This is a genomic window from Acinetobacter sp. P1332, assembly GCF_044057475.1.
Classification (GTDB): Bacteria; Pseudomonadota; Gammaproteobacteria; order Pseudomonadales; family Moraxellaceae; genus Acinetobacter; species Acinetobacter johnsonii.
The window spans coordinates 2990872-3452244 of record NZ_CP171157.1; the positions used below are offsets into that span (position 1 = coordinate 2990872).

The 461373-nt window shown below is 42.3% G+C and carries 403 protein-coding genes, 15 tRNA genes, 3 rRNA genes, 7 pseudogenes and 1 riboswitch (2 of these 429 cut by a window edge); of the genes and pseudogenes, 184 read left to right on the forward strand and 244 right to left on the reverse strand.

What is annotated here, in order from left to right:
* The 4 genes from ACFN7Z_RS14785 to ACFN7Z_RS14800 all read right to left on the reverse strand — a co-directional run.
* A protein-coding gene (locus tag ACFN7Z_RS14785) for a hydrolase or metal-binding protein (protein WP_131229944.1) crosses the window boundary here: on the reverse strand, positions 1-195 show its 5' portion. It extends 696 nt beyond the left edge of the window; 195 of the gene's 891 nt are visible here — the first part of the coding sequence; its start codon is at positions 193-195; its stop codon lies beyond the left edge, outside the window.
* Between the two features lie 182 nt (positions 196-377).
* On the reverse strand, positions 378-1421 hold the full coding sequence (locus tag ACFN7Z_RS14790; protein WP_058952333.1) for a YqaJ viral recombinase family protein: 1044 nt from the start codon (positions 1419-1421) through the stop codon (positions 378-380).
* A gap of 143 nt (positions 1422-1564) precedes the next feature.
* Positions 1565-2611, reverse strand: a complete 1047-nt coding sequence (locus ACFN7Z_RS14795) for a DUF932 domain-containing protein (protein ID WP_058952334.1) — start codon at positions 2609-2611, stop codon at positions 1565-1567.
* A gap of 66 nt (positions 2612-2677) precedes the next feature.
* A complete protein-coding gene (locus ACFN7Z_RS14800; protein ID WP_228141104.1) occupies positions 2678-2902 on the reverse strand; it encodes a hypothetical protein in 225 nt (74 codons plus the stop codon).
* Between the two features lie 707 nt (positions 2903-3609).
* On the opposite strand from ACFN7Z_RS14800, the gene ACFN7Z_RS14805 reads away from it, so the two are divergent.
* From ACFN7Z_RS14805 to ACFN7Z_RS14815, 3 genes are all read left to right on the forward strand, one after another.
* On the forward strand, positions 3610-4026 hold the full coding sequence (locus tag ACFN7Z_RS14805; RefSeq protein WP_058952336.1) for a hypothetical protein: 417 nt from the start codon (positions 3610-3612) through the stop codon (positions 4024-4026).
* A 49-nt stretch (positions 4027-4075) separates the two neighbouring features.
* Entirely contained in the window at positions 4076-4666 is a 591-nt protein-coding gene (locus ACFN7Z_RS14810) for a hypothetical protein (protein ID WP_058952337.1), read from the forward strand.
* A gap of 867 nt (positions 4667-5533) precedes the next feature.
* Positions 5534-6568, forward strand: coding sequence for a helix-turn-helix transcriptional regulator (locus ACFN7Z_RS14815; RefSeq protein ID WP_131229942.1), 1035 nt, complete (start codon positions 5534-5536; stop codon positions 6566-6568).
* A gap of 4 nt (positions 6569-6572) precedes the next feature.
* Here the strand turns inward: ACFN7Z_RS14815 and ACFN7Z_RS14820 are convergent, their stop codons facing one another.
* From ACFN7Z_RS14820 to ACFN7Z_RS14830, 3 genes are all read right to left on the reverse strand, one after another.
* Entirely contained in the window at positions 6573-7916 is a 1344-nt protein-coding gene (locus ACFN7Z_RS14820) for a hypothetical protein (protein ID WP_058952340.1), read from the reverse strand.
* A 269-nt stretch (positions 7917-8185) separates the two neighbouring features.
* On the reverse strand, positions 8186-9148 hold the full coding sequence (locus ACFN7Z_RS14825; protein WP_058952341.1) for an inovirus-type Gp2 protein: 963 nt from the start codon (positions 9146-9148) through the stop codon (positions 8186-8188).
* A gap of 301 nt (positions 9149-9449) precedes the next feature.
* Complete coding sequence (locus tag ACFN7Z_RS14830) at positions 9450-10919, reverse strand: hypothetical protein (RefSeq protein ID WP_058952342.1); 1470 nt, start codon at positions 10917-10919, stop codon at positions 9450-9452.
* A gap of 255 nt (positions 10920-11174) precedes the next feature.
* Between ACFN7Z_RS14830 and ACFN7Z_RS14835 the strand changes: the two genes are divergently transcribed.
* The 3 genes from ACFN7Z_RS14835 to ACFN7Z_RS14845 all read left to right on the forward strand — a co-directional run bounded on the left by ACFN7Z_RS14835 (position 11175) and on the right by ACFN7Z_RS14845 (position 13722).
* Complete coding sequence (locus ACFN7Z_RS14835) at positions 11175-12350, forward strand: inovirus-type Gp2 protein (RefSeq protein WP_131229940.1); 1176 nt, start codon at positions 11175-11177, stop codon at positions 12348-12350.
* A 47-nt stretch (positions 12351-12397) separates the two neighbouring features.
* Complete coding sequence (locus ACFN7Z_RS14840) at positions 12398-13363, forward strand: hypothetical protein (protein ID WP_058952344.1); 966 nt, start codon at positions 12398-12400, stop codon at positions 13361-13363.
* A gap of 125 nt (positions 13364-13488) precedes the next feature.
* Positions 13489-13722 carry a pyocin activator PrtN family protein gene (locus ACFN7Z_RS14845; protein ID WP_171518783.1) on the forward strand — a complete coding sequence of 78 codons (234 nt, stop codon included), beginning with the start codon at positions 13489-13491 and terminating at the stop codon, positions 13720-13722.
* Here the strand turns inward: ACFN7Z_RS14845 and xerC are convergent.
* Positions 13706-14854: a tyrosine recombinase XerC gene (gene xerC, locus ACFN7Z_RS14850; RefSeq protein WP_058952346.1), complete on the reverse strand. Its 1149-nt coding sequence runs from the start codon at positions 14852-14854 to the stop codon at positions 13706-13708. The genes ACFN7Z_RS14845 and xerC overlap by 17 nt on opposite strands.
* 133 nt (positions 14855-14987) lie before the next feature.
* Between xerC and dusA the strand changes: the two genes are divergently transcribed.
* Positions 14988-16010 (forward strand): tRNA dihydrouridine(20/20a) synthase DusA, encoded by a 1023-nt coding sequence (dusA, locus tag ACFN7Z_RS14855; protein WP_058952347.1) that lies wholly within the window; start codon positions 14988-14990, stop codon positions 16008-16010.
* Positions 16011-16072: 62 nt separating this feature from the next.
* Here the strand turns inward: dusA and ACFN7Z_RS14860 are convergent, their stop codons facing one another.
* The 10 genes and pseudogenes from ACFN7Z_RS14860 to ACFN7Z_RS14905 form a co-directional block, all read right to left on the reverse strand.
* Positions 16073-16582, reverse strand: coding sequence for a hypothetical protein (locus tag ACFN7Z_RS14860; protein ID WP_010325915.1), 510 nt, complete (start codon positions 16580-16582; stop codon positions 16073-16075).
* Positions 16583-16646: 64 nt separating this feature from the next.
* A complete protein-coding gene (locus tag ACFN7Z_RS14865; RefSeq protein WP_010325914.1) occupies positions 16647-17756 on the reverse strand; it encodes a DUF695 domain-containing protein in 1110 nt (369 codons plus the stop codon).
* A gap of 99 nt (positions 17757-17855) precedes the next feature.
* On the reverse strand, positions 17856-18623 hold the full coding sequence (locus ACFN7Z_RS14870; protein ID WP_010325913.1) for a ThiF family adenylyltransferase: 768 nt from the start codon (positions 18621-18623) through the stop codon (positions 17856-17858).
* 114 nt (positions 18624-18737) lie between these two features.
* Positions 18738-21491: an aconitate hydratase AcnA gene (acnA, locus tag ACFN7Z_RS14875; RefSeq protein WP_395442142.1), complete on the reverse strand. Its 2754-nt coding sequence runs from the start codon at positions 21489-21491 to the stop codon at positions 18738-18740.
* A gap of 127 nt (positions 21492-21618) precedes the next feature.
* On the reverse strand, positions 21619-22434 hold the full coding sequence (locus ACFN7Z_RS14880; RefSeq protein ID WP_029574942.1) for a TatD family hydrolase: 816 nt from the start codon (positions 22432-22434) through the stop codon (positions 21619-21621).
* 12 nt (positions 22435-22446) lie between these two features.
* Entirely contained in the window at positions 22447-23397 is a 951-nt protein-coding gene (locus ACFN7Z_RS14885) for an RsiV family protein (protein WP_010325910.1), read from the reverse strand.
* A gap of 47 nt (positions 23398-23444) precedes the next feature.
* Positions 23445-24263: a hypothetical protein gene (locus ACFN7Z_RS14890; RefSeq protein ID WP_058952348.1), complete on the reverse strand. Its 819-nt coding sequence runs from the start codon at positions 24261-24263 to the stop codon at positions 23445-23447.
* A 91-nt stretch (positions 24264-24354) separates the two neighbouring features.
* Positions 24355-25944, reverse strand: coding sequence for a peptide chain release factor 3 (locus tag ACFN7Z_RS14895; RefSeq protein WP_010325908.1), 1590 nt, complete (start codon positions 25942-25944; stop codon positions 24355-24357).
* Positions 25945-26112: 168 nt separating this feature from the next.
* Positions 26113-28190: pseudogene (locus tag ACFN7Z_RS14900) on the reverse strand (EAL domain-containing protein).
* A 263-nt stretch (positions 28191-28453) separates the two neighbouring features.
* The gene (locus ACFN7Z_RS14905) at positions 28454-30649 is read right to left on the reverse strand and encodes a carboxy terminal-processing peptidase (protein WP_159151771.1); all 2196 of its coding nucleotides are present in this window, start codon (positions 30647-30649) and stop codon (positions 28454-28456) included.
* 241 nt (positions 30650-30890) lie between these two features.
* Between ACFN7Z_RS14905 and nagZ the strand changes: the two genes are divergently transcribed.
* Together nagZ and ACFN7Z_RS14915 are read left to right on the forward strand one after the other, a co-directional pair.
* Positions 30891-31907, forward strand: a complete 1017-nt coding sequence (nagZ, locus tag ACFN7Z_RS14910) for a beta-N-acetylhexosaminidase (RefSeq protein WP_010325905.1) — start codon at positions 30891-30893, stop codon at positions 31905-31907.
* A gap of 158 nt (positions 31908-32065) precedes the next feature.
* The gene (locus ACFN7Z_RS14915) at positions 32066-32941 is read left to right on the forward strand and encodes a class I SAM-dependent methyltransferase (RefSeq protein WP_010325904.1); all 876 of its coding nucleotides are present in this window, start codon (positions 32066-32068) and stop codon (positions 32939-32941) included.
* 58 nt (positions 32942-32999) lie between these two features.
* Here ACFN7Z_RS14915 and ACFN7Z_RS14920 read toward each other — a convergent pair whose 3' ends face one another.
* A complete protein-coding gene (locus ACFN7Z_RS14920) occupies positions 33000-34331 on the reverse strand; it encodes an alpha/beta fold hydrolase (RefSeq protein ID WP_010325903.1) in 1332 nt (443 codons plus the stop codon).
* Between the two features lie 306 nt (positions 34332-34637).
* Here ACFN7Z_RS14920 and ACFN7Z_RS14925 point away from each other — a divergent pair, with 306 nt between their 5' ends.
* The 5 genes from ACFN7Z_RS14925 to ACFN7Z_RS14945 all read left to right on the forward strand — a co-directional run bounded on the left by ACFN7Z_RS14925 (position 34638) and on the right by ACFN7Z_RS14945 (position 41599).
* Positions 34638-35903: a glutamate-5-semialdehyde dehydrogenase gene (locus tag ACFN7Z_RS14925; protein ID WP_004979082.1), complete on the forward strand. Its 1266-nt coding sequence runs from the start codon at positions 34638-34640 to the stop codon at positions 35901-35903.
* A 478-nt stretch (positions 35904-36381) separates the two neighbouring features.
* A complete protein-coding gene (locus tag ACFN7Z_RS14930) occupies positions 36382-37599 on the forward strand; it encodes an acetate/propionate family kinase (protein ID WP_004979078.1) in 1218 nt (405 codons plus the stop codon).
* Positions 37600-37654: 55 nt separating this feature from the next.
* Entirely contained in the window at positions 37655-39796 is a 2142-nt protein-coding gene (pta, locus tag ACFN7Z_RS14935) for a phosphate acetyltransferase (protein WP_010325902.1), read from the forward strand.
* A gap of 203 nt (positions 39797-39999) precedes the next feature.
* Positions 40000-41010: a hypothetical protein gene (locus ACFN7Z_RS14940; RefSeq protein ID WP_010325901.1), complete on the forward strand. Its 1011-nt coding sequence runs from the start codon at positions 40000-40002 to the stop codon at positions 41008-41010.
* A 178-nt stretch (positions 41011-41188) separates the two neighbouring features.
* Positions 41189-41599: an NUDIX domain-containing protein gene (locus ACFN7Z_RS14945; RefSeq protein ID WP_029574941.1), complete on the forward strand. Its 411-nt coding sequence runs from the start codon at positions 41189-41191 to the stop codon at positions 41597-41599.
* A gap of 111 nt (positions 41600-41710) precedes the next feature.
* On the opposite strand, the gene ACFN7Z_RS14950 is transcribed toward ACFN7Z_RS14945, so the two are convergent.
* Positions 41711-42616: a DMT family transporter gene (locus ACFN7Z_RS14950; RefSeq protein ID WP_010325899.1), complete on the reverse strand. Its 906-nt coding sequence runs from the start codon at positions 42614-42616 to the stop codon at positions 41711-41713.
* A gap of 178 nt (positions 42617-42794) precedes the next feature.
* Between ACFN7Z_RS14950 and ACFN7Z_RS14955 the strand changes: the two genes are divergently transcribed.
* The gene (locus ACFN7Z_RS14955) at positions 42795-43664 is read left to right on the forward strand and encodes an AraC family transcriptional regulator (RefSeq protein ID WP_029574940.1); all 870 of its coding nucleotides are present in this window, start codon (positions 42795-42797) and stop codon (positions 43662-43664) included.
* A gap of 22 nt (positions 43665-43686) precedes the next feature.
* Here ACFN7Z_RS14955 and ACFN7Z_RS14960 read toward each other — a convergent pair whose 3' ends face one another.
* Positions 43687-43992, reverse strand: coding sequence for a hypothetical protein (locus ACFN7Z_RS14960; protein WP_228127592.1), 306 nt, complete (start codon positions 43990-43992; stop codon positions 43687-43689).
* Between the two features lie 800 nt (positions 43993-44792).
* Between ACFN7Z_RS14960 and ACFN7Z_RS14965 the strand changes: the two genes are divergently transcribed.
* Both ACFN7Z_RS14965 and ACFN7Z_RS14970 read left to right on the forward strand, forming a co-directional pair.
* A complete protein-coding gene (locus tag ACFN7Z_RS14965; RefSeq protein WP_004692421.1) occupies positions 44793-46319 on the forward strand; it encodes a fumarate hydratase in 1527 nt (508 codons plus the stop codon).
* A 104-nt stretch (positions 46320-46423) separates the two neighbouring features.
* Positions 46424-46972, forward strand: a complete 549-nt coding sequence (locus tag ACFN7Z_RS14970; RefSeq protein WP_010325896.1) for a DUF2059 domain-containing protein — start codon at positions 46424-46426, stop codon at positions 46970-46972.
* 5 nt (positions 46973-46977) lie between these two features.
* On the opposite strand, the gene ACFN7Z_RS14975 is transcribed toward ACFN7Z_RS14970, so the two are convergent.
* From ACFN7Z_RS14975 to tig, 4 genes are all read right to left on the reverse strand, one after another.
* Positions 46978-47694, reverse strand: a complete 717-nt coding sequence (locus ACFN7Z_RS14975; RefSeq protein ID WP_010325895.1) for a DUF2846 domain-containing protein — start codon at positions 47692-47694, stop codon at positions 46978-46980.
* 158 nt (positions 47695-47852) lie between these two features.
* The gene (clpX, locus tag ACFN7Z_RS14980) at positions 47853-49163 is read right to left on the reverse strand and encodes an ATP-dependent protease ATP-binding subunit ClpX (RefSeq protein ID WP_010325894.1); all 1311 of its coding nucleotides are present in this window, start codon (positions 49161-49163) and stop codon (positions 47853-47855) included.
* Between the two features lie 28 nt (positions 49164-49191).
* Positions 49192-49797 (reverse strand): ATP-dependent Clp endopeptidase proteolytic subunit ClpP, encoded by a 606-nt coding sequence (clpP, locus tag ACFN7Z_RS14985; protein WP_004692427.1) that lies wholly within the window; start codon positions 49795-49797, stop codon positions 49192-49194.
* A 192-nt stretch (positions 49798-49989) separates the two neighbouring features.
* Positions 49990-51321 carry a trigger factor gene (gene tig, locus ACFN7Z_RS14990; RefSeq protein WP_010325893.1) on the reverse strand — a complete coding sequence of 444 codons (1332 nt, stop codon included), beginning with the start codon at positions 51319-51321 and terminating at the stop codon, positions 49990-49992.
* Between the two features lie 273 nt (positions 51322-51594).
* Between tig and ACFN7Z_RS14995 the strand changes: the two genes are divergently transcribed.
* From ACFN7Z_RS14995 to rdgB, 10 genes are all read left to right on the forward strand, one after another.
* A complete protein-coding gene (locus ACFN7Z_RS14995; RefSeq protein ID WP_010325891.1) occupies positions 51595-53871 on the forward strand; it encodes a TonB-dependent receptor domain-containing protein in 2277 nt (758 codons plus the stop codon).
* 330 nt (positions 53872-54201) lie between these two features.
* Entirely contained in the window at positions 54202-56439 is a 2238-nt protein-coding gene (locus ACFN7Z_RS15000) for a TonB-dependent siderophore receptor (protein ID WP_010325890.1), read from the forward strand.
* Between the two features lie 118 nt (positions 56440-56557).
* Complete coding sequence (locus tag ACFN7Z_RS15005; RefSeq protein WP_010325889.1) at positions 56558-57241, forward strand: Fe2+-dependent dioxygenase; 684 nt, start codon at positions 56558-56560, stop codon at positions 57239-57241.
* 48 nt (positions 57242-57289) lie between these two features.
* Positions 57290-58396, forward strand: a complete 1107-nt coding sequence (locus tag ACFN7Z_RS15010) for an alpha-hydroxy acid oxidase (protein ID WP_058952349.1) — start codon at positions 57290-57292, stop codon at positions 58394-58396.
* Between the two features lie 357 nt (positions 58397-58753).
* On the forward strand, positions 58754-60451 hold the full coding sequence (leuA, locus tag ACFN7Z_RS15015) for a 2-isopropylmalate synthase (RefSeq protein WP_010325887.1): 1698 nt from the start codon (positions 58754-58756) through the stop codon (positions 60449-60451).
* Positions 60452-60552: 101 nt separating this feature from the next.
* Positions 60553-61713, forward strand: coding sequence for a homoserine O-acetyltransferase (locus ACFN7Z_RS15020; protein ID WP_010325886.1), 1161 nt, complete (start codon positions 60553-60555; stop codon positions 61711-61713).
* Positions 61713-62306: a methionine biosynthesis protein MetW gene (gene metW, locus ACFN7Z_RS15025; protein ID WP_004979039.1), complete on the forward strand. Its 594-nt coding sequence runs from the start codon at positions 61713-61715 to the stop codon at positions 62304-62306. The genes ACFN7Z_RS15020 and metW overlap by 1 nt, the downstream gene beginning before the upstream one ends.
* Complete coding sequence (locus ACFN7Z_RS15030) at positions 62303-62893, forward strand: tetratricopeptide repeat protein (protein WP_004692440.1); 591 nt, start codon at positions 62303-62305, stop codon at positions 62891-62893. Before metW ends, ACFN7Z_RS15030 begins: the two co-directional genes overlap by 4 nt.
* 132 nt (positions 62894-63025) lie before the next feature.
* Positions 63026-63571 carry a hypothetical protein gene (locus ACFN7Z_RS15035; protein ID WP_159151773.1) on the forward strand — a complete coding sequence of 182 codons (546 nt, stop codon included), beginning with the start codon at positions 63026-63028 and terminating at the stop codon, positions 63569-63571.
* Positions 63572-63630: 59 nt separating this feature from the next.
* Complete coding sequence (gene rdgB, locus ACFN7Z_RS15040; RefSeq protein WP_010325884.1) at positions 63631-64257, forward strand: RdgB/HAM1 family non-canonical purine NTP pyrophosphatase; 627 nt, start codon at positions 63631-63633, stop codon at positions 64255-64257.
* A 116-nt stretch (positions 64258-64373) separates the two neighbouring features.
* Here the strand turns inward: rdgB and ACFN7Z_RS15045 are convergent, their stop codons facing one another.
* A complete protein-coding gene (locus tag ACFN7Z_RS15045) occupies positions 64374-65258 on the reverse strand; it encodes a permease (protein WP_010325883.1) in 885 nt (294 codons plus the stop codon).
* A 159-nt stretch (positions 65259-65417) separates the two neighbouring features.
* On the opposite strand from ACFN7Z_RS15045, the gene tatA reads away from it, so the two are divergent.
* The 4 genes from tatA to ACFN7Z_RS15065 all read left to right on the forward strand — a co-directional run bounded on the left by tatA (position 65418) and on the right by ACFN7Z_RS15065 (position 69379).
* Positions 65418-65639 carry a Sec-independent protein translocase subunit TatA gene (gene tatA / locus ACFN7Z_RS15050; RefSeq protein WP_004979030.1) on the forward strand — a complete coding sequence of 74 codons (222 nt, stop codon included), beginning with the start codon at positions 65418-65420 and terminating at the stop codon, positions 65637-65639.
* 17 nt (positions 65640-65656) lie between these two features.
* A complete protein-coding gene (gene tatB / locus ACFN7Z_RS15055) occupies positions 65657-66115 on the forward strand; it encodes a Sec-independent protein translocase protein TatB (protein ID WP_010325882.1) in 459 nt (152 codons plus the stop codon).
* A complete protein-coding gene (gene tatC, locus ACFN7Z_RS15060; RefSeq protein ID WP_010325881.1) occupies positions 66112-66891 on the forward strand; it encodes a twin-arginine translocase subunit TatC in 780 nt (259 codons plus the stop codon). Before tatB ends, tatC begins: the two co-directional genes overlap by 4 nt.
* A 172-nt stretch (positions 66892-67063) precedes the next feature.
* Positions 67064-69379, forward strand: coding sequence for a PhoX family phosphatase (locus ACFN7Z_RS15065; protein ID WP_010325880.1), 2316 nt, complete (start codon positions 67064-67066; stop codon positions 69377-69379).
* 40 nt (positions 69380-69419) lie between these two features.
* On the opposite strand, the gene ACFN7Z_RS15070 is transcribed toward ACFN7Z_RS15065, so the two are convergent.
* Entirely contained in the window at positions 69420-70202 is a 783-nt protein-coding gene (locus ACFN7Z_RS15070) for an NRDE family protein (protein ID WP_010325879.1), read from the reverse strand.
* Positions 70203-70295: 93 nt separating this feature from the next.
* On the opposite strand from ACFN7Z_RS15070, the gene lgt reads away from it, so the two are divergent.
* From lgt to ACFN7Z_RS15085, 3 genes are all read left to right on the forward strand, one after another.
* Complete coding sequence (gene lgt / locus ACFN7Z_RS15075) at positions 70296-71108, forward strand: prolipoprotein diacylglyceryl transferase (protein ID WP_010325878.1); 813 nt, start codon at positions 70296-70298, stop codon at positions 71106-71108.
* 101 nt (positions 71109-71209) lie between these two features.
* The gene (locus tag ACFN7Z_RS15080; RefSeq protein WP_029574939.1) at positions 71210-71593 is read left to right on the forward strand and encodes a hypothetical protein; all 384 of its coding nucleotides are present in this window, start codon (positions 71210-71212) and stop codon (positions 71591-71593) included.
* Positions 71594-71596: 3 nt separating this feature from the next.
* Complete coding sequence (locus ACFN7Z_RS15085) at positions 71597-71965, forward strand: hypothetical protein (protein ID WP_010325876.1); 369 nt, start codon at positions 71597-71599, stop codon at positions 71963-71965.
* 39 nt (positions 71966-72004) lie between these two features.
* Here the strand turns inward: ACFN7Z_RS15085 and ACFN7Z_RS15090 are convergent, their stop codons facing one another.
* On the reverse strand, positions 72005-72514 hold the full coding sequence (locus ACFN7Z_RS15090) for a hypothetical protein (protein WP_010325875.1): 510 nt from the start codon (positions 72512-72514) through the stop codon (positions 72005-72007).
* 526 nt (positions 72515-73040) lie between these two features.
* Here ACFN7Z_RS15090 and thyA point away from each other — a divergent pair.
* From thyA to msrA, 5 genes are all read left to right on the forward strand, one after another.
* Positions 73041-73883, forward strand: a complete 843-nt coding sequence (gene thyA / locus ACFN7Z_RS15095; RefSeq protein WP_010325874.1) for a thymidylate synthase — start codon at positions 73041-73043, stop codon at positions 73881-73883.
* A 116-nt stretch (positions 73884-73999) separates the two neighbouring features.
* Positions 74000-74512, forward strand: a complete 513-nt coding sequence (locus ACFN7Z_RS15100; RefSeq protein WP_010325873.1) for a dihydrofolate reductase — start codon at positions 74000-74002, stop codon at positions 74510-74512.
* A 26-nt stretch (positions 74513-74538) separates the two neighbouring features.
* On the forward strand, positions 74539-75591 hold the full coding sequence (locus tag ACFN7Z_RS15105) for a DUF4105 domain-containing protein (protein ID WP_035330379.1): 1053 nt from the start codon (positions 74539-74541) through the stop codon (positions 75589-75591).
* 95 nt (positions 75592-75686) lie between these two features.
* Positions 75687-76145 carry an META domain-containing protein gene (locus ACFN7Z_RS15110; protein ID WP_010325871.1) on the forward strand — a complete coding sequence of 153 codons (459 nt, stop codon included), beginning with the start codon at positions 75687-75689 and terminating at the stop codon, positions 76143-76145.
* Positions 76146-76259: 114 nt separating this feature from the next.
* Positions 76260-76793 carry a peptide-methionine (S)-S-oxide reductase MsrA gene (msrA, locus tag ACFN7Z_RS15115; RefSeq protein ID WP_159151774.1) on the forward strand — a complete coding sequence of 178 codons (534 nt, stop codon included), beginning with the start codon at positions 76260-76262 and terminating at the stop codon, positions 76791-76793.
* Positions 76794-76809: 16 nt separating this feature from the next.
* Here msrA and tnpC read toward each other — a convergent pair whose 3' ends face one another.
* From tnpC to ACFN7Z_RS15155, 8 genes are all read right to left on the reverse strand, one after another.
* A complete protein-coding gene (gene tnpC / locus ACFN7Z_RS15120) occupies positions 76810-78435 on the reverse strand; it encodes an IS66 family transposase (protein WP_395442157.1) in 1626 nt (541 codons plus the stop codon).
* A gap of 74 nt (positions 78436-78509) precedes the next feature.
* A complete protein-coding gene (gene tnpB / locus ACFN7Z_RS15125; protein WP_159151910.1) occupies positions 78510-78899 on the reverse strand; it encodes an IS66 family insertion sequence element accessory protein TnpB in 390 nt (129 codons plus the stop codon).
* Complete coding sequence (locus tag ACFN7Z_RS15130) at positions 78842-79225, reverse strand: transposase (protein WP_159151909.1); 384 nt, start codon at positions 79223-79225, stop codon at positions 78842-78844. The genes tnpB and ACFN7Z_RS15130 overlap by 58 nt, the downstream gene beginning before the upstream one ends.
* Before the next feature lie 160 nt (positions 79226-79385).
* Entirely contained in the window at positions 79386-79790 is a 405-nt protein-coding gene (locus ACFN7Z_RS15135) for a biopolymer transporter ExbD (RefSeq protein ID WP_004692473.1), read from the reverse strand.
* Positions 79790-80413: a MotA/TolQ/ExbB proton channel family protein gene (locus tag ACFN7Z_RS15140; protein WP_004692475.1), complete on the reverse strand. Its 624-nt coding sequence runs from the start codon at positions 80411-80413 to the stop codon at positions 79790-79792. The genes ACFN7Z_RS15135 and ACFN7Z_RS15140 overlap by 1 nt, the downstream gene beginning before the upstream one ends.
* A 19-nt stretch (positions 80414-80432) precedes the next feature.
* Positions 80433-81200 (reverse strand): energy transducer TonB, encoded by a 768-nt coding sequence (locus ACFN7Z_RS15145; protein WP_010325869.1) that lies wholly within the window; start codon positions 81198-81200, stop codon positions 80433-80435.
* A 215-nt stretch (positions 81201-81415) separates the two neighbouring features.
* Positions 81416-82282 carry a formyltetrahydrofolate deformylase gene (gene purU / locus ACFN7Z_RS15150; RefSeq protein WP_004692478.1) on the reverse strand — a complete coding sequence of 289 codons (867 nt, stop codon included), beginning with the start codon at positions 82280-82282 and terminating at the stop codon, positions 81416-81418.
* A gap of 71 nt (positions 82283-82353) precedes the next feature.
* Positions 82354-83055, reverse strand: coding sequence for a TetR/AcrR family transcriptional regulator (locus ACFN7Z_RS15155; protein WP_010325868.1), 702 nt, complete (start codon positions 83053-83055; stop codon positions 82354-82356).
* Between the two features lie 117 nt (positions 83056-83172).
* Here ACFN7Z_RS15155 and ACFN7Z_RS15160 point away from each other — a divergent pair, with 117 nt between their 5' ends.
* The 4 genes from ACFN7Z_RS15160 to ACFN7Z_RS15175 all read left to right on the forward strand — a co-directional run bounded on the left by ACFN7Z_RS15160 (position 83173) and on the right by ACFN7Z_RS15175 (position 87045).
* Entirely contained in the window at positions 83173-84621 is a 1449-nt protein-coding gene (locus ACFN7Z_RS15160) for a coniferyl aldehyde dehydrogenase (protein WP_010325867.1), read from the forward strand.
* A gap of 159 nt (positions 84622-84780) precedes the next feature.
* Positions 84781-85017 (forward strand): 50S ribosomal protein L28, encoded by a 237-nt coding sequence (gene rpmB, locus ACFN7Z_RS15165; RefSeq protein WP_010325866.1) that lies wholly within the window; start codon positions 84781-84783, stop codon positions 85015-85017.
* A gap of 12 nt (positions 85018-85029) precedes the next feature.
* Entirely contained in the window at positions 85030-85185 is a 156-nt protein-coding gene (gene rpmG / locus ACFN7Z_RS15170) for a 50S ribosomal protein L33 (RefSeq protein ID WP_003654787.1), read from the forward strand.
* A gap of 144 nt (positions 85186-85329) precedes the next feature.
* Positions 85330-87045 carry a cation:proton antiporter gene (locus ACFN7Z_RS15175; protein WP_004978997.1) on the forward strand — a complete coding sequence of 572 codons (1716 nt, stop codon included), beginning with the start codon at positions 85330-85332 and terminating at the stop codon, positions 87043-87045.
* 58 nt (positions 87046-87103) lie between these two features.
* On the opposite strand, the gene ACFN7Z_RS15180 is transcribed toward ACFN7Z_RS15175, so the two are convergent.
* The 6 genes from ACFN7Z_RS15180 to ACFN7Z_RS15205 all read right to left on the reverse strand — a co-directional run bounded on the left by ACFN7Z_RS15180 (position 87104) and on the right by ACFN7Z_RS15205 (position 92127).
* On the reverse strand, positions 87104-87382 hold the full coding sequence (locus tag ACFN7Z_RS15180) for a hypothetical protein (RefSeq protein WP_010325865.1): 279 nt from the start codon (positions 87380-87382) through the stop codon (positions 87104-87106).
* A gap of 105 nt (positions 87383-87487) precedes the next feature.
* Positions 87488-87991: a DUF6586 family protein gene (locus ACFN7Z_RS15185; RefSeq protein WP_004978994.1), complete on the reverse strand. Its 504-nt coding sequence runs from the start codon at positions 87989-87991 to the stop codon at positions 87488-87490.
* Positions 87992-88066: 75 nt separating this feature from the next.
* Entirely contained in the window at positions 88067-88429 is a 363-nt protein-coding gene (locus tag ACFN7Z_RS15190; RefSeq protein ID WP_029574938.1) for an ASCH domain-containing protein, read from the reverse strand.
* A gap of 40 nt (positions 88430-88469) precedes the next feature.
* The gene (locus ACFN7Z_RS15195; protein ID WP_029574937.1) at positions 88470-88730 is read right to left on the reverse strand and encodes an RNA-binding protein; all 261 of its coding nucleotides are present in this window, start codon (positions 88728-88730) and stop codon (positions 88470-88472) included.
* A 98-nt stretch (positions 88731-88828) separates the two neighbouring features.
* Positions 88829-90817 carry an ATP-dependent helicase gene (locus tag ACFN7Z_RS15200; RefSeq protein WP_010325862.1) on the reverse strand — a complete coding sequence of 663 codons (1989 nt, stop codon included), beginning with the start codon at positions 90815-90817 and terminating at the stop codon, positions 88829-88831.
* Positions 90818-90972: 155 nt separating this feature from the next.
* A complete protein-coding gene (locus ACFN7Z_RS15205; RefSeq protein WP_029574936.1) occupies positions 90973-92127 on the reverse strand; it encodes a glycerate kinase in 1155 nt (384 codons plus the stop codon).
* Between the two features lie 320 nt (positions 92128-92447).
* Here ACFN7Z_RS15205 and ACFN7Z_RS15210 point away from each other — a divergent pair, with 320 nt between their 5' ends.
* Positions 92448-93194, forward strand: a complete 747-nt coding sequence (locus ACFN7Z_RS15210; RefSeq protein WP_395442166.1) for an IS5-like element ISAba31 family transposase — start codon at positions 92448-92450, stop codon at positions 93192-93194.
* A 96-nt stretch (positions 93195-93290) separates the two neighbouring features.
* Positions 93291-93740: a carboxymuconolactone decarboxylase family protein gene (locus ACFN7Z_RS15215; RefSeq protein WP_010325860.1), complete on the forward strand. Its 450-nt coding sequence runs from the start codon at positions 93291-93293 to the stop codon at positions 93738-93740.
* A gap of 79 nt (positions 93741-93819) precedes the next feature.
* On the opposite strand, the pseudogene ACFN7Z_RS15220 reads toward ACFN7Z_RS15215, so the two are convergent.
* From ACFN7Z_RS15220 to ACFN7Z_RS15250, 7 genes and pseudogenes are all read right to left on the reverse strand, one after another.
* Positions 93820-94389, reverse strand: a pseudogene (locus tag ACFN7Z_RS15220) (HdeD family acid-resistance protein).
* 119 nt (positions 94390-94508) lie between these two features.
* Complete coding sequence (locus ACFN7Z_RS15225) at positions 94509-95267, reverse strand: hypothetical protein (protein WP_010325859.1); 759 nt, start codon at positions 95265-95267, stop codon at positions 94509-94511.
* 47 nt (positions 95268-95314) lie between these two features.
* The gene (locus ACFN7Z_RS15230) at positions 95315-95686 is read right to left on the reverse strand and encodes an NUDIX domain-containing protein (RefSeq protein ID WP_010325858.1); all 372 of its coding nucleotides are present in this window, start codon (positions 95684-95686) and stop codon (positions 95315-95317) included.
* Between the two features lie 172 nt (positions 95687-95858).
* Entirely contained in the window at positions 95859-98501 is a 2643-nt protein-coding gene (gene topA, locus ACFN7Z_RS15235) for a type I DNA topoisomerase (RefSeq protein WP_010325857.1), read from the reverse strand.
* Between the two features lie 36 nt (positions 98502-98537).
* Complete coding sequence (locus tag ACFN7Z_RS15240) at positions 98538-98987, reverse strand: ammonium transporter (protein WP_010325856.1); 450 nt, start codon at positions 98985-98987, stop codon at positions 98538-98540.
* Positions 98988-99057: 70 nt separating this feature from the next.
* Entirely contained in the window at positions 99058-100047 is a 990-nt protein-coding gene (locus ACFN7Z_RS15245; protein WP_010325855.1) for a hypothetical protein, read from the reverse strand.
* A 179-nt stretch (positions 100048-100226) separates the two neighbouring features.
* Positions 100227-100472, reverse strand: a complete 246-nt coding sequence (locus ACFN7Z_RS15250; RefSeq protein WP_004692513.1) for a SlyX family protein — start codon at positions 100470-100472, stop codon at positions 100227-100229.
* A 35-nt stretch (positions 100473-100507) separates the two neighbouring features.
* Here ACFN7Z_RS15250 and ACFN7Z_RS15255 point away from each other — a divergent pair, with 35 nt between their 5' ends.
* Positions 100508-102403 (forward strand): ATP-binding cassette domain-containing protein, encoded by a 1896-nt coding sequence (locus tag ACFN7Z_RS15255; RefSeq protein WP_010325854.1) that lies wholly within the window; start codon positions 100508-100510, stop codon positions 102401-102403.
* 187 nt (positions 102404-102590) lie between these two features.
* Here the strand turns inward: ACFN7Z_RS15255 and ACFN7Z_RS15260 are convergent, their stop codons facing one another.
* On the reverse strand, positions 102591-102782 hold the full coding sequence (locus tag ACFN7Z_RS15260; RefSeq protein WP_228127591.1) for a hypothetical protein: 192 nt from the start codon (positions 102780-102782) through the stop codon (positions 102591-102593).
* Between the two features lie 251 nt (positions 102783-103033).
* Here ACFN7Z_RS15260 and ACFN7Z_RS15265 point away from each other — a divergent pair, with 251 nt between their 5' ends.
* Entirely contained in the window at positions 103034-103972 is a 939-nt protein-coding gene (locus ACFN7Z_RS15265) for a lauroyl acyltransferase (RefSeq protein ID WP_010325852.1), read from the forward strand.
* Positions 103973-104261: 289 nt separating this feature from the next.
* Here ACFN7Z_RS15265 and ACFN7Z_RS15270 read toward each other — a convergent pair whose 3' ends face one another.
* Positions 104262-105371 carry an endonuclease/exonuclease/phosphatase family protein gene (locus ACFN7Z_RS15270; protein ID WP_010325851.1) on the reverse strand — a complete coding sequence of 370 codons (1110 nt, stop codon included), beginning with the start codon at positions 105369-105371 and terminating at the stop codon, positions 104262-104264.
* A gap of 185 nt (positions 105372-105556) precedes the next feature.
* Between ACFN7Z_RS15270 and asd the strand changes: the two genes are divergently transcribed.
* The 5 genes from asd (at position 105557) to truA (ending at position 111382) form a co-directional block, all read left to right on the forward strand.
* The gene (gene asd, locus ACFN7Z_RS15275; RefSeq protein WP_004692521.1) at positions 105557-106675 is read left to right on the forward strand and encodes an aspartate-semialdehyde dehydrogenase; all 1119 of its coding nucleotides are present in this window, start codon (positions 105557-105559) and stop codon (positions 106673-106675) included.
* Between the two features lie 141 nt (positions 106676-106816).
* Positions 106817-108184: a FimV family protein gene (locus ACFN7Z_RS15280; RefSeq protein WP_010325850.1), complete on the forward strand. Its 1368-nt coding sequence runs from the start codon at positions 106817-106819 to the stop codon at positions 108182-108184.
* Between the two features lie 65 nt (positions 108185-108249).
* On the forward strand, positions 108250-109554 hold the full coding sequence (locus ACFN7Z_RS15285) for a hypothetical protein (protein WP_058952351.1): 1305 nt from the start codon (positions 108250-108252) through the stop codon (positions 109552-109554).
* Positions 109555-109603: 49 nt separating this feature from the next.
* Positions 109604-110572 (forward strand): asparaginase, encoded by a 969-nt coding sequence (locus ACFN7Z_RS15290; protein ID WP_010325848.1) that lies wholly within the window; start codon positions 109604-109606, stop codon positions 110570-110572.
* Positions 110573-110584: 12 nt separating this feature from the next.
* Positions 110585-111382, forward strand: coding sequence for a tRNA pseudouridine(38-40) synthase TruA (gene truA / locus ACFN7Z_RS15295; protein WP_159151535.1), 798 nt, complete (start codon positions 110585-110587; stop codon positions 111380-111382).
* Positions 111383-111467: 85 nt separating this feature from the next.
* Here truA and ACFN7Z_RS15300 read toward each other — a convergent pair whose 3' ends face one another.
* Positions 111468-112475: an AraC family transcriptional regulator gene (locus ACFN7Z_RS15300; protein WP_004692528.1), complete on the reverse strand. Its 1008-nt coding sequence runs from the start codon at positions 112473-112475 to the stop codon at positions 111468-111470.
* Positions 112476-112705: 230 nt separating this feature from the next.
* On the opposite strand from ACFN7Z_RS15300, the gene infA reads away from it, so the two are divergent.
* Both infA and ACFN7Z_RS15310 read left to right on the forward strand, forming a co-directional pair.
* The gene (infA, locus tag ACFN7Z_RS15305) at positions 112706-112927 is read left to right on the forward strand and encodes a translation initiation factor IF-1 (protein WP_004692529.1); all 222 of its coding nucleotides are present in this window, start codon (positions 112706-112708) and stop codon (positions 112925-112927) included.
* 720 nt (positions 112928-113647) lie between these two features.
* A complete protein-coding gene (locus tag ACFN7Z_RS15310; protein WP_228141074.1) occupies positions 113648-114004 on the forward strand; it encodes a hypothetical protein in 357 nt (118 codons plus the stop codon).
* A 54-nt stretch (positions 114005-114058) separates the two neighbouring features.
* On the opposite strand, the gene leuB is transcribed toward ACFN7Z_RS15310, so the two are convergent.
* The 4 genes from leuB to leuC all read right to left on the reverse strand — a co-directional run bounded on the left by leuB (position 114059) and on the right by leuC (position 117941).
* On the reverse strand, positions 114059-115138 hold the full coding sequence (gene leuB / locus ACFN7Z_RS15315) for a 3-isopropylmalate dehydrogenase (RefSeq protein WP_010325845.1): 1080 nt from the start codon (positions 115136-115138) through the stop codon (positions 114059-114061).
* A gap of 37 nt (positions 115139-115175) precedes the next feature.
* Positions 115176-115736: a hypothetical protein gene (locus tag ACFN7Z_RS15320; protein ID WP_010325844.1), complete on the reverse strand. Its 561-nt coding sequence runs from the start codon at positions 115734-115736 to the stop codon at positions 115176-115178.
* 99 nt (positions 115737-115835) lie between these two features.
* Positions 115836-116486 (reverse strand): 3-isopropylmalate dehydratase small subunit, encoded by a 651-nt coding sequence (leuD, locus tag ACFN7Z_RS15325; RefSeq protein ID WP_010325843.1) that lies wholly within the window; start codon positions 116484-116486, stop codon positions 115836-115838.
* A gap of 21 nt (positions 116487-116507) precedes the next feature.
* Complete coding sequence (leuC, locus tag ACFN7Z_RS15330; RefSeq protein WP_010325842.1) at positions 116508-117941, reverse strand: 3-isopropylmalate dehydratase large subunit; 1434 nt, start codon at positions 117939-117941, stop codon at positions 116508-116510.
* Between the two features lie 499 nt (positions 117942-118440).
* Between leuC and ACFN7Z_RS15335 the strand changes: the two genes are divergently transcribed.
* Together ACFN7Z_RS15335 and ACFN7Z_RS15340 are read left to right on the forward strand one after the other, a co-directional pair.
* Positions 118441-118677 (forward strand): DUF2061 domain-containing protein, encoded by a 237-nt coding sequence (locus tag ACFN7Z_RS15335; protein ID WP_010325841.1) that lies wholly within the window; start codon positions 118441-118443, stop codon positions 118675-118677.
* A 159-nt stretch (positions 118678-118836) separates the two neighbouring features.
* On the forward strand, positions 118837-119694 hold the full coding sequence (locus ACFN7Z_RS15340; protein WP_010325840.1) for a LysR family transcriptional regulator: 858 nt from the start codon (positions 118837-118839) through the stop codon (positions 119692-119694).
* 58 nt (positions 119695-119752) lie between these two features.
* Here ACFN7Z_RS15340 and ACFN7Z_RS15345 read toward each other — a convergent pair whose 3' ends face one another.
* The 3 genes from ACFN7Z_RS15345 to ACFN7Z_RS15355 form a co-directional block, all read right to left on the reverse strand.
* Entirely contained in the window at positions 119753-120259 is a 507-nt protein-coding gene (locus tag ACFN7Z_RS15345) for a DUF2628 domain-containing protein (protein WP_010325839.1), read from the reverse strand.
* 70 nt (positions 120260-120329) lie between these two features.
* Positions 120330-120575 carry a DUF2789 family protein gene (locus ACFN7Z_RS15350; protein ID WP_004978928.1) on the reverse strand — a complete coding sequence of 82 codons (246 nt, stop codon included), beginning with the start codon at positions 120573-120575 and terminating at the stop codon, positions 120330-120332.
* Positions 120576-120792: 217 nt separating this feature from the next.
* Positions 120793-121443, reverse strand: coding sequence for an HAD family phosphatase (locus ACFN7Z_RS15355; protein WP_010325837.1), 651 nt, complete (start codon positions 121441-121443; stop codon positions 120793-120795).
* Positions 121444-121625: 182 nt separating this feature from the next.
* Between ACFN7Z_RS15355 and ACFN7Z_RS15360 the strand changes: the two genes are divergently transcribed.
* Entirely contained in the window at positions 121626-122108 is a 483-nt protein-coding gene (locus tag ACFN7Z_RS15360; protein ID WP_004692547.1) for an RNA pyrophosphohydrolase, read from the forward strand.
* Between the two features lie 81 nt (positions 122109-122189).
* Entirely contained in the window at positions 122190-124487 is a 2298-nt protein-coding gene (gene ptsP / locus ACFN7Z_RS15365; protein WP_010325836.1) for a phosphoenolpyruvate--protein phosphotransferase, read from the forward strand.
* A gap of 6 nt (positions 124488-124493) precedes the next feature.
* Here the strand turns inward: ptsP and ACFN7Z_RS15370 are convergent, their stop codons facing one another.
* Both ACFN7Z_RS15370 and ACFN7Z_RS15375 read right to left on the reverse strand, forming a co-directional pair.
* Positions 124494-124682 carry a hypothetical protein gene (locus ACFN7Z_RS15370; protein ID WP_010325835.1) on the reverse strand — a complete coding sequence of 63 codons (189 nt, stop codon included), beginning with the start codon at positions 124680-124682 and terminating at the stop codon, positions 124494-124496.
* A 189-nt stretch (positions 124683-124871) separates the two neighbouring features.
* Positions 124872-125486 carry a LysE family translocator gene (locus tag ACFN7Z_RS15375; protein WP_010325834.1) on the reverse strand — a complete coding sequence of 205 codons (615 nt, stop codon included), beginning with the start codon at positions 125484-125486 and terminating at the stop codon, positions 124872-124874.
* Positions 125487-125636: 150 nt separating this feature from the next.
* On the opposite strand from ACFN7Z_RS15375, the gene ACFN7Z_RS15380 reads away from it, so the two are divergent.
* Both ACFN7Z_RS15380 and ACFN7Z_RS15385 read left to right on the forward strand, forming a co-directional pair.
* Positions 125637-126089 carry an Lrp/AsnC family transcriptional regulator gene (locus ACFN7Z_RS15380; protein ID WP_010325833.1) on the forward strand — a complete coding sequence of 151 codons (453 nt, stop codon included), beginning with the start codon at positions 125637-125639 and terminating at the stop codon, positions 126087-126089.
* A gap of 282 nt (positions 126090-126371) precedes the next feature.
* Entirely contained in the window at positions 126372-127508 is a 1137-nt protein-coding gene (locus ACFN7Z_RS15385; RefSeq protein ID WP_010325832.1) for a DUF389 domain-containing protein, read from the forward strand.
* 6 nt (positions 127509-127514) lie between these two features.
* On the opposite strand, the gene ACFN7Z_RS15390 is transcribed toward ACFN7Z_RS15385, so the two are convergent.
* Positions 127515-129167, reverse strand: a complete 1653-nt coding sequence (locus tag ACFN7Z_RS15390; RefSeq protein WP_010325831.1) for an acyl-CoA dehydrogenase family protein — start codon at positions 129165-129167, stop codon at positions 127515-127517.
* A gap of 78 nt (positions 129168-129245) precedes the next feature.
* On the opposite strand from ACFN7Z_RS15390, the gene ACFN7Z_RS15395 reads away from it, so the two are divergent.
* Entirely contained in the window at positions 129246-129863 is a 618-nt protein-coding gene (locus ACFN7Z_RS15395) for a TetR/AcrR family transcriptional regulator (protein ID WP_029574933.1), read from the forward strand.
* A gap of 120 nt (positions 129864-129983) precedes the next feature.
* On the opposite strand, the gene ACFN7Z_RS15400 is transcribed toward ACFN7Z_RS15395, so the two are convergent.
* From ACFN7Z_RS15400 to ACFN7Z_RS15415, 4 genes are all read right to left on the reverse strand, one after another.
* Positions 129984-130493, reverse strand: coding sequence for a hypothetical protein (locus tag ACFN7Z_RS15400; RefSeq protein ID WP_010325829.1), 510 nt, complete (start codon positions 130491-130493; stop codon positions 129984-129986).
* 138 nt (positions 130494-130631) lie between these two features.
* Positions 130632-132824 carry a catalase/peroxidase HPI gene (gene katG / locus ACFN7Z_RS15405; protein ID WP_010325828.1) on the reverse strand — a complete coding sequence of 731 codons (2193 nt, stop codon included), beginning with the start codon at positions 132822-132824 and terminating at the stop codon, positions 130632-130634.
* Positions 132825-133257: 433 nt separating this feature from the next.
* Positions 133258-134313 carry an MBL fold metallo-hydrolase gene (locus tag ACFN7Z_RS15410; RefSeq protein ID WP_010325827.1) on the reverse strand — a complete coding sequence of 352 codons (1056 nt, stop codon included), beginning with the start codon at positions 134311-134313 and terminating at the stop codon, positions 133258-133260.
* Between the two features lie 70 nt (positions 134314-134383).
* On the reverse strand, positions 134384-135322 hold the full coding sequence (locus ACFN7Z_RS15415) for a cation diffusion facilitator family transporter (protein ID WP_010325826.1): 939 nt from the start codon (positions 135320-135322) through the stop codon (positions 134384-134386).
* A gap of 318 nt (positions 135323-135640) precedes the next feature.
* Here ACFN7Z_RS15415 and hcaR point away from each other — a divergent pair, with 318 nt between their 5' ends.
* Together hcaR and ACFN7Z_RS15425 are read left to right on the forward strand one after the other, a co-directional pair.
* Positions 135641-136540, forward strand: coding sequence for a DNA-binding transcriptional regulator HcaR (hcaR, locus tag ACFN7Z_RS15420; RefSeq protein WP_010325825.1), 900 nt, complete (start codon positions 135641-135643; stop codon positions 136538-136540).
* A 306-nt stretch (positions 136541-136846) separates the two neighbouring features.
* The gene (locus ACFN7Z_RS15425; protein ID WP_010325824.1) at positions 136847-137524 is read left to right on the forward strand and encodes a DUF1345 domain-containing protein; all 678 of its coding nucleotides are present in this window, start codon (positions 136847-136849) and stop codon (positions 137522-137524) included.
* Positions 137525-137783: 259 nt separating this feature from the next.
* Here ACFN7Z_RS15425 and ACFN7Z_RS15430 read toward each other — a convergent pair whose 3' ends face one another.
* Complete coding sequence (locus tag ACFN7Z_RS15430) at positions 137784-138452, reverse strand: HAD-IA family hydrolase (protein WP_010325823.1); 669 nt, start codon at positions 138450-138452, stop codon at positions 137784-137786.
* A 269-nt stretch (positions 138453-138721) separates the two neighbouring features.
* On the reverse strand, positions 138722-139660 hold the full coding sequence (locus tag ACFN7Z_RS15435) for an RluA family pseudouridine synthase (protein WP_004692575.1): 939 nt from the start codon (positions 139658-139660) through the stop codon (positions 138722-138724).
* 757 nt (positions 139661-140417) lie between these two features.
* Here ACFN7Z_RS15435 and ACFN7Z_RS15440 point away from each other — a divergent pair.
* The 5 genes from ACFN7Z_RS15440 to ACFN7Z_RS15460 all read left to right on the forward strand — a co-directional run bounded on the left by ACFN7Z_RS15440 (position 140418) and on the right by ACFN7Z_RS15460 (position 146391).
* On the forward strand, positions 140418-143900 hold the full coding sequence (locus tag ACFN7Z_RS15440) for an Rne/Rng family ribonuclease (protein WP_010325822.1): 3483 nt from the start codon (positions 140418-140420) through the stop codon (positions 143898-143900).
* Between the two features lie 170 nt (positions 143901-144070).
* The gene (locus ACFN7Z_RS15445; protein WP_010325821.1) at positions 144071-145912 is read left to right on the forward strand and encodes a long-chain-acyl-CoA synthetase; all 1842 of its coding nucleotides are present in this window, start codon (positions 144071-144073) and stop codon (positions 145910-145912) included.
* 130 nt (positions 145913-146042) lie between these two features.
* Positions 146043-146118: transfer RNA gene (locus tag ACFN7Z_RS15450), tRNA-Lys, on the forward strand.
* Positions 146119-146137: 19 nt separating this feature from the next.
* Positions 146138-146213 (forward strand) — tRNA-Lys (locus tag ACFN7Z_RS15455).
* A 102-nt stretch (positions 146214-146315) separates the two neighbouring features.
* Positions 146316-146391 (forward strand) — tRNA-Lys (locus ACFN7Z_RS15460).
* 143 nt (positions 146392-146534) lie between these two features.
* Here the strand turns inward: ACFN7Z_RS15460 and ACFN7Z_RS15465 are convergent.
* Positions 146535-147179, reverse strand: a complete 645-nt coding sequence (locus ACFN7Z_RS15465; protein ID WP_010325820.1) for a hypothetical protein — start codon at positions 147177-147179, stop codon at positions 146535-146537.
* A 282-nt stretch (positions 147180-147461) separates the two neighbouring features.
* Here ACFN7Z_RS15465 and ACFN7Z_RS15470 point away from each other — a divergent pair, with 282 nt between their 5' ends.
* Positions 147462-147737, forward strand: coding sequence for a PspC domain-containing protein (locus tag ACFN7Z_RS15470; RefSeq protein WP_005400889.1), 276 nt, complete (start codon positions 147462-147464; stop codon positions 147735-147737).
* A gap of 96 nt (positions 147738-147833) precedes the next feature.
* Here the strand turns inward: ACFN7Z_RS15470 and ACFN7Z_RS15475 are convergent, their stop codons facing one another.
* Together ACFN7Z_RS15475 and ACFN7Z_RS15480 are read right to left on the reverse strand one after the other, a co-directional pair.
* Positions 147834-148931, reverse strand: coding sequence for an HPP family protein (locus ACFN7Z_RS15475; protein WP_010325819.1), 1098 nt, complete (start codon positions 148929-148931; stop codon positions 147834-147836).
* Positions 148932-149041: 110 nt separating this feature from the next.
* Positions 149042-149455, reverse strand: a complete 414-nt coding sequence (locus tag ACFN7Z_RS15480; protein WP_010325818.1) for a lysozyme inhibitor LprI family protein — start codon at positions 149453-149455, stop codon at positions 149042-149044.
* 260 nt (positions 149456-149715) lie between these two features.
* Between ACFN7Z_RS15480 and glyQ the strand changes: the two genes are divergently transcribed.
* From glyQ to ACFN7Z_RS15495, 3 genes are all read left to right on the forward strand, one after another.
* On the forward strand, positions 149716-150705 hold the full coding sequence (gene glyQ, locus ACFN7Z_RS15485; RefSeq protein WP_010325817.1) for a glycine--tRNA ligase subunit alpha: 990 nt from the start codon (positions 149716-149718) through the stop codon (positions 150703-150705).
* Positions 150705-152774, forward strand: coding sequence for a glycine--tRNA ligase subunit beta (gene glyS, locus ACFN7Z_RS15490; protein ID WP_010325816.1), 2070 nt, complete (start codon positions 150705-150707; stop codon positions 152772-152774). Before glyQ ends, glyS begins: the two co-directional genes overlap by 1 nt.
* 69 nt (positions 152775-152843) lie before the next feature.
* Positions 152844-154223: an ATP-dependent nuclease gene (locus tag ACFN7Z_RS15495; RefSeq protein WP_395442184.1), complete on the forward strand. Its 1380-nt coding sequence runs from the start codon at positions 152844-152846 to the stop codon at positions 154221-154223.
* Here the strand turns inward: ACFN7Z_RS15495 and ACFN7Z_RS15500 are convergent.
* Entirely contained in the window at positions 154150-155118 is a 969-nt protein-coding gene (locus ACFN7Z_RS15500) for an IS30 family transposase (protein WP_005804963.1), read from the reverse strand. The genes ACFN7Z_RS15495 and ACFN7Z_RS15500 overlap by 74 nt on opposite strands.
* A gap of 84 nt (positions 155119-155202) precedes the next feature.
* Between ACFN7Z_RS15500 and ACFN7Z_RS15505 the strand changes: the two genes are divergently transcribed.
* The 4 genes from ACFN7Z_RS15505 to ACFN7Z_RS15520 all read left to right on the forward strand — a co-directional run bounded on the left by ACFN7Z_RS15505 (position 155203) and on the right by ACFN7Z_RS15520 (position 157744).
* Positions 155203-155712, forward strand: coding sequence for a hypothetical protein (locus ACFN7Z_RS15505; protein ID WP_395442186.1), 510 nt, complete (start codon positions 155203-155205; stop codon positions 155710-155712).
* Between the two features lie 89 nt (positions 155713-155801).
* Positions 155802-156191, forward strand: a complete 390-nt coding sequence (locus tag ACFN7Z_RS15510; RefSeq protein WP_004978867.1) for a hypothetical protein — start codon at positions 155802-155804, stop codon at positions 156189-156191.
* A 300-nt stretch (positions 156192-156491) separates the two neighbouring features.
* The gene (locus ACFN7Z_RS15515; protein ID WP_010325814.1) at positions 156492-157013 is read left to right on the forward strand and encodes a hypothetical protein; all 522 of its coding nucleotides are present in this window, start codon (positions 156492-156494) and stop codon (positions 157011-157013) included.
* A 167-nt stretch (positions 157014-157180) separates the two neighbouring features.
* Positions 157181-157744, forward strand: coding sequence for a hypothetical protein (locus ACFN7Z_RS15520; protein ID WP_010325813.1), 564 nt, complete (start codon positions 157181-157183; stop codon positions 157742-157744).
* Between the two features lie 50 nt (positions 157745-157794).
* On the opposite strand, the gene ACFN7Z_RS15525 is transcribed toward ACFN7Z_RS15520, so the two are convergent.
* The 3 genes from ACFN7Z_RS15525 to ACFN7Z_RS15535 all read right to left on the reverse strand — a co-directional run bounded on the left by ACFN7Z_RS15525 (position 157795) and on the right by ACFN7Z_RS15535 (position 160477).
* Positions 157795-158751 carry a 2-hydroxyacid dehydrogenase gene (locus ACFN7Z_RS15525; protein ID WP_010325812.1) on the reverse strand — a complete coding sequence of 319 codons (957 nt, stop codon included), beginning with the start codon at positions 158749-158751 and terminating at the stop codon, positions 157795-157797.
* 124 nt (positions 158752-158875) lie between these two features.
* Positions 158876-159070, reverse strand: a complete 195-nt coding sequence (locus ACFN7Z_RS15530; protein WP_004692607.1) for a hypothetical protein — start codon at positions 159068-159070, stop codon at positions 158876-158878.
* A gap of 120 nt (positions 159071-159190) precedes the next feature.
* Positions 159191-160477 (reverse strand): hypothetical protein, encoded by a 1287-nt coding sequence (locus ACFN7Z_RS15535; RefSeq protein ID WP_029574932.1) that lies wholly within the window; start codon positions 160475-160477, stop codon positions 159191-159193.
* Between the two features lie 122 nt (positions 160478-160599).
* On the opposite strand from ACFN7Z_RS15535, the gene ACFN7Z_RS15540 reads away from it, so the two are divergent.
* Both ACFN7Z_RS15540 and ACFN7Z_RS15545 read left to right on the forward strand, forming a co-directional pair.
* Entirely contained in the window at positions 160600-161379 is a 780-nt protein-coding gene (locus ACFN7Z_RS15540) for a class I SAM-dependent methyltransferase (protein WP_010325810.1), read from the forward strand.
* A gap of 12 nt (positions 161380-161391) precedes the next feature.
* Positions 161392-161952 (forward strand): hypothetical protein, encoded by a 561-nt coding sequence (locus tag ACFN7Z_RS15545; protein WP_010325809.1) that lies wholly within the window; start codon positions 161392-161394, stop codon positions 161950-161952.
* A 58-nt stretch (positions 161953-162010) separates the two neighbouring features.
* Here the strand turns inward: ACFN7Z_RS15545 and ACFN7Z_RS15550 are convergent, their stop codons facing one another.
* The 3 genes from ACFN7Z_RS15550 to ACFN7Z_RS15560 are packed head-to-tail and all read right to left on the reverse strand — an operon-like array spanning position 162011 to position 164354.
* Positions 162011-162421, reverse strand: coding sequence for a GFA family protein (locus tag ACFN7Z_RS15550; RefSeq protein ID WP_010325808.1), 411 nt, complete (start codon positions 162419-162421; stop codon positions 162011-162013).
* A gap of 58 nt (positions 162422-162479) precedes the next feature.
* Positions 162480-163691, reverse strand: coding sequence for a TIGR03862 family flavoprotein (locus ACFN7Z_RS15555; RefSeq protein WP_010325807.1), 1212 nt, complete (start codon positions 163689-163691; stop codon positions 162480-162482).
* A gap of 3 nt (positions 163692-163694) precedes the next feature.
* The gene (locus tag ACFN7Z_RS15560; protein WP_171056730.1) at positions 163695-164354 is read right to left on the reverse strand and encodes an SAM-dependent methyltransferase; all 660 of its coding nucleotides are present in this window, start codon (positions 164352-164354) and stop codon (positions 163695-163697) included.
* A gap of 85 nt (positions 164355-164439) precedes the next feature.
* On the opposite strand from ACFN7Z_RS15560, the gene ACFN7Z_RS15565 reads away from it, so the two are divergent.
* Positions 164440-164613, forward strand: coding sequence for a DNA gyrase inhibitor YacG (locus ACFN7Z_RS15565; RefSeq protein ID WP_004692619.1), 174 nt, complete (start codon positions 164440-164442; stop codon positions 164611-164613).
* Positions 164614-165007: 394 nt separating this feature from the next.
* Here ACFN7Z_RS15565 and ACFN7Z_RS15570 read toward each other — a convergent pair whose 3' ends face one another.
* The 5 genes from ACFN7Z_RS15570 to ACFN7Z_RS15590 form a co-directional block, all read right to left on the reverse strand.
* Positions 165008-165652, reverse strand: a complete 645-nt coding sequence (locus ACFN7Z_RS15570) for an MBL fold metallo-hydrolase (protein WP_004978841.1) — start codon at positions 165650-165652, stop codon at positions 165008-165010.
* 12 nt (positions 165653-165664) lie between these two features.
* Entirely contained in the window at positions 165665-166687 is a 1023-nt protein-coding gene (gene hemH / locus ACFN7Z_RS15575; protein WP_010325804.1) for a ferrochelatase, read from the reverse strand.
* Between the two features lie 69 nt (positions 166688-166756).
* Positions 166757-167782, reverse strand: coding sequence for a DUF4062 domain-containing protein (locus ACFN7Z_RS15580; protein ID WP_004692624.1), 1026 nt, complete (start codon positions 167780-167782; stop codon positions 166757-166759).
* A gap of 131 nt (positions 167783-167913) precedes the next feature.
* Complete coding sequence (gene murI, locus ACFN7Z_RS15585; RefSeq protein WP_010325803.1) at positions 167914-168783, reverse strand: glutamate racemase; 870 nt, start codon at positions 168781-168783, stop codon at positions 167914-167916.
* A 47-nt stretch (positions 168784-168830) separates the two neighbouring features.
* Positions 168831-169442: a DUF1285 domain-containing protein gene (locus ACFN7Z_RS15590; RefSeq protein ID WP_010325802.1), complete on the reverse strand. Its 612-nt coding sequence runs from the start codon at positions 169440-169442 to the stop codon at positions 168831-168833.
* Between the two features lie 191 nt (positions 169443-169633).
* On the opposite strand from ACFN7Z_RS15590, the gene ACFN7Z_RS15595 reads away from it, so the two are divergent.
* Positions 169634-171346: an electron transfer flavoprotein-ubiquinone oxidoreductase gene (locus tag ACFN7Z_RS15595; protein WP_010325801.1), complete on the forward strand. Its 1713-nt coding sequence runs from the start codon at positions 169634-169636 to the stop codon at positions 171344-171346.
* A 152-nt stretch (positions 171347-171498) separates the two neighbouring features.
* Here the strand turns inward: ACFN7Z_RS15595 and ACFN7Z_RS15600 are convergent, their stop codons facing one another.
* Positions 171499-172026 carry a hypothetical protein gene (locus ACFN7Z_RS15600; protein WP_029574929.1) on the reverse strand — a complete coding sequence of 176 codons (528 nt, stop codon included), beginning with the start codon at positions 172024-172026 and terminating at the stop codon, positions 171499-171501.
* A gap of 72 nt (positions 172027-172098) precedes the next feature.
* Positions 172099-172356, reverse strand: coding sequence for a sulfurtransferase TusA (gene tusA / locus ACFN7Z_RS15605; RefSeq protein WP_004692640.1), 258 nt, complete (start codon positions 172354-172356; stop codon positions 172099-172101).
* Between the two features lie 212 nt (positions 172357-172568).
* Here tusA and ACFN7Z_RS15610 point away from each other — a divergent pair, with 212 nt between their 5' ends.
* On the forward strand, positions 172569-173408 hold the full coding sequence (locus ACFN7Z_RS15610; protein ID WP_004978829.1) for an HlyC/CorC family transporter: 840 nt from the start codon (positions 172569-172571) through the stop codon (positions 173406-173408).
* Positions 173405-174964, forward strand: a complete 1560-nt coding sequence (lnt, locus tag ACFN7Z_RS15615; RefSeq protein WP_010325799.1) for an apolipoprotein N-acyltransferase — start codon at positions 173405-173407, stop codon at positions 174962-174964. The genes ACFN7Z_RS15610 and lnt overlap by 4 nt, the downstream gene beginning before the upstream one ends.
* 66 nt (positions 174965-175030) lie before the next feature.
* On the opposite strand, the gene ACFN7Z_RS15620 is transcribed toward lnt, so the two are convergent.
* The 4 genes from ACFN7Z_RS15620 to gspF form a co-directional block, all read right to left on the reverse strand.
* Positions 175031-175369: a tRNA-binding protein gene (locus ACFN7Z_RS15620; RefSeq protein ID WP_004978826.1), complete on the reverse strand. Its 339-nt coding sequence runs from the start codon at positions 175367-175369 to the stop codon at positions 175031-175033.
* Between the two features lie 159 nt (positions 175370-175528).
* Positions 175529-175864 carry a hypothetical protein gene (locus tag ACFN7Z_RS15625; protein WP_010325798.1) on the reverse strand — a complete coding sequence of 112 codons (336 nt, stop codon included), beginning with the start codon at positions 175862-175864 and terminating at the stop codon, positions 175529-175531.
* Positions 175865-176147: 283 nt separating this feature from the next.
* On the reverse strand, positions 176148-176585 hold the full coding sequence (gspG, locus tag ACFN7Z_RS15630; RefSeq protein ID WP_010325797.1) for a type II secretion system major pseudopilin GspG: 438 nt from the start codon (positions 176583-176585) through the stop codon (positions 176148-176150).
* A gap of 33 nt (positions 176586-176618) precedes the next feature.
* The gene (gene gspF / locus ACFN7Z_RS15635; RefSeq protein WP_010325796.1) at positions 176619-177824 is read right to left on the reverse strand and encodes a type II secretion system inner membrane protein GspF; all 1206 of its coding nucleotides are present in this window, start codon (positions 177822-177824) and stop codon (positions 176619-176621) included.
* Positions 177825-177976: 152 nt separating this feature from the next.
* Here gspF and ACFN7Z_RS15640 point away from each other — a divergent pair, with 152 nt between their 5' ends.
* The 7 genes from ACFN7Z_RS15640 (at position 177977) to ACFN7Z_RS15670 (ending at position 185499) form a co-directional block, all read left to right on the forward strand.
* Positions 177977-180199 carry a primosomal protein N' gene (locus ACFN7Z_RS15640; protein ID WP_010325795.1) on the forward strand — a complete coding sequence of 741 codons (2223 nt, stop codon included), beginning with the start codon at positions 177977-177979 and terminating at the stop codon, positions 180197-180199.
* An 82-nt stretch (positions 180200-180281) separates the two neighbouring features.
* Entirely contained in the window at positions 180282-182123 is a 1842-nt protein-coding gene (locus tag ACFN7Z_RS15645; protein ID WP_010325794.1) for a monovalent cation:proton antiporter-2 (CPA2) family protein, read from the forward strand.
* A 50-nt stretch (positions 182124-182173) separates the two neighbouring features.
* Positions 182174-183049: an Hsp33 family molecular chaperone HslO gene (locus tag ACFN7Z_RS15650; protein WP_010325793.1), complete on the forward strand. Its 876-nt coding sequence runs from the start codon at positions 182174-182176 to the stop codon at positions 183047-183049.
* A 200-nt stretch (positions 183050-183249) separates the two neighbouring features.
* On the forward strand, positions 183250-183702 hold the full coding sequence (locus ACFN7Z_RS15655) for a DUF2147 domain-containing protein (protein WP_010325792.1): 453 nt from the start codon (positions 183250-183252) through the stop codon (positions 183700-183702).
* Between the two features lie 143 nt (positions 183703-183845).
* Positions 183846-184799 (forward strand): DnaJ C-terminal domain-containing protein, encoded by a 954-nt coding sequence (locus ACFN7Z_RS15660; RefSeq protein ID WP_010325791.1) that lies wholly within the window; start codon positions 183846-183848, stop codon positions 184797-184799.
* Positions 184800-184809: 10 nt separating this feature from the next.
* The gene (locus ACFN7Z_RS15665; RefSeq protein ID WP_004978810.1) at positions 184810-185166 is read left to right on the forward strand and encodes a chaperone modulator CbpM; all 357 of its coding nucleotides are present in this window, start codon (positions 184810-184812) and stop codon (positions 185164-185166) included.
* A gap of 72 nt (positions 185167-185238) precedes the next feature.
* A complete protein-coding gene (locus ACFN7Z_RS15670; protein WP_004692664.1) occupies positions 185239-185499 on the forward strand; it encodes a YdcH family protein in 261 nt (86 codons plus the stop codon).
* Positions 185500-185619: 120 nt separating this feature from the next.
* Here the strand turns inward: ACFN7Z_RS15670 and ACFN7Z_RS15675 are convergent, their stop codons facing one another.
* The 3 genes from ACFN7Z_RS15675 to rpsO form a co-directional block, all read right to left on the reverse strand.
* Positions 185620-186855, reverse strand: coding sequence for a magnesium transporter CorA family protein (locus tag ACFN7Z_RS15675; protein ID WP_004978806.1), 1236 nt, complete (start codon positions 186853-186855; stop codon positions 185620-185622).
* Positions 186856-186997: 142 nt separating this feature from the next.
* Positions 186998-189085 (reverse strand): polyribonucleotide nucleotidyltransferase, encoded by a 2088-nt coding sequence (gene pnp, locus ACFN7Z_RS15680; RefSeq protein WP_171056729.1) that lies wholly within the window; start codon positions 189083-189085, stop codon positions 186998-187000.
* A 260-nt stretch (positions 189086-189345) separates the two neighbouring features.
* Entirely contained in the window at positions 189346-189615 is a 270-nt protein-coding gene (rpsO, locus tag ACFN7Z_RS15685) for a 30S ribosomal protein S15 (RefSeq protein WP_004692669.1), read from the reverse strand.
* 251 nt (positions 189616-189866) lie between these two features.
* Between rpsO and ACFN7Z_RS15690 the strand changes: the two genes are divergently transcribed.
* Entirely contained in the window at positions 189867-191165 is a 1299-nt protein-coding gene (locus tag ACFN7Z_RS15690; protein ID WP_010325789.1) for an EstA family serine hydrolase, read from the forward strand.
* A gap of 699 nt (positions 191166-191864) precedes the next feature.
* Here ACFN7Z_RS15690 and recD read toward each other — a convergent pair.
* The 3 genes from recD to ACFN7Z_RS15705 are packed head-to-tail and all read right to left on the reverse strand — an operon-like array spanning position 191865 to position 201125.
* Entirely contained in the window at positions 191865-193649 is a 1785-nt protein-coding gene (recD, locus tag ACFN7Z_RS15695; RefSeq protein ID WP_010325788.1) for an exodeoxyribonuclease V subunit alpha, read from the reverse strand.
* Between the two features lie 39 nt (positions 193650-193688).
* A complete protein-coding gene (locus tag ACFN7Z_RS15700) occupies positions 193689-197441 on the reverse strand; it encodes a UvrD-helicase domain-containing protein (RefSeq protein WP_010325787.1) in 3753 nt (1250 codons plus the stop codon).
* 3 nt (positions 197442-197444) lie between these two features.
* On the reverse strand, positions 197445-201125 hold the full coding sequence (locus ACFN7Z_RS15705) for an exodeoxyribonuclease V subunit gamma (RefSeq protein WP_010325786.1): 3681 nt from the start codon (positions 201123-201125) through the stop codon (positions 197445-197447).
* Between the two features lie 178 nt (positions 201126-201303).
* On the opposite strand from ACFN7Z_RS15705, the gene ACFN7Z_RS15710 reads away from it, so the two are divergent.
* The gene (locus ACFN7Z_RS15710) at positions 201304-201846 is read left to right on the forward strand and encodes a hypothetical protein (protein WP_010325785.1); all 543 of its coding nucleotides are present in this window, start codon (positions 201304-201306) and stop codon (positions 201844-201846) included.
* Positions 201847-201900: 54 nt separating this feature from the next.
* Here the strand turns inward: ACFN7Z_RS15710 and ACFN7Z_RS15715 are convergent, their stop codons facing one another.
* On the reverse strand, positions 201901-203328 hold the full coding sequence (locus ACFN7Z_RS15715) for a polyphosphate--AMP phosphotransferase (RefSeq protein ID WP_010325784.1): 1428 nt from the start codon (positions 203326-203328) through the stop codon (positions 201901-201903).
* Between the two features lie 196 nt (positions 203329-203524).
* Here ACFN7Z_RS15715 and ACFN7Z_RS15720 point away from each other — a divergent pair, with 196 nt between their 5' ends.
* The 15 genes from ACFN7Z_RS15720 (at position 203525) to ACFN7Z_RS15790 (ending at position 220926) form a co-directional block, all read left to right on the forward strand.
* Complete coding sequence (locus ACFN7Z_RS15720) at positions 203525-204229, forward strand: FFLEELY motif protein (protein ID WP_004978789.1); 705 nt, start codon at positions 203525-203527, stop codon at positions 204227-204229.
* A 167-nt stretch (positions 204230-204396) separates the two neighbouring features.
* Positions 204397-205341 carry a bifunctional demethylmenaquinone methyltransferase/2-methoxy-6-polyprenyl-1,4-benzoquinol methylase UbiE gene (ubiE, locus tag ACFN7Z_RS15725; RefSeq protein WP_010325783.1) on the forward strand — a complete coding sequence of 315 codons (945 nt, stop codon included), beginning with the start codon at positions 204397-204399 and terminating at the stop codon, positions 205339-205341.
* Positions 205342-205364: 23 nt separating this feature from the next.
* The gene (locus ACFN7Z_RS15730) at positions 205365-206036 is read left to right on the forward strand and encodes an SCP2 domain-containing protein (RefSeq protein WP_010325782.1); all 672 of its coding nucleotides are present in this window, start codon (positions 205365-205367) and stop codon (positions 206034-206036) included.
* 12 nt (positions 206037-206048) lie between these two features.
* Positions 206049-207668 (forward strand): AarF/ABC1/UbiB kinase family protein, encoded by a 1620-nt coding sequence (locus tag ACFN7Z_RS15735; protein ID WP_010325781.1) that lies wholly within the window; start codon positions 206049-206051, stop codon positions 207666-207668.
* 162 nt (positions 207669-207830) lie between these two features.
* Positions 207831-208907, forward strand: a complete 1077-nt coding sequence (locus ACFN7Z_RS15740; RefSeq protein WP_010325780.1) for a patatin-like phospholipase family protein — start codon at positions 207831-207833, stop codon at positions 208905-208907.
* A 261-nt stretch (positions 208908-209168) separates the two neighbouring features.
* On the forward strand, positions 209169-210455 hold the full coding sequence (locus ACFN7Z_RS15745) for an NAD(P)/FAD-dependent oxidoreductase (protein WP_010325779.1): 1287 nt from the start codon (positions 209169-209171) through the stop codon (positions 210453-210455).
* A 188-nt stretch (positions 210456-210643) separates the two neighbouring features.
* Positions 210644-211426 carry a bifunctional phosphoribosyl-AMP cyclohydrolase/phosphoribosyl-ATP diphosphatase HisIE gene (hisIE, locus tag ACFN7Z_RS15750; protein WP_010325778.1) on the forward strand — a complete coding sequence of 261 codons (783 nt, stop codon included), beginning with the start codon at positions 210644-210646 and terminating at the stop codon, positions 211424-211426.
* Between the two features lie 11 nt (positions 211427-211437).
* Positions 211438-212940 (forward strand): AAA family ATPase, encoded by a 1503-nt coding sequence (locus tag ACFN7Z_RS15755; RefSeq protein WP_010325777.1) that lies wholly within the window; start codon positions 211438-211440, stop codon positions 212938-212940.
* Positions 212941-212978: 38 nt separating this feature from the next.
* A complete protein-coding gene (locus ACFN7Z_RS15760; protein ID WP_010325776.1) occupies positions 212979-214343 on the forward strand; it encodes an AAA family ATPase in 1365 nt (454 codons plus the stop codon).
* Positions 214344-214704: 361 nt separating this feature from the next.
* The gene (locus tag ACFN7Z_RS15765) at positions 214705-217545 is read left to right on the forward strand and encodes a monovalent cation/H+ antiporter subunit A (RefSeq protein ID WP_029574927.1); all 2841 of its coding nucleotides are present in this window, start codon (positions 214705-214707) and stop codon (positions 217543-217545) included.
* 1 nt (position 217546) lies between these two features.
* Entirely contained in the window at positions 217547-217912 is a 366-nt protein-coding gene (locus tag ACFN7Z_RS15770) for a Na+/H+ antiporter subunit C (RefSeq protein WP_004692695.1), read from the forward strand.
* Entirely contained in the window at positions 217912-219720 is a 1809-nt protein-coding gene (locus tag ACFN7Z_RS15775; RefSeq protein ID WP_010325774.1) for a monovalent cation/H+ antiporter subunit D, read from the forward strand. Before ACFN7Z_RS15770 ends, ACFN7Z_RS15775 begins: the two co-directional genes overlap by 1 nt.
* Positions 219721-219722: 2 nt before the next feature.
* Positions 219723-220244, forward strand: a complete 522-nt coding sequence (locus ACFN7Z_RS15780) for a Na+/H+ antiporter subunit E (RefSeq protein WP_010325773.1) — start codon at positions 219723-219725, stop codon at positions 220242-220244.
* Entirely contained in the window at positions 220241-220516 is a 276-nt protein-coding gene (locus tag ACFN7Z_RS15785; RefSeq protein ID WP_004692700.1) for a monovalent cation/H+ antiporter subunit F, read from the forward strand. Before ACFN7Z_RS15780 ends, ACFN7Z_RS15785 begins: the two co-directional genes overlap by 4 nt.
* Before the next feature lie 11 nt (positions 220517-220527).
* Positions 220528-220926, forward strand: coding sequence for a Na+/H+ antiporter subunit G (locus ACFN7Z_RS15790; RefSeq protein WP_004692702.1), 399 nt, complete (start codon positions 220528-220530; stop codon positions 220924-220926).
* 397 nt (positions 220927-221323) lie between these two features.
* On the opposite strand, the gene ACFN7Z_RS15795 is transcribed toward ACFN7Z_RS15790, so the two are convergent.
* The 11 genes from ACFN7Z_RS15795 to tpiA form a co-directional block, all read right to left on the reverse strand.
* Positions 221324-221728 (reverse strand): ribosome-binding factor A, encoded by a 405-nt coding sequence (locus ACFN7Z_RS15795; protein WP_004978763.1) that lies wholly within the window; start codon positions 221726-221728, stop codon positions 221324-221326.
* Entirely contained in the window at positions 221728-224427 is a 2700-nt protein-coding gene (infB, locus tag ACFN7Z_RS15800) for a translation initiation factor IF-2 (RefSeq protein WP_010325772.1), read from the reverse strand. The genes ACFN7Z_RS15795 and infB overlap by 1 nt, the downstream gene beginning before the upstream one ends.
* Before the next feature lie 9 nt (positions 224428-224436).
* Positions 224437-225921: a transcription termination factor NusA gene (gene nusA / locus ACFN7Z_RS15805; RefSeq protein WP_004692706.1), complete on the reverse strand. Its 1485-nt coding sequence runs from the start codon at positions 225919-225921 to the stop codon at positions 224437-224439.
* Between the two features lie 39 nt (positions 225922-225960).
* Positions 225961-226485, reverse strand: coding sequence for a ribosome maturation factor RimP (gene rimP / locus ACFN7Z_RS15810; RefSeq protein WP_004692708.1), 525 nt, complete (start codon positions 226483-226485; stop codon positions 225961-225963).
* A 228-nt stretch (positions 226486-226713) separates the two neighbouring features.
* A tRNA-Met gene (locus tag ACFN7Z_RS15815) sits at positions 226714-226790 on the reverse strand.
* An 89-nt stretch (positions 226791-226879) separates the two neighbouring features.
* Positions 226880-226956: transfer RNA gene (locus tag ACFN7Z_RS15820), tRNA-Met, on the reverse strand.
* A gap of 68 nt (positions 226957-227024) precedes the next feature.
* Positions 227025-227101: transfer RNA gene (locus ACFN7Z_RS15825), tRNA-Met, on the reverse strand.
* 74 nt (positions 227102-227175) lie between these two features.
* Positions 227176-227252 (reverse strand) — tRNA-Met (locus ACFN7Z_RS15830).
* Between the two features lie 49 nt (positions 227253-227301).
* A tRNA-Leu gene (locus tag ACFN7Z_RS15835) sits at positions 227302-227386 on the reverse strand.
* A gap of 53 nt (positions 227387-227439) precedes the next feature.
* Positions 227440-227769, reverse strand: coding sequence for a preprotein translocase subunit SecG (gene secG / locus ACFN7Z_RS15840; RefSeq protein ID WP_004692710.1), 330 nt, complete (start codon positions 227767-227769; stop codon positions 227440-227442).
* 13 nt (positions 227770-227782) lie between these two features.
* The gene (gene tpiA / locus ACFN7Z_RS15845) at positions 227783-228574 is read right to left on the reverse strand and encodes a triose-phosphate isomerase (RefSeq protein WP_010325769.1); all 792 of its coding nucleotides are present in this window, start codon (positions 228572-228574) and stop codon (positions 227783-227785) included.
* A gap of 279 nt (positions 228575-228853) precedes the next feature.
* Here tpiA and pilB point away from each other — a divergent pair, with 279 nt between their 5' ends.
* Genes pilB through coaE form a run of 4 tightly spaced genes read left to right on the forward strand, consistent with a single transcriptional unit; the run spans position 228854 to position 233289 of the window.
* Positions 228854-230566, forward strand: a complete 1713-nt coding sequence (gene pilB / locus ACFN7Z_RS15850) for a type IV-A pilus assembly ATPase PilB (RefSeq protein WP_010325768.1) — start codon at positions 228854-228856, stop codon at positions 230564-230566.
* Between the two features lie 30 nt (positions 230567-230596).
* Complete coding sequence (locus tag ACFN7Z_RS15855) at positions 230597-231823, forward strand: type II secretion system F family protein (protein ID WP_010325767.1); 1227 nt, start codon at positions 230597-230599, stop codon at positions 231821-231823.
* Complete coding sequence (locus ACFN7Z_RS15860) at positions 231823-232683, forward strand: A24 family peptidase (RefSeq protein ID WP_010325766.1); 861 nt, start codon at positions 231823-231825, stop codon at positions 232681-232683. The genes ACFN7Z_RS15855 and ACFN7Z_RS15860 overlap by 1 nt, the downstream gene beginning before the upstream one ends.
* 6 nt (positions 232684-232689) lie before the next feature.
* Positions 232690-233289: a dephospho-CoA kinase gene (gene coaE, locus ACFN7Z_RS15865; protein WP_010325765.1), complete on the forward strand. Its 600-nt coding sequence runs from the start codon at positions 232690-232692 to the stop codon at positions 233287-233289.
* Between the two features lie 14 nt (positions 233290-233303).
* Here the strand turns inward: coaE and ACFN7Z_RS15870 are convergent, their stop codons facing one another.
* From ACFN7Z_RS15870 to ACFN7Z_RS15880, 3 genes are all read right to left on the reverse strand, one after another.
* A complete protein-coding gene (locus ACFN7Z_RS15870; RefSeq protein WP_029574926.1) occupies positions 233304-234221 on the reverse strand; it encodes a DMT family transporter in 918 nt (305 codons plus the stop codon).
* 32 nt (positions 234222-234253) lie between these two features.
* Positions 234254-235003, reverse strand: a complete 750-nt coding sequence (gene rlmB / locus ACFN7Z_RS15875) for a 23S rRNA (guanosine(2251)-2'-O)-methyltransferase RlmB (RefSeq protein ID WP_004692717.1) — start codon at positions 235001-235003, stop codon at positions 234254-234256.
* A gap of 142 nt (positions 235004-235145) precedes the next feature.
* Positions 235146-235469 (reverse strand): pyrimidine/purine nucleoside phosphorylase, encoded by a 324-nt coding sequence (locus ACFN7Z_RS15880; protein ID WP_004692718.1) that lies wholly within the window; start codon positions 235467-235469, stop codon positions 235146-235148.
* A gap of 391 nt (positions 235470-235860) precedes the next feature.
* On the opposite strand from ACFN7Z_RS15880, the gene recN reads away from it, so the two are divergent.
* The 3 genes from recN (at position 235861) to ruvX (ending at position 238624) form a co-directional block, all read left to right on the forward strand.
* Positions 235861-237522 (forward strand): DNA repair protein RecN, encoded by a 1662-nt coding sequence (gene recN, locus ACFN7Z_RS15885; protein ID WP_010325763.1) that lies wholly within the window; start codon positions 235861-235863, stop codon positions 237520-237522.
* 111 nt (positions 237523-237633) lie between these two features.
* The gene (locus ACFN7Z_RS15890; RefSeq protein WP_010325762.1) at positions 237634-238188 is read left to right on the forward strand and encodes a YqgE/AlgH family protein; all 555 of its coding nucleotides are present in this window, start codon (positions 237634-237636) and stop codon (positions 238186-238188) included.
* Positions 238181-238624, forward strand: a complete 444-nt coding sequence (gene ruvX / locus ACFN7Z_RS15895; protein WP_004978741.1) for a Holliday junction resolvase RuvX — start codon at positions 238181-238183, stop codon at positions 238622-238624. The genes ACFN7Z_RS15890 and ruvX overlap by 8 nt, the downstream gene beginning before the upstream one ends.
* 124 nt (positions 238625-238748) lie before the next feature.
* On the opposite strand, the gene ACFN7Z_RS15900 is transcribed toward ruvX, so the two are convergent.
* Genes ACFN7Z_RS15900 through ACFN7Z_RS15910 form a run of 3 tightly spaced genes read right to left on the reverse strand, consistent with a single transcriptional unit; the run spans position 238749 to position 242082 of the window.
* Positions 238749-239756: an HlyD family secretion protein gene (locus ACFN7Z_RS15900; RefSeq protein ID WP_010325761.1), complete on the reverse strand. Its 1008-nt coding sequence runs from the start codon at positions 239754-239756 to the stop codon at positions 238749-238751.
* A gap of 35 nt (positions 239757-239791) precedes the next feature.
* Positions 239792-239998: a DUF1656 domain-containing protein gene (locus ACFN7Z_RS15905; protein WP_004692723.1), complete on the reverse strand. Its 207-nt coding sequence runs from the start codon at positions 239996-239998 to the stop codon at positions 239792-239794.
* A gap of 2 nt (positions 239999-240000) precedes the next feature.
* The gene (locus tag ACFN7Z_RS15910; protein ID WP_010325760.1) at positions 240001-242082 is read right to left on the reverse strand and encodes an FUSC family protein; all 2082 of its coding nucleotides are present in this window, start codon (positions 242080-242082) and stop codon (positions 240001-240003) included.
* Between the two features lie 448 nt (positions 242083-242530).
* On the opposite strand from ACFN7Z_RS15910, the gene ACFN7Z_RS15915 reads away from it, so the two are divergent.
* Positions 242531-243301, forward strand: coding sequence for an IclR family transcriptional regulator (locus tag ACFN7Z_RS15915; protein ID WP_004692725.1), 771 nt, complete (start codon positions 242531-242533; stop codon positions 243299-243301).
* Positions 243302-243307: 6 nt separating this feature from the next.
* Here ACFN7Z_RS15915 and ACFN7Z_RS15920 read toward each other — a convergent pair whose 3' ends face one another.
* The gene (locus ACFN7Z_RS15920) at positions 243308-243940 is read right to left on the reverse strand and encodes an alpha-ketoglutarate-dependent dioxygenase AlkB (protein ID WP_010325759.1); all 633 of its coding nucleotides are present in this window, start codon (positions 243938-243940) and stop codon (positions 243308-243310) included.
* A 128-nt stretch (positions 243941-244068) separates the two neighbouring features.
* Here ACFN7Z_RS15920 and ACFN7Z_RS15925 point away from each other — a divergent pair, with 128 nt between their 5' ends.
* The gene (locus ACFN7Z_RS15925; RefSeq protein ID WP_010325758.1) at positions 244069-245871 is read left to right on the forward strand and encodes an ABC transporter ATP-binding protein; all 1803 of its coding nucleotides are present in this window, start codon (positions 244069-244071) and stop codon (positions 245869-245871) included.
* 53 nt (positions 245872-245924) lie between these two features.
* Here the strand turns inward: ACFN7Z_RS15925 and pgsA are convergent, their stop codons facing one another.
* The 6 genes from pgsA to lpxO all read right to left on the reverse strand — a co-directional run bounded on the left by pgsA (position 245925) and on the right by lpxO (position 251528).
* Positions 245925-246512, reverse strand: a complete 588-nt coding sequence (gene pgsA / locus ACFN7Z_RS15930; protein ID WP_004692729.1) for a CDP-diacylglycerol--glycerol-3-phosphate 3-phosphatidyltransferase — start codon at positions 246510-246512, stop codon at positions 245925-245927.
* A gap of 106 nt (positions 246513-246618) precedes the next feature.
* Complete coding sequence (locus tag ACFN7Z_RS15935; protein WP_010325757.1) at positions 246619-247413, reverse strand: thioesterase family protein; 795 nt, start codon at positions 247411-247413, stop codon at positions 246619-246621.
* A gap of 113 nt (positions 247414-247526) precedes the next feature.
* On the reverse strand, positions 247527-249326 hold the full coding sequence (gene uvrC / locus ACFN7Z_RS15940; RefSeq protein WP_010325756.1) for an excinuclease ABC subunit UvrC: 1800 nt from the start codon (positions 249324-249326) through the stop codon (positions 247527-247529).
* A 161-nt stretch (positions 249327-249487) separates the two neighbouring features.
* Positions 249488-249832, reverse strand: a complete 345-nt coding sequence (locus ACFN7Z_RS15945) for a DUF2185 domain-containing protein (protein WP_010325755.1) — start codon at positions 249830-249832, stop codon at positions 249488-249490.
* Between the two features lie 155 nt (positions 249833-249987).
* On the reverse strand, positions 249988-250395 hold the full coding sequence (locus ACFN7Z_RS15950; protein ID WP_010325754.1) for a PH domain-containing protein: 408 nt from the start codon (positions 250393-250395) through the stop codon (positions 249988-249990).
* A 218-nt stretch (positions 250396-250613) separates the two neighbouring features.
* Complete coding sequence (lpxO, locus tag ACFN7Z_RS15955; protein ID WP_010325753.1) at positions 250614-251528, reverse strand: lipid A hydroxylase LpxO; 915 nt, start codon at positions 251526-251528, stop codon at positions 250614-250616.
* A gap of 479 nt (positions 251529-252007) precedes the next feature.
* On the opposite strand from lpxO, the gene fadB reads away from it, so the two are divergent.
* A complete protein-coding gene (fadB, locus tag ACFN7Z_RS15960) occupies positions 252008-254161 on the forward strand; it encodes a fatty acid oxidation complex subunit alpha FadB (RefSeq protein ID WP_004978714.1) in 2154 nt (717 codons plus the stop codon).
* Positions 254162-254173: 12 nt separating this feature from the next.
* Complete coding sequence (gene fadA, locus ACFN7Z_RS15965; protein ID WP_058952359.1) at positions 254174-255346, forward strand: acetyl-CoA C-acyltransferase FadA; 1173 nt, start codon at positions 254174-254176, stop codon at positions 255344-255346.
* A 35-nt stretch (positions 255347-255381) separates the two neighbouring features.
* Here the strand turns inward: fadA and ACFN7Z_RS15970 are convergent, their stop codons facing one another.
* Both ACFN7Z_RS15970 and tehB read right to left on the reverse strand, forming a co-directional pair.
* Complete coding sequence (locus ACFN7Z_RS15970; protein WP_130235395.1) at positions 255382-258306, reverse strand: histidine kinase; 2925 nt, start codon at positions 258304-258306, stop codon at positions 255382-255384.
* Positions 258307-258411: 105 nt separating this feature from the next.
* Positions 258412-259275, reverse strand: a complete 864-nt coding sequence (tehB, locus tag ACFN7Z_RS15975) for an SAM-dependent methyltransferase TehB (protein ID WP_010325749.1) — start codon at positions 259273-259275, stop codon at positions 258412-258414.
* A gap of 282 nt (positions 259276-259557) precedes the next feature.
* Between tehB and ACFN7Z_RS15980 the strand changes: the two genes are divergently transcribed.
* The gene (locus tag ACFN7Z_RS15980; protein ID WP_010325748.1) at positions 259558-260256 is read left to right on the forward strand and encodes a hypothetical protein; all 699 of its coding nucleotides are present in this window, start codon (positions 259558-259560) and stop codon (positions 260254-260256) included.
* A gap of 57 nt (positions 260257-260313) precedes the next feature.
* On the opposite strand, the gene ACFN7Z_RS15985 is transcribed toward ACFN7Z_RS15980, so the two are convergent.
* The 3 genes from ACFN7Z_RS15985 to ACFN7Z_RS15995 form a co-directional block, all read right to left on the reverse strand.
* Entirely contained in the window at positions 260314-260586 is a 273-nt protein-coding gene (locus tag ACFN7Z_RS15985) for a hypothetical protein (RefSeq protein WP_010325747.1), read from the reverse strand.
* A 112-nt stretch (positions 260587-260698) separates the two neighbouring features.
* The gene (locus tag ACFN7Z_RS15990; protein WP_010325746.1) at positions 260699-261448 is read right to left on the reverse strand and encodes a hypothetical protein; all 750 of its coding nucleotides are present in this window, start codon (positions 261446-261448) and stop codon (positions 260699-260701) included.
* 147 nt (positions 261449-261595) lie between these two features.
* Complete coding sequence (locus ACFN7Z_RS15995; protein WP_010325745.1) at positions 261596-262111, reverse strand: hypothetical protein; 516 nt, start codon at positions 262109-262111, stop codon at positions 261596-261598.
* Between the two features lie 236 nt (positions 262112-262347).
* Between ACFN7Z_RS15995 and ACFN7Z_RS16000 the strand changes: the two genes are divergently transcribed.
* Positions 262348-263037, forward strand: coding sequence for a DsbA family protein (locus ACFN7Z_RS16000; protein WP_010325744.1), 690 nt, complete (start codon positions 262348-262350; stop codon positions 263035-263037).
* A 98-nt stretch (positions 263038-263135) separates the two neighbouring features.
* Here ACFN7Z_RS16000 and ACFN7Z_RS16005 read toward each other — a convergent pair whose 3' ends face one another.
* The gene (locus ACFN7Z_RS16005; RefSeq protein WP_004978694.1) at positions 263136-263336 is read right to left on the reverse strand and encodes a dodecin family protein; all 201 of its coding nucleotides are present in this window, start codon (positions 263334-263336) and stop codon (positions 263136-263138) included.
* A 459-nt stretch (positions 263337-263795) separates the two neighbouring features.
* On the opposite strand from ACFN7Z_RS16005, the gene ACFN7Z_RS16010 reads away from it, so the two are divergent.
* From ACFN7Z_RS16010 to ACFN7Z_RS16025, 4 genes are all read left to right on the forward strand, one after another.
* Positions 263796-263957, forward strand: coding sequence for a hypothetical protein (locus ACFN7Z_RS16010; RefSeq protein ID WP_004692748.1), 162 nt, complete (start codon positions 263796-263798; stop codon positions 263955-263957).
* Between the two features lie 275 nt (positions 263958-264232).
* The gene (locus ACFN7Z_RS16015) at positions 264233-264412 is read left to right on the forward strand and encodes a hypothetical protein (RefSeq protein WP_017397192.1); all 180 of its coding nucleotides are present in this window, start codon (positions 264233-264235) and stop codon (positions 264410-264412) included.
* A gap of 10 nt (positions 264413-264422) precedes the next feature.
* Entirely contained in the window at positions 264423-266471 is a 2049-nt protein-coding gene (locus ACFN7Z_RS16020) for a hypothetical protein (RefSeq protein ID WP_395442217.1), read from the forward strand.
* Between the two features lie 77 nt (positions 266472-266548).
* Positions 266549-267700, forward strand: coding sequence for a hypothetical protein (locus tag ACFN7Z_RS16025; RefSeq protein WP_029574925.1), 1152 nt, complete (start codon positions 266549-266551; stop codon positions 267698-267700).
* Positions 267701-267880: 180 nt separating this feature from the next.
* Here ACFN7Z_RS16025 and htpG read toward each other — a convergent pair whose 3' ends face one another.
* From htpG to ACFN7Z_RS16050, 5 genes are all read right to left on the reverse strand, one after another.
* Positions 267881-269800 (reverse strand): molecular chaperone HtpG, encoded by a 1920-nt coding sequence (gene htpG / locus ACFN7Z_RS16030; protein ID WP_010325741.1) that lies wholly within the window; start codon positions 269798-269800, stop codon positions 267881-267883.
* 98 nt (positions 269801-269898) lie between these two features.
* Positions 269899-270243: a lysozyme inhibitor LprI family protein gene (locus tag ACFN7Z_RS16035; RefSeq protein ID WP_010325740.1), complete on the reverse strand. Its 345-nt coding sequence runs from the start codon at positions 270241-270243 to the stop codon at positions 269899-269901.
* 160 nt (positions 270244-270403) lie between these two features.
* On the reverse strand, positions 270404-270991 hold the full coding sequence (locus ACFN7Z_RS16040; RefSeq protein WP_010325739.1) for an OmpW family protein: 588 nt from the start codon (positions 270989-270991) through the stop codon (positions 270404-270406).
* Positions 270992-271306: 315 nt separating this feature from the next.
* Positions 271307-272677 carry a Na+/H+ antiporter family protein gene (locus ACFN7Z_RS16045; RefSeq protein WP_004978663.1) on the reverse strand — a complete coding sequence of 457 codons (1371 nt, stop codon included), beginning with the start codon at positions 272675-272677 and terminating at the stop codon, positions 271307-271309.
* A gap of 101 nt (positions 272678-272778) precedes the next feature.
* Positions 272779-273663: an alpha/beta fold hydrolase gene (locus ACFN7Z_RS16050; protein ID WP_058952362.1), complete on the reverse strand. Its 885-nt coding sequence runs from the start codon at positions 273661-273663 to the stop codon at positions 272779-272781.
* Positions 273664-273745: 82 nt separating this feature from the next.
* Here ACFN7Z_RS16050 and ACFN7Z_RS16055 point away from each other — a divergent pair.
* Positions 273746-274245, forward strand: a pseudogene (locus ACFN7Z_RS16055) (DUF4442 domain-containing protein).
* 160 nt (positions 274246-274405) lie between these two features.
* On the opposite strand, the gene ACFN7Z_RS16060 reads toward ACFN7Z_RS16055, so the two are convergent.
* The 30 genes from ACFN7Z_RS16060 to ACFN7Z_RS16205 form a co-directional block, all read right to left on the reverse strand.
* Positions 274406-274762 (reverse strand): hypothetical protein, encoded by a 357-nt coding sequence (locus tag ACFN7Z_RS16060; RefSeq protein WP_010325736.1) that lies wholly within the window; start codon positions 274760-274762, stop codon positions 274406-274408.
* Positions 274763-274911: 149 nt separating this feature from the next.
* Positions 274912-275451 carry a hypothetical protein gene (locus ACFN7Z_RS16065; RefSeq protein WP_010325735.1) on the reverse strand — a complete coding sequence of 180 codons (540 nt, stop codon included), beginning with the start codon at positions 275449-275451 and terminating at the stop codon, positions 274912-274914.
* Positions 275452-275619: 168 nt separating this feature from the next.
* The gene (gene rpoC / locus ACFN7Z_RS16070; protein WP_010325734.1) at positions 275620-279819 is read right to left on the reverse strand and encodes a DNA-directed RNA polymerase subunit beta'; all 4200 of its coding nucleotides are present in this window, start codon (positions 279817-279819) and stop codon (positions 275620-275622) included.
* A gap of 154 nt (positions 279820-279973) precedes the next feature.
* Positions 279974-284062, reverse strand: coding sequence for a DNA-directed RNA polymerase subunit beta (gene rpoB / locus ACFN7Z_RS16075; RefSeq protein WP_010325733.1), 4089 nt, complete (start codon positions 284060-284062; stop codon positions 279974-279976).
* A 301-nt stretch (positions 284063-284363) separates the two neighbouring features.
* Positions 284364-284729: a 50S ribosomal protein L7/L12 gene (gene rplL, locus ACFN7Z_RS16080; RefSeq protein ID WP_004692767.1), complete on the reverse strand. Its 366-nt coding sequence runs from the start codon at positions 284727-284729 to the stop codon at positions 284364-284366.
* A 48-nt stretch (positions 284730-284777) separates the two neighbouring features.
* Entirely contained in the window at positions 284778-285284 is a 507-nt protein-coding gene (rplJ, locus tag ACFN7Z_RS16085) for a 50S ribosomal protein L10 (RefSeq protein WP_010325732.1), read from the reverse strand.
* 301 nt (positions 285285-285585) lie between these two features.
* Positions 285586-286281 (reverse strand): 50S ribosomal protein L1, encoded by a 696-nt coding sequence (gene rplA / locus ACFN7Z_RS16090; protein WP_010325731.1) that lies wholly within the window; start codon positions 286279-286281, stop codon positions 285586-285588.
* Positions 286282-286284: 3 nt separating this feature from the next.
* Positions 286285-286713, reverse strand: a complete 429-nt coding sequence (gene rplK / locus ACFN7Z_RS16095) for a 50S ribosomal protein L11 (protein ID WP_004668262.1) — start codon at positions 286711-286713, stop codon at positions 286285-286287.
* Positions 286714-286831: 118 nt separating this feature from the next.
* On the reverse strand, positions 286832-287365 hold the full coding sequence (gene nusG, locus ACFN7Z_RS16100; protein WP_004692772.1) for a transcription termination/antitermination protein NusG: 534 nt from the start codon (positions 287363-287365) through the stop codon (positions 286832-286834).
* 7 nt (positions 287366-287372) lie between these two features.
* Complete coding sequence (secE, locus tag ACFN7Z_RS16105) at positions 287373-287813, reverse strand: preprotein translocase subunit SecE (RefSeq protein WP_004692774.1); 441 nt, start codon at positions 287811-287813, stop codon at positions 287373-287375.
* A gap of 76 nt (positions 287814-287889) precedes the next feature.
* Positions 287890-287965: transfer RNA gene (locus ACFN7Z_RS16110), tRNA-Trp, on the reverse strand.
* 48 nt (positions 287966-288013) lie between these two features.
* The gene (tuf, locus tag ACFN7Z_RS16115) at positions 288014-289204 is read right to left on the reverse strand and encodes an elongation factor Tu (RefSeq protein ID WP_010325730.1); all 1191 of its coding nucleotides are present in this window, start codon (positions 289202-289204) and stop codon (positions 288014-288016) included.
* Positions 289205-289350: 146 nt separating this feature from the next.
* Positions 289351-289425: transfer RNA gene (locus tag ACFN7Z_RS16120), tRNA-Thr, on the reverse strand.
* A gap of 17 nt (positions 289426-289442) precedes the next feature.
* Positions 289443-289518: transfer RNA gene (locus tag ACFN7Z_RS16125), tRNA-Gly, on the reverse strand.
* Between the two features lie 41 nt (positions 289519-289559).
* Positions 289560-289643, reverse strand: a tRNA-Tyr gene (locus tag ACFN7Z_RS16130).
* A gap of 54 nt (positions 289644-289697) precedes the next feature.
* Positions 289698-289773, reverse strand: a tRNA-Thr gene (locus ACFN7Z_RS16135).
* Between the two features lie 98 nt (positions 289774-289871).
* A complete protein-coding gene (gene trpE, locus ACFN7Z_RS16140) occupies positions 289872-291365 on the reverse strand; it encodes an anthranilate synthase component I (protein WP_010325729.1) in 1494 nt (497 codons plus the stop codon).
* A gap of 111 nt (positions 291366-291476) precedes the next feature.
* Positions 291477-292145, reverse strand: a complete 669-nt coding sequence (locus ACFN7Z_RS16145) for an HAD-IA family hydrolase (protein WP_010325728.1) — start codon at positions 292143-292145, stop codon at positions 291477-291479.
* An 85-nt stretch (positions 292146-292230) separates the two neighbouring features.
* Positions 292231-292974, reverse strand: coding sequence for an FHA domain-containing protein (locus ACFN7Z_RS16150; protein ID WP_010325727.1), 744 nt, complete (start codon positions 292972-292974; stop codon positions 292231-292233).
* An 87-nt stretch (positions 292975-293061) separates the two neighbouring features.
* Complete coding sequence (gene gspD, locus ACFN7Z_RS16155) at positions 293062-295422, reverse strand: type II secretion system secretin GspD (RefSeq protein ID WP_010325726.1); 2361 nt, start codon at positions 295420-295422, stop codon at positions 293062-293064.
* 39 nt (positions 295423-295461) lie between these two features.
* Entirely contained in the window at positions 295462-296286 is an 825-nt protein-coding gene (locus tag ACFN7Z_RS16160) for a type II secretion system protein N (RefSeq protein WP_010325725.1), read from the reverse strand.
* Positions 296286-296996: a type II secretion system protein N gene (gene gspN, locus ACFN7Z_RS16165; protein WP_010325724.1), complete on the reverse strand. Its 711-nt coding sequence runs from the start codon at positions 296994-296996 to the stop codon at positions 296286-296288. Before gspN ends, ACFN7Z_RS16160 begins: the two co-directional genes overlap by 1 nt.
* Positions 296997-297193: 197 nt before the next feature.
* Entirely contained in the window at positions 297194-297517 is a 324-nt protein-coding gene (locus ACFN7Z_RS16170; protein ID WP_004692786.1) for an H-NS family nucleoid-associated regulatory protein, read from the reverse strand.
* 151 nt (positions 297518-297668) lie between these two features.
* Positions 297669-298097, reverse strand: coding sequence for a thioesterase family protein (locus ACFN7Z_RS16175; RefSeq protein WP_010325723.1), 429 nt, complete (start codon positions 298095-298097; stop codon positions 297669-297671).
* A 7-nt stretch (positions 298098-298104) separates the two neighbouring features.
* Entirely contained in the window at positions 298105-299298 is a 1194-nt protein-coding gene (locus ACFN7Z_RS16180) for a hypothetical protein (RefSeq protein WP_058952363.1), read from the reverse strand.
* Positions 299299-299302: 4 nt separating this feature from the next.
* Positions 299303-300145, reverse strand: coding sequence for a hypothetical protein (locus ACFN7Z_RS16185; protein ID WP_010325721.1), 843 nt, complete (start codon positions 300143-300145; stop codon positions 299303-299305).
* Positions 300142-300921: a uroporphyrinogen-III synthase gene (locus ACFN7Z_RS16190; RefSeq protein ID WP_010325720.1), complete on the reverse strand. Its 780-nt coding sequence runs from the start codon at positions 300919-300921 to the stop codon at positions 300142-300144. Before ACFN7Z_RS16190 ends, ACFN7Z_RS16185 begins: the two co-directional genes overlap by 4 nt.
* Before the next feature lie 12 nt (positions 300922-300933).
* The gene (gene hemC, locus ACFN7Z_RS16195) at positions 300934-301854 is read right to left on the reverse strand and encodes a hydroxymethylbilane synthase (RefSeq protein WP_010325719.1); all 921 of its coding nucleotides are present in this window, start codon (positions 301852-301854) and stop codon (positions 300934-300936) included.
* Positions 301855-301974: 120 nt separating this feature from the next.
* Positions 301975-302715 carry a LytTR family DNA-binding domain-containing protein gene (locus ACFN7Z_RS16200; protein WP_010325718.1) on the reverse strand — a complete coding sequence of 247 codons (741 nt, stop codon included), beginning with the start codon at positions 302713-302715 and terminating at the stop codon, positions 301975-301977.
* Positions 302716-302766: 51 nt separating this feature from the next.
* Positions 302767-303921: a sensor histidine kinase gene (locus tag ACFN7Z_RS16205; RefSeq protein WP_029574923.1), complete on the reverse strand. Its 1155-nt coding sequence runs from the start codon at positions 303919-303921 to the stop codon at positions 302767-302769.
* On the opposite strand from ACFN7Z_RS16205, the gene argH reads away from it, so the two are divergent.
* Both argH and ACFN7Z_RS16215 read left to right on the forward strand, forming a co-directional pair.
* The gene (argH, locus tag ACFN7Z_RS16210; RefSeq protein WP_010325716.1) at positions 303912-305345 is read left to right on the forward strand and encodes an argininosuccinate lyase; all 1434 of its coding nucleotides are present in this window, start codon (positions 303912-303914) and stop codon (positions 305343-305345) included. The two genes, ACFN7Z_RS16205 and argH, sit on opposite strands and share 10 nt — an antisense overlap.
* Positions 305346-305357: 12 nt before the next feature.
* Complete coding sequence (locus tag ACFN7Z_RS16215; RefSeq protein WP_010325715.1) at positions 305358-305630, forward strand: oxidative damage protection protein; 273 nt, start codon at positions 305358-305360, stop codon at positions 305628-305630.
* Between the two features lie 404 nt (positions 305631-306034).
* Here ACFN7Z_RS16215 and phoU read toward each other — a convergent pair whose 3' ends face one another.
* The gene (gene phoU / locus ACFN7Z_RS16220; RefSeq protein ID WP_004692799.1) at positions 306035-306751 is read right to left on the reverse strand and encodes a phosphate signaling complex protein PhoU; all 717 of its coding nucleotides are present in this window, start codon (positions 306749-306751) and stop codon (positions 306035-306037) included.
* An 89-nt stretch (positions 306752-306840) separates the two neighbouring features.
* Positions 306841-308169 (reverse strand): TolC family outer membrane protein, encoded by a 1329-nt coding sequence (locus tag ACFN7Z_RS16225; protein ID WP_010325713.1) that lies wholly within the window; start codon positions 308167-308169, stop codon positions 306841-306843.
* A 280-nt stretch (positions 308170-308449) separates the two neighbouring features.
* Between ACFN7Z_RS16225 and ACFN7Z_RS16230 the strand changes: the two genes are divergently transcribed.
* The 6 genes from ACFN7Z_RS16230 to gluQRS all read left to right on the forward strand — a co-directional run bounded on the left by ACFN7Z_RS16230 (position 308450) and on the right by gluQRS (position 314899).
* Positions 308450-309502: a hypothetical protein gene (locus ACFN7Z_RS16230; protein ID WP_010325712.1), complete on the forward strand. Its 1053-nt coding sequence runs from the start codon at positions 308450-308452 to the stop codon at positions 309500-309502.
* Positions 309503-309570: 68 nt separating this feature from the next.
* Positions 309571-309698, forward strand: a riboswitch (TPP riboswitch).
* Between the two features lie 144 nt (positions 309699-309842).
* The gene (gene thiC, locus ACFN7Z_RS16235) at positions 309843-311735 is read left to right on the forward strand and encodes a phosphomethylpyrimidine synthase ThiC (protein WP_010325711.1); all 1893 of its coding nucleotides are present in this window, start codon (positions 309843-309845) and stop codon (positions 311733-311735) included.
* A gap of 75 nt (positions 311736-311810) precedes the next feature.
* Positions 311811-312431, forward strand: coding sequence for an NUDIX domain-containing protein (locus ACFN7Z_RS16240; protein WP_010325710.1), 621 nt, complete (start codon positions 311811-311813; stop codon positions 312429-312431).
* Positions 312432-312441: 10 nt separating this feature from the next.
* Entirely contained in the window at positions 312442-313239 is a 798-nt protein-coding gene (gene cpdA, locus ACFN7Z_RS16245) for a 3',5'-cyclic-AMP phosphodiesterase (RefSeq protein ID WP_010325709.1), read from the forward strand.
* 209 nt (positions 313240-313448) lie between these two features.
* Positions 313449-313976 (forward strand): RNA polymerase-binding protein DksA, encoded by a 528-nt coding sequence (gene dksA / locus ACFN7Z_RS16250; RefSeq protein WP_004692816.1) that lies wholly within the window; start codon positions 313449-313451, stop codon positions 313974-313976.
* 2 nt (positions 313977-313978) lie between these two features.
* A complete protein-coding gene (gluQRS, locus tag ACFN7Z_RS16255) occupies positions 313979-314899 on the forward strand; it encodes a tRNA glutamyl-Q(34) synthetase GluQRS (protein ID WP_228127590.1) in 921 nt (306 codons plus the stop codon).
* Between the two features lie 215 nt (positions 314900-315114).
* Here the strand turns inward: gluQRS and ftsW are convergent, their stop codons facing one another.
* From ftsW to ACFN7Z_RS16280, 5 genes are all read right to left on the reverse strand, one after another.
* A complete protein-coding gene (gene ftsW, locus ACFN7Z_RS16260; RefSeq protein ID WP_010325707.1) occupies positions 315115-316311 on the reverse strand; it encodes a putative lipid II flippase FtsW in 1197 nt (398 codons plus the stop codon).
* 19 nt (positions 316312-316330) lie between these two features.
* Positions 316331-317677 carry a UDP-N-acetylmuramoyl-L-alanine--D-glutamate ligase gene (gene murD / locus ACFN7Z_RS16265; RefSeq protein WP_010325706.1) on the reverse strand — a complete coding sequence of 449 codons (1347 nt, stop codon included), beginning with the start codon at positions 317675-317677 and terminating at the stop codon, positions 316331-316333.
* A 159-nt stretch (positions 317678-317836) separates the two neighbouring features.
* Positions 317837-318088 (reverse strand): DUF6587 family protein, encoded by a 252-nt coding sequence (locus ACFN7Z_RS16270; RefSeq protein WP_010325705.1) that lies wholly within the window; start codon positions 318086-318088, stop codon positions 317837-317839.
* Between the two features lie 27 nt (positions 318089-318115).
* Positions 318116-319975 (reverse strand): ferrous iron transporter B, encoded by a 1860-nt coding sequence (locus tag ACFN7Z_RS16275; RefSeq protein WP_010325704.1) that lies wholly within the window; start codon positions 319973-319975, stop codon positions 318116-318118.
* Complete coding sequence (locus ACFN7Z_RS16280) at positions 319972-320232, reverse strand: FeoA family protein (RefSeq protein WP_010325703.1); 261 nt, start codon at positions 320230-320232, stop codon at positions 319972-319974. Before ACFN7Z_RS16280 ends, ACFN7Z_RS16275 begins: the two co-directional genes overlap by 4 nt.
* A 179-nt stretch (positions 320233-320411) precedes the next feature.
* Between ACFN7Z_RS16280 and xerD the strand changes: the two genes are divergently transcribed.
* From xerD to thrC, 4 genes are all read left to right on the forward strand, one after another.
* The gene (gene xerD, locus ACFN7Z_RS16285) at positions 320412-321329 is read left to right on the forward strand and encodes a site-specific tyrosine recombinase XerD (RefSeq protein ID WP_010325702.1); all 918 of its coding nucleotides are present in this window, start codon (positions 320412-320414) and stop codon (positions 321327-321329) included.
* Positions 321330-321455: 126 nt separating this feature from the next.
* Entirely contained in the window at positions 321456-322265 is an 810-nt protein-coding gene (locus ACFN7Z_RS16290) for a DsbC family protein (RefSeq protein WP_010325701.1), read from the forward strand.
* A 129-nt stretch (positions 322266-322394) separates the two neighbouring features.
* Positions 322395-323699 carry a homoserine dehydrogenase gene (locus ACFN7Z_RS16295; RefSeq protein WP_010325700.1) on the forward strand — a complete coding sequence of 435 codons (1305 nt, stop codon included), beginning with the start codon at positions 322395-322397 and terminating at the stop codon, positions 323697-323699.
* A gap of 65 nt (positions 323700-323764) precedes the next feature.
* Entirely contained in the window at positions 323765-324904 is a 1140-nt protein-coding gene (gene thrC / locus ACFN7Z_RS16300) for a threonine synthase (protein WP_010325699.1), read from the forward strand.
* Between the two features lie 85 nt (positions 324905-324989).
* On the opposite strand, the gene ACFN7Z_RS16305 is transcribed toward thrC, so the two are convergent.
* Positions 324990-326045, reverse strand: coding sequence for a serine hydrolase (locus tag ACFN7Z_RS16305; protein ID WP_010325698.1), 1056 nt, complete (start codon positions 326043-326045; stop codon positions 324990-324992).
* Between the two features lie 215 nt (positions 326046-326260).
* Between ACFN7Z_RS16305 and ACFN7Z_RS16310 the strand changes: the two genes are divergently transcribed.
* The 3 genes from ACFN7Z_RS16310 to ACFN7Z_RS16320 all read left to right on the forward strand — a co-directional run bounded on the left by ACFN7Z_RS16310 (position 326261) and on the right by ACFN7Z_RS16320 (position 329923).
* Positions 326261-326896: a response regulator gene (locus ACFN7Z_RS16310; RefSeq protein ID WP_010325697.1), complete on the forward strand. Its 636-nt coding sequence runs from the start codon at positions 326261-326263 to the stop codon at positions 326894-326896.
* A gap of 21 nt (positions 326897-326917) precedes the next feature.
* A complete protein-coding gene (locus ACFN7Z_RS16315) occupies positions 326918-328486 on the forward strand; it encodes a PAS domain-containing sensor histidine kinase (protein ID WP_010325696.1) in 1569 nt (522 codons plus the stop codon).
* 72 nt (positions 328487-328558) lie between these two features.
* Positions 328559-329923: a sigma-54-dependent transcriptional regulator gene (locus tag ACFN7Z_RS16320; protein ID WP_395442680.1), complete on the forward strand. Its 1365-nt coding sequence runs from the start codon at positions 328559-328561 to the stop codon at positions 329921-329923.
* A gap of 4 nt (positions 329924-329927) precedes the next feature.
* Here ACFN7Z_RS16320 and ACFN7Z_RS16325 read toward each other — a convergent pair whose 3' ends face one another.
* The 4 genes from ACFN7Z_RS16325 to lptF form a co-directional block, all read right to left on the reverse strand.
* Positions 329928-331103, reverse strand: coding sequence for a S41 family peptidase (locus ACFN7Z_RS16325; RefSeq protein WP_010325694.1), 1176 nt, complete (start codon positions 331101-331103; stop codon positions 329928-329930).
* Positions 331104-331121: 18 nt separating this feature from the next.
* Positions 331122-332669 carry a 2,3-bisphosphoglycerate-independent phosphoglycerate mutase gene (gene gpmI, locus ACFN7Z_RS16330; protein ID WP_010325693.1) on the reverse strand — a complete coding sequence of 516 codons (1548 nt, stop codon included), beginning with the start codon at positions 332667-332669 and terminating at the stop codon, positions 331122-331124.
* A gap of 123 nt (positions 332670-332792) precedes the next feature.
* Positions 332793-333863: an LPS export ABC transporter permease LptG gene (gene lptG / locus ACFN7Z_RS16335; protein ID WP_010325692.1), complete on the reverse strand. Its 1071-nt coding sequence runs from the start codon at positions 333861-333863 to the stop codon at positions 332793-332795.
* A gap of 2 nt (positions 333864-333865) precedes the next feature.
* Positions 333866-334966 carry an LPS export ABC transporter permease LptF gene (gene lptF, locus ACFN7Z_RS16340; RefSeq protein ID WP_010325691.1) on the reverse strand — a complete coding sequence of 367 codons (1101 nt, stop codon included), beginning with the start codon at positions 334964-334966 and terminating at the stop codon, positions 333866-333868.
* Between the two features lie 158 nt (positions 334967-335124).
* On the opposite strand from lptF, the gene ACFN7Z_RS16345 reads away from it, so the two are divergent.
* Genes ACFN7Z_RS16345 through ACFN7Z_RS16355 form a run of 3 tightly spaced genes read left to right on the forward strand, consistent with a single transcriptional unit; the run spans position 335125 to position 337641 of the window.
* Complete coding sequence (locus ACFN7Z_RS16345) at positions 335125-336573, forward strand: leucyl aminopeptidase (RefSeq protein WP_010325690.1); 1449 nt, start codon at positions 335125-335127, stop codon at positions 336571-336573.
* Entirely contained in the window at positions 336566-336973 is a 408-nt protein-coding gene (locus ACFN7Z_RS16350; RefSeq protein WP_010325689.1) for a DNA polymerase III subunit chi, read from the forward strand. The genes ACFN7Z_RS16345 and ACFN7Z_RS16350 overlap by 8 nt, the downstream gene beginning before the upstream one ends.
* A 32-nt stretch (positions 336974-337005) precedes the next feature.
* Positions 337006-337641, forward strand: coding sequence for a hypothetical protein (locus ACFN7Z_RS16355; RefSeq protein ID WP_010325688.1), 636 nt, complete (start codon positions 337006-337008; stop codon positions 337639-337641).
* 85 nt (positions 337642-337726) lie between these two features.
* Here the strand turns inward: ACFN7Z_RS16355 and ACFN7Z_RS16360 are convergent, their stop codons facing one another.
* The 7 genes from ACFN7Z_RS16360 to glnK form a co-directional block, all read right to left on the reverse strand.
* On the reverse strand, positions 337727-338275 hold the full coding sequence (locus ACFN7Z_RS16360) for a VTT domain-containing protein (protein ID WP_004692848.1): 549 nt from the start codon (positions 338273-338275) through the stop codon (positions 337727-337729).
* A gap of 145 nt (positions 338276-338420) precedes the next feature.
* Positions 338421-339080 carry a riboflavin synthase gene (locus ACFN7Z_RS16365; RefSeq protein ID WP_010325687.1) on the reverse strand — a complete coding sequence of 220 codons (660 nt, stop codon included), beginning with the start codon at positions 339078-339080 and terminating at the stop codon, positions 338421-338423.
* Positions 339081-339107: 27 nt separating this feature from the next.
* Entirely contained in the window at positions 339108-340406 is a 1299-nt protein-coding gene (locus ACFN7Z_RS16370; RefSeq protein ID WP_004692850.1) for a DNA adenine methylase, read from the reverse strand.
* Positions 340403-341506 carry a bifunctional diaminohydroxyphosphoribosylaminopyrimidine deaminase/5-amino-6-(5-phosphoribosylamino)uracil reductase RibD gene (gene ribD / locus ACFN7Z_RS16375; RefSeq protein ID WP_010325685.1) on the reverse strand — a complete coding sequence of 368 codons (1104 nt, stop codon included), beginning with the start codon at positions 341504-341506 and terminating at the stop codon, positions 340403-340405. Before ribD ends, ACFN7Z_RS16370 begins: the two co-directional genes overlap by 4 nt.
* Before the next feature lie 14 nt (positions 341507-341520).
* A complete protein-coding gene (gene nrdR, locus ACFN7Z_RS16380) occupies positions 341521-341979 on the reverse strand; it encodes a transcriptional regulator NrdR (RefSeq protein ID WP_004692852.1) in 459 nt (152 codons plus the stop codon).
* A 151-nt stretch (positions 341980-342130) separates the two neighbouring features.
* Positions 342131-343534 (reverse strand): ammonium transporter, encoded by a 1404-nt coding sequence (locus ACFN7Z_RS16385; RefSeq protein ID WP_010325684.1) that lies wholly within the window; start codon positions 343532-343534, stop codon positions 342131-342133.
* 59 nt (positions 343535-343593) lie between these two features.
* On the reverse strand, positions 343594-343932 hold the full coding sequence (glnK, locus tag ACFN7Z_RS16390; protein WP_004281042.1) for a P-II family nitrogen regulator: 339 nt from the start codon (positions 343930-343932) through the stop codon (positions 343594-343596).
* A gap of 275 nt (positions 343933-344207) precedes the next feature.
* On the opposite strand from glnK, the gene ACFN7Z_RS16395 reads away from it, so the two are divergent.
* From ACFN7Z_RS16395 to ACFN7Z_RS16445, 11 genes and pseudogenes are all read left to right on the forward strand, one after another.
* The gene (locus tag ACFN7Z_RS16395; RefSeq protein ID WP_004692854.1) at positions 344208-344435 is read left to right on the forward strand and encodes an accessory factor UbiK family protein; all 228 of its coding nucleotides are present in this window, start codon (positions 344208-344210) and stop codon (positions 344433-344435) included.
* A gap of 65 nt (positions 344436-344500) precedes the next feature.
* Positions 344501-345346 (forward strand): annotated as a pseudogene (locus ACFN7Z_RS16400) (YifB family Mg chelatase-like AAA ATPase); the annotation flags it as partial.
* 157 nt (positions 345347-345503) lie between these two features.
* Positions 345504-347918, forward strand: coding sequence for a tetratricopeptide repeat protein (locus ACFN7Z_RS16405; RefSeq protein WP_000282330.1), 2415 nt, complete (start codon positions 345504-345506; stop codon positions 347916-347918).
* A gap of 91 nt (positions 347919-348009) precedes the next feature.
* The gene (locus ACFN7Z_RS16410) at positions 348010-349011 is read left to right on the forward strand and encodes a PIN domain-containing protein (protein WP_000499370.1); all 1002 of its coding nucleotides are present in this window, start codon (positions 348010-348012) and stop codon (positions 349009-349011) included.
* A gap of 382 nt (positions 349012-349393) precedes the next feature.
* Positions 349394-350476 carry an ImmA/IrrE family metallo-endopeptidase gene (locus tag ACFN7Z_RS16415; RefSeq protein ID WP_000148671.1) on the forward strand — a complete coding sequence of 361 codons (1083 nt, stop codon included), beginning with the start codon at positions 349394-349396 and terminating at the stop codon, positions 350474-350476.
* 205 nt (positions 350477-350681) lie between these two features.
* Positions 350682-350861 carry a hypothetical protein gene (locus ACFN7Z_RS16420; RefSeq protein ID WP_001141891.1) on the forward strand — a complete coding sequence of 60 codons (180 nt, stop codon included), beginning with the start codon at positions 350682-350684 and terminating at the stop codon, positions 350859-350861.
* A gap of 114 nt (positions 350862-350975) precedes the next feature.
* Complete coding sequence (locus tag ACFN7Z_RS16425) at positions 350976-351989, forward strand: SMODS domain-containing nucleotidyltransferase (protein ID WP_000211630.1); 1014 nt, start codon at positions 350976-350978, stop codon at positions 351987-351989.
* Complete coding sequence (locus tag ACFN7Z_RS16430; RefSeq protein ID WP_000421732.1) at positions 351989-353701, forward strand: ThiF family adenylyltransferase; 1713 nt, start codon at positions 351989-351991, stop codon at positions 353699-353701. The genes ACFN7Z_RS16425 and ACFN7Z_RS16430 overlap by 1 nt, the downstream gene beginning before the upstream one ends.
* A 5-nt stretch (positions 353702-353706) precedes the next feature.
* Positions 353707-354168 carry a Mov34/MPN/PAD-1 family protein gene (locus tag ACFN7Z_RS16435; RefSeq protein ID WP_000913090.1) on the forward strand — a complete coding sequence of 154 codons (462 nt, stop codon included), beginning with the start codon at positions 353707-353709 and terminating at the stop codon, positions 354166-354168.
* A 2-nt stretch (positions 354169-354170) separates the two neighbouring features.
* Positions 354171-355559: a dsDNA nuclease domain-containing protein gene (locus tag ACFN7Z_RS16440; protein WP_001276481.1), complete on the forward strand. Its 1389-nt coding sequence runs from the start codon at positions 354171-354173 to the stop codon at positions 355557-355559.
* Positions 355560-355603: 44 nt separating this feature from the next.
* The gene (locus tag ACFN7Z_RS16445) at positions 355604-357484 is read left to right on the forward strand and encodes a hypothetical protein (RefSeq protein WP_016659713.1); all 1881 of its coding nucleotides are present in this window, start codon (positions 355604-355606) and stop codon (positions 357482-357484) included.
* A 185-nt stretch (positions 357485-357669) separates the two neighbouring features.
* Here the strand turns inward: ACFN7Z_RS16445 and ACFN7Z_RS16450 are convergent, their stop codons facing one another.
* From ACFN7Z_RS16450 to ACFN7Z_RS16475, 6 genes are all read right to left on the reverse strand, one after another.
* Positions 357670-358743 (reverse strand): cation diffusion facilitator family transporter, encoded by a 1074-nt coding sequence (locus ACFN7Z_RS16450; RefSeq protein ID WP_000094607.1) that lies wholly within the window; start codon positions 358741-358743, stop codon positions 357670-357672.
* 16 nt (positions 358744-358759) lie between these two features.
* Positions 358760-359299 (reverse strand): nuclear transport factor 2 family protein, encoded by a 540-nt coding sequence (locus tag ACFN7Z_RS16455; protein ID WP_007479719.1) that lies wholly within the window; start codon positions 359297-359299, stop codon positions 358760-358762.
* Positions 359300-359309: 10 nt separating this feature from the next.
* Positions 359310-359693, reverse strand: a complete 384-nt coding sequence (locus tag ACFN7Z_RS16460) for a hypothetical protein (protein WP_005060897.1) — start codon at positions 359691-359693, stop codon at positions 359310-359312.
* A 76-nt stretch (positions 359694-359769) separates the two neighbouring features.
* Positions 359770-361251: an efflux transporter outer membrane subunit gene (locus ACFN7Z_RS16465; protein ID WP_274729142.1), complete on the reverse strand. Its 1482-nt coding sequence runs from the start codon at positions 361249-361251 to the stop codon at positions 359770-359772.
* The gene (locus ACFN7Z_RS16470) at positions 361248-364412 is read right to left on the reverse strand and encodes an efflux RND transporter permease subunit (protein WP_274729141.1); all 3165 of its coding nucleotides are present in this window, start codon (positions 364410-364412) and stop codon (positions 361248-361250) included. The genes ACFN7Z_RS16465 and ACFN7Z_RS16470 overlap by 4 nt, the downstream gene beginning before the upstream one ends.
* A 3-nt stretch (positions 364413-364415) precedes the next feature.
* On the reverse strand, positions 364416-365597 hold the full coding sequence (locus ACFN7Z_RS16475) for an efflux RND transporter periplasmic adaptor subunit (RefSeq protein WP_023187985.1): 1182 nt from the start codon (positions 365595-365597) through the stop codon (positions 364416-364418).
* Between the two features lie 450 nt (positions 365598-366047).
* On the opposite strand from ACFN7Z_RS16475, the gene ACFN7Z_RS16480 reads away from it, so the two are divergent.
* Together ACFN7Z_RS16480 and ACFN7Z_RS16485 are read left to right on the forward strand one after the other, a co-directional pair.
* Positions 366048-367052 (forward strand): cation diffusion facilitator family transporter, encoded by a 1005-nt coding sequence (locus ACFN7Z_RS16480; RefSeq protein WP_023187986.1) that lies wholly within the window; start codon positions 366048-366050, stop codon positions 367050-367052.
* A 40-nt stretch (positions 367053-367092) separates the two neighbouring features.
* Positions 367093-368781 (forward strand): hypothetical protein, encoded by a 1689-nt coding sequence (locus ACFN7Z_RS16485; RefSeq protein ID WP_023187987.1) that lies wholly within the window; start codon positions 367093-367095, stop codon positions 368779-368781.
* 224 nt (positions 368782-369005) lie between these two features.
* On the opposite strand, the gene ACFN7Z_RS16490 is transcribed toward ACFN7Z_RS16485, so the two are convergent.
* On the reverse strand, positions 369006-369320 hold the full coding sequence (locus ACFN7Z_RS16490; RefSeq protein ID WP_023187988.1) for a helix-turn-helix transcriptional regulator: 315 nt from the start codon (positions 369318-369320) through the stop codon (positions 369006-369008).
* A 120-nt stretch (positions 369321-369440) separates the two neighbouring features.
* Between ACFN7Z_RS16490 and ACFN7Z_RS16495 the strand changes: the two genes are divergently transcribed.
* Positions 369441-371927 carry a heavy metal translocating P-type ATPase gene (locus ACFN7Z_RS16495; RefSeq protein ID WP_274729138.1) on the forward strand — a complete coding sequence of 829 codons (2487 nt, stop codon included), beginning with the start codon at positions 369441-369443 and terminating at the stop codon, positions 371925-371927.
* A gap of 10 nt (positions 371928-371937) precedes the next feature.
* Positions 371938-372396 (forward strand): Cu(I)-responsive transcriptional regulator, encoded by a 459-nt coding sequence (cueR, locus tag ACFN7Z_RS16500; RefSeq protein ID WP_001020605.1) that lies wholly within the window; start codon positions 371938-371940, stop codon positions 372394-372396.
* 212 nt (positions 372397-372608) lie between these two features.
* Here cueR and ACFN7Z_RS16505 read toward each other — a convergent pair whose 3' ends face one another.
* The 3 genes from ACFN7Z_RS16505 to ACFN7Z_RS16515 form a co-directional block, all read right to left on the reverse strand.
* Positions 372609-372797, reverse strand: a complete 189-nt coding sequence (locus tag ACFN7Z_RS16505) for a heavy-metal-associated domain-containing protein (protein WP_000394310.1) — start codon at positions 372795-372797, stop codon at positions 372609-372611.
* An 80-nt stretch (positions 372798-372877) separates the two neighbouring features.
* Positions 372878-373216 (reverse strand): ISC system 2Fe-2S type ferredoxin, encoded by a 339-nt coding sequence (fdx, locus tag ACFN7Z_RS16510; protein WP_001124186.1) that lies wholly within the window; start codon positions 373214-373216, stop codon positions 372878-372880.
* Positions 373217-373306: 90 nt separating this feature from the next.
* Entirely contained in the window at positions 373307-373987 is a 681-nt protein-coding gene (locus ACFN7Z_RS16515; RefSeq protein WP_000680279.1) for a DUF305 domain-containing protein, read from the reverse strand.
* A gap of 488 nt (positions 373988-374475) precedes the next feature.
* Here ACFN7Z_RS16515 and ACFN7Z_RS16520 point away from each other — a divergent pair, with 488 nt between their 5' ends.
* Positions 374476-375579 (forward strand): hypothetical protein, encoded by a 1104-nt coding sequence (locus ACFN7Z_RS16520; protein WP_001289337.1) that lies wholly within the window; start codon positions 374476-374478, stop codon positions 375577-375579.
* On the opposite strand, the gene ACFN7Z_RS16525 is transcribed toward ACFN7Z_RS16520, so the two are convergent.
* From ACFN7Z_RS16525 to ACFN7Z_RS16550, 6 genes are all read right to left on the reverse strand, one after another.
* A complete protein-coding gene (locus ACFN7Z_RS16525) occupies positions 375568-376206 on the reverse strand; it encodes a hypothetical protein (protein ID WP_000530048.1) in 639 nt (212 codons plus the stop codon). The two genes, ACFN7Z_RS16520 and ACFN7Z_RS16525, sit on opposite strands and share 12 nt — an antisense overlap.
* Before the next feature lie 68 nt (positions 376207-376274).
* A complete protein-coding gene (locus ACFN7Z_RS16530) occupies positions 376275-377690 on the reverse strand; it encodes a hypothetical protein (protein WP_004777765.1) in 1416 nt (471 codons plus the stop codon).
* A gap of 19 nt (positions 377691-377709) precedes the next feature.
* On the reverse strand, positions 377710-378801 hold the full coding sequence (locus ACFN7Z_RS16535; RefSeq protein WP_000622362.1) for a TniQ family protein: 1092 nt from the start codon (positions 378799-378801) through the stop codon (positions 377710-377712).
* Between the two features lie 19 nt (positions 378802-378820).
* On the reverse strand, positions 378821-379672 hold the full coding sequence (locus tag ACFN7Z_RS16540) for a TniB family NTP-binding protein (RefSeq protein WP_000073961.1): 852 nt from the start codon (positions 379670-379672) through the stop codon (positions 378821-378823).
* Complete coding sequence (locus ACFN7Z_RS16545; protein WP_000999878.1) at positions 379669-381558, reverse strand: Mu transposase C-terminal domain-containing protein; 1890 nt, start codon at positions 381556-381558, stop codon at positions 379669-379671. Before ACFN7Z_RS16545 ends, ACFN7Z_RS16540 begins: the two co-directional genes overlap by 4 nt.
* Complete coding sequence (locus ACFN7Z_RS16550; RefSeq protein WP_001064759.1) at positions 381551-382249, reverse strand: heteromeric transposase endonuclease subunit TnsA; 699 nt, start codon at positions 382247-382249, stop codon at positions 381551-381553. The genes ACFN7Z_RS16545 and ACFN7Z_RS16550 overlap by 8 nt, the downstream gene beginning before the upstream one ends.
* A 114-nt stretch (positions 382250-382363) precedes the next feature.
* On the opposite strand from ACFN7Z_RS16550, the pseudogene ACFN7Z_RS16555 reads away from it, so the two are divergent.
* Positions 382364-383014: pseudogene (locus ACFN7Z_RS16555) on the forward strand (ATP-binding protein); the annotation flags it as partial.
* Positions 383015-383122: 108 nt separating this feature from the next.
* On the opposite strand, the gene ACFN7Z_RS16560 reads toward ACFN7Z_RS16555, so the two are convergent.
* Positions 383123-383866 carry a TorF family putative porin gene (locus ACFN7Z_RS16560; RefSeq protein ID WP_004692873.1) on the reverse strand — a complete coding sequence of 248 codons (744 nt, stop codon included), beginning with the start codon at positions 383864-383866 and terminating at the stop codon, positions 383123-383125.
* Between the two features lie 346 nt (positions 383867-384212).
* Positions 384213-384983, reverse strand: a complete 771-nt coding sequence (locus ACFN7Z_RS16565) for a TorF family putative porin (protein WP_010325682.1) — start codon at positions 384981-384983, stop codon at positions 384213-384215.
* Between the two features lie 459 nt (positions 384984-385442).
* Here ACFN7Z_RS16565 and ACFN7Z_RS16570 point away from each other — a divergent pair, with 459 nt between their 5' ends.
* Positions 385443-386768: an OprD family outer membrane porin gene (locus ACFN7Z_RS16570; protein WP_010325681.1), complete on the forward strand. Its 1326-nt coding sequence runs from the start codon at positions 385443-385445 to the stop codon at positions 386766-386768.
* Positions 386769-386870: 102 nt separating this feature from the next.
* Here ACFN7Z_RS16570 and ppa read toward each other — a convergent pair whose 3' ends face one another.
* Entirely contained in the window at positions 386871-387398 is a 528-nt protein-coding gene (ppa, locus tag ACFN7Z_RS16575; protein WP_005060879.1) for an inorganic diphosphatase, read from the reverse strand.
* A 119-nt stretch (positions 387399-387517) separates the two neighbouring features.
* Entirely contained in the window at positions 387518-387922 is a 405-nt protein-coding gene (locus ACFN7Z_RS16580; RefSeq protein WP_005401007.1) for an MAPEG family protein, read from the reverse strand.
* Between the two features lie 107 nt (positions 387923-388029).
* Here ACFN7Z_RS16580 and ACFN7Z_RS16585 point away from each other — a divergent pair, with 107 nt between their 5' ends.
* Positions 388030-388410, forward strand: coding sequence for a hypothetical protein (locus tag ACFN7Z_RS16585; protein WP_010325680.1), 381 nt, complete (start codon positions 388030-388032; stop codon positions 388408-388410).
* Between the two features lie 47 nt (positions 388411-388457).
* Here ACFN7Z_RS16585 and ACFN7Z_RS16590 read toward each other — a convergent pair whose 3' ends face one another.
* From ACFN7Z_RS16590 to ACFN7Z_RS16615, 6 genes are all read right to left on the reverse strand, one after another.
* Positions 388458-390137 (reverse strand): AMP-binding protein, encoded by a 1680-nt coding sequence (locus ACFN7Z_RS16590; RefSeq protein WP_010325679.1) that lies wholly within the window; start codon positions 390135-390137, stop codon positions 388458-388460.
* A gap of 148 nt (positions 390138-390285) precedes the next feature.
* The gene (gene parC, locus ACFN7Z_RS16595) at positions 390286-392505 is read right to left on the reverse strand and encodes a DNA topoisomerase IV subunit A (RefSeq protein ID WP_078425948.1); all 2220 of its coding nucleotides are present in this window, start codon (positions 392503-392505) and stop codon (positions 390286-390288) included.
* 534 nt (positions 392506-393039) lie between these two features.
* Entirely contained in the window at positions 393040-394359 is a 1320-nt protein-coding gene (locus ACFN7Z_RS16600; RefSeq protein ID WP_010325677.1) for an MFS transporter, read from the reverse strand.
* A gap of 103 nt (positions 394360-394462) precedes the next feature.
* Entirely contained in the window at positions 394463-395107 is a 645-nt protein-coding gene (locus ACFN7Z_RS16605; protein WP_004692884.1) for a trimeric intracellular cation channel family protein, read from the reverse strand.
* A gap of 59 nt (positions 395108-395166) precedes the next feature.
* Entirely contained in the window at positions 395167-395634 is a 468-nt protein-coding gene (locus ACFN7Z_RS16610; RefSeq protein WP_010325676.1) for a YchJ family protein, read from the reverse strand.
* A 70-nt stretch (positions 395635-395704) separates the two neighbouring features.
* Positions 395705-397285, reverse strand: coding sequence for a TerC family protein (locus ACFN7Z_RS16615; RefSeq protein ID WP_010325675.1), 1581 nt, complete (start codon positions 397283-397285; stop codon positions 395705-395707).
* 335 nt (positions 397286-397620) lie between these two features.
* On the opposite strand from ACFN7Z_RS16615, the gene ACFN7Z_RS16620 reads away from it, so the two are divergent.
* A complete protein-coding gene (locus ACFN7Z_RS16620) occupies positions 397621-398241 on the forward strand; it encodes a TIGR00730 family Rossman fold protein (protein ID WP_010325674.1) in 621 nt (206 codons plus the stop codon).
* Positions 398242-398300: 59 nt separating this feature from the next.
* Here ACFN7Z_RS16620 and ACFN7Z_RS16625 read toward each other — a convergent pair whose 3' ends face one another.
* Entirely contained in the window at positions 398301-399275 is a 975-nt protein-coding gene (locus ACFN7Z_RS16625) for a hypothetical protein (protein WP_004692891.1), read from the reverse strand.
* Between the two features lie 166 nt (positions 399276-399441).
* On the reverse strand, positions 399442-401349 hold the full coding sequence (locus tag ACFN7Z_RS16630; protein WP_035330361.1) for a choice-of-anchor I family protein: 1908 nt from the start codon (positions 401347-401349) through the stop codon (positions 399442-399444).
* A gap of 160 nt (positions 401350-401509) precedes the next feature.
* On the opposite strand from ACFN7Z_RS16630, the gene mdtD reads away from it, so the two are divergent.
* The 4 genes from mdtD (at position 401510) to ACFN7Z_RS16650 (ending at position 405865) form a co-directional block, all read left to right on the forward strand.
* A complete protein-coding gene (gene mdtD / locus ACFN7Z_RS16635) occupies positions 401510-402904 on the forward strand; it encodes a multidrug transporter subunit MdtD (RefSeq protein ID WP_010325672.1) in 1395 nt (464 codons plus the stop codon).
* A 170-nt stretch (positions 402905-403074) separates the two neighbouring features.
* Entirely contained in the window at positions 403075-403788 is a 714-nt protein-coding gene (locus ACFN7Z_RS16640) for a GH25 family lysozyme (RefSeq protein WP_010325671.1), read from the forward strand.
* Positions 403789-403922: 134 nt separating this feature from the next.
* Positions 403923-404978, forward strand: a complete 1056-nt coding sequence (dinB, locus tag ACFN7Z_RS16645) for a DNA polymerase IV (RefSeq protein WP_395442255.1) — start codon at positions 403923-403925, stop codon at positions 404976-404978.
* 530 nt (positions 404979-405508) lie between these two features.
* Positions 405509-405865, forward strand: a complete 357-nt coding sequence (locus tag ACFN7Z_RS16650) for a RidA family protein (RefSeq protein ID WP_010325669.1) — start codon at positions 405509-405511, stop codon at positions 405863-405865.
* 60 nt (positions 405866-405925) lie between these two features.
* Here the strand turns inward: ACFN7Z_RS16650 and ACFN7Z_RS16655 are convergent, their stop codons facing one another.
* Both ACFN7Z_RS16655 and ACFN7Z_RS16660 read right to left on the reverse strand, forming a co-directional pair.
* Positions 405926-406468, reverse strand: coding sequence for a DUF2726 domain-containing protein (locus ACFN7Z_RS16655; RefSeq protein ID WP_010325668.1), 543 nt, complete (start codon positions 406466-406468; stop codon positions 405926-405928).
* A gap of 382 nt (positions 406469-406850) precedes the next feature.
* The gene (locus ACFN7Z_RS16660) at positions 406851-409256 is read right to left on the reverse strand and encodes a YgiQ family radical SAM protein (protein ID WP_010325667.1); all 2406 of its coding nucleotides are present in this window, start codon (positions 409254-409256) and stop codon (positions 406851-406853) included.
* On the opposite strand from ACFN7Z_RS16660, the gene ACFN7Z_RS16665 reads away from it, so the two are divergent.
* The gene (locus ACFN7Z_RS16665) at positions 409255-409482 is read left to right on the forward strand and encodes a hypothetical protein (RefSeq protein WP_010325666.1); all 228 of its coding nucleotides are present in this window, start codon (positions 409255-409257) and stop codon (positions 409480-409482) included. The two genes, ACFN7Z_RS16660 and ACFN7Z_RS16665, sit on opposite strands and share 2 nt — an antisense overlap.
* A gap of 271 nt (positions 409483-409753) precedes the next feature.
* Here ACFN7Z_RS16665 and ACFN7Z_RS16670 read toward each other — a convergent pair whose 3' ends face one another.
* The 9 genes from ACFN7Z_RS16670 to def form a co-directional block, all read right to left on the reverse strand.
* Positions 409754-411046 (reverse strand): glutamate carboxypeptidase, encoded by a 1293-nt coding sequence (locus ACFN7Z_RS16670; protein ID WP_010325665.1) that lies wholly within the window; start codon positions 411044-411046, stop codon positions 409754-409756.
* A 242-nt stretch (positions 411047-411288) separates the two neighbouring features.
* A 5S ribosomal RNA gene (gene rrf, locus ACFN7Z_RS16675) occupies positions 411289-411403 on the reverse strand.
* 238 nt (positions 411404-411641) lie between these two features.
* Positions 411642-414535, reverse strand: a 23S ribosomal RNA gene (locus ACFN7Z_RS16680).
* A 420-nt stretch (positions 414536-414955) separates the two neighbouring features.
* Positions 414956-415031, reverse strand: a tRNA-Ala gene (locus ACFN7Z_RS16685).
* A 68-nt stretch (positions 415032-415099) separates the two neighbouring features.
* A tRNA-Ile gene (locus ACFN7Z_RS16690) sits at positions 415100-415176 on the reverse strand.
* Positions 415177-415237: 61 nt separating this feature from the next.
* Positions 415238-416775: ribosomal RNA gene (locus tag ACFN7Z_RS16695) — 16S ribosomal RNA — on the reverse strand.
* The 16S, 23S and 5S rRNA genes sit together here with 2 tRNA genes alongside, the layout of an rRNA operon.
* A gap of 710 nt (positions 416776-417485) precedes the next feature.
* Positions 417486-419513 carry a TonB-dependent copper receptor gene (locus tag ACFN7Z_RS16700; RefSeq protein WP_010325664.1) on the reverse strand — a complete coding sequence of 676 codons (2028 nt, stop codon included), beginning with the start codon at positions 419511-419513 and terminating at the stop codon, positions 417486-417488.
* A 71-nt stretch (positions 419514-419584) separates the two neighbouring features.
* On the reverse strand, positions 419585-420022 hold the full coding sequence (locus ACFN7Z_RS16705; protein ID WP_010325663.1) for a DUF2946 family protein: 438 nt from the start codon (positions 420020-420022) through the stop codon (positions 419585-419587).
* Positions 420023-420112: 90 nt separating this feature from the next.
* Positions 420113-420646, reverse strand: a complete 534-nt coding sequence (gene def / locus ACFN7Z_RS16710; protein ID WP_004684452.1) for a peptide deformylase — start codon at positions 420644-420646, stop codon at positions 420113-420115.
* A 120-nt stretch (positions 420647-420766) separates the two neighbouring features.
* Between def and ACFN7Z_RS16715 the strand changes: the two genes are divergently transcribed.
* From ACFN7Z_RS16715 to ACFN7Z_RS16725, 3 genes are read left to right on the forward strand one after another with little or no spacing between them, the layout of a single operon-like run.
* Positions 420767-421921, forward strand: coding sequence for a LysM peptidoglycan-binding domain-containing protein (locus ACFN7Z_RS16715; protein WP_010325662.1), 1155 nt, complete (start codon positions 420767-420769; stop codon positions 421919-421921).
* A gap of 22 nt (positions 421922-421943) precedes the next feature.
* On the forward strand, positions 421944-423077 hold the full coding sequence (gene dprA / locus ACFN7Z_RS16720) for a DNA-processing protein DprA (protein ID WP_010325661.1): 1134 nt from the start codon (positions 421944-421946) through the stop codon (positions 423075-423077).
* A 45-nt stretch (positions 423078-423122) separates the two neighbouring features.
* A complete protein-coding gene (locus ACFN7Z_RS16725) occupies positions 423123-423692 on the forward strand; it encodes an L-threonylcarbamoyladenylate synthase (RefSeq protein WP_010325660.1) in 570 nt (189 codons plus the stop codon).
* A gap of 399 nt (positions 423693-424091) precedes the next feature.
* Here the strand turns inward: ACFN7Z_RS16725 and ACFN7Z_RS16730 are convergent, their stop codons facing one another.
* On the reverse strand, positions 424092-425012 hold the full coding sequence (locus ACFN7Z_RS16730; protein ID WP_010325659.1) for a DMT family transporter: 921 nt from the start codon (positions 425010-425012) through the stop codon (positions 424092-424094).
* A gap of 335 nt (positions 425013-425347) precedes the next feature.
* On the opposite strand from ACFN7Z_RS16730, the gene ACFN7Z_RS16735 reads away from it, so the two are divergent.
* The 6 genes from ACFN7Z_RS16735 to ACFN7Z_RS16760 all read left to right on the forward strand — a co-directional run bounded on the left by ACFN7Z_RS16735 (position 425348) and on the right by ACFN7Z_RS16760 (position 429419).
* Positions 425348-425902: a hypothetical protein gene (locus ACFN7Z_RS16735; RefSeq protein WP_010325658.1), complete on the forward strand. Its 555-nt coding sequence runs from the start codon at positions 425348-425350 to the stop codon at positions 425900-425902.
* Positions 425903-426025: 123 nt separating this feature from the next.
* Positions 426026-426571: a glutathione peroxidase gene (locus ACFN7Z_RS16740; RefSeq protein WP_004984048.1), complete on the forward strand. Its 546-nt coding sequence runs from the start codon at positions 426026-426028 to the stop codon at positions 426569-426571.
* Between the two features lie 197 nt (positions 426572-426768).
* Positions 426769-427143: an RcnB family protein gene (locus ACFN7Z_RS16745; RefSeq protein WP_029574920.1), complete on the forward strand. Its 375-nt coding sequence runs from the start codon at positions 426769-426771 to the stop codon at positions 427141-427143.
* A gap of 134 nt (positions 427144-427277) precedes the next feature.
* The gene (locus ACFN7Z_RS16750; RefSeq protein ID WP_010325656.1) at positions 427278-427868 is read left to right on the forward strand and encodes a hypothetical protein; all 591 of its coding nucleotides are present in this window, start codon (positions 427278-427280) and stop codon (positions 427866-427868) included.
* Positions 427869-427958: 90 nt separating this feature from the next.
* A complete protein-coding gene (locus ACFN7Z_RS16755; RefSeq protein WP_010325655.1) occupies positions 427959-428402 on the forward strand; it encodes an AAA family ATPase in 444 nt (147 codons plus the stop codon).
* Positions 428403-428483: 81 nt separating this feature from the next.
* Positions 428484-429419, forward strand: a complete 936-nt coding sequence (locus tag ACFN7Z_RS16760) for a hypothetical protein (protein ID WP_010325654.1) — start codon at positions 428484-428486, stop codon at positions 429417-429419.
* Positions 429420-429450: 31 nt separating this feature from the next.
* Here the strand turns inward: ACFN7Z_RS16760 and ACFN7Z_RS16765 are convergent, their stop codons facing one another.
* The 11 genes from ACFN7Z_RS16765 to ACFN7Z_RS16815 all read right to left on the reverse strand — a co-directional run bounded on the left by ACFN7Z_RS16765 (position 429451) and on the right by ACFN7Z_RS16815 (position 438321).
* The gene (locus tag ACFN7Z_RS16765; protein ID WP_010325653.1) at positions 429451-429771 is read right to left on the reverse strand and encodes a hypothetical protein; all 321 of its coding nucleotides are present in this window, start codon (positions 429769-429771) and stop codon (positions 429451-429453) included.
* A 355-nt stretch (positions 429772-430126) separates the two neighbouring features.
* Complete coding sequence (locus ACFN7Z_RS16770; protein ID WP_010325652.1) at positions 430127-430546, reverse strand: F0F1 ATP synthase subunit epsilon; 420 nt, start codon at positions 430544-430546, stop codon at positions 430127-430129.
* A 26-nt stretch (positions 430547-430572) separates the two neighbouring features.
* On the reverse strand, positions 430573-431967 hold the full coding sequence (gene atpD / locus ACFN7Z_RS16775) for a F0F1 ATP synthase subunit beta (protein ID WP_004684425.1): 1395 nt from the start codon (positions 431965-431967) through the stop codon (positions 430573-430575).
* A 26-nt stretch (positions 431968-431993) separates the two neighbouring features.
* A complete protein-coding gene (gene atpG / locus ACFN7Z_RS16780; protein ID WP_004984038.1) occupies positions 431994-432863 on the reverse strand; it encodes a F0F1 ATP synthase subunit gamma in 870 nt (289 codons plus the stop codon).
* Between the two features lie 88 nt (positions 432864-432951).
* On the reverse strand, positions 432952-434496 hold the full coding sequence (gene atpA, locus ACFN7Z_RS16785; RefSeq protein ID WP_004684423.1) for a F0F1 ATP synthase subunit alpha: 1545 nt from the start codon (positions 434494-434496) through the stop codon (positions 432952-432954).
* A gap of 44 nt (positions 434497-434540) precedes the next feature.
* Entirely contained in the window at positions 434541-435077 is a 537-nt protein-coding gene (locus tag ACFN7Z_RS16790) for a F0F1 ATP synthase subunit delta (protein WP_004984037.1), read from the reverse strand.
* 12 nt (positions 435078-435089) lie between these two features.
* Positions 435090-435560, reverse strand: coding sequence for a F0F1 ATP synthase subunit B (locus tag ACFN7Z_RS16795; protein ID WP_004684420.1), 471 nt, complete (start codon positions 435558-435560; stop codon positions 435090-435092).
* A gap of 38 nt (positions 435561-435598) precedes the next feature.
* Positions 435599-435844, reverse strand: coding sequence for a F0F1 ATP synthase subunit C (atpE, locus tag ACFN7Z_RS16800; RefSeq protein WP_000424060.1), 246 nt, complete (start codon positions 435842-435844; stop codon positions 435599-435601).
* Between the two features lie 84 nt (positions 435845-435928).
* Positions 435929-436804 (reverse strand): F0F1 ATP synthase subunit A, encoded by an 876-nt coding sequence (gene atpB / locus ACFN7Z_RS16805; RefSeq protein WP_004684418.1) that lies wholly within the window; start codon positions 436802-436804, stop codon positions 435929-435931.
* Between the two features lie 107 nt (positions 436805-436911).
* Entirely contained in the window at positions 436912-437310 is a 399-nt protein-coding gene (locus ACFN7Z_RS16810; RefSeq protein WP_004684416.1) for an ATP synthase subunit I, read from the reverse strand.
* Between the two features lie 171 nt (positions 437311-437481).
* Positions 437482-438321, reverse strand: coding sequence for a metal ABC transporter solute-binding protein, Zn/Mn family (locus tag ACFN7Z_RS16815; protein ID WP_004684414.1), 840 nt, complete (start codon positions 438319-438321; stop codon positions 437482-437484).
* 141 nt (positions 438322-438462) lie between these two features.
* On the opposite strand from ACFN7Z_RS16815, the gene ACFN7Z_RS16820 reads away from it, so the two are divergent.
* From ACFN7Z_RS16820 to ACFN7Z_RS16835, 4 genes are read left to right on the forward strand one after another with little or no spacing between them, the layout of a single operon-like run.
* A complete protein-coding gene (locus ACFN7Z_RS16820; RefSeq protein ID WP_004984035.1) occupies positions 438463-438957 on the forward strand; it encodes a transcriptional repressor in 495 nt (164 codons plus the stop codon).
* On the forward strand, positions 438942-439724 hold the full coding sequence (znuC, locus tag ACFN7Z_RS16825; RefSeq protein ID WP_058952383.1) for a zinc ABC transporter ATP-binding protein ZnuC: 783 nt from the start codon (positions 438942-438944) through the stop codon (positions 439722-439724). The genes ACFN7Z_RS16820 and znuC overlap by 16 nt, the downstream gene beginning before the upstream one ends.
* 3 nt (positions 439725-439727) lie before the next feature.
* Positions 439728-440528 (forward strand): zinc ABC transporter permease subunit ZnuB, encoded by an 801-nt coding sequence (znuB, locus tag ACFN7Z_RS16830; protein ID WP_004984031.1) that lies wholly within the window; start codon positions 439728-439730, stop codon positions 440526-440528.
* A 4-nt stretch (positions 440529-440532) separates the two neighbouring features.
* On the forward strand, positions 440533-441030 hold the full coding sequence (locus tag ACFN7Z_RS16835; protein WP_094148882.1) for a DUF523 domain-containing protein: 498 nt from the start codon (positions 440533-440535) through the stop codon (positions 441028-441030).
* Here the strand turns inward: ACFN7Z_RS16835 and ACFN7Z_RS16840 are convergent.
* Positions 441011-441633, reverse strand: a pseudogene (locus ACFN7Z_RS16840) (LysE family transporter). The gene ACFN7Z_RS16835 and the pseudogene ACFN7Z_RS16840 overlap by 20 nt on opposite strands.
* Before the next feature lie 161 nt (positions 441634-441794).
* Here ACFN7Z_RS16840 and ACFN7Z_RS16845 point away from each other — a divergent pair.
* The gene (locus tag ACFN7Z_RS16845; RefSeq protein ID WP_058952384.1) at positions 441795-442715 is read left to right on the forward strand and encodes a Dyp-type peroxidase; all 921 of its coding nucleotides are present in this window, start codon (positions 441795-441797) and stop codon (positions 442713-442715) included.
* A gap of 359 nt (positions 442716-443074) precedes the next feature.
* On the opposite strand, the gene ACFN7Z_RS16850 is transcribed toward ACFN7Z_RS16845, so the two are convergent.
* The 4 genes from ACFN7Z_RS16850 to ACFN7Z_RS16865 form a co-directional block, all read right to left on the reverse strand.
* A complete protein-coding gene (locus ACFN7Z_RS16850; protein WP_171253708.1) occupies positions 443075-443884 on the reverse strand; it encodes a hypothetical protein in 810 nt (269 codons plus the stop codon).
* 7 nt (positions 443885-443891) lie between these two features.
* On the reverse strand, positions 443892-446381 hold the full coding sequence (locus tag ACFN7Z_RS16855; RefSeq protein ID WP_395442267.1) for a LysM peptidoglycan-binding domain-containing protein: 2490 nt from the start codon (positions 446379-446381) through the stop codon (positions 443892-443894).
* Positions 446374-449688, reverse strand: coding sequence for a type VI secretion system Vgr family protein (locus ACFN7Z_RS16860; RefSeq protein WP_081316842.1), 3315 nt, complete (start codon positions 449686-449688; stop codon positions 446374-446376). The genes ACFN7Z_RS16855 and ACFN7Z_RS16860 overlap by 8 nt, the downstream gene beginning before the upstream one ends.
* A gap of 151 nt (positions 449689-449839) precedes the next feature.
* The gene (locus ACFN7Z_RS16865) at positions 449840-451540 is read right to left on the reverse strand and encodes an NAD-dependent malic enzyme (RefSeq protein ID WP_058952388.1); all 1701 of its coding nucleotides are present in this window, start codon (positions 451538-451540) and stop codon (positions 449840-449842) included.
* Positions 451541-451812: 272 nt separating this feature from the next.
* Between ACFN7Z_RS16865 and ACFN7Z_RS16870 the strand changes: the two genes are divergently transcribed.
* Complete coding sequence (locus tag ACFN7Z_RS16870; RefSeq protein WP_058952389.1) at positions 451813-452412, forward strand: hypothetical protein; 600 nt, start codon at positions 451813-451815, stop codon at positions 452410-452412.
* Positions 452413-452420: 8 nt separating this feature from the next.
* Here the strand turns inward: ACFN7Z_RS16870 and ACFN7Z_RS16875 are convergent, their stop codons facing one another.
* Positions 452421-452705, reverse strand: a complete 285-nt coding sequence (locus ACFN7Z_RS16875) for a DUF2798 domain-containing protein (protein WP_081316843.1) — start codon at positions 452703-452705, stop codon at positions 452421-452423.
* Between the two features lie 177 nt (positions 452706-452882).
* Here ACFN7Z_RS16875 and argS point away from each other — a divergent pair, with 177 nt between their 5' ends.
* Together argS and ACFN7Z_RS16885 are read left to right on the forward strand one after the other, a co-directional pair.
* Positions 452883-454688 carry an arginine--tRNA ligase gene (gene argS / locus ACFN7Z_RS16880; RefSeq protein WP_058952390.1) on the forward strand — a complete coding sequence of 602 codons (1806 nt, stop codon included), beginning with the start codon at positions 452883-452885 and terminating at the stop codon, positions 454686-454688.
* A gap of 278 nt (positions 454689-454966) precedes the next feature.
* On the forward strand, positions 454967-455569 hold the full coding sequence (locus ACFN7Z_RS16885) for an SPOR domain-containing protein (protein ID WP_004684390.1): 603 nt from the start codon (positions 454967-454969) through the stop codon (positions 455567-455569).
* A gap of 30 nt (positions 455570-455599) precedes the next feature.
* Here the strand turns inward: ACFN7Z_RS16885 and ACFN7Z_RS16890 are convergent.
* The 7 genes and pseudogenes from ACFN7Z_RS16890 to ACFN7Z_RS16920 all read right to left on the reverse strand — a co-directional run.
* Positions 455600-456199, reverse strand: a pseudogene (locus ACFN7Z_RS16890) (alpha/beta fold hydrolase).
* A gap of 14 nt (positions 456200-456213) precedes the next feature.
* Positions 456214-456855 carry a glutathione S-transferase family protein gene (locus ACFN7Z_RS16895; protein WP_058952391.1) on the reverse strand — a complete coding sequence of 214 codons (642 nt, stop codon included), beginning with the start codon at positions 456853-456855 and terminating at the stop codon, positions 456214-456216.
* A gap of 131 nt (positions 456856-456986) precedes the next feature.
* Complete coding sequence (locus ACFN7Z_RS16900) at positions 456987-457385, reverse strand: OsmC family protein (protein ID WP_058952392.1); 399 nt, start codon at positions 457383-457385, stop codon at positions 456987-456989.
* A 100-nt stretch (positions 457386-457485) separates the two neighbouring features.
* The gene (locus ACFN7Z_RS16905; protein ID WP_058952544.1) at positions 457486-458433 is read right to left on the reverse strand and encodes a pirin family protein; all 948 of its coding nucleotides are present in this window, start codon (positions 458431-458433) and stop codon (positions 457486-457488) included.
* 260 nt (positions 458434-458693) lie between these two features.
* Positions 458694-459368, reverse strand: a complete 675-nt coding sequence (locus ACFN7Z_RS16910; RefSeq protein ID WP_058952393.1) for an HNH endonuclease — start codon at positions 459366-459368, stop codon at positions 458694-458696.
* Between the two features lie 195 nt (positions 459369-459563).
* Entirely contained in the window at positions 459564-461132 is a 1569-nt protein-coding gene (gene guaA, locus ACFN7Z_RS16915; RefSeq protein WP_004684379.1) for a glutamine-hydrolyzing GMP synthase, read from the reverse strand.
* A 147-nt stretch (positions 461133-461279) separates the two neighbouring features.
* Positions 461280-461373: the final stretch of a NirD/YgiW/YdeI family stress tolerance protein gene (locus tag ACFN7Z_RS16920; protein ID WP_058952394.1), read on the reverse strand. 254 nt of this gene lie beyond the right edge of the window; 94 of the gene's 348 nt are visible here — the last part of the coding sequence; the start codon falls outside the window, past its right edge — the gene reads right to left on this strand; the stop codon is at positions 461280-461282.

Here is a 461373-nt window from a genome sequence, read left to right on the forward strand (position 1 = left end):
TAGTTTTTGATTAGCGGCTTTGGCACGAAGCTGTTCATCGAGTGGATGTTTCACCCAACCCTCTTTATTTTGGATTTGGGAGGTCAAGGTAAATTGGTCATCCTTTTCAGGGACACGTTTGCCATTCTTCTCCACCATCTTACCGATGCTAATCCGACCTAATATCGGTGGTGTAATCGCTAAACCTTTAATCATATTGATGTCCTCAAGTTATTTTTTACGGTTGTCTGGTTGATATGTAGAAATCATTTATTTTCAAATGCATAAACAACAGCGCAATTCAGTCCATTTTGTTCTCTGTAAGTACTTCGGTGCTTACAGGGAGCGGGGGCTGTTTTGCGCTTTTTTGCAGATATGTACTTATTGAATAAATAGGCTTATTCATCATTGCAGTAGATGTTGAAACGCCGTGTACCCTGCTTGTTTTGTGGGTACTGGCTGAGATATTCAGGGTGTTGTTTCAGTAAAGCTTTACTGTCCAAGCTGACTGAATCTTTCGACTTCTTCCACGTCACAGATCCCGTTTTAAAGGTAGCGCGTTCAGCCTCTTGCATCTGGCCTTGCAGTTGGTGTTTAAGCAGATCAAATTGCTGTTGAAACTTTTCAACTTGGTTACGCACTCGAATCAGTTGCTCAAACTGTTGATTGGCATCTTCATTTTCGGAAAGGTCAGTTGTGCTTAGAGGGATATGTTCTGGATAAAGCAGTTGTAGTGCTTTGGCTGCCGACTCACTAGCATCTGCTTCTGGTGGGGTATCCTTTTCCACACAGTCCCAGAAGTAACGTTCCGCGTTGACGATATGCTGAATCACCGACTCAGAACGAGTCACTTTAAAGATGCGCGTTTCATGCCCACAGATCAGCACACAAATATGCGCGGCTTGTTTGCCTGTGACTGCCAATTGGTGTTGTACCTGACACAGCACGTATAAAGGCACACCCTCTCGCCACAGTTTCGCGCCGTACTCCCCTGCGGTTTTGCATTCTAGGATTTGTACCTCATCGCTACCCACCACCGAATAATCTAGGTTTGCCAACATGAAATGCTTGTCTGGATCAGGATGTTGCAGGACTGCATTGACGCGACGGACTTTATGCTGGGTGTGCATGCTGTAGTATTCAGCCACTAATGGTTCTAATTGCTTGCCCCAATACAAAGGTGCATGACCTTCGCTTTCCTCTTCAATGTTTTGTTGAATCCGACCTGTTTTAATCATCCATAGTTCCAACATCGACATATACGGATTGAGACCACAGGCTGCGGCACAATCACTGCTACCAATGCCCTTGCGTCTTACTTCCAACCATTCAGCTTGACTGAGGTTTTTGGTATCAACAAAGCGTTTTGCGGTAAACAGTTTCGGACGATTGGCATGAATATTCGGGGTTATGTTGTTTGGATGAATTACGGCTGAGCTCATAGAGAATTCCTGTCATTGTTAAATTTTGGGCATAAAAAAAGCCACATCTGGTGATGTGGCAAAGAGGTGTTCAAATTGAATAAGACCGACAGGATCATCTTGATCTCATGTCCTGATCTTAAATTCTGAATCTGAATTGAAGCTTAAATAACTAAACGCAGTGCTTGTTCTAATCCTCGTTGTTTGAGACCTGCCCCTGCACCGAACCAAGCAGAATCCAGACGGTGATCCTGACTCATAGCTCGACGTTCGTGATCAGCAAACTCTGTGATTGAACAGAGCAAACCGTATGCGGTGTCTTTGGCTGAGCTGAGTTCCGCCCCACGACCATGCCCGTTAAACATGGTCATGACTTTAGACATGGCACGGCCATTCGGTTCGGTCTTATTGTCAGCTCTATTTGTGTGGTTGGCTTGGCTAGCGACATTACGATAGAACTGAATAATGCCCTCGTCTTGTTCCACATTGCTTAGGCTAGTGTTATTAAACACCGCATCAAAATAAGCGGCTGCTTCAGTCTGGGTGACTTTACGTTGACTGAGCTGTTTCATTTCATACATGTGTTCCTCCCATGTACGCACTGAAATACCGAGTTGCTGTTTAATCTTCTGTGCATCGAACTTGGTACTGTGTGGGACTTTGACTACGCCTGCACTTGAGTTTTGCCCTTTTAAGGCAATCGCCAAGGTGTTGTTACACACCACACGGATACTTGTGAATTGAGCGGTGGTGGCTAAGGTGCCATCACAAGCCGTAGCTAAGAGGATGTAGCCATTACTGACATCTTTGCCTTTTAAAGCTGAGGTCTGTCCTGTTCGTGCTAATGCCCAAAATTTCTTACCGCCTTTCAGTACCCCAGCGGTTTCCAGTTCAAAGCCCGATTGCTCGGTCAGATCACGATAAAACTCTAGAATCTGCTTCGGTTGGACTTCCTGATAACGCTGACTGACTACAGATAATGGGGCATGCGTATCAGAGCGATACAATACTCGCTGTTCTTCATAGGGCATGATGATGCTTTGCCCACGTTGGTTTTGTGCCATGTAACTGACATCGGAAGATTCAATCCGCCAGTCCATGCCCGCTTGCTGTGCCCAAACCTCAATGGGTTGATTTTGGGTGAGTGGGTTGCCTAAGCCATGCCAAGGGGTTTCACCAACATAGGCCATTTGTTCAATTTGATGTGCCATAACATAATCCTGTTTGTAAATAATGAATCATTTGAAATGTAGGAAGAGCTAGAAATAAGATGCGTGCTATTTGTGGAATGGTGGCCGACATGATGCCTGTGTCTGATCGGCAATCACGAGAATCACACCACCCAACATGGCCCCTGCTACTCCCCCAATAAACGGTGAATAGCCCAATGACTTCGCCAACGACATGCCAAGCACAGCCAATGTGGTGGGGGCATTGCTCAGACCTAAGCCCTGTACCATCGGCTTAATCGGTTCACGCTGTGGAAACATGCCATCTTCCATCTGATCAAAATCTCGATACGGCATAAATAAACTCCTGAATATGGGTGCTATCGCTCCGCTGTGCTTTCATCCTGAGATGAAATCAATGTTCAGCTTCTGCTTCATTCAGGTGTTATATATCTGAAATTATTTACAATCTTTTTTTGATTATTTTTAAGTCTGCATCCTTCAACATTTCAGAAATGAAATTGACCCGCTTTCAGCTTGGCATTATCATGAGCGTGCTGGCCTACATTGCCAGTCGGTTTTGACAGACCGCAGATCCAGCACGATATATGAAATTTATTTTGTATGTCGTGGAACCCTCGTGTCCCCCTTTTTTGTTGCGGTAGGACGGGAGGGGGACGCCTTGTGCGTGCTGGTTCCTTGGATCCCAGTCTGTCAACCCCCTTTCGTTCTGCCACCATAATCAATTGACAGTGATTCGGTAGAACTTCTTGTAATTCCAAGGAGTCAATTATGACTGTTTTTATTCTTGCTACGCATGCCCCGCCCTTATCCTTTTGTCATGGCACTTTGCCTGACCACGTCTATCCTCTGACGGAATAACTCGGCACAGCGGCACCTTTGTAGATCATCAGCCAATGTTCATTGGAATTGCACAATACACTTGTCATTGTGATGGATAGGCTCGTCTAAACATTGCGGTCAAGCCATTGCTGCACGCTCTATAAAGTATCCAACAACAATAATTAGGATCTAACTTCATGAATAAACACATCAAGACCTTTCTACAATACGGGGCAATGACAGCCTGTTTATCTGTCTCTAGTCTAAGCCATGCAGATATGAGCCAAGTGATGGCGCTCGTCAATGACCCATCCACGGCACCTGTAGTAAAACGCTGTGAGGGCAATGTAAATTGCAATGCGTTTGTGGCGATCAGCAAACAATGGCAGATCATCCCTAAAGATGACCCGCTACGTTATTTCATCTACAGCGGTGATTTGAATGCGCTCATTGGAGAAGGCAAAGAGTTACATGAACAGAAACTCATAGACCTTGATGACTTTGCCTATCAAGTCTTTGATTATCGTGCCGAGAATTTGAATGACCGATGGTTGTATGTCAAAGGATTAAGCGTTCTGAAATATGTGCAACGTACCCAGTTTGCAGCTCAGTAACCCGACCCTTTGGACTTATCCCATTCTCGATTTAAAAGGACATTCCGCCATGAAAAAACTGCTCATCACGGCTGCAATTTTGACCCTACTCACCGCATGTAATAAAACACCTGAAAATACAAACTCTGCAACAGATACAGCAACCGAATCAGCTCAGCATGAATCTGATGCCCAGCTCAATGACAATACTGCGAAAGATCAAGCCAAAGAACGTGAGGCTGAAGCTGCTGCGATTGCGCATGACCGTTATGATCCAGACAGTATTTATGACGGCGCTGATGATACTGATATTCCACCGCCTCAACTGAAAAGAAAACTACTCCCGAGCGAAGCGCTTGAAGTAACGTTTCGTCCCGTTGATGCCTATCCAAACTTTATCGTCATTACACAAACTATTTATGACTCTACCCGCTTAAGAGTGGTTTCACAAATCGACGATGTGCTGGATAAAGTGGAAACGGACAATCCAAACTGTAAAGTCACTGGCGTTGAGCCCTATACCGTTAAATTTCCTAATCGAACCTACTACGGCGATAACTTCAACCTACTTTTGGATGGCTGTACCTCTACAGAAATCAATGAAGTTTATCTTTACACCACGCGTGGCAAAATAACCTACCGTGCTATTGTTGAAGAGTAACTTTAAAGGAAATTCAGGTTATTTTTTACTGGCTTGCCTTTCAATAAATTCACAGCATCTAATCGCACCAGATCTAAACAGTGGCTGTAACAGCCACTGTAAGGAAGATGAAAAACGACAGTGAGTAGGTTGATGGTTTTAAGTTTAAAACTGTCTGTGGGCAGAGCTATGGATGGATATAATGCGGGTGTAGTCAGCGGGTATAAACATATTACAAGCTCACTTTGGCTTACCTACGCTGATTGCGTCAAGTACATCCGTGAAGTAGAGATCCGCAATACACATCGAATAGGTCAAGTTCAGAAATATTTCCCACCTAAAATCAATTTTTAACCACCCATCATCCATCATCCATCATCCATCATCCATCATCCATCATCCATCATCCATCATCCATCATCCATCATCCATCATCCATCATCCATCATCCATCATCCATCATCCATCATCCATCATCCATCATCCATCATCCATCATCCATCATCCATCATCCATCATCCATCATCCATCATCCATCATCCATCATCCATCATCCATCATCCATCAGAATTATTTAACTGTAATAGACAATCCTATGGAACAACATTGATTAAATAATAGGCGTAAAATGTTAATTTTAGGAAACTTTCAAGTTACACTAATTATCATTCAAACTACGTTAAGAACTAATTGATGACTCGTCAAAAAACTACTAACTAAGTGTAGGCTGGAAAATAAAAGAATTAAAAACAATGCTTTTATCAAATATTGAACTACACAGTATTTTATATTTCCTATGATTTTTTGTTACCCTAATTTATAGTGAGTTCACTACATTTTATTTAGTTGTTTATATACTCAAGTACAAATAGTAACGGATTTTCTTGTATGAAACAAAGGGAGTTTACTGTTCATAAATATGTCGTCCAAAATAATAGAATGGGACTATACATATGGGCATCTCAAAATAACAAAAGCCCTATTTATGAAGCTTCCGCAAAGACATGGGTAGATTTAGAAAGTTTTAATGGAGACCGTATTCCTCTTAAAATTGTTAGTCTGGAATATAAAAATATTGCTGACTTAGCTAATGAACCCAATCTAGGACTAAAAGTAGTTCAACTTTCAAACCTAAAGAAATCCCCATTTTACAAGGTACTCACACTCGCCTTGAATCCCATACTTTTAGTTGATATTGAGATACCTCAAATATTGGTACTTAGATTGGCTAGTCGTTATTTCGGAATTATGACTGAAGCAGCGATAATAAATTGTCAGGAATTCAACGATTCGACTATTATTACTTTTACCCCTACTTTGCCCGATCACATCAGCTATCATCAAATTGAAGGCGCAATGTTCGGATTTGCTCGACTAGTCGGAAATTTAATGCATACATTTCCTAATTTAGTTCAATTTACACACACACCTGAGACAGTTGATCATAAAATATATCAGGATCTATTCCATTGCCTACCCTTATTTAAGCAAGATCAAAATCAGTTGACTTACAACTTTCCTAAAAGTTCGCATGAAGTAAATTACCCCATACTCATCAATCCAGTTATACATGCACTTAAAAAGCAATTTCCAGATATGCCTTTGGCAAAGGTGGTCAATATCATATTACTGGTTACTTTAGGTTTTGTTTCACCAACAAGACAAAATATCGCAGATGCTTTGAGCATCAGTATCAGAACGTTACAGCGTCGTTTAGACGAAGAGGGACATACATTTAATGAACTGTTATTGGAAGTAAGAAAACAACGTGTAGTAGAGTATCTGAGTTATCAGCAAATTACAGTTGAACAGTTAAGTTTATTATTGGGATATAAAGCGAAAAGCCAATTTTTAAAGGCGTTCCGCACATGGTTTGGGGTTACCCCTAAAGAATATAGGGCGAAAATTAATTCCGCCCTATAATGTATTACATTTTCTGAGAAGGGTTACAGCCTAAAGCCTCAAACTCCTGTTTAGTATAATATTCAGCCTTAGGTAAATACTCTCCAAGTACCTGAGCTTCGTCGCCTGGTTTTTGAGTATTTTGAATGGCATTGTAAAAATTACTTGCAGGAAGCATATTGCGAATAATTAATCGCCCATCCGTTTTATGATCTTCACGCCCTTTTACAATAGAAAAACCATCACCCTGATCTGACCATTTCAGATAACCTACACCACATTCTTTTGTCGCATTTTTCGGACGATCTTCTAGTAGGCTAGTCACAATAGTAAATTCCCCTTTGGCATTGGTATCAATTTGCTCATCGAACAGACAAGAGGTGACCTTCTGCGAGTAAAATTCATTCTGACAAATTGACCAATATCTTAGCTGAGAGTTTTTAGTGTTAAAAATTTGTTCAGCATTATAGGTTTTCGGTACGGAAGGGATTTTTCCTCGAATCACTACAATTGGTTTTATATTTCGGTCAACAAATGTCGATATATACTGGTTATCTAAATTGGCATAATAGCCCACGCTACGTACAGGGTCAGTATCACAGACACCATAAAAATCACACTGCACGCTGTGTAACATACTGTAAGATGCTCGCCATACAGGAACTTGTTGAGCGGGGTTGTTCAGTCGGGCTTTGGCATACGTATCTGCAGAAAGAAGTGGAATACTGACGATTTCGCTAGATGCTTTAAGGGCAGAGCAAGCGGCTTCACCTGTGAGCACTTGCCCTTGACGGGTGGTCAGTTCGACTTGAGGAAGTTTGACACCGCCCATTAAGCTTTTCCCTTTATCAGCAACATAAACACGATAAACTAATAAAGCTGAATTCCCAGATTTAGTCGCATCATAAATTGTATTTGCAGTACCTCCCGTCTCTGGAACTTCACCTGCTGTAATATTTAAAGTATAGGCACGTCTTGGGTTATTTCTTGCATTGCCATCAATAAAGGGATTGAGATTGTTTTGATCAGGAATGATTTTACTGTCGCTGATGGTATAAGCAGGGGTGGTATCTTCTCTATAGCTATTAATTGACATATATCTTGCGTAAGGGAAATCCCCTTTTAATCTTAAACTTGCACCTTCAGGTAAGGTATATTTTGCACTCCAATACGTACTTCCTGTATCAGGGAAAGCAAAGTTAGTTTTCGGATTATCAATAACATAAGGACCTTGCCAAAAACAATCATTATTGACCTCCTGCGGCGTTTCTGGAATTGCTACTCCAGTTTGATCCTCACCACCACCACAGGCACTTAGTCCAATAGCAACTAAGCACATACTCGCTACTAAGTTCAAAGTTTTATACATATGTCCTCCTGACATTATTTTTATTTGCATCTGTCATACTAGGTGAAATACAAATAAGATAAGGTCGTAATTCGGGACAGAATAATTGGTCATCTATCTGTGCTGTTAAAAATACTAAGATAATTAAATGTTGTTGATGAAGATGGGAGCTTAATCTCCCATCTTATATATTCCTATCTCACATAATTTAGTAAGAACTAAAACTTATCCAACTAACTCTTTCTACATAAGATGTGTACTGCTGTAATACATTACACATCCATTTCACGTTAAGGGTATACCTCACACAGTTTGAAGCCGTCACACTCCTTTAAAGTATTTGCAATACAACCACGACGTTTATCAATCTCGTACTGAGCTTTACCAAAGCTACGCATCCTCTGTGTTTTGACTCGAAGATACTGGTTGTCTTTTTCTGGATTGACTAAGTACATGGCAGCTTTGATCGCTTTCTGTACTTGTTGTGGGTTGTTACGATAGATCATGCCTATGCCTAGCTTACCCTTTTGATCCATCTGTTTTTTGTATTCAGGTGAATTAGACGTAAAGAAGTTAGCTTTACCAGCTGTAATCGTTTTCCAGCACTCTCCTATCAATAATGCAAGACCATAATCATTTTGATGTTTATGCCCGTCGTAAATGAGTAATACGTGGCAGTGATAGCCCTTTGTCTCCCCTTGCTCAATTGCCCATGCATAGCCCTGCATATCTTTAAAATAGATATCTTGATTCTGTACACGATTAAAAAAGGTGCGTGGGTAATGATTAAACTGCTCTATACCAACTTCATGCTGATACTCTTTTGCAATGCTTAAATCCACGCGTATAAACAGCAATTTAGAGTAGTGTTTAGTCAGCTGAGTTAGGTATTTTTCTAAAACATTATGATTTCTTTTCTCTTGATTCCTAAACCCTAATAACTCTAAACAAACAGCATTATAAGAAGCCAAAACATTATTCCACAAATAACGTAATTCAAAACTATTTAAATTATCAATGCTCTTATTTCCAATCAATATTTTATCTAAGAAACATACCATTCGATAAAAGGCACAGATAGTCACACTGTACTTTAAATAGGGCTTATAAATTTCTTTGAACTTAGGGACTAGATCATTCAATGAATTCTTAAACAGAGTTTCATTGAGTTCAGTTCTATAGATTGACTGTATAAATTGATCTACAGAAATAAGGACTTGTGACTCACTTAAGCTTAATGGTATTAAGCACATATAAATATCCTAGTGATAGTTTAACTCATATCACTAGGCATTAAGTTATCTTTTACCTAAGAACTCATAGTATGTAATAAACCTAAGTGTTTAATATAATAAATATATTTATACTAGTAATAAATTATATATATTCATTATATTAAAAACCCACTAAGAGCAACGAAGTAAAGTGCTCTTACTTAAGAAAATCAAATATTGTAAATCTTCGTGTATTACATGAAATCTAAGCTAACAATACAAGCTAAAGTTACGTAAGTAGATCACCTACCAAAAACAACTGTAAGTATGTCACCGCACCTTAGAGTGCTATGGCCTCATCTACTTCAGGTAGTAGCTCTCGTAGTCTTGCTGGTATTGTTTGTTTCAAACTCTTATACACGAAGTCATAGTGATACCTAGGCTTGTTATTACCTTTTCCTTGTTCTTCCTTTAAAATACATGTAATACCTGAAATTTGACGCTTACCTCTATTTGGAGGTGAAACTATTAAATCAATTTTATCTGAATAGTTCATTAGCTTTTCCAAATCAACCATGAACTCAGAATAATCATATTTCTTTTTATTTTCTTTTATTTTTTCGAATGATGAGTTTAAATCTTCAAAAACTTTATCGGTTAAAGTATTATTATTCTTTTTTATAAAAATAATGGACTGATGAATATCCATTTTTTCATAAAAATTTAAATCATAGGCTTTTGAAAATGACCTATCAAAATAACATAAAGCAATAATAGAACTCAGCGTCGTCATGTATTGGCTTATTGACTCATTAATATTTTTACCCATTTTTTTATTAGTAATTTTATCTAAAGCCTCAATCATTTCGTAAGCTACACTAGAAAGAAATTCTATTTTATCAATATCATTTTTTTCAAAACTAGATGTGCCTCCAGATATTTTATCAATTTTACGCATTTGAAATTTTATTAAATAATCTCTTAATAAAAAAGGTATTTCTTGAGGCTCTTCATCTAAATGGATCATAAGACCAAGATAGTCCGAGGTCCTCCCTGTTTCGTAGAAAGCATTATATTCAAGATAGCTCTTTTGATATCGTTGCAAGGGGGTATTATAACCAAATAAAGGTTTTAAAATTTCTTTACACTCATCAAAGGTTGGCAATCTTGTTTCAGGTACTTTTTTACTTTCATTCTTTATATTTTTAAATTTTTCATAACTAATAAAAATAGGCAAAAAATCTAACAATAATTCTTCCATTGACCAATCTGACAACACGTTAGGCAAATATAGTTTGTTCTCATGTAAATAAGACAAAACAGTTTCTTTAAATACACCCGTAATATTTAAAGGATAGATATCATGTACTTCACGCCAAAAATCAATCGATATTTTTCTGAATAACTTATCGATATCAAAACGATTCATTATCGCTTGAGTTATCAAAAATTCGTCATAAATTAAAACCTTATCTGTTTGTATAAAACCAATTGCCTGACTTATAAATTGTCTTTCATAAAGTATTTTCAAAACATCTCTTTCTATTCTCTCATCCTGACTTTGACAAGCCACTTCAGGCTCTAATGATGCCTCTTCCCTATCACCCCATTTTTCATAATAACACTGCACTCGAAGTTTAAGTTCTATTTTCAGCAACTCAACAATATGTGCTTTTTTAAACAATAAATATTGATAAAAAGTAGGAAATTTTATTCTAAATTTTCTTATTTCAATACTTTGAGTTATCAGGCTCTGCACCAAAGGATGTGCGACCCTAAAAATAGTGTGATCAAAAACTTTATCTGCCATATGTAAAATTAACCTTAGAAAAAACAATGAGTAAAACAGAAATTCTAGAAATTGGTACTTTGCTATTTTAAAGTCTCAGAATATGCCTCAACACATCAAATGTGAATTATTGGTAGGAAAAAAGATATTTTTTTCGTCAATTAAGTAGGTTTTTAGTACTTCAAGATGATAGCAACTTCTTGATGCTATGAGACACACCGATTCCAGTAACTCCTTGATCGACCCATATTTTTTAACTTTAACAATGAGGTATATATGACTGCTATTTCACTCAAACCATTGCAACATAAAAAGAAGCCTCTCATCAATCTTGCGTTGCCAGTTAATGTGCAATCTTTAAATACTTTTTTAAAAGCATTTGAAACAGATGCAGGGAATATATCATTAATTGATAAAAATCAGCATACAGCAAAACTCTCAGATACATGCCTTGTCTACGATGCAAATAAAAGATGCACTTATTTCAGGCCACAACAGTCAATTTTAACATTACCTTTTTTATGTATTGCTCTCTTTACACGTATCGAAAATATGACCTTAGCTTGTGCTTTTTTTGAAGAGATACCTATGTATGCGATCAATAACAAACCTAGATGGGTTGTGAACGATCGCACAGCACTTGGATTGCTAAAGCAGATTATAAATGATTTCGAATATGTAGATTCGACTCAATATTCATGCATACATATGAACTATGTAAAGGCTATTTTGCTGAAACTCAGACCCATTTTTTGGGATTTAAGCATTCACTGGAGAACGCCTGAAGTTCTTATCACTGTTAATAATGGTGAGAAACACAGCTTAGTTCAGGTGCTCAATTCTGCTTTTAATGAGTTAAATGAAGTTAGACAAAGTCGTAAGTTTAAGGAAGAGATCAGAAGCCATGTTCGACTTTCTGAAGGAAGCTTTAAAACTATAAAAAAGTATGTAACAGCTTCGAAAAATGCAAATGAAAGCCTGAATGTAGTCTGTGTCGATTTAATCGTTGATGCAGAAATCGGGCTCGGTGTAGCGAACATGGTTTTTGCTCAGTTTAAGCAGGCTATACGTAGGAGAAAAGCTCTCGATCTGAAAGGATTTATTTGGAAGTTGGAACTCAGCTTTGACGATAAATTTTACTATCACTGCATTTTCTTTTTAAAGGCTGAGGAGTCGGTGGATACCAGTGAATTAGCTAAAAATATTTTACAGATATGGAATGAAAAAATTGGAAGTTATAGCAGCAATTTTAACATCCCCGCATCAGGTCAATTATCACATTTCAAGGACCTTGCAGTTGGGTCTGTAGATCCTAGTGATGAAGGTACTTATGAGCAATTGTTCAACTTCATCCGTTATCTCTGTAAGAAAGACCAGTTTATCGTACATAAAAGCTTATCAGGCAAATCAACTTTCGGTAAAGGACGTTCACCCTCAATACGCAAGCATTGAAGGCGTCCTATAAGTTCTTAGATTTTTTATATTATGAGGTAGTACTTGTGAACCAAATGATTTTACCTACTATTAATAGTTTTGATTTTAGTAATCCTAGCGTCTTAAACATTCAGCCCATAGACACTTACTCAGCTCAACATCAATTATTTATTGAAAATATTAAAGATGCAAAATCGATCGAAAAAGGGAACTTAAAATTATTGACAACTACACACAAAAATCAGACTAACCTAAAAGTTTTACAGCTTATTAATCGTTTAATAATGCTCCCACAATATAATTTTTTGTTGAACTCGACATATGAGTTGAATCCATATTTACAAGCAAGTATTGAAGAAAGTCTTAACTCGACTCATCAGGCTTTTTGGGGTAACCATATAGCCTATCCCCCCTTGGAATACATCAATGATACATTGGATCGCCTAGGTAAAAATATTGTCAAAAGCAAAAGTGCTTTAAAGTTAAATACTCAGCAAGCTGAGCTTCAAGCTCAAAATGCTGAGCAAAAAAGAAAATGTGATATCAGCATAAAAAAACATAAACAAATGAATTGTATATTCATTGAATTCCCTTGTATGACTAATCAAATAATACAGGTCACTCATAGCATTGAAGAAAAGGAAGCCTTCCTTGTGACCGTTACAAAGTCATTTTTGAAAAAATGCCATAGCAGTGACGTTTTTAAAAATAAACTATGCGATATGCAATGGCGTTTCGTTAAAAGTTTAAATGGTGTGCCAACTGCTCAAATTTTAATGTATGTCATTGGTGATGAAACAAACTACTCGTCACTATTGCATCAATACTGGATTGATACATGTATTGAAAAGGGATTGAATATCTTTTCTCAGAACCATTCAATTAAGCATATTCATAGCTATCAAGGTAATGGTATAGCAAACAAACAATGGAAAAATTTGCTCGATTTCTACCAAACTCCATTAGAATTTTATCGTTATAAAGCCAATGGCTTAAGTTATATCTGGAAGACCTATACAGGTAATGTGTGAGGTGCATCTATCAAGTATTTATAGATTAGCTATGCATAAATCGTAGCCAATCTAAATAAACAGCTAGTTTATAGAAGGAATAATGTGTGGGATCAATCAAAATTGATACGTCAGATTACCTATTTATGAGATACCGTTCTATGGCGGTCGAGCTTATGACTATTGTTGCTGACTATTACCCTCATTTAAGTAAGGCTGAAGCGCTAAGAAAGGCGAACAATCAGGATTTTCCTTTCTCAGTATTTAAAATAGATCAAAGTAAACGCGCACCTTTTCTAGTGCACGTTAAAGACTTAGCTGATGTTTTAGACCAAAAGTATTCAGAAGCTTCCAAAGATTTTGCTACGTTTCATCGATGAGGCGTAGCACCTCTTCTAACTGCATAGTATTTCTTCTTGCCTTCACCGACACATAACGCTGTAAACTACTCCAAGAGTCATGCAAGCTTACCTTCTGAATCTCAGGAATAGTAAAACTCTGTTCTGCTAAACGTGTACAGCCTTCATGTCTCAAATCATGAAAGCGTAAATCATCAATACCTAACATTCGGCACGCTTCTCTAAACTCTTTGCCTAAACTTTTAGGATTTAACGGCAGTAGCAAATTTTCATCATGCCCAAGCTTCAACATCCGTTCACGAACTTCTGACTGCTTTAATCTTTTCATCATTTCCTTACAAGGATCAAGAACATCAAATGATTTATGATTACCTTTGGAGCCATTTGGATTCTTTATATCATGCACTTTCCATGTTGAGTGATGTAAATCATAATCCCGAAGAGATAATCGTGTTAATTCAGCTTCACGTCTGCATGAAAAAATAGCAAACCACATAATCAAATGCATAGGATACTTAGAACCATAACGGTTTAGCTTCCATCGCTCTGTAAAATACTTCGTCAATGCAATCAGTTCATCCGTTGAAGGAAGTCGGTCTCTTTTTTGACTAGAGGATATTTGACGTGTTTTTCTTAACTGAGCCGTAGCCTTATCAAAACCATTTAAATCAATATCCATTTCCCACATAACAGCAGCATGAGAAAGCACACCACGAATATGTAAAAGCTCATGTTGCTGCGTACTAGTCGCAATAGGTTCAAGTTCCAGATGAGGCACTCCTCCCTTCCTTAAAGCAACGTGCTCGGCCAAATGTACTGATTTTATTTTTGTGATAATATTGCGCGCAATTGGTAGCTTCTTAATTAAGAGCAGAGAATAGCGTTTCGTCCTTCCGTACTCGCTCCCGACTTCATCCAAATATTTATCTATGGCATCTGATAAGGTCAGATCAATCAGCTTTTCTTTGCCAAGCAAAATATCAGGATTTTCTTGAATTTCGACTTCTCGTTTCTTAACCCAGTTTTCAGCTAACTTCTTTGAGTGAAATGTTTTACTTTCAGAGAAAGTAGGAAAGCCCTTTCGATTGATTCGAATCGCAGCACGATAGTTAACTTTACCATCTGCACCTTTCCTTGCTGTAATTGACCCCATAATTTACACCACAACCTGTTTTTTTGATTATGGTGTAAAATTTGGTGTAAATGCAAACCGATTAACCCACCTAAACACAGGTTAAAACAGATTCGCGCAGGTTGCGAAAAATAGATTAAAGGTATGATTTTTAATGACTATTAACAAAAACATTGAAAACACTCAATCTCCGCGAATCAGCGTTGCCCCGATGATGGATTGGACGACCAAAGATTATCGTTTCTTTGCCCGCTTATTTAACCCGAATGTCATCCTTTATACCGAAATGGTGACCACTGGCGCGATTCTGTTTGGCGGTGCAAATCGTCATCTCGACTATAACAATGAAGAACACCCGATTGTGCTACAACTCGGTGGCTCAAATCCTAAAGACTTAGCCACTTGCACCAAAATGGCACAAGACTGGGGTTATGATGAAGTCAATTTAAATGTCGGCTGTCCAAGCGACCGTGTACAAAATAATAAAATCGGGGCCTGTCTCATGGCAGAACCTGACCTTGTCGCTGAATGTATTGCTGAAATGCAAAATGCCGTGGAGATTCCAGTCACGGTAAAGCACCGTATCGGGATTGATGACATGCATTCTTATGAAGAAATGCTACATTTTGTCGATACAGTCGCGAAAACGGGCTGCGATAATTTTATCGTACACGCACGTATTGCCTTGCTTCAGGGGCTTTCTCCGAAAGAAAACCGTGACATTCCCCCACTACGTTATGAAGATGTCTATCGTTTAAAGCAAGAACGTCCAAATCTATTGATTGAAATTAATGGCGGGATCAAAACCTTTGCTGAAACACAAGAACATCTCAAACATGTTGATGGTGTGATGATTGGTCGTGAGGCCTATCATAATCCCTATCTTTTGGCTGAGATTGGTCAATTATGGAATTTGGATCTACCTGATCGTTTTGAAATTATCGACCAAATGCTGCCTTATATTGCAAAGCGTATGCAAGAAGGTGCGCCTTTGTCGATTATCACGCGCCATATTCTTGGGCTATTCCAAAACCTTCCGGGCGCTCGCAAGTGGCGTCAGGCTTTAAGTGGTGGTAATGCCAAGACTTTTGCCGATGTTGAAAATGCAATTCTTAACATTAAAGACGCAATGCAACGCACCGAAGATTATTTAAAAGAACACACTCTAGCCCAGTAATTTAGAACGTTGATCTAACATAAAAAAGCGAAGCATCTGCTTCGCTTTTTTATATTTCACCGTTATAGCCGAGTACAAGGTTTTACTAAAGAACGCTTTTGGATATCGGTCAAACATTTTATTGTTTCAGTTTTAAAATCATAATGATAAGAAATATACTTTGCTGCAATATACTCACTAACAAAGGGCTCTTTTCTAAAATAAGCCGTGGTTATACAACCATGTAAATCAGGTGTGGCATTTACTTTGAGCTGTTCAACAAATTGACTTTGCTGACGTATTTGATCCTGTAATTTTAAAATACAATTCATATTTTGAAATTCTACGGATTGAGCAATCTGTTGTATATTTTTAAAATGACAAGCCTTCGTGACATCATCATGATGCTGATGCATTGACCAAACCAATAATGACTGTATATCACTCATCATTTCTTTGGCTTCATTGACCTGATTTAAAACATAAAAATGACGAACGGTTGAGTAAATAGCATATACAACACCACAACTCAAAATGATCCCTAAAGCCACTATTTTAACATCAAGTTTGGAATGCCCTGAAAGATGAGTCATGGAGCTGCTTTATCCCTTTATATTTTAAAAGTGCTTCAGGCGAACTCTTCTTTTATATAAGAGCTTAACCGGTAAATTTACTCAGAGCACGCCAGTATTTGTCTTTAAACAGACTGACCTCTATTTCAAAGTTGTCTTTATATTTTTCAATTACTTGATCAATGACTTTGGATGGCTTTCGAAACTCTTTACACGCAAAATATATGGTTCTTAAGTGATTACCCGTTTCACGACCAATATTTAAATAGCCATCCACATCCTTAAGCTCTTGTAATAATTCGTCTTCTATCAAATTCAGTAGCTCATAATCTGTAGATGCAGGCATGCCATTTGAATGCTGACCATCATAAGAGATTTCAATCAACATCATCCACGGATGCGAAGCTTTTTGATCCCATGTTAAAAGTGTACGATTTAAAGTCGCCAGCAACGGTAGACTCTCATTGGTTTCTCCCTCCAAACTGACAAATTCATCGGCATCCGTATTTGAACGGGTAATTTTGTCTAATCTTGAAATTTCACTACTTTTTAAAATTAAAATGTTTTTGAGCAAGTTAATCGGTAGCAATTCTTTTTCGGCATCTTGCTTAGACTGGACATAAACATTGTCCAATTTGGTGACCGCATCATACTCGCCCAAATAGTTATCGAGAAAAATATACACAGCCTGTAAAAACGCATCGTTTTCAGCTGCATTATATTCATCATGTACCACGACCAGATCAATCTCATCGGGATACTCGGCTTGCTGGTTAAAATAAAAAGACAAAGTCTGCTGACTAAACTCATAGCCATGCATATTAATCCCGACTTGATGAATATCGCTTTCAGGTTTAAGCGCAGTGAACTTCCACCCTGCAATCTCTGGTGCAGCTGCAATCAGCTCTTCCACAAAAACAATATTTGGAATGATGCCATCAGGGGTAAGAATTAATTCAGCTGTTTGTGGGGTTAACATGCCCGTCAGAAAAAAGATGCCGCTATGGACTTTTTCCAGTTCAGGCGTCAATCGATCAAAGAAATCTCGCTCGATTTCAGTTTTACTGCCTTGATTCACAATGTGGTGAAAATGCTGTTGATGCTGCTGAAACCATTGCCAAAATGCAGTATATGCATTTTCATTCGCAGGCGTTTTTTGTTTTTGAGAACCCCATAATTTTTTTAAAAAGCTCATTTTTCTTTTCTCTTTTTTCTATTGATTTCAATATTTTTTGTGGTCTATGGACTGTATCAATATATCGATGTATACAGTCCAATTAAACCTAAAACAGTCTTATTGTTTCGCTTTCATTCCATCTAATTTTTTCAGCACTTCCGCCACTGCCACCATCGCAAAGCTTGAAGTCACCACCACCGCAGAACCATAGCCACCACAGCGTAGGCCTGCACTTGGACACACATCTGCACTGGAAAATGGATTATCAATCGAATACACACAGCTAATCCCGAACTTTTCTTTTGGTTTTTTACAAATCCCCATGCCACGCAACTGGGTTCGAAGCTTTGCCAACATTGGATCTTGTTCAGTTTTAGACAAATCAGCCACTCGGATTTTCAATGGGTCGAGCTTACCCCCAGCTCCCCCTGAAACAATCAATGGAATCTTATTAAAACGACAGTGCAACATCAGTGCTAATTTAGCTTTGACGTCATCAATACAATCTAAAATTAAATCTGGTCGATGTTCTAAAATTTCTTTGACATTTTCTGGGGTCAAATAGTCATCGATCAAATTGATTTTGATCCGTGGATTGATGGATCGACAACGCTCGGCCATCACTTCAATTTTTTCATGTCCCAAGGTTGAGCTCATGGCTGGCAGTTGGCGGTTAATATTCGAAGCCGCAATTGAGTCCATATCAACCAGTGTTAATTCTCCAACGCCTGTACGCGCTAAAGCCTCGACTGCCCACGAACCTACACCACCAATTCCGATCACCATCACATGACTTTTTTCATAATATGAAAAGGCCTCGTCTCCATAAATTTTGGCTACACCAGCAAAACGGCGGTCATATTCATCATGTTGCAGATCAGTCATGCGTACATCTATATCGGTAAAATCGTGTTCATTTTACCTGAATACGACTTTGGATTGAATGTATCGCTACAAACAATAAAGCCCTGCTGATGACAGGGCTTTATTTCATTGAGATTAGGCTGCAATTAAATTACGCAGTACATAATGCAAAATGCCGCCAGCTTTAAAATATTCCACCTCATTCAAGGTATCAATACGGCACAACACTGTAAATTGGTTTTGGCTGCCATCTTCTCGAAGCACCTGAACATCCAAGGTTTGATGAGGCTGGATATCATCTGATAATCCATGAATCGAAAGCACTTCACGACCTGTCAAATTTAAGGATTGGCGTGTTTGTCCATCGACAAATTGCAATGGCAATACACCCATACCAACCAGATTCGAACGGTGAATTCGTTCAAAACTTTCGGCAATCACCGCTTTAACCCCCAATAAGTTCGTGCCTTTGGCAGCCCAGTCACGTGATGAACCTGTGCCATACTCTTTCCCAGCAATAATGATTAATGGCGTATGCTGCTGCTGATAAAACATAGAGGCATCATAAATCGGCAAGGTTTCTCCTGTTGGAATATAGATCGTGTTCCCACCTTCTTCACCGCCCAACATTTCATTCTTAATGCGGATATTGGCAAAAGTGCCTCGCATCATCACCTCATGGTTCCCACGTCGAGACCCGTAAGAGTTAAAGTCTTTGGGTTCAACCCCTTGTTCTTGCAAATAGCATCCTGCGGGGCTGTCTTTCTTGATATTACCCGCTGGGGAAATATGATCGGTGGTGACCGAGTCTCCAAGCACAGCCAAAATACGTGCCTGTTCAATGTTGGTAATCGGTTTCGGTGGCTGACCAATCTCTTCAAAAAATGGCGGATGGCGAATATAGGTTGAATTCTCTTGCCAAGCATAGGTCTGACTTTGAGGAATCTGAATCGCCTGCCATGCTGCATCACCATCAAATACTGCGGCATATTCTTTATGGAACATCGCGGTATTCACGCTCTGTAGCGCATGATCAATTTCAGCCTGACTCGGCCAAATATCTTTCAAGTAAACCGCTTGCCCATCTTTGCCGAGACCAATCGGTTGTGTAGTCAAATCTGTACGGATATTGCCCGTCAAACCATAAGCCACCACCAAAGGTGGCGAAGCCAACCAGTTGGTTTTCACCAGAGGATGTACACGCCCTTCAAAGTTACGGTTGCCTGAAAGCACTGAAGCAACATTGAGATCATGGCACTGTATGGCTTCTTCAATCGGTTCAGGCAGCGGTCCAGAGTTCCCAATACACGTAGTACAGCCATAACCGACCAAGTTATAACCCAACTCATCCAAATACGGTGTTAAACCAGCCGCAGCCAAATAATCGGTCACTACTTTAGAACCAGGCGCAAGCGAACTTTTCACCCACGGTTTACGCTGTAGACCTTTTTCAATGGCTTTTTTAGCGAGGAGTCCCGCGGCTAACATCACGCTGGGATTGGAAGTATTGGTACATGAGGTAATGGCTGAAATAACCACATCACCATGGTTCAATGGGTAAGATTTTCCATCAATAGTGCAAGATGGCTCCTCATGCGGTAGATTGGCTTTTTTAGCTTCAACAGCTGTGCCACCGCCTTCATTTTCTAAACGCTCTTTGGCTTCTTTGGCTGGCTTGAGATTTAGTTCCATCAAGTCATGAAAAGTTTTAGGTACATCTGCTAGCAAGACGCGATCTTGCGGACGTTTAGGGCCTGCCAAACTGGCCTGCACGGTGCTCATGTCCAAGCTCAAAGTATCGGTAAAAACGGGTTCATCACCTGCATTTCGCCATAAGCCCTGCGCTTTACTATACGCTTCAACCAAATCAATCCGTTGTTGCTCACGACCCGTCAACGCTAAATAGGCCAAGGTCACGTCATCAATCGGGAAAAAACCACAGGTCGCACCATATTCAGGGGCCATATTGGCAATAGTCGCGCGGTCAGCCAAAGGCAAGTCGGCCAAACCATCGCCATAGAATTCGACAAATTTACCAACCACGCCTTTTTGGCGTAGCATTTGTGTGATGGTTAAAACCAAATCCGTTGCGGTAATGCCTTCATTCAATTTCCCTGTGAGTTTGAAACCGATCACTTCAGGAATCAACATAGATACAGGCTGCCCGAGCATCGCCGCTTCAGCTTCGATCCCGCCGACACCCCAGCCCAGTACACCTAAGCCATTGATCATGGTGGTATGTGAATCTGTTCCCACCAAGGTATCAGGGAACGCAAAAGTTTGTCCCTCATCCTCCCCCAGCCATACCGCTTGAGCCAGATACTCTAAATTGACTTGGTGGCAAATTCCTGTACCGGGCGGGACAACGCTAAAGTTATTAAAAGCTGATTGTCCCCAGCGTAGGAATTGATAGCGCTCACCATTGCGTTGCATTTCAATTTCGACATTTTCAGCAAAGGCATCTTTATCCGCAAAATGATCGACCATCACGGAATGGTCGATCACCAAATCGACAGGGGACAAGGGATTAATCAAATTCGGATCACCACCCGCTTGTGCCATTGCGGCACGCATGGCAGCCAAGTCAACCACGGCGGGAACCCCTGTGAAATCCTGCATCAGTACGCGTGCTGGCCGAAATTGAATTTCTTGATCAGAGCTTCTGGTTTTTTGCCAATCGACTAGGGCTTGAATATGCTCTACTTTTACACTTTTTTGATCTTCATAACGGAGTAAATTTTCGAGTAAGACCTTTAAAGACTTGGGTAATTGATCAATATTACCCAATGTTTGGGCGGCTTGAGGGAGGTTAAAAATTTGATAGGATTTTTCACCCACCGTGAGTGTTTGTAATGCATTGAAACTATTGATTTTGCTATATCTGGCCATTCGGTTGCCCTCCCAGTATTGGCGAATTTATTTATTATGATGTTCTTTCTTTAATGTAAGCCTGTTTAAAAAAGAATGTGTTCCCTTTTGGTTATCTTATTTTTATCGAGATTATTGTCTTATTCTTCTAAAATTTTAAATGCAACGCAGCCAATGAGTTCTGCCAGAGTTGAGTTGCTAGTGATCGCTCAGACTGATCCAGTGTCTGTGCGAGACTCTCCAAAACACAAGGTAAATTCACCGGCGTATTGCGGGTGCGATGCTCAGTCGATGTTTGACAACACAACGGCGTCATATCTGGACAGTCCGTTTCAATCACCAAATGTTCACTACCAAGTGCTTGCACCACTTGATGCAATTTTTTGGCATTTGGATTGGTGATTTGCCCTGTCACCCCAATTTTAAAACCGAGTTTGACCAAGGCCTTGGCTTCCTCCACCCCACCACTAAAGGCATGAGCGATACCACCGAATTTAAATTTTTGGGCTTTTAAAATGGCAATGCTTTCTGCATGTGCTTTGCGAATATGCAATAACACAGGTTTTTGATATTGCTTAGCAAGTTCCAGTTGTTCAGAAAAATAAGATTGCTGCTTGGCGAAAAGTGCAGGCTGTTTATGCTCTTTTAAAAAGGTGTCTAAACCAATTTCACCCACAGCTACGCAGTCCTGCTGCTGCAGGACCTGCTCTAAACGTTGTAAGTGTTCGGTCTGATGCTGTTCGATATAAAACGGATGTAAACCAGGGGCAAGATAAGAGCACGGAACATTCTTCCAGCTTTTTAATTGCTGATGGGTCTGAATCAGCGTATCAAATCGTGATTCAAGAAAACCAATAAGGACCAGTGCCTCTACCCCAACATGTTTTGCTTGCTCAGCCAAATGCTGCCGATCAGTATCAAAATCGGCAACATCAAAATGAGTATGGGTATCGAACAGAGGCAAGCTCATGCTTGATTAGCTCTTGGCTTCAGAAGCAGCCTGTACGCTCTGTTTGGCTTTGGGTAAATACTCAGGCTTTAAAATTTTCTGGAGTTGATCATAGCCAATAGTTAAACGCGGTAAACCCACCACATAAGGGCCAATTTCATACTCGCCATATTGCAAAATCAGACCTTCAGTACCCAAGTAATAATTGTTACTCAAGCTAAACTTCCACGCTTGCTCATATTCATCGACATTGGTCGCTAACTTAGAGTCCACAACCCAAGTACGAAAGGCTTCATGCGCTACTCTATTTAACGCCGCCTTCTGATTCGGCAACAATAGATCATCCAAACTCACCAGCTTTTGCTGCTTCAAGTCAAAATTATAATAATGCTGTGACGATGAACCATGTGCACCGCCTAAGTAGCTGCTGGTGTTCAACACCACCGTGGCCAAAGGATCTTTGGCATTTAGAATTTTCGGTTTAATCATCAAACTAATTTGATGGTTCGAACTTAAAGCTTTCAACTCTTGATCTAAACCCAGAAAAGCGGCCAAATAAGGTTGAACTTGTTTCTCTAGTTTCAGTTTAGGCGTGAGGACTTGGCCTACTACCGCAGGCTCAGAACTTGCCGCCACCGCACTTGATGCCGTGCTATCAGAACTGCTATGCATCGGCGAAATATCAATAATCTGCGAGAGATCTTTGACAATTTGTTGATCAATAAAATCATCAATAAATGCTTGATTACTTTGCAAACGATCAATGTTTAATTCTGGGCAAGCATTGCCATCACATTCAGGTAATTCGAATTGTAATTTTTCGGTGTCACCGACCAGCTTTAAGGCTGTTTCTATCTCTGAAGCCGCTGTGGTTTGCGTTGCAGGAGTTTGAGGCTCTTTATCTTTTGGTTGGCAGGCTGTCAAACTGATTGCAGCTGCAAGTACGCTGATTGTAAATATTGTTTTGCTTTTTAACATAAATAACCTATTACCTTGTGAAGCCAGCTCTTGCTTTGGCCAATGCACTAAAACAACTGGGTATAGACATCGGCTTTTAATACCTGTTGAGTTTGTGCTTTCGTCAAATAAATATCAAGCTGGGTCCCATCTTTTACAATCTCATGAGTCCGATAATGTAAACCAATGCCCTCTTGGTCAAAAAACCAATCTGCTTGCCCCCAGTACAACTTCACTGGTGCAGATTTTCTCACTTCAGGTTCTTGTTTCTTCAACCAGTCTTGATACGCTTTTTGCACCAACACATTCATCGCCAGTTGCTGTTTCGGGTGAATTAAATCTAATAATGCCACCGCTTTTTGATTTTTACGATCTGCAACAAAGAAATAATAACGTTCCTTAACATTTACATTCTCTTGATTGGTATCAACCCCAATTTGCATGAGCACAAACTGATTGCGCTGATACGGTATACGCGTATACATCGCCAAGCTATAAGCCTTGTTACCCTTGAATTCGGCTTGCCATGTATCCGACTTTTTCACATAGGCATTAATAGCTTGCTGTAAGCTCATGTCTTGTTTTAAGCCAATTTGATCTTGAATCACTCGGGCCTGACTTTTGGCAATCCATTGGTTTAACCACGGATCTGCCGTTGTTAAACTTTGCAGTTCTAATTCAATACAATTCTTGGTTTCACAAAATGGCTGTGCAATATCAGCCGTTTGTTGCTGAATATTTAAATATGGTAAAACTTCAGCCTGCTCTGTTTTTAATACCGAGCTTTTGGCATCTGCATCTATTTCAGATTGTTTAGAGGAGTCACATGCTGTCAATAAGACAGTCAAACTCACCAATATTGTATAAATAGCCTGTTTCTGCAGCATGCATCTTCCATGAAATTCATGATTAAAATTAAAGTATCTTGCATAATAAAACAGCTTCACGAAGAAGCTGTTTTATTTTTTAACATCCCGATTAGTGTTCGCGGGTATTGCGGAACACGATGTCTGGATAGCGCTCTTGCATCAGTTGTAAGTTCACACGACTCGGTGCCAAGTAGGTCAAGTGACCACCACCATCTACCGATAATTGATCATGTGCTTTTTTCTTAAATTCATTGAATTTTTTGTCATCATCACATGACACCCAGCGCACAGTGTTAATGCTTACAGGCTCGTAGACGCAGTCGACTTTGTATTCTTCTTTCAAACGGTATGCCACCACTTCAAACTGAAGCACACCTACCGCACCGACAATCAAGTCATTGCTATTTTGCGGCATGAAGACCTGTGTTGCACCTTCTTCTGAAAGTTCTTTTAAGCCTTTTTGTAACTGCTTCGACTTCAATGGATCTTTCAAACGTACACGGCGGAACATTTCAGGGGCGAAGTGCGGAATACCCGTAAATTGTAATTTTTCACCTGATGTAAAAGTATCGCCAATTTGAATCGTACCGTGGTTATGTAAACCAATAATGTCGCCCGGCCATGCTTCTTCTAAGTGCTGACGATCACCAGCTAAGAAAGTCAAAGCATCACTAATACGCACATCTTTATCCAGACGCACATGCTTCATTTTCAAACCTTTTTCATATTTGCCTGAACAAATACGCATAAAGGCAATACGGTCACGGTGTTTCGGGTCCATATTGGCTTGAATTTTAAAGACAAAGCCAGTAAAACCCTCTTCAGTTGCTTCAACCAAACGATTTTCTGTTGGGTGCGCTTTAGGTTCAGGCGCATAGTTGCTAAATGCATCTAACACATGGTCTACACCAAAGTTACCTAATGCTGTACCAAACAATACAGGCGTTTGACGACCCGCAAGGAACTCTGTGTGGTCTAAAGGCTCATTGGCCATTTGCACCAACTCTAGAGACTCTTCAAATGCCGCCCAAGCCAACTCACCGACTTTTTCACGTAAGTCTGGATAGTCATAACCATCACGGACTTCGATTTCGGTAATGGTTGAACCAAAACCTGCTTTATACACATAAAACTTCTCTTCGATCAGGTTAAAGACCCCAGCGAAGTCACGACCTGTACCAAGCGGCCAAGTGATCGGCACACATTTGATTTTGAGAACGTTTTCAATTTCATCCAACAGCTCTAAAGGCTCACGGATTTCACGGTCCATTTTGTTCACAAATGAAATGATTGGTGTGTCACGCATACGACACACTTCCATAAGTTTCACAGTACGATCTTCGACACCTTTTGCACCATCGATTACCATCAAAGCTGAATCGACCGCTGTTAAGGTACGATACGTATCTTCCGAGAAGTCTTCGTGTCCCGGCGTATCCAGTAGGTTAATCATCTTGTCTTTAAAGGGAAACTGCATCACAGAGGTGGTGATCGAAATACCACGTTCTTTTTCCATTTCCATCCAGTCCGAAGTGGCAGCACGGTCAGATTTACGGCTTTTCACCATACCTGCAATCTGAATGGCTTGCCCCCACAACAGCAATTTTTCTGTCATGGTGGTCTTACCAGCATCGGGGTGGGAAATAATCGCAAAGGTGCGACGCTGCGCAACTTGCGCGGCTAATTCATTTTTAAACATAAATTAAATCTGCAATTGATCATAGCCCTTATGATCAATACGATCATAAAGTCCTATAAAAGAAATTCTAAATTGGGCTAATTGTATCCGAATACCGCTTGAGCTTCTATTGTCTTTTATCAAGCGAAGCGAGAAAGCGCCTCACGCCAAAGCGTTTCAATGAGTGGCTTAATTGAAATAAGTTGACGATGTGTACTCAAACTCTTCTAAGCGCTTAACATCCATAGGCATGCCCAACAAATAACCTTGTAATTGCTGACAGCCTAAACGCGACAAGATTTCCATTTGCAGGGGACTTTCTACACCTTCTGCTGTCACGACCAAACCCAAGCGAATCGCCAGATGAACAATACTTTCTAAGATCATTTCATCTTTTGAGCCAACGGTCAGTTCATGAATAAAGCCACGATCAATCTTCAACTCATCTACAGGAAGATTTTTTAAATATAAAAAACTGGAATGTCCTGTCCCAAAGTCATCAATCGCCAAACGAATTCCCATTTCACGTAACCGCTGTAAGGTACGAATGCTGCCTTCGATATGGTGCATGGCCGTACTTTCAGTGATTTCAATAATTAAATGATTTGGGTTGACTTTATACTTATCAAAAAGATGCTCAAGATTATTAAATAAATGCTTATGCTCAAACTGCACCGCCGATAAATTCACGGCAATTGGATAGAGTTCAATTTTCTCTCGTTCCCAAATTTGTAGTTGCTTACATGCTTGCTCCAGAGCCCAATATCCCATTTGGATGATCAACCCCGTTTTCTCTGCGCCTTTAATAAACATATTGGGGGTCAGCAAGCCTAAAGTCGGATGCTTCCAGCGAATCAACGCCTCGACTCCACAAATCCGTTGATCTTGGATGGTAAATTTAGGCTGGTAATACAAAACAAACTGTTGTTCTTCTACGGCTTTATATAAGTCATTGATTAGCTTAGTTTGGCTTTTCGCTTCTTGTTGGTCAAAACTGTAGTTAAAAATAGAATAGGTATTTCTTCCCTGATATTTTGAGGTCAGCATCGCTGCATCGGCATTAATCAGTAAATCCTGCAAATTACTACCATGTTCAGGATACATCGCAATACCAATACTCGCAGACACATTAATTTCTTTACCCGCAATCAAAAAGCTATCTTGAATCAACTCCAGCACGTGCTCCGCCATTTGGCACGCTTGCTCAGGCGTCGCCTGTTCCAGCACCATCAGAAACTCGTCCCCACCAATTCTGAGAATTTTTTCATTTTTACTTAAGTGGCGATGAATCCGAGTGGTTAGTTGAACCAATAATTGATCCCCAACATGATGCCCAAAGACATCATTTACGGCTTTAAAACGGTCTAAGTCGATATATAAAAAGGCAATGCTTCATTGCGGAAGCGTTGATCTGTAAACAAAAAATGGGCATATTCCGCCAAATACAATCGATTGGGCAGCTTGGTTAAATTATCCTGTACCGCCTGATTTGCCAACTCTTTATTGGCCAGAGAAAGTTGAATATTGCGCTCTTCTAAACGCTGCTCCAACACCGCAACAACAAATGCCGCCACCAAAATCAAACAGGTAATAAAGATAACAACAAATAAAACAATGCTTTGACCTGCTTCAAGGGGCATCACCAGCTTGTCACTATGGGTTGGATAGAACGAGACTGCTAGCATACCGGTATAATGCATACTCACGATGGTCAAGGCCATCATCCCTGCAACATACCATTGGTACAACAGTTTCTTACTGACTGCACTTTTATATTTAAAGATCAGCCAAAAGGTTAAACCCGAGCCACTAATGGCAAGTAAAATAGAAAAAACTGTTAATAAAGGATCGTAAACACTCTGATAGCCCTCAATAATCAGCCCCATCATGCCAGTATAATGCATGCCCGAAATACCAAGCCCCATCAATACCGACCCCAAAACCAATCTTAAAAAAGGTAAGGTCTGACGCGTGGTCAACCAAATTGAAAAAACAGATGCAATAAAAGCAATAAAAAAAGAAAGAATTGTCAGTGCAGGGTCAAAATAACTATGCGTCGGCAAATCACAAGCCAACATACCCACAAAATGCATGGCCCAAATGGCACAGCCTAAGAAAAAACTACTGAGTAAAATGAGCACTGTTTGAAATTTTTTACGCCAAGTACGAAATAATAAGCGTTCGGTCGACACTGCAAAAAAACACGCCAACAATGCCACAACAATTGAACCTAATACCAAACTAAAATCGTAATGCACATGCATCATATAAAATGTCCGTATTAATTTCTCTTTTTCTTCATTTATATCCTTTTTATCAAAGGCGAAAAGCATTGCTACCCGATTAAGAATCTTATACAAACAGGTTCAGGTCAAGAAAAAAACATAGAAATCTTATTAGAATTTATAGATTTATTTTACCTTGAAGATCGGTTTGGTAACCCGCCAAACCCGCATTTGTGTTTTGAATCACAATTTAAATAAAAAGCCAGTCGAAACTGGCTTTTTAATACATTGCGTCAGAGATTAAACTATTTTGCAGTGCCTTTTTGCAACTTGGCATAATCTAATAAGACATTTGCAGATTCAGTCACAAATGCTTCCTCTTCAGGCAATGCAGGACGCTGATTCGCTTTCATTTTAGCGCGTGCTTCAACCAAAGCTTCCATAGAAGCTTGATAGCTTTCCCAGTTTGCATAAGGCTTTTGCCCTGCAATCTGACGGCGCTTGTTTTCCGAGTCTAAAGTCTGTTTTTCCAGTGCCAACAATTCAGCTTTACGTTGATCAATATCTAAAACCACACGTTTTTGATCTTCGGTCTTTTTCGAGATGTCTTTACGCTGTTCAAGATAGTTAAACTGCGGGTCGACTTTAACACGTGCTTGCGACAGCTCACCTAAACGTTTTACATACGGTGCAATACTGCCTTCACGTTTAAATGGTGCGGTTGGAATAGTGTCCCACTCAAGCGCATTTTTCGCTTTACGCTCACCAAACTCTTCATTGTAAATGTCTACCAATTTCACGTCTGGAATTACGCCTTTGTTTTGCGTACTGCCACCCGTTACACGGTAAAACTTACGTTGCGTTAGTGTCGCTTGACCATGCGCCAAGTTATCGAGCTGAACTTGTGCCGTTCCTTTACCTGTGGTGGTGCTACCAATCACAATGCCACGTTCATAGTCTTGAATCGCAGCAGAATAAATTTCACTTGCAGACGCAGATGCTAAATTCACCATCACTGCCAGCGGACCCGCATAGGTTTGCGCACCATTGTCATCGTCTTCGAAAACGCTCACATTGCCGTTACCATCTCGAATTTGCACCACAGGACCTGACTTAATCACCTGTCCAAGCATACGCGCCACTTCTTCAAGTGATCCCCCTGGGTTATTACGTAAGTCGATAATAATCCCTGATACATTCTTGGCCGCTAAAGTTTTCAGCGCATTGTTGGTATCTTCAGATACAGAACGATATTCTGTGCCCGCACGACGTGCACGATAGTTCAAATAAAAAGACGGAATTTCAATCACACCAAAGGTGTATTGTTGTCCATCACGCGTTACATTCACGGTACGTGAACGTACCCCAGCATCTTCTTCTTGAATGACGTCACGGGTAATGGTCACATTACGCGCTTGGCTCATCGACGCACCCGAGCCGAGTAAACGTATGGTGACTTTGGTACCACGTTTACCACGGATTAAGCCCACAATTTCATTGCTCGGCCAACCGATGACATCCACCATTTTTTCACCATCTTGCGCTACACCAATGATGCGGTCGCCCGACTTCACCTGTTCAGACTTGCTTGCTGGACCACCTTCCACAATGGTTTCGATTTTGGTGTAGTCTTCATTGCCCCGTTCAGGTCGAATCGACACCCCAATCCCTTCAAGTTGCAAAGTCGTCTGACGATTCAATTCCATTGCATCGACAGGCGGGAAATAGTTACTGTGCGGATCATAGGTAAGCGTCATTGCATTGAGTGTTTTGTCTAACACATCATCGCTTTTCACTCGTGAAATACGTTCTAACTGGCGCGTATAACGCTTAGTTAAAGTCTGTACTGGGGTTAAATCTTCCGAGCTAGTGAGATCTTGTCCATTGGCCAATTCTGGGTTGGCTTTAAGCGCTTTTTGCTTCGCCAACTCTTCTTCTTTACTGATGGTCAAATTGATCAGCTGCGAAACCAACATTTTGTTCCAATGCTGACGCTGCGCCGCTTCATTGGCAAAATACGGTGCCTTTTCACGATCCGTTTCGATATAAACATTGGCTTGTTTTAAATTCTGCGGCTTTTTCAGCTCATCCAGCATATACGTATAAAACTGGGTCAAACGATCTCTATACTGTGCATGAATCGCATACGGTCCACTTAAGTCACCTGCTTTTAGAGCCGCACCTAAGTTTGAACCATATTTACGCTTATAACCGTCTACTTCAGAGGCAAGAAACAACGAATGATCTGGATCTAAACTGTCCAGATAGAAATCGAGAATACGCGCCGATGTTTTCGCATCTAAACGTTGATTGAGATAATGTTGACGGTCAACCAAGGTCGCCAGTTGACGAGACACCAAAGCCTGCTCCTGCGACGGAACAATAGCTTGTTTGGTTACAGCGGTAGTTTCAGTCGCTGCAATAGCTTCATTAATGGCATGAGTGAAAAAGAATCCACCCGTTGCAATTGCAACCGCACAAGCAATGGTTTGAAGTTTCATAAATAATTCTTAGTTCCTTGGTTTTTGACCAAAATTACAATGTCATTTTTCGACATGAATTGAGAATATTCAAAATCTTAAACAACTTAATCTGTTTATGTCGTGTAGTTTTATCATAATCTGTGCTGACAAAATGTAGCAAATCATTGCAAAATTCGGGTATTGTTTTCGACGACCTGTTTCGCTCACCTTTCAGAGCCAAAACAGTCACTGACCAAAAAATCAAATACGGACACCCAATATGATTGGCGCATTGATGCTCGACATCGCAGGCACAGAACTTACTCAAGAAGATATTGCACTATTACAAGCACCGCAAGTCGGTGGCATGATTTTATTTGGACGAAATATTGAGTCTCCTGCACAAGTTCGCGCCCTCACCGACCACATGCGCCGAATTCGTCCTGATATTTTGATTGCTGTCGATCAAGAAGGTGGACGTGTGCAACGCTTAAAACAGGGCTTTAGCCTACTTCCAGCAATGGGTAAGTTTGGCGAGCTATTCTTAAGCGAACCTGAAAAAGCCTTAAGCTTGGCAGAACAATCTGGCTGGTTGATGGCGACAGAAGTGCTTGCCGTCGGTATCGACTTTAGCTTTGCCCCTGTGCTCGATCTCAATGACATCAGTGATGTGATTGGTGACCGTGGCTTTGCCAAAAATATTCAAGACATCGTACCGCTGGCCAGTGCATTCCTAAAAGGGATGAAAGCCGCAGGCATGGCATCGACAGGCAAACATTTCCCCGGTCATGGTTCAGTCCAAGCAGACTCACATGTCGCAGCAGCCATCGACTCACGCACATATGATGAAATCTATGCCAAAGATATGCAGACTTTTATCAAACTGATGCCACAGTTGGATGCACTCATGCCTGCACATGTGATTTATAACCAAGTCGATCCAAACCCAGCAGGTTTTTCACCGTATTGGATTCAAACCGTTCTACGTCAACAACTGGGCTTTGATGGGGTCTTATTCTCAGATGATTTAAGCATGCAAGCTGCATGTGTTGCAGGCGGTGCAGATGCACGCATTCAAGCCGCACTCCATGCAGGCTGTGACATGGGGCTGGTGTGTAATGACCGAGCAGCTGCATGCGTGGCTTTGGAGGGGATTAGCCAACTGGCGCTACCAAACCAAGCTCGCTTAGAACGCATGCGTGGTCAGATTCCAAACGTCAACGTTCAATCGACGCTACATTTAGGTGAAGATTGGGCCAAAGTACGCGACCAAGTGGAACTGTTTAGATTAAGTTAAGCACTTCATCTTTGACCATTTCAACCACGATATTTCGGACAAAGGGACATCACAAGATGTCCTTTTTTCATTATGATAAACTCAAAATAAATCAACAGGCTTGCTCTGCATTGCCCAAACAACAATGCTAAAATAACAAAATATCAGGTACGGATACCATGACAGATGCTCTATCAGCTCATCGCCACATCTCTTTTACTGCACACTATACAGGCTATATTTGGTATAGCATGGGCATCTCACATCCTGTATTTGCCACCCGCAAAGGGAAGTTACTGGCCAAACTAGTGCATCCACTCGAAAGCTGGGCTGAGAAATATGTCGGTGGCAGTATGCGCACGACCTTAAAACAGCGTCATCAAATGATTGATGACCACCTCAGCGCGCTGATCCAACAGTACCCAAACTTACAAGTTTTAGAAATTGCCAGTGGTCTGTCCCCACGCGGCTGGAGCTTTCGCCAACAGTATCCTGAGATTGACTATCGTGAACTCGACTTACCGGACATGGCACAAATGAAAACTCAGGCCTTAAAACAGATCGATCAGACCAGCCCAGCAGTTCTCTCCGCCGACTTATTTAGTGCAGATTTTGCCCGTGCTTTTGAGGTGTTTGACCCAAACCGCCCTTTGGTGGTGGTGAGTGAAGGTTTGATCAACTACTTTAGCAAAGACATGCTCGCTCAACTGTTACAAGGCATTGTCCAATACGGACAGCAGTTTGATCAGTTATATTATCTGACTGACCTCTACCCTGAACCTGTGAAAAATAAGCTGGCTAATTTTATCTGGAGCAGTAGCAAGCTTTTAAAATGGATGTCTCGTAGCGCCTTTGGCTTTCACTTTGTCAGTCCGCCTGAAGCGGCTCAGTTTTTCAAACAAGCGGGCTTTCATACTGTGACCGTTCACCAACCCACTTTAGCCTTCAATAGTACTCAGGCCGATACTTCAAACTTAGATCAGCAGGACCACTTAGGCGACTTGGTCTGGTTGATACATAGCCAATGGCAAAAGCCCAATCAACCCGAGCAATAAACTTAGTCCCCATATAAAAACAGCGATGACACGCTGTTTTTATATTTTTAAAGTTCAATTAACTCACGGCTTCAAGCAACGTCTGTTCTTGTTTCTGACGCCCCACAAAGCGAAGCAGTCGCTCCGCGAGTTCAAAACTACCATGTTTAAATAAGGCACGAATATACGGTCCATCTTCCGCAAAAATTAAACATTCAATCTGAAACTCGCCTTCTTCATCGCTCAAGTGCAAAGCTAAATCACGCGGATATTCAGCCGCGATAGCAGCCAAGTCTGACTCAAAGCGTAAAAGCACCCCAAAGTAGTTCAAATCCACCACTTCTGTCTCAATCACCAAATCCGAATGTCGATAGCTTAAAAAAGTTTCAGGTTGTTGAACCTGAACCCGCTCCTCACCTCGGCGCTCCATATCCAGCATTTGTGCTCGACTAAAGGAGATAATCCCGTCTAAGTGCTGAATGGATTCATCCTTCAAAAACGTCGCAAACAGGTGCATGGTTTCTTTACGACGTTGTAGTTGTGGCACATGGTCTGCATTGGCAATTTGCGCATATTCCATGTCAGGACATTGCAACGCAAAGTTGGCATTTTCATGTGGCAAGGTAAAACTGTCATATTGGCCACAGGCCACCAAGACTTTGCACTGTGGAATCGGCACATCGGTGAGGCGAAGCAAACGATTGCAGTTGATTTCATAGCGCTCTTGTTCTGTTGCGGTAAACTCCGCCATCTGTCTAAAGAACAAACGTTTGGCTGTGGGTGACATTTTTGTTTTATCCATTTTGGCATGATTGACCAAATACAAAATCACGGCCTGACCAAACTCATCCATGCGTTGTTCACGCATTAAATGTAACGATTCCTCCAGCAACATCCGCCAGCTTTTACGGGTCTTTTGCATCACACCCATTAAAATCATACGGTCAATCAGCTCTGGCCGTTGATCGGCCAGACAAGATGCCACCACTGAGCCCAGTGACATGCCCATCACTGAAACTTTGTCTAATCCTTCAATGTCTAACCAAACACCGAGCATTTTCGCGAGATCACCCAGTTCTAACGTGCCCGCAGACAAGCCTGTATCGATATTACGAATTTGTTGATTGGCGCCCATTGAAGGCAGATCAATCAGGACAATCGGACCGGCATCGAGCAGTTGCTCAACACAGTATTTGTAGGAATTAAAGTTTTGAAACGCTCCACCAATAATCACGATAGGCGTGCGATGGAATGACTCTGGCCGAGCAATCGCCATGTATTCGACTTTCCAGCCCTCAATCCATGTGGTTCGTGCAGGTTCTTTAAAGCTGTTACGATGGTAAACATCGAAAAAACCTAAGCGTAAATTCGCGTCATTCAGCTCGGCATCCCTTTGAATCATAGAATTCATGTTCCTTCCCTCTACTCTTGCCTGTACTTTTTGTTTTGCAAGAAATGCACGATCACGCCTGTCAACGGCAACAGGGTGTTCAGTTTTGTAATAATTATGCAAGGACTTCATGTCCTAAAATTCATTCTATACAGAGCACTGTTTTACACGCAACAGATTGTATAACCGCTCATCATGTTTTAGATAAAAAACAATTTCAAAATATGTATAAGCCCGCCTATACGCTGGATTTTTCATGTAGAGACTATGCGGTCGAGTGTTAGGCTGTTACTATCTTCTGTGAAATTTCTAAGTGATCAACCCGCTATGCAAGAGTCGATTGAACAATATATGCAAACGGTAGGACAGCAAGCACGTCAAGCTTCTCGTATTTTGGCGCGTGCCTCTACCGAAACTAAAAACAACGCGTTGTCAGCTATTTATACTGCTTTAGTCAACAGTGAGCCCACTATTTTAGCGGCGAACCAAGCAGATATGAACAAAGCGCACAGCAACAACTTAGACAGTGCTTTACTTGATCGCTTAGAACTGTCTCCCGCACGCTTTAAAGGCATGTTGCAAGGCTTAAAAGATGTGATTGGCCTCAAAGATCCTGTTGGTGAAATCACCGATATGGCCTATCGTCCGTCAGGAATCCAGCTCGGTAAGATGCGCGTTCCTTTAGGCGTGGTTGGCATGATTTACGAGTCTCGCCCAAATGTGACCTTGGAAGCCGCGTCTTTAGCACTGAAGTCTGGTAATGCCATTATTTTACGTGGTGGTTCTGAAGCGCTCGAATCAAATAAAGCCATTGCTGAAGCCATTCAACGCGGTTTAAAACTGGCGGGTTTACCTGAACATGCGGTTCAAGTCATTAACACCGCAGACCGCGCAGCCGTGGGGCAACTGATTACACTCACTGAATTTGTCGATGTGATTGTTCCACGTGGAGGCAAAGGCCTGATTGAACGTATCAGCAATGAAGCCCGTGTCCCTGTGATTAAACACTTGGATGGGAACTGTCACGTTTATGTTGAAGCGCAAGCTGACCTACAAAAAGCCCTACCGATTGCGCTCAATGCAAAAACTCACCGTTACGGCGTGTGTAATGCAATGGAAACTTTGCTGGTCGATGAAAAAGTTGCAGATGAGTTTTTACCGCGTGTCGCTGAGCTCTACACTGAAAAACAAGTGGAGTTGCGCGGCTGTGCTGAAACTCAGCGCATTTTAGGTGCGACAGTCAAAACGGCGACAGAAGAAGATTGGTACACGGAATACCTCGGTCCAATTTTAGCAGTGAAAGTGGTGTCTGGTATGGAAGAAGCGATTGAGCATATCAACAAATATGGCTCACACCATACTGATTCGATCATTACAGAAAACTACTCTCTAGCTCGCGAGTTCTTGGCTGCTGTTGATTCGAGTTCTGTCATGATCAATGCCTCGACCCGTTTTGCCGATGGTTTTGAATATGGCTTAGGTGCAGAAATTGGCATCTCAACCGATAAAATCCATGCCCGTGGCCCAGTCGGCTTAGAGGGCCTGACTTCACAAAAATGGATTGTGTTTGGTGATGGTCAAATTCGCCAATAGCGCGTCCAACTCATTTTAAAGCATGATGCTCAGCCCTCTTAAGAGGGCTGAGCATTTTTTATATCTAAACATTCTCTGCCTCTGCGAATCCTTAAAATCTAGAGGAAATCATGCTTTTTTTGATGGTCACATTGATTGTGCATGTGATTATGTGTGGGTCTAAAATGAAATATCAAAAATAAACAGGAACGCCACAATATATTCAGCTCTTTTCAGCAGATAGCGTGTTATTTTTAAAGGGTTAAAGCTGATGAATAATTCAGCATCATTTCATGAGTAAATGAAAATCATGAACCGATAAATTTTAATTATTATTCATCAGACGGTCGATAGTGCTTAAGTCTAATCACCTAAAGTCTATCTTGGACTAAAAATATACACATGATACAACATAAAAAATGATCAAGATTGCATAAGAACGTACTGCATGAAGATCAGTTCTAGGACGGATAATTCAATTAGAATCAGGTATTAAAACGTGTCTACATCAGTATTAGTAATTAACTGCGGATCTTCATCAATCAAATATGCGCTCGTTTCTGAACGTCGTGAAGATCGTATTTTCGGTTTAGCTGAGAACTTAGGTTCTGCTGACGCTCGTATCAAAGGCATTACTGCGGGTGGTCAACCCCTTGAATTGTCTATTCCACATGCCGATCATGAAAAAGCATTGGAAACCATCTTAGAACGCCTTTCACATTATAACCCTCAAGCCATTGGTCACCGCGTAGTACACGGCGGTACATTGACCAAAGCTGAGCTTTTAACAGAAGAAATTGTCGAACGCATTCGTGCAGCAACACCACTTGCTCCATTACACAACCCTGCACACTTGGTTGGGATTGATGCCACGATGCGTTTATTCCCAGAACTACCACAAGTGGCGGTATTTGATACAGCATTCCACCAAACCATGCCTGCACATGCTTATCGCTATGCTGTGCCAAAATTTTTATACACTGAACACAATGTCCGTCGCTATGGCTTCCACGGTACAAGCCATGCTTATGTGTCTGAACGCGGTTCAGAACTGGCAGGTAGCTTCAAACAAGGGGGCTGGTTAACTGCACACTTGGGTAATGGTAGCTCTACTTGTGCAATTTGGAATGGACAAAGTGTCGACACCTCAATGGGCTTAACTCCACTTGAAGGTGTCGTGATGGGCACACGCAGTGGTGATGTCGATCCAAGCTTACATAGTTTCCTTGCCAACAACCTAGGCTGGGACATTTATAAAATTGATAAAATGTTGAATAGCCAATCGGGCTTACTCGGCCTGTCTGATCTATCAAATGACATGCGTACTTTGATTGAAGCCTCTGAACAAGGCAATGAAGATGCGACTTTAGCCATTGAAGTGTTCTGCTATCGCCTCGCAAAATCATTGGCCGCACTGAGCTGTGGTCTACCACGTCTTGATGGCTTGTTCTTCACGGGTGGTATTGGTGAGAACTCGGCATATATTCGTGAAAAAACAGTCGCTTTCCTACCGCACTTTGGTTTTAACTTGAGTAAAGAAGCCAATGACAGTTTAAAACGCGGTACCGAAGGTCGTATTGATACAGGTACAGGCCCGCAAATTTGGGTTGTGCCGACCGATGAAGAAGGCCGTATTGCCAAAGAAACTGCATCCGTGGCCGATGAGGTGATTCAAACTGCTGCAAAAAAGTCTGAAGACAATGTAGCGATCGCTTAAGCGGTCGTTACATTCACTCAAGTCTGTTTTAATTTCTTGTATGACGAATAAATATATGAAAACGATTTTACTTGTGCCCACAGGGGAAGGCGTCGGCTTAACATCCGCTTGTCTGGGTTTGGTTTATGCGCTGGAATGCCAAGGTGTTAAGGCTGGATTTTTAAAACCTTTTTCTCAAGAACTGACCACAGGTGCAGACCGTACCACAGCGCTTTATCACCATGTTTCAAAAAATGAAACCGTTGAACCAATTAGCTATCACACCATTTTGCAACAACTCAGTGCAGGTGAAAATGATGAGTTGCTTGAAGATGCGGTGCGTTTGCACCGCGCTATTGCGCGTAAGCATGACCTGATTATTGTTGAAGGCCTAGTCCCGAATAGCCGAGATTCTTTTGCTTCTGAACTAAATGCACAACTTGCGCAAGCACTCGATGCCAAAGTTATTATTGTCAGTAATGCAGACATTAATAAACCAAGCGCGACGGCTGAAAAAGTCGATAGCCAGCTACGCTATTTTGGCGGTGCCAGTTCTGAGCGAACTGCGGGTGTGTTATTGATGCGCACCAAAGGCTTGCCCGATGACTCAGCACACATTCCAGTGACGTTTGACCCTAGTCTGCGTTTAATCAGCGATACTAATAAATTTATTATTGAACTCCAAAAGACCCATCCAAAGCTCGGATCAGACAAACTCCCTGTAATCGGCTTGGTTCCATTTAGCAACACGCTCAGCGTACCACGCATGTCGGACTTGGCTTCACACATTCAGGCGGAATGGATCAATCAAGGCGATGCTAACCAACGTCGTGTGTTACATAGCAGTTTGATTGCATCGAACATTGAGCATGAACTACATAAGTTTGTCGCAGGTGAGCTGATCATTAGTGCATCAGATCGTATCGATGTGCTTTTAGCATCTAGCTTAGCCAGCAGTAACGGTATTCCATTGGCAGGTTTGGTACTGACTGAGCACCATACGCCAAACGAGCAAGTGCTTGCGTTCTGCCAAACAGCAATTAAGCAAGGCTTACCAATTTTACATACAACGCTCAGCACGTTCGACACGGCGCAGAGCTTAGCCAATCTCAGCAATGAAATTCCTGTCGATGATACTGAACGCGCTGAACAAGTCACTCGTTTTGTGTCGAGCCATATCAATGAAGAATGGCTAAAGGTAATGTTGAATGGCTCGTACCAACCTCGTCTCTCACCTTCGGCTTTCCGCCATGAATTGGTCCAAAAGTCGATTGCTGCGAAGAAGCGCATTGTTCTACCTGAAGGCGATGAGCCACGTACAGTTCAAGCGGCGGCTATTTGCCAATCTCGTGGCATTGCACACTGTATCTTATTGGCAAAACCTGAAGCTGTCGTAGAAGTAGCAAAAGCACGTGGTATTGAGCTTCCACATGACTTAGAAATTATCGATCCAGATTTAATTCGTGAAAACTATGTCGAAAAAATGGTGGAATTGCGTAAAGGCAAACTGAACGAGCTGCAAGCACGTGAACAACTGCAAGATACTGTCGTTCTAGGCACCATGATGTTAGCGCTCGATCAAGTCGACGGTTTGGTTTCAGGTGCAATACACACCACAGCCAATACTGTACGCCCAGCCTTCCAACTGATTAAAACAGCGCCTGAGTATTCACTGGTCTCTTCCGTGTTCTTTATGCTGTTACCCGATGAAGTCTATGTTTATGGCGACTGTGCGATTAACCCAGACCCAAATGCCGAAGAGCTCGCTGAAATTGCGATTCAATCGGCTGACTCGGCAAAGGCCTTCGGTTTAGACCCACGTATTGCAATGATTTCATACTCTACGGGTACCTCTGGTGCTGGAGCTGAAGTTGAAAAAGTCGCTGAGGCAACACGTATAGCGAAAGAACGCCGTCCTGATCTGTTGATTGATGGCCCACTTCAGTACGATGCAGCATCGGTTGAAAGTGTCGGACGCTCGAAAGCACCTGATTCTAAAGTTGCAGGTCGTGCCAATGTGTTTATCTTCCCTGACTTAAACACAGGAAACACGACTTATAAGGCCGTACAACGCTCTGCTAATGTGGTAAGCGTCGGCCCAATGTTGCAAGGTTTGAACAAACCTGTAAATGATTTGTCTCGTGGGGCTTTGGTGGATGACATCGTGTTTACGATTGCACTCACTGCAATTCAAGCAGAACAGCAAACAACAGCATAAAGTAATTTAAGCAGATCAAAACCATCCAACGGAAAAGTTGGGTGGTTTTTTATTCTATAGCGCTCAACGGTATGACCGAAGCTTAACTTCTATATATTTACGAACATAGCCCAAACACAGATAAAACAGTAAGACTTTACTTTTCAGATACTTAAACAATATACTCAAGAGATATAATTAAATTCTAAATCATTGGTCTCATAATGAATAAAAAATGGCTTCCAATTCTAATAGTGACAATATTTTCACTGACAGCATGTAATGAATCTAAGAAGCACCAAACACCGTCAGACTCAACCACAGCATATAAAAACTTAAGTACAGCCAATCCAGCTGACATTAAAGCGGATCTTGATACCCTAGATCAGATTTCGAATAAAAACTCTCAAGCCATTTTGAACGCACAAGATGCACTTAAAGCGGCTCGTCAAAATAAAGAAGTCGATACCATCCCCGCCCTGCTAGAACAACTGAAAACCCATTCTCTTGCGTTTAATACCGCACTAGATGCAACAAACTTCAAAAGCCAAGAGGCTGCTGCGTTACGTGAGAAATTTAAGCAAGTCCATCTTCTAGGAGTTGAGCTCGCACAAGAAAATACTAAAAACCCACCACAGATGGATCGTATCACTGGATTAGAAGCAAAAATTAGCGTCATACAACAAAGCTCTATCAGTGAAATGAGAGCCTTACAACGTATGGTATATCCTCAACTCAATACTGGGACATTAGACAACACACGACAACAACCAAAACCAAATACCGAATCCCACGTCGCGGCTCGCACTGCACCGCAGACCACCTCACATCTAAGTCAAGATAATGCTGCAGACATTAAATATGACCTCATCGTTCTTGGAGCTGCATCTCAAACCGCCAAACAAAAGGCTCAAAATTCTTTTATGGGCATGCAGCATGCGATAGACAGTGGTAATAGGAATGCGCTTATGACGGCTGTTAAACAAACCACTACGCGAATTCATGACCTGAATCAAAAATACGATGCTGTGACACTCAAAAGTGCTGAAGTAACGGCGGCTCGTGAAAAGTTGAAAGAAGAAAATAATCTTCAAATTGAAATGGGTAATATCATCCTATCTGCCTCACCAGATCGACAGAGGTTTGCTGAGCTGAATAAGAAATGGGAAAATGCTCAAAAAATGGTTGAGATTGAGATGGAAGCGCTTCGGATTAAAGCCAATACAGCGTCATGATGAATTCATGCAGATTTGGTTAACGCTATTTTTAGTGGAAAAACTCCCTGACAGCTCTAGATACGACTATGTCCAGTATAGCCAATGATCACAGCGGTAACGCTGTATACGTTTATTTAGCCGAAGCTCTATTCTTTTAAATTGCTATAATGACCTACCTAGTTGATAAAATTGAAAAATGATATTAATAGAAAAAGTAGTCCCAGTTATATTTCGAAATATCAATCAGAAAACAGAAATATTAGTGTTTAAGCATCCTATTGCAGGCATTCAAATCGTAAAAGGTACAGTTGAGACGAATGAAGAACTAGAAGAGGCAGCTTTGCGAGAGCTTTATGAAGAATCGGGGATTTCTTCTGCACACATTCACTCATATGTGGGTTTACATCATCCATCTGAGCAAGGTCCTAACTGGCATGTATTTATATGCCATAGCACAGAAACTTTAAAAGAGCGCTGGACACATTTTTGCAATGATGATGGCGGGCTAGAGTTTAATTTCTTTTGGCACCCTCTTTTTGAGTCACCAACCGCAGATTGGCATCCATTATTCCAAGAATTACTAGCGTTTATAAAATCAAAATATTGAGCCGCAGCTTAGGGAAGATTTTGGTTCACTAAAACTAACAGCTTATAGATTTAAAAGCCCAAAGCTCATGTCTGAGCTTTATAAACTGTAGTGTCTTTAGATCTTCATCACTCAGCTTCGCTTCAACATTTGACTCAGTCTAAACTTAGGCGTTTGAGTAAAGAAAATTGCATTACCACATAAAATCAAAATCACCCCAATCACCGCATTCATATGCCATTGATAGCCTTCCCAGATGGTCGAAATCACCAAAGCCACCAAAGGAAATAACAAAGTACTATAAGCTGCCTTACCCGCACCAATCCGTCCAACCAAATAGAAGTAGGCGGTAAAGCCAATCACTGAACCAAAAATAGCCAAATACAATAAAGCACTCACCGCACTGAATTCCATAGCGGGGAAAAACTCGTCTTGTTTAAATCCAGCAATCAATGCCATCAGAATTGAACCGTACAACATGCCATAAGCATTGGTTGTAAAAATATCCAGACCTTGTTTTTGATGACGCGCACTGATCATATTGCCCAGTGAAAACCCATAGGTTCCTAACACACAAAGGCCAATCCCCATCAGCGTATGATTATTTAAGGTACTCCCTATCACATCATGCCAAAACAAGGCGATGATCCCCAATCCACCCAATAAAGCCGCAGGATAAAAACGGGTAGAAACCTGTTGTCCAAAGAACAGTTTAGCGTTGAGGGTATTAAAAATGACCGCCATCGAAAAAATAACAGCCTCCAAACCGCTGCTGATATATTGAACCGCATAATAGAAACAAACAAAGTTAAAACCAAAAATACAGTATGCTTGTAACATACAAAACAGATGATCTTTTACAGCCAGCTTTTGCAGTTTTCGGCACAACACAACAAAAGCAAACAACACCAGAGCCGAAATAAAAAAGCGCCAAAATACGGCTACATTGGGCGATATTCCACTTTGTTGTTGCAAACTAATCGCAATCCATGTCGTCCCCCAAATTACAACCACCAAAGCATATAACAGCGCATTCATACTCTTTCAACCAAACTCAAACCACTCACGCTATTGTGCTTGGTTTAGGTCTCTCATTTCTTGCACCTTCTTGTTGTCACTATCATGAACTTGTGGTTTTTACTGATTTTCCGCTATAGATGACAAAATGAAATCAAAGTCCTACACTAGATCTTCCATTTGGCACTGCGTATAGATGATGAAATATCAGATTCTAGATCAATTACAACAACATAAAGCTCAACTACTCGACTCGGTCGAATTGGGTTCAGGCATGCAGTTGGCCATGTGGCAAAACAATCAAGACCGTGTCAGTGTTTGTAGTAACCACCATACCCTTAGTATGTACATTCAAGGTGGATATCACAGTTATCAAAAGACAGCTCAAGGTTGGCATAATGGCGGTGGGCCAGATCATATGTGCTTGATGCCACAGAATTTTGAGTCGACATGGGATCTGCGCGACCCACTGACTTTTGTGCATCTGTACTATACTGAAAAACACTTGCAATGCGTCGCCGAACAGGTCTGGGATCGTGAACCGAGCCAAATTATTTTAAATCCGCAAAGTTTCGTGGCCGACCCACAGATTGCCATGATCTATCGACATTTTTTACTCAATGGGGCTTGGCAAAACCGTGAAAATCACTTGCAGATGAGTACGGCCACAACGCTTCTGCTCAACCATTTGATTAAAAATTATAGCCATACCGAATGGCAAGTCCCTGAAGTTAAAGGTGGGCTGTCCCCATATAGCCTGAAGCAGTTATTAGAATGGATTGATCAGCATATTCAGCAAAGCTTGACCCTGTCGGATTTGGCCGAGCAAACTCAGCTCAGTGAATATCATTTTGCCCATATGTTTAAGCAATCCATGCACATGCCACCGCACCAATATGTGATGCAACGTCGACTTGAACTGGCACACCAAGCTCTACAGCGGACGACTGCTAATATGACAGACATTTCGGAAAAGTATGGATTTAGCTCCAGCAGCCATTTTAGTCATCGCTTTAAAAAGCACTTCGGCTACTCTCCATCCCAAATGCGGAAAAGTGAGAAAAATTAGATCGGATAAACTCACATTCAGCTTATTTATCTAACATCAAAATAAAGCTCATCATTAAACTCGACATTAAAAAACCGAAAAAAGCACTCATCAAATAAGCTTTCCGACGCTCTTGAGCAGATTGGCTCAGGACTTGATGGCGCATTTCCATATGTTGCTTTTCTTCAAAAATCGTCATCTCGACATCGTTTTTAGGCGGAACTTTTTTCAAAAGCAAAGGCGACATTGCAAGCATCATGCAGTAAAAATTAAATTTAAATATATCTTCGACAATGACATTGCCTGCATGCTTTTGAGCCATTAAATAAAACAGGAAAATAGACCACAAGAAAAAGCATCCGATAAATAGCAAGGCTGAAGTCGAGGAATAGTATTTCATTGTATTTTTTTTAAGATTTGAAACTGGAATCTTAAGACGTTAAACAATTTTTAGCTAGTTGAAGATTTGAAGATTTGAAGATTTGAAGATTTGAAGATTTGAAGATTTGAAGATTTGAAGATTTGAAGATTTGAAGATTTGAAGATTTGAAGATTTGAAGATTTGAAGATTTGAAGATTTGAAGATTTGAAGATTTGAAGATTTGAAGATTTGAAGATTTGAAGATTTGAAGATTTGAAGATTTGAAGATTTGAAGATTTGAAGATTTGAAGATTTGAAGATTTGAAGATTTGAAGATTTGAAGAAAGCTTAAAACAAAAAAAGAAGATAAAGCTTAAGCCTGATCTTCTTTTTGACCGTACATCCAAGTCGCTGCGATATATACACAAAAGCCCGCAGCCATCACTAAACCTGTCAACATGCTCGATGTCCTATTGTTTGATGAATGCATTATGCGAAAGTTTTATGACAACTTTATGACAGTGTTGTCATATTTCAATATTATTATTTTTACATTATATTCAATGCCTTAAGTAATAAATCATATTCATAATCCAAATTTAGACATGAAATATTTCATTAAATTTAGATATTTTTGTCATATTTACCACCGTTTATAACCTCATTTTCTCATCAATTTTGTTCAACTATTAAACTTTCGCCCAAAGGCTTCGCAAAACATCCACAACCTCGGCATTTTGTCTTATAATTTAGCCCGCTAGCTATCAGCCCGCTCAAGAGATATTTGTATGACCACTATTATCAAGCAAGATGATTTGATCACATCGGTCAAAGACGCGCTTCAGTTCATTTCTTATTATCACCCACAAGACTTCATCCAAGCGATGAGCCGTGCGTATGATCGTGAAGAGAACAAAGCTGCGAAGGATGCGATCGCACAAATCTTAATTAACTCGCGTATGTGCGCAGAGGGTCACCGCCCAATCTGTCAAGATACAGGTATCGTCAACGTATTCGTTGAAGTGGGCATGGATGTTAAATTTGATTTAACTATGAGCTTAGACGATGCAATCAACGAAGGCGTACGTCAAGGTTACCTAGAAAACTCAAACGTGCTGCGCGCATCAGTTCTGGCTGATCCTGCATTTGGTCGTAAAAACACCAAAGACAACACCCCTGCTGTGATCTATCACAAACTTGTTCCAGGCAACAAAGTGGATATTACCGTTGCGGCAAAAGGTGGCGGTTCAGAAAACAAATCTAAACTGGCTATGCTCAACCCATCAGACTCAATCGTGGATTGGGTACTTAAAACTGTTCCAACCATGGGTGCAGGCTGGTGTCCACCAGGTATGTTGGGTATTGGTATTGGTGGTACTGCTGAAAAAGCCATGATGCTTGCAAAAGAATCGCTCATGGAAGAAATCAACATGGATGAATTACTTCGTCGTGGTCCTGAAAATAAAATCGAAGAACTTCGTATGGAAATCTTCGAAAAAGTAAACGCACTGGGGATTGGCGCGCAAGGCCTAGGCGGCTTAACCACAGTTCTAGACATTAAAATTAAAGATTACCCATGTCACGCTGCTGGCAAACCAGTGGGCATGATTCCAAACTGTGCAGCGACTCGTCACGCACACTTCCAACTTGATGGTACAGGTGTTGCGCACATTCAAGCACCTAAACTTGAAGACTATCCATCAGTCACTTGGGATTCATCAACCTCTAAGCGCGTTGACCTCGACACCATTACCCAAGAAGAAATGAACGCTTGGCAACCAGGCGACACTTTGCTTCTAAACGGTACAATTTATACAGGTCGTGATGCTGCACACAAACGCATGGTCGACATGCTGAACAATGGTGAAGAGCTTCCTGTCGACTTAAAAGGTAAATTCATTTACTACGTTGGCCCTGTAGATCCAGTCGGTGATGAAGTGGTTGGTCCTGCTGGCCCAACAACAGCAACACGTATGGACAAGTTCACACGTCAAGTACTTGAAGCAACCGGTATGTTCGGCATGATCGGTAAAGCGGACCGTGGCCCTGCAGCTGTTGAAGCAATTAAAGACAACAAAGCAACTTACTTGATGGCAGTGGGCGGCGCAGCTTACCTTGTGTCTAAAGCAATTCGTGAAGCTGAAGTGGTTGCTTTTGCTGACTTAGGTATGGAAGCGATTTACAAATTTGTAGTAAAAGACATGCCTGTATCGGTAGCAGTTGATGTGAATGGTACGTCTATTCACGCAACAGCACCAAAAATCTGGCAAGCCAAAATTGGTAAAATTCCAGTAGTCGATGCTGCAGCGGGCTAAAACTTAAGTTTTACTTTTTTGGATACCCTTAACATGCTAAGGTCATGTTAAGGGTATTTTTTTTACCTACTTTTATAGACTTAATCAAAAGATATAGACCAACAATGAAAAAATTAAATCACATCCTTTGCGGTATTACCTTATGTGTCCTTACCACAGCGTCTTTTGCCAAACCCGCGACCGAAGCATCGGTAGAAAAGGCGCTCAAACTAGGTGATATTAAAGGCACTTTAGCGCAGTCTCAGCAAGAAATGCGCCCCGTCTATGACCAGCAAGCCGAAGAAATTATTAAGAATATTTTTAAAACATCAACACTCAATACTGAACAGCAAGAAGCAGCCAAACAAATCGCTGAAATCACAGCATCATTTAGCAGTAAATTGATTTCAGATCCAAAATTTATGCAAATGCTTAAAAATGTCTATATGCAGACCTTTACCGAAGAGGAAGTGTTGGCCAACATTCAGTTCCTCGAAACCCCTCTAGGCCAGTCTATCAATAAAAAAAGCAGCAAAATGATGAGTGAAATCATGCGTAATAGCATCGCCATGTCTGCTGAAATGATGCAAGATCCAGCTATTCAGCTGGAAATGAATCGTCAAATTGAAAAGACCCTGACACCATTATTTGAACAAGCCAAAAAAGCACAATAGCTCACTTACCAAGTTAAAGGATTCCACAGCTTAAAGGGCTTCATCAGCTGAACATCTTCACTTGGGTCATATTTGGCAGGTTTAAGTTTTTGCGCTTTCTTTCGTAACTCACCCGTGTGTTGATCTTCCGCGACAAAGTTGTAGCTGTTGGACTTTAACTGGGTAAATGCAATTTCTTGAATCGCAATTTTTTCAGGTATGACCGCCAAAGGCCCCGAAACATCACGACGTGTGGACAAGTTCTCTTCATCATACTTGATGAAATAAGACTGCCCCGCTTCTACGCTAAAATCGATATATTTCGGCTTTTGAAAATGGTTAATGCCCAAAGGCCGACTACTGGATAAACGATAAGTCCCAGCGGGCAATTCGACCCAATAGTAATGATTGTTCAGCAGGCTTGGAATGCGTTCTTTATTGATAAATAAACTCGACGCAACAATTTCTTGTCGGTTCCATTTTGAGTCTGGACGATACAGATAAACCATCGCCGCTTGTTCATGCTGGGGTTGGACACGCTGAAATCGCTGTCCTAATTTTTGATTGACCCATCCACCTACGCTAAACACCCCAATGCGATACTGCTCAATCATGCCTGGGTCGTGTTCAAAATCAACTTCATGACTGAGGGTTGATGTTAATTCAGGTTGTTCAACTGTCGCTTTTCCATGACAACCCAATAAAATTAAACTGCTTAAAAGCGTAATCGTCATTGCACGCATGACTATTCCTCACGACGTATTTTTATTTTGATACTGAATTTTTAGTTTTAATCTAGGCATCCCAGCCTATTGATGCAGAGTAGCATTCCCTCTTTTTTTTGAATATAAAAAAACGTGTGAAAACACTCGATTTTCACACGTTTCAGATGAATAACAACTTAAGCGGACTTTGAATTAATCACTTTTAAATCAACTTTAGCTGCATCTTTCTGTTCGATTCTTGGTAAACGCTCTGGCTTAAATAATGGTGCAGCCGTGCCGTTAATCACGTCTTCATTCACCACAACCGTACCAACATCGGTACGACTTGGTAAATCGTACATGGTTTCAAGCAGCGTATTTTCCAAAATAGAACGTAAGCCACGTGCACCCGTGTTACGATCCAAAGCTTTTTTCGCCACAGCGCGTAGTGCTGAGTCTTCAAAAACCAGATCAACGTTTTCCATATCAAACAAATGTTGATATTGACGGGTCAATGCATTCTTCGGTTCAGTCAGAATTTGCATCAAAGCTTCTTCGTCTAACTCTTCCAAAGTCGCAATTACAGGTAAACGACCAATAAACTCTGGAATCAGACCAAATTTCACCAAATCGGTCGCTTCAACTTGACGGAACAAATCAGACAATTTCTTGCCTTCATCTTTCTTCTTCACTTCAGCCGTGAAGCCGATTCCACCTTTTTCTTGGCGCTGTTGTACGATTTTCTCAAGACCTGAGAATGCCCCACCACAGATGAACAAGATATTTGAAGTATCAATTTGAATGAATTCTTGCTGCGGATGCTTACGACCACCTTGAGGTGGAATAGAGGCAACCGTACCTTCGATCATTTTCAGTAACGCTTGCTGTACACCTTCACCCGACACATCACGCGTGATCGATGGGTTTTCAGACTTACGGGTAATCTTGTCGATTTCGTCGATATAGATAATACCTTTTTGCGCTTTTTCTACATCATAGTCTGCTTTTTGTAGAAGCTTTTGTACAATGTTTTCAACATCTTCACCGACATAGCCTGCTTCGGTAAGTGTCGTGGCATCAGCCATAGCAAAAGGAACATCGAGAAGACGGGCCATCGTTTGCGCAAGCAAGGTTTTACCCGAACCCGTTGGTCCTACTAATAAGATATTACTTTTCGCAATTTCAACAGCATCGTCGTGTTTATGTCCACCATGTGTCGCTTTAAGACGTTTATAGTGGTTATAGACAGCAACTGACAAGGTTTTCTTTGCCACATCTTGACCAATGACATATTGATCTAGTGCAGCACGAATTTCGTGAGGTTTAGGCAAGGGTTTTGCAGCCCAGTCACCCGACTCAACTTGTTGACTGGTTTGCACCAAGTCTAAGCATACGTCCACACATTCATTACAGATGTACGCGTCCTCGCCTGCAATCAGTTTCCCAACTTCAGACTGCGTTTTACCGCAAAATGAACAATGCTTTTGTCCTTGAGGATGTTCGGACATATTCACTCCAATTCTAAACTTTTAAAACTTATGGACGTTTAGATAACACTTCGTCCACGAGACCATATTCTTTTGCAGCTTGCGCTGTCATAAAGTTATCACGGTCAGTATCACGTGCCACAGTTTCATAGTCTTGACCACTGTGCTCTGCCATTAAACGGTTTAAACGTTCTTTAATGAACAGAATTTCACGTGCATGAATTTCAATATCAGATGCCTGACCACGGAAACCGCCTAACGGTTGGTGGATCATGACACGTGCATTTTCAAGGCAATAACGTTTACCTTTCGCACCTGCATTCAGCAAGAAAGCACCCATTGATGCTGCTTGCCCCATACAATAGGTCACAACATCTGGTTTAATAAATTGCATGGTATCGTAAATCGCCATACCCGCAGTCACCGAACCACCTGGTGAGTTAATGTAAAGATGAATATCTTTATCTGGATTTTCCGCTTCTAAAAACAACATTTGCGCGACAATCAAATTCGCCATGTTATCTTCAACTTCACCAGTCATAAAAATGACGCGTTCACGCAAAAGACGTGAATAAATGTCAAATGAACGTTCACCGCGAGATGACTGTTCTACAACCATTGGAACTAAGGCATTATCGATAGTTGGAATATACATACGTTTACTTATTCCTAAATTTTTTGTTACTCAACTCATAGTCACAATATGAGGGATAATTGCTGAAAATGCAAAATATTCCCAAGTAAATAACAGATATTTTTTGCATAAGCTTTGTGAACGCAAGACCTTTTACAAACCCAGATCACAATAAAAAAGGCGCTCAAAGCGCCTTTTTTACTTTAGCTAAACTTAGCCTTGTTGACGAGCTTGTTGCTCTTTCAATAAGTCTTCGTAGCTTACAGCAGTATCTGTTACTTTAGCAGACGCTAAGATGTGATCAACCACTTGGTCTTCTAACACAACAGCTTCGATTTGCGAACGTTGTTGTTTGTCATTTTTGAAGTATTCGATCACTTCAGCTGGATCTTCATAAGAAGAAGCCATGTCTTCGATGTAAGCATCAACACGTGCTTGATCTACTTCAATTTTAGCATCAGCTAAAACTTTGCTTACCAGTACGCCTAATTTTACAGATTTTTCAGCTTGTTCTTTGAACAATTCATCTGGAAGCATGCTTGAGTCAAATGCTTTCGCACCTTGAGCACCAAATTGCTGAGTGAACTGTTGGATCATTTGTTGACGTTGACGGTCAACTTCTTGAGCAACCATAGACGCAGGAAGTTCAACTTCGTTTGCAGCTACAAGTGCATCAAAAGCTGCACCTTTCACTTGATTACGCAAACCATTTTTCACTTCACGTTCCATGTTTTTACGAACGTCAGCTTTTAACTTCTCAATGCCTTCTTCTTCAGTTAGACCAAAGATTTTAAGGAATTCAGCATCAACTTCTGGAAGTTTTTGTTTTTCAACAAGCTTCACAGTAATTTTGAATTGAGCTGATTTACCAGCAAGGTTTTCAGCTTGGTAGTCTTCAGGGAAAGTTACATCGATAACTTTCTCTTCGCCTTTCTTCATACCAACGATGCCGTCTTCGAAGCCAGGAATCATACGACCTGAACCTAAAACAAGTTTAAAGTCTTCTGCAGAACCGCCTTCAAACTTCTCACCGTCTACTGCACCTTCAAAGTCGAAAGTTACTTGCATGTCTTTTTTAGCCATGCCTTTCGTTTCAGCCCAAGAAGCACGTTGCTTCTGAAGGTTTTCGATCATTTGATCAACATCTTTGTCGTTTACTTCAGATGCTTTACGTTCAACTTCTAAACCATCAAATTTCACGTTAACTTCTGGATAAACTTCAACAGTCGCTTCGTATACAAGCGCGTCGTCTTTTAATTCAGATTTTTCAATGTTTGGCATACCAACAGCATTGATTTTTTCTTGTTGGATCGCTTCAAATACTGTGTCACGAATAATGTCGCTTACGACTTCTTGGTAGATACCCGCGCCATATTCACGACGAACAACATTTACTGGCACTTTACCTGGACGGAAGCCGTTGATCTTCACAGTTTTAGCAGTGCGTTTTAAGCGAGCTTCGAACTGCTCGTTAACACGGCTCGTCGGTACAGATACATTTAAACGACGGGTAACACCCGAAACCGCTTCAGAAGTTACTTGCATGGCTTCCTCAATCTTTTGGTAAGAACAATTTTAAAAAGTGCCACATTATATGACAACATTGAACGATATACAAAACACCCGATTGAAACCACATATTTTTTTCTTCATTTATCGTTTTTTATTTTGAATATTTTTAAATCGCTACTGATTAAGCGCAAAGTATTATATTTTTTATGGCTTTTTGTTGCAAATGATAAATATTACCATTAATATTTGCGTCAACTTTGATCGTTTTTTTCAATTTTTTTCTCGTCCATCATTGGAACTCTAGTTATGAGTAAGTTTAATCTACACCCTCTTTCATTGGCATTGCTTGGGGCAATCACCACTCCTGTTTTCGCAGAAACAACAACTGAAGATTCATCTACCCATCAGCTTTCCACCATTGTGGTTTCAGCTGCGGGTTTTGAACAAGATATTAAAAATGCACCTGCATCTATTACTGTATTAAATCAAGAAGATCTCAAATCCAAACGCGTGAACTCATTAGCAGATGCTTTACGTGGTGTAGAAGGTGTAGATGTTAGCCCTACTGCAGGTAAGACAGGAACACTCAATATTCGTATGCGTGGTATGCCACCTGAATACACTTTAATTTTAATCGATGGTAAGCGCCAAAATAGTGTAGGAAACATTACACCGAATGGTTTTAGCGAATCTAATAATAATTTTATTCCACCAATTTCAGCTATTGAGCGAATTGAAGTCATTCGCGGCCCAATGTCAACTTTATATGGTTCAGACGCTATGGGTGGCGTTATCAATATCATTACTAAAAAAGTGTCTAATGAGTGGACTGGCTCTCTAAACTTAAACGGCACTGTCCTACCAAATAGCTCAGAGTTTGGTAACCAATACGCTGCCGAAATATTTACATCAGGCCCACTGGTAAAAGATTTGGTTGGTTTACAAATCCGCGCACGGAAAGCTGAACGCCAACAATCATATATTAAAGTCCCAGCTGCAAATAGCGAGATCAATACGTTAGCTCAAGGAAATAGTCCGACAAAATCAGATATTGAAACATTTGGTGGCCGCTTAACTTTTACACCACATCCTGATCATAGTTTTACACTTGACGTTGAAAACACTCAACAATGGTTTGATAACAGTCGTGGACAACTTGGTACATACCTAGATAATAATGGTAAGCCACTAGCGCCCAATAGCACTCAAGGCTATGGACCTAGTCAAGAATATGAACGCACCAAAGCCTATATCTCTCATGAATGGCAAACAAATTTTGGTCGTTTAGAAAGCAGTATTTCTCATGTAGAAACAGAAACTGTTGGACGGCTTTTACCCGCGGGCATGTTAACGACACCAGAAAACCAAAAATTCGTTAATCGTGAATTAAAAAGTGAAGATATCTATTTTGATACTAAATTCACCACGCAAAACATTGAAAATCACAACATTACCATTGGTGGTCAATGGTGGGATGCCAGCCAAAAAGATGGTATTCGTCGTGCCAACCCTGAACTAACTTTTGAGCAATATGGTCTATTTATTGAAGACACGTGGTCTATTTTACCAAACTTAAATTTAACCTTAGGTGGCCGTTTCGATGATCACAGTGCTTTTGGTGATTTCTTTACCCCACGCGCATATTTAGTTTGGAATATGAATGATCAGTGGACTGCTAAAGGCGGTTATGCTGAAGGATATAAAGTTCCTCGCTTAGAACAACTTACCCAAGGTTTATCCAACATTGCTGGTCAAGGACGCACACCAGTTTTAGGTAATATTAATTTGCAGCCTGAAACGAGTGAAAGTACAGAGTTAGGCATTTATTTTGATAACCAACAAGGCTTTAATGCGAACCTAACATTATTCCAAAATAAGACCAAAGATAAAATTACAACATCAGGTGCAAACTACGCACTTACTTTTATTCGACAAAGTGATGTAGATACACTGACCAAAAATGGTACCTATGTACCTGGTGTCAGCTATGATGGTCGTCCGATCGAGTTTGACTGTACAGGTAATGAAGCAGCCTGTGATGCCAAGTTAAAAGAATGGGGCGCAGACTGGACAACTGCAAAAAATCGTAACTTAACACTTGCACGCCCTTATAACGCAGAAGAAGCTGAGTCACATGGTATTGAAGTTGGTGCCTCATACCAAATTAATAACCAATGGCAAGTTTCTGGCAATTATACATGGACAGAAGGTGAACTAACTGATGCGACAGGTCGTACCATTGATGATGCAGATAATGCTGAACACATGGCTAACCTCTTAGTTAATTACCAACCTGCTGATAATGCATCACTTTGGTTACGTGGTGAATATCGCAGTAGTCAAATCCGAGAAGATGGTAACGTTAAAAACACTTTAGGTGACTATAAAGGCTATACACAATGGCATCTTGGAACCAACTATATAGTGAATGACAATATCGAAGTTGGTGTCGCACTTTATAATATTTTTGATGTCAATTTTGTTGATTATCAATATGTTTCCACTGAAGATGCTTATTATAACCGCTATACAAACACCCAAGAAGGACGACGCGTTCAGCTAAGTACCACCTTTAAGTTCTAATCTACATGCAAAACCCTGCTCTGGCAGGGTTTTCTTCGTACATAGCTAATATAGATCCAACATAATTTATACATATTCACTTGAGAAACACCTTCAAACTTAGCTTAAAAATAATGGATTCTAAATTCCAATAATATTACAAAAATATAATCTAATTTTCCAATTTAAATAAAAATCAAAAACTTACGTTAAATTTATTACATTATTACATTTATTTTTTCTACACAAATATATCTAAGCATCGACAATTCCAATGTAATAGTTATGCTACAAAAAATAAGAATCATTATTATTCGCATACTAATTTACAACGCTAGAACTAGATTCGTTATGGCCTTCATCAAAACACGTAAAAAGCTGGTTTCTTCAGCAATCGCTTCAACACTCTCTGTGGTTGCAGTCAATGCTGTTGCGCAAGATCAAATCGCGCAATTAGAAACAATTCACACGGAAGCGACAGCAGAACAAAGTTTGAAAGTAGACAAATCTGCAAACAGCAAGTTCGTTGCTCCCCTACTCGACACACCAAAGTCTGTGTCGGTTATTTCTAAGCAGTTGATTGAAGACACTCAAGTTACAACTTTAAGCGATGCTTTACGCACAGTACCTGGTATCACACTTGGTGCAGGTGAAGGTGGTAACCCAAATGGTGACCGTCCATTTATCCGTGGTTATAACTCTGAAAGTTCAATGTACGTAGACGGTGTACGTAACTCTACTTCTCAAAACCGTGAAATGTTTGCGATTGAGCAAGTTGAAGTAACGAAAGGTTCTGCATCTGCGTTAGGTGGTGCTGGCGCTGCTGGTGGTAGTGTCAATATGATTTCTAAAGTTGCCAAAAAAGGGGACTTTTTAGAAGGTTCTGTGGGTGCAGGAACAGATGATTACCAACGTATTACCTTAGACGGTAACAAAGACTTTGGTAATGGTATTGCTGGCCGTGTTGCAGTAATGGGGCATCATAACAATAAAGCGGGACAGAAAGACGGCGCAGAATATGCACGTGTAGGTATTGCCCCAAGCATTACCTTTGGTTTAGACACAGCAACTCGTGCGACATTAAGTTATTATTATCTTGAGTCTGATGATACACCTGATTCAGGCGTACCTTATTGGAATTCATCGAATAATACAGCAACAGGTAAACCATTAAATGCCAAGCAAGGCATTTACTATGGTTGGTTAGATCGCGATTTTCAAAAACAAGAAAATCAAATTGGTACAATCAAACTTGAGCACGATCTGACTGATAATTTAACCATCAGCAATACTGCTGTTTATAGTAACTCTAAAAATGACTATATCTGGACACAGCCAGATGACAGTCAGAAAAATATTGCAAACGGTGAAGTATGGCGCCGTGTGAACTCTCGTATTACCGATACTAATACTTTTACAGATCAACTGGCTTTAACTGGAAAATTCAATACAGGCTCAATTAAGCACAGCTTTAATGTAGGTGCTGAATATAGTGATCAAGAATCTGATAAAGGTTCGTATACTGTTACATCAAAATCAGGAAAACCAATTACTGGCTCACCTACAACGGGTGCATGTTCACTTGGAATAGGTGTGGCTTCTGATTATTGGTGTACTGATGCATTCAATCCAAATTCAAAAGATCCATGGTTAGGCAATATTGCTGCAAATAAAGCAGTGACAACAACTACAGCAACAACCACTTCTGTATATTTACTAGACAGTATTGAATTTAATCCGCAATGGCTATTAGACCTAGGCTTACGTTGGGACAAATTTGAAACTGAGCTTAAGACCAATGCAACTGGTGCAAAAATTGAAAGTGATACAGACTTTTTCTCTTATCAAACAGGTTTGACATTTAAGCCTGCTGAGAATGGCAGTATTTATGCAAGCTTTGCAACTTCTGCCAATCCTGTTGGTATCGATGCAGGTGACGGTTCTGAAACTGCGGTGACTGTTGTCAATAAAGATCTAGATCCAGAAGAAAGTCGTACCTTTGAAATTGGTACAAAGTGGGATTTATTTAACAAAAAGTTAAATGTAACTGCTGCTATTTTCCGCACAGAAAAACAAAATACTCGTATCTCGCTTGATGCAAATACCACAACAAACGGTGGATCAAGCAAAGTTGATGGCTTTGAACTGGGCTTAAACGGCAACATTACAGATAAATGGGCGATTTCTGCGGGTTATACCTACTTAGATAGCGAATCAACTAAAAATGGTGTGAGCTGCCGCGGTGCGACATGTACAGACCAAACCATTTATAATGGTAACGTAATGCCAAACGTTGCAAAAAACAGTGCAACTCTTTGGACCACTTACCAAATTATGCCACAGCTCACTTTAGGTGCTGGCGCAATTGCAATGGACAAAGTTTATGGCGACTTAGCAAATACTAAATATGTCCCTGGCTACGTTCGTTACGATGCTATGGCGCGTTACAACGTCAACAAGAATGTTGACCTTCAGTTAAATGTCAACAACTTGGCTGATACACGTTATTTCACTAAAGCTTATGCATCTCACTATGCAACTGAAGCCGAAGGCCGTAGTGCAGTACTCTCTGTAAACTTTAAGTACTAAGTTCGATAGTTAATTCCACAACTTAGTTATGGAACAAAACAAAAATAGCCTCTCATTGAGGCTATTTTTATATATGCTTAAAGACTAAATAGATCTTTCATTTTCAGCAGGTCGTGTTGTGATCCATCATATTCCCAATGTATTAAGCAAAGAACAGGTACAATACTTTCGCCGTGAAATGGCAAAAGTCGAGTGGATTGATGGTAAAAAAACCACAGGATCACTCTCAAAAAATGTAAAACAAAATCAACAGCTACCCGAAGATCACCCTCTCACTCAACACCTAGGTAGTATCATCTTAGAAGCACTTGGACAACATCCGCTCTTTATGTCCGCGGCCCTACCTTTAGATATTTTGCCACCTTATTTTAACCGCTATGAACAGGGCGAAACTTTTGGCTTCCATGTGGACAATGCCATTCGCTGGGTAGCCGGAAGCAAAGATCGGATTCGTACCGATGTATCCTGCACTGTTTTTCTAAGCGAACCTGACGAATATGAAGGTGGCGATTTGGTAGTAGAAGACACCTATGGCTATCATGAAGTAAAATTACCTGCGGGTGATATGATTTTATATCCATCTACTAGCGTGCATGAGGTAACACCAGTGACCTCAGGCTGCCGTGTCGCTTCGTTCTTTTGGGTTCAAAGTATGATTCGAGATGATGCTGACCGCCATATCTTATTTAATCTTGATCAAACTATTCAGAACCTACGCGTGCAACTCAGTGATCAACATCAGGAAGTGGTTAAGCTCACCAGTCTGTATCATAACCTGATGCGTAAATGGGCTGAACTGTAAAACAATAATCCCAGCTCAACGTTAACTACTGTAGCAACTGGACGTTCCATGACATCAAAAACTTTTTTGCCACCACTCACCCAAATTCCTGTCTCATTGCAAACGATTGCTGACTATGAAATTGAGGCAGAAAAGCATCTGCCTGAGATGGTCTGGCACTATTTGCAAGGTGGCGCTATGGATGAAATCAGTGTTCGGAATAACCTCGCTCAGTTCCAAAACTTGCACTTGATACCACGCATGTTAAGAGATCTCACTCAAGGCAATACGAGCTGTGAAATCTTAGGGCAAACCTTTCCACATCCTATTTTTGTCGCACCGATTGGACATCAACAGCAGTTTCATCCTGAAGCAGAAGCAGCAACCGCACTGGCAGCTGAAGTACTCGGTAGCAATATGATTTTGAGTACTTTTACCAACACAGACATGCGAACATTCAAACCTAAAAATCCCTACAAATGGTTTCAACTGTACTGGCAAGGTGACCGTAATAAATCTTTGGCTTTGGTTAAGCTCGCTGAGGCACAAAACTTCACCGCCATTGTAATCACTGTGGACTCACCACATACAGGTATCCGTGACCGAGAACGTCGAGCCTTCTTTCACCTCCCTGAAAACATGCAGCATCCGCACACTCCTGCCCATATTCCACTGCCTGAACTGCAAGAAGGCGATCATCCCGTGTTTAATGGGCTAATGAAAATTGCTCCAACGTGGGACGACATCGCATGGATGGTTAAACAGACTGATTTACCAATTCTACTAAAAGGCATCGTCAGTCCACTCGATGCACAACTGGCCATTCAACATGGCATACAAGGCTTAATTGTGTCTAACCACGGCGGCCGTGTTTTAGATACCTGTATTCCGCCACTAAAAGCATTGCAACTCATAAAAAAAACTGTGCCGCATGACTTCCCTCTTTTATATGACGGCGGTGTTCGTCGCGGCTCAGATGTGTTTAAGGCGATTGCCTTGGGAGCTTCCGCGGTTTTAGTTGGGCGACCATGTATTTATGGTCTTGCCACTGCGGGTGCCCTAGGCGTTGCCCATGTGCTTAAAATCTTAAAAGAAGAATTTGAGATCACCATGGCGTTGATGGGCACTGCAACCCTTGCAGATATACAGCCAGATATGGTTATAGAGCTCTCATAACCTCTTCAAAAAAGCGAATGAAATAAACCAAATTCGAGAAATGAAGAAAAAGATTAAACACATCTCAAAAATACACGGAAATATTTCCCCTATATATCAAATTAGAGGGAAATATTTTTTCAGATACGACTAAAAGCCATAAAAAAAGAAAAATCTTTTCGACCGAAGTGGATTAAACTCTTAAATATAACGTTACAAGGTTACTCACGGTAAATCTAAGTCGTATCAAATATTTACGTTTACAAACACCCTGAAGACTCCCTTGTAAATAGAGACCATAGACACAATCTATATAAATAGTAGGTTGCTTTTTATTACCCCCTCAAATGCAACCCGTACTATGTAAGGAGTTACCTCATGATGTTGGCTGATCCAAGTAAAAAATATCGTCGCATGTATCAACGTGTTGACTTGCCAGACCGTCAATGGCCAAACAACGAAATTACAAAAGCGCCTATTTGGATGAGTACTGACCTGCGTGATGGTAACCAAGCGATTTTTGAACCGATGGATATGGAACAAAAATTTAAAATGTTCCAAATGTTGGTGAAAATTGGATTCAAGAATATTGAAATCGGTTTCCCTTCAGCATCTCAAATTGACTTTGACTTTACCCGTAAATTAATCGAAGAAAATCACATTCCAGATGATGTGTATATCGAAGTTTTAGTTCAAGCACGTGATCATTTAATCCAACGTACTTTTGAGTCTTTAGCGGGGGCAAAACGTGCCATCGTACATATTTATAATTCAAATGCTCCAACTTTCCGCCAAAAAGTCTTAAATGTCGATGTTGCAGGTGCGAAGCAATTGGCCGTCAATGCAGCCAGCAAAGTGAAAGAATATGCAGCGCAATACCCTGAAACGGAATGGGTGTTCCAGTACAGCCCAGAGTGTTTCTCTGCAACCGAATTAGAAGTTGCAAAAGACGTGTGTGATGCCGTTACCGAAATTTGGGAAGCATCACCAAGCAATAAAGTGATTTTAAACTTACCGGCTACGGTTGAAGTTTCAACCCCAAACGTTTATGCAGACCAAGTTGAATGGATGCACCGCAACATCGCCCGTCGTGATGGCGTGATTATCTCTGTACACTGTCACAACGACCGTGGCTGTGGGATTGCTGCATCAGAATTAGCCATTATGGCCGGTGCAGATCGTGTCGAAGGTTGTGTGTTTGGTAATGGCGAACGTACAGGTAACGTCGATGTCGCTGCGATTGCTTTGAATATGTACTCTCAAGGTGTTGCACCAAACTTAGATTTTTCAAATATCAATGAAATCATTGCAACGGTAGAAGAATGTACAGGTTTGCCTGTTCACCCTCGTCACCCTTATGCAGGAGACTTGGTCTTCACCGCATTTTCTGGTTCGCATCAAGATGCCATTAAAAAAGGGTTTGAGTTCCAAAAGAACGAAGAAATTTGGGATATGCCATACTTACCAATCGACCCGAAAGACTTGGGCCGCGACTATGATGCTGTGATTCGCGTCAACTCACAGTCAGGTAAAGGTGGTATTGCTTACTTGTTAGAAGCAAATTACAACGTAGTATTGCCACGTCGTATCCAAATTGAATTCTCTCAAACCGTACAAAAACGTACCGATGAAGAAGGCACTGAAATTACCGCACAAGAAATTTGGAAATTATTCAAAGAAACTTATGTGGACACCAAAGATACGCATTACTCGACTAAAAACTACCGTTTATATGATAACAACGGCAAACAAGTGGTTGAGCTTGAAGTTGAAGTGAATGGTGAAACTCAGCAATTACGTGGCGAAGGCAATGGTCCAATCTCTGCAATGTTGGATGCTTTACAGTTACCAATCGACGTCTTGAGCTACGAAGAGCGTGGTATTAGCTCTGGGGCAAATGCTAAAGCACTGGCTTTGGTTGAATTACAAGTCAAAGGCACAGGTAAATCAGCATTCGGTGCAGGTATTCACGACAACATTGTGACCTCATCGATTGAAGCGATTATTGCGTGTACCAACCGCTTAATTGATCAAGGTGTGTTAAGCACAGATCAAGTGATTGCTGCTGCGGTATAAGTATTAGCAATAATAATTAGCACTAAAATGACTTTAGAAGGATACCCTCAAGTGGTATCCTTTTGTTTATTAATCCCAAAGATTTAAGGCGTATTATTCCTGTGTCTTTTCCTGCTGACTCCGTGGGTATCGTTAGTCCACAAAAGTTTACTTTTGAAGAGCCCTTAGAGCTCGAATGCGGTCGTATTCTTCCTCGTTATGAATTGATGGTTGAAACCTATGGGGAACTCAATGCAGATAAATCCAATGCGATTTTAATTTGCCATGCGCTATCAGGACATCATCACGCCGCGGGTTATCATCATGACGATGATAAAAAACCGGGTTGGTGGGATGCTTGTATTGGCCCAGGTAAAGCGATTGATACCTCGAAATTTTTCGTGCTTGCACTGAACAATATTGGCGGTTGTAATGGTTCTACGGGTCCAACTTCGCCAAACCCTGAAAATGACAACCGTCCTTATGGCCCAGACTTTCCTTTAGTCACCGTCCGTGACTGGGTTAAAACCCAAGCCATTTTATCCGATCATCTGGGCATTCAAGTCTGGAGTGCGGTGATTGGTGGTTCGCTGGGTGGTATGCAAGCCTTGCAATGGTCGGTTGATTATCCTGACCGTTTGCAAAAATGCGTGATTATTGCCAGTGCGCCGAAACTGTCTGCTCAGAATATTGCCTTTAACGAAGTCGCACGTCAGTCAATTTTGTCTGATCCAGACTTCCATGATGGTCGCTATCTTGAAAATGACAGCTATCCAAAACGTGGCCTAATTTTAGCACGTATGGTCGGTCATATTACCTACCTGTCTGAAGAAGCCATGAAACAAAAATTCGGCCGCGACTTAAAGTCAGGCAAATTTATGTATGGTTTCGATGTCGAATTCCAAGTCGAAAGCTATTTGCGCTATCAAGGTGAGCAATTTAGCCGTAACTTTGACGCCAACACTTATCTGATTATGACCAAAGCTTTGGATTATTTTGATCCTTCGCGTGAGTATGAACAGTCTTTAGTTAAAGCCATGTCACAGACCAAATGTCAGTTCCTCGTGGTGTCCTTTACCACCGACTGGCGTTTTACCCCGCAGCGCTCACAAGAGATTGTGGATGCGCTGATCACCAACCACAAACCAGTGAGCTATTTAGATATCGACGCTGAACAAGGCCATGACTCATTCCTGTTCCCGATTCCTTTGTATGTAAAAGCATTACGTGCATTTTTGGGTGGTTCTGAACACCTTCAAGCAACATCTCAGGAGGCTGTGTAATGCGTATTGATCATCAACTGGCAGAAAAATGGATCAAACCTGATTCCAGCGTACTCGATTTAGGTTGTGGTGACGGTGAATTACTGGCCCATATGAGTAAAAAGCACAATATTCGCGCATATGGACTGGAAATTGATCAAGAAAAGATTGCAATTGCGGTCGGTCGCGGGTTAAATATTATCCAACAAGACTTAAACTTGGGTTTAAGCCGCTTTGCAGACCAGTCTTTTGACTATGTCGTTATGGCACAAGCCTTGCAAGCGGTAGATGCACCAGATGTTTTATTACGTGATATGGTGCGTGTAGGGAAACAGGCGATCATTACTTTTCCGAACTTTGCCCACTGGAAGACCCGTTCTTTCTTGGCACTGAAAGGAATGATGCCCGTTTCTGAAGCTTTACCGTACATGTGGTATAACACACCCAATATCCACTTATGTACTTTCCGTGATTTTGAAGCACTTTGTGCGGAAAATAACATCAGAATTATTAATCGACTCGCTGTAAATGGGGATCAACAAGATAGTTTACTCAGTAAACGTCTCCCGAATTTGTTTGGTGAAGTCGCAATTTATCGAGTGAGCGCTCTATGAAAAAACTATTCTTAAGCACGACACTACTGGTTGGACTTTTGAGCATTCAGGCTCATGCAGATTATGTTTCCCCAACCACGTCTGTTGCGAGTCAAGCTGCACAATATTCTGTTATGGATATCAATAGCTTAATTAAAGCGGCAAAAGCAGGTCAGCCTGCTGCGCAGTTCTATCTTGCAACCAAGTATCAACAAGGTAAAGACATCTCTGCAGATGAACGACAGGCCTTTGCTTGGTACAAAGCCGCTGCAGATCAAGGTCTTTCAGCTGCTCAGCTGAATGTTGGCCGTATGCTTGCAGATGGCCTAGGCACCAAAAAAGATGAATCTTTAGCACGTCAATACTTTGAAAAAGCAGCCAGCCGTGGTGATAACCGCGCAAGCTTTAACTTGGCGATGATGGAAGAGCAAAAGAAAAACTACATGGGTGCTTATCAATGGTATGAGCTTTCAACCCGTGATGGCATGCTCGATAATAAAGTGATTACGCTTTCTGAAGGCAAGAAAACAGCCTTGGCGGCAAACTTAACACAAGATCAAATTCGCCAAGCACGTGACCGTGCAGATAAATGGATTCAAGCCCAATAAGCTGAATGTTAAAGATAGAAGAGCCGACTTGTGATAGTCGGTTTTTTATTACCATAATTCAAATCTATATCATGTAAAAGCCATATAGCTGATTTTGAAGCTACGTTAATAAATATAAAGAAGATAAAATGAATGTTGAGCAATAATACATTTAAGCTATCAATTTACATAAGTACTTTCCTTATAATAAGCAGTCTGATTATATTTCAGATGTTAAAACCATTCTTTTTTGACCATTCTCAAATGTTAAATTTCACGATTCAAATTACTTCTTATAAAAATGGCTATACACCAAACGATTTCATGAAAGAGTTAGAAAAAATAAATTCAGCAGCTTATGGGACGTATGAGTCTGATTACTTTTTCCCGTTTATCACAACCCATCTACAACGTGAAACAATCTTGATGCTACCAACACTCAGAAAGAATACAGACACAGAAATCAGTGATATACCAATAAAGTCAAATAATAAATTTCATTTTCAGCTCCCTCTCTATTCCCAAGAGCATTTTTATCCCATCTCTTATATTAGCTTCAATCTCCCTTCAATTTTTGGAGGTGTAACTTTTGATTGCAAAAGTAAGCTGCCACAACAAACATCTTTGATCGAGACAGAAAACTATACAGCCCAAATCATTTTTAATCGAAAAAAATACTCTATTCAATCATATTCATAATTCAGCTATATAATTTTTAAAATGGGTTAAAATACAGAAAATTTAGATCGGTTTAACTCATGTCTACTCAATCATGGCTCACTCAAGGCACATTAGTCCTCGCAAGCAATAACAAAGGTAAAATTGCGGAATTTGAAAAATTATTTGCAGAGCTCAACTTACCTGTTGAAGTGATTGCTCAAGGTAAATTGAATATTGAAGATGCCATTGAAGATGGTTTGAGCTTTGTCGAAAATGCGATTATTAAAGCACGTCATGCTTCTAAAATTTCAGGAAAACCAGCCATTGCAGATGACTCCGGGATTTGCATCCCTATTTTAGATGGTGCACCGGGGATTTACTCTGCGCGTTATGCAGGTGAACACGGCGATGATGCTGCCAATAACCAAAAACTCTTAGCTGAACTCAAGCTACTGCGTAAAGATGGTCAAGCGATTGAAGGCATGTTTGTATGCGTTTTAGCGTTAGTACAACATGCCGATGATCCTCTTCCGCAAATTTTCCAAGGTATTTGGAAAGGTGAAGTACTAGAGGTTGCTCGTGGGGAAAATGGTTTTGGTTATGATCCACTGTTCTGGCTACCCGAGTTAGGGCTTTCAAGTGCAGAAATGAGTAAAGAAGAAAAAAATAAAATCAGCCATCGTGGCCAGGCGATGCAACTGTTTAAAGCCAGTTTAGAACAATAAAAACTAAGCTGTGTAATGTTGCCCCTTCTCCCCTCGGGGAGAAGAGTAGCGAAAGATTTCCTATATCCCCCTATCACCGTTGCGCAGCACTTGCATTTCCAGCTAAAAGTGAGTGCTTAGATCACAGCAAATACATGCAGCAATAAACCATAAATACTCACCACGGCACAGCTGATGATCGTACCTGAAGCAATGTATTTTGCCGATGTGCCTGTACCTTGATAATGCGTTTCCAAAGCCACAATATTGGCTGCTGGCGGTAAACAAAATAATAAGAACATGACCCCAATATATTGTTCAATATTAGGAATAGCAAGATAACGATAACTCAGCCCACACAGCACCACGCCACATACCAATTTTAACAAAGCTGTCCGACTACTTTGCCACAAGTCCGCTTTTTCAACTTTGGTGTGCCTCAACCACATGCCCAATACACACATGCCAGAGAAACTCATACCAAATTTGGCTGCACTATAAACCACATCAATCAGATCATGCTGTGACCAATGTTGTACCCCAACGAAACGAAAAATAACGGCCAGCATCAAAGCAATCATGGGTGGAGCACAGAGCACTTTTTTTAAAATAAACGAAAAAGCTAACGGTGTTTGGCTCACAGCCGTCACCGCCCAGAGATTGCCAAAAATAGAACCACCGATGTATAGCGCCACCATTGCTGGACTAATTTCTGTGCCAAACAACGCTATCGCAAAAGGAAAGCCTAGCCATGCCATATTGACATAACTAAAGCATAGGGCGCTTAATTTATTCTTTGAAAAGTATAAGAAAAAGTAAAATAAGAGCACTGCCACGACAAAACTGAATAACATCAAACTAAAGCTACCAGCCTGATAAAACACCATGTTGTAGACAATAACAATCGGAATAAAACAACGCGCTAATAGACTTGAAAATCCTGTTTTCAACCGTGTTGCCAATGGGGTAGATGCAAGGAATAAACCACTAAGAAAGGCCAACAGAGGGAGCAGCAACGTCACTTCAATATCCTTGAAATTTCACCTAATCATCATAACACTGCTTTTCCTCAAAATCTGTGCGGAGCGATCGTTTTGTCTTGAAATTGAAACATCATCGTCACCGCAATGTCACACAAGCCTGTTGATATAGGGAAAACGAAAAATGATGAGGATCTACCCATGGCGGGACTATCAATTTGGCACGTACTAATTTTTGCAATTGTGGTTATTCTTCTTTTTGGTACAGCCAAACTTAAGAACTTAGGCAAAGATGTCGGTGGTGCCGTGAAAGACTTTAAAAAATCAATCCGTGATGAGGACGCTGAAGCAGCTCAACTCAATGAACCACGCACCTTAGAACATCAAAATAGCAACACAAGCAACTCAACCGTCAAACATTAAGTCATTGGAGTTTTGCGATGCTCAATATCGGCATGACAGAGCTTTTGGTGTTTGGCATTATCGCACTATTGGTTCTTGGACCAGAGAAATTACCTGAAGCGGCGCGCTTTGCAGGCAAGTGGTATGGCAAAGTCAAACGCATGGTCAGTAATGTACAAAATGACATTGACCGTGAGCTACGGATGTCTGAATTACGTGAGCAAATGCAAAATGAAATGAAGCGAATTCAGGAGCTTGAACAAAAAATGCAAGCTCAGATGCAACACATACAACAACAAAATATTTTGGCAAATGAAAAGCACCAAGAAACTGCCATACTCGATAATAAAAATATCTCCCATACTTATCAGTATGTAGATCAAAAAGCGCCTATCTTACTGACACTTCAGCCTATGAAACAAAAGTCATCTGTAGATTCGGCACCTTATTTAGGCTGTGTTCAAAATCGCTTTGAACCGATGCGGGAGGCCGTATGAAATCTAGCAACTTAAGCCCTGTAGTGACTCAAGACTCAGAGCAACTGCTGCTTGAAGAAATGCCGATTACTAAGCACTTGATCATCTTAAGAGGTCATTTATTTAAAATCGTCGGTTTAATTCTCATTTTGTTTTTTTGTTTATTGCCTTTTGCCAATCATAGCTACCAAATGCTATCTGAACCCTTACGAGCACAACTTCCAGTTAGCTCATCTATGATTGCAACGGATGTTACTGCCACCTTTATGGCGCCATTTAAACTAAACTTTTTTGTGGCTCTCATGCTGGCCATGCCTTTTATCATTTATCAGCTTTGGGCTTTTGTAAAACCTGCACTATACGAAAAAGAAAAATCACTCGCAACACCTCTTTTGATTGGTAGTATTGCTTTGTTTTATGCAGGTGTAGCTTTTGCTTATTTCATTGCGCTGCCATCCATTTTACACTTTTTTATCAGTGTTTCCCCTGACACTGTGGCCCCAATGACAGACATCAACAGCTATCTCAGCTTCTGTCTAAAACTGTTTTTGGTTTTTGGCTTAACATTTGAAATTCCTATTGTTACCTTAATACTCATCTTGATTGGGGTGGTGAGCACACAACAATTGGTTGAAAAACGAAAATTCATTATTGTCGGCTGTTTTTTTGTTGCAATGTTTGTGACCCCACCTGATGCTCTTTCGATGATTATGCTCGCGATACCAATGTGGCTTTTATTTGAGATTGGTCTGTTTTTTGGAAAACTGATTGAAAAAAAGCGAGCTGCTGAAGCTTAAGCTCCCCGATTGAAAACAATGAGCAGGCAAAATTGCCTGCTTTTTTTATGGCTAAATGTGCTACCGATCATTTCATGTTTTTGACATATAAACTTCACCACGCTGTCATATTGACGTTTTACCTTGTTTGTAACTTTCTAAAAACGACCAAGCAAAAACGCTAGGAATAAACATGACCTATCAAACGCCTTACCATGAAGACCAAGAACTGGATAATAATGACTCAAGCAACGTCCATTTTCGAGACATTCTAGAAAAACGGATCTCACGTCGTAACTTAATTAAAAAAACGGCTAGTGGGGCTGCTGCATTGGCTTTAGCTTCAAGCTTAACCGCGTGTGGAGACGATGATGACAATTCAAACTCATCAGGTGGTAACACCACACCAACCGACCCCAATACGCGACCAGAAAAGCTTACCTTTAGCCCTGTTGAAAAAAACTTAGATGATTGGGTGACGGTTCCTGAAGGCTATACTGCCTCTGTACTTTATGCAATGGGCGACTCGATTCATCCTGCATTTGGGGCATGGGAAGACAACAATGTACCTTCAGGCCCAAGCTTTCAGTTCCGTTCAGGTGACTGCCATGATGGGATGAGCTTTTTTGGATTAGATACTGCAAAGGGTCAATTTGACGCTACCGCATCTGAACAAGGCTTGTTGGTGATGAATCATGAATATATCAACCAAACCTTCTTACACCCACAAGGCCCCACCAAACCGAATGGCCGTCGCCCTGAGGATGAAGTGATTCGCGAAGTCAACGCACATGGGGTTTCTGTCGTTCATATCAAGAAAGACAACACCAATCAAAAAGTTGAAATTATACAAAACTCGTTATTTAACCGCCGCATCACAGCATCCACGGTGATGGACTTTAACGGCCCTGTTGCCAACACTACTTTACTTGCGACCCAATACTCACCTGTCGGGACGAAAACGCGTGGTACACATAATAACTGTGGCAATGGCTACACCCCATGGGGCACTTATTTAACCACTGAAGAGAACTTTATTGGATACTTTAAACGCGCTGGTGCAGATGAATATGCAGGCCGCTCAGAGAAAGAAAAAATCGCATTAAAACGTTATGGCTTGGGCTTAAGTATTGATTATCTTTATGAGAAAAATGCAGATGGCACCCCGAAGAAGAATGAAAAAGGACAAATTATTTACCTCCTTGATCCAGCAGGAAATAAAATCCCAAATAAAGATGAGCAAAATCGTACCGTTTATTTGGATACGAACTCACGTTATGCATGGGAAACCGCAATTGGCGAAGCTGAGTCGCAAGATCTATATGACCGTTGGGATGCAACTATTAAAGGAGCAACTGCTACACAAGACTTCCGTAATGGGCCAAACACCTTTGGTTGGATTGTAGAAATTGACCCGTTTAACGCAGGTCAAAACCCTGTAAAACGTACTGCACTAGGACGTTTCGCACATGAAGACTGTCGTGCAAGCCGTGCAATTGAAGGCCAACCGTTTGCCTTCTACATGGGGGATGACTCTCGTGGCGAATACATTTATAAATTTGTCTCGGATGCAACTTGGGACCCGAAAGACATTAACACAGGTTACCGAGCAGGTGACAAATACATGAACAATGGCAAGTTCTATGTGGCTCAATTTAATGATGACGGTACAGGACAATGGGTCGAATTGGCTTATGGACAAAATGGCCTAAATGAACAAAACAGCATTTACCCATTTAGCTCTCAAGCAGAAGTCCTGACCTTTGCACGCTTAGCAGGTGACACGGTTAAAGCAACCAAGATGGACCGTCCAGAATGGGTCGCAGTTAACCCAGAAAATGGGGAAGTTTATGTTACGCTGACCAACAACTCAAACCGTGGTACAGCATATACAACCGATGCAGCGAATCCACGTAACTATAGCGACCCAGAAGGCGGTAAAGGCAATGTCAACGGTCATATCATTCGCTTCAAAGAAGAAAACTCAGCGGCAGAGACCTTTGAATGGGATATTTACTTATTTGGTGCTGAAGCTGCGATGGCGGAAAACATTAACCTCTCAGGTTTAAATGATAACAACGACCTGTCATCACCAGATGGGATGTGGTTTGACCCACGGGGCGTGCTGTGGATTCAAACCGATGATGGCGCGTATACCGACACAACTAACTGTATGATGCTTGCAGCCTTACCGGGTCAAGTGGGTGATGGCGGTGCTGCAACTGCTCCAAATGAACAAGCAACTATTGTGGGTGCAAAAGTTACAGATGAAAACTTACGTCGTTTCCTCACAGGCCCTGCTGAATGTGAAATCACGGGGGTAACCATGACGCCTGACCACAAAGCCATTTTCATTAATGTGCAACATCCGGGTGAAGACTCTAAGAGCTACGATGCACCAACCAGCCACTGGCCTGCAAGCCAAACCGATCGTACGAACCAAACTGCGCGTCCACGTTCGGCAACCGTGGTCATTACACGTAATGATGGCGGTTTGATCGCAGGTTAAGCAAAAACACAGCAAATGCCGACCTCATGTCGGCATTTTTTTATAGTTTAAAGAATACCGTCTGTTCCGTGATTTTTCCTTTACACTCATCCTGCTGCTGCTTTTCCAGCCAAGACCATTGTTCATGGGTCATGCGCAGGAAGTTAGAACAGCGTGTCCCATAAATAGGGCTTTGAATAAAGGTCGAAGACAATAACTCTTCCATATCCTGACTAATGCCAGTTTGCGGCAACAGGTCTGGAATAATCTTGCGCTCATCCTCCAAAATATCCCAAGATGTCGCCTCTAACTCGCGTTGTAAGATGTGGGACTGTTGCAACATCGGTAAGAACTCTTGGGTAAAGCGCTTACGTAAATGTTTGGTTTTTTCCCAATGTTCAGTCATCAAACCATTCGACACCACATACACGCCTTTCGGAAGAACCTGTGGTGCTTCACCACGATTGCTCATGTAGACCGCCTGATGCCGATCCCCCATAAAAAGATTAAAGCCCGCATAGTCACATTGTTTTTTCTCTAAGTCTTGAGCAAAACGAATCGGGGTTTGTTCAGACTCTAAAAAGGATTGAATCAAATGTCCACGAGACGTTGAATAGCTGGTTTGATCCTTTCCATCGCGAAAGTTGGTTAAAACTGCCCAACGTCCTATTGGCGTTATACCCATCCATGTGCCGCCAGACTGCAAATCTTGCCCTGCAATAATCGGACTATTTTCCCATTGCTTTAAAAGACTCGAAGGGCGCTGATAGAACTCATCTCGATTTGAAATCAAACACAATGGCATCTCATCCAAGACCTGCCATGCTATTGCCACAATACACATAAACGATACTCATCATCTTTACACATTGAATGTACAACATTTTTCATCTCTTTCAGCTAAAATCTGTTCAAAACATAATGACTAGGAATATGCATGCTGACCTATCCAAATATTGACCCCGTCGCAATAGCACTTGGCCCTTTACAAGTCCATTGGTACGGACTGATGTATTTATTGGCCTTTTTGTTTGCTTGGGGACTTGCAAGCTACCGCGCGAAAGAACGTGGTTGGACACCTGATATGGTCTCCGATTTGATCTTTTATGGCGCTCTAGGTGTAGTCATTGGTGGTCGTGTCGGTTACGTCTTCTTTTATGGCTTTGAGCAATTCCTTGCCAACCCAATTTGGCTGTTCCAAGTCTGGACAGGCGGCATGAGTTTCCACGGCGGCTTCTTGGGTGTAATGCTTGCCATGCTGTTCTGGTGCAAGAAATACAAAATGACTTGGTTCCAAACCCTCGACTTTATTGCGCCATGTGTCCCTACAGGGCTCATGTTTGGCCGTATTGGTAACTTCATTGGCGGAGAGCTTTATGGTCGTCCTGTTGCAGACCCAAACTTTGCACTGGGTATGATTTTCCCAACTGACCCGCTACAGCTGATTCGCCATCCATCTCAGCTCTATCAGGCCTTTTTTGAAGGGTTATTGTTATTCATCGTACTGTGGTGGTTCAGTTCAAAGCCACGTCCTCGTATGGCGGTTTCAGCGTTATTCCTGATGGGCTATGGTATGGCCCGCTTCATCGTCGAGTTCTTCCGTGAGCCTGACAACGGACAGCTGTTCATTGCATGGATGAGTAAAGGTCAATTCCTCAGTCTACCAATGATTCTGGTAGGCGCGTGGATGATGTGGTATGCCTATCAAAAGAAAATCTATGATTGGGGCCCACAAAAGAATAATAGCTAATCCGGTGAGCGGATTAAATATTGGGGGCATCATTGCCCCCTTTTTTAGGACCAAATTATGCTAAAGTGACATATGTTTGGTTTTTTAAATACATCACTCCCATGCTCGAATTTTGGTTTAATCCCTCAATTTCTATTCTTAAAAAATTACTTATTTTTATCGCAATTGCTGTTGTAACAGGTGTGTTGTATTGGATGGCCCCCCTAAGCCTCAATGCCATTTTAATGTTCTTGGGTACTGGGATTATTTTTCTGATTTGTCGTTACTGCAAAATTCACTTTGCGGCCAAAAATCCTACAGGTTTTCTGTATCGTCTACTGACTTGGATTCCGATTGCCCTACTCTTGGCGCTGATTTTTATGAATATTAAAGATGGTGAACTGTTGATTCCAGGTGCACAAGGGATTGGTTTTATGGCGCTGGGGATTTGCCTATTTTCCCCCCTATCCCTTTTGCATAGCAATACTCAGCCTGAGTCCAAATAAACCATGTTGAGCTTTTGGTATTCGGAACGCTGTAGCCGTGAAATTAAACTCATCATTTGTATTGCAACTTGTGTGATGATTGTTATCGCAGCACAAGTTCAACAGCTTGGCGCAATTTTTATTGGTTTGAGTCTAGGGATTGGCATTACAACGCATCTGCTGCGCAGTGCGCACTTGAAGATTGCTCAGGGCAATCCGTATCAGGAAGGCTTTTCGCGTTTGGTGGTTTTTCTACCCCTAATTGCCCTGATTTGTTTGCTCGGCTATCTACCCGCGCAAGATAAAATTGCGCTGGCGCTTCAGTGTATCGGCTTTAGTGGAATTGGTTTATTTTTAGTATCGATTCACGCACAGCGTGAAAAAAGAATTTAATCGGGATGCGGAGTTGCTCTACATCCCGTCAACATCTGCTTAATCCATTCGATAATAGCTGTAGTTCACATTTTGGTTACGGTAAACCGCATAACCACTTTGTTTAAAATCAGAAACCCAGCCATTGCCTGAATAAGCGGCAATATGTCCATAACGGTTTTTTGCAGTACGGTCGATAATATAAATATCGCCTTTTTTAGGTTGATCAAAAGATAAGTTGATTTTACGATAACCAATGCTGGTTAAGGTCTTACCCCAATCTGCCGCAGCCACAGGATGACTCTTGAAGCGTGCACCCGCAGACTCTAAGCCAATACGAATACTTTTAGCACATTTTTGGGTACTGGTTTGACGGGTAATATTTCTTAAAAAGCCTGTAAATTTTTCAATATCCACACGCTGATGGTTACTAATAGCCCTTTCTCGTGCCTGCTTCGAGCTTAAAATATCCGAAGCGGTGACATTTCGCTCTGACTGAGAACGTATTATGATATTGGTTTGCGCAGGCGCATAGACGTCATTCATATTTACGTTTTGATCATAAGGCATACTAAAACCAACTCTCCTCCCAATCATTAGGGGTGTGCAACTTTTCGAGTTCGAAATACTAACCGCTCAGCATTGAACTTTCATGTCGTAAATGTAATATTTTTTTTCAAAATGCAACACAACCTTTCTAAAGTTTTCTTTTCTCTGTACTTTTTGAAACCTAAATTAACTAAAAAAATTTAATCCTTCACCAAGTGCCTATTCGCCTCAAGCTCAAATGTTTCAACATCAGCAATGAAGTCCTTAGATATGGAATGGATTGCCCATCTAAACGACTGCCTATTTAGATCCAATATAATTAAATTATTTCAGTTTAAATCCTGTACAAAACCACTTTAACCTGGTTCTCTGTAATAGCTTTCACATAACTTTTATATGATTAATCATCTCGCCTGACTTACTAATCTCGGGTGCGCAATAAGGCACAATTCAGTATAATCATCCGCAGATTTTATAATTTAGAGTGGAAAGTACAGGCACATCTATTAAGAGGTCTGTTCCCCCGAAGTGTTTATTTGAGAGTTTTATGAAAATGTATTTAGACCTGCTACAACACATCCTCGATCACGGCGGTGATAAAGGCGACCGTACTGGTACAGGTACGCGCTCGGTATTTGGTCATCAAATGCGCTTTGATCTTTCTCAAGGCTTCCCTTTATTAACCACTAAAAAAGTACACTTTCGTTCGATCGTGATTGAGCTGTTGTGGTTCTTAAAAGGCGATACCAATGTGCAATATTTACAGGACAACAAAGTCAGTATTTGGGACGAATGGTCAACCGCAGAACAAACTGCGCGTTTTGGTCGCCCAGAAGGTGAACTGGGGCCGGTGTATGGACATCAATGGCGTAACTTCGGCGCAACTAAAAAAGCCGATGGTTTATATGAACAAGATGGTTTTGACCAAATTGCTTGGTTAGTCAATGAAATTAAAACCAATCCAAACTCACGCCGTCTGATTGTATCGGGTTGGAATCCACAAGAAGCTGGGCAAGTTGCTCTTCCTCCGTGCCACACTCTATTCCAGTTCTTTGTCCATAACGGCAAACTGTCTTGTCAGCTCTATCAGCGCAGTGCCGATGTATTTTTAGGTGTGCCTTTTAATATTGCCAGTTATGCGCTACTCACCCATATGATCGCACAAGTCTGCGGTTTAGGTGTGGGGGACTTTGTCTGGACGGGTGGCGATACACATTTATATGCCAACCATTTTGAGCAAGCAAAGCTTCAGTTAAGCCGTGAACCTTTAGGGCTGTGCCAACTGAAACTGAATCCTGCGATTAAAGATATTTTCGACTTTAAATTTGAAGATATCGAAATCGTGGGTTATGAATCGCATCCAGGGATTAAAGCACCTGTTGCTGTTTAAAGTAGATCAAGTCCAATTCAATCTCGCATTGAATCAGCGGGATTAAGGTTTACCCATAGATATTCTTCCTCTCCTTGAGGAAGAATCAGAAATATGACCCAACATTTGAGCGCATTATGGCCTTTCAAAACTTAGAAGTTGTACATGTAGTGGCAATGGATCAGCAGCGCTGTATTGGTAAAGGCAATGACCTACCTTGGCATATTTCAGCCGATCTAAAACACTTCAAAGCCATCACCCAAGGTGGTGTGGTCATTATGGGCCGTAAAACGCTGGAATCGATGGGCCGTACATTACCCAAGCGTGTCAATTGGGTCATTACTCGCGACACTTCTTGGGCTTTTGAAGGCACAAAGGTGGCTTACAGCATCGAAGAAGCTTTAGCGCAAGCTGTTGCCAATGTTCAAGCTTCAGAAAAACCTGACAGTATTTTTATCATTGGTGGCGGTGAAATTTTTAAACAGACCATCGACATTGCGGACCGTTTAGAACTCACGCATGTTGAACTCGATGTGCAAGGTGATGCGCATTACCCTGCCATTCCAGCAGCATTTAAAAAAGTCGCGTCAGAACAACATATTGATGACAAAACTGGAATTGCTTTTGAGTTCGCAACCTATCAAAAATAAAGCATATTCTTTTTGCTAAAAGCACGATGCACAACATGATCAAAATAGAATTTTGGCGGACACTGGGCTTTGGATTACTCCACACCCTGTTTAGTATTTTTGTCTTGTTCAGTTCAATTTGGCTGTGTTTTGCATTGTGGATTCAAGAGCCTTTGGGCTGGTTGGTCAGCCGTATTTTTATTGGGATCTGGATTGCTTTTGCGCTCAGCATTTTGGGTATCTATATCACCCAAAGCTTTTTTGGTCGTCGCCTCGATATCATCCTTTATCTCCTTGGCTTTTTACTGGCATTGTCTTGGTATTTTAGTTTAGATGCTCGCCAAGACCGCGACTGGCAACCTGAAGTAGCAAAAATCTTGCATTATGAAAAACAAGGCGACCATGTCACCCTTCATAATGTCCGTAATTTTACATGGCACCCTGACGGCTCCTATACTGAACATTGGGATACCCGCTCTTTCGATCTAAATCAAATCACTGGGGTCAATATCATTACCTCATACTGGATGGGACCGCAAATCGCACATACCTTGGTCAGTTTTGATTTTGCCAATACTGCACCGCTGACTTTTTCCATTGAAATTCGCAAAGAAAAAAATGAAGAATTTTCAGCGATTGGTGGTTTTTTTAGAAAATATGAGCTGAGTTTAGTGGCCTCAGATGAGCATGATATTGTGTATACCCGTAGCAATATTCGTCATGAACAAGTCTATTTCTTTCCTGTTCGCCTCGGACAGGCTGAAAGTAAAGCACTGTTTGTAGAGTATTTACATAAGGCAGACGAGCTGGCCAAACATCCTAAGTGGTATAACACCCTCACCAGTAATTGCACCACCTTGGTGTTTGATATGGTTCAAGCCGTTTCACATGACGCTTTACCAACCGACTATCGTATTTTAGCTTCAGGTTATTTGCCGAACTATCTGTATGACTTAGGCGCGATTAGCCCACAGTGGGATATGAAAACATGGTATCAAAAAGCCTATATCAACCCACGTGTAAGCAAACAAACAGCTTTAACCAGTCCTGAGTATTCACAGCTCATTCGTCAGGGTTTACCCGTTGACCAAACACGCTAAGGTCTGCAACGAAAAGCTGCAAGTTAAAACTGGCAATCAACGACAAAATTTGCTTTGATAGTTCAGACGATACATCAAAATAAGAGTCTGATCCCATGTTAAAAAAACTGATTGCAAGCAGTCTTTTAGCGAGTAGCTTAATCATGACTGGTTGCCAAACGACACCACCGCCATCCGACACCATTGAAATGGCCAACATTCAACAGCTTCAGCAACGGACTTGGATTTTGACGCAAATCGGCAATACCGAAATTAAAACAGCACCCAATGAACGTAATATTCCAAGCCTTCAGTTTTCAGCTGATAACCGCATCAGTGGTGCAGATGGCTGTAACCGAATTATGGGCAGCTATACCGTAGGACGCGATACGCTCACCTTGAGCCAGCTCGCAACCACCCGAATGGCCTGTATCAATAACAGTACTGTTCCGCAACAGTTCCAAGAAGCGCTGGCAAAAGTGACACATTACCAAGTGTTTGGTAAAACTCTGAAACTACTCGATCGACATGGCAACTTGCTGCTACAGTTTGGCTCTGCCATTCAACCACGTTAAATTATTTCTATAAAAAGCCTGTAATCACAGGCTTTTTTAATCTGTAGCAGACAACATTGTACTGCACCAATCAGCCCTTATATAAACAGATATAAACACAATTAGGATTTTAAAATGCAACAAGCACTCTTTGGTGGTGGATGTTTTTGGTGTGTAGAAGCGGTTTATTTAGAGCTTCAGGGCATACATAAAGTGACCAGTGGTTATGCAGGTGGAGATACCGATAACCCGACGTATGAAGATATTTGTCGTGGCGATACCAACCACGCCGAAGTTATTTTAATTGATTTTGATGAAACTCAAATCAGCTATGCTCAGCTGCTCGATGTATTTTTTGCCACTCATGATCCTACAACACTCAACCGTCAAGGCAATGATGTCGGAACCCAGTATCGTTCAGTCATTTATTATTTTAATGATGCGCAGCGTGCTGATGCAGAGCAAGCGATTAACGACTTAAAGGCAGAAGGTCTCGATATTGTGACCGAACTCAGCCCTGTACCAACGTTCTATTCGGCTGAAGACTATCACCAAAACTTTTACGCTCGTAATCCATCTCAAGGCTATTGCAACTTTGCCATTCCGCCAAAACTGATGAAGCTGCGCTCTAAGTTTCAGGCTTTATTGAAAGACGTAAGCGTCCGCTGAACCCCATGTCTATTTTTTAATTTGAGTTGGATTTCCAGCGGTGTGGTAGCAATTCTTCTATTTGGGTCACTTTATGGGTCGGCAATCTTTTCAGCACATCACTTAAATAGGCATACGGATCCAGCCCATTCAGCTTTGCTGACTGGATTAAAGTCATGATGTTTGCCGCTCGCTGACCACTGCGCAGCGAACCTGCAAATAACCAGTTCTTACGTCCCAACGCCCAAGGCCGCACCTGGTTTTCCACCCAATTATTGCAAATCGGTAGATTGCCATCATCCAGATAGCGGCTTAAAGCTGGCCAACGCTTCAGAGTGTAATTGATGGCCTTGGCGGTTGGAGAACTCGATGGCACCGTCAGTTGATGCTGGTTGAGCCATTCATACAGTTGTTGCATCACCGGTTGACTATGCTGTTGTCGGTATTCGCGGCGCTGTTCTGCTGTACCATCGGTCTTTCTCCTGAGTTCTGCTTCTATGGCATACAGTTTCTGAATCAGCACTAAGGCCTGTTCAGCGACCTGACTTTTCTTGGTCACATGCAGTTCATGGAATTTACGACGAGCATGCGCCATGCAGCCCACCTCAATGACTTGGCCTGATTTAAAGCGTGCTTTATAACCACTGTAATCATCACAGACTAGATGGCCCTGCCAGTCTTTCAGGAACACTTCAGCATGCTGGCCTGCACGACTATCCTGAAAGTCATAAATCACGGCTTGAATTGGATTATATTGGGTTGTTGCATAGGCCCAGACATAACCTTTCTTCGGTTTTTTCTCATCATCACTCATCCGCATGATGGTGACTGGTGTTTCATCTGCATGCAGCACCCGCTGTTGCAGCACCACCTCTTTTAAAGCATTGGCCAGAGGCTCCAGTTCTACACCGCAGCGACCTATCCAGTCAGATAAAGTTGATCTAGAAAGCTCGATTCCCGCCCGCTGATAGATCAGACGTTGACGGTACAGCGGTAAATGATCTGCGTATTTCGAGACCAACACATGGCTAAGCAGTTCAGGACTGGCAATGCCTTTATCAATCACATAGGCGGGCATCGCTTGCTGAGTCAGGGTGTCACACTGATCACAGACCCATTTGCCACGCACATGCTGTTCCTTATAGAACTGTGCCGGTCTGAAATGTAGTTTTTCACTGATATCTTCGCCGATACGACGCAAGGTGCAGCCACAAGCACATTGGGTTGATGTTGGTTCATGCTCGATACGGATGGTGTGTAGATGATCGGGCAGCAGTCGACGTTTAGGTTTGTTGACTGTGGCTTTGTGTGTCGCTGCATCAGTTTTATCTGCATTCAGCCGTTCCAGTTCCAGATCAACAGCGGCAATATCTTCTTCGACCGCTTCATCCCAGAGATGGATTTGTTTTGCGGTGAGATGTTCGTTTTTACTGCCAAATTTGTGCTGTTTAAATAGTGCGAGCTCATGCTCGTATTTTTGCGTGAGAATGGAAAGATGTTGAACTTGAGCATCTAATTGCAGATTGGATACTTCAAGATGCTGAACTTTGGCATCTAATTGCTGGTTTGATTGTGCCAGAGACTGATGTTGCATTGCCAACTGTCTAGTAAATTCCAGCAGTTGTTCATGGGTCAGTTGGCTTAAATCAGGCAGTGTATTCATGACCGCAGTATGCCTGAGGTCATGAGAAGAATGAAATAGAACGTTTGGAGAATAGCAGAATGGACCAAGCTAGTTTAGAGCATTGTGACCAATTGCTGTCGTCCAATGCGCTGCCAAGGCAAACCCTGGATCAGTGCCTGTAACTGTTCTGGACTGAGTGCCAGGGTTTCACCCTGATGAACTTTAGTCCAGTGAAATTTGCCCTGTTCCAACCGCCGAGCACACAGCCAGATCCCCAGTCCATCATGTACCAGCACTTTCATGCGATGGCCACGTTTATTACAGAACAGGTAAGCACAATGCGGTTTGATGTAGCCAAAGGCTCTCACCACCTGAGCCATGGCCGTATCCATACCTGCACGCATGTCCATGGGCTGGGTAGACAACCAGATTTCATCGATACGGATCATGTTGTAAGTGCCTTGAGTAATTCTGCTAAAGCAGATATTTCTGATACTTGCCATTTCAAGCCAATTTTTGCTTTTGAGTGGGGTAAAGTAATTTGAACCGTTAACATGCCAGTAGAAATAGGATCTAATGGTGCAGAGCAAGATAAGGCAATAAATGCAGGTTTATTCGGTAGTAGTGAGCGATCATTCCCTGGCTTAGCATCAATTAAGCGAATCCATTTGGATACAAGATGTGTATTCAATCCATGTTGCAAAGCGACCGAAGCAATTGAAACCTCCGATGCTTTACACGCCTGAACGATCTGCTGTTTAAATTCAGCACTATATGTTCTTCGTATTATCGTAAGAGATGCGATGGATGTCTGGTTATTTGTAGTCATAAATTTAAGTTCCCACTTGTTTTTAAGTGAGGACTAAATTAAGGCTTATAGGACGAATTCATAAGGTGTGTTTAGCGGACGCTTACTGAAAGACAGCAAATAACTCAATCATTCACCATAAAAAAAGCGACTTCAAGAGTCGCTTTTTTTTAACATCAACTTAGTTATCGCTTACGAAAGCAATATCCGCCAGTCCAGCTTCACTCGCACGAGACATAACTTGTGCGACCATATCGTAACGAGATTCTTTATCTGCACGAAGTTGAACCGTTGGCTTGGTTTCCAACTCACCCGCTTCATTAAAACGCGTTTGTAGTTCTTCCAAACTAATCACTTGATTATCCCAAGCCACTTCACCTTTTGCATTAATACTCACCGTAATGGCTTTAGGTGGAGGATCTACAATATCAGCCGTCGTTTTTGGTAAAGTTAATGGAATTGATGGGTTGGCAACGGTCGCTGTCACCAAGAAGATGATCATCAAAACCAGCATAATATCAATCAGCGGAATGAGATTCATCTCATTCATGCCAGCATCGTTATCGTCACCCAATTGAAAAGCCATTAAGCTTGACCTCCAACTAAACCTTGTTGAGTCGCTTTACTTTCTACTGCCGCAGGTGCTGAGTCTTGTTGCAACATGGTATCAATGAGCAAGCCGTGTGCTTGGTCTTGAAGCTCATGTGCCAAAGTACGGTTTACACGCGCACAGATGTTATACGCTAACACCGCAGGAATCGCGACAGCCAAACCTAAACCCGTCATGATCAGTGCTTCACCTACAGGAGTTGCAACTTGCGCTAAGCCCGCTTGACCACTTTTACCAACAGCAACAAGGGCATGGAAAATTCCCCATACTGTACCGAACAAACCCACGAACGGTGCAAGCGATGCAATCGTACCTAGAACTGAAACACCTTTCTCAGCATTCGCTTTTTCAGCAGAAATTTGACGAAGAAGGGCTTGTTCTGCAACGGCTTTACGTTGTTCAAAGTTCAATACAGCAAACTTTGATTTTAACTTAGCTAAAGCTTGTGAAAGTTGAGCATAAGCTTGTTGTTTCAATTGACGTGTACCCATGATACGTAAAACAAAGATGGTCCACGTTGCAATCGACATTGCCAACAAGATGAAATACAGTGTTTTACTGACTGCATCAGCATGTTGCCAATAAACTGAAAAGTTCATACTCGAACTCCTGATAAAGTTAGCGTTTTGTATTCAATTCTAAATCAAATGGTTGCTCAGCCCGAATTGGATAAGCCACACCATTTTCTTTATAAGGTTTAAATTTAGCGCCTTTGACAGCTCTTAAAATCTTTTCATCTAAAGCAGGCACACCACTTGAGCGCGTAATACGGGCATTCACAATCGACCCTTTTTCATTCGCCTCAATCAGCACCACGACTCGACGGTTTTCACCTTGTAAATCTTGATTACTATAAACTGGTTTTGGAGAGCGGCTCCATTGCACACCTGAACCACCAATCGACACCGACTTAGGTGAAGTATCAGCTGGTGCAGCCTGAGTAACAGGTTTCGCTTGCTCTGGTTGCACGACAGGTTTTTCGACTTTTTTCTCTGTAATCGTCGTGGTGTCTGTCGGTTTCACTGGGGTTTCAGTTGGTTTAACAACTGGTTTAACCACTTCTGCTTTTTTAACTTGTTGAACCTTTTCTACCTTTTTCGGTGGGGTCGGTTGTGGTTTTTCCACAATCTTCACTTCCTTCGGCTTAGTCGGTTCCTTTTTCGGTTCTTCCTTCGGCTTAGGCGGTAGCGGTTTTGGTGGTTCTTGAATTTTAACGAAGCGAACCTTCAATGGTTCTTTTTCAATCGGTTTGAGTTCAGGAGCTTTCATGTGGTTCACTGCCCACAATACGCCCATATGGCCCACGACAACCGCGATCAAAGCAGCAAGAACTTTCTTTTTCATCGGGTTGGGAGTCTGCATAGGAGAAATAACTGTTGAACTCATTAAAATCGGTGACCTAATTTAAGCGGAGTGGTCACTGGGTTGGTTTCCACTATAACGCTTATCGGTTAGTACAATAAAGTAGCGCAATGATAAATGAGAAGTGTTTTCATTTGCAACTATTAATTTGTCACTTTTTATGGTTTTTTCTAATCATACCCAAACAAAAAAGGCATACTTAATGTATGCCTTTTTCAATCTTGCTTGCAACCCATTTTTTATTGGAAAACGACTGTTTTGTTACCATCAACAATAATACGGTCTTCTAAGTGCCACTTCACTGCACGTGCCAAGACATTACGTTCAACATCCTGACCCAATTCACGTAATTGATCAACCGTAAAGTCATGGTTCACACGCTCTACATCCTGCTCAATGATCGGACCTTGGTCCAGATCCGCAGTGACATAGTGCGCAGTTGCACCAATGAGTTTTACACCTTTTTCATGCGCTTGCTTGTATGGGTTTGCGCCAACAAAAGCAGGTAGGAATGAATGGTGAATGTTGATCACTTTCATTTCCCACTTCTCGACAAATGCTTCATCTAGAATTTGCATATAACGCGCAAGTACCAATAAGTCATTGCCTTGCATTAATTCATCAATTTCAGCATAAGCTTCGCGTTTGTTGTCCTTCGTTACAGGGACAACTTCAAACGGAATGCCAAAGTTCTCAACCGCTTCGCGTAAAGTTTCATGGTTAGAAATCACTTTGGTGATTTCGCACGGCAAACCACCACGCGCATGACGCCATAACAGCTCAAGTAAGGCATGGTCTACTTTAGACACCAAAATCCCGACTTTTTTCACGTCGCTGACCAGTGCCAAACGCCATTGCATTTCATAACGCTCTGCTACATTTGCAGCAAAAGTTTGAGTGATGCTTTCTTTACGAGACTGTAAATTGTCTAGTTCAAACTCAACACGCATGAAGTAACGTCCGCCCTGAGCTTCAGTCGCGTATTGATCAAGCGCAGTAATATTCGCGCCTTGATGATACAAAAAGCTCGATACAGCTTGCACGATCCCTGGCTTATCTTCACAAGTAATCAGTAAACGTGCCGTGTTAGCAGTTGTCATATTCATGTCAGTTTAAATCAGTAAAATGAAAATCAAGCCGAGTATTCTAGCGCTTTTTACCCAGCTGTCAAAACACCTTATGGCTTATCATCCGATTTAAATGACGCCAAGCTCGAAAACAGTTCAGACGGCCCCATCGTATCCAACAAGCGCTCATACGTCTCACGACTTTCACCACGCAAATAGGTCCCTTCTAAGAACACCATTTGACGGAGTGCCTGCCAGACCCACTTTTCTTCTAATGTATTGGAATCAGTGATATGACCCGACATATAAAGGAAGTTGGTCCAGTTGGTCAGTACAATCCATAAATTGATAATCAGGGCTTCAATTTCTGACGACGTCATTTGCATCAGACCGGCATCAACAAAGGCCTGATAGATCTTTTGCCCTTGTTGCATCACTTGCCCTGCAAAACGCGGATACATCTTGCGGAAGTCTTCATTGTTTTCAACCAAATGATAGACATCACGATGTAAAAAGCGATAAGCCCACAACTGGCTGCTTAGCACCTGAAAATAACGAATTTTATCATTAGCATCTAACAGACGGTCATCGGGCAAAGCCAGCATCTGTAGCGTTTCGCCTTGATACTGTTCCATGAGCTCTTTGATAATTTCACTTTTATTGCGAAAGTGATAATACAAATTGCCCGGACTCATATTCAATTCAGCGGCAATATGATTGGTCGTAACAGAACGTTCTCCACGCTCGTTAAAAAGCTGCAAACTGAGTTGCAAAATACGTTCTTTGGTTTTCAACGTTTTAGTTTGAGACATCCTAAAATAACCATTCATTCAGTGCATTAGAAGACTAACACATAAAGTAACTTGACTAATTAGAGCAATTACTCTAAAAAATTAAACATAAATTGAAATTTGAAATGGTAGTGCGGCATGAACAGTCAAACAAAAACAACTTCATTGACACCACATTCTTATGATATTCAGCACCTACATGATGTGCTTGAACAGCAAAAGCACGCTTATTTACGTTATCCATTGCCAACCGCAAAAGAGCGTATTGACCGTTTGGCACGACTTAAGCGTATCTTAGTTAAGTATCAAGATCAATTTGCAGAGGCAATTAATCAAGACTATGGCAACCGTTCCACCAGTGAAACCAAAATTGGGGAATTACTCACCTGCCTTGAACATATCAAATATTATAGCAAGCATTTAACCACGTGGATGAAACCCTCGAAACGTCACGTTTCCATCATTCACCAGCCGGCTAAAGCATGGGTGCAATATCAACCTTTAGGTGTGATCGGCATTATTACCCCATGGAACTATCCTTTATTACTCTCGATTGGACCCTTAATTTGTGCTTTGGCGGCAGGTAACCATGCCATGATCAAGATTTCTAGTTCATCGGGTAACTTTGGTCGCATCCTTGAAAAAGCGCTCTCTGAAGCCTTCCCTCAAGAATTAGTTTCCGTGACCAATGGCGGTGGTGCGATCTCGGATGCCTTTTGTCGTCTGGCTTTTGACAAACTGATTTTCACAGGTTCAACCAATGTCGGTAAAACCGTCATGTCTGCTGCGGCAGAGAACCTCGTTCCATTGATCCTCGAACTTGGCGGAAAATCACCAGTATTAGTACATCCTTCTATTCATTTACGGGATGTTGCACAGCGGATTGCTGCAGGTAAACTGTGGAATGCAGGTCAAACCTGTGTGGCACCTGACTATATGTTCTTGCCTAAAGGTAAAACTGCCGAGTTTATTGAACACTTCCGCGAGTGTGTGGAAGAGATGTATCCTGACATTCTGCATAATCCAGACTACACTTCAATTATTAATGACCGCCAATACAACCGCTTGCAAAGTTATCTTGAAAATGCACGTGAGCATGGAGCACAGGTGGTTGAAATCAACCCAGCCCATGAAACCTTCTCCGATACACGTAAAGTGCCCCCTACACTGTTAACTGGCGTCACGCCTGACATGCGTATTATGCAAGACGAAATCTTTGGACCACTGCTGCCGATCATGGAATATGATCAAATAGACGATGTTATCGAGTTTATTAATAGCCGTCCGCGTCCACTTGCATTATACTACTTCGACTTTGATCAGGCGCGTGCAGATTATGTTGCACAGCGTACTCATTCAGGGCATTTCGGACAAAACACGGTTTTGACCCATGTCGCACAAGACGATTTACCATTTGGTGGCGTTGGTGCATCAGGTATGGGGAAATATCATGGTCCAGAAGGTTTCTTCAGTTTGTCGCATGAACGGTCAGTGATGTCGAATCCCAAGTTATATAGCTTGAAATTCATTCTCCCACCGTTTAACAAACCAATTCACAAGTTGATTTCAAAGACCCTTCTTCGCTAAATGATCAAGGCATGACCTATCGCACGGGTTCATGCCTAGTTTTAATGAAAATCGCTTGTCTTTTAAGCGCATTTTTGGTATAAAACGCCCCTTGAATGATTTCATCCGTTTACTTAATAACTAGCGCACAATCGGTGCTGTCTAGCAATGGAGTTCACCATGTCTAAGGTTTGCCAAGTTACCGGCAAGCGTCCAGTCGTTGGCAACAACGTCTCGCACGCCAATAACAAAACCAAACGCCGGTTCGAGCCGAACCTGCATCACCACCGTTTCTGGTTAGAAAGCGAAAAACGTTTCGTACGTCTTCGTCTAACTACAAAAGGTATGCGTATTATCGACAAATTGGGTATCGAGAAGGTTGTTACTGACCTACGTGCTCAAGGTCAAAAGATCTAAGGAGTCTGAACAATGCGTGATAAAATTCGCCTAGTTTCTACTGCTGGTACAGGTTATTTCTATACCACAACTAAGAACAAACGTACTATGCCGGAAAAAATGGAAATCAAAAAATTTGATCCAAAAATCCGTCAACACGTAATCTTCAAAGAAGCTAAAATTAAATAATTTTAGTTTTTTGGAAAAAACGACCTGCTTTAGGTCGTTTTTTTTTGCTTTTTTTTCGTTCGACTTGTTAAACTTTTAATCTCTTTTGGCACCTTTTGTGCTTTGCTTCTTTTTCACCCTTAACTTTTGCTTAAGGAGTTTTTAGTGCCTCATGACGTAGATCTCATTATATTACTTGCTGTCGGTTTTGGGCTTGCGCTCATTTTCGGCTATCTTGCCGTACGCTTACGCCTTCCCCCACTCATTGGTTATCTGATTGCGGGTATCATTATTAGCCCCAATACTCCTGGTATTGTCGCAGACATTCATTTGGCGAACCAATTGGCTGAACTTGGGGTCATGTTCCTCATGTTTGGTGTGGGCATGCATTTTTCCCTCAATGACTTATTACAAGTTCGACGCATTGCGCTGCCTGGTGCCATTTTACAGATTGCTGTAGCGACCCTGCTCGGAATAGGCGTCAGTATGATCTGGGGGTGGAGTTTTGGCTCTGCCTTGGTCTTCGGCTTAAGCCTGTCTTGTGCCAGTACAGTGGTATTACTCAAAGCACTGGGAGACCGTGGTCTACTCAATTCGGTCAACGGTAAAATTGCCGTAGGCTGGCTCTTGGTCGAAGATCTGGTCATGGTCTTGGTGCTGGTACTCTTACCCGCAACAGCAGCTCTACTCGGTGGAGAAGCCCTTGCAGGCGGTGCTGATGACAACATTTGGCTTACCTTAGGCATCACCTTACTCAAAGTAGTAGGCTTCATCGCTTTTATGCTGATCATCGGGAAACGTCTTGTTCCAATGATCATGCAATTTGTTGCTCGACTTGGTTCACGTGAACTGTTTACCTTAACCGTGGTGGCTGCTGCAGTCTCAATCGCCTTTGGCGCGTACAAAATTTTCGGTGTTTCCATGGCACTGGGCGCTTTCTTTGCCGGGATGGTCGTTAAAGAGTCTGACTTTAGCCACCGCGCCGAAGAAGAAACTCTCCCTCTACGTGAAATTTTTGCCATTTTGTTCTTTGTTGCAGTGGGCATGTTATTTGACCCGCGCATCTTAGTGGAACAACCTGTGCATGTACTTGCAGTCGTTGCGATTATTATGGTCGGCAAAACCATTGCGGCCATGGCACTAGTGCTCTTTTTCCGCTACCCCATCAATACGGCACTCACCGTCGGTGCGTCACTGGCACAGATTGGTGAGTTTTCCTTCATCTTAGCGACACTCGGGGTTTCACTTAAACTCTTGTCCTTAGAAGGGCAAAACCTAATTTTGGCAGGAGCACTCATCTCCATCACCTTAAACAGTTTTGTGTTCTCCGCAATTGAGCCTGTACAACGTTGGATTCGTGAGCGCTCACATCTAGCACGCTTACTGGAACGTAGTGGTGACCCATTGGCAATGCTGCCTGATGAAGTCTCACAAGACTACTTACGTGACCAAGTGGTAATTGTTGGACATGGTGAAGTTGGCCGTCGCATTACCAAACAATTGATGGCCGAAGACATTAAAGTGGTGATTGCGGAAGAAAACCGTGAAATTGTAGAAAACCTGCGTGAAAAAGGCATTGCGGCTGTTTCTGGGATGGCGACAGACCCTGGCGTACTGATTCAAGCCCATATTCAGCATGCGCGCCTGTTGGTACTTTCCCCGATGGATATTTTAGATATTCATAAAATCGTGGATATTGCCAAAACCCTCAATCCTGAGATTCAGGTCTTGGTGTGTGCAGAAAGTAAAGAAGAAGCTGAAGTGATTCGCCGCGATCAAATTGGTGAAGTTTATTTTGCAAAAGAGGAAATGGCGAAAAATATGAGCAATCATATTTTAAATCAAATTCAGATTGCACATCATCAAGCACCCACCCACTAAGGAACAAACACTGGATACAAAAAAACGCACTGTTCAGTGCGTTTTTTTCTTATTCGACTTAGCTGAAGAACTTTGGCTTTTCATCCACCACTTCCGCTTGCCACTCGCCTACTTGTTTTTCAAGTAAGCCGTATAAAGCCGCTTGCACCATCTGCTGAGCAACGACTGTTGTCTGGTCGCCCAATAATGCTTTAAGCTCTTCATTAAATTGGATCGTGACTAAGGGTGCACTCTCCGAACCTGCGTTACGTAGTGCGAGCTCACCACCTTCAAGTTGAACCAATTCTAAAATGGCTTCTTGATTTCCAAATAATTCTTTCAATTGTTCTATAGACATATTTCCTCCATGTTCAACATGGTGGCAAAGGCAGTTGCACTTTGCTTCGCTTAGACTTATTGATATAAGGACAAATTTTCAAACTTCAAGCGCTGGTCATCGCTTTTAGAATTCAACCATCTCATTCCGAAAGCCATCGATCAACGCCGTTAAGTCTCGATGCCACTCGCGTAATATTTTGGTATCGGGTAACCATGCCTGAGGGGTTTGAGTTACTTTGATGATCAGATTCGATGAAGTTTCTGACTCAGGTTCAGGTGTACTCGGCTCTGGCGCATACTGACACAAGCGATAAGCACGTTTTAACTCGGCAATGAAACCCTCTTTCGATAGTTGTTGCATTACAGTCACTTCAGGCGAGACTTGGCCTTTAGCTGCCATATGCTCTTCTATGGACTTTAAGGTCGGGGTAAAGTCATTTAAGCGGTAGTAACGGACCAACTCTTGTAGAAACGCAAGCACCGCGCCATGCAAGTGAAACACAGCAGCCTCACGGTAAGCCTGAGCTTGTTGCACATGATCAATTTGTTCTGCTTGTTGACATGAAAGTCGAGCAAAGTAGAGTTTTTGGTTAGTGCGATCAGCATGGTAACGGGCAACACGAGTCATGAAGGGTGTTCCTAAGTTTTGGCGTTTATAACAATTCTAAGAGTAATCTTTCTATACAGCAGTGCATAATAAAAATTATGCATGATCTATTTCAATAAAATAAATCTTTCTTTTTGCTATGACAGGCATCGAAATATGGATTGGACGCACATTTGTGAGTACCCAAGCCCAATATCCCTCTTCCCAATATGATGCCATCGCCGAATCAAGCTCATCTTCTCTCCATGAGTGAATCGACTCAACATCAACCATAGCAACAGCATACCCCAACTCTTCATCGTCCTCGTGGGTTAAATAGTGCTTATTTTCCACAATAATCAAATCTTTGAGCAGCCATTGCTCTGGTCGCCAAGAACGAATCTCTAAGGTTTTATTTCCTTGAGAAATTTGTCGTCCCATCGGCGCAACAATCGATAAAGCTGGATAGATTTTTTTCATTATATCCCATAAAAAAGGAGCATCCATTGCTCCTTTTTATTTATGCTTCTGGCTTCTCAGGCTTATCTTCCGCCTGTTTGACGCGAATACCAGTGCCATGTAAACGTAGTGTATTAAGGCCTTTAATGGCTTTAATCGCTTCACGTGCATGCGGCATTTCAACAAAAGCAAAACCTTTCGATTTACCTGTTGCTGCATCGAGGATTAAATTACATGATGCAACTGTGCCGTATTGCTTAAATAATTCAAGCAGTTCAGCTTCAGTCACTGTACGCTCTAAATTACGAACTAAAATTTTCATCTTACAACCTTCAAAAATAGGCAAAATCATCAAAAAGCAATCGCCTACGCTACTTTCTGAACATTGCACAACAAATACCACAATGTAATCTGTTTAGTTTAATCGAGATTAATACCAAAATCTAAATTAATCGATTGGCGCTCAATTAAAGCACTCTTTACCGTTTGCTGACGAGGCTTATGATGGGTTTCCATGCTACACAAATTTCGCGTCAGATCATTCAAAAAATAACTTTCGACTTTGCGCCCTTGCTCATCAATCACGTCTCGCGCCCACAGACTTAAATTTTGCTTGGTTAAAATCAGCTCATTCTGAGCACGGGTCAGTGCCACATACAAGACCCGACGCTCTTCTTCGACATCATTAAAATTACCTTGGGCACGTGCATGCGGATATTGCCCTGGGGTGACATTGACGACATAACAGACTTTTTGCTCTGTACCTTTGGCCGAGTGAATGGTAATCAGGGTAACGACATCGCTATCGGACTGGCGTTCAATTTCAGAAATCGACACAGGATCAAGCACATATTCCTCTAGGAACTCACTCAACTGGGTATGTTTAGAAGCCAACTGTTTGACCAGTTCAAAATCCCCTTGGCGGCGGTTCCAGTCTTTTTTATAATTTTCTGCCAATTGTGCTTCAATCGCCTGAATACCCAAACTGACACAAGCCTGTACTTCCTGTTTCAGTACCGTCATTTGCTTCATGATCAACACAGTTTCAGCTGGAATCCGCCCAAATTTCTCTAATTTATCAAAGATCAAATCATACTCAGGCTCCAGTAAAAGTTGCTGAGCAAGACGGCTTGCACCCACATCTCCCACCCCATTCCACAGGGTAAGAAAACGCATCCATGCAATATCATCTAGAGGATTGGCAATCACGCGCAGCAAGCTCAGTAAATCTTTCACATGCGCGGTTTCAAGCAGTTTCATGCCCCCAATAAAGCGATACGGGACATTGGCCGCAATACATGCTGCCTCAATATGCCGTGCTGCAAAGCTGGAACGCACCAAAACCATATGATCCGACCAACGCTGTCCCTGTAAGTAATGGCGCTCTTTAATGTCGATCGCAATCCATTTTGCTTCATCAAATTCATTCGGGAAAACGTGCATGCGCGGTTTAATCCCTTCACCACGGTATGCATCTAGGCGTTTATTGTATTGAATTTCAGATTGATCGAGCAGCCAATTGGATAGGTCTAGAATTTCTTGGGTAGAACGGTAGTTTTGTTCTAATTTAAAAATTTGTGCATTCGGCACACGCTCTTTGAAATGGTGAATATTTTCAAAATCTGCCCCACGGAAACCATAAATCGACTGTGCATCATCACCGACACAGAACAGGCTCACTTTGTCTTTAAGGGGCTCAAGCAAGGCCCACTGCAAAGGATTAGTGTCCTGCATTTCATCAACTAGCATGTGTTTGCAGAGCGATGCCACATAGTCGGCTAAACCGTCTGACTGGTCGAGTGCTGAGGCCACGATCGCCAGAATATCGTCATAATCTAAAAAGCTACGGGCACGCTTGCGTGTCTCGTACTCTTTCATGATTTCTGCAATTTGATCTTTAAAAGCCAAATGCTCAGGATGCTGCTTTTCTAAGGCATCACTCAACTTTTGACGCGTATTTCGTGCAAAAGAATACAAGTCACACAGTTCTTGCGGCTTAGGTAGTTGATTGGGATTTTTCTTGTCATCTTTTCCACGAATCAGACGAAACATCATCAACTGATCATCACGATCAATAATTGAAAACTGCTCTAAACCAAAGGCTTTTGGTACGCGGCGTAGCAGATACATACAAAAAGTATGAAAAGTGGAAGCGCGCAGTCCTTTTGCCTGCTCACCTAAAGCCAACTCCACTCGCGCCACAATCTCGCTGGCTGAACGACGAGTAAAGGTTAAAATCTGAATTTGGTTGGCAGGAATCCCTTGATCAATTAGGTACGCAGCACGTGCCACAATGGTTTTCGTCTTGCCACAGCCAGCCCCTGCGAGCACCAGACTGTGTTGCGACTCAGTCGTGGCAGCTTGTTTTTGTTGCGGGTTTAATTCATCAATTAGGCTGGCTAAACTCATAATCACTCATCAATTCGTGGATGCTGCTAGTCTAACAAATCTATGACGTCAATATGAGGCTACAGCAACGATTATCCATTTCTGTCTGAAATGCACCTTCAAATCTGGGGCTAAGACCTTAGGCTCGAACCGCTTACTGCCTCAAAAATTTAAAATTAGGCTTGCTCAGTATGATTTAAAAGCAAAAGTCGAGTAATGTCCTCACAACTGTTTTGCAAATTCTGTTCTGCATTTTTCAATGCTGTTGCTAAATCGCAGTCAGGTTCATTAATCGAAACAATTTGACTAAACCCTTCATCAAATAATGCCTCAATATCCTCCCCGACATGTCCAGCAAAGGCAATCACTGGTTTATTCAACTGCTTGGCTAACTGAGCCACCGCCCACGGCGTTTTGCCAAACTTGGTTTGAAAGTCGATACTACCTTCACCAGTAAAGACATAATCGGCTTGGTTTATTTTCTCCGCCAGTTGAGTTTGCTCAATCACCCACTTCGCGCCAGACTGAAGCTGAGCGCCTGTAAAAGCCATTAGACCAAATCCTAGCCCACCTGCGGCGCCTGCCCCTGCAACATTACGTATCTGTAGATTAAGCTGTGTTTCCACCACATCCGCAAAGTGACTCAAACTTTGATCCAACTGCTCAACCATCTCTGCACTCGCCCCTTTTTGCGGACCAAACACATACGAAGCGCCTTGCATGCCACATAGTGGATTAGTGACATCGGAGGCAATCAAAACTTGTACTCGTTGCAAGCGTGGGTCTAAAGCCTGCATATCGATCCGTTCAATATCTTGTAAATGACCACCACCAACAGACACTTCCCGCCCTTGTGCATCTAAAAACCTTATTCCAAGTGCTTGTGCCATGCCACTGCCTGCATCATTGGTAACACTGCCTCCAAGTGCCAAAATAATTTTGGACACACCTGCGTCCAAGGCATGTCGAATCATTTGCCCCGTTCCCAAAGTTGTGGTCAGGAGTGGGTTTCGCTGTGCGGGCTCAAGTAGATGAATACCATTGGCTTTTGCCATTTCAATAACAGCCGTTTGCCCGCCATCAAATAAGCCCCAATACGTTTTAACTCGTTGTGATGGCAATGGCCCCGTTACCTCACATTCGATCTTTTGGCCTGCTAATGATGTTAATAAAGCATCGACTGTGCCTTCGCCGCCATCTGCCATGGGTACATGTATACATACAGCATCAGGGATTATGTTTTGAATTCCACGCTGCATCGCTGCACAGGCCTGTTCTGCTGTCATACTTTCTTTAAAAGAATCAGGCGCTAAAATAAAAGTTGTCATCATCCATAATTTTTTTAGAAAATTTAATTTATTAATAACACGATTTATAAATTTCCCGCCCGCATTTTTCTCTTTTCATTGTCCTTGGCACAGTTCGTTGTGATTGAAACTGAATACATCTCGATAAAGACAAAATAGCCTCAATAATTTTTTAATTTTAGCCATCTCTGAATTTTACTGTACGCGTCACCAAAATGGCCACCATAGTCCATTTGGTTTTAATGCATAAATTAAACAAAGTACTAGGGTGTGTTGACACTTTTAGCTTAAAAAAATAGCGAAGTAGTAAAATCAAATCGCCAAACCCAATTTTACTATTCGCTATGCCTCGTACCATGCTGACAGATCAACACTGGCAAAAGTTGAAAGTTATTCTGCGTAATTTATCCATTCACCACAACTCAAATTTACGCAATTTTATTGAAGCTATTCTCTATAGAATTAGAACAGGCTGTCCGTGGCGAGATATTCCTTGTTGTTTTGGTCATTCAAACTCTATTTTCAAACGTTTTAATCGTTGGTCAAGCAGCGGTAAGTTACTTAGATTATTCAAATTACTAGCCTCATGCCCCGATATGGATTGGATTTTTATTGATGGCTCTCATGTACGTGCTCATCAACATTCTGCCGGCATAGCGAATCAATCTATTTCTAAAAGTGTAGGAGGAAACTCCTCAAAAATACATTTGATTGTTGATGCACATGGCAATCCTATTGATTTCATGATTACCGATGGAACCACACATGATGTTAAAGTTGCACCTGATTTAATATCAACATTAGATTTAAAAGAGACAAAAGTGGTATGTGCAGATAAAGACTATGATTCAGAACCACTGCGTGAACAGATCAGGAAAACAGGGACTAAAGCGAATATACCAAAGAAAACAAATAGCCAATCGAACAATGACCATATGGACTGGTATTTATATAAAATCAGGCATTTAGTTGAAAATATGTTTTGTAGATTAAAGCAATTTAGAGGAATAGCTACTCGATATGACAAGCTCAAAAGAAATTATCAAAGTTCTGTTGCTTTAGCCTGTATATTTTTATGGCTACCTTTATAAGGTTAATTATGAACAGTAAATGTCAACAGACCCTAATCAATTAGCCGATAAAATCATCACTAAACATTAAACGCTCTTTAAAAAAATAGGTGATGTATGCAACGAATCAACTTGGGGAAAGCCGCACCTGAACTGCATAAAACAGTATTAGAACTCGAAAACTTATCCATGCAAAAAGTCCAACAAGCAGGTCTTGAGATTGGGTTTTCACACTTGCTGAAACTGAGAGCCTCACAGATTAACCAATGTGCGTTCTGTGTACGTATGCATACGCAAGATGCCATAAAAGCTGGTGAATCAATCGAACGGATTGCCCTCATCAGTGCATGGCAAGAAAGTGGATATTTTTCCGAAAAAGAACGCGCCGCGCTGATTTTAATTGAAGAAATCACACTCATTGCTCAGCAGCATTTCACCGACTCGGCGTATCAAGAAGCAGCAAGAATATTATCCGATGCAGAAATTGCCGCTATTGAATGGATCGCGATTGTGATTAATACGTGGAATCGTATTGCGATTTCAAGTCAATATGCCGTCAATCCATAAGCATGCCATTCAGCTTTGCACATGATATAAAGCACACGAAAAAAGGGAGCCTGCATGAGGCTCCCTTTTTTCGTGTGCTTTATTCAGATTGGCTTGCTGGTGGAATCTGCTTAATGGCTGCCGCTAGAGTCAGATAATTAATACCTTGGAATAAAATATCAAAAGCAAGGAATAAGCCCAGCACCCAAAATGGGGCATCTGGTGTAGTTAAAATCATAATGCCGGCCAGCAGGGTTAAAACACCAGAAAAAAGTGTCCAGCCCCAACCTTGGAATGCTCGAAATAATATTGCATTAAAGATACGAATGACCCCAGCAATAATCAGGAAAACCGCTAAAACACTGGTCAAGACAATGGCTGTTTTCACAGGTGTGCTAAATGCGTAATAGCCCGCAACCAAATACAATACACCAAACAAAGCCCATAACTAGCGGAAGCCACCCTCAAAAATCTTAAAAGCGGCGATGAAGTGTAGAACACCTCCTATCATCATCAGCACGCCAAAGATAAACACCACAGATAAGGTGGCAAAAGGCAAAGCGGCCAAAAGGATGAAACCAAACAACACCAATAAAATTCCTAAACCCAAATACCATTTACGATTTTCATGGAGTTGATGGCGAACTAAATCATTACCGACTGTTTTCATCTTCTTCTCAAGTTTGATTTTCGTTCACTTAGTTTTAACATGTTTTGCATCGAACTTGTAGGTTTGAGTTTATCCACACAATCAATCCATGCTGTGGATAAACTCAGCATTATCCACAGTTATTTTTTCCACCCAATTTCAATCGCAGTGATCTCATTCACCAATGTTTCATCAATCGACTCAGGCATTTTACTCTGTGTTTGTGAGGTTGGAATGTGCCCAGCCATTAATTCAGCTTTGGCTTGAGGAAACAGCGGTTGTTGATTTGGATATGCATAGCCCGCAGGATACATCGGCTGTCCTGTGGCTAAGTCGTATTTATCACTGGCACCAAAGGCATGTAAAAGCTCATGTGCAAGAACGACTTTGTTTTGCTCGGTTTGCTTGTTAGATGCAAATAAATTCACTGAACCGATGCGACCTTTTTGCAAAGCTGTCGAGTGTTTCAGCTCTTTAGTCAGTGCTGGGTCATAATAGTTCAAATACAAAGTAACAGTTGGTGCACCATCTGAACCTTGATGGTTTTTCCATGCATAATAACGGAACTTTAAACTCCACAAGACCGTATCCAATAAACTTGCCTGCTCAGGTACTTTCGGCGGTAGCTGTTTGAGTTCACGCCCTAGTTGGAAATAAATCGCAATCGGTTGCCCGCGATATGTCGCCGACATCTGCTCTAAATAACCTTGTACCCCTCTTAAGTTCTTAGGCGTCAATTGCTGTATATATTGCTGAGTTGTACCTTGTCCATCAGCATTAACTGGATGGAGTGATACAATAATAGGCTTGCTCCAATCTTGGTTCTGATCCCGATAAGCGTTCAAAGCAACCACCAATAAAATCAGCAGCAAGATTAAAATACGAAGTTTTTTCCACATCTTTGATCCCCAATTTTTAATAATTTTTTATCACAATGATCAGCACATTACGTAATTTCTAAATGTATTATAGGTTGTTGTAATACAAAGTTTTCCCAAATAAAGTCGTATAATTTTCTTTGATTTAAAAATATAGCCAACGTTTTAGCTTCAGATAAGCTGCACCACCGATATTCAGTATGCTCATGATTCAATAGAACAGATTGGTTTTCAGCACAGAAGCCAACAAATGCGGGAATCATTTCAATCACATTCAAGCCTGGCTCATAAAACTGCTCGATGTAATCTGCACTAAATAAACGTTGGGGCTGAATGGCGGTTTCTTCTTTGATTTCGCGAAGTATCGCTTGGCTGGCGGTCTCATTCTCTTCAACCTTTCCTGCGACATGGCACCAATAAGCACCTTTAACACGCTTCATCAATAACAGTTTAATTTCACCCTCAATTTTTGACAGTAAAACAGCGGATACAACAACAGAGCGAATAGGAATCCTACATTAACCAGAATCTTTTTTTTATTTATAGCTGTGCATCATATAAAAAATGCCCACCAAAGTGAGCATTTCTTGATTATTTCTAAGCAATTAAAACTTAGGCTTCAACCCATTTTCCATCATTGAACACCAATGACCATTTGGTTTGCTTACCTTCAGGCGTTTCAGAACCAATATATTGCGCTTGATTCTTACGACTAAATTTCACCAAAGTTGGATTCCCTTCAGGGTCAACATCAGGTGCTTGCAAAATAAACTGATACTTCGGATCAAGCTGATCGGCAACACTACGAAGTTCCGAAACTTTAGGTGCACGTGTTTCACGTACTTTCGGGAACTTACTTGCCGCCAAGAATAAACCTGCTGCCCCATCACGTAGCACAAAAAAGTCATCATGCTTAGTTGAACGTAAATGTTCCATCTTAATCGGGTCTACACGCGGAGGTGCAGGCTGACCACTTTTTAAGACTTTACGTGTGTTATCACAGCTTGAGCAAGCAAAATAAGGACCAAAACGACCCGTCTTCAGCTGCATTTCCCCATCACACTTATCACATGGAATGGTTGGGCCATCATAACCTTTAATTTTGAACTCACCTTCTTCAAGTTCAAAACCAGCACAGTCTGGGTTATTACCACAGACATGTAGCTTACGACCACCGTCGATCACATAACTGTCCATCGCAGTTTCACAGATTGGACAGCGTTTTTTCGACATCAAATCTGCTGTTTCTGCTGCATCATCATCAGAAAGTGCGGCAAGTGATTCAACTGGCGTTAAGTTCAACGTGCCTTTACAACGCTCTTTCGGCGGTAAGTTATAGCCAGAGCACCCTAAGAAGACACCTGTGGTTCCCGTACGAATCTGCATTGGACGGTCACATTCTTTACAGTGAACCGCTTCCACCTCTACAGGTTGATTGCGGCGCATACCGCCTTCACCTTGCGCATTGGTCAGACGTTTTTTAAAGTCGCCGTAGAAGCTGTCGAGCAACTCCTTCCAGTTGCGTTCGCCATCAGCCACTTTATCGAGCTGACCTTCTAAGTCCGCGGTAAAGTCATAGTTCATGAGGTTATTGAAACTTTCATCTAAACGATCAGTAACAATCTCACCCATTTTTTCAGCAAATAGACGACGGTTTTCCAGTTTGACATAACCACGGTCTTGAATGGTCGAGATAATCGCCGCATAGGTCGATGGTCGACCAATGCCCTTTTTCTCAAGCTCTTTCACCAATGACGCTTCAGTAAAACGTGCAGGTGGCTTGGTAAAGTGTTGCGATGGATCTAATTTTTCAAGCTTCAGTATTTCACCGACTTTCACCGCAGGCAATAACACATCATCGTCCGACTTGTTTTGACCACGGACTTTAGTGAAACCGTCAAAGACTAAGGTGCGACCTTTGGCTTTAAGCTCAACACCGTTGGCATCCACTAAAATAGTCGATGACAAGTATTCTGCTGGTGTCATTTGACACGCGACGAACTGACGCCAGATCAAATCATACAAACGTTGTGCATCACGTTCCACACCAACCAAGCTGTCGCCTTTTAACGCCACATTCGATGGACGAATCGCTTCGTGGGCTTCTTGTGCACCCGCTTTGTTACCATAGCGGTTCGGCTTAGCAGGCAGATACTTCGTACCAAACTCGGTCTCAATATGATGACGCACCATATTCACCGCATCGTCACTCAAAAAGGTCGAGTCGGTACGCATATAGGTAATAAAACCCGCTTCATACAAACGCTGCGCCAACATCATGGTTTTCTTCACAGAGAAACCCAAACGTGTACTGGCTGCTTGTTGTAAAGTCGAGGTGATATACGGCGCGCTCGGATTCACCTTGGTCGGTTTATCTTCACGTGCTGAAACTTTGTAATCTGCGTCTTTAATGAGCTTCAATAAAGCATCGGTATCGGCTTTATTGCGTAGCTTTAAGGCTTTACCTGCTTGTTTGACGGCTTCTAAACGAATCTCATCGGTCTGTGACTTAGTGTCTGCAAAAACTTGCCAGTATTCTTCGGGAATAAACGCACGAATTTCACGCTCACGCTCAACCACCAGTTTAACTGCGACAGACTGAACACGACCTGCCGATAAACCACGGGCAATTTTTTCCCAAAGTAAGGGCGAAATCATAAAGCCAACAACACGGTCTAAAAAGCGGCGTGCTTGTTGCGCATTAACTTTATCGATATCAAGGCGTGCTGGATGCTTGAATGCATCTTGGATGGCATTTTTGGTAATTTCGTTGAATACCACACGTTGATAACGTGAGTCATCGCCACCAATCACTTCTTTTAAATGCCAAGCAATCGCTTCTCCTTCACGGTCCAAGTCCGTTGCGAGATAGACCTCGTCAACTTGCGAAGCAAGCTTTTTCAGTTCAGCAACCACATGCTCTTTGCCTGGAAGCACTTCATAATGTGCTTTCCAGTCATGCTCAGGATCAACCCCCATACGATTGACCAGTGCATTTTGTGCTTTTTCAGCTTTCTGAGCATCGGTCAGTTTGGTTCGTGTTGCTGGCTTCTTTTCTGCAGTCTTACTAGAACCACCTGTAGGTAAATCACGCACGTGACCCACAGACGACTTCACAATGTAATTCGAGCCTAAATATTTATTGATTGTTTTCGCTTTTGCAGGCGACTCCACAATCACTAAAGCACGCTTTTTTCCAGTCTCAGGAGAATCTGCTGTAGTACTTTTGGATGTGGACCGAGGAGCTTTCGCCATATTAACCGTTAATCCTGTTTCAATGGGTCTGTAAAATTAAAGTTCAGCCAAAGACTGTAAATATGCTTTCATGGCATCTAACTGGGTTGCTCTTAAGTCAGAATGCTCATCCCAATAGAGTCCCACGCAGTTTGCTTGCATATCAATAGCATAAATACCCTTTAATTCAATGGGTAAATGTTTAAACTTGTCATCACCTGTAATGAGCTCAAGCTGCTGATCAACAACGCGAGCGCGCATTAAAGGCAAGCGTGCTTCTGGAATCAGGACACTGTAGTACGCCACCATGCTGGCACGGTTTTCCGAAGCCATTGGTATTTTCGTCCAGTCAGGTGCTGCGATTAAACGTGGGTGTAAACCCATCTTGCGCGCTTTATCACGCATTTCACCCAAAGCTTTCTCTCTTGGACTTACACGAAGTCCAAAAATCGAGCCGAGGATGAATAAGATGATAAATCCGACAACCCAAATTCCAGTATTTTCCATAGCACAACCTTTTTATTCCTTTATTAGAGTTGCATAAGCACAATATAAAACGCAAGTTTGAACGATAAAATTAATTTAAGAACATTTCATGACTATATAGAACTTCATGTCCATTCCAGTAAATATAGCCTTTATCGAGTAACTCTTTCAGTAACATACGCACATCTGACTTCGGAAACATTTGCTCAAGCAAATCACGTAGTGCATAGATATCTTTGGGTTTATTGGTTTTTAACTCGCGCAGTTTTCGTGCGACCTCAAGCTGTACAGGGTCAATCTGTGCAAAGTTTTTAAACAACTCTTGTTGCGCGGACTGCGTATCTGCAGTTGGTTCAAGCACATCTACCCCACTGTCTTTTTGCAGTTGCTGTAGCGCTTGCTGCATGCTTTGCGGCTGTGAAATTGAGTCTTGTTCATCTAAATTCAGTGCCAACCACTGCTTCAACACTTTTTTACGAAAGCGAATCTGCTCATCATAGCGTTTGATGATTTTGAGATTAATCAACATCCCCACCACCCGCTGCGTCTTTTCAGGTACGAGTTGCAAAATATTACTTATTGAATTTTTTAGACCGTCCAATGTGTTAGGCTTACCTGACATTTTACCCAAAGCATCACAATATTTTTTGACCATTTTTAAATAAGGCTGATTTTTGATGCTGTCTAAACTGGGAAGATGACGTTGACTTGGTAACGCTTCAGACTGAATGAGGATCAAATTGCTCTGAATATGCGAAGATTGCATTAAGTCCAAAAGTATTTCTGCTGTATTGACCGCAGAGATAATTTCAACCTGCGTATCTGGCTCAAGCAAAGCCATTAACTGCCCCACCACCACGGCATATTCGAACTCTTTTTGCTCGGCTTTGGGCGTGTCTAAAATCACCACTTGACCACTACTGATCCAAGCAGCCAGTTCCGTCAAATCTTGCAATGCATACTCAAATTGACCTTGGCAATGAAACAAATACAAAGTCGGATAATGCTCCACAATCTCGCGCAACAATTTGGCCGTCGGAACATTATTTTCAAGGTCAAGAAGAACAACTTTTTGAGTCATAGGACAGTTTTTATGGGATGCACCAGAAAGCGGGTATTAGAGTAGGAACTGCATCAAAGGTCAAATGATTTCGTCAGTCAAATTGGGCTTTGAGTTGGGTAAAACAAAAAAAGAGACAAGGATCAGCAATATCCACAACCCACATCACAGCATTTTTTAGCCCCAGACAGCAAATGAACTTAATAATGTGGTGGACGATCGGCCATCGGGTCAAATGTCGCAATTCCATCGGACAAATCTGAAGATTCAACACGTTGATACAAAATTTGCATTTGTTTTTTTAAATCAGCAATTTCCAGTCCTTGAATCACCAATTGTTCATTGAGTTGCTCAACTAAATCATCTAAAAATGCAATTCGGACTTGCAAATCTTCAATGGGTGCGGACAATGGCGCTTGATTATCAATATTTTGTTGTTTAGACACTTCAAGTCCTCATTTGAGATTTTTCAGGAAACATTATGGCCTATATTACTTTAAGGGATGTCCAACTTGCGTTTGGTGGACCTGCCTTGCTCGACGGCGCGAACTTTTCATTGGAGCGCGGTGAACGAGTGTGTTTAATTGGTCGTAATGGTGAAGGTAAGTCTACTTTACTTAAACTGATCGAGGGAAGTTTATTACCCGATTCTGGCGAAGTTTCTCTACAGAATGGCATTACCATTTCGATGTTGGCGCAAGACGTGCCGATGGACTCGGGCAAAGTGGCGGATATCGTGGCAGACGGTGCAGGTGAAGCAGCAGATGTACTCAGAGCCTATCATGAAGCCAGTGATGCTTGTGTACTTGGAGACATGGAAGCGTGTGACCGCATGGGTAACTTGCAACACAAACTAGATCAGTTAGATGGCTGGGCTTTAGAAACCAAAGTCAATTCTATTTTAAGTAAAATGGGCCTAGACCCAGATGCCGATTTGGCCGATTTATCGGGTGGTCGTAAGCGTCGTGTGCTGCTTGCTCGTGCGCTTCTTACCCAACCCGATGTGCTATTACTGGACGAACCAACCAACCATTTGGACGTTGAAAGTATTGAATGGCTCGAGAAGTTTTTACTCGATCAAAATAATTTAACTTTACTGTTCATCTCACATGACCGTTCATTTGTGGACAGCATTGCGACTCGAATTGTTGAACTCGACCGCGGCACCCTGCGCAGCTATGAAGGTAACTACTCACGTTACCTCGAGCTGAAAGCACAGCAAATGGAAGCCGAAGAAAAGCAGAATGCACTGTTTGACAAACGCCTGGCTGAAGAAGAAGTGTGGATTCGCCAAGGCATTAAAGCGCGTCGTACGCGTAATGAAGGTCGTGTACGTGCCTTAAAAGAACTACGTGAACAGTCGAAAGCGCGTCGCTCACAGCAAGGTAAAGTCAGCATGGCGACACAAGATGCTAGCCGTTCAGGTAAAGTGGTCTTTGAAATTGAAAACTTAAGTGTTCGCTTTGGTCATGATGCACCAATCATCAAAGATTTCTCTGCATTGGTGCTCCGTGGTGACCGTATTGGTCTTGTTGGTGACAACGGTGTCGGTAAAACCACCCTCATTAAAGCCATTTTAGGTGAACAAGAACATACGGGTACGGTGAAAACTGGCACACAATTGGAAGTAGCTTACTTCGACCAATTACGTAATGCTCTCGACCTTGAAAAATCTGTCAAAGATAACGTGTCAGAAGGTTCTGACCATGTCGATGTGAATGGCAACCGTCGTCACATTTACAGCTATTTGCAAGATTTCTTGTTTTCACCAGAACGTGTGCGTACACCAGTCAAAGCTCTTTCAGGCGGTGAGCGTAACCGTATTCTTTTAGCCAAGTTACTACTTAAGCCATCTAACTTAATCGTGATGGACGAACCCACCAATGACTTGGATATGGTGACACTAGAGCTGCTAGAAGAAATGTTGTCCGACTACAAAGGCACTTTACTGCTTATTTCGCATGACCGTGCCTTTATGGATAACGTGGTCACCTCAACTTGGGTGTTTGATGGTAAAGGCAATATCGATGAATACATCGGTGGTTACCAAGATTACTTACAACAGCGACCAGACCAAACTGCGGTTGACCAAAAAAGTGCTGTGAAAAAAGCAGCGGCGAAAGCTGAAGCGAACGCAGCACCTGCTAAAAAAGTCAAACTCAGCTATAAAGATCAACGTGCGCTTGAACAATTGCCTGCCGAAATGGAAGCACTGGAAAAAGAGCAAGCGAAAATCAATGCCTCACTTGCAGATGGTTCATTATTTATTTCAGATGCAGACAAGGCGATGACGTTGTCGAATCGTTTGACTGAAATTGATGAGCTATTGCTGGAAAAACTGGAACGTTGGGAAGAACTGGAAAATTTAACCAAATAATTTTTCGTAAACTCCATAAAAAAAACTCCGCGCCACGCGGAGTTTTTTTATTTAACGTGGCTGACGATGCCCACCTCCACCTGGATGTATCCCGCCCCCGCCAGGATGAATTCCACCACCACCTGAATGACTACCTCCTGGATGCGACCCACCTCCACCAGGCTGCCCTCCTCCTGGATGGATATGATCAGGATGTTGCCCCCCCTGGATGTCCACCGCCATGACCATTAGGTGGTGGACGATGGTCTTCTAGTGGAAAGGGTACATACCCTGTCCAACCAAACCCGTGATAATAATGATTATAATCATCATATGGACTATAGACACAGCCCGTTAAAGAAATGAATAGCACACCGCAACTGATAATGTTTTTTAGCATTTTTACCCCCTATTCTTATCTTTCTTCTTAGTATTGTGAATTTCACCCAAATTAAAACAAAACAAATGGTGCGAGATGTTTAGACCATGTTCTCCACTGAGCATGAATACATCTTCTTCGCCCACCTCATAAAAACTATCACAACTTGATATGAGAAGGTCTTGTACAATAGGTTCATGGTGAAGATTGCATCTTCATTCTTGCTTCATGCTAAACTCGAAACATTCTTTTTTCAGCCTTTATCGCAATTTATGAGTTCGAAGCCAGACTATCAACCCGGTGAATTTCAGTGGTCTTTTCTGCATCCCAAATATTGGGGCGTTTGGATTGGTATCGTCTTTCTCATGATATTGGCGATTCTTCCATGGGCAATTCAACACCGACTGGCAACCCTCTTAGGTAACCTCAGCTTTAAATATTTGAAGTCGCGACGTAAAACCACCGTTCGTAATCTGGAGGTGTGTTTCCCTGAATGGTCGGCCCAAGAAGTCCTTGAAAATGCCCGTTTAGTTTTTGTCGATCAAATGCTGGGGGTCTTTGAAACGCTGAATGCGTGGTATAGCCCAAAGTGGTTTACTGGCCGTGTCAGTATTGAAGGTTTAGAACATATTCAAAAAGCACAAGCAGAAGGTAAAGGCGCACTGCTTTTAGGAACCCACTCTACTTTGCTCGATGCGGGTGGTTATCTATGCGCACAGTATTTTGAACCAGATGTGGTGTATCGCCCACAAAATAATCCACTGCTGGATATGCTCATCTACCGCTGCCGCGCCACCATTTATGCACATCAAATTGATCATGATGACATGCGTGGTTTGGTCCGCAACTTAAAAAATGTCCATGCCATTTGGTATAGTCCAGATCAAGACTTTGGCTTAAAACAAGGTGTTATGGCGCCATTTTTTGGCGTTCCCGCAGCGACCGTTACAGCACACCGTCGTTTATTGAAAATGACCAAAGCCGCAGCCATTCCTCTGTATTTTTATCGTGATGGTGATATTAAAAACCCACAATACAAAGTGTTGATTGAACCTGCGGTGGAAAACTTACCCAGTGAAGATGAAGTCGATGATGCGACACGCGTGAATCAAATTATTGAAAATCAACTCCGTATTGCTCCGACTCAATATATGTGGTTCCACCGTCGCTTTAAAACTCGCCCTGCAGGCTATGACAAGATTTATTCTTAACAAAAAGGGCTGATTAAAAAAAGTAGAACCCGAGTTCTGCGTCCTGCAAAACTCGGGTACATGAGGTTGTGCTTTCAACGTTATTCTTGTTTTATTCGGTGGCATTCCATACCTACATCATATCCATGATGATTTCCATCAGCTTCAACTTCCATACTGGGATGATCCATTCCCGCTCCATCTGCTGATGAGACTAGAATACGGGCATACCAAATGACTAACCATTCGTCAGATTCCCAAATCCCTGTAAGCCATATCCTACACTGATGAAATCCGCGCGCCCCTATATTTACTGGTAATCTTTGGCAATTTTATCTGTAACCTGCTTACCTTCTCGTTCCGCTTTCTCAATTCCATCTTCAATCGCCTCTTGCGCTTCTTGCTCATCGGCTTCGGTTTGTTCCAGCTCTTCTTGTACTTTCTCAAATACCCGACCGGTTTGAAGCACCACATATACAGGGAAATGATCTGAACCAATATGTGCTAAACGTTGCATCTGCACTAAGGCAAAATCCGTACTGTGAAAAACATGATCCAGTGACCAGCGCAACAAAGGATAGTCAGCATGAAAAGTATTGACAAAATGCCGTCCTACGCGAGGGTCTAGCAGCCCACTGATCCGTTGAAAAAGTTGTGTCGTGCGCGACCATGCCACATCATTCAAATCCCCCATCACAATGCAGCTCTCATCCAAATCTTTAATCTGATCCCCGACTATCAATAATTCAGCATCACGTAAAGTAGAGTCTTTGGCTTCGGTCGGACTTGGCGGTTTCGGGTGTAAGCAGTACAGTTGCACTGGTTGTCCTGACCTTAAGATGACTGTGGCATGAATCGAAGGAATTTCATCGCTCAAAATAAACTTAACGTCAATATCTTTAAGCGCTAAACGACTATACAAGTGCATGCCATACAGATTATCCAAAGGCACTGCAACCCGATAGGGATAGTCATCTTCCAGTTCACTCAAGGCTTGTTCCCAATGTGCATCCGACTCTAAAGTCAAAATCAAGTCCGGTTGATGCTGGTGAATCTGTTGCAGCAATAAGTAATATTGAGTATTGGGCGTTAGTACATTCGACACAATTAAAGAAATCTGACGTTCTGGCTGTAACTCTGTTTTAGCAACCGTTTTCACCTGCTTTTTCCATACAAAGGTATAAGGCAACACCATTTTGAGTTGGTACGACACTGCCGCAATTAACCCCAGCAAAATGACTTCACGCACCCAATTCCAAGGTGCATCCCAAAGCAACATCAAGATAAATGCAATCAATCCCAATGCCAAAATCTGTAAGCGTGGAAAATCTGCGCCTCGAAACCACCATTCATCTCGTGGAATCAGTGACCAGAAGCTTAACCAAATCACAACACATGCCAGCAACTCAACCCAGATCATAGATACCCACTCTTATATTCTTAATTTTTTGTAGATTCATAAATTAATATCAATTTTGCATGTAACATAAACAAGATATATTGCACAATATAATTGCTGTTTTCATTGTGTAGTGCTTGCAGTTAAGCGCTCTTTTGATACACTCGAATCCCCTTTTAATTTTTAACGCACCGAGGCAAAGTGACATGAAAGTAGGTCTGGTCGGTTGGCGCGGGATGGTTGGTTCCGTCCTAATGCAACGTATGGTTGAAGAGAATGATTTTGCTCATTTTGAGCCATTTTATTTCTCTACCAGTAATGCAGGCGGTGAAGCGCCTGCGTTTGGCGGTAAAACTGCCCCAGCACTTATGGATGCATCAGACATTAACAGTCTGAAGCAAATGGATGTCATTATTACCTGCCAAGGCGGCGACTATACCTCAGAAGTTTTCCCGAAGCTCAAAGCAGAAAACTGGACAGGCTATTGGATTGATGCGGCATCTACACTTCGTATGGAAGATGAAGCCATCATCGTACTTGACCCTGTCAACATGAACGTGATTAAAGATGGTTTAGTGAACGGTACCAAAACATTCGTGGGCGGTAACTGTACAGTTTCACTGATGCTGATGGGCTTAGGCGGCTTATTCCAAAACAATTTAGTGGAATGGGCAACCTCGATGACTTATCAAGCAGCATCGGGTGCTGGTGCGCAAAATATGCGTGAACTCATCTCTGGTATGGGCTATTTGTACAACAACACCAAAGATTTGTTAGATGACCCACGCTCTCCAATTCTAGATATCGACTCTAAAATTGCGGAATTACAACGTGGCGAAGGTTTCCCTTCAGCAAACTTTGGCGTGCCATTAGCAGGCTCACTCATTCCTTATATCGACAAACAATTAGACAGCGGTCAGTCGAAAGAAGAATGGAAAGGTCAAGTTGAAACCAACAAGATCTTGGGCAACCAGCAAATCGTTCCGATTGACGGTCATTGTGTGCGTATTGGTGCGATGCGTTGTCACTCTCAAGCTTTAACTTTGAAGCTGAAGAAAGACGTGCCTCTCGATGAAATCGAAGATATGTTACGTAGCGCGAACCAATGGGCAAAAGTGGTTCCAAATACCCGTGAAGCGTCTATGACGGACTTAACACCTGTGGCTGTAACAGGCACATTAACTGTTCCTGTTGGTCGTCTACGCAAATTGAATATGGGCAAAGAGTACTTAGGTGCTTTCACTGTCGGTGATCAATTGCTTTGGGGTGCTGCGGAACCCTTACGTCGTATGCTCCGTATCCTGATTGACTACAAAAATACTTAAGCATTTACCCGCTAAAGTATTAAGCCGATCACATTTGATCGGCTTTTTTTTGTAACCTCAATGTTAACGTTTTACAAATAACACACAACTCGCTAATCTATAATTTTCGCTTTGCGATCTGTGACCGAGCTAAAGATTAAGATGACCGTAAATAACAAATTAAAGATAGCCATTTTAGCCATTATTGCTTCGCAAAATGTGAATGCGATCACTATTGATCCTATTCAAATTCAGTCTGCACCTGGGGAACTGTTGTATGCAGAATTGAACTTTCACGATGCCGATCCGAATGCTCCCATTCAAGCCAGTCTAGCCAGCGCAGAAGATTTGATGTCTCTTGGTGTCATGCATCAGCCGCCCAGTAATCTGAACTTTTTTACCCGTCGTACCAGCGCCAGTACAGGTGTGATTACGATTACTTCTTCACGCCCTTTAACTGAAGCGGAACTGAACATTGTCGTCAAAATCAAAGAAGGCAATGCGGCACGGCTACAACATATTAAAACAGCCAATAAACGCTCGCCAGCACTTCAAGCCCGTACGAATAATAATGAAAAAGCCTTAAAACCGGTGGTGATTGTCAACGAAAAAGATATTGCGCTAAACTTACCTGTCAGCACACAATTCAATAGCTTAAAAACAACAGCTGCGCCGACGACAAATACCACACCCCTCAAACTCAATAAACATACCCCACCAAGCATGAGTGCGACCTCTATTACAGCGCCAACGCAAGTTATTTCAGTAGCCTCTACGCAAATTGCAGCAGCTGCTCAAACATCAGCTCCACGTGTTGAACCTATTACTCAAGCGAAAAAATCGGCAGATCCGTTGGTTCAAAAGTATGCCGATTCAGTTCAAAAATCAGATGCACCCATTTCTGCACAGGCTAGCCCAAAAACTAGTCCATCGACAGCAAAAATAACACCTGCTGCCCCTGCAACTACTGCACGCCAAGCCGCACCTCAAAGTGCCCATGTAGTTCGGTCAAATGAATCTCTATGGGGTATTGCATCGCGTATTGCTGCTGAAGAAAACCGTCCTGTCGGTGAAGTCATGCAACAAATTAAAGCCAAGAATGAACATGCCTTTATTCAAGGTGACGTAAACCGCTTACGTCGTGGTGCTAACCTCAATTTAACGGGTCTGCAAACAGCCAAATCAGAGCAAAAAGTCTCCGTTTCATCACTTCCAAAACAAAGCTCACAGCAATCCGGCAAGGCGAAATACCGCCTCAATCAAGCCGAGATGAGTTTGGTTGCAGAGAAAGAGCAAGATTCAAGTCATGGTTCTGCCAAGAAGTCGACAGAAAAGAATCAAACATCAAACGAGTTGTCATTAAAAGTTATGACATCCCGTGAAAAAACCGTTAAATTACAGAGAAACGTAACACAATTAGAAGTGGCACTTAATCAGAAAGATCAGAGAATTCAATTACTAAACGCTCGTCTTGCACAATTGCAACAACAATTGAAAGCACAACAAACTGAGAAAAAGCCAACACACTAAAGTGTTATTTTGATTATTTGATTTTGGATGAACTTGCACAAAGACAAGTTCAAAAGGGGTAAAACATGCTTATTTATGTGATTCCATTTATCTTACTATTGGTTGTTGCCATAGTCTTAAAAAAGCGTGAGGCGAGTAAAGAAGCAGAACCAAAAACTCAAAAAGCGGTTGCTGCAAAAAATAAAGCCAAAAAAACCAGTTCGTCTAAAAAATCCCCGCAACAAACTCAAGTCGTTGAAGATGTTGTTGCTAAAAAAGCCACGACACCACTCGCTACAGATCTACGTAATAAAATTGAAGGTCAAATTCGCGACCGCAATTTCTTCTCAGCTGAAGCACAAATCAACCAAGCCCTAAATAAAGACAATTCACAACACGAATTATATTTACTGCTGCTCGATATTCACTTGCTCCAAAAAGATGAGTTTGCCATCAGCCAATTGCTGAATCATTTACGTTCTTTAGAACTGGATGATATTTTGGCGCAAGCAGAAGCCAAAAAATCGGATTACGATCAATTACATCAAAATAGCCGTGACACGATTGAGTTTAAACCAACTGAAATTGCACCATCTGCACCAAAACCTGTAGAAGCAACCAATACTGCTGACTTTGATGCCCTGATGTCATCAAATAATCCTGCTCCCGCTCCTGTGCAGGCTTCTGTTGTTGAACCTGTTCAAGACATTAAACCGCTTGATTTTGATACCTCAGCATTTACCACCACAACACCGGCTCAACCTGAACCGAGCATAGAAGTTCAAAGCTTAGAATTTGATATCTCTAGTTTAAATACACCAACAGCAGAACCAGCCAAACCTGCTGAAGAACTTAAACCACTCGATTTCGGTTCACTCTCTTTAGAAAGCACGCCTGCTCAACCAGCAGAAACTGCTACAGCCGACATCCAACCTTTAGATTTTTCATTCAATCTCGACACAGCGCCGACAACAACGCCAGAAGCAGAAATTTCGCCGCCTGCTGTAGATGAGCGTCCTGAATTTACATTTGATTTTTCAAGCGAATCTACGGCTGAAGCGGCAAAAGACATCCCTGCTTTTTCTTTCGATACGGTTAGTCCAAGCGAAGCGATAGTAGAAGAAACACCAGCAGTTGTTACGCCAAACCTCAGTTTTAGTCTAGAGTCTACTGCACCTGCCAATACGGTGGATCAAAGCGATCCTCTGGTACAGTCTTTCCCTCAACTGAGCGAAGTCAATGAAATACACTTAAACCTTGAATTGGCTGAGCAATACATTCAACTTGGCGCTTTCGAAGCTGCACGTGAAATTTTGGTTGAACAAGAACCAAATTACTCTACGGAACAACGTCAGCAAGTCGAACAGTTGCTGAGTCGCATAGCATCCTAAGCCATTTCGTTTTAAACTAAAGCAGTCATCACCGACTGCTTTTTTTATAATGAAAAAAATTGCGCTTATCTATATGGGTGGAACCTTTGGCTGTATTGGCGAACCCTTACAACCAATGCCTGCCGAAGACTTTATTCCCAAGCTCACACATGTCTTGCCGATTCATCTCGACATTGAATGTTTTATTGCACCTGTCATTAAAGACAGTAGCGCCTGTACGGCTGCAGACTGGTTATTGCTGATTCAGCAGATTCAACAATTGCAACTGCAACAATTCCAGCATTTTGTCGTTATTCATGGCACAGATACCTTAAGCTATGCCAGTGCTGTCGCGGCACACTTTATTGCAGATTCCGCACGTGTGGTTTTCACAGGTAGCCAATATCCATTACTTAATGTACAAGGCACAGATACGCGTGAATTTAGCGATGCGATCAGTAATTTGAATTTTGCCTTAGATGCGGTGATGAAACATCCTGTCGGAGTGTATCTGGCTTTTCATCAACAGGTATTGCATGCGCAGACTGCGCTAAAACGACATACTACAGAACTGGATGCTTTTACAGGTGTCATGGCTGAACAGCCGATTCCACACAGCTTAAAAACGCACATAGTACAAACAGGTGATGTAGAACAATCCCACCAGTTCAATTGCCTCAACCTGATGATGCAACCTGTTGCCTTGGTGCAGCAAGTACAAAACTTGCGAAATTTGCTCTCTGCGCCGCCACATTTCCTCATTTTGCAAGGTTTTGGAACGGGTAATTTAGCTGTGAATGCCGAGCTAATAGCACTTTTCGATGAATTTTACGCACAAGGCTGTGTTGCTATCTTAAGCACCCAAGTCCCTTTCGGCCGTACTGATCAGCGCTATGCCGTTGCCGCGTGGACAACTCAGGCCAAAATAATTGTCAGTGATTGCCTCGGGCATGCAGATCTGTATGCCAAAGCCCTTAAAATGTATTTACAATACCCCAGCGCTGAAGCACGCTTCAGCCATTGGCATGATTTGGGTTAATTTGAGGTACATATGCAACGTTTTGCGATCGGCATTGAGTTTTGTGGAACACACTATCGTGGTTGGCAAACCCAGCAAACAGGTGTGATCAGCGTACAAGAGACGATAGAAAAAGTACTCTCTAAAATTGCCAATGAACCGATTAGCTTACACGGTGCAGGTCGTACCGATGCGGGCGTCCATGCCACCAACATGGTGGCGCATTTTGATAGCTCTGCACTTCGTTCAGAGCGCGGTTGGTTGATGGGCAGCAACAGCCAACTGCCAAAAGATATCTCGATCCAGTGGATCATAGCGATGGATCAAGACTTTCATGCACGCTTCAAAGCGCAGGCACGTCGTTATCGTTATGTCGTTTATAACCACCCGCAACGCCCTGCTCTTATGCATAAACAAGTCACACATGCCTATTATGCGCTAGATGTAGCGAAGATGATGCAAGCTGCTCAAAAGTTCGAAGGCACGCATAACTTTGAAAGCTTCCGTGCAGCCGCATGCCAATCCAATCAACCTGTGCGCCATGTCAGCCATTGTCGCTTAATTCAACATGGTCCATATTTGGTACTCGACATTCAGGCCGATGGCTTCTTACACCATATGGTCCGCAATATCATGGGCTGCTTACTTGAAATTGGTCAAGGTCTGTATGAAGTCGAACATATTGAGGCGATTTTCGCAGCAGAAGACCGCAAAGCTGCAGGCATTACTGCACCTCCTGATGGGCTGTATTTCATTCATGCCGACTATCCAGCACAGTTTGAATTACCTAAGCAGCCACTTGGGCCGCATTGGCTAAATATGCCTGAATAATTTATTTTTGAATCCCTCCCCGCCTGCTTTTTCAAAGGAGGGGAGAAATTCCTCCCTTTTATAAAGGGAGGTTAGGAGGGATTTCTTAACGCTGCTTACGCTTGCGATATTCCACTGGGGTTTCATTGGTCCAGCGTTTAAATGCACGATAGAAGGTACTTGGCTCAGAAAAGCCAGTCAAATACACGATACGCTCTACACTTTCAGCCGTATTGGCCAAAAGTTTTTTCGCCAAACGACAGCGATAATCAGACAAAATTTGCTGGAAGCTGGTATTCGCCTCACTAAGTTGTGTGCGTAAACGCCTTGGGGTAATACTGAGCTGTGAAGCCACTGTTTCAAGTGTGGTTTCACCACTTTCTAGGGTTGAACCTATCGCACGACGGACTTCACCCACCAAATCATAACGGGCTAATTCTTGAAGTTTTTCAATCGCTAACTGCTCATGCAGTTGCAATAATTCAGGTTCCGCTTGCCACAACGGATAAGCCAAAATACTTGGGTCAAAATATAAGCGGGTTTCTTTTTGCCCTAAACTAACAGGGCACTCATATACGCGAAAATACTCATCATCAAACGCGCCTTTACTGAAGTTAAAATCAATATAGATCGGTTCAAAGCGCCCTTCAGTAATAAATTTAAAGAACCGTAAAATACCGGACATCGCACATTCAGAAAAATGTCGATTGACTAAATTTTCAGCCCAAGGTTGTTCCCCATTGGTCAAATAACAGCGGTCATCTTCAACCACCAACTTGGCATGAAAGGCATCACTGATCAATCGCTGATAAGCCAAAGCACGCTTCAAGCCCTCACCAAAGTTTTCGGATGAAATAAACAAATGCTCAATCACTTGGCCACGGTATAAAGGCAGATTTTCACCCAAATGTAGACCAATGTCTGGATCGCGGCTCACCTCTTCTGCCGCCACCCAAAAAGCGTATTGTGCGCTCAAAGGCGTACGCTCATTGGTTTCCATCTGATTTAATGCAACACCAGCCTTTGTTAAAATTTCTTCTGTTGGCAACCCTGAACGACGAATCGCTTGGTAGCCTAATCGCAATACAACCGATGCATCCGTTAGCTGACCCACGCTAGAACCTTCCTTGTATGTTCTTCATTTATACATAAAACATTAAAATTAGATTAACTGCGATTGACCGAACTGACAACAACTTATACAGTTTTTTTGTTGAAAATATTTATTCCGCTTGTTCGCTTATTTTACTGACAGATGATCAGGCAACCGCCCATTCCGCCTTGTTTTATGCAAAAAAATTGACTATAATTTGCGCCTTTCCAATTTATTCATTCAGGTAGGCTATGGCCAATAAAGAGGAACTCATCGAGTTCGAAGGCGTTGTCACCGAGACGCTTCCTAATACTATGTTTCGTGTACGTTTAGAAAACGGTCATGAAGTGATTGCTCACATCTCTGGTAAAATGCGTAAACACTATATTCGTATTTTGACTGGCGACAGTGTTAAAGTAGAAATGACACCTTATGATTTGTCTAAGGGTCGTATCACTTATCGTGCGCGCTAAGTTTTAGCGAAGCGAAAAAGCCACTTTTTAAGTGGCTTTTTTAATGTCTGCGCTCAGACTAAACGTTATACATCGACTGTATTTAAACCAAAAATCAAACTATAGTTAAATGCAATAATAACTCAATACGCCAAAACAATAATGAAGACGGCTTCAACGAAGCTCGCTATTTTACTGTTTCCAATACTCTGTGTTGCTTGTGCTACAACAAGTCAAACTCAGCTCAAGCAAACCTTACAACACTATATTGGCCAATCGTCAAATCAAGTTCAAAATTAACTCAACCTCAATAGCATGGGTTATAAAGTGCTCGGTGCTCCTGTATATACCCCAGAGAAACTGACCTAAACTCTGTTACGTAATATGCCTATTCCGATGGTAACCCCCAATATTGGAACCAGTGTCAATATGGGTGCACCCATTCCGACACCTTCCAGCGGTAGCCTGAATATTGAAATGAAATGTAACATTGAGTTCAGACTGCATGATGATCTTGTGGAATCTATTCACTAGATCGGCAAGGCGTGTTAACGGCTGCGTCATTTTGAGTCGCCTACATACCGTTTATCTCAAATTACTCGAAACATACTCAAACGAACGTTCAGATATACAATACTAAAAGGGTCTTTCTCTGCTTAGGGGATGATCATGAAGCCCTTTATTGTCAGTTTTTTTAGTTCCATCTGCTTTCTACTGCTTCAAGCTTGCAGCAGCTCTCCAATGCAACACCAGACCGTCGTTTCACCCGCTAAAATTGCGCTCCCCGACTATTTAGAACAATATATCGGCCAAGATGTATCGAGCATTCGGCGCGAACTCGACTTACGTCAACTCGGTTATGAAACTTTAGGTGCGCCGATTCAAACACCAAACCAACTGAGTTACACCATTGTCAGGCGGATTCAAATTCCAACCCCTATGCCCACTATGCGTAGCGACAGCAGTGTCGGTGCGATTCCTATTCCCACACATACGCCATTTTATGATGTTCAGTTAGAGTGCCAAGTCCACTTCTTGTTAAAAGATAATATTGCTCAATCAATTCAATATCGAGGTAAAGCCTGCAAAAGTTATTAAATTTTAGGCATAAAAAAACGCAGCGGATGGCTGCGTTTTCAAATTGCTTTTGGCTTAGTTCAGCGCAGCCACAACTGCCTGCCCCATTTCCGCAGTACCCACTTTGCTCATGCCTTCAGACATGATATCAGCGGTACGCAAGCCTTGATCTAGGACATTGCCTACTGCATCTTCAATCGCTTGAGCAGCAGCTTCTTCACGGAAGGTATATCGCAACATCATAGCTACTGAAAGAATAGTGGCTAATGGGTTGGCAATATTTTGTCCTGCGATATCGGGCGCCGAACCATGACATGGCTCATACATCCCTTTCGCATTTTCATCTAAGGATGCTGATGGCAACATCCCAATTGAACCTGTCAACATCGCGGCTTCATCAGACAAGATGTCACCAAATAAGTTACCTGTCACAATCACGTCAAACTGTTTAGGCGCTCGCACCAATTGCATTGCAGCATTATCGACATACATATGCGACAAGTTAATGTTTGGATAGTCAGCTTCTTTCATCGCCGTTACGGTTTGTTTCCAAAGCTCCGTCACTTCAAGGACGTTGGCTTTATCAACCGAACAGACTTTGCCACCACGTAAACCAGCCATTTCAAAAGCCACTTTCGCAATACGCTTAATTTCAGACTCAGCATAAACGTCGGTGTTAAAACCTTGTTTTTCACCATTCTCAAGTTCACGAATCCCCCGTGGCTGACCGAAATAAATCCCGCCAGTTAATTCACGAACGATAAGAATATCAAGACCTGCTACAATTTCAGGCTTTAAGCTTGATGCATCTGCCAATTGCGGATACAAAATAGCTGGACGTAAGTTCGCGAATAAATTCAATTCACTACGAATTTTTAACAAACCACGCTCTGGACGGATCGAACGCTCAATGTTGTCCCACTTCGGACCACCTACCGCACCAAGTAAAATTGCATCTGCATTTTTAGCTTGTGCTGCGGTCACATCTGGATAAGGTGAACCGTGTGCATCTATGGCAGCCCCACCGAGTAGGCCCTGTTCCCACGTTAAACCTAAATTGAATTGATCATTGACTCGTGTAAGTACCTGTTCTGCGGCTTTTACAATTTCAGGACCAATGCCGTCACCAGCCAAAATCAAAATATGTTTAGACATGAAATATTCCATTGTTGGTGAGTGCTGACTCACACGATTAAAGTTTTTGTTCTACAAACTCGCCCAAGCCATTTAAGACATTGTAAGGTTTGCAAAAACGACGAATTGTTCTTTGGTTTTGCTTTAAATCGACACATAAAGGGTCAGGTGCAGACATATTCAACAAACTTCCCTGATGTCGACTGCGCGCACGGAACATCCTAAAGGTGTAGCGTTCCGCAGGCTTAAAACGATGAATGACATGCAGCGTTTCAGCGCGATCGACCGAAACGGGATAGAAGCGAATCACCAGTTCATGTTGCCCCGCTGGCACTGACAGAAACAAGGCATTCGCTTCATTCAAATCATCTCGTTTTAACCGCACAACCTTCTCTCGAATAGCCTCACGGCTGACACGATGATTGTCCGCATCCACAATTTTGATCTGATTCCATCGTTCAAATTCGCAGTTCACTGTACCAGTACAGTAAAGCTGCGCATTATTTTTACTCGCTGGGGTATCCTGAATCCGCTTTATGCTTGCCGTATTCATGCTTTGGCAGGCAGTTAATGTTCCCACCAACGCCAGTAGAGCGATACGACTGTAACTCGTCACCATTGTTCAAGCCCAACCTTTACCAGTAGCAAAACGTTTAAAATTCTTTTGCTCGATATTAACAAGAGATGGCCCCAAGCACTAGATGCATCGAATTTTCAATTAAGCATGAATTTCAGCAAACACCCACGGACGTGATGCTTTGGTCTTTTCTTCATAGGCTTTGATGTCATCTGCAACCTGTAAAGTTAAACCAATATCATCCAAACCATTTAACAAACAGTGCTTACGAAATGGATCGACTTCAAATGTGAAGGCTTCACCCGATGGTGTACGTACTTCTTGCACATCCAAATCAATCGTCAGCTGATAGCCTTCTGTTGCTGCACATTCTTTGAAAAGTTGGTCAACAATTTCTTCAGACAAAATCACAGGCAACATGCCATTTTTGAAACTATTATTAAAGAAAATGTCGGCATAGCTGGGTGCAATCACAGTACGGAAACCATATTCTTCCAATGCCCACGGCGCATGTTCGCGGCTTGAACCACAACCAAAGTTCGCACGAGAAATTAAGATGCTCGCACCTTGGTAACGTGGCTGATTCAATGCAAAATCAGGGTTTTTAGGACGTTTAGAATTGTCTTGTCCCAAAAAACCTTCATCTAAATAACGTAATTCATCAAATAAGTTTTCACCAAAACCCGTGCGTTTAATGGATTTCAAAAATTGTTTTGGAATGATCAAGTCTGTATCGACATTGGCACGGTCTAAAGGTGCAACGATACCCTGTTCAACGGTATATTTTTTCATGTCTATGCTCCCAAGCCCGAATTAAAATGAACGTACATCGACAAAATGACCTGCAATCGCTGCTGCCGCTGCCATCGCTGGGCTCACCAAGTGCGTGCGACCACCATTGCCCTGACGACCTTCGAAGTTACGGTTAGAGGTCGATGCACAGTGCTCACCGGGTTGTAATTTGTCTGCATTCATGGCTAAACACATTGAACAACCTGGCTCACGCCATTCAAAGCCCGCTTCAATCAAAACTTTGTCTAAGCCTTCGGCTTCTGCTTGCGCTTTGACTAAACCAGACCCTGGAACCACCATGGCTTGTTTAATCGTACTTGCCACTTTTTTGCCTTTGGCAACTTCAGCCGCGGCACGAATATCTTCAATTCGAGAGTTGGTACATGAACCAATAAAAACACGGTCTAACTGAATATCTGCCAACGCCTGACCTGCGGTTAAACCCATGTAGTTATAAGCACGCGTCCAATCATTGCGTTGCACTTCATCTTTGGCTTGTTCTAAAGTTGGTACAGCTTGAGTCACTGGAATCACCATTTCAGGCGATGTACCCCAAGACACTTGTGGCTCAATCTCTTCACCTTGCAATACAACTACAGTGTCAAAATGCGCATCTGCATCCGAATGTAAGGTATTCCAATACGCAACCGCAGCATCCCACTGTGCGCCCTGTGGTGCATATGGACGGTCTTTGACATAGGCAATGGTTTTGTCATCGACAGCGACCATACCCACACGTGCGCCGCCTTCAATCGCCATATTACACACCGTCATACGACCTTCGATCGACATATCACGGAACACTTGACCACCAAACTCGATGGCATGACCTGTACCGCCTGCAGTACCAATTTTACCGATGATGGCTAAAACTACATCTTTCGGTGTTACACCATGACCCAATTGACCATCAACACGTACCAACATGTTTTTCATCTTCTTTTGAACCAAGCACTGGGTTGCCAATACATGCTCCACTTCAGATGTACCAATCCCGTGCGCCAAACAGCCGAATGCACCATGTGTTGCCGTATGAGAGTCTCCACAGACCACAGTCATACCCGGTAAAGTCAAACCTTGCTCAGGCCCGACCACGTGTGCAATACCTTGACGGACATCATTAATGTCGAACTGCACCACATTAAAAGCTTTACAGTTGTCGTCTAAGGTTTGAACTTGGATACGTGAAGTATCATCTTCAATACCTGCTATTCCTTCTGAACGCTCTTTGGTCGATGTTGGAACGTTATGATCAGGAGTTGCCACATTCGCACTTAAACGCCATGGTTTACGACCCGCAAGTTGTAAACCTTCAAAGGCTTGCGGAGAAGTCACTTCATGTAATAAATGACGGTCGATATAGAGTAAAGCCGAGCCATCGTCGCGTTGTTTTACTAAGTGGTCATCCCACAATTTGTCATACAATGTTTTTGCTTGTTGGTTTTCGCCTGCCATGTCGATTGACTCCACTGGACTGGGTAATTCTTTCATTAAAATCGATTATAGCGACGATTTCACATAAATCTAATTTATCATTTTTATTAATTTAAAAACTTTTTGGAATTATTTTAAATTCATACCTCTTTGTTTCAATCCCTTTGATTACAAGCCCTCACTGCTGGTTTTAATTCAAGCGCTATAGCCTATTTCTCAACCTGTTGTAGGCCTCGCAGTATATGTCTCTGCTCAGCCATGCAAGGTTTATCTCCCCTATTTAGACCAATACTTTTTAAGGCTCGCTTCGTTGATGTGAATAGTAAGACAGCGACCTATGCATAGACTAAAGAGTAAAATCTACAGAAGCTTGTTTTCTCACGTCAAATATTCCAAACAGTCGACTGCATCGCCTTGCATTCAAAAACCCAATCACGAGCAATCAAAATTTCATTTTGACTTTATTAATGATAATAATTACTATTTACAAATGAAAGGCATTATTGAGAGGGTATTTATCATGGCGAACATTCAGAAATTTGTAGCGAACAATCAGCGCATATTCAAAAAAACCCTAAGCTATTACATCATGCACATTACCGTGGCCATGATTGTGGCTTATTTTGTCACAGGTAACTTATGGATGGCGGTCACCCTCAGCTTATTAGAACCAACCGTGCAAGCCTTCGCATTCTTTTTCCATGAACGTATTTGGGAGAAAAAGAACTGTACTACCGAAGAAAATATTCCTGCTTAAGCCCTTATATCAAGCGCCCTCTCAACTCTCCAAAAGATCACATCAAGTGATCTTTTTTTATTTCAGTCCAGACCAAATAACCTATATTCATTTTAAAGATCGCAATTCATATAAAATTATTTTATAATTTAATTATACTTTCATAACTAGATTATCCTTATGAATCTTGCAGCCTTCGAAGCTTTTGTAAAAGTCATGGAAACCGGCTCTATTTCTTTAGCCGCAGATCAGCTCTTCATTACGCAACCTGCTGTAACCAAACGTATTCATAGTTTAGAAGAATATTTTGGTGTGAAACTGTTTGAGTCTGCGGGTCGTGGTGTACAAGCCACACATGCCGCGCATTCACTGCTGCCTAAAGTTAAAAACTGGCTCAATGAACTGGGTGACATTCATCACACCTTGAGTCATGAACAAGGCATGGTCCAAGGCAAACTCAAAATTGGCACCAGTCATCATATTGGTTTGCATCACTTACCGAGCCATTTACGTAGCTATGTGCAAAGCTTTCCAAATGTCACCTTAGATGTGCACTTTGTTGACTCCGAGCAAGCGCATGAAAAAGTACTGGCTGGCGACTTAGAATTGGCTTTTTTGACGCTTCCACCCAAACTCGATGAACGTTTGCAGTACATCACCATTTGGGAAGATCCTTTAGTTTTTGTAGCAGCACCGTTTCATCCGTTGGCACAAATGCAAAACCTACAACTCGAAGACCTGATTCAATACCCAAGTTTATTGCCTGCGTCACAAACCTATACCAGCCAAATCACACTAGCAGAGTTTGAAAAACAAGGGCTGAAACCTAAAATCACCATGAGCAATAATCCACTCGAGTCGATTCGTATGTTGGCATCGATTGGACTGGGTTGGTCAGTGCTTCCAAAAACGATGATTAACCAAGACCTACAGCAGTTGAATGTGAAGTTCGAAATGAACCGTCAACTCGGTATGGTTTGGCATCCAGGCAGAACCCAATCTCGTGCGGTGCAAGAGCTGATTGCAATGATGAACTAAGCTTTGCAAGCATTAAAAAACCATCCACAAGGATGGTTTTTTATTTTGCGCAAGCGAATTAAGAAACACTAATAGCCAGTGCAGCCAGCCCAAGCCAAATCACCAGCAAGATCGAACCTACTATAAGATTTGTACCCCCACGATTTTCTAATTCCGTATGGACGTTTCCACTTCCCAACTGGCGAATTTTGGCAATCTGCTGATCGACATGATGCTTGTATAAGGTATTCTCAAACATTCCAAATGCTACGGCCAAGCCAATATTTGCACCAGAACTTTCAATCCCCAAAAATATTTCAACCATCCCTATGACCACAATTAAACCAATGGCCATAAAGCCATAACGGTACATTTTTCGATAAAATAACCAGACCACACCTAAGAAAAAGGCGGCAATATTAAAGCCTGCATATTGTTTCTTTGGCGTGATTTTTTCAAATTGAGCTTGATAGTAAGACTCATATTTCGCACCGACAAACAGGGCACGATCTTGTTCTAGTTGATTAACTGAAGCGACATGTTCTAAAGACGTAGAGTCAGGAAAAGTTTGATGATCGAGAGACATAAATTTCTACTTTTATCTTATTTTTATCAAGAGAGGCAAAGCTTCGACGCTCAGCCTCTTTAAGCTCAGTTTATTTTTGAATCAGTGAATCTTCATGCAGGGATTCATTCAGCTGATCTACAATGATAGCCCACTCACCATCCGATTTAATTTTTTCTGCCAAAAACTGACGTTGCGCTTCAGTCCAATACTCTGCGTCAACAATCGTGGTTTGTGCATTGAGCTGATGCGTTACAATAAACAACGCGATGGCCTCTTCACTCGCATCTAAACCGAGTTGCTCAAACAGGTGGGTCATTCTTGGTCGTACACTCATATTTTTCTCCACGCTTATGTTCTAATTTTTCATAGTCAAAATAGTTTTAGCCAAGGTTCAACATAGCATATTTGGTTAATTTTCCAAGATCAGCCTACCTCTAGCCCGATATTTTATTATCGCTTTACTCACTTTTCATTTTTTACGTCGATGCCTTTTAAATAAAAAAGACTGCCCGAAAGGAAAGCAGCCTTTTTAAACAAAGAAAGACAGATACTTAAATCGACCAGTCTTGAATTTCCCATGCCTGCTCTTTAGCCAATGCTTCTAGGCGGTCATCTGGATTGACGGCAATGGCATGGTCAGCATATTCAAGTAAAAAGCGATCATTGATGGAATCTGAATACGCCCAAGACTCGCTAACATCACGCCCTGCAAGCCATTGATCTAAACGCGTCAATTTGCCTTTTTGATAGCACGGCGTGTTGATCACTTTGCCCGTGTATTTACCCTCAACCACTTCAGCATTGGTCGCAATAATTTCATTAATCCCAAACTCACGGAAAATCGGTGCGGTAATAAAATCAGAGGTTGCGGTAATGCCAACCAAAGCATGTCCAGCATCGCGGTGTTTTTCAATGGCTGTAAAACCTTCAGGACGCATTTGCGGGCGAATCACTTTGTGCATGAACAGCTCATGCAGTTCAGTAAGGTAGGTATTGTCATGTTGGGTTAGAAATTCAAACACAAATTCATTATAGGCAATCGGGTCGAGCTGTCCTGCTTTGTAGTCTTCATAAAATTTATCGTTCATGGCGCGATGGCGAACTGGATCGACCAAGCCTTCATTCACCAAAAACTCTCCCCAAGAATGATCTGAATCGGTGTTTAACAAGGTGTGATCGAGATCAAATAGCGCCAATTTCATGAAAATACTCGTAAAAACTGAAATTTAAGAAAAAATTTGTAAATCTATCTCCGCTAGTCGATAGAAATTCGTTAAGATCATAGCAATTTTAACATTTTTAAACTTTGCTTTTTTCGAGTTGGATACAGAAATAAAAATCCCCGATCGCAAAGTCATAAATTACACAATATTTAGGTAGCCAAATGATCGATTCGGAAGGTTTCCGACCCAATGTCGGGATCATTTTGGCAAACGAGTTTGGACAAGTTTTATGGGCAAAACGCATTGGACACAATGCTTGGCAATTTCCACAAGGAGGTATCCAATATGGAGAAACCCCTGAACAGGCACTTTATCGTGAGCTGAGAGAAGAAGTTGGCTTACTGCCCGAACACGTCCAAATTGTAGCGCAAACTAAAGGTTGGCTGCGTTATCGTTTGCCGCACCGATACATTCGTACAGATTCCGATCCCGTATGTATTGGACAAAAACAAAAGTGGTTTTTACTCAAACTCACTGCTCCCGCTCAGAATATTCGTTTGAATTTGTCTGATCCGCCTGAGTTTGACCAATGGCAGTGGGTCAGTTATTGGTACCCGCTGGGGCAAGTTGTGAATTTTAAACGCGATGTATACCGCAAAGCGATGGTGGAGCTGTGCAATCAGCTCCCTCAAAAAAAGCCTTAAAAAATCTAGACGTCCTACAGATTTTTTAAGGATCTCTTGTTATAAATAAGTTGGACGCACATTATTTTTGGAGTAGACGCGATGTCGAATATGCAACTGGATACCCTTCGACGCATTGTACAAGAAATCAATGCGTCCACCAGTTTGCATGAATCACTCGACATTATGGTCAACCATGTGGCGGAAGCCATGCATGTTGACGTTTGCTCCATCTATTTACTCGACGAACGCAATCAACGTTATTTATTGATGGCATCGAAAGGTTTGAACCCCGATTCGGTCGGCCATGTTTCACTGCATACCAGTGAAGGCTTGGTCGGTCTGGTGGGTCAGCGTGAAGAAATCGTCAACCTTGACAATGCACCGAAACATGAACGTTTTATGTACTTACCTGAAACAGGTGAGGAAATTTATAACTCGTTCCTCGGTGTACCGGTCATGTACCGCCGTAAAGTCATGGGCGTACTTGTGGTGCAAAACAAAGAGTCGCAAGACTTTAGTGAAGCTGCGGAATCTTTCCTCGTCACGCTCTGTGCTCAGCTTTCAGGGGTTATTGCGCATGCGCATGCGGTGGGCAATATCGATGTATTTCGTAAACCCAGCAATCTACCTGCCTACAAAACTTTCCAAGGTGTCCCAGGTTCAGGCGGAATTGCCTTAGGTCGTGCTGTCATTCTCTATCCCCCTGCGGATTTGGCGGCTGTCCCTGACCGTGAAGCCGATGACATCAGTGAAGAATTAGAACTGCTGGATCGTGCCCTCACCTCAGTGCGTGATGAAATCAAATCGCTTGATGACAAAATGCAAGATGCCCTCATGGCGGAGGAGCGCGCCTTGTTTAGCGTGTTCTTACGCATGTTGGATGAAAATGCACTACCCGCGGAAATTAAAGAACAAATTCGTGATGGTAACTGGGCACAAGGTGCGGTGCGTATCGTCATCGATAATCACATCGATCTGTTTGAACAGATGGAAGATGACTATCTCCGTGAACGTGCCGCGGACTTAAAAGATCTCGGACGACGGATTTTGGCTTATTTGCAAGAAGCCGACTCCAGCCACCGTGAACTTACCGATGAAAGTATTCTGATTGGTGAGGAAATCTCAACCGCAGCCTTGGTTGAACTGCCCGTCGATAAAATTGCAGCCATCGTAACCACCGAAGGTGCCATGAACTCGCATATGGTGATTGTGGCGCGCGCACTCGGTATTCCAACCGTGGTCGGCGTGACTGAACTGCCGATTAATACCCTCGATGATGTGGAAATGATCGTCGATGCGCACCAAGGGCGTGTGTTTATTAATCCACCTCGCCGTTTACGTAGTCGCTATAAAGAAATTCAAAAAGAAGAAGAACTGATTGCCAAAGATTTAAAACAGTATGAAACTAAAGATGCCATCACCCCTGATGGTATGGCAGTCAAACTGTTCGTCAATACTGGCTTGATGATTGATGTGGTCCGTGGTGTACAGCGCGGTGCCAAAGGTGTTGGTCTATATCGCTCTGAAATTCCGTTCATGCTACGTGATCGCTTCCCAGGTGAAGAAGAACAGCGTGCGATTTATCGTCAACAGTTGAGCCACTTTGCCAACAAACCTGTGGTGATGCGTACCCTCGATATCGGTGCAGATAAGGACTTGCCTTATTTTTCAATTGAGGAAGAAAACTCAGCTCTCGGCTGGCGCGGTATTCGCTTTACGCTTGACCACCCTGAAATTTTTTCTTCACAAATTCGTGCCATGCTCAAAGCCAGTATTGGTCTCAATAACCTACACATTCTACTGCCGATGGTGACCAGCGTCAGTGAAGTAGAAGAAGCGCTGTATTTACTGGAGCGTGACTGGGTCGCGGTACAAGAAGAAGAACAGGTCAAAATCACCAAGCCAAAAATCGGGATCATGGTCGAAGTACCAAGTGTCTTATTGCAGATTGAAGAGTTTGCCGAGTTGGTTGACTTTTTCTCGGTAGGTTCAAACGACTTGACACAATACTTACTGGCCGTTGACCGTAATAATCCACGTGTCGCCAATGTCTACTCACATTTCCACCCTGCGGTTTTACGTGCGCTCACCCGCTTAGTCAAAGAGTGTCATAAGTACAACAAACCGGTCAGTATTTGTGGGGAAATGGCGGGCGATCCTTTGTCTGCGATCTTACTGATGGCGATGGGCTTCAATACCCTATCAATGAGCTCAAGTAACATTCTGCGTGTACGCAAAGCCATTTGTCATGTCCCAATGCCAGATGCGGTCGAATTGTTAGAGCGTGCCTTGAAAATGAGTAATCCACTCATTGTGAAAAGTCAGATGGAATATTATTTTAAAACCCATGGTTTGGCCGACATGGTCAAATCCGCAACACGTATTGTGACAGCTTAAAGGTCTTTAAACCCAAGGAACGGACATTAAAAAAGGGAGATAATCATCTGAATATCTCCCTTTTTTGTGCTTGTCATAGCCTCGTTTTGCATTTTTCTTTCGGTCTACAAAGACTTGGCTTTGGTTGACTTCATGCATGTGTTTAGCCACGAAGTTGTGAATCACAACTTTTGGCTCAGCTTTCTTCTTTGCCATTTTTTTCACCTTGTTGATGTGATCATCTCGCTGATGATGCGGTAGAAATTTTACGCCTTTTTGAACGTATTACAAGCGATTTTGGCTGAACCTATATCCCCCAACTCATGCGCTATTTTTCAATTCAATTACAGGTTATGGCAATGCTTTATTTTGCACTGCCTTTGATCCATATGCTTAAAATATCGCTTAGATATCAAACTGTTCTAACAATAAAATCATCGCCATCAACATCATCAATGCCCCTGACACTCGACTGACCACCCTAGCAGCCTGTGGGCGTGTGCCCAAAACTTTTTGCGCACTAAATCCAACCAAGAAATAAACAGCCGCGCAACTCATGAGATGAATTCCCGCCAATAAAACAATTTGAGAGGTGGGCGACAAAGCCGCTTGCGGGTCGATAAAGGGCGGCAATAAAGCCAAAAATAACAACAGGACTTTCGGATTTAAGCCACTTAAATAAACCCCTCGAATGTACCATAACTTTGAAGATGCAATAGCAATCTGATCGCTGCTAATCGTTGCAGGGCGCATCGACAGGCTCAGCCCCATCCACAGCAAATAAACAGCCCCAACACCCGTGAGTACTTGAAGCAATACGGGCTGACTGGTCACCAATGTGCCCACACCCGCAGCAACAATCAGTGCCGCCATCAAATGCCCTGTTAATAAACCGGTTACCGCAGGCAAGACTCTTTTTCCCTGTATCCCCGACGAAATGGCATAGGCCCAATCTATACCTGGGGTCATCACAAACAGGATCGAAACACCCCAAAAAGCAATCATAATATTCAGTGACATCCTTTTCCTCTCTTATCCATCACCGTTTTGAGGTTTGACCCAATCAAAACATGATCTGTATCAAATAATTTTGAAAGGATATCCTTTAGGCTCTAAAATGTGCTTTCAAATATTTGTGCAATAACACCTAAAAAGGGGAGATTCTTCCACATGGATAAAATTGATAAGAAGATTCTTGCTGAACTACAAGCCGATGGTCGTTTATCTGTTACGGAGTTGGCGCATAAGGTAGGGCTTAGCCTCTCTCCTTGTCACCGTAGAGTCAAAGCCTTAGAAGATGCAGGTATTATCAAAGGCTATCGCGCACAGTTAGATATTTCACAACTCGGCTTGAATTTCTCCACCATTGTTTTTGTGACGCTCAAAAATGGCGATAAAGATTCGGTGCAAAGTCTTGAAGAAGCGATTCTTAAGGTTCCTCAAATTGTGAAAGCGCAGCGACTTTTTGGTGACCCCGACTACTTGCTGCATGTCGTGACCTATGACTTGGAAAGTTATCAAAAACTCTATGATGAGCACTTGTCAGCACTGCCAAATGTGCAACGTCTCATCTCTACCATGGTGATGAAAAATATTATTTCCAATCGTAGCGTCTTGTTCTAACAAGACTATGCTCTAGGGTCAGCTAAACATCTGCAATTGATCTGTCTTTTTCTGAATGGCCTCGCGATTTCAATAAAATCTTTCCTGCTCGGTGCTAAAAAGTCCTTGTTAATGAATGATGTTCAGCAAAATCGAGAAGCCTCGCTTCAATAAAAAGAAAGTGGCTAGAACATATTCTAAATTGAAGCGTGAATCATATTATTTCTCACCATTTTTTTGTTTGCTTCCCTTGATAAAAGCGCTAGATTAAATCTTAATCACATACAAAATAAGAGCATCACCATGCCACTCGAAAAAGACAAAGATGCAACCATTGTGGTCAAAGATATACCTGACCAAGAAAAGTATGAGTTTCTAAAAGAAAAAATTCGTTATAAGCAGGCCTTGCGCGAAAACTCCAAAAAAATTGACCACCAAAAAGTCCGATTAAACATCCAAGCGGATGCACTGCCAAGCAAAACCTTTTTTATTATGAATGCCTTGGCTGCTGTCATAGCAGGCTATGGACTACTGTCCAACTCGGCTGCGGTAGTGATTGGCGCGATGTTGGTTGCCATGATGCTGGGGCCAATTTCAGGTATTGCCTTGGCTTTAATTGATAACCGATGGCTGCTGTTTAAAACCGCGTTGTCCACTTTGTTACTTGGCGTTGCCATGATTTATAGCATTGGGATCATTTTAGGGCTGGTGAACTATGACCTGCCCATGACCAATGAAATTTTATCGCGCACGCAGCCAACCATTTTAGATTTGATGATTGCTTTAGCAGGCGGTGCCGCAGGTGCTTTTGCCTCAGTATCCCCTCGCCTATCTGTGGCCGTAGTGGGCGTCGCCGTTGCGACGGCCTTAGTTCCGCCCTTGGTGGCCAGCGGGATTTTATTTGCGCATATGGAATGGAAAAACTCAGCCAATGCATTTTTACTGGCAGTGACCAACATCTTCGCCATTCAGATTAGCTCATCTTTAGTCCTTTGGATTGCAGGCTTTAGACGGGGTTCCACCGAAGAAGTACAGAGTAATGTCAAAGAATTTCTCAAACGTAATGCTGTTAGCCTAATGTTCTTGGCACTTTTAGGGATTTATCTCTCACTCAACTTTTATGCGCTGCTCAATACACGGCTGTACGAAAGCAGTACCGAGGCGACCATTAGCACTGAGCTGAACCATGCCAATAATATTATTGATACCATCCAATACGATAAAAGAGATGATTTCACTTTAGTCCGTGTCTCTATCCGTGGAGATATTCCGCCTAGCCCTGCGCAAATTGCAGCACTCAATCAAAAGCTATTGCCAGACTTGAACGATAACCCAAGCATTGTTCAAGTCCGCTTTATTCCGATTGATATTATTCAGGCTGAAGACAGCCCCAACATCAAACTCGAACAAGATGAAGCACAAAAGCTTTCCGTACAATAAAGAGCTTTAAGCTACAAATGCTCTATGCAGTAGTCGTTCTACGTCGGGTTGTTTCATCTCAAGCATCCCGACAACCCGACCATGAAATGGACTATAACGGCTTTGAATAAAGCCATCAGCCACATAGTCTGGTGCATGCCGTTTCAGCAGGACTGCTTGTGCCAAAATCACTAAACGGCTGACCAAACTGCGCCCCATAAATTGTAGTTCTTCAGGTGTCTGTTGGAACAACTGAAATAGATTTTGCAGCTCTTGTTTCAACTGTTCATCTTGCATAGCCGTGGTAGCCAAATCTTGAAACAGGATTTCAATCGACTCTACATCACGGCTGATAGCACGCAGCACATCCAAACACATGACATTGCCTGAGCCTTCCCAAATGGTATTGACTGGCGCTTCTTTAAAAATACGCGCCATGATGCCGTTGTCGACATAGCCATTGCCGCCAAAAACCTCCATCATTTCCCCTGTCAGCTCAACCGCACGTTTGCATATCCAGAACTTCGACGCTGGGGTCATAATACGTTTCCACGCCACAGACAGCGCATCATCCGTTTCATAGCAGTGTGCCAAGTGGAAACTGAGTTGCATTGCCGCTTCCGTTTCTAAGACTAAATCTGCCAGTACGGCGCGCATCAGTGGTTGTTCAACCAGAAGCTTACCAAAGGCTTTACGCTGACGGGTATAGGCAATGCATTGCACCAAGGCTTGTCTGAGCATGGCAGTACTGCCCACTGAGCAGGTTAAACGGGTGTAATTCGCCATTTCTATAATGGTGGGAATACCGCGCCCAGCGTCCCCAATCATAATGCCCCACGCCTCTTTAAATTCGACTTCCGAGCTAGAGTTACTTCGGTTGCCGACTTTTTCTTTTAAGCGTTGCACATGAATTGGATTCTTGGTGCCATCCTCCAGCCAGCGCGGTACAAAGAAACAGGCCAAACCATCTTGTTCCGTCTTTGCCACCACCAAATGCGCATCACACATCGGTGCAGAGAAAAACCATTTATGCCCTGTGAGCAAATAGCCTTGACCGCGTCCCGACTCAGCGACTGGTACAGCAATGGTTTCATTGGCACGGACATCTGAACCACCTTGCTTTTCAGTCATGCCCATGCCTAGCCAAATCGATTTTTTCTGGCTAATCGGTATATCACGTTCATCGTATTCTGTCGAAAGTAACTTATCGCCGATTTTAGCCCACAGTTCAGGTTCGCGTTGAATCAGTGGAATACTGCCTAAGGTCATCGAATTTGGGCACAAATTCCCACACTCCACCTGCCCTGCCAAATAAAAACGCGCTGCCCATTCGACCCATTTTGAGGGTGAATTGGGCTGATTAAACGGATGTGCGTGGGTATCGAACTGACGATTTAATCCCATCCATTTATGCCATGCGGGATGAAACTCGATAGAGTCTTTACGGCGTCCACGGGCATCAAAGGCATGTAATATGGGCGTATGCCTATTGGCGAGCTCGGCATAATCATAATATTCCGCTGAACCAACGGCTTTTCCCATCTCTGTGAGTCTTGCCTGATCCTGACTGCCATAACGAGTGAGAATTTCTTGTAAAACGGTATCGGTTTCAAACAGGTTATAATTTTCCAGTTCATCGAACTGATTACTGATTTGATGGGTCATCCATGCGGTATTCATGTCACTTTGCTCTTGTTATGCTGTACTTTTCATTTCAGTATAGAGAAAAATTGAGTCTGCCATGTTCAGCTTTGTGCTATGAAGAATCCTGAGATCCAAGTCCGCCGTAGGCCACGCCAATCCAGAGCTAAACTCACCCAAGAGGCTTTGCAAGAAAGTTTTGTTCGGCTTTTGCATGAGCGCCATGCGCACGAAATTACCATTCGGGAAATTACCGATGTGGCGGGAGTCGGTTTAGGTACCTTTTATGAGTACTTTTCAAAGAAGGAAGATTTGGTTGCATTGACCATTCATCAGCATGTGAAAACTAATGCGGAGCAGCTAAAAAGTTATGCACAAAGCCTGATGGAGTTATCCACAAAATTAACTTTTGAGTGCTATTTACAGCAGATTATTCACTTTCAGCTTGAGCAGATTCAGGCCCGACAGTTTCTTTGGGCGCAGACTTTTTTGCTTGAACGACAGGTTTCAAACATTGAAAGTTACCGTAAAAGTTATGCCATGATGGTGCAAATGTGGCACAGCATTCTTAAGCCTTATATTGATGATGAAGTACAACTTCAGCAAATGAGTTTAAATGTGCAACGGGTGTGTTATGGCTTTGTGTCGCAGACTTTACTGGTCGAGCCTGAGTTTGGGGAGTGGCATCAACTTGAAAAGGATATCCATCAAGGTCTGGTGAAACTTAATTTTTAATAAAAATAGGCTTTTTATTCATTTTCGCACTTACATTTAAATGATAAACATTTGATATATAAAACAATACTAAGCAGTTATTCCTATAAGCTATATTATGTTAAATTGAAGTTTTAGTAGCTAAAGATTTGGAAAGCGAATTTTTGTTTCAGCTTTTCTAATTTCATTACTGGTAAAAGAAATAGTTGTTCCTAGTGAATAAGCATAGATTCCTTGAATAGAATCATTAGATGATTCATATGAAATATAGAATCCGTTATCAACTCTATTCACCCATTCGAAATTCATTTTATATTTTTCAAATAGAAATTCGATAATTTTCTTTTTTAACTCTATATCATTTGTATCAATATCATAAGCGATGCAATGAAGCTTACCTTGCCATTCTTGAAGTGAAATAGATCCAACTGGGGTTGCGAATATATACCAGTTTGATTCTTTGATGAAATTCACGTTTGGAGTATGTTTTTCTAAATTGAATTTAGTCTGAATAGTTGAAAAATCTGAACCAATTTCAAATATAAACGGTTTTAGTACTTTATCTTGATTCAGTGTATTGGTCTCTGCATGTAATAAATTATTAGTAAAAAGTGAAATGAAAGCCATCAAGATCAAAAAAGCGTTTGACATAAGTAATTCTAAATTTAAATTTTCATAAAATGAATAGAATACATACTATACAAAACCAAACTTTTAAATTAAACAATATCAGCACCTTATAATCTATAAAAAACCGCTCTTTTGAGCGGTTTTTTATTTCAGTGATAACTACTTCACGTCAAAACGGTCTGCATTCATTACTTTCACCCAAGCCGCAACAAAGTCTTTTACAAACTTCTCTTTGTTGTCATCTTGCGCATACACTTCTGCATATGAACGTAAAATCGAGTTTGAACCAAACACTAAATCTACACGTGTCGCCGTCCATTTGGTTGCCCCTGTCGCACGGTCTACAATTTCATAACGGTTTTTACCCACGGGTTTCCAGTTATATTTCATATCCGTTAAGTTCACAAAGAAGTCATTGCTCAATACCCCCACGCGAGCCGTCAACACGCCTTCTGGTGTACCTCCATAGTTTGTGCCGAGTACACGCATACCACCGACTAGAACCGTCATTTCAGGTGCAGTCAAACCCAGTAATTGTGCACGGTCTAACAACATTTCTTCAGGCTGTACGCTGTAATCTTCTTTGACCCAGTTACGGAAACCATCATGCTTAGGGAGTAAATCTTCAAAAGAATACACATCTGTTTGCTCTTGAGTCGCATCACCTCGTCCTGCAAGGAATGGAACTTTGATATTCACACCCGCAGCATGCGCCGCTTTTTCAACGGCTGCCGTACCGCCCAATACAATCAAGTCCGCAATAGTGACTTTTTTCGCCAGACCCGCCTGAATTTCTTCAAGTTTCGCCAAAACTTTAGCTAAACGCTCAGGCTCATTGCCCACCCAGTCTTTTTGTGGTGCAAGACGAATACGCGCCCCATTGGCGCCACCACGGTAGTCGGAACCACGGAAAGTCCGAGCACTATCCCAAGCAGTATTAATCAATTCAACCGAAGTTAAACCGCTATTCAGCAACTTCGCTTTTAAGTCTTCAATTTCAGCTTCAGACAAAACATAATCGACCGATGGAATTGGGTCTTGCCAAATCAGATCATCATTCGGTACATCTGCACCTAAATAGCGGGATTTTGGTCCCATGTCACGGTGAGTGAGCTTATACCAAGCACGCGCAAACACTTCAGACAAGTAAGCTGGATCTGCATAAAAACGCTCTGAAATTTTGCGGTATTCAGGGTCCATTTTCAGCGCCATATCAGCATCAGTCATCATTGGGTTGCGGCGTACATTCGGGTTATGTGCATCAACAGGTTTATCTTCCTCTTTGATGTTAATCGGTTCCCATTGTTTCGCACCCGCAGGACTGGTGGTTTTTTCCCATTCATAAGTGAACAACAGATAGAAAAACTCGTTATCCCATTTGGTCGGGTGTGTGGTCCAAGCCCCTTCTAAACCACTGACCATGGTGTTCGCGCCATTGCCTGTACCTTCTGAGTTATGCCAACCGAGACCTTGGAATTCTACATCCGCGCTTTCGACATCTGCCCCTAATTTTTCGGCTTTACCATTTCCGTGCGCTTTACCTACGGTGTGACCACCCGCAGTGAGTGCTACGGTTTCTTCATCATCCATTCCCATACGGTCAAAAGTAACACGCATGTCTTGTGCAGTACGAAGTGGATCTTGGACGCCATCAACCCCTTCTGGATTGACGTAGATTAAACCCATTTGTACCGCAGCTAATGGATTTTCAAGCGATTTACGGTCTTGGTCATTGGCATAACGGTTTGCTGTTGGTGCCAGCCATTGACGCTCTTCCCCCCAATAAATGTCTTTTTCGGGTGCCCAAATATCTAGACGGCCTCCACCAAAACCAAAGGTTTTTAGACCTGCTTCTTCATAAGCCACGGTCCCTGCAAGAACGATTAAATCGCCCCATGAAATTTTGTTGCCATATTTACGTTTGATTGGCCAAAGCAGGCGACGGCCTTTATCGGTGTTGACGTTATCAGGCCAACTGTTGAGGGGTGCAAAACGTTGGTTCCCTGTGTTGGCGCCGCCACGTCCATCTTGTTTACGGTAAGAACCCGCCAAGTGCCATGCGGTACGCACAAACATCCCAATGTAACTGCCATAGTCAGATGGCCACCATTCTTGGCTGCTGTTGATGAGTTCACGAAGATCTTGTTTCACCGCTTCTAAATCCAATGATTTGAATGCAGCTGCATAGTCAAAATCAGGATCCATCGGGTTGGTTTTTTTATCGTGTTGCGACAGGATGTCGAGATTGAGCGCATTGGGCCACCAATCAGAATTATTGGTGCTGGCTAAACTCGTTTGTCCACCATCTTTCTGGTGAAATGGACAACCTGATGCTTGCATATTCTGTGTCATGTCGAGCTCCAAATTTGATCATCAAATTATGATTATCATGAACCGTTTAAAGTAATTATTACTGTTCTAACATAGCCCCTTTTGATGACAATCAAAAGCGAGTTTTACGAATAAAAACAATCGGATTCTTCTATGTAAATATTTAAGAAAAAAAGAATTTTAATTTTTCAACAAGATAAGATTCGATGAAAACACAGCAAAAAGAAAGGCTTTTTATGCGAGGTTGATGGGCATTTTCAATTGAGTTTATCGATTAAAACTTAGACAACCCTTACCAGCAATGAGCGCGGCTCAGCTTGAGCAAAATTAAACAATAAAAGAGGCATACTTTCGGTTTTTAGATTTTATTTGAAAGATATTTTGGTGATGTCCGTATGGTCTCGGTGATGACTGTTTTGCCAGCCATCACCTGATCTTATACTTAAAGCGTTCATTACACGCTTAAACGTCGACCTTCTCTTAAGCAGACAAATGGATTCATCAGCTTCGAGCTATTTTTCATCGCCACTTTCAAATCAATCTCAGGCTGTTCTCGGCTTTCATCGGTCAGCTGAAAAGTGCGATAGTGAATGGCCATCGAGCATTTGGCATGCAGGTCTTTATGCGCTTGAAAGGCATCTTGCGGATTCATATGCATATAGCGCATCAGCTCACGCGGTTCATACGCCCCGATGGGCAGTAATGCAATTCGCGGTGCGCCAAAACGCTGATGCAGCTCTTTAAAGTGCGGTGAATAACCCGTATCGCCCGCAAAATAAGCATAGTCAGCGCCACAGTGAATATTAAACCCACCCCATAACGCACGGTTTTGATCACGCAGCCCACGGCCAGAACCATGCTGTGCTGGGGTATAGACCAGTTTTAAATCATGCAGACGTGCCGACTGCCACCAGTCCATTTCCAACACTTGTAAGTGCTTGGGCAAATACCATGCATTGCCTAGCCCTGTGTAAATGGGCATGGCGAAACGCTCATACAACCAGTTCAGACTGGCAATATCCATATGGTCATAGTGGTTATGGCTCAAAAGCACTGCATGGATGGTCGGTAAATCTTCCAAGGCAATGCCAGCAGGCATAACACGGCGTGGACCTCGCCCTTGCTTCGGACTGACATGTTCCGCCCAAACAGGATCGGTCAATAAGTTATAGGGCCCAATTTGAAGTAATACCGTGGCATGCCCCACAAACCACACCTGCCAATCCTTTAAATCGGCATGGGGGCGATCTTGCGGTAGGCTCTTTTTATCGGCATGAAAGTGCGCATACTCTTGCGCCAAGTCCACATTCCATGTCGAAGATTTACGCTTAATCAACCATTTCAGCAAGTCGCCTCGACTACGGCCCTCAGGTCGACGAACCGAATTGACAAAGCGAGTCCCGTTATAATGGTCGGAGTGTAGGAACTGAAATTCGGGCTGCCGCCATGTATGGGACATGGTATTTTCAGTCGGAATTTGATAATGGAGTTCAGTTGATTTTGGCTTCATTTAACGTCGTTATCTTTATTGCAATACACCAGTAACAGGACCAGTTTTGAAAACTGACCTCTACCTTAACCTATTCCAAGCGTCCTTGCATTCGCTCTAACCACACTTTTTTTGATTGCGGCTTCACAAAGAGTGCCACAATCTCAGGATGATTTTGTTTAATTTTTGCTTCAATGCGATTGACACACGCTTCTATCTCATCGGTAGTCAGGTGATCTTCAAACTCCACGCTCAATGAGGCCAAAACCTGTTTGGCACCCATTTGTTCGGTCAGTAAGCCGTTGGCCGACAATACGTCTTCATCATCTTGGGCAATTTTTAAGATATTTTGCCGTACATGCAGGTCTGCGGTTTCCCCAAGCAGCAAACCTTTGGTTTCCCGTGCCAAAAGAAAAGCAGACACCGCCAGAACCAGCCCAATCAGAATGGACGCCACCCCATCCAGTGCAGGCATATTTAAACGATGTGCCAAATAAATACCCAGAAAGGCAATCAACAGACCAATTAATGCAGCAGAGTCTTCAAACAGAACTGTAAACGTGGTGGGGTCTTTACTGCGACGAAAGGCCTCAAAATAACCTTGCTGACCTTTCGCCTTACGAAACACTTTCAGAGCAACACACCATGAAATACCTTCACTTACAAATGCAAAGCCAAGTACAACATAATTGATGGTCGGGTTTAAAATGGGTTCAGGGTGCAAAATGTGCATGATCCCATTGTACATAGACACCAATGCCCCTAAGGCAAAGACCATAAGAGATACAATGAAGGCCCAAAAATATAGCTCTCGCCCGTAGCCAAAAGGATGGTTAAAGTTGGCAGGTTTATTCGACTTCTTCAGTCCATATAACAGTAAAATTTCGTTTAAGGTATCCACAACAGAGTGAATGGCTTCACTCAACATGGCAGAGCTGTTGGTCAAATAAGCCGCAATAAATTTTACCAGCGCAATGGCTAAATTCCCCAACAGCGCGGCATAGACCACCAGTTTATTTGAATCTGCCATATCGATTTTTAGCTCATATGTTCAATTAAATTATATTTATGTTTTTATCATATCCAATTTCAGCAAAACGCAATTGTATTTTTATGTAGTTCACCTCACCCGATTTTCAGGTAATTGGAATGAACTATTTTCAATATTTAATTAATACCTTTTAGCAATTATTAAAAAAGTGATTTCATATAGAAAAGTCTTAAGACTCAATCCAAGATCATTTATTTTCTAAATAATTGAATCATCTTCACGGCATCATTGTTTATCGATTATACTTTACCGCAGTCATGGTAAGACATTTTTTGGATTAGTCAGTGGGTTATTTATATGGAACTTAGACACCTTCGCTATTTCATTACTGTTGCTGAAGAACTGAACTTTAGTAAAGCAGCACTGAAACTTTATACCGCTCAACCTTCATTAAGTCAGCAAATCAAAGACCTTGAAGAAGATGTCGGCGTACAGTTACTGTATCGAACCAAGCGAAAAGTTGAACTCACGGAAGAAGGCGCTGTTTTCCTTGAACAAGCACGTCTCACCCTAGCTCAGGCAGACAAAGCGGTCGCTATGGCACGCCAAGTGTCGCAAGCCAAACAGCAGATGCTGCGCATTGGTTTTGTCCCTGTGGCGGAAATGAAAATCTTTCCTTATGTACTACCCAATTTACGAGTACAAAACCCAGAGTTAAAAATTGAGTTATTCAGTATGAACAATACTGAGCAACTACGTTTGCTGAAAAAAGGGGAGTTGGACATTAGCTTTACACGAAATAATGTCCATAGTGATGAAATCGAAAGCCAGTTTGTACTGCGTGAACCACTCATTTTCCTGTTGCCGAAAGACCATCCTTTGGCCAAATATGAGCGAATTCCGGTTAAAGCATTAAATGGCATTGATTTTATTATTCCCGCAGCCGAGCAGTCACAGACTTTACACCAGACGATTTTAGACTTTGCCAAAGCTCATAATGTCGAATTCAACATTGTGCAAAAAGCGGACAATATTCTGTTCAATATCAATGCGATTGGCTTGGGGCTCGGCTGTACAATTTTACCTGGTTATGTTGCGCCACTTAGCATGAACAACACGGTAATTCGTCCACTTGAGGTTGAGCTGCCGTATTTGGATCTGTATGTGAACTATCGTAAAAATAACAGCTCACTGGCAGTGACTAAATTTATAGAATTACTGACTCGGGTATTTTATTTGGATATTAACCGCGAATAAATCCGCAGTGAGTTCTAATTACTCATCTCATTCGGCGCGCCACTATTTTCTGAATAAAATAAATAGTTACGCGCCTTTCTCATAGACCAATCCTCTGCATGAAAAGCGTATTTTCATCCTTTTGTTTTTAAGCGATGTCGATGACATCGCGCTTTTTCATTTTGTATTCTTTTTAAGCTAGGATAGGCTAAGAAAAACAGGCTTTTGTCAAGTTCCCTACAACTGAAGTCCGAACACAGACTGGTACTGAAGTAGATCTTGCGACTTTAGCTGCACGAAAAAAATAAAACGAAGAAGGAGAAAATTATGCCGATACCCACTTTACAGCGTTTAAAAACAGCAATGAAATTTCGCCCCTTCTTTTTCATTAGTTTTTTGCTGACTGCTGTTTTTTATACGCTGCTGAATATATTTACCGACTGGTCTTGGTCGACCAATTTATTGATCAGTTGGAATATTGCCGTCTCAAGTTATTTAGTCAAAACCATGACCACCCTGTGGTCTGTTGACCATCGGCACATTCTGCAACATGCACAACAGCAAGATGCCAGTAAATGGATCATTCTACTGTTGGTGATCCTGACTTTGCTCATGTGCTTAATTGCGATTGTATTGGAATTGACTCATCTTCCGAATGACCCAACCATCAAATATGGGCACTTAGCGCTGTCCTTACTCACCATTATTAGCGCATGGTTCTTTATGCATACCGTATTTGCCATTCATTATGCACATGACTATTATCTGGCTCTCGCAGATCAACAAGATGCTGGCTTAGACTTTCCCAAAACGGCTCAACCAACCTATCCCGACTTTTTATATTTTAGTTATGTGATTGGCACTTCTGCGCAAACCGCGGATGTTTCCATTACCTCACGTTCGATGCGTATTCTTAATATTCTGCACATTATTTTAGCTTATGGTTTTAATACCTCTATTCTCGCCATTAGCATCAATGTCGCGGCGGGTTTTATCACGCTATAAATACCCTGTTTTTCATTTCTTGCTCATCTTCACAAATGACAACCATCGAATATAAAGGCGATGATTGAAGTTCTTTCTGCGACAACATCACAAAAAAAGCCCCATCAAAGAGCTTTTTCAAATTACAAATCCAAAAGTTAAATGAAACGTTCATTCGCCTTAAAACATACTAAAGACAAAAACTTTAAAGATGATCGCCCCAAAACAGGCAGGCTCACTCTGACCAGCGTCCACAGGCTATATATTTGGACTACTCAAGTTAAATCACTTGTTTAAGGTCAACATATTGTAATAAATGCTGCTGCAAGCTCGGCACATCATCCGCGATGGCTAAAGGTTGATATTGTCTGAGCGTTTCAGGTGTATGCACCCCATAACTCACCCCGATTCTCGGCATGGCAATAGTACGCGCCATCTCTAGATCATAACTGGTATCACCGACCATAATCGCGCGTTCAGCAGACACGCCCGTTTCAGCTAAAATCTCTTCCAACATCAAAGGATCCGGTTTAGATTTGGTCTCACTGGCTGCACGCGTTGCCACAAATAATGCTTGGCTCTGCGTTTGCGCCAATACTCGATCTAAGCCTTTACGGCTTTTACCTGTCGCAACCGCCAACTGTAAACCTGCTTCACGTAAGCCATTCAACATATCGGCTACGCCGTCGAACCAAACATCACCTTTCGAGTTCGCCACATAATGCTCGGCATAGCATTGCAAAATCTCAGTATGTAGCTCAGGCACTTGAGGAAATAATCGCTGCGCGACTTCTGGCAAACCTAAACCAATAATACTTTTTGCTGCATCAGCAGCTAAAGGTTGTGCAAATTGCTGCGCGGCAAACAGTAAACTCGCCACAATCTGCCCCACTGAATCAAATAATGTCCCATCCCAATCAAAGATAATCAGTTCTACAGGTTTATTCATGCTGGGGTTCCAATATTTACTTTTATAAAGACAATTTACACGATGCATTTGCTACACAATGGCGACAAGGATGCGCCGTTGAGCTGACTTGCATTTCACTTTAAATCAGTGCTTAAAGCGCGTTCAAGACGTTCCATCAGCTCAACAAAAGATTTTTGTTACTTTGCATCTTTAAAATTAAAGATGACCAATACAGCATCATTTTAAATTAATCACAACCAACAAAAGTCATGGCGTTATCACCTCTTCTAAAATGAAAGGGAAAAGACTTAATCCTTCTTCTGCGCTCTTAATTGCGCCACAATACTCTGCATATCTTCAGGTAACGGTGCTTCAATCGGTGCATAACCAGGGATGTCTAAACGCATTGCATGCAGACATAAACGACGTGGCTTCGGCCCTTTATATTCTGTTTCATGACCATACTTATCATCACCGACCAATGGATGACCAATGCTTAAACCATGCACACGAATTTGATGGGTACGCCCTGAAAGCGGCGATGCATAGACTAAGGTTGCATGCATAAAACGCTCAGCCACATTCCACTGCGTTTTAGACTCTTTACCTTCACTCGACACACGCACACGACGTTCCCCATTGGCCAGTTCATAACGGTGCAAAGGCGCATCAATTAACTGCTTGTCTAAACTCACCACACCTTTGACTACAGCAGCGTAAGTTTTCTTAATTTTGTGTTCACGCAACATGTCTTGCAAACTTTTTAAGACACTACGTTTTTTAGAAATCATCACCAAACCTGAGGTATCACGGTCAATACGATGAATCAGTTCTAAATATTTTTTACCTGTCGCGGCACGTAAGCCTTCAATCAGACCATAAGCAACACCACTGCCGCCATGCACGGCAATGCCAGATGGTTTATTGACAACCATCAATCCTTCATCTTCATACACCACACGGCTCAGTAAACTCTGTGCTACTTTGTCAGAAACAGGCGCCGCATTTTCATCTTTTTGTTCATAGCGAATCGGGGCCACACGAATCTGGTCACCAATAGACAACTTAGTTTCTGCTTTTATACGCTTTTTATTCACGCGAACCTGACCTTCACGAATCAGGCGATAAATACGACTTTTAGGCACACCTTTTAAACGGCTAAATAAAAAGTTATCAATCCGTTGCCCTGCTTGATGCTCGTCCACTTCAAACCACGTCACGTTTTGCCATTGTTGGGTAGAATTCATACAGTTACTGCGACCTAAAAAATACGGAATTTGAATAAAAAATGACCATTTAGGCTATGCTTTACACAAGAAAGACTAGCTTAGCCCATAGGCAGATGGTACAAGGTTTGATATAGTCAGCGCACGGATACCACCATAAGTGAGTCAAAAGCTTAATCATTTCAATTTTAAATTGAATAGTTAAGAAAATAACTCAACTCAGCTTGGAACGGTCCCAAAAGAATTATGCCGACGCCGAAGGCTTATTATATCGGCAAAACAGCAAACTGTTAGGTTTAATTGTGCATCTGCACATAAATCAGTTTGCCCCAAAAAAATATGTGACCAACGAAGGTTGGTTTTTAAACGTAAACTGATATACATCAGATTAGTCGCTCCCTGATGTCGTATTCAGGCCACAGCGTTGATGCATATGGATCTGTTCAGTTGTAAAGGTACGATGATAATTCCGTATCAAGACACCCTATCCAAAAAGAAGGGTTGCTCTTCGAGCAAATGTGACAGTGAAAGTTACTTACATCCAATGCACCGCTTGTCCGCCAGTGAAACGCGCAGGAGACTTTAATCGTTTAAAGATTGAAGCCGTATTGCCATCATCAATATGTGAATCAAAACCGAAGCCGATCAAAAAGGCAGGTAATAAAACTCAGACCACAATCGGTTTATTTGAGATCTGAGCAAAATTGGTCCGTGATGTTTGATGTTCGCTACGTGTTTAGCGATAGTTTGCTGTGTATCACTATTAGGTGTTACACCCATGAAACGTATGTTGATTAATGCAACACATGCAGAAGAGATTCGCGTTGCACTTGTCACTGGGCAGCGTCTTTACGATTTTGACTTAGAAAATCGTACCCGTGAACAAAAAAAATCCAATATCTATAAAGGTCACGTGACTCGCGTTGAGCCTTCTTTAGAAGCCGTCTTTGTTGAATATGGTGCGGGACGTCAAGGCTTCTTGTCTATGCGTGAAATCGCAAACTCTTATTACAAAGCTGACCCTCGCCAAACTTCCAATATTCGTGAACTGATTACTGAAGGCACTGAGCTTTTAGTACAGGTAGAGAAAGAAGAACGTGGCAACAAAGGTGCTGCACTCTCTACCTTCATTTCTTTAGCTGGTCGCTACTTGGTACTCATGCCAAACAACCCGAAAGGTGGTGGTATTAGCCGTCAAATTTCAGGTTCAGTACGTGAAGAATTGAAAGAAATGTTGGCGTCGTTAAATGTACCTCGTGGCATGAGCGTAATTGTACGTACTGCGGGTATTGGCCGTTCTCAAGAAGAATTACAACTCGACCTACAGCACTTACTTGATCTTTGGGCGCAAATCCAAAACACAGCAAGTTCTGGTCCATCACCAATGCTGGTTCACCAAGAAGCAGGCGTGGTGACACGTGCGATTCGTGATTATTTACGTGATGATGTTGCTGAAATCTTAATTGATTCAGAGCAAGCCTATAACGAAGCCTATAACTTCGTAAAAGCAGTCATGCCTCGTCAAATCGACAAGTTAAAAACCTATACGCTAAATGAGCCGTTATTTGCGCATTTTGGTATTGAAAGCCAAATTCAAACAGCTTATGAACGTGAAGTTAAACTTCCTTCAGGCGGTTCAATCGTTATTGACCAAACCGAAGCATTAGTGTCAATTGACATTAACTCTGCAAAATCAACCCGTGGTAGTGACGTTGAAGATACAGCGCTCAATACCAACCTTGAAGCAGCGGAAGAAATTGCACGTCAACTGCGTTTACGTGACATTGGTGGTTTGGTTGTAATCGACTTTATCGACATGACCAAAGACCGTAACCAACGTATGGTTGAAGCGAAACTTCGCGAAGCAACACAAAGCGATCGTGCCCGTATCCAATTCGGTCAATTGTCTCGTTTTGGCTTGATGGAAATGAGCCGTCAACGTCTACGCCCTTCGCTTGAAGAAGCAACAGGTTATGTCTGCCCGCGCTGTCATGGCACAGGTATGGTGCGTGACTTGCGTTCATTATCGCTTTCAATTATGCGTAAAGTTGAAGAAATTGCGCTGCGCGAACGTCATGGGGAAGTTCAAGTACAGGTTCCTGTTGAAATTGCAGCATTCTTATTGAATGAAAAGCGTCACACGTTGGTTTACCTCGAACAAACCTCAGGTGTTCGTGTGACAGTGCTTCCGCACCCACACTTAGAAACCCCACATTACGAAATTTCGTATAACCCTGAAGGCTTTGCACCAACCAGCTATGAGCGTACAGAAGCAACACGTTTAAGCGAAAAAGAGTTGGGTTACGAGTCATCAGAATGGCATTTAGATGGTGCAGATCATGTGCATCAACATGCTGCTCCTGCACCTGCACCTGCACAACAAGAAAAAGGCAACAAAAAACCACGTAACAACGCGCCACAACAACAAGTTGCGCAACAAGCCCCTGTTCAAGCTGCACCATCAAGTAGCCCATGTGCATGGCTAGAGAACTTGTTTGTACAAAAACAAGCTGCGACTGTCGATCAATCACGTTCTGCAAATAATGCTGCTGCTGCCATTGAGCAAATGGTGAATGGTGGTGCAGTGAGCCGTGGTCAGTTTGGTCAAGTTGGCACGCCTGCTGTGGCACCTGTCGCGCCAAGCAACAATGTCTACATGAGCTCTGCACCTGTTCATGCAAAATCTGAACACCGTGAAGATAAGCATGTAGAAAAAGAAGAACGCGGCACACGCCACAACAAAAAGCGCCCTAATAAGCACAAAGAGTCACGTGAGCAAAATGCGCAACATGACAACCAAGTTCATGAAGAAATTGTGCAGGTCTCTCGTCAAGATCAACAGCGCCAAGATCGTTATGAACAACGCCCTGAACGCAATGAACCACAACGCCAAGACCGTCATGAACAACGCTCTGAGCGCAGTGAACAACAACGTCAAGACCGCTCAGAGCGCAGTGAACAGCAACGTCAGGAACCGCGTGAAAACAAGCGTTCATCACGTCGCCAACACGGTGAACAACAGCAAAACACTGATGTTCAAAACGAACAGCAAAATGTAATGCCACGTCGTGACCGCCGTAACCAACCTCGTCCAGAGCGCCCAAATCGCCACCGCGATCCAAGTGTATTAAATGAGCAAGCGACTGAAGCAGCGCCAGCTGTGGTTCAAGAACCTCAAGTTAAAGTTGAGTTGATTGAAGCACCGCGTCAAGAAATGATCACAACAGCCCATGTGGTCAATGTCGATCAAGCGCAAAGTGAAATCGTGGCATTAACTCCGCCTGCACACACCGAAACCAAGCCTCAGCAAGCTGCTGTTGCGAAAGCAGAAGTTGAAGTAAAAGCTGAGAAAGTGGTACAGGAGAAAGCAACTGAAGTTGTAGTAGCACCTGCTGAACAACAAGCAGAGCAAAAACCACGTGAAAGCGTAAAACGTGCCAGCAATGACCCACGCCAACGCCGTCGCCAGCAACGCGCTGCACACACACAGCAAACTGAAACACCTAAACTCACACCTTCACAGGTGCCAACTTTAGGTCAGTACACCATCAGCAGCTTGATTCGCCATGTCTATGGTGAAGACTGTTCAGTGCTGATTGAGCAGTTTGGTTTAATTCCAACCTTCAACCGTGCCCTTCAGAAATTTACTGAAGAGTATGCAGCAACGTTAAGCAAAACTGTGACAACGACTGCTGTTGAAGCAGAGAAAAAACCGGTCACCCGTGATGTTGAAATCACAAAAGCGCAGCCTGAAGCAGAGCCAGTTCCAGTATTGGACCTGACACCGCCTGCACCTGTGTCTGAACAACGTGTTGCAAATGACCCGCGTGAGCGTCGTCGTTTAGCTAAACTTGCTGCTGAACAAGCCAAACAAGCACGCGAAACAGCACCTGTTGCTGAATCGTCAGCGCCTGAAACAGCGGTTGTTGCAGAAACGCTTGCTGAAGAAGCTGCACCCGTTGTAACTCCACAGGAAAGCGAACCTGTTCTTGCAACAGAAAGCGAAGCGCCTGTTGCCGTTGAAAGCAGCGAAGTGAAAAGCTCAGCTGATGTAGCTGCGGTTGAAGAAGTGGAAGTTGTTGTTGCTCCAGTTCAAGCCAAAGCGCCTAGAGCGTCAAAGCAAGCTGAAAAAGTAGAAGTAACTGAAACTGTAGCGGAAACAGCTGCGGATGAGTCAGACAAATCAGACTCGGACAAGCCAGTTCGCCCACGTCGTCCACGTGGTCGTCCACCGAAAAAAGCGAGCCCGACTGAGTCGTAATTCGCCCTAGAGTTGTAAATTTAAAAAACCTAGTCATGTCAGTGGCTAGGTTTTTTTGTTATTTTCGTCAGATTAGGTTGATTGCACTAGACCGAAACGATTAAAAGAACAAGTGTAGAAACTGAGCACTATTCAAACGCATTGGATTGCATAAAATAATTAGGATTCATATGAGCCAACACCCATCACATGACCTCATTGGTATTACCGACGTTGCAGCAAAACTTCCTCAATTCATCAGTAAAGTTCCCAACTTACTCAGTGGATTAAAACAAGCATATTTACGGACCCCAAACACCCCAGCAGGTCTCGGGATTGCTTTTGAAAAAGCAGTGAAGCGCAACCCTCACGGTATGGCCTTGCTTTTTGAAGATCAAAAATTTAGTTACCAAGCCCTCAACGAATGGGCAAACCAAATCGGGCATTATTTTTTATCCATCGGGGCAAAAAAGGGGGATGTCATCACAGTGATGATTGAAAACCGTCCTGAATTGGTTGCAACCGTGATTGCACTTGCCAAAATTGGCGTTACTGCGGCTTTAGTCAACACCTCTCAAGTCGGTAAAGTGCTGGCGCATAGTATTAATCTAGTCAAGCCCATCGCAGTCATCGTGGGTGAAGAATGCCGTGCCGCAGTTGATGAAATCCGTCATGATTTAAATCTCTCTGCGGATCGTTTCTATTGGTTTGCTGACCAAGAAACCCAAAAAGATGCAGACCTTGCACCGCAAGGTTTTAGTAATCTTGCTGAAAAAATTGATGCCTTTGCCAAATTCAATACCCCAACCACACACAGTGTGTTGGGTAAAGATGGCTTATTTTATATTTACACCTCAGGTACAACCGGTCTACCTAAAGCCGTTATTTTCACACATAGCCGCTGGACGTTGGCTTATGGAACCTACGGGCACGTACTCAACCTCGGTAAAGACGATGTGATGTATGTCACCTTGCCGCTGTACCATGCAACGGGCATTGTGGTGTGTTGGTGTGGCGTGATTGCGGGTGCGGGCACCTTGGCTTTACGCCGTAAGTACTCCACTTCTGCTTTTTGGAAAGATGTGCAAAAGTTCGATGCCTCTGCCATTGGCTATGTCGGTGAGTTATGTCGCTACCTCATGGATGCATCACCTTCAGCGTTAGAAAAAGGCCACCGTGTCACCAAAATGATCGGCAATGGCATGCGTCCGAATATTTGGGACAAATTCAAACAGCGGTTTGGTATTGAAGAAATTTTAGAGCTTTATGCATCAAGTGAAGGCAATGTCGGCTTTAGCAATGTATTTAACTTTGACAACACTGTCGGTTTTTCACCCACGCCTTATGCCATTATCCAGTTTGATAAAGAAAAAAATGCGCCTGTTTATGATGCCAAAGGTGGCTGTATCAAGGTCAAAAAAGGCGAAGTTGGTTTATTGATCGGTAAAATTACTCGCCGCTCCCCTTTTGATGGCTATACCGACCCTGAAAAAAATAAATCAGTGATTCTTAAAGATGTCTTCAAGTCTGGCGATGCTTATTTCAACACAGGGGACTTAGTCCGCGACATTGGTTTCCGTCATGCCCAATTCGTCGACCGCTTAGGCGATACCTTCCGCTGGAAAGGCGAAAATGTGTCCACGACTGAAGTTGAAAACATGGTTAGTGAATATGACAAAATCACCGAAGCTGTAGTATATGGTGTTGAAATTCCAAACACCAATGGTCGTGCGGGAATGGCTGCGATTACACTGGCAGACGGCGCTGAACTGAATGAGCAGGATTTATCCCAAATGCTCGTGAGCTTTAAAAAATGTCTGCCTGCCTATGCTGTACCCGTTTTCTTACGCGTACAAAAGCAAGTTGAAACTACAGGAACGTTTAAATACCAAAAGAACAAGCTCAAAGAACAAGCCTTTGACCCGAAAAAAACGGATGAACGCTTGCTGGTCCTGTTACCCAACAGCAGTACCTATGCAGATTTAACGCAACAAGTCTTTGATAACATTCAAGCCTATCAATATCGCTTCTAAACTCGAATTGCTTGTTTTTTAGCTACCTAATCGCAAATTTGTTGTATTTATAATCAAACATCAACAAGTTTGCGATTTTTTACTTGCGCTCGATGCATATCTTGCTACAATACGCTCCATCAAATGATATGGGTCGTTAGCTCAGCTGGTAGAGCAGCGGACTTTTAATCCGTTGGTCCCGCGTTCGAATCGCGGACGACCCACCATTCCTTTGATACCCTTGATGGGTCGTTAGCTCAGCTGGTAGAGCAGCGGACTTTTAATCCGTTGGTCCCGCGTTCGAATCGCGGACGACCCACCATCTTTCTTGTAAAATCTAATTTTACAAACCTGCTCAGGTTCGAATGCTTTAAAAATTTCTTTTTTAAACTTTCAGCGAATACTCTTTCGCATACCTTGCTCAGGGTCGTTAGCTCAGCTGGTAGAGCAGCGGACTTTTAATCCGTTGGTCCCGCGTTCGAATCGCGGACGACCCACCATTTATTTAAATCCTCTTTAATTGCATTGATATGACGTTTATTTAGCGACATGCTATTTAAGTCATAAAATTCGCACGCTGTTCATTTCTTCACTATTTTTATTCTTCAGTCTTATTCTGTTGCTTTGCCCAATTCCATTTTAACTATGAATTAGGCTCACGCTTTAATGTATACGCACGCTCTAATTTCGGAAAACCTCGTGCATACAATTTTTGGTTAGTGGCATCTAGATTATTACTTTTATCTAAATCCATTTGCAGCGTTTGCGAATCCACCACGCGATAATAAAAATTAATCCCCTCTTTACGATGCACAATCAACTCTGTTCGCTCTTTATTCATGGTCCATGTATCACGGCGATAACTTAAGTTTGAAAAGCCAGGGCGTTGTTTTTCTGAAAAGACCTTACCCAAACGCACAATGCTGCGATGCACCGTACCATCAGGTAAAAAATTGAGAATAAAATCAGCCTTCCCTGTTTCACAAGGGAAAAAATAACCATCACATTGAATTTGTGTGCGATAACGCCCAATAAACTGCTGTTCACTAATATCAAGCGTACGAGGTGCATACTCCGAATCATCTTGCATGGTTGCCCGTCCTGCCACCTCAGTCAGCTTCTTCCCTGACTCAGGCGAAACAGCAGCGTCCCCTACCGTGCTATTTTCATGTTGTTGTGATGCCTCCGACAGCCCACCATCACAGCCAGCTAACGATACACCGATTAGCGCCACCGCTCCTTGCAGTAATGCGCCAATCAAACCCTGATGCTTTCGTTTCAACTTCATTCCACACTCACTTCCTGCACGTGATTAATATCCATAACCATCACGAGTTTTTCCATCCTGACCCTTGGTGTTTTCTCGGATTCAAATGACTTGCTGACTTTAAGCAGCTAGCTCAACACCAAAGAGAGCACATTTTAATCCCGATCAAAACCATAGCTTTTATCTCTTTACATAACTTTACTTTTTAATCGACTCCGCCACCTTTAAAAACCTAATTCCATCTCCATTTTTAAACTATGAGTGCATAAAGCCACTCAGATTTTAATTTTTAAGGAGACCTAGATGGCCAATGTTGGTTTATATCGCTCAAACCGCTCGAACATGATTGCTGGTGTGATGGGTGGTATTGCTGAACGTTTTGGTTGGAACGCAAATTTACTTCGTATTGTTTTCATCACCATTTCACTGTTAAGTGCAGCATTCCCCGGAATTTTGGTTTACCTGATTCTTTGGCTGGTGATGCCGAAACAAAAAGACCAAATCGAGCATTCTCCACAGGCCCGATCAGGTTATAGCAATACGATGCGTACCGTTAATCCAGATCATCACAACCCATAGGCGCACATCTTTCGTCTCAAAAAAGTTTCTTTTTATGCTACGACAACTTCCCCCAAAGTGTCGTAGCTTTTTTTTTGCCTACGACACTCACATGACTTAGCGATGTTGCAACAGACGATACAACGCTGCAATCATATCAGCACGGCTAATGATGCCGACCAACGCCTTATTTTCAACCACAGGAATATAGTTAAAAGAACGTTCAACAAAGTACGGGATCAAATCTTGTAGTTCTTGATCAGGCTGTACCGTGACCACCTGACGTTTCATAATGTGCTTGACTTGATCTTGCCAAGAGGTACGCAAATCCGTCGCCTTTTGGAACCACTCCACCACTTCATATAAAGCCAAGGTGCCGCATACTTGTTCAGCTCGATTTAACACAGGTAAACTCATTAGATTGACCTGTTTAAATTTTTCCACAGCGACTTGAATGTCTTCATCTTCATATAAACACAGGACATCTTTACTCATAATGTCCCGACAACGTAGGTCTATATGAAAGCGAGTATCGGCCTGCGCTTGGGCTTTTAAAATCAGTTTTTGTAAATCATATTCACTGATGTCGAGCAACTGTGTTTCTTGGGCTAAAACTTGATGAATATCTTCAGGTTGGATCGTGACCTTCTGGGTTGGGGTCGGATCGGTGCTACGCGTATTGACTTGCGCCACGGTTGGGTATTGCTTCCCGAGTAAACGGTTGAACACAATCGCAATCACGAGAAGCAAGATCGAGTTGAGTAAAACAGGATAAAACACAAACTGATAACCTAACTCGTGTACCGTCTCGCCTCCCAACACCGCTGTAATCGCCACAGCACCACTCGGTGGATGCAAAGAGTCTGTCGTCATCATCAAAATAATCGACAAAGCCACAGCAACACTAAATGCTTCTGTTAAGTTGGAAATATAGAGTGCGCAGGTCACCCCAATTACTGCTGCAATCGTATTCCCAATCACAATATTCCATGGCTGAGCCAAAGGACTGGCTGGTACGGCAAAAAGCAACACCGAGGACGCACCCATCGGGGCGATATACCATGCATTGATCCCACCCAAAAGCCACCAACTTATGAGTGAAGACAGTGCTAATCCCAACAATGCACCTAAACCACAGAGCATTCTTTCCTTTAGCGGTAACACTTTAAAATTCGGTTTTAAGGTATTTAACCATTCAAGTTGCATATGAAACACAGCCACCCTTCTACTTTTTCGCACTTAACCGGTGCAAAATTATACGTGGTCTCACTAATAAGATGCATCTATTTTACATCTTATTTTTATGAGTAATTCTACTGAATTCTTTAGTGAACGTATTGCTGTAACTGTACAACCCGTTCAGCACACTGCTGCATAGGACAAAAAGCATACATAGGCGATCCAACATACTGGCCTGCATTATCACACTCTTGCTCAACATAGGCTTTCCACAAGCGTTGTGATTTCAAAATGGCTTGATAACGTTCAGGCTGCTGCCATTCGGCACTTTGCACCCGTATTTGATCGAGTAATGCCACAATTTGCTTTTCGTAGCCCTGTTTGGCTTGATCCGCACAAATTTGTACCACGCTATTGTTAATCCCTGCCAGTTGCTGCTCTTGAATGGTTTGCTCGACACATTGATTATAAACATCCAGCTCGGCCTCTTGCTGCTGTGCGTGAACCGCTCCACTGAACGTAGCCAGCAGAACAAGGATCTGATGATAAAATTTTGGCATGAGGGTGCTCTTGGTTTTATTGTGCAGAAATTTAATATAGCAAACTCGGGCAATTTGGCTCAAACCAGAGAAAAGACGGTCTATGTAATACACGCAGCTCAATCTTTTTCAACATACAAAAATCGTGCTATCTGACTTCTCTCACGCAACCACCACAGTTAAATTTTTAAATGAATGAATCCTGCTGAACCCTTTGCCACTCACTCGCAAAATCCTTATACTTAGAACCAATTTTTTCTTATATTTATAATGGATGCTGCATGAGTCGCGCCATATCGCATATTGATACATTCCAAGGCTTAATTCTTGCCTTACAAAACTACTGGGCTGAACAAGGTTGTGTCATTTTACAACCTTACGATATGGAAATGGGTGCAGGGACATTCCACACTGCAACATTCTTACGCGCACTTGGGCCTGAAACTTGGAACGCAGCATACGTTCAACCCTCACGTCGTCCTAAAGACGGTCGTTATGGTGAAAACCCAAACCGTTTGCAACACTATTACCAATTCCAAGTGGTACTAAAACCAAACCCAGATAATATCCAACAGCTTTACCTAGACTCGTTAAAAGCCATTGGTATTGATACCCTCACTCACGATATTCGTTTCGTAGAAGACAACTGGGAATCGCCAACACTCGGCGCTTGGGGCTTAGGTTGGGAAGTTTGGCTCAACGGTATGGAAGTGACTCAGTTTACTTACTTCCAACAAGTCGGTGGTGTTGAATGTTACCCAGTAACAGGTGAAATCACTTACGGTCTTGAACGTTTGGCAATGTACTTACAAGGTGTCGATTCTGTTTACGATCTTGTTTGGACCAAAGGTCAGTTTGGTACAGTGACTTATGGTGATGTATTCCATCAAAACGAAGTTGAGCAATCAACCTATAACTTTGAATACGCACCAGTCGACAAAATGTTTGAATTATTTGACTTCTATGAAGCCGAAGCATCTCGTTTAATTGAAGCAGAATTACCACTTCCTGCCTATGAACAAGTCATTAAAGCATCACACAGCTTTAACTTACTCGATGCACGTGGTGCGATTTCTGTAACCGAGCGTCAACGCTATATTTTACGTGTTCGTACTCTGGCACGTTCAATTGCACAAAGCTATGTGGCGGCTCGTGCCAAGCTTGGTTTCCCAATGGCAGAACCACATTTACGTGATGAAGTTTTAGCTCAATTGAAAGCTCAGGTTGAAGCAGAAGCGGCTCAAGCAGAAAAATCAGCGGAGAACAAATAATGTCTAAACATACAGTTTTATTTGAACTTGGCTGTGAAGAACTTCCACCAAAAAGCTTAAAAACTTTACGTGATGCATTGCAAGCTGAAACAGAAAAAGGCTTAAAAGATGCAGGTTTAGCTTTTGATTCTATCGAAGCCTATGCAGCGCCTCGTCGTTTGGCATTGAAAATTATCAATGTAGATGGTGCTCAAGCAGATACTCAAAAACGTTTTGACGGCCCTGCTGTACAAGCTGCTTATGATGCTGAAGGTAAGCCAACCAAAGCACTTGAAGGCTTTATGCGTGGTCAAGGCATTACTGCGGATCAAGTTTCAACTTTCCAAGCCGGTAAAGTTGAAAAAGTTTGCTACCTAAAAGATGTGAAAGGTCAAAGTCTTGACGTTTTACTACCACAAATTTTACAAACTGCTTTAGATAACCTTCCAATTGCAAAACGTATGCGTTCTGCGGCAAGCCGTACCGAATTCGTTCGTCCTGTAAAATGGGTTGTATTGTTAAAAGACAATGATGTGGTTAATGCAACCATTCAGGATCATAAAGCAGGTAATGTGACTTATGGTCATCGTTTCCATGCACCTGAAGCGATTACTTTAGCCAATGCAGATGCTTACTTAGATGCACTTCGTGCTGCAAAAGTTGTAGCAAATTTTGAAGAACGCCAAGCGATCATTGATCAACAAGTCAAAGCACTTGCTGATGAAGTGAATGCGATTGCGATCGTTCCAAGCGACCTTCGTGATGAAGTAACCGCATTGGTTGAATGGCCTGTTGCGCTTCGTGCGAGCTTTGAAGAACGCTTCCTTGCTGTGCCTCAAGAAGCATTGATCACCACCATGCAAGACAACCAAAAGTATTTCTGTTTGGTAAATGCTGACAATAAACTTCAACCTTACTTCATTACTGTTTCAAATATTGAGTCTAAAGATCCGACTCAAATCATTGAAGGGAATGAGAAAGTTGTACGCCCTCGTTTGTCTGATGCAGAATTCTTCTTCTTACAAGATCAAAAACAACCACTTGCATCTCGTAAAGAAAAATTAGCCAATATGGTTTTCCAAGCACAGTTAGGTACGCTTTGGAATAAATCTGAACGTATTGCTAAATTGGCTGTGGCTTTATCTGCGATCACGGGCGCAAATCCTGCAGATGCTGAAAAAGCAGCACTTCTTGCAAAGTGTGATTTAACTTCTGAATTGGTTGGCGAATTCCCAGAACTTCAAGGGATTGCGGGTACTTACTATGCACGTATTGAAGGCGAGAATGATGAAGTTGCGGAAGCTTTAGGTGAGCAATATTTACCTAAGTTTGCGGGTGATGTTTTACCGCAAACCAAAACAGGTACAACGATTGCCCTTGCTGACCGTTTAGATACGCTCACAGGTATTTTCGGTATTGGTCAAGCGCCTACAGGTTCGAAAGACCCGTTTGCTTTACGTCGTTCTGCGATTGGTATTTTGCGTTTAGTGACTGAAAATAATCTTGATATTTCAATTGAAGAATTGATCAAGCTTGCTTTGGCTGCTTATGGCGATGTATTGAAAGACCACGACAAGACTTTGGCGGATGCTGTTGCATTCCTTGAAGGTCGTTACCGTGCGAAATATGAAGACCAAGGCGTTGCCGTTGATGTGATTCAAGCAGTTCAAGCACTTTCTCCAAAATCACCACTTGATTTTGATAAGCGTGTAACTGCGGTGAATCATTTCCGTAGCCTGCCTGAAGCTGCTGCTTTGGCCGCTGCGAATAAGCGTGTTGCCAATATCTTGGCGAAAGAAGCTACACCTACGGGTGAGATTGTTGAGTCTAAACTGGTTGAAGATGCTGAAAAAGCACTTTATGCAGAGATTCAAAATGTTCTACCTGTAGTTCAACCGCTTTTAGCTGCGAAAGACTACACCGCTGCACTTTCTAAGTTAGCTGCACTTCGTGCGCCGATTGATGCTTTCTTTGATGGCGTAATGGTGATGGCAGATGATAGCAACTTGAAAGCAAACCGTTTACGTTTACTGGCTCAGTTACGTGATTTGTTTACCAGTGTTGCGGATATTTCGGTATTACAGCACTAACTGTTACAGATTGTAATTAATTAAAAAACCCGCTATCTTGATAGCGGGTTTTTTAATTAAAAAGATTTTATGCAATTTATAAAACAAATAGATATTCGTAAATTTAGATCAATTAATGGTTTAACAAAAATAAAGACTATAGACCTTAATATTTTTGTAGGAAAAAATGATCAAGGAAAATCTAATGTTTTAAGAGCATTAAACCTCTTTTTTAATAATGAAACAGATTCAAATACTAAATTCAGATATGAAGATAATTATTGTTTTCAAGCAAATACTGGACGCGGAACAAGGCATGAAATAAGAATCGATCTTTTAATTTCACCACCTAAAGGTCGTTTTAAAAATAGTACAGATATAAGATGGATAAAAAAATGGAAACCCGATGGTCTAGTCGTTGAGGAACGTATTCGTTGTGATAATGAACAATTATTAACACCAAAAGACAGCTTATATCAATGGTTAGATAAATTACGATTTAGATATGTCCCAGCAGTTAAATCAGAACATTATTTTATTAAACTAATGGAAGAACTTCATGATGTTTTAAACTTACGTTTTGAGAATGAAATTAAAACTAAAGGAAGTCAATTTATTTTTGGTCTAAGACAAATTACTGAAAATATTTCCAATGATTTAGATACAGCAATAGGCATAAAAAACACATTACAAGTTCCATCTGATTTTAAACAACTATTTGCGCGGTTAGATTTTGGAGTTGAAAAAGATGCGAATGTATACCGTCTATCTCAGCGCGGGGATGGAGTAAAAATAAGACATATTCCTATTATTCTTCACCACATGGCTCAGGAAGAAAAAAAATTATCAAAACGTGGATATGTAAGTCCTGATACAATTTGGGGATTCGAAGAACCTGAAAACAATTTAGAATTAAGACATTGTTTTGAACTAGCAAAAGAGTTTCTGACTTACTCGAGGGATTTACAAATCTTTCTTACAACTCATTCGCCAGCTTTTTATTCACTTAATGACAAATCAAAAGTTCATACTTTTCAAGTTCAGAAAAATGATAATGATGAAACGTCAATAAAACCAATCGAAGATATTGAAAGTGTAAATGAAGAAATGGGACTATTACCTCTAATTTCACCTTACATAGCAAAAATCTATGAACGTGAACAAGAAATTGAAGCTATGAAATTACAGCTTAGCCTCCTTACAGATAATATTAAATTTTTAGTTTTAACAGAGGATGAAAGGCATGAATATTTATCAAGCTATTTAAAAATTCACGGCTTAGAAGAGGATGAATTAGAAATTGTGTCATATGGTAGTAGTAGTCAATTCAATTCAGCTGCCTTTAAATTAGCTGAATATATACTAAAGAAAAAACCTCATCTTAAAGTAGGCGAATTCAAACATGAGGTGCGACAGTTTCAAAAGCCATATGATAATCAACAAGCTGAGCAAATTTCTCTAATGGTGTAAGCCAATCTAACGCCTTTCTAGGACGAGTATTCAGTGACATGGCAACTTGATTTAAATAATGCTGATCTGCCTGATTTAAATCAATCCCTTTAGGTAAATATTGCCTAATTAAACCATTCATATTTTCGCATGTGCCTTTTTGCCAAGGTGAATGTGGGTCACAGAAATATACATCTATGCCTAAATCTTCTTCGAGTATTTTATGTTCTGACATCTCGCGTCCACGGTCATAGGTCAACGTTTTACGCAGTTCTGCAGGTAAATATTTCAGAGCTTCAGTTAAAGCCTTGCGCACTGATTCTGCCTTTGCATCAGGTAATGTTGCCAAGATACAGAGCCGTGTATTTCGTTCAATAAGTGTTGCTATCGAACTTTTATTGTCTTTACCTTTAATTAAATCAGCTTCCCAATGACCCGGTATTTTTCTTTCTTGAACTTCGGCTGGGCGCTCATGAATAGTTTTAATATCCTGTAATATAGAATCTTTTTTAGGTTCACCGTTAGCTTTTCGCTTTTTATTTTCATGACGCAGACAGGATAATAAGTCTTTTTTCAACTCACCCTTGGGTAATGCTCGTATCGTTGAATAAATCGTTGTATGGCTTACATTCATTGTTTGATCCAAATCAGGAAATGTCTTTAAACGCTTTGCTATTTGCTGAGGAGACCATAAACAACGGATCGCTTCAACAATAAATTTCCAGAGGATTGAATCGATTTTGAGTTTTCTGTGACCACGTCTACGTCTAGCGAAGGTGTTATCAGAAGCATATCGAGCTTGATAAACGTCATTGATGCTATTTCTTTTAAGCTCACGATAGATCGTACTAGGATGTCTTTTAATGAGTTCAGCAAATTTTCTGGCTGAAAAGCCTTCTTTTCTTGACTCAAGCATTAATGCAGTACGATCTTCAAAGTTAAGATGATGGTATGACAATTTTATATACTCCATAAACCCTTTAAATTAATTAGGTGGTTTATGTCGCACTTCAAGTTTTACTCTGCCGTAATAATGCATAGAGATCGAGATTATCTTAATAATAAAGAAATTGAAGATATTTTAAAAAAAGTTGAAGGAAAAGGATATTTCCCCCTCATACCTCAGGGAGTAGACATCGAAAGTATATTTGTTTCGTCAAACCATATCCACCATTTATATCCTTCACTCTCGATTGAACAAATCGATCAAATTATTCATAAATGTATAGATGAATCTGAGCAAGACTCTATTGATAGATTGACGGATCATTATTTCAAAAATAATGGAAAACCAGCAAATGGAGCTTATTCCAGAAAGTTTCAAGAACTTATTGTTCAATATAATTCTGACAAATCCAGATATTTTTACGGTAAAAAAACGTTCGGGTTGTTAAAATCTGAACTTCAGAAGGTGCTTAAAAGTAATACTAATTTACTAAGAGAAAGCCCCTTTATTGAAAATGCTGGTCTAGTCGAATTTATTTGTAAACAAAATCCAATTGCAGCTTAATTGAATTAAATGAGTCAATAGAAATTTCTAGGCAAGCTAAATTCAATTCCCTATACTCAACCTAACAACTCGCAACAAGAACGAACCTTATGAAATTAAAAACTGTACTTTTCGCTACTTTTGCTGCCCTTTCTATTACAGCATGTACATCTCAACCAACAATTCCACAGTTGACAGCGGGTGTATTACAAGAAGTCCAAGACATTGAAGTCTATCCGGACACAACTAATAACAAAGCAAAACTGACCAAATTTGAAGACAAATGCGTCATCGAATTTACCGGCAACCTCAAAGCAGGCAAAGTCGTAGAACAGTGGGCGTTCCGTGACTACACCCTCATCACAGGTGGCTCAGCAACCTTTGCACTCGATGGTACAAGCACAGCAACCAAATTTGAATTACACGATGCAGAAGTACAGAAAAACTTCCTCGCACTACGTAATCACTTTGCAAAAGAAGCCTTAGCGCAATGTAACTAAGCAAATCGTCATCACTGGTACAACATCAGTGATGACTTCTCTCCCAAACACCTTCTGTTTCATATCTTTTATTTCAACACCAGTCTTCATACTTGTTACATTTAAAACAACGACCACTCATAAACTTACATAATTTTAATGAATTAACTGAACGACACAATTTTCAGCCCATTGTTCATGCGCTGTTGCCGCATTGTGCGACTTTCATATCAAACGCTATTTTTGAGCTCATTTCTGTCTATGATGACTGCTGTTCTGAACTCCTCATCGGGTTCTGTCATAAGAGGTAGAAAATCAAAGATGAAAGTTTTAACAAAGACACTCACCGCTTCGGCTTTAACCACTGCACTTTTAGCTTCCACTTCCCTATTTGCAAATACCACAGCCAATACATCGGCCAATGTTCAAGTTCAAACCTCGCAGCCAAGCATATTGCAAAACTTAAAACATGATGTCAAACATGCCGCGCATTCGACAGGTGAAACGGTTGAGCATGGTGTCGACAAAACCAAAGCATTCAGCAAAGAAAAATGGCAAGACACCAAAGAATTTTCAGCTGAAAAATCTGCTGTCGTAAAAGATAAGGCAGGTGACGTTAAAGACTCTGTTGAGCATAACACCAAAAAAAGTGGTCACTATATAGCGGATAAAGCGAAACAAGGCCAACAAGCGACCAAACAAAAATGGCAGGAAACTAAGCAGGCTGTCAGTGGTCAACCTAAACGTGCTGACGTAAATGGGCAGGCTCAAGTGGAACTAGATACACCTGTTGCTAAAGCTAAAGTCGGTTCATCGACCGATGCCGCTGTTGGCGCGAAGTAAAAGTTAAACTCCTCCAGAGTTGAAAGAGTCCACATGCTGGGCTCTTTTTTTAGCTATATACGTTTGCACACGACGCTTGTTTACAACCAAGCACATGAAATTCACACAAAGAGGCTTTATGCTAAAACGCTGATTTATGCACGATAGCCCAAGAGGTACACTGCTTTATGAACATGATGAAAACAACACTCTTCTGCGCTCTTTTAATGACAACAGCAGGTGTATGGGCACAAACAGAAACCACCACTCAGCAAGCGCAAAAACCAATTACACCTTATGGTAAAAACCCCAACATCTTTCATGTCTGGGCTTATAAAACTCAAGAAGGTGTGATTAACACGGCGGAAAAAGTCGGGACTGCAACAGAAAAAGGCATCCAAAAAATTCGCCCTTCTGCACACCAAGCCTTGGACAGTGCAAAAACCATCACCAACAACACCGCAGAACAAGCCAAAGAAACAGGACAGCAAGTCACCCAAAATGTGAATAAAAAGCTGCATGAAACCAAGCAAGTGATTACTGGTCAAACAGATCAACCCGCCCCCATTTACCAAGGCAGCTTGAGTCAACCGTCATCAGCACCCGTAGATGCTCCTGCGGTTCAAACACCGTCAGCCTCATCTGCACAGCCTGTCGCCCCCCAAACAGTAAATGAACCCACAATTACCCAAGCACCATCTTCCTTTACACCTGCTCAAGCAGAAGAAGAAATTAAAGTGACTAAGCTTTAATAGCAAAAAAGCCCATCATCTGACGGGCTTTTTCGTTGTCATTATTTGCTTTAATTCACCCGACGGATTGGCTGCCCTGCTTGAAAAGCTTGAGCATTTTCCACTAACTGCTGCACCATGCGTTGACGTGCATCGACACTGCCCCACGCACTGTGTGGTGTAATGATTAAATTCGGCAGACGAGCCTCCAATAAAACATTACCCTCTTTAGGTGGCTCAACGGTCAATACATCAGTTGCAGCACCCGCAATTTCACCCTGTTTTAACGCATCTGCCAAAGCGGCTTCATTCACAATTCCGCCACGTGCACAATTAATTAAAAAGGCACTTTTTTTCATTTTTTTGAAAGCTTCGGCATCAATCAGGTCGCGAGTATCATCGGTTAATGGACAATGCAGACTGACAAAATCTGATTGCGCCAGCAAGTCATTAAAGCCTACTCGTGTTGAGTCAGCATGTGGACGGTTTGGCAAATTACCCACCAAAACCCGCATGCCAAATGCTTCAGCGAGTTTAGCCACAGCCTGCCCCAATTCGCCATAACCTAAAATGCCCAAGGTCTTACCCGAAAGTTCAATAATTGGGTAGTCCAATAGACAAAACTGCGTGGCTTTATTCCATTCGCCCTGCTGCACCGCGCGGTCGTATTGCAAGCAGGAGGTTGCAAGGTTGAGCATCAACATCAAAGTGTGCTGTGCCACCGCTGCCGTGCCATAGCCCTGACAATTACACACCACAACACCTTGTGCTTTGGCTTGCTGCAGATCAATGTTATTGGTGCCTGTAGCAGAGATTAAAATCAACTTTAACTGGGGGCATTGTTTTAAGGTATTAGCATCCAGCAGCACTTTGTTGCTAATAATCACATCTGCGTCTTGCACGCGCGCAACAAGCGTCTCAGCATCGGTACTTGGGTAAAGGATTAGCTCATCAAAAACAGCATGCAGTGCTTGAAAGTCCAAATCATTTTTATCTAAGGATGCACAATCTAAAAATACGGCTTTCATTGCTCACGTCCAGTTGTTCTGCATAATGATAGAACGCTTATTTAAACTAACTCAGCCCCATTTTTCAACGTAAACACTGTCTTGACCACCTAAAAATAGCCGCCACATACAGAAAAAAAGCCCGCTATTTAACGGGCTTATTGCGATGAATACGAATAGAAATACTGATTTGTTTAATCACATAAAACGTCAGGATCAGCAGGAGAATGAGACCACCACCGAATGTCAGATAAGCTGGGTCTAAACTTTGTGCCAGTACGCTTTGTGATGTTGAAATAAACAGTAATGTTATAAATACAGCCGACCAATGTCTTTGCATTGCTTCCACCCTATTTGATCTTTATCCGTATTGTTTAAAAGATAAACAATACTTTCATATTAAACCAAATAGGACGGAAAACAAGCGCTTGGCCTTAGACCAAAGCCCTATATGAATAAATCACATGAACACATCTGACTCAGCATCGCTTGGCACCAAAAACTGCGCCGTTTCAGGAATATCTTCGACTAAATCAAAGCCACCATATTCATCACAGCTAAAGTTAAACTGCTTATAGCTAATCAAATAATAATCACTGTATTTTTTCATTAACAATGGATGCATTCCAGCACTCAATTCGGCTTGTTCATGCACCAACTTCATAATCTGACGGTCATTCATTACCACGGTATAGCGCATGTCATTATAGTAAATGTGGACCAGTCCATTACCCTTGGCAAAAATCGGCAACAGAAACTTATGATTCAGTGCAATGGCATCTGGTGCATAGCTTTCAATCTTTTGACTGATCATATTGAATACTAAACCATGTCCAAAACTATCCATTAACTGACAGCTATTTTCTTGCGGCAAGTTGACTTGAATACCCAGTTTCAGCAGATCTGTCTGGCTCACTTGTCGATTGCTGAGTAACTCGCGGATAATGCTTTGTTTTAGCTTGGCATCAAAAAATTGACTATCTAGCTCAAGCTCATTATTTTTCAGAATTCGTCCCAAAGAAAAACGATGGCGTGGCAACAAGTTTTCAATCACTTTACGGTAGTAAAACTTGCTGTTCTTTTTCACTTCACGAATTTTTTTATAAAAATACGGTGCATCAAACTCATGACGTAGAAAGTCATGTAGCAAATCTGAACTGGCCAGAACGGCAATCGCATCGTGCCCTGTAAAAGGTAAGTTCAGGGTATTCAGATTCGGCACGACCGTTTGTAATTTTTCATAATGCGCACGGTCTTCAGGGCAGTAAGGGTCATAAATAACAATGTATTCACACTCTGCCGAGACATCTTTCGGCTGAACCTGCATGTCATGGTTCAGCTCAGGCTGATAGAACATGTTATAGCGGTTATCCGTCACCTGTTCTGGGTCAATCGAATACTGCGGCACCAAAGCCACTACGCGCTTAAAACCAAGCAGTTTAGAATATTTAATCGCAGCATAGCCGCCCATTGACCCCGCATAGGCAATGCGGGTTTGAAAGGGGGCAATCCAAGCGCGAATTGCCTCTAACATCGCCAACATCGAAGACTCTGGAAACCATGACTTCTGTTTCGGCATAATGCCAACCACATTGAAGCCAAACTTGGCTAGCGACTTTTCTGCATTGATCGACGTTCCCTTGGCACGGGTAATCAGGTCGCCAAAAGAGAAAATAAGTTCGTCCGATGAACCCTGTAAAAAAATGACACGAATCTGTTCGTCTTCAAAAATAATTTGTTTCGCCATGTCCATGCTGAGAGATTTCATTCCTATAAAGTGAGGTCATGTTCGTTCCATACAGCATAAGCGATTTCATCGAACCAAATGTGTTATTTTATAGATGCAGAGCAGATAAAAAAGCGCAAAATATGACACAATTACTCCATCCTGCAGCACAACACGGGTTTAGCGCAGCTGCTGAACTTTATCAACAAGTGCGTCCAAGTTATCCACAAGAGATCCATGCGTGGCTCACCGAGCAACTGCATTTAAACGCAAATTCACGTGTGATTGATCTTGCCTCGGGTACAGGAAAGTTTCTGCCTTATCTGATTCCGCATAGTGGACAGCTCACTGCCATCGAACCTGTCACCGAAATGTTGGCTCAACTCAAACTAGCCTACCCACTGGTGGAAACTTTACAAGCCTTTAGTGACCATATGCCCCTGCCATCGCAAAGTATCGATGCGGTTTTATCTGCGCAGGCCTTCCACTGGTTTGCCAATCTGGACAGTTTAAAGGAAATTCACCGTGTCCTAAAACCGCAAGGGCATTTGGGCTTGGTCTGGAATCAACGCGACACTCAAGTCGACTGGGTCAATGCTCTGGCAGAACGGCTCGCTCCTTTAGAAGAAGATACCCCGCGTTATCATAGTGGGCTATGGAAAAAAGTCTTTGAACATCAACACTTATTTCAGCTCAAAAGCCTGCATCAATTTGCCCAGCAGCAAACAGGTACAGTAGAACAAGTGGTCTCAAAACGTCTCCTTTCGACCAGCTTTATTGCCGCAATGCCACTCGAACAACAGCAGGATTTAAAACATCAGTTTGAACAAATTGTGTTGCAGTACACGGGTAAACAGCCACAAGACGAAATCAGTTTTCCTTACATCACCTATGCCTATCACTTTCAAAAAATAGCAGAATAATAGGACACCAATATGAACCCACATACTCTTTCATTGAAACAGGTTCTACTGCCGCTTCTTTTAGGTAGCAGCTTAATCCTGACAGGCTGTAACAAAGCCAATGAACGTGCTGAGCAAGACACGCTTTCAAGTGATGATAAAGTTCTGCAAGAACTTAGCTCAGAACCCGTCAAAAGTTTTGCTAAAACAGCCAATGATCCACACGATATTGCGCTCTTGGTCGACTATGACCAGCGCTTTAGCAGCATGAGTGATGAAATGGAAGATGAACTCATGAAGATGCGTGAGTCAGGCACGCTCACGGATGAATTTGCAAAAACACGTCAACAAGACAATATTCAGTCTGCACTGAATATGCTGAAAGCACTGGATTTAAAAACAGAACAAGGGCGCTACATTCAAACTCTGATGTACCAATATTGGGATAACCAAGCCAAAATCATCCAAAATAAAACCGCAGCACCACATGACAACGTGAAAGGCCTCGGTGAGCTCATTCATGCCCAAGAGCAGCTTGAACACTGGCAGTCGCAGTATCCTAAAGCTCAAGATACGATGTCGACAGGCTACTAACTCAATCTCGGACAAAGAAAAGGGATCCGATGATCCCTTTCACTTAAATCTATTCTAATTATGGGCGTTCAGCATATTGTGGTAATGCATCACAAATGTTGTCCCACTCGGCTTGAGATGCCACAAAAATATGCTGCGTCGGCTTTTGCTGTAACGGGGTATCTAAAGTGCCGATCCGCAAACGGTAAAACTCAGGTGTTTCAGCTTTAATGCTGATAATCGGTGAACCACAGTTGCCACAGAAACAGCGCTCTGTGCCTGCACTCGATGCATATTTTTTTACGACGTCCTGACCAGAGGTCAGTTTGAAATCCGCCTTAGCAATCGGTGCATTGGTTGCATATGCCGTTCCATTGGCCTTGCGACATTTTTGACAATGGCATTGAATAATATCGCCAATCGGCCCATCAATTTGATAAGTCACTGCACCGCATAGGCAGCTGCCCATATACTGCTGAAGATCCGACATGATGATGCTCCTTGAATTTTTTATTCAAATTAGCACAGCTGATTTTCAGTTGCATCGCTTATGGCGAATTTTTTGCCACATTCAAATACTGCATCACACCCTCACCCGCGGCGCGTCCGGTTGCAAAACATGCAGTGAGTAAGTAGCCCCCTGTGGGTGCATCCCAGTCCAACATTTCCCCACATAAAAAAACGGCGGGATTGGATTTTAATTGTAGCTGCGAGCTTAGGCCTTCACGGCGCACACCGCCAGCACAACTAATGGCTTCTTCAATCGGACGAAAACCAGTTAAAGGAATCTGTAATTGCTTCACCTGCTGCGCCAATTGTTCAGGGTGATTCCAGTGATCTTTTGCAACCAACTCTCGCGCTAAACTTGCCTTGGCTGCATCTAAACCTGCTTTACGCCAAATATTACTTAAAGACTGTTTTTTTGTGGGTTTCAGACGCACAGCCAATTCTTGAACCGTGACATCAGGCAGTAAATCAAGCGTTAACACTAAAGGTTGGAGCTGTTTTTGCTGTGCACGTAGCGCTCGACCTTGCTTATAGACCAAACCACTTTCTAGGCCATAATGGGTGATGACGATATCGCCCATACTTTTTTCCGCATCGCCCACCCATGCCGCGATACGTTTCAGTGGCTGCCCAAAGACAGGTTGCATATAGGTAGACCATTCATGTTCTACCCCAGCATTGCTGGCTTGAAAAGGCTCAATTTCATCGGCCTCCAACCAGTTTTGCCATGCGCCATCACTACCGAGCTGAGACCATGACACTGCTCCGCAAGCCAAGACAATCGCATCATAGCTCTGGCTATGCGCTTGATCACTAAGCAAAGACTTGATTTCAAGCTTATGCTCTTTGAGGCTGAGGCATTGATGACGATAGTAAAACTTGACGCCTGACTCAACCAAGCGTTTCAACCATGCACGTAATAAAGGCGCGGCTTTCATTTCAATCGGGAAAATACGCCCAGACGTTCCGACATAGGACTCAATGCCTAAACCTTTCATCCATGCTTGAATCCATGTTGCATCCCACTTACGAATCCAAGGTGCCAACCATTCTGCTTGATCATAACGACCTATAAACTGCTCCACAGGTTCGGCATGAGAGATATTTAGTCCTGTTTTACCCGCCATCAGGAACTTACGAGCAGCAGATGGTTTTTGCTCAAACACATCGACCTGAACATCATATTGACTCAACACTTCTGCTGCCATCAAACCGGCTGGGCCCGCCCCAATAATTGCAATACGCTTTGCCATGATTTATTCAGCTTGATCCGAAGCTTGCGCCTGCGGGTTCTGACCTTGCAAGGCCTGAAACGCGTCAAAGCGCGTGCGATAACCTTCAGGTTTGGTGATGATCAACTGTTGGCAGAGCTCACCACGTTCTAAATATTTAATTTCAAAATGCGTGCGCGCTGAGCTATCCGCAATACGCTCTTTTACAAATGGTAACTTCCACACCTCAATCAACTGTTGCTGTGCTTCTTCGATATATTCAGGAATATTGCTGGCTAACGTAATTTGTCCGCCCACTTGTAAACGTGAAATCAGAAACTCAAAAAACGGCATATTCAACCAGCGCTGTGCAGGATTATGCGGTTCAGGGTTGGGATAAAGAATAAAAAACTGTTCAACCTGCTGCGGCTGCAAGGCATGTACCACCCACGGTAAAGCATCGGCATGTACCAGCTGTAAATTCTGCTGACCTTCTAAGCTATGTTGTTTCTGCATCGCCACAAACTTTTCACGGGTACGTTCAACCGCAATCAGCTTTTTCTCAGGATGATTGGCCGTAAACAATAAAGCATGTTTACCCTTGCCCGCCCCAATTTCCACACACAGTGGATCAGGACTGATCATTTGAAAATCACGAGGCGCATGCATACGCTGGGCTTGAAATTGACGAATCGGCATAATCAGATCAAACTAAGAAAAAACCGCATCAGTCTAACAACTGCCAACGTTTTTGCCTATTTCAATCCGAAAATTTTATCTGGAGTCGATCATGCCACACACTTTCCCTTGTCCCCGTTGTGGAGAAATGAGTCAATGGGAAGACAACGCCTTTCGTCCTTTTTGTTCTGAACGCTGCAAACTGATCGACTTAGGTGCATGGGCCAATGATGAATATCGCCTCCCAACGCAAGATGCACCACAGGCAGAAAATTCAGAAGAATAATATGTTTAATTTCATTATATTTTTCATATTTTAAGAGAAATTGTTCATTATTTAATGTCTTAATATTCGCTTAAAAAGATCATTCGTCGACTATACTCCCCCAAATTGGTACATGCTCACCGCATGATCAAGTCACAAAAATAACATCCTAAAGGGTGATAAGATGAACATCCTGAGTAAGACTATTGTTTTAATTGGCGTTTTACTCGCGATCTGTCTATTCAGTTTTGGCATCTATATGCAAGATCTGTTGATCCTCTCGGTTGGACTATTAGTGGTCTTATTCTCCATGGTATTGGCTCTAGAAACCCAACACATTTTGCATAATCCATTTCGCAAATAAAAAAGTCAGCAGCTGCTGACTTTTTTATTTTTCAATGAGACCACAAAGCGCTTAGCCTGCTTTCCCTGCCACAAAGGGATTATGTTGTTTTTCAAAACCAATCGTACTGATTGGCCCATGTCCTGAAATAAACTGCGTCTCATCAGGTAAGCTAAAGCATTCACGCTGAATAGAGTCAATCAACTGCTGATGATTACCACGTGGAAAGTCGGTACGACCAATGGAGCCTTTAAACAACACATCGCCGGTCCACAGCAGACCATAGTTTTTGTTATAAAACATCACATGACCCGGGGTATGTCCAGGAGCAAAACGTACTTCAAACGCTTCATTGCCCAGTTTAAGGACTTCACCGCCTTCAAGCCATGTCGTGACATCTACCTTTTCAGGAATAGGAAAACCATAACGCTGCGAGACTTCTTGGATCATATCCAACCAAAAGGCATCTTCTTTATGCGGGCCAATCACAGGGACATCCCACAGTTTTTTTAATGCCCCGACTGCTCCAGCATGATCTAAATGCCCGTGGGTCAACCACAGCGCTTTTACTGTCAAACCCAACGCTTCTATTTCTGCTTTAAGCTTCTCAGGCTCTCCACCTGCATCAATTAAAATTGCTTCTTTACTGTCACTGTCCCAAACAATAGAACAGTTCTGTTGAAATGCCGTGACAGGCACAATTTTAACTTGCAACATAGAGTGTCAACCTCAATTCGTTTTGCTGGCTAATGTCTGTTTTAAGGCATCAAGATTAGCCTGAACCAGAGTATTGAGCAATTGTAAATGATCTCCGCGGCTGTTCAAGGCTGGAATATATTGATACCGCTCTCCACCTTGAGACAAAAACAATTCAGCATTCTGAATCGCCAGTTCCTCTAAAGTTTCTAAGCAATCCGCTGAAAACGCCGGACTCATAATTTGCACCGATTTCACACCCTGCGCCGCCCATTCGGCCAGTAAGACATCGGTATACGGTTTCACCCACTCTTGTTTCCCAAAACGGGACTGGAAACTGATGGCCCATTCATTCTCCGCTAGGCCCAATTCGGCCGCCACTAACTGCCCAGTGATACGGCAACGGTCGGCATAGGGATCACCTTTATCGGCATAAGGCTGTGGAATACCATGGAAAGACATTAACAGCTTTTCAGTCACCCCATGTTCAGCACGGAAATCACGCACACTTTGCGCTAAAGCCTGAATGTATAAAGGGTGCTGATAATAATCGCGAATAATGCTCAGCCCTGGCAAATTGCGCTGCTTTGGAATCCACTTCGCGAAAGCATCATATAAAGGCGCGCTAGATGTTGCAGAATACTGCGGAAACAAAGGAAAAAGCACAATATGATCTTGCGGGTTTTGACTCAGCTCAGTAAGTAAAGACTGAATACCTGGATTGCCATAGGTCATTGCAGGGACGATATTCAGCTCAAACTCAGGGTATTGCAAAATCAACTGTTGTTGTAACGCAGCCACTTGAGTCAGTAAAATCTCTCGCATTGGCGAGTCATTACCCCACACCATCTCATAAGCATGGGCAACGCGTTTCGGGCGAAACGGCAAAATAAATAAACGGAGAATAATTTGCCAAAGCGGTTTGGGAATTTCAATCACCCGCTGGTCTGACAAAAACTGATCCAAAAAGCGACGCACTGCTGAAGCTGTCGGTGCATCAGGCGTTCCCAAATTTGCCAAAATAACAGTAACTTTTGCTTTTGTTGCAGTAGACATTCAACCCTCGTGGCTCGTTTTCGAATGTCTCTACTGTAACAGTTTTCAGTTCATTATCTAAATGGATAACTACGAAGATTGAAATTGAAAAGGCCGATCCTTTTCCAATAAATTACTCTCCAAAAGTTTCATCGCCTTCGGGGTCAACTGCCAGAGCATGCGCTGACGATCATCTCGACCCGACTGAACAATCCAATCATTTTGACGCATTTGCATTTTGATACTGTGCAAAGCACGAATATTAATTTGTGAGCGCGCAACAGCATGGGCACGAGGCATTTCTAAGCGTGCATCATTTAAACCAGTTTCGTTTAAATATTCATTAATGCGTTTGGAGAAATACTCTTCAGGAGTTGGGTGAATAAAGGTTGTCCCCAAAACCGAGAGTAATTGCGCCCAAGTCATCTGCTTTTGAATTTTCAGCTCTTTAAAATTGCCATCTTGATAGGCATGCATCCGATAATCAAATGCAAAAAATTCATGCATAGCCACTTTGGGTAAAGACAAAAATGGATCGACTTCACGTTTACCCGCTTCAGTTTCCAATTGCACCAATTTGGCTTTGAGTTTATCAATTTCGTCATGCAACACTTGGGTGTTCTGCGGACGTACCCAACCCGATACAGGATAGCGCTCTAGCATTTGCGTCATATTCAAGCGAACGGCCATTTCCAAGTCACGCATGGTGCGATAAGTGAAAACCTGATCGACTTCGTTTTGGAGTAGTTTTCTAAACTCTTTGAATTTTTCACGCAGCTCAGCTTTGTCGTCATGTAAACATAACTCACGGGCATCAGGATCATCATGCATAAATACAATAATCGGCTTTTGTTTGGTGACCGCATAAATGTATTCAAGGTGCATATATCCCACCCCTGACACGGACTGTTCGCCATATTTGCTGCCCAGCAACAATATGACATAGTCACAGTCATCGATCTGACGACGTGCAAAAGCCGTTGAAAGTGGTGTCCGTTGTTCTAATCCCCAAGAAAAAAATCCCATGCCCACTAAAGTTTGGGCCAAAATGATCCGCTCTGGTTGCATCTCGCTTCCAGAAGTGGTTATAAACACTTGATAACGCTTATCGAGCATCGGTTATCCTCATTATTCTTCGCAGCATCCCATCCCCCAAATTCCATTAGATAGACACTGCGACTAACTCAAGCATATTAGGTTGCAATTTTTGACTATATATCAAAATACTCGACTTATTTGTTTAAAAATTAATCAGATATGTTTGAAATAGTCCAATTTAGTTCTGGTTCAAGCAAAAGTTGTAAGATAGGTCTCAAACTTTCTGCATTATTTCCACTGACATAACATTCAATTCGAACATCACCATCATGATTTTGTTCAAATAATAACTCATTTTTGATTAAAATACGGGCTGTTTGTCGTGCAACTGCCAGTCCAGAGTCAATTAATGTCAGTTTCTGACCAAAAATAGATTGTATCGCTATTTTCAAAAAAGGGTAATGGGTACAGCCTAAAACTAAGTAATCTGCACCCTGATCAACAACCGGTTGTAAAATATCTTTTAACGTGGCTAAACATGCCGCACTCATCTGCGCGCCGCTCTCAACAAAAGGCACTAAATCTAAGCAGGTCACTGGAATCACCGTGACTCCCGAAGGCTGTGCAAACTTCTCAACCACATCTTTAATCAGCTGCCCGCGAAAGGTCGCAGGGGTCGCTAGAACAGCCACAGTCTTGGATTTGCTTTGCAATACCGCAGGTTTTAGGGCAGGAACAAGGCCGATAATCGGGAAGTTGTCGCCATAGTGCTCGCGTAAATAATCCAAACTAAAGGCTGAAGCGGTATTACAGGCCACAACTGCAACTTTACAGCCTTTGCGGTAAAGCCACTCAATCGCTTGCGCAGTCAATTCTCGAATATTTTGATCATCGCGCGGCCCATAAGGCACATGTGCGGTATCGGCAAAATAGATAAATCGTTCATGCGGTAAATGCTTGGCAATTTCTTGAGCGATGGATAAACCGCCTATTCCCGAATCAAATATCCCGATTGGCGCATTGGTTGTCGCTTTTGGCATGGGGTTGATCAGAGGAAATAAGGGCTGAATGGCACTCATGAGAACTCGTTGCAGTATAAAGTTAAAAGATCAATCAAGCTTAAACCTCAGGTGCCTAATTGCAATAGCAAATCACCACTTTGTAAGCACAGTTTGACCTGACCCTCCGCATCGTCGCTTAGCTCACCCATTTCCACCAAATGAAAAAAAGCCGCACGTTGAATCAGTGCATTGATGCCAAAGCGGACATGCACATAAGGGCGTAGCTCCCCTTGGAAGGCACGCATAAAAATGGGATGGTCTTCATCAACAATCACCACATCATGCGTGGTCGTGGTCAGCTGTAGGTAGATTTTTCCTGCAATTTCGACTTGATCGACCTGATTGACAAATAAAGGCTCATCTTCAACCTTGATTTCAATCTGCTCGACCGGAGTTTTGAGATAAAACTTATCTGCTTCTTTCCAAAGTACCGTTGCAAACAACTCAATCATGGCTGGACGTTTGATCAATTGACCTTCGTGCCACCATTCTCCATTGGTTAAAACCTTCAAATCCATTGCGCCACAATGCTTTGGGTGCCATTGATCTAAAGGGGGGATTGACCTTTTGTGACCGGACTGTCCATCTTTTATGTATTGTGCAATATCGGTTAAGTTTTTATTATCAGCAATAGCTACTTTTTTCGTCGGATTTGCTGAGTTGTGCTGCTTATCCATAAAATTCATGCCTGTCTGACGGAAAAATAATATGATTCAGCCAATTGGCTAGAACTCGGTTTAAACCTATACTAGCTCACAATATAAAAGACACGATGATAAATTTTGTGTCTGGGAACTAAGAACACTCATGGCAGCACCGTTCTTTGAGTCAAAACGGTTGCCACCTTTAACCATATGAGGAGTCCTACATGGAACACATCGAACGTGAATCGATGGAGTTTGACGTAGTCATCGTTGGCGCAGGCCCTGCTGGCCTTTCTGCTGCGATTAAAATTCGTCAACTTGCAATTGAAAACAACCTTAATGATCTGTCCGTTTGTGTCGTAGAAAAAGGCTCTGAAGTTGGTGCGCATATCCTTTCAGGTGCTGTGCTCGAACCGCGTGCGATCAATGAGTTGTTCCCAAATTGGAAAGAAGAAGGCGCGCCTTTAAATGTTCCAGTAACTGAAGATAAAACGTATTTCTTAATGTCTGCTGAAAAGTCACAAGAAGCGCCGCACTGGATGGTTCCTAAAACCATGCATAATGATGGCAACTATGTGATTTCACTTGGTAACGTAGTGCGTTGGTTAGGCCAAAAAGCTGAAGAATTAGAAGTTTCTATTTTCCCAGGTTTTGCTGCATCTGAAATTCTTTATCATGCCGATGGTACCGTTAAAGGCATCCAAACTGGTGATATGGGAATTGGTAAAGATGGTGAACCAACGCATAACTTTACCCCAGGCTATGAACTACATGCCAAATATACGATTTTTGCTGAAGGCTGTCGTGGTCATTTAGGTAAGCGCCTGATTGCCAAGTTCGATCTCGATAAAGATGCAGACCCGCAACACTATGGTATCGGTATCAAAGAACTCTGGGAAATTAACCCTGCAAAACACAAACCAGGTTTGGTGATGCACGGTGCAGGTTGGCCTCTAGCTGAAACCGGTTCTTCTGGTGGTTGGTGGTTATATCACGCTGAAAACAACCAAGTTACTTTGGGTATGATCGTAGATTTATCTTACGAAAACCCACACATGTATCCATTTGCAGAAATGCAACGCTGGAAAACGCATCCACTGATTAAACAGTATCTTGAAGGTGGTAAGCGTATTTCTTATGGCGCACGTGCTGTTGTCAAAGGCGGTTTGAACTCTCTGCCGAAGTTCACCTTCCCAGGTGGCTCTTTAATTGGTGATGATGCAGGCTTCCTAAACTTCGCTAAAATTAAAGGCTCACATACGGCCATGAAGTCTGGCATGTTGTGTGGTGAGGCAGTATTCGAAGCGATTCAAGCTGGCGTTGAAAAAGGTGGTGACCTTGCCATTGCACGTGTGCTTGAAGGTGAAGACTTCTTTGCAAAAGAGTTAACCGCTTACACAGACAAGTTCAACAACAGCTGGTTAAAAGAAGAGTTATATCGTTCTCGTAACTTTGGCCCAGCAATGCACAAATTTGGCACGTTCGGTGGTGGTGCATTTAACTTCATCGATCAAAATGTATTTAAGGTCCCGTTTACACTGCATGACTTAGTGCCTGACTTCAGTACACTGAAAACTGTAGATGCAGCAACAGTGAAACCGAACTATCCAAAACCAGATGGTAAGTTGACCTTTGACCGTTTATCTTCAGTATTTGTATCGAATACGGTGCATGAAGAAAATCAGCCAGCACACTTGAAACTGACCGATGCTTCTATTCCTGTAAATGTAAACTTACCTAAATGGGATGAGCCAGCTCAGCGCTACTGCCCTGCTGGTGTTTATGAAATTATGGAAGAGAATGATGGTTCGAAGCGTTTCCAAATTAACGCGGCTAACTGTGTGCACTGTAAAACGTGTGATATTAAAGATCCATCTCAGAACATTACTTGGGTAACTCCTGAGGGTGGTGGTGGTCCGAATTACCCGAATATGTAATTCCTTACGACACGGCAAAGCGGTTGCTTTGCTAACCGTGTCTCATACCCGAACATGTAATGTTAAAACGGGCTTGCGCTGAAGTACATTTCCGAGCAAGTAATCGCTTTTAGATTAAAAAAATCCCTTCAGTATTGAAGGGATTTTTTTAATTAATAGGCATCTGACTCTTTGCTAAAAACCATCACCGTTGGCCCTATCGCAGTATGCCCAACCCCATGATCTTGATAAATTTCAATCCGATAATCGTCACACTGATAGACATATTTATTTTCAGCTTGTTTCCAGCCGTTTTGCGCCACCTGAAAGCGTTTTAATACTCGACTTTTAAAAACATCTAAATCCGTTTCATACGTCGCAAGCGGCCCATCTAGAAAACTTAAACTGTATGAAATAATCATTTTAGAATGCGGATCGTAACGAATATGCTGAACCCAGCTCACACCTGCTTTTTTAATTTGTGTATCCACACCTTGTGCAAATTCAAACTGATAATTATCGCCCCCTAAAATAACCGTTTTTGCGGTGGGATGATGCTGTTGAAATTCACGAATATGCTGTCCAATTTTTAAACCTGCAACATTCATCGTGCCTACAGGAACTTCACAAGATTTTGCCCAAGAAATTGAACAAAATAATGCAAAAATATGAGCCCATAAGAACATATTTATTCTTTTCATTCTGATTTCCTTGGATGAACTTGATTTCTTTTTCTTTACTCAAGTACATTTTAAAAGGCTAAGACAAATGTCCTAACCCTTTTTAACTAAATAATGAAATTCTTTATTGCCATTTTCGTCTAAGCGCTCTTCTTGCAGCAAAAGTTCATGCCCAAGATGCATACAAAATTTAGGAATATCCCATGAAGTTGAATTGTCCGTTGCAAACACCTCCACTACATCTCCCGATTTAGACTTGCGAATGGCTTGATGCAACATCATCACAGGCTCTGGACAGCGTAAACCACGGGTGTTTAATTGGATGCTTGGGCTCACTTCCAAATCAGACATATATAAACTCAAAAATTTAAAAACTTGCCAATTTTAACACAACTGCCCATTTCGCATATCTGTTTGCATAGCTTGATGGCAGATGAACCTCGTATTTAAAAGTATTGATCTAATCATTCATGCAATCACTGCTTAATTACAATAGACAACTGTGTTTTCTACGGTATGATAAAATTAAGTTTTTTAGATATTAAGAGTCTTTAGGAAAGATCATGCACGAGGAATCAGGCCCGTCGTGGGGAATGCGTGGCTTACGCAAATGGTTAGGTACCGCGCCAGAAACTCGCGATGAACTGTTAAAGTTAGTTCAAGATTCACGTCGTTTTTTAGAACCCGACACTGTTGCGATGTTAGAAGGCGTATTAGACCTTCCAGCAACCAAAGTCCGCGAGGTCATGACACCGCGTACATCGATGATCAGCCTACAAGAAGATGATGAGTTACTCGACATTTTGCATACCTTGGTTGAGTCGGCACATTCACGTTTCCCTGTCTTTTCATCAGATCAACCAGACAATGTCGTTGGCATTTTATTGGCCAAAGACTTATTGCCTTTCTTGACTGAACCAAACAATAAAGTGGATATACGTGCGCTGATGCGCCAACCTTTATATGTACCTGAAAGCGCACGCTCAGACCAAGTGCTTCGCATGTTGAAAAACACCCAAACGCACATTGCGGTGGTGATTGATGAATATGGCACGACCTCAGGTTTAGTGACGTTAGAAGATATTTTGGAAGAGATCGTCGGTGAAATTGAAGATGAACACGACAAGATCGATGAAGAAGCGGAATATATTATTCCCGACAATGACCCTACGACCGCAAATACGTGGCTGGTTCAAGCACTTACACCAATCGAACACTTTAACAATCTTTTAGATGCAGACTTTTCTGATGATGAGGTTGAAACTGTGGGCGGTTTATTGCTTCAAGAAATTGGTTTAGTGAGTGATTTACAAGGTCAGGTGATTGATCTTGAAAATTGGGAATTTACCATTGTAGAAGCAGATGCACGTTCTATTCATCTGATTCGAGCCGTTCGTAAATGAGAGCTTACTTTGACAAACTGTTAACCCCCAATCCACAACAAAAACAGTTACCTTTAATTTATCCGCTTCTAATTGCCTTATTTTCAGGGGCTGTCTTTAGTTTTGCACTCGCCCCTTATCATTATTGGTGGTTGGCAATCTTATCCCCTGCACTGCTCTACGCCACTTTACGCAGGCGCAGTGCAAAGCAGGCCTTTGGTATTGGTTGGGCCTATGGTTTTGGCCTATGGTTCGTGGGAGCTTTTTGGCTCTACACTTCCATCCATGTCTATGGCGATACCAACAGTGCCTTAAGTGTGGGCATGATCGGCATTATGGCCTTGGTCATGGGCTTATTCACGGCTGTCCAAAGCTTTATATACCGCCGTTTTTTCCCTGAAACGCCACTGACCTTCGCTCCGCTTTGGGTGCTTTTTGAATGGGCAAAAACCTGGGTTTTCACAGGCTTCCCATGGCTGTTTGCAGGCTATGCCTTTACCGAACGTTTACTGGATGGTTATGCGCCATTATTTGGTATCTTCGGGGTGTCGTTTGTAGTCTTGGTCTTAGCCTGCGCACTGGTCGAAGTTTTAAACCGTCGCGTCTTTTGGGTCATTCCTTCTGCTTTATTGGTCCTTGGTGCATGGGGCGCATCAAAAATTGAATTCGTCTCCGCAAAAAATACCCCGCCATTATCAGTTTCTTTAATTCAGGGCAATATCCCACAAGACTTAAAATGGCTCACTGAGTATCAACTGAAAACACTTGGAATCTATGCTGATTTAACCAAAACAGAATGGGGACGAGACCTCATTGTTTGGCCTGAATCCTCTATTCCGATGTTCCAGAGTGATATCGAACCCTTTTTAGCTGCAATGACGGCACAAGCCAAGAAAACCAACACAGCATGGGTCACCGGTATTCCATACTGGGATATTTCAGGCTCTGAAGCGGCAGGTCGACCACTGTACTACAACAGTATTATGGCCAATGGTGCTGAATCCGAAGGACTCTATAAAAAGCAACGTTTAGTGCCTTTTGGTGAATATATTCCACTATCCGGTTTACTGAAATGGGTGTTGCCTGCCATGCAGAATGATCCGTCGATGAGTGGTTTTTCACGTGGTGAACAACAGCAACAACCGCTTTCTATTCATCAGCAGCATTTAGGCGCGGCCATTTGCTATGAAGTAGCTTATCCAAACTTAACACGTCGTAATGCCAGCCAAAGTGATTTCTTGGTGACAGTTTCCAACGATGCATGGTTTACGGGAACTGCAGGCCCTTTACAACATTTACAGATGGTTCAAATGCGTGCCAAAGAAAATGGACGCTGGTTTATCCGTGCCACCAATACAGGCGTAACTGCGTTTATTGACCATCAAGGGCATATCGTAAAACGTGCCCCACAAGATGTGGCAACCGTGCTTCGCGGCGAACTGCCTGCTATGCAAGGTCAAACGCTATATACCCGTTTAAGTGACTGGCCAATTTTAGGTTTCTCAGTTTTTTTACTGATCTTGGGCTGGATCTATCGTCCACGTAAAGTCGATGTATCGTTTAAGTCTCGTCGATAGTTGCTATTGTTGGATCAGACTGTTCCAAAGAAAAACCCAAGCTGAGCTTGGGTTTTTCTTTTTCAATTATAGTAGCTTGGTACCTACTGGAACATCTGTATCAGGCACACAAAGTACCACGCCTGCGTCTGAATCATGAAAGCCAGTCACTAAGCACTCAGACTGGATGGGACCAATTTGTTTGTTTGGAAAGTTAACCACTGCCACCACCAATTTACCCAATAACAGTTCAGGTTGATAACGCTCAGTAATCTGCGCACTCGATTTCTTAATGCCAATTTCATGGCCAAAGTCGACATGTAAAATATAAGCGGGCTTACGTGCCTGCTCAAAGACTTCGGCCTGAATAATACGCCCGACTCGGAGCTCGACTTTTAAAAAATCCGCCCAATCAATCTGTTCCATATTTCACTCTATATTTATATTTTCTACAGTATAGGGAGCGAACACGAGGATCACATACAACGAAACAGACAAGCGATCCTATCTTTCCGCCATTCTTCATGACGCAATAAAAAACCGAGCGTATGTGCTCGGTTTTTATCACAACTATAAATGTCAGTATTAAATTTGACCGACCAAATAGGACACCATACCGGCTAAAAAGAGCATCGGGGTATAACGATATAACATGACCACTTTTTGTTCTAATGCTGTAATCTGTACTTGATCGAGTGTGAGTACGGTTACTTTTAACGCAGACCAAAAGCTCAAAACCGCCCATGTGCTGAACAGACTGATTGCAAAGAAACCCACCACAATTTGGCTGCTGCCTTCAGTCGACTGCCACACACTTAAAACACCTTGAGCAAAAGGAAGCATACTCAAAATCAAAAGAACAGATTTGAGCATCGACCAATGGAATTGGCTCATTTCATCCAACAAGGTTAATGCTTTCATTCTATTCTCCTCAGGCAAATCAGTTGCCATTGAGAACATTATGCAAGGATTTAAATAAATAAAAAGCCTATTTTTATCCATAATTTACATTATTTGTAATCAATAAATATGGGAATAATTCTTATTATAAATCTCAGCTGATGCTTATTATATTTAATATTTTAAAATCATAATCTTAGATATTAGTTTTAAATTAAGATGTATTATCATTACAGTCCACATCGACATAACCTATGCACTGTAATGATATATTCAATCAAACCCAATATATAATAATTCTCAATTAAGGTTGATACTGAATATCAGCATCGGTTTCTTCACCACCTTGCTGTCCATCTGCGCCAAAAGAATATAAATCAAATGGTCGTCCATCAGTCCCAGGTGCAACATATTGAATGTCATTGTCCCAACTGTCTTTCGGATATCCACCTTTCACATAACCGCCTGGCAACCAATTTTTTGCAGACTCAGGCTTATTCACCAAAGCGTCGAGTCCACCCTCTTGCATCGAAGGATATTTACCATTGTCCAATTTATATTGATCCAATGCCGCAGCAACCCCTTTGAGGGTTATGACAGTGGTATCCACTTTGGCTTTTTCACCGCGTCCCATCACATTGGGAACAATTAAGGCTGCCAACACACCTAAAATAACAATCACCACCATGACTTCAATTAGGGTAAAGCCTGAAGCTTGGCGTCTATAGATTTTTGATTGCATGTGAATTTTCTCTTCCATCTTATATTTTTAAAATTAAATCATGTTGTTCATGTTGACGATCGGCAGCATAACGGCAATCACAATCACCAAGACAATGCTTGCCATCAGAACCAACATCAGTGGCTCAAGTAAAGCCAGCAAGGTCGATATGAGCGTTGTCACCTCTCGGTCTTGCATGGTCGATGCACGCTCCAACATCCGATCCAATTCACCCGACGTTTCACCACTTTTAATCATTTGTACCATCATCGGTGGGAAATAACCACTGCGCTCCAGCTGGGTCGCAAGGTTTCCACCTTCGGTCACTTTTTCTGCGGCATGATTGACCGCATCGCGAATCACCCAGTTGTTACTCACCGCCGCGCCAATTTTTAATGCATCTACCAAGGGCACACCCGACTGGGTCAAAATCGATAAGGTACTGGCAAAGCGTGCGGCATTTATACCACGTGAAAGTTTACCGAATAATGGCAGTTTGAGCGTTAAACGATCAAAGGCATAATGCCCTGCGGTGGTTCTTAAAAATCGCAATAATAAGCCGATGCCGAGTACACTGCCCACCAATAAAAATGGCCATGCCACTCGAATAAAATCACTGGCTTTCATTAGTGCAACCGTAATCCATGGCAAGGCATCTTTGCTTTGGTCAAAGGTTTTGACAATGTCAGGCACCACATAGGTCATAAGTCCCATCACGATGGAAAAAGACATCAGCATTAAAATAATCGGGTAAATCATCGCGCCTTGGATTTTTTTTTGCATCGCAAAGCGATTTTCGGTGTAATCTGCCAGCTGATCTAAAATTAAGTCTAAATGCCCTGAACGCTCGCCAGCGGCAATCGTGGCAATATACAACTCTGGAAAACGTCCAGATTGCTGTAAACCCTGCGCCAATGAGTGACCTTCCAATACTTTAGAACGTACTGACATCAATAGATTTTGTACATGTGTTTTTTCTGACTGCTTTCCAACCGCACGAATGGCTTCTTCCAACGGAATGGCTGCCGCCACAAGTACCGAAAGTTGACGTGTCAATAAAGCCAAATCATAGGCGGTAATTTGTTTTTGAAACCATGTTTTACTGCTGTGCTTATCTTTTTGTTCAACAGGATCAACCGAGACTGGAATCAGCGCTTTATCACGAAGTTGTTGCCGAATTTGACGTGCTGAATCCCCTTCGAGCACGCCTTTTTGCTGCTTTCCTGCGGCATCGAGTGCGGTAAATTGATATGCTGGCATGTTTACGCTTTCTAATGGTCCATTTAGTCATTTGGCGCTGTTGCATGTCGGCACCAAAATCATTCATATTCTAAGTTATAAATTATGTCATCACTCTAACACAACTCATTCATCGCACAACGACAATTTCATCAGGACATTTTGAGCTTTTTATGCCAGAAAATACACTTTCCACAACACCAAGCTACCGTATTCGTGTGGCTGTTCCCGTTTATCTATATGACTGTTTTGACTATAGTTTAACGGCTGAACAATACCACCAAGCTGAAGTGGGTGCACGTGTGGCTGTCTCATTTGGGCGCCAAAATGTGGTCGGTGTCATTGTTGAGAAACTCACTGATGAGAAACCACTCGATTTAGGCTTTAAACTTAAAGCCATAACTGAGTTGCTCGATGACAACGCTATTCTAGATACTAAAGTTTTAAGTTTATTGACATGGTCAGCGCAATATTACCAATTTCCCATTGGTGAAGTGATGCATGCTGCTTTGCCCAGCTTTTTACGCCAAGGCAAACCTTATAACCTACTGGCGCGAATGTGGAAGCTGATTGATGATCATGCCGAAGACAAATTAAAACGTTCAGAAAAACAACAAGATGCCTATAAAATTTTAAAGCTGCATCCCACCGGAACGTCTGAAAACATTTTAAATTTGGCTGGTATTGAAACTGCGACCTTAAAAGCCTTAGAAAAAAAGCAAATCACCCAGTGCATACTTGAAGCTCAAGACTTTAAACCCCAAGCCATGACACTGGCGCAAATGCCTCTCACGCCCAATGATGAACAAAAGCGTGCCATTCAAAACATTCTCAAAGTTCGTCATAGCTACCACGCTTTCTTACTGGATGGTTTAACCGGTAGTGGCAAAACTGAAGTCTATTTGCAAGTCATGCAAGAGGTTTTAAAACAAGGCAAACAAGTCTTGGTATTAGTGCCTGAAATTGGTCTCACCCCACAAACAGTGAGCCGTTTTCAGTCACGTTTTCACTGTCATATTGCGCTACTACATTCAGGTTTAAATGATTCTAAGCGCCTGCAAGCCTGGCAAAGCGCACAAACGGGCAAAGCTTCGATTGTGATTGGCACACGTTCTGCCATCTATACGCCCCTTCCGCATTTGGGTTTGATTGTCTTAGATGAAGAGCATGACTTATCTTTCAAGCAACAAGAGGGCTTCCGTTACCATGCTCGTGATGTGGCTTTATACCGTGCACACTTAGAAAACTGTCCGATTATCCTCGGTTCGGCAACGCCAAGTATCGACAGTTATGCATTGGTTGAACAAGGTAAAATGACCCGTTTGGAGTTGGACCAACGTGCAGGTGTGGCCGTGATGCCGAAAATGCATGTGATCGATCTGAAAGTGGCACAAAAACAAAATGGCATCAGCCAACAACTGATTCATGAAGTACAAAAGCGCTTAGACAAAAAAGAACAGGTGCTGATTTTTTTAAACCGTCGCGGCTATGCGCCTGTGTTGATTTGTGAAAGTTGTGGCTGGCAGGCGAAGTGCCCCCACTGCGATGCCAATTTTACCGTGCATCGACAGCCCTACCAGCATTTGCACTGTCACCACTGCGGCACCATCCACCGCATGCCTGAACACTGCCCGCAATGTCAGCATAGCGAACTGAAACCAATTGGTTTAGGCACCGCAAAAGTTGAAGAAAACCTACAAGCACTGTTCCCAAATTTTGACGTAATTCGGGTTGATCGTGACTCGACCAGTCGAGTCGGCAGCTGGCAAAAAATCTATAACAAGATTCAGAAAAGTGAACCCATCATTTTGCTCGGCACCCAAATGCTGGCCAAAGGACATCACTTTCCTTATGTGACTTTAGTGGCGATTTTAGACATCGACTCAGGCCTACTCAGTGTTGACTTTCGTGCCACAGAACGTACTGCACAGCTCATCATCCAAGTCGCTGGACGTGCTGGGCGCGGCGAGAAAAAAGGCGAAGTCTATTTACAAACTCTACGTCCAGATCATCCTTTGCTGAATACCCTGCTGGAATCAGGCTATCGCAGCTTTGCCAAGCAAACGTTGAAAGAGCGTAAAGCTGCATGGATGCCACCTTATCGCTATGCGGCTTTATTGCGCTGTGAATCCAAAGACCAAGAACTGAACCAAAACTTTTTACAAGAGCATGCGCAAGCACTGCGCCAAGCCTCCGAAAACAGTATTGATATTTGGGGGCCCATTCCTGCGCCGATGGAACGTAAAGCAGGCCGCTATCAAGCGCATATGGTACTACTGTCCAAAGACCGTGCGCGGATGCATTTTTACATTCGTCAGTGGTGGCAAAATGTCTGGCACAACAAACCGCATGGTATGAAATTGAGCCTTGATATTGATCCACAAGAGTTAAGTTAAGACTTGACGTGAATAAGGTTTAGACCTGAGTCGCGTTCTCCCTTAAACTTCCAACATAAAGAAAAAAATTTAGGACAGGGCAATGTCTCTACTGCTTCAAATCACCCTCTTTTTGGCTGCGGCACTGATGATCGTTCCGTTGGCAAAACGGCTGGGGATTGCCACGGTACTCGGCTATTTATTCACGGGTATCTTACTCGGCCCCAGTGTATTAAATGTCGTCCATGACCCTGAAGACATTCATAAACTCGCTGAATACGGCGTGATTTTCTTGATGTTCATTATTGGACTAGAACTTCGCCCGCAACGTTTATGGGAAATGCGTAAATCCATTTTTGTGATGGGCAGTTTACAAGTAACACTCTGTGGCGTGCTACTGGCGTGCATCGTCTTTTTTGCCCTGCAGCAACAGATTTCGGCCAGTGTTGTGATTGGTTTTGCCCTTGCCCTATCCTCCACCGCATTTGTGTTGCAACTGCTCAGCGAAAAACAGCAACTTAATACCACTTTTGGTCAGCAGTCCTTTTCCATTTTACTCTTTCAAGATATTGCCGCGATTCCGCTGATTGCGATTATCCCCCTGCTTGCGGGAACAAACTCAACCCATCATGGCGTGGCCTACTTTGCAGCAATTGTGGCCACCTTTACAGGCTTGTTTTTATTTAGCCGCTATCTCATGCGCCCTTTTTTCCGCTTTGTGGCCAAAAGTGGCGCGCATGAACTGATTACTGCAGTCGGTTTGTTTATTGTCTTAGGCGTAGTCGCGCTGATGGATGTCTTAGGCATCAGTACCACCTTGGGCGCATTTTTAACTGGGGTGTTACTTGCTGACTCTGAATTCCGTCATGAACTGGAAGCCAGTATTGCACCATTTAAAGGTCTACTTCTCGGTCTATTTTTCATGACCGTCGGGATGAGCACGCAAGTTTCGCTCCTGTGGGAAAGCCCAAGTCTGATTATTGGCGGTGCGTTATTGCTGATGTTGGTCAAACTACTGGCCTTAACAGCCATCGCTCGCTACTTCGAGTTTTCATGGCGCAATAGTTTGATGCTGGCAACCTGTTTGGCACAAGGCGGTGAATTTGCTTTTGTGGTGCTCAATGTTGCCATGAGTGAACACGTGATTACGCAAGCCATTTTAGAGCCGATCAATTTGATCGTGACGTTGTCGATGATTCTGACGCCTATTCTATACTGGCTGATGAGTTCGTGGGTGGTGCCTCTATTCGAGAAAGAGGCTACACCTGTCTATGATGAGATTCCTGAACAGCATAACCCGATGATCATTGCTGGCTTTGGCCGTGTCGGCCAAATTGTGGCACGACTGGTTCACTTACAGCACCAAACCTTCACGGCGATTGACAGCAATATCGACAAGGTCGATTTCGTTCGTAACTATGGCGGCAAACTCTACTATGGTGATGCCACTCAACCCGATATCCTGCGTGCAGCCGGTATCGAACATGCCAAAGTGTTTGTATTAGCCATTGATGATATTGAAGACTCGATGAATGTGGCACGCCATATCCGACTCAATTATCCAGATTTAAACTTGCTGGTCCGTGCCCGTGACCGACATCATGTGCATTTGCTGCGTGACTTGGGGGTAGAGCATATTTGGCGTGAAACCTATTTATCGTCTTTAGGGATGGCTTATTTTGCCCTGCGTAATTTAGGCATTGCAGAACAAGATGCTTATAAGAGCATTGAGTTATTTCGCGATTATGATGAAAAACTGCTCGCACAGCAGCAAAGTATTTATAACGACGAACAGAAGGTCTATGAAACACATCGTAATGCTTTGGCCGAATTAGAACACTTATTTGAAAGTGATACGCAGCTCCGTCAGAGTCCTGTCGGCGTTGACCTACAACGCGAGTTACAACATGACCGAATAGATGTCACACGGGATGAAGTAAAATGACTTGTGTTTTACAATATCGTCACCATTAAGACAGGATATTGGAGAAATTTATGTCTGATTTGCGTCAACGCTTTTATATTGAAGATAGTCCTGTTCGTGGTGAAGTGGTTCATCTAGAAGAAACCCTACAAACCATCTTGGCGCAGCGTGATTATGCACCTGCAGTACAAGTGCTGTTAGGTGAAATGCTCAGTGCCACGGCATTACTTGCCAGTACTTTAAAAATTAAAGGCCGTATTAGTTTACAAATTCAGGCTTCAGGTAGTTTCAAATGGGCCATGGCTGAATGTAATCACCTTGGTGAAGTGCGTGCCTTGGCGGATTATGAAGCAGATCCACGCTTTAATGCTGCCGACAGCAGCACTACGGTATTGAGCACCCTCATTAGCCCTGTACTATTTATTAATATTGAGCCTGAATTTGGTGAGCGTTATCAAGGGATTGTGGCTTTAGACAAGCCAAATCTTGCAGGTTGTTTAATGCAGTACTATGACCTGTCTGCCCAAATTCCAACGCGTATCGTTTTGGCCAGTTCAGCCCAACGTGCTGGCGGTTTACTCATTCAGCTGTTACCACGTAACAGTGAAGAAGAACAAGAACGTGTCGATCAAGACTTATGGCCACGTCTAACCATGTTGACTGAAACGCTCAAAACCGAAGAGTTAACCGACTTAGAAGCAAGTGAAATTCTTTACCGTTTATACAACGAAGAAGAAGTACGCTTACCTGAAGTTGAAGTACTGAAATTTGGCTGTACCTGTTCGAAAGAACGTTGTGCTCAAGCGCTTGAACAAATTGGCGCCGAAGCCGTTCGTGAAACGTTAGAACATCAGAACCCAATTACCATGGACTGCCAGTTCTGTAACACGCAATACAGCTTTAGTGCAGAAGAAGCCTTGGGTTTATTTGGTGAACACTTAAGCTAAGCACATCATGTGCAATAAAAAAAGAGCAGCTGAACTGCTCTTTTTTTATGCCTTTATTCTCATAAAAGCAAGATAATTCAAATGATTCATCACTTTTATTCATAGATATTTCACTGGTCACACCGCATAAATTTCGTTATAAATAAACCCATAATTTTTATATGTCTTTATTTTTCTCTTCCATTTGGGGTTTTATCATCATGAAATTTTCTTGCAGTCTTTTCGTACTCAGCAGTTTATGCGCCTTCTCCAGTTTTGCAGCCACCGATCCCTTGGTCGGCAAATGGAAAACTATCGATGATAAAACAGGATACTCTCTCAGTGACGTCATGATTGAAAAAGACAAAAACAATAGCTATAAAGCAGTCATCGTAAGTACGCGTGAAATTCCAGGTGCGGTAAAAATAGAAAACTGTAGCAAGTGTGATGGGGTCAATAAAAATCAGCCCATCGTCGGCATGACAACGCTCAGCCATTTGAAGTTAGACAATGCCAAAGATTCGACCTATAGCCATGGACAGTTCCTCGACCCTTTCACAGGGCTACGTTATGATGCGTATGCACGACTCAGCAACAATGGTAAGCACTTACGAATTCGAGGAACGTCGACCGAAAATGGCGGTGGGCGCAACATCACATGGGTCAAATATTAAGTATTCCTCATCCATCAAAGCCCCTTTCATCGGGGCTTTTTTCTTGTTATGTTTTGAAACAATAAGGAACATATCTTTACTGTTGAAATCTGCTGAAAGGCTGAATAATGATTAAAACTTAATCAATTTATTTAATCTTATTTATGCCGAAGAACCATTATGAAATACTCGGTTTAACGCGAGATGCGACCGCCGAACAAATTAAAAAAGCCTATCGAAAATTGGCACGTAAGTATCATCCCGATGTCAGTAAGGAGCCTGATGCTGAGGCACGGATGCAAGAATTAAATGTCGCCTACGACACCTTAAGTAATGAAACAAAAAAAGCTGAATATGACTTTGAACTCGATCATCCGCAAGGCTCACAGCAATTCAACCCAAATGCAGGCTTTGGCGGTTTTGAAGATGCATTTCGGAACGCCCAAGGCGGGCAACAGGCACATGATTTTTCAGGGTTTGAAGACTTATTTGGCCGTTTTGGTTCAGGTTTTGGAGGATCAAACTATCAATATCAACGCCAAAATAGCACTCGCCATAAAGGCGAAGACCAACATGCGCGTTTAGAGGTCGATCTTGAGGTTGGGTTCCACGGTACCACCCAAACTATTACCTTACAAATTCCTACTTTAAATGCCTATGGTGAAGCGGAAATTCAGCGCAAAACGCTGGAAGTTAAAATTCCCAAAGGCATGAAAGAAGGGCAACAAATTCGCTTAAGTGGTCAAGGACAGTCAGGTATTCAGGGTGGTGAAAATGGCGACCTGTATATCGAAATTTATTACAAAGATACGGAGACCACACGCATTGAAGGAGTTGATGTCTATCACCAACTGAATATCAGTCCTTGGGAAGCTGCTTTGGGGCAAAGCATCACCGCCGCGCTACCCAATGGTCGGACATTACAAATTCAAATTCCGAAAAATGCCAAAACGGGGCAGCAACTCCGTTTAAAAGATCAGGGGATTCCAGCCAAAACGGCAGGACATTTATATTTAATTTTAAACATTGTTCAACCTCCTGCGCAGAGTGAGCAAGAACAGCAAGCCTACCAAGCCTTTGCTGAAGCCTTCCCTCACTTTAAGCCGCGTCAGTCTTAAGGAGAAAATTATGACGACTATTCAATATCGTGAAATTATTTTAGACGGATGTCGACACGCTGAAATTGTTGATGAACAACATAGCTTTGATTTAAAGCATTTTGCTGAAGCCTGCGGACAAAGTCCTGAATGGGTTTTACAGCTGTTGGAATATGACATTCTGCCTAACCGACCCGATAACCGCATTCACCAATTTTTTGGTGATGATGTCTCACGTGCACGGCGAGCCTATCGCTTACAACGTGACTTTGATGCCAGCTTTACTGCAGTCGCAATGATGCTGGATTTGATTGAGGAAGTTCAAAAACTTCGTCGTGAAGTAAAACATTTACATCTCACTGACCCAGTTCAAACGACTCAACACTAGTTCTATAAAGAAAGATTGGCGCATGCCTTTCTTTCTTTTTTTATTTTTGAATAAGAGGATTAGACGGCAACCATGAAACTCAAAGTTTGTAATAAAAAGACTAAGCTCATGTTTCCTGAATACCGAGACATGATTCAACAGCTTAGAGAAGACAATCCGCATTTTTCTAAAATGTTTGACGACCATGAAGCTCTCGATCAGGAAATTTGTTTACTCGAACAAGACCCTGTCAGGATTCATCGTGGAGAGATTGAGCCCCTCAAACGCAAAAAGTTGTTCATTAAAGATCAGCTTTACCGGATTTTAAAAGGAGCCCAGTTAAAAACCTCTTAAATTAAATCTCCCTGCGACGCCCACATATCCGAATAATAAATTGAACAAGGATAGCGTCAGCATGTAAAGAAACACCTTAAAGCCCATTTGCTTTAATGGTCTATGTGGAAAATCACCGAATTATTTTAATTTGGTGATTTTCTCTAAATCTTTGATGGTGCCCTTCACGGTTTGCTTGATCGGCTCATAATCGATGAACCAAAATAAATTCATATGTTGATCCGCATGCTGCTGTGCCAACATATCAATGACACTTTTTTCGCCACGCCCGACCAAATGACGTCGATAAAAATAATACAGTAAGATCAATGTCGTCATTAACATGATGCCCAACATGATCCAAAACCCTGTTGGAGACTTCAGCCCCGGAATAAACTCGAAGTTCATACCATACACCCCTGTCAACAAGGTTAGCGGCGCAAAAATCGCGGTAATAATGGCTAAAATCCGCATGTTTTCATTGGTTTGATTGGCAATGGCTGAAAAATGTAGATCGATAGCTGCTTGCACTGCATTTCTCAAGCGAATGGTATGCTTTTGAATACGTTCAATATGACTGGTTAAATCATCGACACGTACTAGCATGATGTCTTGTTTTTCGCTACGCTTTTTCCCTTTCAAGTGCGAATAGTTATCGACAATTTCATCGCGTAATTCCTGCAAAGTTTCGATTTGTTCTTCGCACAAATTTTCCACTTGTTGGAAAGCCATATTCTCTTGTAACAGTTGATGCCACTTGGTAAAACGGCGATGCCCTTGTAAAAGCTCTTGCTGCCAAAACTCCACTCGACGCGTCAGCGGAACACGTAAATCGAGATAACCATCCACCATGTTATTGAGCAGTCTCAAGGTCAAATCTAAAGGCGTTGCGGGTAATTTTCGTGGCTTATTATGTTCTTCAATCGGACGGCTCAACACCGTTTCCATACGCTGAATATAGCTTTCAACTTCTTTATTACCCTGCTCTCTAACCGTAATCAAAACTTGCGGCGTGAGCATAAAGCTAATCGGGGTCGTCGCCAGACCAAAAACCCGTTCATGTTTTTCAGCCGCTTGAGTATCAAGCTTGATTTGATCATCAGGTGTGATCAGCTTACGAAAGATCAGCAAGTCATAATCTTCCAAAGTGTCAAAGGCACAAGGGTGTTCTAAATTGAGAATATCGCGCAGATGATATTCATTCATCCACAGTCCCGTTGCCGCATAAATGTCCTGCTGCCAATGTTCTGCCCGATTGACCACATCGTCACGGCTACACTCCACCCAAATAAACTCAGCTTCCTGCTCTGCAATTGGCTGTTTCTGCACATAAGTATGCTGCGCGGTGGGATGTTGATAGAAATAATAGCTTTGCATATCTCATTTATTATTGTCTGTCTTAGCCAGCATGATGCCATAAAAAAAGCCCTGAGCAAGCCAAAGTTTAAATTGGCCAAGCTCAAGGCTTTTCTAAGACAACTCAATTCACATGGCAAACACCATGTGAATTGACAAGAGATTAAACTTGTTCGATGTCTTTCATCGTCAATTTGATACGACCACGGTTGTCTACATCCGCAACTTGTACCTTAATTTCTTGACCTTCTTTCAACACGTCTGCCACGTTTGCAATACGCTCGTTCGAGATTTGTGAAATGTGAAGTAAGCCATCAGTACCTGGAAGGATGTTTACAAACGCACCGAATTCAACGATACGAATGACTTTACCGACGTAAATTGTACCCGGCTCAATTTCAGCAGTAAGTGCTTGGATTTTTGCAACCGCAGCAGCAGCAGCGGCTTTGGTTTCACCAAATACACGAACAGTACCGTTGTCTTCAATATCAATAGCAGCTTTGGTTTCTTCAGTAATGGCACGGATGGTCGCACCACCTTTACCGATTACATCACGGATCTTATCAGGGTTGATGTTGATCACTTGGAATGTCGGCGCATGCATTGAAATTTCAGGACGAGCACGTGAAATCACTTGGTTCATTTCATTCAAGATATGCATACGACCCGCATACGCTTGGTTCAATGCCGCTTCCATGATCTCTTCAGTGATACCTTCAATCTTGATATCCATTTGAAGTGCAGTAATACCGTTCGCAGAACCGGCTACTTTAAAGTCCATGTCACCTAAGTGATCTTCGTCACCTAAGATGTCAGAAAGAACTGCGAAACGCTCGCCTTCTTTCACTAGACCCATTGCAATACCTGCAACTGGCGCTTTCAATGGAACACCTGCATCCATAAGTGATAATGAAGCACCACATACAGAAGCCATTGAAGATGAACCGTTTGATTCAGTAATATCCGATACGATACGAATCACGTACGGGAAGCGGTCAGCTGCAGGAAGAACCGCTTGAACACCACGACGCGCCAAACGACCATGACCGATTTCACGACGCTTAGGACCAGATTCACGACCTGTTTCACCGACAGAGTACGCTGGGAAGTTGTAGTGCAACATGAAGTTGTCAGTTTTAGTACCAGCTAGGGTATCAACCATCAACGCATCACGGGTATTACCCAAAGTTGTTGTTACCAACGCCTGTGTTTCACCACGTGTGAACAATGCAGAACCGTGAGCACGATCTAACACGCCAACTTGAACGTCAATTGCACGTACAGTTTTTGTATCACGACCATCAATACGTGGCTTCCCAGACAAGATGTTGTCACGTACTGTGCGGTATTTTAAGTCTTCAAATAATTCGTCAACTTCAGCAGCAATACCAGTTTCATCTTCTTCAGGAACAAACTGAGCAACAGCTTCAGCGTGAAGCGCATCTAATGCTGCATAACGCTCTTGCTTAACAGCAATTGTGTATGCTTCAGAGATTTTCGCTTCGAATGCTTCTTTCAATTTACCAAGAAGTTCTTCGTTTTTAACTGGCGCAACCCAAGTAGATTCAACTGCGCCCGCAGCTGCAGCAAATTCTTTAATCGCTTGAATTGCGATTTGCATTTCGTCATGACCGAAAAGTACAGCGCCTAACATTTGGTCTTCAGAAAGCTCTTTCGCTTCAGATTCAACCATCAATACAGCAGCTTCAGTACCTGCAACCACAAGGTCAAGATCAGATTCCTTAAGCTGTTCTAAAGTTGGGTTAAGGATGTATTCGCCGTTGATTAAACCAACACGTGCGCCTGCGATTGGGCCTGCAAATGGAACACCAGCAATAGACATCGCAGCTGAAGCGCCCAACATTGCAGCGATATCGCCTTCCATGGTTTTGTCAGAAGAAATAACAGTCGCTGTTACTTGGATTTCGTTGTAGAAACCTTCTGGGAACAATGGGCGGATTGGACGGTCAATAAGACGTGAAATTAAAGTTTCAGCTTCAGACTGACGACCTTCACGCTTACCGTAACCACCTGGGATACGACCTGCGGCATATTGTTTTTCTTGGTAGTTAACAGTCAACGGAAAGAAGTCTTGGCCTGCTTTTGCTTTTGGTTGAGCAACGATTGCAACAAGAACCTGTACACCACCCATGGTGATCACAACAGTGTTTGCTTGACGAGCAACACGACCAGTTTCTAAAACAACCGTGTGTTGACCATATTGGAATTCTTTACGAATAATATTAAACATAGACATGTATTTTTCTTTCCTGATTTTTATTCTAGTGGAGACCCCTAAGGTTTGGCATTCACATCGCCATTTCAGGCAACTGTATAAATGACAAAGCTTAGAAGCCGACCTCACCAGAGACTAAAAATATGATTTTAAGACACAAAGAAGGAGCGAAACATTCGCCCCTTCCCCATTACCTCACAGAAGCAAGGTAGACTTTCTTTTTCAGTAATAAAGCATTCAAAATGCGATAGTCCGAAAATAAAAGTTTAATCGAATTAACGACGTAAACCTAAAGCAGCAATCAAGTCGCTGTAACGAGTAGCGTCTTTACCTTTAAGGTAATCAAGAAGCTTACGACGTTGGTTAACCATACGGATAAGACCGCGACGGCTATGGTGGTCGTGTTTGTGCTCTTTGAAGTGACCTTGTAAATCATTGATTTGAGCAGTTAAAAGAGCCACTTGAACTTCTGGTGAACCAGTGTCGTTTTCAGCGCGAGCAAATTTAGCAATGATCTCTGCGCGATCTGCGTTTGTTAAAGCCATTCGATTTCTCCGAGATGCTTATAAGTTACATTTGATACAAATCAAATTGATTCTTCAAAACCAAGTTGACTGCCGTGCATCACTACAGCAAGGCATTATTTTAAGGGATCTAGCGCTATATTGCAAAAATGTTTTATGTTCGCAGTCAATTCAGCAACTGACGGCTTTGCACAAATCATGCACAATCATGACAATTCTGATTTTCAGTATCAGACTCAAATCCAATAAAAACGAAAAATAGAGAGAAATTTGTGAAAATTTTATCTGCCAATACCTGTTATGTCCCCCATGACCTCAACCACGTGATTCGTTCTAAGAATGAGGTCTCCGCTACCTTGGGTGGCATGAATGACGCACAAATTCAAAGCATTTGGGCCAGTGTAGAGTCCCTATATAAAACAGGAAACTACCCTTTCATCAGCCTCTGTTTACGTCGTCAGGGACAAATATTGTTAAACCGCAGCATTGGTTATGCGCAAGGCAACTCAGCCGATGGTTTAGCGGCAGATGCGAAAATTGGCACACCCGACACCCCAGTTTGCTTATTTTCCGCCTCTAAAATCGTTACAGCCATGCTGATTCATATGTTGGATGAACGTGGTGATCTGAATTTACTCGATCCGATTAGCCACTATATTCCCGAATATGGCGTAAACGGTAAACGTCGTGCCACCATTTTCCATTTGCTCGCTCATCGTGGTGGCATTCCTCGGATTGACAGTAAAATCACGCCTGAACTGTTGTTTAATCAAGATCAAATTTTAGAACGTCTTTATGCGGCACAACCCGTTTCAGCCTCAGGCACACATCTGGCGTATCACGCCGTGACGTCAGGTTATATTTTAGGGGAAATTATCAAGCGGGTAACAGGTCAAACGGCCCGTGAATTTCTTGCCGAAAATATCGAGAAACCCATGGGCTTAGATTACTTTAACTATGGCCTAAAACCTGAGTATCGAGCGGATGTCGCTTTAAACTATGCCACAGGTCTACATCCACGTTTAGGCACAGACCATTATCTTAATCGAGTACTAGGCGGTGGTTTACAGTTAGCCGTCGATGTGACCAATGATGCGCGTTTTATGGACACGATTTGCCCAGCGGGCAACATTTATACCAGTGCGGAACAAGCTGGTCGTTTCTTTGAAATGCTCTTGAGTGGTGGCGAATACCAAGGCAAACAAATCATGAGTGCCCAAACGGTATTTCGCTCGACCTTGGCCACGTCAGGAGTCAGTTTAGATCGGACATTATTAGTCCCGATGCGTTATGCCTTAGGCCCAATGTTAGGGAGTAATCCTATCGGCTTATTTGGACCCATGACTGGGCAAGCCTTTGGACATCTCGGGTTTTCCAATATTCTCTGCTGGGCCGATCCAGAACGTGATATTAGTGTATCGCTATTAACCACAGGAAAATCTGTCGTCGGCACCCACTTACCGGCTTTAGCGAAAACGCTTTATCAAATCTCAAAGCATTGTCCCAAAATCTTAAAGCACCAACGTCGCTCCTTATTTGCAACCGATCGAAGCGAAACAGACTTAGTCTGAGCATAAAAAAAAGCCCAAGTAAACTTGGGCTTTTTTGCGCTGTAGTGTTCTTTTATTTTTGTTCTTGTTGTTTTGGTTATCATTATAATAATGCGCTTTTCCGCGTCTTGTATTAAACATTCCATGTTTAATCATTTACATCCTTATGTGACAGATTTTGCCACATCACACAGAAGAAAAAAGTCGTATTTCACTCATCTTCATGTAAGCGATTGCTTACACAAACTCCTCATTTTCTCCATTATTCAACCTAAATCTCTCTAAAAAATGCAGTATTAAAAATTTAATAAATAAAAAAACAAGCACTTAAAGACATAAGAGCTAAATTTAAAAAAGCATAAGCTGTGCAATACTGAGACAGTATCTCTTCAATATTTAATCTAAAACTGTATTTTATACTTCGAGGAATGAATGGCTATTTTTTGTCATATTTTGCCAATTTATCAGAGATAAAAAAGCCTTGTAGTCTCTCCCAAAACTACAAGGCTTAGCGGCTGTAAGTTTCCTCTTTCACCTACTTCACTGTAAGTTCGCTGTCTACTGACGTTATTATTATCTTTTTGCGATTATACTCAACATTCCGTGTTGAGCTCTTTATGTGAAGCCATCTTCTCAAAATCCTCAGTAAAGCTCTATGCGCAAATCTCCTGAATCCCTGTAAGCCATTTCGTACAAAGCTCCTATTTGTTTATTAAATCTTCACAATTGAATTTGTTGATTAATTTTTCTTGATAGACCACTATCTCGGGTGGTTCGAGTCACCATAGCATGTACGAATGCATCGGCATCGACCAGTAAACTGACCACTTTTTTCGCCCGCGTAATTGCGGTATAAATCAACTCTTTACTGAGTAATTTTTCAGCCTGCCGATCTAAAACCACCGCGGTATGGGTGAACTCAGAGCCTTGAGATTTGTGAATGGTCAGCGCAAAAGCCGTTTCAATATTTTTGGGTAATCGTGTCGCGGCGACCCATTTATTCAGACTAGGGAAATACACTTCAAACTGCAACTTCCCTTGTTGAACGCGCTGTAAACACAGGCCAATATCGCCATTCGACACCCCCAACTGATAGTCGTTATAGGTCATCATCACAGGACGTCCTAAATACCACTCACCCTGCTTGATTTGTTTTGACTGTTCTAATAAGCGCTGCTCGATTTGCAGATTGAGCTGTTTTAAGCCGAAATGGCCGTGACGTATGGCGGCCAAAATACGGTAATCATCAAAATGATGAATCACTTTGGGTACGAGAGACTCATTAGGATTTTGCTGATATTGCTTTAAAGCCTCGACATAGCCCTGAAAGCCGAGCATCAACAGATCATAATAATGTTGTAACTGCTCTGCAGATAAAGCCTGCTCAGGCAACAATTCAAGTTGTAGATAATCGACCTTGACCTGATCCAACTCAACCGCCTTCAACGTCGTGGCATTTACTACTTGCTGTTGAAAAGTATGCAATACGCTCTGTTTTTCGACAGGATGCGTCGTTGAGTCAAAACAAGTTTGCTGTTGAATAAATTGTGCCAACTTTCCAATCCGTGCATCTGATTTGAAACGACGGCTATTGACCAAATTGACTCTATTTTCAGCCAAAGCTGGAACCTGTTGTAGATCGGCGAGTACAGAGCCGACATCGACCGAAGCCAACTGATCGGCATCTCCCAATATAATCAAACGGGCTTGATTCGGCATGGCAGCAAAGAGCATCTGTGCCAAATTTAAATCCAGCATGGATGCTTCATCAACGACAATCACATCATAAGGTAAAGGTTGTCTGCTATGAAAACGCGGTTGCTGCGTATTCCCAAGCCCCAAAAGGCGATGTAGCGTCACAGGGTTTAAGTTTTTCAAATCTGGGGTAACTAAGTCTTGTAACTTTTCATCCTGAAAAGAGTTCTGAAGGGCTTCTTTCATCCGCTGCGCCGCCTTACCTGTCGGTGCAGCCATCGCAATACGAATATCAGGCAGACTTTGTTTGAGCACTGCAATAATACGCGCCAAGGTATACGTTTTCCCTGTGCCCGGACCACCTGTAATGATCGCGAGCGCCTGCTCGGCCACCATAGCCAAAGCCTGTTTTTGGTGTTGATCTTCTAGTAAATGAGCATAAGCTGAAATATCCACTTGCGTTAAATTTTGCAGTTTTAACCGTGCTACTTGCTGGGCCAAGGACTGCTCTAAAGCCCAATAACGATACAGATATAATTGCTGCTGATCGTAAACAAACGGCGCTTTTTGTTGCTGTGCCTGCTGTTCATCCATGACCAAATCATCTAAGACTGTGACGGCTTCAGCTGCAACCGAGATACAACTCTCACCGCGTAGCATGGCTTCAAGGACCTGTTGAATCACTTCACTTCGCGCTTCGGTGAATCCTGTTTTACTCAGTGGCGACTGCTGAATAAACTGACTCCAACGCGTTAACCATGTGTCTACCACGGTAGCCTGATCAATACTGGCTTTACGAACATTTTCCACACGGTTATCCTCAAAGTTATCCACAGCTTAATTCTTTGTTTATGAGTGACTAATTTCACTTAATTCAGAAGTTTTGCCTACATGATTTTCAGTAGAAGTATCCTCAGCAAAATAACCCAAAATCGCATCTAGTCTTAAAATAAACTCTGGGCTAGCACGCCAACTTAAAACCCCTTGATCAGGCTGCCCATTCATCCCTCTCAAATAGAGATAACTCGCCTGACCAAGATGTTTTTCAATGTCATAGTCCAGCAAATTCACTTTTAAATAGCGATGCAAAGCCACCAAATATAAGCCCGCCTGCAACCAATAACTGGCATGTGACATATTCAATTGGATTGCGTCATGATTGTAGCTCTGCTGATCCGCCCCTAAGAAGTTACTTTTATAATCGGCGATGTGATAACGCTGACCATCAAAATAAACCAAGTCTATCGAACCTGTCAGATAACGAGCAGAATTGGCTTCATTTAAGTCGAGTAGATCAATGCCGTATTCTTGAAATAATGCCTGTATGCGTTTAATCGCGAGCACATGATCGGACAATGACAAATAAAAAGGAAACTCAGCCAAGTGTTCATCGGCTTTGAGTTGCTTCAACTGAAAACCAGCATGCAAAGGCGTTTCTAGCACATCTACTAACCACGCTTGCATCCACTGTACCAATTGGATTTCATCATCCTGTCCAAACTCGTTTTGATATTTGCCCAATAACTCTTGCCACAGTAAGGGACTATCATTTTTAAAACGACGATGAATTTCCAGTCCCCAGTCACGCGAGTCCTGGAAATCAATGTGCTCGAAAATTTCGTGCAGGAAGGTTCCCGCAGTCGTACCCATTGGAAACTGCCGTTTAATCCACGCCAAAGGCTGACTCAGTTCCACATCCTCAAGTACAGGATGATTGATCTCGTCATCCGCACTGCCCACTTTCTCGCTCAAAACAGCTAAGGCATCCATTGCCTCTTTACGACTCAAATGCTGTGCCAAAGCACTAAAACTGGTTTTGGAACGTGGATAAAAACGCTGTTCAGGAAAGGCCAAAGCTTGCAGTTGAATGATCTCTTGCTGCTCGGCTGGCTGTAAACGAACCGGCTTTTCAGTCAGCAGCACCTCATTACCACTGGCAGGATGCTCAAACAGATTACCTGCTTGACCACGCCAAAACGCCAATGCCGTATTTGATTTATATTCCTGATCTTGCAGCAAGGCATACACGCGGTGGCTCGCACGGGTCAGTGCGACGTACCATAAGCGATGCTGTTCCGCTTCGGCTCGCTCATTGTGTTGATCAATCGCGGCTGGGTCTAACAGGTTGGCATCATTTACTGCCACGATGCGCTGTAATTCGCTCTGCCCTGTCGTCGGATTGATCTGTTCCAGTGTTGAAAAATTTAAGGTTTTATTCATTTCCTTAAAGTCTTTGTCGGCACCCAGCAAGAACACAATTTTAAACTCTAGACCTTTGGACTGATGAATAGTCATCAGCTGTACGCCTGTGGCATTGGAGAGTTTGCGTTCCAACTCCCACTCACGTTCCGCAGGCAAATGTAACTGTTTGAGATACCAATGATACAGTTTCTGCGCGCCTTGGAACTGCTCACTATGTTGGCTCAACAACTCAGTCAAATGTCGAAGATTAACCACAGTCCGTTCGTTGTCTCGGCTTTGGTAAGCCACCAAGTTTTTCCACACTTTAAAAAGGTTTAAAGCGTACTGCCATGCACTTAAAAAGCCTTTATTGATCCACATGTCGCGGATGTCATCAAAATCCGCCATAAACTGGCTCAAACCGTTGGCTTGCTTTTCCAGTTCTAGTAACTGTTTTAAATCAATCGCCAACAGCCGGCTCAAAAGCGCACGGCGAACTTTGGCTTCATCAAAAGGATGCATCATTGCGGTCAATAACGCACCGACATCTTTCGCGACCTGACTTTCAAACACACTGCGTTTAGACGGACGGTTGACCAAAATTCCCAAACGCTCTAGTTCAAACTGAACTTTGTCCAAGCCATCATGGTTTTTCGACAACACCGCGATATCATTTGCCCCTATAAACTGTAGCGAATCATCTGCCACATACAGTTGCTGTTGAATGCATTGGTTGATTAAATCACGAATTTTCCATGCTACTTGTTGAGCTTCATTTTTTTTGTCTTCAAGTAATAGCCAGCGCAGCGGTACATGGTTTTCACCCTGTGCATCGACCAAAGCGGGATGTGGTCGAGTCCCTGCTTCTACAGGCTGGTAATAGACCTGCTCACCAAAGTCCTGTTGGCGTTGAAATAAAGCATCCACCACCTGTACCAGTTTTTGTACAGAACGATGATTATATTTCAAACTATACTGCCGACCTTGCTTTGCCAAAACATCTAAACGTGCCTTGTTATAGGTCAGCATGTCACCACCACGAAAGCCATAAATAGCTTGTTTTGGGTCACCGACCATAATCATACAACCTTGATGATAGCGCTGTGCATCACGCCAAATTCGCGCCAACATATCATCTTGGTCTTGGTTGGTGTCTTGAAACTCATCCACTAAAATGAGCGGATAGCGTGCTTGTACAAACTGGGCAAAGCGCCGGCCTTGTTCGCCCTGTAAGGCTTCTGACAAGGTACGGATTTGCTGGGCAAAAGTCGTTTCACTCTTTTGCTGCAAGACTTGTGGTAATCGCTTTTTCACCTCAGAACTTAAGTGATATTTTAAATACGCATCCAGCACATCCAAATTGAGCTCTAGCTCTGCCAATGCGTCTAAGAAAATGCGGACCTGTCGCCACACAGGATGCTGCTCAAACTGTTCCAACACATCTACAGCACATTTGTTTAAGACTTTTTTCGTTGCAAGGTCAGTCAGGTGCTTTAAGGTTTTTTCAAAATGTGGCGCAAATAAGGCATAAGCCCGCTGCTCTTTCAGTGCAGTCAAAAAAGCCGGTAAATCCTGACATAGAATGCGTTGCATCAAAGCATCGGTACGCCATTTTTTCCCCAGCACTGCATGGTATTGCCCTTCAGGGGCATAATAGTCTTTCAAGCGTTCAATCTGCGCCACATCCAGCGCGGTAAATTGATCAATGGCCTGCTCAAATTGCGTCAAATCAAGCACAGGTTTTTCCACCTGTTGAAACTGTGCCGATGCAAAGTTCAAACTATTTTCAACAATCGGCACATAGGCCTGTTCGTTTTTTAATTTTTGTTTTAACAGTAAATAATTCACCACAGGCTGTGGCTGTGCCTGAATCCACTCACGTAATACGTCATGAATGAGCTGCTGAGTATAACTCTGCGCATCATCGGTAATATCCGCACGCTCAATCTTGCCACTTTCAAAAGAAAACTCACGCAGTAACTTTTGACTAAAACTGTCCAATGTCCCGACAAATAACTCATCTAACTGGTCAATCACCAACTTCAAACGCTCTTGGGCAAAACCGACCCGCTGTGCATAGTCTATGAGTACTTTGATAAAAAGCGGATCTTGTTCAACAGCTATTTTGACCTGTATTTCTCGCTCGGTCAGACTTTGACAACCTTCAAAATAACGTAAAGTTTCAATCAAGCGTGCCCGAACGCGACTTTTCAGTTCCGCAGCAGCAGCACGGGTGAAGGTGGTCGCAATAACCTGATTTGGCAAATAGGCCCCGAGAAAAATGCGTACCATCAAACTGGATAAAGTAAAAGTTTTGCCTGTGCCTGCTGAAGCTTCAATCCAATGTAAGCCCTGAAAGCTCATATCGGCAATGGGTTGATAAGACATGTTCGATGTGGTGGCCTGAGACTGTGCTGTCATGACTTAGTCCTCAAGGCTTTGCTGATGCAAAAAAATCGGATGATATAGTTCATAAGAAAACTGCTCGCAGGCATGGGCAAGTAATGCTTTGGCATCCTGCTCTTGTAGAATAAACTGCCAGTCGCGGTGTGCTTTATTGGCTTCGTTTTCAGTCATTGAAAAACCACTAAAGCGACCATCTTCTTCCCACACTTTATAAATGGCGTCCATGTCCGCGATCACCATCTGTCCCTGATCATTCAATTGCCATTCATGGGTTTTATCTTTCTCTGCAATTTTCAACAACAAGGCCGCAGGTAAAACTAAGGGCTGAGTTTGTGCATACTCCCATGCTTTCAACCAAGGTTTGAGCCATTCACGCGCCTGATTTGAACTCACACCAGTGCATAAAATGGTTCGGTCACTAAACACCACGATGCGTTGATATTGCTGTCCACCCTCACCCAAATTGACATAAGCCAGCCACAGTAAATACTCCAACCAAACTTTGGCACGGCGCTTTGCCCGCGCACTAGACGCTTCTACACTGACCCATTTTTCAGCACTAAATTTGGCTAAAGTAACATTGATCTGTAAATGCTCACTCACCTTCCATACTTGTTGGGTCGTGGCTGTGGCCTCAGGTGCATAACGTTGTAAACGCGCCAGCAAGCGCTGCTGTTCAAGCACGCTCATTTGCCAGACTCCATCTTGAACTTTACCAATCGGCAGTTGATCCATCAGAAGATTGGCATCCGCTTCTGCTTCATGTTGTTGTAAAAAATGACGGATGGCATAACGTCCTAAACCATCGAGAAGTAAAGGTTCTTGCGTTGCAGGAATCTCTTCTGGTTTTAAGTTTTCCACGCCTAAAGTCTTGAGATACAACCGTGCAGGGAAAGTGATGTCCTGAATCCACTGCTGACTATCAAGAACTTGAATGTCTTGCTCTAATTTTGGATAAGGCGTGTTGACCCAACTGCTCCGTTGTCCCGATGCATGTTGCAATTGTTTCGCGACTTGAAACCATTGGTCTTGAAAACGAATACTGTGCTCAGACTCAAAACCACGCGGATCAAAAGGCAATAAAGGATGGACATGATACAGCGATGCCAACTGTGCAGGAACAGTCACACCATGCTGATCAACCGTTGCACCGGCACTCTTGGTCTGTGTGTCAGGCTGCACAATAAAGGCCATATGCTGAATCAGTTCTTGCAACACTGTAGACGGATCACGGACTTCACCATCGTTGATATCAAAGCCATTATAAAATAACCATAAGTTCTCTTGTGCCAACAACAACGCATCTAGAAAAGCCCCTTGATCATCTTCCAAACGGGAACGATCCCCCAGTTGTGGTTTCAGTAAATCCATTAGGTCAAAAGGCAAATGCGCACTACGGTTGGGAAACTTGCCACTGTCCAAGCCCAACATCACGATCAACTTATATGGCACAGGTCGAATCTGACCAATTTGACTAAACGTGATCTGCCCCGTGGGTTCTGCATAGTCCAGTTGCGCTTCTAAGGTCTTTTGGACTTCTTCTAATACATAAGGCAAAGGTAAACTTAAACTGCGCAGTGCATGATGGTCGTGTTCGTCATAGAAACTCGCCAAGGTCAGCATACGTTCTTGTTTTTTGACCATCTTATACACTGCGGCCAAAGACTCGACACCCGCAGCTTCAAACTCGCGAATATCTTCCATCAAACGATTCAGCCAAGTTTCCGCAGTCGTTCGCTGTCCGGTTTCATGCGCGATCATCCACTCGGAACGGTGTTTAAAATCTTGATAGATTTCTATCAAAACACCAATCAGCTCAAAATCACTCGACTGTACTTGGGCATAGCTTAAAGTCTCATGAAACAGCACATGCTCTGGTACAGCGACGCCTAAAGCCAAACGATCTAAGGCAAACTTCAGACTATAACGATAATCTTCATCCCCTTCGGCCAAACTGCGTTTTAAATGTTCGGCATCCAATCCACGCTTAAAGCCTGCGTTGATCAACAGCTCAGTCATCCGCTCAATCATATTCATGTCTAAGCCATAACGTTGCTGCGTTGCATTTAAACTGAGCCAATCGGCAAAGTCCTCAATACTGAAACGCCCCCGTACCAAGACCATCCGTCCCAACACAGCACGCCATGCATTTAAGACATCGAGCTGAGTCACGCCAGCTAGCTTAATCGGCAAATAAATACTGTCTTTACTCAGTTGATGGCCCTTTTTCAAAGCCTCACGCTCATGGGGAGGAGGTGCAAAAACACTGCGAATAAAAGGTTCTAGCTCAGTCAAACTGGGCGTCAACACTAAAATATCACTTGGACGTCGTGGTGCTTCAGCCGTGCCCTGAGCCAACCAATGCGTCAGTTGATCTTTGAGGACTTCAAGCTGTCTAAGGCTGGAGTGACAGACATGAATCTGTATCGAATCATCTTGTTCAGCCAAAGCATACTGATGCTGCGTAGGTTCTACCAAATACAGGACATCGGACTGAATTTTACCAAGTAACGTTTCTGGATACTCATCGACAAAGACATCGGCCCATACGCCATCTTCACCTGAAGAAAGGTTGGAAAGTAAAGAGAAATGGTCGCGCGCTTGTTTACCAAATCGGGTCAGTAAAGGATGGCGAGACTCTCGGGTTTCTGCATTAAAATTGAGGGTAAACTCATCAAAAAACTGCTGAATCTCTGCATCATTGGCATTTGGATTTTTTTCAATAAAACGCTGCTTTACCCGTGCGTCATAACGCGCTTTCCAGTTGGGATCGACACTGTCTGCCCAGTATTCTTGTGAAGGGTTATAGTGAAAAATAAAGATATCGAGGTATTGCCCCAATCGATGCAAAAACTCCAATTGTTTTGGCGGTAAATCTAAAACCGTAAATACCACCAACTGTGCAGGCAATTTTTTCAGTGCAGCGTCTCGGGTCTCTGCTTGATCGAGTAAGCCCCAAAATGCAGTATCAATACGCTGAATTTGTTCAAAGTCAGCATGGAACACCACTTGCCAGAGCCAACGTTGCCATGCTTCCAATTCATAAGCTTGATTGAGTTGAAAAGCACTGAGTTCTTGCTGAGTTTTAAAGAACATCTGCTCCAAATCGAGCGGCTGGTTTTTGCCCCACGCTTGTAACCAATTGGTCTGGCAACGGCAACTTTGCGGTGGACAGCCTTTGGTGCAATGCCCACGATAATCCATATAAAAACTAAACAGCCGTGAAACCTGCTCCGCGACCCAATACAGCATGCTTTGCTTTTTGAGCTGTTTATCGATGCCTTGTTGCAAACGGTCAGCGCTGGCATAGATCCGCTGAATAATCGGATACAACGGATGAGCAACCTCTAAAGGATTCAGCTCGGCTTGTATAAATTCTTTTAAGGCTTGAAAGACACGCCATTTAATAATCAATCGCGGAATATTGGCTTTACGGACTTCATCTTTTTGGTCGACCAAAACCCACTGATAAGCCGCCCATTGAAAACCACGAATACGATGATGAAACTGCGTGTTGGCACTGATGCCCTGCTGCTCTGCCAACTTTTGTGTTAGCCAGGCCTCAACCGCAGGTGAAGGTACAATAAAGTGCTGTGCTTGCAACACTTGAAAGGCATTTTTGGCTGGTTTAAAGACGGTTTTTTGCATGGCCTGCAACAGAACATCAATACGCTGACTTTGTATTACGTGTATCGCCATGTTTCCTCTCAAATAACCATCTTATGAAAAATCTACAAAAGTACACAGATTATTGACTATACTTCTAGTTCTGTCTATGTCACTTTCATGACATATTTCTATTTAAAATTTGCTTTAAAATACGCACTTTAAGCAAAACTAGAATCAATGTGAATCAGGATATTTTAGGATTTAGAAAATGAAATTAGAGCACATTCCAGAAAAAATTGATCCCTCTTTAAATTTAGAAAAAATCCGCGAAGAATGTTTGGACTTAGTCAAAAAGCGCGCCTATTTTTCCGCAGGTGCAGCGGTTATTCCAGTCCCTTTCCTTGATGTGGTGATTGATGTGGGCATATTGTCGCAGTTGATTCCCGAAATTAACGCCCGCTTTGGCCTAACCCCTGAGCAAGTCAGTGTTTACGACCCAGAAACCAAGCAAATACATTGGTCAGAACTGCGTAAACGTGGCGTGGAGTTCTCTGGACTGGTGGTGGCACGTACAGCCGTGAAGAAATCCCTCAATAACATGGCAGCCAAATACATCACTAAACAAGTCACTAAATTCATTCCTCTTGGTGGACAAATGATTGCGGCCAGCTTGGGTTATGTCGTGATGAAAAAAATTGCGGAAACCCATGTGGAGGAGTCGTATAAGCTCGCCAAAGGCATTCAACTAAAACAAGCCGCTGAACAAGGTGTTCCTGTTGCAGCGCCAGTGACCCAAATTCCTTTAAGTTAAAGAACTAAATCTACCTCTATAAAAAACGGTCAAATGACCGTTTTTTTAAGTTTTTTAATCCGTGTCGCGATCCGCTTTGAGCTGTTTTAAAATCGCCCTTAAGACTTCAATTCGGGCCTGTTGTTTATCATTGGTGGAAATAATATACCAAGGCGCATAACCCGTATCGGTATGTGCAAACATATCCGCGGCTGCCTTTAAATAGTCATCCCATTTGTCGCGATTGCGCCAATCTTCTTCGGTAATTTTAAAGCGTTTATGCGGGGTACTTTCGCGGGCTTTAAAACGCACCGCTTGTTCATCTTTATCTATCGCCAGCCAAAACTTAATCAGCACGGTTTGGCTGTTGCTGAGGTTTTTTTCAAAACGATTGATTTCCGCATAAGCGCGTTGCCACTCAACCTCGGTTGCGAAGCCTTCTATCCTTTCTACCAAAACACGTCCATACCATGTCCGATCAAAAATAGTGATGTCATCCGACTGCAATTTGCTCCAAAAACGCCACAGATAAGGACGGCGTAACTCATATTTTTCAGGTGCGGCAATGGTATGAATTTCATATTCTCGTGGGTCGAGCTTTTTCACAATGCGCTTAATCGCCCCCCCTTTACCCGCAGCATCCATACCTTCAAAAGCGATCACCACTTTACGGTCATCACAGCGGATGGCATCGGCCACTTGTTTGGTGAGTTTTTTCAATTCTGCTTTATAGTTCGCATCCTCAGCTTGAGGGACTTCAAACTGAGTCAAAATATCTGGTATCGGTGCTTGCTGCCATTTTAGCGCGGCCTTTTTTTCATGCTCTGGACAGTGTCGCAGCGCTGTTAAAATCGCTTGTGCAAAATTGTGATTACGCAAATCTTCATCTTCACCATCAATGATTTGCCAGTCATCGGTGAAGCGCGTACGTAGCTTTTGTAAGGTGTCATATTGTTTTTTATTGCGCCAGTCTAGCCCATGCAACTTATGCCAATGCACTTCGCTCGGGTCCATATCATCCAGACGCTTTTGCAAAGACTTCCACGACAAATCGAACCAAACTTTTAAGACATCTACGTTGTTGTTTTTTAAGTCCTGTTCAAAAGCCCGCATATTGCTAATGTATTCATCAAACAAAGTGTCGTCCAAAGGCTTTGAAGCATGCATGGCCGTAGCCAACAAGTCCCCATACCAATTACCAAACCACACCATAATTTGCCCTTCGGCAGGTACAAATCGAGTATAGGGCTGCCAAAAAGGCTGTTTTAGATTAAACAGATGCGGTGGATCGGCTTTGACATATAAAAAACGCGGATCGACCCATTCGCGCAGCTGTTTCACCGCTTCGCCTTTACCCGCAAGTTCAATTCCACTGACCAAAATCACTAAACTTTTTGCATTGCTCTGATCACGGGTATTCATCAACGCATATTGCGCTTCAATTAAGTCCAGTGAAAGCTGTTCTTCGTTCAGCACTGCACTGTCGATCGTTTCTGTATCCATTGCCCCCTCCTTTTTTCTATTTAATCAAATCACTAGATCCTAAAAGATGATGGTCTAGATGATTTTCATATGTATCTTTTGACTACTTCTACATCAAACTGACCACAAATAAATAGTTTTTTTGTCACTTTGTCATAGCGAGTTCCGTCATCACGCACTAAGATTTAGCTATCTTTAAATAGAACTGAGACAGCAAATGTCCAAACTCGCCGCCCTCGATGAGCTTTTAGAACAGTATTACCAATTGCATTATCATCAAGATTCGGTGCTCTTCCAACGTTTACAAGATGTGCAAGTCTGGCAAAAACAACGGATGCAACGCACGCATAACCGTGCTTTCGCAGAAAAACAGAACCTCTTGATGGCCGAGTATTTTATCAACCGTTTATATGGTGGCCCAGATTTTGACGCTTTGGCAGGACAAATCGCGCGCTTGAGCAAATATGCGCACAAAGCGGAGAAATTAATTCCTGAAAATGCCATTAAAACCGGTACCTCTGGGGTTGAGTTGGCGATTTTGGCGGTTCGACTTGATGAACAAGTGGCGATGCAATTGCTGAAAGATCACCATCCCTCTGAAGCCTTAACCGATGATTTGATGCGCCAAGCCTACTTAAAACTAGAACAAGGCGAAGAACGCTTGAAACAGCTATATTTACTCGATCAATTGGGTAAGAACCTCGATAAATACATGCGCTCTTTTATGGTCTATACCGCTTTTAAGATGTGTAAAGGGACTGCCAACAAATATAACTTCAATGTCATGTATGAATTTATGCAGGATGGCTTTTTGGCCATGAAACCGCTAAAGTCGGCAGAGAAATTTGTGAAAGACTTTACGGCGGTGGAACGTCAAATTATTGATAAAGTCCATGCGGGGCATTTGTATCCTTTTCAGTAAATTTCAACGAATGACTTGATAAAAATAAGCCAGCAGCAGCTTTGCTCTGCTGTTTTTCTGTATATTATTCAGCACAATTGCATGATGGTTACTGTACAACGTCCTAGAATCTGTCATCATGCATGCACTGCAACATTTACCCTATTGCTATGTTAGGAGTGACTCCCATGTCGAATGAAAATCAAACGCCTACCGCTACTCAAGAGTCGGCACAAAACACAGACAAAGTGAGTCCATTTTTAACTGAACCATTACCCCAAGGCACGGCGCAAGGTCAGCAAAAATCATTACAACAACAGTTGACTGATACCCCAGTAACGGGTTCTGTACCCAAATACAATCTTCCTCGCGGTGCCAATACAGGCAACGTCGGCAGTACCACACACTTTGGTTACCAGACGGTGAGCAGCGAAGATAAAGCGCAAAAAGTGGCGGAAGTTTTCCACTCGGTTGCCAGCAAATACGACATTATGAATGACTTGATGTCTTTTGGTATTCACCGTCTATGGAAACGCTTTGCGATCAATATGTCAGGGGTACGTCGTGGTCAACACGTGCTAGATATTGCTGGCGGGACAGGCGACTTGGCTAAAGTGTTTAGCCGCGAAGTTGGCCCTACAGGTCATGTGGTACTTTCAGACATTAATGAATCGATGTTGAATGTGGGGCGTGATCGTTTAATTGATGCAGGCTGTACCAATGTTGACTTCGTATTAGCCAATGCTGAAACCCTCGAGCCATTTGAAGACAACAGCTTTGACCTACTCACGATCTCGTTTGGTCTACGTAATGTGACCGATAAAGATGCAGCACTTGCAGCGATGTACCGCGTGCTTAAGCCAGGTGGTCGCCTACTGGTATTAGAGTTTTCTAAACCTGTGTTTGAGCCTTTTTCAAAACTGTACGATCTATATTCGTTCACCGCACTGCCGATCATGGGCAAAATTATTGCCAATGACTCAGAAAGCTATAAATATTTAGCCGAGTCCATTCGTATGCACCCAGACCAACGCACGCTAAAAGGCATGATGGAAAATGCAGGCTTCCAAAACTGTGACTATCACAACCTGACAGGCGGTATCGTTGCTGTACACCGTGGTTTTAAACTTTAAAATTAAACGTTTAAGGGCAAATTATGTGGTCGATTCTGGCACTCGGTGCAATTGAACGATTAATTCATCATGTGATTAATTTGGATGCGATCACTCGCATCCAGCTCAATGAACTACAAGGCAAGATGTTACGTGTGGTGATCGCATCCCCGCAACTGTCTGTAGATGTGTTCTTTGACCAAGCCAAAGTGCGCTTAGAACCTACCGTTACAGGGCATAGTGAAACAGCGTCCATTTTCGAACAACGCCCTTTTGACCAAGCTCAATCTCACACCCCAGCAACCGCAACTTTAACGGTGGCCAATGTGGTTGAGCTGCTCAAGCTATTACTGGCGGATGATGTCGGCAATATCCCGCTCCAAGGTGATTATCACCTTCTACAGGATATTCAACGGATTATGCAACACGCTGAGCCTGACTTGGCTGCGCATTTAAGCCCATGGATTGGCCCAAGTTTGGCGCATGAATTGGCTAAAATTCAGCTGGCACCAAAACACATCAAACAGGCCTTACAAAGTCATTTGTTTTTTGCTGAAGATGCCTTGAAAGAAGACAGTGGTCTATTTGCCCCGCGTTGGCAAATGGATGATCTGCATCAAGATACCCGCATTTTTAATCAAAACTTAGATCGTGCCGAAGCCAAAATTCAACAGCTTCAAGCACAGATTGACACTCAAGACTCAACTCAGAACTAGGTATTTACATATATGATTCCGCACGTTTCACGTTTACTCGAACTTTGGCGCATTGCCGCGCACTATAGACTCGACACGTTGTTTCCTGCGGAAGAATTACCTGAAAAAGCGCGTCATGCGCTGGGTGTAATTCGTATGCACCCTGCGGCATGGTCCAGTCGTGAACGTAAAAACCCACTGAAGCTCAAACAAGCTTTAGAGGAAATGGGACCACTGACGATTAAAATGGGACAACTGCTGTCTACTCGTCGTGACCTAATTCCACCTGAAGTACTACAACAACTGGTTCTACTCCAAGACCGTGTCAAACCCTTTGGTTCTGATGTCGCGAAAATGCGTATTCAAGACTCATTGAAAGCCGATGTAAATACGCTGTTTGCACGCTTCGACGATCAACCCTTGGCAGCAGCCTCAATTGCTCAAGTACATACAGCCGCTTTACATGATGGTCGCGAAGTGGTGGTGAAAGTCACCCGTCCCGCTATTCGTAGTCAAATTTTACAAGACTTTGAAATTTTAGAATGGTTGGGCGATTTTCTTGAAAAACGCCTAGAAGCCGCGCGTGCACTACACTTATCTGAAATTATTCAGGACTATCGTCAGGTCATCTTAAATGAACTGGATTTGACCTTAGAAGCCGACAATACCCGTCGTATGCGCCATTACTTTACAGGCTCAAGCATGATGTATGTGCCTGAAGTCTATATGGATAGCAAAGACGTGATGGTGGCTGAACGCATTACGGGCGTTCCCATTTCAGACATTGAAACCTTTGAAAAGCTGGGGATGGATCGTAAAGATCTGGCGGAAAAAGGCTTAACCATTTTCTTTACCCAAGTCTTCCGTGACAACTTTTTCCATGCCGACATGCATCCGGGCAATGTCTTCGTTGAAACACTAAACCCAAGCCAACCCCGCTATATTGCACTAGACTGTGCCATTATGGGTGAGTTGTCGAAGCACGACCAAATGACCGTGGCACGTATGCTGCTTGCGGTCATGAACAGCGACTTTATGCAACTGATTCAAATCGTGCATCAAGCTGGTTGGATTCCACCGGGCACAGACCAAGATGCACTAGCACGTGAAATGCGTCGCACGGTCGGGCCAATGGTGTCCAAACCCATGCATGAATTGGACTTCGCGGGCATTTTGATTCAAGTGATGGATATTGCACGACGCTTCCATTTGGAAATTCCGCCACAACTGATGCTGCTGCTTAAAACCCTCGTACATGTTGAAGGTTTAGGGACTGACCTTTACCCGGAGCTGGACATTTGGAGCCTAGCTAAGCCAATCCTGACCGATTGGATCAAAGCGCAAATGAATCCACAAAAGAACCTAAAAGAGTTAGGACAAAAAATTCCGGACTTACTTTTAGGGGCGCAAGACTTCCCAACGCTGTTGGTCGATAGCTTAAATGGTCTCAAAAACCAATCAGCTTGGCATGCTAAACAGCTCAATGAACTGCAAAGTATGCGCCTACAAATGGAGCATCAGCAAAAACGCAGTTGGATTTTTGGCAGTCTCATGGCCATTTTGCTGTCGATTGCGATTATCTCGCCTTGGTTTATTTCAGTGATTTTAATTGTACTCACCAGCTTACTGGCGGTGTGGCGCGTGTTTAAATAGACGCTTTCTGCTGTATTAAAAGCCTGAGTCTCTCAGGCTTTTTTATGTTTAGGTTTTATGTAGGAAGTGACTCCCAAGTCATTCTTGGATCACTTTTGCCAATGCGCTCGCTCTCTCGCCAGTTAAAATGACAATACATATTGTCTATTTTGAATGATCACGATGACTCAAATCCTGCAAAAACACCCTCCCGCTTTAAGCATTCGTGCAGGTAAATTAGCACGTCAACTCATTCAAAGTGAAGGCTTACAAGCTGAACAGGTCGATATTGTACCCGGTGCCGCAGGTGGGCCCAAAGGCATCGGGATTCAAGGTTTAGACCAAGCCATTTTTGGTGAATTCTTTGCTCGTGCACCGCAAAGACGAACGTTGATTGGTTCATCCATTGGCAGTTGGCGCTTTGCGAGCATCTTAGCGCACGGTGCGAAAGCAGGTACCGAACGTTTAGGTGAACTCTATACCAACCTCTATTTTGACAAAAAAATGCAGCGTCAAGAAGTCAGTGATATTTGCCGTGGCATGCTGCTCGACTTGGTGCAAGGCAAAGAAGCGGAATTGGTCAATCATCCCGATTACCACCTCACAGTGCTGTCGATTAAAGCACAGCACATCTTCCAAAGTGACCAAGTTCTCCCGCTATTGGCCTCTGTGGCAGGTATCATCGGCACAACCGCTGTTTCGCGAAAGCATAGTCGCCACTTTATGCAACGGGTAATTAGTCAGCCCAGCAATGGTAAACAATTTAAAGTGGAAGATGATTTCCTCACTCATTATCACAGTCTCACCACTGCAAACGTTCTGCCTTGGCTGATTGCTTCAGCCTCTATTCCAGGCGTGATGGCCGCAATTCGCGATATTCCAGATGCGCCACAAGGCAGTTATCGCGATGGTGGTCTGATTGACTATCACATCGATCTGCCTTTTGAGAGTCAAGGCATTGTGCTTTATCCACACTTTACGGACAGCATTACGCCCGGTTGGTTTGATAAGCTGTTTAAACGTCACGCCAATCCTGAAAATCAAGCCCGTACGCTGCTATTGTCCCCATCCCAAGACTATTTACAGAGCTTACCTTTAGGACGCCTGCCCGATCGTAAAGATTTCACACTCAAAGGGCTCGACCAAAAACAGCGCATTCAAATGTGGAACCAATGTATTTCTGAAAGTCAGCGCTTAGGCGATGAGTTCTTGGAAATGGTGGAAAAACAGCATTTTGCACAGGTCATACAAGATTTATAAACAAAATTTGCGCATGAATGTAATCTTGTTTAATCTGACCAAATAAAGAAAAATCGAGATTACATTTTTTCTATGCTAACAATAATTTCAAGTGAACAAGAAAAGTATGCTCAAATTATTGAATTACAAAATGAATCATGGGAAAAAAGTATTATTGCAAGCTCGTTAGAGGATTCCATTCAAATCAACATCGACCAATTAAAAAAATCGGATGATATTCGTTATGAATTCATTTTAGACAATGGTTAAATCATTCGATCTATGATTTCTAATCACCCACCCCACTTCGCCATTATTGGTGCAGGAACCGCAGGATTAGCCACTGCGATTTTACTGGCTCGACAAAATATTCAAGTCAGTATTTTAGAGAAAGCCTCAGAACTTGAACCTGTCGGAGCAGGACTGTTACTACAGCCCTCTGGTTTAGCTGTTTTTGAGCATTTAGGCCTTTTAGATGAAGTTTTAAGACTGGGTGCAAAAGTCACTGGGCTTAAAGGTCAGTTGCCGAGTGGAAATTTACTGGTCAATAGCCATTATCAACAAGCGCATCCTGATTTTTATGGTGTAGGGATTCATCGAGCAACGTTATGTCATGTTTTAGAAAATAAATGCCGCGAATATCCTGCACTCATTACTTGGCAAATGAATACCGACATTCAAAAATTAGAAGAAACATCCGATCAAGTCCGAGTTTTGGGTAGTAAAGATGGTGAATCATTTGATCAAGCTTTTGATGCTGTGATCATTGCCAATGGCGCACGCAGCTTTTTAAGACCGAAAGAATGGGTAAAGGTTGATCAAGCTTATCCTTGGGGAGCCAAATGGACAATTGTTCCCGAATGTCTTGAATTAGACACAGAAATTTTACATCAGTTTCATGATCGCTCTAAAATCATGATGGGCATCTTACCGACAGGTACAGTGCCACATGAACCCAAGCAAAGACTGTCGAGTGTATTTTGGAGTCTTCCAAGCCATCAGCTAAATAACTTTCTACACAATTCACAAGCGCATTCTGACTGGTTAAACCAAGTGTCTAAGCGTTGGAAGCCTGCTGCGGATTGGTTAGAACAAGTCATTGCCCAGCCTGAACAAAAATCACAATGGTTGACGGCAAATTATCGTGATGTGGTGCTGTCTAAGTTTGGTGAGGGTCGTATCGGTGTCATGGGTGATGCAGCACATGCCATGAGTCCACAATTGGGGCAAGGTGCAAATATGGCCCTTCTAGATGCATGGGCTTTAGGGCAAGCGGTTCAAAGCGCAAGAAAAAATGAAAACATTGATTATGTTCAACTCTGGCAAACGTATCATCAACACCGTCAAAGTTCCACGGCGTTCTATCAATTTTTAAGTCGTTTACTCACACCACTTTACCAATCTGACCTATGGTGGGCAGGTGGTTTACGTGATTTAAGCTTTGCTTGGATGTATCGAATTCCCTATTTCCGTAAAGAAATGGCGGTGACGATTTCAGGTTTAAAATTAGGCATGTTCAGTCAAATGAACTATCGGGATATTGCAAAACAAAACAATCATTCTGTGTAGAATGCAACGACAATCATCTTCATCCGCTTTGGATGGGTAACGGATAGTTGAATTTCTAAAATACATTATTAAGCCACTGTGAGATAACTGTAGAAAGTTTCTCCTCTATTCTGTTTAAATCACGTAGACTATAGCGCGCTACGTTAATATCGTAACACTCTCAATATTTATTCGCTTGGTGAAATCTTATGAACAATTTGCAATGGCTCGATGAAGTAAAATTTAACGAACAAGGTTTAGTCCCTGCCATTGCACAGCATCACCAAACGGGACGTGTCTTGATGGTTGCATGGATGAACCGTGAAGCTTTGGCTTTGACGGCTGAGAAAAACCAAGCCGTATATTTCTCTCGTTCACGCAATAAGTTATGGCACAAAGGCGAAGAGTCTGGACATTTCCAAACCGTGCACGAAATTCGTCTCGACTGCGATGCCGATGTAATTGTGCTGCAAATTGAACAACACGGCGGAATTGCCTGTCACACAGGTCGCGAATCGTGCTTCTACCGTAAACTCACGCCAAATGGCTGGGAAATAGTGGATGCACAACTCAAAGACCCGAACGCAATTTATGGTGAAAAATCAACCAACCCACATACATTGGTAATGAATGCCTCAACGGTGCAGTCTGAGCAAGTTGAAGTTTTATCCTACCTCGGTCAAATGATGGCTGAGCGTAAAGCAGCGGATCCAGACTCGTCTTATGTCGCGAAGCTGTATCACAAAGGTCTCAACAAAATTTTAGAAAAAGTCGGTGAAGAAGCGATTGAGACAGTGATTGCTGCGAAAGACTTTAAGTCTGAAGCCAATGAAGACCATAAAAATGATTTGATCTATGAAGTGGCGGATCTTTGGTTCCATACGATTGTGGTTTTAGGTTATTTCGACTTAGATCCTCAAGTGGTTCTCAATGAATTGGCACGTCGTCAAGGGCTTTCTGGTTTGCTTGAAAAAGCCAACCGCAGCCACTAAGTTTATTGCCTGTGTCAAATATCATCAAACCGAGCGCGACTTATGAGCAAGCCATTGCTATTGATAACGCGCGTCTGGGCAAATCGTTTAAAGTAATTGCCTATGCAGGCACAGGTAAAACCACTACCCTGCAAATGATTAGCGATGCCATGCCACAAAGACGTGGCATGTATTTAGCGTTCAACAAAGCCATTGCCAGCGAAGCGCAAACGAAGTTTCATGGCAATGTCGACTGCCGTACTTTCCACTCGCTCGCTTTTCGCAGTGTTCCACGTGGAGTGACCGACAAACTTCGTCTGCCTCGTTTAAGTCCGAGTTTTATCGCCAAAGAATACCGTCTTGAACCCATCACCCTAAGACGGATGATGGGTGGACGTTATGAAAAATATGTATTGATGCCCTCACGCTTGGCCAGCCTTGTGGCGAATGCTGTGAGTCACTTCTGTTCAACCAGTTCTCAGTATCCTGCACCGCGACATTTACAAGCACCGAGTTGGTTACATCCCGATGATATCGATTCATTACAAAAGCACCTCTACCCTGCCATTGAACGTCGTTGGTTAGAGTCCATCGATCCCAATCATCAAGCTGGGATTGGTCACGACATTTATTTAAAACTGTGGGCGTTGTCTGAACCCAATATCCCAAGTGACTATGTGTTGTTTGATGAAGCACAAGATGCTGACCCACTGATGTTGGGCATCTTACTGAAGCAGCGTAATACACAAGTGATCTATGTCGGAGATGCACACCAACAGATTTATGCATGGCGCGGCGCAGTCAATGCCATGCAACAACTGCCATTACCTGAATCCCGTCTCACCACCTCGTTCCGTTTTGGTGAAGAGATTGCATTGCATGCCAATGCCATTTTAGGCGCCTTGAATGAAAACGTACCACTCATGGGTAATCCTCTGCTCAACTCCAAAGTGGTCAACAAACCTCATACCAAAATGCACGATGCGATTTTATGTCGCACCAATGCGCGCGCTATGGAACTGTTGCTTTCAGGATTGGTCCATGGTGACAAAGTCAGCCTACAAGCCGACCATGTCAAACTGAACCGCTTTGTCGATGCTGCGGCAATGCTCAAACAAGGCAAGCGCGTCACCGATGTGCCGGAACTGGCCTGGTTTAATTCTTGGCATGATGTACATGAATATTGCGAAACCAATGACGGCAGTGACATCAAGCCTTTAGTAAAATTGGTAGATGATCATGGCACCGATCCACTCAAAAAAGCCCTCGCGAAGATTACGCCGATTGAACAAGCGGATTATATTATTTCCACCGCACACAAAGCCAAAGGCTTAGAATGGAACCGCGTTCACATCGAAGATGATTATCAGTTTAAGGTCAATGACAAAGACCATAAAATTAGTGATGAAGAGTTAAGACTGCTTTACGTGGCCTGTACACGTGCTAAAGTAAGTTTAAATATCCATCACATTTACGATCTGATGCAACAGCTGAAAAAACAAATGCCAAGCTCATTACGTAAAGTTGCTGGATAGTCGAATGTAAAAATAGTCACAACCGCTGCGGGTGTTCTATGAAAATTCAATCGATTCACCTGAAACACATCCTGCATTTTGCTGACCTTAAAGTCGATTTTTCTTATCACGATAAACCCGTCACTTTAATTTTAGGCGATCAAGCCTCAGGCAAGACCTCAATCTTACGTTTTAGCTATCAGGCTCTGACTTGGTTTGCGGCCCGTTATAAAGATTTACGCTCTGCAGGTGTGGTGATGTTAGATCACGACATTATGCTGAACCGCCTACAGTCCAAAATTGATATTCAAGTTGCTGTGCCCGCTGAGTTGTATGCTCTCAAACCTACGGCAGCCGATACTGCGCCCGAACCCTATACATGGCAACTTTACAAAACCTTAAACCAACAAGGCATTGGCATCAGCCGAGTTGAAACATTAGAACTCGAACAACTGGTCAATCTATATCAGCAAGCAACGTTACAAGATCCGCTGCAAGGTTTACCGTTGATTGCGTATTATCCTGCGGAACGTTTTGTCAATGAGATGAATATTCTCAGCAAGAACAATCCCCTGATTTTCCAACATGCACATGCCTATGAAATTTCAGCTATTCCCTATACCACCTTTGCGCGCTTCTTTGAGTGGTTTCGTGAAATCAGCGATATTGAAAATGCGCAAACTGCACAGTTTTTACAAACGATATTGCATCAGCCCAAAAGCATGCCACCCGATATTCCCTTAAGCTATAAACTGGCTCAGGCTCAAGCACATATCCAGTCGCCCAGCCTACAAGCACTCAAGCAAGCGTTAGCAACCGTTCTGCCCGAAATAGAAGATCTTTATCTGCAATATCATCCCAAGTTACAACTGATGGTGCGCTACCATGGCAACAGCATGCTCTATCAACAGCTTTCCAATAGTATCCGCAACTGGGTGGCGCTCGTTGGCGATATTGTGCGACGTTTATGCCTACTCAACCCTGAAAGCCTGTTCCCTTGTTTAGAAGGTGACGGCGTACTATTAATTGATGCGATTGATCATCAATTGGATCAAAATATGGCGCAAGTCATTTTAAAACGTTTAAATCAGGCTTTTCCTCGACTACAAATTATCGCCTCAGGCAACCGAAGTGAGTTGCTGGAACAAGCCAGTGAGTTTCAATGCCTCAAACTGGAAAATAAGCAATTAAGTCCGATCCAACTCGAACCACTGCAACATCAGTTCGATGTAATTTACCAAAACCTTGCCAATCATGAAGCGATGAGTGGAAGCACCGAACCGATTGCGGCTGAACCCCAAGATTTAAGTGTGGCTGAATTATTCACACAGATTCAACAGCAGCTTTCTCCCGAACAGCAACAGCATTTGATTGCTTTACTCAGTGCTGAAGATGATGCTTCATCGGCAAATCCATTAACTTAGCCTGCTTCATAAGCATATCTATTTCAACCCTCAAAAACAGGCGACCAATGGTCGCTTTTTTACATTTCTTGCACTGAGAAAGTACCTGCCACCCACCAAGAAACAACCATCACGCGTATAATGTTTTGCGTCAGCGCAAAAAAGATTGATGTTGTTTTAGTCATGTTATATGATCGGTTTTACTTGCAAATTTCTAACTGAAATCGGATTTTGCTATAACGCTTCATGAGTTGCGCAACACAACTTCATTATTTTTAAATTTCACATTGGCTTTCAAGATTGAGACTCTTGGGCTGCTCTTTGCAGTCCTGTAATCCTTGAAAGATGAGATTCACCAATAGGTTTTGACCTATTCACGACAATGGAAACGAGTGTGCTACCGATTATTATATTGTTACCGTTAATACTTGGCACAACCCTTGTCTCATTACTGAAGCAGAGCTCACGTAGGCTAACCGCCTTCGCAGCTGTTGGGGTCAGTATGACAAGTTTAGGCTTATTACTGACCCAAGCACGAGAGGTGTTTAATGGCGCTGTCATTACGCAGTCGTGGTCATGGTTGCCGCAGCTTGGAATTGACTTCAGCTTCCGTCTAGACGCATTAGGCCTCCTCTTTGCCTTACTCATTAGTGGCATCGGAACGCTCATTTATATTTATGCCTATTTTTATTTAGGCCCAAAAAACTCTCTCAATAAGCTCTATCTACTGCTCATGTTGTTCATGGCAGCCATGCTCGGAATTTCACTCTCCAATAATTTAATTTTACTCCTCATTTTTTGGGAGTTGACCAGTATCTCCTCTTTCCTCTTGGTCGGTTATTGGAGCAATTACGACGCGGCACAACGCGGCTCACGCATGGCCTTGACCATTACGGGTATGGGCGGATTAGCCATGCTAGGTGGTTTCATCTTGCTCGGCCAAATCACAGGTACCTACGAGATTGATCAAATCTTGACGATGACAGCACAAATTCAAAGTCATGCTTTATTTGTTCCTACGTTGCTGCTGATTTTACTCGGTGCTTTTACCAAAAGTGCGCAATTTCCATTCCATTTTTGGTTACCCAACGCGATGGCAGCCCCGACCCCCGTGTCTGCTTATTTACACTCAGCAACCATGGTAAAAGCGGGTATTTTCTTGGTGGCACGACTGTTACCCATTTTTGCAGGTGCGGCACTGTTCCATAATTTGGTCACCTTTATTGGCCTATTTACCCTGTGTATGGCTGCATTTTTCGCCATCTTTAAAGAAGACCTGAAAGGTTTATTGGCCTATTCAACCATCAGCCATCTCGGCTTGATCATGTGTCTCTTGGGAATCGGATCACCATTGGCTGTGGCTGCGGCTATTTTCCATATTATTAACCATGCCACCTTTAAAGCAGCGCTGTTCATGATCGCAGGTATTATCGATCATGAGTCAGGCACACGTGATTTACGTAAGCTTAGTGGGTTATGGCAACTGTTGCCTTATACAGCCACTTTGACGATGGTCACTGCAGCATCGATGGCCGGCGTACCCTTGACCAACGGTTTCTTATCTAAAGAAATGTTCTTTACTGAACTGCTCAGCAATCTGTCTGGTCCTGTGCTCATCTGCTCCGCGATTGTCGCGACACTGGCGGGGATTTTTGCAGTCGCTTACTCTGTGCGTTTGGTACATGGGGTTTTCTTCGATGGCCCATTAGGCAAGCAAGTTCCGAACAAGGATGCGCATGAGCCGCCGTTTGGCATGCGTGCACCGGCCACTTTACTGGCGATTCTCTGTATTTTAGTCGGCTTATTCCCTGCTCTCTTGGTTGAAAACATCGTCAACAGCACAGCACGCGCCAGCACCCAAGTGATGGACTTTGAAGGCGCACATCTTGCTCTATGGCATGGTTTTAACATGCCATTATTGATGAGCCTGATTGCATCGATTGGCGGTCTGATTTTCTATTTCAGTCTAGCGAAGGGTGGCAAAATTCGAGAAATTGATCTCGATCCATATTTAGGTCGCCTACAAGGTCGAGTTGCCTTTGACTTATTCCTTAAGTCACTTTTGCTCAACTCACGCAAATTTAAACGCTGGACTGAAAACGGTAAATTACAAAGCTATATTCTTTGGATTGTGATCTTCAGTATCGCCGTAGTCTCACTTCCATTTTTAGGACAAGGGCTGACCACAGGTACCCGTGAACTCACCCATGCCCCTGCTTTAGCGATCGTACTATGGCTACTGTTATTCTCTTCGTGCTGGATGATGTTGTGGTTCCACCACGAACGGATTAAAGCAGTATTGATCAGTGGCGCGATTGGTTTAGTCGTGACTATGGTCTTTATCTGCTTCTCTGCACCTGATTTGGCTTTGACACAAATCACCGTCGATGTGGTCACCACCGTACTGTTATTGATGAGTTTATCACTTTTACCACAACTCACTCCCTATGAGTCGAGTGTCTCACGCCGTTGGCGAGATGCCCTGATTGCGATTGGCGGCGGGCTCGGCATTGCATGGATCACATGGCTCATCTTGACCCGTGATCACAACTCCATTTCATGGTTCTTCATGCAGCAGTCGATTCCATTAGGCGGCGGTACCAACGTGGTCAACGTGATTTTGGTCGATTTCCGTGGTTTCGATACCTTCGGTGAAATTACAGTCCTCGGCATTGCAGGCATTGGCGCGCTGTGCCTAATGGATGGTATGCGTACCCACGGCACGACTATGACCCAAGGTCTCAGCTACCGTTTTAATCCATCGCCATTGATGCTTCGTATCACTGCATCTTGGATTTTACCGATTGCCTTGGTGGTTAGCCTGTATATCTTCCTGCGTGGGCACAATCTGCCTGGGGGCGGTTTTATCGCAGGTCTAATTACCGCTTTGGCCTTGATTATTCAGTACATGGCACTCGGTCAAGATCATGCAGAACAACTGCTCAAAGCCAAGTCAGGTCGTTTGTATGAAATCTGGATTGGAACCGGTCTGGTCATTGCAGGATTAACAGGCTTAGGCGCATGGTTCTGGGGACGTCCCTTCCTCACCAGTGCACACTTTTATGTGTCGCCACCGATCTTAGGCGAAATGCACCTAGCGACGGCTGCACTGTTTGATGTCGGGGTCTATATCACGGTCGTAGGTGCGACCATGCTACTTATTTCAGTACTCGGGGACTCGCGTCACTCTAGTATGTCTGGTCCAGTACCAAAGGGGGATTAATATGATTAGTTTAGAACTGTTACTTGCCTCCGCTATTGGTCTGTTGACTGCCACAGGCATCTATCTGATTTTACGTGCCCGTACCTTCCCTGTGGTACTTGGCTTGGCCATGATTGGTTATGCCGTCAATTTATTTTTATTTGCCATGGGGCGACTTCAACTTAATGCACCCGCAGTACTCACGGAAGCCAGCAAAGCCACTGACCCTTTGCCACAAGCCTTGGTGTTAACCGCGATTGTGATTGGCTTTGCTACCACGGCGTTTATTGTACAACTGGCTTTACGCAGTCGTTATGAAACAGGAACCGACCACGTTGACTCTAAAGAAGAAATACCACAAATTGACCCACGTGAGGATGAGCCATAATGAATGACTTCATCCAATTTTGGACAGAACACACCCCAATTTTTAGTATTTTAATTCCTGCCATTACCGCCTTTATTTTGGTGTTATTGGGTAATCCAGGATCAGGTTCTTTAGCACAAGACTGGCGACAACCGTGGCGTCGAGGCATCAGTTATACCTCTGGCCTGTTGGGCTTATTTACAGCAGTCAACTATCTGATCTTTGCCAGCTCAGGGCAAATCAGTGTTTATAACCTGAGCGAATGGGCAGCGCCATTTGGCATTGTTTTAGTCCTCGATCAACTGTCTGCCCTGATGCTGGTTTTAACCTACGGCTTGGCTGTTCCAGTGATGTGGTTCGCCAGTAAAGAATGGGATGAACGTGGCCGTTATTTCCATGCCATGTGCCATTTCCTACTGATGGGTTTAACCGGTGCCTTCCTGACAGGCGACTTATTTAACCTGTTCGTATTCTTTGAAATTTTGTTGATGGCCTCTTATGTTTTGTTACTGCATGGTCAAGGCAAAGCGCGTTTTCAACTCGGCATTCACTATGTCACCATTAACTTGTTGGCATCAGCCCTGTTTCTGATTGGCCTTGGCATGATTTATGGTAGCGTCGGCAGCCTCAATATGGCGGATGTTGCACGTCTGATGCCATTGTTAGAAGGCGATCAACATCGTATCGCCGTTGCTGGTGGGCTATTGTTATTTACAGTCTTTGGCATTAAAGCAGCCATGCTACCTGTCGGTTTTTGGCTACCAAAAACCTATGCGGTCGCAACCACTCCTGTAGCAGCCCTGTTCACCATCATGACCAAAGTCGGTATTTATGCCATTTTACGTGTTAATGGCACCGTATTTGACGATGCAATTAGCCGTGAAATCCTGCAATACATTCTATTACCGATTGGTTTAATTACCTCAGTCTATGGTGTGATTGGTGCAATGGGTGCGGAACGCTTACGTCGTTTCATTGGCTTTATGATTTTGTCTTCTGTCGGCACGATTTTAATCGCCATTTCCCTGTTCAATACCTTGGCATGGGCAGCGGCACTGTATTATTTGGTGCACAGTACCATTATTGCGGCAGCTTTCTATATTTTAAGTGGTTGGATTACCTCTCAACGTGGTGAGTTTAAAGACCACTTTAAAATTGCACCGCAAATGAAACAGCATAAGGTGGTGGCGTTAACCTATTTCACTATTGCCTTGATGATGGCAGGTTTACCACCCTTTAGTGGCTTCTTAGGCAAAGTGTTTATTCTCCAAGCCACTGCACACTCACCGTATCAATTGCTGATGATTGTGACAATTTTAATGGTGAGTTTATTAAGTATTATTGCGTTTACACGTGTGGGTTTCGTGATTTTTTGGCGCGCAACTAAACCAGAAGACAACCCTGATGAAGCTACTTATGCCGCGTACCAAGCTTTGCCTGAGCAAGCACCTAAGCGCAATGACAAAACCATTTATCTATTGTTGCTAGGTTTAATGGCTTATATGGTATTTGCAGGTCCAATTCAAAAGTACACTTACCAAACGGCTGAGCAGATCCAAAATAATGCGCTCTATGAACAGACTTTGCTCAAAACTGATGAGCATGGGCAAACCATTAGCGTACAACCTTTCGACAGTGAAAATTTGCCTGAAACCAAATATGGTGGCGAACGGGTGGATCCAAATGCACATTTGATTCCATATTTAATTTCAGAAGAAACACTGGAAGGCGAACATATTTCCGAATACAAAAAACGCCAAATGCAACAGCAACAACAGGCTAAAGTGAATCCCGATGCTGAAAGCCTACAACCGATGGTGGAGCCTTAAACATGAAAAAAACGTCGTTTTTGGAGCGTTGGTTACCCCACCCTTTTGTCTCGGTGATTGTTGCGCTGAGCTGGGTGATGTTGGCACATAGTGTCGATGCAGCCAGCTTAGTGATGGCATTTTTACTGGCTACTTTTATTCCGCGTCTGATCAGACCATTCATTACTTACACTCCAAATATTGAATGGAAAGCGGCGCTGAAACTATTTTTTGTGGTGTTATACGACATTGTGGTGTCGAATATTCAAGTGGCTAAATTGGTCCTCGGCCCAATTGATCGTCTACAACCCAAATGGTTTCGCGTTCCGCTGGAAACACAACATGAGGAAGTAAACACCTTACTGGCGATGATTATTACCACCACACCAGGCACTGTTTCAGCAGGCATCGATCAAGATCGTGGGGACATTTTAGTTCACGCCCTCAGCACCGATGATGAAAATGCCGAGATTGAAAATATCAAAGCGCGTTATGAAAAACCATTGATGCAAATTTTTGGTGTCGAAGCAGGAGACAAAGCATGACTATTTTGCCTTATGCCCTCGGGATTTGTTTAATCGCCGTCACCATTTCAATGTTGCTGTGCTTAATTCGCTTAATCATCGGTCCATCGATTGTAGACCGACTCTTAGCACTCGATACACTCTTTTTAAATGCAATCTGCCTCATTATTATTTTAGGCATTTACTGGGCCAGCACTTCATTATTTGAAGGTGCTCTTTTGGTTGCGATGCTCGGCTTTGTCTCTACAGCCGCTTTAGCACGCTACTTCACCTCAGGTCATGTGATTGACTAGGAGCGAGATCGATGCAACTTACGATGGAAATTTTAGTCTCCATTTTTCTCATGATCGGCACTTTCTTCATGCTGGTTGGAGGGATTGGAATGGTGCGCCTGCCCGATTTATTCATGCGCCTGCATGCCCCAACCAAATCAAGCACCTTAGGCTTAGGGAGCTTCTTGATCGCGGCAATGATCTATTCTGCATTCCAAGGACGCTTTGGTTTTGCTGAGCTGTTATTAACACTGTTTGCCTTCTTAACCGCACCCGTATCGGCGAATTTGATGGCTCAAGCGGCGCTACATTTGCGCTTACGCTCGCTCAGTGGTGACGTTCCAGAAGCACTCAACCGTCCACTGCCTTGGCAACGTACCCGCCGCAGAGCTTTTAGCAATAAGCATGAAGACACTGAACATCGTCTTTAAATGCTTGTGGTGTAAAGGCAATAAAATAAATACATTCTAGCGCTTCAGCATTGATATGGTGCTGTTGCGCTAATTTGAACATTGTACTGATGATAAGGCTCAAACTTATTAGATAGTGTCGCATCCATTACACTGACCAACACAGGTAGACTGATCAAGCTAATTGATACTCAATCCACTCAAAAATTAAAATGATCAAAGTGTCCCGCTAGTAAATCATTGCCCATATCAATCCAGTCCACAGCAACTTGATAGTCAAAATAATCCCTAAAAGCTCAACCTCTATTCTCCTATCATAATCCTATGCAATATCCCCCTAAGTCTTGCTCTAGCTTCAACCATTACTCCGCATAAAAAAAGCCACCCGAAGGTGGCTTTTTGATTCAGTTAGACTGAATTATTCATCATCTTTGTTTGCTTCGTCAGCGGGTAAATCCTTTACTGCTTCAGCAATCAGGCCAAACATATAGTTACCATATGCATTGGTTTTATCGTAATGGAAACGCAAACGCGGTGTAATACGTGTCTTAATACGACGGCCGAGTTCGTGACGCAAGAAACCAGATGCTTTGTTCAACACATCTAGCGTTTCTTTATTGGCTGCTTCACTTTGCTCATCGCCAAGCTCACGGCCCATCACAGTCACATATACTTCAGCATAACCTAAGTCTGGACTAACCTTCACCGCAGAGATGGTCACGAGACCACCTAAGCGTGGATCTTTCAACTCTTGACGAATCAGTTCAGACAACTCACGTTGTACTGTATCCGCCATGCGCTTAAGACGTTGACTACCCGCCATTAAAGACTCCGTTTGATCAATTGAACATCATAGACTTCGATCTTGTCTTTTTCTTTGATGTCTTTATAACCTTTAACCGCAAGACCACATTCCATACCTGCACGAACTTCTTCAACCACTTCTTTATAGCGACGAAGTGACTCAAGCTCACCTTGGAACACCACCACGTCATCACGAAGGACACGAATTGGTTTATTACGGTGTAACATACCTTCAAGTACCATACAGCCTGCTGCTGCACCAAACTTACTTGAGTGGAACACTTCACGTACTTCAGCCACACCCAGAATTGTTTCACGGTGTTCAGGTGCAAGCTTACCGCTCATCGCTGCTTTCACATCATCAATCAATTGATAGATGATTGAGTAGTAACGAATATCGATACCGTCAGCATCCGCTTTTTGACGCGCTGCGTTATCCGCACGTACGTTAAAGCCAAGAAGTACCGCTTCAGAAGATTCAGCTAGTGTCACGTCAGATTCAGTGATCGCACCAACACCTGAGCCAATAACACGAACTTTAACTTCGTCTGTTGCAAGGTCAGCAAGAGCAACGTGTAATGCTTCCAATGTACCACGTACATCAGTTTTCAATACCACATTGACGATAGGCACATCTTTCTTGCCCATAGACGCCATGATATTTTCAAGACGCATTGCGCTTTGACGCTCAAGACGTTTTTGACGTTCACGATCCATACGCGCATCGGCAACTTCACGTGCTTTTTTCTCGTCATTCACAACAAGAACTTCATCACCCGCCATTGGCGCTTCAGGTAGACCTAGAATTTCAACCGGAATTGAAGGACCAGCAGATTGAATACGTTTACCGTTTTCATCTGTCATCGCACGTACGCGACCGTAAGATGCGCCGGCAAGAACAAGGTCACCTACTTTCAATGTACCGTTTTGAACAAGGATAGACGTTACCGCACCACGGCTGTTGTCTACACGTGCTTCAATCACGACACCTTGAGCAGCACCTTCTTCAGATGCTTTCAACTCAAGTAATTCAGCTTGAATTGAAATAATATCTAGAAGCTCATCAATACCTTGACCTGTATGTGCTGAAACCATTGCAACAGGAACGTCACCGCCCCATTGTTCAGGCACGATTTCTTTCACAGTCAATTCATTCAATACGCGATCTGGATCAGCAGATTCTTTATCCATCTTGTTGATTGCAACAATAATTGGCGTACCTGCAGCACGTGCGTGATCAATCGCTTCAGCTGTTTGTGGCATTACACCATCATCTGCTGCAACCACCAATACCACGATGTCTGTCGATTTCGCACCACGTGAACGCATTGCAGTAAATGCTGCGTGTCCCGGAGTATCTAAGAATGTGATAATGCCTTTATCAGTCGTAACATGGTACGCACCGATGTGCTGAGTGATACCACCCGCTTCACCAGCTGCCACTTTTGAACGACGAATGCGGTCAAGTAACGATGTCTTACCATGGTCAACGTGACCCATAATGGTCACAACAGGAGGACGAGTCGTTTGAGCGCCACGTGCTTCTTCTGCTGCTTCAAGTAAGTTATCTTCTGCTTGCGTATCCGATACAAGAACTGGGTTATGGCCCATTTCTTCTACGATTAATGCTGCAATTTCTTGGTCAATCGCTTGGTTCTGAGTCACAAGCTCACCCATTTTCATGAGTGACTTAATTACTTCACGTACCTTAACTGCCATTTTTGCAGCCAAGTCAGCAACCACAATGGTTGAACCAATTTCAACATCATAAACTTGCTTTTTAACCGGTTTTTCAAAGCCATGCTTGTTTGCAGAGCTTGTTTTCAAACCACGTTTATGCGAGTTATCACGGAAAGATTGCTCTTCACCACGACGACCACCTTTCTTCGGTGCGCGTGTAGCTGGCGTATTGGTACCACGTTTGATTTCGCGGTCTTCTTTCGCAAATGAGTCTTCATATGCTTGACCAACCAGGCCCGCAGCAAGTGGAGAATCATCCACTACACGAATGGTCGCAGTTGCATCTTCGTTTGAATACTTAGATGCCATTTGACGCATTTGTTCAAGTGTACGTTGCTGCGCTTCTTCAGCTGCCTTACGACGTGCTGCTTCTTCAGTCGCTTTTAATTGAGCGGCTTGAGCTTCACGTGCTTTTTTCTGTTCAGGTGTTTCAACAACTTTAACTTGTGCTTTAACCACAGGCTTATTGTTTGATTTACGCTTCACAACTACCGCAGCTTTTGCTACTTCTTGCTTCGTCGTTTCTTGCTTTGCAGCAGCACGCATCGCTTCAAAGTTTGCAGCCGCTTTATTTACTACTGGAGTTTCAGCTTTTGGTTCAACCATAGCTTGAACGTTCGCACGAGCTTGTTGCTCAGCTTGCGCTTTTGCCAAAGCTTCCGCTTTAATTTGTTCTGGATCTGGCTTGGTAAATGTATGTTTCTTGCGAACTTCTACATTAATCGTTTTTGCCTTACCTGATGTACTCGCTACTTTAGCGGTACTGGTCGTTTTACGTTTCAACGTGATTTTTCCTGCCTGACCATCGTCTTGACCATGAATTTTCTTCAAATGGTGCACGAGGGCATCTTGTTGTTCAGTAGAGATTATATCGTCCGATTTACGCTGTGGTAAACCAGCATCACGAACCTGCTCTAGGAGCTTCTCAACAGGGCGGTTCACACTGAGAGCTAACTCTTGTATCGTCTTATCCGTCATGTAGATCTCCTAGTTAAACCATGATTCGCGCGCTTTCATAATAAGTTGACCCGCTTTCTCTGTACCCAGACCTTCAATATCAGCAATATCGTCAGTCGCTTGGTCAGCCAAGTCATCAATTGTGATGACACCACGTGCTGCAAGTGCATAAGCAATCTCTTGCGTCATCCCTTCCATTGCAACGAGTTCCGCGCTTGGATCTTGGATGTTTTCTTGCTGCTGTAATGCATCAGCCAATGCAACTTCTTTGGCACGACTTTGAAGTAATTCAACAACTTCAGCATCTAGCTCGATTTCGTCAAATGTTTCAGCTGGAACATAAGCAATCTCTTCTAAAGAAGTAAAGCCCATTTCAACCAATGCCATTGCCAAATCTTCTTCAATATCTAGACGCGATACAAATAGGTCTAAGTATTGTTGTGCTTCATTTTGCTGACGAGCATGATACTCATCTTCAAGCATCATGTTGAGTTTGTAGCCTGTAAGTTCAGAAGCTAAACGTACGTTTTGACCTTGTGAACCAATCGCACGCGCTAATTGATCGCTAGTTGCGAAAATAATATCCGCTGTACGTTCTTCTTCATCAATCACAATACCCGATACATCTGCTGGCTCTAAAGCACTCGCAATGTACTGTGCAGGATCATCAGACCATACAACAACATCAATACGCTCACCGTTCAATTCTTGCTGAACTGCTTGGATACGTGTACCACGCATACCAATACATGCACCCACTGGATCAATACGATGATCATTGGTTTTCACAGCAATTTTAGCACGAACACCAGGTTGACGCGCTGCCGCTTTAATCTCAATGATTTCCTCAGAAATTTCAGGAATTTCTTTCTTCATCAAAGCGATGAGCATTTCAGGCTTGGCACGTGACAATTGTAGTTGTGCACCACGGCCTTCACGGTTCACATTAAACAAAATCGCATTTACACGTTGCTTCGGACGCAAAATTTCTTTTGCAATCATTTCTTCACGTGCAAGATACGCTTCAGCATTGTCACCTAAGTCAATGATAAAGCCATCTTTAGTTTGCTTTTTCACTTCACCGTAGATCAACTCACCCACTTTAGACTCGTAGGCATCTGCAATCAGCGCACGTTCAGCTTCGCGAATCTTTTGAACAATCACTTGTTTTGCAATTTGCGCCGCAATACGACCGAAGTCAATTGAAGGCACTTCAAGCTCACGAATATCACCAATCGACCATTGTGCAGGATCAACATCTGAAATCGCATCTTGACATGCTGGCATTTCATGATCTTCATCCGCAACCACTTCCCATTGACGGAAAGTGCTGTATTCGCCCGTTTTACGATCAATCTCTACACGAAGCTGAGCTTCTTCAGAGTTTGTTCCTTCGTAAAATTTCTTTTTAGTCGCAGCAACAAGCGCTTGTTCTAAGGCTTCGAAAATCGCTTCACGAGGTACACCTTTTTCATTACTAACCGTTTCAACTACGGTAAGAATTTCACGTGCCATAAGCCACCTATTCGTTCAGATTCTTATTTATTAAATGAATTAATCTTGATAGACCAAATTGGCTTTATCAATATTATTACTATCGATTTCAAGCACCTGTTGCTTTTCCACTTCGACTTGAATCATTTCAGCTTCAAGATCTACAGCAACCAATTTAGCTTGGAATTTACGACGGTTATCGACTGCACTGATCAAACGGAAAGCGATCTGTTGACCAATATATGCAGGTAATTGTTCAAGTTGGAAAAATGGACGATCCCAACCCGGAGATGACACTTCAAGTGCATATTCACCTGAAATTGGATCATGGACATCCATCATTGCGCCGACTTGCTGGGTCACGCGTACACAGTCTTGTACGCCGATGCCACGGCCCTGCTCTTCTTCACCATCTTCATTGATGATGGGTTCTGCATTTTCGTCGACAGCTTTGTCGATATAAATGCGCAATAAAGAACGTTTTCCTTGAGGAAGGAATTCAATCCCCCAAAGATCAACACCACAGGCTTGCACTGCAGGAGCAATTAAGTCTTGGAGTGCTTGAGTTTTATTTGATAGCTTCATTTACTCTCGTCATTTTTGTGCGATTCAATGGCCGAAACAGACCACTACAAGCCAATACAAACTATAGTAGTAGTGGAACATGACACTTTGACTTTCACCGTATCCGGCTCACATCGACACTACACGATAGCCAATAAAAAAGGGCGTAATCGCCCCAATTATTGCACAGAAAATTAATATCCACTGTGCAAAAAGGCCCACCTTGTTGTGAGCCTCTTTTTAGAAACTTGGTAGCGGGAGCTGGATTTGAACCAACGACCTTCGGGTTATGAGCCCGACGAGCTACCAGACTGCTCCATCCCGCATCAACGTGCAAAAATTATATACAAATATGAACTATTTTTCAATCTAAATACTTCGTACTTGCTCTGATTTAGTTGCACCTAAATCAAATTGGTAGCGGGAGCTGGATTTGAACCAACGACCTTCGGGTTATGAGCCCGACGAGCTACCAGACTGCTCCATCCCGCAACAAAACGCAAAAATTATTCAATTTAATCACTTAAACTGCTTATTTTAGTTTGCATCTAAAATAAGATTGGTAGCGGGAGCTGGATTTGAACCAACGACCTTCGGGTTATGAGCCCGACGAGCTACCAGACTGCTCCATCCCGCATCAAAACGCAAAAAATATTCTTAACTTAATGACTTAAGCTACTCACTTTAGTTTGCTTCTAAAATAAGATTGATTGGTAGCGGGAGCTGGATTTGAACCAACGACCTTCGGGTTATGAGCCCGACGAGCTACCAGACTGCTCCATCCCGCATCAACAGAATTTGCTGCATACACCAACTTAATCTTCTGGATTCATAAGTTGGTGCGGAAGGGGGGACTTGAACCCCCACGCCCGAAAGCACTACCACCTCAAGGTAGCGTGTCTACCAATTCCACCACCACCGCAGCTGTGACGCATTCTAGTAGCATCGTCACAAAAAAGAAAGGACTAATTCCAATTATTCGCTTGTTTTAGGTGCAGCTGGCGAAGTTTCAGTCGATTGTGCAGGTGCAGAACTTGTCGTTTGCACTGACTTTAAGCTATAGGCATCTGTGGTTTGCTTTTTGGCAAACACAGCAAGTGACAAACTGGTGATAAAAAACAAGGCCGTCAAAACCGCAGTCAATCGGGTCAAGAAATTACCTGAACCTGATGCACCAAATACAGTTGCAGCACCGCCACCACCAAACGAAGCACCAGCATCTGCACCTTTACCATGCTGGACCAAAATCAGCACGATCATCAACACAGCTAAGATAATATGTACTACCAGCACAAAAGTTTGCATGCTGAACTCCTAATTATTTTGTATTTGCAAATGCTTCGACAATTTTATAAAACGACGTTGCATTTAAAGATGCCCCACCGACGAGTGCACCATTGATATCTGGACAGGCCGCTAACTCTACTGCATTTTCAGCTTTTACACTACCACCATATAAAATGGCCATGTTCGCGCCATGACTGGTAATTTGCGTGAGGCCTTCACGGATTTTAGCATGCATGGTTTGCGCGTCTTCTGGTGAAGCAGTTTTTCCTGTACCAATGGCCCAAATCGGCTCGTAGGCAATCACAATATGAGGCCACTGCTCTGCCGTTACCACACTGGCTAAATCGCAAATTTGTTGTAAAACCACTACTTCTGCCTGACCCGATTCACGCTGTTCTAAGCTTTCACCGACACAGTAAATGACTTTTAAACCCGCATTTAAGGCATTTTGGGCTTTCGCATTTAAAATTGCTGCACTTTCAGCAAAATATTCACGACGTTCTGAGTGACCAATTAAAACATATTCGATTTGACTATCTTTAAGCAGCTCTGCGCTCACTTCACCGGTATATGCACCCATGTTGCCAAAACGCGATACGTCTTGCGCCACAGTAAAAACTGAACGTGTAGCATTCGCCAATTCAGCCTGCGTTGACGTCAAAGCCAGCGTCACAGGCGCAAGCCCAATATTACATTTTTCTTCTGCTATTTCATTCTCTTGCAAGAGCTGTTTAAATTCTTGAAGCAATTGCTTGGCATCTGCCTGCATTGGGTTCATCTTCCAATTGCCGACAACCCATGGCTTAATCGTCGAACCCGACATACAGCACCCTATTCAAAACAGTTCATTAAAACGGCCTCATTCTACACGGTATTTATTTTTCAAAGATAGTTTTCTTCTAGAATTTCTTCAGCAATCAAAATAATACGAATGAAAATAAAGACATCTTTTTGTAAAAAAATCGCCTGCTATCACGACCAGTTCATGCTTTTAATCGATATTAAGGTGGTGACAACACTTTCAGATATGGTATTTTTGTGCAACAAAAGTATAATTTTACGATACCAATTATAAACAATTGAGAAGTTAAGGATCTGGGGAATGTCAGTATCAAATGGTTTGCCTAAGTTCACAGGCTTCATTCGACGCTTAGTCGAAGACGGACGCGTGACTGCTGAAAATATGCAGCAGGCAATGCTCTCTGCAAAAAAGGCTCAGCAAGACATCGTTCCTTATCTGATTGAAAACCATAAACTCTCCCCACAAATGATCGCTGAGACGATTTCTTTGGAGTTTGGAGAGCCTGTTTTTGACTTAAGTGTCTATGATTCTGTACAAATTCTACGGGATCTGGTCGAAGACAAACTTATCACCAAGCATCGTGTGTTGCCGATTTACCGTCGTGGCAATATTCTCTATATCGCTACCAGCAATCCAACCAACATGGATGCGATGGACGCGATTCGCTTCAATTCTAAAATGAACATTGAAGCGATTATTGTTGAACATCCCCAGCTTGAAAAACTGATCGAACAAAATTTCGCGCAAGCTGATAGCTTTGAATTTTCTGATGAAGATATTGATTTAGACTTAGAGCAAGACCATCAGAACTCAAATGACGAAGAAGATGACTCACCTCAAGGGGATGAAGCGCCGATCGTCAAATACATCAATAAATTACTGATCGATGCGATTCGTATGGGTGCATCAGACTTGCACTTTGAACCTTATGAAAAATCTTACCGTGTCCGTTATCGTGTAGATGGAGTTCTGCGTCATATTGCCAGTCCACCACTACAACTGGCGACTCGCCTCGCCTCTCGTTTAAAAGTCATGTCACAAATGGACATTTCTGAAAAGCGCGTGCCACAAGATGGCCGAATTAAATTAAAGCTGTCAAAAAGTAAAGCCATCGACTTTCGTGTCAACTCACTTCCAACCTTGTTTGGCGAAAAACTGGTTCTGCGTATTCTCGATCCATCCAGTGCTATGCTGGGGATTGATGCTTTAGGTTATGAACCAGACCAAAAAGATCTGTTTATGCAGGCTTTAGACAAACCTCAAGGCATGTTGCTAATTACTGGCCCGACAGGTTCAGGTAAAACGGTATCTCTATATACAGGTCTGAATATTCTAAATAAAGAAGACACCAATATCTCAACTGCGGAAGATCCTGTTGAGATTAACTTAGAAGGCATTAATCAGGTTAACGTGAACAATAAAGTCGGCCTTACCTTCTCTGCTGCGCTGAAGTCCTTCTTACGTCAGGATCCTGATATTGTGATGGTCGGTGAGATTCGTGACCTTGAAACAGCTGAAATCGCGATTAAAGCCGCGCAGACAGGCCACATGGTCATGTCGACACTCCACACCAATAGTGCACCTGAAACTCTGACACGCTTACGCAATATGGGGGTTCCCTCTTTTAACATTGCGACCTCGGTCAATTTGGTAATTGCACAACGTTTAGCACGCCGCTTATGTAGCCAATGCAAAGCCTCTGTCGATATTCCTGAACAAAGCTTGCTCGAAATGGGCTTTACTTCCACAGATATCAAAGATCCAGACTTCAAAGTTTATCAACCGGTGGGGTGTGCTGAGTGCCGTGAAGGCTATAAAGGACGTGTTGGTATTTATGAAGTCATGAAAGTCACACCAGAAATTTCAAAAATTATTATGGAAGATGGCAATGCCTTACAGATTGCGGAAGCATCTGCAAAATTAGGATTTAACAATTTACGTCGTTCAGGTTTACTCAAGGTTATGCAGGGGGTCACTTCCTTACAAGAAGTGAATCGTGTAACCAGCGAATAGTTGAAATATTGAAAGAATAAGGATAAATGCATGGCTGTCAAAAAAGCACAGATGATGCCAACCTTCAATTATGAAGGGATTGATCGTAAAGGGGCAAAAATTAAAGGGGAATTGCCTGCACGTAACCTTGCCCTCGCCAAAGTTACTTTGCGCAAACAAGGGATTACCATCAAGAGTATTCGAGAAAAGAAAAAGAATATTCTTGAAGGCATATTAAAGAAAAAAGTGACCACACTGGACATCACGATTTTCACCCGACAGCTCGCAACCATGATGAAAGCGGGTGTACCATTGGTACAAGGCTTTGAAATTGTGGCTGAAGGCTTGGAAAACCCGTCTATGCGTGAAGTTGTCCTCGGCATTAAAGGTGAAGTTGAAGGCGGTAATACCTTTGCGGGAGCACTCAAAAAATATCCACAATATTTCGACAACTTATTCTGTTCATTGGTTGAATCAGGCGAACAATCAGGTGCGCTTGAGACCATGCTGGACCGCGTAGCGGTCTATAAAGAAAAAAGTGAATTACTGAAACAAAAAATTAAAAAGGCCATGAAATACCCAGCAACCGTGGTTGTGGTTGCTGTGATCGTGACTATTATTTTGATGGTCAAAGTTGTCCCTGTTTTCCAAGAACTCTTTAGTTCCTTTGGTGCAGACTTACCTGCATTCACCCAAATGGTGGTAAATATGTCTGAATGGATGCAGAAATACTGGTTCATTTTGATTATTGTCGTTGGTGTGGTGATTACCGCTTTACTCGAAACCAAAAAGCGTAGTAAAAAGTTTCGTGACATGCTAGATAAAGCCGCCCTCAAAGCCCCAATTTTTGGTGATTTAGTCTATAAAGCGATTATCGCGCGCTATAGCCGCACCCTATCGACAACCTTTGCTGCAGGTGTACCCTTAATTGATGCCCTCGAATCTACCGCGGGTGCAACCAACAATGTGGTCTATGAAGAAGCTGTGATGAAGATCCGTGAAGATGTCGCAACAGGGCAACAACTTCAATTCGCGATGCGTGCCACCAATAAATTTCCATCAATGGCAGTACAAATGGTAGCGATTGGTGAAGAATCTGGTGCGCTCGATGCCATGTTGGATAAAGTTGCCACTCACTATGAAAACGAAGTCGATAATGCGGTGGATGGCTTAACGGCAATGATGGAGCCTCTCATCATGGCAGTCTTGGGTGTACTTGTGGGTGGCCTAGTAATTGCCATGTATTTACCAATCTTCCAAATGGGTTCTGTGGTTTAATGCAAGAAATAATTTCCTATCTTATCAATACTCCAATGGCGCTTTATTTCGCCGTTGGAGTTTTTAGTTTGTGCATTGGTAGTTTCCTGAATGTAGTGATCTATCGCACGCCAAAAATGATGGAACAAGAATGGCGCACCGACTGCCAACTTCTGATTCATCCTGAACAGCCTATTATTGATGAAACGAAACTCTCGTTGAGCAAGCCTGCCTCGACCTGCCCCAAATGCAAAAGTGCCATACGCTGGTATCAAAATGTCCCTGTAATTAGCTGGTTACTGCTACGAGGAAAGTGTGGCACTTGTCATAACCCGATCAGCATTCGCTACCCTGCGATTGAACTCCTGACCGCCATTTGTGCATTGGTCGTGGTTGCAGTCTTTGGTCCAACAATCCAAATGCTGTTCGGTCTCGTACTCACTTACATTTTAATCACCTTAACTTTTATTGATTTTGACACTCAACTTTTACCTGATCGCTATACCCTCACCCTTGCAGGTCTGGGTTTAGGGGTCAATAGTTATGCGATTTACACCACACCGACAGCGGCCATTTGGGGTTACATCATTGGTTTCTTATGCTTATGGATTGTCTACTATCTGTTTAAGCTCATCACAGGCAAGGAAGGTATGGGTTATGGTGACTTTAAGTTACTTGCTGCTTTAGGCGCATGGATGGGTCCTTTGCTACTACCACTGATTGTGCTACTTTCTTCTTTCGTAGGCGCCATTATCGGCATCATCCTGCTCAAAGTCCGTAAAGAAAATCAGCCTTTTGCTTTTGGTCCGTATATTGCCATCGCAGGATGGATTGCCTTTTTGTGGGGTGAGCAAATTATGAAAATATACTTAGGCAATTAAAATAATATGTCATTTATTTTAGGTCTGACAGGCGGGATTGGCAGTGGAAAATCTGCCGCAAGCCACTGGTTTGAACAACAAGGCATACAGGTAGTTGATGCTGACGTGGTTGCTCGAGAGATTGTTGCTGTAGGGCAACCCGCACTTCAGCAAATTCGAAGCAGCTTCGGCGAGTGGGCCTTACTGGACAATGGCGAACTGAATCGACGCGCTTTACGTGAACACATTTTTCAGGACCCGTCTGCCCGTAAGCAATTGGAAAAGATCACCCACCCTGCAATTCGTCAGTCCATCATGCAACAATTACAAGCTGCGACCAGCCCTTATGCGATTTTGGTTTCACCGCTACTTTTTGAAACTAATCAGCATGAACTGACGCAACATACGCTTCTGATCGATGCTTCAATTGATATCCAGATTCTCCGCGCTTCACACCGCGACCATCAAACCATTGAGCAAATTCAAACCATCATTAAAACGCAAATGTCCCGTGAACAAAAACAAGCGTTGGCCGATGATATTGTGGTAAATGATGGACACTTGGAACACTTATACGCACAGCTCAGACCTTTGCATTTAAAGTATTTGGCCCATTCAGAAGTCTAAAAAAAAGCAGTCAATTATGACTGCTTTTTTTGTTGTGCGAGTTGGGCTTTCAAACTGTCCTGCCGTATCCAACGCCATGGCTGCAAGGCCCCGATCCCCATTCCCAGAAGACCACATAAAATCGCAACACTCAAAGGCTCATTGAGCAAAGGAACCGCAATAATCGCAGCAATAAAAGGCGCCAAAGTCACAATACTGCCTGTTTTAAATGCCCCTAAACGCTTAATGGCTTCCACATAAGTGAGGGTCGCCACGATGACTACGAACACGCCATGAAATACAACCTGAGCAATCAATTGCACAGGTTGCACATGCGCTAGGGTTTTGGGTAGAAATAAAATATAAATCGGCACAAAAATAATCGCAGCCCAAATCGCAACACCTGCCATGGAGTGCCATGCCGACAGTTTCCATTGTCTTAATAAAACGGTAAATGTTCCCCACAGCACAGCACTGAGTAAAAACAAGCCATCACCTAAACTAAAAGCAACACCTGTTTCTTGATACATCAGCCCACTCATGGCCGTCAGTGCGAGCAACATAATACTGAGACTGAGCCAAGTATGCCGGTCAAACGGTTGTCGAAATAGCAGATAAGCTGCGACAGCCGTGCAAAGCGGAATGCAGCCATTCAGAAAGATCGCAGCATGTGCCGCAGGCACATAATGAAAAGCGCTATAAGCGGTGATGCAGTAACACACCCCACCAATCATCGCCAAAATAAAAGGCTCTTTCTTCCACAAAAAGGCGGTATCTTTTTTATAGATCAAGATTGGCATTAAGATGCAAAACGCCAAGAGAAAGCGTAAGGCGGTAATATCCCACGCACCAATACCCCAATTGGCACTAAGCCGCGCCGTTAAGGTAAATCCCCCCCAAATACACATGGTGATGGCAATAAATACATAGCCTTGTTTTTGAGGGGTCATCATTGAGCTTAAATTAAATTGGGAATTAAAAAATCTTAGACATTACGTTGACGGCATGCTTCATACAAAGCCATACCCGTTGCTACACTGACATTCAAACTTTGTAGATTGCCTGCCATCGGAATATAAACCGTTTGATCGCATTGAGACTGAGTAATTGGGCGCAGACCTGTGTCTTCAGCACCCATCACCACACATACAGCCGTTCCAGTAAAATCGAACTGTTGTAGTGGTAAGGCTTTTTCATCCAACATGGTACCGACCACACGCACATTAAACTCATCTTTAATTTGCGCTAAAGTCCGAGCCAGATTGGTCACTTGGATAAATTTAACTTTTTCAGCACCACCTGCCGCAACTTTGCGCGCGGTCGGGGTCAAACTTGCAGAACGATCACGAGGCACAATCACGGCCTCAACGCCCATTGCAGCTGCGGTACGGATACATGCGCCGAGGTTATGCGGATCGGTGACTTGGTCTAAACCCAGCAATAAACAATTTGGCGATTGTTTCAGTAAGGCTTCTAAATCTTTTTCATTGAAAACTGGATTAGGACGGACCGCAGCCACAACCCCTTGGTGGAACGGTAAGCCAGCCATTTTTTCTAATCGATCACGACCCGTTTGTTGTACGCTAATACCAAAAGGTTCAGCCAACTCAAGTACGCGTTTTAAACGCTGATCATCACGCCCTTTTAAGGTAAAAAGCGTCAGTACGCGTTCAGGTTCAAGTTCCAACAATGACTCCACCGAATGAACGCCATAGAAATATTCAGGTTTAGCCATGTAGGACCTCTAAAAGATAAATGACCATCGACACGATGTGCCAAAAATAAAAATCCTGTAAAGCTGACTTTACAGGATTGCTGTGCAACAGATAGTTTAACCGATTTCGCTTGAAATTACTTGGCGAGTATCAGTTGAAGGCTTAGCCTTCTAAATGGCACACGTAGTCCAACACTTCGTCAGTTTCAATTTTAAAACGACTATTGCCAGGCACATAAAAAGACTGACCTGCGCGGAACAATTCACTCTCTTCGCTGTCTGCAATTTGTACACGACATTCGCCTGAAATAATTTCCATACGCTCTGCCACATGTGTTTCAAACGTCAAAGCTTGCTCTGTCGGAAGAATAACCCCTAACGTTTTTTTGGTGCCATCTTCAAATTGCACAGTATGACTGATGCATAAACCGCCAAAATAAACATTGGATTTTTTAATGACAGAGACATGGTCGAACTGAGTTGACATGCGTACACTCCAGATAATGCGCATTTATATTCGTATTGATTCGCTAGTTTAAAGATGTGCGATTAACTAATCAATCGATGTTTTATTCCCCTCAATCAATATTTTGTTAAAGTCCGACCATCGTACAATTGCCTCAATTTCTAGCCCATTTTGGCGTGTTTTTTGCCAATGCGATCCGTTCCCTGAGTCGTGCTCTTTCTGTATACATCGCATACCCACATGTTTGTGCTGTGTTTGCTATAACAGTCGGATTTAAAAAATCTGCTAGGTCGACTTTCAGATTCACGCTAAAATAAGCCGACTTTGCACAAAACGAATAGCGTTGCCGTCTTGTCGGCTGAATAAAACTTCACTATCTTAAACTAAAACTTTTCGCAGCTCGGATGCGTTTATGCTGACACATTTAACTTTAATTAATTTTGCTTTAGCCGATCACTTAGCACTTGATATCGATCAAGGTTTTAATGTCCTGACTGGGGAAACAGGTGCAGGCAAATCATTATTGCTAGATGCACTGTCCGCCTGTCTGGGAGAACGTACCGACACCAACTATGTCCGTTTCGGTTCAGACAAAGCTGATGTCACGGCTATTTTCAGCTATCAAGAGCACAGCCCTGAAGCCATATGGCTAAAGGCACATGAGTTAGATGATGAGTCAGGAGAAATTCATCTAAGACGGGTTATTTTTGCCACTGGCCGCAGCAAAGCATGGATTAATGGTCGTCCGAGCAGCTTAGCTGAATTGAAAGAAATCGGGCGTTTGCTGGTACAGCTGTATAGTCAACACAGTCAGCAACAGCTATTAGAACCGCCTTATCCAAGACGCTGGTTAGACCTCTATCATAACTTCTACCCAGAAGCGCAAGCTGTGCGTGAAGCCTATAGCACATGGCAAAAAGACATCCGTCAGCATCAAGCAGCATTGGATGCCCAAGCCACACGAAAACAGCGTATCGACACGCTGAACCTACAACTTGAAGAACTCGAAGATGTGGTTCAAATCGACTACAAAGAGATTGAACAAGAGTTTGACCGTCTTTCACATCATGAAAATATCATGCAAGACAGCAGTTATGCCTTAAATGCGTTAGATGATGCAGAGCAGAATATTAATCAAGAAGTTTCCAGTATCCTTCGTCGTTTAGAGTCGCATGCTGGCCGTAGTGAGCAATTGGCTGAAATTCATACCTCTTTGCTGAATGCGCAAAGTGAACTTGAAGATGCTACAGCCAACCTGCGTCAGTTTATTGACCGTCAAAGTTACGACCCTGAACGTATGGAAGAGCTCAATACACAGCTTGAAATGTTCCACCGTTTTGCACGTAAATATCGCACGCAGCCTGAATTGCTCAAGCAAGAACATGAACAATGGCGAGTCGAATTAGAACAACTTCACTTATTGGAAGACCCTGAAACACTAGCAGAACAAGTCGAGCGCTCTCATCAAGACTTTTTAGATAAAGCCCACCATCTGGATCAAATTCGCCAAGATGCAGCCGCACCACTGGCCAAACATTTAACCGAACAAGTGAAACAACTGGCCCTACCTGAAGCCCATTTTGAGTTTAAGTTTGAACCTTTGGAACAGGCTTCAAGTGAGGGACTCAGCTTTATCCAACTATTATTTACAGCCAATAAAGGTATCCCACCTCAGCCCTTAGCCAAAGTAGCATCAGGCGGTGAACTCTCACGTATTGCCTTGGTCATGCAAGTGATGAATGCTGAAAAAACTGAAGCAGAAGTTTTGGTGTTTGATGAAATTGATGTCGGGATCAGTGGTGGCACGGCGGAAATTGTGGGACGCCTCTTGGCCGACTTAGGCTCACACGTGCAAATTTTATGTATTACCCACCAAGCCCAAGTCGCAGCACAATCCGACCAACATCTATTGGTGAAAAAGCGCCAAACTGACCCGGCCAGCAGTACCATTTTAAGTTTAGAAGAAGATGAGCGAATCAATGAGCTCGCACGCATGACAGGGGGGGTTGAAATCAACGACACCACACTGCAACATGCCAAGCAATTACGCCAGCTAAAGTTCCAGTCTGCTTAGAATATGTAGATTGGATCACAAAAAAAGATTTGGAGAATAGGCATTAGTCTAGTAACGTGGTAATTAGGAACATTTACTAGAAGCATTTCAATTTCAAGGAGAAGCCTTTAGGTGAGCAAACAATATCTGACGCATCGCTGTCTCATTGCCCCGCCCGATATGGCAGATGATTTTTTTGCCAATACGGTGATTTATTTGGCTCGACACGATGAAGAAGGTGCTCAAGGCATCATCATCAACCGACCTTCAGGACTTTCTGTTAAGGAATTGCTCAATGATCTTGAAATTGAAGCAGATCATGTCCGCCCTCATGATGTACTCCAAGGTGGCCCTTTACGTCCTGAAGCAGGCTTTGTCTTACATACTGGCCAACCAACATGGCACTCATCTATTGCGGTGGGAGAAAACATCTGTATCACTACCTCTAAAGATATTCTAGATGCCATTGCCCATAACGAAGGTGTGGGTCGTTATCAAATTGCTTTGGGTTATGCCAGCTGGACCAAAAACCAATTGGAAGATGAACTCGCTCGTGGTGATTGGTTGGTCTGTGATGCTGATATGGATTTGATTTTTAATATTCCTTATGACGACCGTTGGGATGCTGCCTATAAAAAGCTCGGGCTGGACCGAACCTGGTTGTCATCTGAGATTGGACATGCCTGATTTAAACACACCTCAAATGATTATGGCATTTGATTTTGGTACACAAAAAATGGGCATGGCAGTCGGTCAAGCACTGATTGAAAGTGCAACACCTTTGGCTTTGTTTCCAATGAAAGATGGCATCCCCAATTGGGATGAACTGCATAAAATTATTAAACAATATCAACCCAATGTATTTTTAGTCGGTCTACCACTCAATATGGATGATAGCGAGTCAGAATTATCTGCTCGAGCACGTAAGTTCGCACGTCGTTTACGCCATCAAACCAATATTGAAACATGGATGGTGGATGAACGCTTAAGTACTCGTGCAGCCCGTGATGAGCTGAGCCATTACCATGCGCAAGGCCGAGGCAAAAAAGTTTCTGCTGATAGTCTTGCCGCAACATTATTTATTGAAAGTTGGTATCGCAATCCTGAAGGTCTAACACCTTAAGTAAGCCTTTCTTAAAACAGATGACATGGTTTTTATGACTGGAGTCGGATCTCGACACATCAAATAGCGTTCAAAAAAAAGCATCCTCATTGGATGCTTTTTTTTGAAATGAACAGAGGTCAATTTAGTGCTGTGACTCGGTAATATGTACCGTTACGGTTCGCCCCGCGACAAATGCCAATTCATTTTTCGGAATATCATCCAGTGCAATTTTCACAGGAACGCGCTGCGCTAAACGCACCCAACTAAAGGTTGGGTTTACATTGGCCAATAAACCTGTACTTGTAGTTCGTTCACGATCTTCAATGCCTGAAGCAATCCCCTGCACATGTCCTTTCAATATGTTTGAGTCCCCCATCAACTGTACAGTCGCGGGCGCACCCAAATATATTTTATTTAACTTAGTTTCTTCAAAATAACCGACCACATAAAGCTGCGAGCGATCTAATAATGCCGCTACCGCCTGCCCCACTTTGACATAATTCCCTGCTTTCATCTCAAAATTAGACAGTGTGCCATCGGCTGGTGCTAGGACTTCGGAACGGTTTAAGTTTAATTCAGCCAAATGTAAATTACTGGTGGCTACATCGATTAATGCCTGTTGCTGCGCAATATTGGCTTTGGCCTGCTGAATCGCCGCTTGCATTTGTTCATGTTCGGCATGTGATTGATCTCGTACGGCAAACATCTGATCTTGTTCTTGCTTTGATATAGCACCATCCATCAAATTGGCATAGCGTTCTGCATTTTTATCGGCCAAGTGACTATTGGCTTGTGATTTGGTCAAATTGGCTTTGCTTTGAAACAACTCCGCTTCGGCAGCAGCCAAACTGGCTTTGGCTTTAGCCAAGTCTGATTTGGCTTGTTCCACATCAAGCGCCTGACGCGCCACATCAATTTTAAACAGCACCTGCCCTTGTTTGACGCTTTGATTATCATGCACTAAAACTTCCGTGACTAAGCCTGATACATCGGAAGACACTTGAATCACATCGCCACGAACCCGCCCATCACGTGTCCACGGTTCAGCATTATAATAATGCCAAAGATGCACGAGCACCGCGATCGCGATACCCGCAATCAGCACTAAAGTGATGGGACGGCTCAGTTTACGCCAATCAAAGGATGCCATTTCTTTTACCTCATTCATTTCAATCAGATGTGCGCTTAGGCAAAGCTCACGATAAAACCCCAATGGACTACGCCAAGCACAGTAATGTAGAGGCATAAATAAAAAATACTGGGTAAAAAAATCCAGCCTTTGTCGACCCAAGGATCGGTCACCCGCATGAGTAACCGTAATACGATGTAGGCCAATACCGCCTGAATGACCAAAACTGGCACATACACACCATAGATATTAAGTTCGCCCATCGTTATGCTCCCAACAAACGGACTTGAAACATTTCATCCCATGTCGCATGACAAAGACTGCTTTGAATATTATTCAGTGAAACTTGCAAACGCCGAGCAATGCTTAGGTCTTGCAGCTGTATAAGCTCGGCCTGAATGATCTGAATTTTGTCCAAAATGTGTTGTCTGACCTGTAGGTCGCTATGGTCTAATTCTTTAGCGTGAAAATAAGCATCCATTTGGCTTTGTAGTTCTTGTAGATGCAGCGTGATAGAGGCCTGCATAGGCATTTTTTCAATCAGTTCTTGCACCCGAGTTAAATCAATCACAGCACTGGATTCAATCAGGGCCAAATTGATTTTTTGCTTCAAGCGATCGGACTGTACCAATTTGGTATTCAGTACGCCTATCCGATCCAACATACTGCGCAAATGCACTCTAAATTCCACCCCATAAGGTAAATAAAGCGCTTGTCGTATCGCTTTATAATGTAAAGACAGGATTCGCTTGGCGGTAATGTCCGGCGACATCGCACGCACCAAGTGAATCACATAGACAGAAATGATGGGGCCAAGCACCGTCCCAATCGATGCATCAAAAAACATCACTTGGTCAAGGTGATAACGGTTTTTCAGGTTTAAGCCCATGACCACACCCATTATCAAAGGCAGCGCCAAACCTGTGAGTGGAGGATGTAAAAACAGCATCAGACAGTACATACAAAAAGGGGCTAACACCACAGCCAACATCCAAAAAGCGCTGATGTGTGGAAAGATGCCATAAGCATAAATAAAGACAATAATCGCCGCATACACACTGGCACGGATAAAGATTTTTAAGGCAGGAACGGGGTTGTCCATACTGGTCAAAATACAGGCACAAATAGCTGCCATTTCCGCCATCATAAAACCGGCTTTCCAACCACTGACAATCCAAAAGCCAGTCGCCACAAGCACCACAATAAAAGCTGAAATGCCGCCACGCACGGCTACGCCATGATCTCGATGTAAGTTGGGATAGTTTGTACTAATCGGAGTCACGATTGCGGGTAAGCTATCATCCCCCTGTTGGATACGCTGCCAAATCAACTTAATGGCGCGTATATTTTGGGTGAAATGACGCACATCCATTTTTAAACTGACCAACATGACTTGCTGCTGTGGCAAGGCACTGTCAAACACGGCTTGAAAACTCGACTCAAACTGCTCAGGTAGCTGGTTTAAGTCCTGCTCTAAAATGACCTGATCACTTTGTAAAAATTTTACAATCTGTACATGCGCCTTTTCTAAAGCTGGTCGGTAGCGTGAGTCAATGTGATCTAACTGCTGAATTCGCTCGGCCATGGCCACCAAGTTTGTCACCAACATACTGAGTTGATGCAGCATTTCTTGGAGCGGTTTGGTCATGCCCTGCAAGGTCGATTTTTCATAGCTCAAGTGCACGGCCATCACATGAATATCGGCAATATCCCGCGTGATATGACTAAGCGTAGTGCTGTAATTAATGGCCTTAACATCATCTGTCAGGATCTGATCAAAAACCGCTCGAGTGTCTTGAAAAGTCTGTGAAACACGGGTTTTGACTACGGGACCAATATGCATGGGAAACAGTACCGCATTCACCACTGCACTACACAGTACTCCCACCGTGATTTCAATGGAGCGACCAATCGCCATATCAAACATGGAAGTGGTTTCAATGTTATACACAATGTTGTAGCAAATAATGACCGTGGTATAGCCCGCCAACATAAAAATATAGCTACGCGGCGTCCGATCCAACAATGAAAAATATAGACAAAACCCGACCCATGTGGCTAAAAATAACGTGAACAATTCTGGAGTGTTGATCAGGTTTGGCGTGACTGCAATCGAAACAATCGCTCCCAACAACGTTCCCAATACCCGATAAAGACTTTTTGAGGAGGTCATACCCGCATAGGGGTTTGCGATGACGAAGACCGTTCCAATCGCCCAAATGGGATAAGCCAAATCTAATGAAAATGCGACATAAAGTGAAAGCATGCCTGCCAAAAAGGTTTTCGTCGCAAAAATCCAGTCCAATTTATTTGGACGGAATGCGAGTAACTGTTTGGTGAGGAACATAAATTCATCTCTAAATGCGCTGAATGACAACATTTAAACAATTCTTCCACACAGCATTGCTCAGACAAACAGCATCACTTCGTCCTCACCTCATGCGAAGACGGATGAAAAAATGATTCAAATAAATGAAGTCTTTTACTGACATGGTCAAAGACAGCGCCATGTTGAAAGGAAAGAAAATAGCTCAATAAATAACAAAAGCATTATTCATTAAAAGACATTTGTAATGATAATTTTTCCAAAAATATGGATTTTTGTCAATTAAAATATCTTAATATGATAATTTACATATTTTTAAGATCATATTTCACCCTTTTTATTGCATTACAAATGCTGATAAAAGTCCACGAAAGCCATGCGCCCAGAACGAAAGCCATGTCGAGTCTAGGGTTTTTGTTATATAGTAACTGTCGTTCAAATGGCATTTATTTTGACTAAGTAGGTTCTTATGGCACTTTCAAGTTTCGGTAAAATTCTCACTGTCTTAGACCTCTTTTCTGTGTCACGCCCGATTATCAATGTCGATATCATCAGTGCCGAACTGGGACTATCACAGCCCACCAGTTACCGTTACTTAAAGGAATTGGTATCCGCAGGACTTTTACAGCGCTTAAGTGGTACCAGTGGTGACTATACTTTAGGCTCTCAGATTGCTGTTTTGGACTATATCTCTCGAACCACAGACCCACTCTTACAAATCAGCATTCCTTTTATGCAAGACATCGTTGAGCGAACGGAGTTTTGCTGTATTCTCACCCAGCTTAACGCAGAGCACTGTATTGACCTATATGGTGAAGTCTTTAAAGACCTTGAGTTATTTTCTTATGGGCGCGGTTGCCCACGTCCCGTGTATTTGGGTTCATCGCCTAAAGTGGTGATTTCACAGCTCAGCAAAGCTAAAATTATTGAATATTATCAAAAATTTTCGGCTCAGCTGGCCGAGGTCAATTTTGCCGCGAGCCAAGATGAATTCTTACAGAAAATGAAAGCCATTAAGAAACAGGGCTATTATTTTTCCAATGGCGAGTTTGACCCCAACCTTGCCAGTCTGTCTGTACCTGTCAAATTTTCACCCAAAGATACACCGTTGGCACTGACCTTATTGGCTTCGAAAAACCGGTTTGAATTTGTCGATCTGAAAAAAATGGTCGAAATATTAAGACATAGCGCCTTACAGATCGAACAGAAATGCCATCTATTGCATAATATTGAGGCTTAATTATACTTAGCGTTGAAGCGTTGGATAGAAATAGCGAAAGGTTAAATTCAGACGCGGCTCACTGATTTTACTGGATTTCATCAAAGCATGTTTCCAGTAGCGCTGGGTCTGTCCACGCATCACGATCAATTGCCCACTATGCAACATCAGCTCGATTTTTTCCTGTTTAAACTTGTGCTTAAAGCAAAACTTACGGGTTGCACCAAAACTGAGTGAGGCAATCACCACATTTTCTTGCTTCGGTGAACGTAGTGAAGGCTCATCATCACTATGCCAGCCCACGGCTTGGCTGCCATTTTCATATAAATTGGCTAGGCACGAGTTAAATGGATGTCCCACCAGTTGCTCAATATGGTGTTTTAAACGAAACAAAGCGGGATGCCATAACAGTGCTTGCTTGGCACTCCCCGAATAGTGATATTGATAGTCGGCATCACCATACCACACCACTTTTCGTTCCGTGACATAATGTTTGCCATACAGTACGACTTCGTCAGGTTGCCATGCCAAATGTGCTAAAAAATAATCCAAATATTTCGCACTTTGCTCCGCAGTTAAAATCAAGCCCAAGTCCTGCACCTGCCCATCGAATGGCAGCAAGTTTTCTTGCGGTTCAGGACTAAACAGATCTAAGGTCATGACTTTTCCTCCTCTGCAAACAGTTTAACTGAATTCAGAACGACACAAATCAAAACAAAGTCACAGCTTGTCGCCTAGCCTCCTTATGCATACACTCATGTGAACTTTCACAATAAAAAGAAGCATGTATGAACCTTTGGCAGTTGTTTCAAAAGCTTCGCCCCTTTGTCCGTCCCTATCGGATATTGGTGATTGCGACCTTGATCCTGACGCTGATTGGCTCCTTCACCGCGCAGGTCAATGCTCTAACTTTGCAATACGCCGTCGACAGTATCAACCGTCTGGTCGAACAAGGCCAAGGACTGACCGAAGGCCTCCATATTTTGATCACCATTTCTATGATTTTACTCAGTAAAGAAATCATCAGTGCCTTGGTGCAGTTTGGTCAAAAGTTTTATGGGGAAAAGCTCCGCATTCTGGTATCGCAAGACTTGGCGCAAAGTATTATCGAAAAATTCCTTAGCTACCGTTTGGCTTTTTTTAATGCCGATCAAAACCAAGCGGGTAAGCTACAAACGCGAATTGACCGTGGCATTGGTTCACTGACCCGTCTGGTACAAATCTTTTTTATCGATATTTTGCCACTTTTTAGCAGCGCCATTGTGGCACTGGGGCTGATGTACTATGCCAACGTTTATGTCGGTTTGGTGGCGACCAGTATTGTGCCCATTTATTTTTGGTTGACCTTTCAACAGGCTAAAAAACTTGGCGGATGGCGACGCAACTTGCGGGATGACCGCGAGAAAAAGAGCCAAGGCATTCTCAGTATTATCCAATCGATTAGCGTGATTAAGTCCTTTAACCGCGAGTCGATTGAATCGACCAAACAACTGACACTGCAAAAAGCCCTGACCAATAACCAAATGCAAACGCGTCAACTCAGCTTTTTATTTGATGGCTTAAAGACCTTCATTGAACAAATCGGGATTGTGCTGATTATCATTCTGACGGCGTACTTCGTACTCGATGGGCAAATGAGCATCGGCATGATCATGTTTCATATTCTACTGTTTAACAATGTCTCCGCCCCGATTCGTTCATTACACCGTATTTATGATGAAGTGAATGATGCGATGATTTACGCGGAAAGCTTTTTTAAAATTTTGGAAGCCGATGATGCAATCGAGCAAAGTGGTACACTCAAACCCAAAATTCAGGGAAAATTCAGCCTAAAGAGTGTCGATTTTTTCTACCCAAATGGTCATCACGCATTAAAACAAATCGACATGGAAATTCGACCCAACAAAATCACGGCCTTGGTCGGTTTATCGGGTGCAGGAAAATCCACTTTAATTAGCTTATTGGATAAGTTTTATCAGCCCGGAGCAGGAAAAATTGAGCTCGATGGAATTGATTTACAAGACATCGACACCGCCTATTTACGCGATCACATTGGCCTCGTCTTACAGAAAAATCACATTTTCCAAGGCAGTATTTTAGACAATATTCGCTATGGAAAAATCAATGCCAGTGATGAAGAAGTGTATGCTGCCGCAGAAAAAGCCTCTATTCATGAACAAATTTTGCAGCTACCCACAGCTTACCAATCCGATGCACTGATGCTTTCAGGCGGGCAACAACAACGCATTGCGCTGGCTCGCATGTTCCTCAAAAATCCACCGATTATTTTTCTCGATGAACCGACCGCCAGCCTCGATGCTATTGCTAGCGAGCAAATTAAACAGAGCCTCGATGAGATCAAACAAGGGCGAACGGTGATTATTATTTCGCATAGTTTGTCACAAATTATCGATGCCGATTATACCTATGTCATGAAGGAAGGTTGTATTGCAGAACATGGGGAACATGAAGCGCTGTACCGTCAGGATGGGGTCTATAAGGAAATTTTCGATGCCATGGCCAAGAGCCTCAATATTGAAAAAATTGCCAAGACTTTTGAAGATGATACTGAGGAAGAAACGCATAGCTAATGAATCTCAGGTACAAAAAAAGCTCCCGCAGGAGCTTCTTAAAAATCTAACAATCAAGGCTGTTTTAAATACGGCCAAGCTGCTTTGAGATAAATAAACATCGACCACAAAGTCAAAATTACTGCGGTATACAACAATGCATAAGCCAACATTTCAAGCGGCTGCCAATTCAGTAAGAACACGGTAATTGCAATCATTTGAAAAGCGGTTTTATATTTCCCAACCGTAGACACGGCTACATTGGTACGTGCACCTAACTCTGCCATCCATTCACGCAGTGCTGACACCGTAATTTCACGGGAAATAATCACAATCGCCGCAAATGCCATCGAAATTTCTGGTTTCCACTGCACCAACACGATCAGTGCTGCTGCCACCATCAATTTATCCGCAACAGGGTCTAAGAAACGCCCAAATGCAGAGGTCTGATTTAAAGTCCTCGCCAAATAACCATCGAACCAATCTGTCACCGCTGCAACGACAAAAATAGACGTCAACAGAATATGACGAGACATACTTACCGCCTGTTCAGCGATACCCATTACAGGGGGCCAATAGGCCACCAACAAAAAGACCGGAATTAAGGCAATACGCGCCAAGGTCAAGATATTAGGAATATTCAGGATGCGACCTGTAGTCATAAACACCGCCAGTTGTTTCCCTCATGTACGATGAAAATGCACACTTTTTTGAGGTTTAATCCATCGTTAATAGCGCCCACTTTATACGAATTGACCTAAGGTGTCACTAGGCAAACACGGTAACTGTTTGACGCGAAATTGCAATTAAACGATTCTGATCATCCCACAAATAGGCAGCTTCGGTGGAATATCCATCCGCAGCATATTGCGTTTCAACGTGGTACTTCATCCAATCGTGTAACTGATTTTTCAGCGGATGCACATAGGTCAAATGCCATGTCAGCGAACTGGCGGGTGCCATGCTTTTAAACATCGGTAGCACCCCTGGTGGCCAAATATCCATCGACACCATGAGATCGGCTACGGTCATGTCTCGATTTTCATGTAAGTCTGGATTAAAGCGATACCAGCCAGAAAAGTCAGGCTTTGGGCTGGCAGTACATGGATACTGCCCTGTCACCCAAACCATATCTAGCTGCTTAAAGCACTCAGGCGCAAGCGGATGATGCGGTTCTGCTGTGAGACCATCAACCGATGGAAACGCTGGCGCTACAGGTTCTTGATGCACATGGATACTCGATTCACGCTGTGTCCCGAAGCTTGCCACTAAAATGCTTTGAACTGCATCATCTTGCCATAAACGTACTTCCAAGGTGGTAACCGATTTGCCTTGACGTAGAATCTCGCTGGTTAAACGAACTTTGGCCTGTTGTACTGGGCCAACAAAAGTCACGCTACAACTGAGTAAATGCTTCGTGTCATCGGCAAGAGTCAACAATGCTTTTTGCATCATTAAACCTGCGACCAGTCCCCCATAAATCGTGCGTCCTTGTAACCAGCCTGTAGGAATATCAATCCATTCTTGTTCTGCTAAAGCTTGATAACTGTGTTGAAGTGACATGTGGCATCCTTGTTTTAAATTCCGTCCATATCTTTACAACACAATTCAACCAATGTGAATGATCAATGACCCATGCGTCAATGAGCACTTTTGCCATCGCAGTAGATGCGGTTCTATTCATGCAAGACTTTATAAATAGTACGGGCCATCACTTCGCCCAAACCGGGGACTCCGGTTAAGTCTTTCTCGGAAGCCTTTAACACCCCTTGAATCCCGCCAAAGTGCGTCAACAAATCGCGGCGGCGTTTCGGTCCCAAACCTGGAATTACTTCCAAAATCGATGAACCCCGTTTTTTATCACGTTTAGCCCGGTGTTTAGTAATCGCAAAGCGATGTGCCTCATCACGCACCTGTTGAATCAAATGCAATGCTTTATGATCTTCAGGCAACTGAATTTTAGTTCCATCGGTAAAGTGTAGAGTTTCAAGGCCCGGTTTACGCCCCTCGCCTTTTGACACCCCGACCATAAAGGCCTCTAAACCCAGCTCTTGCATGACTTCCATCGCCATATGCAACTGCCCTTTGCCACCATCAATCAGCAGTAAATCAGGCAGCATAGCTTTTTTATAACGACGGGTCAGCGCTTGACGCATTGCGGCATAGTCATCGCCTGCGGTAATGTCTTGAATTGAAAACTGACGATAATCGCGCTTACGAATGCCTCCACTGTCGAATACCACACACGAAGCCACGGTTTCTTCACCCATGGTATGTGAGATGTCAAAACATTCGATCCGATCAATCGGACGTCCCACCACTTGTTCAAGTTGATGGAAACGCTCATTCAGCTCAAAGTGATTGGCCAATTGCCCTTTGATCGCATGCTGTACATTCATCTGTGCCAGCTCTAACCATTCTGCACGTGTCTCACGCACGCTATGTTTAATCTGTACTTTCTTATCAAACTGTTGTTGTAACGCTTGTTCCAGTTCTTTTCGATCGGGCAATTCGACATTTACAATCACCTCACTGGGTACTTCATCTGCCACTTGGAAATAAAAGTTCGCTATGAAGTCAGCCAGCATTTGCCCCAAACCCTCTCCGAGCATATCTGGAAAATAACTTTTTCCTCCGAGCATTTTCCCGTTGCGCACATGCATAATCTGCACACAGGTCACTCCTGCCTGATAGGCAATCGCTAAAATATCTGCCTCACCTTTGAGCTTATAAATGGCTTGTTGAGACTGGACATCCCGCAGCAGCGCCATACGGTCACGGTAAAACACTGCTTTTTCAAATTCTAAGGCTTCGGCCGCTTGCTCCATTTTTGCAATCAGTTCTTGATTCAGCTCTTTGGTGTCCCCTTGTAAAAAACGAATCGAGTTATCGACATCATTTTTATACTCTTCAGGGCTAATGAGTCCTACACACGGCGCTGAACAACGCTTGATTTGATACTGCAAACAAGGACGCTTACGCTGTGAAAAATAGCTATTTTCACACTGGCGAACATTAAACAGCTTTTGCAAAACCAACAAAGTATCCCGTGCATTATAAGCACTCGGATACGGTCCAAAAAACTTTCCAACTTGGTGTTTGCCTTTGCCCCGACCTGATGCAATCCGTGGATAAGGTTTGTCGGCAGAGACAAAGATATACACATAGGATTTATCGTCCCTGAGCATGATGTTATAGGGTGGACGGTGCAGCTTAATCAGGTTTTGTTCAAGCAGCAGCGCTTCAGTTTCGGAACGAACGACTAAGGTTTCGATGTCATAAATACGCGCCACCAAAGCCTGCGTCTTCGGGTGCTCAATGGTTTTGACAAAATAACTGGAAACACGATTTTTTAAATTTTTCGCTTTGCCCACATACAGCAGTTCACCGTCTTTGCCGAGCATGCGATAAACGCCCGGCAGTGTGGTCATATTGGCTAAAATTTTTTCGATATGTTCTCGCGCGTTTTCGTTCACAGGGTTCCCTAATTTTCTCGGCTCGCCGTCAACTGTTCTGTGCAGGCTTAGCCTTTGATCTGTCTTTTAGATTGGGCAGGTCTGACGCATTTCAAGCTCATTGCTAGTGCGTTTCACAACCAGTCTGGCTGGCAAAAGACATTGATACTGAGATTGAAGGCTTATTCCAGATCCATCGCTTCAAAATCGATCCGTTCAAACACACCTTGTTCATTGCGGGCAAAGTGACTTCCCGCAGGCGCATTTAAGTGAGCAATGATGTCCGCATCATAGTTGGCAATCACATTGACCTCATAAAGGCCTAAATTTTCAGGGTCTTCAATATAGTCATCCCCTTCTTCACCCGATAAAAACACCCAACCACTTTCCTCACTAGATTGTGCTTCTTCACGGTACATGTAGGCCACTTTTAGGCCTTGCACCGTAATCATATCTGAAGCGATACAACTTCCCATATGCGGCACTAAAGTTTGAATTTGTGTCGGACTGAATTGATACGACTTCATAAGAATATCCTTCAACGGCAAGTAGACGTTTTGCATGTGGAGGTTTGTGGGATGAACAGAACTCAAGTTTATTTTACTTTAGTCTTCACGGCATATTTGAGCAAGGCTTTCACTCGCTTAGGCCCGTAAAGCATACAACTTGCCTAAGACTGTATTTATGACAATTTTAACGCAGCTTTAAACGCTACTTTATCTTTCGGTGACACCAAAATGGTTTTGGTTTGGCCCTCTTTTAAGTATTCAATCTTTAGACGATCTAAGGACAAGGCTGGTGAACTGATGGAATTATCTGTTTCAGAAACAGACTGTATCGCAGTCAAGGGAATGATCCATTTAAAACAGAGACTACGAATTGTCAGTTGCTCCTGATCAACCACATAGCGGGTACTCCACAGCGGCCACCACAATAAAACAATAGTCAAAGCATAGACCACAACGAACAAAAGATTTTGCATCAAAATGCCTTTGCCATAGGTGGTCAAAATCAATTGGGCTAACAGGCCTGACATGGCAATAATAAACCCCAAAAACCACCAGTCCATCTTAGAACGAAACTTTTGCACCTTGAAACCTCATGCTTTATCTAAGTTATAAGTTGCGATCTTAAAAATGAAACAGATACGCGCCCATGTTGTTTTTAGTTTTAACTGGATAAAGCATAAAGCCATGTGTGGTTCGAATCCACTGTAAGCCTTGAAATAAATAGAAAAATCAAAAGGGCAGATAGGCTTCCCCTTTTCTGCCCAAATAAAAAACGCCCCCTCAGGGCGTTTAATGTGCTTTAAAACACATAAGGTCGAACAAAGATCAAAAAGAAAATTCCGAGCATCAGGAACCACTTTAAGAAGTAGTAAAGTTGACGGTTGGTTTTCTTCAAAGCTTTGGCTTTGATCCGCACTTGATAGACATAACCAAAGACTTTATTCAGCCCACCCGTTTGGTCCCCTGCTTCATTTGGAGAGCTGGCAGCGGTCATAACTTTTTTACCAAACCAATGATTGAAACGTTCCATAAAACGTGTCTTTAAAGGACGCTCGACATCAGCAAAGAAAATAATGCGGTTTTGATCCGTGGTGTTTTCGGCATAGTGAATATAAGTTTCATCAAAGACCACGCTTTCACCATCGCGCCATGAATAGCGCTCACCATCCACATCAATAAAGCAGCGGTCATCGTTCGGTGTGATCAGCCCCAAGTGATAACGCAATGAACCCGCATAAGGGTCACGGTGACGAACCAAACGGCTGTCAGGTGCCAGCTCGGTAAACATCGCGGCTTTAATGGTCGGCAAGGTTTTCAGCAACGCCGTCGTTTTTGGACAAAGTTCAGCGGCTGAGGGATGTGCAGAGTCATACCATTTCAGATAAAAACGCTTCCAGCCTGTTTTGAAAAAGGAGTTAAACCCCAAGTCATCATAACTGCTCGATGCTTTAATTCCGCCTTTTTCATATAAAGCTTTTGCTTCATCACGAATCATTTCCCAGTTTTCATCCAACACCCTTAAGTCTTGAAAATGCTGGGTGTCGATATACGGCTGATTCGGTACCTTTGAAAACATGTACATGAGGTAGTTAATTGGCGCAAGAATCGTTGAGTGATCGAAAAATTGACGATAAAACGAGTGACGAACCTTCCCACGTTGCTGAATATAAAGTGCAGAAAGAATAAAAATCGCCAGAATGATCCACTTAATCATATGAAAACCTGGAAACCAAAGAAAACGAAATAAAAGAAAAAGACCAGTACTCGGTCTAGACTGCGAATTGTAGCATAAGCTGCAAAGTACGTCCTATTTCCAGCTTTTCATCACAAGTTTTCATTCTGCTTGGGTTTACCTGCAAGTGCAGCATTGACTAAATTGCCAAAATCGGCACAAAGATTGACTTGAAATATAAGGACGCTGTCTAATCATTTTTTAATCACTCATCCATAAAAAATCTTAAATGAAACAAAAACTTCACTCTATTTAGACCACATCATTTAAAAATACATCACGCAAGCACACGAAATAATTGAATAAAAATAGATGACCCTTGCGTCACGGCTTGATACAACTTGTTATGTTCTTTTTCGATATAGTTATCGTAAGATTGGCGGAGCATAGATGTACGTAGGAATGACGTACTCGCTTCACAACATCAACTTAGAAGTCCTCCAAAATAAAGGAGATCAGGCATGATCCACGCTGGCAATGCCATTACCGTCCAAATGCTTTCGGACGGAATTGCAGAATTCCGCTTTGACTTACAAGGTGAGTCGGTCAACAAATTTAACCGTGCAACGATTGAAGATTTTAAAGCTGCAATTGACGCTGTTAAAGCAAACGGTGACATCAAAGGCTTAATCGTTACTTCGGCTAAATCTACATTTATCGTTGGCGCAGATATTACTGAATTTGGTGCAAACTTCGCTCAAGGCGAACAAGCGATTGTGGATTGGGCATTGCCTGTTCACGACATCTTCAACGCGTTTGAAGATTTAGAGATTCCTAAAGTTGCAGCGATCAATGGTATGGCATTGGGCGGCGGCTTTGAAATGTGCCTCGTGTGCGACTATCGTGTGATGTCAGAAGCGGCTCAAGTCGGTCTTCCTGAAATCAAACTGGGCATCTTCCCTGGTTTCGGTGGTACGGTTCGTTTAAGCCGTCTAATTGGTATCGACAATGCAGTTGAATGGATGGCAATGGCTAATCCTAAAAAACCTGCTGCGGCACTGAAAGATGGTGCAGTTGATGCAGTGGTTGCTGCTGACAAACTACAAGACGCTGCAATTGACTTGGTTAAACAAGCCCTTGCTGGCCGTGTAGACTGGAAAGCAAAACGCCAAGAAAAACTTGACCCAGTTAAATTGAACCCAATCGAACAAATGATGGCGTTCAACTCGGCAAAAGGTGCGGTACTTGCAAAAGCAAATCCTGCTCAATACCCTGCGCCTAAACTTCTTCTTGACTCATTACAAGCAGGTGCAAGCCTTCCACGTAATGAAGCACTTCAAGCTGAAGCGGCTGGTTTTGCAAAAGCAGCGATTACACCACAAGCAAATGCGTTAATTGGTCTATTCATCAATGACCAAGTGGTGAAGAAAACTTCGAAGAAATATGAAAAAGGTGCGCACCCTGTAAACCAAGCGGCTGTATTAGGCGCGGGTATCATGGGTGGTGGTATTGCTTACCAAGCGGCAAGCAAAGGCACACCTATTATCATGAAAGACATTGGTAATCCGCAACTTGCTTTAGGTATGAAAGAAGCAAATGGCTTACTGACCAAACAAGTTGAACGTAAGAAGATGAAACCTGCTCAAATGGGTGAAACTCTTGCGCGCATCCGCCCTACTTTAAGCTATGACGAGTTTAAAGAAGTGGACATCGTGATTGAAGCGGTAACTGAAAATCCAAAAGTAAAAGGCATTGTACTTGCTGAAACTGAGAAAAATGTTCGTGACAACACGATCATTGCTTCAAATACTTCAACAATTTCAATCACACGTTTGGCTGAAAACCTACAACGTCCTGAAAACTTTGTCGGTATGCACTTCTTTAACCCAGTACACATGATGCCATTGGTAGAAGTGATCCGTGGTGAGAAGACTTCGGCTGAAGCGATTGCGACCACTGTAGTTCTTGCTCAGAAAATGGGTAAAACACCAATCGTAGTGAACGACTGCCCAGGTTTCCTTGTAAACCGCGTATTGTTCCCTTACTTCGGTGCATTTGACCTTCTATTGAAAGACGGTGCTGACTTCCAACAAGTCGACAAAGTCATGGAAAAATTCGGCTGGCCTATGGGTCCTGCTTACTTGATCGACGTTGTTGGTATCGACACGGGCGTTCATGGTGCAGAAGTCATGGCGGAAGGTTTCCCTGACCGTATGAAGCCAGACTTCAAAGGTTCAATCGAAATCATGTACGAAAACAAACGTTTGGGTCAAAAGAACGACGTTGGTTTCTACAAATACGAACTTGACCGTAAAGGCAAAAAAGCCAAAGTGGTTGATCCAACTGCGTATGAGCTTGTTGCTACTGTGGCAACTGCGGAAAAACGCGAGTTTGATGCTCAAGAAATCATTGACCGTATGATGCTTGCTTTCTGTAACGAAACTGTTCGTTGCTTAGAAGACAACATCGTAGCGACTGCTTCTGAAGCAGACATGGCAATGATTATGGGTGTAGGTTTCCCTCCATTCCGTGGTGGTCCATGCCGTTACATCGACCAAACAGGTGTTGCTGAATATGTTGCACTTTGCGACAAATATGCACACTTAGGTAAGGCTTATGAAGCGCCACAAATGTTGCGTGACATGGCTGCTAACAACAAAAAATTCTACGGTTAAGGAGCAACGTGAATGGCTACTTTAAATCCACGTGACGTTGTCATCGTTGATGGCGTACGTTCAGCAATGGGTAAAACCAAAAACGGTATGTTCCGCAATGTACGTGCTGACAGCTTATCGGCTGAATTGGTTCGTGCTTTAGTTGCTCGTAACCAGTTTGACACCAATGAAGTTGAAGACCTGATCTGGGGCTGTGTAAACCAGACTTTAGAACAAGGTATGAACATTGGCCGTAACATTGGTTTATTGGCTGACCTTCCAAAAACTGTGGCAGGTCAAACGGTTAACCGTCTTTGTGGTTCATCTATGCAAGCGCTTCACACCGCTGCTGCACAGATTGCAACCAACCAAGGTGATATCTTCATCATCGGTGGTGTAGAGCACATGGGTCACGTCGGCATGATGCACGGCATCGACCTCAACCCAGAAGCATCTAAACACTATGCAAAAGCGTCTAACATGATGGGCTTAACGGCTGAAATGTTAGGTCGTATGAACGGCATTACGCGTGAAGAACAAGATGCGTTCGGTGTGGAATCTCACCGCCGTGCTTGGTCTGCAACGCAAGAAGGTCGTTTCAAAAATGAAATCGTGGGTGTTGAAGGTCATGATGCCAATGGCTTCAAAATCCTATGCGACATCGATGAAGTGATTCGTCCAGATGCAAACCTTGAAGCATTCAAAGGTTTACGTCCTGTATTTGACCCGAAAGGCGGTACGGTAACAGCTGCGACTTCTTCAGCTTTGTCTGATGGCGCATCTGCAATGTTGTTGATGTCTGCTGAACGTGCTCAAGCTTTAGGTCTTAAGCCACGTGCTGTGATTCGCTCTATGGCAGTTGCAGGCTGTGATGCTGCGATCATGGGTTATGGTCCTGTACCTGCAACTCAAAAAGCGCTTAAACGTGCTGGCTTAAGCATGGCGGATATCCAAACCATCGAGTTAAACGAAGCGTTTGCTGCTCAAGGCTTATCAGTGATGAAAGGCTTAGGCGTGTATGAGAAGCAAGACATCATTAACTTAAATGGTGGTGCGATTGCACTGGGTCACCCATTGGGCTGTTCTGGTGCACGTATCACAACGACGTTGTTGAACGTAATGGAACAACAAGATACGCAAATTGGTCTTGCGACTATGTGTATCGGTCTTGGTCAAGGTATCGCGACTATTATCGAACGTGTTTAATATTTAGTTAAATACTGAGATAAAAAGAACCCCGCTTAGTGCGGGGTTTTTTTGTATTTATCAATTTCGATAATCAATTTCTCATAGAGTCTTTTATACTCTTTAACATTAGATAAATCATTTTTTCTATTTGCAACATAAACACTTAAATCATCTAAATTTAAAATTTTTATTTCATTTTCAAGTACTTGATATGGAGAGATAATTAACAAATCATCCCAGTAATCTCTAAATCTAAATGAAAGTTTCTTATATTCTTCCAACAAGTTAATTTTATCATGCATTAAATTCAGATATTTAGAATGAAAACAATAACCTTCAAATTGACACTCCCTAATTAGATTATCCCATAATTCCTCAAATACATTTTTACTTTCTATTTCACTAGAGTAATAAAATTCTGATTTACCCCACTTGTATTCCTTGCATAAATCAATTGGCTGAATATTCTTACTATAGAATGTTAAACCTACTTCTTCTGGATAACGATGAAAATTATCATCCAATCTTAAAATATATCTATTGTATCCATATTTTTCACAATAATTTTTTAATGCATGTACCATAAAAACATCATTATCACTTTCAGATTCTAAAGTAATATAATTATTAAAATTAGATCGTAGGTGTGCCTTTCTATCTTCCTGATTAGCAGTAGAACCATCTATATGAAGTATATAGAATCCAACTTCATTTAGAACATCACTAATTTTTCTACCACTTACGCTACCATTCAACCAATGTTCAGACAACTTAAAATCAATTTCATAATCAATGCAATAAGTAAGCTTTAATAAATCCGTTTCAAATTTTTGAATTTTGGAGATATGTTTTTCAAATAAATCTTTTAAATATTCTGAGTGCCTATTCTCAAAATAACTATCCCAATAATCTCTACTTATATTCAGTACTTTTTTAGCACTAACCCCGTATATATCAACCATATAATCAAGATAACTACAGTTAAAAAGACCATACTCTCTATAATTATTTATTTCAACTTTTTGACCTTTAAAAAAGAAACTTCTTATATCATCCGCATCATCTTCAATAGAATTTTTTATATAAAATGCGACCTGCTTTTCTTTATCCCAAATTACATCCGATATTAATTTTTTAGAAAAACCCAAAGTACAAATTGGTGCATTCTTCAAAATTTTCTCATATATTGTTTCTTTTTCATAAGCGCCCCATTTTTTTTCAAAAGCATCTATATTTATAAAATTGAAGTCTTGATCACCTTCAATTTTCTCCAAATCAAAATTAACTTTTATATAAAACTTTGTTTCTGTCCCAATTTTTCTAGTACCACCTATATTTTTTGTTATAAAACAATATCCTTGCTTTCCACCTAATGGTGAAAACATTTCAACATCTAAGCACTCATGAGAGAAATAACTATAGGTATTGAATTTAATACTCTGAAATTCAACTGGTAAGTCTTTTGTAAGTAGAAATGCGCTATGTAAACCTATACCAAATTCACCGGATGGTCTCATCCATTTTGGCATTTCATTAATAATTTTCTTTTTATGAATATTTTTACTTGACCCAGCCATAGTTTGCATATAGCCCAGATCAACCATACTCATCCCAATACCTTGATCTATAATTTGGAATTCCCAGATACTATCCAATGTTCCTTCGATATTTTTTACTTTATTAATTTCTAATTGAAGTGGATATTTTTCTAGAATTTGCAGGAAATCTTCGTGATAAGGGTGTAATTCTTTAAGTCTTTCCTGATCTTCTGCAAGCCAAATTCTTAACATTGTGGCATCAATTGAATTCTGAATAAGTTCACGATATATGCTGTATTCATCGCTATACAAGTTCGCACCTTGCAGTAACTCCATAGCATTTTTTTCGTCTAACTTAAATTTCATTGGTTTATTATTTAGAAGTAGTTTTTCTTTCTTAACCCCATTTTCATATTTCACCTCCATTTTTACATCTAATTGTTCGATAGTTGGAAGTGAACCAAATTTTAAGTTTGGTACTATCAAATTCCATTGAGACATTTGATTTTGAAATTCTTCACGTATCCATCCAAACCAGTTTTGCGTTTCTACATAAGACATTTCATCAGGACATTCAGCAACTAGCTTTACTGTTCGTTTATCAAGCTGAAACTCGCGTAACGATAAATGTTTGTCATGATGATGTTTACTCACAGAAGGCATATTACTGACGTGCTTTGCCATGACAGGGCAAAAACGATTGTCATCTAAGTCAAACAAATCCCCCAAACGGAGTAAACATCCTATAAATCTTGGATGACAATCTTCCGTACCCAAACCAGTCTGTTTATAAGGGAGTGCTGCCATAAAAGTATCGAAATTCATACCATGAGAAACACAAATTTGTCCTAAATAACGATAAATTCGGTTAGGTAAAAGTTCGGTTCTAGGTGAAGTTATTCCTAAGTCTTTAAATGGATCTTCAACAATCTTACCAACTCGCTTGTCATGTCCACGTCTAAACCATTCAGCAACTAATTGACGATATTGTTCAATTCCATCAAAAGGATGGTCTACAGTCCCTATTGCAGATAACCAATTTTGTTCAACATAGGCTTGGCAAAATTTTTGAAGATCATGTCCTTTTTCATTTGCAATTGTTTGAATCATGAAATTAAAGTCAGGATTTGAATGTACTGCTTTAGCATTTTGAGCATCGACTAACATTCCAACATCATGCCAATACGCAGCTTCTAGAATTAGCCATGTATCGGTTGCAGTTAGAAGCTCAATATCATTCCCAAGAATACGTTCAATATTGACTAAAATTTGCTGTGAATGTGAGGCATTATGATTACTAAAATGTGGATAAAAACCACCAATATTCTCTAAAGCTTTACCTACAAGTTTTTGATCAAACTCCCACTGTGAAAGTAAAATTTTTACATTATCATCCGCTTCACATTTCTTTTTTAAGTGGGCAATTAATTGAGTGCTCATGATGAATTCATTTATTTAGTTGTTAAGCCCATCCTAAACAATATTTACTTATTTTTTAAGTTGTTGTAGTCAAAAGAACTACAATAACTTTAATAATTTTTGTATTTATACCCGCTGTGCCAACAACGTCGCAAAATGCTGTTTAATCCGTTTCCCATCGACATCAACCCGATGCAGCTCTCCTACATTTTCATTGTATTTCACAATGTTCCAGCCATCATATAGCGCACTTAACTCTCCTGCTTTAAACGCAAATGGAAAGTCAGGCTGCGCAGGAATATCATCGGTATTCATCGCACAGACGATCAAGTTAAATCCATTTACATTTGTGGCTTGTTGCATCTGCGCAATCAATGGTTTCACAGTTGGCGCTTCTAAAAACATCATCACCACCGTACAGCAAATAAAGTCGTATCTGCCAGTAATGCTTGGGTCAGCATTGAGGTCACGCTGTTGCACATGAATCTTTTGAATACCTTCGGCATCTATTATTTGCTGTAATTTTTGCAAACTTTGCGGATTCACATCCCAAGCATCTACCTCAAAACCCTGCTGATTTAAGTACAGCGAATTTCGCCCTTGTCCACAGCCGACATCCAAAGCTCGGCCACCGTATAAATACGGCGTAGCCGCCAAAATTTCTGAATGCGTAGGTGAAAGCTGATATTTCTTATAAAAATAATCTTGCGGGGTACAATAAAATTGCAGTTGACACTCTAAGTCGTCGCTGGTCGAAACAATTTTGTGCCATGCTTGAGGCTGAATAAACGGTGGCTGTTGCTCAGCTGTAAACAGATGTTCAGATTGCACTTGACCTGCCTCGTCTAAAAAAGCAAAGCGCAGCTCACCTTGATAAATCTTTAACTTAGCCCACGTACCTGCTTTGGTATTATGTTGATTTTTAAACCCTTGCGGAATGGTCTGCGCAGTCCACACAGGAAGTTCTTTATAACAAATCAAGTCTTGCATCAGCCTATTCCCCACCTTGTTATGATGTATTCGCCAGTCCATACTTTTTATCGAAGCTTGTATGATCATAGCCAGTTCAGACTCAAATGAACATTCATTCAGTGACTAGAAACTACAGATGAGTAAGAAATAAAATCTGTCGCTCCCCTACATTGAGCGGCTCATAGAACTTTCATGACTTTAAACTTTTGAGCTTTGGCGCCTTTTTGAACCTTTTAATGATAGGCTTAAAGACAATAAAAATTCAGCTTAACTATATTTCAAATGAATCGGAGTCTGTCGATGTTTTCATCACCTTTAAAAACCATCATTTGCTTAGCCGTCATGGCAACATTATTCACAGGCTGTGCCACCAAAACCCTGATGACCAAAGACAATAAAACCTATACCCGTACCAACAAAGTGACCTTGATCGAAGACCAAGTGGTGGCTTTTGGCAAACCTGCTCAGCCTCTGCCGAATTTACCTGTGCATAGTTTAGTGATTGCGGGGCAACAAAAAAGTTATGTCCTTACCCAAGGTGGGCCTCAATTTGTCAGCTTGATTGGGAAACTGGACCCAAAAAATATTCAAGTGACCCGAGAACTGAGTTTCTTTTCAGAAAAAAATGATGGTCATTTTACAGGGACATTACCTCTGTCCTATGTGAAGCTCAAAGAGGACATCAGTAAGAAAGATCTAGAGTTTTTTATTGAAAATGGCGCGAAGGAATGTTCAAGTTCCAGTGATGAACGCATGTTTGCGCAGCGTTTCTGTTTCGAGATCAAACTGGCAGGTGTGGTTTACCCTGCGGCGAACAATTTAGCGTCGTTAAAAGCCTTGAGTAAGCCTTATCAGGTGAGCATTTATACCCATCAAGAGGAAAGTTATAAATCGAAGTCGGGCATGAATCCTTTTGAAAAATTAGTACTGCTACCTTTTGCCGTGGCAATCGACGTGGTCAGCCTGCCATTCCAAGCAGCCGATAAAATTTTTGATTAATCCAATAGAAGCACAGCGCCTAGAACGAATCAGGCGCTGTGCTGTTGTGTGAAGGATTTAAATTAAGAGTTCGTCCATCAACCAAGCCATATACTTTTCTTTGTCCATAAAGTCAGGCGCGCTGCCCGTATCTAGACTGAAGTACTGTTGGTTGAACTGAATCACGATTTGTTCGGTGTGGTGCCAGTCTTCAATCATTTTGAAATATTGGTTGAAGAAAAAACGATTCTTCCCCCAGTTGCTTAAGCGTTCTAATTTTGGATAGTTTTTATTTTCTACAAACTCACTATACACATGCTGAATATCATCAAAAACGTGTATGGTTCTCATGACTCACCTGCCTGCACTGAAAAGTCGTCATCGTTGTGATGCTTTTACTCTAGCAGCCAATTTTGAACAACAGATGACAGTCCGCTTACAAGACTGTCATCTTTGCACGGTGTTATAACTTCTGTTCCACCTCTTTTTGGGTCTGTTTTTCGACCTGCTGCATTTGGCTATTCAGTGCCAAAATCTCTTTATACAGCGCATTAAACTGCTGTAGTGGTGCATCTTCATAAAACATAAAGGTGTTATTTTTCTTTTCCCATTGGTTATTTTTCAGCACCAAGAAAATTTGATCCGCTTTGGCTAAATTCTGCTGTTCAAGACTAAACAGGCGGGTAGCTTCATGGCTTTTTTCACTGGCTTTCATGCTGTCGGTCAGTTGATGGCGGAACCGCGCAGATATTGCTAAATCTTTGGCCTGAGCAATGGCATCTTTTTGACGTTGTTCAACCTGCTGTGCATAGCTCTCAACAACGGCATGTACGTCTTTCAGCATTTGCTCCGTTTCAGCATAATTGTTCTTTTTGTTTTTGCTTAATCGGTCAATATTTAAAAATTGATCCCAATTTAAGGCTTTTAAATCTCGCAAATATTGATTACGCGCTTCGGCATTTTGCAGCATATGACTGAGCACAAACTCCGCCATAATTTGATAGTCACCTGTCAGACGTGGGTCTTTTACATCGACTTGAATTGGTGTGGTCCAATCTTGAGCTTGTTTGTAAATTTGTTCGGTCTTTTCATACAGCACCGTTTCATAGCTTTGTAGCTGCTGCTGCTCTTTTTGTTGTTGAGAATACTGATAAAACATCCAACCAAAAACGGCACTGGTCGCAAGAACTAAAATCAACACGATACGTCGCATGTTCAGCTTCCTCTTCATTTCTTTTCATCATATCAAATAAAGGCACATGATCAATATTTCAACATGTTATCGATCTTTGAGGATGCTCAGGCCGTACCTTCCCCAAGTGGATGAGGAATGTACTGGCGATAAACGAGTAAGGACGTGTTACTTTGCTGGAGCTGTTCTCGGCTGCTGACTATTCTGTTGAATCCCTTGCATAAAATTCCGATCAATCTGCCCAATCGAAATTTGTTCACGGGCAATTTGTACATTGGTCGCATTACGGTCAATGCCAAACGGCTGCAACATAATATACAAACCTTCAGTTGGATTAGACGACTGCAAACCAGCGGCGATGTTTAAGACATGTTCACGTAACAAAGGCGGCACAGAATTTAGATCTGCGGTGACTGCAGGTGGAAAAATATCTATGTTTTGAGTAATGGTCGGATCGACCACAAAAGACTGTGCATCATCCTGCAACTGAACGATACGGTGCTGCAAGGCTTTACGAATGTTTTCATCCTGTTGATAAGGAATCACGCCCGTTTCAGCACGTAGCTCTGATTCCGCCATGGTTTTAAAAGTCGGTAGACTCACGATCTCACCATTGGCTTGCAGCAAAGTCGGCATAAAAAGAAAAGCGTAACAAAAAAACGGAAGAGAATTTAAAAATTTCATAAAACAATCCCAAACGCTAAGAGATATAAAAAGGCATGCTCAAACTGAGCGCCTTCACCCTATTGTATATTTTTCGATCTTTGTGTTGCGTAGTTGTCAGATAAGCGGTAAAGCCCAGAAGATTCAACTGATTGAATACATAGCGAAACCGCTTTTTTTAATGGCCCTGCTTTAAATTTTATAACTCATCCCCATCATTTCCTTAATTGCTCTTTTTACTATTTTTGAGAAATCGCATGCGTGTAGATATTTGGTCAGATGTTGTTTGTCCTTTTTGTTATATTGGCAAAAAACGTTTAGAAGCGGCGGCTGAACAAGCTGGTGTGGAATTGGAAGTGCATTGGCACAGTTTTGAACTGGATCCAGATGCACCAGTACGCCAAGAAATTTCGAACTCAGAACGTCTCGCACTAAAATATGGTCGCACAGTGGCTGAAGTTGAAGAGATGCAACGTAATATTGCCAAAATGGCTGCGGAAGAAGGCATTGAATTTAACTGGGAAAATGCCAACTCAGGCAACAGTTTCAATGCACACCGTGTTATCCACCTTGCTCAAAGCCACGGTTTAGGCAATGAAGCCGAAGAAGCCTTTTTCTTTAGCTATATGACGCAAGGCTTACCGATTGGTGAACGTGAAACCATTGAAGATGTGGCCTCTCGTATTGGCTTAAACCCAGTTGAAGTAGATGATGTGCTGGATTCTGACGAATATGCAGATTTCGTGAAGTTTGACCAAGAAGTAGCGCGTGAACAACTGAAAGTAACAGGTGTGCCGTTCTTTGTTTTCGATCAACGTGTGGCTTTAGCGGGTGCGCAGCCGCGTGAAGTCTTTTTACAAGTCATTGAAAAAGCACAAATGCCAGCAGAAGAAAATAATGCGGCACAGTGTTCAGATGAGTCTTGTGAAACACCAAAACAATCATAAGGATACTGGATTCAGAGCTTAACTGAGCCCTATCCATAGATAAGAAAATCCCCGATCTGCGGGGATTTTTTATAGGTTATAAAAAAATGGACTTGTGTTTAATCGACCAAGAAACTAATTTTAAGATTGACCCGATATTCTACAATTTGGTTGTCCTTAATCACCACTTTTTGTTCATTGATCCAAGCACCTTGAACATTCTTCACCGTCTCGGTGACTTTTGCGATCCCTGTCTGAATCGCATCTTCAAAACTTTTCGCACTGCTTGAATTGACTTCTACCACTTTTGCAATGGCCATCTGTTTGTCCTCAGCTATTGTTGTTTTTGCCTGTTCATCTTAGGTGAATTTTTAATCAAAAATAGATAACTTAAACATTCCACAGCAAAAACTTACACAGTGTGCACAATCAAAAGACTTCAAAATGGTGAATATTTAAACAACTAATCATTTAACTCTACGTCCTTTTTCAGGTCTCATTTCAGACAAAAAGTCCTACTTTCAAGCTTCATTTCAAACTTGAAAAATCTAAATTTTCACTTTAAATTCAAATAGCTTAGCACTGGAGTAAAAACTCTATACCAAACTAGAGTATTTATTCTAATCTATTGTTTTTTAACAATAAATGAACTCATCATTCATCTTTTAATGGCCTAAACCAGCGCTTAAATCGATCATTTTTTGATATTATTCATGCGAAATTTATCTTTTTAAAACTCCCAGTCTCCTAAGTGAGACCTCTTTTTTAGAGGAAAAATCATGAACGCTGTTAAATATGCTTTGGCTGTCGCTGTAATGGCTCTTTCTGCAACTGTTTCTGCACAAGTTGTTTTTGTTCCAGATTTTCCTGTAAAAAAACCAGCAGACACTCAAACGGCAACGGCTGATGCTCCTGCGGCTGCACCACATCAAGAAGCGTAATTTGCGCTGACTTGGTCAAAAATAGGCAATGTTGATTGCCTATTTTTTTGCCCAAAATTGCAAAGAACTGACAAAAAATTTCAGCTATGAACCCTCTAGGGCAAAAATATTTAATTCACTCTGTGCTGAAATCGAAATTATCTACATTTTTCACTACCCTTTTCTCGTATCACGTGCAGAATAATTTTTGCCTATTTATTCTTTTCTAATTATGATCAAACAAGAAGACCCAATTCCAAAACCAATAAATTAAATGCACTCAATAGCACATACCTATGCAAAATTTACAAGCCCTTATCCAAGGTCGTATTACGCCCCAAGCCATTGACCTTGATCAATTGATTGCTTTCGCACAGCAGTATACGCAGCCGACTTCAGCCGAATATAAATTACTTGAACTGGCCATCAATATGGTTTTGGCAAGCTACTTGGAACAAGCACAAAAACAACTTTAGAGTTCAGCGCATGAAAGCAATCGAAAAAGCAATGCTGATCAAAGAACTGCATCAATTGATTGATGGTTTGGAGCATCAACCTCTGTCTTTTTTTGAAATTGCGCGCTCGAAAAAACGCATTCGCGAAATTTTTGCACTCTGTGATGAACCCATTTTTCAAAAACAACTCGAAGCCTATAAGGCGCTGACTCAGCCTCAAGCTGCGGCTGAACGCTGGATACAACAAAGCCCCTATCAGCATGCCTACATTGGACTATTTCAATATGAGTCTTCTTTAACTGATGCCTTAAAACAGCAGGCGGCTTTCGCATGGGGGGTTTTATATAAATCAGGTTTAGGTTGGCAAATTGTTTTTCAAAACACCCCAGCTACAGTGCATAGCAGCCCATGGCACATAAAGTTTGAGCACGCTTACCAAGGGTTTTTGAGCCATGCACAAAGCACTCAACAACCCGAGAACGTACCTTTTCTCACAACATCTGAAACATCCATAGAAGTTGCAGAAGTTGCAGAAGTTGCAGAAGTTGCAGAAGTTGCAGAAGTTGCAGAAGTTGCAGAAGTTGCAGAAGTTGCAGAAGTTGCAGAAGTTGCAGAAGTTGCACGAGACCAGTTTATCCCGCCCGTTACAACCATATCCCATAAAAAAACTGACATAGGGCATGCACAGGACAATGTGGTTACTGACGCTTTTGTTTTCACGGGTATTGAGCTTTTAAGCATTGCTACAGATGATACATCGGCTGAACGAACCCAAGAGTCTGAGTCAGACTTCCCCGAAGTCCGTCCTGAGTCTAGTCTGCTTTTATCTAAGGCTGAAGCAGCGCTTCATTTCAATACGGAAATACAACCTACATTCGACAGCAACCTAAATGCAACTCAAATTGAAGAATCCAAACTCAGGTCTTTTAAACAAGACGCTGTAGAAGATGTCGTCTCAATCAATCCTATTAAACTAAGTATCAAACAAGATAAGGAACCTGAAAATCAGATCGATATCGTACAAAAAGATTTAGATCTTCAATCTGAAGTATTAGCAGAAAATCATTTGATTCTCAGCAATCTGTCACTTTTAAGTAATGAGCTATGTCCACCTCAGGAAGAGTCGATAATCGATGCTGTTGTACCCATTCGATTTGACCTTAAGCCAAGTGCATCTATTTCAACGCTTGCCATTCAGGACTTTATCCAAAGGCGATCGATCTTGGCTGACCCACAAGACACAGACATTTCATCTGAATCTCATCAGCAAAATCCACTTGAAGGCGAAGCGACAGCACCATGCCCTGCTATGCAGGACAGCCATACAGAAAATTCAGAAACATCGGCCACTGCTACGCAACCCCTACTGCCCACACAGATTAATCTGGGGCAATATCAAGCGCAATTGCACACGCTGCATCAACCAAATTTAGACCCTAAGCTGTATGGCCTCGACATTTCAGGGCACATTGAGATCAATCAAAATATCGAGTTTCTGATCCACAGCGACCAACTCGATCACTGCTTGGACTATCCCATCTATTTGGCAGAACAGACCCATCAGCACGGAAGGTTTATTAAGTATTTGGCTCTATTTGGTGCTGACAGTCCTACAGAAGCCATTCGCCTGAGCCAACAATTTGCCCAGAGTTGTCAGCATCAACTCGCAGCCATTCGCGAAATTGAATGGGATCAGCTACAGACTCACATGCATGATGTGTTTTCGATTTTTCAGCTGTATACCCAACAGGCCAAATTGGTATGGCACATTGAAGACTATCACCCATTTATTCTGGCCGATCTCCTCAATAGCCGTAAATTCATTCATTTTAAAGAAAGCCCCGCGGACGTAAATACGCCCATTTTAGTGTTAAAAGAACGACAAAAAATTCGAGTAATTCATGGTCAAAAGCGGGTTGAACTCTCACGTACCGAGATCGCATATCCGTGCTTGGTCTTAGACCGACAGCACGGCGTCAGTTGGCAACTGATTCAAAATACGATTTCCACTTTGCCTGAACCTATCACTGTGTTTCAATTATTTGATTCTATTCAAAAACAACTGGGCAGCGAGTTGTAGAGTTTTGTATTTTCTACTTGTGTTCTTATGTGAAATTTACAACACTAAAACATCGAAGAACAATAAAGTACGAAAGCATGCTAAGAACTCAACATGTGGGATCCATCTCTTTATTTTTCTGCCTAAGTTTAGGTACATACGTCAACGTGGCTTGGGCGGAAAGCAATACCAACAGCACACAACATTTTGTGCCACCTCACGACGTGGCTGAAATTGACAAAATCGCATCGCCCCCCAAAGGTAGTGGACTTTTATACCAAATTCCACAGTGGATAGACTCACTTCCAACCGTTCTACCTGAGGAATCGGACGAGCTGATTGTGCCCACGACTGATCTCACTGAAGAGCGCACCTGGGTCGACCGCCAGCAAAAAGAAGTTCGAAACTGGGCAGACCGAACAGCCGCCAAAATGGACAATTGGTTTGGTGAAACCGATCCTAAAAAACCAGCTACAGCCACATTACGTGTCTTGGTCGATAACCGCTGGAATAAACATGATGAATACGATGTAAAACCACGTATTCGAGGTCGAGTCAAACTTCCAACTTTAGAACATAAACTCAGTGTGGTGTTTGGGGATGACTCATTAGATAACGAACTGCAAAACAATGTTGCAATTACCAATGAAAATCCACCCAGTGCGAATAACGATAAAACATTTGATCGCCGCCAAACCCGTGATGCCAATAGCTCACTGGCTTTAAGATGGTCGCAATTATCAGATCGTCTGCCTTTTGAAACTGATTTCGACTTGGGGGTCCGTTCAGGGGATGATATCTATGCGCGGATCGAGTTATCGAAAGAATGGAAACTCGACAATGATTTTCGTGCTTATGCTGAACAGATTTACCGTTATGGTATCGACAGTGAAAATTACTTACGTACCAACCTAGAGCTGACGCATGCACGACCCAATCAGCCATTTTTATCCAATCAGTTCAGTCTGACCTATGCAGACGATCAGGATGATGATCTGCTCTGGGATAACTATAGCTTTAGACAACACCAATTCTTTCATGGCAATCGTTTTAACTACGGCATTTACACTGGTGGTTTCTACAACAACGATGACCTACGCTTGAACCGTTGGGGGCCTTTTGTCTCGTGGCGTCAACCCTTCTTACGCGAGTGGTTTTATATCCAAGGCGATTTAAATTATTTTAACGATCACCGTGAAGACCGCAGCCATTACGTCAGTGCCTTGGTCCGTTTTGAGGCTTTATTTTAATGATATGGTGAATCTTTAAGCTGAACTGTGGATAAGTTCTCACTTATCCACGGATATCCACATCAGCTTCTTTTCCGCCAATTAAATCGATGCGTTCAACAGATATTAAGGTGCTTGCCCCAATGGGTTGACATAAAAAAGCCTATCTTAACGATAGGCTTTCTTTAAACATATAATGGTTTATTGAAGCAATAAGCTGTTAATCCGTTTGATATATTCGGCAGGATCATCAGGTAAGCCGCCTTCAGCAATCAGCGCTTGGTCAAAAATTACATTGGCCAAGTCATCAAACTGTGCCGAATTTTCTAATTTTCTTACCAATGGATGCTCTGGGTTAATTTCCAAAATTGGCTTGCTTTCAGGTACGGCCTGACCCGCTTGTTGCAGCATACGAATCAGTTGTGGAGAAAGTTCTCCCTCACCTGTCACCAAGCATGCAGGTGAATCGACCAAACGTGTGGTCACACGTACTTCTTTGGTCTTGGCTTTCAATGAGTCAGATAGTTTTTCAACCACAGGTTTAAACTGCTCTGCGGCTGCTTCAAGTGCTTTCTTCTCTTCGGCATCTTGTAAATCACCTAAGTCGACTGCACCTTTCGCCACGTTCTGCATTGGTGTGCCATCAAACTCATGCACAAATTCCATTGCCCATTCATCAACCCGGTCTACCATGAGTAATACTTCAATGCCTTTTTTCTTAAACAGCTCAAGTTGTGGCGAGTTCTTCGCAGCATTGAGACTGTCTGCAGTCACATAGTAAATCGCTTTTTGCCCCTCAGGCATACGCGCTTTATAGTCCTGCAAAGAAGTGCTCACCGCATCATTGTTTGAAGTTGAGAAGCGTAAAAGTTTTAAAATACGCTCACGGTTACCAAAGTCTTCGCCCAAACCTTCTTTCAATACTGAACCAAATTCACGGTAGAAGGTTGTGAACTTCTCTTGATCTTTTTCATCTTCCGATTTGGCTAAAGCATCCAGCATGGTCAATACACGGCGTGCATTCCCTTCACGAATGGTTTTCACATCACGGCTTTCTTGTAACAACTCACGACTAACGTTCAGTGGTAAATCGGCACTATCGACCACCCCTTGGACAAAGCGTAAATAGTTTGGAATCAAGTTATCCGCGTCATCCATAATGAAGACCCGTTTTACATAGAGCTTAATCCCCGCTTTGGCTTCACGGGTAAAGATATTCGCAGCAGCTTTACTCGGTACATACAACAACTGCGTATATTCGGTACTGCCTTCAACGCGGTTATGCGCCCATGCCAGTGGGGCTGCAAAATCATGGCTAAGGTTCTTATAAAACTCGACGTACTGCTCTTCGGTCACTTCATTTTTATTACGTGTCCACAGCGCGCTGGCTGAGTTAATCGCTTCCCACTCACCCGTTTTCACATACTGACCCGGTTTTGGCTCTTCACCTTCAACCGCTTCTTCTTGCTGCCAAACCTCTTTTTGCATCTCAATCGGCAGGCTAATGTGATCCGAGTATTTATTGATAATTTGCTTCACTTTATGCGACTGTAAATAATCCAACGCATCTTCACGCAAATGTAAAATAATATCGGTACCACGGCTGTCTTTGTGGATCTGTTCGACTTCGAACTCACCTGTGCCCGCACTGGTCCAACGTACCGCCTGATCGGCATGCACACCTGCACGGCGTGATTCTACGGCAATTTTGTCAGCCACAATAAAACCTGAGTAGAAACCGACACCAAACTGACCAATCAGTTGTGCATCTGATTTCTGGTCACCTGTGAGCTTAGACATAAAGTCCTTGGTTCCAGACTTAGCAATCGTCCCTAAGTGATCAATCGCTTCTTGTTCAGTTAAACCAATCCCATTATCTGAAATAGTCAGTGTTTGATTGGCTTCATCAAAGCTGACGCGCACATGTAAGTCTGGGTCATTTTCATAATATTCAGGATGATTAATGCCTTCAAAACGCAGTTTATCGCAGGCATCGGATGCATTTGAGATCAATTCACGTAGGAAAATGTCAGGATTCGAATACAGTGAATGCGTCACTAAATGTAATAGCTGAGCCACTTCAGCTTGGAAACTATGTTTATGTGCGTTTTGCTCGCTCATCAATCGCTCCTTAATGTATTAAGCCTTATAGAGAATGCTTAATGAATTGGAGTGAGCGATACGTTTTTCAATAGCAATCGTAAGTTTTTTTACTTTTTTTAAAATGGACCTTGACGGTAAATACGATCTAAATTCAGCTCTAACTGCTGCTGGCGCATTTTATACACATCCATGAGGCAACTTTGTGAAGCACCACAACGGTCACGGAGACTCAACCACTTCACTTGCTCATCCTGAATCATTCCACGTGTCCCCATCGGAACAAGACGTTTTAAAATGGTATAAGTGGTGGCCATTTTCACATCGGCGTCATTGATTTGGCGATACTCACAAATCGCATGTTCTGTCGTCGTTTTTGCTTTATCACAATTAAAACTTGCCGCTTGAGCATGCATGCTCCACGCCAAACCACAGACTAAACCGATTCCGAACATAGATTTCATTTTTATAACTCTCTTATTCTGTTTCTATCCATTTTATAGATGATTTTCTTTTAATACTGAATCATCGTGATTTATTTCAGCATTGATCACTATTCAACTTTAGTCTTTGCATAAAAAAACCCCATCATCGATGAGGTTCTTAAAAAGCTACTTTTAATTATTAAAATTTGTAGCTATAACCGAGTGTATAAATTACTGGATCGATATCTAATTTAAACTTCGTTGTGCCATCTACATTTACTTCTGGGTTCAGATCTGCATAACGGACATCGGCAAACACACCCCAGTTTTTTGCATCAGCAGGTTGGAAGTTAAAACCAATTTGCGCAGCATAACCGAAATCTTCTTTTACGCTTTTCACACCTTCTTCATCCCATGCAATAAATGCGGTTGCACCGACACCGATATAAGGCGTGAAACCTGTTGAGTTTTTAAAGTTATACTTTGCCGTTAAGGTAGGTGGTAAATGTTTAATTTTTACTGCTTCTGCACCATTAATGAGTACATCGTGGCTAATTGGCGTTGCTAGCAGTAACTCGGCAGAAATATTGTCATTAAAGAAATATTCAACCGATGGCGTAAACGCAAGTTCGCTATCAGCTTCAACTTTTGCATTCCCCAATGCAGCAACTGTTGTATCTTGCGTTGGTGCAACTGCAGATCCACCGACTTTGATTTGCCATTGACCTGCCATTGCAGCAGATGCAGAAAGACCCATTAATGTAATTAGAGCAATTTGCTTCAACATTTCAAACAACCTCTGTTTGTAAAATAATTAATATAAAAATTAACATTAATTCATCATAAACAAGAGTGTAATTAATATGCAATTATAATAATAATGTATTTTAAATACCATTTTTAAGTTATTGTTTTAAATTAATTTAAATATTAAATATACCATTTTAGTTGGTTTTAAATTAATAACATTAAATCAAAATAAATATATTTTAATTCCAACCTTTTTAATCCGAATTAACATTATAAACCCGATTATTTCAATCTGAATAAATAATAAAAAAGGCGATTTAAAATCGCCTTTTTATAATAATTGGAGGGTAAATTACAAAACCATGGCCGCAATCCAACCAAAAATCATGAGTGGAATATTAAAGTGAATAAAGGTCGGGATCACACTGTCTTTCATGTGATCATGCTGACCATCCATATTCAAACCCGAAGTCGGTCCCAAAGTGGAGTCAGAAGCAGGAGAACCCGCATCACCGAGTGCCGCAGCCGTACCAATAATCGCAATGGTTGCCGCTGGACTGAAACCAAACTGGATACACAAAGGCACATAAATAATTGCTAAAATTGGAATGGTAGAGAACGAAGAACCGATTCCTAAAGTAATCAGTAAGCCAATCAATAGCATCCAAAATGCAGCGAGTCCTTGGCTAGAACCAATCCATTGCACTGATGCTTCTACCAATGCTGGCACTTGATTGGTCGCAGAAATAACAGATGCAAAACCCTGTGCTGCAATCATAATGAAACCAACTAATGCCATCATTCGCATACCGCTAATAATCACATCATCTGCTTCTTTCCATTTAAAAATGCCCGCACAGCTCAAAATCGCAACACCAACCAGACCAGCTAAAATCATGGAATCTGATGCAATTTGTACCCAAAGCGTAGCAACTACCGCAATGAGAGCCATAGATAACGTAAACTTTGAAATTTCGGGCTTAGACTTCTCACCCGTGATATCAAGTTCAGAAGAAATACTTTGCTGCACTGGTTCCACATGTACTTCTTCGTATACACGTTTCTTACGGTAACTAAAGAATACAGCAACCAATAAACCAACAAACATGCCAAAAACAGGAATGGCCATTGCTGAAGGGATATCGGCATAATTGATTTTAAAGCCGTAGGGTTGCCCGAAAGTATTAATATTTTGACCTAAGATGTCATTCAGGAAAATCGCACCAAATCCAAATGGTACCAGCATATAAGTGGCAACCAAGCCAAAGGTTAGAACACAAGCAATTAGTCGACGATCTAACTGAAGATGGTTAAACACACTTAATAAAGGAGGAATCAGGACTGGAATAAACGCAATATGTACAGGAATGACGTTTTGTGAACAAATTGCTGCTAACGCGACGGTTATAAAAATCAGATATTTAACCCGATTTTGTGCCTTTTCATTGCTCGAACCTTTCAATGTTTTAATAAGCTTATAGGCCAACAAGTCAGGTAAACCTGAGCGTGCCAAAGCCAAAGCAAATGCACCTAAGACCCCGTAAGCCAACGCAATTTTTGCGCCGCCCCCAAGCCCATTATTAAATGCTTCGAGGGTACCGTGTAGCCCTAAACCAGCCAATAAACCGCCTGTGACAGCACCAATAATTAATGCAAATACTACAGGCACACGAGCTAATGAAAGTCCAAACATGACCCCAATAGCGGCAAGAATTGCGAACATAGTGAAAAGAGTGACTTGGAAGAAAGGCGCATTTTATCAGAAAATAACCAAAAAATTCTGCCCTTACAGGTCGCTAGCGCCTTTCTCTTTCACAGATCATTTCAGCTGGCTTCAACACAACGCCAGTTTTGAACAAACCTTTTGATTTCTTTAGCAATTACCTCTGGCTGGCTCAAGATTGCCCAATGGTTGGCATTCACATTCACCCGTTGAAAATCCTCGACCCACTTCGGCATTTCATCGATTAACGCTGGACTCACAAACTGATCTTGCTCCAACACAATCGCTAGTACGGGACAAATTGCAAAGCGTTCCCGAGGTTTCGTCAGGCGTGGGATAAAGTTCGCGCGGTAGAGCGCAACCCCGTGCTTACCATCGGCAGCAATGTGATGATTCAGCGGTAAGTCTGAGCGTCCTTCTAAACGCGATAAAATTTTGCTCCATTGCTTAGGACTAAAAAACTGCCATACTGTCGGTGCTAAAAAAGGCAACTGAAAGGCCGCAATGTACCAAGACTTCGTTAACTGCTTAAAAAATTGATGCTTATGTTGTACGAACTGTTCACGCATCCAAAATGCAGCATGGTCTAAGCATGGGCCTGAAATAGTGGTAAATGACAGCATACGCTCTCTAAATTTTGGCTCAGTCGCGGACTCCCATGACTGAATCGAACCCCAGTCATGCGCAACTAGATGAAAGCTAAGCTGCGGAATCACACTATTCACCACACTTTCCAAATCTAGTGATAGCTGAGGCAAGGCATAGGCCCGTGTACGACGCGGCACACTCGACATCCCTGCACCGCGAACGTCATAGGTCACAATATAATAATCTTGCACCAGATGCCCAATCACAGGCTCCCAGACCTCTTGATTATCTGGATAGCCATGCACCAAGACCAGCACAGGATTGTTCGCATTGCCCCATGTTTTCACATAAAGTCTTTGCTGATCTGTAGTTTGTACCCAGTAACTTTGCTGCTCCATATTCAGCTCCTTATTGTTATGGACTGTTTTTTATACTTTACTGGCAAAACGATCAATACCAATTGATTTGATCTTCTCTAGTATGGATAGAAGTTCATCAGATACCATTGACCGAAATGAGCATTTTAAAAAACTTGTGACACAGCCAATTGTCGCGAAATACTTTCTCAATCATTTTGCTCCCTTTAAAGGTGCAGGGATTCAAATTTAAAAATTTGACCTTAAACACGACCACATTCGCGTCAAAATGCCCCTCACTCGACAAAACCGAAATATTGTCGGAGTACATTTTAGCGGGAGTTTATATGCGATGGTCGACCCGTTTTATATGACCCTACTGATGCACTACTTAGGCAATAAGTATATTGTCTGGGACAAAGCAGCCTCTATCCAATTTCTCAGTTCAGGACGCAGTACAGTCTATGCAGACTTTCACCTTGATGCCCAAGAAATCGCGACTGTGAAACAACTGGCCGACAACTATGCCCCGTACATCGTACTTATACCTTAAATATTTACGATGAAGCCGGCATTCGAATTGGAGAAGTGGAAAAGACTTTATATATAGTCAAATCATTATAAAACCAATATATCTAAGTATATGAATTATTTTTATTTTTTTCGAATCATGTATGGATAATAAAGTAGTTTGACTATATCCGTCTTAAAAAACCTAAACCGGCACAGCTATAAAAAAAGCACTTCCATGAAGTGCTTTTTTTGGAAATTTGAACTTAAAACATTATTTACGTTCTTCAATTGCAGCGCCCGCACCACCGCCGATAGCTCCACCAATGGCAGCGCCGGTATTACCACCAAACACGCTTTTACCCACTGCTGAACCAATCGCACCGCCAACACCACTGTAGGTTGCATTACGGTTTGAACCACCTTGAGCTTTACTGCCCACAGCAGCACCAGCACCGCCACCAACAGCTGCACCTACACCGCCACCGAGGCTATTCCCCGCAGCACCACCTACTGCACCGCCTAAAGCCGCTGTCCCAATACGTTGATCAGAAGCGCTCATATTTTCACAACCTGCCAACAGCATCGTCGAAAGAGATGCCACTGCAATAATGCTCATATATTTTTTCATGAGATTTGTCCTTATTGGCTATTTCTTACAGCATAAAAGATCAGTATGAACTTAAAACCCGTGAAATGTTACGGTTACAGGTGCTATTGCTGAAAATTTGTAAGTAAGAAGCCCTCCTTAGAGGGCCTCATACTGTATTGAACTCAAGCTTATTCAGGCTCTTTCACCACAACCACATCTTTGGTGGTGGTGCCATTTTCTTGGAGCACCGCACGCGTCACACTTTCTTTACTGTTCGGATCTTTCACTTGATCTAGTTTCAGCTCCTTACGTACAGGTTCCTGCCCTTTCTTAAACTCAATCCCTTGTGCATCAACTTGCTTACCTTCTGCAAGGACTACACCACCTTGACTTAAGGTCGATTTCACTTCAACTTTGGATGTCGGAACAATCACGCTACCTTTTTGCACAATCGGTGCAGACATTTTTTTATCTGAAAATTGGCTGGCATTTTCTTCGAGAACCACTTCACGCGCCACAATATCTTTACCACCATTTTTCACTTCAAAAATAGTCGCTTCGGTCGTCCGCACTGGGTCTTGACCCGCGACACTGCGAATAATCTGTGTTTTGACAATCGGTACAACCGCCTTATCCTCCACGGTGATGGTATTCGGCATCGGCGCTGCCATCGTTTGGCCCACAAATGCGAAGATGCTTAAGCCCAATAGTTTTGATGTCAATTTCATGTGGAACCACCTGTATTTTTTAATCGTTAATGAAGTAAGGAGATTTGTGTACTTATATTTTTACTATAGGAAAAATGTAAAATTTATAAAAGCTTAAATCCACTTCTGTAACAAAAGGACAAAAAAAAGCCACCCGAAGGTGGCTTTTTCACGCGTTTAAAGGGCTAATTACAGACCGTTAAACTCATCGCTAAATGCTTGGCTTAATGCTTGATCCACATCAGAGAAGTCATTTACAAGCTCATGCTCTGCAGCTTCAGCTTCTTGACGACGACGCTCTAAGTGATATGCAAGACCAGTACCTGCAGGAATCAAACGGCCTACAACTACGTTCTCTTTCAAGCCACGTAAATCATCTTCTTTACCTGTTACAGCCGCTTCAGTTAACACACGAGTGGTTTCCTGGAACGATGCAGCAGAGATGAACGAGTCAGTAGAAAGCGACGCTTTAGTAATACCCATCAATTGACGTTCAAACTTCGCAGGGAACTTGTTTTGCGCAAGAACAGCTTGGTTCTCTTGCATCACACGGATGTAATCCACTTGCTCGCCTTTGATGAAGCTTGTATCACCGCCATCAGTGATATCAACTTTACGCAACATTTGACGTACGATCACTTCAATGTGCTTGTCGTTGATTTTTACACCTTGCAGACGGTATACGTCTTGAACTTCGTTCACGATGTAGTTGGTCAGCGCAACTTCGCCTTTCAAGCGTAGGATGTCATGTGGATTCTGTGGACCATCAGAAACAGTCTCACCACGGTTCACATGTTCGCCTTCGAACACGTTCATGGTACGCCATTTTGGAATCAGTTCTTCGTAAATCTCAGAACCATCATCTGGAGTAATCACTAAACGGTTCTTACCTTTAGTCTCTTTACCAAAGCTCACAACACCTGAAATTTCAGCAAGAATTGCATGCTCTTTCGGTTTACGCGCTTCGAACAAGTCAGCTACACGCGGTAGACCACCGGTAATGTCACGCGTACGTGAAGTTTCTTGAGGTACACGACCAATAACGTCACCCACACCAATTGTTTCGCCATCACGGACAGAAAGAATCGTGTTTTGTGGTAGGAAGTAGAACTGCTCACCACCATCCGTCGTATCAAGAACAACCGCAGGACGTAAATCTTTACCAGACGCAGGACGTGCAGTCACAGGTAAGATTTCAATCGTCGTCATACCTGTTGCATCATCAGTTTTCGAGGTAACAGTTACGCCATCAGCAATTTGGCTGAAACGTACTTTACCTGCAACTTCTGTTACAAGTGGGTGTGTGTGCGGATCCCAAGTCGCTACAATACCGCCAGCTTCTACAGCTTCGCCATCTTTCAACAAGATAGACGCACCGTATGGCAGTTTATAACGCTCACGCTCACGACCTAAATCATCCGCAATACCGATTTCGCCTGAACGAGAAGTCGATACCAAGTGACCTTTGGCATGTTGTACTGTTTTCACATTGTGGAAACGTACAGTACCTTTGTTACGTACTTGTACGCTGTTTGCAGCAGACGTTCGGCTTGCAGCACCACCTACGTGGAAGGTACGCATTGTTAACTGTGTACCCGGCTCACCAATCGATTGTGCAGCCATAACACCCACAGACTCACCAGGGTTCACCTGATGACCACGCGCAAGGTCACGACCATAACATTTCGCACATACGCCGAATGTAGATTCACACGCAACCACTGAACGTACTTTAACTTCATCGACACCTTGCTCTTCTAGGAAGTTTGCAAGTTTCTCATCGATCAAAGTGTTACGAGGCAGGATAACGTCGTCAGAACCTGCTTTTTTCACATCTTCAGCAACAACACGGCCCAGTACTCGAGTACCTAAGTTCTCGATCACGTCACCGCCTTGAATGAACGGAGTCATTACAAGACCGCCCAAAGTACCACAGTCAGGCTCAGTAATAACCAAGTCTTGCGCTACGTCTACAAGACGACGTGTCAAGTAACCAGAGTTTGCTGTTTTCAGTGCTGTATCGGCCAAACCTTTACGCGCACCGTGTGTTGAAATGAAGTACTGAAGTACTGTCAAACCTTCACGGAAGTTCGCTTTAATTGGAGTTTCAATGATCGAACCATCTGGTTTCGCCATCAAACCACGCATACCCGCTAACTGACGAATCTGAGCTGCCGAACCACGGGCACCTGAGTCAGACATCATATAGATCGAGTTGAATGATTTTTGCTTCTCATCTTCACCCTGTTTGTTTTTAACAGTGGTAAAAGACAAGTTGTCCATCATCGCTTTCGCTACTTGGTCGTTGGTACGTGCCCAAATATCGACAACTTTGTTGTAACGTTCGCCCGCAGTTACGAAACCTTGTTCGAACTGTTGCTCAATTTCACGAACTTCAACTTCTGCTTTTTCAATAATTGAGTACTTCGCAGGTGGAATCACCATGTCTTCCATACCGACCGATACGCCTGAACGTGTCGCTTGACGGAAACCTAAGTACATCAATTGGTCAGCAAAGATCACTGTATCTTTAAGACCTAATTTACGGTAGCAAGAGTTAATCAATTTAGAGATGTTTTTCTTGGTCATCTCAACGTTGATTTGTTGGAAATCCATACCTTCTGGCACAACTTCCCAAAGTAAGCAGCGACCTGGTGTTGTATCCACAACAATGGTTTGCTGTTCACGGTTACCATTTTCATCAATCACAGTCTGGTGTACACGTGCTTTTACGCGAGCGTGTAAATTTACCTGACCTGTTGCAAGTGCACGGTTAACTTCGTGAGTATCTGCAAACACCATGCCTTCACCTTTGGCATTGATCGCATCACGCGTGATGTAATACAAGCCTAAGACAACGTCCTGAGACGGTACGATGATTGGCTCACCGTTCGCTGGAGACAAGATGTTGTTGGTCGACATCATTAACGCACGCGCTTCTAACTGCGCTTCAAGCGTTAATGGTACGTGTACCGCCATTTGGTCACCATCGAAGTCGGCGTTAAACGCAGCACAAACGAGTGGGTGAAGACGGATCGCTTTACCTTCAATCAGGATCGGTTCAAATGCTTGAAGACCCAAACGGTGAAGTGTAGGCGCACGGTTCAACATCACAGGGTGTTGACGAATCACGTGAGCAAGAACGTCCCAAACTTCTGGCGTTTCGCGCTCAACCATTTTCTTCGCAGCTTTAATGGTTGTTGCTTGGCCAGATGCTTGTAGTTTCGCGAAAATGAATGGCTTGAATAATTCAAGCGCCATTTTCTTCGGAAGACCACATTGGTGCAGACGTAAAGTAGGACCTACAGTAATTACCGAACGACCTGAATAGTCAACACGCTTACCAAGTAAGTTTTGACGGAAACGACCTTGTTTACCTTTGATCATGTCAGCCAAAGATTTAAGAGGACGCTTGTTCGAACCCGTGATTGCACGACCACGACGACCGTTGTCTAGCAATGCATCTACAGACTCTTGTAACATACGTTTTTCATTACGTACGATAATGTCTGGCGCTGCAAGGTCAAGAAGACGCTTCAAACGGTTGTTACGGTTGATCACACGACGGTAAAGGTCGTTCAAATCAGAAGTCGCGAAACGACCACCTTCAAGTGGTACTAACGGACGAAGATCTGGTGGAAGTACTGGAAGTACATTCATCACCATCCATTCTGGCTTGTTGTTTGACTCTTTGAACGCTTCCATCAACTTCAAACGCTTAGACGCTTTTTTAAGCTTCGTCTCAGACGTTGTGTTTGGAATTTCTTCACGTAAACGTGAAATTTCGTTTTCAAGATCGATGTCTTTTAACAAGTCTTGAACAGCTTCTGCACCCATTTTCGCAGTGAATTCATCACCGTGTTCTTCTAAAGCGTTGAAGTATTCTTCATCATTAAGAAGTTGGTATTTCTCAAATGGAGTCATACCTGGGTCAGTTACTACGTAAGATTCGAAATACAATACACGTTCGATATCACGTAAAGTCATGTCTAATAATAGACCGATACGGCTCGGAAGTGATTTTAAGAACCAAATATGTGCAACTGGAGACGCCAGCTCGATGTGACCCATACGCTCACGACGAACTTTCGCAGTTGTTACTTCAACGCCACATTTTTCACAAATGACGCCTTTGTATTTCATACGCTTGTATTTACCACACAAGCATTCGTAATCTTTGACTGGGCCAAAAATTTTGGCACAGAATAAACCATCACGTTCTGGTTTGAACGTACGATAGTTAATGGTTTCAGGCTTTTTAACTTCACCATGAGACCATGACTTAATCATTTCTGGTGACGCAAGACCAATACGGATGCGATCAAACTCAACTGGAGCATGACCGTCTGAATCCGTCTTTTTGCGCATGATATCGAGCAAGTCTTTCAATTTTTTTCTCCGTGTGTTGTGGAGACTTTCACTACACAACTGGGTCACAAATATTGTTTTTACTGAAATTTGGGAATATCTAATCCCCCTAAATCCCCCTTTGTAAAGGGGGATTTGCTCCCCTCTTTAATAAAGAGGGGCTGGGGGAGATTTCTTAGTCACCATTTTTCAGTTCAATGTTGATACCTAAAGAACGGATCTCTTTGGTCAATACGTTGAACGATTCAGGCATACCTGGGTCCATATAATGGTTACCATCTACAATGTTCTTATAGATACGGGTACGACCTTCAACGTCATCCGACTTAACAGTAAGCATTTCTTGAAGCGTGTAAGCTGCGCCATATGCTTCAAGCGCCCAGACTTCCATCTCACCGAAACGCTGACCACCGAATTGTGCTTTACCACCAAGCGGCTGTTGAGTTACTAATGAGTAAGAACCAGTAGAACGCGCGTGCATCTTGTCGTCTACCAAGTGGTTCAGTTTCAACATGTACATGTAACCTACAGTTACAGGACGGTCAAACTGTTCACCTGTACGACCATCATACAATACTGTTTGACCAGTACGTGAAATGTTCGCAAGCTCTAACAAGTCTTTAATTTGTGATTCTTCAGCACCATCGAATACTGGCGTTGCAAGTGGAACACCTGCACGCAAGTTACCTGAAAGCACCAAAATTTCATCATCAGTTAAGCTATCAAGATCTTCTTGCTCGCCACCAACTTTGTTATAAATCTTGTCTAAGAAGCCACGAAGCTCAAGTACAGTACGTTGCGCTTTTAACATCTTGTCGATTTCTTCGCCAAGACCTTTCGCTGCCATACCTAAGTGAGTCTCTAGAATCTGACCCACGTTCATACGTGACGGTACACCCAGTGGGTTCAATACGATGTCGACTGGAACACCATTGGCATCGTGCGGCATGTCTTCAACAGGTAAGATGTTAGAAACAACACCCTTGTTACCGTGACGACCTGCCATCTTATCACCCGGTTGGATGCGACGTTTAACAGCCAAGTAAACCTTAACAACTTTCAATACACCTGTTGTTAATTCATCACCTGTAGAAAGTTTGCGTTTTTTCTCTGCAAATTTCTCATCAATTTCGAAGCTCTTCTCTTTCAAGAACACTTGAATTTGAGTTAAACGCTCTGCAATAGCTTCATCAGTCGGTTGGATTTCAAGTAAATCAACCAATTCTAAACCAGACAACACGTCTGCAGAAAGCTTATCTCCACGCTTGGTTGTACCACCACCGTTAGACTCTTGACCTGTCAACAAACGAACAATACGTTCACGTGCTGCTTCTTCGAAGATTTTGTATTCTTCTTTCAAGTCTTTACGGTATGAATCTAGCTGAGCTTTTTCAATTGCTTGCGCACGTTCGTCTTTTTCAAGACCGTCACGTGTAAACACTTGAACGTCAATCACTGTACCTTTGGTACCTGATGGAACACGTAAAGATGAGTCTTTTACGTCAGCTGCTTTTTCACCGAAGATTGCACGAAGCAATTTTTCTTCTGGTGTTAACTGCGTTTCACCTTTAGGCGTTACTTTACCTACAAGGATATCGCCAGCAGTCACTTCAGCACCGATATATACGATACCTGATTCATCAAGCTTAGACAGTGCAGCTTCACCTACGTTAGGAATATCCGCAGTAATTTCTTCTGCGCCTAACTTCGTATCACGAGCAACACACGACAATTCTTGAATGTGAATTGACGTTAAACGGTCTTCTTGAAGTACGCGCTCTGAAAGTAAGATCGAGTCTTCATAGTTGTAACCATTCCACGTCATGAACGCAACGCGCATGTTTTGACCGAGTGCAAGCTCACCGCCATCTGTTGATGGACCGTCAGCCAATACATCGCCACGACCGACTTTATCACCAAGTTTCACAAGAACTTTTTGGTTAATACAAGTGTTTTGGTTCGAACGTGTATATTTGATCAGGTTATAGATATCTACACCTGCCTCGCCTGCAACCATTTCGTCTTCGTTGACACGAATCACGACACGTGAAGCATCGACGAATTCGATACGACCACCACGACCCGCAATCACACACACACCAGAGTCATGCGCTACATTTGCTTCCATGCCTGTACCTACAAGCGGTTTGTCAGCAATCAATGTAGGCACAGCTTGACGCTGCATGTTTGAACCCATCAATGCACGGTTGGCGTCATCGTGTTCAAGGAATGGAATCAGTGATGCAGCAACAGAAACAACCTGCTGTGCAGAAACGTCCATATGCGTCACTTTTTCAGGCGGCATACGTACGAAATCACCTTGGTGACGTACAGAAACAAATTCTTCTGTTAAGTTACCGTCTTTATCTACGCCAGAATCGGCCTGTGCAATCACAGTACCTACTTCTTCAATTGCAGATAAATACTCAACTTCATCCGTTACACGACCATCAACCACTTTACGGTATGGTGTTTCTAAGAAACCGAAATTGTTACATTTCGCATAAACAGAAAGCGAGTTGATCAAACCAATGTTTGGACCTTCCGGCGTTTCAATTGGACATACACGACCGTAGTGAGTTTGGTGTACGTCACGTACCTCAAAGCCCGCACGTTCACGTGTCAAACCACCAGGACCAAGCGCCGATACACGACGTTTGTGCGTAATCTCAGACAATGGGTTGTTTTGGTCCATGAACTGAGATAATTGGCTTGAACCAAAGAATTCTTTGATTGCAGCAGCCACTGGTTTCGCATTGATCAAATCTTGCGGAGACAAGTTATCTGTTTCAGCTTGGCTTAAACGTTCTTTAACAGCACGTTCTACACGAACTAGACCAACACGGAATTGGTTTTCAGTCATTTCACCTACTGAACGCACGCGACGGTTACCCAAGTGGTCGATATCGTCGACTTCACCTTTACCGTTACGGATTTCAACCAATGTTTTGAGTACATCAGTGATATCTTCGTTCGACAAAATTCCTTCAACTTCACGAGACTTCTGATCCGTACCCACTTCGTAAGGACGACCCAAACGACGGTTGAACTTCATACGACCCACTGGAGAGAGGTCATAACGTTCTGAAGAGAAGAACAAGTTATTGAATAAATTTTCAGCCGCTTCTTTCGTTGGTGGCTCACCTGGACGCATTACTTTGTAGATTTCTACCAATGCTTCTTCACGACCTGTCGTGGTATCTGCACGTAAAGTATCTGCAACGAATGAACCACGGTCGATGTCATTGGTGAATAGAATGTTAAATTGTTTAACACCACCTTCAGCCAATTTCACCATCACTTCATGGCTTAACAAGGTATTTGCTGCAATCACATCACCATCTTTAAGTGGGATGTCTTCTGCAGTAATACGCTCGTACAAGTACTCATCTGGCACAGAAAGCTTTTCTAGGCCAGCAGCTTCCATTTGACGCACATGACGCGCGTTGATGCGCTTGCCTTGCTCAACAATGGTTTTGCCATCATTGTCTACGATGTCAAATTGTGCCATTTCACCACGCAAGCGTTCTGGAACAAGGTCAATCTGGTAGCTACCCATGTCTAGGTATACAGGCACTTTTTCATAGAACAAGTCTAAGATTTGCGCATTGTTATAACCCAAAGCACGAAGAACCACAGTCGCAAGTAATTTACGACGACGGTCAATACGCACAAATACAAGGTCTTTTGCGTCAAATTCAAAGTCTAACCATGAACCACGGTAAGGAATAATACGCGCAGAATAAAGCACTTTACCACTAGAGTGGGTTTTGCCTTTATCGTGGTCAAAGAATACGCCCGGTGAACGGTGTAATTGAGATACGATTACACGCTCAGTACCATTAATAACGAATGTACCGTTATCGGTCATGAGTGGCATTTCACCCATGTACACTTCTTGCTCGCGCACGTCTTTAATTGATTTAGTTTCGCGATCTTTTAAGATCAAACGAATTTTTACGCGCATTGGTGCTGCATAAGTTGAGCCACGAAGAATACATTCGCGTACATCAAACTCAGGCTTACCAAGACTATACTCAACAAATTCTAAAGCAGCATTGCCAGAATAACTTTCTATAGGAAAAACTGAACGAAACGCGGCTTGCAGACCGATATCTTCGCGGTTTTTTGGTGATTTGCCATCTTGTAAAAATGTTCTGTACGAGTCGACTTGAATCGCGAGCAAGTACGGAGCATCCATAACACTAGGCAATTTACCAAAATTCTTACGGATCCGTTTCTTTTCGGTATATGAGTATGCCATCTGGAGTCCTCGGAAAGTAAACCGAGCCCGCCTGCAGAACGGGCTCAGAAGGAATTACGCAGGCCGATATGGCCACCACTTTTTACAAATGCTGCAATTTTCAGTGGTATTGAAACGCTTACCAATATTTTTAAATTTGAAAAATATTGGTAAGCGTTTGATTCTTTTCTTTATTTTAATTTGATGGATTTTCCACCAAGCAAACAAAAATCGAGCCGATTATTGTAACGCAAAAAGGCTGATGACCCAAGAGCCATCAGCCAATTTTTGGGGTGAAATTAATATTCCCCCCCTGGTAGCATTACTTAATAGTAATAGTAGCACCAGTTTCTTCAAGTTTTTTCTTAAGTTCTTCAGCTTCTTCTTTAGAAACTGCTTCTTTAAGAACTGAAGGAGCGCCTTCAACCATGTCTTTAGCTTCTTTCAAGCCAAGACCAGTGATTTCACGAACTGCTTTAATCACAGCTACTTTGTTCGCGCCGAAAGAAGTCAACTCAACGTTGAATTCTGATTGCTCTTCAGCAGCAGCAGCAGCAGGACCTGCAGCTACAGCTACAGCAGCAGCAGATACGTTGAATTTTTCTTCGAAAGCAGAAATAAGTTCAACAAGTTCAAGAACAGTTTTTTCAGCAACTGCGTTTAAGATTTCTTCGTTTGTTAAAGCCATGAGAGTAACTCCAAATGGGTATTGAATGATGTGTGTTTAAGTTTGAGCTTATGCAGCTTCTGACTCGTTTTTCTCTTGAAGCGCTGTAAGTAAGCGACCCAATTTCGAAATAGGAGCCTGAAGAACGTTTGCAAGCATAGTAAGCGCTTTCTCTTGGTTTGGAAGATTCGCGATAACGCTAACTTCTGCGCCTTGATAAAGTTTGCCTTCAAATGCAGCAGCTTTAAGTTCAAATGCTTTGTTAGTTTTCGCAAATTCTTCGAATAAGCGTGCCGCAGCACCCATGTCATCTGCAGAAGTTGAGAAAGCTAAAATTGTTGGGCCAACAAGGTTGTCGTTCAAGATATTGAATGGAGTATCTTGAAGAGCGCGTTTAGCCAAAGTATTACGTACAACACGTGTAGCAACACCTAACTTACGAGCTTCAACACGAAGAGCAGTTAATTGCTCAACAGTTAAACCTTGGTAGTCAGCAACAACAGCAGCAAACGCAGTAGAAGCAACTTCAGTTACTTCAGCAACGATCTGTTTTTTGCCTTCGATAAGAAGAGCCATTGTAAAACCTCCTAACGGTGATTTATGTACTTACGCGAAGTACACTCCCAATTCGCAAGTTCATCACTGAACTTACACGCGGAGGATGAACAAATCACACCACCGCGTCTACTCAGGCTGGGAAATTAAGAAAGTAATCGAAATTACTCTCGCCTGAGGTCTTTGACGCTGATAAATCTACATTTACCAATTCAAAGTTTGCCTAAGTTTGCAAGTAGTCCGAAACCGGTTTCTCTTGCGTAATATTTGAAGCAGTGCTTCAAATATTACTCAGGGCTTTAAAATTCTGTCTAAGTTAAACTTAGTTAGAAACGTTGTTTACATCAACAACAAGACCAGGACCCATAGTTGAGCTCAAAGTGATCTTTTTGATGTATACACCTTTAGATGTCGCAGGCTTTAACTTTTTCAAGTCTGCAATCAAAGTTTCAACGTTTTGACGAACAGCTTCAGCAGAGAAATCTACTTGACCGATCGCAGCGTGGATAATACCCGCTTTGTCTACACGGTAACGTGCTTGACCAGCTTTTGCATTTTTAACTGCACCAGCTACGTCAGGAGTTACAGTACCCACTTTAGGGTTTGGCATTAAGCCACGTGGACCAAGAATCGTACCCAACTTACCCACAACGCGCATTGCATCAGGAGCAGCAATCACTACATCAAAGTCAAGGTTACCCGCTTGGATGCTTTCAGCAAGGTCATCAAAACCAACCACGTCCGCACCTTCAGCTTTAGCAGCTTCAGCAGCAGCGCCTTGAGCAAACACAGCTACACGTACAGTTTTACCAGTACCTGCAGGAAGTGTAGTCGCGCCACGAACAACTTGGTCAGATTTACGAGGGTCAACACCTAGGTTTACCGCAACATCCAAAGATTCTTTGAATTTCGCAGCAGGAAGACCAGCAAGAACAGCTACGGCTTCTTCTAAAGTGTAAACTTTGTTTGCTTCAATAGCAGCAGCAATGGCTTTTTGACGTTTAGTTAACTTTGCCATGTCTTATAGCTCCACTTCCAAGCCCATAGAACGTGCAGAACCAGCGATGGTACGAACACGTGCGTCTAAATCAGCACCAGTTAAATCTGGTTCTTTAGTAGTCGCGATTTCTTCCAATTGAGCACGAGTCAACTTACCAACTTTAGTTTTGTTAGGTACAGCAGAACCCTTTTGGATACCAGCAGCTTTCTTAAGAAGAATAGATGCAGGAGGAGTTTTCATGATGAATGTGAACGACTTGTCGTTGTACACAGTGATCACGACTGGAATTGGTAAACCAACTTCAAGTTTTTGTGTCGCAGCATTGAATTCTTTACAGAATGCCATGATGTTAACACCACGTTGACCCAATGCAGGACCAATCGGTGGAGATGGATTCGCTTTACCAGCTGGAACTTGCAGCTTGATATAGCCGTCAATCTTCTTAGCCATTTCAAATTACCTCTGGGTACAAACGCCGATGAAGGCTCCCCAATTTCTAAGTAACGATACCGTTACAACAACAATGCCTGACTTATTAATAAGCCAGGCGTTTTTCAACCACATCCAATTAAACAGATTTTTCGACTTGGCGAAATTCCAGCTCAACCTGAGTTGGTCGATTAAATACATTAATGGTCAACGTTAAACGTGACTTTTCGTATAGAACTTCTTCCACCACACCTTTAAAGTCTGTGAATGGACCGTCAATTACGAGTAATTCTTCGCCTGGTTCAAACATCGTCTTCGGACGTGGTGCTTCACCAGTATTGCGTACACGAGCAAGAATCGCATCTGCTTCACGTTGGGTAATTGGCGCCGGTTTCTCAGCCGTACCACCAATAAAACCTAAAACTTTTGGACATTCTTTAACAATGTGCCAAGTTTCATCATTCATTTCCATTTCGACCAATACATAGCCTGGAAAGAACTTACGTTCAGATTTACGTTTCTTACCATCCTTCATTTCTACCACTTCTTCGGTAGGAACAAGGACTTCACCAAAGCTATCGGCTACAGCGCTACGCTGGATTCGATCATTAAGTGAACGCATCACTTGTTTTTCATAACCTGAATAGGCATGAATAATGTACCAACGTTTCATAGCTCTCTTACCCGATAATAAACTTCATTAACCAGCCCAAAATGTAGTCAAAACACCATAATAAAATGGATGCAACAACTACAACCGCAAGCACCTGCCAAGATGTGGTCATGGTCTCTTGCTTCGTTGGCCAAGTCACTCGACGCAGCTCAATTCGTGAGTCTTTCAACAAACGAGCAAAGCCTTTGCCTTGATGGGTGGCGTATAATAAACCGAATGCCACGATGATACAAGCCAAAATTACCCCAACGCGCACCCAGATATCGTTGGCTGGTGCCCAATACGCTGGTAGGTGTTGATTCACCATGGTCGCACCAATTAATAAAATCAATGCGATAATCCATAAGACGACGTCTAGGGGAGAACCAGATTTAACTACTTCAGCAGAATTATTTCTTTGAGGGATTGCCGCGTCGCTTTGTGCGTCGCGTAATTTTTCATTCGACATTTTTGTACTCGTCGTAGGTTTCGCGACTTATTATATGACCAGTTTTGCCGACATCAAGCGTCTTTTATAAAAAAGTTGGCAGGCCAGGAGGGACTCGAACCCCCAACATTCGGTTTTGGAGACCGACGCTCTACCAATTGAACTACTGACCTGCAAAACAAATTGGAGTCGAAACCCCAATTTGTAATTTTATTTTATAATTATGCAGTTACTTTAGCAACTACACCAGCACCAACTGTACGGCCACCTTCACGGATCGCAAAACGTAGACCTGGGTCCATTGCGATTGGGTGGATTAATTCTACTGACATTTCTACGTTGTCACCAGGCATAACCATTTCAACGCCATCTTGTAATTTGATCGCGCCAGTTACGTCAGTTGTACGGAAGTAGAACTGTGGACGGTAACCGTTAAGGAATGGAGTGTGACGACCACCTTCTTCTTTAGAAAGTACGTATACTTCTGCATCGAATTTAGTGTGCGGCTTGATTGCACCTGGTTTAGCAAGTACTTGACCACGTTGTACGTCTTCACGTTTAGTACCACGTAGAAGAACACCACAGTTCTCGCCCGCACGACCTTCGTCTAGAAGTTTACGGAACATTTCTACGCCAGTTACAGTTGTTTTAACTGTATCTTTGATACCAACGATTTCAACTTCTTCGCCTACTTTCACAATACCAGTTTCTACACGGCCAGTTACTACTGTACCACGACCAGAAATAGAGAATACGTCTTCGATTGGCATTAAGAATGCTTGGTCGATTGCACGTACTGGCTCTGGAATGTAAGTGTCAAGCGCGTCAACAAGCGCAACAACTGCTTCTTCGCCATACTGACCAGCGTCACCGTTAAGTGCAAGAAGAGCTGAACCACGGATAACTGGAGTGTCATCACCTGGGAAGTCATAAGTAGAAAGAAGTTCACGAACTTCCATTTCTACTAATTCAAGAAGTTCTTCATCATCAACAAGGTCACACTTGTTAAGGAATACAAGAATGTAAGGTACACCAACCTGACGAGAAAGAAGGATGTGTTCACGAGTCTGTGGCATTGGACCATCAGTCGCTGCACATACAAGGATCGCGCCGTCCATCTGAGCAGCACCAGTAATCATGTTTTTAACATAATCGGCGTGGCCCGGGCAGTCTACGTGTGCGTAGTGACGAGTTGGAGAATCGTATTCTACGTGTGAAGTATTAATTGTAATACCACGTGCTTTTTCTTCTGGTGCAGAGTCAATTGCAGCGTAGTCTTTCGCTTCGCCACCGAATTTCTTCGCACATACAGTTGCAATTGCAGCTGTTAAAGTTGTTTTACCATGGTCAACGTGACCGATTGTGCCCACGTTAACGTGTGGCTTATTACGTTCAAACTTAGCCTTAGCCATGTTCATCTTCCTCGTTTACGTCGAACACAGGTATAAACAACTCAGTATCGACACATCGCCTAAAAAATCAAACACCAAATACTTGAAAAGCAGACTAATAAGCCTGCTTCTTTAAAAATTTGTAGAAATTCTACTAAACTGTAATCTGGAGCTCTTATCGAGATTTGAACTCGAGACCTCTCCCTTACCAAGGGAGTGCTCTACCACTGAGCTATAAGAGCAAATATAAAACTTCAAATGGAGCGGGAGACGAGGGTCGAACTCGCGACATGTAGCTTGGAAGGCTACCGCTCTACCAACTGAGCTACTCCCGCACGATGTTGGTACAAAGACCACTTTCTTGAAGTCTTAAAATTGGTGGTGAGGGAAGGATTCGAACCTTCGAAACTTTCGTAGCGGAGTTACAGTCCGCCCCCTTTGACCGCTCGGGAACCTCACCATTTTACACTTACTTCAGTGTCGCTCTTTACTTAACTTACTCAACTCTCTAAGATGGTGCCGGCACACGGATTCGAACTGTGGACCTACTGATTACAAGTCAGTTGCTCTACCAACTGAGCTATGCCGGCGTTTCTTAGTGTTTCGTACGTTTCGTATCGGAACGGTGTGCAGTTTAGCAAAACTCAAAATCCTTGCAAGTGTTTTTTTCAAAAAAAACGTCAAAAACTCACAAAATCAATCCGTTTGACGATAATTCAACCGCTTTGATCACTGCGCGAGCTTTTATTTGGGTTTCATTCCACTCAGATTCAGGATTTGAGTCATAAACAAGCCCCGCTCCTGCCTGAACATAGACCTTATTTTCACGAATCACACAGGTACGAATTGCAATCGACATGTCCATTTCGCCATGCCAGCCTAAATAACCAACAGCACCACCAAAAATTCCACGTTTTACGGGCTCAACTTGATCAATAATTTCCATCGCACGGATTTTTGGCGCACCTGAAAGTGTACCTGCAGGGAAAGTTGCTTTAAAAACATCCAAGGCATCTACATCATCACGAACTTCGCCTTGCACATTGGAAACAATATGCATGACATGCGAATAACGTTCGATCACCATTTGATCAGTCACTTGCACTTTGCCAATTTTCGAGACACGACCGACATCATTTCGCCCCAAGTCAATCAGCATTAAATGTTCAGCAATCTCTTTTTCATCCGACAGCAAGTCTTGTTCAAGCGCTAAATCCTCCTCTTTGGTTTTACCACGTGGACGCGTTCCTGCCAGCGGACGTACGGTTGCAATCCCATTTTCAAGGCGAGATAAAATTTCAGGGGAAGAACCGACAATATGAAAAGGTTGATTATTTTCCAAAGTTTGCCCCTGTACCAAGAACAAATAAGGCGATGGATTCAAATGACGTAGCGCGCGATAGACTTGTAAAGGTTCACCATCAAAGTCAGAGACCATACGATGCCCTGGCACCACCTGCATCACATCACCCGCACGAATATACTCTTTCACCGTTTCAATCGATTCTAAGAATTTGGCTTTGCCCGTGAGTGACTCAAAATGCGGTGCAGTATGCGGCGTGGCTTTTAGACTAATGGGCGTTGCGAGTAAATCTTCCAATGCATCCAGTTGCTGCTGAGCTTGGTTATACGCATCCGCATCTACTACATCGGCATGCACGATCAGGAATAGCGTATCTTTTAAGTTATCAAACACAATCACTGTTTTAGACAACATCATCCAAATATCAGGTAAACCCACTGGATCTGCTTCTGGCGCGTTATTTAAACGCGGCTCAATGTAACGTACCGCATCATAACCAAAGTAGCCCACCAAGCCACCCGTAAAGCTTGGCAGAGCAGGTAAATCAGCTTGAGTAGGTACTTTATACTGCGACTGAAAATCTCGGATGAATTGAAACGGATCTGTACAAGGTTGTTTTTCTATGGTGCCGTCGGCTTGTTGAATGGTCAGCTCACCCGCGTTGCATGAGAACACGGTAGATTCACCTAAACCAATAATAGAATAGCGTGCCCAATTCTCCCCACCTTCCACAGATTCAAACAAATAGGCTTGCTTATGCTCTTTTAGGCGAGCAAAGACGGACAATGGAGTCTCAGTATCGGCTAAGCGCTGACGATAGACAGGAATCAGGTTATAACCCGCTGTTTTGAGTTGATCGAATTGAGTTTGCGTTGTCATGAGTGTTCTCTATTTTTTCAATATGGCGTGATCAGTTTTTAAAATTAGTGGTTTGAGTTTCGCCATCGAAAAGTCATATGTTTACTCATGTTCATTCCTTCGTTTACAAAGTTACCCGATCAGTTCACACAGATTATCCACCACTTGCTGTGGCTGACAGTCTAAAATATTTTCACCATGATTATAGCCATAGCTGACCACAACACAATCAATACCCGCACGGCGTGCAGCCTCAACATCATTGGATGAGTCCCCAATCATTAAAACCTGATCTTTGCTTTGTGCATATTGCTCAACACAATGTAACAATTGGCGCGGATGAGGTTTGCGCTCTTCGAAACGATCGCCGCCGATGACATCCGCAAAATAATGATTCATACCTAAATGATCGACAATAGCACGTGCAGGCGCTTCAGGTTTATTGGTCACGCAAATCATGGTTTTCTTTTGCGCCAAGCCCCATTCTAAAAACTCAAGAATGCCATCGAAAGGCTGAGTTTCCACACATGGGTCGGCATTATAAATTTTTAAAAACGTCTCCAACAATTGTTGTTGCTGAGCAGGATCGACTTTACCTGTTAAATGTTGCAAGGTACTTTGACAAAACAGCGCTGTTCCCTTACCAACCCAGACCCGCACCTGTGCCTCAGTAACGGTAGGCAGCTGCAAAGCATTCAGGCTCATATTCATGGCACGATGTAAATCTGTTGCTGAATCCACCAAGGTTCCATCTAGATCGAAAAGTAAAACCTCTCGCTGTGCCACATTTGCAATATTCATTCACCCTCACCCATTTTTATCATGTACTGCCCAAAAACAATCAAGGCATGCTTGTGCATGCCTTGATTGTAGTGTGATCTGCGTTTTATTTGAACATCAGCCAAGCAATAATCGCTAAAATAATCAAGACAATAATCGAGATTAACCCCAGCGAGGCATTTTTATGAGTTTCAGCCTCTTGTGCAACCTGTACTTTTGGAGCCTCGTTGTTCTCAACCTGAGGCACGCTAGGCGCAGTCAAATCCACCCCTGCAGGAATAGGAGCGGGTTTCGGAATACCGACATTTTGCGGCATACCGTCACGCGTTAAACTCACATTGCCATCGCGTTCTTTTAGCTCAGGCATACCCTGATCGCTCATATGCTGTGCTGCCGTTTTCGGCTGTTCTGGCTCAACAACAGGCGTATCAGCACTCACTTCCGCTTGAGCCGTTTCTGAAGCAGCTACTGCTTCAGATGGCTGGCTAATCGGTGTTTCAACCACAGCTGCGCCCAAAGTTGCAGCCTCTACCGATTCCACCACGTCTTCTAACGCTTTCGCAGGCTCAAAGACCGAAAACTTTAAGCTTGCAAACTGGACGATATCACCCTGTTTCAACAACGTTTCTGCCGCAATTTGCACATCATTCACATACGTGCCATTTGAAGAACCCAAGTCTTGTAGCCACAAAGCCTGTTCTTTCAGTAAAAAGGCCGCATGTTTACGCGAAATTTCAGATTGTTGTAATAAAATATCCGCTGCTTGATGACGACCGACCAACATATCACGGTCAATGCTAATTTCCTGACCCGTTAATTCGCCAGTAATTGCTTGTATTTTCCAAGTCATGACTTATCTCTCTATGTGCTGATTTATGATAACACAGAGAATATTCTTTACCATTTCACCTTCCCTCACAGATGAATGGCAGGACAGCTAGGCTGAACCTATCGAGACATTCTCAGTATATCGCTCAGGGATGGAATAGCTTGTCGATACCATCTGTGCCATGTGTGCCACACGAGCACCTTGAACATTTTGCATCATCAAGTTCAAGCCAATCTGGGGCTGAACCCTTGGGTATAACTGACGCGAGGTGGTATTTTTAGGAACACTAGCAATCGGCTGTTTACGAATCGCAGGTTCAATGGCCACAGGCGTTGTTTCAACCATCGGTTGCGTTGTAGTTGGGCTGCTTGGCACCTGTTGATACGATTGTGGCAAGGTCGGTTTGGTTGATGTTACAGGCAAGCGCTGTTGGAAGACATCATCAACATTTTCAGGCAACTTGGCAAAGCTACCATCTTTATCCATGGCCAACTGCAAACTATAAAGCTGACTGTAGCGCTGCTGAGAAAGGCGACGTGCAGACTCCCCATCTCCCACAATCGTCGGATGAATGAAAACCAACAAATTGCGTTTCTGATCTGACTTGCCATCTGAGCGGAACAAACGCCCCAATCCCGGTATTGCACCAAGACCTGGAATCGATTGGCGTGAATAAGACGTATTATCCGAAATCAAGCCACCTAAAACGATGGTATTGCCATGTTCCGCCAAGACTGAGGTTTTAATCGCACGCTTACTAGTGACCAAATCCTGCGCTTGACCTTTATTGGCTTTGACATCAGAGACTTCTTGTTCAATTTCTAAGCGGATGGTGCCACCTTCACCAATATGTGGCACCACCTTAAGCGTTACACCCACATCTTTACGTTCAATGGTGGTGTAGGGGTTAGCTGTACCTGAAGAGGTGGTAGAAACCGAACCTGTTACAAAGGGCACATTTTCCCCCACGACGATATAAGCCTCTTCATTGTCCATGGTGACAATCGATGGTGTAGACAGCAGATTCGACTTGGTATTACTTTTTAATGCTTGGATCATCGCGCCATATAACTGACGCGAGCCATCACTGCCTTCTTTATAATCCCCAAGGATTAACGAACCACCCGCGCCAATTGCACTTGCAGCCCCCGCACCGCCACCCGTTAAATAGTTTGCAGCAATACTTTTGAGACTCGAACCAATATTGTCAAAATTAATAATCCCAACACCACTACTTAAATCACCCATCGCCCATTGTACGCCCAGTTGGTCGGCATCGTTACCTTCCACCTCAAGAATAGTCGCTTCGATCAGGACTTGCTGACGACGGGTATCCAACTGCTGAATGGCAGACTCGATTTCACGCATCAACTGAGGGTCTGCTTTGACCACCAATGCATTTTGCGAACTATCAGCAATAATGCTAACGCCGTTACTGTTAAAGCTGGTGATGTTGTTCTGATTGCGATTGGACTGGCTGTTTAAGTTTATACTTGGGGTAGAAATCTGTGAAGATGAACCTTCACTCGCGCTATTACTTTGGTTATAGCTGGAATTACCATTGTTATTGCTGTCGTTAGACTCGCTAGAATTAACAGCCTGCCCTGAGACCAAACCTTGTAAAATTTCGGATAAGCTTTTAGCGCTGGCATATTTTAAGCGGAACACTTTCAATCCGCCTAGACGCTCCGCAGCAGGTACATCCAGCATCTCGATCATTTGGCGAATACGTTTACGCGTCGCGGTATCCCCTTTTAGAATAATCCGATTGGTACGGTTATCTGCAATGATTCGTATTCTGGAACCCTTTAAATCTTTGATCGAGCCTGTTCCGCTCATACTTTCCAACAACCCAATCATTTCCTCAGCCTGACTCGACTGCAACGACACCGCTTCGATATCATTTTGTCCCGTCCCATCCAAGTTACGGATGATGGTCTCAAGCTGATAAATATTGCTGGCGCGATCAGACACAATCAGTGCATTGGTGCCATTCACCGCAGATAAATGTGCAAACTGCGGCATCAATGGACGCAGTGCAGGAATCAAGTCATTGGCATTGGTGTTTTCCAGCCAAATCACCCGCGTCACAACCTGATCGCCTGTGGCACGGTGACGAACATCATAGGGAATGCCTGAACTTTTAACATTACTGTCAGGCACAATTTTAATGGTCCGACCAGAAGGAATCGCGACCACACCGTTGACATTCAAGACTCCTAAGAACAAGTCGTAGACTTCTTGCTTATTCAACGCTTTGTTTGAAATCACCGTGACATTACCGCGTACCCGTGGATCAACTGCAAAGTTTTTCCCCGTAATATCCGCAACCTCATTAATAAATGCAGTTAAGTCCGCATCGCGCAGATTAATTTTCCACGTTTGTGCATAGCTGGCTGTACTCACCATGGCAAGCAAAGGCGCTGCGATTGTCAGTGCCCAAGCAGGGCGGTGATTCAATAAAGCCATAAATCCAAGTCATTCCTAACTAATATTGGTGATGTTCGATCACTGAAAATTCTGTTGTACCGTAATGATACGATCACCACGTTTCACTTCTATTTTTACTTGTCCTTCACGGCGCGCACGTTCTAACAACTGCGCGTCGTTTTGCCCCTGTCCGATCGTTTGACCATTTAAAGACATAATCTGATCCCCTGCCTGCAAGCCTAAACGGCTTCGCAGTGCAGCTGGTGTTTGCTCAGTGACTTGATAACCTTGCCCTGTATTACTGGTATTTACACCCAAATCTTTTAAATATTGCTCACGATCTTGTTGTAAGTTCTGTACTGCTTGGCCTAATACTTGCTGCTCTTGACTCACAGCAGGCGCTGCAACGGGTGCTGTTGCTGGGGGCACAATTTGCTGATCTAAATTATCAATCCCATGAAAAAACAATTCTCGGGTTTGCCCACTGTTATTTTTGAGAATCGCGCGATCCCAATACACCTCTGACAAATAATAAGCGCTGCCTTCGATGTTTTCCCCCACCCGATAACGCTCTGCTACATTATTTGCCTTAATCACAGCAGATGAGAACTGACTGGGTTGCCCAACCACCACCCCTTGTAGCTGTAAATTGAGCTGATCATCTGCGGGATTCTTACTTTGCTCTGCAAATAACGCAAAATTGGTAATATTCGGAACTTGAGGTTGCTGCGAACCCAATTCAACGCGTGGCATTTGCATGACTTGTGGTGGCGCCACCCAAAGCCAAAATAAGCCAGCCAACTTCCAGCATAGTGCCAAGATCAAAAGCATTAAGCACAGTGGTGCTATACGTTCAAACTGTTTGAGATTTAGCTCCGGTAATTTTTGCAGATCAAAACCCATTAAAAGCCCCCACTAAGTAAAGGCTGACGTGAACTCACCACATAACTATCTAGGCCTGCTTTACCTTGATATGAAGGCACATTCAACATGAGACGCTGGGTTAATTGCACATCTAACATCAGACTTGGGTCGATGGTCAGGTTCATCAGTTTTTGTTGTCGTTGATCGCGTAAATCGACCATCAGCTTATTTTGCTCCTGCGACAAACGACCTGCCAACGATGGAATCTGCATTTGTTGTGGGCGCTGCGCAAAGATATACATGAGTTCGCCGCCTGCCCATTGTATTCCCCCATCCACCTGATCAAATCCCTGCTCTTTTTTATAATTAAAATCAATTTTTTGTAACTGAATCGCATTACTCGGCCATTGCCAATTGGCCAACGACTTTAACGTTTCGGGTGCAATTTGTCCGTTTAAATCACGCACCATTATTTTTCTTCCAAACCCATAGGCCAAAACGCCTTCAAGCTTGGTATTGGCACTATAAATTTCGAGATTCGTACCTGCACGAAGGAGCAGTAAATCTAAAGGTCGGGTGGTCCACAGCACAGTTCCACGCAATTTTCCAGTTTGCCAATCGGCCTGTCCATGCCAAATATTACCGCTGACGTTATGTAAAACTTGGTTGTTTTTATAAAATTTTGCAATGAGCCATACCGCAGGAATTTGCAGCAAAACAAAAATTAAAAACGCAACGACTGCAAACATCCACCACGTGATGTATTTAGGTTTTGTGATTCTCCCACCACGAACTTTCAATTATTCTTCCTTGCTTCATTTCTTGTCTTTCTTTGATAGACATTATGCATAATTTTACAACAACACCAAACTTTAACTATAAAAAAAACCAAGCAGATAATGCTTGGTTTTTTGAGCTTATGTCACATCTGTGACAAGGTGATGACTTAGATTAAAAAATCTTCAAGCTTCGCACCTTTTTCTAACTGAGCCACCAACCAACGTGGTTGCTTACCACGGCCAGTCCATGTCTCAGCAGCATTGCCTTTGTTACGGTAACGCGGTTCAACCGACTTACGTGTGCCTTTTTTACGCTTAGTCGCGCCAAACTCTAAAATTTGCTCAATGCTTAAGCCTACATTTTCCGCAATCGCGTTAATTTGGGTATAAGCATCTTCAATTGCTTGATCTTTTTTAGATGCAATTAAAGCTTCCGCTTCGATTTGTAGACGCTTTAACTCTTCTACGGATAAATTACTAATATCTGGCATTACATTAACTCCATTAACCAACATTTTATTTACTGAGTCTATTTAATAATATTTTGATTAGACCAAAGACTCAACTCATCCATGACTTAAACAACAATACTTAGACAGTATTTATATAGTCTAGCGACTTTTAAAATAAATAAAAAGATATTTATATTTGGTGACCGACCGTTAACTCAAATTCTTTGAGTTTTTGACGCACCAGTTCAGGAATTAATGTTTTCTGCATATTGGTTTTATCGACACAAACAATGACCGCTTCTGCTTCCGCAACGAATGATTGTTGCTGTTCACTCCATAATAAATAATGCATACGAAATGCACTATTTCTGAGTTCTTCAATACGCGCACTAATTTTCAATTGATCTGGATAAAATACTGGTTTTAAATATTTGCACTGATTTGATGCAACAACGGTCAATACATCCGCAGATAAAATACCCGTATGTTCAATATAAGCCAAACGCGCACTTTCAACATAACGATAATACATGACATTATTAACATGACCAAAGGCATCCATATCTCCCCAAGCCACGTGTTGAGTATAAACCAATGGGTAATCTAAAACGCTCTGCATTATGCACCTATATTTTCATTTCTACAAAATTTGCATTATTTTCAAAAATTAAATTTAACTGTTTAATTAAATCTTCATCACCATTTAAGGTCGATTTGATTCTTAAATAGTTCATTAATACATTATCGGGATATAAACTTAATAACGCATCTGCCTGCTCTTGCATACCTAAAGCAGTATAAATATGCCACTTGGCAAAACTCAAAACCGGCACACTCGTATACTTTGCTTCCCATGCTTCAATGTGTTGCTGCAAGTCCACATAATCAGGCTGCTGTTTCAAAAGTTGCTGCTGGAACCACAAATAAAATACTTCCGAATTAAACTGCTGATTGAGTAAATAAATCGACAAGTGTTCGTGCTGTTCACTCATGTCTGGCATACGTGCTAATAACTTAAGCCACAGCAGTTGAACATCATAACTGCGGCTGAAAATCTGATCAGACAAGTCCAAATAACGTTGTTTTAAATCCTCTAAATTTTCATAATTGGCTTGATCAAATTTTATCAACAAACGCTTCAGCCATGCTTTTTTCACATCTTGATCTAAATGACCATATTGAGTTGAGCGTAAATAAAGCCATGGAAACAGAATCGCAAAACGTCCCCATAGCTCTTTTAAACACGCTTCATAAGCGGTTTGCACGTCTTTAAGCCAAGGTGACAGTTCATGTTGATTGAGAAACTCAAGATGAGTTAAAGCTTGTTCTGCATCTTCTTGTGCTAAAAACAGTTCAATACGTTGCAGTTCAGCCAACTCAAAGGCCATGGCATTGCTTTGGCTCAAGGCGCTTAAGGCTTCAGGGAACTGCTCCTGCATCAAATATAAACGTGCATCGATAATACTTTTGAGCAAGCCTGACTGCGCGAAGGCATTTTGAATAAAGGCTTGTTGATCTCGGCCTGCATCCAACAACCAAATCACAGCCAGTTGTTCATAAGGATGCAAACTTTTAAAATCAAAAACAGTTCCCGCTTTGCGTTTTTCTCGACTGAGATATCGTTTTAGCCCCAACCAAACCAAATGTAAGCTAAAACTGAGCAGTGCTAGAGCAATAAATACGATCCAGAGATTGGTTTGTAACTGCCAGTCATGCCAAAACACATAGACATAACCCGCACCATGTCCATAACTCAAGACACTCAACGCGGCAATTGCAATTAAACTTACCAAGCCATAAGCAATCAGTATTTGTTTCATTCCATTACCCCAACAACGCACGCGTAGTTAAAATAGGCGTTGGGACAACCACCAATGTTTTCAGCTTATTCAGCTGTTTCAGCAGCTCTTTGGCTTTAGGGTCTGGAAGTTGTTGGATCAACAGCATCACTTCGGTTAAGTCTTTTTGATATTCGGTATATTGCCCTGCAGCTAAGGCTTGGCGTGCTAACAATAAACGTAACTGAGCTTCTTTAAGCACGATTTTTCGTTGCATTAACGCTGTTGCAGGTGCTTGCGCAGATTCTAGTCTAAACCATTGCTTCCAAAAGGATTCAGACCTATCGCGCGTGGTGTTTAACTGAGGTTGTTGTATTTCTCGATTTAAGGCCTGATCAATCTGTTGCAGCTGACGATTAATCAGCGCTTGCTGCTCCTTGCGCTCAGCCACAAACTTATGAATGGTTTGCATATCTCGCGCTATGACCTGATGCAAACTTTGCTTCAACGCCACAGCCAAGTTATATTTTTCCAGCTGCATATCTAAAAAAGCTAACTTATCGGTGGCCACCACATACTGCTGTTGCTTTAAGGCAAACTCAACCAAGTCCAGTTGTTGCTTAATAAACAAAATTGGATCAATGCCCTCAACCACCAATTCGGCAGGTTGGCTACTCGTCACATTCGCTGCTGTTGGGTCTTGTTTCAAAGTTTCTTTTTGACGCTGCATAGCCACGACTTGATCGTTCAAATTGGCGCTGCGCTGTTCGATTTGGTGCATTTCATTGAGCAAAGTAGCTTGTTGTGTACTCAGCCCCCACACGTCATAACTTAGCTTCGCAATCCACGCCAATGCAGCCATCAATACAATGATAAGAATCTTCTTCATGCGTTCCCTTGCTCACTTTGTAACAACTGTACAATCGTGGCTGTCTTTAAATCTTTCAGTACACTCATTTTAAACGGCACATGCATTTGCTGTTGATACTGCTTCAAGATCTGTGCCAAACGCTCACCCAACACCAAAAAGTGTCCTTGTTGCAGAAGCTGAATATTTGAGTCCAGCAGAGCTAACCAATTCAGCCAACTGGCCTCACTGCTGATCAGTGCGACGTAGTGATTATGTTCTGATAAACATTGAATTAATTCAGCCTGTTGCTGCATCGTTTCATTTGGACAGCGACGCTCATACAAAACAAAGTTCAGTATAAGACGCCCGTGTTGCATTAAGGTGTCCATCATAAACTGACGCCCACCTTCTCCTCGCCAAAATGCAATACTCGCATCACTGGCCAAGTTCTGCAAAACAGGCAGTTGTAACATCCCTTCAGAGGTTTCTACCTCAGGCACCACACTGCCCAAACCATATTCGGCCAAAGCCTGTGCTGTTTTTTGTCCGACTGCAATCCATTGAATATGCTGTAAATCAGACACCGTTAAACCGCTTTGCAGCAAATGTGCCATACCAAACTGCACAGCACTAGGGCTGACCACCACAATCACTTGGGTGTACACTAGCTGCTGATACAAGCGCTCTAGGTCATGACTCCATGCTCTAGGCAACAACTCCAGTAACGGCAATGGATAGACCTCAACAGCCTGTTGCTCTAGTGCCATCGTGAGGCTTGCCGCGCGATCAATAGGGCGCGTATTAATAAACAGCATCGTTAAGCAATATTAGTGATAAAAGGCTTTGAGTAAATCACCTGCACCTTGAGCCAATAACTCTTGTGCAAGGACAACCCCCAAATGTTCAGCTTCAGCGGCATCACCCGCCACTTGTGCTTTGAGGAGCGTTTGCCCATCGACACTCCCCACACGCCCTTCGATCTGGATGATGTTGTCTGCTAACGTGGCATAGCCTGCAATGGGTACCTGACATCCACCTTCAAGATAAGCATTGAAAGCACGTTCAGCGCGAACACAGGTATCGGTTTCTACATGTAATAAAGGATGAATCAAATCCAATACCGCTTGATCATTTGCACGGCACTCTAGCCCTAAAGCGCCCTGACCCACGGCAGGTAAACTCAACTCAGGTCGAATGGTATGACGAATACGTTCTGCCAACCCCAAGCGTTTTAATCCCGCACTGGCCAAAATAATGGCATCGTACTGACCCGCATCTAATTTAGATAAACGCGTTCCTACGTTGCCACGTAAATCGATAATCTCTAAGTCAGGTCGTAGTTTTAAAATTTGGCATTTACGGCGTAAACTCGAAGTGCCGACCTTCGCCCCTTGTGGCAATGCATCAAAATTCGCATAACTATTCGACACAAAAGCATCTAAAGGATCTTCACGCTCACAAATCACGGCCAGTGATAACCCCTCTGGCAGAGCCATCGGAACATCTTTCATTGAATGCACTGCCAAATCGGCACGACCATCCAACAAAGCCGCTTCAAGCTCTTTGACAAATAAACCTTTGCCACCAATTTTTGCCAATGGTGTATCTAAAATTTTGTCCCCTTGGGTAACAAAAGTCACCAACTCTACTGTGAGCCCCGCATGCAATGCTTCTAAACGAGCACGGATATGTTCAGCTTGCCAAAGAGCAAGCGGGCTTTGTCGAGTAGCGATCTTTAGGGTTTTCATAAATTTTAGTATGTGCCAATAAGAATGAAACTATCTTAAACTGAATTTCCCCCATTGGAAATGTATTCAGCCCAAAGCGTCCCATCTCATCATCAGCAGCAGAATAATTACATTAGCCTGCTAAAGCCTATGTAAGCGCTCACGCAAGCCCGGCAAATGTCGTCGACTCACCGCTAGACGCTCATCTAACTCACGGCAACGCACTTGATACTGCCCAGAGTTGACCACTTCAAGTCCTTCTAAAAAATGAACAGAAACCAAAGCATTACGGTGGATACGAATAAAGGCATCCCCAAACTCATGCTCTAAGTCTTTTAAGGTTTCATCAATTAAGACACTGCCATTTTTATGGCGTACCGTGACATATTTTTGATCCGCCAAAAAATAATAAATATTTTCAATGGGCACCAATTCCACACCACGATAGGTTTTCGCTGCGATTTGATGTCGCTTTACGTTAAATTCGTCCATATTTTCTTTTTGTTTTATCTCGCTCATTTGAGCTTGGGTTAATTTAGTGAGGTGACCAAGCACCTGTTGCAATTCCTGTTGCATCACTGGTTTTAATAAATAACCTTCAGCATGTGACTTAAATGCATCGAGCGCATGTTCATCATAAGCTGTACAAAACACCAAAGCAGGCATCGGCTCAAGTTGTCGCAAATAATGCGCACAGGTCAAACCATCCATTTCTGGCATCTGAATATCTAAAAGCACCACATCTGGTTCATATTGTTGAGTTAATTCAATTGCTTGTTGACCATGTGAGGCTATTGCCACCACTTGATGTCCGAGCTGACTCACCAATCTAGACAAACGTTCGATTGCTAAAGGCTCATCATCACAAATTAGGATGTCCATTTATCTCCTCCCCAACAGTCACCTTGTTTATTTTTATAGGTTCACTGCGGCTTATTTATATTGATACTGCACAACAGTGGTATACATTCCCTCCCCTGCATAGGTTTGAAAGCTCACAGTTCGCCCAAAATATGCTTCTAGACGCTGCTTCACATTTTCAATGGCAATACCATGTCCTTGTCGTTTATGAATTGTTTCCTTTGTAAATGGGTTGGTTATGACGATATTAACTTGATTTTGCAATATTTCAATCAGTACACTTATCGTACTCTTAGTTAAAAATTTTTCAACACCATGAAAAATACTATTTTCAAGTAAAGGTTGTAAAGTTAAGAGTGGAATTTGTACCTGCTTACACAATTCGGCATGCTCGATTTTCCATTCAACCTGTAAACGATCTCCCAAGCGAATTTGCTCAATCGCCAAATAACGCTGACACAACTCAATTTCATCACTGAGCTTGACCAGTTTGAGTTCTTGGAAACTGGCTCTAAACAGACGCGATAGATTGAGCAACATCTGTTCGGCTTTATCTGGATCAATCGCGATCAAGCTAATCACATTATTTAAACTATTAAACAAAAAATGCGGGTGGATACGGGCTTGCATCGCCTGTACCCGTGCATTCAGCTCACTGTTTTGCTGCCTAAACCATTGCTCTCTTAGGTACAAATAACGAAAACAAAAGCTGCCTAACAACAAGCCATAACCCAAATGCAAAGCCACATCATTCCATAAGATGGCTGAAGTCAAACCTTTGAAACTAAAATTAGCTCCAAAGAAGATCAGTATATTAAGGCTGAGCGTGGTCACCAACACAATGATCTGCAATAGAAAAAAGCCTGACAATAAAGTCATACCCAGACTCAAATCTTGTAACTTTTTTTGTCCATATTGCATTAGCGCAGCAAAAGACAGTAAAACCCAATTAATGTAAAGCATATAACCGAGTACATGCTCAAACACCAAGTTTGACCAAGACTGTGCCTCGGCCAAAGCCAACAGCATGGCCAACAAATTTCCCCCAACAAATAATTCCAACAAATGCGGCCATTGCACGATTTTGCTAAATAAATAAGAGATATTTGGCTTAGCCATGCTGGAAGTTAAACTTTGCGCATCTTGAACTTCGGCAAGTTGTCTTGAATTTGTTATACTCATGCGAGTTCTACCGCTTTTTATCTTATTGAGCCGACATGACCACATCTTCTAATTCCTCAAATCCGTCACAAGCCCAAACTTCGGGTATGTGGGGCGGTCGTTTCTCTGAAGCTACTGATGCCTTTGTTGCTGAATTTACAGCATCTGTACAATTTGACCAACGCTTTTATAAACAAGATATTGCAGGTTCTATTGCTCATGCGACCATGCTTGCAAAAGTTGGCGTTCTGACTGAACAAGAACGCGATGACATCATCAATGGCTTAAACACCATTCAAACTGAAATCGAAGCGGGTCAGTTCGAATGGCGTATTGACCTAGAAGATGTGCACATGAACATTGAGTCACGTTTGACTCAACGGATTGGCATCACAGGTAAAAAGCTCCACACCGGTCGTAGCCGTAATGACCAAGTGGCAACCGATATTCGCCTCTATGTCCGCGATGAGATCGATGCCATTTTAGAATTACTAAAAAAATTACAAAAAGGTATTTTGAGTATTGCTGCTCAAAACACGCACACCATTATGCCGGGCTTCACCCACTTACAAACAGCACAGCCTGTGACTTTTGGTCACCACCTACTAGCATGGTTTGAAATGTTAGTGCGTGACTCTGAGCGCCTCATTGACTGTCGTAAACGTACTAACCGTATGCCTTTAGGTTCAGCAGCACTGGCAGGTACCACTTACCCCATCGACCGCGCATTTACAGCAGAGTTACTGGGTTTTGAAGCTGTTTCTGAAAACTCGCTTGATGCAGTATCTGACCGTGACTTCGGTATTGAATTCAATGCTGCGGCTTCGCTGATCATGATGCACTTATCACGTATGTCAGAAGAACTGATTCTTTGGACGTCTGCACAGTTTAAGTTTGTAAACATTCCGGACCGTTTCTGTACTGGCTCTTCAATCATGCCACAAAAGAAAAATCCAGATGTGCCCGAATTAGTGCGCGGTAAAACAGGTCGTGTCTATGGCGACCTGATGAGCTTGTTAACACTCATGAAAGGTCAACCGTTGGCGTATAACAAAGACAACCAAGAAGACAAAGAACCGTTGTTTGATGCGATCGATACCGTGCGTGGCTCGCTCATGGCTTTTGCAGACATGATTCCTGCTTTGGTGCCAAACATTGACATCATGCGTGAAGCAGCGCTGCGTGGTTTCTCAACCGCAACAGACTTGGCTGATTACCTTGTAAAAAATGGCGTGGCTTTCCGTGATGCACATGAAATTGTGGGTAAAGCCGTTGCTTTAGGTGTTCAAGAATCAAAAGATCTTTCTGAATTAACTTTAGAACAACTTCAACAGTTTTCTGATTTAATTCAAGCGGATGTGTTTGAAAAAGCGCTGACCCTTGAAGCGTCAGTCAATGCACGTAACCACATTGGTGGAACTGCACCTGCGCAAGTAGAAGCTGCCATTGAACGTGCCCATGCACGTTTAGAAAAACTTTATGCTCAATAAGGACGTCTAGATATGACTCGACAAGTTTTTTGCCGTAAATATCAAACAGAAATGGAAGGTTTAGACTTTGCACCGTTTCCTGGTGCAAAAGGCCAAGAACTTTTTGAAAGCATCTCCAAGCAAGCTTGGGGAGAATGGTTAAAGCACCAAACCACTTTAATCAATGAAAAACGCTTAAATGTATTTGAACCTGATGCGAAAAAGTTTCTTGAAGAACAACGTGAGAAGTTCTTTAACAATGATGAAAGCTTAGAAAAAGCAGAAGGCTTAAAGCCTGAGGTGTGATAAAGCGTTGCACATTTGAAAAGCTCCGACATCGGGGCTTTTCTTTTTATTCATACAATGTTCTATCTAAGCACAGGTCTAACCAAACCCCAAATAGATGAAATATTGATGACCCAATGACGTTATAAAGAGATTATTTGTATCCAAATAATTAAGTGTAAACATAGCGCTACACAACCATTGCAAAACTCAACATTACACTACAAGAACCTACATGACGCAGAAAAACATCTTTCCTATAATAACATTCAAGGATAGAGGGAAACCTCTTATCTATAACGATAAATATCCCCGATTTTAGTCTCAGATTTCCCCCAAAGTCTGAGATTTTTTTTATCTAAAAATTAAACAACCATTAAAAAGCACAACCGAAGTTGTGCTTGAAAAATAAGATACGCTATTTTTTATTTTTGGATATGTTTTTCAACCTCTTCAAAACTGGTATGACGCACATCTAAACCTTTCACCATGTAAATCACTTGCTCAGAGATATTACGCGCATGATCGCCAATCCGCTCCAATGAACGCAATACCCACATCACATTAATCACACGGGCAATATGACGTGGGTCTTCAATCATATAAGTCATTAAAGTACGTGTTGCAGACTGATATTCACGGTCAATATCAGCATCGGCCATCATCACACGTAGCGCTTGTTCTGCATCTAAACGTGCAAAAGCATCTAGGGCATCATGAATCATGACACGGACTTGGTTACCAATATGACGCGTTTCCATATAACCGCGAGGGGATTCACCATCTTCACATAAGCTTTGCGCAATACGAGCAATTTTCGCAGCTTCATCACCAATACGCTCTAGGTCGGTATTGGCTTTCGACATCGCAATCACCATACGCAAATCAATCGCAGCAGGATGACGACGCGCCAAAATCAAGGTCAAAGCTTCATCAATTTCACGTTCGAGCTGATTCACCGCATTGTCTTTAAACTGAACATCGACCGCTAAGTTGGCATCGGTGTCGAGTAGCGCATGAATTGCATTTGCCACTTGTTGCTCTACCAAACCACCCATGGTCATAAATTTAGTGTTCACATCCTGCAAATCTTCATTGAACTGCGAAGAAATGTGATGGTTTAAAACAGGACTATTTGGCAAAGGACGCACTCCACAGCAACATCATGAGGGACTAAAGATTGAGCGATATTAAAGCATAGCAATTGTGAAGATTTGATGACAAGACCCTTTTATAAGCGTGCTTTGTCCACCAACCATGCATTCATTTCTTGAATATCTTGTTCAGTCAACTTACCCACAGATGCCTTTAAATGCAAGACATTGATCAGATAGTCATACTTGGTATTGACATAATCTTGCTTGGCCGAAAAGGCATTGCGCTGTGCCAGCAAAACATCGACCATGGTTTTTAAGCCCTCTTGATACTGCGCTTGGGAGGCACGAGAGACGAGGCTGGATGACTCCATAGCAGCTTTACGTGCTTGCAACTTGGCTTGGTCTGTTTCCACTTGCAAATAAGACTTTTTCACCTCGGTGTTGGCTTTACGGATAGCGGCATCCAATTCGGCTTCAGATTTTTTGACGTTAACAGCGGCTTTTTGAATCGACTTCTTGGTTCGCCCCCCCGTATAGACATTCCAATTCATCTCAATACCAATCTGATCAAAGTTGCCTTTGGTCGACATAATATTCTCAGGCGTCTGCTCACTATAACCATAGCTTCCCACAGCTTCAATTTGCGGATACAACGCAGCTTGTTCAACCCGTTTTTGATCTTCAGCATAGCGCTGTTGCAAGCGTGCCTGCTGAATGCCTAAGTTCTGTGCGAGAGCCAAATTAGTCCATGCCGAAAGCTCTGCTGGATAAGGCTTTTGAAACTGAAAGTCTTCTCGCAACACTGCCAAGTTTTCTTGATAAGGCCCGATCATTTGCGCCAGTTGTTCCTGCGCCAAGACCAGTTGTACATGCGTCGCAATGCGGTTAGCTTGTGCGCTTTGGTACTGTGCATTAGCTTCACTCACATCACTTTTTGCTACCAAACCCTCTCTGAGTTTGGCATTCATCATATTCAGTTGTTCAAGTAAGGCTTGTTCTTCTTGTAAATTGGCTGCGGTTAAACTTTGTTGGCGCAGTACATTAAAATAGGCTTCCGTCACCGCTAAAATGTGCTGCTGACGCTGTAGCTGTAAATTGACTTCACTTAAACTGAGGGAGGTCTTGACTTGTTTCAATCCTTCCCACGCATCCCAACGAAAAAGGGGTTGGCGCGCCGTAATCGCCACTTGTTTGGTGATGGTCGTATCGGGCATGGAAAGAACCGAACTCACCTGCCCAATGGGTTGATTTTTTCGAGTCACATTGCCAGACAGACTAATAGTAGGTAGTAAGTTACCTTGAGCAATGCCTAAATTGAGTTGATCTGCTTCATATTGGAGTAAATTGGCTTGCCAGTTAGGATCATTGACTTTGGCGCGTTGTAATGCGTCGACCAAATCCAAGGCATGACTCCACGGCGCGAAAAACAACACACAGCTGGCCAGAACACATTTAATCTTCATTGTTTTTGGTCCACCTTTCCGCCTCACTGGCCTCGTTCTAAGCAACGCTATACTAAAACGAGTTGTCATTATTTTCGTATATTTTTTATTGCACTGGTTACAATAGCGCGCACTAATCTGTTCATTATGAAGTAAATATTGAATAGTGTCATAGCCCGTTCAACAAACTCATTCACAATACTACACATTAAAAATTCCATTCCCCCTATAAAATGAGCCACGGAGAAAAGGAGTTTCTCTACTGTGTTGTCGCTGAACTGAGTTTTTTGATCGAGTCGCTGTGAATCATTCTTCTTTATTTTCGCTTAAACCTTACGCACTGATTTTTATGTGTGCGCTGTTGGCTGCCTGTCAGAAACCTGAACCTGTCAGCTTTCAAGAGCCCGCACAAATAGAAGCATCTTCGACTCAAACCTTGGACTTAACCGACTTGTGCCAAAAAATTGATAAAAACATGTCGGAAATAGATGCACAACGTACGACTTTTGCTCTAGAGCAAATCAATCAAGATCTTAAGCTGTGTTTACCTTTACTCGGCTTTCAACAACAAAAGCATTTATTGGGTTTATCCAATAAAATGTACCATGACTTTTTATCGGTTGAACGTACGCCGCAACAGCAGCGCGCTTTTGAAAGCTATGCCCTAGAAATGGCTCAACATCCGACCATTCAACAAAGTCTTTTTGAGCAACTCACCATTCGCGACCAATACCTCATCAAACACCAAGGGCAGTCTTATGTCGAGCTGTTTGATGCAGGCGAAGGACAAGTGCATTACCGCCGTAGCCCTGAATATTTAGCCAAAATTTTTGCGCCTTATCTCCCTGTCGCAGAGCAAGAGTTTATTGAACATCTGGCAACACAGAATCAATACCCTGCCGTGATTGGAAGTCAGGTCAAAATTGATGCCAAAGAAATTGTGGATCGTGCGCTGTATTGGGAAAGTTATTTACAGCAATACCCAAAAAGTAGCTACCACCAAGATGCACGTCATCTGTTGAACCTATATAGCACCCTCTTGTTTATCGGACTGGATGCTCAACGCATTTACGACGGCTATACCGTGCAAAGCAATTATTTGGAAGAAATTGAGCACCTAGCCGAATTAAAAAATTCAAGTGTGACGGATCAAGCGCGCTTATTTTTAAAGTTCGTGAAACTCAGCCCTGAACAAAGAGCGGCTCAAATCATCTTGCCTGCTTCCGCCCATGCGCAGCGCCTAGGTGCAGATCAACTCTTACAAAGACAATTGGCGCATTTTATCCAATTGCGCATGGTCCAACCCGATCAAGGCAAAGACTGCTTAAGCGATGCCATTTGCTTAGAACGTTGAACATATCTCCTTTCACACTTTGAATAAAAAGGTCGCTGTTTTTAACAACATTGCATGTTAAGATGATGCATCGCTTGACGGAGCGCGAGTAATTGCTCGCTGAGATCAGCTAAGACTTTTCAATAAAGTTTTGAAGCTGAGTACCGTTGAACCTGATCAGGTTAAGACCTGCGTAGGAATCAAGCCATCTAAAAACTGAACGCCTTTCATTGAACTATTTCCAGTAGAAATACATCCGTTGCATTTGTATCATCAAATTAACAACACACAGAAATAGCTTCAATTGCCATCGTTTTTGGTCGTGCTTGATTCGTTGATGTCATTCATAAGGATCATTGCAATGAACCAGTTAACGAATCTTTCCGCTGAAATTTCAGCACAACATGAACAAGATGCCAAAGATCTGACCCGTATCTTGCCTGCCTCTAAAAAAGTTTATATCCAAGGTTCACGCCCAGACATTCAAGTCCCCATGCGTGAGATTGAACTGACCGAAACCCCAACAGGCTTAGGCGGTGAGTATAATCCACCAGTGATGGTGTATGACACCTCTGGTGTGTATACCGATACCAATGTCAGTATTGATCTGAACAAAGGTCTACCGAATGTTCGCGAAAATTGGATTGAAGAGCGCAACGATACCGAAATGTTAGATAGCCTGAGCTCAAGCTTTGGTCAAGAACGTTTACGAGATATACGTACCGCTGATATTCGTTTTGCTCACATCCAGAAACCACGTCGCGCCAAAGCAGGTCACAATGTCACGCAGATGCATTATGCCAAACAAGGCATCATTACTCCTGAAATGGAATACATCGCTATTCGTGAAAATCAGCGTCAACGTGAAGGGGTCGATGCACGTCAACACGCGGGGCAAAACTTTGGTGCGCATAACCTGATGGAAATCACGCCTGAATTTGTGCGCAAAGAAGTGGCTGAAGGGCGTGCCATTATTCCTGCCAATATTAACCACCCTGAAATTGAACCCATGATCATTGGCCGAAACTTCTTGGTGAAAATCAATGCCAATATTGGTAACTCGGCTCTAGGCTCTTCAATCGATGAAGAAGTCGCAAAAATGACGTGGGCAACTCGTTGGGGTGCAGACACCATCATGGACCTCTCCACAGGGAAGAACATCCATGAAACGCGTGAGTGGATTATCCGTAACTCACCTGTTCCGATTGGTACCGTACCTATCTATCAAGCTTTAGAAAAAGTTGATGGGGTGGCTGAAGACCTGACGTGGGAAATCTTCAAAGACACGCTGATCGAACAAGCGGAGCAAGGCGTAGACTATTTCACCATCCATGCAGGCGTCTTATTACGTTATGTTCCAATGACGGCGAATCGCCTCACTGGTATCGTGTCTCGTGGCGGTTCGATCATGGCACAGTGGTGTTTGGCCCATCATCAAGAAAACTTCCTCTATACGCATTTCGATGAAATCTGCGAAATCATGAAAGCCTATGATGTGTCATTCAGCCTCGGCGATGGCCTACGTCCAGGGTGTATCCAAGATGCCAATGACGAAGCACAGTTCTCTGAATTACGCACTTTAGGTGAGTTGACCCATCGTGCATGGAAACATGATGTGCAAGTGATGATTGAAGGTCCAGGGCATGTGCCTATGCATATGATCAAAGAAAATATGGATCTACAACTTGAAGTCTGCCAAGAAGCGCCCTTCTACACTTTAGGGCCATTAACCACCGATATTGCACCGGGTTATGACCATATTACTTCTGCGATTGGTGCGGCGATGATTGGTTGGTATGGGACTGCCATGTTGTGCTATGTCACGCCAAAAGAACACTTGGGCCTGCCGAACAAGAAAGACGTCAAAGATGGCATCATCACCTATAAAATTGCAGCACATGCGGCAGATTTGGCCAAAGGTCATCCGGGTGCGCAAGTTCGTGACAATGCTCTGTCTAAAGCACGTTTTGAATTCCGCTGGGAAGATCAGTTTAATCTCAGCCTTGATCCAGACACGGCGCGTAGCATGCATGATGAAACCATGCCGAAGGAAGCGCACAAGTCTGCGCACTTCTGTTCGATGTGCGGTCCCAAGTTTTGCTCGATGAAAATCACACAAAACGTGCGTGATTATGCACAAAACCAGCAAAACGCTGCACTGAATAAAATTCAGCAAGAAGAGGTCGAAACCGGTCTCGATAGCATGAAAAAACAATTCCATGCAAGCGGACAAAACTTGTACCAAAAAGTGTAAGCTGATAAAAAACCTTTTGTAATCATGCGATTCTCAGTTAGGATGAAATGATAAATTTCATCCTGATTGCGCTTTATGAACATAATTAAGCAAGCTACATATCACCGTGAAGATGTCCAAATTGTAGACAGAGCCTTTGTTTTTCAGGGTTTTGTTCAAGTAGAAAAAGTAAATTTACGTCATCGCCTGTTTAATCAAGCTGAGTACACCGCTGTGATTTCACGTGAGCTTATTCAGCGCCCTGAAGCGGCAGGTGTCTTAATTTATGATGATGCACAACAAAAATTTGCCTTGATTGAACAGTTTCGTATTGGTGCTATGGATGATCAAGATTCAGCTTGGCAGCTGGAGATTATTGCGGGAGTACTCGATGGTGATGAATCACCTGAAAGCTGTATTCGCCGTGAAGCATTAGAAGAATCAGGCTGTCAGATTGAACACTTACAACATCTGTTTAGCTTTTACCCTTCTGCAGGTGCCTGTGCGGAACTGTTTCATCTGTATAGTGCTGCGGCCGATTTACCCGAACAAGGTGGTGTATTTGGTATGCCCGATGAAGGTGAAAATATTTTATTACACCTGATTGATTATGCGCAGATCGATACATTACTTTCCAATGGTCGGCTCAGAAATGCGCCTGTCATAATGGCCTTGCAATGGCTACAACAACAGATTAAAACGACAAGGAATGTCTAAGGGGTCAGGCATGACTTTAAATAATGAGAAAAATTGGACCATTATCCAAATTTCAGATACGCACTTGATGGATCAAGATCATCTGGAGTTTGTACGTATGAATCCAGAGCAAAGCTTTCATCATGTAATACAACACATTGTGGAACGTCATCCACAACTGAATGCTATCGTCCATACGGGTGACTTGGCACAAGTACCTGTGCCTCGAACCTATCAACGCTATTTAGACTTTATGCAGAGTTTAAAGACGCCGTTTTATCAGGTTCCGGGCAATCATGACAATGCCGAACACTTCCCTTTTCATCAGCAACAAAACAAAGTTCATGTGATTCACTTTGGCCCTTGGAGCGTGGTTTTACTCAATAGTGCTGTCAAAGGTAAAATCGATGGCTGGGTCGATGAAGCACAATTGAACCAACTGGAACAGATCCTACAAGAATTTGCCCAGCAACACATTGTGATTGCCTGTCATCATCATCCTTTTGAAATGCAGTCAAAATGGATTGATCAACATAAACTCAAGAACACCCAAGACCTCACTGCGGTTCTTGCGAAATACCACAATGTCAAAATTGTGCTGTCGGGACATGTCCATCAAGAATCATGGCGTGAGTGGCATGGTATTCAGTTTTACTCGACGCCGTCTACCAGTGTCCAATTTAAACCTTTAAGCGATCATTTCGCCTTAGATGAGCAAGCACCAGGTTATCGTATTTTACAATTAAACGCAGATGGCAGCCATGAAACCCACGTAGAACGTGTCTTACACGCACAGCAAAAAATAAATGTTGAAATTTCAGGTTATTAACTTTTCATTTTTATCGTTTTCAATTACCTTAGTTGCTCTTACGAAAAAGTGATCAATTTAATCCAAACATCAAAGACTATCAAAATACTTAAAAAGTCTATATGATGACGACCCCCGAGGGTGAATCTCCTCGAGGGTGGATAAAAACACTTGCATATCACCATATTTTTTGCGTATTAAAGATACGTATATGATGAGGATTGCCCTAAATGGCGAATGACAACCAAAATACTGTCTTAGACGAACAAACTGATGTTGTAGATGAAAAATCTACAAAACGTGTGCGCAAAACTAAGCCTAAAGCGACTGACGGTGGTTCTACTGCAAGCTTATTTGGTATTGAACCTTATCAGCCGAAAAAAAATGAAGAATACATGTCTGAAGGTCAGCTTGAGCACTTCCGCCAAATTTTGTTGGCATGGAAAGCAGAGCTGATGTCAGAAGTTGACCGCACACTCAACACCATGCAAGACGAAAACACCGCTTTGCCTGATGTGAATGACCGCGCGACACAAGAAGAAGAGTTTGCAATTGAATTACGTACACGTGACCGTGAACGTAAACTCATCCGCAAAATCGAGCAATCAATTGAAGCGATTAAAAACGATGACTATGGTTTCTGTGAAACCTGTGGTATCGAAATTGGTCTGCGCCGTTTAGAGGCCCGTCCAACAGCAACTTTATGTATTGACTGCAAAACACTGGCAGAAATCAAAGAGAAGCAAAATAACGGTTAATCATGTTATTCAATAATCCTCCCCCAACCCCTCCTTTACATAAGGAGGGGGACAACAGGATGGCTTATGTGGGTCGGTTTGCGCCATCGCCAACCGGCCCTTTGCATTTTGGTTCACTCATCACCGCCGTTGCCAGTTATTGCGAAGCTAAAGCACATCAAGGCACATGGTTGGTTCGTATTGAAGATACCGATATCCCGCGTATTTACCCCGGCAGTGAAAGCCATATCTTGCATTGTATCGAGGCTTTCGGCTTTCAGCCCGATGCGGAGATCATATTCCAAAAAGATCGTCTCGACCTATATGAAGACGTGATTCAGCAACTGCATCAACTCAAACTGGTCTATGCCTGTCAGTGCACCCGCAAAATGCTCGGTTCTAACCACATTTATGCAGGCACCTGCCGTGACCTTGCTCTGCCTTTTGAGCAACAAGCCATTCGCGTCAAAGTAGAAGATGTCGAGATTTGTTTTGATGATGCTCTGCAAGGCCGACACTGCTCACAACTGGCACATGAGCTCGGTGACTTTGTACTGAAACGCCGCGATGGCATTATCAACTATCAATTAGCGGTCGTGGTAGATGACTACCTACAAGGCATCACCCATGTGGTTCGTGGTGCAGATCTATTGGATAATACCGAGCGACAAATTTATTTAGGTCAGCTGCTAGATTACCCACGTCTTAGCTATATGCACCTGCCTTTAGCCATGAATAATCAAGGGCAAAAATTGTCTAAACAAAATATGGCACAAGCGCTGGATCTTAACCAAGCACCAGCTCTACTCGCTCAAGCAATACGCGCACTAAATCAGCCAGTTGTCGAACTAGACCATCCTAAACGAATGTTGCAACAAGCCATTGCACAATGGGATGTTTCACTGATTCCGCACCGTACTACCCTGCACGGTATCTATTTATAGCAAAACCATCGCGGCAGAAACTCAACACTACGCATAGCGCGCAACGTTTCAATTGAAGAAAATTCAAAAAATTAGATTATTACAGTCACATTCATCATGAAAGAATGATGCATAAATACGCTGATGAGAAACACAATTTAGGAAGGGCTCAAACGCTATCCGCATAACGAAAAGTGAGTTTCGTCTGCAGATAGCGTGATGAAAGAACAACCGGCTTAGAAGCTGGATTCTTCTTTGGTTGGATTGGCACTTTGTGTGGTTGCATCAATTTTCAAAATCAAACTGATCATCACTGCGCACATAATCAGTGATGAACCACCATAACTAATGAAAGGTAGGGTCAAACCTTTGGTTGGCAGCATGCCCATATTCATACCTGCGTTTACCAAAATTTGCAGTAAGAAAATAATCGATACCCCATATGCCAAATAACCCGCACGCAGGTACTGATTCTTCAAGGCACGATGACCCACTTTGATACAGCACAGCAACATGGTAAAGGACAGAATTAAGACCGTAGTGATCCCGAAAAAGCCAAACTCTTCGCCTAAAATGGCCAACATGAAGTCGGTATGCGCTTCAGGCAAGTAGGCCATTTTCTGTACACTGTGGCCAAGCCCTACACCAAACCATTCACCACGCCCAAAAGCCATTAAGGCATTGGAAAGCTGGTAACCAGTACCTAGCGGATCTTCCCAAGGGTTTGAGAAAGACATTAGACGTTCAAAACGGTAAGGCTCAAATACAATCAGAAAGACAAAGGCCGCAAAGATTGCACCAAAAGCCATACCAAACTGAATCAACGGCGCGCCAGCAAGGAAAAAGATACCGAGCATCATCAAACTAATCACCACGGTTGCCCCCAAGTCAGGCTCCGCAATAATCAAACCCACCGTCAACAGCATAATAATACCGAGACGGATCAAGCCTTTGATGTTATTTCTTACTTCTTCGGCACGGCGTACCACATAGTCCGCTGTGAAAATCGCCATCATTACTTTGGCGACCTCAGAAGCCTGCAAGGTGAAGCCCGCAACACGAATCCAACGGGTCGAACCATTAACCTCGGTACCAACAACCAATACGGCAGCCAGCAGTAAGATGGTCAAGATCCACAGTGGGAAGGTGTTATTGAACCAAACATTGAGCGGAACTCGGTATACCGCATAGGCCAAAACGCCCGCCACCGCGATTGAAATCCCGTGACGAAGGACATAGTGAAATGAATTCTCATGAAGGCGTTCAGCATAAGGCATCGACGCAGATGCAACCATGATCGAGCCTAAACACAACAAAGCAATGACGCAAAAGATCAACACATTACGCGGTGTCACTTCGCTGGGTACACGCGGCGCCCAACGGCTATAAAACTGGTTAATTTTATTGATCGTTGTCTGAGCAAACTCAGCCATCTCAATTTCCTTATTATTTTTAGTGGAGTTCTTGCACACAAGCGACAAACTGATGTCCGCGCTGTGGGTAACCACTGAACATATCAAAACTTGCACATGCAGGTGACAATAACACGACATCATGGGCTTGGGTATGGGCTTGGCAAAGTGCAATTGCCTGCTCTAAAGTCTCAGCATGCAGTAAGGTGGTTGTTCCTACCACAGCTTGTTCAACTAACGCCGCATCTTCACCAATCAACACAGCCACTTTCACGTATTTGCTCAAAGCCTCACGTAAAGCACTAAAATCTTGTCCTTTGCCTTGACCACCTAAAATGATCGCGACCTTACCACCTTTGGCTTCAATCGCAGCACCTAGACCATCAATCGCAGCCAGTGTTGCGCCTACATTGGTGCCCTTAGAGTCATTATAGTAGCGCACACCCTCAACTTCTTTCACAAACTCACAGCGATGCTCTAAGCCTTTAAAGCTTTTCAGTGTTTCCAACATCGACTCCAGTGGCAAGTTGATTGCCTCACCCAAAGCCAAACAGGCCAAAGCATTGGCAACATTGTGTGTACCTTGAATATACATCTCTGCACTGTTCAATAAACGTGTGCGGCCACGGGCTAACCAGATCGTACCATCGTCATCTCTTAATACACCGTACTGATTCATATCAGGTGCATTTAAACCAAAGCTTTGCATTGGCGTAGCATCAGGCACTAAAGGACGAGTAAGTGAGTCATCACGGTTATGAACGACTTTTTTCACGCCTTGGAAAATGCGATGCTTCGCGGTGTGATAGCCCATCATATCGCCATGACGGTCAAGATGATCTTCACTCATATTCAGCACCACCGCAACTTCAGCTTGTAAATTTGAAGTGGTTTCTAACTGAAAGCTGGATAGCTCTAAAATGTATAAATCTGGCTCATCTTTGGTTAAATCCAACGCTGGGCGACCAAGGTTACCGCCTACCGCGACTTTCACGCCTGCATGTTCAGCCATCAGACCAATCAAGGTCGTCACAGTACTTTTTGCATTAGACCCAGTAATGGCCATGATTGGCTTGTCAGTTGCACGACGTAGGATTTGAATTTCACTCACCACGGGAATGCCTTTGGCAATCGCAGCTTGAATTTCAGGTAGTTTCGGATCGAGCCCAGGGCTAATAACGATTTCTTCAGCAGACAACAACAGTTCTGCGTCAAACTGACCAAAACTGGTTTGTACCTCTGCTGGAATTTGGTCATGACCGGGCGGAGTCGATCGGGAGTCCGTTACTGCAACGCGGTAGCCTTGGTTATGTAAAAAATTGACCGCTGCAACACCAGAAATGCCGAGCCCTGCAACGACCTTAAGTCCACCACGTTGTATTAACATTTTCGCCCCATGCTTGGTCTGAGATTTATCTGCGGAAATGTTAGCACTTTGCTGTTTTGAATGCTTTTTCTGTTTTGACTTTCCTGCACTTTTTTTGTGTCAGTGCGTAAAAAAGCCGCCCCTCTTGGACGGCTTTTTTATTTGTGAGCAAAAATCGTTTTATTTCCATTTCACCGCTTGGACTTCAGGCTTTTTCGTATTGCGGTCTTCTGTTGCTGGGCAGGCACAGTTTCCGCCACAACCGCCAGCCATTGACGGCTTTAACCACATCGCTAAACGTGTCCAACCACGAGCCTCACACAGCGCGGACAAGGACATGAAAACTGAACCCGATGTCCTAGGAAATACTTTCTTAAATACCACCACTGCACTCCAGATCACTAGAGCAGCAACAATTAGAATTTCAATCATCTCAATCTCCTCGCCTATTTACGCCGATTAGCCCAAATAGTGCGTTGCAATTTGATAGGTCAGGAATGACATTAAATAAGCCAAACCAAACAAGTAAATGGTCATAAAACTCACGGTTTTCCATGAACCTGTTTCACGTTTGACCGTTGCTAAAGTCGCCAAACAGTGCGGTGCATAAATAAACCACACCAATAAAGACAGACCAGTCGCCACCGACCAGCCGAGCTCACCGCCACTACTGATCAGTGAAGCCAAACCTTGTGACATGGCATCTTCATCAACAGCGGATAAGGCATATACCGTACCTAAAGCTGCCACCACCACTTCACGAGCAGCCATGGCTGGAATCAAGGCAATACAAATCTGCCAGTTGAAGCCCAGCGGTGCAAAAATCGGTTGCAGTAAATGACCGAGCATACCGGCAAATGAATAATCAATTTCAGGTAAAGTCGCGCCTTCAGGAGCTTGCGGGAAGGTACATAAGAACCACAGCAAAATAGACAACGCGAAAATGATGCCACCCACGCGACGCAAGAAGATCTTGGCACGGTCAAGTAAACCAATCCAAATATTCTTCAAGTCAGGGAAACGATAGCTTGGTAACTCCATCATCAACATATGTTGTGACTTGTCTTTCTGGAAGAATTTCAGAACGAAAGATACACACAGTGCACTGACAATCCCGGCCATATATAAAGCAAACAACACTAAACCTTGCAGATTAAAAATCCCCCAAACAGTTTGTTCAGGAATAAAAGCAGCAATTAACAAGGCATATACAGGTAAACGTGCAGAACACGTCATTAACGGTGCCACAAAAATCGTAGTCAAACGGTCACGCGGATCACTAATGGTACGCGATGCCATGATGCCCGGAATTGCGCAGGCAAAGCTAGACAAGAGCGGAATAAAGGCACGCCCAGAAAGACCTGCTTTAAACATCAGCTTATCTAGCAAAAACGCGGCACGCGGTAAATAACCCGACTCTTCCAATACCAAGATAAAGAAGAACAAAATTAAAATCTGCGGCAAGAACACCACGACACCACCCGCACCCGCAATAATCCCGTCTACCACCAAACTGTTAAGTAAAGGGTGGCTAATTGACCCACCGATGGTTTCACCCAGCCAGCCAAAGAAGGTTTCAATCCCATCCATAAACGGCGCTGCCCAAGAAAAAACGGCTTGGAAGACAATAAACATCATTACTGCAAGGCTAACTAGCCCCAAAACTGGATGTAGAAAAATCTTATCCAGAAAATCAGTTCGCTTGTCTTCTTCATCGACGTACTGCACGGCATCATGTAATAAATTTTCTACTTTCTCATGTGCAGTGTCGCCTTTTAAGCCCGTCAACTCGGTATAAGGCACGGCATATTTGCCCTGCTCTAAAGCACTGAGCAAGCTTTCAATACCCGAATTACGCACCGCAACGGTTTCAACGATCGGTACACCCAAGCGCTCAGAAAGCTTTTGGGTATTGATTTGCATGCCACGGCGACGTGCTTCATCCATCATGTTTAAAACGATTAACATTGGACGGCCCAATGCAATCAGTTCAATCACTAAACCGAGGTGAAGTTTGAGGTTAGTTGCATCAACGATACATAAGAAAGCATCTTGCTGACCTTCTTCTGCAATTTTCCCCATCACCACGTCACGGGTAATCATTTCATCAGGGCTAGTCGCATCCAAGCTATACGTCCCTGGCAAATCCAGAACGCGAACTGCTTGACCTGAAGGAAGAGTAAATTGACCAACTTTACGCTCAACCGTAACACCCGCATAGTTACCTACTTTTTGGCGCGTTCCAGTGAGATGGTTAAATAACGAAGTTTTACCGCAGTTTGGATTACCTACAAGGGCAACACGCAAGGCATCACTCATCTAGGTGCTCCTTCGACTTGAATTTCAATTTTTTCAGCTTCAACTTTTCTTAAGGCGAAACGTGTAAAACCCACTTGGATTAAAATTGGATCGCCACCAAAAACACCTTTGGTAATCACCTGTACTTTTGTACCTGCGACAAAGCCTAATGTTTCAAGACGACTAGCCACCAAATCAGTCTGAGCTTCGCCATCCAAAGTATGATTCACTTTGTTAATGATGGCAGTTTGTTTGACTTTTAAATCAGATAAACGCACCGCATCCAACCCTTTAATATTTTGAACAGTATACAAACAAATGAGAATAATTACCAAATCAGATTCGATAATGATTCGCATCTGTTATAACACATCGACAAGCGAGAATGATTACACTACATTGAATAAAACCCCTATTCCTTGTTTTGTCTTTCCGTGATGATGTGCTTGAGAGCTTTATGTTAAATAAAAAACCGCGTGTGCCTGCGCCTGTTCAAATTCCAACTCAGCTCAGTTTTTTACACGGCTTTAAAGATTATCTCATTGCACAAACCGTCAGCCCACACACCCGAAATGCTTATCTCTCTGACTTATTGCAGTGCAGCGAGTGTAGTCGGGTGAGCATGCCTGAATGGAGCAGTGACGATGTCGCCGATGTTCTGCTGACCCTCACCAAGCAAGGCAAAAGCCCGCGCTCCATTGCGCGCTGTCTGTCTGCTCTGCGTTCTTTTTTTAAGTTTCTACGGGAACAAAAACTGCGTTCAGACAACCCTGTCGCACTACATAAAACACCCAAAATTGGCCGTGCACTGCCTAAAGATTTGTCTGAGCAAGACGTGGATGCCTTAATCCAAGCTCCAGATATTGAAACCGCTCTCGGACTCCGTGATCGTGCCATGTTTGAAGTGTTGTATGCCTGTGGTTTACGTGTATCTGAGCTACTGAATCTACGCCTAGACTTAATCAATTTGAAACAAGGCTATTTAAGGATTACGGGTAAGGGCAATAAAGAAAGACTGGTACCTTTGGGGCAAATCGCAGTGGAATGGGTCGAAAAATACTTAATTGAATCCCGTCCGCAATTATATAAATCTGCAACTGACTATCTATTTTTAACTCAACATGGCGGCATTATGAGTCGGCAAAACTTTTGGTACGCCATTAAACGCTATGCCTTACAAGCAGGGATTCAGGCTGAACTATCTCCACACACCTTACGACATGCTTTTGCAACGCATTTACTCAATCACGGTGCTGACTTGCGTGTGGTACAAATGTTATTGGGACATAGTGATCTGTCCACGACACAAATTTACACCCATGTCGCACAAGTGCGTATGCAACAACTACATGCCAGCCATCACCCAAGGGCTTAAGGTCTTGATCATCCATAACTTAAGGCTGTTTTTAGCACGAAGACTACGAAGTATTACCGAGTCCTGTACTTTTTTTGCTATGCTTGGCGCTCTGTTTTTATAAAGTCAAAAGAAAAAGGGTTATCTATGTTATTTACCCGTAAACCATTGTTCATTGCCTGTGCCATTGCTTCAAGTGTTCTATTTACAGCATGTTCAAATAACACTGAAGAAAAAAAACAAGACTCTTTAACGGCAAGTGCACCAGCCACAGGTGAAGCGTCGACTTTGACGGAACGCAATGCAAAGCAACGTTTAATTGACACTCTTCAAAAGCATTTCAAAACAGCCAATATCAATGCCAAAATCATCGATATCAAAACCACTGAAGTGCCAAATTTATTTTGGGTCAATCTTGAAGGGATGAGCTCGGTTTATACCACGGCAGATGGTAAATATATTATCCAAGGTGATGTGATTCGCTTGGGCGATAAAACACTCCACAACGTCAGCGACAACCTGCAAGCTGAAGCCAACAAAAAGCTTCTAGCAGGGCTCAAAACTGAAGACCTACTGGTTTATAAAGCCAAAGACAAGACCAAACATGTGGTTTATGTCTTTACCGATGCCAGCTGTCCATACTGCCATAAACTGCACGAGCATATCCCTGAAATCACAGCTCAAGGCATTGAAGTGCGTTACATTGCATGGCCGCGTGGCGAACAGTTCATGCCAGCCATGGAAAGTGTGTGGTGTAGTGCAGACCGTCAAGCTGCCTTTGATCAAGCGATTTCAGGTGCTCAACTTCCACCAGCGACCTGTAAAAATCCAGTGCGAGATCAATACCAGTTGGGTCTGAACATGGGCGTAAATGGGACACCTGCGATCTACAATGAAGATGGTGAATATCTCGGTGGCTATTTGGCCCCAAGTGAATTATTAAATCGCCTTAAATAACTAATTTTTATTTGTTATTTAACTAATATTTATAGTTAAACATAAAATGATTTCTTTCCTAGAGTCTCACAGTTTTTTTAGCTATGATCTAGGCTTGGTTCAATATATATAAGTAAATTGGAGTGTGACGTGAAACCAGTTCGTCTGGCAATCCTCGGTCTTGGTACTGTGGGTGGTGGTGCCCTTAAACTACTAAAAGAAAATGCTGCTGAGATTAAACGTCGCACCGGTCGTGAAATTCAAATTACCTATGTCGGCACACGCCGCCCTCGTCCAGACTTAGATTTAGGCGATGAGGTCAAGCAAAGTGCTGACTTACTCGACATTGTGCGTCAGCCTGATGTCGATGTTGTGGTTGAAGTGATGGGTGGCATCCATCCTGCATATGAAGTGATTAAAGAAGCCATTTTGCATGGTAAACAAGTCGTCACCGCGAACAAAGCTTTACTTGCTGAACATGGTAATGAGCTATTCAAATTGGCGGATGACAATGCCGTGCAAATCGCCTATGAAGCTGCGGTTGCAGGGGGCATTCCCATCATTAAAGTGATGCGCGAAGGTCTAGCTGCAAACAAGATTAATTGGTTAGCGGGTATCATCAATGGTACAGGCAACTTTATTCTGACTGAAATGCGTGAAAAAGGTCGTGCTTTTGCCGATGTGCTCAAAGAAGCACAAGAGCTGGGTTATGCCGAAGCTGATCCAACTTTTGATGTCGAAGGCATTGATGCTGCACATAAACTCACGATTTTAGCATCGTGTGCTTTTGGTATTCCGCTACAGTTTGACAAAGTCTATACCGAAGGCATCAGTAAAATCACAGCACAAGATGTGAAATATGCTGAAGAGCTGGGTTTCCGTATTAAGCACTTGGGGATTGCGCGCCGCGCAGCGAATGGCATCGAACTTCGAGTTCACCCAACCTTGATCCCTGCGGAAGAACTGATTGCCAATGTCAACGGTGTTAAAAATGCTGTCTTGGTACAAGCCCATGCTGTCGGTCCAACCCTGTACTATGGCGCAGGCGCAGGCGCGGGCCCAACCGCTTCTGCGGTCGTTGCAGATGTCATTGATATCGTCCGTGATATCTCTTATACCGAAGATGGTGCTGGAACGATTCCACAATTGGCTTTCGAAGCACTGACCAATGTGCCCATTTTAAGCCGTGAAGAAATGACTACAGGTTATTACATTCGGATTAATGCAGAAGATCAAACTGGCGTCTTGGCCGATGTAACCACGATTCTCAGTCGTGCAGGCATCAGTATCGATGCCATCATGCAACAACCACGCTTAAAAGACCTTATTCCAATCGTGATTTTGACTGATCCAGTCGTTGAATCAAAAATGGACGAGGCACTTGCTCAAATTCAAGCCTTACCCGTCATTCATGGCGAAATCGTGCGAATTCGTTTAGAATCGCTTGATAATTAATCGGGTTGAGGAAAAGAACGCTCTTCTCTTCCTCACCAAGCTCTACACACAATTGGAACATCATCATGTCGAATGCCAATCGTTATACTGGTTTAGTTGACCGTTATCGCGACCGTTTACCAGTGTCTGCAACTACTCGCGCTATTTCTTTGGGTGAAGGTAATACGCCACTGATTAAACTCGAGAACATTCCACGTTTAATTGGCAAAAATGTTGAAATTTATGTGAAGTACGAGGGCTTAAACCCGACTGGTTCATTTAAAGACCGTGGTATGACCATGGCAGTCACTAAAGCCGTTGAAGAAGGCTCAAAAGCCATTATCTGTGCATCTACTGGTAATACCTCAGCTGCAGCTGCGGCTTATGCAGCGCGTGCAGGCATTAAAGCGTTTGTGTTAATCCCAGAAGGCAAAATTGCCATGGGTAAAATGGCGCAAGCAATGATGTATGGTGCCATCACCATGCAAATCCGTGGTAACTTCGATGACGGTATGCGTCTGGTTAAAGAAATTGCCGATAAAGCCCCTGTAACGATCGTAAACTCAATCAACCCGTACCGTTTGCAAGGTCAAAAAACCATTGCTTACGAAATCGTAGACGAGTTAGGCCGAGCACCAGATTACCACTGCCTACCAGTGGGTAACGCAGGGAACATTACTGCACACTGGATGGGGTATACCGAAGCGGTTGCTAACCAACCTGCGGATCAATTTGAGCAAGTGATTTACGACGCTGAAACAGATCAGTTCACGGGTCCAAAACCTGAAGGCTTACCAACTATGGTTGGTTACCAAGCAGCAGGTGCTGCGCCATTCTTACGTGGTGCACCCGTTGAGAACCCTGAAACAGTTGCAACGGCAATCCGTATTGGTAATCCACAAAGCTGGAGCCATGCTAAAGCAGTGGTTCGTGACTCTCAAGGTTGGTTCGATGAACTGACTGATGCTGAAATCTTAGAAGCACAACGTTTGCTTTCAATGTATGAAGGTGTCTTTGTAGAACCTGCTTCTGCAGCATCGATTGGCGGTGCAATCCGTGACATCAAAGCAGGTAAAATTGCGGAAGGTTCCGTGATTGTCTGTACCGTGACAGGTAATGGCCTAAAAGACCCAGATACTGCGATCAAACAGTGTTCTGATGCAGTCATGCTGTCAATCGATGCAACTTTAGAACAAGTTCGCGATTCAATTCTTTCAAACATGTAATTGAGAGAAGACAAAAAAGCCCTGCATCTGCAGGGCTTTTTTATGACTCAATTTTTGTTGTTGAGTGAGCAAAAACAAAGTCGGGTTAAATACGTTTTGGTAATTGGCTCGCCCAGTTCATTAGGCGTGTTGCATCATTGGTACGTGCTGCAGATGAGTCCGCGCCCAATAACACCACCACTGCTGGACGGTTATTTAAAGTGGTATGCATTACCACACAACGACCGGCTTCATTAATGAAACCTGTTTTTGAAATATTAATATTCCAACCACCATTACGAACCAAGGCATTGGTATTGTTTGATTTTAATACACGATAGCCCAAGTTAAAGTCATAGCTGGCTGTGGTTGAGAACTGACGAATCAGACCATACTGTGATGCGGCATTGACCAAAATACCCAAGTCACGTGCTGAAGCGACATTACCTGGATGTAGACCTGTCGACTCCATATAATGGGTTGAATTCATACCCAAAGATTTGGCTTTGGCATTCATCGCCGAAACAAAGGCTGAGCGACCACCCGGATACGTCCGTGCAAGCGCCGATGCTGCTGGGTTTTCTGACTTCATTAATGCAAATAACAATGCCTCTGCACGGTTCATACTGTCCCCTGCACGCAGGGACGAGCTTGAACTTTTACAACCCGAACACGAAAAGTCCGCTTGCTGTAAAGTAATGTTTTCAGACATATTTAAACGCGCATCTGAAATCACCACCGCCGTCATCAACTTAGTAATCGAGGCAATCGGCAGCGCGGTATTACTGTTTTTACTGTACAGTACTTCACCTGTATTGCCATCCATCACCAGTGCTGCACGAGCATTGACACTGGGTTGGTTGGAATATTTCGAGGTATCGAAAATTTGTACTGTTTTCGAGGTACTGTTGTTTGTTACCACACCATTGGAACTGCGAATACTGGTAGTGACTTTTGTTGAACCCTTAGGAGCGTACTCTTCAGGATCTTCCATGAGATCATCATTCAGAAACTGTTCTGCATCTGCTGCAGACCAGCTCATGCTTGCTTGGCTAGGGCCCGAGCCCGGATTCATCACCAAGTCTGCAAAGCTATGGGTACTGACCGTCGTTGCAATCGACCATCCCAATAGATGCATTAAAAATTTATTTGATTTTTTCACTTTTCTTCACTCAACTTCATAACCCATAAGATACATTTGCGTATTCACGCCAATATGCCTTACATTTGTACACAATGCGAACAGCATTGCCGTCGACAGCGTGCATATCTTTTCAAATAAGCCTAAGAATAGGATTGCTAATTTTGTCGTTTCATTGCAAGCTTATTTTGCTTTATGTAACAAAAAATATGGTTTTTATAGTGAGGAAGAGCTAGGTGATCACAGTTTTAGTGGTAGATGACCATGAGTTAGTACGTACAGGGATTTGTCGAATGCTCGAGGACCATGCCGATGTTCAAGTCATTGGCCAAGCTGAATCTGGTGAAGAAGCAATTAACCTCGTCCGTCAATATCACCCGAATGTGGTTCTGTTAGATGTCAACATGCCAGGCATCGGTGGAGTTGAAACCACACGCCGCTTACTACAAACCGCACCCGAAACCAAAGTACTGGCGGTCAGTGGTCTAGCTGAAGAACCTTATCCTTCCCTGTTACTCAAAGCTGGCGCCAAAGGCTACATTACCAAAGGTGCGCCCGTGACCGAAATGGTCCGTGCGATTAATAAAGTGATGCAAGGCGGTAAATATTTCAGCGCTGATATTGCTGAACAACTGGCCAGTTCTTATCTATCGGATACACAAACCTCACCTTTTGATGCTCTGTCTGAACGTGAAATGCAGGTGGCGATGATGGTTGTGAATTGCATCAGTGCACAAGAAATTTCTGACAAGCTTTTTGTCAGCGTAAAAACGGTCAATACCTACCGTTACCGAATTTTTGAAAAGCTCAATATCGACAGTGATGTGAAGCTGACTCACCTTGCTATTCGTTATGGCTTAATCAAACCCTGATGCAAGCTGACTAACACCCGCATGCTGCAATACTCAACCAATATTCAGTTAAATCAATACCGTTTAGGTGTTTGGTATGCGTCTTATCGACTGTTTATTGGCTGCTGTTTGTTGTTGGTTTATCTACTGACCTATGAGCAGTTGTTTTCAAATTATCAATATCCAATATTGTATCGTTCTGTCCTGATTGGCTTTATTTTTATCAGTGCCTTTCAGCTATTGAGCCTCAAGCATGTGCGCAAGCGCATACCACTTCAGCTCACCTTGTTGTTTATCATCGATGTCATTAGCCTCAGCTTACTCACTTTCGCCACCGACGGTCCGAACTTACAGTTAAGCTTATTGTTTGTGATCACGATCTTTGCCTCTTGTGTATTGGTCGATAAACAAAAAGCACTCATCATTACCTTGATTGCTGTGATTACACTGGTTTATCAACACTTTATTGGAACGCTATTTTCAATTAGTTCACTGAATACCATTGGCAACAGTGCCGTGCTCGCCTTTTTGTTCTTTGTGGTTTATGGGTCTGGACAAATTGCAGTACGACGTTTTCAAGTCCTTGAAAATTTAAACTTCTATCAGTCCCAAGAACTGGATCAACTGCAAAACATTAACCGTTATATTTTAGAGCAAACCGAGCTCGGCTATTTGGTTCTCGATGAAAACTGCCACATGGTGCTGAGTAATCCTGCAGCCTGTGCATTATTGGGTATCTCCCCGATTTATGCTCACGATAAATATCCTTTGTACAAAGCACAGCCTGATTTATTTGAACTCCTCAAATTCGACCAACTGAAGAATGGAGAAAAATTCCAATTTACATCCCAGCTGAGTCGCTTTCAAATTCAGATCGAAATTCAAAAACTTCAAGTCCCGAACCAAACACTGACCTTATTCGTCCTACAAGATGCACAAAAAATTAATCAACGTGTACAACAACTCAAGCTGGCTGCACTGGGTCAACTTTCTGCCAGTATTGCCCATGAAATCCGCAATCCATTGGCTGCCATCACCCAAGCCAATGAATTGATGCAGGTGAACGATCCTGAGCAAGCCCTGTTACAGAACATGATCGCCAAACAAGCCTCACGGATTGATAAAATTATTGGCGATACACTGAGCATGGCACGCAGTAAAGAAACCTATCCAACCTTGATTGATGTCGCCGCTTTTTTAGAACGTTTTATCGTTGAAGATTTGCCCGATGTCAAAGATCAAATTGATTACCGCATTTCCGATCAAGCTCAGATTCAGTTTGATGAACAACAACTGAGGCAAGTGCTGATCAACCTGATTCGAAATGCCATTCGGCATAATGCAGCTGAAGCCGAGCACATTCACATTCGAGTCTATAGCTATAAAAACCTCGTCCACATTGATGTCTGCGATTTTGGTGAAGGGGTCGCCACTCAGGATCAAAGCACCCTGTTTCAACCGTTTTTTAGTACCTCAATCAATGGAACTGGGTTAGGATTATATTTATCCCATAGTTTCTGCGAAGCCAACCAAGCTAAGCTATACTATGTAGAACAAAAAATAGGGGCATGCTTTCGGATTGAATGCCCCCGTATAAACAATGACGTGTAATTTTTGGGGTTAAACGTGGAAAAAAAACCACTTGTTTTATTGGTGGATGACGAACAAGACTTATGTACACTGATGCAAATGTCTTTAAGTCGGATGGGGATTGATACACGTATTGCCTATCGCTTACAGGAGGCTGTTCAAGCACTTAAAACACATCAATATGATGCCTGTCTGACAGATTTGAATTTACCTGATGGTAATGGATTAACGCTGGTGGATTTTATTGCTCAAAATTATCCTAATCTACCTGTAGCTGTATTAACTGCTTATGGCAACATGGATATTGCGATTGCAGCACTTAAAGCTGGTGCTTTTGATTTTGTCAGTAAACCGATCAACCAAAAACATTTAGAGCAACTTTTACAAAAAGCCTTTAATCAGCCCATCAGTCATCTGCATATCCAAGAAGATACGCTTGAACATCGTCTGCTGATTGGTCAGTCCCTTCCTATTCAACAGCTACGTATCACCTTAAAGAAAATTGCACGCTCGCAAGCCCCTGTCTTTATTACGGGTGAATCAGGCACTGGCAAAGAAGTGGTGGCTAATCTGGTACATCGCCTGAGCAATCGCAATGAAGGGCCATTTATTGCCATTAACTGCGGTGCCATACCGACCGAACTGATGGAAAGTGAATTGTTTGGACACCGTAAAGGCAGCTTCACAGGGGCCACTCAAGACAAACAAGGGCTGATTCTCTCTGCACATGGCGGCAGTTTATTTTTAGATGAAATTGCCGAGTTACCGCTCACTATGCAGGTGAAACTGCTGCGCGCGGTACAAGAAAAACGCATTCGCCCAATTGGGAGTGACACGGAAATTGATGTCGATTTTCGTGTGATTAGTGCCAGCCATCAAGACCTAGAAGCACTGGTACAACAAGGCAAGTTCCGTCAGGATTTGTACTTCCGCATCCATGTCATGGACATTGTGCTGCCTGCCCTACGTGAGCGTGGCAATGACATTATTCTTTTAGCACAACATTTCATTCAGAAAATCTGCCAAGAATGGGACATCCCAGTCAAACCACTGAGTGAACGTGCACGTGAGTTTTTATTGGCCCAATATTATCCAGGCAATGTGCGTGAACTACGCAATATGATGGAACGTGCCATCACTTTAAGTGATGAAAGCAGTATCGACTTACCACACTTGCAAACAGCACCACTGCGACCGATTGCTCAGACCAACTATGCCAATGCCACCCAACAAGGTACTATTGGCAATGATCAACTTAGCCATGTGCCTTCGCGTAAATTGCCCGAAGAGGGTTTAGAGCTGTATTTAGAAAAAATTGAAAAAGAAATTTTGATGAATGCGCTCAATCTCACCCACTGGAACCGAACACTAGCGGCTAAAAAGCTCGGCATGTCTTTCCGTTCTTTACGTTATCGCTTGAAGAAATTCGGGCTAGATGGCGAAGACGATTCCGTTTAGAGACTTAACGACGATTCATTAAAATCTCTGCCACATGTTCAACATAGCTTTCGTCTTTGAGTTCATGTGGCATTGGGTACACCTGATTTGGCGCAATCCCCACCCCCTCAATCATTTGCCCACTTGGGGTGTAATAGTGTGACACGGTCATTTGCAGAGCTGCGCCATTCGATAGTGGAAATAGTTTTTGCACCACGCCCTTACCATAACTTTTTTCACCCATCACCCACGCCCGTCCATGCTCCTTCAACGCAGCGGTAAACACTTCCGCAGCCGATGCAGAGCGGTCATTAATCAAAATGCCCACTTTTAAATTTTGAAACTCGAGGCTAGGTAAGGCCTGAAACTGCTGATCCCCTTCGGAACGGCTTTGAGTTGAAACAATCACCCCTTGATTTAAGAATAAATCGGCAGATTCAACTGCGGCAGACAACAGCCCCCCGGGATTATTTCTGAGGTCTATCAAGACCGCTTTTAAACGCGAAGACTGGTGCTCTTCAATCAGTTGCTGAATTTCATTGGCCGTATCCTGTTGGAACACCCGCACCTTGAGCACCAAAACTTGGTTATTCAACAGTTGCGCCTGGATATCGGTTTCAACTTTTCGAGTTCTGACCACATTGATTGGTGTGGCGTTGGTTTTTAATTGTAGACTGACGGTACTGCCAATCGCCCCACTGAGTAATTCATTGACTTGAACATGGTTGAGCTTGCGTAGCTCTTGATCATCCACTTTAAAAACGGAGATCCCATTTTTTAAGCCCAGTTTGCTGGAATCTGAGTCAGGTTTTAATCCACGAATCAGCCATTGTTGTAAACGGGAATCGAACTCTAAACTGAAGTCAACTGAAGCCAAATCCCCTTCAGTATATTGCACCAGTTGTTTATATTCTTGAGGAGATAAATAGCGAGAATAACGGTCTAAGCCACTAACTAAACCTTTAATGGCCTGTTGAAAGAGTGCTTCATCACTACGTTCAGCCACATAATTGTCTTTGACTAAACCGTAGATTTGCACAAATTGTTGAATGGATTCAATCGGAACCTCAACATAACCTTGTTCCAATTCATCATCAAAAGCGGGTGCTGCCGCTGTTTTTGCAACAGCCCCCATCGGGTGGATCAGAGTCAGACCTAAAGCAATCACTACACCTATTGAAGTCCACGATGCTTTTGCCATTTACCCACCCAAATTGATTTATACGTCTAATGTAATTAAGTTACGACCTTGCATGTCTGCTGGAACAGGAAGATGCATCAAGCTTAACAAGGTTGGTGCGACATCGGCCAATACGCCCCCCTCAGCAATGGTTGCTTGGGTTGGGCCAACATAGATAAAAGGCACCAATTCTGTCGTATGCTGAGTATGCACCTGACCACTGTGATAATCCTGCATTTGTTCAACATTACCATGGTCAGCCGTAATTAACATATGGCCTTTTTGTGCCATCACCGCCTCATAGACACGGCCTAAGCATAAATCAACGGCTTCAACAGCTTTCACAGCAGCATTAAATACGCCCGTATGACCCACCATATCACCGTTGGCATAGTTCACCACCAACAGATCAAACTCGCCTGAGTTAATCGCAGCCACCAATTCATCGGTTACTTCATATGCGCTCATTTCTGGCTTGAGGTCATAAGTAGCCACATTCGGTGATGGAATCAAAATACGTTTTTCACCTGGATATTCATCTTCACGACCACCACTGAAGAAGAATGTCACATGTGCATATTTCTCAGTTTCAGCAATACGTAATTGGGTTTTACCAAGGTCTGAAAGATATTCACCAATCGAGTTTTTTAATGCTTCAGGCATATACGCCACAGGCGCATCAATACTGGCTTGGTAACGTGTCAACATCACAAACTTAGATAGGTTTGGTACAACTTTACGCGCAAAGCCAGCAAAATCTTTTTCAACAAACGCTTTGGTAATTTCACGCGCACGATCCGCACGGAAATTCATAAAGACGATGCTGTCACTGTCTTGAACTTTTACGGCATCGCCAATGCGTGTTGCTTTGACAAATTCATCAGATTCGTCTGCGGCATAAGCCAATGCTAAACCTTCAACTGCTGTAGTTGCAGTACGTGTTGCTTCAGACTCTGTGAGTAAACGATAGGCTTGTTCCACACGGTCCCAACGGTTATCTCGATCCATCGCAAAATAACGACCAATCAGACTCACAATACGACCTTGATTTGGATATTGAGCAAACAATGCATCTAATTTTTCTAAAGAAGGCTGTGCACTGCGTGGCGGGGTATCACGACCATCTAAGAAGGCATGGAGATACACGGTTGCACCGCGTTTTAACGCAAGTTCAGCCATGGCAACAATGTGGTCTTCGTGTGAATGCACCCCACCTTCAGACAATAGCCCCATGATGTGCAACGCACCACCCGCTGCTTTGGCTTTTTCAACGGCATCAACCAAAACTTCATGCTCGAAAAAAGCACCCGTACGAATGTCTTTGGTGATTCGGGTAAAGTCTTGATAGAGCACACGCCCTGCACCCAAGTTCATGTGGCCCACTTCAGAGTTGCCCATTTGGCCATCTGGCAGACCCACGTCTTCACCAGAACCTGAAATTAAGCTATTCGGATGCTTTGCTTCAATCGCTGTTAAATTCGGTCGATTTGCTGCTAAAAAAGCATTGTCTTCGATCGCTTCACGGTGTCCCACACCATCCATAATGACCAGTACGTGAGGGATTTTGCCAGCAGTTGCATCCGCCATAATAAGCACTCTTTTTTTGTCTACAAATTCATCGCTCTATCTTACCGAATTTTCGGTCAAGACTCTATGCAGGCATGATGGTTTAACACCATCATCCGCATTGTTTTCTTCAATATCGTACAGTTATCGCGCACGTTGTAATAAATAACCACCTGCGACAAACATCAGTAAAATCGGCACAAAAACAAACCATGCGGGTGAAGGCGAATACACCAAACTTGCATAACCCAAGAAGTCTTGTAGGTAAAAGAAACCTAAGCCTGTAAACAGTGCAATCACCAAACGAAAGCCCATCGATTGTTGGCGCAGTGGACCAAAAATAAAGGAACAGGCGATCAATACCAAAGCAATCAAGGCAAATGGAGACGCCACTTTCTGCCAAAAAGCCAACTGATAAGTTTTAGGCACTTGGCTGTATTCATGCATATAGCTCATGAAACTGACCAATTGACTCGGTGAAAGGTCTTCAGGATCAATCGTCACCATGTGCACATATTTCGGCTGCAGTGCCAATGCCAAAGGCGTTTCAGCGGCCTTTTGTGCCGTAGCATTGCCTGTCGGCAGCAAATCAACTTGGGCGGTATTTTCTAAAATCCAATGACCATCTTGCACAAACTGACCTTGCTCAGCATTTAAAACGCCTTTCAAACGAGCATTATTATCAAAGTCGACCACTTGCACATTTTTCAGCTGACCTTGAGAATTGGCATAATCAACATAAATAAAACGCTGCCCTTCTCGTGTCCAGTAACCACGTACTTCACCAAGTTCAGCCACAGTTCGATGGCTTTTCACACCTTTAGCTTGCTCATTGGTATAAGGAATCACCCATTCACTTAAAGCGAATGACAGTACCACCAAAATTAAAGCCGAACGAATCACCCAACCAACAATCCGCCAAAGACTCACCCCCACCGAGCGCATCACAATCAGCTCACTGTTTGAAGCCAAAGTGCCCAGTCCCAGTACCGAGCCAATTAACGCGGCAATCGGTAGAATCTCATAGAGATATTGCGGTGCTCCCCACAGTACATAACGTAAAGCATCCCAAGCGCCATAACCTTCTTTAAGAGAGCCTAACTCACCCAAATAGGTAAATAGAATTTGCAAGACCGATAAAATAGCGGTAGCACCCAGCATCGCCATCGCGGTGGTTTTGGTCACATGTTTTGCGACTATACGACGTGCGAACATGATTAAGACCCCGCTCGTTGTAATGTTTTCTTAATTTTTGGGGCAAGCTTTTGCTTACGCGAAAACAAAGCCGCTGCTATCGCATAGATCACCAAGATCATTGGATAAGCCCAAATCCCCATTTCTTCCTTACTGACTCGAGTTTTAATGGCCATCAAAGCCACGATTAAACTGGCAAAAATAAGCAATGCAGGGAACAACTTTAAATAACGGCCTTGGCGTGGGCTCACTTCAGATAAAGCCACAGCAAGGAGCAACGCCACTACAATGGCAAACGGTACAAAAATACGCCAGCCCAACTCACTCGCCACAACAGGATCATTACGATTATCCCAAAGTTTCATGGTGGACAATGCTTCAACATCGGCACTTTCAAACTTTGCTTCTTTATCATTTTCTAAACGTAGGCGATAAGACTGAAACTCGGCTTGGCTATAACGCGGCTGTCCCGGATAAATTTCATAACGGCGACCTTGCACCAAATCCACCACATTGGCTGGATCGTTTTCAATTTCAACCCGCGTGGCTTCTTTGGCCAAAATCATCACATCAGGCTTACCTTCTGCTTCAGCGCGTTGATAGAAGAAGATATCTTTGAGGTTTTTACGGTCTTCGGATAAATCACCCGCATAAATGGTATAGGGACCCGATGAAATAAACTCTTTGGGTCGAACCAAATCAAAACCAGTACGCACCGCCTGACTGGTGGTGAGTTGCTCAAACTGACGAACACCCCACGGTGCCATCCATAGCATCAGCACTGCCTGAACGGCAAGAAACACCACGGTCATAGGAATCAGCAGTCGCCCCAATTGGTTACGACTGACGCCACTACCATTGAGTACTGCCATTTCATGATCGACATACAAACGACCAAAAACCAGCATCAGCCCAATAAAAAAGCCTAGAGGAAGAATCAGCGTTAAAAATTCAGGCAAACGATAGCCAATAATGCTAAATAAAATACCTGCATCTAAGCGACCCTGCGCGGCTACGCCAAAATACTTGATCAAACGACCGCCCATCATGATCAAGGTCAATAAGGCGATCACAACCAAGGATGTCGACACCACTTGTTTGACCAGATAACGCCGAATAATCAAATTAATTCTTCCAAAAATAGGTGAATAAAAACTAGCGCTAGTTTACCCGAATAGTGAAAATATAAAACCTGTACTCTTGTTGCACTTTGCAACTCTATTCATGTTAATGTTTCAGTGGTTTAATCATTTTCAAACTTTATAAGGCTTAAATAAAACTTATGAAACTCTCTATTAATACGTCATTCACAGAGAATACGTCTAGCCAATTTTTGTTGATATTAGTAGATTCTGAAAACACGCAACATCTTGCAAATGCTTATCAAATTAATGATTTAAACAACTTAATTGAAGCGACTCAGTTTAAAGCTGTGTTCAATGAAACCTTGAGCCTCATTGGTCAAATTCCTGCAAGCCCCAATGCAGCCTTGGTGGGTGTCGGGAAAGCAGCTGAATTACAAGCAGCAAAGCTGGTGAAAATTGCTCAAACCATTATCAAAGCTTCACAAAAAAAATTCAAACACATCAGCCTTGACCTTTCAGCCCTTCCAGCTGAACTCCATTATTTATTTGCCCTCAGTTTGACGCAAGCGGCATATGCTTTTGATGAATTCAAATCAAAAAAAGCCGACAACGTACTTGAACAGATCAGCCTGATTGCCGCTGAGTCGCCGCTGAATGCTGCACAACTTAAACTGATTGAAGCTGTGCAGTCAGGTCAAAGCTTTGCACGTGACTTAGGCAACCGTCCGGGCAATATCTGCTTCCCTGAATATTTGGCAGAGCAAGCCTTAGAACTGGCAGCCCAATATCCTGACCTACTCCGTGTTAATGTCCTTGATGAGCAACAAATGGCTGATCTGGGCATGCATTCCTTCCTTGCGGTGAGCAAAGGTTCAGACCGCCCAGGCCGTATTATTACCCTTGAGTATCAAGCTGAACGTACTGAAGCCCCAGTGGTCTTGGTCGGTAAAGGAATCACCTTTGATACAGGTGGCATTTCATTGAAGCCGGGTGCTGGTATGGATGAAATGAAATACGACATGTGTGGTGCAGCATCGGTTCTAGGGACGCTCCGTGCCCTGTGTGAATCACGTTTAGCCATTCATGTCGTAGGTACGATTGCGGCAGCTGAAAATATGCCTTCAGGCAAAGCTACGCGTCCAGGTGACATCGTGAGCACCATGAGTGGTCAAACCGTTGAAATTTTAAATACCGATGCAGAAGGTCGTTTGGTGCTGTGCGATACATTGACCTATGTGAAGCGCTTTAACCCTGAACTGGTCATTGATATTGCAACCTTAACGGGCGCCTGTGTCGTGGCACTCGGTTCAGTCTTAACGGGTATGTTTACCCCAGACGACAAACTGGCGGCCGAACTATCTGAAGCAGGTCAAAATAGCTTTGACCGCGTCTGGCGCATGCCTGTGATTGATGACTATCAAGAACAGCTAGACTCTCCATTTGCCGATATTGCCAATATTGGCGGGCCTAAAGCCGGTGCTGTAACTGCAGCGTGCTTCTTGCAACGTTTCACCCGTGATTACCGCTGGGCGCATTTGGACATCGCAGGTACAGCATGGAACTCGGGTGCCAATAAAGGGGCAACCGGTCGCCCAGTACCCTTATTGATGCAATTCTTAGCTCATCGTGCGCAGTCTAATGGCTAATATTAGCTTTTATCTATTTGAACAAAGTCCTGAACGACAAGTCGAAAGTGCTTGTCGTTTATGTCGTAAAATCTTGCGTCAGCCAGAGCGAATCTGGCTGTATGCAAGCGACCCTGAACTACAACAGCAATTGGATGAACGTTTGTGGAGTTTTGATGATACGAGCTTTATTCCACATGGCATTAATCAAATCGATGCGCGCATTTGTATCTCAGCCCAACTGCCTGAGCAATCCGATTGGATTGTGTTCAATTTTAACGATCAAGCTCTTGAACAGTTCGAAAAATTTAGCCACATTATAGAAATTATTGAAAATAACGAATCGGCCAAACAACAAGGTCGTGAAAAATTTAAACAATATAGACGTCTCGGGGTTGAAGCTCGAACCTTCAAGCTTTAAATGATTCCCCCGTCTAAATAAGGAGATGCGTAGTGGCATTGAATGTTGGTCCAGATTTTAAACAGCGCTGGTTAAATGTACCTGATGCTGTTCGTCAGGCCTTTATTGATGACCTGAGTCGCGTCTGCGATGTACTCAAACCTGAAACAGGTTTGCACAGTTGGATTGAACAAGACCAACGCGCTCAAGCCGTCTCGACCCAGAAAATTGAACAAGCGTATGCCGATCTGAAAGCACAGCTGATTGAAGAAGCGCGAATTCGTAAACAACAAGCGTTGGAAAAATCACTAGCAGACAAACGCGCAGCGCAGGAAGCTTATGCGGAAAGCCTCAAAAAAGACGAAATCCGTCAGTTCAATGAGCAAACCCAAGCTTTAAATGTGATGCGTCAAAGTGTCGATCAAGAAATTTTGAGCTACACCGCACGCTACGAGAAAACACCTGAACAAGCTCTGGACTATGCCAAAGGTAAATTTGGCATAGATGACTCACAAATTTTGTCTGAGTTAGAAAGTGTCCGTTTACGTTTAGAGCTTGAAGCGGAAACCTTAATTGAAGAGTCTGTAGCCAGCTACCGCAGTAAGCTGCAAGCCGCGGCTCAAGAAGAAATTGACTATATTTTGAAAAATTCAGACTTTTCTGATGAAGTGGTGTCCAATTCTGCTTAACAGGCCTAAGCTTCCACTTAAACTCACTTCGGTGAGTTTTTTTATGCACCCTTGTTTTGCTCGGCTGATGTGCTCTGTCTCGATCTCAAACCAACACATCAACCATAAATGATAAGGTATTGCCCACACCATAACCAATCGCCAACAAACTACCAATCCAAATCAGGCCACCAGTCACGTTGTACCACATAAAAGTCGCCAAACTCATATGCCCTGCGCCCGCAGCAAAAGGCGCGAAAGAACGTACAAAAGGAATAAAACGTGCTACTAAAATGGTTTTACCGCCATGCTTTAAGAAATATTGATTGGTCTTCATCATATATTCGGGTTTCAGCCAACGCGAATGCTGATGGGCAAATTTAAAGCCCAGCTTCTGACCAGTATAATAATTGACGATATAGCCCAATACGGCAGCAATCATCATCAAAATACCCATGGTATGGATATGGATTAAATCCGAGCTGGAACATAAGGCACCAATGGCAATCAGTAAACTGTCACCCGGCAAAAAGAACATAAAAACGAAACCAGTTTCTGCAAAAATAATCAGAAAAAGAATCGCATAAATCCAAAGGCCGTATTCTGCAAGCAGTACGGGCAATAATTGTTCTAGATGGAGAAAAAAATCAATCATTGTCACCGATCCGTTCAATGAACTGCGTACTATCTTTCATCATACTCAATTGCTTACCTATTAATTTCAAAAGAAAAACTCCCTCATTTTGGGCAAATAGGGAGCTCATCTTTTGTCTATTCTTGCTGCAATCTAAACGATTTTTCTATTTCAAGAAACCATTTTGTGCCAAAAAGTCTAAACTAATTTTAGATTGTGGGGGAGTTTCCGCAGCCTTATCACCCATCATCAAACGTTCAATGTAGCGTGCTAACACATCCACTTCAAGGTTCACTTGACTGCCTGCCTTCCACGTTCCAATGTTGGTTCGTTCAGCCGTATGCGGAATTAAATTGAGGCTTAAAATACGCCCACGCAAATGATTAATGGTTAAACTGATTCCATCAACCGTGATCGAGCCTTTTTCTGCCAAGTAACGTGCAATCTCAGCTGGCGCAGTCACTTCAAAATAAAGCGAACGTGCATCTTCACGCACAACGGTGATTTCACCCACAGCATCGACATGACCTGACACAATGTGTCCACCAAAACGTGTGGTGGGCAACATCGCCTTTTCCACATTAACACGTTGTCCAACTTTCCAGTGGGCCAGTGTGGTTCGGTTTAAACTTTCACGTGAGACATCGGCAGCATACCAGTGCTCACCCCAGTCAATCACTGTGAGGCAAATGCCATTGGTGGCAATCGAGTCACCCAAATGTACATCTGACATATCAAGATCTGTACCAATGCGCAACCGCACATCGCCACCGACATTTTGTACGCTTTCAACTGTGCCCAGACTTTCGATGATCCCTGTAAACATTTCTGATTTCTACCTACCTCTATATTTTTACCACAGCGCCAACTGTGTCGTAACCCCAGATGTATCGACCCCGCCCAATTCGGCATAATGGTACAACTGCCCCAGTAGCTGACGAATTGGCGGACCTGACTTGGCATGGGTATCCGTGATCACAATAAACTCTAACACACGCGCACGCTCAGACTGACGCTGCTTACTCACGCGATAACGCGGTACATCCTGCGTTAATAAAGTCACGCGACCTCGCTCCAAATTGGCTTTGAGCAAGTCCCCTGCTTCAATATTACCATCGGTTGAATAACTGGTCAGAATGTAACGTGCATTGATGGTCGAAAGTAATTTTTCATATGCCTCTTTGGCATACTTTGACGAGTTATAAGGACTCGGACGCTCTTTGCGCCACGCACGGTCAATTCCGCTTTTAAAACCTTTGGTGTCTGGTGTTGGTAAATCTACCTGATCCCATAAGGTTAAAGCATTTAAGACATGATAATTACTGCTGTAGGCATGCTGGTTATAGGGTGGATCTAGATAAGCTACATCGACCTCAAAACTGCTCATTTGGTTGGCCAAATGCTGCGCATCGACACACCACATTTCAGCCATCGGATTCTTTTGCTTATTATCACCCACTTCACTAAAACGACTTGGAGTTAACCACAACAAGGATTCAATCCGCTCTAGCGCTGTTTGGGTTTTACCGCCCCAACCATGGTGGAAACTTTTAAAGACGCCGGAAGTATTGCTGACAAAACTTGCAGAATACAGCAGCGGTGCTAGTAAAGCAGACATCTCCACATCATCGATTGCCCCTTGTGCCTGCCATGTGGCAATTTGCTGACGAATCGCATCAATGCGCATGCCGTTGCGACGTTTGAAGAACAAACGATCTCGGCTTGGATCATAAATTTCATCATTTCGCGGACACAGATTATGCGTTACCCAGCCCTTAACTTCAGGCAAGCGGTTTAAATAATCAATGGCTTTTTGATAACCACCCAACTCTTTAAATGCAGGCGCTTCGGTACAAGCCAAAATGGCATGGTTCAGGGCATGGCTATACGGCTCCCAGTCATTGGCAATCACGCGATAACCATTTTGACGCGCCAAACGCGAGACCACGCCCGAACCCGCAAAGAAGTCGGCAAAAATAGGCGCACGACCATCTGCACGGTTTAAAGTCCCTGTACTCTCAAGCGCCTCTAAAATCAGATGCAACAGACGGCGCTTATTCCCCAAATAAGGAACAAGTTGATGAAAGAGATATTCATCGGTGGTACGTGCCGCGTGACGACGTTTATGATAAACCGTAGACTCTGAACTCATAATGACTCTTGAGAAGGGATAAGCGTTAAGCGCACATCATCACCGAATTGTGTGACATCCATAAGCTTAAAGCGGAGTTGCTCTGCCATCTGAGAAAACTCAGCATTGAACATTGCACGTGCAGACTGACCCAATAAGGTCGGTGCAACATAACTAATCATTTCATCGACCAACTTTTCTTGTAAAAAAGCCGTCGATAACGTTGCACCTGCCTCAACCATGACATCATAAATTTGATGCGATTGAACCAACTGCTTTAATAACTGATCTAAAGGCTGTACAGCAAACTGTAGCACGCCTAAATCAGCCAATGCTTGCCGATAAGGCCCCATCACCATCACGGTATCCGGCTGCTGTAAAATTTGGGCCGTCAGAGGCAAGCGGCCTTGACGGTCGAACACCAGACGTTTCGGTTGTACAACCGTTGTCAGATCCGTAACACCCTGAAGCTGTCTGACATTGAGCTGAGGATCATCGGCCAGTATAGTTTCAATCCCCGTGATCACGACGCCAGAAATGGCACGAAAATGCTGAACATCTAAACGTGCGTCTGAGCCTGTAATCCATTTTGACTCACCCGAAGCCATCGCCGTTCGACCATCTAAACTAGAGGCAACTTTTAAACGCACATAAGGCATGCCAGTAGCCATGGCTTTTAAAAAGCCCGCATTCAACTGATGCGCTTCGGCTTGGCAAATACCGACATCGACCTCAATGCCTGCTTCTTTTAAGATTTGTACCCCTTTACCGGCCACCAAGGGGTTGGGATCTGGACAGGCAATCACAACCCGCGCCACACCTGCCTCGACCAAACCTTTGGCACACGGCGGTGTACGCCCATAATGTGCACAAGGTTCTAAAGTGACATAAGCCGTTGCGCCTTGGGTCTGTTCGCCCGCTTCGCGCATCGCAAAAACTTCTGCATGGGGCTGACCCGCTTTAGGGTGATAACCCGTCCCCAGCAACAGCCCATCTTTGACAATGACACAGCCTACATTTGGATTTGGCTTGGTGCTGTATTGACCTTGCAGTGCTAAAGCAATCGCTTGTTTCATCCAAGCTTGGTCGGCGTGTAAAGCACTGGACTGTAATTCAGACATGGATGCCAACTCGCTTAATGTTCACGTTGTTGCATTTGTTCAATTTGGTGGCGAAAGGCGTCGACATCTTGAAAGTCTTGATAGACCGATGCAAAACGCACATACGCAACATGATCTAACGAAAATAAAGATTGCATAACAATTTCACCAATGGTGCGTGATTTCACATCTCGCTCACCTAAACGGCGGATTTGTAGCTGAATATCGCTCAAGACGGTTTCAATTTGCTCTTGCGTCACGGGACGTTTTTGTAAAGCATGCATCAAGGAGCGACGCAATTTTGCTTCATCAAAAGGTTCACTTTTGCCATCCGACTTGATCACACGAGGCATGACCACTTCATAACTTTCAAAGGTTGTGAATCGTTCACCACAACTAATACATTCACGACGACGACGAATTTGACAACCTTCAGCGGCCAAACGTGAGTCGATCACTTTACTGTCTTCAGCGTTGCAAAATGGACAATGCATAGTGGTTAAATTGAACAAATTTGAATGGTTTTAGAGTGTAGCAAAAATTCGGTGTTTTGTAGAGTTTTACTCTAGATATAGAAAAAAAACAGCCCTTTCGGGCTGTTTCACACAATATATTGATTATACTGTTTATTTATTATTCTATTGATTAGTCCACGCGTTCGCCATGTTGGCTCAAGTCTAGGCCCATACGTTCATCATCAGATTCAACGCGAATTCCAATCACCAGATCAATCACTTTTAAGATAATGAAGGTTAATACTGCTGAGTATGCAATCGTTGCCAATACCCCTTCAACTTGAACCCAAAGTTGATGCATTACATCACTTGGTGCTTTGTCGCCCATGATGAAATCGCTTGCAAAGAATGCCGTTAAGATTGCACCGACAATACCACCCACACCGTGTAAACCAAATGCATCTAAAGAGTCATCGGCTTTTAAAGCACGTTTCAATGCACTGATACCCCAGAAGCACACCACACCACCGATTAAACCCATCGCCAGTGCACCGCCGACAGTCACAAAGCCTGCTGCTGGTGTAATCACTACCAGACCAGCAACCGCACCAGATGCAGCACCGAGTACTGAACCTTTACCACGTGCAACTTTTTCAGTAATTAACCAAGAGATTGCCGCTGCTGCTGCTGCTACTTGAGTCACGAGCAATGCATAACCTGCTGAGCCGTTTGCTCCCAATGCAGAACCACCATTGAAACCAAACCAACCGACCCACAGTAGGCTTGCACCCACAACGGTTAATGCCAAGTTGTGTGGAGCCATTGATTCACGGCCTAAGCCCATACGTTTACCGAGCATGTATGCAGCAACCAAACCTGCCACACCTGAGTTGATGTGTACAACAGTACCGCCAGCAAAGTCGAGTGCGCCATCATTTGCTAACCAACCACCGCCCCATACCCAGTGAGTAATTGGTGCATAGACCACGACTACCCAAATCGAGATGAAAGCGATAAATGCGCCGAATTTCATCCGTTCTGCAATTGAACCACTAATAATGGCAACTGTAATGATGGCAAAGGTCATTTGGAAAATAACGAATAGAACTTCAGGAATAGTTCCTGTGAGTGCATCTGTGGTAATCCCAGTCAGCATGAACTTATCTAAGCCACCGATAAAGGCATTACCCTCACCAAAGGCCAATGTATAACCAATGATAACCCATGCAATACTCACCACTGCCGCAGCAACAAAGCTATGTGCCATAGTGCTTAAGACGTTTTTCTTACGAACCATACCGCCGTAGAATAACGCTAAACCTGGAATGGTCATTAATAAAACCAGTGCTGTGGAAACTAAAATCCACGCCGTATCACCTGTATCTAATGTTGGTTCTTCTTCTGCAGGTGCGGGTGCTTCTACTGGAGCAGCAACGGCTTCAACCGCTTGTACCGCTGGAGCAGCCACATCCGTTGTTTCAACCACTGTGACTTGTTCTGATGGAGTTGGCGCTGTTGCTGCTTCTTCAGCCCAAGCAACAGAACCACCTAAAAGTGCGCCAGATAAGCTCAGCGCGAATAGCATCTTTTTCATTCGTATCCCCCAACCTAATTTGTGCGAGTTATGTGTTACTCAGCAAACTTCATGCCAAATTAAACGGCATCGGCACCTGTTTCACCTGTACGGATACGGATGACTTGCTCTAAATTTGTGACGAAAATTTTACCGTCGCCAATTTTTCCTGTGCTAGCAACACGTGTGATTGACTCAATCACCGCGTCGACCATTTCATCACTGATCGCGATTTCGATTTTTACTTTTGGTAAGAAATCAACAACATATTCAGCGCCACGATAAAGTTCAGTATGACCTTTTTGACGACCAAAGCCTTTGACTTCGGTTACCGTGATCCCTTGAACACCAATTTCAGACAGTGCTTCACGCACATCATCCAATTTAAACGGTTTTACAATTGCAGTTACGAGCTTCATGTTTGTTTTCCTTCGGCTTATTTCACCAGTAAGGTTTTATGTTCAAATTTCATGCCAAAAATTCTTAGGTTGGGGGGAAAAGAAAGTCTGACATGAGTTTTCTTTATACCCTATTCTATACATTTAAATGCGTTTTGAGCTTCAAAATTCAGGTTTTTTAGTCGAAGATTTATGATTTTTTTACAATCGATGAAATCATATTTCATCTGAAAGGCTATAGAGTCAGAAGCAGCAATGGTACACTGCTGTCACGTCTCCAACTGTTGGATATAGAAATGATTGAAACTTTATTACAAGCCATACTGGAACAAGTCGAACAACCTAAACAAGACTTAGAACATAATTTACGCGCACTGCTGAATGAAGCGGTGACCAAGATGGATTTGGTTTCCAAAGATGAAATTGAGCGTCAACGTACTGCACTGAATAATGCCAATTTGCGTTTAAATGACTTATTGAAACAAGTGGAAGCTTTAGAGTTACGCATTCAGAACAAAAAATGAGCACCTGTTTGGTGCAACAAAAGACGCATAACGAATTAAAATAATGCACTATAATGGAACAAAAGATGTCTTTTGCCAAAATTTACACTCGAGCTTTGCTCGGTTTACACGCACCTTCGGTTGAAGTTGAAGTTCATCTGAGCCAAGGACTACCCTCTTTAACTATTGTGGGGCTTCCTGAAGCAGCGGTTCGGGAAAGCAAAGATCGGGTGCGCTCCGCCATTATCAATAGTGGCTTTCAGTTTCCGACCAAACGCCTCACCATCAACCTTGCGCCCGCAGATCTACCCAAAGACAGCTCACGACTAGATTTGCCTATTGCACTGGGTATTTTAATTGCCTCTGGCCAGATCCCTGAGCAAGGAACTGAAAATTTTGAATTTATAGGTGAGTTGGCACTTGATGGGCAACTGCGACCAATTTCAGGTACTTTAAGTATTGCGATTGCCTGCCAGCAAGCTGGGCATCAACTGATTTTACCTGAGGCCAATGCGCAAGAAGCCTCTCAACTGCCTAACTTCCAAGTGTTTGCAGCGCAACATTTAAAACAAGTCTGTGAGCATCTGTCGCAAAACCATCTCATCCAACAGTTTCAACCCACGGCGCTAAAAGCCTCCCAACATTACAAATTTGATTTGGCCGATGTTAAAGGTCAACTACGTCCGAGACGTGCCTTAGAGATTGCGGCAGCAGGTGGTCATTCTTTGCTATTTAAAGGACCGCCAGGAACAGGGAAAACCCTATTGGCTTCACGTTTAGCCAGTATTTTACCGCCCTTGAATACGCAAGAGAATTTGGAAGTGGCGAGTATTTACTCGGTGGCCAATCATCAACATCCTTTTGGGCAGCGGCCATTTCGTGCACCGCACCATACAGCTTCTGCGGTTGCCTTAGTCGGTGGCGGGTGTCATTTACAAACAACTATGCGACATTCCAAACAACTATGCGATAAATTACAGCTTTTATCTTTACAGTAATCTTTATTTGAAATAAATCATTGAATATAAAAAATAATTTAATATAATTTAAAACAATATCAAAGTACTAACTATATATTTGGATCTTGCAATGTATAATATCTTTTTAAATAATATTAAAGCAGCACGTAAATTAAAAACACAAAAAAATATTGCTGAAGTAAGTCTGAGTATTTTTAGAATGCTTATTCAACATATTTGTATTTCAAATGCAGAATATATAAATATTTTAGCTAAAGAAAGTTCTGAAAACATGTCAAAAATTGATATTAGTTTTATTGAGCTATCTCAACCGGCCGATGGAACATGCGTTGATTTTATAAGTAACTCTCTAACACAGATAGCAAAATTGAAAAACAGCTCTTTAGCTAGATTCTACTTTGAAGATAAAGATATTTCAAACGAACCTGCATTAGTAGAATGGCTACAAATCAAAGAAATATCTTTAAGAAATATCTTACATACATATGTTGAAGATCGAAATGAAAGTATCTTTGGTCATGGTATTTCATCAACTAATTTATTTTTAGATATCGATATTATTGAATATATTTTAGAAAAATTAAAAGTTTATCTACCAGAAAGTAAAGGCGACGATTTTTTATTTTTTCCTAAAAATTTTAATATCTCTACTCCTATTCAAACATTAAGATTATTTGATGGAAATCCTACGTGTTACAGAAAAATCAAAAAAACTAATAATGGGATGATTCATGTTACTGCTAAAGTTCAAACATCCTTAACAAACGCTACCGATCAATCTTATGAAGTACCAAATAAAATTTTTAATATTTCTACAAAAAAAACTTATGAGGTATATGAATATAATGATTGGAATCCGCTAATTTTTTTACCAGAGAGAGCTATATCAGTAGCTGACTTTACAGGACGAAAAAAAGAAATCACTGAGCTTATTGACTGGTTTAATGATCCAGAAGACTCAAAACGATGTCTTGTATATGGTGATGGTGGCATTGGAAAGACAACTCTCATTTTAGAATTTATGCATCGTGTCCTTGAAGGTTCTATTGAGGTCGAATGGAAACCCAGTGTTATTACTTTTTACACAGCAAAAAAGACTCGTTGGGGAATACATGGTTTAGAATCACTCACGAACAACAATCTAGGCGTTGCAGATGTCGCTTTACATATAGCACAACTATTAGAAGTCAAACTTGACAATAGTTGGTATCAAAAAGATGCAGAAACTATTATTCAAAAATTAAAAGGCTTACTTGAAAAAGAGAAGATTAAAAAAAATGAGCATCTCATTATTTTAGATAATACAGAAACTATGGCTGAAAATGATGATGATATTATTAATCTAGGTAAACAAATACACTTACTTTCCCGTTATGCTGGAAGAGTAATTCTTACTTCTCGTCGTACAGAAAGACTTGAAGCAAGACCAATTGAAACAACTAAATGGTCCGATGAAGAAGGTGTAGAATATATTCAAAAAAGAGGAGATATATTAAATATTGATGCAATAAAAAAGGCTGGCATACCTACTTTAAAAAAAATCACTCGAGAACTCAATAATAAACCATTGATTTTGAATGTTTTCATTCAATTTGCAAATGAACTACAAAGCTCACTTAATAGCGCATTAGATAAAGTGAAAAGATTACAGGAAAAAGACTTAGGGATGTTCTTGTTTTCTGATGTTTGGGAAAGATTTAATGAAAAAGAAAAGCACTTTTTACTTCTCTTAACCTATTTTGGTCCTGATCATGATCAATATTTTATGCAATTAGCTTCTGATAAAGCTAATTTAACTTTTTCTTTAGCTCAGAGCACATTAGAAGGTAGTAAAGGGATTTGTCAACTTAGTAGTATTGATGGCCAACTTCAGATTACTTTCAACAATGATTTTATGAAATTTTGTAAAGATAGAACTGTAAATTTTAATGATCAAACACATCCTCTTCAAAAAGATCTAGAAACAATCCAAAAAAGATATATAGAGTTTTTAAAACATATTGAAGTAGAAATATCAGATAATGATCAAAAAGCTTATTTAAGTAGGTTTGCACGGGCAGCTAGAAAATTCTTTAATGAGGGTAATAAAGAACAAGCAATTTCATACTATGAATTAGCGATAGATGAGGATCCAACAAATATTTGGTTATTAGAGAAGTATTCAAACACTCTATTTATATATAAAGATTTTCTACCAGCATTAGAAAAAATCAATAAAGCTACTAACATTGATCCTAATCACTCAGAACTCCAATTTACTAAAGGTAAAATATTAGCCAGAATTAAAAATAAAACCAAAGAATCTATAACGTGCTTAGATTTAGCTCATAAACTCGGGAAATCTATGCACCTATGTGAGTTACAAAAAATATATGCTTATTTAGCAGATGGAGATATAGAGCACGCAACCATATCATTAAATATCGCTAAGAGTAATATCCCTAACGATTCTTATTACCAAAAGTGCAAGATAGAAATTGAACGCTTAGAACGCAAAATAAATCAATATATATTGCCTCTATAGAAAATGTTACTTTAGATGTATTTATAGAATTACCTATAAGCACATTAATGAGGGTCAATAAATTTAACTTTTTAATAATCAATGAGGCAGTATGTTTTATATATTTCTTGATACGTGTGTTTTTTTAGATATTTCTACTAAGAAACAAGAATTACCACTAGTTTCTGCATTGGAAGAACTTGTTCGTACTAAAGTAGCAAAGTTAGTCGTAATTGACTTAGTAGCTCAAGAATATGAAAGAAACAAAGAAGAGGTCGCAAACAAAACAGCAAAACGATTATCTCAAGAATTTAAACAAGTCAAAGCAGTTGTAAGTGAGTTTGCAAAAAAAAATAAAGCTCAAACCATTGAAGTACTAAACGATATAAATGCAAGACTTCCTCTTTTGACTGATGCTAACTATGCAACCATTAACAGAGTTGAGAGACTAATTGAATCAGCGGAAAAAATAAGTATTAGCGAGCGCTCAAAGATTGCAGCCATTCAACGAGGCTTAGATAAAAAAGCTCCATTCCATATCAGTAAAAACTCAGTAGCTGATGCTGTAATTATTGAGCAATTTTATGAATTTTCATTAGGTGTCAATACGGCAGATAGTTGTTTTTTCATAACACATAATCATAACGACTTTTCTGCCAAAGACCATCGAAAGCCTCATACTGATTTTGAAAATATTTTCAATGGTAATACTTGTTATTTTAACAACTTAGCATCCGCAATCAACCAGATTGATAATAATTACTTAGCTGAAATAGAGTTTGAATATGACTTTACAGAAGAAACTCGGGGTTTAAGAGAAATTCTCGATGTATTAGACGAGCTAGTGGATAAAATTTGGTATAACCGTCATCAAAATCTAATCTGGAAAATAAATGAAGGTGAGATAGAAATTGTTCCTAAAGGTACGAAACACTATGGTAATCATTTTATTCACGAAGATATTCTTGAAGGTGCAATCAAATCTGCCAAACAAGTTAAAGAGACATATGAAGATGTTGGCCCTTGGAATGACTTTGAATGGGGTATGATTAACGGTAAATTGTCAGCTCTACGTTGGGTATTAGGTGACGAATGGGATATGTTAGATACCTAAGATAACAATCGATATCGTTTTCAACTGAATATTATATTTTTCAATCTCTTAAGTATGATACTTTACTAAGAAATATGAATAAAGATAGTTAGAACAGGATATTCCCCTTTCTCAAACCAACCGTACTACAAATTTAATTGTCTAATCGTATAACTCTCAAAACCACTAAATCAAGTAGAGCCATTTCAATTTATCTTCTTAAGATTGCAAAACAATAAAATACAATATATGGTATCAAAATTCAAAGAACTACCACTATATATAGTGGTTATTAAAAATAGAAACATTTTAGGAATAATTTGTAGAAAAATTTGCATACTCTTTACTGTTCAGTTATTATTCATTTAACTTGATCTGTAAGTCAATGATCTTGGAGGTGAATATGACTCATTTCAATCCTGATATGCTTAGTATTGCACGAAACTTTCGTGGCCTTAGTCAAACTGAACTAATTGCTGGAATGGGACAGTCTATTACTCAGGCTTCATTATCTAAAATTGAAAGTGGGGACTTAAAACCTTCCGATGAAGTTATCCAAAATCTATCTAATGCCCTACATTTCCCTATACGATTTTTTGAACATATTGAAAAGCTAAATGCACTGCCGATTAGTTTGCATGCATACAGAAAAAAAAGCTCTACCACAGCTAAAGCATTGAGCCGTATGAATGCTGAAATGATGTTAAAAATGGGCCATGTACAAACATTAGAATTGCTCACAAATGTACCAAAAAGAAAAAACTCCTTACCAACTTTTAAAATTGGCATAGATGTAAACACCCCTCAAGAAGCGGCTAAAAAGCTTAGATCATTGTGGGTGCTAGGAAATGAACCTCTTGAAAACCTAACTGCCACTGTGGAAGATGCAGGGGTTTTAGTCTTTTTATGCGACTTTAAAGATAACAATGTTGATGGCGTATCCTTAAAAATGCATGGCGTGTCTCCATGCGTATTTCTAAATGCAAACCAGCCAAATGACAGAATACGCTTCACATTAGCACATGAACTTGGGCATTTGGTCCTCCATGAAGAGCCATCTGAATTCATGGAAAAAGAAGCAAATGACTTTGCTGCCGAATTCTTAATGCCAGAAGAAAAAATTATTGATCAATTAGGTTCAACCAATTTAGCTCATTATCTAAGACTTAAAAAGGAATGGAAAACCTCAATGGCGGCCTTAATCTATAGGGCGTCAGAGTTAGGAACTATAACTTCAAGTCAAAGTGCCAATTTATGGCGGCAGATGGCTATGCGTGGTTATCGTAAAGTTGAACCAAATGAATTGGATCGAGAACCGACATATAGAGTAGCTTCCATGCTCTTTGACTACGCAATAGATGCAAAAAAAACATCAACATCTGTCATTAGTGAGTTATCTCAATTATTTGACTTATATGAAGATGACTTTAAAAAACTATATTATTTTGACCTAGATTCAATGGAGACTATTGAGATGGTTTCATAAATTAAAAAGCCGACTCTATTGGGTAGAGTCGGCTTGATAGATTTTCACACAGGAAAGGCATATGGCTCTAAGCCCTACGCATACCTCATGTTAGATCTGGCTGTCAGAACCCCATTCTAACATTTAGGCCCGTAAATCTCAAGATTTACCCGCTTATTTTGGTATGCGCCCTGAAAAACGAGCCGCCAAAATAGGAGGGCTAACAATGCCTACCGAAAATCAAGACTTCGTGTTTTGTAAATCTTATCGCCATAAATCTGGAAAAATTATTGTCCATCCAACTGGATATTTTAAATTTCCCAGAACTCGGCCATTGAAAGAAGAAAAGGATACTATCCGTAATAAAAAATCGGATGATCCTGATAACTCAAACTCAATATCGTAAACAAGGTTAAATAACCTACTGCTATGCAACAAAGTTCACAGTAGTAGGTTACTTAATTTTTCTGATCGCACTTAATTTTATGCCCCATTTTAGTACATGGGCTCAGAGAGAATTATGACAACTCAACAGCAGTTTCTTGACCTACTTTCCGATATTGAACCCTCTACAACAACGGTTAATGATTGTTCAAGCGCACATAATACGCTTCGTGATGCTTTAAAAGTGCATAATGAATTCAGCAAAGTACATGTGCATACATTCTTATCAGGTTCTTATAAAAGAAATACGGCAGTACGTCCGACTACCATAGGCGGAATCACACAAAGGCCAGATGTAGATATTATTGCCCTTACAAATCACACAATTAATGATGACCCTCAAATTGTCCTTGATGCAGTACATACGGCATTAAAGGATATTGGATATACCGATCTTACCGTTAACCGTCGTTCAGTAAATGTTAAGTTGAAAAAAGTTGATATGGATGTTGTCCCTATCATTTCAGATGGATATGGCGGCTATCTGATTCCAGACATTCATCTTGAAGAATGGCTAGTTACCAACCCTCCAGCTCATACCGAGTGGACTGTTGAGGTGAATAAAAATGCAAATGGTCGATTTAAGCCTCTTGTGAAGCTATTTAAATGGTGGCGTCGTGAGAACTTGTCTGATTTAAAAAGACCAAAAGGATTCATTTTAGAATGCCTGGTTGCCAAGCATATGAATTACTACGAATCCAACTATGAAAAGTTGTTTGTTTATCTTTTAGAAACGATCAGGGATTCTTATGGGATTTATGCGTCACTAGGCATAATTCCACATTTAGAAGATCCTGGTGTTGCAGGCAATAATGTTTTTTCTGCGGTTACAGCAGATGAGTTCAAAACTTTTTTTGAAAAGGTAGAAGAACAAGCTGCTATTGCACGAAACGCCTTAAATGAAACAGATGATGATAAAGCATTAGCCCTATGGCGGCAGGTTCTGGGTAATCGTTTTCCACGTTCGGCTTCACACAAAAGTGCAAACTCTGCTGATATGGCCAGCTCTTTAATCCGTTCTGCTCTAGGTGCGGGATTAACATTTCCATCAACCCCTGTTTATCCAAATAAACCAGGAGGCTTTGCGTAATGGAACTGCTAAAAACACCATTAGAACGCCTAGCTCAAGAACGGCAGTTATTGACTGATCTTGAGAAAGAGAAAAATAGTTTTAAGATTCAGGAATGGAACTCAACAGACACAAATGAACTGCATTTGAACTTCTCTCTAAAGATAGGAACTATAGATTTTAATGGTGTTTTAGTATATCCAGAGCTTTTCCCAGAGCTACCAGCATATATACGCCCACAAAAATCTGGTGAAAGATGGAGTATCTTGCACCAGTATGGTGGTTCAGGAGTGCTGTGTCTAGAATATGGCCCAGATAATTGGAATACCAATATCAGTGGAGTGGATCTAGTTAGAAGTGCCCAGCTTCTTTTATTAACAGATGCAATGACTGTATTGGAGATGAATGTAGAACCTGTACCATCTAGGCATTCTGAAACAATAGGTCAAAAATTAAGAAGTGTTTCAGAAAGGTTCATTGAAACACCTATGTTACGTCACATACTCTTGGGTAGTGATTCCGAGAAAATGGACTTTAAGATTGCCATCTCAAGCTTTCGAGACAAAACCGTTATTGTTCCAACAAATATTCAGAACAAACCTCTACCTGACATCGTACCATCATTTTCTAATGAAAGATTTGAATTGTCTGGATGGGCAATACGAATTGATTCTGTTCCTCAATTAAAGGAATCCGTAAATGACCGAGTTTCATTAGAATCCTTTTTAGGCAATTTATGGCCTGCTCAGGAGGAATTCACAAGTTCCATACAGCCTATATTGTTATATGACATAAAGGGTAACTTGGAACTATTCTTGGTTAATAATACAGCACCACTTTTCGTAAGTTATCCTGCTATTAATCTACATGATGATCAGAGCCAAAGATTGCCAGCACAATTTAGCCATCTCAATGATATAAGGGTAGCAATAGTAGGTCTTGGATCGTTAGGAAGTAAAATTGCAATTTCACTGGCACGGTCGGGTTGTAAAAACTTTCTACTTATTGATGATGATATTCTGCTCCCCCACAATCTTGTCCGTAATGAACTCAACTGGTTAGATGTTGGCTTTGCTAAAACCTATGCTGTTGAAAGAGCATTAAAACGAACAGCATTAGACATACAAGTTGAAACGTATGAAATGCAAATTGGTGGACAGGAAAATCCTCATTTAAATTCCAATATCGCTAATGCCATTGCCACATGTAATCTGATTGTTGATGCGACAGCAAATACCCATACGTTCTTAACATTAGCTGCAATTGCTAAAAGAAAACACATTCCCATGGTATGGGGTGAAATTTTTGGTGGCGGTGGTGGAGCAATGATGGCCCGTAGTCGTCCAACGTTAGATGCCTCCCCCTTAGAACTTCGCAATCATATTTATGGTGTCTTACAAACGTTGGAACCAATTCCAGAGGGCAAAGTTAATAATTACGGCTTTCAAACACAAAACCAAACATATATAGCATCAGATGCAGATGTAACAGCTCTTGCAGCATCTATGACGCAGTTCACATTAGATACTTTATGTACAATTGATGAGCAATCCTCTTATCCATATTCAGCATATTTAATAGGGTTCCGTAGATATTGGATGTTTCAATGTCCTTTTGATACTCGTCCTATCGACTGTTCGGGTGCTTTAGTAGCAGAATCTCCTACGGATAAAGAAATATTTGAAAGGGAAAATGGCAATTCTATTGAAGAGCCTGAACCGATGAAAGGTTAATACTGATGCTGAAAATATCCATTCCTACTGACATACAAGTTTTACTGGTAAAAGCCCTATTGAAGTCTGGAACCCACGAATGTGGCGGTGTTTTAATGGGTGAGCATATTGGTACAAACCATTTTAGAGTTAACTCATTAACTATTCAAAAGAGTGGAACGATAGCATCCTTTGTACGTGGAATTACGGATGCTATTAAAGCAATCCGTCTTTTTCATAAATCAACAAACAATAATTATCAAAAATTTAACTATTTAGGTGAATGGCATAGCCATCCTCTCTTCAGTGTACAACCCAGCAGTAAAGACCATCACACCATGAGGGAATTGGTGTCCGATCCAAAAGTGGGTGCAAATTTTGTAGTCTTACTGATTTTTCATTTAAAAAACAATCATCTTGATGGCAGTGCTCACACCTACCTACCAGATGGTTCCTGTTACCGATCCACCCTAGATTTAGAGAGATAATAATGAGTGCGAGTCTGTTAGAAAAACAATCAACTGGTGGTGCGATTGCACGAGTAGGATTTGAATATCAGGATGCATTTGTATTAAGGAGCTTACCGCTATGGCTTTCACAAAGTGCATTTAGCCATATAGTGAGTGAAGCATTAAGTGATATAGAAGTTTGTTATTTTTCTTCGGAAAAGTCATTACATGTAATGTATGAAGCAAAAAATCACTCCTTAACGGCTACGGAATTTTGGGATGAAATAAGGCGTTTTAAAAGTCTTTTTGATACCCACCCAAAAAACTTTATTTGGTTTAATTTAGTATGCCCAAGTTATAACACCGCTATCTCACCATTAATTTCAAAAATAGACCGATTAAGAGGGGTTGGATCTTCTTATGATGACGACTCTTCAGTTTCAGTGAATGGGCGCTCGGAATACCTTGATTGGTGTGTTGGTAAAAAAATTGATTTCTCTTTAGCTGAATTTGCTCTTGATTATGTTGGTTTCATAACTTTTAATTCTGAGAATAGTGAGTCTATATTTCTAAGTGAAATTCAAGACACAATAAATATTGAACTGCTCAGGAGTCAGGTCAAACAACTAAAAGATCAGTTTAAAAACCTGATTTCTCGTTCTTCTTTTGGTCCAATATATCGCAAAGACTTTGAAAATTTTATTTGCCATGCTCTTGAAGAAGATAGAAGCCAGTGGCTATTAGATCCTATTAAAATTAATCTTTCAGCATCATCCAGTCAGTATCAAGACTTAAACTTAGATATTAGTGATTTCAATGGTCCTGATCGTGCTCAAAAAACCTCCAGCGACTGGAACAGCCTAATCAAAAAAGCAGTATCGATTGGGGATTTCATTCATAACAGTGGTGACCGTAGAACCCTCCTTATAGATGGCAAACAAAGAATGTCCACTGCATGTATGCTTGGCTATGTTTTTAGTGCCACACGTAATTTCCTACTCGAAATAGAACATAATGGCCTCATTTATCGCACTGATGACCATAAACAGAAAGAGGGACAATTTTTTACTAAAATCGAAGCTGTTGAACCACAGGGTGAAACTGAAGCCATAGTCGCTATCGGATTTCCTACAGCTATAGGTAAAGACATTGACTCTACGATTAATGAAGTAAAGAGCTTGCCTAGATTGAATTTAGAAAGCTCTCATGCCATTGATAATATGGAGACTCTAAATCTTGCTGTGAGAGAGGCAAAATCTGCTTTAGTTTCATTTAAATCCGAAAATAAGTTATCTAAATTACACCTCTTTATTAAAGCACCCTCAGTTTTTGCAATGGTCTTGGGACATCGCTTGAATGGTATTTGCGATATCCAGCTTTACGATTGGGTAGATGGGCAATATATCCCTACAGCCGAACTGAACTTATAAGAAGAATTGATTATTCGATAATATTACCAATAGAGAGGTTGATCATGAACAATCATTCTAATGAAGAAAATACTGATAACTCTTCAGATAAAAAATCACCCGCATTCAAAGTCCTTGAATCCAATGCTGAAAAGTTCTTAATGGTTTGGTGGTATGGGGCGTTAGCAAAAGCTGATCGTAGAAATGCTCAACCTAAAGTTCATGTGGCTTTTAGGGAACTTCTGGAAGATTACACACCCACAGATAATTTTATTTTTATTGATGCAAATATAACAGATTTGATGTCTTGGCCTATTGGAACAGTTTGGCACCATGAACGATTAGTTGACTATCTTCCTTTGGAAATACGGGAATTTGATATTGATCATACAAATTTTAAACATACCTTTGTTCAAGCATATAAGCGAGATGAAAAGACAGGAAAAATAGATCATTTCTTCTCAGACAGGAATAAGTTTTATATTAACCCAAGCCAACGTGAAAATTGTATTTCTTTCTCTTTAAAGGATCAGGAATATAAGGAGCTTCTCGTACCTTGTTTTGAGTTTCTGGTGAGAGGATATGGCCTCTCTACAGAACTTCCTAGAATTCTAACAACATATGATGAGGTCGAAAGACATGAAAGGCTCTACACCCCTCATCCAGAAGAAGAAAATACATGGACTATCCTTATAGGTGATAGTCTCACATCAGATGATCATGTATTTATTGCCTACTATAAATATAGCGAATATACCCAAGATGCCGTAAGAATCTTATTTAGCAGTATTGCAAAACATGATGATTTTATCCAAAGAAACCATATATACCCTAAAGTAATGCCGTGGCATAAGGAAACGAGAAAAATTAGGGTTTCAGGTTTTTGTATTCCTGACACCAATGCTTTTTTAGCCTTGACAATTCTTGGAATAGAACTACCTGATCAAACACTTATCAGACGTGTTCCAAAGGTAATTCACCGCATTAAGAAACCTGTAGATGTCAACTCACCTAATCCTCCTCAGTTGCAACTAGGTCCTGGTCAGATTAACGTATCTGAAGATCAAGGAGGGCGCAAACCATTATTACAATCGGTTATTTTAGGTCATGAATTTACATGGTTAGGTTCAGGCCCTATCGGGGAAAAAAGTAAAACAAAGTATGAAAGAACCATCACCCAACCACAGAGAAAGAAAAATACTAAAGAAACCAATACAGTTGGTACAGGAGAACCTGATAGCTCTAAGGAAGTTCTAAATGTCCAAATTAACCCGACCACTAATGGAGATACAGAGTTTGAAGCTCCATATCATGGAAGAATCATGGGCCTATGGAATGCATGTTTAAAGGCACGCTCGTTAAATCCCAGTATTGTCAATGCAGTCCACTATTATACTTTTGAGGAAGAGTTTGATTACAGCGATAAACCCACTCTCATGGCTTTTTTCGTTAATTCAGAAACATTAAATAATAAAGATATTACAGATGGAGAAAAACAAACTTATAAAAATTGGTGTTATGCAAACTCAAATAAAACAGCACTTCGTGGAGCATTGGTCATCCGATTATCTCTTGTAAATTGCCCTCCAGTTTATCTTTTCGATATACAACCAGCGACTTACGTTTCAACTGTAGATGGGGAAAGTGTTCTCAAGGAGCGTGGGCATGCTGGTCTAATATTTAGGTCAAGAACCGTAGAACAATTTGAGCAGTATATTTCTGGGCTCATGGAGAGCCTGCCTTTGTCAGAGGGCTCTTATACGACAACTCTCCTAGGCTCCAATTTGGTTACTCAATTATTTGTTTTTAGACATTCAAAATCTGCTGGCTTGTCAGAGGGTGAATCAACGTTATTGAATGCTCTAAGAAAAATTGGAATTACGAATATCAAGTTAAAGGAGGAAAAGGAGGAAAAGGAGGAAAAGGAGGAAAAGGAGGAAAAATAATTTTCATATCTTACAATTGTGACCATCTTCTTTTAGCCTATTCCATAATTCTTTCCTATGGGTAATTTTATTACATATCAAATTGAATTATATATAGTTTAATGGCACTTTTAAGTGCCATTAAACTTGGGTACCACTTGTGACTAGATAAGCACCTATATTAGGAATATTTAACCTTTTTAAACTCAGTGTTCTGAATCCTTTGGTATATTTTCAATAATGCAATGATGAATATCATCGTGATTGTTGAGTGATGTTTCAGCCTGAATAGTGACATGCTCAATACCTAGATTTTGTATGACATTCTCCAGATCATGTAAGAGTATCTGCACTTCCTGCATACTCATTTCTTCACTTACAACAATATGGCAGGATAAAATATAACGTTTACTTGTCAGACTCCATATATGTAAATCATGTACACCTTGAATTCGCTGGTCTTGAAGAATGGTTTCTTTGATTTCTGCCAAGTCAAATTTTTCTGGTGTACCCTGCATTAAAACATGCGAAGCCTTTACTACAACTGAATATCCACTGCGAAGAACAAGTATTGCAACTAGAACACTGGCTAAAGTATCTGCCCAGGCCCATCCAAAGAAGTAGATACATAGCGCAGCAGCAATTGCGCCAATAGAACCTAACAAATCACTGAGTACATGCAGGTAAGCACCTCGCATATTCAAGTCGTGTTCGGTATCACTACCTTTAAAAATCATTACTGCAACAATGATATTAATCAGCAATCCAATACTGGCAACGATCAACATCCCTTGTACTTCAATATGTTGTGGCTGCTGGAACCGTAGAATTGCCTCAATAAAGATGTACAGTGCGATACCAACCAGTGTAATACCATTCAATGCAGCAGCCAGTATTTCAAAGCGTTGATAGCCGTATGTTTTATTTTTGGTAATCTGTTTTTGACCGATAAAGACTGCTGCAAGTGCAATACCAAGTGCAACAGAGTCACTCAGCATGTGGCCAGCATCCGAAATCAAGGCCAAACTATTGGTAATAAAACCACCTATAAATTCCACTGCCATAAAAATGGTAATCAGTAAAAAACTTATGGTCAGAATTTTTTTATTACTCGGGATATGGCTGTGGTCGTGATCATGATGATGACCACCATGACCGTGATGGTGTCCTGAGTGATCATGGTTGTGTTTATGGCCGTTACCATGACTATGCTTATGCCCAGAATGATCATGTTCAGAGTGTTTATGCTTGTGATCTTGTGTATGGTTGTGCGAAGACATTTTATAGCATTCCTGATTATGGCTCTAACTGACTACGCAATGGATGATTGTTGTAGTAATCACCGATGTATGTAATCTTATTATTTTTAACCTCAAAAAATGAAGCACCTTTAAAAGTGATTACTTTTGCGTCTTTTTTACCAGACTGGTCTTTTTTATTGAGGGTTCCCTGAAGCTGCCATTCGACAGCAACCTTATCACCAACAATGAGTGGCGGGGATGTAAGCGTCATCTTCCGATCAGGAATGACTGTTAATAAAAACTTGGGTACCTCAATTACAGATGCTGTACCTTTACGGGTTTCTTCATTACTTGTATTGAAATACTCAACATTCGGGTCAAGAACTTTAGTCAGGTCATCTGGCTGCGTACCATTCCAGATATTAAGATAGCTCTCCACGGTTTCCAAAGCTGTATTGATCGGTGCTTTTGCATGCGAAATTGAAGCTAATCCTAACGTCATAAGAATGAGTAAGAATGTCATGAAAAAAGGCTTTGATTTTTCCTCTTGACCATCAAAATCTTGCTTCAATTGATTGATATAAATAATGTTCATCACATTCACCTTAGACTTGAGTAAGTTCATCAGCGATCCGTTCGGCATCTTCCCTGGTATCGACGATTTCATAAGGTATGCCAAATGCCTTTACAGCCATTTCCGTCATCTTTCTGATGGCAACTCTTTTTTCCTGATCAGGTTCAATGCAGATAATTGCCTTACACAACTGATTAAGTTCATCTTTATGGTTTTTAAGCCAAAGACCACGTTGTTTAAAGTCTTCAGGTGTTTCTTGCATTGATAATTGATCATAAACAATCACAAACGGACTACTCATTTCCAGGAACTCCTGCATTTCCAACTGCCATTGAGGTGAATAGCCTGGAACTGCCTGATCTTGCTTAAACTCAACAAATGGGAAGTTTTCTATATCATGGATAATAAATTTCATTTACATGACCTCATATTCTGTTTCATCTTTTCAGGAATTCATCTCTTTCCATCAAAAGATGAACTCCATCGATGTGCTATTTCAAAGATTTACGTTCAATCTGTACGGTATGTTCATTCCAGCCTCCACCTAATGCCTTGTAGAGGTTGACCTGATTATTCAGGCGTTCCAGGCGGGTCTGTATAAGTGCCTGCTGAGATGCGTACAGTGTTCGTTGTGAGTCGAGGACTGCGAGATAATTATCTTCACCAGCATCAAAACGTAAGGTTGCCAACTTATGAGCATCCTGGCTGGCCGCAATCATTTGCTGCTGCGATTTGATCTGTTCATCTAGCGTAGATTTGCCAGCCAGCCCATCAGCAACTTCACGAAAAGCTGTTTGAATAGATTTGTCATAGTTGATGACTTCAATCTGCTTCATGATATGTGAGCGATCCAGATTTGCCTGATTTAAACCTGCACTAAATATGGGCAAGTTAATCTTGGGCATAAAACTCCATGCACCTGTACCTGCATTAAATAGATTATCCAGACTGGAACTTGCCGTACCCGCCGAACCCGTTAGGGTAATGGATGGAAAAAATGCTGCACGGGCTGCTCCAATGTTTGCATTCGCAGCCTGAAGCTTATGTTCTGCGGCACGAATGTCTGGACGACGTTGAAGTAGATCCGATGGCAAACCAACTGGTATATCCTGCATAACAACCTGATCAGGAATTTTGGGGGACTGGTCCAATTGGGCCGCCAATTCCTGTGTTAATGGTGAACCCAGAAGTAACACCAGAGCATTACGATCCTGTGCAGTAATACGCAAGAATTTTGCATAATTGGTTTGTGCGGTGCGCAGTCCTATTTCAGCTTGACGTAAATCAAATCGGGTTGCATTACCAACATCAACAAGTTTCCTGGTCAAGTCATAGGATTTCTGCTGTGTCGCCAAAGTCGCCTTGGTTAAACCTAACGTTTCCTGATCGGCCTTATAGACCAGATAAGCATTAGCAACTGCGGATACCAGACTTAACTGTGATGCTGTCTGGACCTCTTTAGAAGCCAAATAGTTCTGTAAAGCCTGATCACTCAGACTGCGTACTCGGCCCCATAAATCGACTTCCCATGCGACCGAAGTAACACCAACCTGATACATGCGGGGGTTATAAGCAAGATCAGACGGTAAACGCTGACTGGCTGACTCTGCGGTAACACCCACATGCGGTAAACGGTCAGCACGACGAATACGATACTGTGCTTCTATCGCCTCAACATTTAAAGCTGTCACCTTAAAATCATGATTGTTTTTCAATGCATGATCGATGAGTTGGAGTAAGACAGGATCGGTATAAAAGTCACGCCAGCCAATATCGGCTGCGACTGTTTGCTTTCCATTGTTCACTTGCAGCCCTGGATAAGCCTCTCCTGTTGGATAGTGTTCCGACACAGGAGAGACAGGTCGCTCATATATGGGTGCCATTGAACATCCTGCAAGAATAGTGGCAGTGGTTAGTACACTCATTTTCTTGAGGAAGGTGTATCGGTTTAAATGAAGTGTTAAATTTTTCATTTTGAACCCTCCTGTACCAGTGCTTTGGCCTGTTCTCTACGCAGAATAAAATTACGAATGACGACATAGAAAATGGGTGTAAACAGCAAACCAAAGATTGTCACGCCCAGCATTCCAGAGAAAACAGCGATACCCATGGCATGACGCATTTCTGCACCAGCACCTGTGGCTAATACCTGTGGTATCACACCAGCAATAAATGCAATTGAGGTCATTAGAATCGGGCGTAATCTTAATCGGGCTGCTTCAAGTACTGCATCAAAAGGATTCAAACCCTCATCCTCTTTGGCTCGGGCAAACTCCACAATTAAGATGGCATTTTTTGCAGCAAGTCCCACCAGAACAACAAAGCCAATCTGGGTAAAGATGTTGTTATCACTACCAGTTACCCAAACACCTACAATCGCAGATAACAAGGCCATTGGTGCAATAAGTAATACTGCAAAAGGCATTGACCAACTGTTGTATTGAGCTGCAAGGAAAAGGAACGCCAAAATAATTGCTAGAGCAAAAACCATGACCGCAGTATTGCCTGTATTCTTTTCCTGATAGACCAGATCGGTCCATTCATAGGTCATACCTTGTGGCAATGTTTCCTGCACAATTTTTTCAATTGCGGCAGTTGCCTGACCAGATGAATAACCTGGTGCAGCGTTACCACTAATATCGGCTGATGGGAAACTGTTATAGTGCATAACACGGTCGGGGCCAGAACTACGCTTAATCGTGACAAAGGTCGAAAGTGGAATCATGTCTCCCGCTGCATTTCTCACCTTTAACAGATTAATATTCTCTGGTTGCATACGGAATGGGGAATCTGCCTGAGCAATTACACGATAAGTACGACCAAACCGATTAAAGTCATTGATATAGATTGACCCCAGATTGATTTGTAGTGTTTCAAAAATATCGGTCAGTGGTACACCTTGTGACTTCGCTTTTACACGGTCAATATCAACTTCAATCTGTGGAGCATTTGCCTGGAAACTCGCAAGCATACCGACAAGTTCAGGCGTCTGAGAGGCTTTCGCCATAATCTCGCCCTGTACACGTGCCAGTGTTTCAAAGCCTAAACCAGCCCGATCTTCAATTTGTAGCTTGAATCCGCCCATAGAACCTAAGCCAGGTACTGGTGGTGGTGGAAAGATGCCCGCAAATCCGTCAGGAATCTGACTGAATTTACCCATTAATTTTCCAGCAATTGCTCCTGCTGATAATGAGGGGTCCTGACGAGCCTCAAATGGATCAAGCATGGCAAACATCAAGGCAGAGTTTGGTACATTGACTGGACCACTTGGTGTAAAGCCTGGGAATGCCATGACGCTTTCCACACCAGGTTCATTCAGTGCAATTTCCGTCATCTGTTTAACTACAGCTTCTGTGCGGTCTAAAGATGCGCCTGTAGGTAACTGGGCGATACCAACTAGATAATACTTGTCCTGTGCAGGAACAAAGCCTTGCGGCACTTTGTTAAAACCTAACCAAGTTAGGCCAAGAAAACCTACATACAAAATCAGCATGATGGCACTTAAACGTACCCCCTTGCGGACTGCACCTACATATTTGTCCGATGCCTTATCAAAGAACCGATTGAATCCTCTAAAGAACCAACCAAATAAGCGTTCGGTTAAATCACGTTTTTTATTTCCAGCTTGATGTGGTTTAAGCAAGATACCTGCTAAAGCTGGTGAAAGTGTTAAAGAGTTGATTGCAGATAAGATGGTTGAAATCGCAATGGTCAAGGCAAATTGGCGATAGAACTCACCCTGCAATCCTGTAAGAAATGCCGATGGAATAAATACAGCAGATAAAACCGCAGTAATCGCGATAATTGGCCCTGTCACCTCAGACATTGCCTTACGGGCAGCTTCTTTTGGTGATTCGCCTAATGCAATATGCCGTTCTACGTTCTCCACCACCACAATTGCATCATCGACCACAATACCAATCGACAGTACCAGTCCAAATAAGGTCAATGTATTTAGGGAGAAGCCGAAATAATACATAATTGCAAACGTACCAATCAGTGAAACGGGAACGGCAATTAAAGGAATAATGGATGCACGCCATGTTTGCAGGAACAGGATGACAACAAGCACAACCAGTGCAATGGCTTCTAACAGAGTGGTAATGACTGATTTCAAAGAAGCTTTTACGAAAATATTTGGATCATAAGGAATTTTATAATCCACACCGTCAGGGAAGCTTTTCTTCAATTCTGCCATCGTTTCACGGACTTCACTTGAAACATCGAGTGCATTGGCACCTGGTGTCATAAAGATTTGTAAGGCAGATGTTGGCTTACCATCCAGTAAAGCTCGCATGGTATAAGCATCAGAACCCAGTTCAATTCGTGCAACATCTTTCAGGCGTGTGATTTGTCCAGTGTCACCAGCTTTAACCACGATTTCACTGAATTGCTCTTCAGTGGTTAAACGTCCCAGCGTATTAACAGTAACTTGATAGGCCGATGTTGTATTTGGTTGTTGACCAACAGAACCCGCAGCAACCTGCATGTTTTGTTCACGAATGGCTGCAACCACATCATTGGCGGTTAAACCACGGGCAGCCACTTTTTCAGGATCAATCCAGACACGCATCGAATATTCACCAGCACCACCAATCTCGATATTTCCAACACCTGGTAAACGTGCAAGCTCATCACGCACATTTAACAGTGCATAGTTGGACAAATATAGTGGATCATGATTCTTGTTGGATGACACCAAATTGATGACCATGAGAATATCGGGTGAGGTTTTTTCAGTGACCACACCAATGCGTTGAACTTCTTCAGGTAAGCGTGGCAATGCACGAGAAACCCTGTTTTGTACCTGTATCTGTGCTTTATCAGGGTCTGTACCCTGTTTAAAGGTGACGGTCAGTACCATCTTGCCATCGGCTGCGGTTTGAGAACTCATATACAACATGTTCTCAACACCGTTCACGGCTTGTTCCAGAGGGGAGGAAACCGTCTCGGCAATGATTTTGGGGTTGGCACCAGGATAACTTGCCATGACCTGTACAGTCGGTGGTGTAATGGCTGGATATTCACTCAATGGCAGTTTAAACAGTGATAAAGCACCGAGAATGACGATCAGCACAGAGATCACGACCGCAAATATTGGCCGATTAACAAAGAAATGAGGGAAATTCTTCATGGCTTATTTCCCCTGTGCGGCACTTTCAGTCGGAGTAGGCGTTTGCATTGGAACGATATTTGGCTTGACCTGCATTCCTGGGCGAACCAGCCCTTTAATAATGACTTTATCGCCAGTTTGCAGACCACTGCTAATAATCCGCAATCCATCAACGACCGAGCCAAGTGTTACAGGCCTAAATTCAACCGTATTATTCGAACCAAGAACCAGAACAAAATTATTGCCCTGATCTGTACCCACCGCCTGATCATCTATCAGAATGGTGGACTGTTTATTTCCAGTGGTCAGCTTAACTCTGGCAAACATACCTGGTGCTAATTCACCTGAATCATTGGTAATAGATGCCCTAACCCGTAGCGTCCCTGTACGCTGGTCAATTTGAGTACTTACAAAGTTTAATTTCCCTGTATAAGGATAAGTTTCTGTATTTGCCAATCCCATTTCGATTGGCAAGTTGAATTGTCCAGATTTATTTTGTCCCTTTAGATTGAGAAAGGTTTTTTCATCAAGGTCAAAATAAACATACAGCGGATTGACTGAAACGATGGTGGTTAAGGCTGTGGCATTGCCTGTATTTCCACCTGCAATCAAGTTACCACTGGTGACAAGAACACGGTCAATACGTCCTGAAATCGGTGCTGTAATATTGGTATAAGATAAATCCAGCTTCGCTGCACTGACGGCTGCCTGAGCCTCCTGTACTTGAGCCTGACGGTTATTTTTGGTTGCCAGTGCATCGTCATAAACCTTATTGGAGACGGCACCACTTTCGACCAGTTTATTTGCCCGGTTAAAATCCAGAACAGCCTGGCTATACTGAACCTCTGCTGCTTTCAGTCGTGCCTGGGCTGTCTTCAGAGCAACCTGAAAAGGTGCAGGATCAATTTTAAATAATACCTGTCCCTTACGAACATAACTGCCCTCAGGAACACTAACACTATTAATGACACCACCGACTCGGGACTTGATTTCAACGCTTTGTGGTGCCGATAAGTAGCCTGTATATTCGGCAGTTGGATTAAGTTCTTGTGTAATTACTTCCGCAACTGGAACCTGAGGAATAGGCATTTGAGCTGAACTAGCTTGTTGCTTGGGTTGATCCGATATATTTTTTGCTGTGTACAGCAGACCACCTGAGATAGCAATCACTACTGCTACAGCAACCGCTGTCATTCGTTTTTTCATGATATTCACCTTTTATGCAAAGCTACATCACTCTGGATAGGTTTCTATAGCAGTTGCACACATGCTAATGTTTCCAATAATTGGAAGGTCAATAGGGTGATCTGAATAGATTATACAAATGAACATATATTTATATGAATTATTAAAAAGTGAATTTCTATAAGTTTAATAGTCCGTTTTTTCAGCTTTATAAAACATACCTCCGTCTATGGAAATTAAATTCATGCAATATCCCTCCAGTATTAGACTGTCAAATTATTCATTTTATCCTAAGTAGAAATTTCTCTTAGAATAAGTAAAAACAGTATTACTTTAGAAAATTTGATTCCCTATTAGCTCAAAAATGGCACATGCCATTGATTATATTAAAATTAATAAATTAAATTTGACAATTTTTACATATGAACATATATTCATATGTAAAAATATATACATGTTAGGTTTTTATACATGAGTAATCAACGCGATCACAATCATAAATGTCATGATCATTCGCATGAAGGTCATGATCATTCGCATGAAGGTCATGATCATTCACATGTTCCTGATGTGAGTAACGGAAACGAAAGAAAAATTCTGATTTCGTTTTTTATCATTTTCGGGTTCATGCTTGTAGAAGCCACTGGAGGAATCATCTCTGGTTCACTCGCACTTCTGGCTGATGCAGGGCATATGCTTACAGATGCCGTTGCCTTAGGTTTAGCTTATGCTGCCTTTCGTTTCGGTCGCCGCATTGCAGATAATTCAAAAACATTTGGATACATGCGATTCGAAGTTATTGCTGGCTTAATGAATTCTCTTACATTATTCGCAATCGTTGGATGGATTATTTATGAGGCTATTGAACGCTTTCAATCACCTCAACCTGTCATGGCAGGACCGATGTTTATCGTTGCTATTATAGGTATGCTCGTTAACTTATTTGTTTTATGGTACTTAACAAGAGGCGATACAGAACATGTCAATGTTAAAGGAGCTATTCTCCATGTAATGGGCGATTTACTCGGCTCTGTTGGAGCAATTATTGCTGCCATAGTGATTTGGTACACAGGCTGGACTCCTATCGATCCAATTTTATCTGTTCTAGTTTCTTTACTTGTACTACGCAGCGCATGGTCTTTATTTAAACGTACTCTTCATATTTTACTTGAGGGTGCTCCTGAGAATGCTAATGCCCAAGAGATCACTGAATATCTTTTGAAAAATGTAAGTGGTATTGAAAAAATTACCCATATACATATTTGGATGATTACATCAGGTAGATCTATGGCAACGTTGCATGTCAAACCCAAAGATGGAGTTGACCTCGCGACATTAACTCTCAACATTGAGAATGAGCTAAAATCCAAATTTTCTATTGAACATCCAACTATAGCCATTGATTGGCAAGGCAATAGTACTTGTAGCTTAGAAAACCCAACTCAAATTGATCCACACGCTGGACATAATCACTAACCTTAAATCTTTATTGTTATTCACTGATGAGGAGACTTTAATGTCTGATAAATACTACAATTTAGGAGATTACCAGCGTCAAATAACTACGTCATCTCCTGATACTCAACTTTGGTTTGATCGTGGCTTATTATGGACATATTGTTTCAATCCGAGTGAAGCCATAAATTGTTTTAAGAAAGCTCTAGAACATGATGCAAAATGCGCAATGGCTTATTGGGGCATCGCCTTTGCATCTGGTCCAAATTACAATAAAGCTTGGCATTTATTTGATCCTTCAGACTTACAGAATACCATTCCATATATTAATGAAATTATGGAACAAGCAAAGTTAGCAGCGACTCATAATGCGACACAATTTGAGAAAGATTTAATTGATGCCCTTGCTCCACGCTTTCCAAAACACGTGACTATAGATGAACAAGACTTTCATGAGCTGAATTTTGCATATGCTCAAGCTATGAGATCATTTTATGAAAAATATTCTAATGATCTTGATGCAGCTGCAATGTTTGCAGATGCACTCATGTGCTTGAGCCCTCGTAAATTGTGGGATTTAGATACCGGTGAAGCCATAGGTTTAGGTACAGTTGAAGCTAGAAACGTGCTTGAAGTTGCTTTCACTAAACCTGGGGCAAATCGTCATCCTGTAATTAATCATCTCTATATACATTTAATGGAAATGTCACCTTATCCTGAAGTTGCATTGCCAGCTGCTGATAACCTTCGTAATTTATCACCTGATGGGTCACATTTAGCCCATATGTCCACACATATTGATAATGCATGCGGAGATTGGCGTCGAGTGGTTTATTCTAATCTTGATGCAATCGCAGCCGATGAAAGATATTTTTCTAGAGAAAAGAATCCAGGTGGTTGGAATATCTTGTATCGCGTTCATAATTTAATGGTAGGTGCTTATGGTGCAATGATGGCAGGTAAATCACAGGAAGCGTTATTTATGGCTCATCGTATCAATGACATTTTAACACCCGAAGTACTACATATCACTACACCGCCAATGGCTAATTTAACTGAAAGCCATTGCACAACACTACCACATGTTATGATTAGATTTGGCATGTGGGAAGATATTCTGAAACTTGAGCTACCTAAAGATAAAGGTCTATATAGTTCCACAACCGCAATGATTCACTACGCAAAAGGCATAGCATTTGCTTCATTAAGAAGAGTTAAAGAGGCCGAAAAAGAAAGAGAGTCTTTTATAAAAGCAGTAGCTAATGTATCAGAAGAGCGCTTTAACTCTATACCTGTTAAAGAGGTCGAAGCTTTAAAAATTGCTGCCAAAATGATTCATGGCGAAATTGAGTATCGTAAAGGTAATACGAAAGAAGCATTCGCAATCTTGCGAGAAGGCATTAAATTAGAAGATGCTCTTCCTTATTGTGATCCTCCAGCTTGGTTACAACCAGTTCGGCATGCATTCTGCGCACTTAATATGGAACAAGGAAACTTTGAAGTAGCAGCCCAAGAATATCGGATTGAACTGGGGCTAGAAGGTGACCTTGGACGTCGCCGAATTCGCCCTAACAATGTATGGAGTCTTCATGGACTTTATGAGTGTTTAGCAAAACTAGGTCTAGAGAAAGAAGCTCGAGATATTTCGCTGCAACGTGATATAGCACTTGCCTCGGCTGATATTAATATTGAAGCATCCTGTTTCTGCCGATTAAGTGCATTTGAAGATAACACTACAAGTTGCTGTTAAAAACAGATAGCACTTTCCTCAAATAGATATCAAGGCATATAGCTAGACATTTCTTAATTATATGCCCTTGATCTTAACTTTTTGTAGATGATACTGATAACTTAAATAAATGCATGATATATTTCTTGTTTAGAGTAATAAAAATAAAGAATTCCTATAACCCTCTTTCCCCTTAAAGTTATTTAATTTAGATATTTTTGCAATACATTACGTACTACTATAAATTAGTGCTCCTCACTAATATGACTTGCCATATCTAATAAAACCTGACTAACATGTAAATCATCTATTTCATAAAATACTTGTTTAGATTGTCTTTCGCCTTTGACTAAACGAGCTGAACGCAATAAACGAAGATTATGACTGACTAAAGATTGGGATAAATCAAGAGCATCACTGATTTCACCTACTGAACTAGGCCCCCGCATACAAAAAAGTAGAATTTTAAGTCGTGAAGCATCACCTAATAGCCGAAATGTTTCAGCTAAAGACATAATCTCATCTTGAGATAATGGTATCGGGTGATTATTAAAATTCATACTAATACTTAAATTCCTATTATTTAGAAAATATATATGTTTACATATTCTACCCTTGACCTTCCCATAATGGCAAGGTTTATGCTCTTAATAATTGGGTAAGCACTATAGGTATATCTTATGGGAAAGGCAACAGATAAGCTTTCTAATAATATGAAAGTTACATTAAAAATTGAAGGGATGACATGTGCCAGCTGTGTTGGGCGTGTTGAAACAGCACTCAAAAAAGTTGATGGTGTACAGTCTGCCTCGGTCAATCTAGCGACAGAACGTGCAGATATTGTACTTGATCAGCCTGTGGATCGTCAGGTACTGGTTCATGCCATTGAACAATCAGGTTATGACGTGCCCGCAAATAATATTGAATTATCAATTAAAGGCATGACCTGTGCTAGTTGTGTAGGTCGTGTCGAAAAAGCCCTTAAAGCCGTTGCAGGTGTAAAAGAGGCCAATGTCAATCTTGCGACTGAGCGTGCAACGGTCAGTGGTTCAGCAAATGTCGATGACTTGATTACCGCAATTGATAAAGCTGGTTACGATGCCACAGAAATTCAAGCTTCTATTCCTGACCAGACAGAGCTGCTTGAGAAAAAAGATCAAGAACGTGCTGAACTTAAGCGTGATTTGATTCTTGCAACCCTATTGGCTTTGCCTGTATTTATTTTGGAAATGGGATCTCACCTTATCCCTGGTGTACATCAACTGATTGATCAAACTATTGGGATGCAGAATAGCTGGTATTTACAATTCATACTGACCACACTGGTTTTGGTTATTCCAGGACGAAGATTCTATCAGAAAGGTTTTCCTGCATTATTCCGTCTAGCTCCTGATATGAATTCTTTGGTCGCTGTGGGAACATCAGCAGCATATTTGTTTTCTATTGTTGCCACATTCATACCAAACATCCTCCCATCAGGAACGGTGAATGTGTATTACGAAGCGGCTGCGGTGATTGTCGCATTAATCTTACTGGGTCGTTTCCTTGAAGCAAAAGCCAAAGGGCGAACCTCTGAAGCAATCCAGCGTTTAGTCAGCTTACAAGCCAAAACTGCCCATGTTTTACGCAATGGTCAAATGGTGGATATTGCAATAGACCAAGTGGTTGCAGGTGACATTATCATTGTAAAACCAGGGGAAAGAATCCCTGTTGATGGTCAAGTCACGGATGGAAAAAGCTTTGTCGATGAATCCATGATTACAGGTGAACCAATCCCTGTGGAAAAAGGCATCGGCAGTGATGTAGTGGGCGGTACCATTAACCAGAATGGCACGTTGACTTTTACCGCTGTGGCGGTGGGTGGCGAAACTATGCTGGCTCAAATCATTCGTTTGGTTGAGCAGGCACAGGGTTCTAAAATGCCGATTCAGGCTGTGGTGGATAAAGTGACCTTATGGTTTGTACCTGCGGTGATGATTGCCGCAGTGCTTACATTCCTGGTCTGGCTGATTTTTGGTCCATCACCAGCCTTAACTTTTGCATTGGTTAATGCGGTGGCAGTGTTGATCATTGCCTGTCCTTGTGCAATGGGATTGGCGACACCAACCTCAATTATGGTCGGTACAGGTCGTGGTGCAGAGTTGGGAGTACTGTTCCGCAAAGGCGAAGCCTTACAACTGTTAAAGGATGCCAAAGTTGTTGCAGTCGATAAAACAGGGACATTAACAGAGGGTCATCCCGTACTGACTGACTTTGAAGTGACTCAATTCTTTGAGCGTGATTATGTCCTAGGCATGGTTGCGGCTGTTGAATCCCGTTCTGAACATCCGATTGCTAAAGCAATTGTTGATGCGGCAAAAAGTGAAAACCTGACTTTACCTAAAGTTGATACGTTTGATTCAGTCACAGGCATGGGTGTCTGTGCAACCATCAATGGTAATGAAGAAATCAATATTGGTGCAGACCGTTATATGGTTCAACTTGGTATTGATGTTGCTCCATTTGTTGCCACAGCTCAGCGTCTGGGTGATGAGGGTAAATCACCACTTTATGTTGCTGTCGATGGTGAACTGGCAGGAATTATTGCAGTTGCTGACCCAATCAAAACCACAACGCCAGCAGCGATTAAGGCTCTACACCAATTAGGTCTCAAGGTAGCAATGGTGACGGGTGACAATGCTCGTACTGCTCGGGCAATTGCCAAACAATTGGGTATTGATGAAGTGATTGCTGAAGTTCTACCAGAGGGTAAAGTCAGTGCGGTTAAAGAGCTGAAAGCAAAATACGGCAATATCGCTTTTGTGGGTGATGGGATTAACGATGCACCCGCTTTGGCTGAAGCTGATGTCGGACTTGCGATTGGTACAGGTACAGATGTTGCAATTGAATCTGCCGATGTCGTGTTAATGTCAGGAAACTTACAAGGTGTTGCCAATGCGATTGCCTTGTCCAAAGCAACGATTGGTAATATTCACCAGAACTTATTCTGGGCATTTGCCTATAACACCATGTTGATTCCTGTTGCTGCTGGTATATTGTACCCAGCCTATGGAATACTGATGTCCCCAATCTTTGCAGCAGGAGCAATGGCTTTGTCCAGTGTATTTGTACTTGGCAATGCATTACGTTTACGTCGATTCCAGCCACCATCCGTCAGTCAAGGCTAAGGAGGATATGATGAACATTGGTAAAGTCTCTAAAGCTTCGGGAGTTACCGCCAAGATGATTCGTTATTATGAGCAGATTGGCCTAATTCCTGCTGCGGGACGTAATAATGCAGGTTATCGCTCTTACTCAGCAAATGATGTTGAACGTTTAAAGTTTATCAAGCGAAGTCGTGAACTCGGTTTTTCAGTAGCAGAAATATCAGACTTACTTGATTTATGGAATAACCGCGGTAGACAGAGTGCTGATGTCAAACGCCTTGCTCAGGGTCATAGTGAAAAGCTGGAAGAACGTATCAATGACCTACAGCAAATGGCGAATACCCTCAAGGACTTAATCGACTGTTGTGCTGGTGATAATAGACCCGACTGTCCGATTCTTGAAGGCTTGCAAGAACCTCACAATGAAATAAAGGACGTTCACCATCATAACGACCTGCTTTCCGTTTCACCTTTAACCCGAAAGAAATAGCAATAGGATATAGGGAGAAGTAAAATTAATTTTACTTCTCCCTATTTTTTATATTTATAACTATGAACTAAAATATGTCATTTCTTTTAGATACTTACATTGTCAAATAACTGCTAATTTAACATCACAAACATTCCTAAATATTGAGCTTATAATTCATTGCCCACAAAAAAGCGACTCAATAGAGAGTCGCTTTATCATTTCGTCCGTTTTTAACGAGGAGGAAAACCAGCCTCGGTTAAAGCCTCAACGATTTGCTGCTGTGTTGCAGTTGTTTCAACTTTTACACTACGATTGGGTGGTTCGGTGATGACCTTTGCATTGGCATCTATTGCTTGAATTGCTCTGGTTACACCACGGGCACAGCCACCACAAGTCATATCTTCAACATGAAATTCCATATTTAACTCCACTATTACTATTCAGGATGTGTTTAATATAAACCTTGCCATAATTGTAAGGTCAAGCATTAAAAGTAAAATTAATGTCCCTCAGATATATAATTGACTGTGTACTTAGGTATTTCTACCTCCAAGTTTTCATCTTGGACCTTAACCTGGCAAGATAGTCTTGATTGGGCCGTAAGCCCCCAGGCACGATCCAGTAAGTCCGCCTCTACATCATCCATTTCTTCTAAACTGTCGAACCCTTTTTTCAGAACAACATGGCATGTTGTACATGCACCTGATAAATCGCAGGCATGTTCTATGGGAATGCCATGATCCAATAAACTTCGACATAAATTACTTCCGCTTTCAATTTCAAGTTCCGCACCCTCTGGACAAATCTTTTCATGCGGAATAACTATAATTTTTGGCATATAACATAATCCTCAATTCATCAAATTTATAGATAAAACAAGGGGCTTTAAAAAGCCCCTCATTTAAAAGAATATCGAATAGAGAAGTATCTACTTATGTTTACTTAACCATTCATTCATCATCTTGATTTCTGATTCCTGGGCAGAGATAACATCTTCAGCAAGCTGGCGTACTTCTGGATCAGAACCATATTGAAGAACTACTTTTGCCATATCAATTGCACCTTGATGATGGGGGATCATGCCTCTCATGAAATCAACATCAGCATTTCCTGTAAATGGAACCATCATATCTGCGTGCATTTCATCATTGATCTTAATATATGCTTGAGTTGATGGGCTATCTTCATTTTTGCTGCCAGAATGATTTTTGTTTTTTGCCAACCATTCATTCATCATCTTGATTTCTGACTCTTGGGCAGAGATAACGTTCTCGGCAAGCTGACGCACTTCTGGATCAGAACCGTATTGAAGAACTACTTTTGCCATATCAACCGCACCCTGATGGTGAGGAATCATACCCAACATAAAGTCAGTATCTGCATTTCCCGTGAAATCAATACCCATTCCGCTGTGCATACGAGTATTTACTTCCATATAGGCATTTGTAGATGGATTATCTGTTTTAGCTGAACCATTCATATCATGGTGCATTGAATGGCTTTCATGTTTATTCTCACTCATTGAATTTTCCTTTGGAGCGTCAGAAGAGGAACACCCCGCACTAAATACAATCGCACCGATCATTAACATTGGAACAAAGTGTTTCATGGAGTTATCCTCTTACTACAATTATGAAAAAATAATGGGTAATAAGCTCGGAAGTTATTCTTTCATATCAGGTACATCATTACCCTTGATGTAGCAACTCTATTCTTTCCAATTATGGTAAGGTCAACACCTAATCAAATAAAAATAATTAAAAGAATAAAACAATTAAAAACAAATACTTAAAGACAATTAACTCCGTAGTGAGTCACAATAATCAATAGAATTAAAAAAATCACCTCCAATCACAAATAATATTTTTATATAAATATCAATGTGATATGTGTCTTCATGGTTTCACAATTATTTATTTGACTATTGGATGCACTACAAAAGACTACAAACATTCTCAAACTTTATACTTAAAAATTATCTTACTTCCCATCTTAAATTTGAGCATTTATGACAATAAAACCTTATTTATTAAAACCTTAAAATAATTATTAAGGTATAATTATTTTAACCATAACTACTATTTTTTGAGTTTCACAATGTCTGAAATTGATTTTTATAAAAGATTGAACAGATTAGAGAAAAGACGAAAAGGTACTGACCTTACATACAATGCTTTTGATAGTGTAACAGCAGGCGTAACTTCATTTAATGAGTTTGATGAATTAAAACGTACAATAGAAAAATGGCAGATTGTATCAGACAAACCATCTATCCGTTATGCAGTAGGAGCAATGCAAGAAGTTAGTAAACGTTACACAGAAATCAGTATTGAAACTGCTAAAAGAATTGAAAAACAATTAGAGCCTAGGCTACTAAATAATCATAACATTGTCACAGAATACAGATTACAAGGGTCAGTTCCCCTAAATATTCATATCAAAGGTGTAAGTGATGTTGATTTACTTGTACTTAACAAATCACATTATCGTACAGAGGGTTATTTAGGTACTTTACGTCATGATGATATAAAAATATTAAGAGAACTCAGGAACGCGTGCACTTATGAATTAAGACAAGCATATCCTGCCGTAACAATTGATACTACTGGTGCTAAATCTATAACTTTAACAGGTGGATCACTTCCTCGGGATGTAGATGTTGTACCCTCTCATTGGGTAGAAACATATGAGTACCAACAACAAAAGCACCTTTATTTAAGAGGAGTCAATATTCTAGATAATAAAACTCCTACTACATTGATGAACTTACCTTTCAAGCATATTTTTTATATAGATTACAAATGTAAATACTATGCTGATGGAGGATTGAAAAAATCTATCCGCCTTTGTAAAACAATAAAAGCCGATTTAGTTGAAGAGGGCAAAGTAATTTACTTAAGTAGTTTTGATCTAGCCTCTATTATGTATCATTCCAATCTAGAAAATTTAAAGAAAGGTAGAACAAATGCTTTAGCAATAGTTCTTGAAACAAAAAGATTTTTTGATTATCTGTATCATAACCCAAACTATAGAAATAGCTTATATACACCTGATATGACCAGAAAAATATTTGATAGTTATCAGAAAGAAACCTCTCTCACAACAATGAGCATTGCCTTAGATAAACTCGTTACGGAAATACGTAAAGATTTGGGTTACCTATATGACGAAACCATTGGCTCTTATCCATTAGTTATCTAATTTTTCCCATAACATTGTTCCCATGGTTCTTCGACCAGTAACATTATAATATTTAGCACTGGCACTTTTATTGTCTTTATGAAGTGTCAGCTCTACAAATCCTCGATGGATACGTAACTCTTCATGATCTAAATCTTTTGGTTTGTTTTCATAACTATAAAGAACTTTGTATTCTTCAATTTCGTCATAAATAATTGCAGCAGAAATACTGTCAGATGTGGAAAATTCTGTTTCTAATCTGATTCTTACTTTATCCCAACTTTGTAAAATTGTTACTTTTCCAATCCACTCTCTATTGTGCTTAATCATTTCAGAATTTTCTTCTTGGTAATCAGAGATACCTTTACATGACCATTCTCCCGAAATATCAGGATATTTCAGAATCTTGAAAAATAAACCTGTTTTCCATATCCATTTATCAAATAGAAAATAAAAAGTAAGAAATAATAAAGCAGTGATAGCACTAGAAATGATGACATTCCAATAAGGAGACAATCCACCCAAGAACTTCAGTAAAAAGTAAATCAATATCCAAGATATAAACGTAGCAAGTGAATAAACATATTTCCCTGCATGAGACCTATTGAATCCATTATGAACACAATATTCATGACCTAATTGCCCCATACATACCCTCTGGAAGCCCAAAATTCAGTTTTAACTTTATGTAGCTACATTAGCGTTATATGGTCCAGTTATACAAGCAATTTAGGTATCCAATATTGCTGATCACCAAACCTCACTTCAAAGCCATCATTCAGCCCCCTATAATTAATACTATCCATTTGATTAAAAAAGGATTTATCCAAATTATGAAAATACATCAATCCTAACTTTATCCACTCTAGTTCATTAAAATTTTCCTCTGGGGCTTTCATGATGGCCAACAATTGTTTTTCCAGTTTCTTCATATTACTTTTTTCTGTTATTTTTTCATCTAGTACCCATGACGTATCAAGGTTCGTATCATAATTCTTGTTTAAAAAATTAAGAAAGCCAACAATAGCGCAAGCTTGTCCAGGGGACTTAAATAAGTAATATTTTACATGCCACATTGTTGGTAAATCTAATCGTGATTGACTTACCAACAGCATTAAAGCAGATGCTGGTTTCATGGCTAAACGGGCAGAACGTATACTCGTTTTCCCTAAATCCATTTTATTTATTAAAACCTGATAATAGTTCTGAAGAATTTGGGCTGAAAGCGATGAACCAGGACATGAGTTCGCCAGTTTTCTCAGTTGGTCAAATTCAGAACAGTGGCCTTTAGATTGGGTATCTATATGCAGGTGATGTACTGCAACCAACCACCGGATGGGCAGCTCATATTTGCGTAAACCACTTGTTCTTAGTCTATGTAATAAAGAGTCATTGTCTGGGATCTGATCTCCCCAAAGATCACTGGTCTTTTCAAAAAAATGAATATGTTTACGAATTAGTAATGCAGCCTTATGCGGTCCAACCTCATGATCAAGCCAATTCATATAATCTTTAAAGTAACCTTTGAGGCTTGGATTTACTAATGTATTAACCAGTTCCTTAATCCTATTCCCCAATATTCTTCGCCATGTACATAATTCACAGTATTTCCCATATCCAGCAGGAATCTGTTGCTGGCAAGTTAGACATTGAAGTGGTGGACAGGTCAAACATTTCTTACAAAGCATTTTGCCTGACACAACATCCTGTTCAATCAACCTATATCTTCTACAACTTTGGCATGTCTGGTAATCACGGGTTGCACACTTTGGGCAAACTCTTAAATTATCTCCAAAACGGCTGATACGAGATAAGCGTTGTGATGTCACACCACACCGTTCACAAGCTTGAAACTCTCTAAAATAAACTGAACAACTATTACAAACAGGGCCTTGCTCCGTTATTTTTCCTATAGGGTAATCAATACGCTGACATCTAATGCAAGGTCTATTGGTTTCACATTGTTGGCAAACGGCCAAGTTATCAGCTTTATATAATCTGGAACTTTTACCACACGACGGACAATCCTGTTTTTTAAAAACTCGTACATAGCACTTATGGCAATAGTTACGCTGTTTATAAAGTCGGTGTATCTTTTCAACCGCATCACCACATTCATCACACTGAGGCATGGTGTTGTCCCCCCAAAAGTTACCCTAGTTTTCTTTTTAATCTTAAAAACTTGCGTATTACAGTCTCCTTACTTTTAGGTTTAAAGGTAGCTACCAATGCTCTCTTTGGAGGGTAGTTCCGATAAATCGAGCCTAATTGTTCTTCAACAGGCCTTAATATGGCTGGCAACTGGTTTCTCTTATCCCAAAATGAAGACCTGTTCATATTTAAAGATTTTGCTGTTTCAATAAACTTTTCCTGGGGAATAATGAGTAATTGATAAATACAGGAAAATAGCCGTTCTCTCTCGGTAACTGGAAGTTGGTTAACAGCCAATCCATTCGATATAAGCTCAGGATGGGGCACCTGAATTCTGAGTTGTTCAAGAAAAGCCCATCCTTTTCCATTTACTGAGCCAGCTAAAGCTTTTCTAATAAATTGTGAAAATAACTTAATCACCGTTAACCAATCAGTTACTGAAATCAACTTGTCTTGATAGGTTGCACAGCCTTGTTCCAGGAATTGATCAAAGATTTTTTGGAATGCCAAGGCATGACAATCCACAAGGCTTTTATTAACCTCCAATAGACTTTTTTTACATATTGAACAGCAAGTCATAACCTGATCAGGGGCTTCAAGACGTCTAGGTTGAATAGCATTATGGCAATGAGGACATTGATCATGTAAATGCTGATTATGTTTTATACAACCTGTATGCCAGGCAAAACGCCAAGGCAGACGGAAATAGGCAACATTATCCTCAGATAGACACTCAGGACAATATTGCCAGCCACCTCGATGCTTACGGTTTCTTGTACCTAATACCAAGTACCATGCATCAAGAGTTTGATTATCCAGATTATATTTAATTAAAAAATTGCGAAGCGTAGCAGAATTAAATTGGCTTTCATCAATTTTTGTCGTATTGATCAATACCTGTACTTGCTCTGCACTTAAACCACGATCTACATCTACAGACCAGATTCGCCATTTGGGCCAAAGTACTCCAGTTAAACTTAATGGGTCACAACCACTGTCAAGTGCGGCACGTATCAACCAAGAAGATAATGCCTCATCTTGCTTTAAGTCCGTGGGAATAAACCATGAATGGATTTCTGTTGCACTTATCATACCTAGTCCTCCACATTGCTTATTTCACACTTTCTAGCAAGCTACGGTCGATAAACTCCTGACCAGAAACAACAGCTTTCTTTGCGGCGTCCCGTAAAATCGTTCGCAGATTACCTAAGTTTCCATCTGTAATATCATGCAGATATTTTACTGTTGCTGGTTCAGCCAGTTTTGAAGCCTGTTTGAGGGGAAGAACTTTCTCAAATTTATTTACCATAGCTTGAAAGTCTTTATCTAGTTTCCATAAGGGCAAATTAACCACACGAAAACGGCTGACATGCTGTGGATCAGTACGCAGAACACTAATTGCTTCTTCTGTACCAAACCCAACAATGGGTATCTGTGTTTCATTACACAAATACTTAATCGCATTCATTACTGTTCTTTGCTTAATCGGACTGCCACATAATAGAGAATTCATTTCGTCGATAATGAGGAGCTTTACCTCATAAAGTTTAAGGCAATGGACCACTTGGTAACGTAGCTTCGCAACGGGATCTCTTTCTCGAAAAGGAACCCAGAACTTATCAAGAATAGCCATATACAGAGCTTTTTCATCAGGGGAAACAGGTGCCTGTACAATGATTACAGGTTTTACTGCATTATTTTCTGCATTGACATAACCCTCCCCATACAGCTTAAAGAACTGGTTAATAATTGAGGTTTTACCATTATTTGGCTTACTCAATACCAGTAAGTTGGGCATACGGCTCCGCTTAGGAAGTGTCAGGAATCCTTTCAATTGGTCTAACAAGTCATTGGCTGCTGGATACCCAATCCATCGGTCCTCTTCCAGGAAGTAGAGTCTGTCCTCATTAGACTGTTCCACAATAGGGCGAAACTCTTGAAAAACATGTGAATAGTTACTCATGAAATATCCTCATCATTTTCCAGCTCATCGAGAGGCAATAAACCATATACGTTTTCAAGCTGTTGCTCCAAAATCGTACTCTCTTGTTGAGGTTTTTTGCCCTGAATTGAAGCAGGGTTAACACTCTGTTGATGTTGGGTACTGCGCTGATGTGATCTGCGAGCCCGTCGAGTTTTAGTACTTGCCTCCTGAACACGCTCCCGAAGTTTAGCTAGAGCCTGTCCAAGTTCATGATCTTTTAGATATTCGCCAGTTTCCTTTTTCAGTTCCTGAATCTTTTTGTGTTCCCAAATACTAAATGGTGGAATACTTTGATCCGCTAAAGGAACCTTAAAATAATTTTTGATTTCGGGATCAAAGAACCATATCTCACTAATATTTCTTGGATCACGCCTAAAGATAAATTTACGTTTTTCCTTTTGATTATCAGGGTCTACAGCATTAATCCAACCTCTTAGTACATCAGCATAATAAGCAAGACCATCAATTGTTACACCTGTTGTTTGAATCGTCCTTTCAAAACTTGGTAGAAAATCAAGAAAGAAATTATGATCATTTGCAGGCAATCTAGCAGCCCCAGAACCTAACGTGTTTTTATCACCAAAGATACCTAACTCAAAAGCATGTAGTGGAGAAGTACCTAAAGCAGAGTGTTTCCTTTTGTGGTAAACATTACAGATAAAATCAATCAGCCAGTCCTCAAATTCGGAGAATGTGAAAACTGCTTCCGCATCTGAGTTATAGCCTTTTCTTTCAAAAATATTTGAAAAAGTTGTTCCTGGAACTGCGTGAATATCGGTTGCAAATGTTCCCATCAAACGTTCAATGTGCCCGCCAAAACGTGGTTTTTTAACTGGTCGGTATTCCAGACGAATATCATGTGCCATACAAGCATTTCTGAAAGTTTCTGAGTGAAACTCAGGTCCATTATCGACATGAATGGTGTTCATAATTCCCCAGACAGGCCATTCAGCTTGAATCTTGCGCGAAGCTAGCCATTTCTCTTTGGGCAGTACAGCTTGAGAAACGCTCATTGCAATAGACATAACAGAGGGGGCATCTAATGATAAGTAATATCCCACAACTACCCTTGAACGCACATCAATTGCCAACGTAAGAAAAGGTCGTCCTATAGGACACCTGCTAAAATCATCAACCAGAATAAGATCAACAGGCGTATGGTCAATCTGTACGACGGCAAGTGGATAATCAGCATGAGGGAATTTCCCTGCGGCAGGTGTAAATTTGTTATCGGCCTTTTCCTTATGTCCCCTCTTACGAAGAGAGTCTCTCTGGCTAATCGCTGCAATACGATTTCTTACTGTATTGGCATGAGGCACCTCTAGGATATGGTATTCATGACATAAGCGTTTCACTTCAAGTACAACTTTTTGAACACTTATTCTTTGATTAGTTAGGTATAAATCCTTGATGGCTTTTTCAATGATTGCTTCAGCATGTTTATTAATTATCTTCTTGCCTTGTGGCAATCCCTCTTTTCTGGGCCGCAATCCATCAATAGTTCCATATGCCTTATAGATTTTTAACCATCTATAGATAGTGGCTGGATTAATATCATGTTCTTGGGCTCGTAACTCTACTTCCTTACGACCACTCACGCCTCCCTCAATGAAAGGTCGGATGATGTTGAAACGTCTTTCAGCCTCAATCCAGTCTTTATCAGCGATGAGCTCTAGATCTTCATACTGTTCCACAGCTATTGATGGCCTTAATTCACTGATAGCCGCGATACTTTTCCTGCCAGTATTATTGTTTTCAACAAAAACCGATTTTAGGTCAATGACTTCAATAATCGTATGGGGAATCCCTTTTATCTGAACCGGCTCCCCAGCAGCTATTTTGATATTCACACGTCTATCATTCATGACAACTCCCATTTACCCAAAGTTCAGTAGATGGCTGTAAAGGCATACTTAAATCGCAAACCAGATAACCATGAGCAACTAAATACCAGATTTGACTAATTCCATTGGCTCTGTCCCATTTTCCAAGAAAATGTCTGGCTAATAGAGTCTCAAAAGTTACTGCTCCTCGATCTCTCACATAATCCAATAAGTGCTTTGAATCAGCAGGGGGAAATTCCATCTTTCGGTACTTTTGTAAAAACATGGCATTCGACCATAACTGGTCCCGAATACGCCCCTCATGTGCAATATGAAATTTCCAACCCTCTTCTTTGCATACCCTCATGGCAGCACGATATCTAGCTTTCCATAGATGCAAATTAAGTTGCAATTCATCTGTAGGTTTTACTTCAACCAGTTTAGGTGCAATAAATGGAATAAAATCATTATGCTTATAAGTTACTAGGTAGTCAGGGGTGTAAACTCGTTTCTGTCCATTATCAAAATACTCAATGGTAAATGGTTGAGACTCAACAGCAAGAACATTGGGATCAACCTCTAATCGAATAAGGAAATCCCGTTCAAGAGTTGATTCAAAGGCAACTGCGGAATCTTTTTTAAAAGGATATAAACCAGATACACTGATACGTGTATTACCAATTTTTCTTCGAGCTGGTACGATGTTAACGGTGTCGCATGATTGATTGTTCATTCTAGGTTCCGTTGCATAGTTCTTTATAAAATTTGTCGCATAGTTCTTTATAAAAGGTGGTCTAAGTCTTTGACCCTAGCTTATATTGTCGCATAGTTCTTTGTAAATAACAGCGGGTCACAACCCAAACCCGGTGAAATTACTTTGGCACATAAAGGCGTGCTGTTTTTAGATGAACTACCAGAGTTTGACCGCAAGGTTTTAGAGGTTTTAAGACAGCCGATAGAAGCCAAAGAGATTGTGATTTCGCGTGCTTCACGGCAGATCACCTTTCCAGCCAATTTCCAACTGATTGCTGCAATGAATCCGTGTCCCTGTGGTTATGCTTTTAATCAAGATAGCCGTTGCCAGTGCTCAGCCGAGGCGATTAAACGCTACCAAAACCGCATTTCAGGGCCTTTGCTGGATCGAATTGATTTACATATTGATGTACCACCCTTGCATGCTTCTGAATTGCAAGACACACAAGCCGTGGAAGACTCGGCAACTGTACGTGAACGCGTGATTCAAGCTTATCAATGGCAAATGCAACGCCAAGCTTGTCTCAATATGGCTTTATCACCCAAACAACTGGAACAGTTTGCGCCACTCAATGAACAAGCCGCGCTGATCTTTGAAAAGGCACAACAGCGCTTAAACTTATCTGCTCGGGGGTATCACCGTATTTTAAGAGTGGCCAGAACCATTGCCGACTTAGCGCAGTCTGAACAGATTCAAACAGGCCACTTAACCGAAGCCCTGTCTTATCGTGGGCAACATCACTAAAACGGCTGACTGTTCATAAAAACTGACAAGTTAGAGCGAAATCCCATCGCCGATAAAAAAAGCCCACTCGATTGGAGTGGGCTTTTTTATATTTAAGCAGCGTACAGCTTAGAACTCATACTTCAAACCGAAGACAACTTTGTTCTTTTGTTTTACGTCCGCACGGTCATAACCACCCAAGGTGTAATTCATACTTGCAGTTAAACCTGTTTCAGCTAAAGGTTTGCTCACGCCCACATCAAAATGACGGAAACCAAAACTCTCCGTCGTCCCTAATGCTTCTTCATAATCGCCAGAGTCTTGATAAGCATATAAGCCCAATGCCGTATCTAAGCTGAAATCATTCGGCAATGGATAACTATAAGTTGCCTTAATATAAGTATCACCCGCGTTACTCCAAGTGGTATCTTCCAGTAAAGTCTGTACAGTGACGCCAAAGTCTTTGTAGCTTAAGCCAAGCAAAGTTTCAAAACCGTTGGTATCTGAATTATCTGTTTCATAGTAATAATAATAAGTCGTACCAATAGTATAGCCGAGATCATCATTAATTGAGCCGTTATAGCCCGCGTAGAAATTGTTTTCAAAGGCATCACGGCCTTCTTCAACCAATGAATAACCCAGTGTAGAACCCCACCAACCTGCATAAAAACCAGATGCGTGGCTGTAATCTAAACCACCTTGAATAGTCGCATCTTCATTTTCAGGCGTATTGGTAATACCACGTAAGTTATAACTAGAAAAAACCCCAATATTCCCTGACACAGAATGAACGGACGTTGCTTCATCTGCATAAGTGAATGTAGAAGCTGCAGCTACCACAGCTAAAGATAATGCCTTAAGTGCAAATTTCATGGTTTGATTCCCCCACATCGTATCCGACGTCTTTTGGTTATTTCGATAAACTCATGTAGGTAGTAGCAATAGCTATGCCACATTCAATTCAACTTCAGATACACCTTTTACAAAATCATTATAAATAATTGTTTTTATTAAAATTATTTAAAATATAAAAAATTGAGCTCGCACTCAACTTGATCGTTAAACCTCTTCGCGGTGAATTGAAGCCAAGCCCATCAAGCAAACATAATTGTTTACAATATGCGCTATTTTGAGACTCATCTTTGGAAGGTACGTTTTTAAGTGCATAAAAAAAGTGCATCCCCAACCGATCTGGATGCACTTTTCATATCTACAACATTTAAAAGTTGTAAGTTAAACCCAGCACCAGATGGTCCTCTAAATCCTCGCCCATACGATTATGCACACCATAAATATAATCCGCAGACATCTCGATCCCTGTCTCTGCAAAGGGCCTACTCAGGCCTAAGCGAACTTCATTAACAGTAAAGTTCTTCTCTGTAGTGAGTATGGCATCATCATGCTGACGATAAATCGATGCACCAATTGAACTATTGAATTGAAAGTGTTGTGGAAGAGCATAATGATGTGCAAGGCTTAAATAAGTATCGCCCGCGTTGGCATAGCTCACATCCACTAAAGCCACCGTGACGCCTACATCAAAGTCTTTATAGCTCAAACTATTTACAAATTCCGCTCCAGTCGTACTTCGGCGTTCTGTGCGATCTTCACTATAGACCGAGCCGCCATCATTATATAAATAAGTCACAATATGCGACCGATAGCTTAAATCTGGACTGAGTGTGTGTGCATAACCCATATAAAAGTCATGCTCAACACCGTGATCTTTGCTGATATCCGCTGCATCATAATTCAGTGTTGAAGCCCAATAACCTGCATATAGACCAGATGTATGTTCATATTCAAGCCCTGCTTGCAGGGTAGGCTGGTCATTTTCAATACCCCCACGATAGATATACTGACTGAGCACAGCAAGGCTTCCACTGAGTCCGCCTTCTGAGCTTTGTTGCTGGGGCTCGCTTGCGTTGACCGACACACTGCCAGTGAAAAAAATTAAAAATAGTGCAATTTTATGTGAATTCTTATGCATTTAAGCTCTCAAAATCTCTTTAGACATGAATCATTTACTGATTCCATACCCATAAATTTTAAAGCTATTTTTTAACAATAGGTCAATTTTATCTAGGCAACTGCTGTGTAATTCATCATTTTCCAATCTGGGTATAGGTTATTCTGAACCGATTCCAGACGACTAGAAATGACTGAACACTTTGATTCATAAGCTAAAATGACCTCACAGTCTATATATTATTTTCTGCAATACATAGCAAAAAACAGAATTAAGAGGAGAAAAATAATTCGATGTTTTATAAAGGTTTATTTTAGCAAACCGAATATTTTAACCAAAATTAAAATATTTCAAACATATCACTTACAAAAAAATGCATTACTTTAGTTGAATATGATAAATAAAAATGAAAATTTTTCAGCGATTACTTATACAATTGCTGTTCTCTTTCCATCCAATTTGTATAAGGTTCGCTCCCCAATGCAAAACACAAAAAAATTAGCATTAGCAGTTTTAGTACAAACTGCACTTATATCAACAGCTTTTGCGAGTGAGCAAAGTGAATCTAAAGGTTTCGTTGAAGGCGCTGAAGGATCAGTGCTATTCCGCACAGGCTTTTTAAATCGTGATAAAAAAGACGGTTTAACAAATGATACAAGCTCAACTGCTCAAACTGCCATTTTTGATCTTCAATCAGGCTTTACAAAGGGTATTGTTGGCTTTGGTGTTGGCGTAGTAGGTGATGCATCTTTCAAGCTTGGTGCGAATAATAATACGGGTAATCAAATGATTCCTGTAGATGATCGTGGATTTGCTTATGATCATTGGGCTCGTGGTGGTGCCAATGTGAAAGCACGTATTTCCAACACAACCGTGACTTATGGTACACAGGTGTCAACACTTCCTGTCATGGCAAGTAATCAAGCCCGTTTAGTGCCTGAGTATTACACAGGTGTTTTCATTGAAAGTAATGAAATTCCAAATCTAAATGTGGTTGCAGGTAAATTCACAAAAAACCAAATGTCAAACCAAATTAGTACCGATAAAGATGTGACAGGTCAAGGACTTGATCGTGCAGTAGTTTGGGGTGCTAAATATAAATTTAATGATCAACTCAATTCATCGTATTATGGCTTAGATGTTCAAGATAAGCTAGAACGTCATTATGCCAATGTAAACTTTACCCAAAGCTTAAAAGACAAGAGTACCTTAACACTTGATGCCATGGGTTATCATACAAAATGGGATAAAGATGCGCTCACTGATTCACATACCACAGATGATCTAGCAAACCGCAAAAACTCGATTTGGGCTGTTTCAGTGGGCTATGGCAAAGATGTACATAATGTCATGCTTTCTTATCAAGATAACACAGGTAATACTGGGTATGACTATGGCTATAATGCTGATGGTTTACAAAGTATCTATGTCCCTAATTCCTATTTAGGTGACTTTAATGGTAATGATGAAAAATCTGTCGGGCTACAATATAACTACAACTTCAAAAATCACGGTTTACCTGGTCTAAACTGGACAACTGCATTTGTTTATGGTTGGGATATTGATATCGCTAAAATAACAGATCGCTCAAAAATCATTGACCAAGCCGAAGAACATGAGTTCTTTAACCAAGTCAAATATACAGTTCAAACAGGTGCATTGAAAGATGCAAGCCTACGTGTTCGCTATTCTTACTTACGTTCAAGTGATACCTATAATAATGTTTCTGGTCAATATGTCAGCAATGTCATTGGCTCAACCAATGAATGGCGTTTATTCCTTGATATTCCTGTGAAACTGTTCTAATTCACTTTAGATCAATTCATAAAAAACCGCCATTCAATTGAATGGCGGTTTTTTTATGAGCCTGATTTTAGGGTAATAAAATCAGGCTTTATTTTTTCAAAATTATTTTTTAGCAGCTTCGATTGCTTTCAACACTTCTTCTTTGGCAACAGCAGCATTTTCCCAACCACTGATTTTTACCCATTTGCCAGGCTCTAAATCTTTATAGTGGGCAAAGAAATGCTCAACTTGGCTGATCAACAGCGGAGGAAGATCGGTATATTCCTGAACATCTTTATACAATGGAGATAATTTTTCATGTGGCACAGCGATGAGTTTCGCATCAATACCACCATCATCTTCCATGTTCAGTTTGCCCACTGGGCGGCAACGGATGACTGAACCCGCAGCAACAGGATGTGGCGTTACAACAAGTACATCTAATGGGTCGCCATCTTCAGACAAGGTGTTTGGTACATAACCATAGTTCGCTGGGTAGAACATTGCTGTACCCATGAAACGATCTACAAAAAGTGCATCCGAATCTTTATCAATTTCATATTTGATTGGTGCTGCATTTGCAGGAATTTCGATGATCACGTAGATATCGTTCGGTGCATCTTTACCCGCAGGGATATTGCTGTAGCTCATAACATCACTCTTTAACAAGTTAAATCTTTTAAAAAAACCGCATCGATTATAACGGTTTTTGAGAAAAAAATATTTCTGCGATTATACATCCACTGGGTGAAAATATGTATGTTTCGCACTTAGCCCATCGTTAGTCGAATGACCAACAATAATAAACAAATAGGACAAAGCAGTGACAACAGCCAAACGATCGATCGAAGCGTCGACCAGTTGGCCAAATAGCAAATCCCATACACCACACGAAAGACAAGATAGGCAATACCAAACGTCATGGTGACCACTTGCGGAATCACCATATATTCAGCCATTAAAATAGCGGCAATAAATAACGGTAAACTCTCAAAGCTATTTTGCTGTGCCGCATTGGCACGTGCTGCCAGACCAGTCGTCTTGGCGAGAAATTCACGCGGATGTTGATTATCCTTGGCGCGAAATCCTGCTGTTTTTTTAGCAATGATTGTAAATACGTAAGGCAGTAAACAAGCAATTAAAATGAGATAAATAATCCCGCTAATGCTTTGCATTGGTTTTTTCTCATCAAGATCATTTCGATGGCTATCATAGCATGGCATTCCGAGGATAAATTTGGTTAAATTATAGTGTTTTTATAATTTCCCGATGAGACTCCTGCATGGCTAGCCCTGATCAAAAAGAAATGTTCGACGTGCTCGAAATTCAGCGTCAACATCAACGCCAAGTGGATCGTGTTTTAAAGATTGTGCTTCCCGTTACTGCATTTTTATTGGCGGTCATTTGTGCCAATATGAATATTGGTTCGACTCTTGGCACACTGGTCATACTGATCATTGCATTTTGGATGGTCGGGATTAAACGTCAAAACCTATGGTATTGGTTGCTTGCAGTGACCGTCTATTGTCTGATCGATAATGTCCTGAGTTTTGGTAGTTTTGCTTTCCCAGCTTTTAGTCGTCAGTGCGGTACGATGCTGACCTTTGTTGGCATCTTAGGCATTGGCCGTCCCTATATTGATCGCTGGTTAATGAAAAATTAAATGTGAACATGAAAAAAAAGCGCCTGACGGCGCTTTTTTATTTGAACTTAAGCTGTTTTACGTAAATCTTTACGTAGGATTTTACCTACGTTTGATTTCGGTAACTCATCTAAGAATTCAACATAACGCGGACGTTTGTAACCCGTTAAGTTCTCTTTCGCAAAGGCCAAGACTTCTTCTGTGGTTAAAGATGGATCTTTCTTCACTACAAACAGTTTTGGTACTTCACCTGATTTTTCATCAGGTACACCAATGGCAGCTACTTCCAATACTTTAGGATGCTTTGAAACCACTTCTTCAATTTCTGAAGGGTAAACGTTAAAGCCTGACACCAAAATCATGTCTTTCTTACGGTCTACAATTTTCACATAGCCGCGAGAATCCATGACACCAATGTCGCCTGTACGGAAGAAACCATCTTCCGTCATCACTTTAGCCGTTTCATCTGGACGGTTCCAATAGCCGCGCATCACTTGTGGACCACGGATTGAAATCTCACCCTGTTCACCCAGTGCAACTTCCTTACCATCATCATCCAAAATTGCAACTTCAGTTAATGGCAATGGAATACCAATCGTGCCACTGAATTCTTCAGACGCTGGCGGATTTGCCGTTGCCACAGGTGAAGTTTCAGATAGACCATAACCTTCAATGATGTTGGTCCCAGTAATTCGCTTCCACGCTTCTGCTGTAGAAGGAAGCACAGCCATACCACCACCCATTGCCATTTTCAATTTGCTGTGGTCGAGTTGCTTAAACTCTTCATTGTTCACTAAAGCATTGAATAGCGTATTCACTGCTGGGAAGAATGACGGTTGATATTTACGTAATTCTTTCATCACCGCAGGTAAGTCACGCGGGTTTGGAATCAAAACGTTGGCTTGGCCTTTGTACATGCCGTACATCGCACACACCATGAACGCAAAAATATGATATAGCGGTAAGGCACAGAAAATGCGGTCATCAGGTTGACCATCTTGTGCACCAAATTTACTTTGGAAAATACCGTCACACTGCAACATGTTCGCCACAAGGTTGCGATGCGTCAGTTCTGCACCTTTAGATACCCCTGTAGTGCCGCCAGTGTACTGAAGCACTGCTGTGTCACTTAACGTTAAGTTCGGGCGCTTATAGTTACTCGCACTAACTTTCGACATTGCCGCATTAAAGCGAATATGGCCAGGAATATTCCATGCTGGAATTTGCTTACGCACTGAACGTAATACAAAGTTCACCAGTGTGCCTTTTAATGCACCCAACATGTCACCTACAGAGGCAATCACGACATGTTTAACTGGCGTTTTACCATTAATCGCTTGGTAAACAGAGGCAAAGTTTTCAATGATCACCAAAACTTCTGAGCCCGAGTCATTTAACTGATGTTCAAGTTCACGCGCGGTATACAGTGGATTGACGTTAACCAATACTAAACCTGCACGGAATACACCCAAAGCAACGATAGGATACTGAAGAACGTTCGGCATCATCACAGCGACACGTGAGCCTTTTGCTAGACCCAAACTTTGTAAATACGTTGCAAATTTACGGCTTGCTTCTTCTAACTCATTAAAAGTGAGCACTTTATCCATAAAGATAAAAGCATCACGAGAGCCAAATTTTTGGAAATTTCGTTCAAAAACATCTACTAATGACGTGTTTTCTGGTGGCAATTCTACAGTCTCTGGAATCCCCGTTTTTTGGTATTCTGCGAACCAAATTTTTTCCATATCGCCCGATTCTCCTATCAGTAATCCTTAAATTTCAACTATTGTTCTCAATATTAAGCGCTCTTTATTTAACTTCTGTTGCTTAATACTGCATCCATTTCCCGCATACATACCATATATAACGTATTTTGATCAATGGATGCTAGTTTTATCTCTGAACTAACAGTTTATTTGCTTTTTGATAACCACGTGGTAATAACTGCCCTTTTGATGCTCTTTTGCCTATGTATTTTTGCAAGTCATCACCCTTCAATTTTAATTGCTGCTGTCCTGCAACGACTTGCAGTATTTCATCTAGCGTTAATCTTGTCATGAATACAATTTGATCTTTCTCTTCAAGTTGTATCAATTTATTACCTTTACCTTTATTCAAAACAGGCAACTCTGACAACTCTAAAATCAACAAACGACCCGTTGAGGTCAATAACGCCAAATGGGTGGCCTGATCAACACTGGTTAACGGCATAACTGTGGCTTTTTCAGGTAAAGTAAGGAAGGCTTTCCCTGCTTTTGCATTGGTATCTAACTGTTTTGCCTGTGTTTTAAAACCATACCCCTTGCTACTTAGCGCTATGACTTCGGCTTCATCATCAGCAATAAAGACTTGTTTAAAACCAATACCACTGGCTGGGGACAATTTTGAACTCAACGGTTCTCCCAAACCACGTGCGGACGGTAGGCTATTAATGGCTAGTGCATAACTACGCCCTGACTCATCCAGCACATACACGCGCTGATTAGATTTGCCTTGCGCATGACTAAGGTATTGATCGCCCGCACGGAAGTTCAGGTTTTCGGCATCAACTTCATGACCTTTGGCTGAGCGAATCCACCCCGCTTCAGACAAGACCACAGTCACAGGATCAGCAGGCATGAAATCTTGCTCACTCATCGCCGTCGCTTCTGCACGATGCACGATTGGTGAACGACGGTCATCGCCGTATTTTTTCGCATCATCTTTGAGTTCATTGATGATCAAAGCTTTTAAAGACTCAGGATTGGCCAACTGTTCACGAATCAGTGCAGCTTTGGCTTCTAACTCTTCTTGCTCACGGCGCATTTCCATTTCTTCAAGTCGAGCCAAATGACGCAACTTGAGTTCTAAAATGGCTTCGGCCTGAATATCATCAATATTAAAACGTGACATCAACTCCGCTTTGGGCTGTTCTTCTTCACGAATAATACGAATCACTTCATCAATATTTAAATAGGCAATAATTAAACCGCCCAAAATATGTAAGCGTTTTTCAATTTTATTCAGGTGATATTGCAGACGACGGGTGACGGTTTCCTTTCGAATTTCAATCCACTCCAGCAAAATACGACGAATCGATTTCACTTGTGGACGGCCATCCGCGCCAATCATGTTCATATTGACCCGATAGCTCGACTCAAGATCAGTGGTGGCAAAAAGGTGACTCATCACTGCTTCAGCATCAATCCGATTTGAACGCAGTACAATCACCAAACGGGTTGGGTTTTGATGATCCGACTCATCACGCACATCGCTCACCAAAGGCAGTTTTTTCGCCTGCATTTGATCTGCAATTTGCGAAATAACTTTCGAGCCTGACACTTGATAAGGCAAATCCGTGATCACAATTTCATTTTTTTCGATGCGATACACCGAACGCATACGGTAACTGCCCCGACCTGTGCTTTGTATTTTTAATAACTCTTCAGGTGGCGTAATAATTTCTGCTTTGGTCGGCAAATCGGGGGCAGGAATATATTCTGCAACTTTTTCATCGCTTAAATTTGGATTACGAATTAAGGCAATGGTGCCTTTCACGACTTCACGCAGGTTGTGTGGTGGAATGTCCGTAGCCATACCAACCGCAATGCCTGTGGTGCCATTTAACAAAATATTCGGAATACGTGCAGGTAAAGTCACTGGCTCTTTCATCGAACCATCAAAGTTGTCCTGCCAGTCACAAGTCCCCTGTCCCAGCTCAGACAAAAGCACTTCACTATACTGAGATAATTTGGCTTCGGTATAACGCATCGCAGCGAATGATTTCGGATCATCGGGAGAACCCCAGTTACCTTGACCTTCAATAAACGGATAACGATAACTAAAAGGCTGAGCCATCAGCACCATCGCTTCATAGCAGGCTGAATCACCATGCGGGTGATACTTACCGAGCACATCGCCGACGGTACGCGCAGATTTTTTGGGTTTCCCACTGTGTTTCAGCCCCAACTCACTCATGGCATATACAATACGGCGTTGTACAGGTTTTAAACCATCGCTGATATGCGGTAAGGCACGATCCATGATCACGTACATGGCGTAATTGAGATATGCTTGTTCAGTAAATTCTGCTACGGAACGGTTTTCTGTCGCTTGATGCGCAAGGTTCGTCATAACAACCTGTCATCCTAATTAATCGTTTTTTGTTTAAGTTCTTATGCTATGTCGCGGGCTCTGCCTATACAAGTGAAAGCGTACACCACTACGACAAATTGCGTCTTTAGATGTTCCTAGTGTCGTAAAATTATCCATTTTTTTTAAAATGAGCAACTAATTATTTTGAAGTTCAGTTCCTGTGTTCATCTCTGCTCATCAATGAAAACAATGAAGCAACTTCAGCCCACTCAACTTGATCGATACGATCGACAAAAAATTTGCCCATCCTCGCCCAAAATGCGACACAACCAATTGGGTAGATCACATCAATCAAGCAGTGATTATTTAAAGGTCTCATCATTAGCAAGATCTGCGTTTACCAAAATGCAGCGTTGAGAGGCTACGTTTTGGCCGAGCAGATTGAATTTTTTATTGCTGAGTTGGATCTGGTTATCGGTTATTTTCAGATCCATCTTCTAAATTTTATCTTGATGTTTACTGAAGGCTGAGAGTCTCAGCACATCTGACTCTCAATCTTCAGCACGGACTAAATTACAGTCCAATTTCTTCCAATGTTTTGCCTTTGGTCTCTTCACCCAAAATCAAAATTACCGCTGCAACCGCAAGCAATACTGCGGTAAACATCATGAAAATCGCACTAAATCCATTGCTCTGTACCATCATATGTGTCACCACCATCGGTGCGACAATGCCGCCCATACGACCAATGGCTGATGCCCAGCCCGAACCAAAAGCCCGGATATTGGTTGGATATTGCTCTGGGGTATAGGTATACAACACGCCCCATGCACCGAGGTTAAAGAATGACATCAAACAACCCCAGAACATGATCATGCTCACAGTATCAGCTTGACCAAAGAAATACGCGGAAACTGCACACATGCCAATAAAACCAGCCAAGGTTGCTTTACGTCCCAGCTTTTCGACCAGCCATGCTGCGGCCACATAGCCTGGCAGCTGTGCCAAAATCATCACCAAGACATATTCAAAAGACTGAACAATGCTATACCCCTGCTTCACCAGCAAACTGGGTAACCATGTAAAAATGCCATAATATGAGTAGACAATACCAAACCAAATCAACCACAACATCAAGGTTCTACGTGCAAATGCCCCCGACCAGAGCTGGGTAAAAGACACATTCTTTTTTTCTGCCACTGGTTTAACGATGATATGTTCAATCACTTCCACACCGCATTGGCGTTCAATCTGCTGCACCAAGGCATGCGCTTCCACAATACGACCACGGTTAATGAGATAAGGAATTGACTCAGGCACTTTGAACCAAATCACAATGGCGTACAGTGCAGGAATTCCACCGATTAAGAAGGCCATATGCCAGTCAAATTTTGGAATCACAAAATACGCCACCAATGCAGCGCAAAGCCAACCTAAGCCCCAAAAACTTTCTAGCAGCACGATAAAACGCCCACGCACCTGCGCAGGAATGTATTCACTGACCAAGGTCACCGCTACTGGCAACTGTCCACCTAAGCCTAAACCCACAATAAAACGAAACACCAACAACCACGTTAAGTTCGGGGCAAAGGCACAGGCCGCCGTCGCTAAACTGTAAATCACGAGGGTCGCGGCAAAAACTGTTTTACGTCCGATGCGGTCGGCCAGACCACCTGAGCACACCGCACCAATCGCCATTCCGACAAAGCCAATGGAGACCACCCAACCTTTCTCGGTTGGGCTCATGTGCCAATCTTCGGCCATTTTTGCCAAAATAAAAGAAATCAGCCCCGTGTCCATGGCATCGAACATCCAGCCCAAGCCAATGACCCACAACAAGGTGTAGTGAAATTTACCGATCGGTAAGCGTTGTATGCGAGAAACTAAATCCATAGCTCGGCCTCTAAAGCGGGAAAAGATAGCAGGCTGCTTTCTCAACAGGCTTTATCATTATGTGCTTTTTTTATACAAATAAGGCAGTCAAATCACTGCTATTTTAGCTGGCATCTTTCGAAGAAGCAGATTGCTCATCATCGTCTTGATAAATGAATTTTGGCATTTCTAAGCCAAAGTAAATCGCGATTAGACGTAAGCTAAAACCAAAGATCAAAGTCGAAATCACGGTCAGCTCAAGTGATAAACCGAGCTGAATGCAGCCCCAATAGAAAATCACCGCGACAAAAGAAATACTGGCATACAGTTCACGGCGGAAGACCAAAGGGACGTCATTACACAAAATATCACGTAAGATACCGCCTGACACCCCTGTCAGAACTCCAGCAACCGCAGACACCACAAACCCATGTCCCATTTCTAAGGCAATTTGACAGCCAATGATGGTAAAACCGATCAGGCCCAAAGCATCGAGCACCAAGAAGATATTACGTAAATGACGCATCCACTTGGCAATCAAAATCGTCATAAAAGCGGCAAAACAGGTCAGCATCAAATATTCAGGATGCTTGACCCAAGTCAGCGGATAATGTCCCAACAACACATCGCGGACAGAACCGCCGCCCAGTGCTGTGACACAGGCAATAATCACCACACCAAACCAATCCATACTACGCCGACCCGCCGACAGTGCACCTGTCATTGCCTCTGCTGTGATCGCTATAATATAAATAATAGTGAGTAACATCGCCTGGATTCCATATAGGCTAATTGATGCGCGCTATTCTAAGCCAAATTTGCTTAAAATTATAAAAATTGTGCACAACATTGTTTAAATTTTTTCCCTGAACCGCAGATGCACGCTTGTTTCATGGTGATTTTCATTTCAGTGGTTGGATCTAAAAAATACCACGCCTCGGCATGTTTCACAAAATGTGAAATTTCATGATGTATCTGTGGCGATGTGCCATCATGATAATGGGCCTTAAACTCAACCATGGCATGGTTTTTATCGAGTTTTTCATTGGCCTGCACGACGTCTAACTTCAACCATTGGTTGCTTCGACTCCACTCAGCAATTGCTGCAACATCTAGAGCCTGTTGCTGTCCCAACGCTGTGGTTTGTAAAATGTAATCAATTTGCTGTTTGGCAAAAGCACTATAACGTGAGCGCATAAGTTGAGTAGCACTCTGCGCACGGCTTTGTCCCAAGTGCAATGGCTGACAGCACTGCTTATATTCGCCCTGTCCACACGGACACTCAACATTACTCATGATTTTTCCATAAAAAATAGCTCGACATTGCGAGCTATTTTAACCTGTTCAAACCAGATTACGGTTTGTTTTAAGAGGATTCCTTGTGCAGATCCAACTTGGGAATCACATGCACTTTTTCAATTTTGTGCCCATCCATCGTCACCACTTCAAAAATACAACCATCTGCTTCAAGGCTAGAGCCATTCTCGGGTAAACGACCTAAATGAAAGAGGATATAGCCTGACAAGGTTGAGTACTGATCAGACTCGTCGACCAAATCACGATCCAACAATAACGACACATGGCGAATATCGGTTGAACCATCGAGCATCAAGCTACCATCTTCTAAGCTTTCAGCCACATTATCTTCAGCATCTTCATCGGGGAACTCCCCTGCAATCGCCTCTAATACGTCAATCGGCGTGGCAATCCCTTCAATCGAGCCGTATTCGTTCAAGACCAAAGCCATTTGCAACGGTGCTTGACGCAATTGTTCCATCACCATCAGGACTTGCGCATTTTCATGCACAATCACAGGTTCACGTAAATGTTTATCAAAATCAAGGACACCCGTTTCAATATATTCATTCAAAACTTTATGGGTCAGCACCACACCGGCGATGTTGTCTAATTCGCCCCGTGCCACGATTAAACGTGAATGCGTAATACTGAGTAGTTGTGATTTGATTGAGGCTTCTTCATCTTCTAAATCAATCCACTCCAACTCTGGACGTGGGGTCATCACGGACTTCACAGGACGCTCGGACAAACCCAGCACCCCTTGCACCAAGACACTATGATAAACCCCATTTTCAGGATCAAATACTTCATCCGCATAAGCGCGAGTTGCCAATACATCTTCAGGCTCAGAGGCATGATCACTACTTTTACCGCCCAACATTCGCAGCACCGCAGATGCAGTTTTATAGCGAAGGTCTGTGGTGGTGACCATTTTTTCTTGATTACGGCGCATGGTTTGGTTGATGAATTCAACAATTACCGAGAAACCAATCGCGGCATATAAGTAGCCTTTTGGAATATGGAAACCAAAGCCTTCTACAATCAATGAGAAACCGATCATCATCAAGAAGCCGAGACACAAAATCACCACGGTCGGATGTTTGTTGACGAATTCCATTAAGGCTTTCGATGCCCACAGCATAATGCCGACGGCAATAACCACCGCAATCATCATCACAGACAGGTGTTTAACCATACCGACTGCGGTAATCACCGAATCTAAGGAAAACACAGCATCCAAAACTACAATCTGAACGATCACCATCCAAAACACAGCATTGGCTGGACTTTCTTCTTTCTGAACCACTTTGGCGTCAATACGTTCATGCAGTTCCATGGTGCCTTTAAATAGTAAGAACACCCCACCAAACAGAAGAATCAAATCCCGTCCTGAGAAAGGATGATCGAAGATATGGAACAGCGGCTCGGTCAGTGTCACCACCCAAGCAATTGAGGCCAACAGCACCAAACGCATTAAGAGCGCAAGGATCAAACCAACAACACGGGCCGTATTACGTTGTTCTGGTGGAAGTTTCTCCGCCAAAATCGCAATAAAAACCAAGTTATCAATCCCCAGCACAATTTCCAGCACCACTAAGGTGAGTAACCCCACCCACGCAGAAGGATCAGACATCCATTCAAATATCATGTGATCTGCTCCTGTCGAGGGGAAATATACGGTGCATAACGCAACTTAAGCGGATGAAAAGGAAGATTCAGCCCCAATGGCTGTAATTTTTTTTCGGAAAACTGAAGATGTCTTGAGCGACAACTACCACTACCCATGTTCGTTCTTGTGTTGTAAAACAGGAAATAAGTATAGGCAAGATCTACATGAAATTCATCTTTTTTTCAAAAGCGCACTGTTTTAAAAGATTTAACAAATTATTACCCGATTGTTAGATTAAATACAGCTTGCCGTCACATTTCTTGCTTAAACTAAGAGAGAAAAAGTAGATAAAGCAAAAGGTAAAAACATACGCCATGAATAGTGAATTAAAAATATCCTCTCTCAACACTCAAGTAAATGTTCAAACCACTCAACCTCTGATCGCACTTTATTGCGGTTCTCGTTCAGGCAATAAACCGATTTATCAAGAAAAAGCGATTGCACTGGCACAAGGTTTAGCTAAACAGGGTTTTGGTCTGGTTTATGGGGGGGCCAGCATTGGTCTCATGGGACAAGTGGCCGATGCCATGATTAGCCACGGCGGTGAAGCAGTCGGCGTCATTCCAGAATTTATGCTGGATTATGAAATTGCGCATCACCAACTGACCGAATTACATGTTGTACAAACCATGCATGAGCGCAAAGCCTTAATGGCCGAACGTGCAAGCGCCTTTGTCGCACTACCCGGTGGTTTAGGCACTTTTGAAGAAATTTTAGAAGTGGCAACCTGGGGACAACTGAACCAACACCAAAAACCGATGATGATTTATAACGTGAATGGTTTTTATGACGCACTGATTACACAATTGGATCATGCAGTAGAAGAAGGTTTTCTACCGCCACAGCACCGCGCAAAAGTAATTGTATGCAACCATGCTGAACAGATTTATTCAGCTATTGCCAACCTCGGCAGCCCAGCGCACTTTGCCATTTAAATCCTGTTCTTAATGCCATAAAAAAGCGAGCCTAGAGCTCGCTTTTTTAACATGTGTGGTTATTGCCCATAATGGGTGACAAAGTTATAGAACCACGGCAGTGTGGTCGCCAAAATCACCGACATAGCTAAACCAAACATCAATTTCATCGCATCTTTACTGACGTTACGCGAAGTGCGATGTTTGTTCACTTCATCAAAAATCATCGACATTGCAAACTCACGACCTGCAAGTAAACCTAAGAATACCCATGTGGTACTCATTGGAATATTGCTCCACTCTTTGAACACCAACAAAATCAGGGCATACATAAAGTCAATAATGGTCGCTGCACGAATATCGGTGACACCTGTTTTGGTATCGACAATCTTCTGAATCGCACCACCGCGTTGGTACAAAATCACCGCCAACAACACCACAAAGACCGTGATGGCAAACAGTAAAAATGAAAACGGCACTTGACGGGGTACATAGACGAAAATATTGGCCAAATCTTGAATTAGCCACTGGCTCCACAGAAAAGCCGTAGAGACCCACTGTAGTCCGATCCAAATATGCGACGGTTCTTGATTACGGGTTTTTGCAAAATACTTCGCGACTTGTCGCATCACAAAACGATAGACAATAATCGCAACCACAAAGGCCACCGCGTAGCCCATCATCGATTTCACCATCATCGAGCCTAAACTTGCAGGCGAGAAAATGGTTAAAACCAAGAAAGTGGTACTGACGGGAATTCCGTATTTGGTTAAAAATAACAGTAAAATCGGTGGCACAATATAGAGCCACGTGACCCCACCCTCAGGAAAAGGGATCGTTTCTAAACGGCCATATGATGCATCACCCACACCGGATGCATACCAACCATAAATCAACACCACCACCAAAATGGTGCTGATAAAGAGCCAAAGCACCCACCATGGACGATGTGCATTGGATGAAATAAACGTACCTAATGTCTGTGGCACATCATTTCCGACGATAGAATAAGCAGCTAAACAGAAGCCTATCACCATCAAAATTTCGATTGTCATAAAACCAACCTTTTGAATAATTTATTCCAAGACAGTGCCCTTGGACGTTTGCCAAAGATTATGACGGTTTTATTTCATTTTCATGACATCCTTGTCATATATTTTTTGTAGCGCCATAAAAAAGAACACCGCAGTGCTCTTTTTTCAAAGTCAAAACTCAGTTTTTTTAATTGAGTTTGACTTCATAAACCGCTGTACTACCACTGACTTCATTTCCCACCACCAACAGCGGACGACCATTGGGTGAATTCTTCGCCGCGATGAAAATCAAACCTTCTGGGCCTAAGTCACCTTGCTTCGTGACTTCTGTTTCCGTGGTGTTGCGATGGTTCAGATACTGAACAAATTTAGCCTGATTCGGGTTACTAATGTCATACACTATGATGCCACTGGCACGCTCAAGTCCAATAAAGGCAAAGGTCTTTTCACCAATTTTACCCAAAGTCACGCCTTCAGGTTCAGGGCCTTTATTGTCACTACGGTCATCAAATTTAAATGCTTCATGATTGCTATTAAATTGCTCTGGGAACAGCTCCGCAATTTTTTGCTCAAACTCACTCCCCGAGTCCCATACAATTTGCTTGGTTTCAGGGTCGACAATACTCACCGAACGGCCACCATAGACATATAATTTGTCATAAGTCAGACGACCATTTTCATCTAGCTTTGGCAGACCCGTTAGTGGATCTTTTTGATAACCTTGCGTCCAACTAATGGTCAAACGTCCAATTTGTGAATCTTTAATTAAATTATCCGCGCAGACTTCTGTTGCATCAGCCGTTTGACAAGGTTTAAACACCTCGGGGTTTAATTTCGCCCCTTTTACGCCCGGTGCAAGCTGACGTAAATGCGCGGCATAATCGCCTTTGGCATCAAAACCTGCTTTTTTAAACAAATGTTTAATGCGTATCTCTTCTGCATAACCAGCATTTAAGTCCCCGCCTTCAAAGTATTTGGCTTCATCCCTTAGCCATTCACGGGCATCCCCCTCATTGGCTGTGACCAAATATGTTTTACCGTTGGCTTGGTATGATGCAATGGCATCGGGCATATACATGCCATATAGCCCCGGCCAAGAGCGAATATTAATCATGCCTGCATCTTTTGCACATTCTGTAATACTACGTCCCAAAGAGTCTTGGCCAATAGCACAGTCACGGTCACTTCCATCCAAGGCATTTTCAGGCAAACTATGGTCCTTGTAGCCCATCGGGAAAAGATCAACAAATTGATTTTTTTCTAGGTCTAAAACCCCAATCGCATTGTTTTCCTGCAAACTAACCCATGCTTTTTTACCATCAGCACTGACTGCGATGTACTCAGGTTCTAAATCTTGTGCAACGGTGGTCGTTTGAATACCTACCTTAGCAACATTTGGGTATTGACTGATGTCTGGGCCAAAAATACGAATGCCTGCATCTAATAAGTCTTGTTTACGGTCATTCCATGCGTGGAAACCCGCAATAGTTGCTGTTGGTTTTTGAATATCTGAAATATCAATAATACTGACCGAACCTTCGGGATCGACTTGATAACCTTCATTCGGTTCCGCTTCATTCGCTACCAGTACTTTTCGACCATCAGGCGTGAAGGTCAACATATCTGGCAAAGCTCCCACGTTGACTTGGCTGATAAAGGAAAGATCCTGTGCTTTAAAAAAAGCCACAATACCGGTTTGGGTTTTATCCTCAGCCTGAACCGCAAGCGCCACGATGCCATTATGCACGGCGACACTATTCACCTCAGAATTAGCTAAATAAGTTTTGGCATCCAAAGATTGGATATATGTCGGCTGCGTTGGTTGGGAAAAATCTAAAACATCGACCATACCTTTTTGTGCATTCACCACGAACAGACGCTTACTCGCAGCATCATAGGCGGGGATTTCAGCTGCACTCTGTCCAAATATCCCCGATTCATAACTTGCAAGATGAACCAGTTCAATACTATTCGGGGTGGCTTCCTCTACCACTGGTGGTGGTGTGATGGTTTGCGCATCATCACTGTCATTGCATCCTGCTAAGCCCAACCCCATGCATGCTAAAAAGACAGCACTATATGTTTTATTCATCATGATCTAAATATCGGTTCAAATTTGACCAATGTATGACGTACGCGTTGCAAACACATGACGTAGAGATGTCAATTTGATGGCATGTGATAAATGCACATTCGCAACAACAGTCCAACTTAAATTAAGCTAAACTGTTTAAAAATTTCACTTTGTTGTATCTATGAACCAAACGCCGACCCATCAAGCACTCGCTCCTGAGTACCGTCTTTTGGTACTTTTGGTTTCGATTGGCTTTTTTATGCAAGGCTTAGATACCACCATTGTGAATACCGCTCTACCCGCTATGGCAGCCAGTTTGAATGAAGATCCGCTCCAAATGCATAGCGTGGTGGTGGCCTATGTGCTTGCCGTTGCTGCCTGTATTCCCTTGAGTGGCTGGCTCGCCGACCGTTTTGGAGTGCGCAATACCTATTTCAGTGCCATTATCATTTTTACCCTTGCCTCACTGGGCTGTGGCTTTTCTGAAAGCTTAAATGAGTTATTGTTCTATCGCGTACTACAAGGTGTGGGTGGTGCATTATTACTCCCTGTTGGCCGTTTAGCCATGCTCAAGGTCATTCCGCGGACGCAATTCTTATCGGCCATGAGTTTGATGAGTCTCGCGGGACTAATTGGTCCACTGATCGGGCCAACACTCGGGGGCTGGTTGGTCGAAGTCAGTACATGGCATTGGATTTTCCTGATTAACCTCCCCATGGGACTGTTAGGGGTCCTGATTAGTTTTGAAGCCATGCCGAATGTCACCGAGCAGAATGTGCCTCGTTTTGACTTTTGGGGTTTTATCCTGTTGGTGATCGCCATGGCAGGACTATCTTTAGGGATTGAAAATTTTGCCAGTCCGCACCTGACTTTATGGTGGAGTATTGGGCTGATTGTACTGAGCTTGGCGACTGCGCTTTGGTATGCCTATCATGCACATACACATCAAAATGCGCTATTTCGCAGTAAACTGTTTCGTAACCGCATTTATGCCGTGGGTATTTTAGGTAACTTCTTTGCTCGCCTCGGTGGCAATGCCATGCCCTTTTTAATGCCACTCATGCTCCAAGTGGCTTTCGGCTTTGAACCCTTTGTGACCGGACTCTTAATGATTCCGACCGTGCTGGGTTCACTGGCGTCTAAACCCATCATTCGTCACTTGATTCAGCGCTTTGGTTATCGCCACGTGCTTTTGGTTAACACCTTGTTGGTCGGTGCATGTATCGCCAGTTTTGCCCTCAATACCGCAGACACCCCAACTTGGCTGCGCGCACTGCATTTCTTTGTTTTTGGCATGCTGAACTCCCTGCAATTTGTGTCTATGAATACCCTCACGCTGAAAGATTTACCGCAACAAGATGCCAGCAGTGGCAACAGTTTCTTGTCGATGATCATGATGGTATCGATGAGTATTGGCGTGGCTTTGGCAGGTACTTTAGTCAATGTCTTTACCGCATATTTGGGTACAGATCATATCGTCATGGCATTCCATAACACTTTAATTGTTTTGGGCTGTATTAACCTGATTACCGCAGCTATTTTCTGGCATATCCCCAAAGATACCGTGGATGAATAACAGATACAAAGTGCTGCCATTCACTGACCATAATCATCATGGTCAGTTCCACAAATTCGAGCTATGATGATGAGCTAAAAACCAATACCTGCAAAAGCATGTCCGCAAGAAAAAAAGTTTCCACGCCGTCAAAAACCTCATATCTCTATTACATAATTGCCTGTGTAGTGATGCTATGTGTCGGACTGGGAATCACCTATTTTTTCTTGCAGAACAATGTCGCATCTGCCCAAGAGTATCCGATAAAAGGCTTTGATGTGTCTCATCATCAGGGCGATATTCAATGGCAATCCATTTCTCCCCAAGAGTTTAAATTCGTCTATTTAAAAGCCACTGAAGGGGGCGATTTCAAAGACCGTAAATTTCAGGACAATTGGCTCAAAGCCCGTGAACAAGGCTTTTTAGTCGGGGCTTATCATTTTTATCGTTTATGCCGTGATGGCCAGATTCAGGCGCAAAACTTTATCGAAACTGTGCCGAAGAAAACGGATAGTTTGCCGCCTGTGATTGATTTGGAATATGACAGCAACTGTATCAACACCTATACCAGAGAACAGCTGCTCAAAGAGATTCAGGTCATGCACGACCAACTGTATAAACACTATGGTTTGCAACCCATTTTTTATACATCTAAAGCATTTTATAATATTGTTTTGGTCGATGAATTTAAACAAACTCCCCTTTGGATTCGTGAATATCAAGGCAAGCCTGAGCTCAAAGGCAATCCGAAATGGACCTTTTGGCAACACACCAGCCAAGGTCAAATTAAAGGCATACCAACCTTGGTGGATCTCAATGTATTTCAAGGCTCAGAGCAAGATTGGATCAGCTTTTTAGAGCGCCAAGGGCTTTATCAACCGCCACAAAACTTACCGATCAAGTAAGCAGTTTCAAGCTCAGCATTGAAGTTCAAATACAAAAATACCAAGTCAAATTCTGTCGCTTATGCCGCATACAGGACTACGCAATCGATCTGAATAGTGCAATACTGACTTAGGTTTCAACATTAAAATTCAACATGCGAAAAATCATTCACATCGACATGGATGCCTTCTATGCCTCGGTGGAGTTACTTGATCGTCCTGACTTAAAGCATTTACCTGTAGTGATTTCTTCACATCATCCTCGTGCCGTCATTGCTGCCGCATCCTACCCTGCACGTAGATACGGACTCCGCTCTGCCATGTCGATGACTCAAGCCAAAAAACGCTGCCCTCAAGTGATAGTAATTGAACCTAATTTCGCTAAATATCGTACGGTCTCAGAGCAAATTCATACAATTTTTCAGCGTTATACCACACTCATTGAAACGCTTTCATTAGATGAAGCTTATTTAGATGTGACGGAAAATTTACAACAACTGGCCAGCGCCACAGAGGTTGCTGAACGCATCCGTGCTGATATTTTTCAGAGCACAGGACTGACCGCCTCTGCGGGTGTAGCACCGAATAAGTTTCTAGCCAAAGTTGCTTCGGACTGGAATAAACCCAATGGTATCTGCGTGATTAAACCCTCACAAGTTCAGCAGTTTATTCAGCACTTGCCGCTTAAAAAAATCCCCGGAGTGGGTAAAGTCATGCAAGAAAAATTACATGCGCTCAAACTTGAAACTTTAGGTGATTTACAGCATGTAGATGAAAATATCCTGATTCATCATTTTGGCAAGTATGGAAAACAGCTCTATCTCTATGCACAAGGGATTGATGAGCGTCCTGTACAAGCGGAACGAGAACGTCAGCAAATTTCAAAAGAAACCACTTTTGATGATGACTTAATCCTTGAACAATGTCTCCCATTTTGGCCCAAGTTGATTGCACAAGTCTGGCAAAGCTTAGAGAAAAAGCAACTGTATGCCCGCGGTGTCACCGTCAAACTGAAACTGAAAAACTTTCAAACCCTACAGCACAGTAAAAGCTTCAAAACGCCATTAAAGCATCAAACTGAACTACAAATGACCTTAGATATCTTACTCAAAGAAATGCAAATCACACCGGATCAACAATTTCGTCTTATCGGTGTTGGGGTCTATGCACTTTCGACTCAAGAACCTTTACCCCAGCTCTCTATGGTCTGAGTGATTGCTCAATGAGTCATTTTTTAACCAAAAGAACAAAAATAATGCAATTTAGCATTCACAAACTGTGTTTTTAGAGTAATCTAATGACGCGCTGCATTTATCCATGTAACCGCTGAGATGCTAAAACTTACCTTTACTTTTAGCATACGTCCTGTGATTGGCGTGACGATCAAATCCGAAGATTACAGGACATCTCTGATATTTATCATGGTATTCCCCCTCTATATTACAGAGCAGCGCTCTAGCATCAGAATAATCCAATATTTAAAAATATACTTTTATAAAGCCCGAATAAGATTGAACTATTAATCGCGTTGCTTCATTTTTTGTAATTCCCACGTCAAGATATTGAACCCATCCTCTGTTCACATGCACTTATAACAATAGATAGGATCCTTCAAGCTGTAAAATTCTGCACCTGATTGAAAGCCAACATCGTAGCCATCTGTCATACATGAGTTTGTGGTAGGCTATTGAACTACTTTTCATGTTCTATTTTTATACTCATCACACAGGATGCATACATCATGACGGTTCAACGTTTGCATGTCTCAAATCGTTTTTCTGAAGTTGCAATTGCTGGCAACCTCGTTCATTTGGCAGGTCAATTGGCGTCTGACTTTGATCTCGATATTAAAGGTCAAACCCAACAAACATTCGACATGATTGACCAATTTTTAGCTGATGCAGGCACAGATAAAAGCCATATCTTATCGGTAACGATTTATTTGAAGAATATTGAACAAGACTATGCAGCTTTCAATGAAGTATGGGACGCTTGGGTTGCAGATATTGATGCCTTACCCCGTACCTGTGTTGAAGCTAAACTTTATGATCCACGAGTATTGGTAGAGTTAACCGTTGTTGCAGTGCAACCTGCATAAAAATACACGCAGCATAAAAACATGAGTTTTCATGTTTTTATGCTGCGCGCTGAGATTGAGTTAGCCGATCAGACGTAATTTTCGAGTTTGTGCAGCATTATAGTAATCATATTTTTTGGCCACACGCGTATCTTTAGTCAAACGCGATGAAGCATAGAGATCGCCATAAAAATCTTCACGTAACTGATGATAGTCAGGCACTTCTTCATAACGAATCACTTTATAGCCAGCCATATCAAGGATCGCATCCTGAAACTGTGCCTTTTGTGGACGTTTCAGTGAAAGCGGATCTTCTAAGGCAACCACTGCCAAAACTTGTTGTGCACTATCCACAATGACAAAATCAGCCACCAAATTGCGGTATTTATTTCGTGTACGCGAAAATTTTGTCGTGAGTAAGGCATCATAAGATACATGTGCCAGCACAGTATGATGCGGTAAAATTTCTTTCAAACGAGTATAAGTCAGTTGCTCATGCATACTAAAAATAGCACGTTGTCTTAATGCACTATCTTGCTGCTTGGTCTTAGGGATCAACGCTTTACTCGCTAAAATCATGACCAGTATCAACAACACGCTACCAATTACCATATAAGTTGTCATATTTGCATCCTTTTGATCTTTATTATAATTTTCGGTATCACAACCATTTTTATTCGATCAGTATAACCTACTGACCATTTATCCAAACCACGCAATAAAAAAACTAAAGCTAAAATCAAACAAACGCTGATAAAACTAAACAATTTTTTGCAATGTCATTCGTTGTAACACGTTTTGTTTTAATCTAAATGAAATTTTGGCTCTTTAGCCTATCTACACTGTAATAGAGTGATCCATTCACGTGCAATATGATTCTTTGGACTGACCCAATTTTCCAGACGTATGGCAGAAAAGCCAATCTTTGAGTTATTTTTCTAACGCAATAAAAAAGATCAATCCTAAAAAAGGATGCCGTAGCATCCTTTTTTATATTCAATTGCGATTAAGCACGTGACTTAGACTTTGGTTTTGACTTTGAATGTCCAAATGGCTTCTTGGCATCACCTGCTTCACGCGGTGGTAAACCTGTATGCTGCGTTAAAATCTGACCGCGCTCAGGACGCTTTTTGGTATTTGATGGACGCGATTGATTTTTCGCTTGTTGGTTACGGCTATCACCATTACGTTTTTGCGAATCGCCATCCACGGTTGAGTTTTTCTTCCGAGCAGACTGATACTGACCTTCTGTCCCTTGCGGTTGATAGGTTGGAATCAAATGCTGTTTCGAGTTGCCAATCAAATCTTGGCGGCCCATCTCCTTTAAAGCTTCACGTAATAATGGCCAGTTGTTTGGATCATGATAACGCAAGAAGGCTTTATGCAGACGACGACGCTTCTCACCTTTCACAATATCAACATCTTCAGTATATCGCGCCACTTTAGCTAATGGGTTTTTACCCGTGTGATACATGGTGGTCGCGGTTGCCATTGGTGATGGATAGAAAGTCTGTACCTGATCGGCACGGAAACCATTTTTCTTCAACCAAATCGCCAAATTCATCATGTCATATTCGGTCGTACCCGGATGCGCTGCGATAAAGTACGGAATTAAATATTGCTCTTTACCTGCTTCCTTACTGAAACGATCAAACATTTGCTTGAAACGATCATAGGTTCCGATGCCCGGTTTCATCATCTTAGACAATGGACCTTTTTCGGTATGTTCAGGCGCAATTTTTAAATAACCACCAACATGATGCTGTACCAATTCTTTGACATATTCAGGGTTTAACACCGCCAAGTCATAGCGCAAGCCTGAACCAATCAGAATCTTTTTAATGCCTTTAATGGCACGTGCTTTACGATATAGCTGCGTTAAAGGTGCATGATCGGTATGTAGGTTTTGACATACGCCCGGATAAACACAGGATGGTTTACGACAGTTCTTTTCAATTTCAGGGTCTTTACAGTGCAAACGATACATGTTTGCAGTTGGGCCACCCAAGTCAGAAATGATGCCGGTAAAACCCGGTGCAGTATCACGAATCTTTTCAACTTCACGTAAAATTGATTCTTCTGAACGGTTTTGAATGATGCGTCCTTCATGTTCTGTAATCGAACAGAAAGTACAACCACCAAAACAACCCCGCATGATGTTCACAGAGAACTTAATCATGTCAAATGCAGGGAAACGGGCATCGCCATAGACAGGATGTGGTAGACGTGCATAAGGTAAATCAAATACATAGTCCATTTCTTCCGTCGTTAACGGAATCGGTGGAGCATTTAACCAGACATCACGCTCGCCATGCTTTTGTACCAATGCACGAGCATTTCCTGGATTGGTTTCAAGGTGCAAAATACGGTTGGCATGTGCATATAAAACGGGATCATCTGCCACCGCTTCAAATGCAGGCAAGCGAATCACAGCCAGCTCACGCGGCGGTAATTTATGTTTAATTGCCTTTGAAGACGGCTGTAACTGCACAATTTGTGTATCAGGATCGAGTTGATCCCCTTCACGAACAATTTGATTCGTCACAATTTCTTTTTGGAAATTTTGGTATTGGGTTAAAGAATTACCCTTATCTTTTTCAATTTCACAGCCATCTAAATCTTCAGTCATCACATAAGGATTGATAATCGGATCGACACGACCAATGGTATCCACATCATTCGATGCAATTTCCACAAACTTGGCTTTAGATGGACGGTTTAACTTATTCACGATAAATGCCGTGCCACGAACATCTGTAATTTCGTGAATTTTTTCGCCTTTGGCTAAGCGATGCATCACTTCAGTAATTGAACGCTCACCATTACCATACATCAAAAGATCGGCTTTTGAGTCCATCAACACTGAACGACGAACTTTGTCTGACCAATAGTCATAATGTGCAATACGACGTAAAGATGCTTCAATTCCACCTAACAATACAGGTACATCTGGAAATGCTTCACGCACACGTTGGCAATACACCGTTGCTGCACGGTCTGGACGTTTATTGGGTAAATTATCTGGCGAATAGGCATCATCAGAACGAATTTTACGATCAGCCGTATAACGGTTGATCATCGAATCCATGTTCCCAGCAGTCACACCCCAAGCGATATTTGGCTTACCCAAAACTCGAAATGCTTCAACATTAGTCCAATCAGGTTGTGCAATAATCCCGACACGGAAACCTTGTGCTTCTAACGTACGGCCAATAATGCCCGAACAAAATGATGGATGGTCGATATACGCATCACCACAGACCAAAATAAAGTCACAACTATCCCAACCGAGTTGGTCCATTTCCTCGCGCGACATCGGCAAAAATGGCGCAGGTTCAAAACATGACGCCCAATATTTGTCGTAATCAAACAACGCTTTAGGCGCGGTCTGCATAGTATAAGCAGTAGACATGGCTAGCAATTCTCGGCTGGCAGATGAAAGATCTCAAATAAAGATCAAAGATGAAAGCCGATCATTTTACCATGAATTACATTCAGCTTGCTTGGTTAAAAAAGCATCATATACAGCACGTTATCATTTATTTTTTTATGCAAACGTAATTTCGAAGTTTTTATTTAAAAAGAAACAATTTGACAGTGAAGAGACAAAAGCTGGCCCTTCATTCCTTAAAGAATAAAGATCAATGTCCAATCACTTGGGACAGTAAGCAATACATCGAGACCCAACTGACTCAGCTGAATTATGCAGCAAAGAATGAAAAATTAACATCAACTATAGCTATGCCGATCTCTCAGAATATCCCTCACTTTATATAGTTTTTATTTAAGATATCACCCATTTCCTTTTAAGATTCTAATATTTAGATTAATGAAAGATGCTACTAAAAATAAACACCATCTTTCATCATGTAAAAACTCAATCAGTTGAGTTCTTTCATACCAACTTTATTATTTTTGAGCGGTCGATAAGTCCATAATCAACTTTGTCGCTAAATATAAACGCGGCACAATACTTTCGACCAGAATATATTCAGCATTATTCGAATGTGCACCATCACCAGATAAGCCCATGCCTTCTAAAATCGCTGCTTTCGAATTTAAGCCAGCAAATGCTGCATCTGTACCACCACCTGTTGCTTCAGTTAAGACCTTCATTGGTAAGTTAAAATCATTTTTGTAAATAAGCTGTGCTTGTTCAGCCAATTTTTTTGCCTGTGGATTTGCCATTAAAGGTGGGCGACGCATTTCAAACTTTAACTTAACTTCACTATCAGCTAACTTTTTACGTTTAATCCTTTGCTGTAATACACGTTCCACTTGCTGAAAATCTTTAACTTGCAAAGCACGAACATCTGCTTGTGCAGTCGCAAGGTCTGGAATCACGTTACGCACTTTACCTGCACTCGCTACAGTCCAGTTTAATTTCAACCCTGTTTTAAGATTGGATAAATCTTGTAACTGTAAGATTTGATGTGATAATTCTGTCAGTGCATTTATGCCTGCTTCAGGCTTAACCCCTGCATGTGCAGATTTCCCGTGAACCTCTAAATATGCTGCACCAATCCCACTGGTGGCTAATCGTAAACTGCCATCTTTACCACCACCCTCAAATGACAAAACCACATCTTGGTCTTGTGCAGTTTCAGTAATCAGTTTGCGTGAACCTGGCGAACTGATCTCCTCATCGGAGTTAAGTAAGATTGTGATCGTGCCATAGTCTTGATAATTCAACTTTTTCAAAAGATCAAGCGTATGAATAATCGCAGCAACCCCCTGTTTATCATCTAAAATTCCAAGACCAAAAACTTTATCCCCTTCCATTTTAAAAGGTTGGTCTTTCAACATTCCTGTTAAATACACCGTATCCATATGAGCAATTAGCATAATTTTACTGCTGCCTTTACCCTTTAAAACAGCTTTTACCATTGGACCAGTCTGTTGGGGCGTATCATCCATACGATATATATCTTTAGCTTCTACAATACTGACCTCAGCTCCTGTCATTTTTAATTGTTCAGCGACATATTTGGCTATCTTATTCACGCCGACAAGATCTTTACTCCCCGACTCAATATTGACTAAAGCCTCTAGAGTATTTAAATAATTCTTTTTTTCTGACTCAACCAGATGTTTGACCTGATCATTAGATACAGCATGTACTTGCCCAAAAGCCAAACAGCTCAACAACGCACATGAGATTAAAGGAAGTTTTTTCAGTTGATATTGAATTTTATTAGACATACTCATTATTCCATTTAAAGATATTGCTAACAAACTATGAGCATTTGATCGACTATCCAATTTTTTAAAAATTTTAAAACAAAAATGTTGGGTAGATTAAATGTCATGATCGATAAATAAGTAAATCAGTATGTAGAAACCTGTCCTAAACCTCAATTAGACGATTGATTCGTTCATTTTTATTATTTCACACATAAAAAAATCCCCCTCAGCGCTTAGCGGAGGGGGATTTAGAATTAATGAGCTGGCGATGACTTACTCTCACATGGATAACTCCACACTACCATCAGCGCTAAGAGGTTTCACTTCTGAGTTCGGGAAGGGATCAGGTGGTTCACTCTTGCTATTGTCGCCAGCACAACTGTTTATGACTATTCGTTGGGTCTTATTTACACATTGTGTATGCCTAACTTTCATCAAATGAGTTATTAACAGGTATATTTGAGTTGATTTTAACATAAAGCATAGCTTTATGTCTTGCGCTCGGACAAACATAATTAATGTTTGTTTATTCCTCGCTCATGTATCTAGCTTTATAACTAAATCAAGTTGTTTGCAGTGATTTGAACCACAACACCAACTGTTTGGGTGTTGTATAGTCAAGCCTCACGAGCAATTAGTATTGGTCAGCTTCACATATCACTATGCTTCCACATCCAACCTATCAACGTCGTAGTCTTCAACGGCTCTTTAGAGGACATAAAGTCCTAGGGAAATCTTATCTTGAGGTAGGCTTCCCGCTTAGATGCTTTCAGCGGTTATCCCTTCCGAACATAGCTACCCGGCGATGCGACTGGCGTCACAACCGGTACACCAGAGGTTCGTCCACTCTGGTCCTCTCGTACTAGGAGCAGATCCTCTCAAATTTCCAACGCCCACGGTAGATAGGGACCGAACTGTCTCACGACGTTCTAAACCCAGCTCGCGTACCTCTTTAAATGGCGAACAGCCATACCCTTGGGACCTGCTTCAGCCCCAGGATGAGATGAGCCGACATCGAGGTGCCAAACACCGCCGTCGATATGAACTCTTGGGCGGTATCAGCCTGTTATCCCCAGAGTACCTTTTATCCGTTGAGCGATGGCCCTTCCATACAGAACCACCGGATCACTAAGACCTACTTTCGTACCTGCTCGACTTGTGGGTCTCGCAGTTAAGCGCGCTTTTGCCTTTATACTCTACGCGTGATTTCCGACCACGCTGAGCGCACCTTCGTACTCCTCCGTTACTCTTTAGGAGGAGACCGCCCCAGTCAAACTACCCACCAGACATGGTCCTCGTCCCGGATAACGGGACAGAGTTAGAACCTCAATATTACCAGGGTGGTATTTCAAGATTGGCTCCACCGAAACTAGCGTCTCGGTTTCAAAGCCTCCCACCTATCCTACACAAGTAAGATCAAAGTTCAATGTCAAGCTGCAGTAAAGGTTCACGGGGTCTTTCCGTCTAGCCGCGGGTACACCGCATCTTCACGGCGAATTCGATTTCACTGAGTCTCTGCTGGAGACAGCGCCCCCATCATTATGCCATTCGTGCAGGTCGGAACTTACCCGACAAGGAATTTCGCTACCTTAGGACCGTTATAGTTACGGCCGCCGTTTACTGGGGCTTCGATCAAGAGCTTCGCTTACGCTAACCCCATCAATTAACCTTCCAGCACCGGGCAGGCATCACACCCTATACGTCCACTTTCGTGTTTGCAGAGTGCTATGTTTTTAATAAACAGTTGCAGGGGCCTGGTTTCTGTGGCTGCCAATAGCTCAAGGAGTAAATCCTATCACCGTCGGCAGCGTACCTTCTCCCGAAGTTACGGTACCATTTTGCCTAGTTCCTTCAGCAGAGTTCTCTCAAGCGCTTTGGTCTACTCGACCTGACCACCTGTGTCGGTTTCGGGTACGATTCCTATGTAACTGAAGCTTAGAGACTTTTCCTGGAAGCATGGTATCAGCCACTTCACTGTACAAGTACAGCTTGCTATCAGTTCTCAGCATAGAGTACCCCGGATTTGCCTAAGATACATGCCTACAACCTTCCACCTGGACAACCAACGCCAGGCTGACTTAACCTTCTCCGTCCTCTCATCGCATTACATAGAAGTATTGGAATATTAACCAATTTCCCATCGACTACGCCTCTCGGCCTCGCCTTAGGGGTCGACTCACCCAGCCCCGATTAACGTTGGACTGGAACCCTTGGTCTTTCAGCGTGCGAGTTTTTCACTCGCATTGTCGTTACTCACGTCAGCATTCGCACTTCTGATACCTCCAGCATACTTCTCAATACACCTTCATCGGCTTACAGAACGCTCCCCTACCACTTGCAATAAATTGCAAATCCGCAGCTTCGGCATATAGTTTTAGCCCCGTTACATCTTCCGCGCAGGCCGACTCGACTAGTGAGCTATTACGCTTTCTTTAAAGGGTGGCTGCTTCTAAGCCAACCTCCTAGCTGTCTATGCCTTCCCACATCGTTTCCCACTTAACTATAATTTTGGGGCCTTAGCTGGCGGTCTGGATTGTTTTCCTCTTGACTACGGACGTTAGCACCCGCAGTCTGTCTCCCGGATAGTACTCATTGGTATTCGGAGTTTGCATCGGTTTGGTAAGTCGGGATGACCCCCTAGCCGAAACAGTGCTCTACCCCCAATGGTATTCGTCCGAGGCGCTACCTAAATAGCTTTCGGGGAGAACCAGCTATCACCGAGTTTGATTAGCCTTTCACCCCTATCCACAAGTCATCCCCTGGCTTTTCAACGACAGTGGGTTCGGTCCTCCAGTTAGTGTTACCCAACCTTCAACCTGCTCATGGATAGATCACCCGGTTTCGGGTCTACACCCAGCAACTAAACGCCCTATTAAGACTCGATTTCTCTACGGCTCCCCTATGCGGTTAACCTCGCTACTGAATGTAAGTCGCTGACCCATTATACAAAAGGTACGCAGTCACCGAACAAGTCGGCTCCCACTGCTTGTATGCATGCGGTTTCAGGATCTATTTCACTCCCCTCACAGGGGTTCTTTTCGCCTTTCCCTCACGGTACTGGTTCACTATCGGTCAGTCAGGAGTATTTAGCCTTGGAGGATGGTCCCCCCATATTCAGACAAGGTTTCACGTGCCCCGCCCTACTCGACATCATCATATAAGCCCTTTCGTGTACAGGACTATCACCCACTATGGTTGCACTTCCCAGAGCATTCCACTAGAACTTATATGACTTAATGGGCTTTTCCCCGTTCGCTCGCCGCTACTGAGGGAATCTCAATTGATTTCTTTTCCTAAGGGTACTGAGATGTTTCACTTCCCCTCGTTCGCCTCGTATGACTATGTATTCATCATACGATACCTGCCTTATGACAGGTGGGTTTCCCCATTCAGAAATCTCCGGATCACAGGATATTTGCCGCCTCCCCGGAGCTTATCGCAGGCTATTACGTCTTTCATCGCCTCTGACTGCCAAGGCATCCACCACATGCACTTAATTACTTGACTATACAACCCCAAACAGTCGTTAATCCCTACAAGTAGGATTAAGACAGTCTATGATGATTTCTCATCACTTCCTTACAGTTTGTTGCTCTGTGTACTTAAACACTGTACAGCTTCAATTCAATTCACATACCAAAACGCTTGATTCAGTTAATTTCGCTAGTAACTCATTTCTTCAATCTTCATCAATCAGTAATAAATCACTGTTAATGTCGATCTTAAAAACGAGTATGAACAAATTATTTCAACTCAAATATATTCTGTTAATGATTTTTCCAGCCTTCGTCAGGTCAGGAAACTGTGATAAATCACAGAAGTTAATAAGTTATCTACTTACTAATTTCTGTAATCCAACCTATCTGCGCGAAGCATAGCTTCTTGCTTAAATTTCAAGGAAAAGCATGCTTTTCTTGTCTTGAAATTTGGTGGAGACTAGGAGAGTCGAACTCCTGACCTCCTGCGTGCAAAGCAGGCGCTCTACCAACTAAGCTAAGTCCCCAGCTTATCAATAAGTCAATGTCTCTGTTTTTCTGTATTCAGCATTTAACAATGCTTGTTAGTCAGATTTGGTGGGTCTGACAAGACTTGAACTTGTGACCCCACGCTTATCAAGCGTGTGCTCTAACCAACTGAGCTACAGACCCTCAGATACATCGTCATGAAGAACAACTTGTTGTGGATTCTTACCAATCGTCAATCTTTCGTTAAGGAGGTGATCCAGCCGCAGGTTCCCCTACGGCTACCTTGTTACGACTTCACCCCAGTCATCGGCCACACCGTGGTAAGCGTCCTCCTTGCGGTTAGACTACCTACTTCTGGTGCAACAAATTCCCATGGTGTGACGGGCGGTGTGTACAAGGCCCGGGAACGTATTCACCGCGGCATTCTGATCCGCGATTACTAGCGATTCCGACTTCATGGAGTCGAGTTGCAGACTCCAATCCGGACTACGATCGGCTTTTTGAGATTAGCATCCTATCGCTAGGTAGCAACCCTTTGTACCGACCATTGTAGCACGTGTGTAGCCCTGGTCGTAAGGGCCATGATGACTTGACGTCGTCCCCGCCTTCCTCCAGTTTGTCACTGGCAGTATCCTTAAAGTTCCCGGCTTAACCCGCTGGCAAATAAGGAAAAGGGTTGCGCTCGTTGCGGGACTTAACCCAACATCTCACGACACGAGCTGACGACAGCCATGCAGCACCTGTATGTAAGTTCCCGAAGGCACCAATCCATCTCTGGAAAGTTCTTACTATGTCAAGACCAGGTAAGGTTCTTCGCGTTGCATCGAATTAAACCACATGCTCCACCGCTTGTGCGGGCCCCCGTCAATTCATTTGAGTTTTAGTCTTGCGACCGTACTCCCCAGGCGGTCTACTTATCGCGTTAGCTGCGCCACTAAAGCCTCAAAGGCCCCAACGGCTAGTAGACATCGTTTACGGCATGGACTACCAGGGTATCTAATCCTGTTTGCTCCCCATGCTTTCGTACCTCAGCGTCAGTATTAGGCCAGATGGCTGCCTTCGCCATCGGTATTCCTCCAGATCTCTACGCATTTCACCGCTACACCTGGAATTCTACCATCCTCTCCCATACTCTAGCTTCCCAGTATCGAATGCAATTCCTAAGTTAAGCTCAGGGATTTCACATCCGACTTAAAAAGCCGCCTACGCACGCTTTACGCCCAGTAAATCCGATTAACGCTCGCACCCTCTGTATTACCGCGGCTGCTGGCACAGAGTTAGCCGGTGCTTATTCTGCGAGTAACGTCCACTATCCAAGAGTATTAATCTCAGTAGCCTCCTCCTCGCTTAAAGTGCTTTACAACCAAAAGGCCTTCTTCACACACGCGGCATGGCTGGATCAGGCTTTCGCCCATTGTCCAATATTCCCCACTGCTGCCTCCCGTAGGAGTCTGGGCCGTGTCTCAGTCCCAGTGTGGCGGATCATCCTCTCAGACCCGCTACAGATCGTCGCCTTGGTAGGCCTTTACCCCACCAACTAGCTAATCTGACTTAGGCTCATCTATTAGCGCAAGGTCCGAAGATCCCCTGCTTTCCCCCGTAGGGCGTATGCGGTATTAGCATTCCTTTCGGAATGTTGTCCCCCACTAATAGGCAGATTCCTAAGCATTACTCACCCGTCCGCCGCTAGGTCAGGTAGCAAGCTACCCTTCCCCGCTCGACTTGCATGTGTTAAGCCTGCCGCCAGCGTTCAATCTGAGCCATGATCAAACTCTTCAGTTAAAATCATTAGTAGCTTATGGCTACAAATCTTGGCTCATCAATTTTCTGACAAATATTTCTCAAATAAACTTCGAGTAATTCTTACCATCAATCAATGAAATATTTTCGATCGATCAATCAGTAAAAATCCACACAAGTTGTTCTTCATAATCTCTTAATGATCTTCTTGCTGATTCGTCATCAGCAAGCTAGGTCGGCTATACTACTCTTTTTCAAGAAGAAGTCAACTGGTTTTGTTAATTATTTTTAAACCTATTCAAGACTTCCAGATTTTACCGCTTGGGCTAAATCCTTGTTTCTCAACAAGTTTTAATCAACATCACCGCCGATGGATGTGCATTCTACAGTATTTCTAATCCCTTGCAACACCTTTTCTCAATAAATATTTCTGCATGTTTATTTTTCAAACTCATAAAAATATAAGTTACTGTTATTTATGCAAAATCTTTTTTAATAAATTTATCTACTTCCTAGCTAGCGCCTTAAACCGCCCATCACATTCGCACAAATTAAACTTAATATATTGTTTTAATTAATTTAAATAGAAATATATCAAAGTAATATTTAAATATTTTATTTAAATCGCTTTTTCTTTCTACTTTTTATGGTGAATATCCGCTCACAATGCTGTTTTCTCACTCAATTCCTACCTTAAAACCAAAACAGCCATTCTATTTCTAGAATGGCTGTTTCCGATCATCTCAACATGTTTAGAACTTCATACTGATACGCGCCCAATAATTACGTCCAATATTATTGAATTGTTCGGTTGCAGCATAATCAAAACCTGAACTTCCAAGTTTATTCAAATGCTCGGCATAGTTTTTATTCAGCACATTATCTATTCCGACTGAAAGGTCTAAATCTTTTTGGATATTATAAGTCCCATTTAAAGACAAAGTTCCAAAACTTTTACTGTCTTCTAAATCGTATCCAATGATATTGCCTTCTCGATAACTGGTACGATCTTGTGCTGCCACCACACGCCATAACAAACCAAGATTATATTTCTCTTGCACATAACGTAGATTGAAACGCCCTTCTAATGGTGCAATTTGCGGTAAAGCGGTGTGATCCGTTGTATTTTCACCCCACGCATACATGGCACTGATATCCGCTTGAATTTGATCCGTCAACTGGTAAGCCACACCTACTTCAGCACCGGCAATGGTTGCATCGACATTTCGGCTACGAGCTTCATATTTCGTTTTACCCATAGAAATCACGGGTACATATTTAACTAATATATAGTCTTGAATTAAGCCTGCATAAACTGAAGCCCATGATTTAAATGCACCCTGTTCATATTGATAACCTGCATCAAACTGCGCGGTTTTTTCATTCTCTAAATCGGCAAAGGTCGTACCTGTACTTTGATGGTATTTGGTACTAAACAATTCCCAATAATCAGGCACACGCTCCACATAACCCAAACCTGCGTAAGTTTTAACATGTTCCGCAAGTTCACTTTCAATTCGAATAAAACCACTTGGCAGGGTTTCTTTACGCTCTGTATCAGTGGCTAAGTTATCGATCTTCGCTTGATCGAGGCGTGCACCTGTCACCAGTTTATGCTGATCATTGAATGCATAACTCAGCTCACCGAAAGCCCCATAAGACTCAAAATCCATATCTCCGACACGAGCTTTATTTTGATAAGGAGACATTAAGCTACCACTACGTTTAGTGTGCTCATTTTTTTGACTATCAATACCTGAAATAAGTTGCAATTTTCCCCAGTCCTGCGTCATAGCAACCCGTGCATTTAAAGTCCTACGAGCAACATTTGAAGCCATCGGCATTGACATACCATCTGCGGGATTAAATTTTCGCAAACTAAAATTATCCATGACATGATCGTTATAGCTATAGTCCACCTGCGCTTCGACTTTCTTGATCACCTCGCCAATGTTTTTCTTTTCAACATGTAAACCTAGACTTTCACGAGCAAACTTAGAGCCATCCATGCTACGTCCAGCATAGACTGCCTCACCATCACTCTTCCCACCTTTCAGCTCTATCCATGTGTCCTCATTTGGAGTCCAGCCCAGCGCAAGATCTGCATTCCACTTTTCCCAATCGGACGGAACCGTATTGCCAGCTCCATCTTGATAACTATCTGCAATCGAACGGTTGGCATTTAAACGTGCATATTTCGTTTCATCACCAACAGCGGCTTCAACATTCTGATCCAAACGACCGTAAGAACCAAGCATGGCACTGGCTTGCCCACGATAAGGTTTCGCCGAAGTGAGCTGCTCAGGCTCACGTTCAAAGATAACGGTTGCGGCTGAGCCAGTATGCGCATACTGAACGGTTTGTGGCCCTTTTACGACTGTGATTTTGTCGTAGCTTTCAGGGGAGACATAAGAAGCTGGATTATCCATACGACCTGGGCATGCGCCTAAATTTTCCGTACCATCGGTGAGAATTTTAATACGTGAGCCAAACATACCACGGAAGGTGACGTCACCATTCGCCCCGCCATTTTTGATTTGGTTAAAACCCACAATACTTTGTAGGTAGGCTGCACCATCAACCGCAGGAATCGGCTGAGTGGGTTGTTTAGGGTCGGCATGTACAATCAGACCATGGGCATCATTGCCCTGCTGAGCCGTCACCACGATAGGTGCTAAAATGTGCGCACTGTCTGCTTCAGCGGCAAATACTACACTTGAAAAACAAGCAAGAGAAATCGCAGCCGCAAGAGGCTGTAAAAAGAATGTAGGCTGAGCCATTTTTATTCTCACTGAATCTATAAATACAACTAGGCTAGAGTCCGTTAAGACCCGAAAATATATGTCTAGGTTTATACAAACAGTGGCGGTGCTCGCCCTTGAGGCAGTAAGAAGAGTTGTTGCAGTGCAAACCAAACATGCGCAAAGGCTTTTTGGAATGCAATTAAACGGACTTGAATACGGTCAAGTACCGCTTTTAACTCTAAATCAGGCGGCAACACGAGATTGCCATACACCGTACAGTATTGGCATTGATGACTTGCATCATGATGATTGTGTTCAGCAGGTTGTGAACTGAGTTCATGCTGAGCCTGCATTTCATGCTGATGTGTGGAATGCTTTTCAGCATGAGAACTGAGATGTTCAACTGGTTTGAGTAAAAGCGCACGCGAAATGGTTTCACAGACCGGCGCAATTTGATATTGCGTCGGTAGTAAAGGCTGTAAAAAAACAGCAATCTGTAAAAACACGGCTACACAAGACAGTAGCAACGCAGCTCTAAAAAACAATCCATTCCATCCGAATTGAGAACGCGGCCAGTATAACAAAGCCCAATCGAAATTGGGCTCACTTTAAAGATGATTTTTAAGCAAAAAAAATTAACCGCGTTTCACAGCCACTTTGTCTTTTTGGCGCTGCCGGGTCAATTTTTCCACTTTTTCACGTGCGCGTTGACGCTTCAGTGGTGACAAATAGTCGACGAACAATTTGCCATTTAAGTGATCCATTTCATGTTGAATGCAAACAGCGAGAAGTTCGTCAGCTTCGATCTCAAATGCTTGACCTTCAAGGTTAATTGCTTCGATCTTTACGCGTGACGGGCGCTCAACTTTGTCGTATATTTGGGGAACTGATAGGCAGCCTTCTTCATAGGGCTGCGTTTCTTCAGTCAATGGGGTAACTTTGGGGTTAATGAATACCAAAGGTTGATCTTTATGTTCAGATAAGTCCATGACAATCAACTGAATATGACGATCAACTTGTGTCGCGGCAAGTCCAATGCCTGGCGCTTCATACATGGTTTCAAACATATCTGCAGCCAGCTGACGAATTTCATCAGTAACTTCTTCGACGGGTTCTGCAATGGTACGAAGACGGGGATCAGGAAAACTTAAAATAGGTAATAAGGCCATACTGCGTCCTCAATTATGCCATTGATCAAAAAACCAAATGAAGGGAATGCTTGATCAAAAAAATGTGTGTAATATCGTTATTATAACGCAACTACATACATAATTTTAGGAATTATGATAATGAAAAAGGTTTTTATGGGCATGCCATCTTTTAGTGCCTTGGGGTTTAAGCAACACATGTTAGCACTTGCGGTTTGCGTAAGTGTTGGCGCTGGCGTCACTTCAACAGCTCAAGCTGCACCTACACGAAATTACAATCCTCCTGCTTTAAAAGCCAATGCACCGAATGTTTATGTGGTGAAAAAAGGCGATACCCTGTGGGATATTTCTAAACGTTTCCTAAACAATCCTGTGCGTTGGCCTGAAATTTGGGCTAGCAATAGACACGTCAAAAATCCGCATTGGATTTTCCCGGGTGATCGTTTATTGATGTGTACCTATGAAGGTCGTCCAATTATTGGTAAAGATGAAGGCGATGGCTGTGAAGGGATTATTCGTCGTTATACAGGCGGCACTAAACTTCAACCTCAAGCACGGGTTGAGTCTTTAAACAATGCTATTCCTGTCATTCCACTGGAATACATTAAAAACTGGCTTGAACACAGCACTATTCTTTCAGAGGAATCTTTGGAAGGTACACCGTATATCATTGGTGCTGCCGATCAGCGTGTGATTGCAGGTAAAGGTCAAACCGTTTATGCACGTGGCCAAGGCATTGAAGTCGGTCAACGCTACGCGATTTACCGTGAAGGCGAACCGTACATTGTGACGGATGCAGAGGGTAAAAAACAAAATCTAGGTCTAGAATTGACTCAGGTTGGCTCAGCCATTGCCATTCGTGGTGAAAATGATATGTCCACCTTAGAAATCACAGACTCGTATAATTCTGAAGTACGTCGTGGTTATCGCGTACTGCCTGAATACGACGCCATGCTTCCAACCTTGTTTTACCCAACACATGCACAAGATGTGACTGATGGTGGACAAGTGATTCGTGTTCAAGGTTCGATTGGTCTAGCTGCGAAGCATTCAGTTGTAACCATTGACCGTGGCACAGTGGATGGCGTTCAATCGGGTTATGTATTCTCGGTTAGTCAAAAGGGTCAAGAAATTCGTGATCCGAAAACCAATGAAAAACTGACCCTTCCAACGGAGCGTATCGGCAACATCATGGTCTTTAAAACCTTTGATCGTGTCAGCTATGCTTATGTGCTCGACAGCGAACTACCAATGAACTTGGGCGCGAAACTTTCTCCCTCTGTCGTGGATGAATAATCCGTTGCCTTAAGGTGTATATATGCTGAACTCTTTATCACATGAACAGATTGCAACAATCACCCTGTGGTATTTGGTTCAGCATTCTTTATCGAGCTTTCAAAAACTACAGCAGCATTTTGGCACAAGCACAAAAGCTGTTGCTGCCTCCAATCATCAGATCTGGCCAAATCTCGGCTTACACAAAAGTCATCTACAACGTGTCGTAGAAATTCAAACACCTGCTGGACAAATCAAATTACAAACTTTACTGCAGGACGTCCAAGCCAGTTGTGATTTTATTTTGCTTGATACTGAAAGTCATTATCCCTCGCAGCTGCTGCCCTATGCTGACCGACCACCGATTTTATTTGGTCAGGGCAATCCACAAAGTCTACTCCAGCCTCAAGTTGCTATCGTCGGCAGTCGAAAACCCAGTCCGCACGGCAAGCAAGTGGCTTATGACTTTGCTTATTATCTCGCCGAGAAAGGCTTTTATATTTGCAGTGGTTTAGCTGAAGGCATTGATGCTGCAGCACATCAGGGCGGATTAAAACATCAACGTACCATTGCGGTGATGGGCACGGGCTTAGATCTCACCTATCCTTCCCAACATCAAACACTGCGTACGCAAATATTAGAAAATAATGGCTGTATTATTACTGAGTTTTTACCTCAAACCCCGCCTTTAAAACGTAATTTCCCACGGCGAAACCGCATCGTCAGTGCATTGAGTTTAGGAGTTGTGGTTGCAGAAGCCGCACTCAAAAGTGGCTCTCTTGGCACAGCCAAATCTGCTGCTGAACAAGGCAAGACGATTTTTGCGATTCCCGGTCATATTTACAGCGAACACCATCAAGGTTGTCATCAACTGATCCGAGAAGGGGCGATTTTGGTCGATCATCCTGAGCAAATCATTGAAGACTTGGCACTCCCCACTCAATGGCATAGCCAATCCCAGTCACAAGAAACCACCCCAAGTGCTAGTATTGAGATCCCATCTGATTTACTCGAACTTTATAATCAACTGGATTGGGTTGGACAAAATATGGATCAACTTAATTTCAAACTTAACATCGATATTGCCACACTCACTAGCCAGTTAATGGAACTGGAGATTTTAGGACTCGCACAACAACAGGCTGGCAATTATCTGCGTTGCCGTTCCAACCAATAAGGTTCACAATAACCCTTTATGAATCAATAAAAGGTACAAAGTGTAATGATTACCACCTCTGTGACTGAAGCGGCGCAATGTTTAAAACAAGGTCAAGTTTTAGCATATCCAACAGAAGCAGTATGGGGTTTAGGCTGTGATCCGTATAACGAACAGGCTTTTCTAGATATTTTGCAGATTAAGCAACGCCCGATTGAAAAAGGGGTAATATTACTGGCTGGGCAAATTGCTCAAGTTGAACCGCTTTTAGAACATTTAGATCCCCACATCCGTCAACAAGTGATCGACAGCTGGAGCGATCGCAGTCCATCAGAACGCGCAACCACGTGGTTGTTACCTGCAAATGAACATATTCCAACATGGATTAAAGGCAATCACCCTAAAGTTGCTGTACGGGTAACCACACATCCGATTTGTGTGGCGCTTTGCAATGCCTTTCAAGGCTTTATTGTCTCAACCAGTGCCAACCCCGCTGGATTGCCACCTGCTCGTTCACTACAAGATGCCAATCACTACTTTGCGCAACAAGTGAATTATCTGAATGGTGACCTAGGCTTGAGCCAAGAACCGAGTCGCATACTCGATGCCGAAACTGGAGCCGTGGTTCGTGCTTAAAAGCATGCTCTTTCTCAGGATTTTTACTGAAAAATAGATAAAAAAAAGCTCAGCCATATAGGGATGGCTGAGCATAAAAAAGGATGTGTAATCACATCCAGAGGGTCTGAAAACTGATGAGCAAACACTTAATACCCGTTTTGACATTGGCCTAAGTTTGCAGTGCGCGTATTATGTAGCAAATTGCATTTCTAAACAAATAGATTTTTTATATTAAAAACAGCGTTAAAACGCTGATTAATGGAGATAATTAAATTGTAATTCAAATTATCTACCTATTTTTAATCAGCTTTTGCATACATTAAATACATTCATCATCTAAAATAGCATTAATAAATTAACTTATTAATGAATTATTCTATTAAAAAAAGAATTTAAATGGCCATTTTTTAATCAATATCAATCCATCGAGTTTGCTAAAGGTGGCGTTTTTAATGCTGTTTTACGCTGTGCAAGTAAAATACCACAGATAATGACCACTCCACCGACCGTATGATAAATCGTCCACGCCTCTTTCAACCAGACATAGGCAATCACTGCGGTAAAGACCGGCATCAAGTTCATAAAAATACTGGTTCGATTCGGCCCTAAATGGGTAATGGCCAACATCCACAGTAAAGGTGCAACTAAGGAAGGGAAAATGCTGGCATACATGACACTTGCCGCATTTTGACTATTGATTGAATCGAGACCGAAATAGACAATGAAAGGTAAATGGTAAAGCAGTGCAAAAAAGATCTGTACATAGAGGCTCAACATCAAGGGAATTTGCAATTGCCACTTTTTTAAAAACACCCCGTAAAAGGCATAGAAGAATACCGCAACCACCATCAGGACATCACCCAAATGCCCACCCGATTGAACTAAGCCTGCAAGATTGCCCTGCCCAATGATATAAACCAAACCTGCAAAAGATAAAATACTCCCGATCATCGCAAAACGATTTGGAATATCTTTTAAGATCAGCAGTGAAACAAAAATGGTAAAGATCGGAATAAAGGCATTAATCAGTCCCATATTGGTCGCGGTCGTATAGTGCGCTGCGGTGTAGGCTAAGCCCTGATACAACACTAGGCCAAATGCACTTAGCACTGCCAACTGCCCCAAATGCGCTCGGATCAATGCCCACTGCCGACATAATGGTCGCACGACAAAAGGCGTTAACAGAATGAAGGCAAAGAACCACCGATAAAAACTAATACTGACTGGCGAAATGAAATCAGCTACATAACGCGTAACGACAATATTGATCGACCAAATGAGTACGGCAATGATAGGCAGACTCAAAGCCCAATACATACGTTGTGGTGTGGTACTCATTCTTTTTCCCGTTTAGCTTTTGTTTGCAAAATTTAAATGAATGGTAAAACATTTTTATGATGTATTCGAATATCATTTGGGTATCACACATAATTGATACATTTATCTTAAAATATAAACTTCATAAAAAACATAATATTAAGACAATATAAAACTATACATTTCAATAAATTGATGTATTTCAGCAGCTTCACTCTACAAAAACACCATAGAACAATGTCAACGATCTCTGCATCGTATTGATGCTGTTCTAGCGAACGTATTTTTTAATTGATTGGTCATTGCTCTTAAACTCTGGCCTACAAAAACATATTTCCCGATAGAAGGATGTCGTTATGAAAAAGTTACTTTTAACCACAGTTTGTATGGCCACACTTACTTTGGCTGCGTGCGAAAAAAAAGGAACTGAGCCAGCCGTTGAACAAACAACGTCTGCATCTGAAGCGACCTCAACCGAAGCAACAACTATCGTTGCTAATCACAGCAATAACAATATTGCCGATATTCAAGCCGATTTGTTAGCCGTACAAACGCTATCGAATGCCAAAGCTCAAGAAGCCGCCACGTTTCAAAAAGAAGTGAGTGCAACCTTAGAGAAAAAGGATCCCACTCAAATTAAAGCCATGGTTGAAAAAACAGAAACCTATGTAAAGCAATTTAATGATGAATTAGATGCCTTAACCTTAAAAAGTGCTGAAGTAGATGCTTTACGTGAAAAAATGCAGGACGCCAATGATCTGGGTGTAGAGCTCACCAAAGAAAGTACAAAAACAACGCCAGATAGTGCGAAAATCACCGAACTACAAAACAAAGCCACTGAATTGCAGAAATCGATCATTGCTGACGTAACGGCTTTGGAAGCGAAAGTCAAAGCGGCTCCAGCGTCTTAATGACCTCCCTACCCTTTAAAGCAAGCCTTGGCTTGCTTTTTTGTTGCGATCAATCCGCAAATGGGCGTGACTTTGTCGAACGCTTCCAACACAATAAAATGCACATCGTATAAGGACACGCAAATGAGCACTTCGATTTATAATATTCCAGTCAAATCCATTCAGGGTGAAGACATCAACTTAAACCAATACCAAGGTAAAGTTCTCTTGGTGGTGAATGTGGCATCTAAATGTGGCCTCACACCGCAGTACGAAGGTTTAGAAAAACTCTATCAAGACAAAAAATCACAGGGTTTAGAGATTCTAGGTTTTCCTGCCAACAATTTCTTGGCACAAGAACCGGGTTCAGACGCTGAAATTCAAGAATTCTGCTCTTTAAACTATCAAGTGGATTTCCCGCTTTTTTCAAAAATCTCGGTTGCTGGGGATGATAAGCATCCGTTATATGAAACGCTCACCCAAGCGGTGCCTGAACGCATTGGTGAAGGCCCTTGGTGGAAAGACTTGGTGGACTATGGTTTAACACCGAACGAACCACCTGAAGTGCTGTGGAACTTTGAGAAATTCTTAATCAATAAAAATGGCGAAGTGGTTGCGCGTTTTGCACCAGACATTACGGCCAATGATCCGCGTATTGTCGATGCTATCAATGCTGAATTGGCCAAATAAGCCGGAAGCTGTTTATAAGCAGTCAGATTTAACGGCTGCTTATATTTTATTTTTTAAATGAATAATGGCACTCGAATCGGTTCGATCTTCATGATTCCTTCGTTATTTTGATGATTTTACAACACTTCATTCACGATCAATCAAATACTTCACTCTATGATGCATCTATTCGCTCAAGACAACCAAAAGTGAAGCTCATGAATACCTTTATAAAAGCAGCTATTTTATCTATCTCAACCGCATGGATTGCCCTGCCTGCACTAGCAGCACCACAAGAACAACATCAGCAACATCACGCAGCTCAGTCATACGGACATGCGCAACAGCACACATCGAATGGCCATCAACAGCCAACTCAAGCCACTGTAAAGAAAGCCAAGCGTCCATCTCAAGACTGGAAAGCAGGTCAAAAACTCCCAAGCGTTTACCATAGCAATGCCTATAAAGTAGATCACCAAAAATACAAAAAACTCAGCAAACCGGGTAAAAACCAACAGTGGATTAAAGTGAATGGCGACTATGTACTGACAGACATTCGCAACCATTCCATCATTAAAATCATTGCTGGTTAAACTGCTGTAAATGAAGAGTGCTCAGGCACTCTTTTTTTGTTTTAAAAAGTTTTGTTATGACTTTGAAACCCAGCATATTATCTACACATTTTGCCCTTATATTAAAAAACACATAGCCCAATATTGATTTGATGATGAAAAAGCTTTTACAAAACTTAGTTCTTCCTTTTGCACTGTTTAGTTCAGGCATCCTACTTATTGGCTGTGAGCAAGCAACAGAGCCGAATCAGCAAGACATCCAGACTGAGTCATCTGAGCAACACCAATCAGCGAATACACAAAGCCCTGAAAAAGCTGAACTGAAAAGTGGCAACATGCTCTATATCGTGCGTGATGTTGCAGATATGCAATTAAAAGCAGGCGAATATGTCACTCAGCTGCAAGAAACCCAAAGTGACTTGCAGTCCGCAATTGAACAGCACGATCAGCAACAGTTGCAACACGCCGCGACAGCGTTACAACAACAGCTCACAGGTTTCAATAATGCCTTGAATAGTCTGAATCTTAAAACCCAAGAAATCAATGATATCCGTGAAAAATTACTGTCTGCCAACCAACAAGTCTTAGCTTCACCTTTTTTAAATGGACAGGTGGATTTTAGCCAAGTCGACTTTAAAAAGATGCAACAGCAAATGGGCACTATTCAATCTGAAATGTTGAAATTGGCTTCAATGATGATTCCTCAGCAAGCTGAGAATGATAGCTCAAACACAAACCAATCTTAAAACATTTAAATAGTGGTGCTTTCAGCAATAGAGTAGGAGAAAATGACTACAACCGTTTTTTCCTACTTTGATTGAGGCACGATTTCACACATGCAGCTGATTATTTTTATGGGCATCCAAGCTTCGGGAAAATCGAGCTATTATCTGTTGAATTTGGCACATAGCCATTTGCGCATCAACCTCGATATGCTGAAAACACGGCATCGTGAAAAAATCATTTTTGAAGCAGGACTGGCCTCAAAAACCAAAATGGTGATTGATAATACCAACCCTACGCTAGCCGATCGGGCGCGTTATATTGCCAATGCTCAGGCCGCAGGCTTTGAAATTGTTGGCTATTTCTTTGAGACTGAGCTTAAAGGTGCACTGGAACGCAACCACTTACGTGAAGGCAAAGCCTGCATTCCCGAAGTCGGGATCAGAGCCACCGCTCAAAAATTTGAACCACCACACTATGCTGAAGGCTTTGATGCACTGTATAAAGTTCGTATTCTTGGGCAAGGTGAATTTTCAATTTTACCCATACAGATTTGAAGCTTTAATGAAAAAACATTAACTATTTCTCATTTTTAGGCTACCATGTACAAATAAGAAACACAGAAAAACATTTTTATAATGAAAAAAGTCATTCTTGTGATCGCCTGTTTAGCAATCATCGTCTTTGGCGGGATGCACTTTTTAATGCCTGAAAAAACGACGCCACACTTAACACAGTTTTTTTCTAAAGAGCATAAAGAAGTTCAACGTATTCAGGACTGGCTCAAATACAAACAACAGCAGCAGTTACTTTTGGTCGATGTTGTAAGCCCTGTCAGCCCCAAACAACAAGGTGCTTATGCTGAATACATCAAACAAAAAATTGAGTTCAACCAGCAAAATATTCAGCGCCTGCAGCTCAGCCGCTATCAAAGCAAAGCGTTTAAAGAGCTACAACAGCTCGAAATTCATACGCTAGAGCAATGGAATACCTTATTCCAAACGCATATTGTAGATGCCTTCGTTGAACAACAACATTTCACTGAAATTCCAGCCGAAGAATACCAACAATTTGATGCTGAAGCGCGCTATGCCTTACAAAAGCAAGAAGTTTTGGTTCTCGAACACTTACAACAATTGCTGCAACACAACAGCCCATATCTGTCTGACATCGATCATAGCCTGCTCAGCGATTGGCTTTATTACCAACTGATGCAACATGAAATTCGTCCGGTTCTCTCTGAATGGTTGGCAGTCGAAACAGATATGCCTGACCGAAGCCGTCAAGATGCAATGCAAGACCTGAGACTATATAAGCGGTTTAACCCCAATACCGATGAATATAAGTACATCATGTCACTCGAAACACAGCTTTGGCATGCCGAACACCCATCTTCAAATTTGCGGGTACAACCGTCCAATACCATGTCCAATTCGGATATCGAAATCGATCCAGAGATTGTGATTCCTGAAGATGAACCTCAAGTTGAGCAAATCAAAAAGTTGATTGAGACTCAACACAATAGCGTTAGCCGCATGATGTTCAGCCAATTGCGTCAGAGCTTTTTAAAATAATTTTAAAACAATGCCTTAAGCTCATAGCTCATCAAAAAGAAGACTGTTCCTGAGTTTTGCTCTGTGCTAACCATTCTTTAAAAGCCTTTTGCATGGCGTGACGCTCATATGGCTTGGCTAAACGTGCTTCCATCATTGAAAAATCACCCTTATAAGCTGCGTCAATCATGGCTTTGGTCAGCTCCTGAATACTCACGCGACCTCGATGTTCATATTGTAATATTTCTTCTGAAGTCAGTACCAAGTCCCAACACGACACCACTGAACTCATATCGACTGCGATACTCAGATAATAATGCTCAAAATCTTGATAAAGTTCCCAAAAGTGGGATTCATGCGCTATCAGGTTCATCTTCATCTTCGCTTACAGAGAAGCTTTCAAAATATAACTTCTGTTGAATAAAAGATATGCAACTTTAGATAGCTATATCCTTGCTTAACGAAATATATCAAGCATAGGAGCATTGATTCAGATGAGTTTTAAAAATTGTGTATTCAAAATATTCTACAAGCAAGCGTACAGTTAAAAGACGAAGCACTATCATGCAAAACAAAGATTGCTCGTATGCAGCAGACCAATCCAGTCCATTTGAACAATGAGAACTAAGAAACCAACAAACTCATTATGAAATAAGCAATTGACGCATTTTTATCAACAGACATAAAAAAAGCCACCTTTCGGTGGCTTTTTAATCTCAAACCGTCTCTTATTGAGCGCGGTTTTTGATTTTGCGGATGGTTTCCAACTGAGCAGCAGTTTCTGCAAGAGCAGCCAAAGCAGCAGCCGAGTCCAAGTCGCTCTTTTGATTTGCAAGCAATTGTTCAGCGTGTTTACGCGCTTCAAGAATTGCTGCTTCATCTAAGTTTTCTGCACGGACTGCAGTATCTGCAAGAACCGTAACAACATGCGGTTGAACTTCTAAAACACCACCAGATACATAGATTAACTCTTCTGTACCGTTTTCAAGCAGAACACGGATTGTACCCGGCTTGAGTAAAGTTACTAGTGGCGTGTGACCAGGCATAATACCTAATTCACCACCAGCACCTTTAGCAATTAGCATCGTTACAGTGCCAGAGTACAAAGACTCTTGAACACTTACAACATCACACTGCATAGTCGACATGAGAATCTCCTAAATTAGGTAACTAATTAAAGTTTCTCAGCTTTAGCAATTACTTCGTCAATACCACCAACCATATAGAACGCTTGTTCTGGAATGTGGTCATATTCACCAGCTAAAAGACCTTTAAAGCCACGAATCGTTTCTTTAAGCGGTACAAGTTTACCAGGAGCACCAGTAAACACTTCAGCTACGTGGAACGGTTGAGAGAAGAAACGTTGAATTTTACGCGCACGGTAAACAGTCAACTTATCTTCTTCTGCAAGTTCGTCCATACCAAGAATCGCGATGATGTCTTTCAATTCTTTATAACGTTGAAGAACGTTTTGAACTGAACGAGCAATCTCGTAATGCTCAGCACCCACTACTAGTGGATCTAACTGACGTGAAGTTGAGTCAAGTGGATCGATCGCTGGGTAAATACCAGAAGATGCGATGTCACGGCTCAATACTACAGTTGCGTCTAAGTGAGCAAACGTAGTTGCAGGCGATGGATCTGTTAAGTCATCGGCAGGTACGTATACCGCTTGGATTGACGTAATCGAACCAGACTTAGTCGATGTAATACGTTCTTGAAGAACACCCATCTCTTCTGCAAGTGTCGGTTGGTAACCTACTGCAGATGGCATACGACCTAGAAGTGCTGATACTTCAGTACCTGCTAGTGTATAACGGTAGATGTTGTCTACGAACAATAGTACGTCACGGCCTTTGCCGTTTTCGTCTTTCTCGTCACGGAAGTACTCAGCCATAGTCAAACCAGTCAACGCTACGCGTAAACGGTTCCCCGGTGGCTCGTTCATCTGACCGTAGACCATTGCTACTTTGTCTAGAACGTTTGAGTCTTTCATCTCGTGATAGAAGTCGTTACCTTCACGAGTACGCTCACCAACACCAGCGAACACAGATAAACCTGAGTGCGCTTTAGCGATGTTGTTGATCAACTCCATCATGTTTACAGTTTTACCAACACCGGCACCACCGAACAGACCAACTTTACCACCTTTAGCGAACGGGCATAGTAAGTCGATGACTTTAATACCAGTTTCTAAAAGGTCAGTAGAAGCTGCTTGTTCAGCATAAGAAGGTGCTTGACGGTGAATCGGCAAACGCGCTTCAGTCGCAACTGGACCAGCTTCGTCGATTGGGCGACCAAGAACGTCCATGATACGACCCAAAGTCGCTGTACCCACTGGTACAGAGATTGGAGCGTTAGTATTCGTTACGTTCAAACCACGCTTAAGGCCTTCAGTAGAACCCATTGCAATAGTACGAACTACGCCATCACCAAGTTGTTGCTGAACTTCTAATGTAGTTTCAGTGCCATCAACGTGGAGAGCGTCATAGATCTTAGGAACGCTGTTACGTTCAAACTCGACGTCGATAACCGCGCCGATGATCTGAATGATACGACCGCTACTCATTGCTGTCTCCTCAATTCAAAATAATGTTAAACGGCAGCGGCACCACCAACGATCTCAGAAATTTCCTGAGTAATCGCGGCTTGACGCAGCTTGTTATAAATAAGTTGTAGGCTCTTGATCAAATCACCTGCGTTGTCCGTTGCAGCTTTCATTGCAACCATACGAGCTGACTGCTCACACGCGATGTTTTCGATCACGCCTTGATATACCACAGACTCGATATAACGAACCAATAAGCCATTTAAAAGCTCTTCAGCTTCAGGCTCATAGATATAATCCCAACCGTATTGACGGTTAAGGGTCTTGTTTTCTTCAGCAGTTGCTAAAGGAACAAGTTGTTCGATTTTTTGATTTTGAGTCATGGCATTGACAAAGCCGTTTGACACAAGATAAATACGATCTAACTCGCCTTTATCAAATGCGTCTAACATCACCTGTACAGAACCAGATAACTGTTCAAGGCTTGGTGTATCACCGACATTTGTCGTAGCACCCAGCACTTTACCGCCGTAGTTTTTAAAAAACGAAACCGCTTTTTGACCAATTAAAGCAAATTGAACTTCAATTGACTGCTCTTGTTGCTGTTGGACGTGTTTAACCACTTTTTTGAACAAGTTAATGTTCAAACCACCAGCAAGGCCACGATCTGAAGACACAATGATATAGCCAACGCGCTTTACCGGGCGTTCAACCATATAACGGTGTTTGTATTCAGGATTCGCTTGAACCAAGTGAGCAATTACACGGTGCATATTTTCGGCATACGGACGGCCTTGAGCCATGCGCTCTTGCGCACGACGCATCTTAGAAGCTGCTACCATCTGCATCGCGCGAGTAATTTTCTGCGTGCTTTTGATACTAGCTACTTTGGCGCGAATTTCTTTTAAATTTGCCATACGCTTAACCTAGTATTCGAAGGCCCTTTCGAGCCCTCGAAGGTTGATCCGTGAACCAAACCAAAACTAAATCCAACTGAAGTTGAAATTAGTAAGTTTGAGTCGCTTTAAAGCTTTCAATACCTGCTTTGATTGCAGCTTCGATGTCTTTGTTGTAATCACCAGTTTCATCGATGTTTTGCATTAACGCAGCATTTTCTGAACGGAAGTAAGAGATTAACGCAGCATCAAAATCTACGATTTTCTTCACTTCAACGTCAGCCATGTAGCCTTCGTTAGATGCATAAATTGAAACAGCTTGGTCAGCAATTGAATATGGAGCATATTGTTTTTGCTTCATTAATTCAGTTACACGTTGACCATGTTCAAGTTGCTTACGAGTCGCTTCATCAAGGTCAGAAGCGAACTGAGCAAACGCTGCCAATTCACGGTATTGCGCCAAAGCAGTACGGATACCACCAGACAATTTTTTAATGATCTTAGTCTGCGCTGAACCACCAACACGAGATACAGAGATACCCGCGTTCACAGCAGGACGAATACCTGCGTTGAATAATGATGTTTCAAGGAAGATCTGACCGTCAGTGATCGAAATTACGTTCGTTGGTACGAATGCAGATACGTCACCCGCTTGAGTTTCAATGATTGGCAATGCAGTTAATGAACCAGTTTGGCCTTTAACTTCACCATTCGTGAATTTCTCAACATAGTCAGCAGAAACGCGCGAAGCACGCTCAAGAAGACGAGAGTGAAGATAGAATACGTCACCTGGATACGCTTCGCGACCTGGTGGACGACGTAATAACAATGAAATTTGACGGTAAGCAACAGCTTGCTTAGACAAATCATCATAAATGATTAGTGCATCTTCACCGCGGTCACGGAAGTATTCACCCATTGTACAGCCAGAGTATGGAGCCAAGTACAACATTGCTGCTGGATCGGCTGCAGCTGCTGCTACAACAGTGGTATACGCCATAGCACCAGTTTCTTCTAGCTTGCGCACAACGTTAGCAATAGTCGATTGTTTTTGACCAATTGCTACGTATACACATTTAATGCCAGAGTTTTTCTGAGCGATGATCGCATCGATCGCCATTGCTGTTTTACCAGTTTGACGGTCACCAATGATCAACTCACGCTGACCACGGCCTACAGGGATCATTGTATCTACTGATTTATAACCAGTTTGTACAGGTTGATCCACTGATTGACGCCAAATTACGCCTGGTGCTACTTTTTCAACAGCATCAGTTAATTTTGCATCAATTGGGCCTTTACCATCAATTGGGTTACCCAAAGCATCTACTACACGGCCTAAAAGTTCTGGACCAACCGGAACTTCTAATACACGACCTGTGCAACGCGCTTTTTGACCTTCTTGAAGGCTTAAGTAGTTACCTAAAACAACGACGCCCACTGAATCCTGTTCTAGGTTCAGTGCCATACCGTATAAGCCGCCGTCGAATTCGATCATTTCACCGTACATTGCATCAGCAAGGCCGTGAATACGCACAATACCGTCGGAAACCATAACAATGGTCCCTTCGTTTTTAGCGGTCGCGCTGGTGTCCAGATCGCCGATACGCTGTTTAATGAGCGCACTGATCTCGGATGGATTCAGTTGTTGCATTGCGCTATACCTCAATCTTTTTAAAGTTCAGTCTTCATATGCAATTAAGCAAGAAGACGAGTCCGCATTTTTTCTAGCTTGTTAAGCGCAGAATCATCTATCACTTGGTCGCCTGCACGAATAACAACACCAGCAATAAGCTCTGGTTTAACTTCTACAGAAACATTTACCGCAGCTTCGAATTTTTTCTCTAAAGCATGTGCAAGTAATTGTTCTTGTACAGAAGTCAATGGGAATGCAGATTCAATCACTACATCCACAGTATTGTTATTCTGTGATTTGAGCTGCTCGTATTCAGCAGAAATTTCAGGAAGAAGCGCCAAACGGTTGTTTTCAGCAAGCAATGTCAAAAAGTTTGACACTGCTGCAGTTTGGTCTTCGCCTAATACTTTTGCAAAAAGACTTACCTGCTCAGCAGGAGTAAGCTCAGGGCGAGTTAAGAAAGCTGAAAATGCTTCGTCTTGCACCGCAGCACTGAGCAAGTTCAATGCAGATGACCAAGAGTCAGTTGCATTTTGCTCAGAAGCGTAAGCAAATGCTGCTTTAGCGTACGGGCGTGCCAACGTCAAGAGTTCAGCCATAATCCGCCTCTCTTAAAGTTTAGCAGCCAGCTGAGTCAGCATGGCATTGTGAGCTTCAGCATCAACTTTTTGGCTAAGAATTTTCTCAGCACCTGTTACTGCAAGATCAGCAACTTGTTGACGTAATTCTTCACGGGCAGAATTGATTTCTGTATCAACAGCTTCTTTTGCTTGTTGACGAATACGCTCACCTTCAGCTGACGCTTGAGTACGAGCTTCTTCTACCAATTGTGCACCGCGACGGTTCGCTTGTTCGATCAATTGAGCCGCTTGCGCTTTCGCTGCATCTAATTCAGCTTTCACTTGAGCTTGCGCATCCGCAAGATCAGCTTTTGCTTTTTCAGCAGCGTTTAAGCCATCAGCGATTTTACGCTGACGCTCACTAATCGCATTGATTAGTGGTGGCCATACAAATTTCATGCAGAATGCGACAAACATCGCAAATGCAATCGCTTGGCCAATCAATGTGAGGTTGATATTCATTGCTATTCCTCAATAGTTTAATTTAGGAATTAAGCCGATTAACCTACAAATGGATTAGCAAAGATGAAGAACAAGCCAATACCAACACCGATCATAGGCACAGCATCAAGAAGACCCGCGATTAAGAACATACGAGTTTGAAGTTGTGGAGCCAATTCTGGTTGACGTGCAACAGCTTCAAGGAAGCGACCGCCTAAAAGACCAAAACCAATCGCAGTACCTAAAGCACCAAAAGCGATCAAGATAGCAGATGCAATTGCAACTAGACCTAAAGTGAGTTCCATGATAATTCCTCAGAGGTTAGGTTTATACCAAATTAAATTAAAAAATTGTGCGCCCAACCATCCAGTGATAGTTGGGCATTACCATTAATGCTTTTCGCTTGCCATGCTCAAGTATACGATAGTCAGCATCATAAAGATGAATGCTTGTAGCGTGATAACAAGAATGTGGAAGATCGCCCAAGGCACAGACAACGCCCATTGGATCCAGAATGGTAATAATGCGATAAGGATGAAGATTAACTCACCTGCATACATGTTACCGAAAAGTCGCAGAGCCAATGAAACTGGACGTGCAAGGAATGTTACTAATTCAAGAATTAAGTTCACTGGAATCAATAACGCTTTTGCAACTGGGTTACTTGGGTTAAATGGGTTAAGTGCTAATTCGCCAACGAAACCACCAATCCCCTTTTCGCGAATACTGTAGAACAAGATCAATACAAATACAGATAAAGACATACCTAGGGTAATGTTTGGATCTGTAGAAGGTACAACCTTGAAGTAAACGTGATGAGGATCCATACCAAATACACTTGCACCAATCAGTTGAGCTGTATACGGAATAAAGTCAACTGGGATTAAGTCCATTGCGTTCATGAGGAAAATCCACACGAAAATGGTCAATGCAAGTGGCGCAATTAAGCGTGATTTGCCATGGAAAGTGTCGCGAACACTTGAGTCCACAAACTCAATGATCATTTCAATTGCAGACTGGAACTTGGTTGGAACACCAGAGTTTGCAGCTTTCGCTACGCACCAGAACAACAAACAGAAAATCACACCAAGAGTGATAGACCAACCCATTGAATCCAAGTGAATAGCAGTGAACCCCATCTGTTGAGCTTCTTCAGCAGTCTCAGCCAACTTCCATGAACCGTCTGGCATTTTGCCATAAGTCATATTCGTCAAGTGATGCTTGATATACTCGGTCGAAGTAAGGGCATGTTCTTCAGCAGCCATAAATCACACCTGGTCAATGTCAAATACAAATAGAGAGAACGAACATCGCGTGCTGCTTGATATCTCGTTCATCTCCTAAAAAACTTTTCAATTTTTTGTAGTGCTTATTAAACTCGTTTTTGTTGACGCGACACCCAAAATGGAGCAACCCACGTCATGGTTTGAACGAGCATAAAACCACAAAACAACGCCACCGCTGACAACGGTTTGACATTGCTTAAAATTAAAATGAAACCAACAATCACAATTGCAAACTTACCCATCATGCCTTTATACATGTTCGCAAGAACTTGTTTAGAAGCGCGAGCTCCTGCTGCTCGAAACGACTGCCATGAAAAATAGCAAGTCGCAAGCCAACACACGAGCGCACCTAATGCTGCACTCAGGGCTGCGGTTGAGTCTTTCACGACCCAGCCGATCAAGGCTGAAACAGGAATCATACATGCTTGTAAGAGGACTAAAGCTTTCGCTAATCGTCGGTCAATCAAGCGACTAGTTCGGCTCATTATTTATTCACTCACAACAATCATGCTTGACAAGTTTAGCTGATGATTATTTTTAATCGCAGGCATTATAGAGTTACACCCCTGAACATGCAATCTTTTCCCGACCTAAGTCGAGTTTTTTTCTATGTTTAAATTGCTTTTAAACTAATCAATTATTGTTTAATTTTTGCGTCACTTTCGCGCATTTAGCACACATTTATGCACATGATCGGCCAATTGCTTCCACGCGCTGACAAAATCCCCTGCCCCAGTCATGCTTTCATCAACCGCTTGGAAGACTAATGGGTTCAACTTTTGATATTGTGCTTGACTTGCATGCACTTCAGCCAAAAGGCACATCTTTGAATAAGGGCGGCTGTCATTTAAGTATTTGATTTGCGCAACCGTAGGCGCAATATGTGGATCATCTGTCAATGCACCTGCAAAGCGTAAGTTTAAAGGTCGCTCCAGGTATTGATAGGCATCATGAAAAGACCAATACGGGCGAGCTTGGGTACTTTGACTATATATAGCTGAGGCTTGTAACATTTTCTGAGCAAAGAGTTTGGCATTGTTCCAGTAGCGCTCCTTATACTCAGGCATCTGCTGTGAACGCAGGCCTGCAATAAAGAAACCAATGCGTACCGCATTGTTTGGGTCAAGCCAAACATGGGTATCAATGGTATTTTTTAAGGCATCACCACGGGTATTTCGTAGTGGTAAGGCATTGATAATGCCTGAATCTAAAATAGAAACTGCTTTATCATTGGGGGTCAGGAGTTTATCCAGCGGTGCTTCATGTGCTCGTCCCAACCAAATAACCAAGCCTGCATCCTGAATGATTTTACGATGCATTGGGGTCAAACTCACATCATGTCCAGATTGATCGGCCAACAATAAGGTTGGTTTTTCAATGCCTTTCGTCACTTCCTGTGCAATCAAGTAAATCGGCTGTGTAGAAACAACCAAGTCTTGCGTCCAAGCAACACTACTAAACAGCGCAAACGCAAAAAAAGCCAAGAAACGGGACATGGGGAGCAATCACTAGAAATACAATTAGTGTTATAATATAACAAATCGACAAAAATACCTATGCCTAATCGAAACTCTCTGCGCTTCATGTTAAGATTTAATGTCGTTTTTCTTTTATAAATTTTGCACTTGAGGTTTGTTATGAGCGCTTGTTCTCACGAACACCACCATGCTTTACATGATGTGCATGGTCATCACAACGTTGAGACGCGTTTGGCTGAAGCAGAAGTCTTGTGCGCAACAACTGGTGCGCGCCTAACCCCCTTAAGAAAAGAAGTCTTGGCACTGATCCTGAATGCGACAGGTCCGATGGGTGCGTATGACTTGTTGGCTAAAATTAAAAGCAATGCCGACCGCCCTGCTGCCCCACCGACGGTGTACCGCACCTTAGACTTTTTATTAGAAAAAGGCCTCATTCACCGACTCACCTCGATTAATGCCTATATTCCGTGTTGCCATCCCCGTGAAGGCCATCAAGCAGCCTTTCTCATTTGCACTGATTGCAAATCAGTGACCGAGGCCTCTGCACAAGGATTATTACAACAACTCGATGCACTTTCCGCAGCCGATGGTTTTACGGCACAACATAGCATTATCGAAATTTCAGGAATTTGTCAGCAGTGTCGCCACAAATAAGCCTCGATCCTGTTCTGGTCGAACTCTCCCAAATTAGTGTTCGTATCGATGAACGCGACATTTTAAAGCATGTCGATTTTGTCTTACATGAACGGGAAATTGTGACCCTGATTGGGCCAAATGGTGCAGGGAAATCCACGCTCATTAAAGTGCTATTGGGTATTGTGCACCCTAATACTGGCGAAATTAAAACAACAAAGCCACTCAAGTTTTCTTATGTACCGCAAAAATTTAATCCCTCACATAGCCTACCGCTTAGGGTAAAAGACCTATTGGCTTTGGAAAAATGTGATCCTGTAATTAAGCAAGAAATTATCCACGATACTGGGATCAGCAAACTTGAAAATTCTAAAGTACAGCAGCTTTCAGGTGGAGAGCGTCAACGCGTTTTACTGGCACGTGCGCTGTTACGTCAACCTGATATTTTGGTTCTCGATGAACCGATGCAGGGCCTAGACATTCAGTCTGAGGCTGAGCTGTACGACTATGTGCGCAGTTTACCCGCCAAATATGGTTGTGCTGTGCTCATGGTTTCACATGATTTGCAGTGGGTCATGCAAGGAACTCATCGTGTAGTGTGTTTGAATAAACACATTTGTTGTAGTGGCCTGCCTGAAAGTGTGCAACAACACCCTGAGTATCAAGCTATTTTTGGTACCAACCGCGTATTCTATCAACATCATCATGATCACTGCGCACATGGTGATAGTGCAACGCCTTGTCAGCATGACGCTCGCCCACACATTCACCCCGAACCGGAAGCTTAAGTCATGATGGAATGGTTACAACTGCTATTACCTGCATGGATTATGGGTACGTTGCTAGTCTTTTTGACTGCACCACTGGGCTGTTTGATGCTATGGCGCCGCATGTCATTTTTTGCCGACACCATGGCACATGGTACTTTACTGGGTGTCGCGATTGCAGGAGCAATGGCGTTGCCCCTGTGGATGGGTGTGGCTTTTATTGCGGGCTTGTTGGTGGCGATCCTTTGGGTTTTGCATGATCCACGGTTACCTAATGACGCATTACTCGCACTCTGTTCTGCGACCTTGCTCTGCTCGGGTCTGATGTTTATTCAACATATTCCAAGCTTAAGACCTGAGCTACTCAGCTATTTATTTGGTGATTTGCTCACGATCACATGGGCAGACCTGCCCGTTTTTGCCACTGTTATTGTTGTTGCATTGGCAGTGCTTTATAAAAGTTGGCAAGCTCAAATTCAGATCGCGATCGATCCTGATATGGCCGTCAGTGAAGGTGTCAGTGCGAAATGGCAACGTTTGATTTTTATGTTGCTACTGGCTTTATTTACCATTTTGGCGCTTCGTGCAGTGGGTTCTTTACTGATGGGTGCTTTGCTTGTCATTCCAGCACTTACCGCTCGACTGCTTGCCCACTCTCCAAAACAAATGGTGATTTGGGCCTTTGTGATTGCGCAAATTGGGGTGACAGTTGGTTTATGGTCCAGCGCAGGGCTGAATACCTCTACAGGACTCAGCATTGTTTTAACCATGTCGATTCTGTTTGCGTTGATTTTTATCGCGCAGAAGTTTAAAAAACTGACATAACTAAATGATCCATCAACGTTATTTTATCAGCGCATGTCTACTCGGACAAAAAGTCCGTTATGACGGCAAAGACTGCTTAGTCTCTCAGTTAGTTCAAGCTTTGCTCGATAAAAATTATGTCAGCTTATGTCCTGAAGTCAGTGCAGGACTTCCAACCCCGCGTCCCGCAGCAGAAATTCGCGACGGGTCAGGTGCTGATGTTTTATCAGGCCACGCACAGGTTTTTTCCTCAGATGGTCATCAGCTTAGCGATGTCTTTATTCAAGGTGCTTACAAAGCTTTAGCATTGGCGCAAGCCAGTCACGTCACGCATGCTGTGCTCAAAGCCAATAGCCCATCTTGTGGCAGTGATGGTATTTATGATGGCTCATTTACTGGGCAAAAAATTGCAGGGGAAGGAATCACTGCCGCCCTATTTCGTCAGCACGGTATACATGTGGTTACCGAACAACAGTTTTTAGCAGAACTGACGCAGACTAAACTTACTGATGAACCAAACTAAGCAATCCCGCCGCACAACTAAATAACACTGCGAAAGTACGATTGAGATATTTTTGCTGTCGCGGTGATGTTAAAAGTTTTAAAACTTTCGCTGCCAATCCCGTATATCCTGCCATCACAATCAAATCAATCGTGACCATCGTGACGGCCATCACCGCATATTGACTCCACTGCGGTTTAGACAAATCCAAAAATTGCGGTAAAACTGCCAATAAAAAGACGATTGCTTTGGGATTGCTCATATTGATCAAAAAGCCATACATCACCAATTTCGAGCGAGACTTAGTCGGTTGTTCTTGTTGAATTTCAATCGACTGGATGGGTGCCGTACATTGTAAATAAGCCAAATACAACAAATAAGCCACACCAAACCACTTCACGGCCCAAAATGCCCAAGGCTTTGTGGCAAAGAGTACCCCCCTACCCCAGCCGCCACAATACCGATTTGCACCAATAAGGCGAGTTGTAAACCCAGCGCATTCCAATAACCATGCCGAAAACCGTAGTTAAGGCCACTCGACATTGACGCAATGGCCCCTGCCCCTGGAGAAATACTAATGATCCAACATGCGAGTACAAAGCCAAGCCAAATTTGAAATGACATAGTGGTATTGAGAAAAAAATGATCTTTAGATTATATGATCTTTCATGCTTTTAGGGTTTATTATTCATCAATGAATTTATCACTTAAGGCTATGAAGCTGAAACTGCATAAGGCACAATAAGTGCAGCCAATAGAAATAACAATTTTTTTAGGAGCCATGAATGACCGCCCAATCTGTAATTCTGCCATTACCTTCAGATCATGCCCGTTTTATTGTTTTACGTTTAAAAGATTTAAGTATTGAAGAACTTAAAGAAAAATTAGAAGATTTATTTTCAACCCGTGATCGTCTTATTACCCAACATCCACATGCGCAGATCAAAACAGCTGTTGCTTTTGGCCCTGAACTTTGGGCACAACTTCATCCTACAGCGCCTGCAGGGTTTAAACAGCTAGAGCCCATTTATGGCTCTTTCAATATGCCTGTTTCACCTGCGGATGTTTTAATTCATATTGCGTCTCAGCGTACCGATATTTGTTTTGCCCTGAGTCAATCCTTCTTTGAAGGCATCCAAGATAAAGTGGATGTTTTAGATGAACGAGTCTGTTTCCGCAATTTTGATGGTCGAGATTTGACTGGTTTTATTGATGGTACTGAAAACCCGCAGTTTCCCGATGATCGTGCTGCAACGACATTATTAAGTGAAGATGCAGGAGTATTCGCAGATGGTTCTTTTATCTTTGCACAGCGCTATTGCCATGATTTGGAAAAGTGGAAAAAGCTAAAGGTTGATGCTCAAGAGCAAGTCTTTGGACGGACAAAACTTGAAAGTATTGAACTAGATGATGACGTTAAGCCTGCAAATTCTCACGTTGCACGTGTCGTGGTTGAAGATGATGAAGGCGAGGAAATGGAAATCCTACGTCACTCTCTTCCTTATGGCGATGGTAAAGGTGAGCAAGGTTTATTTTTTATTGCCTATACGAAAGATTTAAACATTATTGATGCGATGTTACTGCGTATGTTCGGCACCAGTGGTGATGGAATCCATGACCGTATGCTTCATTTTGTGACTCCTGTGGACGGTGCTTACTATTTTGCGCCGAGTGAGGAGTTGCTGGAAGAAGTGTTGGAAGGGTGAAAAACCAAACCAAGCTGACAGAAATCAGCTTGGTTAAATCCATAAAACAAGAATTTTCTCTGCATTGGTATCAGATGAATACTCGTCACAATCAGATATATTAAACGCCTTTCGTTCTAAATTAATTACTTGTATTTCACCATTTATAACATCAAACAATAGAACATTATTTTTCTGATTTTTATCAATAGAAGTATAGACTAAATCTTGCGATGAATCACTTGCCCCTTCACTTACCATCCTCTCAACTTTAATAAGTTAAAATCCAAATGACTTTCATCCCCCTTACTATCATTTAAATAAGTACAAGATCCTAGTGAAACCAATATAAAATATAAAATATTACATCTTCATTGGAATCAATTACCCTTTAAAAAATAAGAATACATGCCACCACCATCATCTTTTGAAATAATCTTGTTAGTTCCTTTCTTTTTTTCCACAAAGTTTTTTATCGAAAAAGGTTCTTTTTGATCAGGTATTAAGATAAATGAGTACTCAATAGGAGATTTTTCATAGACTACTCTTCCGGTCGAGCTAAAGTCTTCTGAAGCTTTTTGAAGCTCATATAGAATCTGATATGTCTTTTTGTTTTTATTATATTTCACAGACCCCAACTTACTAAAATCCATAGAAACCTCATTAAAATTTTTTAATTTAGAATTTAAAGACAAGAAAAAAGGTGAATATAAGCCTAAATTTTTTTTATTTAAAATATATACATCACTTTTAAATTTTTTTGAATTATTATTTGAAACTGGACTTGCATAGCTCTCAATTGAGAAAATAACCATATTACTATCATTAAACAGCACACTAGAGCCAATAGCACTTACATCTGAAATAATAAAAGGTAACTTATACTCTATTCCATCTAGCTGAATAAAAGTCTCATAATTTAAAAAATAATAATCATTTCCTTTTATTCTATTGTCATTTCTTAATAGAGGTTTCAATAAAATTGAAATATCTTCATATGGAACATTAACTGTATTTTTCTTTAATTTAAAATTTTTATCATTATCAGTATATATAAACCCAGAATTTAAAACATTCCTATACCCTAATTTTATATAATTAGGTTGATTTATGTTATTTTCTATATTAAATTCTGCATTAGCAATTGTTGAAAAAGCCAACATACCTATCAAGCATAATTTATATTTCATGATCTATTTACCTATTTAATTTAACACCATTTTCAGTGGTCTTACAATTATCTAACCAAGGAAATGGGTCTTGTCTATACGTCATTCCAGATTTCCCCATTGATTTCGTTATCTCTGTTCTGACCTCAAAATGCAAATGTGCACCATCCTCAATTCTTGTCATACTTCCGGCATTACCAGTATTACCTGTTTTCCCAAGAATAGTATCTAGAGTGGTTATAATAGCTCCCTCTGTTACATTTATAGAATTTAAATGTGCATAAACAAAGTAAATTGTGTCTATGTTTTTTGCTAAAGCTTTTTTTGAAACTGGCAAATCATTTACGTCACATTCTAAAATAATCGTTTTTCCATAACCTGGATATGATGGAATTACTTTTGCAATGGTACCAACACAAACTGGATAAACATTGGCACCATTATCAGCCTCAAGATCAAGACCTTGATGCATTCCACTAGATCTATAAGTTGTTCGATTAAACCCTGATGCAACCTTAGTTGCCTGCTGTAAATTACTTTGATTATAAGTTGCAGCATTTGCCTTTAAGGGTAATGATTTATAACCAAACCGCCTCACTTGACAAGTACCATTAAGTGGATTTCTCCAACCATCAAAATTGAGCTTCTGTTCGTTGTTTGTACTCACTTCTTGTGTTTTCTTCTGTATATTTTTTTCTTGAGTAATTGGAAAATTAATCCTAAATTCTTCTTTATCTTTTATCGAAGTGATTGAAGTTAAAACTTGATTATCGAAAATGATTTCAAGCTTATCTCCTTTTTTAATTTTAATAACTTCATGACCATTTTCATTTGTCAAATGTGGTTTTAACCCATATTTAGATTTTACGAAATACTGAATACTGGGTTCAACCTTATTATTTACAATGGATGTAATAATAATACTAATATTTTCTGTTGCTTGGGTATCATTAGCTCCTTTCTTTTTCTCGAATTCTTTACTTGGCCGAACTAAAGCTTTACCACCTAGAAAAACAATAATTTCCTCCATTGTTCGAGCATTCTTAAATTTTTTCCCATCAGCAGGGCTAAGGGTAAATCGATTTACATTAATTTTTGCATCTGTATATTCAGTACATAACCACCATCGATATGCATCCCTCCCATTACTAAATCTTTCCTTATAATTTTGTAATGTACTGCAATTAGGACTATCTTTGGAACACACTTGCCCTTGTAGTTTTGACCATGAAGAGTCGTTTGTTGCTTCAATTATTTTGCCAAACCCTGTTGGACCATCATGATGAGCTACATATCCAACTTTTGCGAGATCACTAGGTTCTAAACTATCGACCTTTCTATATATGTTTGTAACTATATCAATATTTGCCCTAGCATATGCCGCTGCTGAATCCACCGAAAAAGTAGGGTCCGTTCCAAGAGCTTTTAATTTTTCTTTATCTTTTACCGAAATTAACTTAAGAGCCATATTCTCTTGAAAATTAGAGATTAATTTTTTCTTAATAACATGTTTTTGAAGTAATGTGTCACTATAAGTAGAACGTGTACATATCTCATACCAAGTGCCACTTAAAAACTGAGTTAATCCTACTGCAGATGATGTTGAAGCACGTGCTTGAGCATTCCATTCTTGACTTCCTCTTTTTGTACCAGCTTCTGCGTTAATTTTTGCAGCTAAGGCTTGTGGCGCTAAATTATATTTTTTTGCTGCGTTAATAATTATTCTTCGATATTTTTCATTATCTGGATGTAAATATAAATTTTCTTCAGAATATACTGCAGCTACTGTGACAGCAGGTAATCCACCTTCCACTCTTGTTTCAGATGTCCCAGATGTCCCAGATGTCCCAGATGTCCCAGATGTCCCAGATGTCCCAGATGTCCCAGATGTCCCAGATGTCCCAGATGTCCCAGATGTCCCAGATGTCCCAGATGTCCCAGATGTCCCAGATGTCCCAGATGTCCCAGATGTCCCAGATGTCCCAGATGTATTCTGCGCTTTCTTACCATTAACTTTCAATTCTTTTTCAATTGCTTGTGTATTTGTTCTAGCTACACCCTCAACTTGATAAGTATTACCTTTTAATATCATTGCACGAGAACTTAGTTTTAATATTTTTTTCCCCATCGGCAATGTTTTATGATGAGCTATAAGTTCAAATATATTTTTTAATGTATATAAACTTATTTTTATACCTTTCAAAGCATCTTCAATTTGAATATCTTTAATTAACCCATTATCATCGCTAGTCATTAAATGACACTGACCATCATACTCTAGTAATAGCTTAGCTTGAGGAATTGATTCCCACTTTAGATCATAAACTTTTATTGTTAAAAATGTATCAATTTTTCTACTATTATTTTTTTTCAAATATATCTTTTGCCCAATCTTTAATAAATTTTTCTTTTTACCATATAAACCATTTATTTCAACTAACTCATTAAGACTAATATTATATTTGTTTGAGATACCCCAAAGCGTATCCCCTTTTTTTACGATATGTACATTACTCATACTGATTTCCAGACTCTTTATCATATGGATTGTGATGCTCACCTAAATCTATTTCTTCTTGTAATTCCTCTTCTTCATCATCAAACCATGAAACCCAATCATCGAACCCAACCAATGCTTTATACTCAATATTTTTTTCATCATTTTCTAGTCTAAAAATAGATTTATCAATTTTCGAATCTAATTTAAAAACATAGTTCTCATTTATTTTTTCATAAATTTGTATCATTGCATTTTCCATTTTCTCACCTTCTAGTGACACAAAATGGAATAATTTAGTAAATGGACCACTGCTTGGTAATTCAGGAACCTCATAAGATACTTTTGCACCACCCACAAAACTATGCTGACCCGCCTTACTTTCAAACTTTCCACCTGTTGTCGTAAAAATCCCATCCCCATTAATTTTGAGCTGTGAACCACCAGCAGTCAGTACAATTTCTTTCGGACTGGTTATTTCTATTTTATCTTCTGTTGAAATTAGCTTAATCACCTTACGCGCAATCGCCTCTATCGCATCATCTTGTGCCTGTAATTCGACTTTTCCTTTTGCTGCAAATGCTTTTAGCCCTTTTTGTGCAGCAAATAAGCTCACTTTATCCTGCGCATGCGCAATAATATTCTTCTGGGCACTTAAGTTAATGGACCCCTGTGCGCTTTCAGCAATGTCTTGAGAAGCTTGTAAAACAATATCTTCAGGCGTCGTTAAAGCAATACCATTGGGGGAAGCCAGCAGCATTAAAGCCTGACGAAAGATCTTCGCTTGAGCTTGATTCTGAGTATCCTGCGTTTGCTCTGCCTCTTGAGCATATGTCTCCATAAAACCTTGCATGGAGACCAATGCCTGCATGGGATTAACATCCAATTTGCTGCCTTTATTAAAGCTTCCGCAAGCACTCGTCAGGTCAAAGTCTCTCATATCAACATTCGCAATCACTTTACCAACATCTTTTAAAGCGCCGAGTGGATCCGCATTCAATTTGTCTTTCACGCCTTGCAACTGACTTTTTAAAGCATCTGTACCATGTTCTTCGAGGTTATCAATAAAGGCTTTTAAATTTTCTATTGAAGCCTCTGCATCCTGAAAATAATCTTTAAATTCATTGATCAAATTGTCTGTGTCTTGACCAAATTTTTGAATATCCTCAATAAAACCACCACACGTTTTTAATGCCGAAATCGGATCCTGACTGACTGCAGTTTTAAATAAACCAACAGTTGCTTGGAGGGCTTGATTGGCCCCTTTTAGCTCTACAGACTGAATCAATTTAGGCAGACGATTGATCACATTCAGTGCATCAGTCTGTTGTTTAACAGCCAAAGTACTCAGCATGTGCATACTGTCATGACCTTGCTGCAAGATGGACTGGGCTTCGGATGCAGCCAAATGATCTGCGACCGCTTGATCCTGTGCATAGGTACTAATCAAGAGGCCTTTGCCTGCACGCATGGCTCCCCATTGATCCGTTCTTAGCTCAAACCCCTCACCACGCCCATCACTGTTCTCAGTTTCTTTTGGATGACTGAGGTTACCGAGATTGAGCTGACTCGCTCCATGACTGCTGTGTAGCTGCACACTAATTTGCCCTGTCGTATCATCAAAACGCAGTTGGTTAAAGCCTTGCCCTGCAACCTCTTGTGAACGAATCCCGCTGAGTTTTTTCGTCGCAGGCAATGTCCCTTTCACATCAAACATGGTTTGGTGGCGCTCGGCCTCATGAATGCGTCCTACTACAAAGGGTCGATCGACATCCCCCTCAAAGAAGTCGATGACCACAATTTCTCCAACACGCGGATGAAAACGTACGCCATACCCCTCACCCGCCCATGGGGTCAATACATCGACCCAAGCCGAGTCCGTGTCATTGTCATTTGCACCCGCCCCACCATCATGAGCATGGTCATCACTACGCGTAAACATAAAGCGAACTTTAATCCGCCCCCATGCATCCACATAAATTTCATCCCCTTCAGGCCCGACGACTTTGGCGCGTAAAGGATAGGCTACTGGACGGTGTATCCACACTTGATATTCAGGAACAATTTTGACCTCACGGCGTACGACAAAGAGTTCATTGGCTTGACGTTCCTCACTCAAACCTTGCCAGCGACTTCCTTTTAGTAACAGATTGATTTGCTGTAATAACTCTTTGGGTAAATTATTTTGGTTATAAAAAACTTTGCCTAAAATTAGAAATTCACGCTCTGCGGACACATGCTGGTCTATTTCAGGATGATCCACCATTTCAAACCAATAGCCGACTTGCGCATCTCGAACGCTGCTTTTTGCTGTAAAATATTTGGACTGAAGCTCGTGATATTGGTTCAGTTGTTGGTTGAGACGATCTAGTTGACTGCTATTGGCAAGCGTGACCTGATCTTGACCTTGTAAATCAGCCGTCCATGCTGGACTGACACACCAGACTTGTTCCAGACCCAAACTTTCATTGTCTTGTTGATCACTGTGCTGATGCGCACTCAATACAGCTTGGCTCTGATCTTGAGCTAAATGTTGCGCTTGCCAACGCTGCGTCTGTACCGTGGTGGACTGTAAGTGACGTTCAGCAATAAAACTGGTGATGCTATCAAAAGGCTCGGTGGCATGGCTGCGGTGGAAACGAATCTTTCGGCGGCCCAGCGCTGTAAAAGCTTGATTATCATCCATCAAACGAAGTTGCTGTGCCTGAATCGGTTCGGACGAACTGAGCACCATCGGAGCTTGTTCATCGATCAACCAATTAATACCTTCACTCCGCCATAATCGAGTGAGAAACTCAGCGTCGGTTTCATTAGATTGCATGACAAAAGGTCGTACATCATAATCACGGCTCAAACCGTCTAAGTTCAGGCTTAAGCTGGCTGCAAATAATGTACTGTGACTTTGCCATTCGCTAAACAGAGTTTCAGTGATTTCACGAACACTTTTGCTCATAAACACACGACTGTTTCTGCGCTTATGCCACAGCGCTGTTGCATCTTCAATCGTCAGTTTATAAACAGTTAACGCGCCATCACTTTGCCCCTGACTGGCACTGGTAATCACCCCCGTCAGACGAGAAAGCTGCCCCACATCCGTGACCTGATCAACCGCGACTCGCCCACCAATGAACTGTTTTAAAGGCAAATAAGCATTGGTCGATAAACATAGGATTTCAGCTTTTAGGCCCTGATTAATGCGATGTTCACCCTCAATCCGCTGAATAAACACCTGTGTGTTCAAAGCCGGATTGGAAAAATGAATATGCAGAGCACGTTTTTGTGAGCCGAATCCAAAGGATTCCAGCATTTTATAAATAGAATTGAACATGATCATTGTTAAGTTATTGGTTTTTATACTTGTGCGCGGAGTGTACAAAATGTCTTTTTTTTAATCTAGTAAAATAATGTTAATGAAGACGCAGCTCTCAAAAAATAAAAAGGAGCATCATGCTCCTTTTTATTCGATCTCATTTTAAGCTTTAGAAGGCGACACGTTTATAGTGACGATACTCTGGCTTCCAAAAGTTCTTCTCAATCGCGTGTTGCAATTGTTCATCACTAATAATCGGGGCTACACCTGCATCCATTGCTGCTTTGGCCACTTTGAAGGCTATCAGCTTAGAGACCTTCTGAATTTCATCAATCTCAGGCAATAAATCTGCTGTAGGATTCACGAGCATCGGTGAGCAATCTGCCAAAGCATTACTCGATGCAATTAACATGGAGTCGGTCACACGGGTTGCATTGGCCGCAATCACGCCCAGCCCAATGCCCGGGAAGATATACGAGTTGTTGCACTGCGAAATATTATAAATTTTGCCTTGATAGTTGACTGGAGCAAAAGGACTGCCCGTCGCAATCAAAGCCTTGCCGTCTGTCCAGTGAATAATATCCGCTGGCACCGCTTCGACACGCGACGTTGGGTTAGACAGTGGCAGCACAATCGGACGATCACAGTTCGAAGCCAAAGTGCGAATCACTTCTTCAGTGAATAAGCCCGGCTGACCTGATACTCCAATCAACACGGTAGGTTTGGCATTTTTCACGACATCGAGCAGTGAAATCACTTCTTCAGCATTGCCCCATTGCGCTATCACCTCTGGTTTTTGTGCCAATTTACGTTGGAAATCGAGTAGATTTGGCTGATTTTCAGTGATTAAACCAAAACGATCGACCATATACACGCGTGCACGCGCTTCGGCATCAGTTAAACCTTCAACTTTCATCTGCGCAACAATTTGCTCAGCAATCCCACAGCCTGCTGAACCCGCACCTAAGAAGGCAACGGTTTGATCTTTGAGCTGTTTACCTGCCGCACGTGATGCAGCAATCAAACTACCCACAGAAACGGCTGCGGTACCTTGAATATCATCATTAAAACAACAGATCTCATCACGGTACTTATTCAATAACGGCATGGCATTATTTTGCGCGAAGTCTTCAAATTGAATTAAGGCTTTCGGCCAACGACGCTTGATCGCAGCAATGACTTCATCGACAAAGGCATAGTACTCATCACCACTGATACGCGGTTGATTCCAACCCATATAAATCGGGTCATTCAGTAACTGCTGATTATTGGTCCCGACATCGAGGGTAATTGGTAAGGTGTAAGCTGGGCTAATACCACCACACGCGGTATATAGCGACAATTTTCCAATGGGAATACCCATCCCGCCAATGCCTTGATCTCCCAAGCCTAAAATACGCTCGCCGTCGGTAATCACAATGACTTTGACATTTTTCTTGTTGATGTTATGCAAGATGTCATCAATATGCGCACGGTCTGGATAAGAAATAAATGTGCCACGATGGCGACGATAGATATCCGAGAAACGCTGACAAGCCTCACCCACCGTTGGGGTATAGATGATCGGCATCATCTCACTTAAGTGGTTTTCAATGAGGTGATAAAACAAGGTTTCGTTGGTGTCTTGAATGTTACGCAAGTAAATGTGTTTATTGATCGCATCATTAAAAGCACAGTACTGTTGATAAGAACGCTGACTTTGTTCTTCAATGCTTTCTTCAACATGCGGAATTAAACCATGCAAGTTGAAGCGAGTGCGCTCTTCTTCCGTAAACGCCGATCCTTTATTTAACAGCGGCAACTCAAGTAAAGTATTGCCCGCATAAGGGATGTATAAGGGTTGTTTTGTCTTTAAATATTCTGTCGTCATTACCTATCTCGTTATACATAGATTTAGATGAACCTATGGGGAGAATCTATGCATCTAATTCGGCTACTAGCTTAGCGTCATTTGCTCGTCTTTTGATATTTATAAGCGTGATGTAATTATCAAAGCGATTTAGTCTGAAAATAAAAATCAAACCGACTCAACGTAAAAATGACGTTTACGGTAGCCTTTCGGTCAAATAGCGCATGGATAAAATTTGAACTTGAATAAAGCTCAAGCTAAGCTAGCGCTTTTATTTCTTCTTTATATTAAAAATGATCATCAAAAAATTGATGTTGTTGAGCCTTGCGTGTCTTTACCTCACACAAATGACAGCATGCCAATCCATTTCTACGGCACAAACTACAGTGAGTGATAAAATTACAGGACTATTTGGTCATAACGAAAAATTACCTGAAATCGATCCCAAAGGCATTGTCGATATCAGTAAAGCCACCATCGAGCAATATGAGCAACTCAGTGCAAATTTACCCTTGAACCAATGGGTCTATTTGGAGAATGAAAAACAAGGGATTTATCAGCTACAAAACAAATCGACCGAAGGCTTTGTGCTCTCACTACGTCTGAATTGTAAAATCAGCAGTCATCCGCCTACATTTGAGCTTCAAGATGCACAAGGCAAACGTATCTTATATGGCTATGATAAAGAAGCAGGACAGATTCAGTTTTTACTCGACAACAAAAACTACGGCAATCCCTTTGATCCATTTCAACGTCAAACCCTGAGTCGTTTTCAACAACAGCTTGCCAGTGCCAAAGTAATTAAGCTCTTTCATGCAAGCAAACTGTATCGTTTTCAAAACCAAAATGCAGAACTCCTGAGCAAACCTGTCTCATGCCGTGAAAATAGCTAAAATGGAGGTTATTTGGGTGGGTTCAAATGTGACATATCGACAAACACACCGGTTAATCGGCGTACAATCGGCAGCACAATGAGCACTACAGGATAGGCCACCACCCAAGACATCATCCATGCGGACAGCCAAACCTGTAGCAAATTGTCCACCCAGCCCAAATTGCGCCAAAGATTGATCATTGAGATAATGCCACTCATAAAAAATGAGATAAAAAACGGCAAAATAAACATGGCATATTTTGCTGGTAACTTGGGAATATTGCCAATGATCATCGGTCGCTGTTCAGACACGTTTTATCCTTAAAAGTATGCGTTTTGGTTCTCATCATACTGCGCTTTTCATGTTTATTGCAGCGCAATCGTTAGCAGTTTTTGAACATTTTTTATTCTATAAAAATGGATTCACCTAAAGACGCGGAAATTTGCTATATTTAGCGTTTTTCTGCGACATTAAATTTTCGACTGAATATGAACACGGCAATCCAAGCAGCTCTCGAGCACGCAGTACAAAACCTTCAAGCTGAAGGTATCCTTCCAGCAGACTGGAACAACAGCAGTACTTTGACGCGTACCAAAGACCGAAGCCACGGGGATTTCGCGTCCAATATCGCAATGATTGCCTCTAAAGCTGCGGGTATGAAGCCTCGTGATTTAGCCGAAAAAATTCTTGCTGCGCTGCCAGAAGTGGCGGACATCAGCAAAGCAGAAATCGCAGGTCCTGGCTTTATTAACTTCTTCTTAAATGCCGACCAACGTTTTGCCGTGCTCGATCAAATTCAAGCGCAAGGCAATCAGTTTGGTCGCACGCAAGCCAATGCTGCGAAAAAAATTCAAGTAGAATTTGTTTCTGCCAATCCAACGTCTAGCTTGCATGTCGGCCATGGTCGTGGCGCTGCCTATGGGATGACGGTTGCAACGTTGCTTGAAGCAACAGGTGCAACGGTAGACCGTGAATATTATGTGAATGATGCAGGCCGTCAAATGGACATCCTTGCAACATCTACCTATTTACGCTACCTCGAATTAACAGGCCAAGAACTGGTTTTCCCTAAAAATGCCTATCAAGGCGATTATGTTAAAGAAATCGCGCAAAGCATTATCGATGCTGATGGCGATGCCTACGTCCGCCCTGTGGCAGACGTCTATAAAGATGTCCCTGAAGATGTGCAATATGCAGAAGAACTCGATGCTGATGGCAATAAAGTTGTCCTTTCAGGTGACAAAGAAAAGCACATCGATGGTTTAATTCATAATTCACAAAGCTTAATCGGTGACGCTTACCGTGTATTCCACCAAGCAGCACTCAATGCGATCTTAGATGACATCAAAGATGACTTGGGCGAGTTTGGCGTAACCTTTAACCAATGGTTCAGCGAAGCTTCATTGACAGACAAAATTGATGAAGCTTTAGCCACTTTAGAACAACGTGGTTTCTTATACGAAAAAGACGGCAACATTTGGTTCGAATCGACTGAATTTGGCGATGAAAAAGACCGTGTTGTGAAGCGTCGTAATGGGCAAACCACTTACTTTGCTTCTGACATTGCTTATCACCTAAACAAATTACAACGTGGCTATACCGATATCATTGATATCTGGGGCTCAGACCACCATGGCTATATTTCACGGGTTAAAGCCGCGATTGATGCCTTGGGTTATGACTCGAAAAAACTCACCGTTCTATTGGTTCAGTTCGTCAGCCTATGGCGTGGTGGTGAGATGGTACAAATGTCATCTCGTTCTGGTCAGTTCGTGACTTTACGTGACCTACGTAAAGAAGTGGGCAACGATGCTGCACGTTTTTACTACGTGATGCGTAAGTCTGAGCAACACATTGACTTTGACTTAGACCTTGCAGTTTCACAAAGCAAAGACAATGCGGTGTACTACATCCAGTATGCGCATGCACGTGTCAATCGTATGGTCGATGTGAAAGCACCTGAAAAAGGCATTCCTTTTGATCGTAGCAAAGTAGCTGATTACGATGCGACCTTATTAACTCTTGACGCTGAAACTGAAATTCTTGCCAAACTTGCAGCCTATCCTGAAATTGTGCTTCGTGCTGCAAATAGCTATGAACCACACCAAGTGGGTAACTATTTGAAAGAACTCGCAGCATTATTCCATGGTTGGTATAACTTGGATAATACAAGAATTATCGACGAACAGAATATTGCCCTTTCGCAAGCCCGTTTATTACTTTCAATAAACGTACAACAAGTTTTGCGTAATGGTTTAGAGTTACTAGGTGTGTCTGCACCTGAAGCCATGTAATAAGTCAAGCAAAGCTTCACACATGGCTGCAAGACCGAAAGCTATGCTTGAGGTAACGATGTAAAAAGCAACGCTTTGCACATCGTCGCAAGATGAAGGGCTTTGCCCGAAGTAGCCATATCAACCCCGATGTATTGCTCGCTTTGTGAAACTTGAATTTTGCAAAGCGATTCTTTATTTTACGATGATGCCTCTTTTAATCCCTTGAGGCCAAGTATTAAAATAAAGAAAAGAATGGGCCAGTCCCTCATATTGATTAAAAGAAAAGAGGTTTCCACGTGTTTGGAAAAACGCAGCGCGGTGTATCTGAAAGACCGAACAAACCCAAAAAGCCACTGATTCCAGCTTGGCTCGGTACACTTGTGGTCATTTTAATCGTGCTCTGTTTTGCTGTAGCACTGTTACTGTGGAAACCTTGGGCACCAGTGAAGCCGAAAGGGCAAATCACTTCGGAACATTATCAAGAAGAAACCAATAAAGACTACCGTTTCTATGACCTACTGCCACAGCAGCAAGTGACGCCGATTCCTGATCAAGCCATTCCTGAAACCAAAGACAATCCAAGCACTGTGGTGATTGTTGAAGCACCTGCTGCCGAAGAAAGCACCCCTGCTGAACCGGGTTTAACCGAAGCAGCACCGACACCGCAAGCGCCAAGTTTTATATTGCAAGTCCGCAGTTACCCTGACCCAGACAGTGCCGATGCACGTCGTGCAGAAATTATCTTAAATGGTCTCTCTGCCGATGTCGTCAAAACCGTTGAAGGTGGCCAAACATGGTATCGCGTGATTTCAGGGCCATATGACTCGCAAGAAGCCGCAGTGATTGCGCAACAAACCCTACAACATAGTGGCATTGACTCAATTGTGGTCAAACGCTAAAACAAAAAAAGGATGCCTCGGCATCCTTTTTTATACTCTGAGTTTGACGAGAAAATTTTGAATCAATTGCGCAACATGCTCCGCATGCACATAAGCCAAATCATGTTGACCCTGTGACACGATGTGCAATTTAGCATGTGGGATTTGACGGTGTAAGGCCTGCCCCACCGCAACAGGACTAATCGGATCTGCATCGCCCCAAATCAGCAGAACTGGACAACGGATATGCTCCAAACTGTCCGTCAAATCAGACTGATGCTGAATAAACTAATCAGGAACCGTAAAGCTCTGTTGATAATCCTCTCTCCAATCCGCCAGTTGAAAAGGACTTAAATCAATGCCGCCTGAGGTTGCCACGAGCACCAAGGCCCGCACCTGTTCAGGTTTTTGTAGGGCAGCTTGTACTGCAAAAATGCCACCCATAGATTGTGCAATGACCACAGAAGGCTGTTGAATTTGATTCAATACATCGTCTTGTAAGCTCTCAAAACTTTGCACACCCACATCATCAGGATAACCACCAAAGCTCGGATAAGCGACGACCATGGTTGAATCGTCCTGTAGGAGTTGGATAACAGGTTGCCAAAATGCCGTATTGCCCGATGCACCGGGCAAAAAAATCAGGTTCAAATCATCACAACCCACTAGAAACCACTGAGCTCTTTGGCTTTTTTAAATGCTGGGCGCTGCTGAATGCGCTGTGCATAAGCAACCATTTGAGGGTTATGGGCTTTTACCCGCTCTTGCATCGCCACCACAGGAAAGCTCATTTGAATATCGGCAAAGGAAAAATCACCTGCAAAATAGTCATGTTGAGATAAATAATCTTCCAAATATGCACTGTGCTCTTTCAAGCGTGGATTAATAAAACCGCCTTTCACCCCATCACAAATTTTATTGGCAAGCGGTTTAATTAGAAAGGGAACATGCTTGGGTACATTACTCATCACCAAGGTCATAACCAAATATGGCATCAAAGAGCCTTCGGCATAATGCATCCAGTAGTTGTATTGCATTAAATCCTTTGGATTTTGCGGTTTAAACTTATGTTCTGTATCGTAGGTGGCTTGCAAGTATTCTAAAATCACCGCAGATTCTGCTATGACCAAATCACCATCGGTCAAAACAGGGGCTTTACCTAAGGGATGAATGTTTTTTAACTCAGGTGGCGCAGCATAGGTCGGCAGACGTTTATAAAACTTCACCTCATACTCCAGCCCTAACTCTTCCAAAGCCCATAAAATGCGTAAAGAGCGTGAATGTTCCAAATGGTGCAGGGTAATCATTGTTGTGCCTTTTGTTTTAATTGAAATCTAGCACTCACTTTACGCTAAAATTTGGATTTTGCACCTGTCGATATACATGAATACCCAGTCGCGCAAAATCCTTTACCACCTATAAAAAACCGTCAAGCGAGTTAAACAATTGAAGTTTCAATCTCGACGGAACGTAATAAAGTTTTAGTGACCGGTGTTTTTTGACAGATGTCTAAGATTTTTTGGCGCACTTCTTCTGTCAATGTTTGCTCAAACGACAAACGACGACTAATCCATTCTCGGCCTTCTTTATTGGCATTAAAATCTGCTTCCACACTAAAAGCCCCCCACTCGATACCTTTGTGCTGCGCATACATCCTTAGGGTAATCATGGTGCAGGAAATCAAACCTGTACAAATAAAGTCATAAGGTGCTGGGCCTTTGTCCTGACCGCCAAAAGACGCTGGTTTATCGGTGATGAATTGATGTCGCCCACTGCTTACTTGACCAGACCATGCTTCGACGCATGTTTTGACTTCCGCATTCGCAATTATTGCCATTTTTTATTATCCTATTTTTCATTGAATTATTTTGAATAGGTTTCAAGTATTTAAACTGTCCACCTATTCTATTGTTAAACGATTTTTCGCAGTATTCCCTTTATTTTGAAGCGCGCATTTGGTCTGGAAATGCCGGAGCTTCCAAGCGCGGGCCTTCATAGTCAGGAATTGAACCAAAACGTTCATCTTGCGCAATCCACTGATCACGCGCAATTTTTAATTCTTCTTGAGTACGACCCACAAAATTCCACCACAGTAAAATTGGACTTTCAAATGGCTCACCACCTAACAGTAACAAGCGACTGCCAGCATGGATTTCAATTTCAATCGCACTTACACCCTGCTCGAGCACCACCATATTGTCTTCAGTCAGTTCGTGTCCATTGACCGTAGCAGTTCCTTCTAAAGCCATAAAGCCATATTCAAAGTTAGGATTGAGTGTTAAACGGGTTTTGGTGCTTTCTGTTGCGCTTAAGTCCACTCCTAACAGCTCGGTATAAACACTCACAGGTGAGGTAGTATTTAAAAACTCTCCGACCAAAACGGTAAATTCCACCCCATCTTTTTCCACCACTGGCAGTTCTGGATAGTGATCGAAACGGGGTTCAACAGCAATTTGTGCATCAGGCAATGCAATCCACAATTGTGCTGCATGCATTTTAGTTTCTGTATCTGGTGCGACTTCCGTATGGGAAATCCCGTGTCCTGCGGTCATTAAATTGACCTGTTTTGGACGAATCAGCTGTTTGCTGCCCAAACTGTCGGTATGCATCATGGTGCCTTCTATCATCCATGTAAAGGTTTGCAAACCGATATGTGGATGTGGGCCAACATCTAAACCGTACCCTTGAGGGAAGGTTACAGGGCCTGCATGATCTAAGAAACACCATGCACCAATCATTCGTTTATGGCGACTTGGCAGCGCGCGTTTGATGACCGTCCCTTGGCCGATTTCAGCACTTCTCAGTGGAAACTCTTGAATGAATTGATTTACGTATTTTTCACAGTCATCCGAATGTGATAGTTCAGTATAGTTATTATTCGTCATGTGCTTACTCATTACAGATCCATATGTCCTAGATCATAACAAGCAGATTCCCAACTGCACATCCCTAAAAATAGAATGCTGATTCTTAAACTTGGGACAATATCTTGTGTTTTCAAAACTTAACTACAAGGCAATGAGTGAATGTAAAAATGTTGTTACATCTTTATTTTTTAAAGATTACGACCACCTGAAAATAAGAAAAATATTATTGTGTAAGCCCTTTTGATAAATGAAATATACAGATTTCTCAATTTTCATGCCTACCCCATATAAATTTCATTCTGATGATAGTGTAGATAAGGCAGGTGTTTTACATCCAAGTGCAATTTTAAATGTGTTGGAATAGAAAAGAACTCTTTATCAATCTTATTGAGCTTTTTCGAAATCTGAACTATCCCCGTGTCAAGAAAAGTAATAAATCCTTGATCAAATAGACGGTCAAAATTTGGAGACAATAAGAATCCATTATAAACATCTACTTTTTCATTTCCATCACACTTTGCCCAAGGCTTAATATGGGATGCAATTAACAATCTACTATGACTAAAGCCTGTGACTGCACAATAGGGATAAAAATCAAAAAGCTTTTTCCTGAACTTATTTTGAATCAGTCTGACTTTAACTAAACGCTCAGCATCTGTTGTAAATATTTGTTTTTCCGTAAATATTGACTCATCATTAACATCAATTTCTTTTAAAAAGTCACCATAATGCTTCAATGCAGAAGAATACATATTATTCCCCACTCGGTTTCTATCTTGATAGATATCTAAAGTAAAAATTGTCTGCTTTAATGCTTCAAACTCAATGCTGTTTTGAGGTAACTCATAACTAGGTAACCACTCATTAATTCTATTTTTTATAACTAAATCATATTTTAAAGCTGTAGCCTTTGAAAGATTCTTATTCTGTATTAACCAATGATAAAAATTCATCCCTCTCTCCCTACCTCGTTATATAAAAAAGGACGCCTAAGCGTCCTTTTCAAAGAGTAATTTCTCATTCACTGCCGCGAGCATAGCTCTTGGCGTAATTTAGGCAAGAAGCTTCGCTTCTTGAAAGCCTTTCTGCCGCAGACGTAGCCTTTGGCGTAAAACTGGCATGAAGCGTTGCTTCATGAAAGCCCAGTTTTACTCCCATTCAATCGTTGCTGGTGGCTTAGACGACACGTCATAAACGACACGAGAAACATCTTTAATTTCGTTCATGATGCGTGTCGAAATTTTATCAACCAAATCATAAGGAAGATGTGCGAAACGCGCTGTCATAAAGTCAACCGTTTCAACAGCACGAAGTGCAATCACCCATGCATAACGACGACCATCACCGACGACACCAACAGATTTCACCGGTTGGAATACAGCAAATGCTTGCGCAGTTTTATCATACCAACCACTTGCACGAAGCTCTTGCATAAAGATATCATCTGCAAGACGTAAAATGTCTGCATATTCTTTCTTCACTTCACCCAAAATACGCACGCCCAAACCTGGACCTGGGAATGGATGACGATATAGCATTTCAAACGGTAAACCTAAAGTTGTACCTAAACGACGCACTTCATCTTTAAATAAATCACGGATTGGCTCAACCAATTCAAAAGCCAAGTCATCTGGTAAACCGCCCACATTATGGTGTGATTTAATCACATGCGCTTTACCATTTTTAGTTGCAGCAGATTCAATCACGTCTGGGTAAATCGTACCTTGAGCAAGGAAGTTTACGCCATCAAGCTTACGCGCTTCTTCAGCAAAAACTTCGATGAACTCACGACCAATGATTTTACGTTTTTTCTCAGGATCAACTTCACCAGCAAGTGCAGTCAAGAAACGCTCTTCCGCATCGGCACGAATTACACGGATACCCATGTTTTTCGCAAACATGTCCATCACTTGCTCGCCTTCGTTCAAACGAAGCAGACCATTATCAACGAATACACAAGTCAATTGATCGCCAATCGCACGGTGTAAAAGCGCAGCAACCACTGATGAATCAACACCACCCGACAGACCTAAAAGAACTTTTTGATCGCCAATTTGCTGACGTAATTGTTCAACACGTAAGTCAATGATGTTTTCAGAGTTCCACAGGCTACGACAGCCACAAATGCTGTGTACAAAGTTAGATAATAACTCTGCACCTTTTGCAGTGTGCGTTACTTCTGGGTGGAACTGAATACCATAAAAACGACGCGTTTCATCAGAAACCATCGCAACTGGACAGCTTGGTGTGCTTGCAGTGATTTGGAAACCTTCAGGAATCGCTGTCACTTTGTCACCATGACTCATCCAGACTTTAAGTTGGTCTTTGGTGTCTTCAAGATCACCAATCAACTTGTCACGAACTTGGATGTTTACTTCGGCATAACCGAACTCATGTACAGTACCCGGCTCAACTTTACCGCCAAGCTGTGCAGACATGGTTTGTAAGCCATAGCAAATACCCAAAACTGGTACACCTAAGTTGAACACAACTTCTGGCGCACGTGGGCTGCCTTCTTCGTGTACGCTCTCAGGACCACCTGATAAGATGATACCGTTTGGATTAAATGCACGAATGTCTTCTTCAGACATGTCATAGGCATACATTTCAGAATATACGCCAGCTTCACGTACGCGGCGTGCAATAAGCTGGCTATATTGAGAACCGAAATCCAAAATAAGGATACGATCTTCAGTAATTTGAGTATTGGTAGTCATGACAAACAACTATGAAAGGCAAACGAATATAAGCGCCGTATTCTAGCATTTTTCCGCGCATAACGCACATAATTCGGACAAGCTTTATACAACGCTTAAAACCCAATGGTTTTTATATCAAAAAGCACGCTTTCGCGTGCCTGATGTTTATTTCAAAACTTTTTCTATTTTAACGGCTTCAATATCGGTCGGTTTATAACGATGTGTATCCACCTCTCCCACAACCTGCACTTTATCACCT

Excerpts from the sequence above, each read along its gene's own strand:
- ACFN7Z_RS14790 (WP_058952333.1), bottom strand. The coding sequence starts at position 1,421 with ATGAGCTCAGCCGTAATTCATCCAAACAACATAACCCCGAATATTCAT.
- ACFN7Z_RS14795 (WP_058952334.1), bottom strand. The coding sequence starts at position 2,611 with ATGGCACATCAAATTGAACAAATGGCCTATGTTGGTGAAACCCCTTGG.
- ACFN7Z_RS14800 (WP_228141104.1), bottom strand. The coding sequence starts at position 2,902 with ATGGAAGATGGCATGTTTCCACAGCGTGAACCGATTAAGCCGATGGTA.
- ACFN7Z_RS14805 (WP_058952336.1), top strand. The coding sequence starts at position 3,610 with ATGAATAAACACATCAAGACCTTTCTACAATACGGGGCAATGACAGCC.
- ACFN7Z_RS14810 (WP_058952337.1), top strand. The coding sequence starts at position 4,076 with ATGAAAAAACTGCTCATCACGGCTGCAATTTTGACCCTACTCACCGCA.
- ACFN7Z_RS14815 (WP_131229942.1), top strand. The coding sequence starts at position 5,534 with ATGAAACAAAGGGAGTTTACTGTTCATAAATATGTCGTCCAAAATAAT.
- ACFN7Z_RS14820 (WP_058952340.1), bottom strand. The coding sequence starts at position 7,916 with ATGTATAAAACTTTGAACTTAGTAGCGAGTATGTGCTTAGTTGCTATT.
- ACFN7Z_RS14825 (WP_058952341.1), bottom strand. The coding sequence starts at position 9,148 with ATGTGCTTAATACCATTAAGCTTAAGTGAGTCACAAGTCCTTATTTCT.
- ACFN7Z_RS14830 (WP_058952342.1), bottom strand. The coding sequence starts at position 10,919 with ATGGCAGATAAAGTTTTTGATCACACTATTTTTAGGGTCGCACATCCT.
- ACFN7Z_RS14835 (WP_131229940.1), top strand. The coding sequence starts at position 11,175 with ATGACTGCTATTTCACTCAAACCATTGCAACATAAAAAGAAGCCTCTC.
- ACFN7Z_RS14845 (WP_171518783.1), top strand. The coding sequence starts at position 13,489 with ATGAGATACCGTTCTATGGCGGTCGAGCTTATGACTATTGTTGCTGAC.
- xerC (WP_058952346.1), bottom strand. The coding sequence starts at position 14,854 with ATGGGGTCAATTACAGCAAGGAAAGGTGCAGATGGTAAAGTTAACTAT.
- dusA (WP_058952347.1), top strand. The coding sequence starts at position 14,988 with ATGACTATTAACAAAAACATTGAAAACACTCAATCTCCGCGAATCAGC.
- ACFN7Z_RS14860 (WP_010325915.1), bottom strand. The coding sequence starts at position 16,582 with ATGACTCATCTTTCAGGGCATTCCAAACTTGATGTTAAAATAGTGGCT.
- ACFN7Z_RS14865 (WP_010325914.1), bottom strand. The coding sequence starts at position 17,756 with ATGAGCTTTTTAAAAAAATTATGGGGTTCTCAAAAACAAAAAACGCCT.
- ACFN7Z_RS14870 (WP_010325913.1), bottom strand. The coding sequence starts at position 18,623 with ATGACTGATCTGCAACATGATGAATATGACCGCCGTTTTGCTGGTGTA.
- acnA (WP_395442142.1), bottom strand. The coding sequence starts at position 21,491 with ATGGCCAGATATAGCAAAATCAATAGTTTCAATGCATTACAAACACTC.
- ACFN7Z_RS14885 (WP_010325910.1), bottom strand. The coding sequence starts at position 23,397 with ATGTTAAAAAGCAAAACAATATTTACAATCAGCGTACTTGCAGCTGCA.
- ACFN7Z_RS14890 (WP_058952348.1), bottom strand. The coding sequence starts at position 24,263 with ATGCTGCAGAAACAGGCTATTTATACAATATTGGTGAGTTTGACTGTC.
- ACFN7Z_RS14895 (WP_010325908.1), bottom strand. The coding sequence starts at position 25,944 with ATGTTTAAAAATGAATTAGCCGCGCAAGTTGCGCAGCGTCGCACCTTT.
- ACFN7Z_RS14905 (WP_159151771.1), bottom strand. The coding sequence starts at position 30,649 with ATGAAACTTCAAACCATTGCTTGTGCGGTTGCAATTGCAACGGGTGGA.
- nagZ (WP_010325905.1), top strand. The coding sequence starts at position 30,891 with ATGATTGGCGCATTGATGCTCGACATCGCAGGCACAGAACTTACTCAA.
- ACFN7Z_RS14915 (WP_010325904.1), top strand. The coding sequence starts at position 32,066 with ATGACAGATGCTCTATCAGCTCATCGCCACATCTCTTTTACTGCACAC.
- ACFN7Z_RS14920 (WP_010325903.1), bottom strand. The coding sequence starts at position 34,331 with ATGAATTCTATGATTCAAAGGGATGCCGAGCTGAATGACGCGAATTTA.
- ACFN7Z_RS14925 (WP_004979082.1), top strand. The coding sequence starts at position 34,638 with ATGCAAGAGTCGATTGAACAATATATGCAAACGGTAGGACAGCAAGCA.
- pta (WP_010325902.1), top strand. The coding sequence starts at position 37,655 with ATGAAAACGATTTTACTTGTGCCCACAGGGGAAGGCGTCGGCTTAACA.
- ACFN7Z_RS14940 (WP_010325901.1), top strand. The coding sequence starts at position 40,000 with ATGAATAAAAAATGGCTTCCAATTCTAATAGTGACAATATTTTCACTG.
- ACFN7Z_RS14945 (WP_029574941.1), top strand. The coding sequence starts at position 41,189 with ATGATATTAATAGAAAAAGTAGTCCCAGTTATATTTCGAAATATCAAT.
- ACFN7Z_RS14950 (WP_010325899.1), bottom strand. The coding sequence starts at position 42,616 with ATGAATGCGCTGTTATATGCTTTGGTGGTTGTAATTTGGGGGACGACA.
- ACFN7Z_RS14955 (WP_029574940.1), top strand. The coding sequence starts at position 42,795 with ATGAAATATCAGATTCTAGATCAATTACAACAACATAAAGCTCAACTA.
- ACFN7Z_RS14965 (WP_004692421.1), top strand. The coding sequence starts at position 44,793 with ATGACCACTATTATCAAGCAAGATGATTTGATCACATCGGTCAAAGAC.
- ACFN7Z_RS14970 (WP_010325896.1), top strand. The coding sequence starts at position 46,424 with ATGAAAAAATTAAATCACATCCTTTGCGGTATTACCTTATGTGTCCTT.
- ACFN7Z_RS14975 (WP_010325895.1), bottom strand. The coding sequence starts at position 47,694 with ATGCGTGCAATGACGATTACGCTTTTAAGCAGTTTAATTTTATTGGGT.
- clpX (WP_010325894.1), bottom strand. The coding sequence starts at position 49,163 with ATGTCCGAACATCCTCAAGGACAAAAGCATTGTTCATTTTGCGGTAAA.
- clpP (WP_004692427.1), bottom strand. The coding sequence starts at position 49,797 with ATGTATATTCCAACTATCGATAATGCCTTAGTTCCAATGGTTGTAGAA.
- tig (WP_010325893.1), bottom strand. The coding sequence starts at position 51,321 with ATGCAAGTAACTTCTGAAGCGGTTTCGGGTGTTACCCGTCGTTTAAAT.
- ACFN7Z_RS14995 (WP_010325891.1), top strand. The coding sequence starts at position 51,595 with ATGAGTAAGTTTAATCTACACCCTCTTTCATTGGCATTGCTTGGGGCA.
- ACFN7Z_RS15000 (WP_010325890.1), top strand. The coding sequence starts at position 54,202 with ATGGCCTTCATCAAAACACGTAAAAAGCTGGTTTCTTCAGCAATCGCT.
- ACFN7Z_RS15010 (WP_058952349.1), top strand. The coding sequence starts at position 57,290 with ATGACATCAAAAACTTTTTTGCCACCACTCACCCAAATTCCTGTCTCA.
- leuA (WP_010325887.1), top strand. The coding sequence starts at position 58,754 with ATGATGTTGGCTGATCCAAGTAAAAAATATCGTCGCATGTATCAACGT.
- metW (WP_004979039.1), top strand. The coding sequence starts at position 61,713 with ATGCGTATTGATCATCAACTGGCAGAAAAATGGATCAAACCTGATTCC.
- ACFN7Z_RS15030 (WP_004692440.1), top strand. The coding sequence starts at position 62,303 with ATGAAAAAACTATTCTTAAGCACGACACTACTGGTTGGACTTTTGAGC.
- ACFN7Z_RS15035 (WP_159151773.1), top strand. The coding sequence starts at position 63,026 with ATGTTGAGCAATAATACATTTAAGCTATCAATTTACATAAGTACTTTC.
- rdgB (WP_010325884.1), top strand. The coding sequence starts at position 63,631 with ATGTCTACTCAATCATGGCTCACTCAAGGCACATTAGTCCTCGCAAGC.
- tatA (WP_004979030.1), top strand. The coding sequence starts at position 65,418 with ATGGCGGGACTATCAATTTGGCACGTACTAATTTTTGCAATTGTGGTT.
- tatB (WP_010325882.1), top strand. The coding sequence starts at position 65,657 with ATGCTCAATATCGGCATGACAGAGCTTTTGGTGTTTGGCATTATCGCA.
- tatC (WP_010325881.1), top strand. The coding sequence starts at position 66,112 with ATGAAATCTAGCAACTTAAGCCCTGTAGTGACTCAAGACTCAGAGCAA.
- ACFN7Z_RS15065 (WP_010325880.1), top strand. The coding sequence starts at position 67,064 with ATGACCTATCAAACGCCTTACCATGAAGACCAAGAACTGGATAATAAT.
- ACFN7Z_RS15070 (WP_010325879.1), bottom strand. The coding sequence starts at position 70,202 with ATGTGTATTGTGGCAATAGCATGGCAGGTCTTGGATGAGATGCCATTG.
- lgt (WP_010325878.1), top strand. The coding sequence starts at position 70,296 with ATGCTGACCTATCCAAATATTGACCCCGTCGCAATAGCACTTGGCCCT.
- ACFN7Z_RS15080 (WP_029574939.1), top strand. The coding sequence starts at position 71,210 with ATGCTCGAATTTTGGTTTAATCCCTCAATTTCTATTCTTAAAAAATTA.
- ACFN7Z_RS15085 (WP_010325876.1), top strand. The coding sequence starts at position 71,597 with ATGTTGAGCTTTTGGTATTCGGAACGCTGTAGCCGTGAAATTAAACTC.
- ACFN7Z_RS15090 (WP_010325875.1), bottom strand. The coding sequence starts at position 72,514 with ATGCCTTATGATCAAAACGTAAATATGAATGACGTCTATGCGCCTGCG.
- thyA (WP_010325874.1), top strand. The coding sequence starts at position 73,041 with ATGAAAATGTATTTAGACCTGCTACAACACATCCTCGATCACGGCGGT.
- ACFN7Z_RS15100 (WP_010325873.1), top strand. The coding sequence starts at position 74,000 with ATGGCCTTTCAAAACTTAGAAGTTGTACATGTAGTGGCAATGGATCAG.
- ACFN7Z_RS15105 (WP_035330379.1), top strand. The coding sequence starts at position 74,539 with ATGCACAACATGATCAAAATAGAATTTTGGCGGACACTGGGCTTTGGA.
- ACFN7Z_RS15110 (WP_010325871.1), top strand. The coding sequence starts at position 75,687 with ATGTTAAAAAAACTGATTGCAAGCAGTCTTTTAGCGAGTAGCTTAATC.
- msrA (WP_159151774.1), top strand. The coding sequence starts at position 76,260 with ATGCAACAAGCACTCTTTGGTGGTGGATGTTTTTGGTGTGTAGAAGCG.
- tnpC (WP_395442157.1), bottom strand. The coding sequence starts at position 78,435 with ATGAATACACTGCCTGATTTAAGCCAACTGACCCATGAACAACTGCTG.
- tnpB (WP_159151910.1), bottom strand. The coding sequence starts at position 78,899 with ATGGCAAGTATCAGAAATATCTGCTTTAGCAGAATTACTCAAGGCACT.
- ACFN7Z_RS15130 (WP_159151909.1), bottom strand. The coding sequence starts at position 79,225 with ATGACTACAAATAACCAGACATCCATCGCATCTCTTACGATAATACGA.
- ACFN7Z_RS15135 (WP_004692473.1), bottom strand. The coding sequence starts at position 79,790 with ATGGCTTTTCAATTGGGTGACGATAACGATGCTGGCATGAATGAGATG.
- ACFN7Z_RS15140 (WP_004692475.1), bottom strand. The coding sequence starts at position 80,413 with ATGAACTTTTCAGTTTATTGGCAACATGCTGATGCAGTCAGTAAAACA.
- ACFN7Z_RS15145 (WP_010325869.1), bottom strand. The coding sequence starts at position 81,200 with ATGAGTTCAACAGTTATTTCTCCTATGCAGACTCCCAACCCGATGAAA.
- purU (WP_004692478.1), bottom strand. The coding sequence starts at position 82,282 with ATGAATATGACAACTGCTAACACGGCACGTTTACTGATTACTTGTGAA.
- ACFN7Z_RS15155 (WP_010325868.1), bottom strand. The coding sequence starts at position 83,055 with ATGTCTCAAACTAAAACGTTGAAAACCAAAGAACGTATTTTGCAACTC.
- ACFN7Z_RS15160 (WP_010325867.1), top strand. The coding sequence starts at position 83,173 with ATGAACAGTCAAACAAAAACAACTTCATTGACACCACATTCTTATGAT.
- rpmB (WP_010325866.1), top strand. The coding sequence starts at position 84,781 with ATGTCTAAGGTTTGCCAAGTTACCGGCAAGCGTCCAGTCGTTGGCAAC.
- rpmG (WP_003654787.1), top strand. The coding sequence starts at position 85,030 with ATGCGTGATAAAATTCGCCTAGTTTCTACTGCTGGTACAGGTTATTTC.
- ACFN7Z_RS15180 (WP_010325865.1), bottom strand. The coding sequence starts at position 87,382 with ATGTCTATAGAACAATTGAAAGAATTATTTGGAAATCAAGAAGCCATT.
- ACFN7Z_RS15185 (WP_004978994.1), bottom strand. The coding sequence starts at position 87,991 with ATGACTCGTGTTGCCCGTTACCATGCTGATCGCACTAACCAAAAACTC.
- ACFN7Z_RS15190 (WP_029574938.1), bottom strand. The coding sequence starts at position 88,429 with ATGAAAAAAATCTATCCAGCTTTATCGATTGTTGCGCCGATGGGACGA.
- ACFN7Z_RS15195 (WP_029574937.1), bottom strand. The coding sequence starts at position 88,730 with ATGAAAATTTTAGTTCGTAATTTAGAGCGTACAGTGACTGAAGCTGAA.
- ACFN7Z_RS15200 (WP_010325862.1), bottom strand. The coding sequence starts at position 90,817 with ATGAGTTTAGCCAGCCTAATTGATGAATTAAACCCGCAACAAAAACAA.
- ACFN7Z_RS15205 (WP_029574936.1), bottom strand. The coding sequence starts at position 92,127 with ATGATGACAACTTTTATTTTAGCGCCTGATTCTTTTAAAGAAAGTATG.
- ACFN7Z_RS15210 (WP_395442166.1), top strand. The coding sequence starts at position 92,448 with ATGCCTCGTACCATGCTGACAGATCAACACTGGCAAAAGTTGAAAGTT.
- ACFN7Z_RS15215 (WP_010325860.1), top strand. The coding sequence starts at position 93,291 with ATGCAACGAATCAACTTGGGGAAAGCCGCACCTGAACTGCATAAAACA.
- ACFN7Z_RS15225 (WP_010325859.1), bottom strand. The coding sequence starts at position 95,267 with ATGTGGAAAAAACTTCGTATTTTAATCTTGCTGCTGATTTTATTGGTG.
- ACFN7Z_RS15230 (WP_010325858.1), bottom strand. The coding sequence starts at position 95,686 with ATGAAGCGTGTTAAAGGTGCTTATTGGTGCCATGTCGCAGGAAAGGTT.
- topA (WP_010325857.1), bottom strand. The coding sequence starts at position 98,501 with ATGGCGAAAGCTCCTCGGTCCACATCCAAAAGTACTACAGCAGATTCT.
- ACFN7Z_RS15240 (WP_010325856.1), bottom strand. The coding sequence starts at position 98,987 with ATGGAAAATACTGGAATTTGGGTTGTCGGATTTATCATCTTATTCATC.
- ACFN7Z_RS15245 (WP_010325855.1), bottom strand. The coding sequence starts at position 100,047 with ATGACTCAAAAAGTTGTTCTTCTTGACCTTGAAAATAATGTTCCGACG.
- ACFN7Z_RS15255 (WP_010325854.1), top strand. The coding sequence starts at position 100,508 with ATGGCCTATATTACTTTAAGGGATGTCCAACTTGCGTTTGGTGGACCT.
- ACFN7Z_RS15260 (WP_228127591.1), bottom strand. The coding sequence starts at position 102,782 with ATGCTAAAAAACATTATCAGTTGCGGTGTGCTATTCATTTCTTTAACG.
- ACFN7Z_RS15265 (WP_010325852.1), top strand. The coding sequence starts at position 103,034 with ATGAGTTCGAAGCCAGACTATCAACCCGGTGAATTTCAGTGGTCTTTT.
- ACFN7Z_RS15270 (WP_010325851.1), bottom strand. The coding sequence starts at position 105,371 with ATGATCTGGGTTGAGTTGCTGGCATGTGTTGTGATTTGGTTAAGCTTC.
- asd (WP_004692521.1), top strand. The coding sequence starts at position 105,557 with ATGAAAGTAGGTCTGGTCGGTTGGCGCGGGATGGTTGGTTCCGTCCTA.
- ACFN7Z_RS15280 (WP_010325850.1), top strand. The coding sequence starts at position 106,817 with ATGACCGTAAATAACAAATTAAAGATAGCCATTTTAGCCATTATTGCT.
- ACFN7Z_RS15285 (WP_058952351.1), top strand. The coding sequence starts at position 108,250 with ATGCTTATTTATGTGATTCCATTTATCTTACTATTGGTTGTTGCCATA.
- ACFN7Z_RS15290 (WP_010325848.1), top strand. The coding sequence starts at position 109,604 with ATGAAAAAAATTGCGCTTATCTATATGGGTGGAACCTTTGGCTGTATT.
- truA (WP_159151535.1), top strand. The coding sequence starts at position 110,585 with ATGCAACGTTTTGCGATCGGCATTGAGTTTTGTGGAACACACTATCGT.
- infA (WP_004692529.1), top strand. The coding sequence starts at position 112,706 with ATGGCCAATAAAGAGGAACTCATCGAGTTCGAAGGCGTTGTCACCGAG.
- ACFN7Z_RS15310 (WP_228141074.1), top strand. The coding sequence starts at position 113,648 with ATGCAACACCAGACCGTCGTTTCACCCGCTAAAATTGCGCTCCCCGAC.
- leuB (WP_010325845.1), bottom strand. The coding sequence starts at position 115,138 with ATGTCTAAACATATTTTGATTTTGGCTGGTGACGGCATTGGTCCTGAA.
- ACFN7Z_RS15320 (WP_010325844.1), bottom strand. The coding sequence starts at position 115,736 with ATGGTGACGAGTTACAGTCGTATCGCTCTACTGGCGTTGGTGGGAACA.
- leuD (WP_010325843.1), bottom strand. The coding sequence starts at position 116,486 with ATGAAAAAATATACCGTTGAACAGGGTATCGTTGCACCTTTAGACCGT.
- leuC (WP_010325842.1), bottom strand. The coding sequence starts at position 117,941 with ATGGCAGGCGAAAACCAACAAGCAAAAACATTGTATGACAAATTGTGG.
- ACFN7Z_RS15335 (WP_010325841.1), top strand. The coding sequence starts at position 118,441 with ATGGCGAACATTCAGAAATTTGTAGCGAACAATCAGCGCATATTCAAA.
- ACFN7Z_RS15340 (WP_010325840.1), top strand. The coding sequence starts at position 118,837 with ATGAATCTTGCAGCCTTCGAAGCTTTTGTAAAAGTCATGGAAACCGGC.
- ACFN7Z_RS15345 (WP_010325839.1), bottom strand. The coding sequence starts at position 120,259 with ATGTCTCTCGATCATCAAACTTTTCCTGACTCTACGTCTTTAGAACAT.
- ACFN7Z_RS15350 (WP_004978928.1), bottom strand. The coding sequence starts at position 120,575 with ATGAGTGTACGACCAAGAATGACCCACCTGTTTGAGCAACTCGGTTTA.
- ACFN7Z_RS15355 (WP_010325837.1), bottom strand. The coding sequence starts at position 121,443 with ATGAAATTGGCGCTATTTGATCTCGATCACACCTTGTTAAACACCGAT.
- ACFN7Z_RS15360 (WP_004692547.1), top strand. The coding sequence starts at position 121,626 with ATGATCGATTCGGAAGGTTTCCGACCCAATGTCGGGATCATTTTGGCA.
- ptsP (WP_010325836.1), top strand. The coding sequence starts at position 122,190 with ATGTCGAATATGCAACTGGATACCCTTCGACGCATTGTACAAGAAATC.
- ACFN7Z_RS15370 (WP_010325835.1), bottom strand. The coding sequence starts at position 124,682 with ATGGCAAAGAAGAAAGCTGAGCCAAAAGTTGTGATTCACAACTTCGTG.
- ACFN7Z_RS15375 (WP_010325834.1), bottom strand. The coding sequence starts at position 125,486 with ATGTCACTGAATATTATGATTGCTTTTTGGGGTGTTTCGATCCTGTTT.
- ACFN7Z_RS15380 (WP_010325833.1), top strand. The coding sequence starts at position 125,637 with ATGGATAAAATTGATAAGAAGATTCTTGCTGAACTACAAGCCGATGGT.
- ACFN7Z_RS15385 (WP_010325832.1), top strand. The coding sequence starts at position 126,372 with ATGCCACTCGAAAAAGACAAAGATGCAACCATTGTGGTCAAAGATATA.
- ACFN7Z_RS15390 (WP_010325831.1), bottom strand. The coding sequence starts at position 129,167 with ATGAATACCGCATGGATGACCCATCAAATCAGTAATCAGTTCGATGAA.
- ACFN7Z_RS15395 (WP_029574933.1), top strand. The coding sequence starts at position 129,246 with ATGAAGAATCCTGAGATCCAAGTCCGCCGTAGGCCACGCCAATCCAGA.
- ACFN7Z_RS15400 (WP_010325829.1), bottom strand. The coding sequence starts at position 130,493 with ATGTCAAACGCTTTTTTGATCTTGATGGCTTTCATTTCACTTTTTACT.
- katG (WP_010325828.1), bottom strand. The coding sequence starts at position 132,824 with ATGACACAGAATATGCAAGCATCAGGTTGTCCATTTCACCAGAAAGAT.
- ACFN7Z_RS15410 (WP_010325827.1), bottom strand. The coding sequence starts at position 134,313 with ATGAAGCCAAAATCAACTGAACTCCATTATCAAATTCCGACTGAAAAT.
- ACFN7Z_RS15415 (WP_010325826.1), bottom strand. The coding sequence starts at position 135,322 with ATGGCAGATTCAAATAAACTGGTGGTCTATGCCGCGCTGTTGGGGAAT.
- hcaR (WP_010325825.1), top strand. The coding sequence starts at position 135,641 with ATGGAACTTAGACACCTTCGCTATTTCATTACTGTTGCTGAAGAACTG.
- ACFN7Z_RS15425 (WP_010325824.1), top strand. The coding sequence starts at position 136,847 with ATGCCGATACCCACTTTACAGCGTTTAAAAACAGCAATGAAATTTCGC.
- ACFN7Z_RS15430 (WP_010325823.1), bottom strand. The coding sequence starts at position 138,452 with ATGAATAAACCTGTAGAACTGATTATCTTTGATTGGGATGGGACATTA.
- ACFN7Z_RS15435 (WP_004692575.1), bottom strand. The coding sequence starts at position 139,660 with ATGAATTCTACCCAACAATGGCAAAACGTGACGTGGTTTGAAGTGGAC.
- ACFN7Z_RS15440 (WP_010325822.1), top strand. The coding sequence starts at position 140,418 with ATGAAACGTATGTTGATTAATGCAACACATGCAGAAGAGATTCGCGTT.
- ACFN7Z_RS15445 (WP_010325821.1), top strand. The coding sequence starts at position 144,071 with ATGAGCCAACACCCATCACATGACCTCATTGGTATTACCGACGTTGCA.
- ACFN7Z_RS15465 (WP_010325820.1), bottom strand. The coding sequence starts at position 147,179 with ATGAAGTTGAAACGAAAGCATCAGGGTTTGATTGGCGCATTACTGCAA.
- ACFN7Z_RS15470 (WP_005400889.1), top strand. The coding sequence starts at position 147,462 with ATGGCCAATGTTGGTTTATATCGCTCAAACCGCTCGAACATGATTGCT.
- ACFN7Z_RS15480 (WP_010325818.1), bottom strand. The coding sequence starts at position 149,455 with ATGCCAAAATTTTATCATCAGATCCTTGTTCTGCTGGCTACGTTCAGT.
- glyQ (WP_010325817.1), top strand. The coding sequence starts at position 149,716 with ATGAGTCGCGCCATATCGCATATTGATACATTCCAAGGCTTAATTCTT.
- glyS (WP_010325816.1), top strand. The coding sequence starts at position 150,705 with ATGTCTAAACATACAGTTTTATTTGAACTTGGCTGTGAAGAACTTCCA.
- ACFN7Z_RS15495 (WP_395442184.1), top strand. The coding sequence starts at position 152,844 with ATGCAATTTATAAAACAAATAGATATTCGTAAATTTAGATCAATTAAT.
- ACFN7Z_RS15500 (WP_005804963.1), bottom strand. The coding sequence starts at position 155,118 with ATGCTTGAGTCAAGAAAAGAAGGCTTTTCAGCCAGAAAATTTGCTGAA.
- ACFN7Z_RS15505 (WP_395442186.1), top strand. The coding sequence starts at position 155,203 with ATGTCGCACTTCAAGTTTTACTCTGCCGTAATAATGCATAGAGATCGA.
- ACFN7Z_RS15510 (WP_004978867.1), top strand. The coding sequence starts at position 155,802 with ATGAAATTAAAAACTGTACTTTTCGCTACTTTTGCTGCCCTTTCTATT.
- ACFN7Z_RS15515 (WP_010325814.1), top strand. The coding sequence starts at position 156,492 with ATGAAAGTTTTAACAAAGACACTCACCGCTTCGGCTTTAACCACTGCA.
- ACFN7Z_RS15520 (WP_010325813.1), top strand. The coding sequence starts at position 157,181 with ATGAACATGATGAAAACAACACTCTTCTGCGCTCTTTTAATGACAACA.
- ACFN7Z_RS15525 (WP_010325812.1), bottom strand. The coding sequence starts at position 158,751 with ATGAAAGCCGTATTTTTAGATTGTGCATCCTTAGATAAAAATGATTTG.
- ACFN7Z_RS15530 (WP_004692607.1), bottom strand. The coding sequence starts at position 159,070 with ATGCAAAGACATTGGTCGGCTGTATTTATAACATTACTGTTTATTTCA.
- ACFN7Z_RS15535 (WP_029574932.1), bottom strand. The coding sequence starts at position 160,477 with ATGGCGAAACAAATTATTTTTGAAGACGAACAGATTCGTGTCATTTTT.
- ACFN7Z_RS15540 (WP_010325810.1), top strand. The coding sequence starts at position 160,600 with ATGACACAATTACTCCATCCTGCAGCACAACACGGGTTTAGCGCAGCT.
- ACFN7Z_RS15545 (WP_010325809.1), top strand. The coding sequence starts at position 161,392 with ATGAACCCACATACTCTTTCATTGAAACAGGTTCTACTGCCGCTTCTT.
- ACFN7Z_RS15550 (WP_010325808.1), bottom strand. The coding sequence starts at position 162,421 with ATGTCGGATCTTCAGCAGTATATGGGCAGCTGCCTATGCGGTGCAGTG.
- ACFN7Z_RS15555 (WP_010325807.1), bottom strand. The coding sequence starts at position 163,691 with ATGGCAAAGCGTATTGCAATTATTGGGGCGGGCCCAGCCGGTTTGATG.
- ACFN7Z_RS15565 (WP_004692619.1), top strand. The coding sequence starts at position 164,440 with ATGCCACACACTTTCCCTTGTCCCCGTTGTGGAGAAATGAGTCAATGG.
- ACFN7Z_RS15570 (WP_004978841.1), bottom strand. The coding sequence starts at position 165,652 with ATGTTGCAAGTTAAAATTGTGCCTGTCACGGCATTTCAACAGAACTGT.
- hemH (WP_010325804.1), bottom strand. The coding sequence starts at position 166,687 with ATGTCTACTGCAACAAAAGCAAAAGTTACTGTTATTTTGGCAAATTTG.
- ACFN7Z_RS15580 (WP_004692624.1), bottom strand. The coding sequence starts at position 167,782 with ATGCTCGATAAGCGTTATCAAGTGTTTATAACCACTTCTGGAAGCGAG.
- murI (WP_010325803.1), bottom strand. The coding sequence starts at position 168,783 with ATGAGTGCCATTCAGCCCTTATTTCCTCTGATCAACCCCATGCCAAAA.
- ACFN7Z_RS15590 (WP_010325802.1), bottom strand. The coding sequence starts at position 169,442 with ATGGATAAGCAGCACAACTCAGCAAATCCGACGAAAAAAGTAGCTATT.
- ACFN7Z_RS15595 (WP_010325801.1), top strand. The coding sequence starts at position 169,634 with ATGGAACACATCGAACGTGAATCGATGGAGTTTGACGTAGTCATCGTT.
- ACFN7Z_RS15600 (WP_029574929.1), bottom strand. The coding sequence starts at position 172,026 with ATGAAAAGAATAAATATGTTCTTATGGGCTCATATTTTTGCATTATTT.
- tusA (WP_004692640.1), bottom strand. The coding sequence starts at position 172,356 with ATGTCTGATTTGGAAGTGAGCCCAAGCATCCAATTAAACACCCGTGGT.
- ACFN7Z_RS15610 (WP_004978829.1), top strand. The coding sequence starts at position 172,569 with ATGCACGAGGAATCAGGCCCGTCGTGGGGAATGCGTGGCTTACGCAAA.
- lnt (WP_010325799.1), top strand. The coding sequence starts at position 173,405 with ATGAGAGCTTACTTTGACAAACTGTTAACCCCCAATCCACAACAAAAA.
- ACFN7Z_RS15620 (WP_004978826.1), bottom strand. The coding sequence starts at position 175,369 with ATGGAACAGATTGATTGGGCGGATTTTTTAAAAGTCGAGCTCCGAGTC.
- ACFN7Z_RS15625 (WP_010325798.1), bottom strand. The coding sequence starts at position 175,864 with ATGAAAGCATTAACCTTGTTGGATGAAATGAGCCAATTCCATTGGTCG.
- gspG (WP_010325797.1), bottom strand. The coding sequence starts at position 176,585 with ATGCAATCAAAAATCTATAGACGCCAAGCTTCAGGCTTTACCCTAATT.
- gspF (WP_010325796.1), bottom strand. The coding sequence starts at position 177,824 with ATGCCAGCATATCAATTTACCGCACTCGATGCCGCAGGAAAGCAGCAA.
- ACFN7Z_RS15640 (WP_010325795.1), top strand. The coding sequence starts at position 177,977 with ATGCCAGAAAATACACTTTCCACAACACCAAGCTACCGTATTCGTGTG.
- ACFN7Z_RS15645 (WP_010325794.1), top strand. The coding sequence starts at position 180,282 with ATGTCTCTACTGCTTCAAATCACCCTCTTTTTGGCTGCGGCACTGATG.
- ACFN7Z_RS15650 (WP_010325793.1), top strand. The coding sequence starts at position 182,174 with ATGTCTGATTTGCGTCAACGCTTTTATATTGAAGATAGTCCTGTTCGT.
- ACFN7Z_RS15655 (WP_010325792.1), top strand. The coding sequence starts at position 183,250 with ATGAAATTTTCTTGCAGTCTTTTCGTACTCAGCAGTTTATGCGCCTTC.
- ACFN7Z_RS15660 (WP_010325791.1), top strand. The coding sequence starts at position 183,846 with ATGCCGAAGAACCATTATGAAATACTCGGTTTAACGCGAGATGCGACC.
- ACFN7Z_RS15665 (WP_004978810.1), top strand. The coding sequence starts at position 184,810 with ATGACGACTATTCAATATCGTGAAATTATTTTAGACGGATGTCGACAC.
- ACFN7Z_RS15670 (WP_004692664.1), top strand. The coding sequence starts at position 185,239 with ATGAAACTCAAAGTTTGTAATAAAAAGACTAAGCTCATGTTTCCTGAA.
- ACFN7Z_RS15675 (WP_004978806.1), bottom strand. The coding sequence starts at position 186,855 with ATGCAAAGCTATTATTTCTATCAACATCCCACCGCGCAGCATACTTAT.
- pnp (WP_171056729.1), bottom strand. The coding sequence starts at position 189,085 with ATGTTTAATATTATTCGTAAAGAATTCCAATATGGTCAACACACGGTT.
- rpsO (WP_004692669.1), bottom strand. The coding sequence starts at position 189,615 with ATGGCTTTAACAAACGCAGATCGCGCAGAGATCATTGCTAAATTTGCT.
- ACFN7Z_RS15700 (WP_010325787.1), bottom strand. The coding sequence starts at position 197,441 with ATGACAGCACAGTCTCAGGCCACCACATCGAACATGTCTTATCAACCC.
- ACFN7Z_RS15705 (WP_010325786.1), bottom strand. The coding sequence starts at position 201,125 with ATGGCGATACACGTAATACAAAGTCAGCGTATTGATGTTCTGTTGCAG.
- ACFN7Z_RS15710 (WP_010325785.1), top strand. The coding sequence starts at position 201,304 with ATGAAATTAGAGCACATTCCAGAAAAAATTGATCCCTCTTTAAATTTA.
- ACFN7Z_RS15715 (WP_010325784.1), bottom strand. The coding sequence starts at position 203,328 with ATGGATACAGAAACGATCGACAGTGCAGTGCTGAACGAAGAACAGCTT.
- ACFN7Z_RS15720 (WP_004978789.1), top strand. The coding sequence starts at position 203,525 with ATGTCCAAACTCGCCGCCCTCGATGAGCTTTTAGAACAGTATTACCAA.
- ubiE (WP_010325783.1), top strand. The coding sequence starts at position 204,397 with ATGTCGAATGAAAATCAAACGCCTACCGCTACTCAAGAGTCGGCACAA.
- ACFN7Z_RS15730 (WP_010325782.1), top strand. The coding sequence starts at position 205,365 with ATGTGGTCGATTCTGGCACTCGGTGCAATTGAACGATTAATTCATCAT.
- ACFN7Z_RS15735 (WP_010325781.1), top strand. The coding sequence starts at position 206,049 with ATGATTCCGCACGTTTCACGTTTACTCGAACTTTGGCGCATTGCCGCG.
- ACFN7Z_RS15740 (WP_010325780.1), top strand. The coding sequence starts at position 207,831 with ATGACTCAAATCCTGCAAAAACACCCTCCCGCTTTAAGCATTCGTGCA.
- ACFN7Z_RS15745 (WP_010325779.1), top strand. The coding sequence starts at position 209,169 with ATGATTTCTAATCACCCACCCCACTTCGCCATTATTGGTGCAGGAACC.
- hisIE (WP_010325778.1), top strand. The coding sequence starts at position 210,644 with ATGAACAATTTGCAATGGCTCGATGAAGTAAAATTTAACGAACAAGGT.
- ACFN7Z_RS15760 (WP_010325776.1), top strand. The coding sequence starts at position 212,979 with ATGAAAATTCAATCGATTCACCTGAAACACATCCTGCATTTTGCTGAC.
- ACFN7Z_RS15765 (WP_029574927.1), top strand. The coding sequence starts at position 214,705 with ATGGAAACGAGTGTGCTACCGATTATTATATTGTTACCGTTAATACTT.
- ACFN7Z_RS15770 (WP_004692695.1), top strand. The coding sequence starts at position 217,547 with ATGATTAGTTTAGAACTGTTACTTGCCTCCGCTATTGGTCTGTTGACT.
- ACFN7Z_RS15775 (WP_010325774.1), top strand. The coding sequence starts at position 217,912 with ATGAATGACTTCATCCAATTTTGGACAGAACACACCCCAATTTTTAGT.
- ACFN7Z_RS15780 (WP_010325773.1), top strand. The coding sequence starts at position 219,723 with ATGAAAAAAACGTCGTTTTTGGAGCGTTGGTTACCCCACCCTTTTGTC.
- ACFN7Z_RS15785 (WP_004692700.1), top strand. The coding sequence starts at position 220,241 with ATGACTATTTTGCCTTATGCCCTCGGGATTTGTTTAATCGCCGTCACC.
- ACFN7Z_RS15790 (WP_004692702.1), top strand. The coding sequence starts at position 220,528 with ATGCAACTTACGATGGAAATTTTAGTCTCCATTTTTCTCATGATCGGC.
- ACFN7Z_RS15795 (WP_004978763.1), bottom strand. The coding sequence starts at position 221,728 with ATGGCGGGTAGTCAACGTCTTAAGCGCATGGCGGATACAGTACAACGT.
- infB (WP_010325772.1), bottom strand. The coding sequence starts at position 224,427 with ATGACGGATAAGACGATACAAGAGTTAGCTCTCAGTGTGAACCGCCCT.
- nusA (WP_004692706.1), bottom strand. The coding sequence starts at position 225,921 with ATGGCACGTGAAATTCTTACCGTAGTTGAAACGGTTAGTAATGAAAAA.
- rimP (WP_004692708.1), bottom strand. The coding sequence starts at position 226,485 with ATGAAGCTATCAAATAAAACTCAAGCACTCCAAGACTTAATTGCTCCT.
- secG (WP_004692710.1), bottom strand. The coding sequence starts at position 227,769 with ATGCAAACTTTTGTGCTGGTAGTACATATTATCTTAGCTGTGTTGATG.
- tpiA (WP_010325769.1), bottom strand. The coding sequence starts at position 228,574 with ATGTCGGGTTCGACGATTAAGCCATGGGTTGTCGGCAATTGGAAGATG.
- pilB (WP_010325768.1), top strand. The coding sequence starts at position 228,854 with ATGTCAGTATCAAATGGTTTGCCTAAGTTCACAGGCTTCATTCGACGC.
- ACFN7Z_RS15855 (WP_010325767.1), top strand. The coding sequence starts at position 230,597 with ATGGCTGTCAAAAAAGCACAGATGATGCCAACCTTCAATTATGAAGGG.
- ACFN7Z_RS15860 (WP_010325766.1), top strand. The coding sequence starts at position 231,823 with ATGCAAGAAATAATTTCCTATCTTATCAATACTCCAATGGCGCTTTAT.
- coaE (WP_010325765.1), top strand. The coding sequence starts at position 232,690 with ATGTCATTTATTTTAGGTCTGACAGGCGGGATTGGCAGTGGAAAATCT.
- ACFN7Z_RS15870 (WP_029574926.1), bottom strand. The coding sequence starts at position 234,221 with ATGATGACCCCTCAAAAACAAGGCTATGTATTTATTGCCATCACCATG.
- rlmB (WP_004692717.1), bottom strand. The coding sequence starts at position 235,003 with ATGGCTAAACCTGAATATTTCTATGGCGTTCATTCGGTGGAGTCATTG.
- ACFN7Z_RS15880 (WP_004692718.1), bottom strand. The coding sequence starts at position 235,469 with ATGTCAACTCAGTTCGACCATGTCTCTGTCATTAAAAAATCCAATGTT.
- recN (WP_010325763.1), top strand. The coding sequence starts at position 235,861 with ATGCTGACACATTTAACTTTAATTAATTTTGCTTTAGCCGATCACTTA.
- ruvX (WP_004978741.1), top strand. The coding sequence starts at position 238,181 with ATGCCTGATTTAAACACACCTCAAATGATTATGGCATTTGATTTTGGT.
- ACFN7Z_RS15900 (WP_010325761.1), bottom strand. The coding sequence starts at position 239,756 with ATGGCATCCTTTGATTGGCGTAAACTGAGCCGTCCCATCACTTTAGTG.
- ACFN7Z_RS15905 (WP_004692723.1), bottom strand. The coding sequence starts at position 239,998 with ATGGGCGAACTTAATATCTATGGTGTGTATGTGCCAGTTTTGGTCATT.
- ACFN7Z_RS15910 (WP_010325760.1), bottom strand. The coding sequence starts at position 242,082 with ATGTTCCTCACCAAACAGTTACTCGCATTCCGTCCAAATAAATTGGAC.
- ACFN7Z_RS15915 (WP_004692725.1), top strand. The coding sequence starts at position 242,531 with ATGGCACTTTCAAGTTTCGGTAAAATTCTCACTGTCTTAGACCTCTTT.
- ACFN7Z_RS15920 (WP_010325759.1), bottom strand. The coding sequence starts at position 243,940 with ATGACCTTAGATCTGTTTAGTCCTGAACCGCAAGAAAACTTGCTGCCA.
- ACFN7Z_RS15925 (WP_010325758.1), top strand. The coding sequence starts at position 244,069 with ATGAACCTTTGGCAGTTGTTTCAAAAGCTTCGCCCCTTTGTCCGTCCC.
- pgsA (WP_004692729.1), bottom strand. The coding sequence starts at position 246,512 with ATGACTACAGGTCGCATCCTGAATATTCCTAATATCTTGACCTTGGCG.
- ACFN7Z_RS15935 (WP_010325757.1), bottom strand. The coding sequence starts at position 247,413 with ATGTCACTTCAACACAGTTATCAAGCTTTAGCAGAACAAGAATGGATT.
- ACFN7Z_RS15945 (WP_010325755.1), bottom strand. The coding sequence starts at position 249,832 with ATGAAGTCGTATCAATTCAGTCCGACACAAATTCAAACTTTAGTGCCG.
- lpxO (WP_010325753.1), bottom strand. The coding sequence starts at position 251,528 with ATGATTAAGTGGATCATTCTGGCGATTTTTATTCTTTCTGCACTTTAT.
- fadB (WP_004978714.1), top strand. The coding sequence starts at position 252,008 with ATGATCCACGCTGGCAATGCCATTACCGTCCAAATGCTTTCGGACGGA.
- fadA (WP_058952359.1), top strand. The coding sequence starts at position 254,174 with ATGGCTACTTTAAATCCACGTGACGTTGTCATCGTTGATGGCGTACGT.
- ACFN7Z_RS15970 (WP_130235395.1), bottom strand. The coding sequence starts at position 258,306 with ATGAGCACTCAATTAATTGCCCACTTAAAAAAGAAATGTGAAGCGGAT.
- tehB (WP_010325749.1), bottom strand. The coding sequence starts at position 259,275 with ATGCAAGACTTGATTTGTTATAAAGAACTTCCTGTGTGGACTGCGCAG.
- ACFN7Z_RS15980 (WP_010325748.1), top strand. The coding sequence starts at position 259,558 with ATGTTTTCATCACCTTTAAAAACCATCATTTGCTTAGCCGTCATGGCA.
- ACFN7Z_RS15985 (WP_010325747.1), bottom strand. The coding sequence starts at position 260,586 with ATGAGAACCATACACGTTTTTGATGATATTCAGCATGTGTATAGTGAG.
- ACFN7Z_RS15990 (WP_010325746.1), bottom strand. The coding sequence starts at position 261,448 with ATGCGACGTATCGTGTTGATTTTAGTTCTTGCGACCAGTGCCGTTTTT.
- ACFN7Z_RS15995 (WP_010325745.1), bottom strand. The coding sequence starts at position 262,111 with ATGAAATTTTTAAATTCTCTTCCGTTTTTTTGTTACGCTTTTCTTTTT.
- ACFN7Z_RS16000 (WP_010325744.1), top strand. The coding sequence starts at position 262,348 with ATGCGTGTAGATATTTGGTCAGATGTTGTTTGTCCTTTTTGTTATATT.
- ACFN7Z_RS16005 (WP_004978694.1), bottom strand. The coding sequence starts at position 263,336 with ATGGCCATTGCAAAAGTGGTAGAAGTCAATTCAAGCAGTGCGAAAAGT.
- ACFN7Z_RS16010 (WP_004692748.1), top strand. The coding sequence starts at position 263,796 with ATGAACGCTGTTAAATATGCTTTGGCTGTCGCTGTAATGGCTCTTTCT.
- ACFN7Z_RS16015 (WP_017397192.1), top strand. The coding sequence starts at position 264,233 with ATGCAAAATTTACAAGCCCTTATCCAAGGTCGTATTACGCCCCAAGCC.
- ACFN7Z_RS16020 (WP_395442217.1), top strand. The coding sequence starts at position 264,423 with ATGAAAGCAATCGAAAAAGCAATGCTGATCAAAGAACTGCATCAATTG.
- ACFN7Z_RS16025 (WP_029574925.1), top strand. The coding sequence starts at position 266,549 with ATGCTAAGAACTCAACATGTGGGATCCATCTCTTTATTTTTCTGCCTA.
- htpG (WP_010325741.1), bottom strand. The coding sequence starts at position 269,800 with ATGAGCGAGCAAAACGCACATAAACATAGTTTCCAAGCTGAAGTGGCT.
- ACFN7Z_RS16035 (WP_010325740.1), bottom strand. The coding sequence starts at position 270,243 with ATGAAATCTATGTTCGGAATCGGTTTAGTCTGTGGTTTGGCGTGGAGC.
- ACFN7Z_RS16040 (WP_010325739.1), bottom strand. The coding sequence starts at position 270,991 with ATGTTGAAGCAAATTGCTCTAATTACATTAATGGGTCTTTCTGCATCT.
- ACFN7Z_RS16045 (WP_004978663.1), bottom strand. The coding sequence starts at position 272,677 with ATGTTCGCAATTCTTGCCGCTATTGGGGTCATGTTTGGACTTTCATTA.
- ACFN7Z_RS16050 (WP_058952362.1), bottom strand. The coding sequence starts at position 273,663 with ATGGAGCAGCAAAGTTACTGGGTACAAACTACAGATCAGCAAAGACTT.
- ACFN7Z_RS16060 (WP_010325736.1), bottom strand. The coding sequence starts at position 274,762 with ATGAAAAAATATATGAGCATTATTGCAGTGGCATCTCTTTCGACGATG.
- ACFN7Z_RS16065 (WP_010325735.1), bottom strand. The coding sequence starts at position 275,451 with ATGAAATTGACATCAAAACTATTGGGCTTAAGCATCTTCGCATTTGTG.
- rpoB (WP_010325733.1), bottom strand. The coding sequence starts at position 284,062 with ATGGCATACTCATATACCGAAAAGAAACGGATCCGTAAGAATTTTGGT.
- rplL (WP_004692767.1), bottom strand. The coding sequence starts at position 284,729 with ATGGCTTTAACAAACGAAGAAATCTTAAACGCAGTTGCTGAAAAAACT.
- rplJ (WP_010325732.1), bottom strand. The coding sequence starts at position 285,284 with ATGGCTCTTCTTATCGAAGGCAAAAAACAGATCGTTGCTGAAGTAACT.
- rplA (WP_010325731.1), bottom strand. The coding sequence starts at position 286,281 with ATGGCAAAGTTAACTAAACGTCAAAAAGCCATTGCTGCTGCTATTGAA.
- rplK (WP_004668262.1), bottom strand. The coding sequence starts at position 286,713 with ATGGCTAAGAAGATTGACGGCTATATCAAGCTGCAAGTTCCAGCTGGT.
- nusG (WP_004692772.1), bottom strand. The coding sequence starts at position 287,365 with ATGAAACGTTGGTACATTATTCATGCCTATTCAGGTTATGAAAAACAA.
- secE (WP_004692774.1), bottom strand. The coding sequence starts at position 287,813 with ATGTCGAATGAAAAATTACGCGACGCACAAAGCGACGCGGCAATCCCT.
- tuf (WP_010325730.1), bottom strand. The coding sequence starts at position 289,204 with ATGGCTAAGGCTAAGTTTGAACGTAATAAGCCACACGTTAACGTGGGC.
- trpE (WP_010325729.1), bottom strand. The coding sequence starts at position 291,365 with ATGACAACGCAAACTCAATTCGATCAACTCAAAACAGCGGGTTATAAC.
- ACFN7Z_RS16145 (WP_010325728.1), bottom strand. The coding sequence starts at position 292,145 with ATGAATATTGCAAATGTGGCACAGCGAGAGGTTTTACTTTTCGATCTA.
- ACFN7Z_RS16150 (WP_010325727.1), bottom strand. The coding sequence starts at position 292,974 with ATGACTTGGAAAATACAAGCAATTACTGGCGAATTAACGGGTCAGGAA.
- gspD (WP_010325726.1), bottom strand. The coding sequence starts at position 295,422 with ATGGCTTTATTGAATCACCGCCCTGCTTGGGCACTGACAATCGCAGCG.
- ACFN7Z_RS16160 (WP_010325725.1), bottom strand. The coding sequence starts at position 296,286 with ATGGGTTTTGATCTGCAAAAATTACCGGAGCTAAATCTCAAACAGTTT.
- gspN (WP_010325724.1), bottom strand. The coding sequence starts at position 296,996 with ATGTTTGCAGTCGTTGCGTTTTTAATTTTTGTTTTGCTGCAAATTCCT.
- ACFN7Z_RS16170 (WP_004692786.1), bottom strand. The coding sequence starts at position 297,517 with ATGCCAGATATTAGTAATTTATCCGTAGAAGAGTTAAAGCGTCTACAA.
- ACFN7Z_RS16175 (WP_010325723.1), bottom strand. The coding sequence starts at position 298,097 with ATGCAGAGCGTTTTAGATTACCCATTGGTTTATACTCAACACGTGGCT.
- ACFN7Z_RS16180 (WP_058952363.1), bottom strand. The coding sequence starts at position 299,298 with ATGAAACAAATACTGATTGCTTATGGCTTGGTAAGTTTAATTGCAATT.
- ACFN7Z_RS16185 (WP_010325721.1), bottom strand. The coding sequence starts at position 300,145 with ATGAAGAAGATTCTTATCATTGTATTGATGGCTGCATTGGCGTGGATT.
- ACFN7Z_RS16190 (WP_010325720.1), bottom strand. The coding sequence starts at position 300,921 with ATGCTGTTTATTAATACGCGCCCTATTGATCGCGCGGCAAGCCTCACG.
- hemC (WP_010325719.1), bottom strand. The coding sequence starts at position 301,854 with ATGAAAACCCTAAAGATCGCTACTCGACAAAGCCCGCTTGCTCTTTGG.
- ACFN7Z_RS16200 (WP_010325718.1), bottom strand. The coding sequence starts at position 302,715 with ATGGACATCCTAATTTGTGATGATGAGCCTTTAGCAATCGAACGTTTG.
- argH (WP_010325716.1), top strand. The coding sequence starts at position 303,912 with ATGACCACATCTTCTAATTCCTCAAATCCGTCACAAGCCCAAACTTCG.
- ACFN7Z_RS16205 (WP_029574923.1), bottom strand. The coding sequence starts at position 303,921 with ATGTGGTCATGTCGGCTCAATAAGATAAAAAGCGGTAGAACTCGCATG.
- ACFN7Z_RS16215 (WP_010325715.1), top strand. The coding sequence starts at position 305,358 with ATGACTCGACAAGTTTTTTGCCGTAAATATCAAACAGAAATGGAAGGT.
- ACFN7Z_RS16225 (WP_010325713.1), bottom strand. The coding sequence starts at position 308,169 with ATGAAGATTAAATGTGTTCTGGCCAGCTGTGTGTTGTTTTTCGCGCCG.
- thiC (WP_010325711.1), top strand. The coding sequence starts at position 309,843 with ATGAACCAGTTAACGAATCTTTCCGCTGAAATTTCAGCACAACATGAA.
- ACFN7Z_RS16240 (WP_010325710.1), top strand. The coding sequence starts at position 311,811 with ATGAACATAATTAAGCAAGCTACATATCACCGTGAAGATGTCCAAATT.
- cpdA (WP_010325709.1), top strand. The coding sequence starts at position 312,442 with ATGACTTTAAATAATGAGAAAAATTGGACCATTATCCAAATTTCAGAT.
- dksA (WP_004692816.1), top strand. The coding sequence starts at position 313,449 with ATGGCGAATGACAACCAAAATACTGTCTTAGACGAACAAACTGATGTT.
- gluQRS (WP_228127590.1), top strand. The coding sequence starts at position 313,979 with ATGTTATTCAATAATCCTCCCCCAACCCCTCCTTTACATAAGGAGGGG.
- ftsW (WP_010325707.1), bottom strand. The coding sequence starts at position 316,311 with ATGGCTGAGTTTGCTCAGACAACGATCAATAAAATTAACCAGTTTTAT.
- murD (WP_010325706.1), bottom strand. The coding sequence starts at position 317,677 with ATGTTAATACAACGTGGTGGACTTAAGGTCGTTGCAGGGCTCGGCATT.
- ACFN7Z_RS16270 (WP_010325705.1), bottom strand. The coding sequence starts at position 318,088 with ATGATTGAAATTCTAATTGTTGCTGCTCTAGTGATCTGGAGTGCAGTG.
- ACFN7Z_RS16275 (WP_010325704.1), bottom strand. The coding sequence starts at position 319,975 with ATGAGTGATGCCTTGCGTGTTGCCCTTGTAGGTAATCCAAACTGCGGT.
- xerD (WP_010325702.1), top strand. The coding sequence starts at position 320,412 with ATGTTAAATAAAAAACCGCGTGTGCCTGCGCCTGTTCAAATTCCAACT.
- ACFN7Z_RS16290 (WP_010325701.1), top strand. The coding sequence starts at position 321,456 with ATGTTATTTACCCGTAAACCATTGTTCATTGCCTGTGCCATTGCTTCA.
- thrC (WP_010325699.1), top strand. The coding sequence starts at position 323,765 with ATGTCGAATGCCAATCGTTATACTGGTTTAGTTGACCGTTATCGCGAC.
- ACFN7Z_RS16315 (WP_010325696.1), top strand. The coding sequence starts at position 326,918 with ATGCTGCAATACTCAACCAATATTCAGTTAAATCAATACCGTTTAGGT.
- ACFN7Z_RS16320 (WP_395442680.1), top strand. The coding sequence starts at position 328,559 with ATGCAAATGTCTTTAAGTCGGATGGGGATTGATACACGTATTGCCTAT.
- ACFN7Z_RS16325 (WP_010325694.1), bottom strand. The coding sequence starts at position 331,103 with ATGGCAAAAGCATCGTGGACTTCAATAGGTGTAGTGATTGCTTTAGGT.
- gpmI (WP_010325693.1), bottom strand. The coding sequence starts at position 332,669 with ATGGCGGATGCAACTGCTGGCAAAATCCCTCACGTACTGGTCATTATG.
- lptG (WP_010325692.1), bottom strand. The coding sequence starts at position 333,863 with ATGTTCGCACGTCGTATAGTCGCAAAACATGTGACCAAAACCACCGCG.
- ACFN7Z_RS16345 (WP_010325690.1), top strand. The coding sequence starts at position 335,125 with ATGAAACTCTCTATTAATACGTCATTCACAGAGAATACGTCTAGCCAA.
- ACFN7Z_RS16350 (WP_010325689.1), top strand. The coding sequence starts at position 336,566 with ATGGCTAATATTAGCTTTTATCTATTTGAACAAAGTCCTGAACGACAA.
- ACFN7Z_RS16360 (WP_004692848.1), bottom strand. The coding sequence starts at position 338,275 with ATGATTGATTTTTTTCTCCATCTAGAACAATTATTGCCCGTACTGCTT.
- ACFN7Z_RS16365 (WP_010325687.1), bottom strand. The coding sequence starts at position 339,080 with ATGTTTACAGGGATCATCGAAAGTCTGGGCACAGTTGAAAGCGTACAA.
- ACFN7Z_RS16370 (WP_004692850.1), bottom strand. The coding sequence starts at position 340,406 with ATGAGTTCAGAGTCTACGGTTTATCATAAACGTCGTCACGCGGCACGT.
- ribD (WP_010325685.1), bottom strand. The coding sequence starts at position 341,506 with ATGTCTGAATTACAGTCCAGTGCTTTACACGCCGACCAAGCTTGGATG.
- nrdR (WP_004692852.1), bottom strand. The coding sequence starts at position 341,979 with ATGCATTGTCCATTTTGCAACGCTGAAGACAGTAAAGTGATCGACTCA.
- ACFN7Z_RS16385 (WP_010325684.1), bottom strand. The coding sequence starts at position 343,534 with ATGAAAAAGATGCTATTCGCGCTGAGCTTATCTGGCGCACTTTTAGGT.
- glnK (WP_004281042.1), bottom strand. The coding sequence starts at position 343,932 with ATGAAGCTCGTAACTGCAATTGTAAAACCGTTTAAATTGGATGATGTG.
- ACFN7Z_RS16395 (WP_004692854.1), top strand. The coding sequence starts at position 344,208 with ATGATTGAAACTTTATTACAAGCCATACTGGAACAAGTCGAACAACCT.
- ACFN7Z_RS16405 (WP_000282330.1), top strand. The coding sequence starts at position 345,504 with ATGTATAATATCTTTTTAAATAATATTAAAGCAGCACGTAAATTAAAA.
- ACFN7Z_RS16410 (WP_000499370.1), top strand. The coding sequence starts at position 348,010 with ATGTTTTATATATTTCTTGATACGTGTGTTTTTTTAGATATTTCTACT.
- ACFN7Z_RS16415 (WP_000148671.1), top strand. The coding sequence starts at position 349,394 with ATGACTCATTTCAATCCTGATATGCTTAGTATTGCACGAAACTTTCGT.
- ACFN7Z_RS16420 (WP_001141891.1), top strand. The coding sequence starts at position 350,682 with ATGCCTACCGAAAATCAAGACTTCGTGTTTTGTAAATCTTATCGCCAT.
- ACFN7Z_RS16425 (WP_000211630.1), top strand. The coding sequence starts at position 350,976 with ATGACAACTCAACAGCAGTTTCTTGACCTACTTTCCGATATTGAACCC.
- ACFN7Z_RS16430 (WP_000421732.1), top strand. The coding sequence starts at position 351,989 with ATGGAACTGCTAAAAACACCATTAGAACGCCTAGCTCAAGAACGGCAG.
- ACFN7Z_RS16435 (WP_000913090.1), top strand. The coding sequence starts at position 353,707 with ATGCTGAAAATATCCATTCCTACTGACATACAAGTTTTACTGGTAAAA.
- ACFN7Z_RS16440 (WP_001276481.1), top strand. The coding sequence starts at position 354,171 with ATGAGTGCGAGTCTGTTAGAAAAACAATCAACTGGTGGTGCGATTGCA.
- ACFN7Z_RS16445 (WP_016659713.1), top strand. The coding sequence starts at position 355,604 with ATGAACAATCATTCTAATGAAGAAAATACTGATAACTCTTCAGATAAA.
- ACFN7Z_RS16450 (WP_000094607.1), bottom strand. The coding sequence starts at position 358,743 with ATGTCTTCGCACAACCATACACAAGATCACAAGCATAAACACTCTGAA.
- ACFN7Z_RS16455 (WP_007479719.1), bottom strand. The coding sequence starts at position 359,299 with ATGAACATTATTTATATCAATCAATTGAAGCAAGATTTTGATGGTCAA.
- ACFN7Z_RS16460 (WP_005060897.1), bottom strand. The coding sequence starts at position 359,693 with ATGAAATTTATTATCCATGATATAGAAAACTTCCCATTTGTTGAGTTT.
- ACFN7Z_RS16465 (WP_274729142.1), bottom strand. The coding sequence starts at position 361,251 with ATGAAAAATTTAACACTTCATTTAAACCGATACACCTTCCTCAAGAAA.
- ACFN7Z_RS16470 (WP_274729141.1), bottom strand. The coding sequence starts at position 364,412 with ATGAAGAATTTCCCTCATTTCTTTGTTAATCGGCCAATATTTGCGGTC.
- ACFN7Z_RS16475 (WP_023187985.1), bottom strand. The coding sequence starts at position 365,597 with ATGAAAAAACGAATGACAGCGGTTGCTGTAGCAGTAGTGATTGCTATC.
- ACFN7Z_RS16480 (WP_023187986.1), top strand. The coding sequence starts at position 366,048 with ATGAGTAATCAACGCGATCACAATCATAAATGTCATGATCATTCGCAT.
- ACFN7Z_RS16485 (WP_023187987.1), top strand. The coding sequence starts at position 367,093 with ATGTCTGATAAATACTACAATTTAGGAGATTACCAGCGTCAAATAACT.
- ACFN7Z_RS16490 (WP_023187988.1), bottom strand. The coding sequence starts at position 369,320 with ATGAATTTTAATAATCACCCGATACCATTATCTCAAGATGAGATTATG.
- ACFN7Z_RS16495 (WP_274729138.1), top strand. The coding sequence starts at position 369,441 with ATGGGAAAGGCAACAGATAAGCTTTCTAATAATATGAAAGTTACATTA.
- cueR (WP_001020605.1), top strand. The coding sequence starts at position 371,938 with ATGAACATTGGTAAAGTCTCTAAAGCTTCGGGAGTTACCGCCAAGATG.
- ACFN7Z_RS16505 (WP_000394310.1), bottom strand. The coding sequence starts at position 372,797 with ATGGAATTTCATGTTGAAGATATGACTTGTGGTGGCTGTGCCCGTGGT.
- fdx (WP_001124186.1), bottom strand. The coding sequence starts at position 373,216 with ATGCCAAAAATTATAGTTATTCCGCATGAAAAGATTTGTCCAGAGGGT.
- ACFN7Z_RS16515 (WP_000680279.1), bottom strand. The coding sequence starts at position 373,987 with ATGAAACACTTTGTTCCAATGTTAATGATCGGTGCGATTGTATTTAGT.
- ACFN7Z_RS16520 (WP_001289337.1), top strand. The coding sequence starts at position 374,476 with ATGTCTGAAATTGATTTTTATAAAAGATTGAACAGATTAGAGAAAAGA.
- ACFN7Z_RS16525 (WP_000530048.1), bottom strand. The coding sequence starts at position 376,206 with ATGGGGCAATTAGGTCATGAATATTGTGTTCATAATGGATTCAATAGG.
- ACFN7Z_RS16530 (WP_004777765.1), bottom strand. The coding sequence starts at position 377,690 with ATGCCTCAGTGTGATGAATGTGGTGATGCGGTTGAAAAGATACACCGA.
- ACFN7Z_RS16535 (WP_000622362.1), bottom strand. The coding sequence starts at position 378,801 with ATGATAAGTGCAACAGAAATCCATTCATGGTTTATTCCCACGGACTTA.
- ACFN7Z_RS16540 (WP_000073961.1), bottom strand. The coding sequence starts at position 379,672 with ATGAGTAACTATTCACATGTTTTTCAAGAGTTTCGCCCTATTGTGGAA.
- ACFN7Z_RS16545 (WP_000999878.1), bottom strand. The coding sequence starts at position 381,558 with ATGAATGATAGACGTGTGAATATCAAAATAGCTGCTGGGGAGCCGGTT.
- ACFN7Z_RS16550 (WP_001064759.1), bottom strand. The coding sequence starts at position 382,249 with ATGAACAATCAATCATGCGACACCGTTAACATCGTACCAGCTCGAAGA.
- ACFN7Z_RS16560 (WP_004692873.1), bottom strand. The coding sequence starts at position 383,866 with ATGAAATTTGCACTTAAGGCATTATCTTTAGCTGTGGTAGCTGCAGCT.
- ACFN7Z_RS16565 (WP_010325682.1), bottom strand. The coding sequence starts at position 384,983 with ATGCATAAGAATTCACATAAAATTGCACTATTTTTAATTTTTTTCACT.
- ACFN7Z_RS16570 (WP_010325681.1), top strand. The coding sequence starts at position 385,443 with ATGCAAAACACAAAAAAATTAGCATTAGCAGTTTTAGTACAAACTGCA.
- ppa (WP_005060879.1), bottom strand. The coding sequence starts at position 387,398 with ATGAGCTACAGCAATATCCCTGCGGGTAAAGATGCACCGAACGATATC.
- ACFN7Z_RS16580 (WP_005401007.1), bottom strand. The coding sequence starts at position 387,922 with ATGCAAAGCATTAGCGGGATTATTTATCTCATTTTAATTGCTTGTTTA.
- ACFN7Z_RS16585 (WP_010325680.1), top strand. The coding sequence starts at position 388,030 with ATGGCTAGCCCTGATCAAAAAGAAATGTTCGACGTGCTCGAAATTCAG.
- ACFN7Z_RS16590 (WP_010325679.1), bottom strand. The coding sequence starts at position 390,137 with ATGGAAAAAATTTGGTTCGCAGAATACCAAAAAACGGGGATTCCAGAG.
- parC (WP_078425948.1), bottom strand. The coding sequence starts at position 392,505 with ATGACGAACCTTGCGCATCAAGCGACAGAAAACCGTTCCGTAGCAGAA.
- ACFN7Z_RS16600 (WP_010325677.1), bottom strand. The coding sequence starts at position 394,359 with ATGGATTTAGTTTCTCGCATACAACGCTTACCGATCGGTAAATTTCAC.
- ACFN7Z_RS16605 (WP_004692884.1), bottom strand. The coding sequence starts at position 395,107 with ATGTTACTCACTATTATTTATATTATAGCGATCACAGCAGAGGCAATG.
- ACFN7Z_RS16610 (WP_010325676.1), bottom strand. The coding sequence starts at position 395,634 with ATGAGTAATGTTGAGTGTCCGTGTGGACAGGGCGAATATAAGCAGTGC.
- ACFN7Z_RS16615 (WP_010325675.1), bottom strand. The coding sequence starts at position 397,285 with ATGATATTTGAATGGATGTCTGATCCTTCTGCGTGGGTGGGGTTACTC.
- ACFN7Z_RS16620 (WP_010325674.1), top strand. The coding sequence starts at position 397,621 with ATGAATAGTGAATTAAAAATATCCTCTCTCAACACTCAAGTAAATGTT.
- ACFN7Z_RS16625 (WP_004692891.1), bottom strand. The coding sequence starts at position 399,275 with ATGACAATCGAAATTTTGATGGTGATAGGCTTCTGTTTAGCTGCTTAT.
- ACFN7Z_RS16630 (WP_035330361.1), bottom strand. The coding sequence starts at position 401,349 with ATGATGAATAAAACATATAGTGCTGTCTTTTTAGCATGCATGGGGTTG.
- mdtD (WP_010325672.1), top strand. The coding sequence starts at position 401,510 with ATGAACCAAACGCCGACCCATCAAGCACTCGCTCCTGAGTACCGTCTT.
- ACFN7Z_RS16640 (WP_010325671.1), top strand. The coding sequence starts at position 403,075 with ATGCTATGTGTCGGACTGGGAATCACCTATTTTTTCTTGCAGAACAAT.
- dinB (WP_395442255.1), top strand. The coding sequence starts at position 403,923 with ATGCGAAAAATCATTCACATCGACATGGATGCCTTCTATGCCTCGGTG.
- ACFN7Z_RS16650 (WP_010325669.1), top strand. The coding sequence starts at position 405,509 with ATGACGGTTCAACGTTTGCATGTCTCAAATCGTTTTTCTGAAGTTGCA.
- ACFN7Z_RS16655 (WP_010325668.1), bottom strand. The coding sequence starts at position 406,468 with ATGACAACTTATATGGTAATTGGTAGCGTGTTGTTGATACTGGTCATG.
- ACFN7Z_RS16665 (WP_010325666.1), top strand. The coding sequence starts at position 409,255 with ATGGCTAGCAATTCTCGGCTGGCAGATGAAAGATCTCAAATAAAGATC.
- ACFN7Z_RS16660 (WP_010325667.1), bottom strand. The coding sequence starts at position 409,256 with ATGTCTACTGCTTATACTATGCAGACCGCGCCTAAAGCGTTGTTTGAT.
- ACFN7Z_RS16670 (WP_010325665.1), bottom strand. The coding sequence starts at position 411,046 with ATGTCTAATAAAATTCAATATCAACTGAAAAAACTTCCTTTAATCTCA.
- ACFN7Z_RS16700 (WP_010325664.1), bottom strand. The coding sequence starts at position 419,513 with ATGGCTCAGCCTACATTCTTTTTACAGCCTCTTGCGGCTGCGATTTCT.
- def (WP_004684452.1), bottom strand. The coding sequence starts at position 420,646 with ATGGCCTTATTACCTATTTTAAGTTTTCCTGATCCCCGTCTTCGTACC.
- ACFN7Z_RS16715 (WP_010325662.1), top strand. The coding sequence starts at position 420,767 with ATGAAAAAGGTTTTTATGGGCATGCCATCTTTTAGTGCCTTGGGGTTT.
- dprA (WP_010325661.1), top strand. The coding sequence starts at position 421,944 with ATGCTGAACTCTTTATCACATGAACAGATTGCAACAATCACCCTGTGG.
- ACFN7Z_RS16725 (WP_010325660.1), top strand. The coding sequence starts at position 423,123 with ATGATTACCACCTCTGTGACTGAAGCGGCGCAATGTTTAAAACAAGGT.
- ACFN7Z_RS16730 (WP_010325659.1), bottom strand. The coding sequence starts at position 425,012 with ATGAGTACCACACCACAACGTATGTATTGGGCTTTGAGTCTGCCTATC.
- ACFN7Z_RS16735 (WP_010325658.1), top strand. The coding sequence starts at position 425,348 with ATGAAAAAGTTACTTTTAACCACAGTTTGTATGGCCACACTTACTTTG.
- ACFN7Z_RS16740 (WP_004984048.1), top strand. The coding sequence starts at position 426,026 with ATGAGCACTTCGATTTATAATATTCCAGTCAAATCCATTCAGGGTGAA.
- ACFN7Z_RS16745 (WP_029574920.1), top strand. The coding sequence starts at position 426,769 with ATGAATACCTTTATAAAAGCAGCTATTTTATCTATCTCAACCGCATGG.
- ACFN7Z_RS16750 (WP_010325656.1), top strand. The coding sequence starts at position 427,278 with ATGAAAAAGCTTTTACAAAACTTAGTTCTTCCTTTTGCACTGTTTAGT.
- ACFN7Z_RS16755 (WP_010325655.1), top strand. The coding sequence starts at position 427,959 with ATGCAGCTGATTATTTTTATGGGCATCCAAGCTTCGGGAAAATCGAGC.
- ACFN7Z_RS16760 (WP_010325654.1), top strand. The coding sequence starts at position 428,484 with ATGAAAAAAGTCATTCTTGTGATCGCCTGTTTAGCAATCATCGTCTTT.
- ACFN7Z_RS16765 (WP_010325653.1), bottom strand. The coding sequence starts at position 429,771 with ATGAACCTGATAGCGCATGAATCCCACTTTTGGGAACTTTATCAAGAT.
- ACFN7Z_RS16770 (WP_010325652.1), bottom strand. The coding sequence starts at position 430,546 with ATGTCGACTATGCAGTGTGATGTTGTAAGTGTTCAAGAGTCTTTGTAC.
- atpD (WP_004684425.1), bottom strand. The coding sequence starts at position 431,967 with ATGAGTAGCGGTCGTATCATTCAGATCATCGGCGCGGTTATCGACGTC.
- atpG (WP_004984038.1), bottom strand. The coding sequence starts at position 432,863 with ATGGCAAATTTAAAAGAAATTCGCGCCAAAGTAGCTAGTATCAAAAGC.
- atpA (WP_004684423.1), bottom strand. The coding sequence starts at position 434,496 with ATGCAACAACTGAATCCATCCGAGATCAGTGCGCTCATTAAACAGCGT.
- ACFN7Z_RS16790 (WP_004984037.1), bottom strand. The coding sequence starts at position 435,077 with ATGGCTGAACTCTTGACGTTGGCACGCCCGTACGCTAAAGCAGCATTT.
- ACFN7Z_RS16795 (WP_004684420.1), bottom strand. The coding sequence starts at position 435,560 with ATGAATATCAACCTCACATTGATTGGCCAAGCGATTGCATTTGCGATG.
- atpE (WP_000424060.1), bottom strand. The coding sequence starts at position 435,844 with ATGGAACTCACTTTAGGTCTAGTTGCAATTGCATCTGCTATCTTGATC.
- atpB (WP_004684418.1), bottom strand. The coding sequence starts at position 436,804 with ATGGCTGCTGAAGAACATGCCCTTACTTCGACCGAGTATATCAAGCAT.
- ACFN7Z_RS16810 (WP_004684416.1), bottom strand. The coding sequence starts at position 437,310 with ATGAGCCGAACTAGTCGCTTGATTGACCGACGATTAGCGAAAGCTTTA.
- ACFN7Z_RS16815 (WP_004684414.1), bottom strand. The coding sequence starts at position 438,321 with ATGTCCCGTTTCTTGGCTTTTTTTGCGTTTGCGCTGTTTAGTAGTGTT.
- ACFN7Z_RS16820 (WP_004984035.1), top strand. The coding sequence starts at position 438,463 with ATGAGCGCTTGTTCTCACGAACACCACCATGCTTTACATGATGTGCAT.
- znuB (WP_004984031.1), top strand. The coding sequence starts at position 439,728 with ATGATGGAATGGTTACAACTGCTATTACCTGCATGGATTATGGGTACG.
- ACFN7Z_RS16835 (WP_094148882.1), top strand. The coding sequence starts at position 440,533 with ATGATCCATCAACGTTATTTTATCAGCGCATGTCTACTCGGACAAAAA.
- ACFN7Z_RS16845 (WP_058952384.1), top strand. The coding sequence starts at position 441,795 with ATGACCGCCCAATCTGTAATTCTGCCATTACCTTCAGATCATGCCCGT.
- ACFN7Z_RS16850 (WP_171253708.1), bottom strand. The coding sequence starts at position 443,884 with ATGAAATATAAATTATGCTTGATAGGTATGTTGGCTTTTTCAACAATT.
- ACFN7Z_RS16855 (WP_395442267.1), bottom strand. The coding sequence starts at position 446,381 with ATGAGTAATGTACATATCGTAAAAAAAGGGGATACGCTTTGGGGTATC.
- ACFN7Z_RS16860 (WP_081316842.1), bottom strand. The coding sequence starts at position 449,688 with ATGTTCAATTCTATTTATAAAATGCTGGAATCCTTTGGATTCGGCTCA.
- ACFN7Z_RS16865 (WP_058952388.1), bottom strand. The coding sequence starts at position 451,540 with ATGACGACAGAATATTTAAAGACAAAACAACCCTTATACATCCCTTAT.
- ACFN7Z_RS16870 (WP_058952389.1), top strand. The coding sequence starts at position 451,813 with ATGATCATCAAAAAATTGATGTTGTTGAGCCTTGCGTGTCTTTACCTC.
- argS (WP_058952390.1), top strand. The coding sequence starts at position 452,883 with ATGAACACGGCAATCCAAGCAGCTCTCGAGCACGCAGTACAAAACCTT.
- ACFN7Z_RS16895 (WP_058952391.1), bottom strand. The coding sequence starts at position 456,855 with ATGATTACCCTGCACCATTTGGAACATTCACGCTCTTTACGCATTTTA.
- ACFN7Z_RS16900 (WP_058952392.1), bottom strand. The coding sequence starts at position 457,385 with ATGGCAATAATTGCGAATGCGGAAGTCAAAACATGCGTCGAAGCATGG.
- ACFN7Z_RS16905 (WP_058952544.1), bottom strand. The coding sequence starts at position 458,433 with ATGACGAATAATAACTATACTGAACTATCACATTCGGATGACTGTGAA.
- ACFN7Z_RS16910 (WP_058952393.1), bottom strand. The coding sequence starts at position 459,368 with ATGAATTTTTATCATTGGTTAATACAGAATAAGAATCTTTCAAAGGCT.
- guaA (WP_004684379.1), bottom strand. The coding sequence starts at position 461,132 with ATGACTACCAATACTCAAATTACTGAAGATCGTATCCTTATTTTGGAT.